The following is a 446,036-nucleotide window of genomic DNA, read 5'->3' as shown; positions in this document are numbered from 1 at the left end:
CCCGTCACCGACGACGCGGAAAAGCTCGCGGGACTGCGTTGCCTCACCGAGCAGTCCGCACCCGGCCAATGGGAGTACGCCCGTCGCCCCAACCGCAAGGAACTGGCCGCCACCGCACTGCTCGCCCTGTCCCTCGACGAGGCATCGGTGAAGATCAGGACCGGCGCCCCGGAGGACGGCGACGGCCCGGACGCCGAACTGGGCCTGTGGGCCGGCGTCCTCCCGCTCCGCACCGCATGGGGTACCCCCGAACCGGACCCCGCACTCGGCACCGGGACACCGCTCCCGCCCCACATCGCCGCCCGCGCCGGAACACCCGCGTCCTGACGGCCGCAGGCCACGAACTCCCGAGTGAACGGGCCATGGGGAAGCGGTCCCGCGTGAACGGGACGTGCGCTCAGCCCCCGCGCAACGCCTTCCGCTTGTACCAGGCGATGGCCACCGCCACCAGGCCACTGACCGCGATGAAGCCCATGGACAGCAGGAACGCCGGCGAGGTGGGCGCCGACGCCCGCGCCCCCGCGACCGCGTAGGCCGCCGTATTCGGGACGCTCCCCAGCGTCGTGGCCGCCAGAAAAGGGAACCACCGCATCCTGGAGACCGCCGCGCAGTAGTTCGTCGCCGCGAACGGCAGCCCCGGGAGCAGCCGGATCAACAGCATCGAGCGGAACCCGTGCTCGCTCAACTGCCGGTCGGCGGCGGTCAGCCAGCGGGCGCGCAACAGCGGCCGCAACGCGTCCTGCCCGAGCAAGCGGCCGAGCCCGAACGCCAGCCCGGCGCCCAGCACCGTCCCGGCGAGCGCCGTGACCAGCCCCGACTGACTGCCGAACAGCGCGCCCGCGGCGAGGTTCAGGACCGGCCGCGGTACGAAGGCGGTGGTGCACACGCCGTACGCCACCGCGAACATCGCCAGCGCCGTCGGCCCCGACCACTGCGCGGGCCAGCCACCGGACAGCAACTGTTGCGGGCGCCACAGCAGCATCGCCGACGCGGCGCAGGCCAGCAGGACCAGCAGCAGGGCAAGCCGCGACCAGGGCGAGAACAACACACGCGTGCAGCGTGCGGCGAGGCCGTCGGGCGTGGCGGCGGGGGCGGGCATCCCGGGAGCGTAACCGACGCCTCCGGCGCACCGGAGGAATCCGGGCCGCACGGCCACGAATCGGGACGGCCGGCAGACTCGGGTCCGTCGCGCGCCGGCGCCCCGCACCGTGCGCCGGGCGGCCGCGCAGCGCCGCGAGGCGTCGTCCTGATGCCGTCCCGCTGCTGTCCCGATGCCGTTCTGCTGCTGCCGCGCTGCCGTCCGACTGCCGTCCCGCGGCCGTAAATCGTTCGACGCCGGAGCGGCGCCCCGGCACCATATGACGCATGTTCCGGCACGCCTTCCTTCCGATGCCGTCCGCGGTCGCACCGACCGCCGCGGACGCGCCGAAGGCTGCCGCCGCATTCCTCGCCGCGGCCCCGGCGATCGACGGTGCCGTCCCCGCCGCATGCCCGGCCGGCACCGCAGCGCTCGCCGTCGCAGCAGCCACCACCGCTCCCGCCGCCGCGGCAGCCCTCCGGGCCGCCGTTGCCGCAGACGGCGCGCGAAGCTGACCCTCTCCGGATCGTCCGGCGGACCCCGCAGGGGGAGGGTCGGAGCGGACCAGGGGTCCCCACGGCGCCACTTCGCCGTCATCACCGCATTTCGCGAGGAAGAACACCATGCCCAAGACGGCATACGTCCGGACCAAGCCGCATCTGAACATCGGCACCATGGGCCACGTCGACCACGGCAAGACCACGCTCACCGCCGCCATCACCAAGGTCCTCAGCGACCGGGGCACCGGCACGTTCGTACCGTTCGACCGCATCGACCGGGCCCCGGAGGAGGCCGCCCGCGGCATCACCATCCAGATCTCGCACGTCGAGTACGAGACCGACACCCGGCACTACGCCCATGTCGACATGCCCGGCCACGCCGACTTCGTCAAGAACATGGTCACCGGCGCGGCCCAGCTCGACGGCGCGATCCTGGTCGTCTCCGCGCTCGACGGGATCATGCCGCAGACCGCCGAGCACGTCCTGCTCGCCAAACAGGTCGGCGTGCGGCACGTCGTCGTCGCGCTCAACAAGGCCGACGCGGGCGACCCCGAGCTCACCGACCTCGTCGAGCTGGAGGTGCGGGAACTGCTCACCGCACACGGCTACGACGGCGAGCACCTGCCCGTCGTCCGGGTCTCCGGCCTCCGCGCGCTGGAGGGCGACCCGCGCTGGACCGACGCGATCGCCGCCCTGCTGGACGCCGTGGACACCTATGTCCCGGTGCCCGAGCGGTATGTGGACGCGCCGTTCCTGCTGTCCGTGGAGAACGTGCTCACCATCACCGGACGCGGCACCGTCGTCACCGGGGCCGTCGAACGCGGCACGGTGCGCTGCGGCGACCAGGTGGCCGTACTGGGCGGGGAGACGGTGCACACGGTCGTCACCGGGGTGGAGACCTTCGGCAAGCCCATGGAGTCCGCCCAGGCGGGCGACAACGTGGCGCTGCTGCTGCGCGGCCTGCCCCGTGACCAGGTGCGCCGCGGCGACGTGGTCGCGAGGCCCGGCAGCGTCACCCCGCGACACCGTTTCACCGCGGAGATGTACGTCCTCTCCTCCGAGGAGGGCGGCCGCCGCACGCCGCTGTCCACCGGATACCGACCGCAGTTCTACATCCGCACCGCGGACGTGGTCGGCGCCGTCGACCTCGGCGAGCGGGCCGTCGCCCGCCCCGGCGAGACCGTGACCGTGACGGTCGAACTCGGCCGCGCGGTACCGCTGGAGCCGGGCCTCGGCTTCGCCATCCGCGAGGGCGGCCGAACCGTCGGCGCGGGCACGATCCGCACCGTCGAGGGCTGACCTCGTAGGGACCAGAGGGGAAGGACGGGGCCGCCACCCCGGGCGGGGATCCCACCCGGAGCCCACTCGGCGGCCACCAGGGGCCCGTCCGGCCATGCCAGGCCGGACGGGCCCCGACTCCGTCGGCCCCGCCGCCCCTCCCGGCCGCCGTGTCCGGTTCGCTTCCCCGTGCCACTGTTCACCTCGGCGCCTCGCCTTTACGATTCCGCCGGACCCCGTCCCCTACGACGACCACGACTACGACTACGACCACGACCACGACTGCTACAGCTGCTGCTGCGCCTGCGGACTTCGGCCGCCCACTACGGCGAGGAACCAGGGCGCGAGAGGAAGGTCATCGCATGCCGAGAACGGCGTTGGTCCTCGGTGGTGGGGGACTCACCGGCATCGGCTGGGAGGTCGGCATGCTGGTCGGGCTCGCGGAGGCGGGCGTTGACCTCGGCGGGGCCGATGTCGTGATCGGCACCTCCGCCGGGTCGATCGTCGGCGCGCAACTGACCTCCCGTCTGCACACGTTGGAGGAGTTGTACGCGCACCAACTGGCCGCGCCGGACGGGCGGCCGGTCGACCGCATGGGCCCGGCGATGTTCGCCCGGTTCGCCGCCATCGCGCTGCGGTCCCGGAACGCGGTGTCCTTCGGCGCCCGGATGGGCCGGCTCGCGCTGACCGCACACACCGTCCCCGAGGCGGCGCACCGCAGGGGGATCGCCCGGACCCTGGGCGTGCACGACTGGCCCGCGCGACGGCTCATGGTCACCGCGGTGGATGCGGTGACGGGGGAGCGCACCGCGTTCGACGCCACCAGCGGAGTCCCGCTCCTCGACGCGGTGAGCGCCAGCTGCGCCGTGCCGGGCGTCTACCCGCCGGTGACCATCGACGGGAAGCGGTGGGTGGACGGCGGAGTGCACTCCAGCGCCAATGTGGACCTGGCCGCGGGCTACGACCGAGTCGTGGTCGTTGCCCCCATCGCCGTCAGTGGTGGCCCGATCGTCGCGCCTCGGACGCAGGGCGCACGACTGACGGGCGAGGGCGCGCGGGTCTGCGTGATCACTCCGGACCGCGCCGCCAGGTCGGCGTTCGGCCGCAACGTCCTGGACCCCGCCAAACGCGCCGACGCCGCCCGCGCCGGCCGCCGCCAGTCAGCCACCCACGTCCCGGAAGTCCGCGCCCTCTGGACCACTTGATCACCCGGTCGCTCAACCGACCCCAGCACCCGATCGCCCTCCCACCACCAGATCACCCGCCACCCTCAAGAGGCTCTGCCGCCTTCCTCCAGTCGCCGCCACCCCGCTCCAGTCATCCCGCCCCGCCCGTCACAATGGCAGCGTGCACAACGAATCACCGGCGAACGGCTCACCGCGGACCGACGAAACCCCGACGGCCGACCAGACCGCCCCGGACCCCACGGTCGCCCAGACCTCCACCGAGATCTCCGCCCAGACCTCCGGTGAGACGGCAGGAGGTGATCGACGCGGACCGGCCGCCCCGCCCGCCGAGGATCCGATCCCCGTGACCCGCGCCGTCGACCACGGCACGGCCAAACTCCTCCCGGACATCGATCGTCCCCGCGCATGGCTGCTCACCGTGGACGGGGCCCCGCAGTCGTACGTCGACCTCGACGACCCCACCCACCTGGAGTTCGAGTACGTCCGCCGGCTCGCGCACGTCCTGGACGAGGCCGCGCCCGCGGGGCAGCCGCTGGACGTGCTGCACCTGGGCGGTGGCGCGCTGACCCTGCCCCGCTACCTTGCCGCGACCCGCCCGCACTCGCGGCAGGACGTGATCGACGCCGACCACGGCTTGCTCGCCCTCGTCACGGAATACCTGCCGTTGCCGGACGACTCCGGGATCACGGTGCACGCGCGGGACGCCCGAGCGGCCCTGGCGGACGCGCCGGAGGCCGGCGTCGACGTGATCGTGGCGGACGTCTTCAGCGGCTCGCGGGTGCCCGCGCAGCTGACCTCCATCGAGTACGCGCGCGCCGCCGCCCGCGCGCTGCGCCCCGACGGCTGCTACGCCGCGAACCTCGCGGACAGCTCCCCCTTCGACTTTCTGCGCCGCCAACTCGCCAACTTCGCTGAGGTCTTCGCCCACCTCGCCGTGATCGCGGAACCGTCGGTGCTGCGCGGCCGCCGCTTCGGCAACGCCGTGCTGCTCGCCTCGCAGGCAGAGCTTCCGATCGCCGACCTGGCGCGCCGCACCGCCGCCGACGTCTTTCCCGCACGTGTCGAGCACGGCCCAGCCCTGGAACGGCTGATCGCCGACGCGCGTCCGGTGCCGGACGCCGAGGCGCTCCCGTCCCCCGTACCCCCTGACGGGACCTTCAGCGTCGCCTAGTCGCCTGGCCCCAGGGGTGTGGTCGGGCGAGCGTTGGCCCGTCGGTCGGCGGGGTGGGGAAGGACCTCTTCACAGCTAAGCTACCGCTAGGTAACATGCCGCCATGTCCTCAGAGTCCCTGCCGTCGATCGGCGACATGATGGCGGCATCCGTGCCGATGGTCCGCACCCTGAACCTGGAGTTCACCGAGAGCACCACCGAGCGTGCCGTGGTCCGCATGGCCGACCAGCCCGACTTCCACAACCACGTCGGCGGCCCGCACGCCGGCGCGATGTTCACGCTGGCCGAGTCCGCCAGTGGCGCGATCGTGATGACGGCCTTCGGCGATCAGCTCGGTCGCGCCGTGCCGTTGGCGGTGGGCGCCGAGATCGGCTACAAGAAGCTCGCCATGGGGGCGGTCACCGCCACCGCCGAGCTGGGCCGCCCGATATCCGAGGTGATCGCCGAGCTGGACGCCGGGGGGCGCCCGGAGTTCCCGGTGAAGGTCGAGATCACCCGCGACAAGGACGGCGCGGTCACCGGCGAGATGACGATCGTGTGGACGCTCCGCCCCAATCAGTGAGGCTCGTCAGTGAGGCTGCGGCCCGACGGTGACCGTGGGTGAGTGGACGGGGCCTCCCCGCTGAGGCCCTCCGCCTCGGCCGTTTCGGGTCGGAGCGGAACTTTGACCGGTGTTGAGGCGTCTCCATAGGTGTCGTCGCGAAAGCCACCGCTCGTTCGGGGATTCACGATCGGGACGATCCGGTCGAGTACGCTTCCCTGGCGCGCCGATGCGGCGCGCCAGGGAAACGACCGATCGGTGCCGCGGCACCGGGCAACGGCCCATGGGGCCCCATACCAGCGGAGGAAGCGGCCTTGCACATCCAGGAGTGGCTGGCGACGGTACCCGCCGTGAGCGTCTACCTCCTTGTGGGGTTGGTCATCGGGCTGGAGAGCCTGGGCATTCCGCTGCCCGGCGAGATCGTCCTCGTCAGCGCGTCGATCCTGGCCGCGACCCAGGACCACATCAACCCCTATGTGCTGGGTGCCTGTGCCTCCGCCGGCGCGATCATCGGTGACTCCATCGGCTACATGATCGGTCGCAAGGGTGGCAAGCCGTTGCTGGCCTGGGCCGGCCGGAAGTTCCCCAAGCACTTCGGTCCGGACCATGTCGCCATGGCGGAGGCGAAGTTCGAGAAGTGGGGCATGTGGGCCGTGTTCTTCGGCCGCTTCATCGCGCTGCTGCGGATCTTCGCCGGTCCGCTGGCGGGCGTGCTGAAGATGCCGTACTGGAAGTTCCTGATCGCCAACATCCTCGGCGGCATCATCTGGGCCGGCGGTACGACCGCGCTGATCTACACCGTCGGCATCGTCGCCGAGCCCTGGCTCAAGCGCTTCTCGGTGTGGGGTCTGGTCGCCGCGGTGCTGTTCGGCATCGGGTCGTTCCTGCTGATGAAGCACCGGGCGAAGAAGGCCGCCGCGGCGCGCGAGGCGGCGGCGGTCGAGGCCCAGGCCCCGGTCGCCGCGACCACCCGCGACTGAGCCGGCGGCCGGCGCACGCACACGGCGCCCCGGATGTCCTGACGTGGACATCCGGGGCGCCGCGCTATTCCCGTGCTCGGCCCGGGGGACGCAAGGGGATCCCGTTGTCGTGGCACCCGCCCGCTGGGTGCCCGCTACGGCATCTGCCAGGTGTCCGGCCCGCCGTCGCGCCACTCGATGACGCCGGTGTCCTCCCAGACGAAGCGTGCGGTGGAGAATCCGGCCCGGCGAAGGATCGCGGCCACGTCGCCGGGGCGCAGTGCCCGGCCCAGATCGTGTCCGTGGAGCGTGACGCGGCGGCCGCCGGTGGACGGCGGATGCACGATGACGGGGGCACGCTTCATGCCTCCAGGATGCGACGGACCCGGCGGCTCCGCATCCCGAGCGCAGTTGCCGCGTCACGTACGGTTCCGAACCCGAGGTCGGTGGTGTGGGCTCACGGCCCGGTGCGCGGCCGGGAGAAGAACGGACGGTGGTCGGGGTCGGGGTCGGCGCCGCGCCACCAGCGCGGCTCGCCGCCGGTCCGGCGTACCGGGGCGGCGGTGCGGATGCCGCGGCGCAGCCCGGCCAGCATGGTGCGGGCGCCCACGATGAAGAGCGGGTCGCCGATCAGCTTCTTGGCGACCAGGGCCTTGCGGCAGGCCCGGAGCGCGGCGGCCGGGTCGCCGTGGGCGCGTTCGATCAGCGCGCGGGCGTAGAGGATCGTGGAGTGCAGCCAGAAGTCGCTGTCGGCGTGGCGGGATTCCCAGGCGCGGCGGGCCGCGTTCCGGGCCCGGACCGCGTCGAGCGGGGCGAGAGCGATGGCGAGCAGGGCCCAGCTGTGGGCGGGGCCGGGGCCGAACCACGGGTCGCGGGAGGAGTGTCGGGCGGCCTCTTCCAGACAGGCTACGGCGGTCGCGGTGTCCTCGCGGTAGAGCGCGAGGACCGCGTGTGCGTGGGTGATTCGGGCCAGGCCGTCGGCGTCCGCGTGCATCACGGCGGCCTGCCACGCGCGGGCGAGCAGGGGTTCCGCGGCGGCGGGGGCGTTCTCCTGGGCCGCGAGGTAGCCGGCGAGCCACAGGGCGCGGGCCCGGAGCGCGGTGTCCTCCTGGGCGAGCGGGAGCAGCCGGTCCAGGTGGGCGCGGCCTTCGCGGCGGAAGCCGCAGGCCGCCCACTGGAACCACAGGGAGACCGCGATGTCCAGGGCGCCGAGTGCGTCCTCGGCGTCCAACGGGGGCCGGGTCAGCGCCGCGTCGAGGTGGTGCCGTTCGTCCTCGACGAGGCGGACGGCGAGTTGCTGGCCGGTGCCCTGCCAGGTGATCTGGGCCTCGGCCGCGAGGGCCGCGCACGCCTGCCGGAACCGGCGCAGGGCCCCGGCCTCGTCGCCGGTCTCGCGCAGTCGGAGCCGCCCGAAGTCGCGGGCGCCGCGCGGGAGCCGGTAGCGGGGCGGCAGCGCGGTACCGGAGCCGGGGGCGCCCTCGGCGTCCCGTACGCATACGAGGACGGAGGCGGCGCGGAGGCGCTCCAGGGCGCTGTCGACGGCGGCTGCGGAAACGTCACTGCTGGCACAGACGCACTGCGCGAGCCAGGGGTCGAAGTCGCCGAGGAGAACCGAGAGGCGGGCCCAGACCCGGCGGTCGAGAGGGGAGCAGAGGGCGTAGCCGGCGGCGTGCGCGGCGTGCAGCGAGGTGTGGCGGGTGGTGGGGGAGGGGCCGGAGAAGTGCAGTGGGCCTTCCGTGTCCAGCCGGGCGGCGAGTTGGACCAGCGTCATCCGGCCCAGCTGCCGGGCGGCCAGTTCGATCGCCAGCGGGCAGCCCTCCAGCGCCCGGCACACCGCGACCAGCAGCTCCGGGGCGGCGGGGCCGGTGCGCGCGGCGAGGAGTTCGACGGCCGGTCCGGCGATGCCCTCGCCGAGGGACACCGGCAGCGGGGCGAGGGCGACGGTCCGCTCTCCGGGCAGTCCCAGCGGGCGGCGGGCCGTGGCCATGATCAGCAGCGCGGGTTCGGTCCGCAGCAGCCGGCGGACCAGGGCCGCGCAGGCGTCGAGCAGCGGGTCGCAGTCGTCGAGGAGGACGATCATGTGGTGGGCGCGGCAGTGCCGGGCGAGTTCTTCGACGGTGCCTGCCGGGGGGAGGCCGGCCGTGCGGCGGAGGGCGCCGGTCAGCTCATCCGCGGTCAGCCCGTCCCAGCAGGCGATCCGGACGACGGTGCCCGGATGGGCCGCGGGATGCTCCTGGAGGACGGCCCGGGCCAGCAGGCTCTTGCCCACCCCGGCCGGTCCGGTGAGCGTGACCGGCCCGGGCCCGCCCAGCAGCCCGGTCACCTGCTCGTGCTCAACTGCCCGTCCCACTACGGCGGGCAGCGGCCCGTGATCGGCCCACGCGGTCATCGGTCATCCCCAACCACGGCACAGCGCCTTGCGCTTCCCTAGGAACGACCCACGATGCCAGAGCCGGCCGTGGGGTAAACAGCGGATGGGCTGCACCGTTAGGGGGAAACGTGTTCGGTGCGCTTGACGCGGGTGTTCGTCTTCATGGTGATACAGATCGGTAAACCCCAGGTCACGAAGGGCGGGGGCGGCGCTCGGCAGCGGCCGGGTCGATCTTAAAGTGGTGCCTTTCGACCGGTTTCGCGGTGGCACCGTGGTGTCCCGGCCGGCCCCAAGTGCCTGAGGAGATCGTTCCGATGAAGTCCCTGCGCGTCCGAGCTGCGGTGAGTGTGGTGGCCCTGGGGCTGCTGGCCGGATGCGGCGGGCCGGGGCAGGACGTCGTGGACGCGTCGAACGTGCCCCGGCTGCGGGCCCGTACCGCGGACGCGCTCAACGGTCGGCCGCAGGTGGTGATGCCCCGGGGCCCCCGCTCGGTGTTCACCACGTACCGCGCGACCGGGGAAGACGGCACCAAGGTGGTGCACACCAAGTGGCACGGGCGGGTGTCCGGCTACACCGGGGACATCTGGGCCTGGGTGCCGCCGCAGTACAACCAGGCCAAGTACGCCCGGAGCGGCTTCCCGGTGCTGATCGCGCTCCCCGGTGCCTGGGGGTATCCGTCCAACTACTGGACGGATGCGCCGTTCGCGCTGGAGGAGCGGCTGTCGGAGTGGGCGAAGGAGGGCAAGACGCTGCCCTTCATCCTGGTGATGCCGGTGCTCAATCCCCGCAAGACGTACTACGACGGCAGCGACATCCCGGGGCAGCCGAAGATGGGGAGCTGGCTGACGCGGGACGTGCCGGAGTTCGCCCGGACCAACTTCCGTACGTATGCGACGCGGGACGGCTGGGCCTTCATGGGCTCCTCGTCGGGCGGGTTCGCGGCGCTGAAGGCGGTGCTCAAGGAGCCGCAGCGGTTCAAGGCGGCGATCGTCAACGGTCCCGACACCGCTCCGGACTCGCCGTTGTGGAAGGGGCACCCGGCCGAGAAGCTGGCGAACGACCCGCGGCATCTGGCGCGGCAGTTGGCGGCGCGCGGCGGGCCGCAGGTCTACCTGGCCTTCGAGCTCGGGAGCAAGGAGGCCGCGGTGCCCGATGTGAAGCGGTTCATCAGCGGTTACACCGACGGGGTCCGCGGGCCGATCCACTCCACGCTCTTCGAAATACCGGATGGTGTGCACAGCGGTCACACCTACATCAAGCGGATGCCCGAGTCGCTGCACTGGATCAGCGAGCAGATGCAGGGGCCGGTGGCGGCGCCGTCGGTCTGACGGTCCGTCGGCCGCGGTGCGCGGCGGGCCCGTTGGTGGGCGACGAGACCGGTGTCGTGCCGTGGTCCGGGGGCGCCGATCGCTCTCGGACCGTTGACGCCGCCGTTGACGCCGTGCGGGACGCGATGTGTTGACGGCGGACGTGGCCTGCGCGCGGACGCGCCGCCGTGCGTCGCTCCCCGATGGGGCGCCGGCCCGCGGGTGACGGTGCGGGGTGCGGGCGCGGCGACAAGATCGTATGCGTCCACGGTGTCCCGCATCAGCGATCCGGCCTGCGGTTTCGTGGTGCGTTGCGGTCGTCGCCGCGCGGTGGCGAAGTGCTAGCGGGTCGTCAGGAAGCGACCCAACCGGTTGCGCTCGGGAGCGGCGCCGGGAGCCAATGGCCCCAAAGGGAACCTTTGTTGAATCTCCGTCAGGTGTCAGAAGGTTACGGATCACTGTTGGACTACCGTCGATGGCGTGATGCTAAGATCATCGCACTTGCCAACCGGGTAGTCACCTGCTATGGCAAAAGTGAATTCCGCGTATCAGCCTGAGAAAAACGCCACCCCGGGGAGAGCTATGCCATTATCCGGGCCTTCAGAGGCTTTCTGGCAGGCGACTGTGCGCGGCCGTTCGTCGAGTGTCTGGGGCCGCGTTTGAATATCCACACGGCAGCCGGGCACACGGCACCTGGTGGCTTCGTCATCCGAAGAGAGACCTATGACGCAATATCTCCAGGACCCAGCGCTTTGGGCATTGGTCGCTGGTACCCCTGTCGCCGCTACCGCGATTATTCGTGGCCGAAAAAAGATATCGGAGCTGAGAAAAGAAAAGCTTGATCTGAAGCAGCACTACGCTCAGCTGGAAGAGCACTACGCGGAGGCCGTGGAGGAGGCCAAGGATCGCGCCGAAGAGGCCACCAAGAACACTCTGAAGGCCGCCATGCGGACCCTCCAGGGTCTGGCGAGCGAGCAGCAGCTGACGATCTCCAAGCTTCAGGAGACATACGGCGAGCATAGGATTCTCCAGGATCTGCTCGATATCGACCACATGAACTCGCAGTTCGCGCGGCGCGCTCAGTCGATCGCCGTGCTCTGTGACGGTTGGCTCGGTCGACGCCGTAATGACGCCTCGCTCTACGACGTAGTCCGCAGTGCAAAGGGACGTATTCGTCACTTCACCCGCGTCGAGATCCGCTCGCAGAGCAATTTCGCCATCGTGAGCCGCGCCGTCGAACCGGTGGCGCTGGTCCTCGCTGAATTGCTGGACAACGCCACCAGCTATTCCGCACCGGAAACGGTGATCGAAATCAACATCCGCCCGGTACCCAAGGGCGTGTGCATCGTCGTCGACGACGCCGGTGTCGGCATGAACGAGGAGGAAAAGGCTCGGGCCGGCCAGCTGCTTTCCGGCGGCAATGCGGCCAGCGTTTCCAGCCTCGGCAACCCGCCGCAGTTCGGTTTCACCGTCATCGGTGTGCTCGCCGCCCGCTACGGCTTCACGGTCTCGGTCGACTCCACCTCGCCGTACGGCGGTGTGCGCGCGGTCGTCCTGCTCCCCGACGAGTTGCTCACGTCCCTGCACGAACCCGAGGAGGCTCCTGCCGTGGCTGCCGCGTCCACCCCGTTGCCGCCCGAGAATCCTCCTGGTCAGCAGGGTGCCCCGCTCCCGGGGCGGCACCGCGCGCCGGCACCGCCGCCGAGCTTCGGCGACTCGGCAGCGGACACTCCGGCGGCGTCCGAGACGACTGCCGGCGGACTGCCGAAGCGCCGTCGCCGCGGCGCGATTTCGATCGTGCCGCCGGCGGCCGAGAGCACCCCCACTCCGGCTCGCGACAGCGCCCGGACCGCGTCCGCCATGGGCGCGTTCCAGCGCGGTACGCAATCGGGCCGTCGTTCCACCCAAGCAAGCAGTGAAGGGCATGAGGTTCCGTGAACTACGATCTGTCGTGGATGCTTGACAGTGCGCTGGAATTGCCTGAAGCACAGCATGCGATCCTCGTCTCCGCCGACGGCCTGCTGATGGCCCGTTCGAAGGAGGTCGGCCGGGACCACGCCGATACCGTGGCCGCCGCGATGAGTGGCATGCAGTCGCTGAGCCGAACGGTCGCTGATTTCTGCAACAGCACCGGTCCCGCGGTACGCCCGCAGTGGCGGCAGACGCTGGTGGAATTCGACCACGGCTGGGTCTTCCTCATCTCGGCCGGTGAGGGTGCCTATCTCGCGGTGTCGGCGTCGCCCGACGTCGACATGGGGGAGATCTCGTTCCGGATGCAGCAACTGGTCGGCCAGCTCGGCAAGGCACTGACCAGTCCTCCGCGTGAGAGGGCCGATATCCAACCATGACGACCGATGACGAGCCGGAGCTGGTACACGAGGCAGCGGAATTAGTACGGCCGTACGTCATCACCAACGGCCGGGACCTTGTCGACGACAGCGCCTTCTCGCTGCTGACACTGGTCACCGTCGCTCAGGAACCACCCCGGACCAAGCCGCTCGACCCGGAGAAGCAGCGCCTGTTGGAGCTGTGTGCCGGGGGTTTTCTGTCGATCGCCGAGATAGCCGGGCACACCGGGCTTCCGGTGGGCGTCGTCAAAATTCTGGTGTCCGATCTCACGGAGGAGGGCCATCTCTATGTGCGCGCGCCCATCCCCAGCGCTCAGCTTGTCGAACGGCAAATCCTGGAGGAGGTGCTGAATGGGCTCCAGGCTCGCTTTGGATGACGGGGTGTACCTGCGGAACTCGGTGCAGACCGCGGCCAAGATCCTCGTCGTCGGGCACTTCGCGGTGGGCAAGACCACGTTCATCGGAACCCTGTCGGAGATCCCGCCGCTGCGCACCGAAGAGGTCATGACGCAGGCCAGCGCGGGCATCGACGACCTGAGGGCGGTGCCGGAGAAGACCACGACGACCGTCGCGATGGACTTCGGCCGGCTGACGCTGAGTGAACGACTGGTCCTGTACCTGTTCGGAACTCCCGGTCAGCAGCGTTTCGTTCAGGTGTGGGAGGACATGACGCGCGGGGCGCTCGGGGCGCTGATCCTGGTCGACCCGCAGCGACTTGAGGAGTCCTTCCCTGTCATGGACCTGGTGGAACACTACGGCATCCCGTATGCGATCGCGGTGAACCGTTTCGACGGGACTCCGGAGCATTCGTTCGACGAGATCCGGGAGGCGCTCGATCTGCTCCCGGAGACGCCGGTCGTCCATTGCGATGCGCGTGACCAGAAATCGTCGGCGGATTCTCTGATCACGCTGGTCCGCTATCTCCAGTCCCGCCTCAACTAGGAGTGCATTGATGCAATCTCAACCGGAATTCCAGACTCCACCGCCAGGTTGCCCAGCGCATGCGGATGGCATGAGCACGTCCCTGCACGGCCCGGAATTCGCCGCCGCCCCGCACGCGGTCTACACACGGCTGCGACAGTACGGTTCGACCGCCCCGGTCGAACTGGCCCCCGGCGTCGAGGCGGAACTCGTCACGGACTACGCCACCGCGCTGCAGATCCTGCAGAACCCGGACACCTTCGCCCGTGACCCGCGCCGCTGGCGCGCGCTCAACGAGGGCCGGGTGCCCCTGGACAGCCGCGTGCTGCCGATGATGATGTACCGGCCGAACAGCATGTTCTCGGACGGGGCCACGCATCTGCGGCTGCGTCAGGTGGTCACGGACAGCCTCGCCAAGGTCGATATGCACCGGGTCGCCCGGCACGTCGACCGGGTCGCGGCGTACCTCGTCGACCAGTTCAGCATCCGCGGCAAGGCCGATCTCATCGGCGACTTCGCGCAGGTCGTGCCGCTGCTGGTCTTCAACGACCTGTTCGGTTGCCCCGCGGAGCTCGGCGACCGGCTGATCGTCGCGATCTCCAGCCTGTTCGACGGTATCGACGTGGAGCGGGCCAACGAGGAGATGGCCGGGGCGCTGTTCGAGCTGGTCGCGCTGAAGCGGGCGCTGCCGGACGAGGACATGACGTCCTGGATGATGCAGCACCCCGCCAAGCTGACGGACGAGGAGATGGTCCATCAGCTGGCGCTGCTCATCGGGGCGGGCACCGAACCGGTGCAGAACATCATCGGCAGCTCGCTGCTGCAGCTGCTGTCCGAGGAGCAGTTCGCCGACGGCCAGCACGGTGGGGGCGTGCTGGTCGAGGACGCCATCAACGAGGTGCTCTGGAACAGCCCGCCCATCGCCAACTACGCCGCGCACTACCCGACCCGCGACGTGGAGGTCTCCGGGAGCAGGCTGCCGGCCGGGTCGCCGGTGCTCATCAGCTTCGCGGCGGCCAACGCCGACCCGACCCTGTCGGCCAGCCGGCAGACCTTCAGCAAGCGGGCCCACCTCGCGTGGGGTGCCGGGCCGCACGCCTGCCCGGCCAAGGACCCCGCGCTGCTGATCTCCATCCGGGCGATCGAGAAGCTGCTGAACACCCTGCCCGACATCGAGTTGGGCGTTCCGCAGGAGACGCTGACCTGGCGGCCGGGTCCGTTCCACCGCGCGCTCAATGCACTGCCCGCCCGGTTCACCCCGATACGGGCGGACCGGCGTTCCTCCGCGGCCCATCCCGCACAGCAGGCCGCGCAGCCCGACGGGTCCGCTCAGGAGCAGGGCAAGCGCAGGAGGAACGGTTGGTGGAGTGGATTCCTGAACTGGTGGAAGGTGTGAGCTTTGCGACAGCGTAGATGTTCAATCCTCGCATAAACGTTCACGCGGAGGGGTATGCAGCGCTGGCGATTACTGTGTGATCTTCTGGAAAGGGAGTCGCCCGTGGAGCCCGCCCTGGCTACCACCTCCGTCGACCGACGCAGTGTGGTTGCGCTTTTCTCTCGACTGCGTTCGGCACGAGGGCAAGCGAATCCGTTGCCGTTCTACACGCAACTCCGGGCCATGGGAGAAATGGTTCCGGCGCCGTGGGGCGGGCACTTGGCGACCTCGTACCGGCTCTGCCACCAGGTGTTGCGGAGCCGGGACTGGCGCGTCCCGGACAGTGGCTGGCGGGCCGCTCAGGTCGATGCGGCACGGTGGCACGCGCCCGCTTCGCGGCAGATGGGTGCCACGATGCCGATGCTCAACCCGCCGCATCACACGCGGATGCGGCGGCCGTTGGGAAATGTCTTCGACCGCACCTCGCTGCAGCACATGCAGAAGTCGGTCGGAAAGAACGCGGACCGGCTGCTCGACAATTTCTTCGAGGAACTCCGCGGCGGTACCGCCGATTTCTGCGCGATGGTCGGCGACGAACTGCCGATTATCACCGTCGGTGAATGGCTGGGGCTGCCTTCCGCGGATTTCCCGCTGCTCCGTACGCTCACGCACGACCAGGTGCACACTCAGGAACTCTTTCCCTCGCCCAGTCAGCTCGCCATTTCCGATGCGGCCACCCGGAGTTTGCGTGAGTACTTCACCGGTCTGATACGAGAACGCCGAAAATCCGCGGGAGACGATCCGGTGTCGTCCTGGATCCGGATGTGGGACGAGTTCGAGGCCGACCAGGACGCCGCCGACGAGGTCGTCTACGCCCTGGCGCTCTTCATGGTCCTGGCGGCGCTGGAGACCACCTCGCACCTGCTGACGAGCCTGGCGTGGCTCCTCCTGGAGCACCCCCGGCAGCTGGACTGGTTGCGCGTCAACCCCGAGCACATACCGGGTGCGATCGACGAGACGCTGCGCTACGACGCCCCGATCCACATGATCAGCCGGATCGCCCCGGAGGACACCGAGCTCGCCGGAGTGCCCGTCCGCAGGGGCGAGATGGTGCAACTCATGGTGGGAGCCGCACACCACGACCCGGAGCAGTACGCCGCTCCCGAGGTCTTCGACATCCGGCGCAAGGCGCCGCACCTGAGCTTCGGCGGTGGCATCCACTACTGCCTCGGCAACGCGCTGGCCCGTATGGAGGCCGACTGCGTCCTCTCTTCGCTGCTGCGGCGCCTGCCCGGCCAGGGGCTGCGGGTCGCCGGCACCCCCACCTGGGCGCCGCGGGTGGCCTTCCGCCGACTGATGGAACTCCCGGTCGTCCGTGCCTGATCGAGGGCATCCCCCGCAGGCAGTGTGGCTCAACGAACAAGGAACAACCATGATGCACGACTTCAAGACCCTCCTCGTGACGCACGAGGGACCCGTGCTCCGGGTCAGACTCAACAGCCCCGAGACCGGCAACGCCGTCTCCGGGCTGATCCTCGACGAACTCCTCACCGTGCTCGGCGCGTTGGACGACGAGACCGACATACGGGTGCTGATCCTCTCCGGTGAGGGCGACGACTTCTGTCTGGGCGGCGACCGCAGCGAGTTCCCGGAACTGCTCGCGGAGGACAGCGGCGGTCTGGCGCTGCGCGCGCTCGGCAACAAGGCCCGCCGGGTGTGCGACGCGCTGGCGACCACCGACGTGGTGACCATCGCCCGCCTCCACGGCGGAGTGGTCGGAGCCGGCGTGGGCCTGGCGATCTTCTGCGACCTGCGGGCGGGCGCCGACACCTGCCGCTTCCGACTGCCGGAACTCGGCCTCGGAGTACCGCCGGCCTGGGGCGGCATCATGCCGCGGCTGCTGAACGAGGTGGGCGCCGCCAGGGTCCGCGAACTGATCCTCACCGCGAGCAACTTCGACGCCGCGACCGCCCGGGAACTCTCCATCCTGCACACCGTCGTCCCCGAGGACGAGCTGGACGCGGCCGTCGCCCGCTGGACCAGGCCGCTGGTCCGCCGGTCGCCCTCGGCGCTGCGCACCGCCAAGGTCATGATGAACGCCTACGGGAACGCCCACCGCCTCGCGGACGCCACGCTCTTCGACGCGGAGCTGCTCTCCTCCGCGCTGAGCCTCGGCCAGCAGGCCCGGCAGGGCTGAACCCCGCCCGAAACGGGGAGGTGGACCCGTCGGTGCGGCCCTGACCAGGCCGCACCTCGGACATCCGGGCCCGTCAGGCCGTCGACTTCCCGGCATCGGCATCGGCATCGGCACCGTCCGCGGCGACCGGGACCGCCGCGCGGTGGCGGGCGGCCAGCTCCAGGTACATCGCGGCGTTCAGCTTGATGGACTCCCGCTCCTCCGCGGTCAGTTCGCGCTTGACCTTGGCCGGCACGCCGGCTACCAGCGAGCCCGGCGGCACCCGCATCCCTTGCGGGACCAGCGCCTGGGCCGCGATCAGCGAACCCGCGCCGATGTGCGCCCCGTTCAGCACCGTGGCGCCCATGCCCACCAGCACGTCGTCCTCGACGGTGCAGCCGTGCAGCACGGCGTTGTGGCCGACCGAGACCCGCTCGCCGACCGTCACCGGGAAGCCCGGGTCCACGTGCACCGTGCAGTTGTCCTGGATGTTGCTGTCGGCGCCCAGGACGATGGGGCCGCAGTCGGCGCGCAGCACCGCGTGGTACCAGACGCCGGCGCCAGCGGCCAGGGTGACGTCGCCGACGACGACGGACGTGGGCGCGGTGTACGCCCCGGGGTCGATGCTCGGCGCCTCGCCGCCCACTGCCGCGATCACTGCCCGTTCTGCCATCTGCGCATCTCCTCGCCGGTTGAGTGCCGCGCCACCAGCACCGTAGACGAACCGGCCGCCGGGTGGACGGGGCGGCGACGGGTGGGGTGAAGATCACAGCCCGGCGCGCGGTCGGTGGCCGGGCGCGCTGAGTACGGTGTGCGGGTGCCGATAAACCAGAACGTGTTCTCGTCCCTGACGGCCTGGCGGCGCCGGGCGGTGTCCCGTGCCGTTCACCGCGGGGCGCGTTGGGTGCGGGAGACCGGGGCCGTCACGGCCGAGCGCCCCGGCCCGTACCGCTTCCGCCGGATCGGCACCGGCACCCGGCTGGCGTTCCCGCAGGGCACGATCTTCGGCGACCCGTGGATCGAGCTCGGCGCGTACTGCATCGTCGGCCAGGACGTCACGCTCACCGCGGGCATGATGCCCGATCTGGATCTGGGCGCGGACCCGATCCTGACGTTGGGCAACGGCGTGGTGTTGGGCCGCGGCAGCCATGTGATCGCGGACGTCCGGTTGACCATCGGCGACGACTGCTTCTTCGGCCCCGGCGTCTACGTCACCACCACCAACCACAGTTACGACGACCCCGAGACGCCGGTCGGCAAGCAGTGGCCGCGCAGCGAGCCGGTCGCCATCGGGCCGGGCGGCTGGATCGGCACCGGCGCGGTCATTCTCCCCGGGGCGCGGCTGGGGCGGAACGTGGTGGTCGCGGCCGGGTCGGTGGTCCGGGGCGAGGTCCCCGACCACGCGGTGGTGGCCGGGGCGCCCGCCAGGATCGTCCGCCGCTGGGAGCCGGGCGCGGGCTGGCAGCCGCCGCTGCGGACGCCGGCGCCGGTGCCGATCCCAGAGGGCGTCACACCGGAGCAACTCGTGGCGCTGGGGGAGTGGGAGAAGGCGGAGAGCCAGGGCCTGTCGTCACATCTCCGCCTGCCGTAGATCGCCTGGCGTCTGCCTCTCGTGGCGTCTTGTGGGGTCTTGCGGGGGGGGGCTCGTGGGGTTGATGTCCGTGCGGTTGTCCGGGTGTTCTTCGTCAGCCGTGGGTCGCCAGCAGGACCGAGCCGACCAGGGCGAGGGAGGCCCCGGCGGTCTGGACGGCGCGCATCCGTTCCTTGAGGACGCCGAGGGCGGCCAGGGTGGTGACGACCGGGTACAAGGAGGCCAGTACCGCCGCCATGGTGACCGGGCCGTGCTGGGCGGCTATGGCGTAGGTGCCGTTGGCGGCGACGTCGGCGATGCCGATGAAGGCGAGGGCGGGGAGCGCCCCGCGCAGGGCGGGCAGTCCGCCCTCGGGCAGTGCCGGGACGCCGCGCCGGACCGCGGCGAACAGGGCCGCGCCGCCGACCGCCACATTGCACACCCGCTGGACGAACAGGGCGAGGAAGAGCCCGGTCACGGTCGTGGACGCCTCGGCGATCAGTGCCATCACCGCGCCGAAGCCGAGCGCGGAGAACAGGGTGAGCGCGATCGTCCGTCGGGCCACGGACGTGCCGCCGAGTCGGGGCCCGCCGGCCAGCAGGACGCCGATCACCGCGACGACGATGCCCGCGGCCTGGAGGAGTCCCGGCCGTTCGCCCGCGACGATGCCGACGCCGAGCGGGACCAGGACGGTGCCGACCGAGCCGAGCGGGGAGACCACGCCCATCGGGCCGAGGGCGAGTGCGCGGTAGAAGCAGAGCATCGCGGCCGGGCCGACGACGCCGGCCCCGACGGCGAACCACAGTTGCGGACCGGCCTCCCGCCAGCCGCCGGTGGCCAGCACGATGCCGCCCAGCACCAGGGCGGCCAGCGTCTGCGAGACCACCACGACGGTCAGGGCGGGCAGGCGCCGGGTGAGCAATCCGCCGCCGAAGTCGGCGAGCCCCCAGAGGAAGCAGGTGGCCAGGGCGAAGGCCGCGGTCATGGAGAAACCTCGCAGTACAGTGAACCGGACGCTGAAGTACACCACACCGTAGTGCAATAAATTGAACCGCGGTAGCGAATATATTGACCTGCCGCCCCGACCACCGACTTGGACGGACCGTGACGGACCTCGACCAGCTCACGCAGGCGCTCGCCCGCAACCTCAAACGCTGGCGCACCGAGCGCGGCTACACCCTCGATGCGCTGGCGGCCCGCGCCGGAGTCAGCCGCGGCATGATCATCCAGATCGAGCAGGCCCGGACGAACCCGAGCGTGGGCACCACCGTGAAGATCGCCGACGCGCTCGGCGTCAGCATCACCACGCTCCTCGACTACGAACAGGGCCCGCAGGTGCGGATCGTGGCACCGGGTCAGGCGGTCCGGATGTGGTCCACGGAAGCCGGCAGCTACACCTCGCTCCTCGTGGGCGGCGAGGCACCCGGCCCGTTCGAGATGTGGGACTGGCGGCTGATGCCGGGCGACGAGAGCGCCTCCGACCCGCATCCGCCGGGCACCGTCGAGCTGTTGCACGTCCGGTCCGGCACCCTCACCCTGATCGTCGACGGCGCGACGCACGAGGTGCCCGCCGGGGCCTCGGCGACCTTCGAGGCCAAGGTCCCGCACGGTTACCGCAACGACGGCACGGAGCCGGTGGAGATGACCATGTCGGTGATCATCCAGGCGGCCCGCTGACGCCGCCCGGCCCGCTCGGGCGGTGGCGTCCGGCCGGGCGGCGCCGGCCGTTCAGCCCGTCACGGTGCCCGGCCTCCGGCGCAGGTCCAGGGAGAGCGGCGTGGCGTGCTCGGCGAAGCCCAGGCCGCGGTAGAGCGGAGCGGCGGCGTCCGTGGCGTGCAGATCGACCCGGCCGATGTCGTGCCGCGCGAACCACGCCAGCAGCGCCTCGGTCGTCGCCCGGGCGTAGCCCCGGCCCCGATACCGCGGATCCGTGCAGACGTTGAAGACGAAGCCGACCCGGCCCGTCGGATTGGCCGGGGACGGCAGCCGCTCGTCGATCCGGCCGAGCGCGCACGCCGCGAGATGCGGCGCGGCCGCCCCGGACCCGGCGGGCTCCCCGTCCAGCACGAAACCGATCAGCCGGGCCTGTGGGTCGACCAGCTGCCGGCGGGCCACGGCCTCCGCGTCCCGCTCCCAACTGCCGGGCTCGTCACGGCCGTTCATGGCCAGATACATCAGCCGACGCAGCCGGACCAGCTCGGCGGCGTCCTCCGGACGGGCGGCACGTGGCGTGATCATGTCGACATGCTAGGGCGTGTCCGATGGGGCAGGGCCGGCCACCCCGGGCTCAGCCCAAACGAGGTATCTCGATCGCCGGGCAGCGGTTCATCACCATGGCGAGGCCGGCGCCGCGGGTGCGGTGGGCGGCGTCGTCGTCGATGACGCCGAGCTGGAACCAGACGGCCTGGGCACCGACGGCGACGGCCTCGTCGGCGACGGCACCGGCGAGTTCGCTGCGCACGAAGACGTCCACCACGTCGATCGTGAAGGGGACGGCCTCCAGGGACGGGTACCCCACCTCCCCGTGCACGGTCTCGGCCTTGGGGTGCACCGGCACGATCCGCTTGCCGTAGCGCTGGAGGGTCTCGGCGACGCCGTAGGCGGCGCGCTGCTGGTTGGCGGACAGCCCCACCACCGCCCAGGTGTCGCCGAGCTCGGTGAGGATCCTGCGGATGGTCGCCTGGTCGGCGTGCATGGGCGTCTCCTGTCGTCCCTGGTCCCGGTCCGTCACAACGGGCGGCGGGCTCCGAACATTCCGGACGCGCCGCGATGCGTTCGGCCGGCGGACAGCGAGACGCCCCGCCCGAAGGGGAAGACGGGCGGGGCGGGTTCAGGGGGCGGGTCAGCCGGTGCCGCGGGCCAGGCCGGCGCCGACGACGTTGCCGGTCGTCGCGGAGCGGGCCGGCTTGCCGATCGCCCGGCCGCCGGTCACCGGCTCGGGTGCGCCGGCGCCGGTGCCCGGCCGCAGCGCGGTGGCGGGGGCGACCTCCCGGGTGTGCCGCCCGGCCTCGGCGCCGCCCGCGGCGGCCAGCGCCGCACGCAACTGGTCGGGCTCCACGACCATGCTCACCGGGCCGGACGGGTTGACGTAGAGGGTGTGGCCGGGCGGCAGTTGCTCGACGAGTTCGGCCGCCGGCCGCCGGTCGTAGCACAGCCGGCCGGCCGATTCCAGGTGCGCGACGGAGGTGTAGACGGGGACGACCGGGGCGCCCTCGGGGGACGCCGCGGCCAGGGGCGCGCCGGTCGCGGTGACCAGGAAGGAGAGCTCCGCCCGCGCCAGCTCCTCGTAGACCGCCTGCTCCGGGCCGTATCCGGTGGCGGACAGCTGCACCGCGCGGTCCACGGCGTCGGTGGGGTCCGCCCAGTCCAGCATCTGCGGCGACGGGCGGTACTCCGGGTTGTCCCGCCACTCCTCGATCTCGCCGTCCGGGCCGGACCGCCACTGCCCGACCACCGCCCACAGCGGTGGTGCGTCCTCACCGGACCAGGTCAGGTCCACCATGGCCAGCCAGTGGTCCGGTGCCTGGCGGGCCGCCTCGACGACCTCCGGGGGCGGCACCGGCATTTCCTCGCCGGTCACCGGAGCGCCGGCCGTCATCGCCGCCTGTGTGCTGTCGTCCATGAAGCCCTCCGCCGAGCCGCCGTTCCGTTCCCGCCGGGCCCCGTGGCTCCGTGAGGCGCCGGGTCCCGCTTGGGTCACAGTGCCCATGGGCGCGGCGGACGTCTCCCCGACGCACCGTGCGGACGGCCCGGATACGCCGCCCGGCGGTGCGCACTGCGCCCGTACGGCGGACACCGCAGCGCGGCGCGGGGCGCGGGGTGGCGGGACCGCCCCGTCCGGCGGCGGTGGAGAAGGTTCTAGGCTGGTCGGATGCAGGAGCAGTACCGGACGCTGGCCCGTGAGGGTGTCCACGAGATCGAGATCAACAAGTCCCGCTTCCTCTGTGCGCTCGCGCCGGTGGCGACGGAGGAGGAGGCCCAGGACTTCATCGCGCGCATCCGCAAGGAGCACCCGACCGCCCGGCACCACTGCTTCGCGTACGTCCTGGGGGCCGACGGCGGAGTGCAGAAGGCCAGTGACGACGGCGAACCAGGCGGTACGGCCGGGGTGCCGATGCTGCAGATGCTGGTGCGGCGGGAGATGCGCTATGTGGTCGCGGTGGTCACGCGGTACTTCGGCGGCATCAAACTGGGGGCGGGCGGTCTGATCCGCGCCTACGGGGGCGTGGTCGGCGAGGCGCTGGACGCGCTGGGCACGGTCACCCGGCAGCGGTTCCGACTGGTGACGGTCACCGTGGACCACCAGCGCGCGGGCCGACTGGAGAACGACCTGCGCACCACGGGGCGGGCGGTGCGCGAGGTGACCTACGGGGCCGAGGTCCACATCGAGGTGGGGCTCCCGGAGGCGGACCTGGGGGGCTTCCGGGCCTGGCTGGCGGACACCACGGCCGGTACGGCCCGGTTGGAGCTCGGCGGGGAGGCGTACGGGGAGGTGTAGGCGGCGGGTCGGCCGTCCGGTGGCAGACGCCGGGGTGCGACGGGTTCGGTCCGGACCGGTGCGTGGTGGTGGCCGGCGTGTCAGCCTGGGGTCCCGCGGAACGGGCCGCGGCCGGCGGGTGCGCCGGCGGGGGAAGGGGCTTGAGGCATGCCGGACCTGCTGGGGGAGAGGGCGGGTTTCGTCCGCCGGATCGGGTTGTTGCAGGCCATCGCGATCAACATGAGCCAGATGTGCGGCATCGGGCCGTTCGTGACCATTCCGTTGATGGTGACGGCGTTCGGCGGGCCGCAGGCGGTGATCGGGTTCGTGGCGGGTGCGGTGTTGGCGCTCGCCGATGGGCTGGTGTGGGCGGAGTTGGGGGCGTCGCTGCCGGGGGCGGGCGGCAGTTACGTGTATCTGCGGCAGGCGTTCCAGTACCGGACCGGGAAGTTGATGCCGTTTCTGTTCGTGTGGACGGCGATGCTGTTCATCCCGCTCGGGATGTCCACCGGCGTGATCGGTTTCGTGCAGTACCTGGGCTATCTGTGGCCGGGGATGAGCCAGGCGCAGGGGGACGTGGTCGGACTGGTCGTCACGGTCGGCATCGTGGTGCTGCTCTGGCGCCGGGTGGAGCGCATCGCCCGGCTCACCGTCGTGCTGTGGACGGTGATGATCGCCGCTGTCGGCCTGGTCGTCCTCGCGGCGTTCACCCACTTCAGCCTGGAGCGGGCCTTCACCTACCCGGCGCACGCGGTGGAACTGACGGCCAGTCACTTCTGGGTCGGGTTCGCCGGCGGACTCACCATCGGCATCTACGACTACCTCGGCTACAACACCACCGCCTACATGGGCGCCGAGATCAAGCGGCCGGGCCGCACCCTGCCGCGGGCCATCCTCTTCTCCATCCTCGGCATCATGGCGATCTACCTGCTGCTCCAGATCGGCACCCTCGGTGTCGTCGACTGGCGCGAGATGCTCGACCCGCACAGCACCGCCGGCTCCTCGGTCGCCTCCGCCGTCCTGGAACGCGCCTGGGGCCGGACCGCCGCCGAAGCCGTCACCGTGCTCATCCTCGTCACCGCTGTCACCTCCGTCATGACCGGGCTGCTGGGCGGCTCCCGGGTCCCCTACGACGCCGCCCGGGACCGGGTGTTCTTCCGCCCGTACGGCACGCTGCACCCCCGCCACCGCTTCCCCGTCCTGGGGCTGCTGACCATGGGCGGCATCATGGCGGCGGGCTTCCTCCTGGGCCGGCACACCGACCTGACGACCGTCATCCAGCTGCTCACCACGGTGATGGTGCTGGTGCAGTCGCTGGCCCAGATCGCGGCGGTCACCGTGCTGCGGCGCCGGCAGCCGGCGCTGCGCCGCCCCTACCGGATGTGGCTCTACCCGCTGCCGAGCCTGATCGCGTTGGTCGGCTGGCTGGTGATCTACGGCTACGCGGACCGCAACGCCCCCGGCCGGCACCCCGTCGAATGGTCGCTGGCCTGGGTCGCGGCGGGGCTGGTGGCGTTCCTGGGCTGGGCCCGCCACGAGCGGGAGTGGCCGTTCGGGCCGAAGCGGATCAGCGAGGAGTATCTGCGCCGGGCGGATCCGGCCGCGGCGGCGGCCGGGGCGGGAACTCCGCTGCCCCAGCCCGATTGACGCCACCGTCGAGCCGCGGTGGTCGACGGTCGGGTCAGTCGTCGGGGAGGTCGATGCGGCGGGTCGTTCCCGGGGCGACGGTGAACGGTCGGCCGCGCAGCCGGACCCGGACCGCGGCGTGCGCGGACTCCGGCACGGTGATCCGCACCCGATCGGTGCGGATCCGCAGGTCGATGTCCCGATGGCGGCGGTAGCGGATCCGCACGCCGAACTTGGAGAGCTGGGGGAGTGGCGCCGGATCCAGCCACAGGGCGCGCTCCCGGGTCTCCAGGCCGGTCATCCCGCGCTGCACGAAATCGAGGGTGCCGGCCATCGCGCCCAGGTGGATGCCCTCCGCGGTGGTGCCGCCCTGGACGTCCGCGATGTCGCCGGTGAGCGCCTCCGCGCAGTACGTCCAGGCGTCGTCCCGGCGCACCCGCGCCAGCACCCAGGCGTGGACCACGGCACTCAGCGTCGAGCCGTGGCAGGTGCGGTGCAGATAGTGGTCGACGGTCGCCCGCCAGACATCGTCGTCGAGGAGGTAGCCCAACTGGCCGAGCATGCCGGCCAGTTCGGAGGGCGAGAAGAGATAGCCCAGCATCAGCACGTCGGCCTGTTTGGACGCCTGGTAGCGGTTGACGGTGTCGCCCTCCGCCTCCAGGATCCGGTCCAGCCGCCGGATGTCGCCGTAGCGGGCGCGGTAGCCCGCCCAGTCGAGCTCGGCCAGCTGCCCGTAGCCCGCGAACTGGCTGATCACGCCCCGGTGGAACGGCACGTACAGCCGGTGTGCGAGGTCGTCCCAGTGCTGCCGCTCGTCGTGGGACAGCGCCAGCCGCTCGAACAGCGGCCGCCGGCGTCCCTCCGGCAGCGTCCGGCACAGGTCCAGCGCCCGGGTCAGCACCCAGGCCGCGGTGACGTTGGTGTAGGCGTTGTCGTCCAGGCCCGGCCGGTCGGCTTCCGGATAGCCGTCGTGGTACTCGTCCGGGCCGACCACCCCGCGGATGCGGTAGCGCTCCAGCGCCGGGTCCCAGTCCGCGCTCGCCGCCCAGAAGCGGGCGACCTCCAGCAGCATCTCCGCGCCCTTGGTGTGCAGGAACGCGGTGTCGCCGCTGGCCTGCCAGTACTGCCACACGTTGTAGGCGATCGCCGAGCCGACATGGTGCTGGAGGTGCGAATGGTCCGGCAGCCAGCGGCCCGAGCGCGGATTGAGGTGCAGCCGCTGGGTCTCCTCGCGGCCGTCGCTGCCGCTCTGCCACGGGTACATCGCGCCCGCCCGACCCGCCTCGCGCGCCGCCCGGCGGGCCGCCGGCAGCCGCCGGTGCCGGTAGTCCAGCAGTGCCCGGGACACCTCCGGGAAGTGCAGGTTCAAGAACGGCAGCACGAACAGTTCGTCCCAGAAGACGTGCCCCCGGTACGCCTCGCCGTGCAGGCCGCGCGCCGGCACCCCGACGTCGAGTCGCGCGGTGTGCGGGGAGAGGGTCTGCAGCACGTGGAAGACGTGCAGCCGCAGGATCCGGCCGGCCTCGCCCGGGACGTCCACCCGCACCTGCCGCCACAGGTGCTGCCAGGCGCGGTGGTGCGAGGCCAGCAGCCGGGGGACGGCCGGCGCGCGGCGGACCGCCTCCAGGGCGGCCGGGAGAGGCGCCGTGCGGGCCCGGTCCCGGGAGGTGTGCAACGCCACCGTCTTGTCGACGGTCGCCGGGGTACCCGGCCGGACCGGGACGGTGAGCACCCGCCGGGCCGTGCGGGCCGCGAGGGCGGTGCGGGCGGTGCCGCCGCGCGGCGCGGCGCGGATCCGGGCGGCCAGCGCGACGGTGATGCCGGAGGCGACGGTGCGGCAGCGCAGCCAGCACACGCCGTCGTCGGCGGAACCGGTCTCCCAGTCGGTGAGATGGGTGTCGGCCAGCTCGCGGTACCGGGCCACCCCGGTGTTGCGGACGTCGCCGTCCAGCCCCGCCTCGACCTCCACCTCCCCGGCCCAGCCCTCGGCGGTGAACACCGCGCGCTGGACGGCGAGATCGGGCTCGGCCATGTGCACCACACGGCGTTCGGTGACGGTCAGCCGCCGCCCGGCGCCGTCCTCGTAGGACGACCAGCGGGTCAGGGTGCCGCGGCGCAGGTCCAGCGTCCGGCGGTGGCCGGTGAGCTGCGGGTGGTCGGGCGAGAGCCAGGGGCCGGGGCCGGCGGCGTCCGCGGGGCGGATGCGGTAGCGCAGCGGCAGCCAGTCGGGCAGGTTGACCAGGTCCTCGTTCTCCACCCGGCGGCCGGCGACGGTGGACGTCAGCCGGTTGTAGACGCCGGCCGCGTAGGTGCCCGGGTAGTGCGCGGGGCCGCGCGGCGCCTCCGGGGCGGCGCCGCGGGTGGCGAACCGGCCGTTGCCCAGCGTGCACAGCGCCTCCCGCAGCCGCTCCTCCTCGGGGTCGTACCCCTCGTACGTCCAGGTCCAGGCCGGCGCCGTCATGGGGCCGTCCCGGGGGCCAGCAGATCGCCGGGGTCGGTGACCACCACGTCGGCGCCGTGGCGGCGCAGCGCGGCCGCGTGCCCCGGGGTGCCGCTCCGGTCGACGCCCACGACCAGGCCGAATCCGCCGCGCCGGCCGGCCTCGACCCCGGCGGTGGCGTCCTCCACCACGGCCGCCTCCCGGGGCGGGACGGCCAGCCGCCGGGCCGCCTCCGCGAACAGCGCCGGGTCCGGTTTGCCCGGCAGCCCCAGCCGCGCCGCCTCGTTGCCGTCCACCACCGCCCGGAACAGCCCGAGCAGTCCGGCCCGGGTCAGCAGCTCGGTGGCGTGCCGGGACGCGGACACCGCGGCACACGGGATCCCCTCCCCGCGCAGCGCGTGCACCAGCCGCACACTGCCCGGCCACACGGCGGCCCCCCGCTCCCGCAGCAGCGCCCGGAACACCTCGTCCTTACGGGCCGCGACCGCCGCCACGGTGCCGGTGCCCGGCGCGTCACCGGGGGAGCCGGGCGGCAGCGCCAGCCCCCGGGAGGCCAGGAACGCGGCGGCGCCGTCCAGCCTGGACCGGCCGTCCACGTGCCGGAGGTAGTCGTCGACCGGGTCGAACGGCCGCTGCCCGCCCGCGGCCGCCAGACAGGCGTCGAACGCCTCCTGCCAGGCCGCGGCGTGCATCCGGGCGGAGTCGGTGAGCACCCCGTCGGTGTCGAAGACCACGGCCCGCACCGGACGCAGACACGCGGCCAGTGGTGACGCGGCGGACATGACGGGTCCCTTCGGCGTTCCTTCATCGCACTCGCCCCTCCATGGCACCACGGCATCCGGTCCGGGGCCGCTCGGATGCGCCCGCGGGCCCTGGCGTGCCCCCGCTGCCGGGGCACACGATGGAAGTGGGCCACCCGGCGCCCGCCCCGGCACGGCCACGGCCCGAGCGATGGAAGGCGGTGGGGACCATGGAACTCCCCCTGGTCGTAGGCGTCGACGGATCGGACGCCGGGCTGCGCGCCCTGGACTGGGCGGTGGACGAGGCGGCGCTGCACGGACTGCCGCTGCGCCTGGTCTACGCGTCCCGGTGGGAGCGGTACGAGGGTGTGGCGCCGCAGGAGAGCGCCCCCGAGGAGCAGGCGATGGCCGACCGGGTCGTCGCCTCCGCCGCCGACCGCGCCGCCCGCCGCAACCCCGAGGTCGAGGTCACGGTCCAGGTCCTGGCGGACGACGCGGTCACCGCGCTGCTCCGCGAGGCCCCCTATGCCTCCGCGGTGGTCCTCGGCTCCAAGGGGCGCGGGGAGTTCGCCGATCTGCTGCTGGGTTCGGTGAGCCTGTCGGTGGCGGCCCGCGCCGGGAACCCGGTGGTGGTGGTCCGCGGCGACCGCGCCGGCCTGGAGAGCGGCCACGACCGGGTGCTGCTCGGCGTCGGCGACACCGCCAAGGGCTCCCCGGCCGTCCGGTTCGCCTTCCGGGAGGCCGAGGCCCGGGGCTGCGCCCTCGACGCGATCCGCGCCTGGCGCTGCCCCGCCTACGAGACCGCGGACCGCGACCGGCGCGCCGCGGGCCCCGAGCACCACTACGAGCAGCAGGCGTCGGCGCTGGTCGACGCGGCGGTGGCGGAGGAGGTCGAGGCGCACCCGACGGTGCACGTCCGCCGCACCACCGTCGAGGGCCCGGCGCACAAGGTGCTGGTCCGGCGGTCCGCCGCCGCGGACCTGCTGGTGCTGGGGGCCCGCCACCGGCACGGCCACTTCGGATTGCAGCTCGGCCGGGTCGGGCACGCCGCGCTGCACCACTCCGCCTGCCCCGTCGTGGTGGTCCCGCGCGGCTGACGCCCCAGCCCCACCCGCGCGCTCCGGTCGTCAGGCGAAGTGGTCGTACGGCGCCAGCACCGCCCGCTCGATCCGTCGCCGCACATGCCCGGCGAGGGTGGCCAGCGGCGTGGAGGTCGACGGCACGACCGGGACCGGCGACCGGATGGCCCGGGCCGGCGCCGGCAGCTCCGCGAGGTCCGCGGTCAGCCGGGCCCGGGCGTCCGCCAGCGGGGTCCGCGGCGCACAGCGCACCCCGTCGCGCATCAGCGTCTTCAGCAGTGCCACGCTGCCGGCCGGTGCCGGCTCCTCGGCCAGGCCGATCACATCGCGGCAGCCCGGGTGCCGGAAGACCTGTTTCCGGCCCGGCGCGGTGACCTTCTCCGACGACAGCTTCATCACCGGCCGCCCGTCGTAGGCGACGAGCTTGTACGCCGAGTCGAGAGACGGCGCGTCGGCGCTCACCCCGACCCGGGTGCCCACCGCGAACACGTCGATCGGCGCTCCGGCCCGTACCAGGTCGTCCACCGCGAACTCGTCCAGCCCGCCGCTGGCCACGATCCGCACCCCCGGCAGCTCCGCCCGGTCCAGCATCGCCCGGGCCCGGACCGCCAGCGCCCCCAGATCGCCGCTGTCCAGCCGGATCGCCGACCCCTCGGCGCGGCCCAGGGCGTGCAGCACCCGGGCCGCCGCTGCCACCCCGGAGTCGACGTCGTAGGTGTCCACCAGGAACGTCACGGGGCCCGGGTGGGCCCGCGCGAAGGCGGTGAAGGCGGCCTCCTCGTCCTCGAACACCTCGATGTAGGAGTGCGCCATGGTGCCCACCGCCGGCAGGCGTTCGGCGTGCGCCGCCGCCACGTTGCTGGTCCCCGCGAAGCCCGCCATCGCCGCCAGCCGGGCCGTGCGCAGGCCCGCCTCCACCCCGTGCGTCCGCCGCAGCGAGAAGTCCACCACCGGCCGGCCGCGGGCCGCCAGGACGCACCGCGTGCACTTGGCGGCGATGGCGGTCTGGTGGGTGAGCCGGTTCAGGACGAGGGTCTCGACCAGCTGGGCCTGCGGCAGCGGCGCGGTGATCTCCAGCAGCGGCTCACCGGCCAGCACCACCCGGCCCTCCGGCACCGCCCGGACCTCCCCGGCGAACCGCAGGCCCAGCAGCGGCGCCAGGTCCGTGGTGGGCCGGTGCAGCGCCTCGGCGAACACCTCGATGTCGTCCGGCCCGATCCGGAAGCGGGAGAGGTGGTCGAGCACCTCCTCCACCCCCGCGGCGACTAGGAACCCCCGGTCGGCGGGGAGTTCCCGGACGAAGCAGCTGAAGGTGGCCGGCCGGGTCAGGCCCTCGCGCAGATACGACAGGGCCATGGTCACTTCGTACAGGTCGGTCGTGGTCGGACCGACCGTCGTCGCATCCGGCATCACCGGCTCCTTCCCGGGCCGGGCCGCGCCGGCGGACCTGGGGCCGTGCGGCTCGGCTGTCGGCCCGCGGGCGGTCTCAGGCCAGCTCGTCCGCCCAGCCGTAGAGGGTGCGCCGCTCGTGTCCCGGCGGCGCGGCGCCGACGCCCGCCAGGTCGTGGTCGGCCAGCCGGATCAGCTGGCCGGCGAGGTCCTTCATCGCCCGCCCGGCCGCCAACTCGTCCCCGATCACCGGGACATCCGGATCCTCGGGATTGCATCGTGCCCGGCCGTGCCCGGTGAGCGACCGGGTCCCGGTGTCCAGCTCCACCCGCGCCCGCGTCGTCCCGTCCTCCTCCGTGACGATCAGCCGGACCGGCCACTGGGTGCTCTTCGCCATGGCTCACCTCCGCGGTGTCCTGCGGGGCCGCGCCGGACCGCGCCACGGGGCCGCCCGGCGCCCGACGCCCCTGCCACCATTGTTGGGAGAAACCGCCCGGGGCGCCTGTCCGTGCCGGTCGCTCACTCGTGCGGCACGATCGCGACCGGGCAGGGCGCATGGTGCACCGCGGCCTGGACCACGTGGCCGATCCTCGGGGCCGGGAAGCGCAGTTTGTGCCGGCGGCCGACGACCAGCAGCGCGGCGTCCGCGGCGTCCCGCAGCACCGCCCGGGTCGGGCTCTCCACCTCCACCCGGCCGTCCACCGCGACCTCGGGGAACTTCTCCTGCCACGGCCGCAGCGCGGCCAGCAGCTCCTGCCGGGCGTCCGTGGCCGCCTGCTGCGCGGCGACCGGCTCGACCCCGCCGCCCCGGTTGTAGGCGTACGACGGCAGGCGCCGGCCGTGCACCACGCGCAGCGGGACGCCCCGCCGGGCCGCGCTCTCGAACGCGAACGCCAGCAGTGCCTCGCAAGGCTCGTGCAGGCTCAGCCCGGCGGTGACCGGGGCGTCCGGGGCCGGCTCCGAGGCGCCCGGGCGGGCCCGGACCAGCACCGTGGGGGTGCGGGTGTGTGCCACCACCTGGAGGCCGATCTCGCCCATCGTGTATCGGGCCAGCGCGCCCAGGTCCCGCGAGCCCAGGACCAGCAGCGACGACTGGTCGGCCGCCTCCTCCAGGGCGGCCAGCGGGTCCTTGGCCACCAGGGCCTCGTCCACCGGGAGGTCCGGGTGGTGGTCCCGGACGGCGTCCCGGGCGTCCCCGACGATCCGGTGCGGCCAGTAGTTCTGGTCGTCCTCGGGGGCAGTCCCGGGCTCCGGCTCGGGTGCCAGCAGCACCCAGGCGTGCAGCAGCCGCAGCCGGGCCCGCCGCAGCTCCGCCTCGCGCGCCGCCCACAACACGGCGGCCGTCGCCTCGGGGGTCCCGTCGACGCCCACGGTGACCACGTCCTGCATGACCTCACCTCTCTCCGGTCCGCGCACCGCTGACGGGGACAGCGGCGTGCCGCCCTTCCAGTCTCCGTCGGACCGGCGGCCGGCACCGGACGGACGCCCGGGGCCGGGCGTTCCCGAGGGGAGCACACCGCCGGCGCGAGGTCGGCGAGCCAAGCCGATCACGGTCGACGCGGTGGTCGACGCGGCGCTCGACATCGTGGCGCGCGAGGGCTACGAGGCGCTGACCATGCGCCGGGTGGCGGCCGCCCTGGAGACCGGACCGGCGTCGCGGTACGCCCACGTCGTCAACAAGGACGACCTGGACGAGCTGCTCATCGGCCGCCTGTGCGCCGAGATCGACCTGCCCGAGCCGGACCCCGCCGCCTGGCGCGAGCAGATCACCGGCGTCTGTGTCCGGATGCGCGACCAGCACCTGCGCTACCCCGGCATCTCCCGGGCCGCGCTGGCCGCCGCCCCCACCAACGAGGACACGCCGCGCCTCGCCGAGGGCATGCTCGCCATCCTGCTCGCCGGAGGCGTCGCCCCGCAGGCCGCCGCGTGTCGGCGCCCTGGCGCTCTACGTCAACGCCTACACCCTTGAGTTCTCCCTGCGTGGCCGCTCCGGCGGCGAGTGGGGCGTCGGTCGGGACGAACTGCTGAGCCGGTTCTCCAACCTGCCCGACGCCTTCCCGCAGACCAAGCGCCATGCCGCCGAACTCACCGCCGGGACCGACCACGAACGCTTCGACTTCACCGTCGAGTTGGTGCTCGGCGGTCTCGCGCGCCGCTGAGGCCGGTCCGCGCGAGCGCGCCGGGGTCGGGGAAGTCCTCGCTCCGGTAGGGGAGTTCGGGACGGCGGGCGGGGTGGGGCCCGGGGCGCCGCCGTCGTTGGGTATGCGCCGGGTGCGTCCCGTCGGCGTGGGGCGGGGTCGGGGAAAGTGGCGGGGAGTCGGTGCGACGGGTCTCTTGGAAACCCGGGTGCAATGTGAAATATTACTGACGTGCCCATGAGGAACTCTTCGGATCTCATCGTCATCGGTGCGGGCGTGGTCGGAGCGGCCTGTGCCTACTACGCGGCCCGGCACGACCTGCGCGTCACCGTCCTCGACCGCGGCCCGGTCGCCGGCGGGACCACCGGCGCGGGCGAGGGCAACCTGCTGGTCTCCGACAAGGAGCCCGGCCCCGAACTCCAACTCGCCCTGCTTTCCCTCCGGTTGTGGCGCGAGCTGGCCGGGGAACTGCCCGCCCGGATCGAGTACGAGGCCAAGGGCGGACTCGTCGTCGCCCACGACGCGCAGGGCAGCGCCGCGCTGCGGGACTTCGCCGCCCGGCAGGCGGCGGCCGGCGTCGTGGCCGAGGACGTGCCGGGCGAGCGGCTCCGCGACCTGGAACCGCACCTCGCCCCCGGCCTCGCCGGCGGCGTCCACTACCCTCAGGACGCCCAGGTGCAGCCAGCCCTGGCCGCCGCCCACCTGCTGCGCGCCGCCGGCGACCGGGTGCGGCTGCGACTCGGCGAGGAGGTCACCGGGATCCTCACCGGCGCGCACGGCCGGGTGCGCGGGGTGCGGACGCGCGCCGGCGATCTGCTCGCGCCCCATGTCGTGAACGCCGCCGGGACCTGGGGCGGCGCACTGGCCCGGCTCGCCGGCGTCGCGCTGCCGGTCCGCCCCCGGCGCGGCTTCGTGCTGGTCACCGAGCCGCTCCCGCGCGTGGTGCGGCGCAAGGTGTACGCCGCCGACTACGTCGCCGACGTCGCCAGCGACGCGGCCGCCCTGCAGACCTCCGCGGTCGTCGAGGGCACCCCGGCCGGGCCCGTCCTGATCGGCGCGAGCCGCGAGCGGGTCGGCTTCGACCGCACCCTGTCGGTGACGGCGCTGCACCGCCTCGCCGCCCAGGCGGTACGGCTCTTCCCGGTCCTCGCGACCGTGCGGGCGCTGCGGACCTACGTCGGCTTCCGCCCCTATCTGCCCGACCACCTGCCCGCCATCGGACCCGACCCGCGCCGGCCGGGGCTGCTGCACGCCTGCGGCCACGAGGGGGCCGGCATCGGCCTCGCCCCGGCGACCGGCCGGATCGTCGCGGCCATCCTGACGGGCGATCAATCACCGCTCGACATCACGCCGTTCCGGCCGGAGCGGTTCGACGGGGGAGTAGAGAGATGACCGCCCCTCCGCCCCGTGGCCCGTCCGGCCCCACCGGCACCGCCCCGGCCTCCCGTGCAAGGAGTCGCATCTTGGCGCACGACCGCAACCCGGCCCGGCTCGTCGGCGCGGCGCCCGGCCCCGCGTTCGAGATCACCTTCGACGGGCGCCCGGTCCCCGCGCTCCCCGGCCAGTCCCTCGCCGCCGCGCTGTGGGCCGCGGGCATCCTCGCCTGGCGCACCACCCGCGTCGGCGGCCGGCCGCGCGGCGCGTTCTGCGGCATCGGGCACTGCTTCGACTGCCTTGCCACCGTCAACGGGACGGCCAACCGCCGGGCCTGTCTGGTCCCGGCACGCCCCGGTGACACCGTCACCACCCAGGAGGGGAACGGCCATGGCGAACTCGCCGTCTGAGGAGCCGGAGTACGACCTCGCGGTGATCGGGGCCGGCCCGGCGGGCGTGGCCGGAGCCGTCACCGCGGCCGAACTCGGCCTGGCCGTCGCCCTGTTGGACGCCGCGGAACGGCCCGGCGGGCAGTTCTACCGGCACCCGCACCCGGCCCTCGGCGCCGCCCGCCCCCAGGCCCTGCACCACGACTGGGGCACCTTCGTCGACCTGCGCCGCCGGCTGGCCGCCAGCGGACTGCGGCACCTCGCCGGACACCACGTCTGGACGGTCGTCCCCGCGGGCCCGGAGGGCCCCTGGGGCGTGCACGCCGTCACCGGGGCGGACGGCGGCGGGCCCCTGGTCCGGATCCGGGCCCGGGCGGTGCTGCTCGCCACCGGCGCGTACGAGCGGCAACTCCCCTTCCCCGGCTGGGCGTTGCCCGGGGTGGTGGGCGCCGGGGGAGCGCAGGCGATGCTGAAGTCCGGCCTGGTGCTGCCCGGGAACGGGACCTGCTCCGTCGGCGTGAGGTCGCGGGCCGGAGCAAGGGTGGTGGTGGCGGGCAGCGGCCCGCTGCTGCTGGCCGTCGCCACCACCCTCGCCGCGGCGGGGGCCCGTGTCCCGGCGGTGGTCGAGGCGTCCGACTACCTCGGCTACGCCCGCCGACCCGGCGCCCTCGCCGCCCAGCCGGGCAAGCTGGCGGAGGCGGCGGCGCACCGCGCGGCGCTGTGGCGGCACGGGGTGCGGCTGCGCACCCGCAGCGCGGTGACCGAGGTCCACGGCGCCGACCGGGTGGCGGCCGTCACCGTCTCCCGGCTCGATCGCGACTGGCGGCCCGTACGGGGGTCCGGCCGCCGGATCGCCTGCGACGCCCTGGCGGTCGGGCACGGCCTGGTGCCCCAGCTCGACCTCGCCCTCGCCCTGGGCTGCGCCACCCGGCGCACCCCGGACGGGGCGTCGGCCCTCGACCTGGACACGCACCAGCGGACCTCCGTCCCCGGCGTCTGGGCCGCCGGCGAGACGGGCGGCGTCGGCGGCGCGCAACTGGCATGTGTGGAAGGGGAGTTGGCGGGCCTCGCGATCGCCGCTCGGCTGCGCGGACGCCCCGCGCCCACCGCCATCAGGCGCGCCCGGTCGCTGCGCCGCCGCCGCGACCGGATGCGGGCCTTCGCGGACGTGATGGCCCGCACGCACGCCCCCGGCCCCGGCTGGAGCCGGTGGCTCGACGACGCGACGGAGGTCTGCCGGTGCGAGGAGGTGACCGCGGGCCGCGTCCGGGAGGCGGTCGCCGACCACGGCGCCCGGGACGCCCGCACCGTCAAACTCCTCACCCGCGCCGGCATGGGCTGGTGCCAGGGCCGGATGTGCGGCCCGGCCGTCGCCTGCCTGGCCGCGCAGGTGCCGGGGACCGGGCTGCCGCCGTCCCCGGAGCGCCGACCACTGGCCGTACCCGTCCCCCTGGGGGTGCTCGCCGCCCTCGACGAACCGCCCGGCCCGGGCGACGGTACCGGGTGACCGTCACCGCCCGCCGCCCCAGCACCTCTTGACGGCACGTCACCTCTCACAGAATGGGTTCCCGTCATGACCGCCAGCCCCACCGCCGCGGCCTGGAGCGCCGAACGCCCCTGGCGCGGCATCATGGTCGCCACCGCCCTCCCGCTCCGCGCGGACCTCTCCGTCGACTACGACGCCTACGCCGCGCACGTCCGCCGGCTGCTCGACAACGGCTGTGACGGCGTGGTGCCCAACGGCTCGCTCGGCGAGTACCAGACCCTGACCGACGAGGAGCGCGCTCGCGTGGTGCGCACCGCCGTCGCGGCCGCCGGCGACGGCGCGCGCGTGATGCCCGGCGTGGCCGCGTACGGCAGCGCCGCGGCGCGCCGCTGGGCCGAACAGGCCGCCGAGGAGGGCTGCGGCAGCGTCCTGCTGCTGCCGCCCAACGCCTACCGCGCCGACGAGTCCGCCGTGCGGGCCCACTACGCCGAGGTCGCCCGGGCCGGGCTGCCGATCGTGGCCTACAACAACCCCGTCGACACCAAGGTCGACCTGACCCCCGCACTCCTCGCCCGCCTGCACGGCGAGGGCGGTGTGGTGGCGGTCAAGGAGTTCTCCGGCGATGTCCGCCGGGCCTATCAGATCGCCGAACTCGCCCCGGAACTCGACCTGTTGGTCGGCGCCGACGACGTCCTGCTGGAGCTGGCGCTGGCCGGCGCGGTGGGCTGGGTCGCCGGCTACCCCAACGCCTTCCCCGTCGCCTGCGCCGCGCTCTACCGCGCCGCCGCGGCCCGGGACCTGGACACCGCGCTGCCGCTCTACAGGTCCCTGCACCCGCTGCTGCGCTGGGACTCCAGGACCGAGTTCGTCCAGGCCATCAAGGCGTCCATGGACCTCGTCGGCGGCCACGGAGGACCCACCCGACCGCCCCGGCTGCCGCTGCCCGACCCGGCCGCGGCCGAGGTGCGGGCCGCCACCGAGAAGGCCGTCGCCGCCGGCCACCGCTGACCGAGGAGGGCCGTCATGCGCACCCGCCACGTCTTCCACGCCGTCGACTCGCACACCGAGGGCATGCCCACCCGCGTGATCACCGGCGGCGTCGGCGTGCTCCCCGGCGCCACCATGGCCGAACGCCGGCTGCACTTCATCGAGCACCTGGACCACCTGCGCACCCTGCTGATGTACGAACCGCGCGGCCACGCCTCGATGAGCGGCGCCGTCCTCCAGCCCCCGACCCGCCCCGACGCCGACTACGGCGTGCTCTTCATCGAGGTCTCCGGCCTGTTGCCGATGTGCGGACACGGCACGATCGGGGTGGCCACCGTCCTGGTGGAGACCGGCATGGTGCCGGTGGCCGAACCCGTCACCACCGTCCGCCTGGACACCCCCGCCGGCCTGATCAGCGTCGACGTACGGGTCGAGGACGGTCGGGCCGCGGCGGTCACGCTCACCAACGTGCCCGCCTTCTGCGTCGGCCTGGACCGCGAGGCGACCGTCCCCGGCCACGGCACCGTGACCTACGACCTCGCCTACGGCGGGAACTTCTACGCCCTCGTGCAACTCGACGCGCTGGGGCTGCCGTTCGACCGCGCCCGCAAGGACGACCTGCTCGCCGCCGGCCTCGCCCTCATGGACGCGATCAACGCCTCGCCCGACCGGCCCGTCCACCCCGCCCAGCCGGAGATCGGCGGCGTCAAACACGTCTACCTCGCCGCCCCCGGTTCCGATGCGCACCGCTCCCGGCACGCGATGGCCATCCACCCGGGCTGGTTCGACCGCTCCCCGTGCGGCACCGGCACCTCCGCCCGGATGGCACAGCTGCACGCGCGGGGCGAACTCCCCCTGCACCGCGACTTCGTCAACGAGTCCTTCATCGGCACCCGCTTCACCGGGCGGCTCGTCGAGGAGACCGAGGTCGGCGGGGTGCCCGCCGTCGTCCCCCGCATCACCGGGCGTGCCTGGATCACCGGCACCACCCAGTACTTCCTCGACCCCGACGATCCCTTCCCCGCGGGCTTCCTGCTGTGACCGCCGCCGAGGATGCCGAACGCGCCCGCGCCGCACGGGACTTCACCGCCCCGGGCCGCATCCGCGCGCCCGCGCCCGTCCGTCCGCGACCGCCGGTGAGAACAACGTGACATTGTACGCTGGCGATCCGCTCGGCCACGAGGGACAGGGCACGAAGGGAACACCACGCCATGGGCCACCTCAAGCAGCGCAACCTCAACACGACCAGGGAGCGCCTGCGCGACCAAGTGGCCCACGCCCTGCGCGCCGCCCTGATCTCCGGCGAACTCCGGCCCGGTGAGGTGTACTCGGCGCCCGTCCTCGCCGAGGACTTCGGCATCTCCGCGACCCCGGTGCGCGAGGCGATGCTCGACCTGACCCGCGAGGGGCTGGTCGAGCCGGTCCGCAACAAGGGCTTCCGGGTCACCGAGGTCAACGAGCGCGACCTCGACCAGTACTCCGAGATCCGCACCCTCATCGAGGTCCCCATGGTCGGCCGCATCACGCGCGACGCCGCCCGCGCGGACCTGGAGGCGCTGCGCGCGGTGGCCGAGGAGATCGTGCGCGCCGCCCGCGAACACGACCTCATCGGCTATCTGGAGGCCGACCGCCGGTTCCACCTCTCCCTCCTCGCCCTGGCCGGGAACGACCGGCTGGTGGAGACCGTCGGCGACCTGCGCAAGCGCTCCCGCCTCTACGGCCTGACCGCCCTCGACGAGCGCGACCAACTGCTCCCGTCCGCCGAGGAACACCTCGAACTCCTCGACCTGATGGTCGCCGGGGACGCCGTGGCGGCCGAGGCGTGCATGGCCCGCCACCTCGGCCACGTCCGCTCGCTCTGGGCGGAGAGCACCCGGGACGCCACCCCCGCCCGGCACACCCCCGCCGCCCCGCTACCGACCCCCTAGTCACCCGGGAAGCCCACCATGAACCCTGCCTACGCCACCGTCGACCACGTCTTCACGGTCCCGCTGGACCACGCCGCCCCCGACGGCCCCACCCTCCAGGTCTTCGCCCGTGAGGTCGCCGACCCGTCCCGCGCCCATGAGGACCTGCCGTGGCTGCTCTTCCTCCAGGGCGGACCCGGCGGCAAGTCCCCCCGCCCGTCCGGCACTTCGCCCGGCTGGCTGGCGCACGCCGTCAAGACGCACCGCGTGCTCCTCCTCGACCAGCGCGGCACCGGCCGCTCCACCCCGCTCACCGCCCGGGCCGCCGCCCGCTTCCCGGACCCCGCCCGACTCGCCGCCCACCTCGCGCACTTCCGGGCCGACGCCATCGTCGCGGACGCCGAACTGATCCGCCGGGCACTCTGCGGCGACCGGCCCTGGGAGACCCTCGGCCAGAGCTACGGCGGCTTCCTCACCCTCACCTACCTCTCCCGGGCCCCCGAAGGGCTCGCGGCGTGCCACGTCGCCGGCGGCCTGCCGGGCCTGACCGCCACCGCCGACGAGGTCTACGCCCGGACCTTCCCGCGGGTCCGCGACCGGGTCCGCGAGTTCTACGCCCGCTACCCGGACGACGCCGGCCGGCTGCGCCGGGTCGCCGACCTCCTCGCGGCCCAGGACGTCCGACTGCCCGACGGGGACCGACTCACTGTCCGCCGTCTCCGCACCCTCGGCCTCGTCCTCGGCATGGGCGACGGCTTCGAGCGCCTGCACGCGCTCCTGGACGAGGCGATGGACGGCGACGCCGCACTCACCGACACCTTCCTCTACCAGGTCATGGCCCTGACCGGCTTCATCGACAACCCGCTCTACGCGGTCCTCCAGGAGACTCTCTACGGACAGGGCGCCGGGCCCACCGGCTGGGCCGCCGCCCGCACCCACTCCGCCCTCCCCGAGTTCGCCGAGGACGCCGACCCGCTGCTGCTCACCGGCGAGATGATCTACCCCTGGATGTTCGAGGAGATCCGCGGCCTGCGGCCCTTCGAGGAGGCCGCCGCCCGGCTCGCCGAGCGCACCGACTGGCCGCCGCTGTACGACCCGGCCCGCCTCGCCGCCAACACCGTCCCGCTCGCCGCGGTCGTCTACCACGACGACATGTACGTCGACGCCGGCCTGTCCCTGGACACCGCCCGGACCATCGGCGCCGCCCGGGTCTGGGTCACCAACGAATGGGAGCACGACGGGCTCGCCGCCTCCGGCGACCGGGTCCTGGCCCGTCTGATGGACCTGGCGACCGGCCGTGCCTGACCCCACCGGCCGCGGCACCCCCGGGGTCGAGGCCGGTGACGGTGGTGGGGCGCGAAGAGGCTAGGGTCTGTCCGATGGGCGAGGTCCCGGTACCGACCCGTCGGACGGGCCCCGGGCCGGCCGCGGACGGCGCACAAGGAGCGGAGAACATGCAGGTCGGAGCGGCGCCGCGGTGAGATTTCTGCATACCTCCGACTGGCACCTGGGCCGGTCCTTCCACCGTGTGAACCTGCTCGCCGCCCAGCGCGCGTTCCTCGACCACCTCGTCGAGACCGTGCGCGCCCGCGACGTCCAGGCGGTGCTGGTCGCCGGCGACGTCTACGACCGTGCGGTGCCCCCACTGGCCGCCGTCGAGCTCTTCGACGACGCCCTGCACCGGCTGGCCGGGCTCGGCGTGCCGACCGTCATGATCTCCGGGAACCACGACTCGGCCCGCCGGCTCGGCGTCGGCTCCGGACTGCTCCGCCAGGCCGGCATCCACCTGCACACCGACCCCGCCGACTGCGCCACCCCCGTCCTCCTGGAGGACGCGCACGGCCCGGTCGCCTGCTACGGGCTGCCGTACCTCGAACCGGCCATGGTGCGCGACACCCTCGGCGCCCCGCGCGCCGACCACGCCGCGGTGCTCGGCGCGGCCATGGACCGGGTCCGCGCCGACCTCGCCACCCGGCCCGCCGGCACCCGCTCGGTGGTGCTCGCGCACGCCTTCGTCACCGGCGGCGCCGCCAGCGACAGCGAGCGGGACATCACCGTCGGCGGGGTCGCCTCCGTCCCCGCCGCGGTCTTCGACGGCGTGCACTACGCGGCGCTCGGCCACCTGCACGGCAGCCAGACCCTCACCGAGCGGATCCGCTACTCCGGCTCGCCGCTCGCCTACTCCTTCTCCGAGGCCGACCACCGCAAGTCGTCCTGGCTGATCGACCTCGATGCGGACGGCGCCGTGCGGGCCGAGCGGGTGGACTGCCCGGTGCCGCGCCCACTGGCCCGCATCCGGGGCCCGCTGGAGCAGCTGCTCGACGACCCCGGGCTGGCCCGGCACGAGGACTCCTGGGTCGAGGCCACGCTCACCGACAACTCCCGCCCGGCCGAGCCGATGGCCCGACTCTGCAAGCGCTTCCCGCACACCCTCAGCCTGGTCTTCGACCCCGACGAGGCCCCGGCCCGCCCCTCGGCCTCCTACGCCCAGCGGCTGCGCGGCCGCAGCGACCAGGAGATCGCCGAGGACTTCGTCGCCCACGTCCGCGCCGGCCGCGGCGCCGACGACGCCGAACGGGCCGAACTGCGCTCGGCCATCGACGACGTACGGGCCGCCGACGCGGCCGCGGAGGTGGCGCGATGAGGCTGCACCGGCTGACCGTGACCGCCTTCGGCCCGTTCGCCGGCACCCACACCGTCGACTTCGACCGGCTCGCGCGGGACGGCCTCTTCCTCCTGCACGGCCCGACCGGCGCGGGCAAGACCTCCGTCCTGGACGCGGTCTGCTTCGCGCTCTACGGAACGGTGCCCGGCACCCGGCAGAGCGGCCAGGCGCTCCGCAGCGACCTGGCGGACCCCGCCACGCCCACCGAGGTCGTCCTCGAACTGACCGTCGCCGGGCGGCGGTTGGAGCTCACCCGGCTGCCCGAACAGCCCCGCCCCAAGAAGCGCGGCACCGGGACGACCAAGGAGAAGGCGCAAAGTCGCCTGCGGGAGTTCGCCCCCGCCCCGGACGGCGACCCGGCCGCCGGCGAGTGGCGCGCGCTCAGCCGCTCCCACCAGGAGATCGGCGAGGAGGTCGGGCAGCTGCTCGGCATGAGCAAGGAGCAGTTCTGCCAGGTGGCGCTGCTGCCCCAGGGCGACTTCGCGCGCTTCCTGCGGGCGGACGCGGAAGCCCGCGCGCGGCTGCTCGGCCGGCTCTTCGACACCGGGCGGTTCGCCGCGCTGGAGGACCGGCTCACCACCCGCCGCAAGGCCGCCGCCGACCGGGTCGCGGCCGGCGACGAACGGCTGCTCGCCCTCGCCCACCGGATCGCCCAGGCGGCCGGCGACATCCCGGACCTGGCCGACCCCGCCGTCCCGGCACCGTTCCCCCAGCTCTCGACTCCGCGCGAGCAGGGGAGGCCCCACTCCCGGGTCGCCGTGCCCGCCCAGACCGGGCCCGCCGGGCGCGGCGGCCGGGCCACCCGCGGCACCGCACCGGCCCGCCCGGCCGACGCGGACGGCGCCGTCGCGCCGGGCCCCGGCGACCCCGGCTTCGCCGACGCGGTACTGGCCCGCGCCGCCGTCGCCCGGGTCGGCGCCCGCGAGCGCCTGGAGAACGCGCGGGCCGCGGTGGCCGCCGCCGAGGCCGCCGAGGACGCCGCGGCGGGGCGGCTGGAGCAGGCCCGTGAGCGGGACCGGCTCCAGCGGCGGTACGCCGACGCCCGGCAGCGCGCCGACCGGCTCGCCGCCCGCGGCGACGAACACGACCGGATCCGCGGGCAGTTGGAGCGGGCCGGGGCCGCCGCCGAGGTGGCCCCCGCCCTCGCCCTCCGGGACGCCGCCTGGCGGGAGCTGACCGCCGCCCAGGACGCCGAACGGCGCCACCGCGCCCCGCTGCCGCCCGTCCTCGTGGGCGCCGGTGGCGACCAACTCGCCGCGGAGGAGCGGGAGTTGCGATCCACCCTCGGCTCCCTCGGAGCCGCCCGCCGGGCCGAGCGCCGCGCCGCCGACCTCGTCCGGGAGCGCGCCGACCTCGACCGCGAGGCCCGCGCCGACGAGCAGACGCTGCTGGACGCCGCCGAATGGCTCGCGGACTGGGACACCGCCCGCGCGGCCCACCAGCGCCGCATCGACGACGCCCAGGCGGCCGCCCAGCGCGCCGAACAACTCGCCGGACAGCTCGACCCGGCCACCGAGCGCCTCGCCGCGGCCCGCCGCCGCGACCGGCTGGCCGCCGAACTCGTCGAGGCCGAGCAGCGGGTGCTGGCCGCCCGGGAGCGCGCCGCGACCGCCCACGAGCACTGGTTGGACCTCAAGGACCGGCGGCTGCGCGGCATCGCCGCCGAACTCGCTGCGAACCTGACGGATGGTCGGGCGTGTGCGGTGTGCGGGTCCACCGCCCACCCGGACCCGGCGCGGGCCGGCGCCGGCCACGTCGACCGGGCGACCGAGGAGGCCGCGCAGGCCGACCACCGCCGCGCCGAGGACGCCCGCCGACAGACGGAGGACCGCCGCCAGTCCGTCAAGGAGGCACTGGCCGCCGCCACCGCGGCGGCCGGCGACACCCCGACCGCCGAACTCGCCGACCAGGTCGAGCGGTTGACGCAGGAGGCGGCCGGCGCCCACACCGCCGGCGCCCAACTGCACGCCGCCCGCGAGGCGTTGGCCCGCGCCGAGCGGGAGTACGAGCGCCGCCGCGACGACCGGCAGCGGGCCGAGCGCCGGGCCGCCGCCCGCACCTCGCACCGCGAGGCCCTGGACCGCGAGCGGGCCGCACTGGAGGCCGAGCTGGCCGAGGCCCGCGGCGACTGCGCCAGCGTCGCCGACCGGGCCGCCCGGCTGGAGCGGCAGGCCACCCTGCTCGCCGCCGCGGCCGAGGCGTCCCGCACCGCCGCGGCCTGCGCCGAGCACCTCAAGGAGGCCGACGCCCGGCTCTCCGACACCGCCTACCGCGCCGGCTTCGCCACCCCCCAGGACGCCGCCGACGCGCTGCTCCCGGACGCCGTACGCCGAGCGCTCCAGCAGCGCCACGACGACGCGCGGGCCGAGGCCGCGGCCGTCGCCGCCGAACTGGACCGCCCCGAACTCCGCGCCGCCGCGGCGCTGCCCCCCGCCGACCCGGAGGCGGCCCGCACCGCCCACCAGGCCGCCGCCACCCGGCTGCGCACCGCCACCACCGCCCTCGCCGCCGCCCGGGAACGCTGCGCCGCCCTCGACCGGCTCTCCGCCGACGCCGCGACCGACGCCCGGGAACTGGCCCCGCTGCGCGCCGCCTACGACCGGATCGCCCGCCTCGCCACGCTCGCCGCGGGCACCTCCGCCGAGAACGAGCGCCGGATGCGGCTGGAGTCCTACGTCCTGGCCGCCCGCCTCGAACAGGTCGCGGCCGCCGCCACCGCCCGTCTGCACCGGATGTCCGGCGGCCGCTACACCCTGGTGCACTCCGACGAGCGCGCCGGCGGCGCCCGGCGCTCCGGCCTCGGCCTGCACGTCATCGACGCCTGGACGGGCCAGGAGCGGGACACCGCCAGCCTCTCCGGCGGTGAGACCTTCTTCGCCTCGCTCGCGCTGGCGCTCGGCCTCGCCGACGTCGTCACCGACGAGGCGGGCGGCACCCGCCTGGACACCCTCTTCATCGACGAGGGCTTCGGCAGCCTCGACGAGCAGACCCTCGACGAGGTCCTCGACGTCCTCGACGGCCTGCGCGAACGCGACCGCAGCGTCGGCATCGTCAGCCACGTCGCCGACCTCAGGACCCGCATCCCGGCCCAACTGGAGGTCGTCAAGAACCGCGCGGGATCCAGCGTCCGACACCGGGTACCGACGGGCCCCTGACAGCCCGGACCGGCCGCTGGTCGGGCGTGCCCCGTGAGGTCAGGCGCTCACCGGCCGTGGGGGCAGGGGGGAGGAGTAGACCACGCTGGTGGCCACCTCGCCGAGTGTGCCGATGCGGCCCGACACCTCCTCCAGGTGCTTCATCGACCGCGCCGCGACCTTGATGAACAGGCAGTTCTCGCCCGTGACGTGGTGCGCCTCCAGGATCTCCGGCAGGTCCGCCGCCAGGTCCCGGAACGACTGTCCGGTCTTGCCGGAGTGCCGCAGCCGGACGAACGCCAGCACCGGCAGCCCGATCCGCTCCGGATCGATCACCGCCGCGTACCCGGAGATCACCCCGGCCTCCTCCAGGCGCCGCACCCGTGCCGAGACCGCGCGCGGTGACATGTTCACCGCCCGCGCCAGCTCGGCGTGGCCCGCGCGCCCGTCGTGCTGGAGGACGTCGAGGATGCGCCGGTCGGCGGCATCAGGGGAGTATCCGGTCATCCCCGCTGTCTAGCAGGGCGGCCGCCGGCAGAGCAAGGGTTTCCCGGGTACCGATCGGGAGGGCCCGCGGCCGGTCAGGGGTGCCGGTGCGGGTCCGGCGGGGCCGGGCGACGAACCGGCCGGCGACCGCCGCCAGCCGTGCCGGGTCGGCGGCGTCCGGGACGTAGGCGGCCTCCGCCCACTCGTGCTTGCGGGACGTGACCCAGTCCTTGACCGCGACCGGGCGCGGTCCGCCCGGGCCGCCGAGGGAGGCGGCGAGGCGGGCCGGCGCGGTGGGCTCCGGCGGTCGGCCGGGGGCGCAGGGCAGCCAGGCGCTGGCCGGGGTGAGCGGCTCGAACGTGCCGTACCAGCCGGGGAGTTCGTGGGCGGTGCGGTCGGCGGCGGGGGAGGTCAGCAGGTGGCAGTCGCGGGCGGCCAGCGCCGCGGCCAGCTCGGCGCAGCGGTCGGCGGGCAGCATTCAGCCGCGGTACCAGACCGGGCCGGCCGCCCGCGGGACCCGGGACACCGCCCGCTCCGCGTCCCCGGCGAGCAGCGCCTCGTGGTCCAGCACCGCGGTCGCCGCGCCGGCCGCCCGGGCCGCGGCGGCCTCGGCGGCCTCGGCGGCGAACTGCGGATCCGTCCGGCGGGGACGCAGAGGGTCGCCGGAGAGGAGGACGAGCGGGGGTGCGGGGACGGCGTCGGCGGTCATGACGGCGGAGCCTACGGACCGCCGCGGCCGGCCACAACGGGATTGTGGCCGGCCGCGGGAGCGTGCGTCCCGGTCAGAGCGCCGAGAGCTCGGTCAGCAGGTCGTCCAGGCCGAGCGAGCCCTGGGACAGCGCCGCCATGTGCCACGCCTTCAGGTCGAAGTCCGCGCCGTGCCGGGCCCGGGCGGCCTCCCGTCCCTGGAGCCAGACGCGCTCGCCGAGCTTGTAGCCGATCGCCTGGCCGGCCATGCCCTGGTAGCGGATGATCTCGCTCTCGACGAAGTCGGCCGGGCGGCTGCTGTGCGCGGCCATGAACGCGTGCGCCAGCTGCGGCGTCCAACGCTCGCCGGGGTGGAACGGGGAGTCGGCCGGGATCTCCAGCTCCAGGTGCATCCCGATGTCGATGATGACCCGGATCGCCCGCATCATCTGCGCGTCCAGGTAGCCCAGCCGCCGCTCCGGCGTGGTCAGGAAGCCCAACTCGTCCATCAGGCGCTCGGCGTACAGCGCCCAGCCCTCGGCGTTGGCGCTGACGATGCCGACGGTCGTCTGGTAGCGCGAGAGGTCGTCCGCGACGTGGACCCACTGCGCCAGCTGGAGGTGATGGCCGGGCACGCCCTCGTGGTACCAGGTGGAGACCAGGTCGTACGCGGGGAAGCGGGTCTCGCCCATGGTCGGGAGCCAGGTGCGGCCGGGGCGGGAGAAGTCCAGCGACGGCTGGGTGTAGTACGGGGCGGCGGCGCTGCCCGCCGGGGCGATCCGGGACTCCACCCGGCGGACCCGCTCGGCGAGTTCGAAGTGGGTGCCGTCCAGCGCGTCGATGGCCTCGTCCATCAGCGACTGGAGCCACTGCCGGGTCTCCTCGACGCCCTCGACCGCCTCACCGTGCTCGTCGCACCAGGCCAGTGCCTCCCACGGGGTCTTGGCGCCGGGCAGCACCTTCTCGGCCTCGGTCTCCATCTCGGCCAGCAGCCGGTGGAACTCGGACCAGCCGTACGCGTACGCCTCTTCCGGGTCGGTGTCGGCGCCGTTGTAGTAGCGGGCGAGCCGGGCGTACCGCTCGCGGCCCACCACGTCCGACGCGCCCTCGATCGCCGGGGCGTAGACGTCCCGGAACCAGTCGCGCAGCTCCACCAGGGCGCCGGTGGCCACCTCGGCGGCGGCGTCCAGTTCGGTGCGCAGCGACTCCGGGCCGGGGGCGGTGAAGTCGGCGAACCAGCTGCGGTCGGTGCCGATCCACTCGCCGAGCTGACCGATGACGGTGGTGACCTGGAGCGGCCCGGCGGGGAGGTGCTTGTCCAGGCCGGCCTGGAGGGCGGTGCGGTAGCCGGCCAGCGCGGCGGGCACGGCGCGCAGCCGCCGGGCGATCGCCGCCCAGTCCGACTCGGTGTCGGCGGGCGTGAGGGTGAGGGCCTCCCGCACGTGGTGCAGCGGCGAACTGAGGTTGCTGACCTGGCGCAGCCCCTCGCCGGCGTCGTGGACCGCGAGCTCCGCGGTGAGCCGTTCGCGCAGCAGTCGTGCGCAGACCTTCTCGGCGGCGCTGTCCGCGCCCGGCCGCGCCTCGGCCTCGGCGAGCCTGTCCAGGGTCGTACGGGCGAGTCGGGCCACTGCCTCCTGGCCCTCGGGCGAGAAGTCGGGGAGCTTGCCGGAGCTCTCGGCGACACCGAGGTAGGTGCCGGTGATCGGGTCCAGTTCGACGAGGGCGTCGACATAGGCGTCGGCGACCTGGCGGGGCAGCGGACCGCCCGCGGGGGAAGTGGTGTTGGACATGCGGGCCATCCTCGTACGGATCGGCCCGCCGCGTCACCAACATTCCGGCGGACGTTCCTGTCACGGCCGGTGCCGAGCCCGCCGGGCACCGGCCGTGGCGGGACGGGACGGGGCCGCCGGGGCGTGGACGGACGCCCCGGCGGCCGGTCGGCGGGCGGCGTCGGCGGCTCCGGTGGGCCGTGCCAGCGCCGGGCTCAGCCGTGCCGGGAGCCGTCCCGCAGCCGGAGCTCCGTACGGTCCTCCCGGAGCGCGGGGACGCCCGTCGGGCGCGCCGTGATCACCAGCGTGCCCTCCTCGATCTGGTAGTCGAGCGGCAGCCCCAGGCCGCGCATCGCCGCGACCATGCCGGTGTTGGACGCCTGGGTGATCGCGTAGACGCTCTCGTTGCCGGCCTCGGCCGCCATCGCGACCAGCCGCCGCAGCAGCTCGGCGCCGATGCCGCGCTGCTGCCAGGCGTCCTCGACCAGCAGCGCCACCTCGGTCTCCTCGCCGTCCCACAGCAGGTGGCCCAGGGCCACCAGGCGCCCGGAGGCCGTCTCCACGGCGAGCGTGCGGCCGAACCGCGGGCTGAGCAGGTGGCCCAGATAGCGGTCGGCGTCCCCGACCGGGCCGTGGTAGCGCTGCGCCAGGGTCCGGTCCGAGCAGCGCTCGTGCATGGCCCGGGCGGCGGCCAGATCGCCGGTGTCGGCGCGGCGGACGGTGATCTCGTTGCCCTCGGGCAGGGTGAGCACATCACGCCGCGGCGGCACGCGCTGGCCGAGCCGGGCGTCCAGCTCGACCAGCGCCCGCACCCGGGCGAACTCGGTGGGGGTGAACGGCAACTGCGGCCTTTCGATGGTGAGCGAGCCCCCGGAGAGGTCGCGGAACTTCATGGTGTGCTCCTCCAACACGCCCTCGGCGGGCACCTCTTCGGCCAGCGGCTGGCCGGTCAGCGACCGGGCGGGCACCGAGTGGATGGTGCAGCGGCCCAGCAACTGCCGCAGCGCCAGGGGGAGCTCGGCGGAGTCCAGGGCCGTGCGGGTGGCCAGGCTCAGCATCCGGGTCGGCGCGTCGACCAGGTCGTGCGCGTCGGCCCGCTCCAGCCAGCTGTGCGCGCCGCCGGCGCCGGCGACCGTACGGGTCAGCTGCGCGGGCGCCAGGCCGGCCGGGGCGCGCAGCAGGAACTCGTCGACCGTCCCGTCGGACAGCGGGTGGGTCTGGAGGCTGAGGATGTCCACCCGCAGCGCGGCCAGCGCCGTGGACAGGGCGGCGAGGCTGCCCGGCTCGTCCCGGACGGTGGTCCGCAGCCGCCACAGCACCGTCTCGCGGGCGCCACCCTCGGGGGCCGGCGCGGCGGACCGGACGGCGACGTCGGACGCCGTGGAATCCGGTGGTGATGGGGCGTGTTCATGGCGACGTGCCCACCAGATGTGGAAGCCCGTCGTGGCCAGCAGGGCGACCGCCATGGTGCACAGCAGCACCGGGCCCGACGGGCCGTGGGCGATGGTGTTGGCGACGGCGTCGGCCACCGCCACGGCCGTGAACAGGGCGGCGAGCTCGACGACGTCCCGGCGCCAGTGGTGGCGCCGGGCGGAACGGGAGGAACGGGCGGCGGTCGTCTCAGTCATGCGGACAGCCTCGCCGACGGGTGTTGCCTGGTCGCCAACACTTTGTGTCGCACGGGTAAAAGACGCAATTGGCGCATTGGCCTCTACTGTCCTACCCGTCCCGGTTGCAGCGTTTTGGTGAACAAGACCTCTCCACCCTCCTGACGCAGCCGCACCGTCAGCTCCCCGCTTCCCCCGTCGATATCGACCTCGCCGAAGTACTGCGGACTCTCCGCCGGGGAGACGTTCGCACGGTCCGGTGCCTTGATGAACGGCTGCTCGGGCCCGAAGGTTCCATCGAGTTTCACGGCCGGGAAACCGCCCGCGTGCAGCGGTCCGGACACGAATTCCCAGAACGGCTCGAAGTCCTGGAACGCCGCCCGCTCGGGCGCGTAGTGCTGCGCCGAGGTGTAGTGCACGTCCGCGGTCAGCCACAGGGTGCCGGTGATCCGCTGGTGCTTGATGTGCCGCAGCAACTCGGCGATCTGCAGCTCCCGCCCCAGGGGCGCCCCGGGATCGCCCTGCGCCACCGCCTCGAAGTTCGCCGGGCCGTCCGTGACGACCAGCCCCAGCGGCATGTCCGAGGCGATCACCTTCCACACCGCCCGCGAGCGCGACAGCTCCCGCTTGAGCCAGCGCAACTGCTCGGCGCCCAGGATGCCCTGCGGGTCGTCGGCCTGCCGGTCGGGGGAGTTGGCGTTGCGATAGCGCCGCATGTCCAGCACGAAGACGTCCAGCAGCGGACCGTGCCGCAGCACGCGGTACACCCGGCCTCGGGCGTCCGGCCGCAGCGTCCGGACCGGGAAGTACTCGCTGAACGCGCGCAGCGCCCGCGCGGACAGCACGTCGACGTCCTTGACGCGGTACCGGTCGTCCTCCAGCAGCTGGCCCGGGTACCAGTTGTTGTGCACCTCGTGGTCGTCCCACTGGGTGATCGTGGGCACCTGGGCGTTGAACCGGCGCAGGTTCTCGTCCAGCAGGTTGTAGCGGAACGCGCCCCGGAACTCCGCCAGCGTCTCGGCGACCTTGGACTTCTCCTCCGTCGTGACGTTCCGCCAGATCCGCCCGTCCGGCAGCGTCACCCGCTCCTGGATCGGGTTGTCGGCGTAGATGTTGTCGCCGCTGCACAGGAAGAAGTCCGGGTTGCGGCGCCGCATGTCCTCGTAGATCCGGTAGCCGCCGAGCTCGGGGTTGATGCCCCAGCCCTGCCCGGCCAGATCGCCCGACCACAGGAACCGCACGCCCTCCTGCCGCCCGCCACGGCCCCGGCTCTCGGGCGCCGTGCGGAACGTGCCGGCCACCGGCTCCCCGGCGCGCTCCGGGTGGTCCGGATCGGCCAGCAGCACCCGGTAGTGGATCTGTTCACCGGCCGGCAGCCCGTGCAGCGCGGTCACCCCGGTGAAGTCCGTACCGGGCCCCAGCAGCGGCCCGTGCCACGTACGGGCGCCCCGGAACGACTCGGTGGCCGCGGTCTGCACCACCATCCGGGCCGGCCGGTCGGACCGCACCCACACCAGGCCCGACGACGCGGTCACGTCGCCGGCCTGCACCCCCCAGGAGGCGCGCGGACGCCCGCCGTGCACCAGTGCCGGGGCGGCCGCCGCCGACGCGGCCCCGGCCACCGCGGGCAGCGCCAGTGCCGCGGACCCCGCCGCCGCGCCCTGAAGGAGCGACCGCCGCCCGAAGCCGCCGCCGGAACCCTGCGCCATCTCGCACCTCCGTGATGCGTCCGATCTCGTCACGCCCTGTTCGTATCGCCGCCCGATGCCGGAGGGGCGAACTCCCGGTGAACACCGGTCCTCAGGAGTGTGGACCGGGACCAGCGTCGCAGGACCAATGACCGATCGCCAGGAACCGGCCCGGACCCCTACGGTCCGATGACACGCCGCCGCACGGCGGCCCCATGGAAGGCGACACCCATGCCGGCCCTCGGCTCCGCACCCCTCCGTCTCGCCCGCCCGTCCCACGACCTGGCCGCCGCCGGCCACTTCTGGCGCGACGGGCTGGGCCTGCACGAGCTCTACCGCCACACCTCTCAGGAGGGCGAGCACTCCCTGTTGATGCTGGGGTGGCCGGACGCCACCTGGCACCTCGAACTGACCCTGGACCCCACGGGAGCGCCGCGCCCGACACCCACACCGGACGACCTCCTCGTCCTCTATCTGGGCGGGCCGGTCCCCGACGACCTCGTAGCCCGCCTGGAGCGCTGCGGCGGCACCCGCGTCCCCGCCCACAACCCCTACTGGGACGAGTGGGGTGTCACCATCGAGGACCCCGACGGATACCGGCTGGTCCTGTCCACCCGCGACTGGAGCAACGCACCAGCCCGCCCCGCGTCCTGAAGACCCCTCTCCGGGCGGTGTGTTGACGGACAGCAGGACCGCCCCGGACGCGCCGCCGCAACGGCACCGGCCCCACAGCACCCACCCGAGGGCGACCCCACCGGCGTCTCGCGCGCCGCGCCCGGCACCGGGTGAGACGAAGCCAACACCCGCAAAGCGCCCGTCGGATGGCGTTCGCGCTGGACAACCCACCGCCCGCCCGCTGGGATGGAACGGTGCCGACCGATCCCGCCACCGACGCCACCGCGGTCTTCGAAGCCCACCGCCCGCTCCTCCAGGGCGTGGCCTACCGCATGCTCGGAAGGGTGGCCGACGCCGAGGACGTCGTCCAGGACGCCTGGCTGCGCTGGTCGGACGCCGACCGGACCGAGGTGCGCGAACCGCGCGCCTACCTCGTCCGGATCACCACCCGGCTGGCCGTCGACCGGCTCCGTCAGGTCCAGTCGCGCCGCGAGTCCTACGTGGGGCCCTGGCTGCCCGAACCGCTCCCCACCGACTTCCTGGCACCCGGTCGGCCCGCCCCGGACACCGCGGAGCGGGCGGTGTTCGCCGAGACCGTCACCCTCGCCGTCCTGGTCGTCATGGAGGCGCTCTCCCCGCTGGAGCGCGCGGTGTTCGTCCTGCGCGAGGCGTTCGGCTATCCGCACGCGGAGATCGCCGCCGTCCTGGAGCGCAGCGAGGCGGCGGTGCGTCAACTGGCCGGCCGGGCCCGGCGCCACGTGGAGGAGCGCCGACCGCGCTTCGACGTCGACCCGGACCGGCAGCGCGAGTTGACCGAGCGGTTCCTGTCCGCCGCGGCCGGTGGCGACCTCGACGGGCTGCTGAGCCTCCTCGCGGCGGACGCCAGGCTGGTCGGGGACAGCGGCGGCAAGGTCAAGGCCCCGCTGCGGATCATCGAGGCCCCCGACAAGATCGCCCGGTTCTTCATCGGCATCGTCCGGACCTCCCCGGCGGGACTGGAGCTCCGCTTCCTCGAACTCAACGGCGGCATCGCGCTGCTGACGCACTTCGACGGAACCCCGGACTCGGTCTTCCAGCTCGACATCCGGGACGGCCGGATCCAGACGCTCTACGTCGTGCGCAACCCCGACAAGCTGGCGTCACTGGCCCACTAGGACCCGCCCGGCGGATCAGGGTCGGACAGGCCCCCCGGGGGGCGCATCGGACACCCCTTGCCCTGTAGTTGAGGTGACGTGCCGGTCGGATTCCGGTCCGGACAGGGTGGTGTCGTGTCGCCAGGTGGGGGGCTCAGGCGCGTGGCGGGACGCCGGCGAGCTCTCTCCTGGCACGGCGGCGGACACCGATCGGCAGCTGTGGGGCCGACTGCTCGATCTGTTCCCACTCGGACGACGTGACGTCGACGTCCGCGTCGGTCATCTGGTCCCGGTTCGCCAACCGCAGTTCCACCTGTCGACGGAGGGTCGCGTAGCGCACGGCGGCGGCTCGGTGGCGCGAGGCGAGTTCGGGGTAGTTCCAGACCAGTTGCCCGGCACTGAGCGCGGCCGCCAGCAGGCTGGCGGCGCCGGCTACCACGCGAACACCGGTGAGGCCGGAGGTCGAGAGTGAGGCGAAGAGCGTTGTGCCGACGACGGCGGACAGCATGGCCGTGGTGATGCCGCTGACGCGGTTCCAGTGATCGAACCGCTCCGAGGCGATGTTGTGAGCCACATGGACCATCTGTAGGCCCCGGCTCCAACGCTCCAGTATCTCGACGCGGTCCGGAGCACCGCCATCCGCCACCATGTGCACCCCCGCCCCGACAACCACGCCCCCTGCGCATTCACTATCTCGCCCGACTGCGAAGTCACTGTCAAGGGCACACCGTGAGTCGCTCGCCGAGGTCGTCCGGCCGTCCCCTCCAACTCCCACCCCGGGGCGAGGAGTTCCCTCCATACCGGATGCTGCATCGGATGCCGTGCCGGATGCCGTGCCGGCAACCCAGGGCACGCGCGTCGCTCGGTGCGTCCGGCGCCGGGACATGGACGGCCGGTGGCCGGCGGCGCCGCCGTGCGCGGGCGGAATCGGATATCGGATGGTGGATTGGTCTTGACCAAGGGTGGGGGCGGTCATATCGTCGGGATACTGCAACAACCTTTAATAAAGAAGCGCTCAATATTCGGCCCCGTGCGTGTCGAGAAGTCCTGGTCCGCCCGCGGACCGGGCGATACCGGCCCGGGCGCGGGCCGCACAACTTCGGGGGCCCGCTCGCGGGCCGCACATCACCGGGTCCGGATGCGGGCCCGCGGCCTGGGGGTATGGACCATGAAGCTCGAAACGGCTCCGGAGCCCAAGTACTGGCATCTCAAGACCGTGCTCAGCGACGCGCTGGACACCGAGTTCACGGTCGGCGAGATCCTGCCCAACGAGCGGGACCTGGCGGCGCGGTTCGGCGTCGCCCGGGCCACGCTGCGGCAGGCGCTCGAACAGCTGGAGTTGGAGGGCAGGCTCCAGCGCCGCCGCGGTGTCGGCACGACCGTCGCCCCGCCCCGGGTCGGCGTCGCCGTCGATCCCACCCGGCACACCTGGCCCGGCGCCGCCGGCGACGACTGGCAGGCCGTCGCCGCCAGCGAGACCGACACGGTGCCGGCCGCGGTGGCCCGACTGCTGGAGACCGCCCCCGGCGAGGCGGTCCACGTCGTGCGCCGCAACCGGGTCTCGGCCGGCCAGCCGGTCGCCGCCGAACTGCTCTACGTACGGTCAGACGCGGTCCCCGACTGCGCCGAGGTGGTCGCCGCCGACCCCGCCGCCGGCGCCCGCGCCGTGCTTCGGTCCCTCCAGGCGCTCGATCTGGACGGCCAGGACCGCACCGTCGAACTGGGCTCGGCCCGCGCCGAGGACGCCAAGCAACTGGACCGGCTGCCGGGATCCCCGGTCCTCGTCGTCACCACCCGCTACGTCTCCCAGGGCCGGGCCACCGCCGTCGCGGTCTCCACCTACCGCGCCGACACCTGCCGGCTCACCTTCGGCGAGCGCGAGGCGGAGCCGCTGCTCGCCGGCTGATCGGCGACACCGCCGCGCGGGGCCCGCACCGGGGCGATTCCGGTGCGGGCCCCGCCGTCGTGCGGTCCGGTCCGGGGCGCGTCGTTCACCGCCGCCCCGTCATCGTCCCCTCCACCGCGAAGAGTTCGCCCTCGACGTGGTCCAGGGCCAGCCGCAGCGCGCCGGTGGCGATCGCGGCAGGTCCCAGCTGCGACAGCACGACCTCCGGCGGCCGCAGGCAGTAGCGCGCCAACTCCCGGCGCAGTGGCTCCAACACACCCGCCAGCCCGGATGCCCAGCCGCCGATCACCACCAACTCCGGGTCGAGGGCCAGCACCAGCGCGGCGACGTCGTGCACCAGCCGCCGGATGAAGCGGTCCACCGCCTCCCGCGCCTGCCCGTCCCCGTCCCGGGCCGCCGCGAACACCGCCGCGACCTGCGCCTCGTCCAGCGGATGCAGGGGCTCACCGGTCGTGGACAGCAGGGTCTCCGGCGTGGCCTCCCGGCCCAACAGGTGCAGCGCGCCGATCTCCCCGGCCGCGCCGCCGAACCCCCGGTGCAGCCGCCCGCCGATCAGCGACCCGGCGCCGGGGCTCAGCCCGGCCAGGACGAACACCATGTCGCCGGAGCCGGTCGCCGCGCCCTGCCAGTGCTCGGCCACCGCCGCCGCGTTGGCGTCGTTCTCCACCAGGACCGGGCAGCGGAACGACCGCCGCAGCCGCTCGCCGAGCGGCAGTCCGGTCCAGCCGGGCAGTGCGGTGCCGAGCCGTACGGTGCCGTCCGCCTCCACGATGCCCGGACCGGCCACCCCGACCGCCCGCAGCGAACTGCGCGCCACGCCCGCGCGGCGCAGCAGGTCGGCCACCATGGCCCGCACCCGCTCCAGTCGCTCGTCGGCCGGTGCGTGCTCCGTCACCTCGCGCTGCGCCGAGCCGCGCACCTGCCCGCCGAGGTCGGACAGCAGCGCCGCGACCCGGTGCGGCCCGATCTCGATGCCCAGCAGATGGCCGGCCTCGGCGCGGAAGCGGAATCGGCGGGCGGGGCGTCCCTGGCGGCGGGTCTCGCCCTCCTCGGCGGGCGCCTCGGCCACCAGCCCGGCCTCGATCAGCCCCTCGATCACGCCCTCGACGGTCGGCCGGGACAGACCGGTCACCTGGACGAGATCGGTGAGCGTGGGGGAGTCCGCGGCGCGCAGTGCGTGCAGCACCACCGCGGAGTTGATCCGTCGCAGCAGAGAAGGGTCCCCGCCGGTGAGCCGACCCAACGTCCGTCTCCTCGCCTCGCCTGTCTGGCGGATCGTAGCCGGTCAGCGGGTGTGCGGCGAGCCCCGAGGGGCCGGTGGACGCCGAACGGGGACGGCCCGGCGGCGGCTCCGCGGAGCGCGCGCACGGCCAATTGTCAGACCCCGCAGGTTTACTGACGGTATGACGCCCGAACCGCACCACGGCCCGCGACCGAAGCCGACGCCCCCGCCGCTCCCGACCCTCCCGACCGCTCCGGAGGCAGCGATGCCGCCGCGGGGCCCCGCGCCCCCGGAGCCCGCCGGGCCGCCCGGGCCCGAGCCGCCCGGCGGGCCGCCCACCGCGCTCGCCCGGCTCGATGCCTTATGCGCCCGCCCCTTCCCGGAGCAGAGGGAGCACACCGCGACGGGCACCAGCGGACCGGGCTTCCATGTGGCGCGACTATGGGCGAGCGGCCCGCTGTGGGACGTGGATCCGGCGGATGCCGCGGCGGCCCGCGACCAGTGCGTCGAGGAACTCGCGGCGCTCGTCGTGCTGGTCTCCTCGCGGCGCGGCGGGCCCGTCGTGCACGACCTGGCGGAGGCGCTGGAGCGGAGCGCCATGGGGCTGCCCGTCCCGCCGCCGCTGGAGTCGCTGAGCGCGCTGGTGCCGCGGGTGTACGCCTGGCCGGACGGCGGCCGTTGGATCGCGGTCGGTGCCGGGCGACCGGAGTTCGGGCAGCCGTGCCAGGTGGTGGGCGTCATAGCGAAGGGACCGCTGCCGGGAGGCGGATAGTCATGCGGTCGGGGAACGTCCGCCGGTGCGCTCCGATGCCCGTCCGCCCGTCGGCCGGTCCGTCCGGTCCGTCCGTCGGCCCGCCGTGGTGCGTCGTCCGCCGCCGGTCAGGACTCGGCGAACGCCGCCGCGCGCAGCCGCCCGTACTCCTCCGCCATGGTCGCCGGCGTCCAATGGGCGTTCAGGCCACTGGGGTTGGGCAGCGCCCAGATGCGGGTGGCGCCCAGGGTGCGTTCCTGGGGGCCGATCACGGCGTGCTTGTCGTCGAAGGCGACGCGGTAGGCGGTGACGCCGGCGACCGCGAGCCAGCGCGGTCGGAGCCTGGCCACCTTCTCGGCCAGCAGCCGCCCGCCCTCGCGGTACTCCTGCGCGGTCAGCTCGTCGGCGCGCGCGGTCGGCCGGGCCACGACGTTGGTGATGCCCAGCCCGTGGTCGAGCAGTTCGCCCTGTTCGGCGGGGCGGAGCTGCCGGGGGGTGAAGCCGGCGGCGTGCAGGACGGGCCAGAAGCGGTTGCCGGGGCGGGCGAAGTGGTGCCCGGTGACGGCCGTCATCAGCCCGGGGTTGATTCCACAGAACAGCACCCGCAGGTCGCTCGCGACCACGTCCGGGACGACGCGGTCGCGAGCGGCCTCCAGCTCCTCGGGGGTGAAGCGCACGTCAGCCCCGGGTCAGAGGATCGCGCCGGGGGCGTAGGCGGCGGCCTCGGGGTGCTGCTTGGCGATCTCCTCGATCCGGGCGACGACGGCGGCCACCTGGTCGCCGGCCGCACCGGTGAAGGACAGCTTGTCGGCCATCAGCTCCGCCAGCTGGGCCTTGTCCAGCGGGATCCGGCTGTCGGCGGCCAGCTTGTCCAGCAGTTCGTTGCGCTCCGCGCCCTGCTCGCGCATGGCCAGCGCCGAGGCGACCGCGTTCTCCTTGATCGCCTCGTGCGCCTCCTCGCGGCCCACGCCGGCCCGCACCGCGCCCATCAGGACCTTGGTCGTGGCGAGGAAGGGCAGGTAGCGGTCCAGCTCGCGGGCGACCACGGCGGGGAAGGCGCCGAACTCGTCGAGCACGGTCAGGAACGTCTCCAGCAGGCCGTCCAGCGCGAAGAAGGCGTCCGGCAGCGCGACCCGGCGGACCACCGAGCAGGAGACGTCGCCCTCGTTCCACTGGTCGCCGGCCAGCTCGCCGGCCATGGAGGCGTAGCCGCGCAGGATCACCATGAGGCCGTTGACCCGCTCGCAGGAGCGGGTGTTCATCTTGTGCGGCATCGCCGAGGAGCCGACCTGGCCGGGCTTGAAGCCCTCGGTGACCAGCTCGTGCCCGGCCATCAGCCGGATCGTCTTGGCCAGCGACGACGGCGCGGCGGCCAGCTGCACCAGCGAGGTGACCACCTCGTAGTCGAGCGACCGCGGGTACACCTGGCCGACGGAGGTGAACGCCTGGCCGAAGCCGAGGTGGCCGGCGATCCGCTGCTCCAGCTCGGCGAGCTTGGCGGCGTCCCCGCCGAGCAGGTCGAGCATGTCCTGGGCGGTGCCGACCGGGCCCTTGATGCCGCGCAGCGGGTAGCGGGAGAGCAGTTCCTCCACCCGTGCGAAGGCGACCAGCAGTTCGTCGGCGGCGGTCGCGAAGCGCTTGCCGAGGGTGGTGGCCTGTGCGGCGACGTTGTGCGAGCGACCGGCCATGACCAGCTCGGAGTGCTGGCCGGCCAGCGAGCCCAGGCGGGTCAGTACGGCGACGGCGCGGTCCCGCACCAGTTCCAGCGACAGCCGCACCTGGAGCTGCTCGACGTTCTCGGTCAGATCCCGGGAGGTCATGCCCTTGTGGATCTGCTCGTGCCCGGCCAGGGCGTTGAACTCCTCGATCCGGGCCTTGACGTCGTGCCGGGTGACCTTCTCGCGCTCGGCGATCGAGGCCAGGTCGACGGTCTCCAGCACCCGCTCGTAGTCGGTCAGTGCCTGCTCGGGGACGGCCACCCCCAGGTCCTTCTGGGCGCGCAGCACCGCCAGCCACAGCTTCCGCTCCAGCTTGACCTTGTACTCGGGGGACCACAGCACGGCCAGCTCCGCGGAGGCGTAGCGGCCGGCCAGGACATTGGGGATGCGAGGCTTCGCAGACACAGCAGTCACGTGGGCAGAGTCTACTGGCGATTTGCGCAGGCCAGCGCCCCGGTCCCGGCTGTGCTTTCCTACAGTCCCCGCCCGGTCCTCGTCGTCCGGTGCCCGCTCAGTCCTGGTCGTCCTCCGCCCGGCGCTCGCCCTCCGCCTGGGACGGCTGGGTGCGCATCGTCTCGGGGTGCCGCGGCTCGGCCGGATCCATGTCCTCCTCCAGCCGCTCGCCCTCGGCCTGCGACGGAGTCGTGTACTCGTTGTAGTACTGGCTCATGGCCGCCTCCGCACGATCGGAACGTCTACGGACAAAACGAGCGTAACGCCTGGTTCGGCCGGAGGCTCGGGCTGTTCGCGGGCCGTGGGGGGGTGCTCGTCCTCGTCGTCTTCCTGGGCTTCTTCGGCTACCCGGCCTACCTCGTCGTCAAGAAGGTGCGCACGCGCCTCCGGCAGGGGTCCGCCCCGGTGGGACGTCCGCCGTGGCGGCGGCCCGCCGCGCGCTACCGGGTGGCGGCGCGAGGCAGCTGCGGGATGTCGCGCGGGCCCGCCCCGAAGGCGTCGGCGCACAGCTGGACGAACCACCGCAGCCCCGGGACCACCAGCAGCCAGCCCAGCACAGCCCAGCCCAGGTGCAGATGGTTGAGCATCCGGCCGAGCGCGGCGATGCCCTCGGCCCGGACGGCGCCGTCGTCCGTCTCGTACGTCATCCGACGCAGGCGCCGCGGGTGCCGCTCGGCCGGTACGAGCTCCAGCGCCACCGGCCGTCGGCGGGCGATCCAGCGCCCGAACTGGCTGCACGGGCCGCAGCTTTCCGAGACGTACAGCCGGGCGGGGGCGCTGCCGGGCCAGGGTCGGAGCCTGGGCCGCCAGGCGGGCACCGCGGCCCGGTAGGCGACCCAGGGTGCGCCGTAGCTCTCCCGCATCCGGCCGCCCTCGTGCCAGGCGGCGAGCCCGGCGCCGTAGGCGAAGGCGGCGGCGGCCCCGGCGAGCACCCGTGCGTCGCGCGTCAGCAGCCCGAGCAGGGCGTGGAACAGCACGACCGACAGCTGCATCGGGTTGCGGACGTAGGCGTACGGACCGCTGGTGACCAGCCGGCGCGGCGGGTCGTAGGGCAGCGGGGTGCCGCCGCCGCGCTGGACGAACTCGCGCACCGCGACCACCCCGAGCAGCAGTGGTACCGCGAGCAACTGCCCGGCGATCGCCCAGCCCACCCGGCCGCCGGGCAGCGCGGGCCGGACGAGCCCGAGCGGCAGGGCGAACATCAGCGCGCCGCTGAGCAGCATCTGGGCGCCCGCGCGCAGGGCCAGGCGCCGGTCGCGCACCGTCCAGCGGGCGAGCAGCAGCCCGGGGACGAGCACCAGCGCCACGGCGAGCGCCTCGCCGGCGAGCCAGTGCGGGCCGAGCCGCACGACGGGGGCGGCGAGCGGCATCGCCGCCAGGTCGAACCAGGCCAGCCCCGCGGCGAGCAGCGGCAGCCCGATCCGGTCCGCGCCGGCGACGACCGGGAGTGTGCCCCACAGCAGCGCCCAGCCGAGGAGGAGGTCGAGCGGGAGCCCGGCGGCCGAGCCGCCGTCGACGTGGAAGGTCCACCAGGTGCGCTCGACGGCGAGGAGGTTGACCGCGGGGAGCCAGACCGCGTTCCAGGCGGTCGCCAGGATCGCGGCGGCGATCGTCCGCCGGTCCGGTGGCCGCCGGAGCAGGGCGGCACTGGTGGCGAGGAGCGGGCCGAACAGGCAGGCGGCGCGGATGAGCGCCGGATCGGCGCTGGGGAGGGCGGTCATCGCGCGCTCGTACCGGCCGGCGCGGTGGGGTGGGAGAAGGTGTCGGAGAGGTAGGCCGCCGCCTGCTCCATCCCGTACTGCTGGATCGGGCCGAAGTACCAGCCGGGGTCGAAGGTGCGGCGGTAGTGCAGGGTCCAGGTGACCTCGGTGCGGCCGGCGGCGGTCGGCCGCCAGGTCACCTCGGCCGATCCCAGGTCGAGCCAGCGGGCGAGCGTGGTGTCGTGGGTGACGACGAAGCGGACGTGGCCCGGGGTGTGCGCGGCGACGACCAGGCGCATCGAGCGCGGCGTGGGCTGCGACCCGATGCCCAGGGACCGGTGCGGGTTGAAGGCGATCTCCCGGTGGGCGCCGACTCCCAGGCCCGTTCCCTCGGAGTGCCGCGGCCGGGGGAAGGGGATCTGCAGGAACACCGGCTCGGGCGCCGCGAAGCGGGGCGGCGCGGCGAGGGTCCGCTCGAACTGCGCGGGGCTCGTCGCGACGGTGCGGGTGACGGTGGCGGTCCCGTCCCGGGGGAGTTCGTAGGCGCCGGTGCCCTCCAGTGCCAGGAGCGCGATGAGCGGCACGGTCGCGAAGGCGTGCGTGCGCCCGCCCTGGCCCTTGCGCGCCCTGCGCCGGGCGAGGTCCACGGGCGCGGCGATGATCACGGCCAGCAGGTAGAACAGCGGCGCCGCCATGACCAGGCAGATGATGCCCTCGTCCAGCAGCGGGCCGGCGAGCGCCAGGCCGACGGTCACCGCGGCGAGGGCGGTGCCGGTGACGCTCTTGGGTCGGGCGCCGACGGCCACCGCGAGGGCGATGAACGCGGGCAGGCCCACGTAGAAGAGCGCGGTCTGCTCCAAGTCCCCGGCGTGCAGCACCTTGTAGAGCAGCATCGCCGCGAACAGCACCACCAGCACCCCGACCAGTTGTCGTCGGGCCCGCGTCATGGGCGCGCGCTTCGCTGTCTCGTCCATCGTCCCCACCCCTGCCTTTCCTCCGTCGACTCGTTCATCGACTGATTTAACCACTCGATTAAACCCTATGATGAAGACTCAGTGAGAGGACGGTCGATGACGGTGGACAGCAACGGCGGCGAGGGCACCGCGGGAACGACGGGTGCCGGGGGCGCGAAGCGGGGGAAGGGCGCCAAGGGAGCCGGCGGCGCAGGGGAGACCAAGGACCGGCTGATCGAGGCGGCCACCGCCGTCCTGAAGAGCCAGGGCTACGCGGGTACCAGCGCCCGGACCATCGCCAAGGAGGCCGGCGTCAACTCGGCGCTCGTCTTCTACCACTTCGGCGGCGTCGATCCGCTGCTGCTCGCGGCGCTCGACCGTTCCTCCGCCGAGCGGATGGCCCTGCACCGCGCCACGGTCGCCGACGTGCGCACCCTGGAGGAGCTGGCCGACGCCGCCACCCGCGTCTACCGGGACGACCTCGACGGCGGCCACATCACGCTCTTCTCCGAGCTGGTGGCCGCCGCGGTGGCCAAGCCCGAGCTGCGCGAACCGCTGTCGGAGCGCGCCGAGCCGTGGCTGGCGTTCATCGAGGCGACCCTCGACCGCGTCATCGGCGGCACCCCGCTGGCCCGCCTCACCCCGCCCCGCGACCTGGCCAACGCGGCGATCACCTTCTACCTCGGCGTCAACCTCTTCACGGTCCTGGACGCCGACCGGTCGCGCACCGACTCGGTGTTCGCGATGGCCCGACGCCTCGCCCCGCGCGCCAAGTTGCTCACCCTGCGGATGCCGCGGCGCCGGTCACGGGGCGACGCCTAGTAGGGCCTGTCCGGCGGGTCAGGGTCGGCAAGGCCGCAGCGTCCCACCTGCCGTCCTGGCGCACGAAGCCGCGGCCGGACCCCGGGTGGGATCCGGCCGCGGCCCGGGGCGATGTTCGTGCCGTCGTCGCGGTCAGGCGCCGACGTACGCGGCGAGGTGCTCGCCGGTGACGGTGGACCGGGTGGCGACGAGGGCGGCGGGGGTGCCCTCGAAGACGATGCGTCCGCCGTCGTGTCCCGCGCCCGGGCCGAGGTCGACGATCCAGTCGGCGTGCGCCATGACCGCCTGGTGGTGCTCGACGACGATGACCGACTTGCCGGAGTCCACCAGCCGGTCGAGCAGGCCGAGCAACTGCTCGACATCGGCGAGGTGCAGGCCCGCGGTCGGCTCGTCGAGGACGTAGACACCGCCCTTGTCGGCCATGTGCGTGGCCAGCTTCAGCCGCTGCCGCTCGCCGCCGGACAGCGTGGTGAGCGGCTGGCCCAGGGTGAGGTAGCCCAGCCCGACGTCCGCGAGCCGTTCGAGGATCTTGTGGGCGGCCGGGGTGCGCCCCTCGCCCTCGGCGAAGAACTCCAGGGCCTCGGCCACCGGCATCGCGAGCACCTCGGAGATGTCCCGGCCGCCGAGCCGGTACTCCAGGACCGAGGCGTCGAACCGCTTGCCCTCGCAGTCCTCGCAGGTGCTGGAGACCCCGGCCATCATCGCCAGGTCGGTGTAGATGACGCCGGCGCCGTTGCAGGTGGGGCAGGCGCCCTCGGAGTTGGCGCTGAACAGCGCGGGCTTGACGCCGTTGGCCTTGGCGAACGCCTTGCGGATCGGGTCGAGCAGCCCGGTGTACGTCGCCGGGTTGCTGCGCCGCGAACCGCGGATCGGGCTCTGGTCGACCGAGACGACGCCGAGGTCCGCGGGGATCGACCCGTGGACCAGCGAGCTCTTGCCGGACCCCGCGACGCCGGTGATCACGGTGAGCACGCCGAGCGGGATGTCCACGTCGACGTCCTGGAGGTTGTTGGCGCGGGCGCCGCGGATCTCCAGGGTGCCGGTCGGCTCGCGCACCGCGTCCTTGAGCGCGGAGCGGTCGCCGAGGTGGCGCCCGGTGACGGTGTCGCTGCCGCGCAGCCCGTCGACGGTGCCCTCGAAGCAGACGGTGCCGCCCGCCGTGCCGGCGCCGGGGCCGAGGTCGACGACGTGGTCGGCGATCTCGATGACCTCCGGCTTGTGCTCCACGACGAGCACCGTGTTGCCCTTGTCCCGCAGCCGCAGCAGCAGGCCGTTCATCCGCTGGACGTCGTGCGGGTGCAGGCCCGCGGTCGGCTCGTCGAAGACGTAGGTGACGTCGGTGAGCGAGGAGCCGAGGTGGCGGATCATCTTGACGCGCTGCGCCTCACCGCCGGAGAGCGTGCCCGCGGGCCGGTCCAGCGCGAGATAGCCGAGGCCGATCTCCACGAACGAGTCGAGGGTGTGCTGGAGCGCGGTGAGCAGCGGGGCGACGGACGGTTCCTTGAGACCGCGCACCCAGTCGGCCAGGTCCCGGATCTCCATCCGGCAGGCGTCCGCGAGCGAGATCTTCTTGATCTTCGAGGCGCGGGCGTGCTCGGCGAGCCGGGTGCCGTCGCAGTCCGGACAGGTGGTGAAGGTGACCGTACGGTCCACGAACGCCCGGATGTGCGGCTGCATCGCCTCCTTGTCCTTGGACAGCATCGACTTCTGGACGCGCGGGATCAGCCCCTCGTAGGTCATGTTGATGCCCGCGATCTTCATCCGGGTCGGCTCGCGGTGCAGCAGATCGTGCAGTTCCTTCTTGGTGAACTTGCGGATCGGCTTGTCCGGGTCGAAGAAGCCCGACTCCGCGTACAGCCGGGAGTTCCAGCCGCCGCCGGTGTAGCCGGGGATGGTGAAGGCGCCCTCGTTGATCGACTTGGTGGCGTCGTAGAGCTGGGTCAGGTCGAGGTCGGAGACCGCACCGCGGCCCTCGCAGCGCGGGCACATGCCGCCGACCCTGTTGAAGGTGACCTTCTCCGCCTTCTTCGCGCTCCCCACCTTGATCGCGCCGGCCGCGGAGACCGAGGGCACGTTGAAGGCGAACGCCCCGGGCGGGCCGACGTAGGGCTTGCCGAGCCGGCTGAACAGGATCCGCAGCATCGCGTTGGCGTCGGTGGCGGTGCCGACCGTGGAGCGCGGGTCGGCGCCCATCCGCTGCTGGTCGACGCTGATCGCGGTGGTCAGCCCGTCGAGGACGTCCACCTCCGGCCGGGCCAGCGTCGGCATGAAGCCCTGCACGAACGCGCTGTAGGTCTCGTTGATCAGCCGCTGCGACTCCGCCGCGATCGTGTCGAAGACCAGCGAGCTCTTGCCCGACCCCGAGACACCGGTGAACACCGTCAGCCGACGCTTGGGGAGCTCGATGCTGACGTCCTTGAGGTTGTTCTCGCGCGCGCCGTGCACGCGGATCAGGTCGTGGCTGTCGGCATCGTGCGGCACGGGCGGCTGCGCGGCCTTCCTCGTGACCTTGCTCATCGTGTCTCCATCTGCGAGGCGCAGCAGCCTTCGCGGTATCGCTTCGTAGGTGTTGCGCGGGAAAGGTGTCCCCGGGGCCCGGGGAGCACCGCCGTTGCGGGACCGCGCCGGTGCGGGCCCGACCGTGGTGGGACCGCGCCGGCGGGTCGCGGCGGCGGCCGCCGGACGGCTCAGCGCAGCTCGTTGACCCGGATCAGGTTGCCCGCGGGATCGCGGAAGGCGCAGTCGCGCACCCCGTAGGGCTGCTCGGTCGGCTCCTGGACGACCTCGGCGTCGCCGGACTGCAGCCGCTCGAAGGTGGCGTCGAGGTCCTTGGTGGCCAGGACGATGATGCCGTAGGTGCCCTTGGCCATCATCTCGGTGATGGTGCGGCGCTCCGCGTCGGTGACGCCGGGGTCGGCGGCCGGCGGGTGCAGCACGATGGAGGTGTCGGGCTGGCCGGCGGGGCCGACCGTGATCCAGCGCATCGTGCCGCTGCCGACGTCGTTGCGTACCTCGAAGCCGAGGGTGTCGCGGTAGAAGGCCAGGGAGGCTTCCGGGTCGTCGTGCGGGAGGAAACTGGCGTGAATGGTGATGTCCATGCCCGCCAGGCTAGGTCTGGCCGGTCGGCGGCGCTTCTCGATTCCTGACCGGTCTGGTCACCTGTTTCGCCACGCACGCCGGCATCCCCGCCGTCGCGCGCGCCGCCTCGCGCCGGTAGGTGCTGGGAGGCATGCCGACCAGCTCGGTGAAGCGCGTGCTGAAGGTGCCCAGCGATGCGCAGCCGACCGTGAAGCAGACCTCGGTGACGCTGAGGTCGCCGCGGCGCAGCAGCGCCATCGCGCGCTCGATGCGCCGGGTCATCAGGTAGGAGTACGGCGATTCGCCGTAGGCCAGGCGGAACTGGCGGCTGAGGTGCCCCGCCGACATGTTCACGCCACGTGCGAGCGCCTCGACGTCCAGCGGCTGTGCGTACTCCCGGTCGATCCGGTCCCGGACGCGACGCAGCCGCGCCAGATCGCTGAGCCGCTGGCTCGCGGCGGGTCTGCTGCTCACCGGCGAAATCGTGCCACGTCGGGCCGGGGTTGCCCAGCCGACCGGGAGTCCGCCCGGCGGGGGCCGGGTGCGGGCCGAGGGAGCACCGCGCCGCAGTGGGACATCCGGACATCCGGTTCGCCACGGGTTACCCCGGGACGTCCGGGCGCAGGATGCCGAGCAGAATGTGCGCGGGGCCCGACGATCAACGGGGGCCGCGAGCGGTCGGAGGGGGAGTCGAGGATGACGGATCGGACGGAAGAGGCGCGCCGCCGCTGGCGGGCGCGGCTTCCCGTGGGCATCGGCGTGCTGCTCGTGCTGGTGTCGGCGGGGCTGTTCGCCGTGGTGCCCCTCGCGGAGGCGAGCAACCGGGCGTACGCCGGGGCGTCCGCCTGCCCGGCCGGCACGCGGTCGGACTCCTGCACGACGACGGCGCCGGCGGTCGTCAAGGGCGCGGTGTACGAGCACAGCGGCAAGAGCGTCCGGTACTGGCTGCTGCTCACCGAGCGCGGCACGGGCATCGCGCGGCGGGTGCGGATGCCCCGGCGGTCGCCGGTGTTCGACGCCGTGCACGCGGGGGACACGGTGGCGCTGACGTACTGGCGGGGCGAGGTCCGCACGGTGCGGTTCGGGGCCGCGACCCAGGAGGCGTGGACATCACCGGCCGACGACGGTCGGCTGCCGGCGGCGCTGGGCTTCGTGGCGCTGCCCTTCGGACTGGGCGCGCTGCTGCTGGGCCGGTGGCGCCGGCGCCACCCGTCCACCGCGGCCCATGCCGCTCCGTGGCAGCTCGCCGCGGCGCTGGTGGTGCTCCTCGTGCTGGGTGTGCTCGGCGCCACGGCGAGCTTCCTGGCGGACGCGGTGCGGGACGCGTTCCTGTTCGTGGCGGGCGCCGCGGTACCCGTCGCGCTGCTGGCCGTGCTGTTCGCGCGGTGGATGGCGGGGCGGATGCGCCGCGCCGCGGACACCAGTGACATCGTCCCGGTGCCGCCCACCGGGAGGCGGTGCGTGCGCGCGAGCGTGTACGGGGACGTGCCCTACAGTGTCGCCGGCTTCGACCACCTGGTGGTGGGGGACGGGCGCCCGGCGGCCACCCCGGACCCCGACGGACGCGTCGCCCGCCGGACGCTCCCGGAGACGCTGACCGTGCGGTGCGTCCGCTCGCTCGGCCCCGGCGACCCCGAATTCTGGCCGACCGCCTACAGGTACGACTGCGCCGTCATCGAATGCCGGGACGGCGACCGCACGGTCCTGATCGCCGGTCGGCGGCGCGACGCCGCCCTGATCCTCGGCGCGCTGACCACCGCCGTACCGGGCTGACGAGCGCAGCACTTCTGACGTGACGTCAGGTGCGGTGGGTCACGCCCCGGCCCGGCGCCAGCCCGTCACGGGGCCGGGGTTCGCGTCGTCCGCGGGGCCTATCCAGAAGGCTCGGCCCGACTCGGCGCTGAACTGGGCGCCCGTGCGGCCGTCGCCCGAGGAGCGCCCGGTGAGCCGGCGGCCGATCCACGGCACCAGATGTTCGCGGGCGAACCGCAGGTCGGCGGTGCGCCTGGCGGCCCAGCGCGGCGGCACCGCGGCCGGCAGCGGCGCGTCCCAGTCCGCCTCGGCGGGCAGTCCCAGCGCCTGCCAGACCGCCTCGGCGGCCCGGCGGTGCCCCTCGGCGTTCAGATGCAGCCGGTCCTCGGCCCACAGTCGCGGATCGGCCAGCGCCCGGGACCCGTAGAGATCCACCACCACCGCGTCGTGCCGGCTCGCCAGCTCGTCGATCGTCGCGAAGAGCGCCTCCATCCGCGGACGGAAGCGCTCCAGCACCGGCCCGCGGCGGCCCGGACTGCGCATCAGCACCAACTGCCCGCCGCCGCGCGCCAACAGGTCCGCGCACTCCCCGAGCCGCGCGCACACCCGCGCCACGTCGCAGTTGGGGCGCAGTACGTCGTTGAGCCCGCCGACCAGCGTCACCAGGTCCGCGCCCATCGAGGCGGCGGGGCCGCACTGCTCGTCGGCGATCTGGTCGATGAGCTTGCCGCGCACGGCGAGGTTGGCGTACCGGAAGCCGGGCGCCCGCGCCGCGAGCCGGGCGGCGAGCAGATCCGCCCAGCCGCGGTAGGAGCCGTCCGGGAGGGTGTCCGACATGCCCTCGGTGAAGCTGTCGCCGACCGCGACGAAACTGTTGTATTGCACATTCGTCTCCATGGCGCGGTGATCCTATCCCGCGGTGTACGGTCGGTGGCGGCCGGAGTCCGGGTCGTGCACAGACAGGGAAAGACAGAGGTGGGCGTGGGATGAGTCCTCGGCGGAGCGCGGATCCCGAGGCGGCGACGTTCACCGAGCGGGCCCGCCGGCAACAGCTGATCGACTGCACCATCGAGCTGATCTCCACCCGCGGCTACCCGTCGACCTCGCTGTCCGCGATCGCCGAGCGGGCCGGGGTCTCCAAGGCGGCGGTGCTCTACCACTTCTCCTCGAAGGACAACCTCACCCAGGCGGCGCTGACCCAGGTGCTGGACCAGTTCGGCGACTACGTCCGGGAGCGGGTCGCACAGGCCGCGGACCCGCTGGCGGCGCTCCTCGCCTACGTCCAGGCGATGATCGCCTACCAGCGGGACCACCGCCGGCAGGTCCGGGTGATCACCGAGATGCTGCTCGACGACCACGGCGGCACCCGCCTGAAGACGCCCGGGTCGCACGACACCTACGGCCGCTGGCAGACCCTCGCCGCGCTCCTGGCGGACGGTCAGGAGGCGGGCGTGCTGCGGGAGTTCGACACCCGCACGATGTCGCTGGCGATCGGCGGCGCGATCGACGGGGTGATCGGGCACTGGCTCGCCCACCCGGACCTCGATCTGGACGCCGCCGCCGCCGAGTTGGAGACCTTCACCCTCAATGCCGTGGTGCGCCGGGCCTGACCCTGGCGAACTCCGGGGTCGGCTCGGGCCGGAAGCCGATGCCGCCGAGGTAGCCGGTGACGGTCCGCAGCGCCGGCACCCGCCGCAGCAACCGCATCGGCACCGGCAGCCGGTCCCCGTGCAGCGTGCCGTCGAGCGCGGAGCGGATCATGGCGTGCTCGCCCTGCTGCGACTTCTGGACCAGCGCCATCGGCCACTCCCGCCGCCGCTGCACCCGGGCCAGGTCGTCGCCGCCGACCGTCCCGCGGCGCAGTGGACCGGCCAGGATCCGGGCGGCGGCCACCGCGTCCTGGAGGGCGAGGTTGACGCCGACCCCGCCGACCGGCGACATGGTGTGCGCGGCGTCCCCCAGGCAGAGCAGGCCGGGCCGGTGCCAGCGCCGCAGCCGCCCGAACGTGACCTCCAGCAGCTTGACCTCGTCCCAGGAGCCGATGGTGCCGGTGACCTCGTCGTCCCAGTCGAACAGCCTACCCAGCCGGTCCCGCAGCCACTGGATGTCATGGCGGCGCATGGCGGCGTCCTGGCCCTTGCCGATCAGGTAGGACGTCTGGAAGTAGCTGCCGCGGTCCATGGTGACCGCGGCCTGGCCGCCGCCGAACCGGCCGAAGACCCGGCTCTCCTTGAGGGCGTCGGCCGGGGCGTCCACCCGGATCTGCCAGACGTCCATCGGGACGTCGAAGTACTGCTGCCGCATTCCGGCCAGTTCCCGGATCAGCGAGTCCCGGCCGTCGCACGCGACGGTCAGGTCCGCGGCCAGCTCTCCGGGCTCGCCGTGCTCGTCGACGTAGTGCACCCCGGTCACCCGGCCGTCGTGGGTGCGCAGCCCGGTGGCCCGGGTGCGCATCCGCAGGTCGAAGGAGGGCTCCTGGGCGGCCGCGCCGGAGATCAGGTTGAGGAAGTCCCACTGCGGGACCATGGCGAAGTACTTGTGCCGGCCGGGGATGCGCCGCATGTCGGCCAACACCACGGTGGTGTCGCCGATCTGGACCCGCATCTCCTCCAGCTTCGGGAACGGCAGCTCGGCGAACTTCGCGCCGAGGCCGAGGTCGTCGAGCAGGTTCAGGGTGGACGGGTGGACGGTGTCGCCGCGGAAGTCGCGCAGGAAGTCCCCGTGCTTCTCCAGGACGGTCACCTCGATGCCGGCCCTGGCCAGCAGCAGCCCGAGCATCATGCCGGCCGGGCCGCCGCCCACCACGCAGCAGGTCGTGCGATCCATGGTGTTTCCCCCTCGTCGCGTGCGCGTACGGATGCGTGACCGGGCCGCCGCGGCGGGGTTGCCCACACGCGACTGACCGATCGGTTAGCAATCTAACCGATCGGTCAGTGTCGGGGTTCTCGGGGGTCCCCACCGGTTCCGGCCGGGCCGTCACCGGCCCCGGACCGGCGCGGGGATCAGGCCGCGGGCCGCTGCAGCACCAGCTCCCTCAGCACGTCCTCCATCGTCACCAGCCCGGCCAGCTTGCCGTCGTCGCCGATCACCGCCGCCAGGTGCGTACGGGAGCCGCGCATCGCGGTCAGCACGTCGTCCAGCGGGGTCGCCGCCCGGACCCGGGCGATCGGGCGCAGCGCCGACACCGGGAACGGCGCGCTGCGCGGGGCCGCGTCCAAGGCGTCCTTGACGTGCAGATAGCCCAGGATCCGCCGGGTGTCGTCGACGACCGGGAACCGCGAGAAGCCGGACTCGGCGGCCAGGTGCTCCAACTCCTCGGCGGTGGTCCCGATGCGCGCCGAGACCACCTCGCTCACCGGCAGCACCACGTCCCGCACCGGGCGGCGGCCCAGCTCCAGGGCGTCCCGGAGCCGCTCCTGGGCCCGCTCGTCGAGCAGTCCGGCGGCCCGCGAGTCCTCGACCAGCTGGGCCAACTGGGCGTCCGAGAAGGTCGCCGCGACCTCGTCCTTGACCTCCACCCGCAACAGCCTGAGCAGGCCGTTGGCCAGCGCGTTGATGGCGAAGATCACCGGGCGCAGGGCCCGGGTCAGCGCCACCAGCGGCGGGCCGAGCAGCAGCGCGCTGCGCACCGGTTCGGCCAGTGCCACGTTCTTCGGGACCATCTCGCCGAAGAGCATGTGGAGATAGGTCGCCACGGCCAGCGCGATCACGAACGAGATCGGGTGGATCAGCGCGTGCGGGATCCCCACCGCGTCGAAGCCCGGTTCGAGGAGGTGCGCGATGGCCGGTTCGGCGACCGCGCCCAGCACCAGCGTGCACAGCGTGATGCCCAGCTGCGCCGCGGCCAGCAGCGCCGAGACGTGCTGCAGGCCCCACAGTACGCTGCCCGCCCGGCGGTCCCCGGCCTCCGCGTACGGCTCGATCTGGCTGCGGCGCACCGAGATCAGCGCGAACTCGGCGCCCACGAAGAAGGCGTTGACGACCAGCGTCAACAGCCCCACGAACAACTGGAGCGCGGTCATCGGCCGGCCTCCTCGCCGTCCGGGACACCGGCCGGCGGGGCGTGCAGCAGCACCCGCGCCGCGCGGTGGCCGGCGGCGTCCAGCACGTCCATCGTCCAGCCGGCCACCGCCACGGTGTCGCCGCGCTCGGGGATCCGCCCCAACTCGGTGGCGATCAGCCCGGCCAGGGTCTCGTACGGGCCCTCCGGCAGACGCAGCCCGATCCGCGCCAGTTGGTCGGAGCGGGCGGCGCCGTCCGCGTGGTAGACCGCCCGTCCGTCGGCGTCGGTACCGGCCGGCGCCAGGTCCGGGAGCTCCAGCGGATCGTGCTCGTCGCGGACCTCCCCGACCACTTCCTCGACGATGTCCTCCAGGGTGGCGACCCCGGCCGTGCCGCCGTACTCGTCGATGACCACGGCCATCGTCCGCCGGCCGGACAGTCGGTCCAGCAGCCGGTCCACGGTCAGCGTCTCGGGCACCAGCAGCGGCTCGCGCAGCAGCTCGGAGACCGGGCGACGGGGCCGCAGATGGGCCGGCACGGCCAGTACGTCCTTGATGTGCGCCACACCCACCACGCTGTCGAGGCTGCCGCGGTAGACCGGGAAGCGGGACAGCCCGGTGGCCCGGGTCGCGTTGGCCACGTCCTCGGCCGTGGACTGCACCTCCAGCGCCACCACCTGCACCCGCGGCGTCATCACGTTCTCCGCCGTCAGATCGGCGAGGTTGAGCGTCCGGACGAACAGCTCGGCGGTGTCCGCCTCCAGCGCGCCCTCCTTGGCGGAGTGCCGGGCCAGCGCCACCAGCTCCTGCGGGCCGCGGGCGGACGCCAGCTCCTCGGCCGGCTCCAGGCCCAGCCGGCGCACGGTCCGGTTGGCGGTGTTGTTCAGATGCGTGATCAGCGGTTTGAAGGCGGCGCTGAAGCCGCGCTGGGCGGTGGCCACCCGTTTGGCGACGGCCAGCGGGCTGGAGATCGCCCAGTTCTTGGGAACCAGTTCGCCGACGACCATCAGGACGACGGTGGACAGCGCGGTCCCGAGGACCAGCGCGATCGAGTCGGCGGCTGAGCCCGGCAGCCCGATGGCGGTCAGCGGCCCGTCCAGCACGGTCGCGATCGCCGGCTTGGAGAGCATGCCGATGATCAGGCCCGTCACGGTGATGCCGAGCTGGGCGCCGGACAGCTGGAAGGTCAGTCCGCGCACCGCCTTCAGGGCGCTGTCGGCGCCGCGCTCGCCGCGGGCGGCGGCGCGCTCCAGATCGCCGCGCTCGACCGTCGTCAGCGAGAACTCCGCGGCGACGAAGACGCCGCACGCCAGGGTCAGCAGGAGTGCCACGGCCAGCAGGAGCAGGTCGGTCATCGGGTCACCTCCGTCCCATGGTCGGACACGTTCGGGAGGTTCGCGCCCCGTCGGGAGGACGCATGACGACTAGGAGGTTCGGCCATGGCCGGACGCTCACACACCTTTCGTAGCGGAGGGTTTCGCGGGAGTCCGTTCTCCCGGAAACCCATGGTAAAGGATCGGTAAAGCGGCGGAGGTGGGGAGGAACCAGAGGGGGGAAGGAGAGGAGCCCGTCCCCGGTGGCGGGGCGGGCTCCTCGGAAGCGGCGGTCGGGGGCGGTCAGGCGTCCAGCGGCTTGACCCAGCGGCTCCACTGCGGCTCCGGCGCGTACCCGGCCGCCCGCCAGGCGTGGTGCGCCAGGTCGTTGCGGTCCAGCACCATCGCGTCGCCGCGCCGCCCGCCGAGCGCGACGAACCGCTCCTCGGCCGCCGCCAGAAGTGCGCCGCCGATCCCGCGCCGGCGGTGGTCCGGGTGGACCGCCAGCCGGTACAGATGGCACCGCCAGCCGTCGAAGCCGGCGATCACCGTGCCCACCAGCTCGCCGCCCCGCTCGGCGAGCAGCAGCGCCTCCGGGTCGCGCGCCACCAGGCGCGCCACGCCGTCGCCGTCGTCGCTGATGCTGGTGCCCTCGGCGGCCACCTTCCAGAAGGCCAGGACGGCGTCGAGATCGGCCGGCCCGCCGGCCCTGATGTGGAGATCGGTCATGGCGGGATCCCATCACCGGCCCGCCGTCCTGTCGATCGGATTCCGCGCCGCGGACCGGCGCCGGCCCTCCGGTCAGCTGCCCTTGAGCTCCTCGACGACCGGCGCGAACGCCTCCAGGAACGGGTCCAGGACGGTGATGTACGAGAAGCCGTACCGCTCCCGGTGCTCCCGCAGCTGGTCGGCCATCTGCGCCGGCGTCCCGATCAACAGCGTCGGCACCGCCAGTGCCTGTTCCTCGTCCACCCCGACCGCGTGCGCGGCGAACTCCCGGGCGGCGGCCCGCCGATCGTCGGTGACCAGCACCCGCTGGACGAGGATGTTCAGCTCGGCGGGCTCGGCGCGGTCCGCGGCGTACTCCTGGTACGCGGCCACCGAGGCGGCCACCTTCTCGGCCGGCAGCAGCTCCAGCGTGCCCTCCGGCCTGCCCGGTGCCTGCCGTGCGCCGGTGAACGCCGCGATCTCCGCGTGCCGCGCCGCGAGTCGCAGCATCCGCGGGCCGTTGCCGCCGATCAGCAGCGGCGGACGGGGCCGCTGGGCGGCCCGGGGCAGGTGCTCGGGGCCGCCGAGCAGCCGGTCCACCTCGGTGACCGTGCGCTCCAGGTGGTCCACCCGCTGGCCGGGCGTCCCGAAGGGCAGTCCGGCCGCGTCGTGTTCGGCCTTGACGTACCCGGTGCCCAGGCCCAGCTCCAGCCGCCCGCCGGTGAGCGCGTCGGTGGTGGCGACCTCGCGGGCCAGCAGGGCCGGGTTCCAGAATCCGGCGTTCAGGACGAAGGTGCCCACCCGCGGGCGCTCGGTCGCCTCGGCCGCGGCCACCAGCGCGGGGAACGGCGACGGCCACCCCAGATGGTCCGGGACGAGCAGCACGTCATAGCCCAACTCCTCGGCCCGGCGGCACTTCTCGCGCCAGGCCGGCCCGGTGTCGAGGGTGAGCATGTTGACGCCGAAGCGGAACGGACGTGGCATGTGGGCCCCCTTGAGACGTGATCACCGTCGAATCGTCTACGTGCCACGGGACATGCAACCACGATCGGTCCGGTGCCGCGTGCGCGGGAGCCCCGGCCCGTGGCGGGCGGTACCGGGACTCGCGGCGGGCCCGCCGGCGGCCGGTCAGCCCGAGACGGTCAGCTCCTCGTACGCCAGGGTCACCGACTCCTCGGCCGGGCCGGAGCCGGCCCCGTCGTCGGGGGTCTGCCACGCGGTCGGGACGGCGCCGGCGAGGCGGTAGCGGCGCAGCGGGGTGCGGTCGGCGGCGTAGTGGACCACCGTGACCGCCTGCCGGGACCGGTCGGCGGCCCGCTCCACCAGGCATCTGGTGAGCCAGTCGGTGAAGGCGGCGCTCTTGTCCGGGCCGCGCACGATGGTGACCTCGCCCGGCCGGCCCGCGCCGTCCAGTGGGCCCTCGCAGGGCGGTGCGGTGCCGAACGCCGGGCCGGACACCGAGCGGACCGTCTCGACCTGGAACGCGCCGAGTTCGACGGTGACGGCGGCCGGCAGCCGGGACTCCGGAGTGTCTTCGATGGGCATGTCTTCCTCCGCGCACAAGGACGGGGCCGGCCGGCCCCGTGTCGGTAGCCCGACCGTTCCCCCGGCCGATGCGGACGCATTCCGCGGCTCGCTCGAACGGCGGCAGGAAGAACGATTCGGCTCGCTCGAACGGGGTGGCCGCCACCCGACCGTGACGAGGGCCGGCCCGGCGGCACCCCGTGACGGCGCACGCTCCGCCGTGCTACGGAGTCCTCGACGACGGCCGATGGGTCCGCGCCGCCTCCTCCTCCGCGACGGCCTCCGCATCGAGCCCGCCCCAGATCTCGCCCGACAGCGCCACCGCGGTCCCGGTGTCGCCCGCCGCGCAGGCGTCGATCAGCGCGTCGTGGCGGGCGGCGGAGGCGCGCGCCGCGGCGCTGGAGAAGCGGCGGCGCTCCAGCCGGCGCAGCAGCGGGGTGTACCGGCGCACGGTCTCGGCCAGCGCCTCGTTGCCGCACACCTCGATGGGCACGGCGTGCAGGGCGTCGTCGGCGGCGAGGGCGGCGCCGGGGTCCTCCTCGTCCAGGGCGCGGACGAACGCGGCGTTGGCCGCCCGCATCCGCGCCAGGTCCTCCCCGGTCAGGCGGGGGACCGCCGTGCGCACCGCGAGTGCGTGCATGGCCTGGACGACGGCGAGGGCGTCCCGGATCTCCTGGGCCACGACCGGGGCCACCCGGGTGTAGCTCTGCGGTTTGGACACCACCAGCCGTTCGGCGGTGAGGCGGGCCAGCGCCTGGCGTACGGGGGCGCGGGAGAGGCCCAGGCGCTCGGCGAGCTCGCCGTCGTGGAGTTTCTGCCCGGGCGGCAGCTCGCCGGCGACGATGGCCTCCAGCAGGGCGTCGTACGCCTCGTCGCGCAGCAGCCTTCTCGGCACCGGTCCCAGTGCGGTCACCCCCCGATCCTAAGCGGCCGGCCCCGGCCTCCGGGACCGGATCGAGGCCCACTAACATTTCAGATGTCAATTCCTCCGCCGATCCCGTCGACGAGGGAGAAGCGCAGGTCATATCGGCCGCAGGGCGTGCTGTAACGCCGTTACGGAAGGGGGAACCGTGCCGATATCCGCGCGCGGCGCACGGAGCGGCGTCGTCCTCCCCATGGGCCTCGGCGTCCTCGCCGCCGCCTGCTTCGCCACCACCTTCGTGCTCAACCGGATGATGAGCGTGGCCGGCGGCTCCTGGATGTGGAGCGCCAGCCTGCGCTACCTGTTCATGACCGTCCCGCTGCTCGCGCTGGTGGCGGCGCGCGGCGGGCTCCCCGCCGTGCTGCGCAGCCTGCGGGCCCGGCCGGGGGTCTGGCTGGGCTGGTCCACGGTCGGCTTCGGGCTCTTCTACGCGCCGCTGACCTGGGCCGGGGAACACGGCGCCGGATGGCTGGTCGCCGCCACCTGGCAACTGGTGATCGTCGCCGGTATCGCCCTCGGGGCGCTCGGCGGCGGTCGGGTCCCGCTGCGCACCCTGGGCGTCTCGGCGCTCATCGTGGTGGGGGTCGTCCTCGCCCAGCTCCAGCACGCCGGCGGCACCGGCGCCGGGGACGCGCTGCGGGTGGTGTCGCCCGTCCTCGTCGCCGCCGTCGCCTACCCGCTCGGCAACCGCCGGCTGCTCGGGCTCGACGGCCTGGACGGGGTGCAGCGGACGCTCGCCATGACGCTGGGGTCGCTACCGCTCTGGCTGGCGCTGGCCGGCACCGCGGCGGTCACCCAAGACCCGCCGTCCGGCGGCCAGTTGACCCGGTCGCTGGTGGTCGCGCTGCTCTCCGGCGTGGTGGCCACCCCCCTCTTCTTCCGCGCCACCGACCGGGTGCGGCACCGGCCCGCCGCGCTCGGCGCGGTCGAGGCGACCCAGGCGGCCGAGGTGCCGTTCACCCTGCTCGGGGAGGCCCTGCTGACCGGGGTCGCGCCGCTCGCGCTATCCGGCTGGGCCGGACTGGCGCTGATCGTCGCCGGGCTGTGCGCGCATGCGCTGGGTCACGTACCCCGCGCCGGCGACCGCCAGCAGCAGTCCGACGGTGCCCAGGGTGAACGTCTCGAAGGTGGACCGGGAGACGCCCCACACCGCCCGGAAGCCGTAGGGGATGCCGACCGCGGCCTCCAGCGTGCCGGGGAACAGCGCCACCCATGAGCCCAGCAGGATCCAGGCGTAGACCACCAGCGCCGCGACGGTGAAGCCCGGGGTGCCGAACGGGACCCGGTAGGGCCGGGGCACCTCGCCGTGCCGCAGCCGGAGCGCCAACAGCGCCGGGATCACCGTGAGGTACGACAGCAGCAGCGTGGTGATCGCCACGGCCAGCACCACACCGAAGACGTCCGAGGCGTCGCCGTGCGCCAGGTGCATGGCGGCGACCATGAAGGCGGTGGCGGTGACCCCGGAGAGCAGGTTCATCCGGACCGGGGTGCCCAGCCGCGGATGGAAGGCGCCCAACGCCCGGGTGAAGAAGCCGCCGTCGGCCGCCGCCATCGCCTGCATCCGGTCGGCGACGATCATCCAGGCGCTGCCCTGGGTCAGCAGGGCCACCGCGAACAGCACCGCGGCCCCCGTCAACAGCGGCCCGCGCCAGCTCCCGTAGATCCCGAAGACCAGCTCCGCGGCGTCCATGAAACCGCCGACCCCGGTGACCTGGCCGGGTGGTGCGGCGGACAGGATCGCCGCCACCGGCAGCAGGTAGCAGGCGGCGGCGATGGCGCCGGACACCCCGATCGCCACCGGCACGTCGTGCTGTGCATCGAGCATCTCGTCGCCCGCCGCGTTGGGTGCCTCGAACCCGACGTAGGCGAAGAGCAGCACCGGGACCAGCGCCAGGAATCCGGCGGCGGTCGGCGTGAAGTGCGCCTCCGTCAGGCCGCGGAAGCCGTGCCGGATGCCGTAGGCCACCGCCGTGGCGGTGAAGAAGGCCAGGGCCAGGACCTTCGCCGCGGCCCCCGCCGTGGTGATCCACTTGCCGCGGCGCAGCGAGACCACCGCGGTGAGGATGGCCGCCCAGATGAAGACCAGCTTGAAGACGTAGTCGGCGGTGGTCCCGGAACCCAGCGGGAAGACGAAGCCGTTCCACGCCCGGGCGGCGAGGAACGCCAGCGAACCGCCCAGCCAGACCGGGTTGGTGACCCAGTAGAACATCGTCGTCAGCGCCGCCGGCAGCCGTCCGAACGCCACGTCCACCCACACATAGGGGCCGCCCTCCTGCGGGAAGGCGGCGCCGGTCTCCGCGAACAGCAGGGCGTACGGCAGCAGGAACGACACCGCGAGCACCGCGATCCAGGTGATGGCCTGCCCGCCGCCCGCCGCGATCTGCCCGATCACGTCGAACGAGACCACCGCGGCGACCCCCATCGCCATGATGTCGAACCGGCGCAGACTGCGCCGCAGGTGCGGGACGGGTGCGGGGACGGACACGGCGGCGCTCCTTTGAGGGGCGGGACGGCCGGACGGTGCGCACGCCCGCCGGTTCACATCGTGCGGCATCCGTCCGGGCCGCCCGGCGGTGGCACGGCGGGCGGGGCACACCGGTCGCCCCGATGGCCCGTGGCCCGGCGCGCGCCCACGGCGCCGACCCTTGCCGGTGCTAGCGCCTGCGCGCTAGCGTGGAGGTGTGGCGAAAACGCAGTTGAACGTCCGGGTGGACGAGGCCACCGCCGAAGCGGCGCGGGAGCGCGCCCTGCAGCGGGGAGTCAGCGTGAACCGCTATATCGAGGAGTTGGTCCTCAAGGACGCCGGCGAGGTCGGCCAGACCTTCGTCGAGGCCGCCGCGGACTTCATGAAGCAGTACGAGCGGGTCTTCGCCGAGGAGTTCGGCCTCGATCCGGGCCCGGACCGCCCCCGCCCCGCCCCCGAGCACCGGGACGCCCACCACCGGGAAGGACTGCCGGGCACAACGTGACACTGCGCATCGATCTCGCCTGGCTCCTCCTGATCGCCGAACAGCACACGCCCGGAGACCCGCAGGTCACCGACTGGGGCGCCCTGATGGCCGCGGTCGGCCGCCACGAGGCGGAGATATTCGGCGTCCCTGTCTACCCCGACCCCCAGGACCGCGCCGCCGCCCTCCTCCAACTGCTGCTCCACGTCCCGGCGTTGGAGCGCTCCAACGCGATGTTCGCGACCGCCGTCGCCTACGGCTTCCTGGTCGCCAGCGGCCTGAAGGTCGCCACCTCCCCCGAACAGGTCCGCGACCTGGCCCGCATGGTCAAGGACGGCACCGCGGACGTCCGCGCCATCGCCGACGAACTGCGCACCTGGACGGTCTGACCCGGGCCGTCCGATCCGAAGGCCCCCGGTCCCGGCGCGCACGGCGCGGGAAGCGGGGGCCTTTCCGGGTGCCGGTCGACGCGGCATGGGCAGGGGCGAGCGGCCTACGACGCGAGGGCGGCCGGCGCGAGCGCGGCGAGGTCGGCGGGGCCGAAGGCGCCCGAGCCCCCCAACTCCGGTGCCAGCCAGCCGGGGGCGGCGGCCTGGAAGGCGTCCGGCGGCAGCGCGCCGGAGCCCTCCGGGATCAGGCCGAGGAGCGGGGCGTCCGCGGCCTGGGGCAGGTCGCCGAGGTTGCAGCGGGCCGCGAGGTCCGGCTCGGCCGGCCAGCTGCCGACGACCAAGCCGGTGCAGTCCAGGCCGTGCGAGCGCAGTGCCAGCGCGGTCAGTGCCGTGGCGTTGAGGGTGCCGAGCCCGGCCTGGACGACCACCAGGACCGGGGCGCCGGCCATCCGCGCGGCGTCGGCGAGGGTGTTCCCCTCGTCGTCGAAGCGGACCAGCAGACCGCCGGCGCCCTCGACCAGGACCAGGTCGTGCGAGGCGGCCAGTTTCGCGGCGGCCTCGGCGATCTCCTGCGGGCGCACCGGCGGCAGACCGGCCCGCAGGGCCGCGGTGGCGGGCGCCAACGGCTCGGGGAACCGGGCGAGTTCGCAGACGGTGACCGCGCCGGCCAGCCGCCCCGCCTCGGCCGCGTCCCCCGGCTCGTCCACCGCGAGGCCGGTCTGGGCGGCCTTGAGGACCGCGACCGAGCGGCCCCGGCGGAGGGTCGCCGCGGCGACCGCGGCGGTGGTCACGGTCTTGCCGATCTCGGTACCCGTACCGGTCACGAACAGCACCGACATGTGGTGTGCCTCCGAACTCTTCGCTGATGGTGGTGAGGAGGGCGCCGCGGGGCGGGGGCGGGCCGGCCGCCCCCGCCCCGCGGCGGGATCAGCCCTCGCGCGCCGCCGCGCGTACCGCGGCGCAGATCCGCGCCACATCCTCGTCGCCGGTGATGTACGGCGGCATGGTGTAGATCAGGTCCCGGAACGGACGCAGCCACACGCCCTCCCGGACGGCGGCCCGGGTCGCGGCGGCCATGTCCACCGGGTGGTCGAGCTGGACCACGCCGATCGCGCCCAGCACGCGTACGTCGCGCACCCCCGGCATCTCCCGGGCGGGCGCCAGCCCCTCCCGGAGCCCGGCCTCGATCCGCTTGACCTCCTGCGCCCAGTCCTGGGACAGCAGCAGCTCGACGGATGCCTCGGCCACCGCGGCGGCCAGCGGATTTCCCATGAAGGTGGGGCCGTGCGCCAGCACCGGCAGTTCGCCGCGGGAGATCCCCTCGGCGACCTCCGCGGTGCACAGCGTCGCCGCGAGGGTCAGATAACCGCCGGTCAGGGCCTTGCCCACGCACATCACGTCCGGCGCGACCCCGGCGTGATCGGCCGCGAAGAGCGCGCCGGTACGGCCGAAGCCGGTGGCGATCTCGTCGAACACCAACAGCACGCCGTGGGCGTCGCAGGCTTCCCGTAGCACCCGCAGATAGCCGGGGGAGTGGAACGCCATCCCGCCCGCGCCCTGCACCACCGGCTCGACGACGACCGCCGCCAACTCGTCGGCGTGCCGGCCGATCAGCTCCCGCAGGTGCGCCGCGTACCCGGCGTCCGGCGGGGCGTCGAAGCCGGCCGGCGGCGTGTCGGCGAAGACCTGCCGGGGCAGCACGCCCTGCCACAGGTCGTGCATCCCGCCGTCCGGATCGCAGACCGACATCGGCTGCCAGGTGTCGCCGTGGTAGCCGCCGCGCCAGGTCAGCAGCCGCTGCTTCGCCGGCCTGCCCACCGAGCGCCAGTACTGGAGGCACATCTTGACGGCCACCTCCACCGACACCGAACCGGAGTCGGCGAGGAAGACGTGCCGCAGCGGTTCGGGGGTGATGTCCACCAGCCGCTTGGCGAGCCGGACCGCGGGTTCGTGGGTGAGCCCGCCGAACATCACATGGCTCATCCGCGCCAACTGGCCGCGGGCCGCGTCGTTGAGCACCGGGTGGTTGTAGCCGTGCACCGCCGACCACCAGGACGACATCCCGTCCACCAGCTCGGTCCGCCCCTCGGCCGGGCGGCCGAGCCGGAGCCGGACGCCGGCGGCCGACTCGACCAGCAGCGGCTCGCTCCGGCCGGGCATCGGCCCGTACGGGTGCCAGACGTGCTGCCGGTCGAGCGCCAGCAGGGTGTCGGGGGCGAGCGGCTCAGGCATTGGGGGGCAGGTCGGTGCCGGCGCCGCGGCGGCGCACCGCGACCAGATCGCGGCGGGTCTCCTCGGAGGGGGCCGGCACGGTGGCCGACTCCGCGTCCGCGTCCGCCGGGGCCGCCGCGTCCGCCGTCTCCGTGGCGTCCGCGGTGTCCCTGCGGTGGGCCGGCAGCGTGGTGGTGTCCGTGCCCTCCACCTCGAACCCGGCGTCCGCGATCATCGCCAGGTCGTCCTTGCCCGCCTGGCCCTCGCTGGTCAGGTAGTCGCCCAGGAAGATGGAGTTGACCAGGTGCAGGGCGAGCGGCTGCATGCTGCGCAGATGCACCTCGCGACCGCCCGCCAGCCGGACCTCCACGTCCGGGCAGACGAACCGCACCATCGCCAGGATGCGCAGGCAGCGCTGCGGGGTGAGGTTCCACTCCTTGGCCAGCGGGGTGCCCTCGAACGGGATCAGGAAGTTGACCGGCACCGAGTCGGGGTCCAGCTCGCGCAGCGCGAAGACGACGTCGACCAGGTCGGCGTCGCTCTCGCCCATGCCGGCGATCAGCCCGGAGCAGGCGGACATCCCCGCCGCCTGGGCCTGCTGGACGGTCTCGACCCGGTCGGAGAAGTCGTGCGTGGTGCAGATGTCGCCGTAGGTGGCTTCCGAGGTGTTGAGGTTGTGGTTGTAGGCGTCCGCGCCCGCCGCGCGCAGCCGTTCGGCCTGGCCGTCGTTGAGGAGCCCCAGGCAGGCGCAGACCTCGACGCCCTCGTTCTGCTCCTTGATGGTGGCGATGGTCTCCGAGACCCGGTCCACGTCCTTGTCCGTGGGCCCCCGGCCACTGGCGACCAGGCAGACCCGCTTGGCGCCGCCGGCCACCCCGGCCGCGGCCGCCTTGGAGGCGTCGTCGGGCTTGAGCCAGGTGTACTTGAGGATCTCGGCCTTCGAGCCCAGCCGCTGGGAGCAGTACGAGCAGTCCTCCGGGCACAGGCCCGACTTGAGGTTGACCAGGTAGTTGAGCTTGACCCGCCGCCCGAACCACGTGCGGCGCACCTTGCCCGCCGCGGCCACCACGTCGAGCAGTTCGTCGTCGGACGTCGCCAGTACGGCGAGCGCCTCGTCACGGGTCGGCACCTCGCGCCGCAGTCCCTTGTCCACCAGTGTGTTCAGCAGGTCCATGGCGATGATCCTGGCGTACGCCCCGGCCCCCGGCCAAGGAGGATTCCCACAATGCCCGTCGATCGGGGTGTGTGTATCACCACACCGTCTGTGTGCGGAACGACCGCTAACGTCTATCGGCAGCCCACAATCGAGGCTCCGCAAGCCCGTTGCCGGGATCCGTTCCCCATGCCCGCGCGCCGGGCCCGGGACCGGGTTCGTCCGCCGGGCCGACAGACAAAGGACGCCGATGCTCCAGGACCCTGCCCCGCCGCTGCCGCGCGACACCCCGGACGCGCCGCCCCCCGCGGTCCCCCGGCCGGCCTCCGGCGTGGCGTTCGACTGGATCGACGCCGCCGGCGCCGCCCGCCGCCGCGCCGGCCTGGTCCGCACCCTGCGGCCCCGGCCGGCCGACTCCCCGCTGCTGGACCTGGCCGGCAACGACTACCTCGGACTGGCCCGGCACCCGGAGGTGACGCGCGGCGCGGCCGAGGCCGCCGGCCGGTGGGGCGCCGGCGCGACCGGCTCGCGCCTGGTCACCGGCAGCACCGAACTGCACGCCCAACTGGAGCGCGAACTGGCCGAGTTCTGCGGCTTCGAGGCGGCGCTGGTGCTCTCCTCCGGGTACACCGCCAACCTCGCCGCGGTCACCGCGCTCACCGCCGCCGGCACCCTGGTCGTCTCGGACGCCGGCAACCACGCCTCCCTCATCGACGGCTGCCGGCTCTCCCGGGCCCGCACCGAGGTGGTCCCGCACACCGACCCGGCGGCCGTCCGCACCGCGCTGGCCGGTCACCGCGGCCGGGCGCTGGCCGTCACCGACTCGGTCTTCTCGGTCGACGGCGACGCCGCGCCGCTGCCCGCGCTCGCCGACGCCTGCCGGACCCGGGACGCCGCGCTGCTGGTCGACGACGCGCACGGGCTCGGCGTGTTGGGCGACGGGGGCCGCGGCGCGCTGCGGGCCGCCGGCCTGGCCGGGGACGCCGACGTGGTGGCGACCGTGACGCTCTCCAAGTCCCTCGGCTCCCAGGGCGGTGCCGTGCTCGGCCCGGCCCGGGTCGTCGAGCACCTGGTCAACACCGCCCGCTCGTTCATCTTCGACACCGGGCTGGCACCGGCCGCGGCCGGCGGCGCGCTCGCCGCCCTCCGGCTGCTGCGCCGGGAGCCGCACCGCCCCGCGCGGGTCCGGGAGGTGGCGCGGGACCTGCACGCCCGGCTCACCGCGGCGGGTCTGACGGCGGTCCGCCCGGACGCCGCGGTGATCTCCGTCCGCGCCCCCTCGCCGGAGGCTGCGGTCCGCTGGGCCGCGGACTGCCGGGCGGCCGGGCTCGCGGTCGGCTGCTTCCGCCCGCCGTCCGTGCCCGACGGGATCTCCCGGCTGCGCCTGACCGCCCGCGCGGACCTGACGGACGCCCAGATCGCCACCGCGGCGCGCACCATCGTGGCGACCGCGCCGGTCGTCTGACGACGTCGCCCGGCGACGGCGGCGCCGCGCACGACGGGTCGCGGCGCCGCCCCGGAGACCTCATACACCCCAAGCGCCCTCCGCCGCAGCACCGTTCACCGCATCGGGCGAGAGAACGGCGATAGAACTCTGTATGTCTTGGGCGATCGCCCGCCACACGGGCAGCATGGGTGGCAGTCTGGCGCAGAGCACACAACCGAGGTCGTAGGCCCCGGTCGGCAACCCGGCAGCACGCCGGCGGGAGCCGCGCCTCGGTGGGAAAGGGACGGCGTCGTCATGGCAGACCACCAGGAATCCACCCGCACTCTGCCGAGCCTCCCCGCCTCGGTGGCCGCCGCGCGCGGACATGTGCGGGACGTCCTCGCCCGGTGGGGCCTGCCGCCCGGATCGGCGGCCGCAGACGATCTGCTGCTGATCGTCTCCGAACTCGCCACCAACGCCGTCCAGCACACCCGCGGCCAGTCCCCGGCCTTCACCGTCGCCCTCCGCCTCGATCGCGAGGAGCGGCTGTGCCTGGGCGTCACCGACGCCCATCCCCGCCCGCCGCGCCGGCTGCCCGCCGCGGTGCAGCAGGACAACGGCCGCGGCCTGGTCATCATCCGCTCCCTGGCCGCCGAGCGCGGCGGCCGGCTCTGGGTCGAGCCCGTGGCGACCGGCGGCAAGACGGTCTGGGTGACGGTGCCGTGGCCCACCGCGGCACCCTGCCGGGTCGACGCCACCTGACGACCACTCCTGACCTTTCCGCGTCCCCGCGCGGTGGCCCGGAGACGCCGCCGTACGGTCGGGCCCGGTGCGCCGGCCGCCGCCAAGTCGCCCGGCCCCGTGTCAAGTGACGGGGCGTCGGCGCGGCGGCAGGTCAGGGCACCCGCCCGTACCAGACCGAGCGGCTCCAGATCCGTTCCAACCGCACCACCGCGCCGGCCTTGGGCGCGTGCCAGATCCGGTCGTCGCCCGCGTAGATTCCGACGTGGTAGACCCCGCTGCCGGAGTGGAAGAAGACCAGGTCGCCGCCCTTCCGGGAGGAGCGCGACACATGCTCGGTGTGCCGGTACTGAGCGGCCGCGGTGCGCGGCAGGGTCCGTCCGGCCCGCCGGTAGGAGTAGCGCGTCAGGCCCGAGCAGTCGAAGCTGTCCGGCCCCTGTGCCCCCCACTTGTAGGGGGAGCCCTCCTTGGAGGCGGCGATCTGCAGGGCCTTGGCGGAAACGGAGGCTAATGACGGCTCCGCGGCCATGCCGGGGGCCGGTGCGGGGCCGCCCAGGGTGATCAGGGTCAGAGCGGAGACGGTGCCGGCACGCGCCAGCAGATGCGGCATCTGCACGCGCATGGTCATGCGCAACCCTTCGTCAGCCGGTGATCCGGACGACGGCGGGATCAGCTGCCCGTCCGGACCGCCCCGTCGCTGTGGCGGGGGCTTGTCGTCGAAGGGATCGTCACGCACCACCCACCCGATTTCCGAGCCGAAATTGCCCTATGTGATATTGGTCACTTTTAGGCTGAATGGGTGGATTTGCATATCGCGGGCCGGTGACGGCCGCGGAGCCGGGGCCGTCACCAGCGTCGAAACCCAAGGGATGCGGGAAATTCCGGCGACGTGCGCAATTCCTCGCCCCCTTACAACAGCCGTGCACGCTACGCCGTCTGCGCACTTTCGAGCCGTACGTGTCCCGGACAGGCGGGGTGCGTACCCCTGTGACGCACCCCGCTCCAAGGCCCGTACGGCCTCCGCGGACCCGGTGGTGCGTCAGGCGCCGTCCCGCGGCGGCACCGTCACCCGCCGCGCCCGGCGCTCCCCGTCCAGCACCCGCAGCGCCCGGCCCAGGGCCTCGGTGTGCAGTTCGCTCTCCCCCCGGTCGTGCATCAGGGTCAGCGCGTCCCGCAGCTCGGCGGACTTGGCGACCAGGGCCTGGGCCGCGCGCAGGCTGCCGTAGGTGGTGGTGCCGCGGGCCGGGTTGATCCGGCCCAGCAGATCCAGGATCTCCAGATAGCGGTCGATCACCTGCCCCTCGGCCCGGGTCAGGGCGGGCAGCGGCGGCAGTTGGGGTGGCCACATCGCGGTCACCGCCCGGCCGGCTGCGGCGCGGACCGCTTACGACCGCGGGTCAACCCGTCGACCAGGCCGTACTCCTGGGCGGTCGGCGCGTCGAAGAAGGTTTCCCGCTCCAGGTCCGCGGCGATCCGCTCCCGGGGCTGTCCGGTGTGCTCGGCCAGCATCCGCTCCAGCTTGTCGTGGGTGCGCAGCAGTTCCTCGGCCCGGATCCGGAGGTCGTCGGTCTGGCCCTGGACCGGTTCGTCGAGCGACGGCTGATGGATCACCATGCGCGCGTGCGGCAGCGCCAGTCGCTTCCCCGGGGTGCCGGCGGCCAGCAGCACCGCCGCCGTCGTGGCCGCCTGGCCCAGGCAGACGGTCTCCACGTCGCACGAGATGTAGCGCATCGTGTCGTAGATCGCGCACATCGCGGTGAACGAGCCGCCGGGGGAGTTGATGTAGAGCGAGATGTCCTGGTCCGGCGCGGCGTGCTCGAGGTGGACGAACTGGGCCATCACGTCGTTGGCGGAGGCGTCGTCGATGGGGGTCCCCAAGAAGACGATCCGCTCGCTGAGCAGCTTGGAGTACGGGTCCAGTGTCCGGGTCCCGTAGCTGGTGCGCTCGGTGAATTCGGGCAGGACATAGCGAGCCGTCGGCCGCAGCATGACCGCTCCCTTCCTCTGTAAAAAATGTACAGGATGTACGTCCAGTGAGAATGGGACCCGATTCTGGTGATCAAGTCAAATGCCCATGCCGGAGGGGCTTTTTGCTCCTTGGTGAGGGCTCATGTCTCGCATCACTGTCACCGTTTGACGGGGCGTCCATGCTCGGCCTGGTCCGCGAGCTTGTCGCGAGGAGTCGCGGTAGGGCCGAGGCCGGCACCGCGGACGGCGTCCCATGGCTGTTCCCGGGCGCTCTGTTCGGTCACCGGCAGTCAGATCGGCGATCACCTCCGCAGCATCGGGATTCGACCCGAACAGGATCGGCCCGCTGCGCTGTTCACCCTCGAGAGCGAGCTGCCTGCAGCGATCCACCTGCCCCTCGACTCCTGCTGACGGCGATCACCGTAGGCCGCATGACCGGGAGGCCGGAGGCCATGGGCCGCGGTCCGGGCCCATGGGTGGCATCTCCCACGAGATCGACTCGGCGAACTGCCGTGCACTGTCGGGTAGTTCGCCGAGCCGCGGTCATTGCCCGAGTTCGGTGAGGAGCAAGGTCTCGGCGAGGCAGGCGCGTTCGAAGTCGGCCAGGTGCAGGCTTTCGTTCTCGCTGTGTGCGCGGGAGTCGCCGTCGGCTCCGGCGGAGGCGATCAGGATTGCTGCGTCGGGGTAGGCGTGGGCGAACGCGGCGATGAAGGGGATGGAGGCGCCGGAGCCGATGTCGAGGACATCTTTGTCATAGGTCTGGCGGTAGGCCCTGCGGGCGGCGTCGAATGCCGGGCCTTGCGCGTCGACGAGGAATGGTTGTCCCAACTCGCCCTCGGTGACGGTGACGTGCAGTCCCCAGGGCGTGTGGTGCCGCAGATGGCGGGCGAGGGCCCGTCTTGCCATGACTGCATCGTCGCCTGGTGCGACCCGCAGCCCGACCTTCGCTCTGGCCGTGGGGCGAGCGTATGGGACGCGGTGTCCACGGGGGTGGCGTCGATCGCGAGTACGGTGACCGCTGGCCTGGCCCAGAGCCGCTCGCTGATGCTGCCGCGTCCGAGGAGGTGAACGCCGTCGAGGAGGCCGGCCTCGGCTCGGAATCCGGTCTCGGAGAGGCTGTCGGCGGGTGCCGTCGCGGTGCCGAGGCCTTCGACGGTGACGTTGCCCTGCTCGTCGTGGAGCGTGGCGAGGAGTCGGCACAACGCGGTCAGTGCGTCCGGGGCGGCTCCGCCGTAGATGCCGGAGTGCACGCCGCGCTGCAGGGCGCGGAGTTCCACCACGCAGGCGGCGATCCCGCGCAGACCGGTTGTGAGGCAGGGCGTGCCGGTGGTCAGGTTGTCGGCGTCAGCGAGCACGATGACGTCGGCGTTGAGTTTGTCCTGGTGGCGGTCGAGGAAGGTGCTGAGGTTCGGTGATCCGGTCTCTTCCTCCCCTTCGACGAGCACGGTCACGCCGATGGGCGGTCGGCAGGAGTAGGCACGCAGTGCGGCGAGGTGCGTGGCGATGCCGGCCTTGTCGTCGGCGGTGCCGCGGCCGTACAGACGCCCGTCGCGTTCGGTCGGCCGGAAGGGCGGGCTGGACCACCCCGCGAGATCACCGGCGGGCTGCACGTCATGGTGGGCGTAGAGCAATGCGGTGGGTTGACCGGGCGGGGCGGCATAGCGGGCGAGAACTGCCGGCTGACCGCCCTCGATGTCATCCAGGATCTCGACCTGCGGGTTTCCGACGCTGATCGCCACTGCACTCGCCGACGTCGATCCTGTCGACGATCCGGGGCGCGCCGCGCAGCTGCTCCGCCACCGAGGAGAGCTGTGTCAGGCCCTGGGGCAGTCCGGTGCCGTCGATGACCTGCGGAGAGCGGCGCGGATCATGCCGCCACAACACCTGGACCGGCCCAACGTCCTGAACACCTTGACTCATCGCCTGCTCACCATCCCGTGTGACGAAGAAGGAATAGCCGTCGCCACAGAGGCGATCCGGGCGGCGCACGCTGCCGGCGACATCCGGGCAGCGGCGGTCGCCTCGACCAACCTGGCCTACGCGCGGGCCCGTACCGGAGACCTGGACCGACAGCTGCCGCACCTGGCCCAGGCACGGGCAAAAGCACAAAGCATCCATGATCCTGCCGCGTTGATGCACACGTTCCGCTGCGAGGCCGACGTACTCCAAGGCGCCGGTCGCTACGAGCAGGCCGCAGAATCGGCGCGGCGCGGCCTCGCCGCGGCGAGTCGTGCCGGACTGCTGCGCACCTTCGGGCCCACGCACGCCGCCAACGTGGCCGAGGCCCTGATCGCGACAGGACACTGGGACGAAGCGACCGAGATTCTCGACCATTCACTCGAACTCGCCCCCGCCTCTGGCTTCCGCGCCTATCTCCTGGTCCTGCGCGGCTCGATTGCCTTGGCCCGAGGCGATCTCCCGCTGGCCGAATCCGCTGCCGACTTCGCCCACGGCGTCTTCAGCTGGGGAACCTCCGACGCCCAAGACCTCCTCCCGCTGATCTGCTTCGCATCGGACCTGGCACTCGCCAAGGGCAACGAAGCACAAGCCGTCGCGAATGTGGAGCAAACACTGGCCAGGAACGAGGCCATATCAACGCCCCGCTATCTGTGGCCGCTGCTCGTCCTCGGTGCGCGAGTCGCCCACGCGAGCCCCATGCTGCCGGCCGCCCTGCGCGAGCTCGCCGCTGAGCTTCCCGTCATCGGGCCGGTCCAACAAGCGCAGCAATTGACCTTCACCGCCGAAACCGCACGAGTCCGCGGATCATCCCAGCTGTTGGCCTGGGACCGCTGCGCGACCGCCTGGGGTGAGCTGCATCAGCCCTATCAACAAGGTCTGGCGCTCCTGCGAGCAGCGGAGGCAGCGGCAGAGGCTGGCGACCGGCAAGCGGCGGCCGACCGTCTTCGGACCGCCCGCCACAACGCCGATCTGCTCGGCGCTCGCGGCCTGTTGACAGACATCGAGCAGCTGGCCAGGTTGGCCCGGCTTCCGCTGAACTCCCCTCCACATGAACACCGCTCTCCAGGCCGACACCACCGGCTCACCCCCCGTGAGCACGAGGTGCTCCACCTGGTCGCTGACGGCCGCACCAACCGAGAGATCGCACAGGAGCTATACATCTCCACCAAGACGGCGAGCGTCCATGTCTCCAATATTCTCGCCAAGCTCGGCGTCTCCAGCCGAGTCCAGGCCGCCACCGCCGCCTACCGTCTCGGACTCGTCCCGTCAGAAGGACGATCACGGATCGGCGGAGCTCCCGGTACAGCGTGGAGCGGCTGATACCGAGTTCAGCGGCGACCTGCTCGGGGGCGCGCCGTCCTTGATCGGCTGGGCCGCCCCGGCGGGAGCGGTGGCGTTCAGCTTCGCCGGGCGCCCGGTCGGCAGACCAGGGGCCTGTTCGGCGGCGCGGGCGCCGGCGGCGCGCTCCAGCATGTAGATCCGCTCCAGCTGCGCGAACATCGCCAGCAGGGCGGTGGCCATGTCGGTGCCGGACCCGGGGAACGGCATCCCGGTTCGAAGATCGTGGCTCAGCCCACCGTCTGAATCATTGGGCGGTGTTGCCGGGGATCTCGCCGAGCCGCGCCTGCAGGCCGTCGAGTACGCGTCGGAGTCCGTAGTCGAACGTGTCGTCGCGGGCCTTTTCGGGGTCCTCTGTCTGCTGATGCTGCTCGTCGCCGGAGTGCAGGCTTTCGGTGAACTCTCGCTCGCTTTTGCCGCTTCGGGCGATCAGTGACAGGTACGCGGCCTCGCTGGTCGCCATTCCGATGACGTACGAGATGACCGTTTTCATGGCGTGTCCGGTCTCGTCCGAGGGGAAACCGGCCGCCCTGTACACGGCGGCCATGCGCTCCGACATCTTCGTCACGTTCGGGCCGAGGTGGATGAGGCCGACCTGGCCGAGTACGGAGGCGACCCAGGGGTGGCGGAGGATCATCGCCCGCAGGCTGTAGGCGCTGCGGGCGGCAGGGGTCCGCCAGTCCGCGGCGTCCGCAGTGTCCGCGGCAGGGATTTCGAGCTCGCCGTAGACCTCGTCGACGACCAGCTCGATGAGTTCGTCCTTGTTGGCCACGTGGCGGTAGAGCGAGGTGGCGCCCGCGTCGAGTCGGGTGCCGAGCTTGCGCATGCTGAGGGACTCCAGGCCGTCCGCGTCGAGGAGTTGAACGGCCTGCGTGACGATCTGCTCGCGGCTGAGCTGCTCGCGCCCGCGGCGTGGGCGGGTCCAGACCGAGGCGATCGGTTTCTCGTCGGCGGGCATGGGGCCTCCTGGTGTGTCCGGCGCCGATGCGTCCGGCGCCCCGTCAAGGTAGCGCACGACGTGCGCATCTTGCGTACGTCGACCCCCCATGCGTACAGTGTGCGCATCGAGAGAACGGTGTACGCCACTGCGGGAACGGTGTACGCATCGCACTGGAGGAGTCCCATGTCGGAGAAGAAGTTCAACCGCAGCCTCGACCTCGCGCACTGGCAGGCCCGGTTCGACGAGCTGCGTGCCGCCCACCACGTGCCGGGGGCCGCGCTGGCGGTGCTTGTCGACGGGGAGGTCCACGAGCTGGCGAGCGGTGTGCTGCACCGAGGGACCGGGGTGGAGGTGACGACGGACTCGGTGTTCCAGTCCGGTTCGATAGCCAAGGTCTACACCTCGACGCTGATCATGCGCCTCGTCGACTCGGGTCAACTGGACCTGGACACGCCGGTGAAGGACATCGTCCCCGAGTTCGGGACGGCCGACGAGGAGGCCACGCGGACCATCACCACCCGCCAACTCCTCTCCCACACCAGCGGGTTGACCTGTGACTTCACCTACGACGCCGGGCGCGGCGACGACTGTCTGGCCCGGTACGTCGAGGCCGCCAAGGACGTCGCCCTGGACTGCCGCCCCGGCACCGCCGTCTCCTACAGCGGCATCGGCTACAACGTCCTGGGCCGCATCATCGAAGTCCTGACGGGCCAGACCTGGGACGAGGCCCTCAAGGATCGCCTCTTCACCCCGCTCGGCCTCCAACGCTCCATGACGCTGCCCGAGGAGTCCCTCGCCTACCGCGTCGCGATGAGCCACCTCGGCGAGCCGGGCCAGTACCCGGACCCGGCCCCCGCCTGGGACCTGATGCCGCGCTCGGCAGGCCCGTACGGCAGGGTCCTGGTCTCCGCAGGCGACGTGGCACGCCTGGCCAAGATGCACCTCGACGGCGGCACGGCCCCCGACGGGACCCGGCTGCTTCGCGCCGAGACCGTCGAGCTGATGCAGCGCCGCGTGGCCGACGTACCCGACAAGTGGACGGTCAGCGCGGACGGTTGGGGTCTTGGCTGGACCCTCTACGACTGGGACGGCATCGCAGGGTACGGCCACGACGGCGCCGCCATCGGCCAGTACGGCTACCTCCGCGTGGTCCCGCACGCAGGCGTGGCCGTCGCACTGCTCACCAACGGCGGCGGCGCGCGCGAACTCTACGCGGCCCTCTTCCGCGAACTGCTCGACGACCTGGCGGGCGTACGGATGCCGGACGCCTTCGAACCACCCGCGCACGCACCGGCAGTGGACTTCTCACGCTACGTCGGGACCTACAAGCGCGCCGGTGTCGTCATCACCGTCACCGAGCGCCAGGGCGCCCCCCACCTGGTCTACGAGTTCGTGGACGGCATGAAGAACTTCTCACCGCCCCTGGACGTGGACCTGTACGCCGTGACGGAATCCGTCTTCGCGGGGACGGGCGCAGGCCCGTCGTTCAGCGAGGGCTACATGCCGGTGGTGTTCTCGACGCTCGCCGACGGCACGGAGTGCTGCTACATCGGGATGCGGGCGGCGCCGAAGGTGGCGTGACGCCGGAGGCGCCCCCTGCAACCCACGTTGCGTCAGGAGCTCTCAGGGCCTGTCCGGCACCTCCCCCCCGGCCTCCGGTCAGAGGGCGCCGGTTCAGCCACTGACCGACGGCGCGCCGTCAGGGGCACTCAGCATCGCCTGGGGCAGGTAGGCAGACTGGATGCGCAAGTCCCAGCCGTGTACTTGGACTGCCAGTGCAGCCAGGGCGATGGTTTTGTGCGGCAGGAGGCTGCGGGGTGCCGCATCGGAGGGTGTGCTCTCCCGGTGCTGGACAAGACGTTGCTCCAGGGCCTGCTCGAAGGCCGGCTGGTCGTCCTCCAGGAGAACGCGCAGGAGGCGCTGATCCGGCGTCAACGTATCGAGCATGTCCAGCTGCCGCTTTGCGTCGGCGCGCTCGCCGGCAGTCGGCTTGCACAGCGCTACCGACGGCCAGTGCCGGGGCAGATGCCCTTCGGCCCGGGCGAGGTAGCCGCACAAGGCGTCCATTTCCGCCAGCTCACCCGGGTCCGACTTCGATTCCAGCTTCGAGTGCGGCACGCCGTTGCGAATGTCAGGCGCAATGTCGCTACGCAGCAGCAGCCCGATGACCAAGTCCCGTTCCCAGACCATGCCGCTGATCACGGACAGGGCGAACGCGGACAGCCAGGTCCTCGCGGTGGCCGCCTGCTCCACAACGGCTTCGAAGTCCGTGTCTTCGCTGCTGAGCTTCTCGTCGATGAGGGTGAAGGAGATCTCCTGGTCGCCGTTGGGGTAGCAGCCCAGGTCCAGGAGCCCAAGGGCGCACTCGGCCGCAGTGCGCAGGACGATGCGTGACGGGGCGGTGCCGGGCTCGGGGTCCGCGACCGTGCAGGCGGCTATGTGGTCGAGGAGATCGTCGCGCATCGCCTGCAGCTCCTCATCGGAGTAGCAGTCGTATTGCATCGTGTGCCATCGGCTGAAGGACCGCCCCCAGATGTCCTCCAGTGCCCGTTCGATCCGCTGCTCGCTCACGTCATGCCGGGCTATGTCCTTGATCGTCATGAGCATCATCCTGGCAGCTGCCACTGACATCGCAGGTACCTGGCCGGCCACGTCGTAGGCGACGCCGAGTCGCTCGGCGTCGACATACACACGGCGACCACCCATCGGAGCCGGCGGATGCACCACGATCCGGAACACAGGCTTGGTCATACCCCCACCCTGCCAACCCCAGGCGCCCGCCGCCCGCCGGGCAAGCCCGGTACTCGGTCTGGTCGGCCTCGCGCTCTCGGTGGCCGGGGAGGGGGCGGTGCCCGTGGTCGGCGGTGCCATCGCCCTGGTCACCGTCCTCAGCGTCCGCCATGTCCTCCCGGGCGCGCGCAAGTACGAGGCCCCGGTCGGGGAGCGGACGCCGTCCGGCGACTCCGCATGCGTGTGATGCCCGAAGAGCCGGACCACGGAGGAATGATGGAAGTCCATCGGCGTGACTGGCTGTTCGGCGCCGGTGCCACACCTGCGGAGAAGCTCCTGGCCCACGGGACGGCAGCGCTCGGCACGCTGGCCCTTGCCGTGGCCAACCGCCATGCGGGCTGGGCCTGGTGGCAGTGGCTGCTCGCCGTTTCGCTGGTGTGGGACCTGGTCGGAGGAGTGGTGGCCGACGGGCTCGGCACCGCGAAGAGCTTCTACCACTCGCCGCTGCCCGCGCGCACCCCGAAGCGCATCCGCTTCGTCCATCATCCGGTGGGATTCACCGGGCTCCGCATCCAGCCGATCCTCGTCGGCTTCCTCTTCCCGGGCGGCAGTTGGTGGTGGGGGATGATCTGGTACGGCTGGGCCCTCGCCGGAGCCGTCGCCGTCGAGGCCGCGCCCGAACGGCTACAGCGGCCGATCGCCCTGGCCACCGTCGTGGCCGGTGCGATGGTCTCTCCGCTCCTGCCCGGCCCGGCCGGTCTGAACTGGCTCCCTGTCGTGCTCCTGCTCAAGTTGGTCCTGGCGCATGGGGTACCGGAGGGGAAGGGTGCCCCGCAACGCGCGACGGTGGCTTGCACGACGGAAGCCGGGCGTGACTGAGCGGTACGTGGGTTTCCCTATGGGCAGGGATGTTCGGACACGAGCGCGGAGCCGGTGCCCGAACATCGGGGCCATGACCAAGGGCGGGTAGTTGACGCTCGCGCAGGTCACGCCGGGTTGTTGACGGGTTGCCGGCCGGGGGAGGCCCCTCAACCTAGTACGGACCCGTACAAGGTTGAGGTTCGACGACTCCTCGCGGAACCGAAAGAAGTCGCGTGAGGCACGCGTCCGACAACAGACCTACCGGACGAGCCCGATGGCTTCAATCTCGATCATCCACTCGGGGTCGGCGAGTGAGGAGACCTCCACGAACGACTCCGCGAGGTGGGGCTCGTTGGGGAAATGTTCCGCGCGCAGCTTGGCGAAGATGTCCTGCCGTGCAATGTCGGTGACGAACACGGTCGCCTTGACCACGTCGGCGAGGCTGGAGCCCGCGTTCGTCAATACCGTCGACAGGTTCGCGAGCGCCTGGCGGGCCTGCGCCTCGAAGTCCCCGGCGCCGACCGTCGCCCCCTGGGCGTCGATCGGGGCCTGGCCCGAGGTGAAGACCAGATTCCCGACGCGGATGCCGAGCGATATGCCGGCCGACTCGTACCAGTCGGGCTCCGCGGAGACGCGTACACGCTCAGCGGCGGGCGGTGTAACGGACATGGTGCTGACACTCCTTCAAAACTGCTTGTGTGTAGCCGAGCGGCGGCAGTCGCCAGCTCGATGGTGATCCATGCAGGACAGCCACGGAATGCCGTGATCCATTCCCGAGGGCCCGTGGGGTCGCTTCTGGGCCAGATCGACTGTGAGCGCGCGGTGGCGGTTGTCCAAGTGCGCGAGGGCGCGCCACACCTCGGACATGATTCATCGGACGGGCCCCAGCTCCGAGGTTCCCGGGTGGCTCAGCGTTCCCAGGTCAGGAAACCGCCGCGCTCTTGCCCGTCAATGATGACCGGCTTGACGAGTTCCAGGTGGAGCCGGTGGTTCTCGTCCAGGGTGGCGTGCGGGGCAGGACGGTGTCGTCCCAGTTCGGGAAGAGACTGTGCTCGACGTGGTGCTCGACGATGTCGTCGGTGACGGTGTAGGTGCCCGCGTAAGCGAGGTAGCCGCGTGCCGCCTCGGCCTGCTCGGCGCCGGTGCCACCGTGCACTTCGCCGTCGGTGTACGCAGACCGGCCCGGGGCGCTGATCCGAACGGACATGCAGCCGTCGTCGGTCTAGATGATCAGTCCGTGCGCGTCCCTGCCCAACGGGTACGCGGCGTCGGAGCCGGTGAGCCGGTAGGAGACGAGCCGCCAGGAACCGACAAGGTGCTGGGCGTTGCCGGAGTGCATGCCATGTGGCCTTTCCGAGGAGGAACAACGGACACGTTCTGTTCTGCCCGTGATCTCCATGCTCCGCCGGCCCGTCTCACCTCGACAGTGGCGCGGATGCCACCTTGTGGCAGGATCTGGCCATGCACAAGGTGGCCGTTCTCGCACTTGACGGCGTACGCGCGTTTGAACTCGTCATCCCGACCCGTGTCCTGGGCGCGGCCAACGCCCCGGACGGCTCTCCGCTGTACGAGGTGCGGGTGTGCTCGCTCGGCGCCCGGCCCGTGACCAGCGACGCGGGTTTCTCGATCGCTGTCGAACACGGCGCCGAGATCCTGCGGGACGCGGACACCGTCGTGGTCGCTCCCACCCTCGCCATGCGTGATGGGGGGCGCGACGGGGTCCCCGCCGAGGTGCTCCCCGTACTCACCGGTTTGCGCCCGGGTACGCGGGTCGTGGCCCTGTGCGCCGCGGCCTTCGCTCTCGCCGCCGCGGGTCTGCTCGACGGCCGCCCGGCCACCACGCACTGGCGAGAAGCCGAGGACTTCCGCGTCTCGTTCCCCGACGTCCGGCTCGACCGCGATGTGCTCTTCGTCGATGACGGTGACGTGCTCACCTCCGCCGGAGTCGCCGCAGGCATCGACCTCTGCCTTCACCTCGTACGCCGCGATCACGGCGCGTCCGTCGCCAACGACGTGGCCCGCGCCTGCGTCGTGCCGCCCTGGCGTGAGGGCGGCCAGGCCCAGTACGTCCAAGCTGTCGTCCCCGCCGATGACGACGCCTCCACCGCCGCTGCGCGCGCGTGGGCACTCACCCAGCTCCACCGGCCCCTGGCGCTGGGTGAACTCGCCCGGCGCGCCGGCATGAGCGTTCGTACCTTCAACCGACGGTTCCGCATGGAGACCGGCACGACACCCGGACAATGGATCACCCTGCAACGCGTCGACCGCGCCCGCGCTCTGCTGGAGACCACCAACCTGACCATCGACCACATCGCGGCGGCCACCGGCTTCGGATCTCCCCGATCCCTGCGCGAACACCTCAGACACGCCCTCGGCGTGTCTCCCTCCGCCTACCGCCAAACGTTCGCCGACCGTGCACCCGCCGACCGCGGCCTCCCCGAGAGCCCGCCCCTTCAGCCGGCCGACTCCGCCGGAGCCGTCGTGGGACCGGTCCGCCGACGGCGACCGCCAGCCGCGTGTGTGATCGAAAGCGACGGTGGGGGAGGGAACGGGTGATGAAACATCACGCGCACCTTGTGCGCAAGAAATCGGAAACAACCGTTCCCTACGGTAACTGCCGATCCACAGGTCTTGACGATTACTCCTCCACACACGCCGCTATGCGGAGGGAACTCGGAGCCGACCATCTGGACTGACGAGGGGCGATAGCGACGCACTTCCTCCCAGCTTGCCCGACGCCTCGGTCGAGTGGGTGGGGGCCTTCCCGTCAACGGCCTGCGGAGCGTGGTGTGAGGCAGCGGTCCTCACCGAGGTGTTGCGGATGCTCAGCCATGTCACACGGGCCGTCGTCGAGCCCGACAACTTCGCTGCCAGCGCCGAAAAGTACCGCCCTTCCCTACCTACTTGCGCGCTCTCGACCACGACGAGTCCTACGACACCGCAGCCCGTGAACACGTCGACTGTGCCTAGTGGCGGAGCCCAACCGGCGTCGCTCTGTACGCCACGCCAGCCCCGATGCCGAGAGCGCGCTGCCCACTGGATCCCACCAGGCGAGGCGGGCCCCTCCGTTACCGCCGCATCAGTGGAAGTGGCCGACGTCGGTAGCCGCGCCGCTCTATGTCGCACAGACGCCCGCATCCGCTGCACCATGGCGCTGCTCGGTGTTCCTTGACGCCCCCGCCATAGCGTTCACCTTCAATTCATTGCAATGATCGGCCACTTGGTCATTGCGTTAGCCGAGAGGGCGTTGCAACGATTTCCATCAATCCACCTGCAGCGATGTCCATTTCACGCAAAGAACTCGTTGCCGGGGCGCGGAAAGCAACGTAGCGTTTCCATCGTTCGGAAACAGCCGGACCGTAAACGCAAAAGGGAGCGCACCATGCAGAAGTTCGACACCCCCACCCCGATCTCCGCCGTCCTGAACATCCCCGCCGGGCGCGTCCAGTTCATCGCCGCGGAGCGGGCCGACACCGTGGTCGAGGTCCGGCCCGTCAACGCCTCGAAGGGCCGGGACGTGAAGGCGGCGGAGCAGACCTCGGTCGAGTATGTCGAGGGGGTCCTGCGGATCGTGTCGTCGGCGCAGGACCAGTACTTCGGCCCTTCGGGATCGGTCGAGGTGACGGTCAAGCTGCCCGCCGGTTCCCGAGTTGAGGCCAAGACCGCCAGTGCCGAACTGCGGACCCTGGGCCGGCTCGGCGACGTCGTCTTCGAAGGCGCCTACCGCCAGATCACGTTGGACGAGACCGCCGGCCTGCGCCTCACCGCGGTCGACGGCGATGTCGAGGTCGGCCGGCTGGGCGGGCCCGCGGAGATCAGCACCGCACGGGGCGACATCCGCATCACCGAGGCCACCGGCGGCAAGGTCGCGCTCCACACCCAGTCCGGCGACATCACGATCGGTGCCGCCAGCGGCGTCTCGGCCGCCCTGGACGCCCACACCGCCCACGGCCGCATCAGCAACGCACTCAAGAACGACGGCACCGCCGACCTCGACATCCGCGCCACCACCTCCCACGGCGACATCACCGCCCGCAGCCTCTGACCACCCACCCACCCAACCACCCACCCAACCACCAACCACCAGTCACCAGTCACACGCATCTCACAAGGAGCCACACCATGTCCCTCGACATCACTCCCGGTCAGCACGGCGGCTTCTCCGAAACCGGGCTGCGCAGGGTGCGCGACGTGTTGGCGCGGCACGTGGAGTCCGGAAGGATTCCCGGACTCGTCGCCCTGGTCAGCCGGGGTGGTCACGCGCACGTCGAAGCGATCGGCACGATGCGCCACGACGGCGGGGCACCCATGCGCCGCGACACGATCTTCCGCATGGCCTCGACGTCCAAGCCGGTCACGATGGCGGCGGCGATGGTCCTGCTGGACGAGTGCCGACTGCGGCTGGACGACCTGGTCGAGCCGTGGCTGCCCGAACTCGCCGATCGCCAAGTGCTCAAGCGGGTCGACGGCCCGCTGGACGACACCGTCCCGGCGCGGCGGCCGATCACCGTACGGGACGTGCTGACCTCCACGTTCGGGCTCGGCATGGATATGACGTCGCTGGGCACTCCGATCATGAACGCGGTCTTCGAGCAGGGACTCACGCCCGATCTGCCGGTGCCGATGCCCGAGCCGGACGAGTGGATGCGCCGCCTGGGAACGCTTCCGCTGATGTACCAGCCCGGCGAGCGCTGGCAATACCACATCAGCAACGATCTGCTCGGCGTGCTCGTCGCCAGGGTCACGGGCCAGCCGTTCGAGACGTTCTTGCGCGAACGCCTCTTCAGCCCGCTGGGAATGAAGGACACCGGCTTCCACGTCCCCACCGACAAGATCGATCGACTGCCGACCCTCTACGCCCCCGACCCGCAGACCGGGCAGTTCACCGTGTGGGACGAGGCCAACGGGGGACGCTGGAACCAGCCTCCGGCGTTCCAGGGCGGCGGCGGTGGACTGGTCTCCACCGTCGACGACTACCACGCCTACTTCCGGATGCTGCTCAACGGCGGGATGCACGAGGGCGAACGCATCCTGTCCCGGTCCGCCGTGGAACTGATGACCACCAACTGCCTCACCCCCGAACAGAACGCCGCCCGCAACGACCTGGCCCGCAACAACGTCCACATCTCCTTCGGTCAAGGCCAGCACGGCGGTTGGGGCTACGGCATGGCGGTACGCACCTACCGCGGCGACTACGCACCCGTCGGCCAGTTCGGCTGGGACGGTGGAAGCGGTACCTCGACCTACGCCGACCCGGACAACCAACTCACCGGAATCCTGCTCACCCAGGTCGGCATGTCGGTCCCCAATGCGGCGCGGCTCATCCACGACTTCTGGACCACCGTCTACCAGGCACTCGACGACTGACACCGAGCCAACACACGCCCGGACGCCGGCCCTTGACCCACGAGACCCGGCAGTCAGACCTCTGACGCCGAACCGTCGCCGTGCCCCAAGAGCCACCAGAGGTCTGGTCAGGGGGACCCAGCCGAGGAGATGGCCGGCGACGCCGTACCTGAGAACCTCGTTGGGGCCGGCGCAGGCAACCGAGCTTCTCCTGCGCGGAGGTGAGCTGCGCCTCGGCACGCTGTCCCGCCCGGCGAAGTGCACCGCGACCAGCGCAAGGAGAGACAACAGGAGCAGGCTGCCGCAGATCAGATCGCCCAAGACGAACCGCGCCGGGTCGCCCGTGCCGAGTGACCGCCCATCCGGCGCGCCAGATGCGGTCCGGTCGCCGGTGCTGGGCGGGTTTCACGAAGGGGTGGGCCTTCACTCCGGTTCGCCTTTCGAGATGGACCTCTCCACTGGCTTCGTATCCAGCCCTTGCTGCAGAGGCGACCCACTACCTGTTCCCCACACTCGTGCATCAGCTCCGCCACCGTCCCGAGGTGTCGCCATAGTGGAGATGCCAGCTGTTGCTGACCGTCAGGACCGGCGAACAGATCTGGGGCCTGCTGGATGTCCTCTCCGGCACCTTCGACAAGATCCCGGAGACCCTGGAGCCGGAGTCCAAGAAGGACGTCGTCGGCTGCATGGAGCATGCCGTGACCCAGCGTGAGCGGGTAGAACAGATGGCTGCCGATGCCGCTGCTGAGGAAATGCCACGGACGTGAGACTCGGGTCGGGTACGCGGACACGGGCTGAGACAGCCCAGAAACCCGCTGGTCAGCGTGATGCCCTACGGCACGAACTGTGAGATCCAATAACGACGGTACTCGCGGTGGCTCAGCAGGCGTCGTGGTCGGCGGCTCACTGCCAGCACGCGGCCCAGCTCACACCGGACCGGCCGGAGGGCGCCGTCGTCGCCACCACCGACCCGCAGCGCTGGCATGGGCAACCCGTCCGCGTCCTCGACCTCGATCCCTGAACCTCCGGCCGCCGAAGCCGTGCCCACCGGCGGCCCGGTCGGCGACGCTTTCGATCCACATGGGCGAGGCCGTGCTGTCAGGGCTGTGTCGCCGATGCCGGAACGGCTTGGCGGTATCCGTTCGCCCGCCTGCTCGGGGGTCCTCGAGCAGGCGCTGACCGCGAACGCGTGTCTCACCTCGTCTCACACATCTCTCACACACGAGAGCGCACAGGAGCACGCGAGAACCTCTGACCTGGCCATTCGCTGTCGCCCCGGACTACGGCGGACCAGGTGGACGTTGCATAGGCTAGGAGCATGGCCTACGAAATTCCGGTGACGCAAGCCCGGGCCGAACTCGCGGATCTGATCAACCGCGTCGTCTATGGCGGCGAGCGGGTGGTCGTGACCCGGCACGGGAGGCCCCTCGTCGCGCTGGTATCCGCCGCTGACCTGGAGCGACTCGAAGAATTGGGGCGGCAGGAAGCGGATGCCGAAGGGGTGGAAGTGATCAGCACGGTCTCGTCCGTGCGGTCCCTGCCGTCCGCTCCGGGCGAACGGCAGCGCTTCGGCATCGCGGCGGAACACCGCGACCCGGCCGCCGGGGATCGGCGACCGGGTCGGGAGAGGTGACCGCGGGGACGGAGGACGGCCGCGCGCAGGGGCGGCCGTCACTGCCGTCGCGGCGTCAGGAGCTCAGCTGCCAGATGGCGTTGGCGATGGCGTCGGTGTGGTTGTGCAGCGCGGTGTCGTCGATGTTCTTGCTGGTGTCGCAGGAGCGGTGATAGCAGGCGTCGAACGCCTTGCCCGCGGTTCCGCCCCACGCCTTGGCCTGGGCGGCGGTCTTGATGTAGTCGGCGCCCGAGAAGAGCCCGCCGACCGGGACGCCGGCGTCCTTGAAGGGGGCGTGGTCGGAGCGGCCGTCGCCCTCGGTCTCCCGCTCGGTGGCGATGTTCTTCGCGGCGAACCAGTCCTTGAAGACCTTCTCCAGCTTGGCGTCGTCGTCGTAGACGAAGTAGCCCGGGTTCGGCGAGCCGATCATGTCGAAGTTCAGGTAGGCGGAGATCTTCGAGGTGCCGGCGCCGAGGGCGTCGACGTAGTGGCGGGAGCCGACCATGCCGTCCTCCTCGTCGCCCCACCAGGCGAACCGCAGGTGCTTGGTGGGCTTGAGGTGCTCCCGTGAGACGGCGAGGGCGACCTCCAGGATGCCGGCCGAGCCGGAGCCGTTGTCGTTGATGCCCGGGCCCGCCTCGACCGAGTCCAGGTGCGAGCCGGCCATCACCGTGGAGTCCTCGGCGCCGCCGGGCCAGTCCGCGATCAGGTTGGAGCCCTTGGCGCCGCCGCTGTCGAACTCCTGGACCGTGGTGGTGAAGCCGGCCGCGTCCAGCTTCCCCTTGATGTAGTCGATCGACGCCTGGTAGCCGGCCTGCCCGTGGGCGCGGTTGCCCCCGTTGGCGTCGGCTATGGACTGGAGCTGGTCCAGATGTGCCTTGATGCCGGCCACCGGGATGTCCGGCGCGGCCTGGACGTGGGGGGAGGTGGCCTGGGCGACCGCCGCGGTGCCCAGGAGGGCGGCGACGGCGGTGCAGGTGCCGGCGGCGAGCGCCGCGCGGCGGATACGGGAAGAGCGAATCACGGGGGGCTCCGATGCTGTTGTGGGGGTTGGTGCGCAGCGGAATTCTTGACAAGAACATGAGGATTGCGACCGCGTTTGAAACCTGTCAAGACCGGATAGTGAACGCGCGGGTTCGTGAATCGGAATGGGTGCCGGCTTTGTGGAGATTTTTCCGGATGGTTATGTGCGCTTCCGCCGGATTTCCGTATTCCGGAAGGGGGTTGGGGATGTGGAATGTGCCACCCCGGTTCCGTGCACCCCTCGGCCTCCGACGTGGAAGTCGCCGCCGTGAAGCGGGTCGCCGGTCGGTGGCGTGCGGTGATTTCCGGTGTGTTACGCCAGGCGTGACGCGGGTCGTGCCATGCGACGTCCGCTGTAACACCGTCGAAATCTCGCCTAACTAGGCTTCCGCCATGAGGAAGTTGATGGTCAATTACTGAAAGCCGGTTTGCTCCGCCTTTAAACATTGTGTGGTACATCTAACTGCGCAGGTGTGCTCACGCCTGTGGCCTGGGCAAATGCGCCCGGGTGAAAACCTGTGAGGTGGAACGTATGCAACTGACCCCGCATGAGCAGGAACGGTTGTTGATTCATGTGGCGGCAGACGTGGCTGAAAAGCGGCGGTCCCGGGGTGTGAAGCTCAACCACCCGGAAGCCATCGCCCTGTTGACGGTGCACATCCTCGAAGGGGCGCGGGACGGCCGTACGGTCGCCGAGCTCATGTCCTCCGGGCGCAAGGTGCTCACGCGCGACGACGTCATGGAAGGCGTCCCGGAGATGATCCACGACGTCCAGGTCGAGGCCACCTTCCCCGACGGCACCAAGCTCGTCACCGTTCACGAACCCATCAACTGACCGCGGGAGAGCAGAAAATGATCCCGGGACAGATCCTCTACGCCGACGAGCCGGTGCGCCTCAACGATGGCCTCCCCCTCACGCGCATGACCGTCCTCAACTCCGCCGACCGCCCTGTGCAGGTCGGTTCCCACTACCACTTCGCCGAGGCCAACCCCGGCCTCGACTTCGACCGCGCGGCCGCGCACGGCAAGCGGCTGAACGTCGCGGCCGGCTCCGCCGTGCGCTTCGAGCCCGGCATTCCCACCGAGGTCGAGCTGGTCCCCATCGGGGGCAAGCGGATCGTCGCGGGGCTGCGCGGGCAGACCGGAGGGCCGCTCGACGCGGGCGACCGGCGGGAGGCCGCCGGGCCGCAGCCGTGGAACGACCTGCACCGCGGCCGAGCGGGTGGAGACGGGGACGCCCCCGGTCGGATTCTCGGGGAGAACGGAGTCGAAGGTGCCTGAACTGACCCGCCAGGAATACGCCGACCTGTTCGGCCCGACGGTCGGCGACCGGATCCGGCTCGCCGACACCGACCTGGTCATCGAGATCTCCGAGGACCGCTCCGGCGGCCCCGGCCGGGCCGGCGACGAGGCGGTCTTCGGCGGCGGCAAGGTGATCCGCGAGTCGATGGGCCAGTCCCGTGTCACCCGCGCCGAGGGCGCGCCGGACACCGTGATCACCGGTGCCGTGGTGCTCGACCACTGGGGCATCGTCAAGACCGACGTCGGCATCCGCGACGGCCGGATCGTCGCGCTGGGCAAGGCCGGCAACCCCGACACCATGGACGGCGTCCACCCCGACCTGGTGATCGGCCCGGAGACCGAGGTCATCGCCGGCAACGGCAAGATCCTCACCGCCGGCGGCATCGACACCCACGTCCACTTCATCTGCCCCCAGCAGGCGGACGAGGCGCTGGCCGCGGGCATCACCACCATGATCGGCGGCGGCACCGGCCCCGCCGAGGGCAGCAAGGCCACCACCATCACCCCCGGTGCCTGGCACATCGCCCGACTCTTCGAGTCGATGGACAACCTGCCGGTCAACGTCGGCCTGCTCGGCAAGGGCAACACCATGTCCCTGCCGTCGATGCGCGACCAGCTGCGTGCCGGCATCCTCGGCTTCAAGATCCACGAGGACTGGGGCGCCACCCCCGCCGTCCTCGACGCCTGTCTGACGGTGTGTGAGGAGAGCGGCGCCCAGCTCGCGATCCACACCGACACCCTGAACGAGGCCGGATTCCTCGGCGACACCATCGCCGCCATCGCCGGCCGCTCCATCCACGCGTTCCACGTCGAGGGCGCCGGCGGCGGCCACGCCCCCGACATGATCGCGATGGTCTCCGAACCCAACGTGCTGCCCGCGTCCACCAACCCCACGCGGCCGCACACCGTCAACACCGTCGAGGAACACCTCGACATGCTGATGGTCTGTCACCACCTCAACCCCGCGGTCCCGGAGGACCTGGCCTTCGCCGAGTCCCGGATCCGGCCCTCCACCATCGCCGCCGAGGACATCCTGCACGACCTCGGCGCCATCTCGATCATGTCCTCCGACGCCCAGGCCATGGGCCGGATCGGCGAGGTCGTGATGCGGACCTGGCAGACCGCGCACGTCATGAAGCGTCGCCGGGGCGCGCTGCCCGGCGACGGCCACGCGGACAACCACCGCGCCCGGCGCTACGTCGCGAAGTACACCATCAACGCGGCCATCGCCCAAGGCATCGACCACCTCGTCGGCTCGGTCGAGAGCGGCAAGCTCGCCGACCTCGTCCTGTGGGACCCGGCGTTCTTCGGCGTCAAGCCGCAGCTGGTCATCAAGGGCGGCCAGATCGCCTACGCGCAGATGGGGGACGCCAACGCGTCCATCCCCACCCCGCAGCCGGTGCTGCCCCGCCCGATGTTCGGCGCCTTCGGCAAGGCCCCGGGCAGCAACTCGGTCAACTTCGTCTCCCAGCAGGCCCTGGAGGACAACCTCCCCGAGCGCCTCCCGCTGGCGAAGTCCTTCGAGGCCATCCGCTCCACCCGCGGTGTCAAGAAGGCCGACATGCGCAACAACGACGCCCTGCCGCGCGTCCATGTCGACCCCGACACCTTCACGGTGACCATCGACGGCGAGGTGGTCGAACCCGCCCCCGCCGCCGAACTCCCCATGGCCCAGCGGTACTTCCTCTTCTGACGTACCGTCAATGAAAGATCCGGAGCACCAACGATGAGCGAGCGTAGCGAGCGAATCATTCAAAGGTGCGCGCTGAGCGAATGCGAAGCCGAGCGAAGCGTGGGGGTACCCCCGGTCGGAGGCTGGGGGAGTGTCGGCATGAGCCGCGCTGCGCTGCTCGTCCTCGCCGACGGCCGGTTCCCCGCCGGAGGGCACGCCCACTCGGGCGGCGCCGAACCGGCCGTCGCCGCGGGGCACATCAAGGACGCCGCCACCCTGGAGACCTTCTGCCGGGGGCGGCTGCACACCGCGGGGCTGGTCGCGGCGGGCCTCGCCGCCGCGGCCGCGGCCGGCCTGGACCCGCTCCTCCTGGACGACGCCGCGGACGCCCGCACACCGGTCCCGGCGCTGCGCCAGGTCGCCCGCCGGCTCGGCCGTCAGATGATGCGGGCGGCCCGCGCCACCTGGCCGAGCGCCGAGCTCGACGCGCTGGCCGCGGCCCGCCCGCGCGGTGCCCACCAGCCCGTCGTCCTCGGCCTGGCCGCCCGGTCCGCCGGGCTGACCCCGCTGGACGCCGCGCACGCCGTCGCCTACGAGAACATCAGCGGCCCGGCCACCGCCGTGGTCCGGCTGCTGAGCCTGGACCCGTTCGACGCCACCGCCGTCCTCGCCCGCCTCACCGACGACCTCGAACAGGTCGCGGAAGCGGGCACCGAAGCCGCGCACCGCGCCGTCACCGAAGGTCTCGGTGCGCTGCCCGCCGCCTCCGCGCCGCTGCTCGACATCGCCGCGGAAGCGCACGCCGCCTGGCCGGTAAGGCTCTTCGCGTCCTGACCTTCCGCCCGCCCACCGTGCCGCGCACCCCGCGGCCGTACGAACCACCGGAGTCACCATGCACCTCGATCATCAGGACGGCTTTCCCGAGCGGCACACCTACAGTGCGGCTGCTCCCGTGCGCGGCGACGGGACGCGGCGTGCGTTGCGGATCGGCCTGGGCGGTCCGGTCGGTACGGGCAAGACCGCGACCGTGGCCGCCTTGTGCCGGGTGTTGCGCGAGGAGTTCTCGATCGCCGTCGTCACCAACGACATCTACACCCGGGAGGATGCCGAGTTCCTGCGTCGTGAGGCGGTGTTGCCGACCGAGCGGATCGTGGCGGTGGAGACCGGGGCCTGCCCGCACACCGCAATCCGTGACGACATCTCCGCCAACCTGGAGGCCGTGGAGGATCTGGAGGACAGCGTGGGTCCGCTGGATCTGGTGCTGGTGGAGTCCGGTGGTGACAACCTGACCGCGACGTTCTCCAAGGGCCTGGTCGACGCGCAGATCTTCGTGATCGACACCGCCGGTGGCGACGACATCCCGCGCAAGGGCGGGCCGGGCGTGACCACCGCCGACCTGCTGGTCGTCAACAAGACCGACCTCGCCCCCTATGTGGGTGTGGATCTCGACGGCATGGCCCGTGACGCCAAGGCGCAGCGCGGCGAACTCCCGGTCGCCTTCACGGCCCTGAAGCAGCCCGACGGCGTCAAGCCCGTCGCCGACTGGGTCCGGGCACAGCTGGCGCACTGGACCACGGCCACCGCATGACCCGCACCCTTCCCCGCCCCGCCGCACCGCAGGCCCCCGCCGCCCCGGCGGTCGGCCTGCGGGCCACCGCCCGCATCGTCGCCCGGCTGGACGATGGGGGCACCCCCCGCTCGAGCGAAGCCGAGAGTGGGGGAGGTACGAGCCGGCTGCCGGTGCTGGAGGGCGGTGGCCCGTTCGCGCTGCGCCGCGTCCAGTCGCACGCCGACCAGGCCCGGGTCTGCCTGGTCGGCGCCATGAGCGCGCCCCTCGGCGGCGACCGGCTGCGGATCGAGGCCACCGCCGAGGCCGGCACCTCCCTGCGGATCACCGCGGCAGCGGCGACCGTCGCCCTGCCCGGCCGCACCGGCGAGCTCGCCACCTACGACGTCCACCTGACGGTGGGCGACGGCGCCCGGCTGGAATGGCTGCCGGAGCCGCTGATCTCCGCCGAGGGCAGCGACCTGCGGATGACCACCACGATCGACCTCGCCCCGACCGCCCGACTGGTGTTCCGCGAGGAACAGATCCTGGGCCGCAGCGGCGAGCACACCGGCGCGCTGCGCAGTCGCCTGATGATCCGTCAGGCCGGTCGGGTGCTCCTCGACCAGGAGACCGCCTATGGGCCCGGCGCCCCCGGCTGGGACACCTCGGCGGTCCTCGGCGGCCACCGCGCCGTGGGCCAATTCCTCCTCGCCGGACCGGAGTTCACCGACATGCCGGCCGAGGTACGGCTGCTCGGCGGGGCGGCCGGCGACGGCGCGGCCCAGGGCGTCCTTGCCCCGCTCGCCGGGCCCGCCGCGCTGGCCACCGTGGTCGCCCCGGACGGCCTGTCGCTGCGGCGGCTGCTCGACCGGGCCGCGGCCGGCTGAGGAGGCTCACACCTCCAGATCGGACTCCAGGCGGGCGAGGCGGTGGCGCGCCAGCGCGAGGTTGGCGCGCTTGCGGTCCAGTACCAGATACAGGAAGAGACCGCTGCCGTTCTTGCCCGTCACCGGCCGGATGATGTGGTACTGCGAGGTCAGGGTGATCAGCATGTCCTCGATGGAGCCCTGGAGTTCCAGCATTTCCATCGTGCGCAGCTTGGCGCGCACCACATCGGTGTTCCCGGCCGCCGCCACATTGAGGTCGAAGGTCTGCGGATCGCCCAGGGTGGCCAGCGCCATTCCGCTGGTGTAGTCGACCAGGGCGACGCCTATCGCGCCTTCGATCGTCGACATCGCTTCGCCGAGCGCGGTTTCCATCTGCGTCATGAGGGGTCGGGCCTTTCCGTTCGGTGGTTTCGCTGGATTGTCGTCGTGGTGGAATGTGGTCTTCAGCCGACGGCCGCGAGTGGGGCGTGCCACCGGCACTCGGCGACCGGCGGACGGCAACGAGCCGTCGGCAGCGGTCGGTTCGGCGGGCGTGAGGGTCAATCGGCGATCGCCGCACGCTGGTCGGCGGAGCTGCCCGGCGGCGCGTCGAGCAGGGTCGCGATACGCGCGGCGGTACGCCGGGCCTGTAGGTGGAGCCGGCCGACGTTGGTTTCCGGGCCCGCCACGGCCGTGAGCACCGCGCGGTTGCCGGCCGCGTAAGCCGCGATGTAGCCGCGGCTGCCCCGGGTGAGGGATTCCTCGAAGCCGCCCTGCCCGGTGGCGTCGGTCAGGCGCTTGGCGACGCCGATCGCGGCCGCGGTGAGCGCGGCCAGGCCGTCGGGCTCGATGTCCGGCAGATCATGGGCGATCACCATGCCGTCCGCACTCGCCACCATTCCGCCGTGCAGATGTCGTATGTGATCGCGCAGTGCGCGCAATTCGTCCCGGATCCCGGAGGCGATCGCCTCGGTCTCGCTCGTCATCGGTCTTCTGACGCTCCTTCTCCTGGCACGCATTCCGAACACGTGCCTCATGGCCGGGATTCACAGGGGTTCACAGGTTTTCCTCCAGTGCGGTACGCAGACGGACGAGGAGGGCGACGTCCGGATCGGTGGTCTCCAGGGCGCCCGGGTCCGGCAGGTGCCACACCGGTGCGTCCGCCGCGGTGTCCCGCGCGCGCCGCTGGTGCGGAACGGCCCCGGGGCGCCGCCGCGGCAGCGCCGCCGACGGGGGCAGCCGCACCCGTCCGGCCGCGGCCAGCCGCCGCACCTCCAACAGGGTCAGGAACGCCGAGTGGCCGAGCGCATGGGCGAGTTCACCGGGGGTGCGCTCGCCGTCGGCGTGCGCGAGCAGCCACCGCTGCCGACCGGTGAGCGGCGGGCGGTCCGGGCGCCCGGGGTGCTCCGGGGGGATCGGGACGACCGGCGCGCCGTCGGCCGCCGCCCACGCGTCCAACCGGTCGAGCTGCGCCTGCCGGCGGGCCACCGCCGCCAGCAGCGCGGCGGCGTCGACCGGGCGGATCACGCCCAGCCAGTGTGCGTCCCCCCGCACGAAGGAGGTGGCGCCGGCCTCCTGCGCCAGTACGAAGCAGGCCGCGTCCAGCAGTGCCGACAGCTGGCAGACCTCCAGTTCGCCGCGGGTCAACCAGCCCTGTTGGAGGAGGAACTGACCACCGCGGTGGTGCGCTCCGGCCGCGCTCTCCGCGTGCCGCCAGCATTCCGGGGGCAGGCGGCCGGCGGTGGCGAGCCGGGCCCCGACGCCGGGGGCCGTCGGGCACTCGACGCAGTAGACCGCGCCCCGGTGGAGGTAGACGCAACCGGCCGGGCCGCGGAGGGCGCCGGTGGCGCGCTCGGCGGCGTACCGGTCGAGCGGGCCGGGCCGGCGGTCGTCACCGGCGCCGCGGCCCGAACGGGAGGGGGACGTCCAGTCCATGACGGATCGTCAGTCCGTCGCCAGCTCCGCGGCCAAGTCGCGCAGCCGTAGTCGGGCGATGGCGAGATTGGCCCGGGTCCGGTCCAGCCACAGGTGGAGGCAGGTCTGGCTGTCGAAGGCGGTGGGCACCAGGCGGATCAGGTGGTAGCTGTTCCCTGCCGTGATGATCAGGTCCTCCAGCGGTTCCCCGTCCCCGCCCGCGGTGTCGAACGTGGCGTTCCGGGTCACCGCTTGGACCACTTCGGCGGTGTCCGCGGCGGCCGCGTCGTGATCGCCGTGCGGGGCCCGCCCGGCCGTCCCCAGGGTCAGACCGCTGGTCCAGTCGGTCAGTCCGGCCCCGAGGACTCCGGGTATCCCCATCGCGCGGGCCAACACCTGGTCGATTCCGGGCACCTGACGACTCCCTCCGGCGAGCACGTTGCACCACGCAGCACACGGGCACAACACGGAGGCTCTCCCACGTGGCGGTGTGTGGGAGAGCCTGCACGGAAGGTTACTGAAGGCGGTGCCGCCCGCACCGGCATATGCAGAACGGCGGGGCCAATTGACCTGTTCTCGCCTCTCCTCGGCCCGTTGTCGGCGCTCTGTTGACCCGCGGCCCGCCGGCCGCCGCCGGCGCCCGTCCCGCCCACTCCCCGACGGCCGGCGTGCGCCCGCCGGCCAGCACCGGACCGCCGACGGCGCACGCCGGGTGCGGCACCGGCGCCCGGCGCGTCCGGCCACCGGCGCGCACGCTGCGCAACCCCCCGTTTCCTACGGCTTGGTAAAGAAATTGTGGCCAAATCTGTTCAAGTGTGGTCCGTACACGACAGGATCACCCTGTAGCTCTGCGATCACCGCCACCACAAGTGGCGCTCCAAGCTGGGGGATCAACCACGTGAGACGAACAGTAGCGCTCGGCGCCGCCGGCACCTTGGTGACCGGTGCGCTCCTCGCCGGCGCGATAGCCACACCCGCCACCGCCGGCGAGCGGCGGACGGGCGGCACGGCCGAGGCGCGCGGTGTCGCGCTGGCCGCGGCCCGTGCCGCCAAGGCAGGCATCGCATGGCAGGACTGTCCCGCCGACTGGGGGCTGAAGGCCCCGATCCAGTGCGGCTTTGTCACCGTCCCGCTCGACTACGCCAAGCCCGACGGCCGGACCATCAAGATCGCCGTCGACCGGGCCGTCGCCACCGGCGGCCCGCAGCAGCGCCAGGGTGCGCTCGTCTACAACCCCGGCGGGCCCGGCGGTTCGGGCATGCGCTTCCCGAGCCGAGTCACCACCAAGAACCCGCTGTGGGCCAAGACCGCCCAGGCATACGACTTCGTGGGCTTCGACCCGCGGGGCGTGGGCCACTCCGCGCCGATCTCCTGCCAGGACCCGCAGGCGTTCACCAAGGCGCCCAAGGCCGACCCGGTGCCGGACAGCGAGGCCGACAAGCGCGCCCAGCGCAAGCTCGCCCACGCCTACGCCCAGGGCTGCCTGGAGCGCACCGGCCGCGCGATGCTGTCGCAGATGACCACTGCGAACACCGCGCGCGACCTGGACGTGGTCCGCGCCGCGCTCGGCGAGAAGAAGCTCAACTACCTGGGCGTCTCCTACGGCACCTACCTGGGTGCCGTGTACGCCTCGCTCTTCCCGGACCACGTCCGCCGGATGCTCGTCGACAGCGTGGTCAATCCCTCGCGCGAGAAGATCTGGTACCAGGCCAACCTCGACCAGGACATCGCCTTCGAGACCCGTTGGGGCGACTGGAAGAAGTGGGTCGCCAAGAACGACGCCACGTACCACATCGGCGACACCCCGCAGAAGGTCCAGGCCGCCTGGGAGAAGCTGCGCGTCACCGCCAAGAAGAACCCCATCGGCGGCGTGGTCGGCCCGGCCGAGCTCACCGGCTTCTTCCAGAACGCCCCGTACTACGACGACTCGTGGGCCCAGGTCGCCGGGGTCTGGAGCGCGTACGCGGCCGGCAACGCCAAGCCGCTGATCGACGCGGCCGGTTCGCACCCCGACGACAAGGCCGGCAACATCAAGGCCGAGAACAGCAACGCCGTCTACACCGCCGTCGAGTGCACCGACGTCAAGTGGCCTACCGACTGGCGCACGTGGGACCGTGACAACACCCGCGTCAACCGGCAGGCACCGTTCATGACCTGGTCCAACGCCTGGATGAACCTGCCCTGCGCCACCTGGCCGGTCAAGCAGCAGACCCCGGTCGAGGTCAAGACCGGCAAGGGCCTGCCGCCGGTGCTGATCGTGCAGAGCACCCGTGACGCGGCGACCCCGTACGACGGCGCTGTCGAGCTGCACAAGCGGCTCGCGGGCTCCCGCCTGATCACCGAGCGGGACGCCGGTTCGCACGGCGTGACCGGCCTGGTCAACCCGTGCATCAACAACCGGGTCGACGCGTACTTCCTGAAGGGGACCACGGACCCCAAGGACGTCACCTGCGCGCCGCACGCCACGCCCGTCCCGGAGAAGCCGACCGCCAAGGCCGCCGGCTGATCCACCACCGGGGGCGGTCGGGAGAGGGAATTCCCGGCCGCCCCCGGCCCCTTTCCCGGCGCCCGCTCAGCCCGCGATCGGCTCGACCCGCGGCTCCGCGATCGCCGTGTAGTCCTCGGTCGCGAGCGCCAGCGAACGGTCCAGCCGCGCCGCGTTGAAGTAGATCTCCGGCTGCGCCAACAGCGCCGGGTCGACGATCAGGGTCAGCTCCTCGTCGAAGGAGAACGGCAGGATCGTCCCCGAGACGCTCCGGGCCAGCCGCTCCGCGACCTCCGTGTTGGCGAACCCCGCGTACGAGCCGCCCAACAGCGCCTTCACCGCGCCCAGATCCACCCGCCGGTCGCCCGGCACCACCGCCAGTACGTACCGCTTGGTCTTCTTGTCCAGCTTCACCATCACCACGATGCACTTCGCGGCCTGCTCGACGGCGTTCCCGCGCAGCGCGCTGACGGCCTCCGTGGCCCCCTCAGCGGGGTGCTCGTAGATCCGGTAGCGCGCCCCGCGCTCGTCCAGCAGACCGATCAACTTGCTGTAGGTCTCGTACTCGGTCTCGTGTTCGCTCACCGTTTGTGTCCGCACTCTCTCTTCGCACCGCACCACGCGGAACCTCGTCGTCAGGCCGGGAACACCGCGGCGAACGCAGCCCTGTTGGGGGAGTCCGTCCGACGGACCGGCACTGCGAAGACGATACGTCCGAACCACCCCGCGAAGCGGCCGTCGGCCGACAGGAGACCCCCGAACGCCCGTGCCACCACGGCCGGTTCGTCGCGGAGCACCCCGCATTCCCAGGCGCCGAGCACCAGTTGGCGGTGCGCTCCCGCCGCCGCGGGCCCGGCGGCTCAGCTGCCGGCGCCGTGCCCCCGCCGCCCGCGCGCCCGCGTCTCGGCCTGCGCCGCGGCCTTGGCCTCCGTGGCATACAGGTCCACGTACTCCTGACCGGAGAGCGTGAGGATGGCGTACATGATCTCGTCGGTGACGGCCCGCAGCGCGGTGCGCTCGTCCAGCAGACCCACGTAGCGCGAGAAGTCCAGCGGCGGCCCGAAACGGACCGTGACCCGCATCGCCCGGGGCAGCCGCCGCCCGGTCGGCTGCGCCTCGAACGTCCCGATCATCGCGCACGGCACCACGGGCACCCCGGCCTTCAGGGCCAGCGCGGCCACCCCGGTGCGCCCCTTGTACAACCGCCCGTCGTGCGAGCGGGTGCCCTCCGGATAGATCCCCAGCAGCCGCCCCTTGCGCAGCACCGCCAGCCCCGAGGAGAGCGCCGCCTCGGACGCCCGGCCCCCGGAGCGGTCCACCGGGATCTGCCCGACCCCGCGGAAGAACGCAGCGGTCAGCCGCCCCTTGAGACCGGCCCCGGTGAAGTACTCGGCCTTCGCCAGGAACGTCACCCGGCGCGGCACGATCGCCGGCATCACGAAGTGGTCCGCGAACGACAGGTGGTTCCCCGCGATGATCGCCGGGCCCTCCTCGGGCACCTGCGCCAGCCCCTCCACCCGCGGCCGGAAGAGCAGCCGCAACAGCGGCCCCAGCAGCACGTACTTCAGCACCTGATACAGCACCGCGGCCCCCTATCCCGTCCCCCCGACCGCCGGTGCGGCCGGATCGTGCCAGGTCACAGGGGACGACCAGGGCCGTCAGTGTAGGCGCGGAAGCCGTCGGCCGTAACCGTGCCGGCCCGTCACCGCACCATCGGGCCCCGCGGATCCACAGGGCCGTCCGGGCGACCGCACGGCGTGGCCGCTTGTGCGCCGGGGCGCGGGGGAGTGGCCTGGGGGCCGTCGGGCGCCGTCCGCCGTCCAGGCGCCCGGCCCCGCCGGGCCACCGCCCCGAGCGTTCCAGGAGACCCCGATGCCCGTGAGCCGCCGACGCCGAACCCCCCGCGCCGTCCTGGCGGCGGGCGTGACCGTGGCGCTGTGCACCGCATTCGGCGTGGCATCGGCCCGCGCCACCGACCGGGACGTCTCCGACGGCCTGTTCCTGACCGTGTCCGGCGCCGGCGACACCTGGATCCACGGCGTGCGGCTCTTCTGCCCGGACACCCGCGGCACCCATCCGCACGGCGCCGCCGCCTGCGCCGAGCTGGCCTCGGCCCACGGCGACCTCGACGCGCTGCGGGGCGACCCGCACATCTGCACCCGGGAGTACGACCCGGTCACCGTCGCCGCCTCCGGCCGCTGGCGCGGCAGGATCGTCACCTGGCACCGGCAGTTCCCCAACGCCTGCACGATGGACGCCGCCACCGGCCCGGTCTTCCGCTTCTGAGCCCCATTCCCGGCCGCCGCACCGCCGCCGGACGACGGGCCCCGGCGGCGCGGCTCAGGTCCCGCGCGCCGTCACCACCCTGACGGTCACCAGCGCCAGCACCACCCACAGGAACCACACCCAGCCGTTGCCGCCCAACGCCACGGTGTAGGCGGACGCCGCCACCAGCCCGCACACCGTGCAGACGGCCATCGCTCTGGCAGATCCGGGCATACCCGCAACCTCCTCACGCGGCGGCCCGGGGACACAACGCCACGGGCCGCGGCCAGGGAACCATCGTCCCCGGCCGCGGCCCGTGCCGCCAGATGACCGACCGCGCCGCGGTGGCCGTTTCCGGCCGTCCGCGTCCCGCGTGCCTCCCGCTCTCACCGCCCCCGGGCGTTGAGCGAGGCCAGATAGGCGTTGTAGTCCGCCAGGTCCTTGTCGCCGTTCCGCTCCGCGGCCCGGTCCGCGCGCGCCGACTGGCGCTCCTCGGACTTGTACCACTGGAAGACCAGCGCGATCAGCACCACCACCGACGGGATCTCGCTGAACGCCCAGGCGATCCCGCCGGCCGCCTGCTGGTCGCCCAGCGCCTCGATGCCCAGCGTGGCCGGCGGGTGCAGGAAGGTGTCCACCATCGGCTCGGACGCCATCATCAGCGCGATGCCGAAGAACGCGTGGAACGGCATCCCGGCGAACAGCTCCAGCATCCGCATCACGTACCCCGGACGGTGCGGGCCCGGGTCGACGCCCATGATCGGCCAGAAGAAGACCAGCCCCACCGCCAGGAAGTGCACCATCATCGCGATGTGCCCGGTCCGGGACTGCATCAGGAAGTCGAACAGCGGGGTGAAGTACAGCGCGTAGAGGCTCGCGATGAACAGCGGGATGGTGAACGCCGGGTGCGTGATGATCCGCATGTAGCGGCTGTGCAGCAGCGCCACCAGCAGCTCGCGCGGCCCCTTGCGGCCGCGTCCGGCGGTCGGCAGGGCGCGCAGCGCCAGCGTCACCGGCGCCCCGAGCAGCAGCAGGATCGGCGACAGCATGCTGATGATCATGTGCTGGACCATGTGGACGCTGAACATCGCCATGCCGTAGTCGTTCAGCTTGGTGCACATCGTCACCGCCACCGTCAGCACGCCCAGCACCCAGGCGACGAGCCGGCCCATCGGCCACCCGTCCCCGCGCCGTCGCAGTCGGACCACCGCCCAGACGTACAGCGCCAGCCCCAGCAGACAGCCGACGAGGAAGAACGCGTCACCGCCGAACGCGAGGCCCCGCCCCAGCGTGAACGGCGGCAGATCCATGTTCATGCCGTCCATGCCGTGCCCGCTGTGATGCATCCGCTCGCTCCTGATTCGTACCAATGCTCCGGCGACAAGCGTAGAGGCGCCCCCGGCCGGCGGAGCGGCCGGGGGCGCCTCTTAGGACGCGCGTCCCCTAGGGGGCTACGGACGGGTCACAGCACGCACTCGGCCTCGTCGTAGCGCTCGGCGGGCACCGTCTTGAGGCTGGCGACCGCCTCGGCGAGCGGCACCAGCGTGATGTCCGTGCCGCGCAGCGCGGTCATCATCCCGAACTCCCCGCGGTGCGCGGCCTCCACCGCGTGCCAGCCGAACCGGGTGGCCAGCACCCGGTCGTACGCGGTCGGCGTACCACCGCGCTGGACGTGGCCGAGGATGACCGGCCGGGCCTCCTTGCCGAGCCGCCGCTCCAGCTCCACCGACAGCTGCCGGGCGACCCCGGCGAACCGCTCGTGCCCGTACACGTCGGTGTCGCCGACGTCGAAGGCCATGGAGCCCGCGCGCGGCTTGGCGCCCTCCGCGACCACCACGATCGCGAACTTCTTGCCGGCCTCGAACCGCTGCGCGACCCGCGCGGTCAGCTCCTCGATGTCGAACGGCCGCTCCGGCACCACGATCGCGTGCGCGCCGGCCGCCATCCCCGAGTGCAGCGCGATCCAGCCGGTGTGCCGCCCCATCACCTCGACGATCATCACCCGCTGGTGCGACTCGGCGGTGGTCTTGAGCCGGTCCAGCGCCTCGGTCGCCACCCCCACCGCGGTGTCGAAGCCGAACGTCACGTCGGTGACGGCGATGTCGTTGTCGATGGTCTTGGGCACGCCGACGATCGGCAGCCCGGCGTCCGACAGCAGCCGGGCCGCCTTCAGCGTGCCCTCGCCGCCGATCGGGATGATCGCGTCGAGCCCCAGCTCGGCGACGTGGCCGCGGGCCCGCTCGACACCGTCCCGCAGGTGGGCGGGCTGCACCCGCGACGACCCGAGGATGGTCCCGCCGCGCGCCAGGATGCCGCCGACGGCGTCCAGGTCGAGCTTGCGGTAATCGCACTCCAGCAGGCCCTTCCAGCCGTCCTTGAAGCCGATCACCTCATCGCCGTGGTCGGCGGTGGCTCGGTGCACGACGGACCGGATGACGGCGTTCAGGCCGGGGCAGTCGCCCCCGGATGTGAGGACACCAATACGCATTGCTCGTAGCAACCTCTGCAACTCAACCGGACGCCCGGACCCCGTCGTCCGGTTGGATCCCGCCCAGCCTACAAGCGCACGGCACTTCGGCACACGAGCGCCCGGAGTGCGGACACCGGCGCACGGAAAACGGCCGGATCCGGGTCGGCTGACCCGGATCCGGCCGTTGTGATCCCGCCGAAACCGTCAGGCGTTCTCGGTCGCCGCCGCGATCCGCTCCTGGCGCAGCGCGTCGTACCACCGGTCGTCGGCCGGCGGCAGCGCGTTGACGTCCAGCGCCAGCTTGATCAGCAGGTCCGCGATGTGCGGGTTGCGGGCCATCACCGGGCCGTGCATGTACGTCCCGAAGACAGTGTCGTTCCAGGCGCCCTCGTAGCCGTCGCCGACGCCGTTGCCGTTGCCGAACCGGACCTTGGCGAACGGCCGGGCGCTCTGGCCCAGGTGCGTGACGCCCTGGTGGTTCTCGAAGCCGGTCAGCGGCGGCAGCCCCAACTTCGGGTCGATGTCGGCCAGTACGTCGCCGACGCACCGGTCGCCCTCGCCGCGGGTGCTCACCACGTCCAGCAGCCCCAGGCCCTGCTGCCGCTCACCGAGGTCGTTGATGAACTCGTGGCCCAGGATCTGGTAGCCGGCGCACACCGAGAAGACGATCGCGCCGTTGGAGACCGCGCGGTCCAGTCCGCCGTCGCGGATCAGCCGCTCGGCCGCCAGCCGCTGCGGCCGGTCCTCGCCGCCGCCGATCAGGTAGATGTCCCCGGAGGTGGGGATCTGCTGGTCGGACCGGACGTCCAGGCGCTGGACGTCCAGGCGGCGCTGGCGCGCCCGCCGCTCCACCACCAGGACGTTGCCCTGGTCGCCGTAGGTGCTCAGCAGGTCCGGGTAGATCCACACCACGCGCAGGCTGTTGTCACTCATGCTCGCTCGTCCTTGTCCGTGTTCTCTGTGGACCGCACTCAGTTGCCCACGCGGCGGCGCAGGTCCTGGAATGCCGTGTAGTTGGCGATGACCTCGATCCGGCCGGCAGGTGCCTGCCCCACCGCCTCGTCGAGGGTCTCGCACACCTGGAAGTCGAGCCCGGCGACCTCCAGGCGCACCGCCAGGTCCAGCTTGCGGTCGCCCAGCACGAAGATCGGGTGCCCGGCCAGCCGGGTGTAGTCCACGTCCCACAGCCAGGAGGTGTCGGTGCCGTCCGCGCCGCGTGCGTTCACCGACATGATCACCGGGGTCGGCGGCCCGTCGATCAGCGAGAAGGTCTCCAGCCAGCCGGCCGGGTTCTTGGCCAGCAGCAGGCGCAGCTCCCGCTCCTGGAAGGTGACCACGTCGTAGCGGCCGGCCACGGCCTGCACCGAGAACATCCGCTCCAGGGCGACCTGCGGCGGCACCCCGAAGGCGGCCGCGACCGCGGCGGAGGTGGTGGCGTTGGCCTTGTTGGCGCGGCCCGGCAGCTGCAGCTTGATCGGCCAGGCGCTGCCGTGCGGGTCCAGGACGTGGTCGCCGGAGAGCGCCCAGCTGGGCATCGGCCGGCGGAAGCCGCACTCGGCGCAGAACCAGTCGTCGCCGGGCCGCTGCATCACACCGCCGCAGGACGGGCAGGACCAGGCGTCGTCCTTCCACTCCTGCCCGGCGGCGACCCACACCACGTTGGCGGACGCCGAGGCCGCCCACACGATCAGCGGGTCGTCGGCGTTGGCGATGATCAGCGCCTTGGAGCCGGACAGGCCCTCGCGCCAGCGCTCGGCCAGCATCCGGGTCTCGGCCGCCCGGTCGAGCTGGTCCCGGGAGAGGTTCAGTAGCGCTATGGCCTTGGGCGTGACGTCCCGGGCCACCGTGGCCAGGTACTTCTCGTCCACCTCGATGACGCCGAACTTGGCGTCCGAGCCGCCCGCCAGCGCCGAGGTGATCCCCGCGGGCATGTTCGCGCCCAGCGCATTGGAGACGACCGGGCCGCTGGCCCGCAGTGCCTCGGCGATCAGCCGGGTGGTGGTGGTCTTGCCGTTGGTGGCGGACACCAGGACCACGTCCAGGTGCCTGGCCAGCGAGGCCAGCAGGTCGGGGTCGAGCTTGAGCGCCACCCGGCCGCCGATCACCGATCCGCTGCCGCGGCCCGCCGCGCGCGACACCGCTGCTGCGGCCTTGCCGGCCGTCACGGCCAGTTTGGCCCGCGGCGACAGCGGCTCCGTGTTGCCTGCCATGGTCCTAGATCCTCCTTGCATCCGGCGCACTCCTGCCCTGGGGCTGCCGGGAGAACGCGCCTCCTCCAGCGGTCGCCGACCGGCCGGAGGCTTCGGTCGGGGATCAGCCTATCGAGATCCGGCGGCCGGCCCGAACTCCGCCACCTGTGTGACGCGATCCGGAATGCCCGGCCCGTACTCTGGGCCCATGCGCCACCGCACCATCCCGGGCAGCTCCGGCCGCCCCCGCCCGCTGCGCCTGTACGGTGATCCGGTCCTCTCCCGCCCCTGTGCGGACGTCACCGTCTTCGACGGTGAACTGGCCGCGCTGGTCGAGGACATGTACGCGACAATGTACGCCGCCAACGGCGTGGGTCTGGCCGCCAACCAGATCGGCGTCCCGCTGCGGGTGTTCGTCTACGACTGCCCCGACGACGAGGACCGCCGGCACCTGGGGCACATCGTCAACCCCCGGCTGGTGGAGGCGGACGGCCCGGTCGTCCGCGGTCCCGAGGGCTGTCTGTCGCTGCCCGGTATCGAGGCGGGCACGCCGCGTCACGATCACGCGATCGTCGAGGGCTTCGACCTCACCGGCGAGCCGGTGACGGTGACCGGCACCGGATTCTTCGCCCGCTGCCTCCAGCACGAGTGCGACCACCTCGGCGGCGGCCTCTACGTCGACCGGCTCACCGGCCTGCGGCGGCGCCGGGCGCTGCGCGCGGCGGCCCGGGCCCCATGGGCGGCGGCGGGCGAGGAGCGGACGGCGGCGCCGGCCTGACGCCGCCCGCGGCCCCTCAGAATCCGGGGCCGTCCGCCAGGTCCTTGACGGTGGCCAGCTGGCCCCACAGCAGGTCGGTGAGATGGCGCACCAACTGCTCGCGGGAACAGGGGCGTTCGCGCAGCCACCAGTCGCCGGCCGCGTGCATCATGCCGACGATGCCGTGCCCCCACACCCGGGCCCGCTCCTCGCCGTCCGGCCCCAGGTCGAGCCGGTCGGAGATGACCTTGGCCAGCTCCTCGCCGAGCCGGCGCAGCAGCGGGGCGGAGTGCCGGCCGACGTCGAAGCCGGACTCCGCGGGGTGGTCCTCGTCCGCCGGGTGCATCAGGAAGCGGTAGACCTGCGGCCGGGCCTCGATGGCGGCGAGGTAGGCGTCCAGGGTGGCCTCGACCCGCTCCCGGCGCAGCATCTGGGCGTCCAGTGCGGCCCGGAGGTTGGCCAGCAGGGCGTCGGTGTGCCGGACGGCCAAGGCGCGGTAGAGGCCGCCCTTGTCGCCGAAGTGCCGGTAGAGGATCGGCTTGGTGATCCCGGCTTCGGCGGCGATCGCGTTCATCGACGCTTCCGGGCCGTCGCGCAGCACGATGCGCTCGGCGGCCTCCAGCAGTTCCCGTCGTCTGCGCTCGGTCGCGGTCTGCTGCCGGTCGGCGCCGTCCGCGGCGGCCGGTTGCGCGCCGGCCCGGCCCGTGCCGTTCTGTCCGGTGCTGTCGATGCTGTCCATGGTCGTGCTCCCCACCCTTGTGAATCCGTGGTGCTCGCGCAACGTAACACCCGGACTCGGTGACCCCGAACTCCGCGGCGAATTCGGCTCCGGAGAGGAGTTGACATCCGTTACCCGCGAGTAACAGACTCTGGTTACCGGAAGTAACGGCTTGCCGTACGCACCACTGGAGGGGACATGGCCGAGTTCACCATGGAACTCAACGACGAGCAGAAGGAAGTCCGTGACTGGATTCACGGCTTCGCCGCGGACGTCATGCGCCCCGCCGCCGCCGAGTGGGACGAGCGCGAGGAGACCCCCTGGCCGGTGATCCAGGAGGCCGCCAAGATCGGCCTGTACTCCCTCGACTTCTACGCCCAACAGTTCTTCGACCCCACCGGCCTCGGCATCCCCATGACCATGGAGGAGCTGTTCTGGGGCGACGCCGGCATCGCGCTGTCCATCGTGGGCACCGGCCTGGCCGCCGTCGGCGTGCTGGCCAACGGCACCGAGGAGCAGATCGGCACCTGGGTCCCGCAGATGTACGGCGACGCGCACGACGTCAAGGTCGCCGCCTTCTGCTCCTCCGAGCCGGACGCCGGCTCCGACGTCGCCTCGATGCGCACCCGCGCCGTCTACGACGAGGCCAAGGACGAGTGGGTGCTCAACGGCACCAAGACCTGGGCGACCAACGGCGGCATCGCCAACGTCCACGTGGTGGTCGCCGTCGTGGACCCGGAGCTGGGCTCCAAGGGCCACGCCTCCTTCATCGTCCCGCCGAACACCCCCGGCCTCTCCCAGGGCCAGAAGTTCAAGAAGCACGGCATCCGCGCCTCGCACACCGCCGAGGTGGTGCTGGAGAACGTCCGCGTCCCCGGCCACTGCCTGCTCGGCGGCAAGGACAAGCTCGACGAGCGGCTGGCCCGCGCCCACGAGCGCGCCAAGGGCGGCGAGCGCGTCAAGAACGCCGCGATGGCCACCTTCGAGGCGTCCCGCCCGGCCGTCGGCGCGATGGCCGTCGGCACCGCCCGCGCGGCGTACGAGGAGGCCCTGGAGTACGCCAGGACCCGCGAGCAGTTCGGCCGCCCGATCATCGACAACCAGGGTGTGGCCTTCCAACTGGCCGACATGCGCACCCAGATCGACGCCGCCCGCCTCCTGGTGTGGCGCGCCTCCTGGATGGCGGTCACGGGCAAGAAGTTCGAGAGCGCCGAGGGCTCGATGTCGAAGCTCTTCGCCAGCGAGACGGCGAAGAAGGTGACCGCCCAGGCGATCCAGATCCTCGGTGGCAACGGCTTCACCCGCGAGTACCCGGTCGAGCGGATGCACCGCGACGCGGCGATCTACACCATCTTCGAAGGCACCAGCGAGATCCAGCGGCTGGTCATCGCCCGCACGCTGTCGGGGATGCCGATCCGCTAGCGCAGGGCCCCTGTAAGACGCGCGTAGATCAATCGCGCATCGAAGGCTCCACCTCGTAATGAAGTGGAGCCTTCGATGCGCCCGCTAACTACCGGATACCGTGTTTGGGAGACATTTGGGAGATCAACTCGACGCCTGGGAGACGGGAACGGGGAGAGGGCCGAACTCGCGGCGAGCCACCACGGGGCGCAGTGACTGCTCCCATCGCCGTTGGAGCATGTCCGCGATCTTCAGCTCCATGGCCAGCGTCGTGTGTGAGTAGATGCCCTCAATGCCTTGCAGGGCATGCCCCATTCGCTCCTCGACAGCAACTCGTGGGTGCCCGTCCTCGTCGAGCCACACCTTGTGAGAATGCCTCAGGCCATGCGGGAGCAGGCCGTCGACCCCCAGGACGGGCCGGATGCCGGCTCGGGCCTTAGAGGTCCTAACGGAAGTGGTTGATCATGTGGCTGCTGGCTTATCCGCTCGTTGGTCTGGCTGTGGGTGAACGTCAGCCGCGGCCGTGGATCGTGTCGGATGAACTGTGGGCGCTGATCGAGCCGTTGTTGCCCAAGCCGGGGCCGAAGCTGGTCGAGGGGCGGCCGAGGGTTCCAGACCGGCAGGCGTTGTGCGGGATCTTGTTCGTGCTGCACACCGGCATCCAGTGGGAGTTCCTGCCGCAGGAGCTGGGCTTCGGTTCGGGCATGACCTGCTGGCGCCGGCTGGCCGCGTGGAACGAGGCCGGGGTGTGGGACCAACTGCATGTGCTGCTGCTGAAGAAGCTGCGGTCGGCGAAGAAGCTGGACTGGTCCCGGGCGGTGATCGACTTCTCTCATGTGCGGGCGGCTCGAAGGGGCCCAAAAGCGGTCCCAGCCCGGTCGATCGCGCACGGCCGGGCAGCAAGCACCACGTCATCACCCACGCCCAGGGCATTCCCCTTGCGGTGTCGCTGACCGGCGGCAATGGCAACGACGTCACCCAACTCCTGCCCCTGCTCGACAAGATCCCCGCCGTCGCCGGTGCGGTCGGCCGACCCCGGCACCGCCCCGACGCACTGCTCGCCGACCGCGGCTATGACCACGACAAGTACCGGCGCCTGCTACGGCAGCGCGGCATCCGCCCCGTGATCGCGAGGCGAGGCCAGCCACGCGGCTCCGGCCTGGGCATCTTTCGGTACGTCGTCGAACGAACCATCTCCTGGCTACATGGCTTCCGGCGCCTGCGCATCCGGTGGGAGCGACGCGACGACATCCATGAAGCCTTCCTCGGACTCGCTACATGTCTCATCACCTACGGACACGTCCGACGTCTTTGTTAGGACCTCTAAGCCATGGCGTGTCGTCCTCGACAGCCCGACCGGCTCCAGCCCTGAGGCCGAGTTCACCAGCGAGACCAAGACCTACGAGTACGTCCGCACTGAGCTGCAGAAGACTGAAGCCGGCGAGACGAAGACGACCGCGATCCGCATCTACCAGTGGTCGGACGGGCGCTGGTGGCACTTCGAGACGATCCAGCCGGAGGAATTCTGATGACCGACTGGCCCTTCGGTACCGACGCCGACCGAGACGACCCGCTCACCAAACTACGCATCCCGGTGGTGGACAGCTTCAATCCCCGCTGGCACTACGTCGCCGCGTTCCTCCACGCTGACTCGAACTGCGAATTCGACCCGCCCTGGCCGTTCGCCAGCGCCGAGCGGCCGACCGACGCCGAGGTACAGATGCTGGCTTCCTTCCTCCAGGAGCACCGGCACTACTGGTTCGGCAACCAGGGCTACGCCCGCAAGATGGACCAGCGCCCACTCGATGTGGACTCCGGCTGGAACAGGACCGTGTTCATCAAATACGGCACCGGCGACTGGGGCTACCGCCGCTGTTCGTGGACCTACGGGCCGACATTCGTCCCCGATCCGCCGAACTTCCCCAACCGAAAGCAGGGGCCGCTGACGCTGGAGCAGGTCATGGACCGCTGCCACACCATCGGCAGCCGCAGGCCGATGCGGCACTGGCTCGACTGGAAGGCCAGCCACCCCGAGGTCTTCGGGGGAGCGCGTGAACCAGCCTGCGCCCGCCGCCGAGTCCGACGCGGACTTCCTCACCACGACCTTCGGCCCGCGCCTCACGGCCCGCCTACGGACGCCGAAGAACCACCGTGCGGCCCGTGAGGCATTCGGCGTCATCGCGCATGTGCACGGCCGGCATGTGGCCCGCTCGTGGCTGATCGGCATGAACCCGCACCTCAGCGACGACAACCCGCTCCGCGCCATCGCAGCCGGCCGCGGAGACGAAGTCCTCGCTGCCGCACGTGCCTACGCCCGCGGCGACCACGCCAACTAACCCCCGTCCCGCCGCAATCCGTGGCCAAGCAACATCACCAAGAAGCAGCAATGCACATCGCTTTCCCGGCTGCAACAAGCAGATCGACCGTGGCCTCGCGCACCTCTGCGGCGAGACGCCCGGCGGCGACGAGCACGGATGTGGCGGCTACTTCTGCGGCCACCACCTGTACATGAACTCCAACCCCGCCGCCTCCGGCTTCGCCTGCCGCGCCTGCAACGACCACTACGACGCCCGGCATCCCGAGGAGGATGAGGGCGTGTCCGGTGACGCCATGGTCGTCATCTTCCACTAACCGCAGCCCGCCGTCACCCGCGGCGGGCCCAGACCAAGGAGACCGATCACCGTGTCCTACTCCCAACTGCTCGCCACCAAAGGGAAGCTCACCGACGCCAAGCAGTGCCTCAACATCCCGCACGTCGTGGCCATCTGCGGCAGCACCCGCTTCATGCAGGACATGGCGGACGCCGACCGTGAACTGACCTGGGCTGGCAACATCGTCGTCAAGCCCTGCCGCGACATGAAGACCCCGCACCCGCTGTGGGTCGACCGGCCGAGGCCGAGGCAGGCAAGGCTCGACTGGACGATCTGCACCGGGCGAAGATCCGGCTCGCGGACGAGGTGCTCGTTGTGAATGTGCGCCTGAGTTCCCCATCGCCCCGCTCCCCGCGGGCGGTGCCCCCCGGTCCTGCGGAGTGCGTCGACGGCCCTGTGCCACCCTCAAGGGTGAACAGCGAGGAAGTCTCAGAATTCATGAGCTTCTATCCGGCAGCCTGAGATTCCGCTGGGTATAGCGAAGTTGAGGGGGCGGGATGTCGCTCGCTGTCGTTGCACCAATCCGATCTCGACCGCTGCTGGAGTCGCCGCAGGACATCGCGGACTTTGAGCAGGACCTGCTGTCTGAGTTCGTGCTTGCCCGGGCGGCGGCCGGGGTCGCCGACGAGACGATCTCCGGAGACGTGAATGCGCTGATGGAGGTGCGCGGCTGGTGCGGCCGCCCGCTCTGGGAGCTGATCCCGACTGACCTCGACCGGTTCTTCGGTGAGGACCAGCGACGGCTGGCCACGCTGACGAAGGTCCGCAAGGCAGTCCCTGGCGACGTACTTCGAGTTCCTGGAGGTGCGGCATCAGGCCGATATCCACGCGGCGACCGGCGTGCTGGTGCAGTGCCCGGTCGATGAGATCAACCGCCCACGAGGCAAGACCAACATGCGGGTGCGGATCCCGCCGCCGGCCGCGGACATCGATCGGCTCTTCGCCGGATGGCGCGACGATCTACACTCGGCTCGGAAGTACGCGCCGAGTGTCCGTAACTACACCGCATGCCGCCTGGCCAGCCTCATTGGCCCGCGTGTCTCGGAACTGTGCCTGCTCGAAGTCCACGACATCCGCTGGGACCTGGGCACCTTCGGCAAGGTGCTGCTGCGCGGCAAGGGCAGCCGCGGTCAGAAGAAGGAGCGCCTGGTCCCGCTCATCAACGGTTCTCGTGAACTCCTCGAATGGTGGCTCCAGGGCCCGCGGTGGGAGTTCGACGGGCACCTCGATGAGCCCGGTGCACCGCTGTTCCCCTCCGAGCGCCGCGATCCCGGTGGCCGCTGCAAGCGCGTGAGCACCAGCGCGATTCGGGGCGCGATGGCGGAGGCAGCGGAACGCCACCTGCCTCGCTGGTCCGGCCGTGCTACTCCGCACGCGCTCCGGCACTCCGCCGCGTCCGATCTGTACGCACAGGGCATAAACGTCGTCGCTATCCAGGAGCTGCTCGGTCATCGCTGGATCAACACCACGATGATCTACGTGAACCCTCGGGAATTGCATCAGGCGGGCGAGAAGCCGCAGGTCGCGTGGTCACGGCGAGAAGCGGAAGGACTCCGCAGCCTCTACGAACTGGCAGCCTGAGCAGGGGTGTTGCTGAGGCGATCCCTTCTAATGCATGATCTGCTCTCCAGAAGGGACGGTCTGGAGTGGTGTATCAGCGCAAGGGGGCCCTCGCCGCCTACCGGGACGCCACGCTGTTCAAGGTCATCTACGGGTGGGGGCTTCGCCGGACCGAGACGTCCAAACTCGATGTGGTCGACTTCGGACGCAATCCGCAGGCCCGGCAGTTCGGCCGGTACGGCACGCTCAACGTCCGCTACGGCAAGGCGAAGAAGGGCCAGCCGCCGCGGCGGAGGAACGTGCTGTCGGTGATGGACTGGGCCGTCGAGGCGGTCGCCGACTATGTCGAGAACGTCCGGCCGCGCTTCGGATTCCCGGATCACCCGGCCTTGTGGATCACCGAGCGTGGGGGCCGTCTTCAGCCCGGCTCCATCAACGACCGGTTCGAGGCATACCGCGATGCCCTAAAGCTCTCAAAAGACCTAACTCCCCACTCAATCCGACATTCTTACGTCACGCATCTGACCGAAGACGGGGTCGACCGCCGGTTCATCCAGCAGCAGGTCGGCCATGAGTGCGACAGCTCCCTGGCCATCTACACGCACGTCAGCGACGACTTCATGAACACTTCCCTGCACAAGGCACTGGCTCCGGCGTTCGCCGGGGCCTGACAGGAGGGATCCGGCGATGGCCGCCAAGCTCGACTACCACTGGCACCTGCGCAAAGTCATGGCGGACCGCGGGATGTTCTCCACCACCGACCTCATCCCTCCGCTCGCCGAACGCGGCATCAGCCTGTCGTCGAGCCAGGTCTACCGGCTCGTCGTCGAGCGACCGGAGCGACTGAGCCTGAAGATCCTCATGGCTCTGCTAGACATCCTCGACTGCACCATGGACGACCTCATCGAGCCCATCGCGGCGGCCGGGGCCGTGAAGAAGCCGAAGAAGGCGGCCGTCGGCGGCGGCACGGCATCCGGTTCGGAGGGACTTGGTGGACTGCGGCCAAAGCGGGCCCGCATCAGGGGTGTTGACCGGTCGTGACCACTGCTGACCATCTCAGCCGCACCGTTTCGGACCCGATCGGCCTGATCACAGACCTGGTCGCAGACGTCGAGATGGAGCTCGGCGCTGAGACCATCCGGGCCGTGGTCACCGCGGTCGCGGGCGGCCGCGCGAAGTCACGGCGCCTGGCGGAAGCCCTGGCGATGCGGCCCGCCGTCCTGACCGACGGCCGGTCCCCGGCACCCCGGGCCATCGGCGATCTGCTCATCGAGCTCCGCAAGGCCGGCGCCGCGGCGATCTCGCCGCCGGTCTGTGTCGAGTGCGGCAAGAAGTTGCGAACCCTCCAACGCCAGGGCCAGGACTGGTACTGCTCGGTCTGCGGACAGGAGACCACCGAGTGCACCGCCTGCGGCAACGTCCGACGCGTCGGCTTCCGGGACCGCAAGAGCCTGCCGCGCTGCAAGATGTGTCCGGACAACGACGACCGTGATCCAGTCACGGTCGTGCACGAGATGATCACCGCGATCGCCCCGGACGCCGACCGCGACGTGATCGCCGAAGCTCTCCGCCGCACGGCACCCCAGCGTCCCACCTATCGACAGCGACTGGTCTGGGCCCTGGAGGAGAACCCTCGTCTGCTGACCGGAGAGGGCTATCTGGCACCACATCGCGCCATCCTGCGGTTTATCGACTTGCTGCACGAGGCAGGCGTCGCCGGGATCGTCCGGCCGGCCTGCCCTCGCTGCCACCGGGTGGTCCGCATCGACAAGCCGCTGGATGGGCAGCGGGTCTGCCGCAACTGCATCGCCAAGTCCCGCATCGAAGAATGCGTACGCTGTGGTGCCCGGCGCGAACCGGCCATCCGCGACACCCAGGGACGGCCGCTGTGTCCGAACTGCCTGGTCACTGACCCCGCGAACATCGAGGTCTGCATCGGCTGCGGCAGACGTCGACGAGTACAGAACCGCACCGCCGAAGGCCCCCTCTGCCCCACCTGTTGCCCCCTGCCGGTCCTGGTCTGCTCAATCTGCGGACGCACCGCACCTTGCACCCACTCCCGTCTGACCGGCCTGCCCCGCTGCGGCGGCTGCGACAGACGCCCGGCTCACTGCACCGTCTGCGGGCGGCTCCGCGGCATCCACTCCGGCACCGCCGACGCCCCGGTCTGCGGACCCTGCACCGCACCGGACCCCGAGCTCTGGCGCCCCTGTCCCACCTGAGGACAAGCCGAACGCCTGCGAGCCTCCGGTCCGTGCCCGCGCTGCACCCTCAAGCAGCGCCTCCACGAGCTCCTCGCCGATGACACCGGCTCCATAGCCCCGAAACTCCAGGCCCTCCACGAGGCCCTGGCCAGCACCGAACGGGCCAGCACCGCGATGCGCTGGCTCTCCAAAGGCGTCGTCTCCACCGTCCTATCCGATCTCGGCTCCGGCCGCCGACCCCTCACCCACGAGGCCATGGACGAGCTCCCGGAAGGCAAGGTCGTCGAACACATCCGCAGCGTCCTGGTAGCCACCGGCGCCCTGCCGAAACGGGACGAGCAGATGGTCCGCCTCGAACGACACGTGAAGGACCTCGTCACCTCCCATGTGACGGCTGAGGGACGGAAAATCCTGCACCGATACGCGACTTGGCACCTCATGCGTCGGCTTCGCCGACGCAGCCGCGGCAAGGACATCACGCACAGCCAGCTCACGGTCGCCCGGCAACATCTGCGGGCGGCCGTCCATCTCCTGAACTGGCTGGAGGACCAGAACCTGACCCTTGCAACCTGCCGACAAACCGACATCGAACGCTGGATGACCAGCGACAACGCCCGCCTTCGCCAGGAAGCAGGCCACTTCGTGCGATGGGCCCTCTCCCAGAAGATCACCCGCGATCTCACCTTCCCGGCCGAGCGATGGAATGGCCCCTCCCCGCCGATGGACGAGGAAGCCCGCTGGTCCACCGCCCGCCGCCTGCTGCACGACGACACACTCAAGTCCGAAGACCGCCTCGCCGGCCTGCTGTTGCTTCTCTATGCCCAGTGGCCCGCAGCGATCTCCCGGCTCACCGTCGACCACATCGAGGAGACGGACGGAGCGGTCCGCATCCGCCTCGGCGCCGTCCCGGTCGAGCTTCCCGCACCCGTCGCTGAACTGGCCCTCCAACAGGTCGAGGTTCGCCGCAGCCATGCCGTTCTCGGCCGCACAGACTCACCCTGGCTTTTCCCCGGAGGCCGACCCGGCCGCCCGATCAGTGCCTGGGCCATGGGCGAACGGCTCCGCAAACTCGGCATCCGGCTCGCGGAGGCCCGCTCGACCGCGCTGTTCCAGCTCGCCACCGAACTGCCCGCCGCGGTCCTCGCCCGCACCCTCGGCATCGACATCACCGTCGCCGTCAAATGGCAGCGAGCCGCCGCCGGAGACTGGGGCGCCTACGCAGCCGAGATCAGCCGCCGTCCAGAAATCTAGGAGCCCACATGACACACCGCGCCGAACAATCAGCGAACCAGTCCGAGATCTCACAGGAACGGGCCGCCGAAGCGCAGGAGCTCATCGACCGAACCACACGCTGGGCCGCAAACCGCCAGGACATCGTCGGTCTGCTCCTTGTCGGTTCATACGCCCGCAATGCCGCGCGCCCCGACTCCGACATCGACATTGTCCTGCTCTCGACGGACCAGACCCAGTACTTCAACAACACCTGGGCCAACGAGCTCGCCCTCGGCGAACTCGTCCGAACGCAATCGTGGGGGCCCATCACCGAACGACGCTATGCCACGGCCTCGGGTTTGGAAGTTGAGATCGGTATCGGGTCTCCGGAGTGGGCACGGACAGACCCCGTCGACCCTGGCACACTCCGCGTCGTCACCGACGGCGCCCGCCCCCTGCACGACCCCGCAGGAGTCCTTGCCTCTCTGATCCAGACCTGCCAACCGTGACCACCATCACAGGGGCATTCAGACAGTTCCAATACCCGACTCCACCATTACACGTCAACAAGACCCACATCGAGGACGCCTGGACTACCGCCGGCCAGCGGGCCGCGTCTCGGTTCACCGGATAGCCCAGGACAGGAGCCGTCATGAAGTGGAACCTGCGGCTGGCCGCCGCGCAGCGCGACATCTGGAAGTCCTCGCAGCTGCAGTCGATGCTCGCCGACGCGGGCCTGACGATCAGCGCGGGGAAGATGTCCAATCTGTGGTCCGGGCAGCCGGTCACCATCCGTCTGGACGACCTCGACATCATCTGCGAGGTCCTGGGCTGCCAACCCAACGACCTTCTGGCCCCGGAGCCCGAGAAGGCCCGCGCTCGGCGTCCCGCAAGCACGTCCGCCCCGGCAGCGGTCGCGGGCGAGCACCCCAGGATCGAACGTCGGGTCGGTCGGACGGAACCACCGCTGTGAACCTGCGGCCCCGGCCGTGCAAGCAGTGCGGCGACAAGATCGCGGAGTACGGCCGGCTCCGCTGCTTCAGCTGTCTGCATCCCGAACTTCCGCCGCCGACCTGCAAAGTATGCGGCAGCGACGCCCACTACGTCGGCGGCTACTGCCGTCGCTGTCATCCCCGCGTGCCGTACGCGGACAGCTGCAGCGACTGCCTCGCATGGGGCACCTGGCACCGCCACGGCCGCTGTGCCGCCTGCACATCCTTGCGCAACCGCGGCCACGAGACCGGCACTTGCGCGACCTGCCGCCGCACCGTGCCGCTCCTCAAGCACGGGGTGTGCCGACTGTGCCGCTGCCAGGCCCAAGCCGTTCCACGGACGTGGCAGCGACCGGACCTCACCACCGCGGCCACCACCGGGCAGCGGCTGTTCATCGCCGATCTGGTTCGGCGGGTCCACCTTGCCGCCCGGACGCAGGAGCGCGGCTCATCCGAAGCGCACCAGCTCGTCGGCGGCTCATTCTGGGCGATGCCTCGGTGGCGCCAGGATCCGCTGTTCGTCGCCGAGCGGGACATGTCGCGCGTCACCGTGCCCGACGTCGAGCCGATCGATCCCGCCTTCACCGCCTACGTCTCGGCGCAGGCCGAGGCCAGCGCAGAGGCCCAAGGCTGGTCACCGACCTTGCGTGAGCGCGTGCTGCGAAGCCTGTACCTGCTGACCGCCGTCCACGGCCCGCACGAGAACATCAAGGCCAGCACCGTCGCCACGCTGCCGCGCCAGCGAGCCGCACGCGCCATCACCCGGGTCACCGAGGTCCTCGCCCACCTCGACCTCCTCGACGACGACCGCATCGACCCCCTCGACGCGTGGATCCAACGCCGGCTCAGCAATGTGCACCCGGAGATCCGCGCAGAAGCCCTCGTGTGGATCCGCATCGTCCGACACGGCGGACCCCGCCGCCGTCCCCGCTCGACCGCCACTGTCCGCAACCAGGTCATGGCCTCGATCCCGTTCCTCCTCGACTGCTCGAAGCGCTACCGCACCCTTCGCCAGGTCACCCGCGCCGACCTCACGGAGTGGCTGTCCCAGTGCGCGGCACCGCACAACGAAGCCGTCGCGCTGCGCAACATGTTCAAAACGCTCAGGAGCCAACGGCTGCTGTTCGCCAACCCCGCACGTGGCCTGAGTCTGGGGGCCAGGCCCGCCTCGGTGCCCACGCCGCTCAGCCCCGAGGCGATCCAGACATTAGCCGCGGCCGCCGAGGGCGACCCCGCCCTGAAGCTGCTGGTCGCCCTCATCGGCATTCACGCGCTCTACCCCCACCAGGCCCGCGAGTTGCCCTTGGCTGCCGTCGACTTCACCGGCGGCCGGCTCGTGCACGGCAACATCGACCACCCCCTCGACGCCTTCACCCGTCAGGCCGCCGCCGACTACATCCGACTCCGCCACTCACGCTGGCCACACACCCGCAACCCCCACCTGTTCCTCAGCTCGCAGACCGCGCACTCGCGCACGCCGGTCACCATCGGCTGGATGCAGCCCTTGCTCAAGGACCTTCCGGTCACCGCCCAACGACTCCGCGAGGACCGGATCCTCGAAGAGGCCGCCGTCACCGGCGCCGACCCGCAACACCTGTGCGCGGTTTTCAACATCACCCCCGACACCGGACTGCGCTACACCCGGACATTCCACCCCGACCCCTTGTCCGACCGAGACCAGGAGGACACGCCTGTTGTGATTGATTCCCAATGAGGGGTGTGACCCAGATACGCCAGAAACCCGCCAGAACTTGATCTTGGCCTGCTGAGTGCCTGACGATCAGCTCTGCGTCTCCTCGCGGCGTCCAATAGCGGCCGCATCGGGTATGACGAGCAGCTTGCCGGTGGTACGCCGAGCCTCCAGATCGCTGTGGGCCTGGGCGGCCTCGGACAATGTGTAGCGGCCCGTTACGGTGACCTCAAGCGCCTTGGAGCGCACCCACTCGAACACATCGGCGGCCCGTCGGAGCAGTTCGGACCGATCGGCGATGAAGTCCCCGAGGCTGGGCCGGATCAGGGTCAGCGAACCGCCGTGGGCGAGCTGAATCGGATCAAACGGCGGCACGGCACCACTTGCCGCGCCGAAGAGCACGAGATGGCCGCGGGTTCGCAGGCTGGCGAGGCTCGCGTCGAAGGTGTGCGCGCCGACGCCGTCGAAGACAACCGGCAGTCCCTGACCGCCGTTGAGCCGCCTCACCTCGGCTGCGAGATCGTCGACTGCGGAGGAAAGGATCACCTCAGCGGCCCCGGCACGCTTCGCCAGCTCGGCCTTCGCCGTGGTCGACGTCGTGCCGATCACCCTGCCGCCGAGGTGGGTGATGAGCTGGGTCAAAAGCAGCCCCATGCCACCAGCAGCCGCATGCACGAGCACCGTGTCGCCCCCCTGAACCGGGTAGGCGTCCTTGACGAGATAGTGCGCGGTCATGCCTTGGAGGAGCACGGCGGCGGCTGTCTCGAAGCCGATGTCGTCGGGCAGCGGCACCAGCCGGGAGGAGTCCACGACGGCCCGCTCGGCATACGTGCCGGGAATCTCCACCCAACCGACCCGGTCCCCGACTGCGACGTCAGCGACGCCGGGTCCAACTTCGACGACCGTGCCGGCGCCCTCAGTGCCCGGGGTGAAGGGCAGCGGGAGGCTGTACCGGCCTTCGCGGTGGTAGACGTCGAGGAAGTTGACCCCGGATGCGGCGACCTCCACGATCGCCTCGCCCGGACCCGGCCGCGGCTGGTCCACCTTGGCCTCCTGCAGCACCTCGGGACCGCCCACTTCGTACACCTGAATCGCTCGCATGACCCCTCCAATAACGGCTCACCCCCCACCAACCCCGTTGATGGCGATCCGATTCCCGGCAAGCAGACCAGCCCGCCGCCCCCGCCGAGAGCTGAGACGCCTGCTTTGCACCCAGGTCTGGGACAGGAGACCGAGGCGGTGTGTATGGCGGGTGCCTGACCCCCAGTCCGTCAGGTTGGATGGCACCGTGGCGAGACGACCCAAGACGTGTGGCCCTACACGTTCATCGCCGACGACTGGATCAGGTCGTGCGTGCGCTGCCTTGAATGGGCAGCCACCGAGCACCCAGAGTTCGGGGAGTTCACCACTGAACTAGGCCAGTTGGTCAGGGTATGTCGCCGGCAGGTATCGGGGGAGCGGCCCGAGCGGCGCATTTCTGTCGCCTGCTCCTGCGGTGACACCCTCCGCATTACTGTCTCGACACCCGGTGCTCGGTGTAGCGGTGCGGTAGGCAGTACACACGGGCTGATGTTCTTGAACTGCCCCTTGCTGCACGTGGCATGGCCGCCTAGCGGGACGTCGCATTCGATGGGTAGATAGCCAGGTCGGCGCCACAGTGATGGTCGTGTCGTCGCGCCGGAGGCAGCGCACTTCCCATGGTGGGCCAGCAGGGGCAGGACCCTGGCCGCCAGCCGGACCTCCCCGAGGAGTCCGGCCAGCGGCCCTGCATTTCGACTGCGGATCGAGTGAACGCCCGCTGCTTGACCTGGAAGGGGGCAAAGGGGTCCCGCCTGGATAGTGGCGCAGACGCCGGGCCCCGGTGTCATTCCCCGCCTTCTCTGCCTCCCTTGCCTCCCTTGCCCTCTCTGCCTCCGCCCTTTTCTTCGCCGCCTCCCTTGCCTTCCGTGAAGCTGTTGTCGCAGCCCATGCGGGAGCCCATAGAGGTGGCCTGCGCACTCGGGGAGCCCTCGCCGCCGAGCGCGTTGCCCAGCAGGCCGTTTACGATCCCGACCTCGCCGAGGACATCGACGTTCAGGTCATGCGACCGGCACTGGCTGCCCTGTCTGATATCGAAGTCGGTGCCGCCCCTCCCGCCGGCGTAGGCGGTGCCGGCGCCGAGGAACCCGAAGCTGCCGAGGACGATGGCCACGACGGTGGCCTTCTGAAGCTTGCGCATTTCTTCTCCGATGGTCGAACGGAGGCAATCCGTGATATAGCGCCTCCTTACAGTCACAAGAGGCTAATACGAGATAAGTCGCATATTTTTGGAGGCGCGCCGGATCCAGGAATGACCCCAAAGTGGTTGCAGACTTGACAGTTGAATGTCACACTGCACTCAACGAAGCACTCGTGTGCCCGCAATCCCTGAAGCCTCCGATTCGTCGGGGGCTTTTTGCATGCTCGATCTGGAGGTGCCCACGTGCGTCTCGCCGAGATCCTGCCGGAGGACCTGGTCTTCGCTCACGAGGCCGCCGCGGCAACCGGAGTCCCGCAGCAGGTGATTCGACAGTGGGCGTCACGGGGGAAGATCCGCCGCTTCTCTGGTGAGAACCGGCTCACCGGCAACGGCCACGAGTACAAGACCATGTACGCGCTCCCCGAAATCCAGGAGCGGGCTCACACGTACCGATCCACACCGCAGCGCGGCCGGCGCGCCGCCTGATCTCCTCGCGGGCGGTTGAGCGTTGGCGGCGGCTCCCGCCCGCGAGGATGAACGTCTGCCGCAGCGCAGGTGGGGGCCTTGCCGGCCCCTCCACGCCGACACCTCCACTTCCCTGGGCCCTCAGGTTCCGCTGGAGGAGTTTGCTTGTGGTACGGGCGCCGGTGTGCCTCGGGTTCTTGCGAGGTCGTATTTTGTGAGGCCCGTTTCCGCGATGTTCGCTCCCGAAAGTTCGGCTCCCGCGACGTGGGCGCCAGCGAGTTTGGCACCTCGGAGGTCAGCAAGGCTGAGAGTTGCCCCCGTCAGGTCAGCTTGCAGGAGGAAGGCGACGCTCAGATCTGCTCCGTAGAGGTTCGTGTGGTGCAAGGTCGCGCGGTTCATGTCGGCGCCGCTGACCAGAGCAAGCTGGAGGTCGGCGTCGGTCAGGTTGGCCTCTTCCAGGTTCGCTCCACGCAGATCGGCCCCGGATAGGTCAGAGCCGGCCAGACTCGCCTTGGGAAGCACGTACTGCGCCAGATTAGTGTTCCTCAGGTCGACCCGTGTCTCCCGGTCATGTGCAGGATCCCGGCTGCTCAGGACGGTGACAGCCGCTTGTACGTCAGCAAGCACCTTAGGGGCGGTTTCGCTTTTCGGCGGTTTCCCGCTTGCCCCGAAGCGAGCTGCGCGAGTACGCACGAATGCGGATAGTACGGATATGGCGCTGGGTTGATCGCGATCGGAATCACGCATGATGCGCTCAAGTGCGTAGATGCCGCCCATCCGTATGTCAAGGGAATTTGCCCCGAGGTTCTGGATCGCGGCGTTGAAACGGTCGGTGATCTGCCCCTGTTCGCTGAGTCGCAGTTGTGCACCATTCTGGTTGACCGAGGCCCAGGTGAAGACCAAAGCCACCACTGCCGCTAACGCGGGTAATGCGGTACTCGCCAGGTTCACCCACTGCACCCAACTGGTAGCGCTACCGGTTGCGCCGCCGGTCCGTCCACTCATCGTCCGCGGCGGCCGTCTCCGACGTGCCAATGACCGCCGCGGACCCACTGGAGCCCGACGGGTTGGTTCTCGCGAACTCCGCCCCTGACGCTGCCGGATCCGCTGCAACTGGGCGTACCGCGCTCTTGCTCTTTGAAGTCCCCCACTCATATACCTATTTGACAAGACGCTGCAGTCACCATGCGAGCGGATCGGGAAAGTTGTAGCCCGCAGCTCCTGGGACACATCTGCTCGTGGCGACCCGGGGCGCGGTGCCGGTCATTCGAGCGGCCCGTTTCACCGGGCCGGCTAACCAGCGGCACGACGGACCCGCCTGCCCGGCGCGTGGACGCGCCGCCGACATCATCCCCGACTGAAACCCAGCAAGGAGCCCCGCTGTGTCCGCACTCGCCGACCGCTTGCACGCCTTCCTCGGGCGATTCACCAGCGCCACCCACAAGGACGTCGAGGGCCTGGTCGCGGCCATCGAGCAGCACCTTGTCCCGGTCATTCGCGGCGCCGTCCACGATGCACTCACCACGGCCGAGGCGGACGGCCGGAGCCTCCTCGACCAGCTCCGCGCCGACGAGGGCCGGCTCGCCCAGGCTGTCGCCGCCGAGGTCGCCCAAATCCTCGGCCACACCACCACGCCGCCAGGAGGCGCCGCGTGACAGAGACACCCGCGCCGGACGCTCTCCTGGGCACCCCGCCGCTGGCCGGCCCCACCTGCGGCGCGTGCGGGGCCCGTGCCGCGGTGCAGTGGCAACGGCGGCTGACGGACACCGAATTCGCCGCGCACCTGGCCCTGGAAGAAGCACGGCGCGACGAACGCCTACGCCTCGCCGACTCACAGCAGCCGGCCCCCGGCCTCGGGCCGATGCCGACCCCGGGCGAATGCGTCACCCCCGTCTTCGGCTGCGCCGCTCACGCCATCACCGCGGACGCCGCCGCTCTCGTCCACCAGAAGACGTGTGCGGCCCCTGACCCGGCCCACCTTCCCGGCTGTAACTGCACACCGGAGCTCGCTTCCCAATCTGGAAGTCAAGCCGCATGAGTGACTGGAGGTATCACTTGGTAACACCGACGGTCACGGATCAGAGCCCAGAAGACGTTGACTCGTCGGCGGGCAAGCGCGAGGACGGCTTGGATGTGGCGCTTCCCCTCCGCGCGTTTGCGGTCGTAAAAGCGGCGCGAGTTCGGGTCGCTGCGGATGCTGATCAGCGCGGAGGTGTAGAAGACCCGCTGGAGGCCGCGGTGGTACTGCTGCGGTCGGTGCAGGTTGCCGTGGGACTTCCCGGAGTCGTGCGGGGCGGGAGCCAGGCCGGCGAAGGCGGCCAGCCGGTCCGGGGTGGCGAAGGATGCCATGTCGCTGCCCACGGCGGCCAGGAATTCTGCGCCCAGCAGGGAGCCAATTCCCGGCATGCTGGTGATCACTTCGGCGAGTTCGTGGCGGCGAAACCGGCCCTCGATGAGCTTGTCGACGTCCGCGATCTTCTCGTTGAGGGCCATCACCTCCTCGACCAGCGCACCCACCAGCGAGGCGATGGCCGCTTCGCCGGGGACGGCGGTGTGCTGCCGCTCGGCGGCTCTGACCGCAGCGGTGGCCAGGGACTCCGCATTGCGAACGTTGCGGACGCTCAGCCACTTGGTGAGACGGGTCAGGCCCACGCGACGGATTGCCAGCGGGGTCTGATAGCCCGTCAGCAGCACCAGCGGCCCCTTGGTGGTCAGATCCAGCGCGCGTTCCAGTGCGGGAAACATGCTGGTCAGCGTGGCACGCAAGCGGTTGATCGACCGGTTACGGTCGCATGCGAGGTCGGTGCGGCGCGCGGTGAACAGCTTCAGCTCCGCGGTGATCTCGTCGCTGGGACGTATGGGCTTCAGGTCACGGCGGACGCGGGCCTGGTCGGCGATGACGAGCGCGTCGCGGGCGTCGGTCTTGCCTTCGCCTCGGTAGCCGTCGGCGGCCCGGTTGACCGCGCGGCCGGGGATGTAGAGCAGTTCCTGATCGTGGTTGACCAGCAGTGCAATCAGCAGTGCGGCACCGCCGTCGGCCATGTCCACCGCCCACGTTGCGTCGTCCGCGAGTCCGAGGACGTCTGCAAGGAGCTGGAGGAGCTCCGGCTCGTCGTTGGCCACCCGGCGCGACAGCAGCTTGGCGCCGTCGGCGTCCAGGACGACGCAATGGTGGTGGGTCTTGCCGCTGTCGATCCCGGCCCATACCCGGCTCATCATGCTCCAGACGGTCGTCGTTGCAGTGCGTACCACAGACGACCTCGCCGGCATTGCCTTACACAGCGACTCGTTCGCACTTCCCAATCAGCGGCCTGGTCGTCGTGGGGTGCCGGGCGGCGAAGCGAGTTCAGCCACGGACGGCAGCCGCCTGATAGCCACACCCAGCACCCCTGGGCGACCCAACCCTACGAATGGCTCGATCAACCCGTCCAACAACGTAAGGCGCCGCCTGACAGCCCGGCCGCGTAGCGAGCAGACCAATCGGCCGCGGTGAGCGGCATGAGCACATATAGAGGTGACGGTGGCCGATGACGTGTCCCCGGGCGAGCTGTATCGGCGCATGGTCGACCACGAGCAGCGTACCGACCGCGTCCACGAGGCCCAGGACGCCCGAATCACGAGCCTCGCTAAGGACATGGTTCCGCTCCAGCTGTACCAGCAGAGCGAACGCGACTGGGACGACGACATCAAGGCTCTCGGTGATCGGGTCACCAAGCTGGAAGAGCGGCCCGCGATGACATTGACCCGCTGGCTGGGCGTCCTCACCGTCACCGCGGCATTTCTGGCGCTGGCCGTGCAGGCGTGGGGCACGCTCAAGGGGGCGCAGTGACAAAGCCGGAGAAGACGCGCGCGCCACGTACCAGCACGCTAGTCACTGTGGCCTTGTGGGCTCTGGTGCTGCTGTCGGCTGGCTTTGCGGGCCTCGCGCTGCGAATCGCAGAGGACAGTAATCACCGCTATCAGAGCGAGCAGGACGCCCAGAGCACGGTGATCTCAAAATTGTCCGAGGGTCTGGATACGACCCGGGAGCAGCTGCAACGGCACGGGGTGAAGCCGTCTGCTCCGCCCGCACAGACCATCGTGCGAGGCGTTCCCGGAGCACCTGGGGCGACCGGCGCCGCGGGACCACAGGGGCCCGCCGGCTCGGTCGGACCTTCCAGACCACCAGGACCCACCGGCCCGGCTGGGCAGACGGGCGCGGCTGGCAAGGCGGGCGCATCTGGAAGTAACGGTTCTCCTGGTGCGGCCGGACCGACTGGGGCACCCGGCGCGAGCGGTACCAACGGCAGCGCGGGACCCGCAGGTCCGGCTGGCCCCAAGGGCGACACAGGCCCTTCGGGAGCGACCGGCCCCGCTGGCGCCGACGGCAAGAACGGCAAGCCGTCCGCCAGCTGGACGTACACGGACGCTCTGGGCCAGCACTACACGTGCAGCCCGGCGCCTGGCTTCGACCCGAACAACCCCCGCTACGTGTGCACCGCGGACCAGTCCGCTCCGCTGCCTGTAGCGCCGAGCAAGCAGGGCCTGCTCGGCGTCGCCGGCCTGGCCAGCACCGCCGCGTACCGAAGGAGGCTGCGCACCCCATGAAGCGCATCGTGTGGGCTGTGGCTGCGCTCGCGGTCGTGGCGCTGGACGTGTACCTGCTTCGGTACCACTGGTCCGACGTCGGCGGGAACATCGAGGCGTCGATCATCTGGGGCACGCCCGCGCTGGTCGCCCAGCACGTCGCGCTGCGTCGGCACGTGAACCGCACGCACGCCGCGACCGTCGAGCGGTTCGACGCACAGGACGAGGCCCTCGACGCCACGCACCGCAAAGTCGGCGAGCTGCACGGACTTCACCTACACGGCAAGTGGCCTGACGGCAGCCCCGACACCCGCTGACATCACCCCGACGGCCCTCACGCCCCGAGCCTGCTGGCCGGGGCACTTTCATGAACGGAGTGCCCGGATGACCGAGCACACGCACCACCGGGTCGCCGCGCACGACCAGATGCTGACCCTCCATCTCTCCCAGCACGTCGAGGAGCGCGCTCCGCGAGAGGACGACTCGCACTACCACCTGTTCGAGCAGGCCAAAGCCCGGCTGAAGAAACAAGGGCTGTGGAGGTGCATCGTCAACGACGAACTCTGCGGCGGAGGCCCCGAACTGCACCACAGTCACGTCGAGTTTTCCGAGATTGCCTCCACGGATCCGGCGAAGGTCGAGAAGGCGCTGGGCCTGCACTTCGAGGACGACGAGGCGAGGCATCCCAGCCCCGGCGCACTTCGTGCCAGCCAGCGAACTCGGTAAGGGAGGTGCGTGACATGGGTATTTGGGGTCAGGACTGGTCGTCGTACCAGTCGGCGACACCGGACACGTCAGGGCTCTCCTTCGCGTTCACGAAGGTGACCGAGGGCCTGTCCTATGTGAACCCCCGCTGGGTGTCGCAGCGGGACCATGCGAAGGCGAGCGGGCTGGTGTGGGGCGCGTATCACTACCCCCACGTGGGCAACTCGGTGCAGGCCGAAGCCGACTACTTCCTCGGCCAAGTCGCCTGGAAGCCCGGCGACATGGTGGTCCTCGATTGGGAGGGCTACGACGCGGCCAACCAGGGCGTGTCCCGCGGCACGCAGGCCGCGTACAAGAAGGCGTGGCTCAGGTACGTGAAGGGCAAGCTGCCCCACAATCCGGTCGGCATGTACGCCAATCTCGACTACTGGCGGAACATCGACACGACCTCGTATGCCGGTGACTTCCTGTGGATCGCCACCGCCGGCCTTCCCGTGGCCAGCCCGGTATCCAGGCCCCATGGCTGTTCCACCAGTACTCGGACAGTCCGGTCGACAAGGACTACTGCCACCTCGCCAGCACTCAGGCGCTCAGGGATTGGGCGCTCTCATTCTCCCAGGAGGCTGATATGCCGCTCACTTCTGCTGACGCCGCGACCGTCTGGGGTTACACCCACGGTGACAAGCCCGACGTGCACCAGACCCTCGCGGACGCCGCAGCCCAGTCCGCTGTCGCAGCAGCAGGCGTGAAGGCGCTGACGGCACAGGTCGGTGCGGCGAATTCGGCGATTGCCGCTCTGGCGAAGGCGCTCGCCTCGTCGGGCGGTATCACCCAGGAGCAGGTACAGGCCGCGGCCAAGGCCGGCGCGGAGGCTGCTCTGACCGAACTGGGCCACCTGCTCGACGGCACGAAGCGAGCGCCCAGCACGGGCGGCCATGAACACGCGTATCCGCTCGTTCGCCTCGGCGACGTCGGGTACGCAGCTGGTCAACACGACACAAATGCTACGGGCACCCGCCGACAATCGCTCCAAGGAAGACGGCCCCTGTGGTGATCGCGGTCCACGATCGCGCTCAATCCAGCTACGGATTGCGCTGGGCGCGGACTGCGTCGGTGTACTGCTCGGTTGTCAGGTCGCCTTCGTCGATGCCCAGCTCGGACAGCACCGACCGGACGTCGTCCAAGGCGGCCTGCAAGTCGTCGTCCTTCGCGAGCGTTTCGACTTCGAGGAACGTACCGTCGACTTCTGGCACTCGGACCAGGGTGGCGAGCATGCGGCGGCCCCGCGCCTCGAAGTGGTAGTTCCGGCACCGCTTCTCGAAGGCGATGGCGGTCACGTATCCGAGGCCACGCAACGTGGCGTGGACAGCATCCGCGTCATCGACACGGGTCTCATGTTCGGGTTTCGAGCCGGATGCTTCATCGACCCGTGCCTCCTTGTACGTGAGGACAGTGCGCGTCTCCTCAGGCCCGTGGACCGTCCGGACACGCAACTCACGATCGCTCTGCTCCAGGTCGCCGGCGTCGGTGTCGTAATAGGTGTCCTGGTACACCTCGGCCACACCGGCGACGAGTTTCTCCAGGCGCTGCATGACACCCTCGGGATCCAGCACCCGTGCTTTCAACTCTGCCTCGATCACCAGCTCTACCCCCTTGCTCAGACGGTCTGGACTCCGTCATCAACGATCGCTTCGAACATGCGCCGAAAGCCCTGGTACAGGGGCCCGTGCGGCGTCTCCATCACCTTGTACGTTGCTGACTCGTGCCCTTCCCAGCCGGCATCGAAGGCAGACACGAACAGGGTGGAGTCCAGGCGAATGATGCGCCACGTCGGAAGCATCCTGTACCGGTACACCCGAACGTCGCCACCGCTCGACAGCTCCCGCTCACCACAGCGGAGCCCGCCTTCTAGCGCCCCTGTCCCGTCGGGTCCATGCCGGCGTCGGCGAGGGCTTGAGCCCCGCCGCGACGGAGCCCGTGTGCGGTGACCTTCTTCCAGTTGGGCAAGCCGGCTTGCTGCGCCCGGCCGCGTCCCCAGCCGTTGATGGCGTCACCGGTGACGTGCTCGCCCCGCTCGGTCGCCGTGGCCCGGGACTGGAGGCTGCCGGATCTGGTGAGGGCGCGGAGCAGGGCGCCATCGTAGACGCCGAGGTGGTGCAGTATGTCGAGCCAGGCGCGGGTTGCGCGGACGGGGGCGATGAGCGGGTCGTCCCACGCGGGGATGAACGTCTCCTCACCTTTGGCCTCTTGGTCGGTCTTCGACGCCGAGATGTAGAGGGCGACGCCGTCGGCTTCGACGGTGACGTTGCCGATGGTGAGGTCGGCGAGCTCGATCCTGCGATTGAGTGCGCCTCGCCCGAGGAGGAGGACGCACCGGTCGCGGATGCCGATGGGGTGTTGCGGGTCGCAGGTGGCGACCATGGCGCGGAGCATGTCGTCGGTGATGGCGGGGGCCTTCTTCACGCCGACGCGCTTGTTCCATTCCTTGCGGTACTCGTTGAGCATGCCGCGGGCTTCGGTGGTTCCGGGCTTCTTGTCGTCAGGCATCCAGGTGCGGATGGCGGACATGGCGACGCTGATGGCGTTGGGGGCACGGCCGACTTCGATGAGGGTGGCGACGTACTCGACGTAGGTGGCGGTGGTGCAGGGCCGGTGGACGCGGCCTTGGGTCTCGCACCAGCGGCGGAAGAGGTCTCGCTGGTTGTCGTAGGTGCGGGACGTGCTCTTCGGCTTCGACTTGTTCCGCTCGGCGGTGGCCTTGGAGACGTAGGGGTCGCGTTCGGTGTACGTCGGCTGGTCGGCTTCGGTGGGGAGCGCTTCGCCGGGGACGAGGATCGTGTGCCGGTCGACGATCGGCCGGGCGGGCGCCGTCTCGGTGAGCGGGGCGGGGAGGCGGCCGGCGTCCACCAACTCGGCGTCCACCACCTCCTCGGGGCCATCGGTCATGTGGCAGCCCCTGTTTCCGCTGAACCGTTGAACACTTGCGCAAAGAGTTCGCGGCAGCCGGGACGACGGCAACGGCCGTTGGGGTGCACCTCGGCCGCGTCTTCGAGCAGGCTGCTGTCGATAGCGATCTGCGTGGGACTGCATGCTGCGGCAGCTGTAACCATGCCACCCGCAACGGCGTACCGATGTGAGGCGACTACGACGTGCCGGGCTTTGATGCTGTAGACGTCGGGGCGGCGAAGGAACGAGGCCTCACGCCAACCCGCTTGGAGGCGCCCGTTCCGGAGAAGGGGAGCGCCGTGCTCATGCTTGCCGACGTCATCGAAGTCCGCGCACTCGGCGCTCAGCGGTCGCTTCTGGGTCATGCCATCCCCTCATTCAGCTTGGCTTGTATAAGGGAAACCCGAGCCCCGAACCGTCCCCCACTCCGCCTGACTGGCCGCACTGTGGCCACGGCACCACCCCGGAGAACCCGGTCGGCTGCCGCGGCGTCCACGTCCCCGGCCATACCGCATGCCTCGCCCACCTGGCCGACGCCGACCGCGACGCCTACCTGGCCGGTCTGACCCCCGGCACCGACATCGACCACCGCGGCACCCCCTTCACCGAACCCCTCCTCGACGACCTCCTCAATGCCCTCCGCGACCCCGCCACCGGACAACCCCGCCTCGGCGACGCACGGTTCGAGGGGGCGCAGTTCTCCGGCGAGGCCCGGTTCGAGCACGTGCGGTTCTCCGTCGCTGCTGTGTTCGGCGATGCGAAGTTCTCCAACACCTGGTCCTTATACGGTGAGCACGGCGATGCTCGGTCGGAGCAGGTTCAGTTCTCCGGCAATGCCTGGTTCAGCGGGGCCCAGTTCTCTGGCGACGCCATTTTCGGCGGGGCGCAGTTCTCGACTCGCGCCATGTTCAGAACCGCAGGTTTTGCGTCGGGGTGGTTCGGGCCCGTGGTATGCGCTGGTGAGGTCGATGTGTCCCTTGCACGGTTCGAGACGCCGGTGACGATGGAGATTGCGGCGCGGGAGGTGTACTGCTATCGGACTCAGTGGCAATCGACGGCGACGCTACGCCTGCGCTACGCCACAGCGAACCTCGATCACGCCGTCCTGGTCTTCCCCCTGGCAGTCACTGCCTGCCCGGCCCCCTTCAAAGTTGGTGGCGGAACAGTGGCGGACGAGAGTCTGCTGGCCGATTTCAAGAACGAGGTGCGGGTCGTCTCGGTGCGCGGGGTGGACGCCGCATACCTGGTCCTGACCGACACCGACCTGAGCGACTGCGTGTTCTCTGGGGGCCTTCCACCTCGACCAGCTCCGCCTAGAAGGCCGCTATACCTTCGCCCCCACTCCCACCGGGCTCCACCGCCACTTCATATGGCCCTGCCTGTGGACCCCTCGACGCACCCTAGCTGAGGAACACCACTGGCGAGCCCAAACTACCGGCCAACCCACGTCATCCTTGGGACCCCCTTCACCGCGGCACTGGCGCACTGGGCCACACCACCCCGATCCCGAGCTGACTCCCGACCCGGCAGACGTGTCCACTCTCTACCGGCAACTGCGCAAGTCATTCGAGGACAACAAGAACGAGCCGGGCGCCGCTGATTTTTACTACGGCGAGATGGAGATGCGCCGCCACGACCGCACCGACACCACCCGCGCCGAACGCGGACTGCTGCGCGGCTACTGGATGCTGTCCGGCTACGGCCTTCGCGCCTCCCGAGCCCTGGGCTGGCTGGCGGCCGCCATGCTCATCACCATCGCGCTGCTGATGGGCTTCGGGCTCCCAAAGGACGACCCGAAGCAGGAGGCGACCGGCACCGTGCCGCCCGGCGGTGGCAAGGTCACCTTCGAGATCGACAAGGATCACCCGCAGAACCCCACCGGGAACAGGTTCACGGGCGAGCGCTTCGAGAAGGTCCTCAACGCCACCCTCAACTCCGTGGTGTTCCGTTCCTCCGGCCAGGACCTGACCACCGCTGGCACTTACATTGAGATGGGGTCCCGCGTGACCGAGCCTGTCCTTCTGGGCCTGGCGGTCCTGGCGGTCCGCAACCGCGTCAAACGCTGACCCATCGCCTTCGACGGCCAGGGGCCAGCAGAACGCCGCAGCCACCGCGCGCTGAAGCAACCTGTGCGCACGCTCGGCCCCAAGCCGCCGCACGGAAGGTTTCAGTGCCCGGGTCACAGCCTCGCCAACTGAAATCTTCCGTGCTGCCCGACAGCAGGGGTGTTGGTGGGAGGAATGGGGGCGCTTCAGGGAACGTTATGCGCTACCTGACACCTCGCCCGTCCTTCGAGGGTGGCGTTGTGCTGTAGCGCCTCGCGGGACGCGGTGCTGCGATACTGGTTCTGGCCCCGCCGCGCACCCCCGACGCGGCGGGGCTTCTTCTCTTCGCGCGCCCCGTAGTCGTGCGGCCGGCCGCCGCGCCATTCGATCCAGGCCGGGCTGTCGAGGATCGTCTCGGGCTCGTCGACTCCCGCCCGGCGGAGGAACTCGACCAGGTCGGCGTCGCTACGAGCCAGCCCGAGGATCTGGTCGCGTGCGGTGACCCGTCGCCCGCCTGTGGCGGACGCCCGGTGTACGACGATCGGCGCGCGGCCCTGCATCCTCCCAGCGTGCGATGCCCGGCTGCGGCCCGCAGGTCAGAGGATGCCGAGCTCTGAATCCGGTCGCCACATGCTGCACGCCTCCAGCCCCTCGGCGAGAGCGCGCATTGCCTGATCCCGGGAGATGGGTCGGGCACGGCGGTCGGCCATGCGGCAGTCGCCGACGTGCACGGCGATGGGCGGCTGCCCTTCCCGGTCGATGCGGAGCTGCAGCAGCCAGTCCGGTCGCGGGGAGGGGTGATGCGCTCCTGTCGGGGTGCGGTCTGCTCGGCGATGACGATCTGCTCGCGGACCCTGTCGAGGGTGAGCTGCAGCCACGTCTCCAGGGTGCGGAGGCGGGTAACATCCGGAGGTGAGTCGTTCATGTGTTCGAGTCTAGCTCTGTGGGGGCGCCTCGGTTGTCGGCCGTCCAGTGGCGGCCCTTGGTTGCAGGCTGGGAGATTTTTGGGAGATGAGCCTGCACCGCGAACCCGATCGAAGACCCGGTGAACCCGGCTGAACGCGACGGCGTGACGGCAGAACGCCCAGGTCAGACAGGTGAATGGGCAGGGTACAGATTGATGTCGCTAGTGTCGGCCGCCATCTACACCATCTTCGAAGGCACCAGCGAGATCCAGCGGCTGGTCATCGCCCGCACGCTGTCGGGGATGCCGATCCGCTAGCGCAGGGCCCCTGCCGAGGGCCGTCTCATCGGCGATGTCGTGACAGGGGAATGACCCCATGGCTCCCTCTCCGTGCACATGCGAACAGAGCGACAGCGGGGAGGGGGCCGCACCATCGTGCTGGAGACAGCAGCCTTTCTGCAGCGGGTGACCGGGCCCAAAACCTGGCCGCTGGCCGGACCTTCCCATGAAGTCCGGCCAGCGGCCCAGTGTTTCGACTGTTTCGACTGTTTCGACTGCGGGGCGTGCGGAGTCCCGCGGCCCGGCCTTATGAGGTCGTAAGGGTCTCGGTTTGGACCGTGTAGCGGAGAGTGGGCCGCGGTGTCATCGCCTGCTGTTCCCCGCCTTTGCCTTCCCGGTTCTCCGAGCATCCGCACTTCTGTGCGTCGCTGCCCTTGTCCCCGTTGCTTGCGCTTTCCTCCGAGTTACTGGCCTCTGGCCGCTGAGCTTCAGGCCGCTGAGCTTCAGGCCGCTGAGCCTCTGAACCTCTGCCCTTTTCTTCGTCACCGCCCTTGCTTTCCTTGGGGAAGTTGGCGCTGTTGTCGCAGCCCATTTCCGAGCCCATCTTGGTGTTCTGGGCACCCGGGGAGCCCTCGCCGTTGAGCAGGTTTCCGCCCAGACCGTTCGCGATCCCGACCTGGCCGAGGACGTCGACGTTCGAGTCGTGCGACCTGCACTGGCTGCCCTGCTTGATGTCGAGGTCGGTGCCGCCCTTCTCGCCGTGGGCGTAGGCGGTGCCGGCGCCGAGGAAGCCGAAGCTGCCGAGGGCGACGGCCAGGACGGCAGTCTTCTGAAGCTTGCGCATTTCTTCTCCGGTGGTCGACGGATGCAATCCGTGATATAGCGACTTCCTACAGTCACAAGAGGCTAATACGAGATATGCCGGAGGTGTTCGGCGGCGCGCCGGATTCAGGGCCGCCGCGAACGGGTGGCAGTACTACTGCAGTTGCGGGCCCTCCGCCTCAACGGCCCAATATGAAGTTAAGTGTTGATCATTTGAGAGGACCCATAAGCGGTTGTGGGCTTGATGGTTGAATGCCGCACTGCTCCCGACGAAGCGCTCGTGTGCCCGAAAGTCCAAAAGCCTCCGATCCGTCGGGGGCTTTTGCATGCTCGATCTGGAGGTGTGCGCGTGCGCCGCGTCGCGATCCTGCCGGAGAGCCTGGTATTCGCTCACGAAGCCGCCGCGGCAATTGGAGCCCCGCAGCAAGTGATCCGCCCGCTCCGCCGCGAGCTCGGGCCCACGTTGAAGTGGGGGAGTCTGGTGGCTCGGATCCGACCGGAATACGCCTCTTGCCCGTGTCTGTCGGCGCTGCCACTGTCTTCTGGGCAGCCTTGCCCTCACGGCTGCGCTGAGGGGCGCATCGCAGGGTTGCCCAAGGGGGAGGGGCTCACTCATGCCCAACTTGAGGAGTTACGTCTCGGTCGGAGTTGCTGTCGGTGCCCTGCTGCTGGCCGGTCCGACCGTCGCGGCAACCGCGGCTCCGAACGGGGCCTCTACTGGAGCGATAGTCGGCCTTACCTGCGGGTCGGGTGTCAACCCGAAAGATTTCTCGCATCCAGAGACGGTGACGTCCGTGAATATCGGCCACACGCGGATCGCCCTGCGGAACGGTCGCCGAGGTGGCAAGACCTACCTTTGGGCGCTTATCCGCGGCGCCAGCCGTGGCAACACGATTCGGCTGGACTGGGGGGACGTTCCCGGTCCCGGAGCCCAGGACCATCGGTGTTCCAACACCGTCCACTTCGGCTCGGACCAGCACACGATCGCGATCCAGTACGTGCAAGTCAAGGGTGGCGGCCACCGTACCTTCCGCGCCTGCGGAGATCACGCCGGAACGATGAAGTGCACCCCCTGGGTGCCGTAGGGAACCCAGGATGGACAGGGCGCCCCGCCTTTTCGCTCGAAAGGCGGGGCACTTGCCGCGTTCAGGCAGGGCGGACGGCCGCGTCCCTTTTCTCGGTCGGGCTTGACTTCCGTGTGATCGTCGAGTTCGAGTTCGACGATGGCGATGTGACGCTTGGTGTACGGGTGACGGGTCTAGGAGGACGCCGAGTTCGTGGTGCGCGCCTGCCAGGCTCGTTTCGCCGCCTCGACACCGGGCGCTGTCATGGCCACCGGCAGTGAACCGCCGATGTAGCCCTCGCCCCAGCGCACCGTGCGGTTCAGCGTGGCCGTGGAGTATCCGCCGAACAACATGGGGACTTGCCGGGTTCCTGATTGCACGGCCGGGTTCGGTCCGTTGCCGACCGGTGCGCCGCCCCAAACCTCGCGGTAGGTCGCCAGGTCGGATTCCAGCCGCGCGCCGCGACCGCGGAGTCCGTGCCCCGGCACGGTGAATTCGTCCTCGCGCGACCCGACCCCGACGAGACCGGGAACTCCCACCCCGGCCGGCGCCTCTGGCCAGCCCGCCACGAGAGCCGGCGCACCGGCGCCGACAACGCCGACGCGCCAGCAGCTCCCGGCGGGCCGTTCAGGCGCTCACCGGTCGGGTCCCCACCGGAATGCCCTCAGGATGTCGGCAGTGGGTCCTGGCCCAACATGCGCTGCCCGTTGTCCGCGGAGAGGCGCACCGCGTCGAATCCGTATCCGGTCATTGCGGATTCGTATGCGGCAACCGTCTCGACGAGGGGCCTGCCGTCGGCTGACCGCTCCAGCGCGGCGGCGAGAATTCCGGCGTCGCGCAAGGCGGTGTTCGCGCCGATCCCACCCGCGGGGCTCATTGCGTGTACCGCATCTCCCAGCAAGGTGATGCGGGTTGGCCGCCAGGTAGGAACGGGCACACTGGTGCGCAGGGTTAGCGGGAAGACGCTTTCGGGCAGCCAGTGCTCGATGATCCGGCGGACATCCGGGTGCCACGGCTCGATCAGGCGCAACGTCATGCTGCGCAGTTCGGCCCCGGTCATGGCCTGCAACTGGGCGTCGCCGAAGGGAAGGAGTTCCCGGCGGGAGCCGAAGGAAACGGTCATGTAGTCCGCCGTGTCGTTCAGCGCTGCCGTGGGCGCAAGCCGGCGGGCCGCCATTCGAGGCGGCTCGGGGAATTCCACCGGGGCGACGCCGACGAATTGCTTCGCGGGGCCGATCACCGGCGTGAACACCGCGAACATCTCCGGCGGGAACAGGGCTCTGGTCTCCTTGGTGAGGAGGACTTTCCCGTACAGCTGCCGCAGGCGGGTGTCCACCACCCGTGCGTGCGGCAAGATACTGCCGACGCACAGGGGAATTCACTCCGTCCGCGGCTACGAGCACATCGCCGCCCGCCTCGGCCCCGTCGTCGAAGCACGCCACAGCGCCGCCGTCCGTTCCGACGCGATAGCGGGTGAACCGCTTGCCGAACGCGACGGCGTCCTCCACTCCGGTGAGCAGGATCTGCCGCAGTGTCAGCCGGTCGACCGCGAGATGTGTGCCGCCATCCCCCGCCACCTCGGCCAACTGCCGCAACTGCTCGTCGAATACGGGGGTGCGGAACAGTGGTACGCCTGCGGTGGCCCGGAACAACTGGTAGAGCTCAGACGGGAGCGCATCCCTGAGTGCCTTGTCCCCGTGGGTGTCGATATGGATTCGATAGCCCTGGCCGCGGGACGTCAAAGAGGAGTCCCGTTCGTACACGCGGAAGTCGATGCCTCTGCGGCGCAGGCCCTGCGCGAGGCAGAGCCCACCCAGCCCTGCGCCGACGATGATCACATGTGGATACGGCATGCCGTCCGTCCCTTCCTCGTACCGTGACTGAGAAAGGAACACGCGGGTCGCATACGGCAGTTGCAGACCCTCATCGGGGCTGACTGCACATGCGGTGTTCGGTGCCGTGAAGCGCTGTCCGGACTAACCCATACCGGACCGTGTCTTCGCGCGTCCTCGGAGTTCAGGCTACAAGCCCGGCGCGCGAACTTCCATCCACTCGGGGCCTGAACACATTCCCACCACTGCCTGGCTACGACAGCTCTCCACCTCGACGTTCGGAATTCCGCACGGTCCTGTCGAGCTCTTGGTGCGACAGCGGGACAAGCCTCGGGGCGTTTTCTCAACCCTGGTCGTTGTTCGCCTCGGCGATGACGGCCAGGGCGAGCCGAGCCGAATGGGCGGCGATCTGCCGTGGGGAGAGAGGGCGTTCGTTCTCCAGCCACCACGTGATGGTCTGTACGAACAGGGAACCCGGACATGAGTCGAAACGCGCCCGCCCGCACCTTCGCCTCGGCCGGATTGACGCTCGTCGCACAGACCTTCACGAGCACCTCGCCTCGGCCCGGCGCGGGGGTCGGGACCTCCCGGACCTCCAGTACGTCCGATGGGCCGTAGCGGGTGTATCGCGCCGCCCGCATCGTCGTGGGCAGAGTTGTGATCACAGGAGCCTCGCTTCCCAGCGGGTGGGGACCGTAGGGCCGTCCCTGTTCCACGGTCGCCGGCGTGAGACGGGCCGACAAGCGTCAACTCGCCCACCCTGTCCCGGCCGAGACGACCGGCGGGGACTGTCTCGGCGGCGGCACCCGGGAGTCCGACGATGTCTCGGGGAGCGCGGGCGCGGGCGATATCGACTGGCTGCGGCCCGGTCGGTCACACCTAAGGTGCAACCGAGCAACTTTCCTCCCATGTAAGGGTGTTACATGTCGATCGCACGCAGATCCCTCCTGACCGGCTCGACGGCTGCCGTGGCTGCCGGCGCCCTCGGCACCGCGGGGAGTGCCGAGGCCGCCGGCCCGGCGCGGCCCGGTCCGGACCCCCTGCTCGCGCGTACCCCGGGCCGCCTCGGCGTACCCGGCGTCACCGGCCTGCACCTCCAGTTCGGGGCCGACCCCGCCACCGAGATGACGGTCTCCTGGATCAGTCCCTGCTCCGTACGCCGCCCGCAGGTGCGCCTGGGCACCCATGACGGAGGCGCCGGCAGCGTGGTCGACGCCGAGACCCGCACCTACCGCGACGGACTGAGCCGCGAGGAGGTGTACGTCCACCACGCCCGCCTCACCGGACTGCGGCCGGACACCACCTATCTGTACTCGGCCGGGCACGACGGCACCGCGCCGGAGACCGGTGCGTTCACCACGGCGCCGCGCGGGCGTACCGCTTTCACCTTCACCAGCTTCGGTGACCAGGGCGCGCCCAACCTGCGCCGGGTCGTCACCTGGCCGGCGGGCGGCGCCCCGTCACCCTCGGGGCGCTTCCCGCTCTACACCAGCAGCCAGGCCGGCAGCCCCGCCGCCGCCGACATCGTGGCCGCGGTGGAACGGGTCGGACCGCTGTTCAACCTGGTCAACGGCGACCTGTGCTACGCCTCCGCGGCCGGCCTCTTCGGCCAGGACCGGGTTGCGACCTGGGCGGACTGGTTCATCGGCAACAGCCGGTCGACGCGGCTGCGCCCGTGGATGCCGTGTGTCGGCAACGGCGAGAACGAGAAGGGCAACGGCCCCCTGGGGCTGACCGGCTACCAGACCTACTTCACCCTGCCCGGTCCGTCGGGCACCGCCCCCGAGACCCGGGGCCTGTGGTACGCGTTCACGGTCGGCGCGGTCCGCTTCATCAGCCTGGCCAACGACGACGTGGCGATCCAGGACACCGGCGACACCTATGTGCGCGGCTACTCCGGCGGGGCACAACGACAGTGGCTGGAACGGGAGTTGAAGGCCGCACGCGGCAACGCGGGGATCGACTGGATCGTCGTCTTCATGCACCACCCGATGATCTCCAGCAGCCGCAGTGGCAGCGGCAGCGACGTCGGCATCCGCACCGCATGGGGCCCGCTCTTCGACGCGTACGGGGTCGATCTGGTGCTGTGCGGCCATGAGCACTACTACGAGCGCTCGCTGCCGGTCCGCGGCGCGATGCCGAACGAGGCCCGTACGCCGGTCCCGGTGTCCACCAGGACCGATGTCGCCGACACCGGCAAGGGCACGGTCCACATGATCATCGGAGGCGGCGGGAACTTCGCCACCACCCAGGACGACCTGTTCCAGGAGCCCAAGGGGCGCGTCGTGGTCGACCTGGCCAAGGAGGCCGAGGGCCGCCACCGCAAGGCGATCTTCGTCACCGAGGACGCCCCCTGGCGCGCCGTCCAGGACCGCGTGCACACCCACGGCTTCGCCGCCTTCGATGTCGACCCGGGCGACCACCGCACCGGCCGCACCCGCATCCACGTCACCTACTACACCTTCGACGGCCCCTACGGCGACCTGACCCCCGTGGACACCTTCACCCTGGAGCGCCCCCGCAGGGACGCCCGCCACTGACCAACGACGCGTTCCCGTACGGGAGGTGGCGCGGCCGCTGCGGCAGCCTGGCCGCCGGAGAACCCGACGGCTCCCAGGCGGCCGCGGCCGCCCAGGAGGTCGCCCTTCAGGCCGTGCGGCAGGTCGCCGGGTCCGGGCGTGACCTGACGGTGTGCGTTCGGCGTTACTCCGCGCCGGCCGGATCCGGGGCCGTGAGGGTGGTGGAAGTCGCCGCTGTCCGTGCGCCGTTGTGGGGCGCACTGGCTACCGGCACCACCTGGCGCACGGTCACCAGGGCGGCGAGTGCGATCGCTGCCGCGACGGCGGGCACGGCTGCCGGTCCGGCCGTGGACAGGGTCACGCCGCCGAGCGCGCCGGCCATGGCGACGCCGAGGAACTGGGCGGAGAAGTGCAGGCCGAGAGCCTGGGAGCGCTGTTCGGGGGCGAGGCCGGCCAGGCGCGTCTGCTGGCTGATGCCGCCCGACCACCAGGCCATGCCGAAGGCGAACAGGAGGGGGAAAGCGGTGATTCGCGCCACCGTGTGCAGGTGCGCGACGGTCAAGAGCGTCAGGACCACGAGGAGGGCGGTGACCAGCAGCAGTGCCGTGCGCAGGACGCTCGCCAGCGCATGCCGTGCGAGGACCGGGCCGATGAGGCGGCCGCCGGTGAATCCGCCCGCGCCGAACACGATCATCAGGGCGGCCACGCCGGTGCTGCCCAGGCCGGTGGAGCGCTGCACGATGGGGGAGAGGTACGTGTACATGGTGTAGGCGGCCAGGAACAGGCCGAACGTGGTGACCAGGCCCCAGCGGACGGCGCCGCGGTTGAGCAGGTTGAGCCGTCCGGCCGTGGCGACCCTGGTACTGGGGACGTCCGGAAGCCACGCGGCGAGGGAGCCGGCGGTGACCAGGGCGAGGGCCGTGACGAAGCCGAAGGAGGCCCGCCAGCCCAGGGCCGCGCCGACAACCGTGCCAAGGGGAGCGCCGAGGGTGAGGGCGATCGCGTTGCCGCCGGCTGTGACGGCGATCGCGCGGGGCAGCTCCTCGGGTTTGCTCAGCGCCGCGGCGGCAGCGGCGGCGGGCGCGGCGAAGAGGGCGGCGCCCAGCGCGGCGAGGACGCGGGCCACGGCCAGGGTGGCGAGATCGGGGGCGAGGCCGGCCAGCACATTGGCGGCGGCGAAGCCGACGGCCGCCCAGATGAGGAGCTTCTTGGGCGGTACGTGCTGGAACCGGCCGATCAGGGGCGGGCCCGCCAAGGCATAGACGACGGCGAACACCGTGACCATCTGCCCGCACATCGACACGGTCGACTGGAGGTCGTGCGCGACGTCGGGGAGAACCCCGGCGATCACGTAACCCTCGGTTCCGACCGTGAAGGTGCCAAGGGCCAGGAGGTAGATCCTTGGATTCATGGTCCGACGGTACAAGAGTCGTTGAACCTTTGGAAGGGTGATCCGTGGCAGTAGGGTCGTAGGCATGCGCGACAGGTTTCACGCCGAACTGGCCAACGTCAGCCTCGCCCAGGCAATGCACGGGCTCAGCGACCCACTGCGGCTGGGGATCGTCGCCCTGCTCGCCGAGCGCGGCGAGACCGAATGCTCGGTGATCTACAACGACCTCGGCATCAGTAAGTCGAATGCCTCGCACCACTTCCGCGTCCTGCGCGAGTGCGGACTGATCTGGCGCAGTCACCAGGGACAGCAACAGAGCGCCCGGCTGCGCGCCGACGAGTTCGAGGAGCGGTTCCCGGGACTGTTGCGTGCGGTGATCCGCAACATGGGTGTCGGTGAGCCCGCACCCGGGCGGCAGCGCGACGGCGATGCGTCCGAGGGCGCGCCGACTGCGAGCTGACCAGACTGATCGCTGGGCGCCGGGCGCGCCTCCATGGGAACGCGAACAGTGAAGGCCCGGTGGAAACCACCGGGCCTTCACATGCGAGTAGCGGGGACAGGATTTGAACCTGCGACCTCTGGGTTATGAGCCCAGCGAGCTACCGAGCTGCTCCACCCCGCGTCGGCAAGAGGAACTCTACGGCACTTCCCCGGATCGGCCGAATCGACCTCCGCCCCGGCCCATCGGCGAGCCCTTCGGGCCGCCGCGTCGGCCTGGTAGCCGAACGTTGAGCAGCAGGCCATCCGTACGGCGCCGCGCCAGTCGGCCGCCAGGCGCGCCGGGCCGAGGAGCAGGGGGCGAGAGCCGTCCTCGCGCCCGGCGCATCCCCGGGTGAGGGTTCACGTTGGAGACGTCGCGAGACGCCGAGCCGGGGCAGCCCGCGCACGCTCAGTCTCTGGAGTCCTCGTCAATGGCAGGCATGGCTTCCCCGCCTGGATGCCACTTGTCGAGGAAGGCGGTCTGCCGACTGACGTCGACGAGCTCGATGCGGGTCCCGATGCTGTCCATGCGGTGATAGGCGAACGGTCGACCGTAGGGGCAGCCCGAGAAGTCCACGGGCATGCCTTCCTTCTCCAGGCGCCGGGATCCTTGCCCCACATCGCCGGACCAGAAGCCCATGTGATCGAACCTGGCGCCGTGCGACGCGTCCCAGGGACTGCCTGTGGGTCCGGTGATGAGTTCAATGAACGGTGGCCCGCCCGTGCTGAAGACGATGCGGTAGTCCCACTCGCCCATCCGGTCGGACACCGGGTCACTCCACTCGACCCCGGCCGAACGCTGAAAGTCCCGCATCGCCTGCTCGATGTCGGGGACCACGAAACACACATGGTAGAAGCCAGTCATCCACCCATGATCGAACGCATCGGCGTGGAGTCCCAGTGATTAAGAACCAGGCTCGGGCTACAGGGATATCCATGCATATCCGGCCCGAACGGACCTGCCCGTGCAACTTCGTGCAATTTCGTGCAACTTCCTGGCGCCCTCGGCACCCAGCCCGTCAAGCTGCACCCGGGTGGCCGGTTGGGCGAGGTCGAGAGGTCCGGCGGGGCTTCCCCGCTCCATTAGGCCGCGGGCCTGGCGGCTGCTCGTCAACGCCCTTTGGGTGAAGGGGACTTGTGGGCGGCGGCAGCGGATCTCCCGCGACCGCAGCGGGGACGTTCGGGGGCCAAGGGACTGGGGCCAGTGGTTGGGTTCGGTGGCACCGGGTGCGGCAGTCCGGCGAGTGCCGATTACCGACGAGTCCCTTGCCTTCGGCAGGATGGGTGCCATGACTGAGATCCGCACCCCCCGCCTCCTCCTTCGTCGCTGGCACGACGACGACCTCGTGCCCATGGCCGACGTCAACGCAGACCCTCGGGCCATGCGCTGGGTCGACGACGGCTCGGTGCGCGACCTGGACCACACGGCAGAGGCGATCGAGCGGTGGGAGGAGGAGTGGGACGAGGAGGGCTTCGGGCTCTTCGCCGTCGAACTGCTGGCCTCAGGGGAACTGGCCGGCTTCACGGGGCTGTACGTGCCTGAGTTCCTGCCGGAGGTAGGACCCGCCGTGGCGATCGGCTGGCGGCTCGGCTCACAGTTCTGGGGCCAGGGATACGGGTCCGAAGCCGCCCAGGCCACGCTGGAGTTCGCGCTCCAGGACCGCGGCCTTGACCGCGTCATCAGCATCAGTCGGGCGGGGGACACCGCCTCCGAGAACGTCATCCGCAAGCTCGGCATGGTGCTGGAGCGCGAGACGACCCACCCGGTGCACGGCTTTCCGCTGCGCGTGCACGCCATCGACCTCACCGAGTACCAGGCGTGAACCAGTCGAGCCCTCGGATCATCACGAGACAGCCGACTCCGACTGCTGTCCGCACGTCCTCGGCCGCGATGGTCGCCATGGAGTAGGGCGCCCAGACGGAAGGGGCTGGAGGGGGTGCAGGGGGTTCAGGAGCCTGCCTTCGCCGGGTGTCCGCGAACTCGACGCCGCAGCCTGCTGCTACGTCCAGGAACGGTTGGTGCTGCTGTCTGCCGTTCGTCGCCCTGCCCGTCGTCTGGCCCCTTGCCGCCGCCTTCCTGCCGGAGCGGGTGTCCTGGTTCCCGATCTGGCTGGCGGCCGTGGTCTGGAACGGCACGGACGGCCACGGCGGCATCAGCCACTTGCTCGGCTGGGGCGCTTCTGATGGATCTCCGTGGAAGAAGGAGCGGCGCCTGGTGTGTGCGATCGCAAGGCGCCGGGATGTCTTCATAGCGGAGCTATGGGGGCATCTCGGCAACGCGGCGAGCGTGCGTGCCAGGCGCCGCGACGCCGCGGAGATCCATCAGAAGCGCCCTAGGTGGGGCCACCAGGAAACAGGTTGCGGGTCCTGCTCGTCGGCCCCGAACTGGCCGATGTGCAATCTCAGTTCTGATCGGGACGCCACGCCCTCGGCGGGGGCGCGCAGCGCCGCCACGTACCGCGAGACGGGGCGGGCTCGACGGCCAGAGCTCCGGGGGGGCTCCCTGCACGGCGACGCCACGACCGCACCATTTTCGAGGGCATCGGGGAGATCCGGTGGCTGGTCGTCGCCCGGACGCCGGCGGGGTGCCGATTCGCTGACGGGGGCTTGAGAGGTCCGCTCAATTCGATGTGGAACGGAAGGCGTCGCCCTTTGTCGGGGCGGCGCCTTCCGTGCCGAGAAGAGGCCCGATATTCGGCTCGGTGGGGGAGAGCGGTGATGCCGCCGCCGGGTTGTCGCCGCGCATCTTAAGCGGGATGGCGCCGGCCTGCTGCGAATCGCCGGGGGGCCGAACCGCCGAGCGGGTGAAACGGGGCGTGATGGCCGGAAATTGGTGGCATGGATTCCACGTCCCAGCGACCCCGACGATATTTCGGAGCTCAGCATGCGTATGCGCACCGCTCTCACCACTGCTGCCCTGTGTTCGGCCGCCCTCCTCGGCCCCGTCGGCACCGCCGTCGCCGACGACGACTACACGGGAGGCGTGCAGAACACCGCCACCATGAACTTCCAGGACGTGAACAACGACGGCGCCGGCTACCGCTGGGCCTTCGGTGACGAGGACTCGGAGAAGGGCAAGCACGGCAAGGAAGGCGCGGGGGGCAAGGAAGGCGGTATGGGCGGCAAGGAAGGCGGCAAGGAAAACGGCATGGGTGGCAAGGAAGGCGGCAAGGGCGGCGGCAAGGAAAGCGGCATGGGTGGCAAGGAAGGAATGAGCGGCAAGGAGGGCAAGGTGGTGAACGGTCCGGAGGAGGACAACTAACCTTCCCCCGTACATCCCCGCCCCTCCTTCGGCGCGCATGCCGGAGGAGGGGCGGGGTTTTCTGCCCGGGGTTTTTCCTGCACGGACGCCGTCGAGAATTGCGACGTGGCGAGATAGGCCCGGATTGTCCATTCGGGTTGGGTGCCGGAATGCGGCGAGCAGGGCACGCGGCGGGGATTGTCCGGAGAACGGGGCGGTGATTTCCCGATCGCGGTGGCGGGAACGGGCGCTCGTACGGGTGAGGGGCGCCGCGGTCGGCGTAACGGCGGAGAATTCCCGCGTCGCCATTGCGGACGATTCCCGCGCGCGGGATATCGCGCGGAAGAACCGGCGGAAGCGATGACCTCGGATGCGATGGCGTCAGCAGCGATGACGTCGGAAGCGATGCGGAAGGGACGTCTTCGGGAGAGGCGCCTTCGGAAGAGGGGCCGTCGGAAGAAGCACCATCGGTGGTGGAGCCTTCGGTGGTGGTCGGAGGGCGGGGTCGGGCGGGTGCTCCGACCCGGCCTCCGGGGTGGGGTCAGTCCCGGCCGTCGCGCGGGGCGAAGTGCAGCAACCGGTCGGCCTCCCGCTGGGTTTCCTGCGCGGCGCGGCGGCTCTCGGCGACCACGTCGCCGTGTTTCGAGACCAGGCTCTCGTAGATCGGTGAACCGCTCGCTGGGGCGGGCGCGGGTACGGGGACGGGGGCGGGCATCGGTGACTCTCCTGAAAATCGATCGGGCAGACGGCGGCAGCCGGACATGGGTGCGCGCCGCCGGCGCCCGACTACCCAATCATGTCGAGCCCATTCCCCGCTCTCTATGTGATCAGTTCCACGTCCAGCTGGTGAGACGGCGGTGCCTGAGCGCCGGTCAGGATTCCCGGGCCACCGGACCGTCCGTCACCGGTTCCGCGTTGCGCCGGGTCTTGGCCCAGCCGTTGCGGCCCCGGAGCATCGGCACGAACCCGCGGGCCGACACCACGAAGAGGTGGTAGGCGTACAGCCACCGGGTGGCGCCCCACAGGAGGGCCGTCAGCCGGGACGCCTCCGGCGCGTGGTCGCGACGGTAGACCGGGCCCCACAGCAGGAACGGGCCGATGGCCAGCTCCGCCAGGATCGGCCCCAGCGGCCCCAGCGTCAGCGCGCCGAATCCGCCGAGCACCAGCAGTGCCACGGTCAGTCCCAGCGTCACCAGGTGCGCCACCGGCTGGCCGGAGGTGGAGAGCGTCTCCAGCACGCCCCGGCCGCTGTAGTGGCGGGAGGAGACGATGCGCGGGGCGTAGCGGACGCACTGGAGGCTGCCCTGGGCCCAGCGGGTGCGCTGGGTCAGCAGTCGGCGGAGGTGCGGCAGGCCCTCCTGGGAGACCCAGGTGTCGGAGAGGTGGGTGAGCCGGAAGCCGGCCAGGATCATGTGCAGGCCCAGCTCGTAGTCCTCCAACAGGGCGCCCCGCTTCCAGGGGCGGCGCTCGGTGGCGGCGATCCGGTCGAGGGCGGACAGCCGGGTGAACTGGCCGTTGCCGCCCAGCCCGACCGATCCGGTGCGCACCGGGCCCGGCGCGCAGCGCAGCACGGTGAACACGCCGGCCGCCGTCAGAGTGGGCATCCGGTCCCGCACCGCGTGCTCGACCAGCCGGGCCACGTCCACCGCGCCGAACTCCAGCCGGCGCCGCGGCTCGCGCAGCACGGAGGTCTGCAGCAGCGCGGTGATGACGGACGCCATCCGTTCGGCGTTGCGGCGGATCGCGGCGAGGAACTCCTGCTGCTCGGCGCCGAGCGGGCCGGAGGCCGGGTCGGCGAGCGGGTCGCAGAAGCTGAGGACGGAGGTCGGCGGGGTCCGCAGGTTGTGCGAGGCGGAGGCGAGGAACTCGTCGCGCCGGCGGGCGAGTTCGGCGAGTGCCGCGTTGTCGCGGTGCAGCGCGTGAACATCACGATGAAGCGGCGGTTGACGGCGACCACGTGCGCGTCGCCGCCTTGCACGATCGCCGCCCGTGGCAGGGCCGCCAGGACGGCCTGCAGTCGGTCGCGCGCACGGCCCACCCGCCACGGTACGCGCGGGACGGCCCCTGCCGGTGGATCTCACGAGCGGGCCGCCGCACGCCGCGTACCGGGCGCTCGCCTGGTGCGCGGCTCTTCCGCGCTCCGGGCCGTCCTCCGACTGCCGTCGCAGCGCGATCGCCTCTTGACGGGTCGAACGTCTCGCTCTACGTTCCTTCCATAAAGCAAAACATTAATTCCATGATGCGGAATTAAGTCCCGGCCTCTTCGGTCGGAGATGCCCGTGACAGGTCGACGCAGGAGTACTCGATGCCTCGAATGACAGCCGCCCGCGCCGCGGTGGAGATCCTCAAGCGCGAGGGCGTGACCAACGCCTTCGGAGTGCCCGGCGCGGCGATCAACCCCTTCTACGCGGCGCTCAAGGCCGCGGGCGGGATCGACCACACGCTGGCCCGCCACGTCGAGGGCGCCTCGCACATGGCCGAGGGCTACACCCGGACCCACCCGGGCAACATCGGCGTCTGCATCGGCACGTCGGGCCCGGCCGGCACGGACATGATCACCGGTCTGTACTCCGCCACTGGCGACTCCATCCCGATCCTCTGCATCACCGGCCAGGCGCCCACCGCGGTGATCCAGAAGGAGGACTTCCAGGCCGTCGACATCGCCGCGATCGCCAAGCCGGTCGCCAAGGCCGCGACCACGGTCATGGAGGCCGCCCAGGTCCCCGGCGTCTTCCAGCAGGCGTTCCACCTGATGCGCTCCGGCCGCCCCGGCCCGGTCCTGATCGACCTGCCCATCGACGTCCAGCTCACCGAGATCGACTTCGACCCGGAGCTGTACGAGCCGCTGCCCGCCTTCAAGCCGGCCGCGACCCGCGCCCAGATCGAGAAGGCGATCACCCTCCTCAACGAGTCCGAGCGTCCGCTGATCGTCGCCGGCGGTGGCATCATCAACGCCGACGCGTCCGACCTGCTGGTCGAGTTCGCCGAACTGACCGGCACCCCGGTCATCCCGACCCTGATGGGCTGGGGCATCGTCCCCGACGACCACGAGCTGAACGCGGGCATGGTCGGCCTGCAGACCTCGCACCGCTACGGCAACGCGAACTTCCTGGAGTCCGACTTCGTCCTCGGCATCGGCAACCGCTGGGCCAACCGCCACACCGGCAAGCTGGACCTGTACACCAAGGGCCGGAAGTTCGTCCACGTCGACGTCGAGCCGACCCAGATCGGCAAGATCTTCGCGCCGGACCACGGCATCGCCTCGGACGCCAAGGCCGCCCTGGAGCTGTTCGTCGAGGTGGCCAAGGAGCTCAAGGCCGCCGGCAAGCTGCCCGACCGCAGCGACTGGGCCGCCTCCACCCAGGAGCGCAAGGCCCAGCTCCAGCGTCGTACGCACTTCGACGACATCCCGATGAAGCCGCAGCGCGTCTACGAGGAGATGAACAAGGCGTTCGGCCCGGAGACCCGCTACGTCACCACCATCGGCCTCTCCCAGATCGCCGGCGCGCAGATGCTGCACGTCTACAAGCCGCGCCACTGGATCAACTGCGGCCAGGCCGGCCCGCTCGGCTGGACCATCCCGGCCGCCCTGGGCGTCGCCAAGGCCGACCCGGAGACCCCGGTCGTCGCGCTGTCCGGCGACTACGACTTCCAGTTCATGATCGAGGAGCTGGCGGTCGGTGCCCAGCACAAGATTCCCTACGTCCACGTCCTGGTGAACAACGCCTACCTGGGTCTGATCCGCCAGGCGCAGCGCAACTTCGACATCAACTTCCAGGTCAACCTGGAGTTCGAGAACATCAACTCGCCGGAGCTGGGCGTCTACGGCGTGGACCACGTCAAGGTCGCCGAGGGTCTGGGCTGCAAGGCGATCCGGGTCACCGACCCCAGCCAGCTGGGCGCGGCCTTCGAGGAGGCCAAGAAGCTGGCCGCCGAGCACCGCGTCCCGGTCGTCGTCGAGGCGATCCTGGAGCGGATCACCAACATCTCCATGGCCGCCGCGGAGATCGACAAGGTCAACGAGTGGGAAGAGGTCGCGACCGAGCCCGGTCACGCGCCCACCGCGATCAAGCCGCTCAAGGTCTGACGGGCGGAGCCGGTTTCCGGACCCGTTCCGGGCCGATCCGGTCCGGATGCCGGGCGCGGCTTGACCGCCGTGCCCGGCGCCCGCAACATCCCGTAAAGCAAAAACAGAAATCCGCTATCCGGAAGGAGCGCCGGGCCTTATGGGTTTCACGGACACGCGCTTCAACGTCAATCTGTCGATCCTGTTCACCGAGCTTCCGTTGTGGGAGCGGCCGGCGGCCGCGCGGGCGGCGGGCTTCACCGCGGTGGAGCTGTGGTGGCCGTGGGTGGACGCCCCGACCCCGGAGTGGTCCGAGCTGGACGCGCTGGGCGATGCGCTGCGTGATGCCGGGACGCGGCTGACGGGTCTGAACTTCTACGCCGGGCGGTTGCCGGGTCCGGATCGTGGGGCGCTGTCGGTTCCGGGGGTGGAGTCGGAGAAGTTCCGGGCGAACGTGCCGGTGGCGATCGCGTTCGCCGCGTCGCTGGGCTGCACCACCTTCAACGCCTTGTATGGCAACCGCGTCGAGGGCGCCACCGCGGCCGAGCAGGATGCTCTGGCTCTGGAGAACCTGGCCTTCGCGGCGCGGGCGGTGGGCGAGGTGGACGGCACGCTGCTGATCGAGGCGCTCAACGCGCCGGAGTCGCCGGCGTGTCCGATCGTCTCGGCGCCCAAGGCGATCGAGGTGGTCGACGCGGTCAACGCCGCCACCGGGCTGGACAACGCACGGTTCTTGATGGACCTGTACCACCTGTCCATGAACGGCGAGGACCTCGACGAGGTCATCGACCGCTACACGCCCAAGACCGCACACGTGCAGATCGCCGACAACCCCGGCCGCGGCGCGCCCGGCACCGGTTCGCTCCCGCTGGAGGAGTTGCTCGGCCGCCTGAAGAAGGCCGGCTACGACGGCTACGTCGGCCTGGAGTACAAGCCGGGCGACGGCCCGAGCGCCCAGTCCTTCGCCTGGCTCCCGGCCCCGCTGCGCGCCGCCCACTGACCGCGGCACCCGCGTCGCCTGCCGCCTGCCGCCTGCCGCCTGCCGCCGGTCGCTGTCTGGCGTCCCCCTCCCCCTTTACGTTGCGTGTGAAAGAGGCTTTTCGATGAGCAACCTGGCCGACTCCCCCCACCCGACCCGCCCGGCGATCGCCTGGATCGGGCTGGGCATCATGGGTTCGCCCATGGCCGAGAATCTGATCAAGGCCGGCTACGCGGTGACCGGTTACACCCTGGAAGCCGACAAGCTGGAGCGCCTGGCCGCGGCCGGCGGTACCGCCGCCACCGACATCGCATCGGCCGTCGCCGACGCCGACGTCATCATCACGATGGTGCCGGCCTCCCCGCACGTCGAGGCCATCGCCTACGGCCCCGACGGCATCCTGGAGAACGCCAGGTCCGGCGCGCTGCTGATCGACATGTCCTCGATCACCCCGCAGACCTCCATCGACCTGGCCAAGAACGCCGCCGAGAAGGGCATCCGGGTCCTGGACGCCCCCGTCTCCGGCGGCGAGGCCGGCGCCATCGAGGCCGTCCTGTCGATCATGGTCGGTGGCCAGCAGGCCGACTTCGACACCGCCAAGCCGATCCTGGAAGCCCTGGGCAAGACCATCGTGCTGTGCGGCCCGCACGGCTCCGGCCAGACCGTCAAGGCCGCCAACCAGCTCATCGTCGCCGTCAACATCCAAGCCTGCGCCGAAGCCGTGGTCTTCCTGGAGAAGTCCGGCGTCGACCTGCCCGCCGCCCTCGACGTCCTGGGCGGCGGACTGGCCGGCTCGACCGTCCTGGCGCGCAAGACCGGCAACTTCATCAACCGCGACTTCAAGCCCGGCTTCCGCATCGACCTGCACCACAAGGACATGGGCATCGTCACCGACGCCGCCCGCACCGTCGGCGCCGCCCTGCCCGTCGGCTCCGTCGTCGCCTCCCTCGTGGCCTCCCTGCGCGCCCAGGGCGACGGCGGCCTGGACCACTCCGCCCTCCTCCGCGGCGTCGAACGCCTCTCCGGATACGACCTCAAGGACTGAGTCCCGGACCGCGACGGGCCATGGACGACCGGCGCCGCGACCGCCGCACTGCGGTCGCGGCGCCGGTGCCTTGCAGCGGGCCTTCGCCCGCCGAACGGCCGGGCCGGGCAGTCCGGGAGCCGCCTAGCCTCAAGGTCGCGCCGGCGGCGCCCCGTTCGTGCCGCCCGCGATCGGACCCAGGAGCGCCGGGAGCCGGGCCGGGCCGCGCATGAGCCGGGTCCGTCGCCAACTGACCCCGTCGGGGCCGTCGGAGGCGTCCCGGCCGTCCGTGGCGGGTCGCAGTGCGGGGAAGCGGGCGAGCAGTACCGCGAACGCGATCCGGGCCTCGGCCCGGGCCAGCGGCGCGCCCAGGCAGTGGTGCGGTCCGTGCCCGAAGGACACGTGGCCACCCGGGGCCGGGCGGTCCAGCCGTACCGCGTCCGGCTCGTCGAACCGCGCCGGGTCGCGGTTGGCGCCGCCGGGCGAGACCACGACCACGTCCCCCGCCCCGATGCGGACGCCGCCGAGGTCGAACGGCTCGGTGGCGTAACGGAAGGTCGCCAGCGTCACCGGCGCCTCGAACCGCAGGAACTCTTCCACCGCGGCGGGCAGCAGCCCCGCGTCGTCCCGCAGGCGGGCGCGCAGCGCGTCGTCGCGGAGCAGGGCCAGCAGGCCGTTGCCGATCAGATTGGCCGTGGTCTCGTGCCCGGCGACCACCAACAGCGCGGCCAGCGAGACGAGTTCGGGCTCACTGAGCCGGTCACCGGCGTCCCGGGCGGCGATCAAGCCGCTCAGCACGTCGTCCCCGGGCGCCGCGCGCCGCGCCGCGATCAACTCGGCCAGGTACCCGGCCAGGGCGTGCGAGGCCCGGTCGGCGGTGTCCGGATCCGCCGCCGCGAACAGGTCGTCGGACCACCGGCGCACCGCGGCCCGGTCCGCGTCCGGCACCGCCAACAGCTCGCAGATCACCGTGATCGGCAGCGGCGCCGCGAACCCCTCGACCAGATCGACGGGGCCGCCGCCCGCCGCCTGCGCGGCCCCGGCCAGCGCCGTGGCCAGCCCCTCCGCGATCTCCCGGATGCGGGGCTCCAGCCGGCTCACCGCCGCGGGGGTGAAGGCCGTCATGGCCAGTCTCCGCAGCCGGCCGTGGTCCGGCGGGTCGGTGGCGAGCATGCTCCGGCTGATGGCCGGTGCCAGATCGCGTCCGGAGGGCCGGTCCGCGAAGTACCGTGCGGTGTCCTTCGACAACCGCCGGTCGGCCAGTGCCGCGCGTGCCTCCGCCCAGCCGGTCACCACCCACGTCGTGCGGTCCCTGCCGGTCCGCATCCGCCGCACCGGGCCGCCCGTCCGGAGCGCGGCGAGCAGCGGGTAGGGGTTGCGGGAGAACTCGGCCGACTCCATGGGGTTGTTCACTGCCACCCTCGTGCTCTCGTTCGCGGTCAGGTCCGCGCCCGCCCTCCCGGATCGGCCCGGCGACCACCTTCGCACCGGCGCCGGTCGCCCCGTCCGGTCCGGATCCCAGCCGTCCGAGTGAGATCCCACCGTCGAGGTGCGAGCGCGCGGAGCCCGGCGCACGCTGGAGGCATGTCCGAGCACCCGCCTGTCATCGTGCACCCACCGACGCCCTCCGGTGGACGCCGGGTGACCGTGCACGGGCAGATCGTCGGCCTGGCCCATGGCCGCGGCGACGTGGCGGAGTTCCTCCGGCGCGCGGGCGTCGCCGGCCCCGCCGAGGACATCGCGCTGGACGACCCCCGCCTGGTCGAGTGGCGTGGCGGCTCCCTGGACGACTGGCCGATGCCGTCGCCGTGACGGGCCCCGGCCCGGCACCTGCGAGATGGGCCCGGTCCGTCCTCCGCCGAGCCCACGCCGGCCCCCGCTCGCATCCGTGGGCACCCGTCGTCGCTCAACCTGGTCCTCAGGGCCGCCGCCCCGGCCGGGCCCTCGCCCCGGCCGTCGCGTAACCGGCAGCGCAGTGTCCGATTTCCGCCAGAGCGGTGGCGCGGAATGACGCACAGTGGGGGTGTGATGAGCGAGGACAGCAGGTACGAGGCGGTGCGGAGCCGGGACGCCAGGTTCGACGGGGCGTTCTTCTTCGCGGTGTCGACGACGGGGATCTACTGCCGGCCGAGCTGCCCCGCGACCACCCCGCGGCGGCGGAACGTCACCTTCTTCCCGACCGCCGCGGCCGCGCAGGGCTCCGGATTCCGGGCCTGCCGGCGGTGCCGCCCGGACGCGGTCCCCGGCTCGGTCGAGTGGAACGCCCGGGCGGACGTCGTGGGGCGGGCGATGCGGCTGATCGGCGACGGGGTGGTCGACCGGGAGGGCGTCGCCGGGCTGGCCGACCGGCTCGGCTACAGCGCCCGGCAGGTGCAGCGGCAGCTGACCGCCGAGCTCGGCGCCGGGCCCGCCGCCCTGGCCCGGGCGCAGCGCGCGCACACCGCGCGGGTGCTGCTGCAGACCACCGGACTGCCGATCGCCGACGTCGCCTTCGCCGCCGGATTCGCCAGCGTCCGGCAGTTCAACGACACGATCAAGGAGATCTACGCGCTCACCCCGAGCGGACTGCGGGCGGTCCGCCCCGGGCCCGGTTCCCGCTTCGGCGGCCTCGCGGCCCCGTCCGGCACGCCCGGTGTGCTGCCGCTGAGGCTGGCGTACCGGGGCCCGTACGCGGCCCGGCAGATCTTCGACTACCTGGCGCAGCGGGCGCTCGGCGGGATCGAGGAGGTCACCGGGGAGCCCGGCGGTCGGACGTACCGGCGCACCCTGCGGCTGCCCCACGGCACCGGCGTCGCGGAGGTCGACGAGGCCACCGGCGACGGCTGGCTGGACTGCCGACTGCACCTCACCGAGCTGCGGGACCTCGCCACCGCCGCTCAGCGCGTCCGCCGCCTGTTCGACCTGGACGCCGACCCGTTCGCGGTCGGTGAACGCCTCGGCGCGGATCCCACGCTGGCCCCCCTGGTCGCCCGTTGCCCGGGACTGCGCTCCCCGGGGACCGTGGACCCGGACGAACTCGCGGTGCGCGCCGTCCTCGGCCGGCGGGCCGGGACCGCCGCCGGCCGGGCCCTGGGCACCCGCCTGGTCGCCGCGCACGGGGAGCCGTTGCCGCGGCCTGCCGGCACCCTCGGCCATCTCTTCCCGCGGGCTGTCGAGTTGGCGGACGCGCCGCTCACCGGGCTCGGCCTGTCCGACGCGCGGATCGCCGCGCTGCGCGCCCTCGCCGCCGCACTCAGCGCCCGGGACGTCGTCCTGGACGCCGGGACCGATCGGGACCGGGCCGAACGCGCGCTCCGCGGGCTCCCCGGCATCGGTCCGTGGACCGCCGACTACATCCGGATGCGGGCGCTGGGCGACCCCGATGTCCTCCTCTGCGCACCGCCGGCGGGCACCGACCCGGCAGTGTGGAGCCCCTGGCGCTCGTACGCGACGCACCACCTCTGGGCCGCCGACCCCGCCGGCACCGCGGAACGGCACCCGAACCCGACAGAACGGATCGACGCATGACCCTCTACGCCACCCTCGACAGCCCTCTGGGCGCACTGCTGCTGGTCGGCGAGCGGTCCGCCACCGCGCCCGGCGGCACCGCGCTCGCCTCGCTCTCCGTGCCGGGCCAGAAGCGCGGGGCCGTCGTCCAGGACGACTGGACGCACGACCCGGCCGCGTTCGCCGGGATCGCCCGCCAGCTCCGGGCGTACTTCGACGGGGCGCAGCAGCCGTTCGCCGTCGAGTGCGTCCCCCGCGGCACGGACTTCCAACAGCGCGTCTGGGCGGCGCTGGAGGCCATCCCGTACGGCACGACCACCACCTACGGGGCGATCGCGGCCGCCATCGGGGCGCCGCGCGGCGCCGTCCGCGCCATCGGGACGGCGATCGGCGCCAACCCGCTGCTGGTGGTCCGGCCCTGCCACCGCGTCATCGGCGCCGACGGGTCGCTCACCGGCTACGCCGGCGGCCTGGCCCGCAAGCAACTGCTCCTCGGCCTCGAAGGGGCGGTGCCGGAGGCCCGTTGAGCCGGCCGAACGCGGCCGCGTCCGCCGGTCCGGGCATCGCCCCGGACCGGCGGACCGGGTCGGTCAGAGCATCGACCCACCGGTGACGTCGATGCGCTGGCCGGTGATCCAACGGGAGTCGTCGGAGGCGAGGAAGGCGACCACGTCCGCGACGTCGGCGGGTCGGCCGAGCCGGTTGAACACCGAGATGGCGGAAAGTGCCGCATGCGCCTCGGGAGTTGACCGCATGGCCGCGTTCATGTCGGTCTCTATGAATCCGGGCGCCACGGTGTTCACCGTGATCCCGCGCTCGCCGACGTCCTTGGCGAGGGTCCGGGTGAGGGTGTCGATCGCGCCCTTGGAGAGCCCGTAGGCGATGGTCGAGGGGAAGGCCGTACTCGTCACCGCGGACGAGATGTTGACGATCCGCCCGCCGTCCCGCATCCGCCGCAGACCGTGCTGGATGATGAAGAACGGGGCCTTGGTGTTGACCGCGATGGTCCGGTCGAACTCCTCGGTCGTCACCTCGCCGATGTGCCCCGGCAGGCTGATCGCCGCGTTGTTGACGAGGATGTCCAGGCCGGGTTCCGCGCCCGCCGCGGCCAGCCCGGTGTCGAAGGCGTCGAACAGCGCCTCGGCGTCGCCCGGGACGCCCAGCTCCGCACCGACCAGGAACGCCCGGCCGCCGTTGTCCCGGATGCCCTCGACGGTCTCCTTGGCGGCGCCCTCGTTGCTCCCGTAATGGACGGCGACCAGGGCTCCGTCCTGCGCGAGACGCTGGGCGATGCCCCGCCCGATGCCGCGGCTGGATCCCGTAACCAGCGCGGTCTTTCCGTAAAGGTCACCCATGGTCGTTGTCGGCCTTCCGTAGTGCTTCCGGCGGTCGGTTGCCGCCGTGTCAAAGGGGAGTGCTGTGCGGGCGGCCCGGCCGTTGTTCCGGTATGTCGTCTGCCTACACGGTGCATGAGCCGGTCGGGCTCATGACGAAGGGGGGTGGCGCGTGCGCGCCGGCGCTCATGGGGCGGTGGGCTCGGACGGGCGGTTCGGCGGCGGCCCGCCCGTCCGGTCAGTCGCGCGCATCCATGGCGGTCAGGACGGAGGCGAAGACCGGCTCGCCGTCCTGGGTCCCGGTGACCAGGACTGTCGTGGTGCCGGTGGCCGTCGGCACCTTCCGCCGCGCCTCGATCAGACACGGGCGGCCGTGTTCCGCGTAACGGTGGAACTCGGTGCCGAAGGCGTGGGGCAGGAAGGAACTGCTTCCGGTCAGCGCGCGGGCGGCCTGCTGCGCCGCGTCGAGCAGGGACAGTCCGGGCACATGGTCGTTGGCGGGGTTGACGACCGTGGGGTGGCCGGGCGCGATCCGCAGCAGCCATCGCCCCGGCTGCCCGGCGGGGGAGAGCAGGACGTCCCTCTCGGCGGCGCTGCCGGTCAGCCCCGGCGGGACGGGGGTGGGGAGCGGGCCGGGGACGTGGCGGGCCGTGATCCGTTCCCCGCGGACCCGGCGGTAGACGGCCGGCGAGGTGACGCTGACATGGGAGTGGCCGGTCGCGACGACGCGGCCGTCCTTGCGGATCGTCATGTCGAAGCGGCTGCTGGACAGCATGCCGGCGCGCATCCGTGTCTGGCTGCACACGACGTCGATGCTCAGCTGCGTCGGCCCGTTCCCGGAGACGCGGTGCGCGGGGTCCGCGGTGTAGACGAGGTCGTGAAGGATGAAGTGATGACCGAGCGGTACCCCGAACTCGGTGTGGCAGAGCAGCAGTCCGGCCTGTCGGATGGTCTCTCCCGCCAGCATCGGATGGGGCCGGCTGTCGTGGGGAGCGAAGTAGAGGTGATCATGCGGCCACTGGGCGGTCACGGAGAAGCGGTCCTGGCCCAGTCGGCGCCAGGAAGTGATCAAGATGTCCTCCACGAGAGGGCGGTGCAGGAACTCGTGAGGGATCGGGGCACTGGTGTCGGACCCCGGCCGGCTTGCGGCCGATGGGTTCTGGACGTGCTGCATCCGGCGTCGGCTCGTGACTGGAACCGTGCTGCTGGCCTGCAACGTGTCGCTCATGACAGCCCCTATGTGTGTCTCTACGGAAGAGCTCCGGACACGATTAAGATACGTACCATCCGGTTTTCTTTTCAATGCCGGTGTGAGGGCAAAGGCGATCCGCCGATCTGGAGGAGACTTGAGCTGTGGCGAAATACTGAGAAGCTTGAGCCTTTGACAGACAGGAGGCGCTCTGTGGCACGTCAGGACCGCGCAATCAAGACGCGACGAGTGATCTTGGAAACCGCCGCGGCGGTCTTCGATGAACACGGTTTCGACCGCGCGACGATCGCTGAGATTCTCTCGCGCGCCGGCGTGACGAAGGGTGCCCTGTATTTCCACTTTCCCTCCAAAGAAGATCTTGCGCTCGCCGTGCTGCACGAGCAGGTGCTCGATATCGCGGTGCTGCCGCAGCCGATCAAACTCCAGGAGTTCGTGGACGCCGGGCAGATCCTGGCGTGCCGGCTGCGACACGATCCGATCCAGCGCGGCGCCGCCCGTCTCGCCATCGAGCCGGGTGCCAACCAGCTCGATCGCAAGCAGTCGATGTCGGCGTGGACCACGTTCGTCGAGGGGCTGCTCAGGGAGGCCAAGGCGCGGGGCGAAGTCCTGGAGAGCGTCAACGTGCGGGACACGGCAGAGCTGTTCGTCGGTGCCTTCGCCGGGCTTCAGATGATGTCCAAGGCGTTCACCGACCAGAACGACGTCAGTCATCGGCTGTTGGTCTTCTTCGAGCACACCCTGCCCACCATCGCGGTGCCGGCCGTTCTCGCCAAACTCAGGCTCGACCCGGAGCGGGGTGCGCGGCTCGATGCGGAGCTCCGGGAGCGTGCGGCGGAGGAGGCGGAGCACGCCGCCGCGCTGGAGGCGGACCTGCAGAACGCGGCGCCGTAGCGGGCCGCGGCTGCTCCTCGGGGTGCGGATGTCGCGGGGCGGAAGTTCCCCGGGTGTGCTGATACGTCGGTTCCGTCCCGGGCGCGGCCCCGCCGCCCGCGCTCCGCTCTTGACCCAGTCTTGATCCCTCGGCCGGTCGATTGTCAGTGGCGTGCGGTTCACTGGATCCCGTGTCCGGAACGAGACCGGGGGAGGGGCGATGGACGGGACGGTGGGCCCGAAGGGGCGGGCCGCGTACGGAAGTTGGGGCAGGCAGGGGCCGGGCGTGGTCGGCGTGAGCGAGATCACCGTCCAGAGCCCGAGATCTGGCCGGGTGGCTTGGAATAGGCCCCCGAGCTGAATCGTTCGTCATGCACGTATCAAGGGGCCGCGCCCCTGATTCGCGCGCCGCGCACCCTCTCCGCTCGCTCCTGCCGCCCTGGAGGCCGCACGCATGACCCAGACGATGACGGACCAGCTCCCCGCGGGGGCTGCGGACTCCGCCGCCGCGCCGCCACTGCCCCCGCCCGCCAAGGGCGGACACCGCGGAACGCACGCCGGCATCGTCCCGGTGCTCGCCTTCGCCGGCATCGTCGTCGCGGTGATGCAGACGCTGCTCGTGCCGGTCATCAAGGACCTGCCGACCCTGCTCGGCACCGCGCCCAGCAACGCCACCTGGGTCATGACGGCCACCCTCCTCGCCGGGGCGGTCGCCACCCCCATCATGGGCCGCCTCGGCGACCTCTACGGCAAGCGGCGGATGCTGCTGACGAGTCTCGCCGTCATGGTCGTGGGCTCGCTGATCTGTGGCTTCACCGACCAGTTGATCGTCATGATCGTCGGGCGGGCGCTGCAGGGCTTCGCGATGGGCGCGATACCCCTCGGCATCGGCCTGATGCGCGATGAACTGCCCCGGGAGCGGCTCGGCTCGGCCATGGCCCTGATGAGCTCCTCGATCGGCGTCGGCGGCGGACTGGCGCTGCCCGCCGCGGCCCTGGTGGCCCAACACGCCGACTGGCACACGCTGTTCTTCGCCGCCGCCGGGCTCGGCGTGCTGTCGATGCTGCTCACCGTGCTGGTCGTCCCGGAGACCTCGGTGCGGGCGCCCGGCCGCTTCGACGTCGCCGGCGCCCTCGGCCTGTCGGTCGGCCTGGTCGCCCTCCTGCTGCCGATCACCAAGGCGAGCGAGTGGGGTTGGGGATCGCCCCGCACCCTCGGCCTGTTCGGGGCCGCGGCGCTGATCCTGGTGCTGTGGGGCGTGATGGAACTGCGGATCACCGACCCGCTGGTGGACCTGCGCACCACCGCCCGGCGCGAGGTGCTGCTGACCAACCTCGCCTCCATCACGGTCGGGGTGGCGTTCTACGCCATCTCGCTGGTGCTGCCGCAGCTGCTCCAGCTGCCCACGTCGACCGGCTACGGCCTCGGCCAGTCGATGGTGGTGGCCGGGCTGTGCGTGGCGCCGCTGGGGCTGACGATGATGTTCGTGGCACCGCTGTACGCACGGATCGCGGCCCGCCGCGGCCCCAAGGTCTCGCTGCTGCTCGGCATGCTGGTCATCGGGGTCGGTTACGGCGGCGGGATCGGCCTGATGCAGGCTCCCTGGCAGACGGTCATCATCGCGGTGGTGGTCGGCGCGGGCATCGGCCTGGCGTACTCCTCGCTCCCGGCGCTCATCATCGGGGCAGTCGACCCGTCCGAGACCGGCGCGGCCAACGGCCTGAACACCCTGATGCGTTCGATCGGCACGTCCGTGTCCAGCGCCGTCATCGGCATGGTGCTGGCCCGTATGTCCGAGCCGCTGGGGCCGGTCGCGGTGCCCACGATGGCCGGCTTCCGGGTCTCGTTCCTGATCGCCACCGCCGCGGTCGCCCTCGGGGTGCTGGTGGCGGCCTTCCTGCCGTCCCAGCGAAAGGCCGCCGGGGCGCGGGCGACACCGGCGGCGCAGAGCGCGGACGAGACCGGCACGGGCGCGGCCGAGGGGGCCGGCGCGGCCGGTCCCGGCGCCGCGGTCGCGGCGGACGTCCCGGCGGACGCGGCCGGCCGGAGCGCACCCGTTGTGGGAGCGGCGGACGAGCCGGCCGTCGGGTTCCGGGGGCGGGTCGTGGACACCGCAGGCGACCCGGTGCCGGGCGCCACGGTCACCCTGATCGACCGGCACGGGCAGCAGGCCGGGGTCACCACGGCCGCGCCCGACGGCAGTTATGCGCTGGCCGCCCCGGCCGCGGGCACCTACGTCCTGACCGGCGCCGCCCCGGCCCACGCCCCGCAGGCCGTCTCCGCCGCGCATGCCGGCGAGGGCACGGTGGCCGGGGCGGACCTGGTGCTGACGCCCACCGGCAGCCGCCTCGCCGGCACCGTGCTCGGTGGCCCGGAAGGGACGGCGCTGACCGGAGCGCGCGTCGTGATCACCGATGCCCACGGCGACGTGGTGACGCACGCGACGACCGGAGCCGACGGGCACTGGACGGTCGCCCACCTGCCGGACGGTCCCTACACCCTCGTGTTCAGCGCTCCGGGGCACCAGCCGACCGCGCATGCCGTCCAGTTGGGCGGGGGTGGCGCCGGGGCGGATGCCCGGGGCGATACGCGCCACCAGGAGGTGCGGCTGCGGCCCGCCGCCACCGTGCGCGGTACGGTCCGCGGGCCGGACGGGCATCCCTTGGCGGACGCCGCCGTGACCCTGCTCCAGGACGGGACGGTCGCCGGGCACGCGGTCACCGGGCCGGACGGCGCCTATGCCTTCGCGGACCTGGCGGGACGCCACTACACCCTCTCGGCGGCCGGCTATCCGCCGCACGCCGCGCCGATATCCCTGGCGGGCGGCGCGGATGTGCGACTGGACCTGGAGTTGGCGCAGCCGGGCGGGGCCGGGCAGCGGGAGCGCTGAGAGTGCCGCCCGTGGCGTGCGCCGGCCCGCGGTGATTCCTCGTCAACGCGGAGGGTCGCTGCCGACGGCCGTGCCGACGCAGGCAGTGCCGGCGGCACCGCTTCCGGCGGCGTTCGCGCAGTTCTGACGAGGCGTCACCCGTCCTCCGCGGTGCACCCCGCCAGCAAGAGCGCCCGGGTTTCCGCCAGTTCGGACTGGAGGACGTCGCCGGCGGTGTCGGCGTCTCCGGCGGCCACGGCCTCGATGAGGGCGGTGTGGCGGGCGTCCCCGTGGTGCGGGTCGTGGTCGCGCAGGCCGAGCAGTCGGACGAGGTCGATCAGGCCCTGGCGCAGGGCGGGGACGAACTGGCCGAAGAGGTCGGTCAGTACGGGGTTGTGGGCGGCGTCCACCACCGCCGCGTGCAGGGCGATGTCCGCGTCGACGAAGGCCGCGTCGTCGGCGCCGTCCGCCCGCCGCCGCTCCAGGGCCGCGTACAGGGCCGTGACATCGGCCTCGGTGCGGCGCTCGGCGGCGACGCGGGCGGCCTGGACCTCGACCATCGCGCGCACCTCATAGACGTCGGCGACGGCCGCGCGGCGCAGGCGGGTCGGCCAGTCCTCGGTGGGTTCGGCGGCGATGACGAAGACGCCGGCGCCCTGGCGGGGCTGCACCATTCCGGCGCCGGCCAGCGCGCGCAGCGCCTCGCGGACCGTCGAGCGGCCGACGCCGAGGGTCTTGGCCAGCGTCGTCTCGCCCGGGAGCCTGCTGCCCACCGGCCAGTGTCCGCCGGTGATCTGGTCGCGCAGCTGTTGCGCGGCCTGTTCGACCAGGGGGCTGGGGCGGAGGGCTTCCAGCGGCATCCCGTTTCTCCTGTCCTCGTAACTCCTCAGCTTGTCTGAGGAGTTGATTCATGGTTAGTGTACCCGCCATGACGCTGCGTGGCCTCCTCCTCGGGTGCCGCGGCGGGGCCTGACACGACCGGCACCCCGCCGCGGGGTCCGGTGCTGCCGGTCTCTCCCTCCGGCTTCTGTGAAGGAACGCGATGTCCCGCACTTTCCCCACCGTCCGCACGCCCCGCGGGCCGGTGCCCGCGACCGCCCCGGCCTGGAATCCGCAGCGCGGCAGCGCCATGCCGGCCCACCGCTACCGGCCCGCCCACCAGCGGGTCGAGGTGCCGCACACCGAGCGCGAGTGGCCCGCCGCCCGGATCGAGCGGGCGCCCCTGTGGGTGCCGGTCGACCTGCGTGACGGCAACCAGGCACTGGCCGAACCGATGGACACCCCGCGCAAGCGCCGGCTGTTCGACCTGCTGGTCGCCATGGGCTTCAAGGAGATCGAGGTCGCCTATCCCTCCGCGAGCCGCACCGACTTCGACTTCGTACGGCATCTGGCCGAGAGCGGCGCCGTCCCCGACGACGTGACCGTCGTGGTGTTCACCCCGGCCCGCAAGGAGCTGATCGAGCGGACCTTCGAGGCGATCGACGGGCTGCCGCGTACCGTCGTCCACCTCTACACGGCCACCGCCCCCACGTGGCGCGAGGTGGTCCTCGGCCGCACGCGGGACGAGGTGCACGCCATGGTCCGGGACGCCGCGACGCTGATGGCGCGGCTGGCCGACGCCCGTCCGCACGCCGACATCCGGTTCCAGTTCTCGCCCGAGGTCTTCAATCTGACCGAACCCGATCTGGTGCTGGAGATCTGCAACGGGCTGACCGCGCTCTGGGACGCCGCCCCGGACCGCCCGGTGACGCACAACCTCCCGGCCACCGTCGAGATCGCCACGCCCAATGTGTACGCGGACCAGATCGCCTATATGCACCGGCACTTGGCCCGCCGGGACGCGGTGATCCTCTCCCTGCACCCGCACAACGACCGCGGTACCGGCGTGGCCTGCGCCGAGCTCGGCCTGCTCGCGGGAGCGCAGCGCATCGAGGGCTGCCTGTTCGGCAACGGCGAGCGGACCGGGAACGTCGATCTGGTCACTCTGGCCCTCAACCTGTACACCCAGGGCGTCGACCCGATGCTGGACTTCTCCGACCTGGACACCGTCCGCCGCACCGTCGAGGACTGCATCCGGCTGCCCGTCCACCCCCGCCACCCCTACGCCGGCGACCTCGTCCACACCGCCTTCTCCGGCACCCACCAGGACGCCATCGGCAAGGGGTTCGCCCACCACGCCCGGCGCGCCGCCGAGTTGGGCGTCCCCGAGGCCGAGGCGCCGTGGGACGTGCCGTACCTGCCCGTCGACCCGGCCGACCTCGGCCGCGGCTACGAGGCGGTGATCCGTGTCAACAGCCAGTCGGGCAAGGGCGGGATCGCCCACCTCCTGCACGCCCACTACGGGCTGGACCTGCCCGGGGACCTGCGGCCGGAGTTCTCCCGCACCGTGCAGCGCGCGACCGACGACAGCGGGCGGGAACTCACCCCGAAGGACCTGTGGGAGCTGTTCCGCAACAGCTACCTCGCCCCGGGCGTGGACGGCCCGCTGACCCTCGGCGCCTGGAGCGCCGGCGAGCCGACGCCGGGGGAGCACGTGGTCCGCTGCGAACTGGGCACCGGGGCGGACCTGCGGACGTACCAGGGGCGCGGCAACGGGCCGCTGGCCGCGTTCGCCGACGCCCTGGCCGCGGCCGGCCACCCCGTGGACATCACCGCCTACGCCGAGCACGCCACCGCCACCGGGCCGGACAGCGCCGCCGTCGCCTACGTCCGCTGCCGGATCGACGGGGACACCGCCTGGGGCGCGGGCCAGGACACCTCCGTGCTGACCGCGTCGATACGGGCCGTCCTGGCGGCTGTCAACCGGGCGGTGCGGGCGAGGGTCGATCGCCCCGGGCCGGTCTGAGCCGCGAACCGGGCTCCGGCGGCCGAAAAGTGCCGTTCTCGTGCAACCCCGGCGTCAAGGGAAGCGTCTCTTCTACTCCCTATGGTGGGATTTCGGTCGAGTGCGGACCACCGGTCCGCCCCGGGCGCACCGGGGCCTCACCAGCATCGACGCCCGGGGCCCGGCCCTGCGCACTTACCAGGGGCATGGGCCCATCGCACGGGGCACCTGGGGCGGAAGGGGTCTTCCGGGGGCGGTGCGGAGGAAGGCTGAAACGGCCGAACCTCGTAGTGCCGCGTCCGCAACCGCAGAGATTTCTGCGAGCCTGGGCGGCACACCGGAGTTCCGGCTGGTCACACAGGCCGCCGGGGCAGCGCCGTACCGGGCGCGCGGCCTCGTTAGCGGGGTGTTAGTGCCTCGTTAGCGGACCGGCAGTGCCCGGGAGCACGCTGGAAGAGCAACGGACGGACCGTACGCACCCACATTCACGAGGGTACCCACCTACCAGACGAGGGGGACTCATGTCGCTCACCATCAAGACCCTCGGCCGCGGCCGCCGTGTCGCCGCCGGATCGCTGATCGCCGTCACCGCGTTGACGCTCTCCGCCTGCCAGAACGGCACGGACAGTGCGTCGTCCCAGTCCTCGTCGGCCGCCGCGCCCGCCACCTCCAGCGCGAGCCGGGCGCAGGGCGCGCCGTCGACCGGTGGTAGCCCGCAGTCCGCCGGGAACGCCGCCCGGCCGTCCAGCGTGGCCAAGCCCTCCGCGGGTACCTCCGGCGTCCCCAGCGCCAGCCAGGCCAACCCCTCGGCCATGACGGCCTCGGACCGCTGCACCGCGGAGAACATGTCGCTGCGCCTGGGCCGCACCGATGTCGGCGCGGGCAACATCCGGGTCCCGCTGGTCTTCACCAACAAGGGCAAGAAGGCGTGCTCGCTGCGCGGCTACCCCGGCGTCTCGCTGATCCAGCGTGACGGCTCGGCGGTCGGCACGCCCGCCTCCCGCGAGGGCGGCGCCGGCGGCAGCGTGCGGCTCCAGCCCGGGCAGAGTGCGCACGCCGTGCTGCACACCGTCAACGACGGCGTCTCGGACATCCCCTGCTGGAAGGACTCGCAGATCGTCTTCGTCTACCCGCCCGGCTCCAAGGAGTCCATGACCACCAACAGCGGTGGGCTGCGGGTGTGCGGCGGCACGTTCACGGTCACCGCCGTGGAGGTCGGTGTGCCGTCCTGACGGCGGACCCTCCTCGGGCCATGGGGCCGTTCCGGTGCCGGTGCGTCACCGGAACGGCCCCTGTCGGCTCTCGTCGGCTCCCGGGCGGTGTTACCAAGGTGGACGGAAGTCGTGCCGAGCGCTTCCGCTGCCCACCTCGCCGAGGAGGCGTAACGCCATGGATGCCGCACCTGCCACCGCGACCGGGGCCGCCCCGGCCGCCAAGAAGGACGACGAGCCCCCGATCCACGTCCTCTGGATCAACGCCGGACTGAGCTGCGACGGCGACTCGGTGGCGCTGACCGCCGCGACCCAGCCGAGCATCGAGGAGATCGCGCTCAGCGTGCTGCCGGGCCTGCCCAAGGTCCAGGTCCACTGGCCGCTGATCGACTTCGAATGCGGTCCGGTGCAGGGCGCGGACACCTTCATCGAGTGGTTCTTCAAGGGCGAGCGCGGTGAGATCGACCCGTTCGTGCTGGTCATCGAGGGGTCCATCCCCAACGAGGCGATCAAGCCCGAAGGTTATTGGTGCGGCTTCGGCGACGACCCCGAGACCGGGCAGCCGATCACCACCAGTGAGTGGATCGACCGACTGGCCCCCAAGGCGCTCGCCGTCGTCGCCATCGGCACCTGCGCCACGTACGGCGGCATCCACGCCATGGCCGGCAACCCGACCGGCGCCATGGGTGTGCCCGACTACCTGGGCTGGGACTGGAAGTCCAAGGCCGGGATCCCGATCGTGTGCGTCCCGGGCTGTCCGATCAAGCCGGACAACTTCGCCGAGACCCTGGTCTACCTGCTCTACCAGGCCGCCGGCGCGGCCCCGATGATCCCGCTGGACGACCAACTGCGGCCCACGTGGCTCTTCGGTGAGACCGTCCACGAGGGCTGCGACCGGGCCGGCTACTACGAGCAGGGCCAGTTCGCCACCACGTACGACTCGCCCAAGTGCCTGGTGAAGGTCGGCTGCTGGGGTCCCGTGGTCAAATGCAATGTGCCCAAGCGGGGCTGGATGGACGGCATCGGCGGCTGCCCCAACGTCGGCGGGGTCTGCATCGCCTGCACCATGCCCGGCTTCCCCGACAAGTTCATGCCGTTCATGGACGAGCCGCCCGGCGCCAAGCTCTCCAGCACCGCCAGTACCGCGTACGGCAACGTCGTCCGCCGGCTGCGCGGCATCACGGCCCGGACCGTGGACCACGAGCCCAAGTGGCGGCACCGCGGCGAGAAGCTGACCACCGGCTACCGCCGGCCCTGGTGACCCCACCCTGACCCGACGCTCCGTCAGATCCCCACCTCGGCAAGCGAAGAAGGGCATGGCACAGACAATGGCAGCGAAGACCAAGACGGCCGGCGACGGCAGCGGTCTGACGGAGATGTCCTGGGACCCGATCACCCGGATCGTGGGCAGTCTGGGCATCCACACCAAGATCGACTTCAAGCAGAAGCGGGTCGCCGAGTGCTACAGCACCTCGTCGGTCTTCCGCGGCTACAGCGTCTTCATGCGCGGCAAGGACCCGCGCGACGCGCACTTCATCACCAGCCGGATCTGCGGGATCTGCGGCGACAACCACGCCACCTGTTCCGTCTACACCCAGAACATGGCCTACGGGGTGAAGCCCCCGCACCTGGGCGAGTGGATCATCAACCTCGGCGAGTCCGCGGAGTACATGTTCGACCACAACATCTTCCAGGAGAACCTGGTCGGGGTCGACTACTGCGAGAAGATGGTCCGCGAGACCAACCCGGGCGTCTGGGAGCTCGCCCAGCGCACCGAGGCCCCGCACGCCGGCGACCACGGCTACCGCACCATCGCCGACATCATGACCTCGCTCAACCCCATCGAGGGTGAGTTCTACCGCGAGGCGCTCCAGGTCAGCCGCTACACCCGGGAGATGTTCTGCCTGATGGAGGGCCGCCATGTGCACCCCTCCACGCTCTACCCGGGCGGCGTCGGCACCATCGCCAGCGTCCAGCTCTTCACCGACTACCTCAGCCGGCTGATGCGCTACGTCGAGTTCATGAAGCGCGTGGTGCCGCTCCACGACGACCTCTTCGACTTCTTCTACGAGGCGCTGCCCGGCTACGAGGAGGTCGGCCGGCGGCGGGTCCTGCTCGGCTGCTGGGGCGCCCTCAACGACCCCGAGCACTGCGACTTCACCTACCGCAACATGTCGGACTGGGGTCGCAGGATGTTCGTCACCCCCGGCATCATCGTCGACGGGAAGCTGGTCACCAACGACCTCACCGAGATCAACCTCGGCATCCGCATCCTGCTCGGCAGCTCCTACTACCAGGACTGGGAGGGGCAGGAGAAGTTCGTCACCCACGACCCGCTCGGCAACCCCGTCGACGCCCGCCACCCCTGGAACCAGCACACCATCCCCGCCCCGCAGAAGCGCGACTTCGACGACAAGTACAGCTGGGTGATGTCGCCGCGCTGGTTCGACGGCAAGGAGCACCTGGCCCTGGACACCGGTGGTGGCCCGATCGCCCGCCTGTGGTCGACCGCCCTCTCCGGCCTCGTCGACACCCCCTACGTCAAGGCCACCGGCAACAGCGTCGTCATCGACCTGCCGCGCAGCATGACCCGGCCCGAGGCCCGCTTCGAGTGGAAGATCCCGAAGTGGAGCAACGCGCTGGAGCGCAACCGCGCCCGCACCTACTTCCAGGCGTACTCGGCGGCCATGGCGCTGCACTTCGCCGAGCAGGGGCTGGAGGAGGTCCGCGCCGGACGCACCCAGACGTGGGAGAAGTTCGAGGTGCCCGACGAGTCCATCGGCTGCGGCTTCACCGAGGCGGTGCGCGGCGTCCTCTCCCACCACATGGTCATCCGCGACGGGAAGATCGCCAACTACCACCCCTATCCGCCGACGCCCTGGAACGCCAGCACCCGCGACACCTACGGCACCCCCGGCCCGTACGAGGACGCCGTCCAGAACACCCCGATCTTCGAGGAGAACACCCCGGAGAACTTCAAGGGCATCGACATCATGCGGGCGGTGCGCAGCTTCGACCCCTGCCTGCCGTGCGGCGTCCACATGTACGTCGGCGGCCGGACCGTCGAGACCATGCACGTCCCCACCGGGCTGAGCGGACTCGCCGGATGACCGCGCCCGTCGCCGCCCCCGACGCCGAGCTGACCGGCCGCCGGGTCGAGGAACTGCTGGACCGACTCGTCGAACACGGCGACGCCGCGACGGCCGCGACCGCCGAGGAACTCGTCCGGGTCCTGATGGACTTCTACGGCGCCGGACTGGCCCGCATCATGCACCTCGTCGAGCGGCGCACCGGCGCCGACGGGCCACGGGCCGCGCTGCTGGGCGACGCCCTGGTCAGCAGCCTGCTGGTGCTGCACGACCTGCATCCGGACGACACCGCCGCCCGCATCGACCGGGCGCTGGCGAGCGTACGGAGCCAGGACGCGGTCGAGGTCGCGGAGTTCGCCCCGGAGAACGGGGAACTGCGGCTGGCGGAGAGCGGATCCGGCGGCTGCGGATGCGGCGGCGCGGTCGACCGGCCGGCGGTGGAGGGCGCGTTGTCCTGCTTCGCGCCGGAGGTGACCTCGGTCGCGTGGGAGACCCGTCGCGCCGCGCCGGAACTCCCGCTGCTCCAGATCTCGCGCCGCCCGCCGACCGCCGCCCCGGTGTCGTGAGCGCGCCGCCGCCGACCGCCGCCGCCCACCGTGGCCTGCGGCGCTTCCGGGCCCCCGCGCCCCCACCGCCCGAACGCTGCGAACTGTGCGGCATCGAACTCGCCGGCCGCCACCGCCACCTGGTCGACACCAGGAACCGCGGGCTGGCCTGCGCCTGCCCGCCCTGCGCGCTGCTCTTCGAGCGGGCCGGCGCCGCCGGCGGGCAGTTCCGCACCGTCCCGGACCGTTTCCTGTCCGACTCCGACCACCGCCTGGACGACGCGGTCTGGGACCGGCTCCGGATCCCCGTCGGCGTCGCGTTCCTGCTGGACAACACCGCGCTGGGCCGGGCGGTGGCGCTCTACCCCAGTCCGGCCGGCGCCACCGAGAGCGAGTTGGAACCCTCCGCCTGGCAGGCCGTCCACGACGCCACCCGACTCGCCGGGCTCCTCGCCCCCGACGTGGAGGCCCTGCTGCTGCGCCGCACCGAGGACCGGATCGAGTGCCACCTGATCCCGGTCGATCTCGCCTACGAACTCACCGGCCGGCTGCGGATGTTGTGGCGGGGCTTCGACGGCGGGGCCGAGGCCCGCGCCGCCCTCGCGGACTTCTTCGCCGACGTCGCCCGGCGGGCCCGGGAACCGCACGAGGAGGCCCGACGGCCGTGACCGAGCTGTCCTTCGTCTGTACCGGCGTCCGCGCCGACCGCTACGCCGCCGCCCCCACCCTCCTCTTCCGCCTGCGGATCACCGCCGCCGAGGACGCCCGGGTGCACGCCCTGGCGCTGCGCTGCCAGCTCCGCATCGAACCGGCCCGGCGCGACTACGACCCCGAGGAGGCCGCCGCGCTGGCCGACCTCTTCGGCGTGCGGTCCCGCTGGGGCAGCACCCTCAAACCCCTCCAGTTCGCGCAGGTCTCCCTCGTCGTCCCCGGCTTCACCGGCGAGACCGAGGTGGACCTGCCGGTCCCGTGCAGCTACGACCTGGAGGTGGCCGCCGGCCGCTACATGCACGCCCTGCGCGACGGCGAGGTGCCGTTGCTGCTGCTCTTCTCCGGCACCGTCTTCGCCGGCCCGAGCGGTTTCCAGGTCTTCCCGGTGCCCTGGCACAAGGAGGCCGAGTGCCGGCTCCCGGCCGCCGTGTGGCGGGAGATGACCGACACCCACTTCCCCGGCTGCGGCTGGCTGCGCCTCCCCAAGGAGAGCCTGGACGCGCTGCTGGCGTTCCGGTCCCGGCACGCCCTGCCGTCCTGGGAAGCCACCGTCCAGGCGCTGCTGGCCGCCGCGGACGGCGCCGCACCCGGACCACGCGGCTTCCCCGCCGTCGCCCGCCCCGCCACCGAGAGGACCGCACCGTGACGACGCCGGCGCCCACCGACACGCTCGCGGAACGCTTCGCCACCGCCCGGCAGGTCGCGGACGCCGTGCTGTTCGAGGGCTACGTCCTGTACCCCTACCGGGCGTCCGCCGCCAAGAACCGGCTGCGCTGGCAGTTCGGCGTCCTGGTGCCGCCCGGCTGGGGCGCCGACCACGCCGAACACTCCCACCAGCGCACCGAATGCCTCATGGAACCGCGCGCCGGAGCCCGGCTCACCGCCGAGTTGCGCTTTCTGCGCACCCAGCGGCGTACCGTCCAACGCCAGTGCCCCGACGGGGAGTTCACCACCGTCGCCGAGCTGGAGCTGCCGGACCGGGTGCTGGTCCCCTGGGACGAGGGCATCGAGGAGCGCTGCCCGGTCGACGTCCCGGTGGCCGAGTTGGTCGGTGACGGCGTCACCGTCCCGTTCACCCGGCCCGCCGGCGAGGAGACCGAGCCGGTGCACGACGCCGACGGGCTGCCGGTGGGCCGGCTGGTGCGCCGCCGCGAGGAGATCCGCGGGGTGCTCCGGCTGACCGCGCAGGAGATCGACGGCCCGTACGCGGTGCTGAGACTGACCGCGACGGTCGAGAACACCAGCGGCTGGGCCCCGGACCCGGCGGCGGACGACCGGGACGCGGCGCTGCCCCGCTCGCTGGTCGCCGCCCACCTCCTCCTCGGCCTGAGCGCCGGCCGGTTCCTCTCCCAGACCGACCCGCCCGAATGGGCCCGGGGCGCGGTCGCCGGCTGCCGCAACGAGCACACCTGGCCGGTGCTGGCCGGCCCGCCCGGCAGCGCCGAGGTGATGCTGTCCGCCCCGATCATCCTGGAGGACCACCCGGCCATCGCCCCCGAGAGCCCCGGCGCGCTCTACGACGCCCTGGAGATCGACGAGATCCTCGCCCTCCGCACGGCGACCCTCACCGACCAGGAGAAGCGCGAGGCCCGCGGCACCGACCCGCGGGCCGCCGAGGTGATCGACCTCGCCGACGGGATGCCCCCCGAGGTGCTGGAGCGGCTGCACGGCGCCGTACGGGCGCTGCGCGAGGTCACCGGCCCGGAGCCGGCACCGGCCCGCCCGGACACCCCCTGGTGGGACCCGGGCGGCGACCGCGACGTGGATCCGCTCAGCGACCGGATCAGCATCGACGGCCGCTCGATCGGCGCCGGCAGCAGGGTGGAACTGCGCCCCGGGCGCCGCCGCACCGACGCCCAGGACCTCTTCCTGCACGGGCGCGCCGCGCGTGTCGAGGCCGTGCTGCACGACGTGGACGGCGGGGTGCACCTCGCGGTGACCGTCGAGGGCGACCCGGGCGCCGACATCCGGCGCGAACAGGGCCGGTTCCTCTACTTCCAACCCGACGAACTCGCGCCCCTGGAGGACGAGTGAGCAGCGCCCCGCCCCGCCCCCTCCCGCCGGGCCGCACGCTGATCGCGGGCGTCGGCAACATCTTCCTCGGCGACGACGGCTTCGGCGTCGAGACCGTCCGCGCGCTCGGTGCGCACGCCCTCCCCGACGGAGTGGAACTGGTCGACGCCGGCGTCCGCGGCGTCCACCTCGCCTACCGGATGCTGGACGACTACCGGACGGTGCTGCTGGTGGACGCCGCGGCGCGCGGCGGCGAGCCCGGCTCGCTCTACCTCCTGGACGCCACCGACCCCGCCGACGCCGCCGCCCGCCCGGAGAACACCCCGCTCGACGCCCACCACATGACGCCCGACGCCGTCCTGGCGCTGCTCGACACGCTCAGCGCGGGCACCGGCGCCCGGCGCCCGGAACGCGTCCTGGTCGTCGGCTGCGAACCCGCCGACACCGAAGAGGGAATCGGCCTGAGCACCCCCGTCGCCGCCGCCGTCGACGAGGCCGTCCGGCTCGTGCTGCGGCTGGTCGGCGCGCAGGAGCCGGCGCCGGCCCCCACCGGCGCCCCGACCGCCACCAGTGAGAGGAACACGACACCATGCTGAAGCTCGCCCTCGGCGGCGCCCTGGCCGCCGCCCTCGCGCTCGCCCTGCGCAACCTGCCCGACCTCAAGCGCTATCTGCGGATGCGCGCCATGTGACGCGGGCTCCCCAACCGGCGGCGGGCGCGCTGCACCGAACGGTGTATGCCGCCGCGCCGCCCCGGCGAGGCACCCCGAACGCCCCGGTGCAGCGCCGTCTAATGAAGCCAGCGGCAACCGGTCGTCACACCCGAAAGAGACGGACCGATGCACGAGATGTCCATCGCGCTGGCGGTCATCGACCAGGTGGAGAGCGCGGTACGGCCCGCTGGCGCGGCCGCGGTCAGCAGCGTCCGGCTCCAGATCGGCGAACTGGCCGGCGTGGTCCCCGACGCCCTTTCCTTCTCCTTCCAGCTCGCCTGCGAGGGCACGGTCCTGGCCGGCGCCGAGCTGATCACCGAACCGATCGCGGCCCGCGCCCGCTGCGCCGCCTGCGACCGGACCTGGCCGGCGGGCATGCCGCCGCGCCTGAGCTGCCCCGGGTGCGGCGGGGCCCGTGTGGAGCTGCTCTCCGGCCGCGAACTGCGGATCGCCGACGTCAGCTGGCACGACGCCCCGGTACCCACACCGACGCACGAGGAGCGCTGATCCCATGTGCCGTGTCCTTGATCTGCAGCAGGCGGTGCTCGCCAAGAACGACGCCTGTGCGCACACCCTGCGCGAGGAACTGGCCGGCCGCGGCACCGCGGTCGTCAATCTGCTCTCCAGCCCGGGCAGCGGCAAGACCGCCCTGCTGGAACGGGAGTTGACGCGGGCGCGGGAACGCGGGGTGCCGGTCGCGGCGCTCACCGCCGACCTGGCCACCGAGAACGACGCGGTGCGGCTGGCCCGCTCCGGAGTCCCCGTCAAACAGGTGCTCACCGACGGGCTGTGCCACCTGGAGGCCGAGATGCTCGGCGGGCACCTGGACGGTTGGCTCCCCGCCGGGACCCGGCTGCTGTTCGTCGAGAACGTCGGCAACCTCGTCTGCCCCGCCTCCTACGACCTGGGGGAGACCCTGCGGGTGGTGCTGGCCTCGGTGACCGAGGGCGAGGACAAGCCGCTGAAGTACCCCACCGCCTTCGGGCTGGCCCACCTGGTCCTGATCACCAAGACCGACATCGCCGCGGCGGTGGACTTCGACGAGGCGGCGTTCCGGGCCAACGTGGAACGGGTCAACCCCGGCGCCGAGGTCGTCCGCACCTCGGTGCGCGCGTGTGAGGGCGTCGGGGTGCTGCTGGACCGGGCCCTGGCGGCGCGGGAGGGCGGGCCGGCGCACATCCCGGTGATGACCCGTCAGTCCCACCATGTGCACGACGCGTCGGCGGACCGGGTCGGCCACCGCGACACCGTGGGGTCGAGCCGCTCATGACCGTCGGGCGGCCCGGTGCCGGCACCGCTCCCGCACCCTCCCCCGAGCCGTCGACGTCCCTCGACGAGGGGGCGTCCCCGGGCACGGGGGAGGACTCCCGCGCGGGAGCGGCGGGCACCGTGCGTCGTGCCGAGGCCCCCGGGGCCGCCCCCGCCCGCCACCGGATCGTCGTGCGCGGCATCGTCCAGGGCGTCGGCTTCCGCCCGTTCGTGCACGGACTCGCCACCGAACTGGGGCTGGCCGGTCACGTCAGCAACACCGGCGAAGGTGTCGTCGCCGAGGTCGAGGGCCCGCCGGGCGCGCTGCACCGGTTCGGTGCGCGGCTGCGCGCCGAGGCGCCGCCGCTGGCGGTCGTGGAGGCGGTGGACGGCCAGGACATCGCGGTCACCGGCGGCACCGGCTTCGCCATCCTCCCCTCCCGCACCGGTGGCCCGGCCCGCACCCTGGTCGCGCCGGACGCCGCCACCTGTGACGCCTGCCTGGCCGAACTGACCGACCCCGCCGACCGCCGCTACCGGCACCCCTTCGTCACCTGCACGCACTGCGGGCCGCGCTTCACCATCGTCCGCGCGCTGCCCTACGACCGGGCGCAGACCACGATGGCCGACTTCCCGATGTGCCCGCGCTGCGCGGCCGAGTACGCGGACCCGGCCGACCGGCGGTTCCACGCCCAGCCGGTCGCCTGCCATGACTGCGGGCCCCGGCTGCGGCTGCTGGCCCACGGCCCGGACGGGCCCGACGGCCCGCCGCGTCCGCTGCCCGGCGACCCGGTGGCCGGCGCCCGGCGGCTGCTCGCCGAGGGCGCGATCGTCGCCGTCAAGGGACTGGGCGGCTACCACCTGGTGTGCGACGCCCAGGACGACCGCGCGGTGGCCGAGTTGCGCCGGCGGAAGGCCCGTGGCGACAAGCCATTCGCTCTGATGGTCCGTCAACTCGCAGATGTGGAAGGGCTGGTGGAGATCGGTGCGGAGGAGCGGGCGCTGCTCACCGGGCCGGTGCGGCCGATCGTGCTGCTGCGCCGGCGGCCCGGCGGGCCCGCACCGGGGGCCCCGGCGCTCTCCGACCACGTCGCCCCCGGCTGCCCCGACCTGGGGCTGATGCTCCCCTACACCCCGCTGCACCACCTCCTGTTCGGCCTGCCGGGCGACCCCCAGGGCCCCCGGCTGCTGGTGATGACCAGCGGCAACGTCTCCGGCGACCCGCTCGTCACGGACGACGCGGACGCCCTGGTGCGGCTGGCGCACCTGGCCGATGCCTGGCTGGCCCACGACCGGGCGATCCAGGTCCCGTGCGACGACTCGGTGGCCCGGATCAGCGACGGCGCACCGCTGTACGTCCGGCGCTCGCGCGGCTGCGCCCCGTACCCGGTGCCGCTGCCGGTGTCGGTCCGGCCCGCGCTGGCCACCGGCGGCGACCTGAAGACCGTGCTGTGCCTGGGGGAGGGGCACCGGGCCTGGCTGTCCGCGCACATCGGCGACATGGACGACCTCGCCACCCAGCTGGCGTTCGAGCGGGCCGCCGAGCACCTGGCGAACCTCACCGGGGTCCGGCCCCGGCTGCTGGCCACCGACCGGCACCCCGGCTACCGCACCGGCCAGTGGGCCCACCGGCACACCCACGGTCGTCCCCTGGTCCGGGTCCAGCACCACCATGCGCACATCGCCTCCGCCATGGCCGAACACGGCCTGGACGGCCGCCGGCCGGTGATCGGCGTCGCCTTCGACGGCACCGGCTACGGCGACGACGGTGCGGTCTGGGGCGGCGAGGTCCTCCTCGCCGACTACGCCGGATACCGTCGCTTCGCCCAGCTCGGCTACGTCCCGCAGCCCGGCGGCGACAGTGCCGTACGCCGGCCCTACCGGATGGCCCTGGCCCATCTGCACGCCGCGGGCCTCCCCTGGACCCCCGACCTACCGCCGGTCACCGCCTGCCCGCCCGACGAACTTCAGCTGCTGGCACGTCAGTTGGAACGCAACCTCAACTGCGCGCCGACCTCCAGCATGGGCCGGCTCTTCGACGCGGTGTCCTCGCTCGCCGGGATCTGCCACCGCGTCGGATACGAGGCGCAGGCCGCCGCCGCGCTGGAGGCCGCCGCCCGCGCCGCCGGGGACGACCGCGGCCCCGGCTACACCTTCGGGCTGCGCACCGGCACCCCGGGCGACGGCGGGGCGGCGCTGGTCGCCGACCCCGCCCCCGTGCTCGCCGCGGTCACCGAGGACGTGCGGGCCGGCGCCGGCCCGGCGCCGGTCGCGGCCCGCTTCCACGCCGCGGTCGCCGGGCTGGTCCGGCGCTGCTGCGGACTGGCCAGGGAGCGCACCGGCCTGTCGACCGTGGCGCTGACCGGCGGGGTGTTCGTCAACACCCTGCTCGCCGAGACCGCCGCCCGGATGCTGCGCCAGGACGGCTTCACCGTGCTGCGGCACCGCCTGGTCCCGCCCAACGACGGCGGACTGGCGCTCGGTCAGCTGCTGGTCGCGGCCCGGAGGCGCGGCGCGTAGCCCCCTGTATGTCCCCGCACCCGCACCCGTACGACGAGGAGGAGCCATGTGCCTGGCGGTGCCCGGCAAAGTGATGGAGATCGAGGAACGGGACGGCACCCGGATGGCCACCGTCGACTTCGGCGGCGTGGTCAAGGAGGTGTGCCTGGAATACGTGCCGGACCTCGTGGTCGGCGACTACGCGATCGTCCATGTGGGCTTCGCGCTGCAGCGCCTCGACGAGGAGTCGGCCCGGCGGACCCTGGAGCTCTTCGAGGAACTCGGCCTGCTCCAGGAGGAGTTCGGTGACCCGTGGGAAGCGGCGGCCGCCGAGGAAGCGATGCAGGCACAGGAGGCGCGGAAGTGAAGTACCTCGACGAGTTCCAGAACCCGGAGCTGGCCCGGCGGCTGCTCGGCGAGATCCGCGCCACGGTGACCCGACCCTGGGCACTGATGGAGGTCTGCGGCGGCCAGACGCACACCATCATCCGGCACGGCATCGACCAACTCCTCCCCGAGGAGGTCGAGTTGATCCACGGGCCGGGCTGCCCGGTGTGCGTCACCCCGCTGGCGGTCATCGACCAGGCGCTGGAGATCGCCGCCCGCCCCGAGGTGATCTTCTGCTCGTTCGGCGACATGCTCCGCGTCCCGGGCACCGACCGCGACCTGTTCCGGGTGCGCGGCGAGGGCGGCGACGTCCGCGTGGTCTACTCGCCGCTCGACGCCCTGAAGATCGCCCAGCAGAACCCGCACCGCGAGGTGGTGTTCTTCGGCATCGGCTTCGAGACCACCGCCCCGCCCAATGCCATGACGGTCTATCAGGCCCGCAAACTGGGCATCGGCAACTTCAGCATGCTGGTCTCGCACGTCCGGGTGCCGCCCGCGATCGAGGCGATCATGACCTCGTCGAGCTGCCGGGTCCAGGGATTCCTGGCCGCCGGCCATGTGTGCAGCGTGATGGGCACCGACGAGTACCCCGCACTGGCCGACCGCTTCCGGGTGCCGATCGTCGTCACCGGCTTCGAGCCGCTGGACATCCTGGAGGGCATCCGCCGCACCGTCCGCCAGCTGGAACGCGGCGAGCACACCGTGGACAACGCCTATCCGCGCGCCGTCCGCCCCGACGGCAACCCGGCCGCGCGGGCCATGCTGGCCGACGTCTTCGAGGTCACCGACCGCAGCTGGCGCGGCATCGGCACCATCCCCGCCAGCGGCTGGCGGCTCTCCGACCGCTACCGCGACCACGACGCCGAACACCGCTTCTCGGTCGGGGGCATCACCACCCGCGAGCCCGCCGCCTGCCGCAGCGGCGAGGTCCTGCAGGGGCTGATCAAACCCCACGAGTGCGAGGCGTTCGGCACCACCTGCACCCCGCGCACCCCGCTCGGCGCCACCATGGTCTCCAGCGAGGGCGCCTGCGCCGCCTACTACCTGTACCGCCGGCTCGGCAGCACGCCGATCCCCTTGGAGGCGACCCCCGTTGTCTGACACCACCTCGCAGACCCCCACTACCGCGCAGGGCCCCCGCGACCTGCCCACCGTCGACATCACCGGCTGGACCTGCCCCGCCCCGCTGCGAGAGACCCCGCGCGTCGTGATGGGGCACGGCGGGGGCGGGGCGCTCTCCGCCGAACTCGTCCAGCAGATCTTCGTGCCCGCCTTCGGCGGTGAACTCCTCGCCCAGCTCGGCGACTCCGCGGTCTTCGCGCTCGGCGGACAGCGCCTGGCCTTCTCCACCGACTCCTACGTCGTCCGCCCGCTGTTCTTCCCCGGCGGCTGCATCGGCGACCTCGCGGTCAACGGCACCGTCAACGACCTCGCCATGAGCGGCGCACGGGCCGCCTACCTCTCCTGCGGTTTCATCCTGGAGGAGGGCGTGGAGATGCCGGTGGTCGCCGGGGTCGCCGACGCGATGGGCGCCGCGGCCCGGGCCGCCGGCGTGGAGGTGGCCACCGGCGACACCAAGGTCGTCGAGGCCGGCCGCGGCGACGGGGTCTACCTCAACACCGCCGGCATCGGGGTGATCCCGCCCGGCGTCGATCTGCGGCCGCAGCGGGTGGTGCCCGGCGACGTGGTGATCGTCAGCGGCGACATCGGCATGCACGGCGTGGCCATCATGAGCGTCCGCGAGGGCCTGGAGTTCGGCGTGGAGATCGAGAGCGACTGCGCGGCCCTCGGCGGTCTCGTCCAGACGATGCTCGCGGTCACCCCCGAACTGCACGTGCTGCGCGACCCCACCCGCGGCGGACTGGCCGCCGCGCTCAACGAGATCGCCACCGCCTCCGCCACCGGCGTGGTCATCGACGAGCGCGCCGTCCCCGTCCCCCCGGCCGTCGCCAACGCCTGCGCCATCCTCGGCCTCGATCCGATGTACGTCGCCAACGAGGGCAAGCTGGTGGCGTTCGTCCCCCGTGAGCACGCCGACGCCGTGCTGGACGCGATGCGCGCCCACCCCTTGGGCGCCGGCGCCGCGGTGATCGGCGAGGCGGTCGCCGCCCACCCCGGCATGGTGGTGGCCCGCACCCCGCTCGGCGGCACACGGGTGGTGGACCTGCCCCTGGGGGAGCAGCTGCCGCGGATCTGCTGAGCCGGCGGTCGCACCCATCGGCGGGGCCGCCCGCACCGGCCCCGCCGACCGGCGGCGTCACGACCGCTGACCTCTGCGCCCGCCACCGCTACGGTGCGGCCATGAGCGAGCGGAGCGAGCGAATCATCGGCAGGTGCGCGCCGGGCGCATGCGGGGGGCGGGCGGAGCGAGCTCTCGGCATGAGCGGGTTGACGATCGCGGTGCACCACGTACGGGCGGCGCTGGGCGGGGCGCGGCGGCTCGGGATCGACACCGCGCCGCTGCTCCAGGGCGCCGGGATCCCGCCGCTGCTGCTCGCCGACGACCGGGCCCGGGTCACCGCGGAACAGTTCACCCGGCTGATCCGGGCCCTGCACCAGGCCACCGACGACGAGTTCCTGGGCCTGGGCCCGGTCCCCAGCCGCCGCGGCACCTTCGCCATGATGTGCCACGCCTGCCTGGGCTGCCCGGACCTCGGTTCCGCCCTTGACCGGGCCACCCGCTTCTACCGGCTCTTCCCCGGCGGCCCCGACCTGGCCGTGGCGCTCCGCCCGGACGACGGGCCGGCCGTCCTCACCGTCCGCAGCGCACTGCACCGGCACGATGAGGCCGCCTTTCTCGCCGCTTGCCTGCTGCTCATCTGGCACCGGCTCGCCGGCTGGCTGATCGGGCGTCGGATCCCGCTGCACTGGGCCCAGTTCGCCCACCCGGCCCCCGCGCACGCCGACGAGTACCCGGCCCTGTTCGGCTGCCCGGTCCACTTCGGCGCCCCGTACACCGCGGCCGGCTGGGACGCCCACTGGCTCACCGCGCCGGTCGTCCGGGACCAGCCCGCGCTGGCCGCGCTGCTGCGGCGGGCCCCGGCCGACCTGCTGGGCCGCCGCGACTACGGCACCACCGTCGCCGAGCAGGTGCGCCGCAGCCTCGCCCAGGCGCTGCGGTCCCCGGCGCCGGCGCGGCTGCCGGAGGCCGGTGAGATCGCGGCCCGGCTGGCGGTCAGCCCGGCGACGCTGCGGCGCCGGCTGCGTGCCGAGGGCACCTCGTACCAGCGGCTGAAGGACACGGTGCGCCGGGACGCCGCACTCACCGCGCTGACCGCCGGGCGGGAGCCGATCGCCGCACTCGCGGCCCGGATCGGCTTCTCCGAGGACACCGCCTTCCACCGCGCCTTCCGCCGCTGGACCGGCACCACCCCCGGCGCCTACCGAATGGCCGGCGCCACCCCACGGCCCGGCGAAGCCCCGCCGTCCGGCCCGTCCGGCCCGCCCGTTCCGCGCGGCCAGCAAAAGTGAGCGTTCCGGTCAGCGCCCGCCCCCGCGCACATCACTACGGTCGGCCCAACCACCCCGGCCCACAGGACAGTTGGGAGAGCCGCATGCACCGTCGCGCCACCGCCCTGGGCACCGCCGCAGCGCTGGCCCTGTCGCTCGGCACCGTCGGCGCCGCCGCCGCGGACCCGCCACGCACCGCGGCCGGCCGCCCCGGCGACATCGTCACCGCCACCCCCACCGCGTTCCATCCGCTGCCCGGCCAGCCGACCGGTACCCGCGCCTGGCACCTCACCTATCGCTCCACCTCCGCCAAGGGCACCCCCAACACCGTCTCCGGCACCGTGATCGTGCCCGACGACGGCCGCACGGGCCCGCGCCCGCTCGTCACCTACGCGGTCGGCACCGTCGGCCTCGCCGACTCCTGCGCCCCCTCGGCCGGCTTCCCCAAGGGCACCACCATGGAGGCCAACCTCATCCAGCAGCTCACCGCCCGCGGCTGGGCGGTCGCGGTCACCGACTACGAGGGGCTGGGCACCCCCGGCGACCACACCTACACGGTCGGGCGCGCCGAGGGGCAGGCCGTCCTGGACGCCGCCCGGGCCGCCGAGCGGCTCCCCGAAGCGGCCGCCGCCGGCGTCACCCAGGACTCCCCGGTCGGCATCATGGGCTACTCCCAGGGCGGCCAGGCCACCAGCTGGGCCGCCGAACTGCACCGGACCTACGCGCCCGAACTCAAGGTCAGGGGCACCGCGACCGGCGGCGTCCCGGCCGACCTGCGCAAGGTCGCGGACGCCAACAACGGCAACGTCGGCGCCGGGCTGATCCTGATGGCCGCCATCGGTCAGAACGCCGCCTTCCCCGAGCTGGACCTGGCGAAGTACCTCAACGACCGGGGCCGGCGCTATGTCGCCTTCCTGCGCGAGAACTGCGTCGTCGCCGACGTCGCCGCCGGGCTCTTCAAGAGGATCTCCGACGTGACCGTCCGCAACCCGCTGGACCAGCCGGACTGGCAGGCCCGGCTGCGCGAGTCCACGCTCGGCACCCGGACCCCGGACGCGCCCGTGTACCTCTACCACGGCACGGCCGACGAACTGATCCCGTACGCCGTCGGCAAGCGGCTGCGCGCCGACTGGTGCGCCCGGGGCGCCCGCGTCCAGTGGACCTCGATACCGCTCGGCGAGCACGTGCTCGGCGCGATCGTCGGCGCCGCGCCGGCCGCCGACTGGCTCGCCGACCGCTTCGCGGACCGACCGGCACCCGACAACTGCCCCTGAGTGATGAGGCATTGAGCGTACGGGCGAGTGGGCACGGCCTAGTACACGTCGACCCGGAACGCCATCTCCGAACCGGGCCCGCCGCCCCCGTTGTTGTCCGCGTGGGTGGTGGCCGGTCACAGGGGGTGGGCCGGCGGAGCGTCCGGATGGCTGTGTGAGGCGTCCACAGGTCGGACCAATTTTCCGCGCCGCCCTTGACCGTGCCGACCCGGCTGAGGATTCTGCAATCTGCACAGCCACACCGGCCACCACCACGCACTCTGGTCGACGATCCGGCAACCGCCGGCGCGCCCGGTGCCGTTGACGCACCGACCGCCCTCTCCCTTCTCCCTCCGCTCCCTTGCGGCGTTCCACGGTGCTCGGCAGCGGCGCCGGGCCGGCCGCCGCCGCTCGCCACACCGCAGCCCCGCCCGCTGCTCCCGTCCCCCGCCCGCACCTCCACACCGGCCCGCGACACCCCGCCACGCTCCCGAAGGAAGGCTGGAACCGGCATGAACTCCGCAACGCACGAGGTCAGCGAGCAGTCCCCCGGTACGGTCGTGGCGCCCGCGCAACCGGGCGCGCCCGACCCGACCGCCGCCCCCTCCGGGGAGTGGCGGACCCCGGGCTACACGGTCGTCGAGACCGCACTCGAAGTCACCGCCTATGCGCTGAACACCCGCTGACCGGGCCGCCGTGCAGCTGCGGGTGCTCGGCACCGCGGCGGGCGGCGGCGTGCCCCAGTGGAACTGCGCGTGCCCCGGGTGTGCCGGGGCACGCGCCCACCCGGACCGGCGCCGCCGGCACGCCTCGCTCGCCGTACGAGCCGACGACGACCACTGGTACCTGATCAACGCCACCCCCGACATCGCCGACCAGATCGAGCACACCCCCGCCCTGCACCCGGGCCCCGGCGCGCGCCGCACCCCGGTGGCCGGCATCGTCCTCACGGACGCCGAACTCGACCACACGCTGGGCCTGGCACGGCTCCGCGAGGCCGACCGGATCGAGGTGCTCGCCGCCGACCCGGTCCGCGCGGCGCTCCGCGAGCGGTTGCGCCTCGACGACGTCCTGACCCCGTACGCCGACCTCGCCTGGCGGGAACTGGCCGCCGCCCCCGCTCCGCTGAGCGCGGGATCCGACATCGAGATCAGCGCCGTCCCGGTCTCCGCCAAACGGCCCCGGTACGCCGCCGGATCCCGCACCGCCGCCACCGGCCCGTGGGTGGTCGCGCTCCGCCTGCACGACCGGCGGACGGGCGGGACCGCGCTCTACGCCCCCGCGCTCGCCGACTGGCCGGACGCGTTCCAGGCGGCGGTGACCGACGCCGATCTCGTCCTGCTCGACGGCACGTTCTGGGACGACGAGGAGCCGCGCCGCAGCGGCTTCGCCACCCGCACCGCGACCGGCATGGGCCACCTGCCGATCGACGGGCCGGGCGGCACCGCGCGCCGACTGGCGCCGCTCGCCGCCCGCTGCCTCTACACCCACCTCAACAACACCAACCCGCTCGTCGATCCCGCCGCACCGCAGCACCAGGAGCTGGCGGCGCGGGGGCTCGCGGTGGCCGCGGAAGGCATGGAGATCGCCCTATGAGCACGCCGTTCGAGGAGAGCCTGCGGGCCGTGGCACGGGACGGCTACCACGACCGACACCCCTTCAACCTCCGTATGCACGCGGGGGAGTTGACGCCCGAGGAGCTGCGCCGGTGGATCCGCAACCGGTTCCACTACCAGCGGCACATCCCGGTCAAGGATGCCCTCGTCCTGGCGAAGTTGGGCACGCCGGAACTGCGCCGGATGTGGTTGCGGCGCATCCAGGACCACGACGGGCAGCGGGACGGCGAGGGCGGCATCGAGCGTTGGCTGCGGCTCGGCGAGGCGGCCGGGCTGGACCGGACGCTGCTCGGGGACGAGACCGGCGTACTGCCCGGGGTGCGGCTCGCCGTCGACGGCTACGTCAACTTCTGCCGGCTGCGCTCGCCGCTGGAGGCGGTCGCGGCCTCCCTCACCGAACTGTCCGCCCCGGACATCATGCGCACCCGGATCGACGCCTTCGAGAAGCACTACCGGTGGATCGAACCCGCGGGCCTCGACTACTTCCGCGGCCGACAGGACCAGGGGCGGCGGGACGGCAAGGAGGCCCTGGCGCTGGTGCTGGACTGGGCGCGCACCGAGGCCGAACAGCAACTGGCGGTCGAGGCGGTGCGGTTCAAGTGCCAGGTGCTCTGGTCGCTGCTGGACGCGGTCGAGCGCGGGGAGAGCCGGCCGTGACCGGCTGGCGGCCGGCCCTCGCGCCCGCCGTGCTGCTGCGCCACGACCGGGTGCGGGACACCGACCTGCTGCTCCTGCCCGAACGCGTCGTGGTGCTGGAGGGGAGCGCGGGCGCCGTCCTGCGGCTGTGCGACGGGGAACGCGAGCTGGCGGACATCGTGGCCGAGCTGAGCCGCCGGCACCCCGACGCGCCGGTGGCGGCCGAGGTGCCGGTGTTCCTCGGGCGGATGCGGGGGGAGGGGTGGCTGCGGTGATCGCGCCGCCCGGACCGGCGCCGCGACCGGAGCCGCCCTGGGCCCTGCTCGCGGAGCTCACCCACGGCTGCCCGCTGCACTGCACCTACTGCTCCAATCCGCTCCGACTCATCGCCGGATCAGCCGAGTTGACGACCGCCGAATGGCAGGAAACGCTGCGGCAGGCCGCCGACCTGGGGGTGGTGAGCGCCCATCTCTCCGGTGGCGAACCGCTGCTCCGCTCCGATCTGGAGGCCGTCGTGGCCGCCGCCGACCACGCCGGCATCCACACCCAGCTCGTCACCAGCGGCGTCGGACTGAGCCGGGAGCGCCTGTGCCGGCTGACCGACGCCGGCCTGCGCAGCGTGCAGCTGTCCGTGCAGCACGCCGCGGCGGCGGCGTCCGACCGGATCGCCGGGCGCCGCTCCTTCGCCGCCAAGGAACGGGCCGCTGAGCTGGTCCGCGCCGCCGGGCTGCCGCTGGGCGTCAATGTCGTCCTGCACCGCCACAACCTCGACGCGCTGGACGCTCTGATCGACCTCGCCGCGGCCTGGCGCGCGGACCGCATCGAACTCGCCAACACCCAGTTCTACGGGTGGGCGCTGCTCAACCGTGCCGAGCTGCTGCCCTCCCGCGAGCAACTCGCCCGGGCGGCGGAGACCGTACGCCGCCGCCGGACGGAACTCGCCGGCACGCTCGACGTGGTGTGGGTGGTCCCGGACCTCTTCGACGGCAACGCCAAGCCGTGCATGGGGGGTTGGGGCGCGGTGTCCCTGACCGTCGCCCCCGACGGAACGGTCCTGCCCTGCCCGGCGGCCGCCTCGATCGCCGGCCTCGACGCCCCCAACGTCCGTGACCACCGGCTGGCGTGGATCTGGAACCACTCGCCCGCCTTCACCCGCTACCGGGGCACGGCCTGGATGCGCGAGCCCTGCCGCGGCTGCGCGATGCGGGAGAAGGACTTCGGCGGCTGCCGCTGCCAGGCGTTCGCGTTCACCGGCGACGCCGCCGCCACCGACCCCGCCTGCCGTCTCTCCCCGGACCACGGCCTCGTCCGGGAACTGGCGGAAGCGGCTCCCCGGCGGGACCCCGCACGGCTCGGCCTCCCGCGGCGACCGGCCGGGCGGGCTCCGGCGACCGGCGGAGGGGCCGCGGCGGATTGAGCTCGGGGCGGACCGCCGGCCGTCGCCACGGTGGTATGGACAGGCTCGCGCGACCGCCCGTAGGGTGACCTGGTCTAGACCGCGGATCGCCTCCGGTCCCAGCCGCCGACCTGCCTGCTCACACGTCAACGAGCCGGTGCTGCACGGCACTTGCCCCCCACAGTGGTCGCCCCCCCGCCCTCCTCTTCGCCCGCGGGGCCCGACCGCACGAAGGAGTCACCGTCATGAAGACCCGCCTCGCGGCCCTGTTAAGCGCCACCACCATGGCCGTGGGCCTCGCCCTCGTCGCACCCGCCTCGCCGGCGGTGGCCTCGGCGGGCTGCCCTTCCTGCACCGCCCCGGCCGGTGCCGACACCCGAGCCGAGGGATTCGTCGTCAGCGAGGCGCAGTTCAACCAGATGTTCCCGAACCGGAATTCGTTCTACACCTACAGCGGACTGGTCGCGGCGCTGGGCTCCTACCCGGAGTTCGCGAACACCGGGAGCGACACCGTCAAGCGCCAGGAGGCCGCCGCCTTCCTGGCGAACGTCGGCCACGAGACCGGGGGCCTGGTCTACGTGGTGGAGCAGAACACCGGCAACTACCCGCACTACTGCGACGCCACCCAGCCGTACGGGTGTCCGGCCGGCCAGGCCGCCTACTACGGACGCGGACCGCTCCAGCTCAGCTGGAACTTCAACTACAAGGCCGCGGGCGACGCGTTGGGCATCGACCTGCTGAACAACCCGTACCTGGTCGAGCGGGACGCCGCGGTCGCCTGGCGGACCGCGCTGTGGTACTGGAACACCCAGAACGGACCGGGCACCATGACCGCGCACAACGCCATGGTCACCGGCGCCGGCTTCGGCGAGACCATCCGCAGCATCAACGGCTCGCTGGAGTGCAACGGCGGCAACCCCGGCCAGGTGCAGAACCGGATCGACAACTACACGCGCTTCGCGCAGATCCTCGGCACCGTGCCGGGCGACCACCTCGGCTGCTGACCGGGCGCCGCCCCCGGGACACCCGCCTCGTCAGTGGGTGTCCCGCATCAGCCGGGCGCCGAACCAGTCCTCCTCGTCCCGCACCCCGGGCGGCACGAAGAAGTAGCCGCCGCCTTCCGGGGTGATGAAGCGGGACAGCGGCTCGTGCCGCAGCCGGTGCTGCACGGTGGCGAACTGCCGCTGCACGTTCTGCTGGTAGCCGCAGAAGACCAGGCCCAGGTCCATCTGCCCGTGCCGGTCGTACCCCTGGTTGTAGTTGTAACTCCGGCGCAGAAAACGGGACCTGTCGGTGCGTCGGGTGCGCGGGTTGGCCAGTCGGATGTGCGAGTCGAGCGGGATGGTCCGGCCGTCGGGGTCGTCGCGGTAGTTCGGCGCGTCGCCCTCCACCGCGCCCCCCAGCGGCGCGCCGCTCGCCTTGTGCCGTCCGAAGATCTCCTCCTGGCGCCGCACCGGCACGTCGTCCCAGGACTCGGAGTGGAAGCGGATCAGCCGCAGCACCTGATAGCTGCCGCCCTCGGCCCAGTCCGGCTCGCCGCACGGCGGCGTCACCCAGATCAGGTCGTCCAGCTCCTCCGCCGACCCGGTGTCGGGGTTGACGATGCCGTCCTTGAAGCCGAGGAAGTTCCGCGGCGACCCCGAGGGCCGGGACGGGTTCATGAACGCGTCCATCCGCCAGCGCGGCCGGAGCATGCCGTGGGTCGCCCGGCTCAGGTCGCGCAGCACGTGCACGATCGCGTCCGGGTGCTCCGCGCAGACCTGGACCGAGAGGTCGCCGTGGCAGCGCGCCGGCTCCAGCCGGTCGTCGGGGAAGGACGGCATCGCCTTCAGATGCCGCGGCTTGTGCCCGGCCAACCCGAACCGGTCGTCGAAGAGGGACGCCCCGAGGCCGACCGTGACGGTCAGCGAGTCCGGGGTCTGCGGCTCCGAGGCCGTCCGCTCGTCCCTCGGCTTCACCCCGGCGGACAGCACCCGGGACCGGTCGGTCAGCCTCTGCAGCAGCCGCGCCAGGTCCGCCCGGTTCTGCACCAGCACGTCGAACGCCGCGAACCCGGCGAAGAGCTGCTGCGGGGTGATGATGCCGGCCTGGTGGCGGCCGTGGAACGGCACCCGGTCCGGCGGGAGCTGACGGCCGTCGCCCGACGGGGCGGGGGAGCCGTCCGCCGCCGTCCGGCCCGCCGGGACGGCCACCGCCGTGCCGCCGCCCAGCCCGGCGCCGGCCGCCACCCCGGCGATCCCCGCCGCGTACTTGAGGAACCCCCTTCGCCCGCCGTCCTGCGCCGGGCCCTGCTCGTCGCCGGTCCGCTCAGATCTCATCGCCCAGCCATCCCCACTGCGGCATCCGCCGCCGGTGTGCGTGCCCCTACTTGCGCGCGATCCTCGCCGCCCGCCCGGCGGCGCCCGGGAGCAACACGGCCGGGCCCATCGAAATCACGCCTGCGGAGGCGGCCCGGCCGCCGAACGGCGCAGGCCGCCGGGCCGCCGCCACCACCCGCTCCTAGCGTCGGCGGTATGACCCGTCCGCCCGAGGAGTCCGCCGAGGTGCCGCTGCGCATCGTCCGAGGTCGCGCCGATCCCGAGGAGCTGGCCGCGCTCACCGTCATCGTGTGCGGTCGGCTCGCTCTGGCCCGCGCGCTCGCCGAGGGCCAGGGCGACGAGGCCCGACCCGACGCGCTCACCGGGCCGCAGTTGCGCAACCACCAGGTCCGCTCCGCGTGCTGGGCGGGCTGCTGGGTCTGTGGGTGAGCACCGGGGCCGGAACGGTGCCCTCGCGCGACGGGCGGGACGTCCCGGGCGCGGATTCCGGCCCCCGGACGCGGGTGTGCCGAGGCGGACCACGGGCAGGCGACCGTCGGGAACGACCGTGAGGAGCAGCCGTATGACCTTGCCGTGGCGACAGGACGAGAGCTGGCGCCGCAGCGCAAGGTGATCCTCGCGTTCGTCGTCGGGGCGGTGGTGGTCGCGGTCGCCGCCGTCGGGCTGATCGCCTTCGGGTGAGGGCGGCGGCGGGGGCGCGACGCGGGCGCGCGCGGGGGGCACGACCTAGGCCGTGCGGGCCGTGCCCGGTGTCCAGCGTGCCGTGAGCAGGGCCGCGACCAGGAACCCGGCGGCGCCCACCACGGCCGCGGTGTGCAAGCCCGGCACCAGACCGCCGGCGGTCAGCGTGCCGAAGACCGCCACACCGAGGACGCTGCCCAGCTGGCGGGCGGCGTTGAACACCGCGGCCGCGGCGCCGCCCCGTTCACCGGGGGCGGACTCCATCACCGCCGCGGTGGCGGACGGCATGGTCAGCGCGGCCCCGAAACCGGCCGCGGCCATCGGGGCGACCAGCGCCGCGTAGGGCGTACCGGGTCCCGCGCACAGCCAGCCGGCCAGGCCGGCCGCCCCGATGACCAGGCCCGCCACCATCGGCGGCCGCGGCCCCGTCCGGGCGGTCAGGCGCCCGCCCAGCGCGGAGCCGATCGCCAACAGGCCGACGGCCGGCAGCAGCGCGAAGCCGGTGCGCAGCGTGCTGTAGTGCTGGACCCGCTGGAAGTAGAGCGGGGCGAGGAACAGCAGCCCGTAGAAGCCGGTGTTGAGCAGGACGCCGACGAGCGTGGCGGCGGTGAAGGCCCGGCCGCGGAAGAGGTCGAGCGGCAGCATCGGCGCCGGCGCGCGGCGTTCCAGGAACACGAACGCGGCCAGGCCCAGCGCCGCGACGGCGAACGCGCCGAGGACGACGGCGCGGGGGTGCCCCGGGGCGCCGGCCTCGATGCAGCCCGCGGCCAGTGCCGCGACGCTCACCGCCGCGGCGGTCTGGGCCGGAACGTCCAGGCCCCGGCGGCGCGGTCCGGCGGGGGTGCGCGGGACATGGCGAATCGTCAGCACGAGGGCGAGCAGCGTGGCCGGCAGGTTCACCAGGAACACCGCGCGCCAGCCGAACGAGGCGACCAGCACGCCGCCGAGCACCGGCCCGGCCCCGGCGGCCATGCCGGCGACCGCGCCCCAGACGCCGAACGCCCGGGCCCGCGCGGCCGGTTCCGGATACGCGGCCCGCAGCAGCGCCAGCGACGCGGGCACCAGCAGCGCCGCGCCGACGCCCTGCACCAGCCGGGCCGCGACCAGCACCGCGATCGACGGGGCGAGCGCGCACCCGGCCGAGGCCGCCGCGAACACCGCCAGCCCCGCCAGGAACACCGTCCGCCCGCCGAACCGGTCGGCCAGCCCGCCGCAGAACAGCAGCAGCCCGGCGAACACCAGGGTGTAGCCGTCCACCGTCCACTGCAGACCGGTCACCCCGGCACCCAGCGCCCGGTCCAGGTCCGGCAGCGCCACGGTGACCACGGTGACGTCGAGGATGACCAGGAAGTAGCCCAGGCACAGGGCCACCAGGGGCAGCGGCGAGGCGCGGCCGGTACGGGCCGGGGCCGGAGCGGAGGTGTTGATCGTCGTCATGCGGTCAGTGTCGGGCCGGATCGTTGCGGTCCCCGGCGAAACGTTCTGGCCACGGGCGGGGTGGGGCGTACGGCGGGCGAGCCATCCGCCCGTCCGATTCCGCGCGCGAGAACGTTTCGCTGGTTGACGAAGCGTTCGCACCGTACGGTCGCGGTATGGACGCCCGGACGCAGCTCGAAGCCCGCACCGAGACCGATGTGGCCGAGGTCGCCGCGGCGATCGGCGACCCCTCCCGGGCCAAGGTGCTGCTGGCCCTGGCCGGCGGCGGTGCGCTGCCCGCCAGCGCCCTGGCCGCCGAGGCCGGGGTGAGCAACTCCACCATCAGCGGCCATCTGGCCAGGCTCCGCGCGGCGCGGCTGCTCACCGTGGAACTCGACGGCCGGCACCGCTACTACCGGCTTGCCACGCCCGACGTCGCCCGTGCCCTGGAACAGCTCGCCCTGATCGCCCGGCCGCTGCCGGTGCGCTCCTTGAACGACGACACCCGCGCCCGGGCCCTGCTGCGCGCCCGCCTGTGCTACGACCATCTGGCGGGCCGCCTCGGCGTCGCGCTGATGGCGACCCTGCTGGCCGACGGCATCCTCCGGGAGGAGCGTACCGAGGCGGCCCGGGCGCCGGTCCGCTACCTCCTGACGCCTCACGGCCGCGGCCGACTGACCGCGCTCGGCGTGGAGTTGGAGCACCTGCCGCGCCGCCGCTCGGCGGTCCGCTACTGCGTCGACTGGGGCGAGCGGCGCCACCACCTCGCCGGCGCGGTCGGTGGCGCGGTCACCGCCCGACTGTTCGCGCTGGACTGGCTGCGCAACGGTCGGTACCGGCGGGTCGTCCGGCTCACCGACGCCGGGCGCCGGGGGCTCGGCGAGACCTTCGGCCTGACCCCCGAGCAGCTCGTCTGACCCCGCCGCCACAGGCTTCACGCTGCCGCAACATTCGGCCTCCCTGTGGCGCGAACATGTCGAGTAGGGTCCTGACCAGCGCAGATCGCGAGGCGAGGAGGCCGTTCCGTGGCGGAACGTCAGGTATCGGGCGAGCCCGGCGGGGGCGCCGCGCCCGAAGTGCGGGCACAGGAACGCCGGTTGCGGCGGGACCTGGGCTTCTGGGGGCTGACCGGCATCGGCTTCTCGAACATCGTCGGCTCCGGCTGGCTGTTCGCGGCCATGTATGCCGCGCAGACCGCCGGGCCGGCCGCGCTGCTGTCCTGGATCGGCGCTGGCCTGCTGTGCGGACTGGTCGCCCTGGTCATGATCGAGCTGGGTGCGTCCCGGCCGGAGGGCGGCGGCACCGTCCGCTGGCCGCTGTTCGCCAACGGCCGGCTGGTCGGCACCGTCGTCGGCTGGTCGGTGCTGCTGTCGGTCGGCGGGACCGCCGCCGAGATCAGCGCGATCATGCAGTACACCGCGCACTACCTCCCCGGCCTCTACAACGGCCACACCCTCACCCTCGCCGGGCTGGCCCTGGCCTGCGGGCTGAGCGTGCTGTTGACCGCACTGAACTGGTTCGCGGTCAAACTGTTCGCCCGGCTCAACACCCTGGTCTCGATCTTCAAGATCGCCGTACCGATCGCCACCGTGCTCGCCCTGATCGCCTCCGGCTGGCACTCCGGGCGCCTGACCGACCACGGCGGATTCGCCCCGTACGGCTACGTCGCCTGCCTGACCGCGCTGGCCGGCGGCGGCATCGTCTACTCCGTCAACGGCTTCCAGGCGCCGCTGGACTTCTCCGGCGAGACCCGCAAGCCCCGCCGCACCCTCCCCTGGGCCGTCCTCGCCGGCATCGGCCTGGCCCTGCTGATGTACCTCGCGCTCCAGGTCGCCTACCTGTTCACCGTCCCCGAACACCTCCTCGGCGGCGGCTGGAAGGGCGTCTCCTTCGACTCCCCCTTCGGCCAACTGGCCCTGATCCTCAACCTGCACTGGCTCTCCAGCCTGCTCTACGCCGACGCGGTGCTCTCGCCCGGCGGTTCGGCCTACGTCGGCGTGGCGATCGACGCCCGGCACACCTACGCGCTGGCCAAGAACGGCACCATTCCCCGCTACTTCATGAAGGTCGACGAGGGTTCCGGCATGCCGCGCCGGGCACTGGTCATCAACCTCGTCGTCATCGTGCTGTTCCTGCTGCCGTTCGGCGGCTGGCAGGACATCGTCAGCGTGATGGGCGACATGTACCTGCTGATCTACGCCGCCTCCGCGGTCGCCGTCGCGGTCTTCCGCACCGAGCCCGGCGGCACCGCCGGCTGGGTGCCGGGACTGCGCTGGATCGCCCCGCTGAGCTTCGTGGTGGCCAGCGAGTTCGTCTACTGGTCGGGGTGGCAGCACCTCCGGCTGGCGCTGCCGCTGGTCCTCGCCGGAGTGCTGCTCTTCCTGTGGATGCGGCGGCCCGGCGCGCCGGTCATCGAGGACGACGGCGCCGGGCCGCGCCGCTCGCTGGGCGCCGAACTCCGCATCGGTGCCTGGCTGGTGGTCTACCTCGTCGGGCTCACCGCGCTGTCCTGGCTGGGCACCTTCAAGGGCTCCGGGCACCTGCCCGCCCCCTACGACTCGCTCACCGTGGCCGCCGCCGCGCTGGCGGTCTTCTTCTGGGCGGTGCGGTCCGGCGTCGGCCAGCTGACCGCGGCCCCGCAGCCGGCCGGCTGAGCCCGCCGCGCCCCGGGGCCATCACCGGGGCGCCCGCGGCCGTTCAGGCCGTCAAGCGGATGCCGGACCCCCGAAATATGATGGGGCCATGCTTCGGCGTCGTCCCCCGCGGGCGGCGAGCGCCGACGATCTGCTCACCACGCTCGGGCGGCTGACCGCCCAGGCGCGGGAAGGCGCGGAGTTCCAGCGGGCCAGAGTGGAGCTGGCCGAGGTGCTGCAGCGCGAGATGCTGCCGGCCGCCCTTCCGGAGCTGCCCGGTCTGCGCACCGCCGCCACCTACGCCCCCGCCCGGCACGGCCTCGCCATCGGGGGCGACTGGTACGACGGATTCCCCTTGCCCGACGGATCGCTGGCCTTCTCCGTCGGCGACGTCCAGGGCCATGACGTGGAGGCGGCCGCGTTCATGGGGCAGATCCGGATCGGACTGCGGGCCGTGGCCGCGCACGCCGCCGACCCCGGCGAAGTCCTCAGCCGGGCCAACGACCTGCTCCTGTCCATCGACTGCGAGCTCTTCGCGACCTGTACCTTCGTCCGGTTCGACCCGCTGTCCTGGGAGCTGACCAGCGCCCGCGCCGGACACGTCCCCGGCGTCTGGGCCACCACCGACCGACGATGGGGCGTCGCCGAGGACCCCGGCGGCATCCCGCTCGGCGTGCTGCCCGGTCAGCGGTATCCGGTCACCCGCCGGCGGCTCACCGCGGCGGGTGCGTTCGTGCTGCTCACCGACGGGGTGATCGAGGGACCGTCGTTCCCCATCGAGGCCGGGCTGGCGGAGGTGGCCCGGCTGGTCAGCGCCAAGGCCGGCGACGACCCGGCCGAGGTCGCCGGCGCGGTGATGTGCGTCGCCGAGCTGACCGGCCACACCGACGACGCCGCGGTGATCGTGTTGTGCCACGACGCGGGGCGGCGCGGGGCCGGGTGAAGCCGGGACCGGCAGCGCGTGTCGCGTCCGGCGGCCGCCCGCCGGCATTGTCTGATGGCAGATGTGGTGCGCACCGGGGAAATCCGTCGGCTGGCTCCGGCCGCCCTGGGCAACCTCGTGCTCGCCGGCGTCTACTACGGGGCCGCGAAGATCGGCCTGCTGGAGCAGGTGGTGATCGCGGGCGCCGTGGTCACCCCGCTGTGGCCGCCCACCGGCATCGCCCTGAGCTGCCTGCTCCTGCTGGGCCTGCGGATGTGGCCGGGCATCGCGCTCGGCACCGTCCTGGTGATCTGGACGCTCACCCGGCCGGACCTGGCCGGCTTCGGTGTGGTGGCGGGCAACACCCTCGCCCCGGTCAGCGCCTGCCTGATGCTGCGGCGGGTCGGCTTCCACACCGAACTGGACCGGCTGCGCGACGGTGTCGCCCTGGTCTCCCTCGGCGCCTTCGCCGCGATGGTGATCAGCGCGACGCTGGGCAGCGGCACCCAGGTGCTCACCGGGGCACTGCCCGCCGGGGACTTCTGGCGGACCTGGGCGTCCTGGTGGGTGGGCGACGCGATGGGCGTCCTGGTGATCACCCCGCTGGTGCTCGCCTTCCGGACGGTCCGGCCGTTCCGCGACGTCCCCCTGTACCGGTGGGGCGAGGCGGCGGCGCTGCTGGTGACCGCGGTGGTGGTCTCGCTGGTGGCCACCCGGACCTCGCTGTCCGTGCTGTTCCTGGTCTTCCCGGTGATCGTGTGGGCGGCGCTGCGGTTCCAACTGATCGGGGCGGCGCCCTGCGTCCTGCTGATGTCGGTCTTCGCGATCAGCGCGGCGACCGGCCGGTACGGCCCGTTCACCGGGCGGAGCCTGCTGGAGTCGATGGTCAACCTCCAGGCGCTCAACGCCTCCGCCGCGCTCACCGCGCTGCTGCTCTCGGCGATCGTCACCGAGCAGAACACCATCCGCCGGAAGATCGAGCAGGTGTGTCAGGAGCTCGCCGAGGTAGTGGACCGGCTGGCACCGGGGGAGAGCCGGCGCCGCTGGCCGCCGGAGTGCTGACCGGCCACCGGCCGGGTCAGTCGCCGAGCAGCTCGCCCAGGTCGTAGCCGACCGGCTCCTCCAACTGCGCGTAGGTGCAGCTCTCCGGCGTACGGTCGGGACGCCAGTGGCGGAACTGCGCGGTGTGCCGGAACCGGCTGCCCTCCATGTGGTCGTAGCCCACCTCGCACACCCGCTCCGGGCGCAGCGGCACCCACGACAGGTCCTTGCCGCCGCTCCAGCGGCTCGGCCCGCCCGGCATCCGGCGGCCGGCGTGCGCCGCCTCGTCGGCCCACGCGCCCCAGGGGTGCCCGGTGGCGTCGTCCATCCGCAGCGGTGCCAGCTCCTCGACGAGGGCGCGCCGCCGGGCCATGGGGAACGACGCGCACACCCCGACGTGCTGGAGGTGCCCGGCGTCGTCGTGCAGTCCGAGCAGCAGCGAGCCGACCACCGGCCCGCTCTTGTGCAGCCGGTAGCCCGCGACCACGCAGTCGGCGGTCCGGGCGTGCTTGACCTTGTACATCACCCGCTCGCCCGGCCGGTACGGCAGGTCCGGCGGTTTGGCGATCACCCCGTCCAGCCCGGCCCCCTCGAACTGCGCGAACCACCGCTGCGCCAGCTCCCGGTCGGTGGTGGCGGGCGCGAGGTGCACCGGCGCCCGGGCCGGCCGCACCGCCTCGACCAGGGCTTCCCGGCGGGCGGTCTGCGGTTCGTCCAGCAGCGAAGCGGAGTCCAGCGCCAGCAGGTCGAAGGCGACCAGCGAGGCGGGCGTGCGGGCGGCCAGCGTCCGCACCCGGGAATCGGCCGGGTGGATGCGCTCCAGCAGTTCCTCGAAGTGCAGCCGGCCGTCGTGCGCGATGACGATCTCGCCGTCCAGCACGCAGCGCGGCGGGAGTTCGGCCCGCGCCGCGGCCAGCACCTCGGGGAAGTAGCGGCTGAGGGACTTGGTGGTGCGGCTGGCGATCTCGACCTCGTCGCCGTCCCGGAACACGATGACGCGGAAGCCGTCCCACTTGGCCTCGTACTGCATGCCGGCGGGGATCTTCGCCACCGACTTGGCGAGCATGGGGGAGACCGGGGGCATCACGGGCAGGTCCATGCCCTCGATCCTGCGGGCCGGCGCCCGTTCCCGCCCGCCGGGACCGGCCGCCCCGCCGGGCCGCCCACCGCGCGGGGTTCCCCGGCGGACCCTAGCGTGGAGTCATGGCCGGAGCCCGAGCTGTGGAACTGGACGTCGCGGGGCGTGCGGTGCGCGTGTCGAACCCGGACAAGACGTACTACCCGGCGCGCGGATTCACCAAGTTGGACGTCGCCCAGTACTACCTGTCCGTGGCGGACGGGGTGCTGCGCGGCCTGCGGGACCGGCCGACGACCATGCAGCGGTTCCCCGACGGCGTCGAGGGCGAGTTCTTCTACCAGAAGCGGGCGCCCAAGGGGCTGCCGGACTGGCTGCCGACCGCCCGCATCACCTTCCCCAGTGGCAGGTTCGCGGACGAGATGTGTCCGAACGAACCCGCCGCCGTGGTCTGGGCGGCCAACCTGGGGTGCCTGACCTTCCACCCCTGGCCGGTCCGCCGGGCGGACACCGAGCACCCCGACGAGCTGCGGATCGACCTCGACCCGCAGCCCGGCACCGGCTTCGCCGACGCCGTCACCGTCGCCCACGAGCTGCGCGCGCTGCTGACCGAGCACGGGCTGCGCGGCTGGCCGAAGACCTCCGGCGGCCGCGGGGTGCACGTCTACGTACCGATCCGCCCGCACTGGACGTTCACCGAGGTCAGACGGGCCGCGATCGCCGTGGCACGGACGCTGGAGCGGCGGCTGCCCACGCTGGTGACCTCGGCCTGGTGGAAGGAGGAGCGCGGCGAGAAGGTGTTCGTCGACTACAACCAGATGGCCCGCGACCGCACCATCGCCTCGCCCTATTCGCTGCGCGCCCGGCCCCGGGCGACGGTCTCCACCCCGCTGCGCTGGGAGGAGCTGTCCGCCGTCGAGCCGGAGGACTTCGACCTGCGCACCGTCCCGCCCCGGTTCGCCGAACTCGGCGATGTCCACGCGGACATGGCCGACCACGCCTTCGGCCTGGAGGCCCTGCTGGAGCTCGCCGACCGGCACGCCGCCGACGAGGGGTTGGGCGACCTGCCCTATCCGCCGGACCACCCGAAGATGCCCGGCGAGCCCGCCAGGGTCCAGCCCAGCCGGGCCCGTAAGCACTGACCCGACCGGCCGCGGAACGCACCGTCGCGCGGTGCCCGTCCGGGCCCGGTCGTCCCGGCGGTACCCGTTCAGCCGCAATCCGCGGGCTGTTGGAGTGGCCGTCCGCTGCGCCTGCGAGGAACCCGGTACCGCGCGGTACCGATCACCTTGTCCGATTTCCTGCCATATCAGGAGCAGCGCATGCGTAAGTTCATAGGACGTTCCCTGGCCGTCGCGGTGCTCACCGCCGCGACGGTCGTCCCGACAGTCGGTATGGCCCAGGCTGCCTCTCAGGGGCAGACCGTCGCGGTGAGCGGGGATCACGGCCGTGGTCATCACGGTCGCAACCACCGTCACCGCCGGGACGACGACTGCGACTTCGTCGGCTTCGGCAAATTCGGCGAAGAGGGGCGATCCGGTCACGAGGGCCGTGAGGGCCATCGCGGCCGCGGCCACTATGAGCGGGAAGGCTGCGAGTTCCACGAGATCGGGCTCATCGGACGCATTCTCCGTGGCCTGTTGGGTTGGTGGTTCTGACCGTGCGCAGCCGGGCGGGCCGCCGCAGACACGTGCTGCGGCGGCCCGCTCTCACCGGTCCGGCGTCCCGGACCGGTCGATGTGATCAGGCCGCGGCGCCCGACTCCTCGGCGCGGCGCCGGAGTTCCTTCTTGTCCGGCTTGCCCGCGTCGGTCAGCGGCAGTGCCTCGGCGAAGGTGATCCGGGCCGGCTCGTACATCGGGCCGCGGACCTCGCGCACCATCGCGCGCAGCTGCTCCGCGTCGACGTCGCCGCCGGGGGTCCGCACCACCGTCGCGTGCACCCGCTCCATCCGGTCCGCGTCGCGGACGCCGTAGACGGCGCTCTGGAGTACCTGCGGGTGCGAGTTCAGCAGGTCCTCCAGTTCGGTGGTGTACACATGGCCGCCGACCACGACGATCATGTCCTTGAGCCGGTCGACGATGGTCAGGTAGCCCTCTTCGTCGACGAATCCGACGTCGCCGGTGTGCAGCCAGCCGTCCCGCAGCACCTCCGCGGTCAGTTCGGGCTGCTTCCAGTACCCCTGCATGATCATGCTGGAGCGGACGCAGATCTCGCCGTGCTCGCCGGGCGGCAGATCGCGTCCGGACTCGTCCCGGACCGCCACCTCGACATCGGGCAGCACCTTGCCGGCCGAGCGCAGTCGGTCGGGGCGCTCGGGGTCGTGGTCCTCCTGGGTGAGCACGCTGATGCCGCCGGCCTCGTTCTGGCCGTAGCCCTGCACCAGCACCGGGCCGAACGCCCGTACCGCGTCGGCCAGTCGGGCCGGCGACGCCTGGCAGCCGCCGTAGGTGACCATGCGCAGGCTGGAGGTGTCGGTGCCCGGCCGGTCGGGGTGGTCCATCAGCTGGTACAGCAGCGGCGGCAGCAGGAACAGGGCGGTGATCCGCTCCCGTTCGATGGTGGCGAGCGCCTCCTCGGCGTCGAAGTCGTCGAGCAGGACGACGGTGCCGCCGGAGCGCAGGACGCCGTCGGCCATGTAGCCGGCCGCGTGCGCGAGGGTGGTGCAGACCAACTGCCGGTGCACCACGTCCTCGAACTCCGGGAGCGCCCCGGTGAACCACCGCACCTGCTCGAAGCTGGTGCAGATGCCCTTGGGGTGGCCGGTGGTGCCGCCGGTGTGGCGGATGGTGCAGATGTCGTCGGGCCGGGCGTCGGTGACGAACGGCTCGTCGCTGTGGCCGGCCGCCAGCTCCAGCAGGTCGGTGCCCAGCTTGGCCGGGCCCAGCACCAGGACGTCCGGGACGGGCGCCAACTCGACCAGTTCCGCGGCCCGTTCGGCCAGCCGCGGATCGACGATCAGGGCGCGGGTCTCGACGTCGCGGACGATCGCGGCCTGGGAGTCGGCGGAGAGCTTGTTGTAGAGGTGGTTGACCCGGGCGCCGACGAGGTTGGCTGCGTAGCGGGCGGCGACGGTCTCCGGGAGGTTGCCGCTCAGCAGGGTGACGGTGGTGCCGCGCTGGACGCCGCGCTCGCGCAGGGCGCGGGCCATCCGCAGGACCAGTGCGCGGAACTCGCCGGCGGTGACCCGGCGGCCCTGGTGGACCAGGGCCTCGTGGCCGGGGTCGCGGTTAAGTGCATCGAGGTTCTCCTCCACATATGTGCGGAACGGCTGGTCGGATATGGGCATTGAGGGCTTCCTCCTGACCCCGGCGGCGTATGGGAGCACCCGGGGGTACGAAAACGATTATTGGTTGCCTCCAGCAACTAATGTCAGGGTAGTCCCAAGAGATCGACATCTCCAAGTCGGGTGCTCCCGCGCGGGCGTTGTCCGGCCACCGCTCAGTGGATCAATATCGTCAACCAGGTCGCCCAGGTGGGGGACGGCGGCACATAATGCTCCCTCCGGTACGGCCCTCGCCACTGGCGGGCCCTGCTCTGCCTGCGGGTCCGTCCGGTGTCGAGAGATGATGGAGGGCAGCGGCAGCACGGCACGACCGGTCCGTGCACGGAGCGCCACGGCTGTCGGTCTCGCGGACCGGCGGAAGGAGTGCCTGGATGGGTGCGACCGACGCGTTCCCGGAGAGTGCTGCCCAGGCCGGGGCCGGGCCGTCGCACCCCGGCGGGCTGCTCGATGTCCTGGGCGTGGCCGCCGTGATGCTGGACGCCAAGGGTCGGATCACGCTGTGGAGCCCGCAGGCGGAGGAGCTCTTCGGATGGCGCGCCGACGAGGCGCTCGGGCGGTCCGCCGCCCGGCTGCTGGTCCACCCCGAGCACGTGGAACTGGTCCTGCGGCTGTTCGCGGAGGTGATGTCCGGCGGGGAGAGCTGGGCCGGGGTCTTTCCCGTCCGGCACAAGGACGGCAGTACCCGACTGGTCGAGTTCCGCAACATGCGGCTCCAGGACGAACACGGCGCCTCCTACGCCCTGGGCATCGCCACCGACCAGGCCGTGCTGCGCGAGGTGGAGCGGGACCTGGCGCTGTCGGTGCGCCTGGTGGCCCAGTCGCCGATCGGGCTCGCGGTGCTCGACACCGACCTGCGGTTCGTCATGGTCAACCCGGCGCTGGAACGGATCAACGACCTGGCCGCCGAGCGGCACATCGGACGGCACGTCCGGGACGCGCTGTCCTTCCTGGACACCGACGCGATCGAGGAGCGGATGCGTGAGGTGCTGGCCACCGGCCGGCCGTTGCTGGACGACTTCTCCATCGGCCCCACCGCCACCCACCCCGACGCCGACCAGGCGTGGTCGGTCTCGTACTACCGGCTGGAGGACGCCAACGGGCGGGTGCTGGGCGTGGCGACCTCCGTCGTGGACGTCACCGACCAGCACCGGGCCGCGACCGAGGCCGCCCGCGCCCGCCGGCGCCTGGCGGTCATCGCGGACGCCTCGGCGACCGTCGGCACCACCCTCGACGTCGGCCAGACGGCCCAGGAACTGGCCGACGTCATCGTGCCCGAGCTCGCCGACCTGGCCGCCGTGGACGTCCTCGACGCCGTCCTGGACGGCCGCCGCCCCGCCGTGCGCGACCGCGGCGGGCCGGCCCGCTTCCGGGCGCTGGCGACCGCCGCGGCAGGCGAGACACCCGCCATGGGGGCCGCCGACCCCACCGGGCAGCTGGCCGCCTACGAGACCGAGCGGCTGATCACCCGCTGCGTCACCGAGGCCCGGCCGGTGCTGGTCACCGAGGTGGGCCCGGCGGACCGCCGGCACATCGCCGCCGACCAACGGGGCGCCGAGCTGCTGCGGGAGGCCGGGCTGCACTCCTATCTGGCGGTGCCGCTGATCGCCCGCGGCGAGGTGCTGGGCGCGCTGTCGCTCTACCGCACGGACAATCCGGTCCCCTTCGACGAGGACGACGCGGTGCTCGCCGTCGAACTGGCCGCCCGGGCGGCGGTCTGCATCGACAACGCCCGCTCCTACCAGAGCGAGCGCCGCACCGCGCTCACCCTCCAGCGGCACCTGATGAACCACCGGCCGCCGAAGCCCACCACCATGGACATCGCCTACCGCTACCAGCCCGCGCAGGCGGCCAGCGAGGTGGGCGGCGACTGGTTCGACGTCATCCCGGTCGCCGAGGACAAGACCGCGCTGGTGGTCGGCGACGTGATGGGCAGTGGCATCAACGCGGCGGCCACCATGGGGCAGTTGCGCACCACCACCCGCGCGCTGGCCGACCTCGACCTCGCCCCCGCCGAGGTGCTCCACCACCTCGACCACATCGCCGGCGGCCTCGACCCGGCGTTCGCGACCTGCCTCTACGCCGTCCACGACCCGCAGCGGGAGGAGTGCCGGATCGCCGTCGCGGGACACCTGCCGCCCGTCGTGGTGCGCCCCGGCCAACCGCCGGAACTCCTGGACCTGCCCACCGGCGCCCCGCTCGGCGTCGGTGGCGTGACCTTCGAGCAGACCACCGTGCCGCTGCGCGCCGGCGATCAACTGGTGCTCTACACCGACGGACTGATCGAGACCCGCGACCAGCCCATCGACGCCCGTCTGGACCTGCTCCTCGGGCTGCTCGCCGAGCCCGAGCGGCCGCTGGAGGAGCTCTGCGACCGCCTCCTGGGGGAACTGCGGCACGGCAACGACCACGACGACGTCGCGCTGCTGATCGCCCGCGTCCGGGGCCACGACGGCTGAAACCCGCCCCGTGGGGCGCGTGACGTGGAAAGTCGCCGGACCGCACCGCCGAAGAATCCGCAGCCCGCCAAAAAGCCCGCGGATTCCGCGCAGATAGGGCTAACTGAGCATGGATAGCTGTGTTTGCTGCGGCAAGAGCTGCGGATTTCGTTGCCGAATGAGGTTAACGAACTCTTGACGGGAGTGCCGGACGGAGGTTGTATTCCGGTCACCGCAGCGGCCCCGCAGTGCATCTGGTGCGACCGCTCGCCGGCACGCCACCCGTGGCAGTGCCACCCCTCCTGCCCTCCAGCACCGATGGGACCCGGATGACCGATATGCCCACCACGCCAGTTGCCACCGCCACCGCAGCGCCGAAGAGCCGGCCCGCGACACCGGCGGACAGTCCCAAACTCACCCGGTCGATCGGTGTGGTCGGCGGCACCCTGCTCACCCTGTCCTGCCTGACCCCGGCATCCTCGCTGTTCGTGATCGTGCCGGACTCGTTCGCCACCCTCGGCACCGGTACGGCACTGACCATCGCGATCGCGGCGGTGCTGTGCGTGGGAGTGGCGTTCACCTACTCCGAGCTGGGCACCCTGATCCCCAGCTCCGGCGGTGAGTACGCCATGGTCGGCACCCTGATGGGCCGGCTGGCCGGCTGGCTGGTCTTCGTGCTCTCCCTGATCGTCGTCATGATCGTGCCCCCGATCATCGCGCTGGGCACCGCCGACTACCTCGCCCCGCTGGTGCACCTGGACAAGCAGATGACGGCCGCCGCGGTCATGCTGCTGGCCACCGCCATGGGCCTGCTCGACCTGCGCGCCAACGCCTGGATCACCGGCATCTTCCTCGTACTGGAAGTGGTGGCCGCCGCGGTCGTGGCGTTCCTCGGCTTCAGCCACACGCAGCGGTCCGCGACCACCCTCATCCACCCCGTCATGGACGCCGGGCACGGCACCAGTACCGCGGTCACCGGCGGGCTGATCGTGGCCGGGCTCGCCACCGCGCTCTTCATCCTCCAGGGCTTCTCCACCGCCGTGTACCTGGCCGAGGAGATGGAGAACCCGCGGCGCAACGTCTCCCGCACCGTGCTGTGGACGCTCGCCATCGGCGCCGCCGTGGTCCTCGTCCCGGTCGTCGCCATCACCCTCGGCGCCCCCGACCTGGCGACCCTCGGCGCCGGCAACCTCGCCGGAATGGTCCAGGGCTGGAGCAACTCCGCCGTCGGCACCTTCGTCAGCCTGTGCATCGCCCTGGCGATCATCAACGCGGCGATCGTGATGGTGATCCAGAACTCCCGGGTGGTCTTCTCCTCCGCCCGCGACGCCGCCTGGCCGACCCCGGTCAACCGGATCTTCTCGCACGTCGGCAAGCGCTTCGGGTCACCCTGGGCGGCCACCCTCGCGGTCGGCGTCCCCGGCGCCGCGCTGTGCTTCGTCACCCTCGACACCCTCAACGAGGTGACCGGCGTGGCGGTGGCCGGCATGTACGTCTTCGTCGCGCTGGGCGCGTTGGTCTCCCGCCGAGGCGAGCACAAGCACCGGCTGGCCTGGCGGATGCCGCTGTGGCCGGTGGTCCCCGCGCTGATCGTGATCGTCCTGGCGTGGGTGCTGTGCCAGCAGAGCGCCGAAAGCCTGCTGATCACCGGCGGGGTGATCGCGGTGGCCGGCGTCTACTGGGCGGTCTACCTCCGCCCGCGACAGGACAGCCACTGGGTCATCTCGGTCCCGGAGGACGAAATGGCCGGAACCACGGAGACGACGGAACCGGCCCGACCCTGACCCGTCCGACGGCCCCCGGGCGCTGCCCCGGGTCCGTCGTCAAACGCCCCGTCCGCTCACCGGCCGTCCGGCCGGGACAGCGCGAGCGCGTCCAACAGCAGACACACGTGGTCGACGGCGTCCCGCCCGGCGGGGCCGTCGGCCACGTCCGTCGTGTCCAGCAGCCCCGCGGTGGAGCGCAGCAGCGCCAGCAGGCCCGCGCTCACCGGCGCCGCCGGCTCCGGGAGGGCGAGGGCGGCACGGATCTGCTCGGCATCGAGCGGCAGCCCCGTCTCCAGGAAGCGGAACAGCGCGACGGCGGTCTTCCGGTCCGCGTCGTTCGGCTGCCACGCTCCGCGCGCATGGTGGTCGATGAGCACGGCCGCCTCGGCACGGATCTCCTCTGCTGCAACATGCATGCCCACGAACGTCTCATACGCGCCCGGCGGCCCTCGGAGCGGCCCCGGCCGTTCCCCGACTTCCCCCACGCCTCACCCAACTCCCGAGTAAACCCCGCTGACCAGGAACGTTGCGTGTGGCGCCGGGCCCGCCCGGCAGATTCGCGGCCGGTCCGCAACCGTCCCGCCCTGTGGGAAGAGTTACATGTACGCGACCGGGGAGTGCACACCCGTAGCCGGGAAACATACCGACAGGTTTTACTGACGCTGCTGTGCCGCACGCTTTCCGGCGCCGCTGCGCTGCGCAGTGTGCGGCTCGCCCACCGTATGCGGGAGGTGTAGAAAGGGGACATGGCCGGACGCTACGGCCGCCCGCGTTCGGTTCTGAGGATGCGAACTGTCGCTGGTCAGGTCTTTCTCCTGCAAGTGGCGATCGTGGTCTTGCTCGTCGCCGCCGCCATCGTGGCCCTGGTGCTGCAGTCCGGGACCGACGCGGAACGGGAGGCCCGGAACCGCTCGGTCGCCGTGGCCGAGACCTTCGCCAACTCCCCCGGCCTGGAGGAGGCGCTCAAGAGCCCCGACCCCACGGCCGTGCTCCAGCCACGGGCCGAGGCCGCCCGAAAGGGCTCGCAGGTCGACTTCCTCGTCGTCATGAGCACCCACGGCATCCGCTACACCCACCCGCTCCCCGACCGGATCGGCAAGAAGTTCGTCGGCACCATCGGGCCCGCGCTGGCCGGCAAGGTGGTCACCGAGAAGATCACCGGCACCATCGGCCCGCTCGTCCAGGCGGTGGTGCCCGTCATCGGTCACGACGGCAAGGTCGTCGGCCTGGTCTCCGCGGGCATCACCATCAGCAAGGTCAGCGGCGTCGTCGACGATCAGTTCCCGCTGCTGTTCGGCGTCGCGGCCGGCGTGCTGCTGCTGACCACCGGCGGCACCGCGCTGGTCAGCCGACGGCTGCGGCGGCAGACCCACGGGCTGGGGCCGGAAGAGATGACGCGGATGTACGAGCACCACGACGCGGTGCTGCACGCCGTCCGGGAAGGAGTGATCATCGTCCGCGGCGACGGGCGACTGGTGCTCGCCAACGACGAGGCCCGACGGCTGCTCGACCTCCCGCCCGACGTCGAGGGCCGCCAGGTCGCCGAGCTGGGGCTCGACCCGGCCACCGCGCTGCTGCTGGAGTCCGGCCGGATCGTCACCGACGAGGTGCACCCGGTCGGGGACCGGCTGCTCGCGGTCAACCAGCGCTCCACCGAACGCGCCGGTGGCCCGCCCGGCAGCGTCACCACCCTCCGCGACACCACCGAACTCCGGGCCCTGACCGGCCGCGCCGACCTCGCCCGCGGCCGGCTGAAGCTGCTCTACGACGCCGGCGCCGAGATCGGCACCACCCTCGACGTGGTGCGCACCTGCGAGGAACTGGCCCGGTTCGGCGCCGAGCGGTTCAGCGATCTCGTCACCGTCGACCTGGCCGAGTCGGTGCTGAGCGGCGAGGAGCCCGCCACCGGGCCGGCCATCGAGATGCGCCGCACCGCCGTCGCCGGCGAGGTGCCCAACGGGTCGCTCTACCCGGTCGGCGAGCCGATGCGGTTCGCGTCCACCACCGTGCTCGGCACCCGGCTGCCGGCCGGCGAACCGGTCCTGGAGGCCGACCTCGCCGCGTTCTCCGGCTGGCAGCGGCAGGACCCCGAGCGCGCCCGGCAGATCGTCGCGCACGGCATCCACTCGTTGATCGCGGTGCCGCTGCGGGCCCGCGGGGTGATCCTCGGCGTGGTCCTCTTCTGGCGCTCGCACACCCCCGAGGCGTTCGACGACGAGGACCTCTCGCTGGCCGAGGAACTGGTCGCCCGCGCCGCGGTGAGCCTCGACAACGCCCGCCGCTACACCCGCGAGCACACCATGGCGGTCACCCTCCAGCGCAGCCTGCTGCCGCGCGCCCTGCCGGACCAGAACGCCGTCGAGGCCGCCTTCCGCTATCTGCCCGCGCAGGCCGGGATCGGGGGGCTGGGCGGCGTCGGCGGCGACTGGTTCGACATCATCCCGCTGCCCGGCACCCGGGTCGCGCTGGTCGTCGGCGACGTCGTCGGGCACGGTCTGCACGCCGCCGCCACGATGGGCCGGCTGCGCACCGCGGTCCACAACTTCGCCAACCTCGACGTCCCGCCCGACGAGCTGCTGTGGCACCTCGACGAGCTGGTCACCCGCATCGACCAGGACGAGGGCGCGGAGGGCACCGGCAACGGTCCCAAGGCCCCGGTCACCGGCGCCACCTGCCTCTACGCCATCTACGACCCGGTCACCGGCGCCTGCACCATGGCCCGCGCCGGGCACGTCCAGCCGCTGCTGCTGCGGCCGGACGGCGGCGCGGAGTTCGTCGAGGTGCCCGGCGGCCCGCCGCTCGGGCTCGGCGGGATGCCCTTCGACACCTGCCGGCTGGAACTCCCCGAGGGCAGCCGCCTCGTCCTCTACACCGACGGGCTCGTCGAGGACCGCGCCCGCGACATCGACGAGGGCATGGCGCTGCTGCGCCGCACCCTCGGCGGCCACCCCGGTCGGACCCCGGAGGACACCTGCGAGGCGGCGCTCGACGCGCTGCTGCCGGACCACCCGGTCGACGACATCGCCCTGCTGGTCGCCCGCACCCGACGGCTGGCCGCCGCGCAGATCGCCGACTGGGAGGTACCCGCCGACCCGTCCGCGGTCGCCCAGGTGCGCGCCGCGGCGGTCCGCAAACTGATCGAGTGGGGGCTGGCCGACGAGGCGTTCACCACCGAGCTGATCCTCAGCGAGCTGGTCACCAACGCCATCCGCTACGCCTCCGGCCCGATCCACGTCCGGCTGATCCGCGACTCCTCGCTGATCTGCGAGGTCGCCGACCACAGCAGCACCTCCCCGCACCTGCGGCACGCCGCCACCACCGACGAGGGCGGTCGCGGCCTCTTCCTGATCGCGCAGCTGGCCGAGCGGTGGGGCACCCGCTACACGGGCGACGGCAAGGTGATCTGGACCGAGCAGGCGCTGGCCGACGCGGACCGGGCTTCGCAGGCACCGGGCGATCACGGCTACTGACCGGCCAACTCTCGACTGCTACCCTCCAGTTGCGCGAGACGCGCGGCGGCCGGGGGAGCAGCCGCACCGGGGGAGGACGCAGTCACATGACGGGGACGAACGACGCTTCGCGGATCCGCGACACGGCGGCCGGTACCGCCGCCGGGTACCCGGCGGCGGTACCGGCCAAGCGCTGGGTCTATGTCATCCCGGTGGCCGCGATCATGTACATGCTGGCCTACCTCGACCGCAACAACGTCTCCGTCGTCCTCCCGTACATGCACGGCGACCTGGACCTCTCCAACGCCGACAAGGGCCTGGCCGGCGGCATCTTCTTCCTCGGCTACGTCTTCCTGCAGATCCCGGCGGCGGTCCTCGCCCAGCGCTGGAGCGCCCGGAAGACCGTCCTGATCCTGATGGTCGCCTGGGGCCTGTCCGCGGTCCTGTCCGGCCTGGTGCAGACCCGCGCCCAGTTCTACGCCGCGCGGTTCGTGCTGGGCTTCTTCGAGGGCGGTGTCTGGCCGGCCGTCCTCATCCTGCTCGCCTCGTGGTTCCCGCTCCGCGAGCGGGCCCGCGCCAACGCGCTGTGGATGGCCTGTCTGCCGCTGTCGTCGGTGCTGATGGCGCCGCTGTCCGGCTGGATGCTCGACCACGCAGGCTGGCGCTGGGTGCTCGTCCTCCAGGGGCTGCCGCCGCTGGTGTGGGCGGTGGTCTGGTGGTTCGCCGTCGCCGACCGTCCCGCCCAGGCCCGCTGGATCTCCTCCGCGGAGGCCGACCACCTGGCCCGGACCATCGCCGCCGACGAGGCCGCCAAGCCCGTGGCGGGCGGCGGTTCCTACCTCGGCGCGGTCCGGCAGCCGTCGGTCCTGGTCCTCATCGGGGTCTACTTCTTCTGGATCACCGGTTTCTACGGTTTCAGCCTCTGGCTGCCCGCCGTCATCAAGGAGCTCACCCACAACGGCTCCGCCACCGAGGTCGGGCTGCTGACCGCGGTCCCGTTCACCGTCGCGCTCGTGGCGATGATCGCCAACGCCGCCTGGTCGGACCGCACCGGCCGACGGCGGCAGGCGGTCGCCCTGCCCCTGGTCGTGGGCATCGTCGCGCTGCTGCTCGGTCAGGCGGTGCACGGCGCGCTGCCGCGGATGCTGCTGCTGTGCGTCACGGCCGCCGCGGTCTACGCGCCCTACGGCCCCTTCTGGGCGATCCCCGGCCAGCTGCTCCGCTTCGAGGTGGTGGCCGTGGCGATGGGGCTGATCAACGCGCTCGGCAACCTCGGCGGTTTCGCCGGTCCGTACCTGGTCGGCTGGCTCACGGATGCCACCGGGACCAGTCTGACCGGCTTCGCGGTGCTCGCCGGCTTCCTGGCGGTGGCCGTCATTCTGGTGACGCTCGGGCTGCGACCGGTCCCCGCACCGCCCCGTGACCGTTCCGGGGACGCCCCGGCGTAGTCCGCCAACTCGGTGGCAAAGACGGAGAGTTGATGCGAACGCGGCCCGGTGGCGAGGCGGTGGGGTCGCCGGTTCCGGGTGACGGGGCCCGCACGATTGGCGGTAGGTGGGGTTTTGGTCGGTATCGCCAGGGTGATTCCTGAAAGCGCTGATAATCACACTTCGAGCTTCCTGAGGAGCAGACATGCGTATCCGTGCCGCGATCGCTGCCAGCACCCTGGCCGCCACCCTCGTCCTCGGCGCGGCGGGCACCGCCCTCGCCGGGGACGACGACCAGAACGAGCGCAGCTACGGCAAGGGCTGGTACCAGGGCTACTCGTTCGACGCGGCCGTCATCGACGGCAACCCGATCTTCCATGACGGTGCGCACCGGGGTCACTTCGCACACGGCAGGGAGCGCGCCTGGGAGAACTGAGCGGGCGCCGGGCCGGCGGGCCCGGTGTTCCCGCGTCGTGTCATCGGACGCAGCAGCACGCGGGTGCCGGCTGGGAACCACCGCCTTCGGGCGGGCCCGGCCGGCACCCGCCGCGTTCGCTGCCGGGTCGTCCTCCGGGGGCGCTCAGGCGTCGCCGGAGGTGCGGTGCGGCGGGATCCCGGGGAGGGCGTGCAGGGCCAGCAGGCCGCGCACGAAACCCTCCCGGTCGGCGGCCGGGAGGCGGGTGAGCAGGTCTTCCTCGCCGCGCTGGATGTCCCTCTGGACGGCGTCCCGCACGCGCCGTCCGTCGGGGGTGAGGGAGACCAGCCGGACCCGGCGGTCCCCCGGGTCGGGACGGCGGTGGATCAGCCCGCGGGACTCCAGGTCGTCGAGGACCGGGATGATCCGGGTCCGGTCGGCCCGGATGGCGTCGGCCAGGGCGGCCTGGGTGCGGATCGGGGTGTCGTCGAGGCGCAGCAGCACGGAGTAGGCCCACATGGTCAGGCCGTGCGCGTCCAGGACCGGCCGCTCGGCGTCCACCAGGGCGCGGCACAGCGGGACCAGCATCGCGGCCAGGTCGGGGCGGGCCGTCGGCCGCCCTCCGGTCGGGGTGTCCCTGGGTGCTGCGTTCTCGGCCATGGAAAGGAAAATACCCCTTGACAGATCATGTGCTCGCGCAGATCGTAGGCACATGCATACGAACTCGGAACGGGACGCGGTGGACGAGGTGTTCGCGACGACGGGAGCGCCGGACCTGGACCGCCTGCGCAGGCTCGACGCCCGCGCGGTGCGCGACAGCGTGGCACTGGTGAACCGGCTGGCTCCCGGGGATCTCGCCCGGCCGACGCCCTGCGCCGGCTGGGACCTGGCGGCGCTGCTCGGCCATCTGACGGCTCAGCACCGGGGGTTCGCGGCGGCGGCACTGGGGCGCGGGCAGGACCTGGCGCACTGGGCGGTCCGCCCGCTCGGCGACGACATCGCGACGGTGGTGACGCGCTACCGCCATGCCGCCGAGGACGTCCTCGCGGCCTTCGTGACCGTGGACGACCCCGACCGCCCGTTCGCGCTCCCGGAATTCACCACCGAGCGGACCGTCCCCGCCGCCCGGGCCATGGGCTTCCACCTCATCGACTACGTCGTCCACAGCTGGGACCTCGCCCGCACGCTGGACCTGCCCTACGCGCCGGACCCCGAACTCCTCGACGCGTCGCTGCCGATCGCCCGCGCCGTCCCCGACGGCCCGAACCGGCTCGCCGCCGGCAGCTCCTTCCGGCCCGGCCTGCCGGTGGCCGAGGGTGCCGGGGAACTGGACCGGATCCTGGCGCTGCTGGGACGCGCGCCGGACTGGCGGGCGCCGGCGCGCTGAGGGGCTGCGCGCGTGTCCGGAAATCGGCGAAGACGCGCCGCATAAAGGGAAGTCGACGAGGTGTCCCGGTCAATGGGCGGCTGATTTCGGCTTGTTCGGTTCGGGAGCGTTAACAAGAAGTTCATCAAACTGTTGAAGCGGATAGGGGAGGGTGGGCGCCGCGCGGGACCGGCGGACGCCCCCGGGAGGGGAACGGCGCGAGGGAAGGAAGTCTGCGATGGGCAGGGCCACGGCCGTGAACGGGGCACTCGACGTACCCGTCATCGACATCTCCGCCTGGGCGGACGGCACCGCCGCCGACCGGGCCGGCATCGCGGGCGAGATCGACCGGGCCGCCCGCACCGTCGGATTCATGCAGATCAAGGGGCATGGGATCGCCGACGCCGCGGCGCACGCGTTCGCCGCGGCGCTGGACGCCTTCTTCGCCCTCCCGATGGACGAGAAGAAGGCGCTGCGCTCCCCGTCCCCGGGCGTCAACCGCGGCTACACCCCGCCGCGCACCGAGAAGCTCAGCCTGAGCCTGGGCGTACCGGCGGCGGCCGAGGACCTCTTCGAGGCGTTCAACGTCGGGGCGGAGGCCGCCGCCTTCCCGGATCTGGACCTGCCCGCGGCCCACTACCCGGCCAACATCTGGCCGGCACTGCCGGGATTCCGGGAGGCGGTGGAGGAGTGGTGCGCCCAGGCCGGCGGGCTCGCCCGCCGGTTGACCGGGATCTTCGCGCACGCCCTGGATCTGCCGGCGGACCACTTCGCACCGTTCACCGACCACTCCCTCGACGTGCTCCGGATGAACCACTACCCGCCCCCCGAGCGCGAAGTGGTCCTCGACCGCGACCGGATGGGCATGGGCGCCCACACCGACTACGGCATCGTCACCGTGCTGTGGGCCGACCGGATCCCCGGGCTGCAGATCCTCGACACCGACGGGCGCTGGCACGACGTGCTGCCGGAGCCCGACTGCCTCCTCGTCAACCTCGGTGATCTGCTGGCCCGTTGGACCAACGACCGGTGGCGCTCGACGCTGCACCGGGTGCTGCCGCCGACCGACGCCACCGGGCGGGTGGTGCGCCGCCGCTCCACCGCCTTCTTCCACGACGGCAACTGGGATGCCGAGATCAGCGCTCTGCCCGGCTGCGTCCCGGCGGGCACCGAGCCGCTGTACCCGCCCACGACCGTCGGCCGGCACCTCGCCGAGAAACTGGGCGGCTCCCGGGCAGGGAATCCCAATGCCAACTCGCCCCGCGAGGCGGCCCGACTGCGTGCCGCCAAGGGTGACTGACCATCACCACAGCCCTCGCGCCGCCCGTGCCGACGGGGAACGGCACCCCACCGCCGGCCGGACGGTGGGCCTCGGTGTGCAGCACGCGCTGGTGATGTACGCGGGGGCCATCGCGGTGCCGCTGATGTTCGGGGCCGGTGCGGGCTTGGACGAGGCGTCGGTCGGCGTCCTGGTCAACACGGACGTCTTCGTCGCCGGCGTCATCACCCTCGTGCAGAGCCTGGGCGTCGGGCGCCTCCTCGGCGCCAGGCTGCCGCTGGTGACCGGCGGCTCCTTCGTCTGCGTCACCCCCATGGCAAGGCGGTGGAGCGGCCACTGACCGACCGGGCCCTGCGGCGCGGCCTGTCCGCCGACGGTCTGTGAGGTGTGCTCGGCGGCGCCATGAACTCCTTCCCCGACACCGTCTTCGCCGGGAACATCGGGCTCACCCTCATGACCGGCGTCCGCAGCCGGTACGTCACCGCGGCCGGCGGCGCCGCCATGGTGCTCCTGGGCGTGCTCCCCAAGCTGGGCGAGTTGATCGCCTCCCTGCCCCAACCGGTCGTCGGTGGCGCCTCGTTGATGTGCTTCGCCACCATCGCGATGGTCGGCATCTCCCTTCTGCGCCGGGCCGCGCTGGACCACGGCGACAACCTCCTCGTCGCGGCGGCGGCGATCGGGGTCGGGATGCTGCCGGTCGTCGCCCCGCGGATCCACCACCGCTTCCCGCAACTTCTCCTCCAGGGCGGGGAGTTGAGGATGCCCGTCGGCCAGGAGGACCCGGCCGCCGACGACCGTGGCCCAGGCCCGGGACGGCGCACAGCGCAGCCATGCCTCGACCGGGTCGGTGAGCGCCCCGGCCAGCGCCACCTCGGGGGTGTCCCAGACCACGAGGTCGCCGCAGGCCCCCGGGCGCAGATGTCCCAGCTCGTCCGCCCGGCCCGGACAGCGGGCCGAGCCGCGGGTGGCGAGGTCCAGCGCGTCCCGGGCGGTCATCGTCGTCGGGCCGCCGCGGTACCGGCCCAGCAGCAGGGCGCTCCGGGTCTCCAGCCACAGCGAGGCGTGGTCGGTCGAGGCGGAGCCGTCGCAGCCGATGCCGACCGCCATCCCGAGCCCGCGCATCTCCCGGACCGCCGCGGTGCCGCCCGCGATCAGCATGTGGGAGCTGGGGCAGTGCGCCACCCCGACGCCGGCGGCGGCGAGTGCGGCGAGCTCGGCCTCGCCGGGGTGGATGCAGTGCGCGACCCAGGTCCGGTCGGTCATCCAGCCGACGGACTCGAAGTACTCGACGGGACGGCAGCCGTAGGTCGCCAGACAGTACGCGTCCTCGTCCGGGTCCTCGGCGAGGTGGGTGTGCAGCCGGACGTCGAGCCGCTCGGCCAGCTCGGCGGTGGCGGTCATCAGCTCCGTGGTGACCGAGAACGGTGAGCAGGGCGCGAGCGCGACCCGGATCAGCGCGCCGGGGGCCGGGTCGTGGTAGGCGCGGACCAGGCGTTCGCTGTCCGCCAGCACCTCCTCGGCGGCCTGGGTGATCGAGCGGGGCGGCAGACCGCCGTCCTCGGTCGACCGGGTCATCGAGCCGCGGGTGGCGTGGAAGCGGAAGCCGAGGTCCTGGGCGGTGCGGACCTGGGCGTCGATCAGACGGGGCCGCGGATCTCGGTTTCGGCGTCCACGACCAGCAGGCGGGCGTCGCGGACGAGCAGCTCGCAGTCGTCGGGCGGGGCGGCGTCGGCCGGGCGGGCGGTGGCGCGGGTGTCGGTCATACGGGGACTCCTGGGGTGCGGCGTGCCGAGTGCCGGCACGGGGCTCGATGCATGCGCGCGGGCCCTGTACCGGTGTGGTGCGCGGCCACCGGATCGTCACCGCCGGGTCTGCCGGCGGACGGGCGGCCCTCCTTCCGGACGTCTCGCTCCTGTGGGTGTCCGGGCGTTCCCCGGGGGCGTCGCCGTGTCGTCGCCGACGCTCGCGGACCATCCAACCCGACTGTGGGAAACGGTCGTTGGAGCCCTGCCCGGGATCCGGCCGGTCAGTCCCGAGGGGACACACGGGGTTCAGGCGGCGTCCTCCGCCGGCAGGGGGTGCCGCAGGACGTACCCGCCGACCGCCACCGCCACCGCGATGACGCATCCGGCGAAGACGAGCCCCGCACCGCGCAGCCCCAGGGCCATGGTGAGCGCGCCGACGCCCACCACCGGCAGGGAGATGCCGAGGTAGGCGACGAGGAAGAAGGCGGACAGGGTGCCGCCGCGGTGCTCCGGCGGGGCCGCGGCGCCCACCACGGTGAGTCCGGCGCGGAACGCCAGGCCCTGGCCGGTGCCGCCGCACAGCGCGCCGGCGACCAGGACGGGCAGCGAGTCCGCGGCGAGCGAGGCGCCGACCAGACAGAGCCCCAGCACCAGGATCAGACAGCCGACCGGCAGGGCGGTGCGGGCGCCGAGCCGGCCGGTCAGGGCCTGGCCGAGCGTCGAGCCCAGGAAGACCGTGCAGACGACCGCCCCGGAGACCGCGAGGTTGTGCTCGCCGAGGGTCCGCGCGACGAAGCTCGGCGCGATCGCGGTGAACAGCCCGAGGAGCGCGAAGCCGGCGAACGCGGCGATGGCGGCGGGGGCGAACACCCCGCGGACGGCCGGGGGGATCCGCAGCCCCTGGGGGCGCGGGGAGCGGGGCCGGCTCGGGTGCGCGACGGTCTCCGGCAGGAACCAGGTGACCAGGGCGGCGAGGACCAGCAGGACCAGGTGGACGAGGAAGGGGAGGGCCAGTGGCCGGGGCGCGTACTGGGCGAGCAGCCCGGCCAGCAGCGGGCCGCAGCCCAGTCCGCCCATGTTGGCGGCGGTGGCGGCGAAGCTGGCCCGGGATTCCCGCCCGGGGCGGGCCAGTTCGAGGACGGCGGCGGTGCCGGCGCCGCTGAACAGCCCGGCGGCGAAGCCGGACAGCACCCGGCCGAGCAGCAGCAGCGGCAGCCCGCCCTCGAGGAGGAAGCACAGGGCGCTCGCCGCGGACAGGCCCAGCGCGGCGAACAGCACCGGGCGCCGGCCGGTGGCGTCGGAGACGTTGCCGGCGCCGAACAGCACCGCGATCACCCCGACGGCGTAGGTGGCGAAGACCACCGTCACCATCAGCTCGGAGAAGCCCAGTTGCTGCCGGTAGAGCCCGTAGAGGGGGGTGGGCAGGGTCGTCCCGGCCATGCCGATCGCGAAGACGCCCGCCGCGGCGGGGCTGCCGAGGCGGCGCTCCCGCCCGGTGCGCACGGTCATGGCGTCAACGTAGGCGCCGGCACCCCGGCCGGCCAGGACCGGTGCCCCGCGTGGCGGGGGCACCGGTCCGATCGGTGCGGTGCCGGGTCAGCGCCGGGGGGCGTTGGCGGCGGTGACGTTGACCGCGGCCCAGGCGCGATCGACCGTCCGGTACGCGGTGCTGCCCGCGCCGTAGAGGTCCTTGGCGGCCTGGAGGGTGGCGGTCCGGGCGTCGTGGAAGTCGGTCGTGGAGACCATGTACCGGGTCAGCGCCCGGTAGAAGATCGCCAGGGCCTTGTCCCGGCCGATGCCGGTCACCTTGGCGCCGTCGTAGGTGGCGGAGTCGTAGGCGACGCCGCCGATGGTCTTCTTGCCGCTGCCCTCGGCCAGCAGGTAGAAGGCGTGCGAGGAGACCCCGGAGCCGGCGTGCACCTCGGTGTCGTAGGTGTCCTTCGACCAGTAGTCGACGGTCCCTTCGAGCTTGTCCAGGGACGGCTTGTCCAGTCGGCGCAGGAACTTCTGGGCCAGGCCGAGCTTCTCGCCCATGAGGTAGTTGGGCGGGTTCTTCGGGTTGTTGGTGGCGAACTCCACCGCGCTGCCGAAGATGTCCGCGAGCGACTCGTTGAGCGCGCCCGGCTCGCCGAACTGGCGGCCCTCGGGGTCGACGCGGGTGGGTTCGAGGCCGGCGGTGGCGTCGACCACGCCGTGGGTCAGCTCGTGACCGGTGACGTCCAGGACGACCAGCGGCTTGGTGAAGAGCTTGCCGTCCCCGTCGCCGTAGAGCATGCAGCCGCAGTCCGAGGACCAGAAGGCGTTGCCGACGTTCGCGCCGTAGTGGACCAGGGCGTGCGCGCCGGCGCCGTCGTTCTTGATGCCCTTGCGGCCGAAGGTCTTCTTGTAGAAGTCCAGGGTGCTGGTGATGCCGAACTGGGCGTCGACCGCGGCGGTGGTGCGGTTGCCGGTGGTGCCGTCGCCCCAGCGGTCGGTGCCGCTGGTGAAGGGCTTGCCGGAGAGGAACTTGTCGAGTTCCTTGCCGCCGGCGTCGCGGGTCTCGGTGTTGCCGCGGGTGCCGTCCCGCAGGACGAAGGCGTTCTTGGCGGTCTGGGTGGTGGACAGCGGCACGGTGCCGACGAAGAAGGACATGCCGGAGCCGGTGGCCGGGGCCGGGTAGTGGCCGGCGGCGGGCTTGCCCGGGGCGGGCGGGGTGGCGGCCACCGCGGTGCCGGGGGTGAGTCGTTCGCCGCGCTGCCGGAGCTTGTGCTGGACGGACGGCGACAGGAACGGTTCGTTCACCGGGATGTTGCTGAGGACGTTGCCGGTGGCGGCGTCGATGACGACGGTCCGGGCGCCGCCGGCCTCGGCGGTGCCGCTGTCGTCGACCTGCACCTGGTAGGCGAGGGTGGTCCGGCCGGCGCGGGCGTCGACGACGAGTCGGGGCTCGCCGGCGGTGCCCTGTGCCACGGCGGCGGCCTTGGCGGCGGCCTGGCGGCCCGACAGCTTCGGGTCGGCGGTGGGCAGATCGACCGTGTGGCGGGCGGCCCGGGTCACGCCCTGGTAGGAGGAGTCGGCGCCGAGGTGGACGACCAGGTCGCCGCCGAGCACCGGCATGCCGCGATGCGTGCGGACGAACCGCACGTGCCGGCGGCCGTCGGCGTCGACCAGGGTGTCGGTGGCCTTGAGGGTGTCCTGTGCGCCGACGCCGGTGGTGGCGGAGTGGGCGTAGGCGGCGGCGCGCGCCGCGTCGACGATCGCGGGGGTGCCGGCGGTCGATGCTGCGGAGGGGGAGACGGTGGGGGAGGCCGGCGTCGCGACGGCGGCGCCCGCGCTGAGGGTGGCGGCCGTGGTCACGGCCAGGGCTATCGCCAGGCGGCGACTGCGTATGTGGGGTCTACGCACAGGTTTGCGTCCTTATGTGCTGTGAGCGGTGGAATGCGCCAACCGCCCGTACACGCGGTGGCGTTGCGCACCGCGGGGGCCGTCCGGCCCCGCACAGACCCTGGTCTGCCTGGCATGGGCATGTAAAGGGAAATGATCAATTTTCAACACTAGGTAGTCAAAAATTGATAATTGATCAGCTTTAGGTAGTCGGAAGATGACCAATCGTGTTCCGACGGGAGAGACTCACCAGACCGCGCCGGGGTTGCCCCGTGGCGTGCGGAAGTTTCCGGGCATGACGAAGCCGGGACGGCGATCGCCGTCCCGGCCTGCGTGCGGGGATGTCGAGGGGGCTATCCGGTGCGGAAGAGCTCCTCCAACGACGCGTGGGCCTTCTCGCCGCCCCGGACCGCCTCGACGACGGCCTGGTGGAAGGCCCGGCTGTCCGCCTCCGAGTGACAGGGGACGGGGCTGCCGACCATGGTGTACCAGTCCGAGGAGCCGGTGTACTGGACGGCGACGTGCGCCTCGTCCTCCGACCACGTGGTGTGGATGGTCAGGTCGCCCTGCATCGGGCCGACCTCCTCGGTCTGCACCGCGCCGGGGCGGGCGTGAATCCCCACCGTCGTCCAAGATGCCCAGGTCATGTCGTTCCCCTCGGTCACATGGGCCCCGGCCGGCGGCCGGGCGCGGTGCTTCAAGTCTGGCACTCGACGTGCGGCGGCGCACCGCATCGACGGGCCGCCATGGCGTCCCCGCACAGTGTCACCACCCTAGCCACCCGCCGCTCACCCGCTCGTCACGCCACCGTCACACAGCGTGCCGACCAGCCAGTTGGTGGCCGCTCCCAGTGCGGCGTCGGCGGCCGGCAGTCGCCCGGCCGCCCCGAGGAACCCGTGGAAGGTGCCGCGGTATTCGGCCACGCGCGCCGGCACGCCGGCGGCCCGCAGCGCCTCCCCGTAGGCGCGCCCCTCGTCCCGCAGCGGATCGCACTCGGGCAGCACCAGCAGCGCGGGCGGCAGCCCGGTCAGGTCCGGGGCGAGCCCCGGGGAGGCGTACGGGTGCCCGCGGTCGCCGTCCGGGCCCAGGTACTGGTCCCAGTACCAGCGCATATGGGCCGTGGTGTGGAAGAAGCCGGTGGCGTGGTCGACGGCCGAGCGGCCCGCCAGCCGGTGGTCCAGGGCCGGGTAGAGCAGCAGTTGGGCGGCGAGCGGCGGGCCGCCGCGGTCCCGGGCCATCAGGGCGACCGCGGCGGCCAGGTTGCCCCCGCTGGAGTCGCCGGCGACCGCCACCCCGGCAGGGTCGCAGCCCAGCTCCCTCGCTCGCGCGGCGGCCCAGGCGGTCGCCGCGTAGGCGTCCTCGGCGGCGGCCGGGAAGCGGTCCTCGGGGGCCCGGCGGTAGTCCACCGAGACCACCACCGCTCCGCAGCGCCGGGCGAGTTGGCGGCACAGACCGTCGTGGGTGTCCAGGTCGCAGAGCACCCAGCCGCCGCCGTGGAAGAAGACGATCAGCGGGCGGGGCCCGGCGGCGGGACCGTCCGGCCGGTAGACGCGGACCGGGAGAGGGGGCGCGCCGGGCGGGCCGGGGACGGTGCGGTCGGCCGAGGCGATCCCGTCGTCGCCGGGCTCGGGCGGGGCGGCCCGGGAGGCGCGGCGCAGCGCGGCGGCGTCCAGCGGGCCGCGCGCCGGGTCCGGGAAGTCCGCGGACATCGCGTCCACGATGAGCCGCGCCCGGGGCGAGAGCGGATCGGGGGCGCCGGCGGCCGGCCCGGGCGGGGTGTCGGTCATCGGGTGGTCAGCCCCCCGTCCACCGCGAACTCCGCGCCGGTGATGTACCCGGACGCGTCGGACGCCAGGAAGCGGACCAGCTCCGCCACCTCGTCCGGGCGGCCGACGCGGCGCAGCGGCACCCGAGGCCAGTCCTGTTCGCCGAGGGCCGGGCCCAGGACGTCCGCCACCATCGGGGTGTCGATCATGCCGGGGTGGACGGAGTTGACCCGGATCCGGTCGCCGGCCAGGTCGAGCGCGGCGGACTTGGTGAGCCCGCGCAGCCCGAACTTGCTCGCCCCGTACGCCGAGTGACCGGGGATGCCGCGCAGTCCGGCGGTCGAGGAGATGTTGACGATCGAGCCGCCGCCCGCCGTGCGCAGCGCGGGGATCACCGCCTGGATGCCCAGGAACGGGCCGAGCAGATTGACCCGCAGCAGCCGGTCGAAGTTCTCCTCGGTCTCCTGGTCGACCGGCGCGGTCCGCCACAGTGCGGCGTTGTTCACCAGGACGTCCAGCCGGCCGAAGGCGGCGACCGCGGTGTCGACCACCGCCCGCCAGCCGTCCGCGTCGGTGACGTCGTGCCGGACGAACCGGGCCGCGTCGCCCAGTTCGGCCGCGAGCGCCCGGCCCTCCTCCTCGCGGACGTCGCCGAGCACCACCCGGGCGCCGGAGGCCACGAACAGCCGGGCCTCCGCCGCGCCCTGCCCGCGACCGGCGCCGGTGATCACCGCGACCTTGCCGTCGAGCCGTGCCCCGTCGACGGTCATGACCGGCCCTCCAGCGCCCGGAAGTGCGGGACGACCGTCTCGCCCCAGTGCCGGATGGTCTCCAGGCAGGCTTCCTGCGGCACGGTGCCCATCTGGATCAGGCACATCACCTCGTCCACCCCGATCTCCCGGAGCTGTTCGACGTAGGCGATGGCGTCCTGGGCGGTGCCGTAGGCGTGCCGGGCGTTGTAGGTGCCGGTGTCGACCGGGCGGGCCGGGATGTCGGCCTCGTGCAGCTTGGCGACCAGCTCCTCGCGGTCCTGCGCCAGCGCCGCCACGTGGTCGTCGTGCTCGTCGTGGACGGTGGGCGCCGGGCCGTTGCCGTACCAGTGGGCGATCGCCTCGGCGAAGAACCGCTGGCCGCGGGTGCCGATGCGGTACGCGGCCGGGCCGTCGTCCAGCACGACCGTCGGGCAGAGCGCGGAGAAGTGGTCGTTGGCCTCGGTGGAGACGAAGCGGTCGCCGCCGCGGGTGGCGATCGCCTCGTCGTAGACCCTGCGCATCGCGCGCACGTCGTCGGCGCCGGCGAACCCCATCACCAGGGCGCCGATGCCCAGTTCGGCGGCGAGCTTGAGGGTGTCGTGCTTGGAGCAGGCCATGAACAGCGGCGGGTGCGGGGCCTGCACGGGGCGGGGGAGGATCGCGCCGGGGCCGATGTCGAGTGCGCCGTGCCACTCGAAGGTCTCCGCCCGCCAGGCGTTGCCGAAGATCCGCAGCGCCTCCTCCATCTGCGGATAGGTGTCCTCGGGACGGACCCCGTACATCGCCATCTCCTGCTTGGTGGCGCCGCGTCCGGCACCGATGTCCACCCGGCCGCCGGAGAGCACGTCGAGCATCGCGGCCCGTTCGGCGACCCGCACCGGGTGCTGGTAGCCGAACGGCATGGTGACCACGCCGTGGCCGATCCGGATCCGGGAGGTCCGGGCGGCGACCCAGGTGAGGAAGATCTCCGAGGCGCTCATGTGCGCGTACTGGGTGAGCGAGTGGTGCTCCACCGCCCAGATGCGGTCGAAGCCCATCTCCTCGGCGTAGACGGCCTGTTCGACGCAGTCGTGGATGACCTGGCGCTCCCGTTCGGGCGTCGGGTCGGCCAGCTGCGCCTCGAAGATCATCGAGAACTTCACGGAACTGTCTCCTCGTTCTGGAGGGCGTGGAGAGTATTTCCAATAGGAATATGTCTAGCAGGTATATGTGGTGGCGGGGAAGGGGCATCGGCGATGTCCCGTCGAGCGCCCGGGGACGTGCCGGGTGCACGGCGGCGGGCGGGACTTCGTGGACGCGACCCAGGCCGTAGACTGCGGAGCGTGACGGAGAAGAAGGTGCGCGGAGCGCGGGCAGGGGACGACGCGGAGCGCCCGGCGCTGCCGGCGACCAGCTGGGCGGTGCTCGGACTGCTGTCCTTCGGCGAGGAGTTGTCCGGTTACGACCTCAAGAAGTGGTCGGACCGGTCGCTGCGCTTCTTCTACTGGAGCCCGTCGTTCAGCCAGATCTACGGCGAGCTCAAGCGCCTGGAGAAGGTGGGCTACGTCAGCTCGCGGATGGTCGCCCAGGAGACCGGCAATCGCGACAAGCGGGTCTACGTCATCACCGACGAGGGCATGGCGGCGGTCAGGCGGTGGGCGCGCGAGGCGCCGGTGGAGCCGCCGGTGCTCAAGCACGGGGTGATGCTGCGCCTGTGGTTGGGGCATCTGTTGGAGGCCGACCAGATGCGCGAGGTGCTCGGTCGGCACCGGGAGTACGCCGAGACCATGCGGCGGCGCGCCGAGGCGGACGCCGCGGGCGCCCGCGCCGAAGCGGCCTGGGCCTACCCCTCGCTCGCCCTGAAGTGGTCGGAGCGGTACTACGCCTCCGAACGCGACCTGGCGGACGCGATGCTGGCCGACCTGGACGAGATGGCGGCCGCCGAAGCCGCCGACGGCGCCGGCGACGAGGGGCCCAAGCGCCCGTAGGTGCGCCGGAAGTAGAGCAGCGGCCCGTTCTCGCGCAGCCGCTCCGCGGGGGTCAGGGCGGTGACCCGGCCCACCGCGATCAGATGGTCGCCGCCGGGCAGTACGTCCGCCAGCTCGCATTCGAGCGTGGCCAGCGCCGCGGTCAGTAGCGGTGCGCCGTTGACGCCGGAACGCCAGTCGACGCCGGTGCCGCCGACATCATCCGCCGCAGCGGCGCCACCGTGCTGTTCACCGCCCGCGGCTTCCTCGGCTGCGACTACGACGACCTGCTGCACGACTCCGGCGAGGACCTGGGCCGGCTGCGCGGTACCGTCGTGCTCCGCGACGACGGCCCACCGTCGGAACGGGAGCGGCCCGACACCCTCTCCTACGCCGCCTACCTGGCGGCCGGCCACCGCACCGGCGACGCCGAACCGGCCGCCCGGACCGACGCCGTCGGCCCCGACGACCTCTCCGACATCCTCTTCACCTCCGGCACCACCGGCCGCCGGCGCCGCCACCGTCCCCGCCGAACTCGTCGTCCGGATCCGCGACGAACTCGGCATCCCCGACGTCTGCACCGCCTACGGGCTCACCGAATCCGCCGGGGTCGTCACCATCTGCCCGACCGACGCCGACCGGGCTGGCGGTCCCCGAGGAGTACGGCGGGGCCGGCTGCGGACCGCTCGAAGTCCATGTGGTGATGGAGGAGTTGGGGAGGGCGCTGGCTCCCGTGCCGTTCCTCGGGTCCGCGGTGCTGACCACCCAGGCACTGCTCGCCTGCGGGGACGGCGCGCTGCTCCCCGCCCTCGCCGACGGGGCCGCGGTGGGCGCACTGGCCTGGGCCGAGGAGGGTTCCTGGGAGCCGGACGCGGTCCGCGCCGCGGCCCGTCGGGCCCCGGGTGGAGGGTGGCGGCTGACCGGCGTCAAGGATCACGTACTGGACGGCGCGGACGCCGACCTGCTGGTGGTCGCCGCCCGGACCGACGCCGGGATCGCGCTCTTCGACGTCCCGGTGGACGGGCCCGGCGTCCACCGCGAGCGTCGGGTGCCGATGGACGCCACCCGCCCGCAGGCACGCGTGACGCTGGACGGCGTCCCCGGCCGGCTGTTGGGCGCGGCCGGGTGTTGGCCCGGGTGCGTGACCTGGCGAGCGTGGCGCTCGCCGCCGAACAGGTCGGGGCGGCCGAACGCTGCCTGGAACTCACCGTCGCCCACGCCCGCGAGTGGGTCCAGTTCGGCCGCCCGATCGGCTCCTTCCAGGCCGTCAAGCACCGGCTGGCCGACGCCTATGTCCAGGTGGAGGCGGCCCGGTCGATCGCGCTGGGCGCCGCGTACGCCGCCGCCGAGGGCGCGGCGGACCTGCCCCGGTTCGCCGCTGCGGCCAAGTCCGCCTGCTCGGAGGCGTTCTCGGCGGTAGCCGGGGAGATGATCCAGCTGCACGGCGGGACCGGCATCACCTGGGAGCACGACGCCCACCGCTATTTCAAACGGGCCCACGGCAGCGCCCAGCTCCTCGGGGCACCGGCCGAGCACCGGCGGCGGTTGGCGACGGAATTGAGCTTGACGATCCGTCAAATAACCTGAGCGACAACGTAATTGCTCTGGATTTCACCGGGGGCAGGTGCGCCGCGGCCCCGTACCGACGGAGGTGATCCGGAGGTGCGGGGCCGCGGCCTCGGTGTCGTCCGCCGGGCCCGCCGGGCTAGCCGGCCAGCACCCGGGCCCGGCAGGCGGCCGGGGTGCCCCAGGCGTCCCGTAGCGGGCGGGCCTTGCGGATCCAGAGGGAGAGGTCCGGCTCGTCCGTGTAGCCGACCGCGCCGTGCAGCTGGAGGGCGGTACGGGCGGCGGCGTAACACGCCTCGCCGGCCGCCGCCTTCGCCGCCGCGGCCTCCGCGCCGGCCGACGGGTCCTCCGCGGCCAGCGCCAGGGCCGCGGCGTGCACCAGCGGCTGGGCGAACTCCAGCCCGATCAGGGTGTCCGCCAGCCGGTGCTTGACCGCCTGGAAGGAGCCGATCGGCCGCCCGAACTGGGTGCGCTGCTTCACATGGTCGACGGTCCCGTCCAGCAGGGCCCGGCCCAGGCCCAGGGCCTGGGCGGCGGTGAGCAGCCGGGCCAGGTCGGTGGCGTGGCGGGCGGCGGCGGTGACCGCCGGGCCGCGGGCGAGGACGGTGCCGCCCAGCGGGCGGGAGAGTCGTCGGGCCGGGTCGAGGGCGGGTTGCACCGGGCCGTGGGTCTCGGTGCGGCACACCGTGTCGTCCCGGACGACCAGGACGGTGTCGGCGGCGTCCGCGTCCAGGGCGAACGGGGCGTCCTCCGCGCACAGGCCGACGAGTGCCTCACCGGCGGCGATCCGCGGCAGCCAGTCGGCCGCCGCGTCGGCGTCCCCCAGCCGGTGCAGGAGGGCCGCCGCGGCGACGGTCTCCACGAGCGGGCCCGGTACCGCGTGTCGCCCCAACTCGACGAAGGTGACGGCGAGTTCGACGGGGAGCGGGCCCATGCCGTCGTGCTCCTCGGGGACCGCGAGGGCGAACACCCCGGTCTCGGCGAGCCGGGCCCACAGGTCACGGCCGGGCTTGTGCTCCCCGGCCGCCCAGGCGCGGACGGCGGCCGGGGTGCCGGCGGCACCCAGCAGGGAGTCCAGCGTACGGGCGAACTCCCGCTGCTCATCGGTCAGCAGGAACCGCATCACCGGCACCCTTCCGGCAGGCCGGGCCGGCGCGCGCCGCCCCGGTGCGTACGGGTACTCATCCCCGGGCCTCCTTCGGCAGGCCGAGCAGTCGCTCGGCGCTGTGCTGTCCCGGGGGCAACCCCCGGACCCCCGGCCGGACCGTGCCGCGCTCCGTCATCCCCGGGCCTCCTTCGGCAGGCCGAGCAGTCGCTCGGCGATGATGTTGCGTTGGATCTCGTTGGTGCCGGCGTAGACGGGGCCGGCGAGGGAGAAGGTGTAGCCCTCCGCCCAACTGCCGTGTGCCGGGGCCTCGTCGGCGTCGTCGGCGAGCGCGCCGTGGGGCCCGAGCAGGTCCAGTGCGGTCTCGTGGAGGGCGATGTCCAGCTCCGACCAGAAGACCTTGTTGAGGCTGGATTCGGCGCCCAGAGAGCCGCCCCCGGCGAGCCGGGAGGCGTTGGCGTAGGTGAACAGCTGGTAGGCGCGGGCGCCGATCACCGCGTCGGCGACCCGGTCGCGCAGTGCGGTGTCGGTCGGGTCGGCGGTCTCCCGCCACAGTGCGGTGAGCCGCTCGGCGGCGGCGGTGAAGCGGCCGGGGCTGCGCAGGGTCAGCCCGCGTTCGTTGCCGGCGGTGCTCATCGCCACCCGCCAGCCCTGGCCGGGCTCGCCGATGACGTCCGCGTCCGGGACGAAGACGTCGTCGAGGAAGAGCTCGGCGAAGGCCGGTTTGCCGTCCAGCCGGCCGATCGGACGCACCGTCACTCCGGGGGCGTCCAGCGGGAACATCAGATACGTCAGGCCCTGGTGCGGGCGCGGCGTGCCGGGTTCGCTGCGGAACAGGCCGAACGCGCGGTCGGCGAAGGCGGCCCGGGACGACCAGGTCTTCTGGCCGCGCAAGCGCCAGCCGCCGTCGGTGCGGACCGCCGTCGAGCGCAGCGACGCGAGGTCCGAGCCGGCCTCCGGCTCGGACCACGCCTGGGCCCAGACGACCTCGCCGGTCGCCATCGGGCCGAGGACGCGGGCGCGCTGCTCCGGGGTGCCGTGCTCGAAGAGGGTGGGGGCGAGGAGGTTGATGCCGTTCTGGCTCACCCGGCCGGGGGCGCCCGCCGCGTAGTACTCCTCCTCGAAGATCAGCCATTGGAAGAGGGAGGCGTCCCGGCCGCCGTGCTCGGCCGGCCAGGAGACCACCGACCAGCGGTCCGCGGCGAGTCGGCGTTCCCAGTCGCGGTGTGCGGCGAAGCCCTCGCGGGTCTCCAGCGACGGTAGCGGCGCCGCGGGGACGTGCGCGGCGAGCCAGGCACGGGCCTCGGCCCGGAACGCGGCGTCGGCGTCGCTTGCGTCCAGGTCCATCAGGAACCGGCCTCCTTCATCTTCTTGATGTCCATGCCGCCGAGCGGGTCCGGGGCGGTCTCGGCGTTGTGGGCGTGTGCGAGGTGGTGCAGGCCGAAGACCGAGTCCAGGCCGGTGTGCAGGCCCTGGAGGTCCTCCGCCTGGTTGACCGCGCGCTTGGTCAGTGCCAGGCCCATGCGGGGCATCTCGGCTACGCGCTCCGCCAACTCCCGGGTACGGTCAGCCAGTTCGGCGCGGGGGACGACGCGGTTGACCATGCCCAGCTGGTAGGCCCGCTCGGCCGGCATCCGGTCGCCGGTGTAGAGGAACTCCTTGGCGATCCGGGGCGGCATCACCCACGGGTGGGCGAAGTACTCCACGCCGGGGATGCCCATCCGCACGACCGGGTCGGCGAAGAAGGCGTCGTCGGCGGCGACGATCAGGTCGCAGATCCAGGCGAGCATCAACCCGCCCGCCACGCAGGCCCCTTGGACCGAGGCGATCACCGGTTTGGGCAGCTCCCGCCAGCGGCGGCACATTCCCAGGTAGACCTCGGACTCGCGGGCGTAGCGGCTCTCCGCTCCGGTCTTGTCCGAGTGGTCCCACCACAGTCCGGCCCTGCGGTCGAAGGGGAGATGCGCGTCCCGGCCGGGGCTGCCGATGTCGTGTCCCGCGGAGAAGTGCCGGCCCTCGCCGGCCAGCACCACGACCTTGACCTCGTCGTCGTCCGCGGCGCGGTAGAAGGCGCGGTCCAGGGCGTAGGTCATCGCGGAGTTCTGGGCGTTGCGGTAGTCCGGGCGGTTCATCGTGACGGTGGCGACCGGGCCTTGCCGGGCATAGCGCACCACGGGCGTTTCCTCGCCGGCGGTCATCGGCGACCTCCTTCCCTAACAAGTGTTTGGTAGGTTAACGTACGGCCATGAGCAGCGTCGAGGCCCCCACCACCGTCGAGAGCTTCCGCACCGAGATCCGCAACTGGCTGCGGGCCAACCTCACTGGGGAGTTCGCGGCCCTGCGCGGTCGCGGCGGCCCCGGCCGGGAACACGAGGCGTTCGCCGAACGCCTGGCGGAACATCAGCGCCGAGCGGGTGCTCGGCCTGCCGAAGGAGGCGAAGGGATGACAGCGCCGTCGTACGTGGCCGGTCACGATCTGCTCAAGGGGCGGACCGCCGTGATCACCGCCGCCGCGGGGGCGGGGATCGGTGGGGCCACCGCCCGTCGGTTCCTGGAGGAGGGCGCCCGGATCGTCATCGGGGACGCGCACGCCCGGCGGCTGGCGGCCAGCGCGGCCGCGCTGGCCGAGGAGTTCGGGGCCGACCGGGTCGCCGGGCTGCCCTGCGACGTGACCGACGAGGCGCAGGTGGCCGCGCTGTACGCGCTCGCCGAGGAGCGGCACGGCCGGCTCGACATCGTGGTCAACAACGCCGGGCTCGGCGGCACCGCCGACCTCGTGGAGATGACCGACGACCAGTGGGCGAAGGTCATCGACGTCACGCTGGGCGGCACCTTCCGCTGCACCCGGGCCGCGCTGCGCCGGATGAAGGCGTCCGGAGCGGGCGGCGTGATCGTCAACAACGCCTCCGTGGTGGGCTGGCGCGCCCAGCGCGGGCAGGCCCACTACGCCGCCGCCAAGGCCGGGGTGATGGCACTGACCCGCTGTGCCGCGATGGAGGCCGCCGAGTACGGCGTGCGGGTCAACGCGGTCTCGCCCAGCCTGGCCATGCACCCGCACCTGGTGAAGGTCACCACCCCCGAGCTGCTGGCCGAGCTGACCGAGAAGGAGGCGTTCGGCCGCTACGCCGAGCCCTGGGAGGTGGCCAACGTGATCGTCTTCCTGGCCGGCGACTACGCCTCGTACATGACCGGGGAGACCGTGTCGGTCAGCTCGCAGCATGCCTGAGGAGCGGCGCGGCGAACTCCTCGCCACCGCCGCCGAGGTGTTCGCCGCGCAGGGATACAACGCGACCACGGTCCGGCAGATCGCGGACGCGGCCGGGATGCTGGCGGGCAGCCTCTACTACCACTTCGATTCCAAGGAATCGATGGTCGACGAGATCCTCACCGCCTTCCTGGACGAGCTGTGGGCGGGTTACGACGCGGTGCTGGCGGCCGGCCTGGGGCCGCGGGAGACCATCGAGGCGCTGGTCACCGAGTCCTTCCGGGAGATCGACCGGCACCGCGCGGCGGTGGCGATCTACCAGAAGGAGGCCCGGCACCTGGCCGACCGGCATCCGCGCTTCGGATACCTCGCCGACGCCCGGCGCCGGTTCGCCGGTGCCTGGCTCGGCACGCTGGAGCGCGGCGTGGCCGACGGGATCTTCCGCGCCGACCTCGACATCCGGCTGGCCTACCGCTTCCTGCGCGACACCGTCTGGGTCGCCGCCTCCTGGTACCGGCCGGGCGCACGCCACGGCCCCGAGGAGATCGCCCGCCAGTACCTCTCGATGGTCCTGGACGGCATCGCCTTGCGGGACTGACCGGTACATCCGCAGAATCTGACCAAGGAGTTCACCATGTCCGAGGCGTACCTCGTCGATGCCGTCCGCACCCCGGTGGGGAAGAAGGGCGGCGGGCTGTCCGCCGTCCATCCGGCCGACCTCGGCGCACATGTGCTGACCGCGCTGATGCAGCGCACCGGGATCGATCCGGCGGCTGTGGAGGACGTCGTCTTCGGCTGCCTGGACACGGTCGGGCCGCAGGCCGGGGACGTCGCCCGGACCTGCTGGCTGGCCGCCGGGCTGCCGGAGGAGGTGCCCGGCGTCACCGTCGACCGGCAGTGCGGGTCCTCGCAACAGGCCGTGCACTTCGCCGCACAGGGGGTGCTCTCCGGCACCCAGGACCTGGTCGTGGCGGGCGGGGTGCAGAACATGTCGCAGATCCCGATCGCCTTCGCCAGCCGCCAGGCCGCCGAGCCCCTGGGGCTCACCCAGGGCCCCTTCGCCGGCTCCGTGGGTTGGCGGGCCCGCTACGGTGACCAGCCGGTCAACCAGTTCCACGGCGCCGAACTGATCGCCACCAAGTGGGACATCTCCCGCCGGGACATGGAGGAGTTCGCGCTCCGCTCCCACCGGCGGGCGGTCCGGGCCATCGACGAGGGCCGCTTCGACCGGGAGATCGTCGCCTACGGGGACGTCACCGCGGACGAGGGGCCGCGGCGGAACACCTCGCTGGAGAAGATGGCCGCGCTGGCGCCGGTGGTGGAGGGCGGTCGGCTGACCGCCGCGGTCTCCTCGCAGGTCTCCGACGGGGCGGCGGCGATGCTGCTGGCCTCCGAGCGGGCGGTGGCCGAGCACGGCCTGACGCCGCGCGCCCGGATCCACCACCTCTCGGTGCGCGGCGAGGACCCGATCCGGATGCTGTCCGCGCCGATCCCCGCCACCGCACACGCGCTGAAGAAGGCCGGGATGACGATCGACGACATCGACCTGGTCGAGATCAACGAGGCGTTCGCGCCGGTGGTGCTGGCCTGGCTGAAGGAGACCGGCGCCGATCCGGAGCGGGTCAACGTCAACGGCGGTGCCATCGCCCTGGGCCACCCGCTGGGCGCGACCGGCGTCCGGCTGATGACCACGCTGCTGAACGAACTGGAGCGCACCGGAGGCCGGTTCGGCCTGCAGACCATGTGCGAGGGCGGCGGCCAGGCCAACGTCACCATCATCGAACGCATCTGACGGTACGTCACCTCGGCGCCGCCGGCGCTCCAGGGGACCGGCGGCCGGGCCCGGATCAGTGCAGCAGCTGCGCGCGGATCCGGGCCGCCGTGCGGGCGTCCACGCCGAGTCCGGCGCTGAGGTAGCGGGGGAGGCCGCCGTAGTCCCGTTGCAGCCGGTCGAGCCCGGTCGCCAGATAGCCGGTGCGCACCTCCTGGAGGGGGATCAGCAAGTCCGGGTTCTGCATCAGCCCGGCCTGCTTGAGCTGCGCGCGGACCGCGGCGTCGGCCTCGCGGCGCAGGGCGTTGGAGAGCAGGTAGTCCCGCAGGGCGGTGGCGTGCGGGACGCCGAGCAGGCGCAGCAGGAGGTAGCTCAGCCAGCCGGTGCGGTCCTTGCCCGAGGTGCAGTGGTACAGCAGCGGCAACCGGTCGCCGTCGGCGATCCGGGTGAGCAGGGCGCCGAAGGCGGCGCGGTCGGCGGCGTTGGTGACGAACGTCGGGTACATGGCGCGCATCAGGGCCTCCGCCTTGCCGTCGCCCAGCCGACGCTGCTGCTCGACCGGGTCCTTGGTGGCGATGGCCGCCTGCATCGCGGCGAACAGCCCGGTGTCGTCGACCGGCAGCGACGTCACCGCCAGGCCGGTCGGCAGCCGGTCCGCGCCGTCGAACGAGATCTCCGAGGCCACCCGCATGTCGATGACGGTGCGCAGTCCGAGGCGGCCCAGCGCGGTGACGTCCTCCGGGGTCAGCTTGGCGAGCGCGTCGGAGCGGAACAGTCGGCCGGAGCGCAGCTGCCGACCGTCCTCGGTGCGACAGCCGCCCAGATCACGGCAGTTGACCGCGCCGTGCAGCGGGACGTGGCGGTCGGCTGGTGGGGCGCTCCGCCGGGCGGGCGGCGCGGTGGCGGCGTCGGCGGGGGCTCCGCAGCCGCCGCCGGCCAGCCCGCCGAGGGTGAGCGCGGAGCCGAAGAGTAGGGTGGTGACGCGTCGTCGGGAGGGAAACACGCGGCAGCTCCTGAGGGGAGGGGGAGGGACCCGGGTGCGGTCCGGTACCGGTCCGCACCCGGGGCGGGGTCAGCGGGGCAGGGCCGCCAGCGTCCGGTGCGCCTCGGTCATGATCCGGTCGACCAGTTCGGCGCACGACGGAAGATCCTCGATCACCCCGGCGACCTGCCCGGAGGCCATCACGCCGAGGTCGGTGCGGCCGTCCACCATCGATGCCTTCAGCAGCATCGGGGTGTTGGCCGCCAACAGGACCTGACTCCACGTCAAGTCCTTGCCGTGCTTCATCGCCAGCCCGTCACGGACCATCTGGGCCCAACTCAGCCCGGACAGCTTGCGGAACGAGGCGGCATGCCGCACGGCCGTGAGCAGCGCCGACGCCCGCCCGGACCGTTCCAGCGCCCGGACCAGCTCGCTGCGCAGCATCCGGTGCGGCAGCCCGTCCACCTTGGTGGTCACGGTGACGTCGGTGACCGCCGCCGCCAGGTAGTGCTCCTGGACGGCCGGCGGCACGGTGCTGTCCGAGGTCAGCAGGAAGCGGGTTCCCATGGCGATCCCGGCGGCTCCGTAGGCGAGCGCGGCGACCAGGCCGCGGCCGTCGAAGAAGCCGCCCGCGGCGATCACCGGGATGTCCACCGCGTCCACGACCTGGGGGAGCAGCACGGTGGTGGCGACGCTCCCGGTGTGGCCGCCGCCCTCGCCGCCCTGGACGACGACCGCGTCGGCGCCCCAGGCCGCGACCTTCTCGGCGTGCCGGCGGGCCCCGATGGACGGGATGACCACCACCCCGGCGTCCTTGAGCCGGGCGATCAGCTCCCGCGAGGGCGCCAGTGCGAAGGAGGCGACCCGTACGCCCTCGTCCACGATGATCCGCACGCGCTCGGCCGCGTCGCCGGCGTCGGCCCGCAGATTGACCCCGAACGGCCGGTCCGTACGGGATCTGACCTCGCGGACCGCGGACCGCAACTGGTCCGGGGTCATGGTGGCGGAGGCCAGGATGCCCAGCGCGCCGGCCTCGGCCGCGGCGGACACCAGTCGGGGGCCGGCCACCCAGCCCATGCCGGTCTGCACGAGCGGATGCCGCACCCCGGTCAGCTCGGTCAGCGGGGTGGCGATGACCGGGGGTTCCTCGACGGCCGGGGGGTGGCCGGTGGCCGACGCGGCGTCGGCGCTCATGCCGGCACCTCGCGGTCCCGGAGCCCCTGCGGATCGATCACCTCGCGGATCAACCGCAGTTCCTCGGCGGTGGGTTCACGGGTGTACGGGACCTCGTCGGCGCGCGCCAGCGGGAAACCGGTGGCGTCCTGCACCTCCTCGGCGGTGACGCCCGGGTGCAGTGAGACCAGCCGCATGGTGTGGTCCGGGGTGGCGAAGTCGAAGACGCCGAGGTCGCTGACCACCCGGGGGAGGCGGTGGTAGCGGGTGGCGGAGGGGCCGGCGGCGGCCGCGCTGTCGTAACCGACGCCGCAGACCATGTCGACCTTCTCGACGAAGACCCGCCGGGAGTGCTTGGGAACCCAGTAACTCGTCGGGTTGTTCAGGGTGTTGACCGGTGCGCCGCGGACGCCGAGGAGCTGCCGGGAGGGTCGCTCCCAGTCACCGATGCAGGAGATGTTCTGGTTGCCGAACCGGTCGAGTTGACTGGCGCCCATCATCACGTGCCGCCTGCCGCCGGTGACCATGGCCAGGTGCTGGCGGTAGGGCAGCCAGCCCTCGGCCCGCCCGTCGAGGCCGACCAGCAGCGCCTCGCCGTCGGTGAGCAGCAGGTCGGGGGAGAAGGTGCGCTTGGCGAGCCGGGCGCCGATGGCGGGCACGGTGCCCATCGGGCTGGCGAGTACCTCGCCGTTGTCGCGCCAGGTGTCGGCGCAGGCGAGCACGCAGTATTCGGCGCGACTGGTCATGCGTTCTCCTCGTGCCAGGTCTGGACGGCGGACTGGTAGCTCTTCTCGTCCCCGTGCAGGAACCGCGCGGCGAACTCCGGCCAGGGCGTGGTCGCGTAGAGCTTCTGGAACGCCTCGTCGCGGTCGTAGTCCGGGACGCAGGAGGTGAAGTGCGCGCCGTGCGGCGTCGCCACGACGCCGGTGACCGCATGGCGCTTGACGAGCAGGGACTGCGGGGCAGCGGTGCCGAAGTCAGCCACCAGTTCCTCGCACGAGACGTACGCGCTGTCCGCCGCCTCGCAGAACAGGTCGTCGAAGTACGGGTCGGGGCCCAGGTACTGGCCGTTGCCGAGCCGGTCGGCGCGGTTGACGTGGACCAGCGCGGCGTCCATCCGCAGCGCCGGCATCGCGACGAAGGTCTCCCCGTCCTCGTACGGCGAAGTGACCGTCCTCAGCTCGGGGTTGACTCGCATCACGTCCGAGCCGAGCCCGGCCCGGACGGGAAGGAACGGCAGCCGGTTGGCCGCGGCCCGCAACCCCCACATGAACATGGCCTCGTCGACCTCGCTCAGCTCGAAGGCGCCCACCTGGCGGGCCGCCCGGAAGTGCGGCTCCAGGGGGATCGAGTCGAGGGTGACGAACGCGGTGACCAGCCTGCGGATCTTCCCGGCGGCGGCCAGCAGCCCCACGTCCGGTCCGCCGTAGGAGACCACGGTCAGGTCGGTGACGTCGGAGCGGAGCAGCGCCCGTACCAGCGCCATCGGTTTGCGGCGGGAGCCCCAGCCGCCGATGCCCAGGGTCATCCCGCTGCGCAGTCGCGCGACGACGTCCTCGGGGGTCATGGTCTTGTCGGTCACGCCCGGACCTCCTCGTTCTCCGTGCCGAAGGTGTCGCGTACCCGGTCCGCCACCCCGCTGAGGTTGGCCTCGAAGGTGAAGCCCTGCTCGAAGCGGTAGCTGCGGCGCACGTCGACCGGGTCGATGCCGTTGATGGCGGCCTTGGCGAGCCGGAGCAGGTAGCCGTCCTTGCGGGCGATCTCCCGCGCCAACTCCTGTGCCGCATCGGCCAGTTCGTCACGCGGTACGACCTGCCAGACCGAGCCGTGCGCCTGCAGTTCCCGCGCGGTGGCGGTCCGCGAGGTGTAGTACAGCGCCCGCATCAGGTGCTGGGGGACCAGTCGGGCGAGGTGGGTGGCTGCGCCCAGCGCGCCCCGGTCCAGCTCCGGCAGGCCGAAGGTGGCGTCGTCGCTGGCCACGATCGCGTCGGCGTTGCCCACCAGTCCGATCCCGCCGCCCAGGCAGAAGCCGTGCACGGCGGCGACCACCGGCACCTCGCACTCGTAGACCGCGGCGAACGCCTCGGCGCAGCCGCGGTTGGCGCCGATCAGTGCCCGGTGGCCGCCGGCCGCGGTGTCCCGCTGCATCTCCTTGATGTCGACGCCGGCGTTGAACCCGCGGCCCGCGGCGGTGAGGACCACGCAGCGGACGTCGGGGTCGCGGCCCGCGGCCCGTACGGCGTCGCCGAGGTCGTACCAGCCCTGTACGGGGAGGGCGTTGACCGGGGGGAAGTCCACGGTGACGACCGCGACGCCGCGGTCGGGTGCGGAGGTGGAGACACCCATGAGCAGATCAGCTACCTTTCCACCAAGCGTTTGTTAGGTAGCGAAGTTAGCAGCGGATCGCCCGCCGCGGGAGGTACCAGTTGTCCCTGAACCTCGATCTGACCGGACGGGTCGCCGTCGTCACCGGCGGCACCCGGGGCGTCGGCGCCGGCATCGCCCGCGCCTTCCTCCAGGCCGGCGCGGCGGTCGTCGTCTGCGCCCGGCGACCCCCCGACGCCCCGATCGCCGCGGACGGCCGCACCGCCCGCTTCCGCCCCGTCGACCTGCGCGAACCGGACGACGTCCGGGAACTCCTGCAGGCCGTCGCGGCCGACCACGGGCGCCTGGACTGCCTGGTCAACAACGCCGGCGGCACCCCCTACCGGCTGCTCGGCGAGACCACCGCGGAACGCCACGCCCGGGTCGTCGAGCTCAACCTGGTCGCCCCGATGACCGCCTCGCTCGCCGCGTACGAAGTGATGCGCGGGCAACCGGACGGCGGCTCGGTGATCATGATCGGCAGCGTCAGCGGCACCCGCCCCTCGCCCGGCACCGCCGCCTACGGCGCCGCCAAGGCCGGCCTGGACAACCTGGCCCGCTCGATGGCCGTCGAATGGGCACCGCACATCCGGGTCAACACCCTCGTCCTGGGCATGGTGCGCACCGAACTGACCGCCCTCCACTACGGGGACGAGGACGGCATCGCCGCGGTCGGCGCGACCGTGCCGCTCGGCCGGCTCGCCGAACCCGCCGAGATCGGCGACGCCTGCGTCTTCCTCGCCTCCGGCCGCGCCGGCTACGTCAGCGGCGCCAGCCTGCTCGTCCACGGCGGCGGCGAACGCCCCGCCTTCCTCGACGCCGCCACCGCCAACCACCCCAAGGAGCCATGAGATGACCGGAATCTGCACCGGACGCGTCGCCGCCGTCACCGGGGCCGGCCGGGGCCTGGGCCGCGCCCACGCGCTCGCCCTGGCCGCCGAGGGAGCGGCCGTCGTGGTCAACGACCTCGGGGTGGCGGCCGACGGCGCCGGCACCTCCACCGGCCCCGCCCAACAGGTCGTCGAGGAGATCCGGGCGCGCGGCGGCCGGGCCGTCGCACACACCGACGACATCACCACCGACGACGGCGCCCGTTCCCTCGTCGCCACCGCCCTGGACGCCTTCGGCCGCCTGGACGCCCTGGTGAACAACGCCGGCTTCCTGCGCGACCGGATGCTGGTCAACCTCGACGAGGACGACTGGGACGCGGTGATGCGGGTCCACCTCAAAGGCCACTTCCTGCCCCTCAAGCACGCCGCCGCACACTGGCGGGCCGAGGCCAAGGCCGGGCGGACGCCCGACGCCCGGGTCGTCAACACCAGCTCCGGCGCCGGGCTGCTGGGCAGCGTCGGCCAGGGCAACTACTCCGCCGCCAAGGCCGGCATCCTCGGCCTGACCCTCGTCGCCGCCGCCGAACTGGGCCGCTACGGAGTCCAGGTCAACGCCCTCGCCCCGGCGGCCCGCACCCGGATGACCGAGCAGACCTTCGCCGAGACGATGGCAACCCCCACGGACGGCGTCTTCGACGCCATGGCCCCCGAGAACGTCTCCCCGCTGGTCGTCTGGCTGGCCTCCGCCGACAGTACCGGCGTCACCGGCCGGGTCTTCGAGGCCGAGGGTGGCCGCATCACCGTCATGGAGGGCTGGCGACCGGGGCCCACCACCGACCGAGGGGCCCGTTGGGCCCCGTCCGACGTGGGACCGGCCGCCCGCGGGCTCCTCGCGGAGGCGGAGGTGCCGGGGCCGGTGTACGGGGTGCGGCCGTAGGCCGCCGAGCCCGAAGGGCCCGCCTGACGGCGGGGTGGTGCCGCTGCGGTGCCCGCCTGACGGCGGATTGTCGTCCGCTGCGCGGGGCTGTTCGGGTGCGGTGCCGGGTCTGCGGGGTTGGGGTTGTCCGGACTGCTGCGCTTTACGTCCGGACAACCCCAACCCCGCAGACCCGTCCCCTCCCGTGGGTGGTCATGGAAACGGTGAGCGTGCGTGCGCGCCGGTGGTCCCCTGCGGGTTCGTTGTGGAGTGGTGGCGGTGAGTGGACCACCGGCGTCAGCTCCCACTCATCGTCTTTATGACCCTCAACGGGAGGGGGCGGGCCTGCGCAGCGGATCGGCCCCGCGCAGCGGAACCGCAAGACCCCGCCGTCAGGCGGGCCCGGCGCCGCAGGCGCAAAACGAGCAACCCCCACGGCGGGGCAGCCGACAACGTGGGAGGCCCACATCAAAGCGTTGGGAGGTTCACGACGATCGCCTCCTGCGTGCTGCGGGCGATCACCACCACGGCCTCCTCGTCGGGGTGGGGATTCTCCTCACGGTGGGGCACGTAGGGCGGGACGAAGATGTAGTCGCCGGGGGCGGTCCGGAGGCGGACTTCCTCTCGGGTGCTGCTGGTGTCGTCGGCGAAGACGAATTCCGGGTGTCCCTTGACGACGTAGATCGCGGTTTCCGAGGCGCCGTGGTGGTGGTTGGCGGACGCGGTCGCGGGGGCGACGTGGGTCTGGCCCATCCAGAGGCGTTCCGAGCCGACCCGGTGGCCGCTGATCGCGGCGAAGCGTCGCATTCCGCCGGTCTGTGCGGTGTCGCCGTCCAGCGCGTCGGCGCTGATGTGGTGCAGGCGGGCCCGCAGGGGCCGGCGGTCGTCCTCGGGGGTGGGGCCGGGGTCGGGAAAGTGGGGATGGAACGCGTCGCCGGGGGCGGCCCCGGCATCGTGTGAGGCGCGGGGCGGCGGGTCGTGCGGCGTCATGGCGGTCCTCTCCTCGGGGACGGTCGGCCGGGTGTCAGCCGATCGTCACATGCTCCCATCGGGGCATCGTGCGCCGGCCGGCCAGTGCCCCCGGTGGTCCTTCCGCCGTCACCGGCCATGGCATCAGCACCGGCGAGGGCCGGCCGGGTGCGACCGTGCGTCGGGCCGAGCCGCCGGGGCTCGGGCCGGCGTGGGGGGCGGAGGTGCAGCCGGCGGCGGCGAGGGAGGCGGCGGCCAGCGCGGTGGCGAGGAGGGGAGCGATGCGGCGCACGGTCTCACCGTGCGCGAGGGGCGCCGGGTGGCCAAGCGACGCGCCGGGGTGTCACGCGGACGAACGACAGGGGCGGACCCTCCTGTACGACCGCGCGGGCGGTCCGGGTGGGCTGCGGTTAGCGTCGGGTGGACGCCGGACGGCGAGGGGCGTCGGGTGGACGTCGGTCGAGGGAAAGGTGGGCGCGTGGCCATCTGGACGGCCGTCCTGTTCGCGGTGCTCGCGGCGGCGTGCAACGCGCTGTCCACGGTGTTGCAGCGCCGCGCGGCGCGCACCGTACCGGTCGCGGGGCGGCTGCGGCTGGGCCTGATCGCCGACCTGTTGCACCGCGCGGCGTGGCTCGCGGGGATGTTGATGGTGCTGCCGGCCGCCTGCTTCCAGGCGCTGGCGCTGCTGTTCGGGCCGTTGTCGGTGGTTCAGCCGATCTTCGTGTTGGAACTCCCGTTGGCGCTGCTCATCGGCCGGGTGCTGCTGGGCGGGCCGGTGCCGGTGCGGATCTCCCGGCGCGGCTGGGCCGGTGTGGGACTGCTGGTCGTCGGGCTGGGCACGGCGCTGGCCGCCGCCGCGCCCACGGCCGGGCGCGACCACGCCCCGCTGAGCCGCTGGGTGCCGGCCCTGATCGCCTGCGGCTCGGTGATCTTCGTGACGGTCGGCGCGGGACTGCGGCGCGGGGCCGGCAGCGTCCGGGCCGCCTGCTTCGGCGCGGCGACCGCGGTCGGCTACGCGCTGGCCGCCGCGCTGCTCAAGGACGCCACGCATGCCTGGGCGAGCGGCGGTCCGGCCCGGTTCTTCACGTCCTGGCAGAGCTACGGCTTCGCGCTGACCGGCGTCCTGGCGCTGTTCATGATGGAGAACGCCATGCAGTCCGGCCCGTTGACCGCCTCGCAGCCGGTGCTCACCGTCGGCGACGCGCTGGTCAGCCTGTCCCTGGGGGTCACGCTCTTCGACGAAGAGGTCCGCGCCGGGTGGTGGCTGCTTCCCGAAGCGCTGGGCGTGGGACTCGTCCTGTGGGGCGCGGTGCTGATGTCCCAGGTCTCGCTCGCCCGCGACCTGGCGACCGGTCAGACCGGCGAACCGCTGCCCCGGACCCCGCGCGGGCGGCCCGGGCGCGGCGGCTAGCCGGTCCTTCCGTCAGCCGGCGTACGCGGGCGCGACCGCCGAGGTCATCATCCGCCGGGCGGTGCCCGAGCCGTCGGCCGGGACCGTCCACAGGTCCGAGCCGTAGTCGCCGGGCAGCGCGTAGACCAGGGTGTCGTCGCCGGACCAGAGCGCCTGGTCGTCGATGTTGCGGTGCTCGGCGGTGGCGGTCTCCTTCATGGTGGCGAGGTTCAGGACGTAGAGCCGCCAGGGGGCGTCCCGGGAGGCGCCGGGGACCCGCTTCTTGTACGCGATGCGGGTGCCGTCGGGGGCGAGCGAGGGGCACTCGACGTTCTCGTGCAGGGTGGTCAGGGTGCGGGCGGTGCGGTCGCCGCGGACGAGGTAGGTCCGGCCGCCGGTGGCGAGGGTGGCGTAGAAGCGGGTGTCGTCGGCGAAGGTGACGCCCCAGATGTTGATGTCGGAGGCGTGGTACGGGCGGCCGTCCTTGGTGACCGCGTACTCCTCCAGGTTGTCGTCGAGCGCCCAGGTGCGGGTGTCGGCGATGGCCGTGCGGGTGGAGAAGGCGGTGCCGGCGTACGAGTCCCCGCTGACGAAGACCGTCCAGGCGACGAGGTGGCCGGAGGGGGAGACCCGGGACCGGGTGGGGATGCCGGGTGCCGGGAAGCGGTGCCGCACCCGCAGGTGGGCGTCGAGCACCACCGCCCGGTAGGTGTCCGCCAGTGCGCCGCGCTCGGCCTGGAGGCAGATGCCGGTGCCGGCGGCGGCGTGGAAGCGCAGGCACTTCACACCGGAGGCGGTGCGCGGCCCGTCGGGGTGCCCGGCCGGCACCGTGGCGATCTCGTCGCGGTGCGGGCCCCAGGCCAGGTTGCGCACCAGCAACTGCCGTGCGGTGGACGGGCGGAGTGTGACGTCGCCGGTGCGGACGGTCGGGCCGTCCGCCTGCTGTTGGTCGCGGACGGCGGACCGGTCGGCGGCCCGCAGTACCGCCGCGGTGCCGACCGTCCCCAGCAGCACCACCGCGAACAGCAGCACGGCCAGACGGGTCTTCCGGTTCATCGGGGCGCTCCCTCGGTGGTACGGCGGTCGTCGTGGTCGGCGCCGCCGGGGTCGCGGTCCGCGCCCGACGGATCGCCGGTCCGCAGCAGTCGCGCGGTGCACAGCGCGGCGGCGGCGAGCGCGACGGCCGCGACCGCCAGTGCGTCCCGCCCGTCCCACAGGCTCCAGGCCGCGCCGAACGCCAGCGAGCAGACGAAGCGGGCCAGTGCCTGGCCGGTGCCCACCAGGGCCTGTCCGGCGCCCAGGTGCTCCGTCGGGACCACGCCCGCGGTGGCGGCGGCCAGCACCCCGTCGGTGGCCGCGTAGAAGGCCCCGTGCAGGACGAGCACGGCGCCCACGGTGACCGGGCCGCGCAGCGGGGAGAGCACCAGTCCGTACGCGAGGAGCAGGACGGTGTGCCCGGCCAGGAAGAGCCGGCGGCGCCCGATCCGGTCGGCGAGCGCGCCCAGCGGCACGGCGAGCAGCAGGAAGACCGCGGCGGTGCCCAGCGGCAGCAGCGGGAACAGGTCGGCGGGCACGCCCAGTTCGCGCTGGAGGAGGAGGTAGAGGAAGGCGTCGCTGACGGTGGTGAGGCCGAGCAGCGTGGCGCACAGCGTCAGCCGGCGCAGTCCGGGGCGGCGCAGCAGGGCCAGCGAGTCGCGCAGTGCGGGCCGGGCGGGCGCGGGTCCGGACGCCGGCTGCCCGGTGTCGAGTCGGGCCGGGACGAAGAGCACCAGCACCAGCACGCCCAGCGCCGCCACGCACGCGCTCACCGTGAACACCGCGTCGTAGCCGTCGACCGCGACCCGCAGCACCGCGAACGCCGTCAGCGGTCCGAGGAGCGCGCCGGCGGTGTCCATGGCGCGGTGCACGCCGAACGCCCGGCCGCGGTGCTCGGGCCGGGTGGCCAGCGAGATCATCGCGTCCCGGGGCGCGGTGCGCAGTCCCTTGCCGGCGCGGTCCGCGGCCAGCACGGAGCTGATCGCCGGCAGTCCGTGGGCGAGCAGCAGCAGCGGCTTGCACACCGCCGACAGGCCGTAGCCGATCCCGGCCACCACCTTGTGCCGGCGCCCGCCGCCGTCCGCCAGATGGCCGCCGGCGAGCCGGACCAGGGCGCCCACGCCGTTGTTGATGCCGTCCAACAGGCCGAAGCCGAGCGGTGACAGCCCGAGCGCGGTGACCACGTACAGCGGCAGCACCGCGGTGATCATCTCCGCGGAGACATCGGTGATCAGGCTGACCGCGCCGAGTGCGAGCACCGTGCCGGGCACCGCGGGCCGCCGCCCCGGGCGGGTGCTGCCCGGGGCGGCGGTGGTGCGCGTGGTGCTGTTGCGGGAGTCCGCGAGGTACACGGGCCGTTAGTTCCAGATGCCGGTGACGTCGGACGCCGATGCGGCGTTGCCGGCGTGGGTGCTCAGGCCGGCCAGGTCCTCCAGCGTGCGCAGGACGTTGTAGTGGTTGTACGTGGTGCTGCTGGAGCTGCCGGGTGCCACGTGCGCGCCGTAGAACAGCGTCGGTATGCGGTTGCCGGACAGCCGGTTGTCCTCGTCGAAGGTGACGACCAGCATGCTGTTGTGGGTCTTGGCCCACTCCGCGTAGCCGCTCAGGTTGTCCTTGATCCAGGTGTCACCGGTGCCCACCGAGCAGTCGTGCATGTCGTTGCAGAGGTCGGGGATGACGAAGGAGACCTTCGGCAGGGTGCTGTAGTCGGACGGGAACTGGTCCATCGTCTTGGCGGTGTCGGTCGGCACGTTGGAGAAGCCGAACCAGGGGTTGTGCTTCTGTGCGTAGTCCCCGCTGCCGCAGGTGGTCGAACCCTGGCTCGGCAGCCCCTCGTTGTAGCTCGCCCAGGTCTGGCCGGCAGCGAGCAGCTCGGAGGCGAGGTTGGGTGCGGACATCGAACCCACCGGCACGCAACTGTCGTCCGTGCGGCCCTGGTTGGAGCCCGAGAGGAGCATGTAGTAGTTCGGCTCGCTGGGGTGGGTGAGGGCGAACGACTGGGTGAGGTCGGCGCCGCCGGCCTTGAGGGAGTTCAGGTAGGGCGCGCTGGAGCTGCCGACCACCTGCCCGTAGGCGTGGTTCTCCAGCATCACCACGACCACGTGGTCGGGCGAGGGGAGCCCGGTGGTCTGCGCGGTCGCGGTGGCGCCGGTGGCGGCCCACAGGCCGACCGAGGCGGCGGCGAGGGCCGCCGCGCCGGCCAGCGCGGTGAGGGAACGCCGGGTGCGCTTGCGCGCCTTGACTGCGGTCATGACTGTCCTCCGGACAGAAGTGACGAGCGTATGGGGGGAAGGAGCGCGGTAACCCTAGAAGCCACCGGATGGACTCGGCCGCGTCCACCGGATGAAGAACAGACGAACGAATGACCTCTGTGGTCGAACGATGATGACCGTGAACCGGCCATCGGCACAGGGGAATTCAGGCCACCCGGCGGTCCCGCATACGCTCGGACGCGTCAGGTCGCGGTGCGCGGCGCCGCCGGCGTGTCGCCCCGCACGGCGTGCAGGTACAGCATCGCCGTGTCGAGGGTGAAGTACGAGCTGTAGGAGATGTCCGGGGTGTCCCCGCCGGTGTGGTAGCCGCCGATCACCCCGATCACGGCGTAGCCGCGGAAGTCCCGTACCAGGAACGGCCCTCCGGAGGTGCCGCCGATGTAGCCGGCGCAGGGGATCTCCAGGAAGTCCCCCGGCGCGGCCGGGTCGGTGCTGGTGTAGCGGTGCGTGGACGAGGAGCAGTCCAGCGGTTCGGGGTAGTGGGCGTCGCTGCTGCCGGGGTAGCCGATGAGCCGGACGTCGGAGTGGTCGTACCCGGGGTAGGGGAGGAGGTCGAAGCCGCCGGTCACCTGCTGGACCCGGGAGCCGTCCTCGCGAGGGCCGACCCGCACGAGCGCGTAGTCCCAGCGGGCGCCGGCGTCCGTCCCGAGGTCGTAGTAGTGCTGGTCGAGGTAGATCCGCTCGACGGGGTAGATGCCGTGCGGCTTGAGCCCGTCGTGGTACTGCGGCACGAAGGACAGGTACTTCTTCGGGTCGGGGGAGCGCAGGCAGTGTCCCGCGGTGATGACCAGGTCGCGGTGCGGGCTGCGGATCACCGTCCCGCCGCAGAACCGGCCGGTGTTGCTGCCGTCCGTCCAGAAGAACGTGCCCACCTGGGGCAGCCCCGCGAAGGGGTGGCTGGGCGGGATCGGCGTGGTGGCGGCACGGGGCCGGGGAGCCTCGGGCCCCTTGTCCACCACGGGTTCGGCGGCCTCCATGCGCCGCGCGCTCCAGTACGCGTCGACGGTGGAGGCCGGGTCTCCGGGCGCGCCGGCGGCGTGCGCGGGCGGTGCGGGTGCCGCGAGGAGTGCCAGGACGAGCACCAGCAGGGCGGCCAGCGGCGCGGGGACGGGACGGCCGCGGGCGGCGAGGGGTCTGCCCATGGACGGGTTCCTTTCGGAGGGAGGGTAGGCCCGGCCGTCGACTCCCGGACGACGGGAACCTGGCGACGGGACCGGGGACATGGTCGTACGACGGGCGGCGGCTGGCCAGAGGGCCGTCACCGCTCGCCTTCCGTTTCCCGTTCCGTGGCGTCGAGTTCCGCCAGAATGCGCGCCCGGTCCTCGTCCAGAGCCGGGATCCGGTCCATCCGGGGTTCCCGGCCGGCGACGGTGACCGGCGGCAGCAGCGCGTCCAGCGGGCCGACGGGGGAGTCCACGGTCCGCCAGCGGTCCCGGGCGGCGAGCTGCGGGTGCGCGGTGAACTCCGCGACGTCCCGCAGCCGTCCGTGGGCGATCCGGGCGCCGGCCAGCCGCCGTTCGATCTCCTCGGCCGCCAGTTGGGCGAAGCACGCCTCGATCCGCTCCCGCAGCGCCTCCCGGTGGGCGACCCGGGCGGAGTTCCGGTCGAACCGGGGATCGGTCGCCAGCTCGGGGAGCTCCAGCACCTCGGTGCAGAACGCCGCCCACTCCCGCTCGTTCTGGACGCCGAGGAAGACGCGGGTACCGTCCGCCGCGGGGTAGGGCCCGTAGGGGGCGATGGCGGCGTGCTCGGCGCCGGAGCGGGGCGGGGTGGTGCCGCCGTAGCGGGTGAAGTAGGCCGGGTAGCCCATCCATTCGCCCAGCGCCTCCAGCATCGAGACCTCGAAGGACCCGCCCCGGCCGGTGCGTTCGCGCTCGTAGAGGGCGGTCAGGATGCCGCTGTAGGCGTACATCCCGGCGGCGATGTCGGCCACCGGGATCCCGATCTTGGCCGGTTCTCGCTCCGTGCCGGTCAGCGACATCGCTCCGGCCTCGCACTGCACCAACAGGTCGTACGCCTTGGCGTGGGCATACGGGCCGCCGGTGCCGTAGCCGGAGATGCCGCACACCACGAGCCGCGGGTGGGCCGCGAGCAGCGCCGCGGCGTCCAGGCCCAGCCGTTCGGCGGCCCCCGGCGCGAGGTTCTGCACGAAGACGTCGGCCCGGGCGAGCAGCCGGTGCAGCACCGCGGCGTCCGGGGGGCTCTTCACGTCGAGCGCGAGGGACTCCTTGTTGCGGTTGAGCCAGACGAAGTGGCTGGACATCCCGCGCACCGTCTCGTCGTAGCCGCGGGCGAAGTCGCCCGTGCCGGGGCGCTCCACCTTGATGACCCGGGCGCCCAGGTCGGCGAGTTGGCGGGTGGCGAAGGGTGCCGCGACCGCCTGTTCGAGCGCGACCACGGTGATGCCGTTCAGAGGGAGCATAAGCGGACCTTTCCTGAAGAGACGGGGCGGAGCAGGGCGAGGGGGGGTACCTATGTGCCCGTGGATCCGGACGGACGGACCCATGGATCCGGCAGGATCCGACGGCACCCACGCACCCGCAGGAGTCACCATGACAGCCGACCGGCACGGGCACGCGATGACCGAGACCGACACCGAGGCCCTCGGCCACTACGAACGGGCCCTGGACGACCTGCTGTTCTTCCGCCCCGGCATCGAGGAGCCCGCACGGGCGGTGCTGACCGCCGCGCCCCGCTCCCCGATGGGCCACGCCCTCGCCGCCTATCTGGGCGTGCTGGGCACGGAGGAACAGCAGGCGGCGGCCGCCCGCGACACCTTCACCGCCTTCCGCACCGGTCTCGACCCCGCGCGCCTCACCCCGCGCGAGCGGATGCACCTGGCCGCCGCGGAGGCGTGGCTGGACGGCGACCTCGGCACCGCCGGACGGATCCTCGGCGAGATCACCGTCGCCCACCCCCGCGACGTGCTGGCCCTCTTCGCCGGCCACCAGCACGACTTCCTCACCGGCGACGCGCCGCGGCTGCGCGACCGGGTCGGTGGCGCCCTGGACGCCTGGGACGGCGACGATCCGCACTACGGCCCGCTGCTGGGCATGTACACCTTCGGCCTGGAGGAGAACGGCCACTACGCACACGCCGAGCAGACCGGCCTGGCCGCGCTGGAGCGGCACCCGCAGGACGTCTGGGCCATCCACGGCGTGGCGCACACCTACGAGATGCGCGGCCGCTTCAGCGACGGCACCCGCTTCCTGGACGCCCGCACCGACGCCTGGTCCAAGGGCACCCTGCTCACCGTCCACAACTGGTGGCACTACGCCCTGTACGCCCTGGAGTCCGGCGACACCGCCCGGGTCCTGGAGATCTACGACGCCGCGCTGCGCCACGACGAGACCCGGGACGTGGCCATGGAACTCATCGACGCCGCCGCCCTGTTGTGGCGCCTGCACCTCGCCGGGCACGAGCTGAGCGCCCGCTGGGCCGCCGTCGCCGACGCCTGGGAGCGCCGGGACGACGGCCCGTACTACGCCTTCAACGACGCCCATGCGGTGATGGCGTACGTCGGTGCCGGCCGCCCGGACCGGGCCGAGCGGCTCGTCCGGGACCGCGAGCAGTGGCTGGCGCGGACCCCGGCCGGCCCGGCGCCCGCCAACCGCACGATGACCGCCGACATCGGCCTGCCCGTCTGCCGGGCCCTGCTCGCCTACGGCCGGGGGGACTTCGCCGGCGCCACCGATCTGCTGCTGCCGGTCCGCCACCGGCTGAACGACTTCGGCGGCAGCCACGCCCAGCGCGACGCCGTCCAGCGCACCCTGGTCGAGGCCGCGCTCCGGGCCGGCCGCCACGACCTGGCCCGCACCCTGCTCAGCGAGCGCAGCCGGCTCCGCCCGATCTGCCCCTACAACTGGTCGGCCAAGGCCCGGCTGGCGGAGCAGATGGGCGCACCGGAGGCCGCGGCGGCGGCCCGGGCGCGGGCGACGGCGCAGGCGGCCGGCGCCGCGCAGGCCGGGTGAGCCGGGCCGGGCGGGGTCAGGTGGTCAGCACCTGCTCCGCCCAGATCACCTTGCCGTCGGTGGTGTAGCGGGTGCCCCAGCGGTGGGTGAACTGGGAGATCAGGAACAGCCCGCGGCCGCCCTCGTCGGTCGTCCGCGGATGCCGCAGGTAGGGCGAGGTGCTGGAGCCGTCGCACACCTCGCAGATCAGGGTGTGCTCCAGGATCAGCCGCAGCCGGATCGGCCCCGACCCGTACCGGATCGCGTTGGTGACCAGCTCGCTGACCACCAGCTCGGTGGTGAACGTCAGCGCCGGCAGGCCCCATTCGGCCAGCTGCCGGGAGGCCATCTCCCGGGACCGGCCCACCACGGCGGGGTCGGCGGCCAGTTCCCACGAGGCGAACCGGTCCGTGGCCAGCCCGCGGGTCCGGGCCAGCAGCAGCGTGACATCGTCGTGCTGCCGGCGCGGCACCAGCGCGCCGATGACCGACTCGCACAGCGCGTCGAGGGAGTCGCCGGGCGCGGCGAGGGAGTGCAGCAGCCGCTCCTTTGCCGGTTGGCCGGCCTCGCGGTCCGCGCCGGCCAGCAGCCCGTCGGTGTAGAGCGCGAGCACGCTGTCCTCTTTGACGGCCACCTCGACGGCCTCGAACGGGAGCCCGCTGACGCCGAGTTGGGGGCCGACCGGGAGCTCCGCGTAGGCGGCGGTGCCGTCGGGGGCGACGATGACCGGTGGCGGGTGGCCGGCGCTGGCCATGGTGAAGCAGCGGCCGACCGGGTCGTAGACCGCGTAGAGGCAGCTGGTGCCCGTCGCGCCGGTCTCCGTGCCCTGGCCGCCCTCCTCCGACACCCGGCTGACCAGGTCGTCGAGGCGCGCGAGGAGTTCCTCGGGGCGCAGGTCCAGGGCGGCGAGGGTCTGCACCGCGGTGCGCAGCCGGCCCATCGTGGCGATCGCGCTGATGCCGTGCCCGCGCACCTCGCCCACCACCAGCGCCAGCCGTGCCCCGGACAGCGGGATCACGTCGAACCAGTCGCCGCCCACCCCGGCCAGTTCGTCGGCCGGCCGGTAGCAGGTCGCCAGGGACAGTGCGCTGTGGTCGGCGACGCCCTGCGGCAGCAGGCTGCGCTGGAGGGTGAGCGCCGCCGCGCGCTCCCGGGTGTAGCGGCGGGCGTTGTCCAGGCAGACCGCGGCCCGGGCCACGAACTCCTCGGCCAGCCGCTGGTCGTCCGGGCCGAACGGCTCGCCGGGCGCGCAGCGGAAGAAGCTGGTGACGCCCATGGTCGTGCCGCGCGCCCGGATCGGCACCACCATCGCGGTGTGCAGGCCCTGCTCCCGCAGTTGCCGCCGCCGGCCGCCGGGGACGTCGGCGGCCCACTCCGGGCCGTGCGGGTCCAGCCACTCCACCCGCCACGACTTGCCGTCGGCCATCGCCCGGATGGGCGGGGACCAGGAGTGGTAGGACGCCAGGTCCCCGACGGCGACGACCGCTTCGGGGATGCCCGCCCGGGAGGACTGCTGGCCGCCGCGGCGCAGCGCGACCCGGTCCGCGTCGCCGGGCGGCCCGGTGAGCGGCTCCCCGCCGCGGATCACCGAGTCCAGCAGGTCCACGGTGACGAAGTCGGCGAGGTCGGGCACCGCGACGTCGGCCAGTTCCTGCGCGGTGCGCAGCACGTCCAGGGTCTGGCCGATGGCGGTGCCGGCCCGGTCCAGCAGGACCAGCCGCTGGCGGTTGCGGTACCGCTCGGTGATGTCGATGACGGTGTAACACACGCCGAGCGGGCGGCCGTTGAAGCCGTCGAGCCGGACGAAGGACATCGCGTGGGCCCGTTCGTGGCGCGGTTCGGACTGCGGGCGGCCGATGTGCTCGTAGCCCAGGACCGGTTCGCCGCTCTCCAGGACGCGGCGCATCTGCTCCTCCAACGCCTCCGCGTCGAGGCCCGGCTGGACCTCGGCCAGCCGCCGGCCGATCCGGTCCCGCGCCCGGCCGCCGCCGAACCGCTCCAGGGCGAGGTTGGACCAGACGAACCGCAGGTCGGTGTCGACCACGGCCATGCCGACCGGCGTCTGCATCAGGAGCTTCTCCAGCACCGCCCGGCTCATCTCCCAGCCCGGCAACGACGACGCCTCGGCCGCCACCGCCAGCCAGTGCGTGGCGCCCTCGCCGTCGGTCACCCGGGCCAGCTGCACCATGACGTCGACCGGGGCGCCGTTCTTGCGCCGGGCGGTGAGCGTCCCGCTCCAGCCGCCGTGCGCCCGGCACTCCGCGGCCAGCTCGGGCAGCCGGTCCGCGTCGTCCGGAGCCAACAGCGCCGCGGCGGCCCGGCCCACCACGTCCGAGGCCGGGTGGCCGAACAGCCGCTCGGCACCCTCCGGCCAGCTCTCCACGCGCCCTCGGGCGTCGCACAGCACCAGGGCGGCGTCGGCGATGTCGAGCGGTGCTCGCCGCCCACTGTGGCCGTGCTCCTCGAAGTCCACCATCTGAGCCGTTCCGTCTCTGCCGGACGAGCAGGATGCATGCGTTATGTGTGGTATTTACCCCATCTGAGGGTACTGGCCTCGGGACTTTCGGTCCCCCTCACAACCCGGCGCGTGCCCGGGCCCGGGCGAGCAGCTCCACCAGCATCTCCGGGGTGAGCGTGCGGGTGAAGGTGTTGCGCTGGCTCGGGTGGTAGCACCCGAGCACCCGCAGCTCCCCGCGCCCCGCGGCGGCCGGCAGGGCCACCTCGGCACCGTGGCCGAACGCCGGCCGCGGACGGGGCACCGGCCAGCCCGCCGCACCGAGCGCCGGCCACAGCGCCTGCCAGCCGAACCCGCCCAGCGCCACCACCACCCGCAACCCCGGCGCCAGCAGGTCCAGCTCCCGCACCAGCCAGGGGCGGCAGGCGTCCCGCTCGGCCGGCGTCGGCCGGTTCTGCGGCGGAGCGCAGTGCACCGGCGCGGTGACCCGCACCCCGTACAGCTCCAGCCCGTCGCCCCGGTGCGTGGCGGTCGGCTGCGAGGCCAGCCCCACCGCGTGCAGCGCCGCGAACAGGAAGTCCCCGGAGGCGTCGCCGGTGAACATCCGGCCGGTGCGGTTGCCGCCGTGCGCGGCCGGTGCCAGGCCCACCACCGCCAACGCCGCGTCCGCGGGGCCGAAGCCCGGCACCGGCCGCGCCCAGTACTCCCAGTCCCGGAACGCCGCCCGGCGCTCCCGCCCCACCTGCTCCCGCCAGGCCACCAACCGGGGGCAGGCCCGGCACTCCGCCACCGCGGCGTCCAGCGCCGGCAGCCCCGCGCACCCCGGCGCCCGGTGCGCCGGATACCCGCGGTCCTCCGTGTCCGGTGGGGTACCGCCCGGCTCCGGATCCATCCGTGCCCCTCCGCTCCGTACGCCGCCCGCGGACGCACCGCCTCCCGGTATACCGGGTCATGCTCCGCCGCCCGGTACGTCGGCCGTCGGGGCGAGCAGCAGCAGCGCCACGTCGTCCAGCCGTTCCGTATGGGCCCCGCGCCGGGCGAGGACGGTGTCGGCGAGGCCGCTCAGGTCCGGGTACCGCGCCGCGGCCAGATCGGCGGCCAGGGCCGCCACCCCGTCGTCCAGGTCCGTGCCGGGCCGTTCGACCAGCCCGTCGGTGTAGAGCGCGAGCACCGCCCCGGGCGGCAGGGCGACCGTGGTGGCCGCGAAGCGGGTGCCCGGCGCGACGCCCAGCAGCATCCCGGGCGGCACCCGCAGCACGTCGGTACGCCCATCGGGGTGGCGCAGCACCGGCGGCGGATGGCCGGCGCTGGCCAGGCAGGCCAGGTGTGTGCGCAGGTCGAGGTGGACGTAGAGGCAGCTGGTGAACAGGTCCGGGTCCAGGTCGGCGAGCAGCCGGTTGGTGCGGGCCAGCACCTCGTCCGGCGCTGCGCCGGCGGTCGCGTAGGCGTGCACGGCGGTGCGGGCCTGGCCCATCAGTGCGGCGGCCGCCGCGTTGTGCCCCTGGACATCGCCGATCACCGCGGCCACCTGGTGCTCGCCGAGCCGGATCAGGTCGTAGAAGTCGCCGCCGATGTCCATCCCGCGGGTCGCGGGCAGGTAGCGCGCGGCGACCTGGAGTCCGTGGACCGGCGGCAGCCGGTGCGGCAGCAGACCCGCCTGGAGGTCGTGTGCCAGCTGCTGCGCGGTGTCGTAGAGGCTGGCCCGGTCCAGGGCCTGGGCCATCAGCCCGGCCAGCGACGTCAGGACCTGTCGCTCCTCTGGGCTGAAGGTCCGCGGACGCCGGTACGCCAGGACGCAGCAGCCCACCGGGCGGCCGGAGACGATCAGCGGCAGCACCGCGCGGGCCGCCATCCCGGTCTGCCGGGCCAGCCCCGGGAAGCGGGCCTCGGTCTCCTCGGCGGAGCTGAAGAAGCTCGGCTCGCCGGTGGCCAGGGCGCGCACGGTGGGGCTCTGCGCGGTGCTCAGCGGCAGGCCCTCGAACGCCTCCACGACCTCCGGCGGATAGCCGCGCTCGGCGACGGTCCGCAGTCGGCCGGCCTCCATGGCGTACATCAGCATGCCCTGGGCGCCGAACGCCGGCACGATCTGGTCGGCGAACAGCTCGGTGACGTCCTTGACGCCCACCGCCTCGGTGAGCGCGGCCGCCAGGTGCAGCACGTGGTACATCTGCCCGGCCCGCAGCGGGATGGCCTCCGTGGGCCAGCGGGTCTCCGGGCGCGGCTCCTCGTCCGAGGTGCTGATCCACACGCTCACCCCGCGGCCGTCCGGGAACAGCCGGAACGCCAGCCACTGCGCCGGCGGGCGGCAGGCGGTGAACGAGACCGGGCGGCGGCTCAACACCGCCGCGCGGCAGCGGTCCTCGAAGGCCGGGCTGGCCAACCAGGGCAGCACCTCCCACGGCCGGGCACCGCGCAGCGCGTCCGCGTCCACGCCCAGCAGCACCGCCGCGCCGGCACTGAGCATGGTGACCCGGCCCTCCAGGTCGAGCGCGCAGCCGCCGCCGGGCAGCCGCTCGACGTAGTCGACCGCGGCCAGCGCCTCGTCGGGGCCGACGACGCGGGCCGGGGGCTCCGGGACCACCAGCGGCCCGTCGGGGGTGCCGCCACCGGGCAGCAGCGCGGCCAGTCGCCGGCAGGCGGCCTCGAACGCGGTGCGCTCGGCCGCCGACAGCTCGGATCCGTGGCCGGCCGGCCACAGCAGCACCACCGCGCCCCGGCAGCCGGTCCCGTCGTCCAGCGGTGCCGCGCCCAGCGCGAAGTCGTACGGCAGTGCCACTGCCGTACGGGGGAAGTCCCGGGCCAGTTGCTGGTGGTCGGCCGCCCACACCAGCCGCTGCCGGCGCGCCGCGATCGCCACCGGGATGGGGGCCGCCAGCGCGATCCGCCGCCAGGGCTCCAGCACCGGCGGCGGGATCCCGCTCAGCGCGGTCAGCCGCAGCACCGGCGCGTCCGGCGCCAGCGCGTAGACCATGGCCGACGAGGCCCCGGTCTCCGCCCTCGTCCGCAGCAGTTCCTGGCCCAGCGGAGCCTTCTCGGCCCCGCCGGTCGTCATGGCGCACCTACCCACAGCCGCGGCACAGTGCTGACGTTACGCCGCCGGGCGGGGTGCGGCCTCGCCGGAGCGAGTGCGGGGATCACCGCTCCGGTGCGGCAGCTCCTCGCCCGGTTCGACGGCCGGCGGCAGCGTCGATGAAGTGGTGGAATTCTCGTTCCGGACTGCGAAAGTTCGATATTTCGCTATGGGGTCGGGGGCAGCGGTGCACCGACCCGTCACTCGGCCTGCTGCGGCCGCCAGGTGGCGGTGATCGTCAACGAGGCCCGCCCGTTGGCCCCGACGATGCCGAGCTTGAGGTCCTGGCCGATCTGCACCCCGAACTGCACCGACATCTGGTCCGGGGGCTGTTCGGCGGAGGCGACCGCGTCATGGATCTCCTGGAGCAGCGGGCCCAGCGGCCGGAGCGTGGTGCGCAGCGCCGCCACCGCGGTCGCCGCGGCCCGCTCGCCGCCGCGCGCCATCGGCACCAACGCCTCGATCCCGTGCGGCAGATCGGCCGTGGGGTCCCCGTCGGGGGAGTCCGCCGGCCGGGGCGCGCCGTGCGCCGGAGCGAGCTCCAAGCGGATGGATGTTCCATCGGCGAGGGTGAGTTCAGCGTGATTCGGCACGCCCCCATTGTGTCGATCGCCGGTGATCATGGCAGCGGAACGACGCGTTCGCCGCAGCCGGTGGGCGCGGCGGCGGGCCGGGGGCCAGCGGACGGCGGGGCGATCGTCAACTCCCCGTGGCGTCCGGCCCTTGGGCGGCGCGGCGCGCCGCGTTCGCCTCGCGGAGGGCCGCCCAGGCGTCCGCCACCGGGCCCACGTGGCCGAGCTTGTCGGGGTTGAGGACCGCCCGGATCGCCTGGATCTGCCCGTCCAGGATGTCGAGCGCCCAGGCGCCGAGGACCTTTCCGTCGCGGTCGCGGAAGATCGCGCCCGGATGCCGGTTCACCTCGCACGGCTCCACGACGCCGTCGATCCCGGTGAACCACGGGGCGAATGCGGCGAGCAGCCGGGCCACGTTCTCGACGCCGAAGGCGCCCCGCCCCCACAGCGGGGCCTTGCCGCCGGCGTCGCCGACCGCCTGCACATCGGCGGCCAGCAGCTCCCGCAACCCGTCGACGTCGCCCTCCTTGAAGGCGTCGAAGAACCGCCCGGCGAGTTCCTCGTGCTCGGTGCGGTCGGCCTCGAACCGGGGCCGGCCGGCCGCCACGTGGCGCCGTGCGCGCACGGCGAGTTGACGGCACGCGGCCTCCGAACGCCCCACCGCCGAGGCGATCTCCGGGAAGCCGAAGGCGAAGACGTCCCGCAGCACGAAGACCGCGCGCTCCAGCGGACTGAGCCGCTCCAGCAGCACCAGGGCCGCCATCGACAGCGAGTCGGCCAGCTCCGCCGAGCGCTCCGGGTCCTGGTAGGGGTCGGACAGCAGCGGCTCGGGGAACCACGGCCCGACGTACTCCTCGCGCCGGACCCGCGCCGAGCGCAGCACGTCGATCGCGATCCGGGTGACCACGGCCGACAGGAACGACTTGGTCGACGTGGGCCGGGTCGGGGTCGCCTCGTAGCGCAGCCAGGTGTCCTGGACGGCGTCCTCCGCCTCGCTCACGCTGCCGAGGATGCGGTACGCGATCGAGAACAGCAGCGGTCGCAGCCGCTCGAACTCCTCGGCCCGGGGCATGCCGGTTCCGCCTGCTCGCCGCCGGGCCGTCCGGCGTGCGTCACAACCGTCGCGGTCGTCCGGTGCGCCCTCCCGTCCGGCCGGGGCGCGGCCGTCGTCGCACCGACCCGACGCCGCCGGATCCGTCCCGTCCGTCCCGTCCGTCCCGTCCGTCCCGTCCGTGTGATCCGTGCGGCCCGTCGTGGCCGTCTCCGCCGCCTCCACCGTCTCGGCCGCACGCGTCGTGGTGGCCGTCGCCGGCCCACCGCATGTCACCGGTCGCCGTCCCACGACCCCGCCCCCATCTGCCGCGCACACTCGCATGACCAGCGCCTTCCGGATTCCCGAAGCTGTCTTCGTCACCTGGGACGAGACAGCCCGGCCGGCCGTGACATGGCTCGGCCCGCAGCGGGCGGGGAGGTCGGGTGCACCTGCCCGTGCGGTGCCGCGGGACGGGAACCCGCGGGACGGTCCGCCGACCGGGGGTGCGATCCCCGTCTTTGGGTGGGGGCGCGGAAGTCAAGTAAAGTTCCGCCGAAGCTCGAACATGCGGTCCCGAGGGCCCAAGGCCCCGAGAGACCGAACGATCCAGGAAAGCGGCAGCGGCGATGACGGTGATCGAAGAAGACCGGGCCGAGGGCGCCGGAATCGACGCGGAGCGGATGGCGATCTGCCTGAGCGTCCTGGAGGAGCTGGACGAGCTGCCGGTGGACCACCCCGACGCGATCACCATACGGCGGGCCACCGCCGGCATCTTCCGCGAGGTCAAGCGCCGCCGCCGGCAGGAGCGCCGGTCCGCCAAGACCGCCCACGACAAGGCGGTCACCGAGGCCACCGCCACCGGCGCCGCCGACCGCATCGACGACGAGACCATGGGCCGCGCCCTGGCCAGCTCGGTGAGCTCGGAGCTCGCCGGCATCCTGGAGCGCCCCCGCAGCTGCTACGTCTGCAAGACCCGCTACGTCGAGGTCGACGCCTTCTACCATCAGCTGTGCCCGTCCTGCGCCCACGAGAACCGGGCCCGTCGGGAGGCCCGTACGGACCTCACGGGGCGGCGGGCGCTGCTCACCGGCGGCCGGGCCAAGATCGGCATGTACATCGCGCTCCGGCTGCTGCGGGACGGCGCCCACACCACGATCACCACCCGTTTCCCCAACGACGCGATCCGGCGCTTCACGGCGATGCCGGACAGCGCGGAGTGGCTGCACCGGCTGAAGATCGTCGGCATCGACCTCCGCGACCCGTCGCAGGTCCTCTCGCTCGCCGAGACGGTCGGCGCCGAGGGCCCGTTGGACATCCTGATCAACAACGCCGCGCAGACCGTGCGCCGCTCGCCCGAGGCGTACGGCAGGCTGATCGAGGCCGAGTCGGCGCCGCTGCCCGCCGGGGAGCTGCCGACCTCCGTCGTCCTCGGCCGCTTCGGCAGCGGCGCCCCCGCGCTGCCCGCCGTGGCGCCCGGCGGGGCGACCGAGCTGACCGCGGAGAACCTCACCGCCCTCGCGCTGACCAGCGGCTCCGCCTCGCCCGCCCGGATCGAGGCGGGCACCGCGATCGACGCCGGCGGCCTGGTGCCGGACCTGCACGCGACCAACAGCTGGATCCACACGGTGGACGAGGTCGACCCGGTCGAGCTGCTGGAGGTCCAGCTCTGCAACATGACCGCGCCGTTCCTGCTGGTCAGCAAGTTGCGCCCGGCGATGGCCGCTTCCAAGGCGCGCCGTAAGTACGTGGTGAACGTCTCCGCGATGGAAGGCCAGTTCAGCCGCGGCTACAAGGGGCCGGGCCACCCGCACACCAACATGGCCAAGGCCGCGCTCAACATGCTCACCCGCACCAGCGCCCGCGAGATGCTGGAGACCGACGGCATCCTGATGACCGCGGTCGACACGGGCTGGATCACCGACGAGCGCCCGCACCCGGACAAGATGCGCCTGGCCGACGAGGGCTTCCACGCCCCGCTCGACCTGGTGGACGGCGCGGCCCGGGTCTACGACCCGATCGTCCGCGGCGAGCAGGGCGAGGACGTCCACGGCTGCTTCCTCAAGGACTACGCCCCGTCCCCCTGGTGAGCCCCCGACGGGCCCGGTGGAGCGGGGAGCGCGGGGCGCCGGCGCGGTGCCCCGCTCCGGCGGTCCGGGGGCGTCCCGCGTGGAGATCATCGCACCGTACGCTGGTGACGTGACCCCCGTATCCGGCTCCGTGCCCGACTCCGACGACGTCCGCCGCATCGCGCTCGCCCTCCCGCAGACCGCGGAGAAGCAGGCATGGGGGATGCCCACCTTCCGGGTCGCCGGGAAGATGTTCATCACCGTGCCGGACGACGAGACCTCGTTCGCCGTGCGGTGCCCGATGCACGAGCGGGGCGAACTGATCGCGGCGGAGCCGGAGAAGTTCTGGGTACCGCCCCACGAGGCGGGGTCGAACTGGGTCCGGGTGCGCCTGGCCGCCCTCGACGACCTCGACGAACTCCGCGACATCCTCGTCGACTCCTGGAAGCAGGCGGCCCCCGCCGACCTCGTCGCGGCCTACCTCACGACGGACTGAAATCCGGGTCGGGCAGCAGCACCGCCGCCCCCTGGACCCGGTCGCCCGCCAGGTCGCCGAGCGCCTCGGGGGCCCGGCCCAGGGGATACGGCGTGGTCGTCACGCGGATCCCGATCCGTGCCGCGGTCTCCAGGAACTCCCGCCCGTCGCGCCGGGTGTTCGCCGTCACGCTGCACAGGTTCCGTTCGTAGAAGAGGTGTTCCTGGTAGGTGAGCGGGGGGATGTCGGTGAGGTGGATGCCGGCGACGGCGAGCGTCCCGGAGCGGTCCAGCGCCGCCAGCGCCACCGGCACCAGGTCGCCCACCGGTGCGAAGAGGATGGCGGAGTCCAGTGGCTCGGGCGGGCGGTCGTAGGCGTCGCCGGTGGACACCGCGCCCAGTTCGCGCGCCAGTTGGCGGGCCCGCGCGGATCGGGTGAGCACATGCAGCCGGGCCCCTTCGGCCAGCGCGACCTGCGCGGCCAGGTGTGCCGAGCCGCCGAAGCCGTAGATGCCCAGCCGCCCGCCCGGTGGCAGCGCGCACCGCCGCAGCGCCCGGTAGCCGATGATCCCCGCGCAGAGCAGCGGTGCCAGCGTCGCCGCGTCCTGCGACTCCGGCAGCGGGTAGGCGTAGTCCGCCGCGAGCAGCGTCAGGTCCGCGAATCCGCCGTCCGCGTCCCACCCGGTGTACCGCGAGGCGGGGCAGAGGTTCTCGGCGCCGGACCGGCAGTACCGGCACTCCCCGCAGGTGGCGCGCAGCCAGGCCCCGCCCACCCGGTCGCCGGTCCGGAACCGCGTCACCGCCGCACCCGCGGCAGCCACCCGGCCCACGATCTCGTGTCCCGGTATGGTCGCCGGCCGGTGCGGTGGAAGATCACCCTCAGCGAGATGCAGATCCGTACGACAGACACCGCAAGCCTCCACCTTCACCAGCAGGTCCCCGGGCCCCGGCTCCGGAACGGGCCGGCGCACCGCCGTCAGCGGCCCGGAGGCAACCGGCCCCGGCCGCTCGACGGCCCACCCGGACAGCGTCTCCGGGAGCGCGGCGCACGCCATGCCTCCAGCGTCCCGCCCGCCCGCCACCCGGGCAAACGCTGCACGGACCGCCCTGGCTCGTTCGCGCCCAACCAACTTCTACAGTGATGTAGATTTTCGGTCCGTACGCAACGGCGGTCGTCATCAGGGCGTCCTTGGAGAGCGACGTCCGTTACGCGGCGAGGGCCGTGGACGGCGACCGCCGTGGACAACGACCGAGGAGAGGATGTCCCGTGGGCATCATCAGCTGGATCGTGCTCGGGCTCCTGGCCGGGGCGATAGCCAAGTTCCTGCTTCCCGGACGCGATCCGGGCGGCCTGGTGGGCACCACGCTCATCGGCATCGCCGGTTCGTTCATCGGCGGCTGGCTGTCGGCGAAGTTCCTGCACCGACCGATCGCGCACAACTTCTTCGACCTCGCCACCTGGGTCGCGGCCGTCGCCGGCGCCCTGGTCCTGCTCATCGTCTACCGGTTGCTGTTCGGCAACTCCCGGAACTGAACGGGTGCCCGGTCCGGCGGCCGGCGGCGGCCTCCGGGCCGCGGTGTCGGCCCCTCCCGCGAGCCGACCTGCGGATCGGTCGGCGGAAGCCGGAACTGCCGTGCCGGTGTATCCGTTTCCACTGGAGACCGACATATGGGGAATCAGATGAGTGTGAACTTGAGCAAGGGCCAGAAGGTCAGCCTGAGCAAGTCCGACGGCGGCGCGCTGAGCGTGGTCCGGATGGGCCTGGGCTGGCAGGCCGCGCGCCGCAAGGGCTTTCTCGCCCGGCTCACCGCCCGGGAGATCGACCTCGACGCCTCGGCGGTGCTCTTCGCCGGCCAGCAGCCCGTCGACGTCGTGTTCTTCAACCACCTCGTGAGCGACGACGGCTCGGTGCGCCACACCGGCGACAACCTCGTCGGCGGCGCGGGCCAGGGGGGCGACGACGAGTCGATCCTGGTGGACCTGGCACGCGTGCCGGTCCATGTCGACCAGATCGTCTTCACCGTCAACTCCTTCACCGGGCAGACCTTCCAGGAGGTGGAGAACGCCTTCTGCCGCCTGCTGGACGAGACCAGCGGCCAGGAGCTGGCCCGCTACTCCCTCTCCGGCGGCGGCTCGCACACCGCCCAGATCATGGCCAAGGTCTTCCGGTCGGGCGGCGGTTGGGAGATGGCGGCGCTCGGCGCGCCCGCGCACGGCCGCACCTTCGAGGATCTGATGCCCACCATCGCCGCGCATCTGTGAGTTCCCGGTCCGCGCGCTCCCGGCCCGCCGGTGCCGGGAGGGCCGCGGATCGGCGGCCGTGGGCGTAGCCGGACGGTGCCGACGCCGCCGAGGGGTTTCCTCGACGGCTCCGGTCAGGGCGCCCCGGGCGCCGTCGGCCCGGAGAAGCCCGGGCTGCCGAAGTCGGGCGCGGTGAAGTCCGGGGCGGCGTAGTCGGGAGAGCTGAAGCCGCGGCCGTCGGCCGATGTCGGACGGGCCTCACCCGCGCCGCCGGCCACCCCGGCCGTGGCCGGACGGGGAAGCGCCGGTCGCCCGAGGGGTCTCCCGCCGCTGGTCGCGGTATCGAGCCGACCGAGCAGGAACGGCATGATCCCCCGCTCCAGCAGGGCCAGTTGCCAGGCTTCGTGCGCCCGCGCGACGTGCGGATCGGCCTCGGCGGGCGTGTGGGCGTCGGCCGCCGCACGGTTGCGCGAAGCCGTCACCAGCATCCAGGCCAGCCCGATCAGGACCGCCACGCCGGCGACCCCGGCGGACGTCCAGCCCGCCGTGAGCAGTTCGTCGGCGAGCGTGGACGGCGCGGCCACCGTGTGCAGCCCGAAACCGAACAGCAGGAAGACGACCGCGGCGGTGGCGGCCAGGCTGGGCACCAGCACTCCCAGCGCGGGCAGCACCCCGCCGCTCCGGGACGACGTCCCGGCGGCGGGCGGGGGCGGCACCGGCCGCGGGGCGTCGGCCGCGGCGGCGCGCTCCCGGACGAGCTCGCGGTATTCGGCGGTCGCGGTGGCGGCGAGGGTGTCGCGCGCCCCGAGCGCCGCGCTGCGCAGCTGCTCGGCATTGAGCGAACCGGCCGTCTGCGACAGTGCCGCCCTGATCTCCGGGGAGCTCAGGGCCTGGTCCACGGTGCGCTCGAATGCGGTGGTGTCCGGTGCCTGTAAGCGGTCGTTCTGGTGCACGTGTATTCCCCGATGGGTCGAGAGTCAAGGTTGCCCGACGGTCCGGTCCGGTGCCGGGCCGCGCGGCCCGGACGAGGGCCATGTCGGGCCACTGTCCGGACAACGCGGCGCACCTCTTGATGGTTCCCTGATTGCGCAATCCCTAAAGTGTTGCTCATGGATGACATGAAGGCGATGCGGGACATGGCGGACGTGGAGCCGTGGGAGACGGCGGTGCTCTTCGGCGGGCCCGCCGACGGGGTGCGGCTGCGCCTGGCCGGCCGGCCGAGCGTGCTGCAGGTGAGCCACCCCTGCCGGGTCGAGAACGCCCCGGACGGGATACAGATCGCGGCGCTGCACATCTACCGCCGCGACCTGAAGGTGAAGAGCGAGCCGCTGCGGTACGGCTTCGACGGGGTGAGCCCGTGAAGCGGGGCCAACTCCGCGTGCAAGGTGGACCCTTGAGGGGTGGTCCTTGAGGAGTGGTCCCCCGAGGGGGAGTTGGCGCGCACCGCATCCGGCTGTCGGGCGTCCGCTGCCGCCCCGCCTCACGGTGCCGGGTGCGGTCCGGCCTCCCGGTCCGTACGGGCGGCGGCCGGGTGCTCGGAGGCGACGCCGCCGGGTGCCGCCCCGGTCGTGCCGGCGGTGGCGGGAGCGCCGGGTGCCGGGTGCAGCGTGCGCGGTGCCTCCATCGGCTCCTGTGGGCCGTGCGCGTACGTGGTGGTGGGCGGCGTTCCGTCGTCGTCCTTCATCGCCTTGGTCTCGCTCTTGAGGATGCGCAGCGACTTGCCCAGCGCGCGGGCGGTGTCCGGCAGCTTCTTGGAGCCGAAGAGGAGGATCACCACAAGTGCCACGACCAGCAGATGCCAGGGTTCCAGTCCGTTGCGCAGCATCGCTGCCACCCTTCTCTCGTTGTCACCACGGTCGGTTTCTGCGCCCGGTCGCGTGGGTCCGGCCGCGGGTATCACTTGCTACATTGCGCAACTGTATAACCCTGGGCGGGGGAGAGCCTTCTGCCGGCAGGAAAACGCACGGACGAGGGTGCACACGTGACACGCAGCCACACCGCAGGCGCCGCACACGGGGGCGGGGACGGGGCCGCCGGAGAGGGGCGGCGCGGGCTCGGCGGGATCCGGGCGGCGGCCGCGCTGACCCTCTCGCTCCTGGTGCTGCTGATCGCCGGCGCGGGCTGGGTCTACCTCCAGCTCAACGGCGACATCAACACCTTCGGCGCGGACGGCCTCAGTGCGAACCGGCCCGCCGCGGGCGGCGGCAGCAACGTCCTGGTGATCGGCTCCGACTCGCGGGCCGGCGGCAACCGCCGACTCGGCGGCGGCGAGGGCGACGTGGGGCGCTCGGACACCGCGTTCCTGCTGCACGTCTACGGCGACGGCCGGCACGCGCTCGCGGTGTCCTTCCCCCGGGACACCCTGGTGGAGATCCCGCCGTGCCGGCTGCCCGACGGCCGATGGACCCCGCCGCAGTCCGACGCGATGTTCAACTCCGCGTTCACCGTGGGCCGCACGACCAAGGGCAACCCCGCCTGCACCCAGAACACCGTGGAGCAGCTCACCGGGCTGCGGGTGGACCACACCGTCGTCGTCGACTTCGCGGGCTTCGCCGCGCTGACCACCGCCGTCGGCGGGGTGCCCGTCTGCCTGCCCCAGGACGTCTACCAGGGGGACCTCGACCCGAACCGGGGGGCCCGCGGCGGGCTGGTCTTCGCCCGGGGCCCGCAGACCGTCTCCGGCCAGCGGGCACTGGACTACGTACGCCTCCGGCACGGCATCGGGGACGGCTCCGACATCGGCAGGATCAAGCGGCAACAGGCGTTCACCGCCGCGCTGATCAAGAAGGTCAGGTCCCACGGCATGAACCCGTCCGCGCTGCTCCCGCTGGCCCGGGCGGCCACCGCGGCCCTGACCGTGGACCCCGGACTGGGCTCCGCGGACCGGCTCCTGGCCTTCGCCCTGTCGATGCGGGACGTCGACCTGCACAACACCACGTTCCGGACCCTGCCCTGGCGCTACCAGGGTGCCCGGGTCGCGATCGTCCACCCGGACGCCGACGAGCTGTGGGCCGGGCTGCGCGCCGACCGCGCCGTGGACGGCCGGGCCGCCGGCGGCACCGGTGCCCCGGACGACGGCAAGGCCCCGCCGCCCGTCCCGACGCCGGACGCCGCACCGACCGTGGCCGGCATCGGCGTCGCGGTCTACAACGGCACCAGCGTCCCCGGGCTCGCCGCGCACGCCGCCGCCGAACTGCGCGCGGCTGGCTTCGAGATCACCCGGACCGCCACCGCCGCCGGTCAGCAGCACACCACCACCGTCATCGGATACGGCCCCGGCCGGCAGGAGCCCGCCCGGACCGTCGCCCGGTACTTCCCCGGTGCGGTCCTCCAGCAGGCCGCCGCCCCCGGTGTCCGCGTCACCCTCGGCCGGGACTACGCCGACCGGCCCGCCCTCGGCGCCGGCGCCCCGACCACCCCGCCGGGAAGCGCGGGCGGCGCCGCCCGCTCCGCCGCCGACGACCCGTGCTCCGATCTCTCGTACGGTTAGCCGCAGCGCATCGCGCGGCGATGACCGGCACCGGTACGTCACCTCTTGCCCATGTCCCCTGTATCACCATGATGTCGAGGAGAAGATCAGCCCTATGTCCGCCCTTCGCCGGCCATCGCCCGGCGCTCTGCCCAGACTCCTGACCGGCCTGCTGTTGGCGGCCCTGGTGCTGCTCGTCGGGGCGGCCGCCCTGCCGCAGCCCGCCCACGCCGCCGGCACCGGCCTCGACACCGTCGCCGAGGCGCTCAAGAAGAGCCCGGTGTACGTCGATCCGCGGGTCCGCGACCAGCTCCCGGACGCCGACCGCAACGCCCTCGCGGAGAAGATACGGAACGCCGACAAGCCGGTCTTCGTCGCCGTCCTGCCGGACGCCCCCGAATTCCCCCGGGCGACCCTGATGCGGGACCTGCGCACCAAGGTCGGCATCACCGGCGTCTACGCCGTCCACATCGGCGCCAACGGCTTCAACGCCGGCGCCGACCGACAGGTCCTGCCCCACAACGCGGCGGTCAACCTCAAGGACGCCGCGCAACATTCCCACATGGGCGACACCAAGGGCATGGTCACCGAGTTCGCCCAGCAGGCGGCCGCCCAGGCGCACGGCGCGGCACCCTCCTCCTGGAACGACGGCGAAGGCGGCGGCTCGGCCACCGGCCTGCTCATCGGCGGTGCCGTGGTGGTGGCCGGCGGCGTGGGCGGCTACGCCCTCCTGCGCCGCGCCAGGAAGCAGCGCGAGGAGCGGGAGCGCGCCGAACTGGACGCCCTGCGGGTGGTCGTCGACGAGGACATCACCGCCTTCGGCGAGGAACTGGACCGCCTCGACTTCAACCCGTCCGAGCCCGGCGCCACCGACGCCATGCGCACCGACTACACCAGCGCCCTGGACGCCTACGACCTCGCCAAGACGCGGATGGCCGAGGCCCGCCGCCCCGAGGACGTCCGCCCGGTGACCGAGGCCCTTCAGGACGGCCGGTTCGCGCTGGCCACCCTGGCCGCCCGCCGCACCGGCGCCCCGCTGCCCGAGCGCCGACTGCCCTGCTTCTTCGACCCGCGGCACGGCCCCTCCACCGCGGACGTCCAGTGGGCCCCGCCCGGCGGTGCCCCGCGCCCGGTCCCGGCCTGCGCCGCCGACGCCACCCGCGTGGCCGACGGCCTGGAGCCGATGTCCCGCACCGTCCAGACCCCGGGCGGGCCGCAGCCCTACTGGGACGCCGGACCGGCCTACTCGCCGTGGGCCGGTGGCTACTTCGGCGGCGGCGGTGTGCTCACCGCCATGGTCGCCGGGACCGTGCTCGGCTCGGTGCTCAGCGCCCCGAGCGCGTACGCCGACTCCCCGTCGTTCTTCAACGGCCCCGAGGGCGGCAGCGAATCCGGCGCCGACTTCAACGCGGCCGACTTCGCGGGCGGCTTCGGCGACGGCGGCGGCTTCGACGGTGGCGGGTTCGACGGCGGAGGCGGCGACTGGTGAGCCGCCCGCCCCGTCAGGCGTTCTGACCCCCTACGAGGGCGTGTTCCGCGGATCGTTCCGGCGATCCGTCGGGCACGCCCTCGCCGCTCTCCCGGCGCGCGTACCGCATCCGCGCGAACGCCAGCGCCGCACCGTAGAGCGTCAGGACCGCCGACAGCAGCAGGTAGTACAGCGGCGGCGGCGCCGACATGGCCAGCAGCGGGGCCACCGGCGACACCGGCAGCAGCAGGCCGACCACCGCCAGCCCGGTCACCGCCAGGTGGACCGGCCCCACCACGCGCCCCTCGGCGGCCCGCCGCCCCGTGCGCAGCAGCAGCATCACCATCCCCTGGGTGAGCAGGTTCTCGGTGAACCACCCGGCGTGGAACATCGTCGGGCTGTCCGTCCCCGGCGTGGCATGGGCGACGAACGCCAGCACCCCGAAGGTCGCCAGGTCCGCCATGGCGTTGATCAGGCCGAACCCGGTGATGAAGCGGAGGAAGACCCGCGGCCGCAGCACCGCGGGGCGGCGCGCCGCCCCCACGGTCGGCCGGTCGAAGGCGAGCGAGAGCTGTGCCGCGTCGAAGCAGAGGTTCTGCACCAGGACCTGCGCCGGCAACATCGGCAGGAACGGCAGCAGCAGTCCCGCCGCCAGCATGGCGATCACGTTGCCGAGGTTGGACGACAGGGTGATCCGCAGATAGGCCGCGATGTTGCCGCTGGCGTGCCGGCCGGCGGTGATCGCCCGCTCGATCGCGGTCAGGTCCTTCTCGGCCAGCACCACGTCGGCGCCCTCGCGCGCCACCGGCACCGCCCCGCGCGGGCAGATCCCGACGTCCGCCGCCTGCAGCGCCGGCAGGTCGTTGACCCCGTCGCCCAGGAACCCGGTGGTGTGCCCGTCCGCCCGCAGCGCGGCGACGATCCTGGCCTTGTCCTGCGCCGTGCAGCGCGCCACGACCGTGGCCGCGCCGACCGCCTCGGCCAGCGCCGGCCCGTCCAGCCCGGCGAGCCGGCCGGCGGTGACCACCTCGCCCGGCGGCAGCCCCAGGTCCCGGCAGGCCCGGGCCGCGGTGCCGGGATGGTCGCCGGTGAGCACCTTCACCGCCACCTGGCGCTCGGTCAGCACCCGCAGGGCGTCCGCCGCCGACGGCGCCAGCTCATCGCTCAGCGCCACGAAGCCCAGGAAGGTCAGGCCCCGCACGTCCCCGTCGGTGTATCCGCCGAGCCGGGGCCGGCGGTCGCCACGGGCCACCGCCAGCAGCCGGAATCCGCCGTCCGCCTCCTCGGCTGCGCACCGCAGCAGCCGCTCCCGGGCCGCCTCGTCCAGCGCGGTCTCGCCGCCGCCGGTCCGCAGCCGCCCGCACCGCTCCAGCACGTCCTCCACCGCGCCCTTGACGACCAGGGTGTGGGTGCCGTGCCGCCCCGGGCGGCGGACCACCGCCGTGGACATCCGCACCATCGGGTCGAACGGCAGCGCCGCGATGCCCTCGTACTCCAGCGGGTCCGTGCCCCGTTCGTCCGCGGCGGTCAGCACCGCCTCGTCCAGGGCGTCCGGCACCGGCAGTTCGGCCAGTTCGATGGTCCAGAAGCTGTTGACGGCCGCCCAGTGCAGCACGTCCGGATCGGGCGCGCCGTCCGGGCCGGCGGACCGCACCACGACCGGCCGGTCCTGGGTGAGGGTGCCGGTCTTGTCCAGGCACAGCACGTCGATCGCGCCGAGGTCGTGCAGCGCCGGCAGCCGCTTGACGATCACCCCGCTGGTCCGGGCCAGCAGCGAGGCGCCCCGGGCGAGCGCGGTGGTCACGATCACCGGCAGCATCTCCGGCGTCAGCCCGACCGCGACGGCCACCGCGAACGGCAGCGTCTCCAGCCCCCGCCCGCGCAGCGCGGCATTGGCCATCAGCACCAGCGGCGGCGTCAGCAGCATGAAGCGGATCAGCGTCCAGGCGATGCCGTGCACCGACCGGTCGAAGGCGGTCTCGCCGCGCCGCCGGGCCGGCCCGCGGTACGCGGCGGCGAACCGGGTGTCCGGGCCGGTCGCCACCACCAGACCGGTCCCGCTGCCGGTCGCCACGCTGCTGCCCTGGAAGCACATGTGCGGCGGCTCGGGCGCGTCTGGGTCGGTGCCGGACGGGGCGTCCACCGCGCGCTTCGACACCGGCGCGGACTCCCCGGTCAGCGCCGCCTGGTGCACCGTCAGCCCGTTGGCGCGCAGCAGCCGGACGTCCGCCGGCACCAGGTCGCCGGGGCCCAGCCGCACCACGTCGCCGACCACCAACTGGTCGACGGGGAGCTCCCGCAGTTGCGGCGGCGCGTCCGCGGCGGACCGGCGCTGCACCGTCGCGGTGGTGGCGACCAGCTCCTGCAGCGCCGCCATCGCCCGACCGGCCTGGTGCTCACCGCCGGACCGCAGCGCGCAGCTGACCACCACCAGCGTCATGATCACGCAGGCGGTGCCCCAGGACGCGACGGCCGCCGAGACCAGCCCCAGACACAGCAGCACCGTGGTGAACGGATCCCGCAGCGCCCCCAGGAAGCGCCGCGGCCAGGACACCGGACGCCACGACGGCACGGTGTTCTCCCCGCACCGGGCCAGCCGCTCCTCCGCCTGGGCCTCGGTCAGCCCGCGCGGCCCGCTGTCCAACCGGCGCAGCAGCTGCAACGACGTCATCGCGGTCATCGCCGCCGGCTCCACCGTCCCGGCCCCGACGTCCGCGCGCACCGCTTCCGCGTCCGGGGGCACCGGGCCGGCCCCCGGCGCCGCGGTGATCTCAGGCACCGAGTTCACGCAGGCGGGCCGGCGACACACCCTCGCTACGGGCGGCGAGTTGGACGACGAGGGTGCGCATCACGGCGACGGTGTCGGGGTCGTCGACGAAGTAGACGACCCGGCGGCCTTCGCGGCGGGAGCGCACCAGTCCGGCGAGCTTGAGCTTGGACAGGTGTTGGCTGATCGCGGGCAGGGCGCCGCCGACCCGTTCGGCCAGTCCGCTGACGTCGCTCTCGCCCTGGGCCAGTGCCCAGACGATGTGCAGCCGTGGGGGAGAGGCCAGCAGCCCGAACATCGCGGCCGCCTCGGCCAGTACCTCGGCGGACGGATCGGCCGCCGCGGCTTCCCCCTCGATGCTCCTCACCACTGCCGCTCTCCGTCCCGTCGGTGGCCCAGAGCGCCCAGTGTAGGCGGCGCGTCCGACCCGTCGGCAGGCCGAAGCAGCCTGCCGAACAGGCGAGCGCGGAGTGCCGGGCGGGTCCGCGGCCCGCATGATGGCGGTGGACCCGACCAGGGCCGGTCCGGGACCGCTCGGCGGACCGTCCCCAGGTGCGCCCACCCATCCCCCGAGGTGTGCCCATGGAAGAGAGCCGGTCCCTGCCGGAGGGCCGGGCGGTGCGGACGGCCCCGGCGCCCGGCCCCGCGCACCGCCGGCCGTCCGCCGTGCCGCGTGCCGCGGCGCGCCCGCTGCCCTGGCTGGCCCTCACCGGCGCGGCCTTCGCCCTCCTCCAGCTGATCCTGGTGGTCCCCGGTACCGGTCTGGGCTGGGACGAGACGGTCTACGCCAGCCAGGTCGCCCGGGACGTACCGGCGGCCTTCTTCAGCGCGCCCCGGGCCCGCGGCATCACCTACCTCATCGCCCCGGCCGCCGCGCTGACCTCCTCCGCCACCGCCCTGCGGATCACCCTCGCGCTGCTCTCCGGCGCCGGCCTGTGGGCCGCGCTGCGGGTCTGGCGGCGGCTGCTCCCCACCCGGGTGCTGGCCCTCGGCGGCGCGCTCTTCGCCACGCTGTGGATCACCCTCTACTACGGGCCCCAGGTCATGCCCAACCTCTGGTCCGCCTACGGGGCGCTCGCGGCCACCGGCTGCTTCCTGCGCGCCGTACAGGACCGCACGGACCGCCGGGCGCTCGTCGGGCTGCCGCTGGCCGTCGCGGCGACGGCGCTGATGCGCCCGCCGGACGCCGGCTGGCTGGTGCTGGTGCCGGCCGTCGCGGCCCTTGCGGTACCCCGGCGGCGCCCCGCCCTGGTCCTGCTGCTGGCGGGTGGGCTGCTGCTGGGCGCCGCGGACTGGATCGTCGAGGCGTACCTCCGCTACGGGGGCCTGCTCGTCCGTCTGCGGCGCGCGGCCGAGATCCAGGGCGGCATCGGCTGGAACCTGGCCGTGGACGACCAGATCCGCAGCCTGGACGGGCGCGGGCTGTGCCGCCCCTGCGACGTGCCCTGGACCCATCCCGTCACCGCCGTGTGGTGGTTCGTGCTGCCGCTCCTGACCGCCGGTGGCGTGCTGGCGGCGGTGCGCGCCCGGCGCCCGGCCACCGCGCTGCTGCCTACCGCCGTCGCGGTGGCGACCGCGGTGCCGTACCTCTTCCTCATCGACTACGCCGCGCCCCGCTTCCTGCTGCCCGCCTACGCCCTGCTGTCCCTCCCCGTGGCCGACGGCCTGTGGCGACTTGCCGCCCCCGCAGGCCGGCTCCGGCCGCGCGCCACCGCGCTGCTCGCCGCGGCGCTCGCCGCCCACCTGGCCGTCCAGTTCGCGGTGCTGACCGGGAACACCGCCCGCAACCGACACATGCGCCAGGACTTCACGGCCGCCGCCACCGCCCTGCACGCGCTCGGCGTCCGGCCGCCCTGCGTCCTGACCGGCGACCACGCCGTCCAGCTCGCCTACTACGCCGGCTGCGCCTCCCGGCAGACCGCCGGCCCCGACGCCGGCGCCACCCCGCGGCAGCTGCGCGCCACGGCCGCCCACCAGCCCGTCGCGGTGCTCGTCCCGCCGTCCGCCGCCCGGCCCGTCCTGGCCCGCGGCTGGCGGCCCGCGGCGCTGTCCGGCACCGGGAGCTTCCGCGGCTACCGCGCCTACCTCTCGCCCGCCCCGGAGGCCGGTGCGGCTTCCGCACCGACCACCCGCTGACACCCCGGCGTACGCCGGGGCACGCCGTGCACCCAGAATTCATCCGCTTTCCGCCCGCCGGTACCGATGGTGGGCTTGCGCACCGTGTTTGATCGAAGGTGCGGGGGAGTGTCCCCGCACCGCCCCCCTCCGCGTCAGCTCTCCGCACCAGCAGCAGTTCCGGAAGTGGACCCATGAGCGCGATCAGCACCGGCCACGCCGAGCGGGCGCGGCGGCTGCGCGCGGCCGAGGACGCCGCCGAGCGGATCGGCACCACGCTGGACGCCGGCACCACCTGCGCCGAACTCGCCCGGTTCGTCTGCCGGTCACTGTGTGACGCCGCCGCGGTGGAACTGCTGCCCGACAGCGCGGACCGCCCCGCCGCCGACCTCGACGCGGTCGACGGCCACCCGGCCGCCCTGCACCGGGTCGCGGCCGAGGGCCGCATCCCCCTGCTGGAACCGCGCGGCGCCGCCGTACCGGCCCCGCTGTCCGTCCCGCTGCTGGCCCACGGCCGGCTGTACGGCGTGCTGCGCGCCGCCCGTGCCGGCGGCGGCTTCACCGCGCACGAGACCGCCACCCTCCAGCACGCGGCGCGGCTGGCGGCCGTCCACCTCGCCCACGCCCGTCGGCACGCCGCCGCCCGGCGCACCTCCCTGGACCTCCAGCGCGCCCTCCTGGCCGAGCCCGGCCGCCCCCACCCCAACCTGGAGCTCGCCACCCGCTACCTGCCGGCCGACAGCGGCGCCCTGGTCGGCGGCGACTGGTGCGAGGCGGTGCGGCTGCACTTCGGGCGGACCCTGCTGGTCATGGGCGACGTGATGGGCCACGGCCTGGAGGCCGCGGTCGAGATGACCGCCTACCGCTCCGGGCTGCGCTACGTCGCCGCCGCCGAGCTGCCGCCCCACCGGGTGCTGCGCCAACTCGACGCGGTGGTGGCCCGGGACGACCACCGCCGCCCGGCGACCTGCCTGCTGGCCCAGATCGACCCGGCCCGCGGGATCGCCTCGTTCGCCAGCGCCGGCCACCTCCCGCCGGTCGTCTTCGGCGCCGACGGCACCGCCCGGCCGCTGCCGGTGACCGCCGGTCCTCCGCTGGGCACCGGCGCCGGTGGCTACGAGATCGTCACCCGCGGGCTCACCTCCGACGACACCCTGTTGATGTTCACCGACGGCCTGGTCGAGCGGCGCGGTGAGGACATCGACGCCTCCCTGGGCCGGCTCGCCCGGATGCGGCTGCCCGCCGGTGCCGGTGTGGCCGAGGTCCTCGACGAGGTGCTGGCGCGCCTCGGCGGCCGGTGCGGCGAGGACGACGTGGCGGTGCTGGCCGCGCGGATCCGCCGCCGTTGACCCGCTGCCGTTGACCTGCCCCACCGGCCGGCCCCGGTCACCGCGCCGCGTACTCCGGCGGCCGGGTGATCGCGATCACGGCGACGTCGTCGCTCAGATTGCCGCCCGCGTACCGGAGCAGATCGTCGCGGAGGCGCCGGACCAGCGCGGCCGGGTCGGGCTCGTTCCACTGGGCCAGCCGGTCGGTCAGCGGATAGAACGCGCCCGAGCGGTCCCGGGTCTCGATCACCCCGTCCGTGTACAGCAGCAGCACCTCGTCCGGCCCGAACGCGAAGCTCTCCAGCTTGTAGTCGCTCTCCAGCGGCGCGGTCAGTCCGAGCGGCAGCGCCGGCTCGGTGACCTCCAGCGACCGGACCTGCCCGTTCCGCAGCACCAGGGGCGGGGGGTGCCCGCAGTTGACCATCTCGATGCGCGGTCCGTCGTCGTAGACGTCCAGGACCGCGGCGGTCACGAAGGACTCCGAGTACTCCTCGGGGGCGTGCGCGAGGTTCCAGAACACCGAATTGCCCAGGTGCGCCGCGATCGCCGGCAGCGGCAGGTTCCGGTAGGCCGAGCCCCGGAACGCCCCGATCAGCACCGCGGCCTCCCCGATCGCGGGCAGGCCCTTGCCGCGCACGTCCCCGATCACCAGGCGGGTGCCGCCCGGCACCGGCACCGCCGCGTACAGGTCGCCGCCGATCTCGGCCTCCGCCTCCGCCGCGATGTACGCCGACTCGATGCGCAGCCGGCCGATCCGGCGCGGCAGCGGCCACAGCAGCACCTGCTGGGCCGCCACCGCCACCGACCGCACCTGGCTCAGCTGCCGCTGGTGCCGGTCACGGGCGTAGCGGAAGATCGTGACCAGCACCGAGAGGACGAAGAGCGCGGCGATCTGCGCCTCGTGGTTGGCGGTCGTCAGCCCGCCGTGCAGATGGCCGATGAGGATCTGGGCGGCCACTGCCAGGGCACCGATGACCCCGGTGAGGCGGGCTCCCGCGAACGCGGCGGTGAGGGCCGGCGCCGCGACCAGGAACGGGCCCAGGTGGATGGTGGTGGGCGAGCTGATGTCCAGCGCGGTGACCGCAACGATCAGCGCGAGCGGCAGGGCGACCAGCCCGTGGCTCAGCCGCCAGGGCCTGCCTTCGCGGAGCGGACCGCGCCGGACGCGCATATCTCTTCTCTACACCTGCGGCGGCCCTCGCGCCCGCAGGGCCGGATCAGAGCGTGACGGTCCGGCTCGCGTCGGCGTAGTGGGCGCCGCGCGGGGTGACCACGGCAGCCGCGACGGTCACCCGGTCCTTCTTGTGGAACGTCGCGCCGTGCTGGGGGTGCAGAACCAGGCGTGCCCGGTGCACCCGGGCGTCGCACACCAGCTTCTTGTTGGCGAGCGTCCCGGTGGCCACGGCCGGGCGGTGGCCCTTGGCGGGCCGGCCGGTCGCGGTGGCCGCCAGGTGGACGTCGGACCCCGGGTCGCAGGAGTAGGCGAGCTCGGCCGTGACGACCGCGGGGCGGCCGGCGCCGAGCGCGACCTTGCCGACGGCGATCGAGTTGGCCTTGGCGACGGCCGGGGAGGCCAGGGCGCCGACGGCACCGGCGGCCAGCAGCAGGGCGGTGGCGGCGGTGCCGGCGACCCGGCGGACGGGACGGGCTGGCTTCACTGAGGAATCCTCCACGGAAGTGGGGCGCGCCCGATCGGGCGCGCGGAGCGTACTGCTGTCGTCCCTAGTGAGGGCGATTCCCGCCGCGGGGTTGCCGATTGCGCCCGGCAGCTTCCGGACGGGCGGGTTCCGCCGGCCGGGCGGCCCCGGTGGGGCGGGGGAGCCCCACCGCGACCGCCCGGCACCTCCACCGGTCCGCTCAGGCGCCCGGCGGCAGGTGCGCCGGCCGGCCCGACCCGCGCGTCATGCGGTAGCCGCCGACGCCCGCCAGCGCCGCCAGCACACCGCCCACCGCGGTCCACACCCAGCGGTCCGACCACCGGCCCGAGGACCAGCCGCCGTCCGGCTCCCCGTCCGCCGCCTGCTGCTGCGCCGAAGCGCTCGGCCGCGGTGTGGGCGAGGCCGTGCCGGCGCCCGGCACCAGCGGGGCGGACAGCTTGCCGTCCACCGCCTGGGCGCCGCCCGTGTCGGTCGCGGAGGCCACGACCTCGGTCTGCACCGGCTGCCCCAGGTCCTCCTGGGACAGACCGACCACGGTCAGCCGGACGTAGTAGTTGCCCGGCAGCGGGTCGTTCGCCCACTGCTCCGCCCAGCCGCGCACCGTGCGCAGCGTGCAGGACAGCCCGACCGTCCCGGCGTCCTTGGCCGCCGCCTTGGTCGTCACGCCGTACTGGCACGCCTGGCGGCGGCGCAGCCCGTCGTAGACGTCCAGCTGCCAGGTGGCCGCGCCGTGCCGGGCGGTCTCCGGCAGGGTCACCTTGGCCTTGACGGTGACCCGTTGGCCGGTGTCGGCCGGCAGCACCCAGTACAGGTAGTCGCCGGTGGAGGCGTTGGCGGTGGCCCGCTGGTCCAGTGCGATCGGGGTCGCGGTGCGGAAGGACGTGCCGGCCTCCGTGGGGCCCTTGGCGACGTCCCCGCCCTCGCTCGCGCCGGCACTCGGGCTCGGGCTGTCGGCGACGGCCGCGCCCGCCCCTGCCACGCCGCCGGTGAACGCCAGGGCCGCGGCGCTCGCCAGCAGCCCGGTCGCCCGCACCGCACGGGCCGTCACGTTACGTACGCTCCACATCAGTTGGTCCTCCAGACGGTGATGCGCCAACGGGAGATCCAGCCCCACACCAGGCCGCCCAGGAACCCGGCGACCACCAGGGCACCGAGCAGCCACCAGCCCCGGCCGAGGCCGAAGGAGGCCACGTCGGAGGCGTTGTGCGGACCGTCGACGAGGTCCACGGCCAGCTCCACCGGCAGGCCCGGTTCGGTCTTGACCGAGGGGCCCGCCGCGAAGGAGTTGCTGACCTGGAGGCAGACCGTCTCGGGCGCGTCCTTGGTGGCGTCGTCCGAGGAAGCGACCTCGGACTTGGCGTAGCGCAGCCCGGTGGAGACGACGTCGGTCCGGCCGTCACCGGCCTCCGAGCCGCGGACGATCTCCCGGCCGTGCTGGGTCGAGGCCCGGAGCAGCACCCCGTAGTCGTTGTTGACCGCGCGGTCCGCGCCGATGCTCACCGAAGCGCGCAGTTCCTGGCCCGGCTTGACGTTCACCCGGTACCAGCGGTGCTCGGCGAACTTCTCGCGGTCGTTGTACAGGCCCGGCTTGAGCTCGGGGGCACTGGCGCACTCCGCGGCGCCCTGGACCTTCACCGGGGTGGCCACCCGATGGGCCGTGCGGTTCACCAACTGATGGACACGGTCGCGGAGTTGGTTGGTGTGCTGTACCGAGGTGTAGGTGCCGCCGGTCGCCTCGGCGATGCAGCTCAGCTGGCTGCGGGTCTTGGCGTCCGGCAGCAGCCCGAGGGTGTCGACGGTGAGGTGGATGCCCTGGGCGGCGATGTCCCGGGCCACCTGACAGGGGTCGAGCGGCTGGCAGGTGTCCTCGCCGTCGGTGATCAGGACGATCCGGCGCTGGCCGTCGCCGCCCTTGAGGTCCTCGGCCGCGGCCTGCAGGGCCGGACCGATCGGCGTCCAGCCGGTGGGCGCGAGCGTGGCCACCGCGGTCTTGGCCTCGGTCCGGTCGAGCGGCCCGACCGGGTAGAGCAGCTTGGTGTCCTTGCAGCCGACCTGCCGGTCGTTGCCGGGGTAGGTGGCGCCGAGCGTCCGTATGCCGAGCTGGACGTCCTTCGGCACGGCGTCCAACACCTCGTTGAACGCCTGCTTCGCCGCGGCCATCCGGCTCTGCCCGTCGATGTCCCGGGCCCGCATCGAGCCGCTGACGTCGAGGGTCAACTCCACCTTGGGGGCGGCCCTCGGGACGGGTTCGCCGGCGCTGGCCGGGGTGGGCGACAGCCCGACCGTCATCGCGGCGAGCAACCCGCAGACCCCGGCCGCCAGCCTTCTTCTGGTGATCCGTTTGCTGATCGTTCTGGTGATCATCGCCGGATCGTATGGAGAAATCGGCCCGACTCCAAAACGACCCTGACGCAGGCCGCAAACGCCCCATAGGCGGAGCGGCCGTGCGGAACTCCCCGTCCCCGTTTCCGGGCCGCCGCGGTGCGCGTGACCTGTGGGGTGGCCTCCTGGGCGCACGTACCTGGCCGGGAAGTTCGCGGAAGAGGCGGCCAAGAGTCCGGGCACGTACTACCGGGTCGACGAGCAGGGCCGGATCCTGCGTCGGGTCGGCGTCCGCACCTGGCACTTCCGCGGGGTCGGCGCGCACGGCGTGCCCCGGGTGGCCGCCGAGCAGGGCTGGCGGCTCGATCACAGCTATCCGGCCGACCCGGGCCGCGCACTGCACCTGTGCCGCCTGGACGCCCCCGCCCCGGGCGCCCCGGTGCGCCGCTGAGCGACCCCGTGGCGCGCGCCGCCGTCCGCCCGGCCCGGCATCGGGCCAAGTGCGGGTGGGCGGCGGCGGGTGGGCGTAAAGGCCGTCGGGAGCGGGAAGTGGTTAACGGCGAACCGTGCGGGTCGCGTTCGCACCACGTCGAAGGGGGTCTCTTGGCGGCTGCTGTGCCATCGTCTCCGGAGCCGCTGTCTCTGGAACCGCGCCTGGACGTGCGACTGGCGTCGCTGCTCGGCGCGGGGGACTTCCTCCCCTCGCTCGTCGACGCGCTCGGCTCGCCGCTGAACGTACTGCTGCCCGACCAGATAGCCGAGAACGCCGCCCGGTTCCGCGCCGCGTACGGCACCCACCGGCTCGGTGGCCAGGTCTACTTCGCGCACAAGGCGAACCGCTCCAGCGCGCTGCTGCGGCGGCTCGCGGCGACCGACGCGGCGGTGGACGTCGCCTCGCTGGGCGAACTGCAACACGCCCTAGGCGCCGGCTTCGTCCCGGACCGGATCATGGCGACCGGCCCGAAGAACCGCGAGTTCCTGTGGCTGGCCGCCCGGACCGGCGTCACCGTGCACGCCGACTCCGCCGGGGAGCTGGACGAGTTGGCGGCCCTGGTGCGCGCGCACCAACTCGCCCGCATACGGGTGCTGGTGCGGCTGTCCGCCTTCGACGGGCCGGGGGTCAAGGTGCTGACCCGGCCCAGCCGCTTCGGCACCCCGGCGGGGGAGCTGGACCCCCTGCTGAAGACCGTCGAGCGGCACGCCGACGTCCTGGAGCTGACCGGCGTCGGATACCACCTCGACACCACCAGCGCGGAGGAGAAGGCGCGCGCCCTGGAGGGCTGCGTCCGGGCCCTGGACGTCTGCCGGGGCCGCGGGCTGCGCCCGCGGGCGGTGGACATCGGCGGCGGCTTCGGCGTCAACTACCTCGCGCACGCCGCGCAGTGGGAGCGCTACACCTCCGAGCTGACCGCCGCGGTGCTCGGCCACCGCCCCCCGCTCACCTGGCGCGGCCACGGCTACGGGCTCCGCAACGACGCCGGCACCCTGCGCGGCGCGCTCGGCCTCTACCCCGCCCACCGTCCCGTCGCCGGCGCCCGCTACCTCGACGAACTGCTGGCGCTGCCGGCCGCGTCGTTCGGCGGCCGGAGCCTGGCCACCCTCCTGCTGGAGAACCTCTACGACCTGTACACCGAGCCGGGCCGGGCGCTGGTGGACCAGTGCGGGCTGGTGCTCGCCCGGGTGCTGGAGGTGCGCCGCACGGACGGCGGGGAGCCGCTGGTGCGGCTGGCGATGAAGGCCGACGACGCCGGACTGGAGGAGCACGGGGTGCTGATGGACCCCGTGCTGCTCGGGCGGGACGGCACCCGCGCGGTGGCGGGCGACGGCCCGGCAGCGGGCGTCTACCTCGCGGGCAGCCTGTGCCTGGAGGCCGACCTGATCACCCGCCGGATGGTCTTCCTGCCCCGGCTGCCCCGCCCCGGTGAGCTGCTGGCGTTCGTCAACACGGCCGGCTACTGCATGGACTTCCAGACCAGCCGCGCGCAGCACCAGCCCGTCGCGCGCAAGGTCGCCGCCTGGCAGGAGGACGGTTCCTGGCGCTGGTGCCTCGACGAGCAGTACTGGCCGATCACACGTCCAGGGGGAGAGCCATGAGGTACGAGAGCATCACCGAGGCCATCGGGAACACCCCGCTGGTACGGATCGATCCGGCCGTGCACGGTCTGCGCCACATCGACCTGTACGCGAAGCTGGAACTGCTCAACCCCTTCGGGTCGGTGAAGGACCGGGCCGCCTGGAACATGGCCCGGCCGGGGCTGGCCGCCGCCGCGGAGCACGGCAGCCAGGTCGTGGAGCTCTCCAGCGGCAACACCGCCAAGGCGCTGGCGGTGATCGCGGGGATGCACGGGCTGCCGTTCAAGAGCGTGACGAACCGGATGCGCATACCGGAGATCAAGGACCTGCTCCTGCTGCTGGGCGCCGACATCGAGGAACTGCCCGGGCAGAGCGAATGCCTGGACCCGACCAACACCGAGGACCCGCTCACCCTCTTCCACCGGGAGCTGTCCGAGCCGGGCAGCAGCTATCTCCACACCGACCAGTACTTCAACCCCCGCAACACCGAGGCGCACGCCACCGGCACCGGCCCGGAGATCGTCAAGGACCTGGACGGGCGGGCCCCCGACTGGTTCGTCGCCTGCGTCGGCACCGCCGGCTCGTCCACCGGTGTGGCCCGGGTGCTGCGCGAGCACGACCCCCGGGTGCAGGTGGTCGGCCTGGTCGCCGCCAAGTCCGACTTCATCCCCGGCATCCGCACCCTGGACGAGGTCCACGAGGTCGGCCTCTTCGACCCGGCGACCTACGACACGGTGGAGTCGGTCACCTCCGACGAGGCCATCGAGGGCATGCTGACCCTGGCCCGCCGCTGCGGCATCCTGGCCGGCCCCACCGGCGGCGCCGCGTACTTCGGCACGGTGCGTCATCTGCGTTCGCTGGAGGCCCGATTGACGGAGGATCAGCAAACGGATCCGGGGGTCCGCAGGTCGGCGGTGTTCATCGTCTGCGACCGGATCGAGAGCTACCTCAGCTACACCAGGCGGCGCCGGCCCGACCTGTTCCGCCTGCCGCCGCGGCGCAACGACCCGGCCGATCTGACGGACGCCGAGGTCGCCGCGGCGCCGGCCGTCGACACCCCGGACGCGCAGAAGTGGATCGAGCGGGACCGCCCGCTCGTGGTCGATCTGCGCAGTCCGTTCGCCTACGCCGCACTGCACATCGAAGGGGCGATCAACATCGTGGACGAACTCTTCGACGAACTGGTGCGCGGCGGGCTGCCGTTCAGCACCCGGCAGCCGGTGCTGCTGGTCTGTCCCGTCGGCGAGCAGTCCGCCCGCTACGCCGCGCTGCTGACCCGGATGGGCCATCCCGACGTGCGCAGTCTCACCGGGGGCGTCATCGCCTGGCGGGACGCCGGCGCGCCGCTGGTGCGGGACTGACCGCGGTGGCCTCGATCGCCGCGCACGGCCAGGGCGCCGCGTTCTTCACGGAGTGGGGGCCGTGGCAGCGCGCGCTGCGCGCCCAGTTCCCGCTCATCGCCGCCCATCCGGAGTTGGCGTACCTGGACAGTGCGGCCACCGGGCAGAAGCCGCAGGCCGTACTGGACGCCGTGCAGGGGCAGTTGACCGACGCGCACGCCAACGCCGGCCGCGGCTCCTACCCCTGGGCCAACTCCTCCACCGCGCTGGTGGAACGGGTCCGCGACCGGGTCAGGAGCTTCCTCGGCGACCCGGATCCGGAGCGCTCGGCGGTCCACTTCACCAGCGGGACCACCGAGGGGCTGCGCCTGGTCGCCCGGGACTGGCTGGCGGAACTCCTCGCCGACGGGGACGAGATCGTCGTCCCGTTCGCCGACCACGAGGCCAATCTCGCCCCGTGGCTGGAGGTGCAGCGGCTGCTGGACCGGCAGGGCGTGCGGATCCGGGTGCGGGAGATGCCGTACCAGACCTCGTCCGGGGACTACGACCCGGCGGCGCTGGCCCGGCTCGTCGGCCCCCGGACCCGGTTCGTGGCCGCCACCCATGTCCACCACGTCTACGGCGGCAACATGAACGTCCACCTCATCCGCCGGGCGGTCGGGCCGGCGGTGCCGATCTGCCTGGACGCCGCGCAGAGCGTCGGCCATCTGCCGGTCTCGGTCGCCGAACTCGACGTGGACTTTGTGGTGTTCTCCGGTCACAAGGCACTGGCGCTGCCCGGCTCCGGGGCGCTCTGGGCCCGGCAGACCCGCGGTCCCCAGCTGCGGCCGGGCGGTTGGCGGGGCAGCCCCAACACCACCGGGATCGCGAGCCTGGCGGCCGCGCTGGACTGGCTGGAGGCCGCCGGCACCGACCGGATCGGGCGCTGGACGGTGGCCCTGGCCGCCCGCCTGTCGGACGGTCTGCGCCACCTCGACGCCTACGAAGTCCTGGGCTGCCAGCGCAGTCTGGCCGCCGAGGCGCCCGTCCAGCAGCGCTGCGGGATCGTCACCTTCCGGCACCGCGACATCGGCGCGAGCGACCTCGGGTTCATCCTCTTCAGCCATGGCTTCATGGTGCGCACGGACGGCCACTGCCAGGCGGGCGCGGGGGAGCGGACCAGTTCCGTGCGGGTCAGCCTGCACGTCTACAACACCCCTGAGGAGATCGACCGGTTGCTCACCGTGCTCGCTTCGCTGACATGAGTGCCGTTCCGCGTCCGCTTCGTGCCGCTGCGAGCCCGTTCCGAGTCGGGTGGTGCCTCTCCGGAGTGAAAGGGGGGGCCTTATGGCTAATGGAAACCGTTTCCACCTGTAGCCTCGTGGATGACCATGCGGCACAGGGGAAACGGCAGGGGTGGTGCGACCAGATGGGGCTGAGCATGGCCGTCGCGGAGTGGTGGGTGGAGCGCTGGGAGCGCCAGCAGCGGCGCTACGCCATCGACCGCGAGGAGCGGTTCACGGTGATCGCCGACGTCGTCGAGTATGTGACGGCCGGTCAGCGGCGGCCGCTGGTCGTCGATCTCGGCTGCGGCCCGGGCTCGCTCGCCGCCCGGCTCGCGGACCGGCTGCCGCGCGCCGAGGTCGTCGGCGTGGACATGGACCCGCTGCTGCTGGAACTGGCCCGCACCCATCACTCCTCGGCCGCCCGCTACGTCGATGCCGTGATCGGCGCGGACGGCTGGATCGAGGCGATGGCGCTGGGGCGCCCGCTCGACGCGGCGGTCTCCACCACCGCGCTGCACTACCTCCCCGAGCCTGTCCTGCGCCGCACCTACGCCCAACTCGCCGCCCTGCTGCGCCCCGGCGGAGCCCTCGTCAACGGCGACCACCTCCCGCAGCCCGGGGCCGTCGCCGGCGCGCTCGCCGCCCATGTCGGCCGCCGGCGCGCCGAGCGACAGCGGGACGGCGACCACGAGGACTGGGCGTCCTGGTGGGCGGCGGTGGCCTCGGAACCGGAGCTGGCCGAGTCGCTCGCCGAGCGCCGCCGCCGGCTGAGCGCACCCGTCACCGGCGCGGACGACGGCGGCGCGGACAACGGCCTGTCGGTGTCCGACCACGCCGCCCTGCTGCGCGCGGCCGGCTTCGCGCACGTCGTCCCGGTGTGGCAGTTCGGCGACAGCTGCGTACTGGTCGCGATCCGGTAGCCGGCGGCCGGAGCGCGACGCGCGTCCGGCCCCCGTCCGCTCTGGTCGGCCGTCGTCGCTCAGCCCGCGACCGGTACCGCCGCTCCGGGGCCGTCCTCGGCCGGCCCGTCCGCGGGTGTGTCCCTGCCGCTCACCGCGAGATAGCCGATGAGCAGGGCGATGGGCACGGTCAGTGCGAGGGTGACCGGCCCGGTGCCCCAGTCGAGGCCGCCGCGGGTGGCCGGGACGCCCATCCAGTCGGCGAACGAGGCCCCGAGCGGGCGGGTCAGGATGTAGGCGCCCCAGAACGCGGCGACCGCGTTCAGCCCGAGGAACCGCCCGGCCAGCGCCGGCACCAGGATCAGTGCGCCGAAGACGATGCCCGAGGTCAGATACCCCAGGCCCAGGGTGCCCGCGGTGAGGTCGCCGGCCGCGGTGCCCAGGGCGAAGGTGGTGAGCACGGTGGCCCAGTAGAAGGTCTCCCGGCGGCGGGTGCGGACGCTGTGCAGCGCGAGCGTGCCCTCGGAGGCGTACCAGGCGAGCAGGATGACGGCCAGTGCCACCGAGAAGGCGAGGGTGGAGACGAGGTAGGGGACTCCGAGGATGACGTGGACGACGTCGGCGGCCATCGTCCCGAAGACGCTCACCATGACGATCGTCGACCAGTAGAGTCCGGCCCGGTAGCGGGTCGATCGGAACTGCGCCACCATCAGGATCGCGAACGCCGTGAAGCCCAGGGCGCCGGCGGGTATCGGCCCCAGTGTCCGGCCGAGGTAGTCCGAGGCGGTCTCGCCCATGCCGGTGGTGAGGATCTTCACCACCCAGAACAGCGCCGTGACCTCGGGGACCTTGCTCCGGACCGGAGCGGCGCCGGGGCGTCGCCCCCGGGCCGGGGGTGTCGCCACCGCCGTGCTGTCCGGCTGTCCGATCGTCATGTTCCGCCCTTCCGGCGCACGGCTGGCGCACGGTCGTCACCCAGAAATGTCTACAGGACTGTAGACGGTCATGGCAGGCGGAAGGTTCACCCCTCCCGGCGACGGACCTCGGGACTGCCGGCCGGCCGTCCGGCCGCGGCCCCGCCCGACGGGATGGTGAAGGCACGGGAAACTCTTGGTGTCCAGGCCGTCGGAAGGATGTTCGGCGGCGCCGCGTCTGCCTAGCATGTGCGACGGGGAGGCCGCAGGTCCTTCCCGCGAGCCAACGCCCTTTCCGTACGCCCCAGGAGGACCCGTGCCACGAGCCGGCCTGCGGCGGCTTCGTTCGCCGCGCGTCTGGGGTCCCGGCGGCGCCGTCATCGTGGCCGGAGCGGTCACCGCGGTCGCCCTGACCGCCGGCGCCGGACCGGACACCGCGGCCACCGCGGACGGCCTCCCGCACACCACCGTCGAGATCTCCCCGGGCGACTGCGGGCGCGGCTGGCAGCATCCGCACGCAGGCACCCAGGTCTTCGACCTCCGCAACAGCTCCAGCGGTGCCGCCGAGGTCTACCTCCGCGGTGCCGGCGGCGGCCCGGTCTACGGCGAGGTGGAGGGCATCGGCCCCGGCACCACCCGCCAGTTGCGGGTCCGCCTCGGCCCCGGCGCGTACGCCTTCACCTGCCTGCCCGACGACGCCAACGCGACCACCGGGCCCACCGTCCGCGTCACCGGCGACGGACCCGCCGGCCCGGCCGCCGCGCCGGTCACCCAGCACGACCTGATCGACCCGGCGATCGACTACCAGAAATGGGTCGCCGGCGGCCTCGACGACCTCGTCGGGCAGACCGACGCCCTGCGCGCGGCGGTCACCGACGGCGACCTGGCCGCCGCCCGCACCGCCTGGCTGCCCGCCCATCTGACCTACGAGCGGCTGGGCGCCGCCTACGGCGCGTTCGGCGACGCGGACCAGAAGATCAACGGGACCACCGCCGGACTCGCGGGCGGCGTCCGTGATCCCGGGTTCACCGGCTTCCACCGCGTCGAGTACGGCCTGTGGCACGGCGAGTCCGCCGCCGGGCTGCGCGCCCCGGTCGCCGCGCTCGCCGAGGCGGTGCGCGCCCTGCGCGACGAGTGGGCCCAGACCCGCATGGACCCGGCGGCGCTCGGCCTGCGCGCGCACGAGATCCTGGAGAACACCGCGCAGTTCGAGCTGACCGGCCGCACCGACTACGGCAGCGGCAGCAACCTCGCCACCGCCCGCGCCAACCTCGACGGCACCCGCGCCGTGCTCGTCCGGCTGCGCCCCCTGCTGACCACCCGCTACCCCGAACTCCCGCGGTTGGAGAGCGGGTTGGGCCGCACCGGGCGACTGCTCGACGGCTTCCACCGGGACGGCCGCTGGACCCCGCTCGACGCGCTGAGCCGCGCCGAACGGCAGCGGACCAACGCGGCGGTGGGTGACCTGGTGGAACGGCTGGCCTCGGTGGCCACCCTGTGCGATCCGCGGAGGACGGTGTGAACGACGCCCAGCACGGCGGCGACGACGGTACGGAGGGCACGCGGCGGACCCGCGTCGGCCGGCGCGGCTTCCTGCGCGGCGCGGCGCTGGCCGGCGCCGGGGGACTTGTGGCCGGCGGAGCCGGGCTCGCGGCCGGCGCCGCGCCCGCCCGGGCTCCGTACGCCGACGGCGCCGGCCCGCAGCTCCCGCTGCCCGGCACCGGACCGCTCGGCGGCCCCGCGCCCGCCGCCCCCTTCCACGGGCCGCACCAGGCCGCCGTCCTCACCGCGCCCCGCCGGGTCACCGCGTTCGTCGCCTGCGACGTCACCGCCGACGGCCGCGCGGACCTGGCCGACCTGCTGCGCACCCTCACCGAACGGGCCCGTTTCCTGACCGGCGGCGGTGTCCCGGACCCGCTCGGCGTCACCGGCCCGCCCGCCGACTCCGGCATCCTCGGCCCCCAACTCCCGGCCGGCGCACTGTCGGTCACCGTCGGCGTCGGCGCGGCGCTCTTCGACGACCGGTTCGGGCTGCGCGCCCGCGCGCCGCGCCGCCTGACCACCATGCCCGCCTTCCCCGACGACGACCTCCAGCCCGACTGGTGCCACGGCGACCTGAGCCTCCAACTGTGCGCCGACGACACCGACACCGTGCTGCACGCGCTGCGCGACCTGACCCGCCACACCCGCGGCGCCCTCCAGGTCCGTTGGCGGCTGGACGGCTTCGCCAGCCCGCCCCGCCCCACCGGCACCGCCCGTAACCTCTTCGGCTTCAAGGACGGCACCGCCAACCCCGACCCCGGATCGAGCCGCGAGATGCGGCGCCTGGTCTGGGTCGAGTCGGGCATGGGCGAGCCGGACTGGGCAGTCGGCGGCAGCTATCAGGTCGTCCGGCTGATCCGGATGCTGGTGGAGTTCTGGGACCGCGTCTCGCTGACGGAGCAGGAGCGGATGTTCGGCCGCACCCGGGAGACCGGTGCCCCGCTCGACGGCAACGACGAGCACGACACCCCCGACTACCCCGGCGACCCCAAGGGCGATGTCATCCCCCTGGACAGCCACATCCGCAAGGCCAACCCCCGCACCGCGGACACCGCCGACCAGCGCCTGCTGCGCCGCGCCTACAACTACGACCGCGGCATGGACGCCAACGGCAACCTCGACATGGGCCTGCTCTTCTGCTGCTACCAGCAGGACCTTGCCCGCCAGTTCGAGACCGTCCAACGCCGCCTGGCGGGGGAGCCGCTGACGGACTACATCAAGCCGTTCGGTGGCGGCTACTTCTTGGCGCTGCCGGGCGTACGGGACCGGGCCGACTGGTACGGCCGGGCGCTCCTGGCGTAGCGGCCCCGGCCCCGCCACCTGGCGGGTCGCCCACCGCTCGCGTAAAACGGAGGCACGATCGGGCCGTTGACCTCGTCGGTCAACAGACGGTCAAGCTTTGCCCTGGGATACCTGACCCGGTGTTCACTTTCGCGCCATGATGGCTCTGCCCCGCCGCCGTTCGCCCGGCAGAGCATCCGGCCGTACGGAGCAACCGCGACCCGCCCGGAGGATGAGAACCAGATGGCCATGAGGGGAAAGACACACGTGATACGGACCCTGGGGGCCGTCACCGGAGCCGTGGCACTCGCCGCGCTGGGCGGCGGCGCACCCGCCCTGGCCGCCGGCGGTCCGCACCCCGGCCACTCCGGGACCGCCACCCCCATCAAGCACGTGGTCGTCATCTTCGACGAGAACATCTCGTTCGACCACTACTTCGCCACCTACCCCAAGGCCGCGAACACCGACGGGACGAAGTTCACCCCGTCCCCGAAGACGCCCCAGGACGTCGACAACCTGCGCACCGCCGGGCTGCTCAAGCACAACCCGAACCAGTACCTCCCCAAGCGGCTCACCCCGCAGCAGGCCATGACCTGCGACCAGAACCACGAGTACGGCCCCGAGCAGTACGCCTACAACGCTGGCAAGGCCGACAAGTTCGTCCAGAACACCGACTCCGGCAAGTGCTCCGGCGGCCTCTTCGGCGAGCCCGGACTGGTGATGGACTACTACGACGGCAACACCGTCACCGGGCTGTGGAACTACGCCCAGCACTACGCCCTCAACGACCGCTCCTTCGGCTCGGTCTACGGCCCGTCCTCCCCGGGCGCGATCAACCTGATCTCCGGTCAGACCCACGGGGTGATCTCCACCGACCCGACCTCGGGCACCGAGAACCCCAAGCAGACCGCCAAGCCGGACGGATACGCCGTCCAGTCGCCCGACGCCAAGGGCGTCGGCACGATGATCAACGACCCGGACCCGGCGTTCGACGACTGCTCGGGCAAGGACCACTCCAGCAAGAACGCGCTCGCCGCGATGCAGGGCCGCAACATCGGTGACCTGCTCAACACCCGCAACATCAGCTGGGGATGGTTCCAGGGCGGCTTCCGGCCCAGCGCCCCGTGGGACGGCAAGCAGGGCCACTACGCCCAGTGCCACGGCACCACCCACACCAACGTCGGGGGCGCCGCGGTCGTCGACTACAGCCCGCACCACGCCCCGTTCCAGTACTACAAGTCCACGGCCAACCCGCACCACCTGCCGCCCAAGAGCGTCGACGAGATCGGCCACGCCGGTCAGGCCAACCACAACTACGACCTGACCGACTTCGACGCCGCGCTGCGCGCCGGCAAGCTGCCTGCCATCAGCTTCCTCAAGGCCCCCGCCTACCAGGACGGCCACGCCGGCAACTCCGACCCGCTCGACGAACAGCACTTCCTCGTCGACCAGATCAACCACATCCAGCAGGCGCCGCAGTGGAAGGACACCGCCGTGGTCGTCGCCTACGACGACTCCGACGGCTGGTACGACCACGCCTTCGCCAAGCCGCGCAACGGCTCCAAGGACTCCTCGACCGACGCCAACGGCAAGTCCACCGACAGCCCGGCCTGCCAGTCCGGCCCGGCGGCCGCCGGCGGCTACCAGGACCGCTGTGGCCCGGGCACCCGTCAGCCGCTGCTGGTGATCTCCCCGTACAGCAAGACCAACCACATCGACCACACCGCCACCGAGCAGACCTCGGTGATCAAGTTCATCGAGGACAACTGGCACCTCGGTCGGATCGGTGACGCCTCCTTCGACGCCCGCGCCGGCGCGCTGACCTCGATGTTCGACTTCCGGCACCCCAACAACAAGCAGGTGCTGCTGAACGCCGACGGCTCGGTCAAGTCCGTCGGTCCGATCCGCCCGGTCAAGCCGGTCCGGACCACCATCACCCAGGGCGCCGCGATGCAGAACACCGCCGCCGTCGACGACCAGTCCGGCTTCCCGGTCCTGCCCGTGGGCATCGCCGCCGCCGCGGTCGCGGCCGGCGCCACCGGCACCTTCTTCGCGCTCCGGCGCCGCAAGGAGCAGGGCGCGGTCTGAACCGGTTGAACCCCCGGGCCCGCACCCCTCGCGCCCGGCCGGACCACCGCCCACAGCGGCGGCCCGGCCGGGCGCGGCCATACCGGCGCGGGCCCGGGGTCACCCGGTCCCGGCCCCGCCGGTCCGCCGCGACCGCGGTCACAGCTCCTGCGCGGGCCAATCCAACAGCCGGGCGCCGATCACGGCGGTGTGCAGGGTGTACCGGTGCACCGGATCGGCCGGATCCGCGCCGGTGAGCTGGTGCACCCGCGCCAGCCGGTAGGTCAGCGCCCGCACGCTCAGCGACAGTCGCCGGGCCGCCTCCGCCGCGACGCACCCCGCGTCGAAGTACACCGCCAGCGTCTCCAACAGCGGCCCGGCCCCGCCGCGCGCCTCCTGCAGCGGCCCCAGCGTGCTGCGCACCAGGTCGGCCATGGCCTGCCGGTCCCGGGTGAGGACCGGGTAGACCAGCAGGTCGGCGGCGTGCAGCACGGGATCGCCGAGCCCCATCCGCTCGGCCAGCTCCAGCGCGTTGAGCGCCTCCTCGTAGGACTGGACGATGCCCCCGGCGCCGCCGTGCGTGCGGCCCACCGCCACCCGGCCCCCGGTGGCGGTGTGCGCCTGCCGCGCGAAGTACGCCAGCACCTCCGCCGGATCGCCCGGGGCGATGCAGATCAGCCGACCCTCCTTCGTGGTCAGCAACATCTGCCGGTCCCCGAACCGGCTCACCAGCGCCTGTTGCACCCGCCGGGCCACCGGGTCGGCCTCCGAGTACGCCACGGACCCCTCGGCCACCGCGACCGCATGGGCATGCGAGAGCCGCAGCCCGAAACGTTCCGCCCGCTCCGCCAGCCGGCCCAGGTCGCTGCCCCCGTAGAGCAGGTCGTCGATGAATTCCCGGCGCGCGGCCTCCTCTTGGCGCACCGCGAGGTGCTGCGCCCGTTCGTAGCCGCCGGCCAGCGCGTCCACCGCCTGAGCCAGCGCCGCCAGCACGCTGTCCGTCGGCGCCGACGCGGTACGCGGCCAGGACGCCCGGGTGACCGCGAGGTGCGCGTTGACCAGTGCCCGCAGGCTGTGCCCGGCCTCGGCGGCCCGTTCCCCCGCGGCGCGCCGCGCCTGGAGCTCCTGGCGATTGAGTCGGCGCCCGGTGTGCGCGACGTCCCCGAGGACCCCCGCATACCCGTCCACGAACTCCTCGGGAAGCTCCCGCCCCGTCACGCGTCCCCCACCCCTCGGTGTGTTCCTTTTGACTTCTTCTTGACGCTTTCTTAACACATGAGGGGTGTGGGCCGTCCAGGCGAGCGGTTGCGGGGGAGCGGGGCGGGCCATCGACGATCGTGCTGGTCCACGACCCGCGGAAGCGCTCCGCGGTGCGACCGACCGCCGGAGGTCGAGCTTCCGCCGCGCGTCGGGCACTATCGGATGTCGGCCCGCGGTGATCGCCGTCCGGCGCCGTGCGCCCGAACCGACGCCACGTGGAGGCGAGAGTGACCGAGTCCCGGCGGAACGCTGCCCGGCCCGAGCGGTTGCCCAGCGGCCGCCACCACCTCAGCCGTGACGAGGTGGTGGCGTCGCAGCGGGTGCGGATGCTGACCGCCACCGCGGAGGTGATGAAGGAGAAGGGGTATGCGGGGACCTCGGTCGCGGACATCATCCGGCGCGCCGGGGTGTCGCGAGAGACGTTCTACCAGCAGTTCCGCTCCAAGGACGACTGCTTCGTCCAGGCCCTGGACGCCGCCACGCACCAGTTGGTGGGTCTGCTGGAGGCCGCCTGGCAGCAGCCGCCGGCCGACGCCCCGCGGGCGACGCCGGCTCCTCCGCCGCCCACTCCGGAGGAGATCTTCCGCCGGCTGCTGCGCCGTTATCTCCACGCCCTCGCCGAACGATCTGCCTTCGCCCGGCTGTTCCTCGTCGAGGTGTACGCGGCCGGGCCGGCGGCGACGGCCCGCCGCATGGAGTGGCAGTGCCGGTTCGCCGACGCCCTCGCCGAGATCTTTCCGGCGGGGGACGAGGACGATCCGGACGAGCGGCGCTTCGGTTGTGAGGCGCTGGTCGCCGCCGCCGCACACATGGTGACGGTGCGTCTGGCCGCCGACGACGTGGCGGGCCTGCACGCGTTGGAAGCACCGCTGGTCCGTCTCGCGGTACGGCTCCTCGGCTGACCGGTTAGCCGGCCGCGGGGAGCGGGGGGAACTGTGCCAGCCGGTCCCGGAGGTCGGCGGGCAGCAGCGACGCGACCGCCGTGCGCTGCCCGGCCGGCTGCTGCCGGCTTGTGGTGGGGCCGCCGTTGGACAGCGTGTGCGGTGTCCTGCGCGGGATCGTCAGCCCCGGGCCGCAGACCGGGACCTTCGGTGCCTGGCGGTTGAGCTGGTCGCCGCCGCCGGAGACGGCATGGGGGTTGATGGCGTAGCCGTGGTCGCCGGTGAAGTAGCCGACCACGCCGTTGACGAAGCAGGCCAGGTTGGTGAGCACGTTCTCGGAGTAGCAGATGCCGTCGTTGGTGTTGCAGATCTCCTTGACCGTCAGATCGCCGAAGCCGCGCGGCCCCCTCATCGTCATGCCCGGCAGGATCGTCGGCAGGTTGGTCTCGATGCCGCCCGGGCCGCCGTTCGCACCGGGCCGCCGGGGGTCTCCGTAGAGCACGCCGTTGAGCCGGTCGTGCGGGACGGCGTCGCTGCCGGAGAGGGCGGCCAGCTCGTCGCCGGCGACGATCGCGCCCTGCGAATAACCGGCGATGGTGAGGTGACTTGCGGTGCAGGCACCGTGGAACTCCTTCACCGCCGCGTCGAGTTTGGTGATGCCCTCGGCCACCGAGTCGTCCAGCGTCACGGTGTCGCCGGGATACGGGGCGATCGACGCCGAGTAGTGGATCTTCGTGAACGACACGCCCGCGGGGAGGGCGGCGTTGCTCGGGTCGTAGACCGTGGCATCGCGATCCAGGTGGCCGCCGACCTCGAAGATCATGGTGTCGGGGCAGTCGGCGCGTGTCTGGGCCGGTGTTCGGGTCTGTGGGGCGGCTGCCAGGGCGTGGGGCGAGTTCAGTCCCAGCACGGGCAACGCTACGAGCAGCGCCAGGAACGATCGTGCCTTCCGCATGAGCACCTCGTCTCGAATTGGCTTGGGGGGAACGGGAGTTCCGGCCCAGTGCGTCGCCAAAGGTAGCGTCGGACGAGGTTCTGCGAACAGAGGTGTTCGTGAAAGTACGGTGTGCGAGGGCAGCGCATCGTGCGGACGGGAAGCGCGGGGCGCGCGCCGCCTGCGACGCGGAGGAGCAGGCGAGGGCGACGACCGGCAGGGCGAAGGCCGCCACGATGACGCCGCCGCGCACGCAGGGGAACCGGCCCAGGACGAGGCCGAGCAGTTCCGCGGCGTCCCGCACCGGCCGGAAGGCAAACCGCCCGCTCGGCGCGGGAATCGGGGCCCCGCCCGGCGGCCGTGCGGTCGGTGGGTGTCGGCGCGACGGCCGGCGCCGTCCTCGTCGATGCGGGGGAATCCGGCGGCGCCACCACCGCGATGGAGTAACGCTGCGTGATCTCTTGGTTGTCGCGTCGTTAGCGCGGTGAACCCGGTGCACGGCCGGGGTCCGGACAGGAAGGAAGTTCCGTCGTGGGTAAGGCAATGCGTGTGGCCGCAGGAGCCCTTGGGGCCGGTGCGCTGCTGTTGTCAGCGGCAGGCACGGCCAGCGCGAAGGGGGGCGGGGGCGAGGGATTGCTGTTCGATCAGGACATCCGGTGTATGCCGTCGTTCAGCCTGCTGCTCCCGCCCACGGATGGTGGGTGCATCACCAACGTCTTCATCGACAACCGGAAGAGGATCGACAAGGCCGTCCAGAGCGCCGGCACCTACATCAGCGGTGGCGGCGCCGCGGTCGGCCGTGGAGGCCGCCGCTGATCCGAGCGCCGTACCCCGGAATTGATGTTCCGGTGTGCGCCATGACGCCCGCGCTCCGGTCGGAGCGCGGGCGTCAACTTGCGTATCCGCAGGGTCAGTCGGTGACCTCGATCCTGCCGTTCGCGGCCGCGGCGGGGGCGGGAGCCGCGCCGCCGGACCCGGCCGGACCATCGGTGCCCCCGGTCACCCGCTTCAGCAGGCCGGCCAGGTCCACCCCCGAGACCGAGCCGAGGAGTTCCACGCCCTGGGCGACGTTGTTCGCCACCGTGCGGGGCAACTGCCCGGCGCCGTCGGTGGAGATCACCGTCAGCTTGTCCACGGCACCCAGCGGTTCGGACGCCTTCGCGACGACCTGCGGAAGGACCTCCACCAGCATCTGGAGCACGGCCGCATCGCCGTAGCGGGCGAAGGCGTCGGCCTTCTTGTGCATCGCGGTGGCCTCCGCGGCCCCCTTCGAGGCGAGCGCGGCGGCCTCCGACTCACCCTCCAGCCGGACCGCTTCGGCGAGTGCGGCACGGCGGAGCTTCTCGCCCTCACCCGTCAGCCGGGCCCGTTCGGCGTCCGCCTCGGCCTCCTTGACCTGCGCGATCCGGCGCGCCTCGGCCTCCTGCTCGGCCTGGTACCGGGCGGCGTCCGCGGGCTTGCGGACCTTGGTGTCCAGCTCCCGGTCGGTGAGCGCGGCCTGTCGCTCGGCGACCTTCTCCTGCTCGGAGAGGACCTCCTGCTGGCGCGCGGCTTCGGCCAGCGGGCCGGCCGCGTTCGCCTTGGCGGCGGCGGCCTCGGTCTCGACCCGGATCTCGGCCTGCTTGAGGTAGAGCGTCCGCTCCGCGACCGCGATCTCCTCGGCGGCCTTGAGTCGCGCCTGCTCCGACACCCGCTTGGCGTTGGCCTCCGCGATGTCCGCCTCCTGGCGGGCCCGCGCGGCCTCCGGCCGGCCCAGGTCCTCCAGGTACGAGCCCTCGGTGGTGATGTCCTGGATCTGGAACGCGTCCAGGATCAGGCCCTGCCCGGACAGGCTGGCCTCCGCCTCCTCGGCGACCTGCCCGGCGAAGGCGGCCCGGTCGCGGATGATGTCCTCGACCGCCATCCGGCCGACGATGGCCCGCAGCGCGCCCGAGAGCACCTCCTGGGTGAAGCCGACGATGCCGTCCTGTTGCTGGAGGAAGCGCTGCGCCGCGGCCCGGATGGCGTCCTCGCTGCCGCCCACCTTGACGATCGCGACCCCGTCGAGGTTGGCCTTCACACCGCGCAGGGTGACCGCGCCGCGCACCGCCACCGGCAGGTGCCGGCTGGACAGGTCCAGCGAGAAGCGCTGCTGGACGAACGGGATCACGAAGACGCCGCCTCCGACGACGACCTTCTGGCCGCTGTTGTCGACGCTGACCTGGCCGGTCTCCGGGTCGGTGGACGTCTTGCCGCGACGGCCGGTGATGATGAACGCCTCGTTCGGCCCGGCGACCTTGTAGCGCGTGATCACTACCAGGGCGAGCAACACGACGAGGACGACGGCGCCGATCACGGCGACAATGACTGAACTCATAACGAATCCCCCCTGCCTTCCTGGGGGTAGGCAGATCAAGGTGATGGTGTGCATGACCGGCCCGGCGGCGGGTGTGCCGGGTCCGGGGTGTAGGGGCGGGGCCGGGCCCGCATCGGCGTCGGGGCCGCGCCCCGCCCCGCTCAGCGTTCGACGGGGCGGACCGCCACCGAGGTGGACGAGAGGGAAGCCTCCACCCAGATCTCGGCGCCGCGGGCCACCGGGACCGCGCTCCTGGCCGACAGCTTCACGGGGTGACCGGCGAGCCGCAGCAGCACCTCGCCGTACCCGTCGGCGGGGATGGCGGTCACCACCGAACCGGCGGTGCCCACCAGGTCCTCGCGGCGCGGTGCCGGGTCGGTCCGGTCGCGCATCAGCGCCCGGCTGAACCGCCAGGTGGCACCCCCGGCCACGACCCCGGCGGCCAGTCCGACACCGATGGCCGGCCCGGCACCGAGCCCGGTGCCGCCCCACACGATCGCGCCGGCGAACCCGAACATCGACAGGAACCCGGCGATGACCGGCAGGGACAACAGCCCGTCGAAGAGCCCGTCCAGCACGCCGCCGAACAGCCCCTCCAGCAGCCCGTCGAAGATCAGCGACAGCGCGAGTACGACGATCCCGCCGATGCCGAGACCAAGAAACCAGGCCATGTGCAGCCCTCCCGCACTCGCTCATTCCGCCCGAACGGGGATGATCGTCACACGTGGCCGGGCCGCCGTACATTGCCGCATCCCGGCAATCTTTATGCGCTCTTGATGTGCAGCACCGCGCGCCGACCTGCCGCGACGGTTATTTCCGCTCTCGTTCGGCTCAGCTCTTGACTATGGGCAAAACGGGAGGAAACTGGAGATTAACCAGAAAACCGGAGAGCCGCACCGTCGACAAAGACGTTTGTTGGCAGGAGACCCTTGGCGTGGCCCTGGCTAGGCCCCCGGAAGCCCCGCGAACCGGAGCCTCAGCGACGACTGAGGTAGATGGTGACGATGCGGACTCCCGGGGACTGTGTTGTTCACGATGAGCGGAAGTGACGGAGCCCGGGGCTGTTGACCCCGGGCTCTCGTGTGCGCGGGCCCGTGCGTGCCCCCTGCGGCTGCTTCGCCGTCAGTGACGAGCAGATCCCCGGTGGGCTGATCGCCGCGCCGGCCTCCGTGCTGATCGTCGGGCTGATCGGGGACCTCAGTGTCGGGGCCTGTGCGCGTGGGGTGGGTGCTGCACGGTCGCTGGCTCCGGGGCTCTGGGGATCCAGGGGCCGGGAGCCCGGGGGCCGGGGGTAGGGGATCTGAGTCCTGATGTGTCATCACATCGTCGTCGGGGATGGCTCGTTCGGTGGCGTGAGGGGGTTCTGTCGGAGGTCCGCCATCCTGCGGCGACTACCGGGGCCCCGCGTTCTACCGCCCGTCGCCGCAGGATTCGCGGGCCTTGACCACGGTGAGGGTGATCGCTCGGTGCGGCAGTGGGGCGCCTGGGCGGGGGTGTTGGTCGCAGACCTTCCAGTTGCCGGGCCACAGCACGTGGCGTCTGGCGCCCCGGCCGTCCCTGAGTTGGACTGCGGTGTCGTAGCCGAGTGCCTGGTAGGCGGTGACCAGACCCTTGCCGCTGACGTGGGGCATGGTGCCGCCGTCGGCGTGTGCCGGACCCGCCGCGGCGAGGGTGGCCAGGGTGAGGGTTGCGGTGGCGAGGGGTGTCAGGAGAGTGCGGCGGACGACGTCGGTGCGTCGGGGGATGCCGGCTCGCACGCGCGAATTGACTGGATTGTCCGTTGTGTTGGGGATGTGTGCGTTGTTCATGCCTGGAGAACGCGCGGGGAGGGTGGTGGTCACGACGGGGCGTCGGGTGACTGAGGGTGTGCCTGGGGGGCCGGAGTGGGGACCCTGTGTCCGGTCCGCGTGGGGCGCTGGCTAGGCTTGTTATCCCCTCGTGACTATGTGACTACAGTGATGTAGACATCTTCGGACCGCCTGACTAAGGTATGCCTTCGCTAACTGAGGTAAGGCATACCGGTGCGGTTGCGGGCCGGAGAGGACAACTATGTGGGACGACGCGTTTCCGAGCTTCTTGATCGGGTTGAGAGAAGGTCTAGAAGGCGGACTCATCGTTTCGATCCTCGTCGCCACACTTGTCCGGGCCGGGGCCAAGTCCCGTCTGCCGCAGGTGTGGACCGGTGTACTGGCCGCGATCGCGGTGGCCATGAGCTTCGGCGCGGTCCTCACCTTCACCGCCGCCTCGCTCTCGGCCACCGCGCAGGAAGCTTTCGGCGGCACGCTGAGCGTCATCGCGGTCGCGTTCGTCACCGCGATGGTGTTCTGGATGCGCCGCTCCGCGCGCAGCCTCTCCGGTGAGATCAAGGAGAAGGTCACCGGGGCCCTCGCCATGGGCTCGGGCATGCTGATCGTCACCTCCTTCCTGGCCGTGGGCCGCGAGGGACTGGAGACCGCGCTGTTCCTGTGGACCACGGCGCGGGCGGCGGGCGAATCCGTCGGGCCGATGATCGGCGCCGGGATCGGGTTGGTCATCGCGGCGGGGCTCTGCTGGGGCCTCTACCGCCGGGTGCTCAAGATCAACCTCACCAAGTTCTTCACCGCGACCGGTGCCGTGCTCATCGTCATCGCCGCCGGTGTCCTGGGCTACGGCCTGCGGGACCTCCAGGAAGGCGGGGTCCTGCCCGGCAAGACCGCGTTCGCCTTCGACCTCGGTCAGAGCATCGACCCCAACGCCTGGTACACCACCCTGGTCCAGGGCGTCTTCAACCTCATGCCGGCCATGACCTGGCTCCAGGTCATCGGGTACGCGGCATACCTCGTCATCGTGATGACGCTGTTCGTCCGCGGAATACGGGCCACTGCGAAGCCGGCACCGGCACAGCGGGTGGCGGAGGCCAAGGCGGACAAGCCGGCGGTGGCCAAGGCGGCAGCGGTCGACGCGGCAGCGGACCAGGCGGTCGAGGCCGCCGAGGAGAAGGTCGTCGTCGAGAAGGACGGGACCGCGGCGGAAGCCTCGGCGGAGGGTCCGGCTGAGGGGACGGACGCCTCGGAGCCGGTGACGGGGACGGGGACAGAGTCCGAGTCGAAGTCGGCGTCCGAGTCGGGGTCAGAGTCGGAGTCTCCGGCGGATGCGGAGCCGGTGGCGGCGCCGGCCGGCGGGGGGCGGAAGCGGCCCGCGTGGCTGCTGCCGGTCGCCGTGGTCGCCGTACCCGCCGTCGTCGCGGGCGGGATCGTCGCCTTCGGCAAGTCCAAGCCGGCCGGGGCGCCGACCATCGCGGTGTCCGAGAAGGAGTGCGGCAAGGGCTTCACCGCGCCCAAGCCGGGGCGGCAGACGTTCCAGATGCAGAACACCGGTGACAAGACCTCCGAGGTGTACCTCGTCGACCCCGCGACCAACGCGGTCTACGGCGAGATCGAGGGCCTGGCCCCCGGCACCACCCGCGACCTGGTCGCCACCATCGCCGGTGGTTCGTACGCCTGGCGCTGCGTCCCCACCGGCGGCAAGGCGGTCACCTCGGCCGCCGTACGGGTCAGCGGCGGGGGCGGCACCAAGGCCGTCGTCCCGGTCTCGGAGGAGGACCTCGCCGGGCCGCTGCGCGCCTACAAGCAGTACGTCGACCAGGGGCTGGCCACGCTGACCGGCCAGACCCAGAAGCTCAGCGACGACCTCGCCGGCGGCGACCTGGACAGCGCGCGGACGGACTGGCTCACCGCGCACCGCACCTACTCCTCGCTGGGCGCCGCCTACGGCACGTTCGAGGACTTCGACAAGAAGATCAACGGGCGGGTCGACGGGCTCCCGGGCGGCGTGCACGACAAGGACTTCGCCGGCTTCCACCGGATCGAGTACGGGCTGTGGCACGGCGCGTCCGCGGACGAGCTGAGCGGACCGGCCCAGCAGCTGCACGACGATGTGGTGGGACTGCGAAAGGCGTTCCCCACCCAGGACTTCGACCCCGGCGACCTGCCGCTGCGGACCCACGAGATCCTGGAGAACACCCTCCAGTTCGAGCTGACCGGCGACACCGACCAGGGCAGCGGCAGCAACCTCGCCACCGCCGACGCCAACCTCACGGGCACCCGGGAACTCCTCGACGTCCTGCGCCCGCTGATCGCCAAGCGCGAGCCGCAGCTGCTGACGTCCATCGAGAGCGACATCGCCCGGATGCAGAAGCTGCTCGACGACGCCCACCACGACGGGACGTGGACGCCGGTCGAGAAGCTCGACGCCACCGCCCGCCAGCGGCTGAACGGGATCACCGGCCAGTTGCTGGAGCACCTGGCGCCGGTCCCGGACCTCCTGGAGATCCGCAAGTCCGCCTGACCCGCCCGCGGCCGGGACGCCCGGTGCGTCCGAGCGCACCCCGCCGGACCCACCGGGCGCCCCGCCCGAACGGCCACCGCCCCACCCGCCCCACCCCGAGTCACACCGCACCACCCCACGCACGCTCCGAAGGGAACCACGAGATGTCCGCCGAAACGCCCGGTCCGCAGGGCCGCTGTCCCGCCGACCGGCGCTCGTTCGTGAAGACCGCGCTGGGTGCCGGCGCGGCCGGTGCGGTGCTGGCCGGCGGCGGCTTCGCGCTGAGCCAGAGCAACGCCGGTACGGCACGGGCCGCCGACACCGCCGACGCCGGGAAGGTGCCGTTCCACGGCGTCCACCAGGCGGGCATCCTCACCCCGCAGCCCGCCGCTGCCGCCTTCGTCTCCCTGAACGTCATCGCGGAGAACCGCAAGGAACTCACCGAGCTGCTGCGGACCATCACCGAGCGGGCCCGCTTCCTGACCGCCGGCGGCGCCCCGCAGGACCTCGGTGTCGGCGCCCCGCCGTCCGACAACGGCATCCTCGGGCCGGTGGTCCCCGCCGACGCGCTGACCGTCACGGTGGGCGTGGGCGCCTCGCTCTTCGACGACCGCTTCGGCCTGGCGAAGGCCAAGCCGCGCAAGCTCGGCCCGATGCGGACCTTCCCCAACGACAACCTCCAGGCCGCCGAGTGCCATGGCGACCTGTCGCTGCAGATCTGCGCGGAGCGCCAGGACACCGTGCTGCACGCGCTGCGCGACATCGCCCGGCACACCCGCGGCGGGATGCAGATCAAGTGGCGGATCGACGGCTTCCAGAACGCGCCCCGGCCCAGCGGCACCCAGCGCAACCTGCTCGGCTTCAAGGACGGGATAGCCAACCCCGACGTGGAGTCGGGGCGCGAGATGGACCGTCTGGTGTGGGTCGGCGACGGCCACGGTGAGCCCGCCTGGGCCACCGGCGGCAGCTACCAGGTCATCCGGATCATCCGGATGCTGGTGGAGTTCTGGGACCGGGTCTCGCTGGCGGAGCAGGAGAAGATGTTCGGCCGCCGCAAGGACACCGGTGCCCCGCTGGACGGCGCGGGCGAGTTCGACGTGCCCGCGTACCACAAGGACCCGCACGGCACCGCGATCCCGCTGGACTCCCACATCCGGCTCGCCAACCCGCGGACCGCCAAGACCGACGACTCCCGCATCCTGCGCCGCGGCTACAACTACGACCGGGGCGTCGACAACGTCGGCAACCTCGACATGGGGCTGGCCTTCTGCTGCTACCAGCAGGACGTCCTCCGCCAGTTCGAGGTCACCCAGGAGCGGTTGATCGACGAGCCGTTGGTGGACTACATCTCGCCGACCGGCGGCGGGTACTTCTTCGCGCTGCCCGGCGTGCGGGACTCCGCGGACTGGCTCGGCCGGAGCATGCTGGCCGCCGTCTGAGCCCTCCGCCGCCCGGAATCCGCCGCTGACCCTCAGATCCGCAGGGTCAGCGGCGGATGTGCTCCGTTGAGGTAGTGGTCGCCGATGGCCCGGAGGCTGTGCGCGGACGAGCGCTGGGCGGTCAGTACGCGGGCGTTGCGCCAGAACCGGTCGAAGCCCGGGTCGCCGCCGGCGGCGTCGGCGGTGGCGGTCAGCTCCAGGATGCGGGTGGTGATCTGCAGCGCGGACTGGCCGGTGACCGCCTCGGCCGCGGCGACCAGCACCGCGATGTCGGCGCGCTCGTTGACGCCCAACTCCTCGCCCATCAACAGGCCCCTGGCTAGTGCCTCGGTGGCCGGCTCCACCACGGCCGCGGCGGTGTGCGCGGCGGCGACCAGTTCGCCGTACGCGAGCAGGAGGTAGGGGTCGCCGCCGGGCCGCTCGGCATACGGGGCCGGGACGGGGTCCTCGGCCTGCCAGGTGCGCGGGGCGGCGCGGGTGAGGTCGCGGGCCTCGGCGAGCGCCCCTTCGGCGATGCCCAGCGCGATGTGGACGAGGGCCAGCCGCAGCGTCAGCGGTGCCAGCGTGGCGTACGGGGTGACGTGCTGCTCGTCGTGGGAGACGGTGCCGAGGATCTGCTCGGGCGGCACCGGTACGGCGTCGAAGGCGACGCTGCCGGCACCGGTGAGGCGCTGGCCCAGACGGTCGTGCGCCGGGTCGGTGGTGACGCCGGGATGGGCCGGGTCGACCAGCGCGATCAGCCAGTCGCCGGTCTCGGCACAGGCGGCGCCGACGATCAGGCGGTCGGCGACGGTGACCCCGGCCGCGAACGACCGCCGCCCGTGCAGCAGATGACCTCGACCGTCCGGGGTGAGGGTGAGGTCGGGGACGGTGCCCGGGGCGGGCGGTTCGGCGTCGCTCGCCGGGTTGCCGGCGTCGCCGGCCAGCAGCCACTGCTCTTCCGCCACCCGGCGTTCGAGCGCGTCGGCCTGGTCCGGGGTGCCGAAGAAGCGGGTGCTCCAGGAGAGGGCGTAGTGGCGGGCGAGGAGTTCGCCGATGGAGCTGTCGGCCGCCGCGATCTCGCGGACGACTCCGCAGGCGGTGCGCCAGTCGCTGCCGCCGCGGAGCGGGCCGGGCGGGGTCAGCAGGGCCGGCAGCCCGGCCTCGCGCAGCCGCGACAACTCGTCGAAGGGCGGTTTGCCGGCCCGGTCGCGGACCAGCGCGTCGACGGCGAGGTCGTCGGCGAGTTCACGGGTGACGCGCGGCCAGATCTCGTCTTCCGCCGGGGCGATGGCCTGCGGGGCGGCGGGGCGTGTTGCGGACCTCTTCGGCATGGCGCCGTTCACCGTCCTCCTCGGCTGGAACCGGGCTGCGCACCGGACTGCGGGGCCGCACCGGTCAGGCTTTCCCAGTTTTCCCACTGGATTAGTAGGGAATTAGAACGACTGCATGATGCGACCTGAACTTCGCTCCGAGCAAGGTGTGTTCGAGGGGTGGACGGATCAGGGTCGCATTCCGGACGCGTACACGAGGCCCGGCCGCGGTTTCGCGTCACCGGTCTGCGATACGCGTACACGTCACCGGGTTCCCATGCGCCTGCGCGTCACGGGTCTGTGATACGCGTGCGCGTCACCGTTTTCCGATGCGCGTGCGCTTCACGGGTTCGTCCATGAAGCCGGGTCCTCGGTCAGTGCGGAGACCCGGCTGGGGAGTTCGGCCGACGCCACATCGGCCAGCGAGACGCCGTCGAGGATCTGGCGGACGTTGGCCCGCAGCGCCACCCACAGCGGCAGCAGGGACTCGGCGGGCCCGGTGTACGACAACTCCGGCGGCCGCACGCCCCGTACGGACACCAGCGGCCCGTCCACGACCCGGATCACATCGGCGACGCTGATCTCCTGCGGCGCCTTGGCGAGTCGGTAACCGCCGTTCCCGCCGCGCTGGCTGAGGACCAGCCCGCCCCGCCGCATGTCGTTGAGGATGCCCTCCAGGAACTTGTGCGGGATGTCCTGCGCATCGGCGATGGCCTCCGCCTTGAGCGGGCGCCCGTCCCGGGCGTGCGCGAGTTGCAGCGCGGCGCGCACCGCGTAATCCGCTCTGGCTGAAATCCGCATGCCGGCATTATCCCCGAGGGGGAGAAGCGGGCGCGTCGGGCTTCGGCCCGGATCGGCCCGTCCTACGGGGCGGGCGGGAAGCGCCGAGCGCGCGGGGGTTCGTCGTGCGGGGCGCGCGTCGCGCGGTCAACCACCGGGACCGCGCCGGCGCACCACCCTTGACGCCGGCCGGTACCGCCTCGACACTCGAAGGCGGGAACCCTAGCGAACAGGTGGGAATCCATGGGGCACGCACAGCAGGACGGCGACCGCGCGGTACGCGCGGGCCGGCCGCTTCCCCTCCTCACCTCCCGCCGGCACATCGATCTGCTGCGCGTCTGCAGCGCCGCATAGTTCTCCCACGGGGCGCCCACGCCCCGGTTTCCCGACGCCGCGCCACCCTCGCGGGCCCCGGCCCGTGCCCGGCGCCACCGTGCGGACGTCCGTCCACGCCCGTACGCGCCCGCCGCCATGTGCCCGCCCGTACGCCCACGCACCGGACCTCGCACCCAGGGACTCGTATGACCTCCACCTCCACGTCCGCCGCAACCGCCGCCGAGACATCCGCCACCGCCACCGCGCCGGCCTTCCGGGGCCGCATCGGCTCCGACATGCGCAGCGGTCACTACCCCGTCCCCCACCGCTACCGCCTCTACCTCTCACCCTCCTGTCCGCACTGTCTGGGCATCGCCATCACCCACAGCCTGCTCGACCTCGGCGACACCCTCCCGGTGACGCCGCTGCCCGCCGTCCCCGACGCCCCCGAGTGCGGCTACGCCGCGCTGCGCCCCCTCTACGAGGCCAGCGCGCACCAGTACCGCGGACCGGCCACCGCCCCGGTGCTCAGCGACGACTGGACCGGACGCATCGTCAGCACCCACGCCCCGGACATCCTCCGCGACCTCGCGGAGCGGTTCGGCACCCGCGGACCGGCCCTGTACCCGGACCACGCGCGCGACGCCATCGACGCCCTGGCGCGCAACTGCGAGCAGGACCTCAACCAGGCTGCCCAACACGCCGGTGGCCTCGGCAGCGACCACCCCGGCTACGAGACCGCCCTGGGCACCCTGCTCGGCACGCTCGCCTCGCTGGAGCGACGGCTTACCGACCGCCCCTACCTGCTGGGCGACGAACTCACCGCCGCAGACGTCCAGTTGTGGGTGAACCTGGTCCAACTCGACACCGTCCACCGCTGGCACCTCGACGCCGCGGCCGTGCAGCGCATCGCCGGACACCGACGTCTGTGGTCCTACGCCCGCCGGCTGGCCGCCCTCCCCGCCTTCGGCCGCCACCTCGACCTGGACGCCATCGCCCGCCGTCACCACGCCGGCTGCCGTGGCCAGGAGGCCGCCGGGGCGGCCGTACAGATCGTGGACTGGACGACGGCCCACACCCCCGGACGGCACGTCACATCGGCCGCCCCGCACTGACCCGTCGAAGCGCTGCCCCGCCGGCCTGCCGCCTCCGCCTCAGGTCGCCAGGCGCAGGGGCAGCGACTTCAGCCCGTGGATGAAGTTCGACACCAGCCGCTGTGGCGGTCCGGCCACCGCCACGGCGGGCAGCAGCGCGCAGGTCTCCTCGTAGAGCACCCGTAGTTGCAACCGGGCCAGATGCGCGCCCAGGCAGACGTGCGGACCGTCGCCGAAGGAGACATGGGGATTGGGCGAGCGCGCCAGGTCCAGTCGGCCGGGGTCGGTGAAGACCCGCTCGTCGTAGTTGGCCGAGCCGTGGAAGACCACGACCTTGTCGCCGGCGCGGATCCGCCGGCCGGCCAACTCGGTGTCCGTCGCGGCGGTCCGGCGGAAGCTCAGTACCGGCGGATGCCAGCGCAGCAACTCCTCCACCGCCGGGCCCATCGCGACCGCGCCGCCGCGCAGCGCGGCATAGCCGTCCGGGTGCCGGGCCAGCGCCAGCAGCCCGCCGGGCGCGGCGCTGCGGACGGTGTCGTTGCCCGCGATGGTCAGCAGGAAGAAGAACATCTCCAGTTCGGGCACGGCCAGTTCGGGGTCGGTGGCGAGCACCGTCATCACGTCGTCGCCGGGGTGCCGCCGCTTGTGCACGGCCAGCTCGCGGGCGAACGCGAACATGTCCTGGAGCATCGCCGGGGAACGGGGGTCGGCGGGCCGGCCGTCCGCCCCGGTCGCCGCCGGGCCGGCCTCGTCCGGGTCTTGGTAGCCGATGACCCGCCGGGTCCAGTCCAGCATCAGCCCGCGTTCACCGGGCGGGACGCCCAGCAGATCGGCGAGGTTGAGCAGCGCGTAGTCGTCGGTGACGGCGCTGACGACGTCGCACGCCCCGTCGCCGGACCGCGCGGTGTGCACCGCAGTGGTCAGCAGCGCGCGGGCCCGTTCCCGCACGGCGGTCTCGAAGCGGTCCACCCGCCGCGGGGTGAAGGCCCGGCTGACCAGTCGCCGCAACCGCCCGTGTTCCGGCGGATCCTGATTGAGCATCATCCGCCGGATGAACGGCAGGTCGGCGGGATCGGGGTCGCGGATCTGGGTGGCGCCCAGCTGGGAGGAGAAGGTCCGGGCGTCCTTCAGCACCCGTACGACATCCCGGTGCCGGGTCACCGCCCAGAAGCCGGGGCCGGCCGGCCAGCCGAGCACCTCCGGCTCGTCCTGCCAGGCCACCGGGTGGCGGTCGCGCAGCATCCGATACGCGCCGTGCGGCAGGCCCTTGGCGTACCGGCGCGGGTGGAAGACGTCTGGGACTTCTGGAAACCGTGGGGCCGCTGGCACCTTCAGGACCTTCCCAATCTCCCGGACTTCCAGGTCCTCTGGGAGCTCTGTGTCCTCCGGGATCGCAGTGTCCTCCGGGATCTCTGGCGCGGTAGGGGTGGCTGGGGTGGTCGGGATGGCTGGGGTGGTCGGGTCGTCCGGCGGAGGGCCGCTTCGGGGGTGTGCGGCTCCCCGGGCCCGCCGATTCCCGCGGTCACCCGGCCGCCGTCCCGCCGCTCGCGGAGCCGGTGCGCCCGCCCATCGAGTGGCTGATCACCGAGAACCGATCCCACCCCAGCCGGTCGGCCGGCGCCAGCACATCGACCGCCCCCTCGGCCGTGGCGTAGACCCCCGGTCGGCCCTTCGCCGCACCGTAGCCGCGAAGGTCGACCAGGGCGTACTGGAACGCGTCCCGGTCGAGATCCGGCACGATCGGGCCGAAGGCCGACCGGCCGGCGAACCGACCGTGCACCCCGATGACCTTGTGCGGATCCCCGCCGTGCAGGGTGTGCGGGAGGACGAAGGAAGCCACGCGCTCTCCACCTCTGTACCGGGCCGGACACCGCCGACCACCGAACGGGACGATGCCGACCACCCTGACCGCCTCCACCCCGCCCCGCAAGGGCGCCGCGCCCCCACTCCCGCTCCCACCAAGCCAACAAGCCAACAAGCCAACAAGCCAACAAGCCGTCAAGGCAACAAGCCGTCAAGGCAACAAGGCAACAAGGCAACAACCAACCAAGGGAAATCTCGTGATCGAAGCATCCATCGGGGCGCTGTCGGGCCTCATACCGGCGTTCCTCGTTCTCGCCGCGGTGTTGGGATTAGCCGCCGCGGCGGCCGCGAAGGCGAAGGGCGGTTCCGTGGTCCTGTCGCTGCTGTGCGCGGGTGCCCTGGCGGGCGTACTCGTCGTGACACTGCTGCCGGGGGGGCGGAGGAACGGGGCAGGGCGCTTCCTGCGACACGGGCCTGCCGGGGTGGGCGTTCTTGGGCTCGGAGTCGTCGCGCCTGAACGTCGCGCTGTTCGTCCCGGTGAGCTTCCTCGCCGTGCTGCTGTTCCGGCGCCCGATCGCGGTGCTGTCGGGGTCGTGGCTGCTCACCGGAGGCATCGAACTGGTGCAGGCGGTAGCGGAGTTGGGGCGGGCGTGCAGCTACGACGACCTCAAGGCGAACGCGCTGGGTGGGTGTCTCGGGGTGCTGTTCGGCATCGTTGCGTTGTGGGTCCGGCAGCGCCGCCGGCCCCTGACGCGCAGGGACGCCCTGTGGGGTTCCGGCTCGGCGGTGCTCGGGGGACTGCTGCTGACCGGGGCCTTCGCGGTGGCCGTCGAACCGCTTCACGGGGACGCGCAGGCACAGGACCGGCGCGCGCTGGAGTTCGCTCAGGAGTCATGGTTGGACGGAGCCGTAGCGGACCTGTACGGCCGACCCGAGAATGGCATGACGGTGACCCGCAAGAAGGTGGCGGAGGGGCGTTGGCGGCTGGTGGTGGATCTGGGTCGGCGTGGGTCGTTCGTCGTGCGGTGGCCGGAGCGGCGGCTCGAACGGTTCAGGTGGGATGAGCCGGACGGGGATAGGGACGGGGCGGCTGATGGCGGCGATGGGGTGCTTGCCGCGGGCCGGGCGCGGAGCGTCGGTGACCGGTTCGTCGGGAAGTGGTTCCCCGAGGCGCGGGCGGGCGCCGAGGTCACGGTCGTGCCGTTGCGGGATGGGTGGGGCGGCCACCTGCTGAGTTATCGGGATCCCGCGTCGGGGGGCAGGGGACCGGCTCGGCTGGAGGCGAGGGTGTCGCCTGGCGGCCGGGTGGTGGAGGTGACGGCGCACGGCGCCCCGAGAGCCGGCTGACGTGCCTGTGCGTGTGTCTGTGCGTGTGTCTGTGTCTGTACCTGCCTCGGTGTCGATGCCGGCTCCGGGGCCTGCGCCGGGGTCTGTGTCGGTGCAGGCGCCTGCGCCGCGGACGAATCCCGTTCGTGGTCGTCCGAGGCGGCGATTAGGCTGTGCGTCCATGGAGTCCGCAGGTGAGGGCCGCGTCACGTTCGACTGGCAGACAGTGGTGTACCGCGACTTCGACGTCGATCTGGACGAGCCGGGCAGCCGGAGCGCAGCGGCTCTCGACGCCCTGCTGGACGACCTGGGTGTGTCGGAAGGAGAGGGCTGGGCGTTCGTCGGCGCGTGGGCGGAGCAACTGTCCCGAGCGCTGGCGGCAGGGGTGCCGGCGCTGCTCCGGCGGCTTGCCCACCCGGACGTGGCGGTGCGACGCATGGTGCCGGTGGTGCTCGCCTATGCGGCTGCTCCCGCCGACGCGATCGTCCCGGCGATCCGCGAGCACAGCCTGCACGCACCCGACCCCGCGGTCCGGCTCGGACTGCTGGTGGTCCTGGGTCGGTACGCGGACCGCCCCGACGTACGTGCGCAGCTGCGCCGTTGCCTGCGGGGCGAGCCGGCCGACGCGCTGGGCGCCGCACTGGGCCTGCTGCTGCGCCCGGCGTCGAGGCCCGGCGGGGCGTCGGCAGTTGTGGGCTCCGGCGCGACCTCCACGACGGACGGCGCCGGACCCGTCGAGGACGCGGTGGTCGAGGCGCTGGCACTCTGCGGCGGTGAAGCCGGAGCGGCACTGGGGGAGTTGGCCTGGTGCGATCCGGAGTGGGCCGGCGCGGTGCCGTACGGCCCGGTGGACGCCGTCGACTCCTGGCTCGTCGGCGCGCCCGAGGTGCGCTCGCGCTGGCTGACCCTGATGCTGGCGGCCCTGCGTGACGGCCGGCTGGACGCCGTCGCGGCGCGCGTCCTTGTCGGGGTCGCGGACCGGCTGTGCGCCGCGGGCTCCACACGGTACGCAGGCCACGCGGCGGCCGTCGGGGCGCTGCTGGACCACCCTGACCCGGCAGTACGGCAGGCAGCGATATCCACCAACTATCTTGACATGTACGGCAGTTACCTCGATGCGCTGGCGGCGGCCGCGAGCGGCCCCGCGGCCCGGCGGAATCCCGAGGTGGCACAGGCGGCGTTGGCCCGGCTCGCCCGGCGTGGCGACCGCAGGTGTCTGCCGGGTCTCCGGGAACGTGTTGCCGCGGGCACCGCAGGTGCCGAACTACTGCGCCCAGCCGCCGCGTTGGCCGACGATCTGTGGCCGGCGATCCGGGCACGGCTGTCCCAGGACCTCCCGGCCGCCGAGGTCAACGCGCTGCTCACCGGTACGCAGCAGTGGCGCGGCGGCGGCCCGGCGGTGCCGGAGGTGGTGGCCGCGCTGGAGCGGCTGAGCCGTCGCATCGACGCCACGGTTTCGTGCGCCCCGGACGCCCGCCCCGAGTTCATCGAACTGGAGGCCGCTTCGGCGAGCTGCGCGTTCCTGCGCAGGTGGGGGCTGGACGACGCTCGGGCGCTGGCGGCGCTGCGGCGGGTCGCCGTGAGCGCCGACCCGGAGACCGGACTCGCCGCCATCCGCGCCCTGATGGGACAGAGGACCTCGACGACCACCTCGACCACCTCGACGGACACCTCAACGCCCTCCCCGACGGGCGAAGCGGCGGACTCGACCGACTCGGCCGACTCGGCGGCGGACGAGATGGCGTCCCAAGTTATCCCGCTCCTCCTGAACGTGTTGGACCGCCGTCATCGGCCCGGCCGCGTCGCCGGCCGACGCGGCTGGCGGTTCGACGACAACGCCTGTGGCTGGCTGGCCGAGTTGGGATCGCGCGCCGGGGCCGCGGCGCCCGCGTTGCGCGGCATGCGCGACGACCCGGCAGAGGCCGGTGCCCTACGCGTGGCCGCCGCTGACGCACTGTGGCACATCGCCGGGGACGCGACCGGCGCACTGCCTGTACTCCGCCACTTCGCGAACCCCAGCACCACTACCGCCGCCACCGCCACCACCGAACGTGCCCCCATGGCCGATGAGCACGGTGACGACGGCGCCCTGTCGGCACGGGCCCAGGAAGCCCTCCGACGCATCGAGCACGAGATCGCTGCAGCCGTCCCGGGCAACGAGGGCGACGACGACCGGCCAGACCCGGCGGGCTGAGGCGGCCTCCGGGCGCCTGTCCACCACCATCCATCGACAGGCATGGACAGTCGGAGTTCGACCCATCTGCATCACCCACCGAAGACGGAGCATGTATGGGTTTTCCTCACGCACGTAGAGGATTTGACCCCGGATGAAATTGCCCGGCGGGCCCAGGCGCTCAGTCGCTGAGCGTTGATCCGTCGGACAGGTGCTCTCTCCGGTTCCAACCCCGGCCCACCGCCAGGCCCGTACGCGAAGCCAGAGCCCGCTCCCCGAAGGAATCCCGTCGTGGTAGCGCCACCAGGTAGGTTCTGATCATGGTTGATGACTGGCGGATGGACCGGATCGGCAGTGCCCTGAGGGGTGAGAACCCCACTGTGCTCCGGCGCTTGGACGCAGGGTTCGCAGTGATCGGAGATGTGCAGTTTCTGCCGGGCTACTCGGTGCTCCTGGCGGATGACCCCGCAGTGGAGAGGCTGTCGGACCTCACCAAGCACAAGAGACTGGCCTTCCTGTCCGACATGGACCGGCTCGGAGAGGCAGTCGAACGAGCCTCCCGTCGTATGGACACAGCCTTCCGGCGGGTCAATCTTGAGATCCTTGGCAACACCGACGGGTTCTTGCACGCGCATGTCTGGCCACGGTTTGAGTGGGAGCCGATCGACTTGGTGAGCAAGCCGGTCTGGCTCTACCCGCGCGACAGTTGGACCGACGAGCGGTTCGCACTCGGGCCGCAGCACGACGCGCTGCGCCAGGCCATCGGGGACGAGCTCGACGGTCTGTGCTCGGCGAACTGACAGCCGGGGTGGCGCCTGGCGCGATTCGCCGGACGTTCCGGTGACCCGGTTCGTCGGACAGTCGATCCGCTCGGTTCGGGAGATCCGCTACGGGGACGGCCGTGTCGACTTCACCGCCGGTCTCACGCTTCAGTTCCGCACGGGGAGCGTTCGTCTGCTCGGTCTCGACGATGACCTCGTCATCGCCCACGACCAGCACCTGGGCACCGTCGAGGCTCATCTGACTGTCGAGGCCCAACTGCACGATGACGTAAGCCTGGCGCGGGTGGTGCAGACTTGCGGGGGCTGTCCCTCGCCGTGGGATGCCTGGACCGGCAGGATCGACGGGCCCTCGTGACGGCGATCGTCCCCGACGAGGACCCGGCGCGTGAGCCGACGGTCTGTTTCGATCCCCAAGGACGGCACTTCGACATCCCCTACGACGTCATGCGCTGGTTCATGGACCGTGTCGAGGACGAGATCCGAACGTCTCGCGCCTGGATGCGGCTGCGGCCCGAACTGGTAGAGATCATCCACCGCCTGCGCCAGGAATACCTGGGCGCCATCGATGACGCCGACTTTCCCAACGTCCTCGCGGAAGTGCGCGCTGCCGTCCCCGAGCCGGACCTACCTGCCGTCCTTGCAGCCGCCTTGGGGCGGAACGCCGATGGCACCACCGTGACCGGTCCTCCGGCTCCATCAAATCCGACATCACCGGCGGCACCGACAGCACCGCTTTGATCGTCCGAGATCAGGCCGGTGAGGACCTGGGGCAGGTTGCTGATGCGGGCATCGCGGACGGCCTCCCCGTTCTCACGGGCATGCTTGGCGTTGTTCAGTCGGAAGTCACGTGGGGCTTCACGGTGGGGTGGGGTGGGGTGGGGTCCGTCAAGGCAGGATCTCGACGTACCCGTCGGTTCCGTGCACGCGGATCCGCTGTCCGTCCCGGATCAGCCGGGTGGCCTGCTCCACGCCCACGACGGCCGGCAAGCCGTACTCCCGGGCGATCACTGCGCCATGGGTCATCAGGCCGCCCACCTCCGTCACCAGGCCCGCGATGCCGACGAACAGCGGCGACCAGCTCGGGTCCGTGAAGGTCGTGACCAGGATGTCGCCGGCTTCGAGGTCGGCCTGCGCCATGTCGAGGATGACGCGGGCTCTTCCCTCGACGGTCCCGACGGAGACCGGTAGACCGATCAGGGCGCCGGCCGGCACGTCGTCGCGCCGGTACGCCCCGGTCAGGGCCTCACCGTCCGATGTGAGCACCCGGGGCGGTGTGAGCGCGTGGTACGAGCGGAACGCGTCCTTGCGTTGCTGGATGAGCTGGTCGTCCACCTGGTTCGAGCGCACGACGTCGTGGAGTTCCTGGAAGGTCAGGTAGAAGATGTCGTCCCTTTCGGGAAGCACGTCGGCCTGCACGAGGCGCTCGGCCTCCTTCAGCAGGGCCTGCTTGTAGACGAAGTAGCGGCTGATGATGCCGTACTTCGGGTACTCCCGATACCCGATGAAGGTTCTGACCCGGTCGATCATCCGCTTGGTCTCGTCGGCCTTCTGGTCCCCGTCCGGCAGGGCCCGCAAGCGCGACAGCACGTCCTGTTCCTTCTTCTGCGCCTTCTGCCGCCCTTGCTCGAAGCGCCGCTCGGCGGCGCCCGGCTCGAAGTTCCTGACGTTGTCGAGGATCACGGGCACGAGCGTCGTGGGGCACTCGCGCCAACGTGGCCTCGTGATGTCGATCTCGCCGACGCAGCGCATGCCGTACCGGTCGAGGTAGCCCTCGATGGCGGCGCGCGCTTCGGCCCCGCCCGCGAGTTCCGCCAGCCGGTCCAGGAAACCCTCGTCCTCGACGCCCTGCAGGAACGCCACCACCTCCGGCCGCGCGCGGATCACGTCCGCGACGTCGAGCAGCGCCAGTCCCATTTCGGAGGTGATGTTGTCGGGGGCGGACAGTGTGAGCGTGTCAGCGACGTTCTTCTCGCCCAGCCACTCCTGCAACTTGTCGTTGAGCCACCACGTGGCCTCCATCCCCGCCATGATCGCCTGGAGGTTCAGTGGATCACTGAGGATTCGCTTGTGCTCCTCGAAGGCCACCAGCAGGAAGTCGAACAGCGCCGGTCCGGTCTTCGTCCGGATGTCGCGCTCCAGGGCGGCGACGGACTCCCGGCTGCGCTCGATCAGCCCGCTGACGATGGCCGGATCGGTCGCGATCGGGGTGGACGCGCCGCTGGCCTGCGGCCTGCCCGACCGCGGCCTGCCAGGAGGGGCGTCCGGGAGCGACGGGACGAAATCCTCGTGGCCGAGGACGGTCTCCAGAGCGTCCCTGACCAGCGGATCGCCTCTCCCCATGACGTCCAGGAGGGCGGCGCGGCCAGCGGGCGAGGCCAGGCGCCGGGTGGCGTCGACGAACAGCCTCCCGCCGGCCTCGTGCATCGGCACCATGGCCGTCAGCTGCCACATGGAGAGCCCCAGGGGCTTCATGGGGTCGGTCATCATCTGCTGATGACCGACGGAGACGTAGACGTGGTTCTCCTGGTCACCGGCCTCGGGGATGGGGAACAGCGTCGTGATGGGCCGGCTCTGAACGATCTGGAAGCCGTCGTCGACCAGGCACCACTCGATGTCCTGCGGGCGGCCGAAGTGCGCCTCGATCCGCCGACCGAGCTGCACGAGCCGCACCACCTGCGCGTCGGTCAGTGCCGGCTGCTCCTGCCGCTGAGGGTCGATCGCCACTTCCTGCGTGCCACCGGCCGGCAGGGCGTGAACGGCACGCTGTTTGGCGGCGATCGCCTTGGCGACGACTTCGCCCTGCCGCACCGTGAAGACGTCCGGGTTCACCAGGCCGGAGACCAGGGCCTCGCCGAGGCCGAAGCCGGCGTCCACGGTGGCGACCTTCCGGTTGCCCGTGACGGGGTCGGCGGTGAACAGGATGCCGGCCGCGTGCGGGGAGACCATCTGCTGTACGACCACGGCCATGTGGACCGTACGGTGGTCGATGCCGTTCCGCTGGCGGTAGGTCACGGCCCGCTCGGTGAACAGCGAGGCCCAGCACCGGCTGACGTGCCGGAGGACGGACGTCGGGCCCACGACGTTCAGGTAGGTGTCATGCTGGCCGGCGAACGAGGCCGTCGGCAGGTCCTCTGCCGTCGCGCTGGAACGGACGGCGCAGGCGGTCTGCTCGCCGAGCTGGGCGAGCACGCGGGTGATCGCCGCCGCGATGTCGTCCGGGACGGCGATCGCTTCGATGGTCCGACGAATCCGCGCGCTGAGCGTGCGGATCGCCTCCCGGTCGTCCGGGTTCACGCGCGACAACTGATCGAGCCGATCGTCGATCGACGGCGCTTGTGCCAGGATCCGCCGGAAGGCGTCCGTCGTCACACAGAAGCCCCCCGGCACGCGGATGCCTTCGATCTGCGACAGCTCGCCCAGGTGCGCGCCCTTGCCACCGACGACCGCAGTCTGCTTCTCGTCGACCTCTCGAAGGTCCAGCACGTACTGCTCGATCACTGCGATACCTCCGAGGCAGCCGCGCTCCGGCGCACTGCGGCGGCCGATCGCATCACCGACGCCGCCGGCTCCGCCGAATCTCCCGTCGGGCACGTCCTCATCTCCGGGCGCCTTCCCCCCGACGAGTCGGCCGGCCGCTCCGCCCTGTCGGGCGGCACGCACCCCCGCAGCTCCGCCCCGAGCGCCCTCGACCGCACTGCCCGTCCCACCACCGGTTCGCCGTCACCGCGTCCTCCACGCGTCGACAACAGCACACGCACGTCGTGCCTCCATTTCCGCAGGTTTGCGACATCGGCCGACGATTCTGCGCCATGACCGGGGCCTTGCGGCAAGCCCCCCAGTGCGCTATATGTTGAGAGTGGCAAGGAGAGGGTTCTCCTTGCCTTTGCCTTTTGCCGTCCAAGCGAGCCGACAGGCTTCTCACCGAGCGGCGGAGCGTCGCGTACGACCGCCCCAGCGACAGCGCATTCGTCTACCGGACCCCGGCTCCTCCGCTCTTTTCTTTCACGGCGATTTCATCGGCTGCTCCTAACCTGTGGATCCTCGGAAACGCCCTACGGGGGAACTGTTCGACCAGACCGTGGCTCCCCTCACCGGCGTTGGGGATACTGACGCGCCGGATGGCACGCGCCTGCGGACCTGGTGACGACCGTCCCAACCCCAGAACCACGGCCTGACCGAAGTCGGCGAGGCAGTGCGCAGCCTCGGCTGTCCGGCGTGCTGCGGAAGGAGTACGCCGTGAGCGACCACGTCAAGCGTCTGCCGCCGGGGGCACTGCCCGAGGGCGGCGTGGCCTCCTGGTCGGTCGCCGATGCCGAGCGCTGGAGGAAGGCTCGCGTCCCGGTGGTCTTCGCCCCGGTCGAGGGCAGTTGGGTGCTGCTCGTCCTGGTCACCGTGTCGTACGTCCTGACCGGTGGGTTCTCGATCTTGCGGTGGAGCGGTGGCGGGTCCGCGCACGGCGGCACCCACTGGCTCGGTTACCCCGCGGCGGTCCTGCTGGCCGCGCTGCCGTTGTGGTACCGCTATCTGCCGGTCCCGACCGTGCCGGCCACGGTCGTGGTCGCGGCGGACGCGGCGGTGTCACTGGCGTCGCCCGACGTGCCCGACGCCGGCGACCGCCTGGCCGCAAGCGGATACTTCCTGGCCCTGGTCGTCTCCGCATGGGCGTTCACCGGTGCGTGCCTGCGCCTGCGGGCCCGCCGCAGGCAACGGGCGCTCGCGCTCGCCGCGGCCGGCCGGCGCCGTCGCGAACTCCCGGACGGGGTGCCCGAGACGGACGGCTACCGCGGGTACCGGCAGTTCTACCTCGGGCTCGTCCTCTGCCTCATCGCCGGCGCCGTCCTCACCGATGGTCTCGTCGAGGATCTGACGGCACCGGACCGCGCACCGTACGACGCCGTCGGGCAGCAGATCGCCGCCCTGCTGTTCCTCGTCCCGGGCACCGTCGTGTACGGGCACGGCCACGTCGCCTTCCGGGCGGCGCGCCGCCTGCACGAGCAGCCCCAACCGGCTCTGATGGTGGGCGTACGGATCGCGCCGGACGGTTGCCACTGGCTGTATCCGGATGCCCGCGCCACCTCGGGGCGGCCCCTGATCGCGTACTTCCCCAAGGGCCGGGACACCGACCGCACGGCGCGGCTCCTGGGCACGAGCTCCACCTACCGACCCGACGACGGGCACTACGACATCGACCCCCGCCGCGAACCCTTCGAGGCCGTCCTGTACGGCGCGCCCTGGGAAGGCGCCGAAGTCGCCCTGGAGTACGCCGTCATCGACCGCACGGCATACCAGGGGCCGGAGCACACGTATGCCGGCGTCACGGCCGCCCCGCTGCTACCGCGACGCCGCCACGGCCTCGGCCCGTGGCAGCCGGCCGACGGCACGGCCCGGGACGCCGCCCGGCGCGAAAAGATCCGCAAGGAGGAGCAGGAAAAACGCGAGCGGGACGAGTGGTGGGCGGCGAGCCTACGCCAGCAGGAACGGCCCTACCCGCGGGGAACAGGTCGGCCCCGCGGTAGTGGGGCGCGCGGGCAGCGCTCCGGCAGGCCCGACAGCTGGGGCGGCGGGGACGGCTGCGGAAGCAGCCACAGCTGTGGCGGGCACAGCAGCGGAGGGCACAGCTGTGGTGGCCATGGCTGTGGCGGGCACGGCTGCGGCGGCCATTGAGCGCGAAGACCGACCACTCCCGAGCCTCGGACGGTTTGCTGCTGTCCGCCCGGCACCCCTGCACTTCCCATCGGGGCGCCGGTCAGCTGGTCAGCCGGTGGGTGTGCCGACCTGGTCGTGTTCGAGCGCGGAGCGCAGGGTCGAGAGGGCCCGCGTGACTGCTGACAGCGAGGGGGCGTCCAGGGTGCCGCCGAGCAGTTCGGCCAGGCCGCTCGTGAAGGTCTGCTCCGCTTCCTCGACGAGTCGCGCGCCGTCGTCGGTCAGGGCCAGCAGCGAGGACCGGCGGTCCGCCGGGTTCGGCCTGCGGGCGGCCCACCCCTGCTTCTCCAGGCGGTCGATGCCCTTGCTGGTCGCCCCGACGCCGATGGCGAACTCGGCGGCGAGGTCCGCCACCCGGCACCCGGGGTGGCCGCGCAGGTAGCTCAGGAACTCGTACTGCGAGGTGACGATCCCGTGCCGCTCGCGGAGACGGTCGTTGAGGGCGTTGTACAGACGCGTCTCGCATCGGACCAGGTCGGCGAACAGCTCGGAGAAGTCGGCTGCGGCGCGGTCTCCGCTCGATGTATATTCCACGGCATATAGTGTACAGGAAGATACTTCTGACGGGAGTGTGTCCATGAGCAGGGAACAGCGCATCCGGGTCGACGAGATCCTGCGGCAGCCGGGCCCCGAGGGGCCCCGGTCGGTCGAGGAGATCCGGGCCGGATTCAGGCAGTTGATGGCCCGGATGATCGTGCCCCGCAGCAGCATCCGCACCGCGCCGACGACGCTCGGTGACCGGCCCGCGCTGCGCGTCGAGCCGACGGGGGAATCGGGCCGCGGGTCGGACGGTGGCCCCGACGCCGGGACGATCCTGTACTTCCACGGCGGCGGCTGGGTCTTCGGCTCGCCCGAGACCGCCCTCTCGCTGACCGGGAACCTCGTGGCCAGGACCGGCCTCGGGGCGTACTCGCTGGACTACCGGCTCGCCCCCGAGCACCCCTTCCCGGCCGCGATCGAGGACACCCTGAGCGCCTACCGGGCCCTCCTCGACCGCGGCGAGGACCCCTCGGCCATCGTCTTCGCGGGGGACTCCGCCGGCGGCGGCCTCGTCGTCACCACCTGCCTCGCCGCCCGGGACGCGGGCCTCCCGCTGCCCGCTGCGATCCTGGCCTTCTCCCCGGGCGCCGACGCGACCCGGACCGGCGACAGCATGGACACCAAGGAAGGCATCGACCCGATCTTCACCCGCGCCGCCCTCGAACGCACCGGAGCCATGTACCTCGCCGGAGCCGACCCGCGCCAGCCCCTGCTGAGTCCGGCCGTCCACGCCGACCTGACCGGCCTTCCCCCGATGCTCATCCAAGTGGGTTCCAACGAGGTGCTGTTGGACGACTCCACCCGCCTGGCCGCACGGGCGAGCGCGGCGGGCGTGGACGTCATCCTCGACGTCACCGCCAACGTGCCGCACGTGTTCCAGTCGTTCGCCGGCGTCCTCGACGAGGCGGACGAGGCACTGGACCGTGCCGCCCTCTTCCTGCGTCAGCGGATCCGTGCCGGAGCCGCCGCGCGGACGTCCGTCGAGTAGACACGTACCGGTCGGCGGAGCATGGCGGCGCGCGCGGGTGAGTGGTCGTCGCGGCTGCCGCCTGGCATGTTGGCGTGGGCTCTTCGTCGTCCTTCTTTACGGTGACCGGAACCCGCCTCATGGGGCAGAAGCGGTCACGCGGGACAGATTGACTGTGTGACGAGTACCTCAGCAGCAAGTTCCCGCCAGCGTCGCTGCCACCCCATGGGCGCTCTCAGGCACGTCGTTGTGTCCGCCGCGCTGGCTGCCTCGATGAGCGTCAGCACCGGAGCCGACGCCGCGGCAGCGGACGTTCACCCGGCCCCGGGCGCGTCCACGAGCGTCGGTTCGGACGTTGTCAGCCTGACTTCCCCTCTGAAGGGCGACATCTACCGCGCCGGATCCCAGATGACGATTGCCTGGACCAATCCCAGGGTCCAAACCATCAGTCAGATCGTCTTGGTGACGGAGTCGGATGATGGCCCACAGCCGGTGACGACCGTCGCCGAGGACGTTGACGCCCAGAGTGGCAGCTACGAGTGGACTGTCCCTGACGATCTGACGGAGGGCCTGTACAGGCTGGAAGTGGGGACACCCCCGGATGTGGTGTACTCGGGCCAGTTCTGGGTCGAGCGGCCCGATTTGTTGCGCATCAAGTGGTAGTGGGGCGACAACCGGTGTGGCAGCGCGAGGACGATGCTCGACGACACCAAGGCCCGCTTCGGCGGCCAGGGGTTTCCCGGGCAACGCCGATCGGGCGGTGCATAGTCTGTCTGCCATGGCGAAATGGGCGTACGTAATAGTCATGCACTTCGGTCACGGCAAGAGCTCGGCGAAGGGGGTCGGCTCGAAGTACAGCTACGGCAGTTCCGAGGCCGCCCGTCGGGCGATGCTGCAGGAGCTCCACGAGCTGAGCGCCGAGGATCGGGACCCGGCGACAGCGCAGCGACCGGGCGACGTCGAGGCTGACGGGAGTCAGGGGCCGGTGGTACTGGCACGGCACAGTGGGCGGGTGTACCGGCCTCGGGGGAAGGGGCGCCAGCAGGTGCCAGTGCCGGTGCGGAACCCGGACGGGGCGGCCGAGCCGGTCACGGTGATGGTGGGTGCCCCGGTGGGCCCGTCGGGCGGCAGCAACTCGCCGGGACGATTGCTCATCGGTCTGGGGGTGCTGTTCCTGGGGGTCGCCGCGATCACGACGGCGGTTGACTGGGGACAGGTCGGCGCTGTCCTCGGCGCGCTGGTCACCGGAGCGATCGGTGCGGCCTGTCTGGTGAGCGGTATCCGCGAACTCCGCTGAGCGCTGGAGCGGGGCGGCCGTCGCCGGCAGAGGGAGTGGTGGGTAGCTCGTGTGAGGGGGCCGGTGGTGAAGTCCCCGCCGATCAGGCACACGGCAGCGATCCAGAACGGGCGCTGACGGGCACAGCGGCCAGGAACGGCCCGCAGGTCCAGCCATGGTGGTCGTAGCGTCAAGGTTGGTAACCAGCGCTGTTGGGATTCTGAGTTGGGGAAAGGCCCAGCTCAGGGGCGCCATCAGGCCCAGCCGGTGAGCTGGACAGGACAGCCGGACTGTGGGTCGGCCGGCCTGGCGATGCGGCGGTCCGGAGGTCCGGTCTGGCGGTCAGGTGGTGACGTGATGGAGGGCGACGCGGCGGAACGGCTGCGCGGAGTGTCACGGGGGCGGTTCGGTTCGGGAGGTGCCGGCTGCCACCTTTGCCGCCGCGGCCAGGTAGGCCACCACCAAGGGCCGTTCGTCGTCCCGACGGGCGGCTACCGCCAGACGGGAGGGGGAGATGCCCCGGACCGGCACGGCGATCACCTCGTCCCGGACGACCAGCGAGGCGTTGCCGGTGGCCAGAAGCGCCACGCCCTGGCCGTTGGCGACCGCCTCGTGGGTCTCTTCGGCGCTGCCCACCACCCCGCCGATCCGCGGCGCGCGATCGTCCCGGGCATCCAGGGCCAGCCAGTAGTCCCGTAGCGGACCAGCCTCGGGCGGGAGCGCGAGGAACGGCTCGTCGAGGAGATCGGTGAAGTCCACCGCCCCCTCGCTGTCCGCTGCGGCCCGTGCCGCCAGGGGGTGTCCCTGCGGCAGTGCCACGAGGCGGGGCTCCTGGGCCACCACCGCATACCGGTAGCGGTCGCCGTCCGGAAGCGGCAGCCAGACGAAGGCGACATCGCTGGATCCGTCCGCCAACCCGGCACTGGGATCAGCCCAGTTGACCTGCCGGAGGACGGGCCGTGCATGCGGATGCCGGGAGACCAGCCGGGTACGCAAGGCGGGCAGAAGTCCGCGGCCCGGGCTGGTCGACATGCCGATCACCAGGGTGTGCAGCCCGGCGGCCTTCGCCTCCTCCACCGCCGCCTCGGCGGCCTCCCATGCGGCCAACATCCCGCGGGCGTGCGGCAGCAGGGCTGTCCCCACCACGGTCAACCGCACCGCCCGTCGGTCGCGGTGGAACAGATCCGCGCCGACCTGCTTCTCCAGCATCCGGATCTGTTTGCTGAGCGCGGGCTGGGAGACGAACAGCCGCTCGGCGGCTCGCGTGAAGTTCAACTCCTCGGCGACCGCGGCGAAGTAGCGCAGATCGCGTCCATGGACATCCATAACTCATGGCTATCACAACAGGTCTTGGACGTGGCCCCGGATCTCGGCGAAGGATGGAGGTCGTCGGCGGGGAAATCCCGAACTGCGGTTGATGAGGGAGACGAAGAGATGACCGAGAACGGCAAGGTCTGGCTGGTCACCGGTGCGAGCAGCGGTTTCGGGCGGGCCATCGCCGAGGCCGCGGTCGCCGCCGGTGACACGGTGGTCGGCACGGCCCGACGGCCCGAGGCACTGGCCGACCTGGTCGCCGCGCACCCTGACCGGGTGGAAGCGATCGCACTCGACGTCACGGACGGCGAGCGGATCGACGTGCTGGCCGCCGACGTTCTGGCTCGCTACGGCCGGGTGGACGTGCTGGTGAACAACGCCGGGCGCACACAGGTCGGGGCGTTCGAGGAGACCACCGACCGGGAGCTGCGCGACCTGTTTGAGCTGCACGTGTTCGGCCCGGCGCGGCTGACCCGGGCGCTGTTGCCGCAGATGCGGGAGCGGGGCAGCGGTTCGATCGTGAACATCAGCAGTTTCGGCGGGCAGCTGTCCTTCGCCGGGTTCTCCGCGTACAGCGCGACCAAGGCGGCGTTGGAGCAGCTGTCTGAGGGGCTGGCCGACGAGGTGGCGCCGTTCGGCATCAAGGTGCTGATCGTGGAGCCCGGTGCCTTCCGCACCAACCTGTTCGGCACGGGCGCGGCCTACTTCTCCGAGGAGCACCCGGCGTACGCGGAGAAGGTCGGTGCCACCCGGAAGGCGGTGCAGGGCGGCGACGGCACGCAGCCCGGGGACCCGGCGAAGGCCGCGGCGGCGATCCGACTGGCCCTGGACGCCGAGAACACCCCACTGAGGCTCGCCCTCGGCGGTGATGCGGTGGACTCCCTCGTCGGGCACCTGGACGCGGTGCGGGCCGAACTCGCCACGTGGGAGAAGGTCTCTCGCGGGACGGACTTCGACACGCAGTGACACGGCAACAGGGGCCTGCCCACACAGTCGGCAGGTAGCAGGTAGCAGGTAGCAGGTATGCCAGGCATGTAGCGGTACGTCGGGCGGCGGGACTCTCGCCGCCGGCGTCCGCTCACCTCAGCGCGCCAGGCTGCTCCCGCTACCAGCCGGCCCGCCAAGGGGTGCCTCTGCCCCCTCGTCTCGATCACACACCTTCAAGAACGTCTCAGGAGCGCCTTGATGAAATCCCTGCTCAAGTCATCCCCGGGTTCCGGAGCTGGGGCCGCGGCTCCGCACGCGGCCCGGGGCGGATCCTCCACGGTGCTCGGCGCCGCCCTGCTGGGCTTCTTCCTGATATCACTGGACGCTTTGATCGTCACCGTTGCACTGCCCGACATCGGCCGCAGTCTCGGCGGCGGCATGTCCGGCCTGCAGTGGGTGGTGGACGGATACACGCTGATCTTCGCCGCCCTGATGCTCTCCGCCGGCGCCCTGTCCGACCGGATCGGGGCACGCCAGGCGTACGGCGGCGGCCTCGTGCTCTTCGGGCTGGCCTCGGCCGCGTGCGGACTGGCGCCCGGTCTCGGCGTGCTGGTGGCGGCGCGGCTGGTGCAGGGGGGTGCGGCGGCGGTGATGATGCCGGCCTCGCTGGCGCTGGTCCGGCAGGGCTTTCCCGACCAGGCGAAGCGGGCCCGGGCGATCGCCATCTGGACCGTGGGTGGCGCGGTCGCGGTGGCGGCGGGGCCGGTGCTCGGCGGGGCGCTCACCGCATCCGTGGGCTGGCGGTGGATCTTCTTCGTCAACCTCCCGGCGGGACTGCTGGCGCTCGCCCTGCTCACCCGCGTCCCCGCCTCCCCGCGGCTGCCCGCCCGTCTTGACGTGGTCGGGCAGGTGACGGCGGTGCTCGCGATGGGCGCGCTGACGTACGGCGTGATCGAGGGCGGCGACAAGGGCTTCGGTCGGCCGACCGTGGTGGTGTCGCTGCTGGTGGCCGTGGGCGCGGCAGCCGCCTTCCTCGCCGCGCAGGCCAAGGGCTCGCACCCGATGCTCCCGCTGCCGCTGTTCCGCTCCCGGGTGGTCGCGGTGTCCTTGGTGGTCGGCTTCATGCTCAACGCCGCCTACTACGGCGGGGTGTTCATCTTCAGCCTGTATCTGCAGCAGGAACGTGGTCAGTCCGCCCTGCACGCGGGCCTGATGTTCATTCCGATGACGGCACTGGTCGCCGTGGTGAACCTGGCCTCGGCGAAACTGGCCTCGCTGTTCGGTCCACGGGTGCCGATGGTGGCGGGACAACTGGTCGGGACGGCCGGGCTGTTGGCCCTGCTCACCGTCGGACCGCACACCAACGTGTGGGTGGTGGCCGCGCTGATGGTGCCGGTCGGCCTCGGCGGGGCGCTGACGGTCCCGGCGTTGACCGCGATGCTGCTCGACGCGGTTCCCGCAGACCGGGCGGGCACCGCGTCCGCCGTGCTCAACACCGGCCGCCAGGTCGGCGGGGCCATCTCGGTGGCGGTCTTCGGGGCGCTGCTGGCCGGGGCGGACACGTTCCTGGCCGGCATGCGGTGGAGCATGCTGCTCGCGGCGGCCGGGCTCGTCCTGACGGCCGGCGCGACGCTGACGCTGCCGCGGGCCGGGCGCGGACGTGCGGAGGCGTCGTGAGCCGACTGGAGCCTGTCGCGCGAACTGGAGCCCGCCGTGCGGACCGGAGCTTGCCGCGCAGAAGACCCAGGGGGGAGGCCCTGACCCAGGCGGTTCCGTTGCAGGGGGTCAGGGGCGGACGGCGGCCATGAGCTCGTCGGTCGTCACCACCCGGGCGAAGCGTCCGCCGTGCAGCGAGACGGCACTCGCCCGGGCCAGCTCGTCGGCCGTCAGATGCCAGCCGTTCGGGCCGGTCAGGTCGAAGGTGTGGGTGGCATCGAGGGCGACCAGCATGTCGTAGCCGAGGTTGCCGCCCATGCGGGCGGTGGTCTCCACGCACATGTTGGTCTGGATGCCGGCCAGTACGACCTGGGTGATGCCCGCCGCCTTGAACCAGTCGTCGAGGTCGGGGGTGCCGTAGAACGCCGAATTCACGGACTTGGTGACGAGCAGCTCCGGCCCGCCGCCCTTGCCGCGCCGCTCCTCGACGTACTCCTTGAAGTCGTTTCCCTCATGTCCGGTCCGCAGTGGCGAGCCGGGTTCGTTCGAGTCGTGCCGCACGAAGACGACCGGCCGGTCCGTGCCCTGCCAGGCCGCGATCAGCGAGGCGATGTTCTCGTCGGCGGCCGGGTTGTTGCGCGGGCCCCAGAACTCCGACTCGTCGAAGCCCTTCTGCACGTCCACCACTACCAGCGCCGCGTTCTGCGTGATCTCCATGCCCATGATCCTGCCGTCCCGCCGGGTCCGCCCACAGAAGGAGGAAAGACAGCGATCGATGGTTTACTGCCAGGATGACCCGACCGGCGCCGGCCCATCGCATCGCCCTGCTCGCCTTTCCCGGCATCCGGGCCTTCGACGTCTCGGTGATCACCGAGGTGTGGGGGGCGGACCGCACCGACCGCGGGGTGCCCGCGTTCGAGTTGCGCCGGGTGGCCGCGGGCCCCGAACCGGTACCGATGCGCGGCGGGCTCGCGCTCACACCAGACCGCACCCTCGCCTGGCTCCCCCGCGCCGAGCTCATCCTCGTGCCTGGCCTGGACGACCACGTCACGCCGGCACCCGAGCCGGTCCTGGCGGCGCTGCGCCGCGCCCATGCCCGGGGCACCACCATCGCCGCGCTGTGCGGCGGCGCCTTCACGCTCGCCCAGGCGGGACTGCTGGACGGCCGTCGGGCGCTGACCCACTGGGCGCTGACCGACCTGCTGCGGGCCCGGCACCCACGGGTGCGGGTCGAACCGGACGCCTTGTTCGTCCAGGACGGCACTCTGTGGACCTCGGCCGGAACCGCCGCCGGCATCGACCTGTGTCTGCATCTGGTGCGCACCGCGCACGGCGCGGAGGCGGCCGCGACAGTCGCCCGCTCCATGGTCACCGCACCGTTCCGGACCGGCACCCAGGCCCAATTCATCGAACATCCCACCCCGCACGCCGACCGCGACGCGGACGCCCTGGCCCAGGTGCGCGCCTTCGCCCTGGCCCATCTCGACGAGCCGCTGACCGTGTCCGCGCTCGCCGCCCGCGCCGGGATGTCGCCGCGCTCCTTCGCCCGGCACTTCACGGCAGCCACCGGTACCACCCCGCTCCGCTGGCTCGTCGACCACCGCATCGCGGCGGCCCAGAAGCTCCTCGAACGCACCGACCTGCCCATGCCCGAGGTCGCCCGCCGGTCCGGATTCGGCAGCGAGATCACCATGCGCCAGCACTTCGCGTCCCGCCTGGCAACCAGCCCGCGCGCCTACCGCGCCGCATTCGCCGAACAACCACCCGCTACGCGGCGGCTGTGACTTTTCGGGGTGGCCGACCCCGCGGCGCCGGGCTGAGCTGGGCCCCTGGCCGAGTCCATGTAGGGCTCAAGATGTTCGAGACGGAAGGGCGAGTGGTGTGGAGTGGCCCCTCGACGCGTCCGCGGAGGGTGTCTTGGTCGGCCTGGAGGACGAAGTGCCGTACCGGAACGGCATGTTGGGCGAGGCCCGTGCTGATCTCGCGCCAGTATTCCTCGACCAGGACAGTCATGGGCAAAGCTGTCCGCCCCGGGCAGCCCTGGCGTGATGTCCATGAGCGTTTCACCGACCTTCTCGGCATCGAGCACCCGTGAATCCGGCATCAGCTGCTGCACGAGTGCACTGCTCGTGATCGACACGGTGCCGTAATTCGTCGAGGCGAACCCGTACGCTCGCGGCACCGTGCCCGACATCCCGTCCGGCATCAGCCGCATCGCTGAGGCGCTGTGCGGGGGCGACGGCCCGGATTCATCACCCCCATCCACACCTTCTTTTCGGGGGATGCAGGGCGGAAATGGCCGGCATTTCCGGTGTCTCTCACTATTCTTCTTGTATGCCAAGGCCCTTGGGAGATTTGGAAGACGCGGTGATGACGCGGGTCTGGGAGTGGAACCGCCCGGTCACTGTTCGAGAAGTTCTGGAGGATCTCCAGAAGGAGCGGTCGATCGCCTACACCACGGTCATGACCGTATTGGACAACCTCCATCAGAAGGGCTGGGTGCGCCGCGAAGCCGAAGGCCGCGCCTATCGATACAAAGCGGTCTCCACTCGCGCCGCCTACTCGGCCGCACTCATGAACGAGGCATGGTCCACCAGCGACAATCCCGCCGCCGCACTCGTTGCCTTCTTCGGCATGATGGCGCCGGAACAACGACGGTCTCTCCGTGACGCCCTACGGATGGCGCAGGTCGACGGTCAGGCCGAAGCAAAGGAAAAATAGCGTGTTAGGTCGAGGGGCCCGGGGTAGCCGGTGGCCTGATCGGCCGTCCCCCGGCGAAGCCCCGACGTTGACGGCCGATGCCGATGCCGATGCCGAGGGCGATTTCGACGCCGACGAGGACCTCAACTGGGCGAATTCCAGAACTCTGACCGTGGTCTCGTGAATGGTCGCGAGCCGAGGATTACGGGTTCCGACTATCGCGCGCATATCGTCTCGGCCCGGGTTCGAGGGTGGGGTGCCGTGGCTGTGCCCCACCGCTCAGCCGCTCTCAGCAGCCACGTTCGCGCTCTCCGGCATGGCGTAAAGCGTGGGGTATGTGTCGTTGACGCCCTCCGGCGCCGACGACAGGGTGGAGGAGTGGATCAGCGCCGCATCGTTTTTGTGATCTTCGAGGGTTTCCAGCCCCTCGACCTCTTCGGCCCGTACGAGGTGTTCGACCATGCTCACAAGCTCACCGGTGGTTACACCTGCCAGATCACGGCACCGCAGCCGGGAGCGGTCCGGTTCGGCAGTGGCCTCTCGGTACACGTTCCCTACGGAGTGGCCGATGTGGACCCCGCGGGGATCGACACCGTGGTGGTGGCGGGAGGCGGCGGGGTCGACCAGGCCAGGCATGATCCCGCACTGACACATTGGGTCGCCACCGCTGGGGCCAGTGCCCGCCGGGTCACCTCGGTGTGCAGTGGAGTGTTCCTGCTGGCTGCCGCGGGACTGGTCCGAGGACGAAGGGTGACCACCCACTGGGCGCGCGAGCAGCAGCTCGTACGGGAGCATCCTGAACTGGTCGTCGACTGCGATCCGATCTTTCTCAGGGACGGGCGGGTGTGGACGTCGGCCGGGGTGACGGCAGGGATGGACCTCGCACTGGCCTTGGTGGAGGACGACTTGGGCAGGGAGGTCGCGCACGCCGTCGCGCAGGAGATGGTGATGTTTCTGCGCCGCCCCGGCAGCCAGTCGCAGTTCAGTGTGCCGTTGTGGTCCACCCAGCCGGCCACCGATCCCATCCGTGCCGTGGTCGCGGCGATCCACGCCGACCCCGGTGCCCGGCACGGCATCACCGAGCTCGCCTCGCGCGCCGGGCTGAGCCCCCGTCATCTCCAGCGCAGGTTCACAGCCGAACTCGACGTCCCGCCGGCGACGTATGTCGAGGGCGTACGCATCGAGGCCGCGAAGCGGGCGCTCGCCGAGAGCGACCACCCCATCGAGACCCTCGCACGGCGGTACGGGTTCGGCACCGCGGAGACGCTGCGCCGCGCGTTCCACCGGCACGTCGGCGTCGCACCGTCCGACTACCGCGACCGATTCCGATCCACCAAGGAGTACCTATGACCGCCTACGGGATACTGATCTTCGAGGGAGCGGAGGAACTGGACTTCGTCGGGCCGTGGGAGGTGTTCACCGCCTCCTCCATGCTGCGCGAGCACGCCGACACCGTGCGGCTCATCGCCGAACACCCCGGCGCCGTCCGTTGCAACAAGGGCATGCGGGTCCTGCCGGACCACACCCTGGACGACCACCCTCCGCTGGACGTCCTGCTGGTCCCGGGCGGCAACGGGACCCGCCGCCAGGTGTCCAACCCCGTACTCATCGACTGGATCCGCACCACCGCCGCCAACACCACCTGGACCACCAGCGTGTGCACCGGCGCCCTGCTCCTGCACGAAGCAGGCCCGGCACGCGGCCGCCGGGTCGCAACCCACCACCTCTTCGAGGACACCCTGCAGGCCAGGGGCGACGTCACCGTGGTCCGCGACGCCCGCTATGTCGTCGACGAGAACCTCGTCACCAGTCAGGGCGTCTCAGCGGGAATCGACATGGCCCTGTGGCTCGTCGGCCGCCTCCACGGCCGCGACCACGCGCGCGCCGTCCGCCGGTACATCCAGTACGAACCCGCCCCGCCCTACCTCGCCGACGAACCGGTGCCCGCATGACACCGTGGGTTTCGCCAGCTCCTCGCGGCCGGTTCGGCAGGGAACGGAACGCCATGACCAACGTCGCTACGGCTTGCGCTGTCTGATGGGACTTGCGGCCGTGCGTCCGGCCTGGCGTGGGACCGCGTACAGGCAGGACGAAGGCGGCAAGGGCAGCGGCGATCCCGGGGAGGGAGATCCGCTGCCGACCCTCTGAAGGGTTGTCTCGTGTTCCTCGGTCTCGGTCCAGGGCCACGAACGGTGCAACTTTGCCGGCCGATGGAGTGGGAATCGGGCGCGCCTGCGTGAAATCCGGCATGTGGGAGGTACACATCTCGCGCCCGATTTCCTGCCGACCAGGAGAAAACGCGATGCATACGTACATAGGCCGTTCGCTTGCCGCTGCGGCGCTCGCCGTCGTGATGGCCGCCCCGCTCGCCGGCCCGGCCCAGGGTGTCCCTCAGGGCCGGGCCGTGGGGACGAGCGGCGACCACGGCCGCGATCGACGGCACGACGGGTGTGACCCGTGGTGCCGTGGCGGTGATGACGACGGATTTGGCTCGGGGGGAGTTGGTTCGGGGGGTGACGGGGAGCGCGTTGACGGTCGACGGCACGACGGGTGCGATCAGTGCCGTGGTGACGGCGATGGGTTCGGCTCGGGCGGCGTCGGCTCTGGTGGTGTTGGCTCTGGCGGTGTCGCCGCGGGGGACGGCGGCGCGGGGGACGGCGGCGAGCGGGTTGACGGTCGTCGGCATGACGGGTGCGATCAGTGCCGTGGTGACGGCGATGGTGGGGGCTCGGGCGGCGTTGGCCCGGGGAGCGTCGATGGGGGTGACGGCGAACGGAGCAATGGCGACCAGGGGGGCTCCGATGGGGATGGCCCCGGCCTGTTCGACGAGTTCGGTTCCGGGCTGTTTCGTTTGGGACTGTTCGGCGTGGATCCGCTCGGCTTCGGTAGCTCCCTGTTCGATTGATTCTGCCGCCGGAGACCGGAGACCGGAGACCGGTCAGGGATGTCGAGGTCGACGTGAACGGACAAGGTGGGATGGGCCGGCAGAGCGTGGCCTCAGTAGGTGGGGCCTGGCGCGGCGTTCTGGCCGGCCCTGGTCATTGTGACTTCCACTGGGCGAACGCCTCCTGCACGTCGTGTGGTGAGTTGGCGAGGGCCTCGTCGTCGGGTTGGGCCGCGGTGACGTGGGGGAGGTGGATGATGACGTCGTAGGCGTCCAGGGGCCGCACATCGGAGTAGAGAGTGCCCAGACGCTGCTGGGAGCTGGCCCGGACGGCGGCGGTGTCGGCGGGGGACAGTCGGCGCAGGTCGGTGGCGAAGGGCTCGTCACTGCTGGCGGCCATGAGCGCATCCAGGCTGCCGGGCCGGGGTGGCTGCAGGTCGGTGAAGAGCTTGCCGGTGTAGAAGTCGGCTCCTGTGCTGAGGGTCTGTCCGGTGCCGTTGGTGATGCCGATGGCGAGGTAGTCCTCGCCGATCCGATCGGCCAGGTGCATGCCCATGGCGGCCGCCGACGTCATGCCGGGCCACAGGGCCGGCCAGCGCTGGACGTGGCCGTTGTGGGCGACCAGTATGATCCGGTCCTCCCGACGCAGGATCCATTCGACGGTGTCCGCGATGGCGGCGTCACGGTTGGCGAACAGGCTGTCCCGGTCGCCTCGGGCCATGGCGCGGGCATTGGCGTCGATGACGACTGCCAGGCGCAACGCGCGCAGCGCGCGATCGTAGGCGCCGGCAGTGGTCCGTCCCCGGTAGTGCAGGCTGCGTCCCTCCATGCGCCCGGTGAGCTCGGCCAAGCCCGCCGTCAACGCGTCCCGACGCGCGGGTGCGAGCTGTCCGTAGGCGGCAACGGCCTGGGCGAGGGAGAAAGCGGAGGGCACCGCGAAGGCGGCTGCGGTTTCCCGGATGCTCGGGTCCACCTCGAAGTCGGGGTCCGCCTGCGCGAGGTAGGCGATGGCGGTGTCCAGACCGGGCAGCACGGACACGTTCGACCCGGACAGGTCGATGCCGTAGAAGCCGACCGGTCGAGCGGCGGTGAGGTTGTGCCCGCGCATCCACTCCAGATGGTCCCGCATCTCGGTCCACAGTCCCATCAGCGATGTGATGCCGTTGGCCATGACGTGGCCGGGCTGCCCCTGGCCGCCGCGGACCCAGTCGTCGGTCAGCCGGCCCTCGACGAATCCCGACTCCATCGCGTAGGCGCCGAACCCGTGCCGCTCGACCAGGTAGCGCATCAGGCGGTGACGCAAGAGGTAGGACTCGTGGTTGTAGTGGGCGTTCTCGCCGATCGCCACCACCCTCGCGTCGCCGATCGCCTCGTCCAGCCAGGTCAGATCGTCCTGCGGCCCGTCCGGGTCCAGCGTGCGCAGCGGATGCATCGCCTCGTTGCTCAACCGGTTCGAAGCCGGCGAGGCGTCCGTGTTCGCTGTCATGTTCCCATGCCCCCTTCATGAGTTCTCAACTTTGGGAACGGTACCAGCTATGGGAGCATTAGGGAGTGGACACCCTCGACCTGCTGCTGCACCCGGTGCGACTGCGCATCACCCACGCCATGTCCGGCGGGCGGACCTGCTCGGCCGTTGAGTTGTGCGCGGTACTGCACGACGTCCCCAAGTCCACCGTGTACCGACACGTCGGTCTGCTGGCCGAGGGCGGGGTGCTGGAGGTGGCGGGCGAGCAACGGGTGCGTGGCGCGGTGGAGCGGCGCTACCGGCTTCGCCGGGACCGGATGGCGATCACCCCCGAGGCGGGAGCGTCGATGTCCCTGGACGACCACCGCCGCGGGTTCGCCGCCGCCATGGCCGTCTTGCTCGCCGAGTTCAACGCCTACCTCGACAGGCCAGGAGCCGCGCCGTTCGCCGACTCCGTGGGCTACCGACAGGGCGTCTACTGGCTCAGCCCTGACGAACTCGCCGAAATGATCGATGAGTTGCGTCATTCCTTCGCGTCACGCGCGGGCAACGGGCCGGCGCCAGGCCGCAGGCCCCACCTGATGAGCCCGATCTTCTTCCCGGTCGAGGAACCAGTCAGCGACGAAGGCCGCCCCGACGGCCGCGGCGGAGCCGATGGACAGGCACGCGCGGAGGGACATGAGGGACATGAGGGACATATGGAGGGGTAGGTCAATGGGCAGGCCGACGGAGCGTGACGCGGTCACCGGTCGATCCGCGCCACCCCGCCGGCCGCCTCGCAGTGAGTGTCTGGTCTCACCGACGCCAGTCGACTGCGGGCTGCCGACCAGGGGTGACTGGCTTCGTCGAGACGACCGCTCGTCGGCTGGGCGCTGAGCCTTCTCCCGATGGCCTGCGTCGACTCGGCTCGTTGAGACGGATCGGCTGATTCCGGCCGCCCCGAAGCGGGCCGGACGACCCCACGCGCAGCCGGACGGTGACCTCCCCCACCAGGACTGTGATCGGTAGCCGGAGACCGAGCGGATGAAAGAATGAGCAAAAAGTTCACTTAGGGTGTGTCCGGATCTCTTCGCACGGCAGAACGGACACAGTCCGCCATGGACATGAGCGCGGCCAGCACAAAGAACCTCAGCCTTTTCGCCTTGATCATGATCGGGCTGGGGTCCATTTTCGGCTCCGGCTGGCTCTTCGGGGCCGGTCAGGCCGCACAGGTCGCAGGCCCCGCGGCGCTGGTCGCCTGGGTCATCGGGGCCGTCTTCATCGGCATGATCGCCATGTCGTACGCCGAGGTCGGGGCCGCCTACCCGCTGCCCGGCGCCATGGCGCGCTTTGGATCGATCTCCCACGGCCCGGTGCTCGGTTTCGTCAGTGGCTGGGCGGTGTGGATCGGGGTCGCGTCCCTGATCCCGATCGAGTCCATCGCGGGCACCCAGTACATGTCCTCCTGGAATTACGACTGGGCCAGGGGGCTGGTCTCCGACGGCAGCCTCACGGCCTCCGGCATGGCGATGGCCCTGTTCCTGACCTTCGTCCTGTGGTTCGCCTGCTACTGGTCGGTCGCGCTGCTGGCCCGGGCCAATACGGTGCTGACCCTGGTGAAGTTCGCCATCCCGGTACTCGTCGTCGCCGCGCTGATCGCCTCCGGCTTCCACCCCGGCAACTTCACCGGCCACGGCGGCTTCGCGCCCAACGGCTGGTCCGCCGTGATGACGGCCGTCACCACCTCGGGCGTCGTCTTCGCGTTCAACGGCTTCCAGGCCGTCGTCAACCTCGGCGGTGCCGCCCGTAACCCCGGCCGCGCCATCCCGCTCGCCCTGGTCGGCGCGCTCTCCCTGGGACTGGTGATCTACCTCGCGCTGCAGGTCGGCTTCCTCGGCTCGGTCCCGCCGGAGAAGCTCGCCGCGGCAGGCGGGTGGCATGGGATCAACTTCGCCTCCCCCTTCGCCGACCTGGCCAAGCTCCTGATGCTGCACTGGGTCGCCACCCTGGTCCAGTTCGGCGCCTTCATCTCGCCGTGCGGTGCCAACATCGCCAACGTGGCCTCTGCCTCGTACCTGGCGCAGAACCTGGCCGAGACAGGCTTCTTCCCCAAGAAGATCGCCGAGGTGCACCCCCGCTACGGCACCGCCCGCCCCGCGATGTGGCTCAACCTCGGCTTCTCCGTGCTCCTGCTGCTCACCATCGGCCACAGTTGGGAAGCCCTGGCCAGTGTCGTCTCGGCAGCCATGGTCGTCTCGTACCTGATCGGCCCGATCGCGGTGGGCGTCCTGCGCCGGACCAAGCCGGATCTGCCGCGCCCGTTCCGCCTGCCGGCCGCCGCGGTGCTCTGCCCGATCACCTTCGCCTTCGCGGCATGCGCCCTGTACTGGTCGAAGTGGCCCAACACCGGCAAGGTGACCCTGCTCGTCCTGGTGTCCGTACCGATCGCGGCCCTGGTGTTGCGTCGCCGAGGCGAGCGGAACCTGTCCCGGCAGTTCGCCGCCGCCTGGTGGATGATCGGGTTCCTGCTGTGGCTCTCGACGCTGTCGGCCCTGGGCGGCAAGGAGTTCGGCGGCAACGGTGTGCTGCCGGGCGGTGTGGACATCGCCCTGGTCGGTGTGTCGGCCCTGGGCTTCTACTTCTGGGCGGTGCGCGCCGGCGTCCAGGCCGATCGCGCCGGCCTGACGGATTCCGACCTCGCGCTCGCCACCGAGTCCGAGGCGGAACCGACCGTCCTGCCCGGCCAGCGATCCGGGGAGCGCGAAGCCGTCGTCTCCTGAGACATCACGTCCGGGCCGAAGCGGCGGGGTGAGCGGGGCGGCAGGAGCCGATGGGTGTCCCCTTGGGCGGCTTGAGCGAGTACGCGCGGTTGAACTCGGTGAGGGCGAGGTCGAGGTGGTCCAGGGTTCCCGAGCCGAGCGATGTCGCCGCTGCCTGCTGGGTGAATTCCATAGCCTCGGCGGCAGCCTGTTCCGGGATTTGCACAGCGGTGGCTGGGGCGGCCATGGCCGGCCCGACGAGTTTGACCGCGTCGCGACGCTTCGTTGCCCCCACCTCCGTGAAGGTCCGCGAACCGGCATCCGCGCAGGCCGCGTCCCTTGCAAAAAGTGTTCCATCCGGCCCGTCCCCGCTCCAAAGCGGAGCTTTCTCCTCCGCCGCGAGGGTGGGTGAACAGTCGCGGGCGAAGTCCAACTCGACAGCGCTGGTGGCGAACAGACGGCACGGCAGGTCCTGATGGTCGGGGCTGGGCAGGCCACCCGCCTCCCAGTCCTTCCAGGACCGTTCGGACATCCCGCCCTTGCGCAGGTGCTCGTCTTCGACGGCTTGGTGGGCGGCGGCGACGGCCTGGGGGACGGTCCATCCCCTCGCCAGACGGTGGCATTTGAGGCGCCGGTGGCCGCAGTGGTCCTCGACCTATGCGGCGATCTCGGAGATCAGCTCGGGCGGCACGGGGTTCGGGGATCCGGCTCGGCCCAGGGCACGTTCCCGCAGAGCCTTCCCGCACGAGACGTCGTGGACCGCTGTGGCTTGCTCGGATTTCTGGGCTATCACCGTCTGCCTCCCCGGGGCACAGCGGCGCTGGTTGCGCCGCTGGTGGTGACCAACGACTGCCTGCCTGCCCTGGCATGCGGTCAAACCCTTCTTCGAGGGCGGGCCCACCGCCCTCAGCGGGCGACCGCACCGCCCACTGGGGGCGATTACCTCTCACTACCTGCGACAACGCCGCCGGACCACTCTGATGACGGCACCGCATCCGGCCCAGGGGCCTTGAACACCGGACGGCTCCCCCGGCGATGCCGCAAGGGCTCTGCGGCCGGACGCGGCGCTTTCCCCTATCCGCACGCCCCGAGTCCTGCCCGGGTCGGGAGATCGAGAGGGACACCATGCAGGAGGCGCAGCCGACCGCGGCTCTGTCCGGGCAGGTCGCCCAGCTGGACCGGCTGGACGGCCAGTTGATCGAGCGGATGCGGTACGAGGCCCTGACCGCCCCGGCGCCCTGGAAGGCCGGGTACGGCGAGTTCCAGTCCGGCGGCTGGTGGACCACCTCGCTGATGAACGCCTCCGGCGAGGCCGCGGACGTCGCTGACCGTCATGCCCCGGTATGCATGCAGGCTGGACCCACTGCAGGTATCCCCACTGGAGAGAGTCGACTGAGGCCACAGCCCCCGTACCGGCGTCATCGCCGGGAAGCTCGATCGGTGCAGGCAGTTCCGTGTCGTCCAGAAGCTGATCGAGCTGCTGCTGGTCATAGCCGGTGCCCTTCAGGTCCGGCAGCTCTTGGAGGATGTCCGCGAGGAGCACGGTGAGAAACGCAGGTGATGCCGCAATGCGTGCGAGGGGCTAGGTAAGAGATGTCCAACGGTCACTTCTCGCAGTGGACGGCCAGTAGAGCCGCGTCGTCGGACAGTTCACCGCCCGCGTAGCGGAGCAGATCGGTCACCAGCCGGTCCAGTAGCGCCTCCGGGGACGACTCTGGCATCGAGGGCAGCCGCTCCTCCAGTGGATAGAACCGGCCCTGCGCATCCCGTGCCTCTGTCGCCCCGTCCGTGTACAGCAGCAGCATGCCGCCGCGCCCGAGGATGAACTCCCGGCGATGGTAGGTGCTCCCGGTCAGCTCGCACAGGCCCAGCGGAGGGTCGGGGACCAGGAGACCTGGCTCGATCGCCGTCACCGTTCCCGCATGCAGCAGCAGCGGGGGCAGGTGCCCGCAGTCGACCAGCTCAGCCAGGTTCCCGGAGTCCGCCACTGCTACCAGGGCCGCCGTTACGAACTCCTCGGTGTGGCCGCGTCGCCGCACCGTGCCGTCCAATCGCTGTGCCACCAGCGCGAGATCCGGCTCGACCTGGGCTGCCTCGCGAAAGGTGCCCAGCACGTCGGCCGCCGTTTCGACGGCTGCAAGTCCCTTGCCTCGGACGTCGCCGATGATCAGCCGGGTTCCGAATGGGGTTGTCAGCACCTCGTACAGGTCGCCGCCCACTCGGGCGTCCGCTGCGGCTGCCAGGTATCGCACCGCCACCCGCAGCCGGCCGGTCCGCTCCGGCGCCGGGCGCAGTAGCGCGAGCTGCGCGGCCTCGGCGACCGAACGCGATTGCAGCAGCTCGCGCTCCCGGGTCGCGACGAGCACGACGTTCGCGGTGCTGATGCAGGTGATCGCCAGCACCGTGATCCCGGAGGTCAGATGGACGGCGAACGGCACGCCTGGGTCGGCCCTGGCGAGCCAGGCGACGAACACCATGGCTAGGGTGCCGGCCGTCAGTGGCACGCGGGCGCGTCGGGTGCCGATCCCGGCGAGCACTGGGGCGGTGGCGAGCGCGGGGGAGATCGTGGATTGGGGGTTGCTCGCGATGTCCGTCGCGACGCCGGTGGCTAGCAGTGCATAGGCCATCACGACGAGCGTGCGGGCCAGCTGGGGGAGCGGCGGGGCCTCGGCGGTGCCGGCGCGGTGGGGGCTCGGTTTCATTACTGCTGCCCACTCTAAGATCTGTAAATTCCGGTACAAATTGGAACATTACTCTATAGAGGTGCGTGCGTAAGGTTATGGAGATCGCCGGACGAGCGGCGGCTGGCTCACGAAGGCCAATGTGAGCGGCAGGGTGATGAGGTGCGGCGCACACGACGCCCTGTTCGTCGTCCACAACGGCATGTAAATGCTGGACGCCGCACAGCGTTTGCTGATGCTCGATTCCTCTCGTGCTTGAGCGACCCGGCCGCGGAACGGGGGCCGGTAGCAGCGGTCACCCGCGGCGGCGTCACCGTGAACCTTCTGCGCACACCGGCTGGCGGCGCGCGTTGACGCCGGCTTGCTGAACGAACGAGGAAGTGCCTCCGTGTGCGATCACCACGCTCGACAGGACGACCGTCGTTGCTGTCGCTTCGCGGGCACACCTGAAGTAGGGAGACTCCAGCCGACGTCGTGTGCAGCGGGCCGCCGCTTGGCGATCGCTGTGGCCGGCCGGGAAACCGTCGGCCGCACGCCCATCACCTCAACGGGAGCGCACGAACCGCATGAACAGGTTCATATAGGCTGCTCGCTCCGTCTGTTGCCACCGCATTGATCTGGGGAGTTCCCTGTGACCGTAGCGACCACTGGGTCCGAACCGGCCGTCCCGCCTGTCGACGAGACGTCGGGAGAAGAGAGTTTCTGGGACGAGAGGGCGTCGTCCGATGAGGACGTCGCGGCGGGTCCCGTGGACGACCTGGTCGTGCGGGATGCCCGCGAGTTCGGGGCGTACGCGCGGACCGGCGGCTGGGCTTTCGCGCTGAAGGTCGCGCGCAGCGTGCGGCCCGGCGGACAGGCTGCGGGGGAGACGCCGAAGGTCTCCGCGAAGGAGTTCGCCGAGCTGGCCGGGTGTTCGCCGGAGCGCGTGATGCGGTTCTACAAGGCGTGGGACATGGCCGCCGACGACGGTGTCGTCCCGCAGTTCGAGGCGCTGGCCCCCGGTGAGGACATCGAGCTGCCGGATGCCGATATGTGGCTCTCCTACTACAGCTCCCGCAACAGCGCCACATCCGTACGCGGTACCGCGATCACTGCTGCGGCCGAGGCCGAGGGGATCCGGCCGACCAAGGCCCTGGAGGTCGCGGAGAACCCCACCGCGCTGCGTGCCGCGATCCTCGCCGACCCCTCCACCGCCAAGGCCGCCCGGGCCGCGCTGCTGGACCGGCTCAAGGAGGACCCGGCCCTGCAGGCCGAGCTGGCCCGCGACGTCCTCCGGACCGACGGGCTGAAGAAGGCGGTGGCCACCGAGAGCCGGGCGGCCGACCGTATCGGATACGTGCGCCAGATCGCGGAGAACGGTCAGGTCAAAACCCCGGCCGGACAGACCATCGACGCCCCCGTCGAACTCCGTGCGGAGGCCGAGCGGCACCTGTCCCTCCTCGATGAACTGGACGATGACGAGGAGGCCGGTGAGTGGGTCACCGAGGCGTACGACACGGTCAAGGGCCTCGTGGTGCAGGCCGTCGAGGCCGACCCCGAACTGCGCGTCCAGGAACGCCGCACCAAGTTCTACAGCAGTCTGCAGAAGGCGACGAAGGTGTTTGAGGAGCTGACCTTCGACGACGCCGATGACATCTACGAGGACGACATGGTCCAGCGGCTGGAAGAGCTCCAGCAGGCCATCGCTACCTGTATCACTGCCCTCCGCAAGGCGGCACCCGCATGCTGAGTGTGGGCGCGTAGCCCATGCAGCGGCCGCTTTGTGTCCGACGGTTGGGCACGCAGCGGCCGTGCGCTACCGAATCTCCTCGCGGTGTTCGATGAGCGTTTTTCACCTTCGATTGCGCAGGTCAACGAGCCTGGTGTGGGGCGGTGCTCTCGTACTCGTGCTGGTCGTGGGCGGTTGCCTGCGCTGAAGGCCGTCTGACGTGTCGGTGCGGAGGGGGCTTTTACCTGCCACCGCCGTGGGTGATGGCCTCGCATCGGCGCAGCCGGCAGGTCACATCCGCGGCTCGGAACGGACTTCGAGCTGGGATTTGGCGTACCGGGCTGTGTCGTACAAGCCGGACAGTAGGTGCCCGCCGAGCCGGGTGGCGATGCCGCCAGGGAGGCTCAAGACGTTGGAGAGGGAAGGCAGCGAGCCCGTGAGGCCGACCGGCGGCTGGGGCTGGGCGGAACGGGGATGGGGGATTGACGCGGTGGCACCACCGAACCGGCGGCGCCGTTGGGCGTACAGCTCAAGGGCCTGTCGGAAGTGCTCGGCGCGGAAGTCGGGCCACTGGACCTCGGGGAAGACGAACTCGGCATAGGCGCACCGCCACAGCGCGAAGTTGGACAACCGGTACTCGCCGGAGGTGCGGATCACGAGGTCGACATCCGGCATGTCGGGGTTCTGCAGGTGCTGGGCGAAGCTCTCCTCGGTCACCTCCTCGGCCGGTACCCGCTCTTCGATAAGAGTGCGTGCCGCGCACACGATCTCACTGCGGCCGCCGTGGTTCACGGCCACCGTGAGGGTCATCGTGCGGTTGTGCTGCGTCAGTTGCTGGGCGTACTGGAGTTCTTGACGCAGGGCGTCGGGGATGCGGGGGGTCTCTTCGCCCATGCCACGGACTCGGATGCCGGCACGGTGCCAGTCATGAACTCTTCTGCGCAGGATCTGGCAGCCGGTGTCCAGGAGGCTGTCGATCTCTTCCTGTGGGCGCGACCAGTTCTCGGTGGAGAAGGCGAACAGGGTCAGCCACGGGATCCCTTCCTCCAGGGCCGTTCTGATCACCGTTTCGATGGCGTGCTCGGCGGCCTTGTGTCCGAAGGTTCGCGGTAGCCCGCGCTGCTGTGCCCAGCGGCCGTTTCCGTCCATGATGCACGCGATATGACGTGCCGCGCTCTGTGTCTCCATCCATCCTCCTCGTGTGTATTGCATGTATTTGTGGGGTTTCGGATAGGGGTTACCCCAAGGGGGCCGGAGTCATCCGGAGGATCGAACCGAGGAGGGAGCCGTCACCGATGATGCTCTGGAGCCGCACTCTGCATGCCGGCGGTGTAGACGACGAACGGCTGCGCGCTGACTACACCACCGCGGCGCACTACATGGCCCGCATGGAACCGTTCACCTACCCAGCACTGCGCACGGTCCTGCCTCCTGCATGGCAGCCCCATCTCCTCGCTGCTTTCGCCTTCGCAGGACGAACCGACGACTTGGCCGACCTCCCCCCGACCCGCCGCCACAGCGGAGGCTTCCATGTCTGGGCCGAACAGACCGAGCATGGCTTGACCACCGGATCCTCCACGCACTCGCTGCTGCGTGCCTTCTTGCACACCGTTGCGGTCAACGGCGTCCCCCATGCCCACGTCCGTGACTACCTCGCAGGACAGGCCAGGAACCTCTCCTTTGTAGGCTTCGCCACCGACGAGGACTACTACCGCTGCCTCGACAGCGTCGCCGTGCCATACCTCACTCTCATCTGCAGCTCGCGCCGACCCGGTGCCACGAATCGGGTCAGCCACTCCTTGCTGGGGCTTGTGGCCGACGCAGCCCAACGCGTGGACGACCTGGCTGATTTGGCCGCGGATCTACGCGTCGGCCGACTCCACTTTCCCCACACCACCCTGACGCGTTTCGGCGTCACCCGCGCCGACCTGGAATCCGGACACCAAACCCCTGCCGTGCGCGCCTTTGTCACCCATGCATGCCGACAGGCCCGCACGGTGCTCGACATCGCTCAGGACGCGCTGCGCCACGCCGACCCGGAGGAACAACTCCTGCTCTACCCCTCGTTGGTCGCCAAACAGCATCTGCTCGGCGGCATCGAGCGGCAGGGGGCGGACATCACCCGGCGCACCGTCACACTCAACATCCTGCCCTCCCCGACAGAACTCCTCGGTGGAACGCTGCGCACGCTCCACGCCCGCATGCGAGTTGCCACCACCTACGCTCGCCCCTGACTGAGAAACGGCGGCCGGCCGGTTGCTGGCTGGCCGAGGAGCGAGAAGTGGAGCCGCAGCGAGCCCGACTTGCGGGCAATCGCCGAGCAGCCAGATTCCTCGCTCTCTGTTCGTGTTGGAGGTCGCCTCGATTGGTTCGGTGTGGCCCGGGGTGATGGCCGCGCGGCCATGGTCCACCGACCTGTCTTGATCATCTCGACGTGTTCCATGGTGGGAGGCAAGAGATGGCGATACCGCTGCCCGATGGGCTGGTGACGCCGGCGCTCGTGGTCGATCCGGATGTGCTGGACAGAAACTTTTCGCGGATGGCTGAGGCTTCGCGGTCTCAAGGGTCCGCCCTGCGGCCGCACGCCAAGAGCCACTGGTGCGCGCCGATCGCCGACCGTCAGCTTCGGGCGGCGGGCGCGGGCTGTCGGTGGCGGCTGGGGAATGCCCTGCACGGCAGTGCCCGGCCGGTCGAGGTGCTCGTCGAGGTCGACAGCGGGAGCCACCGGACGGGAGTGCAGCCTCACGCTGCTGGTGAGGTCGGGAAGGCGGCCGCCGACGCGGGACTGGATGTCGTCGGCGTGTTCACGTTCCCGGGACACGGCTATGGTCACGACGCGCAGGCACGCGAGCGCGTCGCACGGGACGAGGAGCGCATGCTGGGCGAGGCCGCACAGGCGCTGCAGGACCTTGGGCTCGACATCCGTGTGGTCAGCGGCGGATCAACTCCAACGGTGGGGCAGTGGCAGCCGGGCGCGGTGAACGAGTTGCGGCCCGGTGTCTACGTCTTCAACGATGCCACCCAGCTGGCGATCGGGACCTGCGAGGTGGGGGATCTGGCGCTGGTCGCCGCGGCGACGGTGATCAGCGTTTCCGCTTCGGACCGCTCACTCGTCGGACGGTCCGACCGGAGACGGTATGGCTCAACCCTGCCCACGGTCAGGCTCTGCTGGCCCTCGGGTTCGAGCTGTGCTGGGCCAGCGCCTGGATGAGCGATGCGAACAGGTGGATCGGCCCCGTCCTCGGCCTCCCGCCCCTACCGTTCGTCGACTTCGGCGACGCCCTGATGCGCGAGCGCCCCTGGCTGGTTTCGCTGCCGCTCTCAACGGTTCAGCCGCATCATCCTGAGCCAGGCGCCAGCTCATGCGTTCGTAGTTCCACTGGCGCTGACCGCCCTTTGCGGGACGCCCTCAGGAGCGGGTGGCGGTCGCGCAGTCGTTGCCCGTGGCCGTGGTGCCGTTACCCGTGTCGATCGGCTTGCTGCGGTCGTACGGATCGATCTGGTGGGCCTCGTCGGCGGGCTGTTCCTTGGCCGTGCCGAAGGGCGGCACGAAGTAGCCGGTCGGGGCGGAGCAGCCGCCGTTGGTCATGTCGACCGCGTGCGATGTGAGGGACATCGTGCCCGGTTCGGTGATGACCTTGGCCGGGTCGTCCCAGCTCATCACGATCGTGCGCCGCACGATCGTACGGATGACCTCGGCGTCACGCTCGGCGTTGCCCGCTGGGGTGACCGGGTACACAAAGGTGACGTCCGCGCGTCTTGACCACGTCACCGACCAGCCGGGTCTGCTCCGGCCGAGGACGGGTCGTCCGTGCCGGAAGAGGAGCGGGAGCGGTTCCTGCGTGAATCGGTTACGGGTGCGGCCGGGGCCGCGGTGGCTGGGCGGGCCGGTGCCACAGACACAGGCGGAGCTGGGCGACAAGCTCGCCAGTGTGCTTGAGGCCGCCGAGCAGGGCGTCTACGTTCCCTTTGTGGTCATCCACCGCGCCACCGACAAGGCTATCGGCTGGACCACGTACATGGACATCGACGTGGACGACGAACGACTGGAGATCGGCTGGACGTGGTACGGGCGCGCATACTGGCGTACCGCCGTCAACACCGAGTCGAAGCTGCTCCTGCTCACCCACGCCTTCGAAGACCTGGGCATGGGACGCGTGCAGTTGAAGACCGACCATCTCAATCACCGCTCCCAGGCCGCGATCGAACGTATCGGGGGGCGCCGCGAAGGCGTACTCCGCCGCCACTACCGACGCCCGGACGGTACCTGGCGGGACACGGTGTACTTCTCGATCCTCGCCGACGAGTGGCCCGAGGCCAAGCGCAACCTGGCTGCTCGCCTGGGAGAAGCCGGCCATGCAGGATTGCGTCGTGCACCTGCTGCGGGCGGGAACGCGGGTACGTCTACGAGGGTCCGGTCCACGCGGCCGAGGAGCTCAAGGGCCGGCTGTGTCCATGGCGGCACGCGCCGAGCACGGCGCGCAGCACGCTCGGGCCGGTGTCCGTCGGGCCTATGCGCGAAGCGGTCCCCGGGATCGAAGGATCGCAGCCAGTCACCCGCCGCGGCATGAGGCCGTCTGAGGCCGTATGGGGCCGTCCTGTCGACGCGAGGTTGGCATGGCGCAGTGCTGTGCCGGTTCGCTGCGGACGATGACGCGTCGTGCGGTGGAGCTTGCGCCCTCGGCTGTCGTCTCAGTCGAGGATGTGGCGCAGATAGGACTGCGGGTCGGCGAGATAGCGACGCCAGTGGTCGACCAGGGTGAGTTCGTGCCAGGCAAGCCGGCGCATGCCGTGCTCGCCGACCTCGATGATGTCCGCGCCAGGCAGCGCGGTCAGCAGGGGCGAGTGGGTGGCGCAGATGACCTGACCGCCGTTCTTCACCAACTGGTCGAGGTGTCCGAGCAGTTCCAGGCAGGAAGCGAACGACAGCGCGGCTTCGGGCTCGTCCATCACGTACAGGCCCGGCTGGAGGAACTTGCCTCGGAACGCGGCGAGGAAGCCCTCTCCGTGACTGACCGACTCCGGCGCGAACCCCTCTCGGTCCAGGGCGTCCAGCGCCGTCTCGGCGCGCAGGAAGAAGCCCTTGCGGGCGGCCCAACTGCCCAGCATGCGCCGTCCGCGCGGAGTCGCGTCGAAACGGATCCGCTCGCCCAGCACCGACTTGGGGCGGTGACTGGCGTAACGCCAGTCGTGCGAGCCGCCCCACGAGTCCAGGCCGAATCCCTCTGCGAGGGCCTCGATCAGGGTCGACTTGCCCGAACCGTTCTCGCCGACGAGGAAGGTCACAGGCGCGGTGAACCGCAGCCCTTCCGTCATCAGCCCGCGCACACAGGGAACGGACCAGGGCCACTCATCTCGGGCATACGAGGCCACATGTGCGTACGAGTGTTCGATAATCACAAGGTGAGTCTCCCATATGGCGGGCGAAGGGGGCGTGGTTCGGTGGGGGCGGGATCAGCTCTGGGGTGCATGGCCGATGGCGCGCAGGATCTCGGACAGCCAGACGAGGTGGCAGTCCAGGGCCTCGTCCGGCTCGTCAGGCAGTTTCTCCACCGACTCCCAGGAGTGGGCGAGCGAGCCGAGGGTGAGTTCCGTCGGCTGGCGGCCAGCGTCGTAGAGCTCTTCCTGGGGGATGGACCAGAAGTAGTCCTCGGACAGTGCGATGGCTTCGCCGTGCTGTGCTTCGGCGTTCCGTAGCGCGACGTCGAGGGCGGCACGCAGGCGAGCAAACGGGATGGGCAGGGAGTAGTCGGTCATAGTGCCTATTTTTGCGTTTCGAGTGACGTGTGAGTTACCAGCCGCACCCGGCACCACAGGCATTCCGCCCCAGCGGTGAGGTGGTCAAAGTGGTCTCACCGATCCGATATGATCATGGTGCAGATTCGGCCCGCGGACAGTGGGTGGGCGGGAGTCGTGCGTCTGTGGTCCAAGGAAAGACGTCCACCATCCGGTGGGAGACGCAGGTGCAAGGCCGGCCAGGCGCTCCATCAGAAGGTCCCTTCCCGTGTACGGGAAGGGACCTTCTGCATTGCCGAGCGCACCTCGTGCGCCCTGGATACTGCCCTGGCCCCAGCTGTCGCCCTCGCCGTGGCCCGCGCCCGGCGCGATCATGCCTGACGTGAGAGCGGTGGGGATCGGTGTGAGACTGGGCGCGGAATGGGTGATCCCTGTGTCCGGACCTACCGCACACGTCCGCCGGTCCGGACACAGCCGTCGACGAGCATCGGCTGGAAGAACTGATCATCGAGGCACAGACGGCCCTGCCGTTCGAACTGCCTGCCCTGGCGAACCGGTGCGCTTCGGCTCTCGGCCTGGACTCTGCGCTGATCTACCTCGTCGACCTGCAACAACGGCTGCTCATCCCGCTCGACGAGGTCATGGAGCCGCTGCCGGTGGACCGCTCGCCGGCCGGCTGGGCGTACCGCACGGTCTCCTCGCGGGTGGCCGAGGCCGACGACGGCGTGATCGTCTGGCTGCCCTTGATCGACGGCGCGGAGCGGCTGGGCGTGCTGGCGGTGCGGACCGCCTCGCTCAACGGGGCGCGAATGCGCCGCAGCCGGATGTTGGCCCATCGGTTCGCCATGCTGATCACCTCCAAGCGCGCCTACAGCGACTGGCTCGCCGGCCTCACTCGCACCGCCACCATGCGGTTGCCCACCGAGATGCTGCGGGCCTCCCTCCCACCCCACACCGTCGGCAGCAGCAGGTGCGTCTCTACCGCGGTCCTGGAACCGGCGTACAACGTCGCCGGCGACGCCTACGACCACTCGGTGGTCAAGAACGTGCTGCACGCCATGATCCTCGACTCCATGGGGCACGATCTGATCGCCGGCCTGACCACCTCGGTCGCCATGGCGGCGGCGCGGAACGCCCGCCGCGGCGGTGGCGACCTGGTCGACGTCGTCGGCTCCGTCGACCAGGCGCTCGCCGAATGGCTGCCCGACCACTTCTGCAACGGCGTGCTGTGTCGGCTCGACGCGGTCACCGGGGTGCTGCAATGGGTCAACTGCGGTTACCCGCCGCCGCTGCTGATCCGTGCCAAGCGAGTGCTCGACGGTGTGCTGGACAGGCCCCCGCAGCCTCCGATCGGCCTGGCCGGCCAACTCGCCCGGGCAGCCCGGGAAGTGCACGAGACCACGCTGGAACCGGGCGACTGCGTCCTGCTCTACACCGACGGTGTCGTGGAGGCTCGCGACGCGGACGGAGCGGAGTTCGGCCTCGACCGGTTCACCGAATTCATCATCCGATCCTCCGCCGCGGGCCAGCTCCCGGCCGAGGTGCTGCGGCTGCTGACGCACGCCATCCTCGATTACCAGCGCAACCAACTGCGGGACGACGCGACCATCCTGCTCTTCGAGTGGCGTCCGCAGTACCAGTGACGCGGTAGGTACGGCACCGAGCCTCGCTGTGCCGCTCCTGCGTCCGCTCCGGCCGGTTCAGGTGCTCGGCCAGCTCCTCCAAGCCGGCGGCGGCCGACACCGCATCGCCGCATCGCCGCATCGGCAGTGCGTGGGCCCGTCGTGCATCGGGCCGCTCGCGAGCCGGATCAGGCGCTGTGGGCTGTGGGGTGGCGGCGGAAGGCCGGTCGCGTCGGCAGCCGGACCCAGGTGGCTGCCAGCAGCGGGCGTATGTGTTCGGCGGCGCAGTGGGTGGCGCCCGGTACGAGCCACACCGTGGTGTCCGGCCGGTCGGCCGGTTGTGTGGTGTCGCCGCGCGGAATGAACTGGTCGTGCGCTCCGTTTGCGGGCAGCAGTGGTACGCGGCTGTCGGTGCCGTCCGCGCCGTCCGCGCCGTCCCCAAGAGGGGGCAGCAACCCTTGGCGGCGCAGCGAGAACGCGGCCGGCATGCCGTCGATCTCGGCCGCCCTCGGCAGACCGGCCAGGCCCAGAGCGTTGCCCAGGATGCCAGGCATGCCGTAGGGGAGGGCGAGCACGTCGATCGGTTCCTCGGGCTCGGCCGCTCCGGTCGGCCCGCCGGTGTCCACCGCCGCTTCGACCACGCCTTGTACGGCCAGCTTGACCGCCCACTGGCCGCCGAAGCTCAGGCCGAGGTAGGCCAGGGGTTCGCCCGGGTGCCGGCGTCGTATCTCGCTGACGAGCGCGGACAGGAGGCGGTCGCCGTCCGGGGGCAGGGGATCCGGCGCCTCGCCGGTGCCGGGCATGTCGAGAGGCGGGGAGCGGGAACGCGAGCGGGAGTGGGGAGCGGAGAGGCCGGGAATGCGGGCAGTTGCGGTTCCGCCGGACTCGCCCGACGAGAGGGTGAGTTCGTGGGAATGATCCGCCGGCCCGGAGCGGACGGGCCTGCCCCTTTGGCCGTAGTGCCCCCGCAAGGGGCCCTGGACGGGTCCGGTCCGGTCCAGGGCGGCCCTTGCGTCATATGCGGGGGAGGAGGGCAGGTCAGAGGCTTCGGGCGGTGATGTCGCCGTTGGGGGTGGTGGCGGTGATGTCGAGTTCGGTGGTGCCGTTGTTCTTGAGGGCGTTGTTGATGCGGCCGTGGCTGGTGCTGGCGTCCAGAGCGGCGGAGATGCCGGCGGCGGCGCCGATGGCGATGTCCCCGGAGTGGGTGTGGAGGGTGACCTTGCCGCCGGTGGCCTCGGTGATGCGGATGTCGCCGTGTGCGGTGCTGACGTCCGCCGGGCCGCACCGGCCGACCTCGACGTCGCCGTCGATCGCGGTGAGGCGGATGCTGGCGGCCTCGTCCAACTTGATCTGGTGGTACGCGCCTTCGAAGACGACATCGCCGAGGCGGCCGACGGTGCGCAGTTCGGTGCTGGCGGTCTTGGCCTCGACGCCGGAACCTGCGGGCAGTTTGACCGTGACCTCGACGGATCCGGAGGGACCGAAGTACTGGTCCTTCGCCGAACTCACGATCCGCAGGACTCCGTCGGCGTATTCCACCGTGGTCTGCTCCGCCGCCTTCACGTCGCGGCTCTTCGAGGCGTTCGCGGGCAGGACCTCGACGGTGGTGTCGGCGCGGTCTGCGGCGATGAACCGGACGCGTCCCGCGGGGATGTTCAGGACGGCGGAGATCGGGGCGGGGGTGTCGTACTTCTGCATTGTGCTCTCCCTGGTGCTCGCGGTTCGACTGCTTACGGCTCGCTGTTTCCTGATGGAGGAAACGCTACGTTGCTTTCTGATTGGCGGCAACGGTGATTTTGCTTCCGAGTGGCATCTATGCAGGTAAAGTCACAGCAATCATTGCAACGCCTTCTCGCTTAATGCAACGATGGAGCGGTTGGTCGTTGCAATGTGTTGAAGGTGAACGCTATGGTGGCGGTGTAACGGAACATCGAGCAGCGCCACGGAGCATCCGTGGGGCACGAAGGGGGTCGTGATGCCGGGAGGCAGGCTCACCCAGACCGAACGCCAGCAGATCGCGATGGGACTGGCCGACGGCCTGGCCTACGCCGAGATCGCCCGCCGTCTCGACCGGCCGACCTCCACGGTCACGCGTGAGGTGATGCGCAACGGTGGCCCCGCCGGCTACCGCGCCGACCTGGCCCACCGCGCCACCCAGCAGCGCACCCACGGACGCAGGCAGGCCGCACCCCGAGGATCACAGGCGTCCCCGCAGGCATACGGACGCGACGCCGAGGCCGTGCGCCTCTACCAAGAGGCCCTCACCACCGTCTACATGGTCTCGGGCCTGCCCAAGATGATGGCCCGGGTGCTGGGTTGCCTGTACACCACCGACACCGGCAGCCTCACCGCCTCCGAACTCGCCCAGCGCCTCCAAGTCAGCCCGGCATCGATCTCCAAGGCGATCACCTTCCTGGAGAGTCAGGACCTCGTCCGCCGGGAACGCGACGAACGCCACCGCCGCGAGCGCTACGTCGTCGACGACGACCTCTGGTACCAGGCGATGATCCGCAGCGCCCGGGCCAACGACCAGTTCATCGAGGTCGCACGGCAGGGCGTCGGCATCCTCGGCCGCGGCACCCCGGCCGCCACCCGTCTGGAGAATGCCGCCCGCTTCCTCGACTTCGTCAGCGAAGGACTCATCCGCGCCGCGGAGCAGGGTCGCGAAGTCCTCTACACCAGAACCGAATCGACGTCGGACGGTACCGCGGAGCCGAGTTCGGATGACGGACGGACGACCGCCCCGACGCCCACGCCATGAGACGCGGCCGACCGTGAAGTCGCGGGTTTCCCTCCGCCGGTCGGGCTCCTCCTCCCCCCCGCCGGCCGGGACGGCCCGCGCGGCCGGGTGGGTCCGGCCGTAGCGCCCGGCCGTACGGGGGGAGGTGCTGCCGAACGGATCAGGTCGGGAAGTAGTCGCTCAGTACGCAGCCGTCGACGAGCGCCTTCTCCGTCCGGTGGCCGCTCGGTGGCGAGAAGTCCGGGGCGCAGGTCAGGAAGGCGAGCCCGGAAGGGGAGAGGGCCTCGATCTGGTCGTCGCCGACGGGGACGACCGCGTAGTTCTTGCCGATGGCGAAGGGAGCGTTGGCCTTCTTAACCGCGGTCTGGAACTTCCGCATGTCCGAGATCAGGAGCAGGGCTATGGGGTGCCTGAAGTCCTTGCAGACGGCGCGTTCCTTGATGCCCCAGGACGGGTCCGCCGCTTCCTGTGTGCCCCATGCGGCGTCCGTGCCGTCATGGGAAGCGTCGTACTCCTTGAAGAACTCCGCATCGCCCGCCGCCGGGCAGCGTTCGTGACCCGCATCAGTGCGAACGGTCCGCCTCGCCCTGAGCGAGCGACTCCGTCAGACGCTCCAGGCGCATGGCGAAGGCGGCAGCCTCACCCGAAGGCCACGTCGCCATCTCCTCCGCCACGAAGGATTCCAACGCCCCGCGCAATGTCGTGACCGCCCGCTCGCCCTCAACGGTGAGGGCCAGCCTGGTTGCACGGGCGTCAGCTGGGTCGGGATGGCGGGTGACCAGCCCGGCCTCCTGCAGTCTGGTCGCATAGCGGGTGGTGACGGTGCGGTCCATCCCGATCGCCTCGGCCAGCTTGGTGGCGGTGACGGGCCCCACGCGGGCGAGCCCGGACAGCACCGGGTAGGTCGTGGTGTCCACGCCCACCACCCCGGAGGTCAACCGGCCGTAGAGCCCGGCACGGGTGGCCCGCAGGGTCAGTGCCCCGATGGCTGCGGCCACGCGGGCGGCGGACGTGCTGTCAGGTGTCGTTGCGCTCACCTCTCGATGATACGTGCAAAAAGCACGGAGTCCTGCTACCTTCAATTGCGTGCAGAAAGCACGTGCATCGAGCACGCAAGACCTCGAACATGCCAACGCACGTCAACGTGCAAACACGCAAAGGACAGTCATGTCGCATTCGTCTTCACACCAGCACCAGCCCGTCGTACGCCCAGAAGATGTCCTGCCCGAGGGCGTCGACTCGACCGCGATCAACGGGCTGACCGTCCGCAAGGGTTCGGTGGCCGCATTCGTCGCCAACGCCCTACGGCTGGACGACCTCACTGAGGGCACTCCCGAGTACGCAGCCCTCGTCATGCAGATGCGAGAACTCGCTCCCGCCCTGCGCGCCATCGGCGTCCTCGACGTCTTCCGGCCTCGCTCCCCGGCAGTGGAGCGGATCATCGCCGAGGTCGCGTAACGCGGCGCGTGCAGCCGACGGCGGTCCGGCGCCCGGGGAAGCGAAGAGTGCTAACCCGGGCGCCGAATCGTCGAGCGGTGCATGGTGAATGCGCGCGGTGCCTGAACTCCCCGCTGCTACAGGGCGCGTCGGCGTGCCTCTCACCCGGCGGCGCTTGAAACGAGAAACGCACTGTCCGGTGATGCGCCCTCTGTGCCCAACTCAGCTGTCAGGCGGAGGTTCCGGGATGCCATAGGGATTCCCTATGGCGTCTGCTGACATTTCGTCTTTGCCTCTCGTTCTCCTCCGGACCTACCGTGAAATGGCTCGACGGACTGCTCATCGCGAAATCTCCGAGGTTTCGCGCTCTGTGCACGTGGATTCCTCTTCTTCCGTCGAGCGGGTAATTACGCGATGGAAAGGGTCGGTGGCATGGCTACGAATGAGAACGGATCGGGAATGCGGGAACTCAAGGGGAAGCGGGCGCTGGTGACGGGTGGTTCTCGTGGAATCGGAGCGGCCGTCGTGCGCCGGTTCCTGGACGCGGGCGCCGAGGTGCTCACGACTGCCAGGTCGGCGACGAACACGGTGCCGGAGGGGGCCGCCTTCGTAGAGGCCGACGTGCGGACACGGGCTGGAGCGGAGGCGCTTGCCGCGGCCGCGCAGGAGATGTTCGGCGGGGTGGACATCCTGGTCCACAACGCGGGCGGGGCGCGGCCGCACAAGGGCAGTTCGGCCATCCCCGACGAGGAGTGGCAGGACGCGCTGGACCTGAATTTCCTGGCGTCGGTGCGGCTGGACTCGCTGTTGACACCGGGGATGCGGGAGCGGCGTTCGGGGATGATCGTGCACGTTTCCTCAGCCGTGGTCCCCGCGCCGGTAGCGCCGTTCCTGCACTACACGGCGGCGAAGGCGGCGCTGGAGAACTACAGCCGGGGACTGGCCTTGGAGTTGGCCCCGTTCGGGATCAGGGTCAACACCGTCTCTCCCGGCAGAACCGCCACCCCCGGCGGCGAAGAGACGCGGGAGCAGTGGGCTCACCTGGACGCGGCGCCGGACCAGAACGACACCGCGGCGGCGAATCAGGGCAACAGCACCGTGCCACTGGGGCGCGATGGTCAGCCCGACGACATCGCCCACGCGGTGCTGTTCCTCGTGTCCGAGCAGGCGAGCTGGCTGGCCGGGAGTAATCTCGTCGTCGACGGCGGTGAATTCCATAGAGGTTGACGTCGACAAAGTTCCGGTGTTCCGGCGTTCCGGCGTTCCGAGGTTTCGGTGTTTCGGGATCTCGGGATTTCAGTAATACGGTACTCCGGAACGTGATTTTCGACGAGGGGAATTCGTGCCCGCCCACCTGCTCCGCAGCCGTCAGGGCGCCGGTGGGAAGAGAGCGGAACCGGACCAGGTCTCCTGGCGGAGGAGTTCGAGCAGGGCCGTCTCCGCCGGGCCCGGGCCGGACCGGACCACGGCGATGACGGGCTGGCACACGGTCGGGAACACCGGGCGCACAAGGTGCTCGTGACCGTGGGGCACCGCGGAGGCCGGGACGAGCGTCACCCCCAGCCCGTGGGCGGCCCAGCGCACGGCCGTCGCCGTCTGGGACACGCGGGCGACGGTGGTCGGGGCCAGATCGTCGTTGCGCAGCACATCCAGCAGCACGCCGTCGAGCGCACTGTCGCGGTCGAACCTCACCCAGGGTTCTCCCGCCAGTTCGCGCAGCTCGACCCGGTCCGCGGCGAGCTGCCGGTGCCCGTCGCCCAAGACCACGACGAACTCCTCGTCGCCGAGGTGGTGGGCGTCGTCGGGACTCTGCTCGCACGCCGCCATCAGGGCGAGGTCCAGCACTCCGCGGCGCCCCAGCCGGTCCAACTCGGCTGAGCTGGGCTCCTCGAAGACAGTCACCTCCAGCCGGGGGAAGCGGCGACGCAACGCGCTCAGCGCGCCTGGCAGCTGCCGCGTGCCAAAGCCCATCTGCACTGCGACCACCAGCTCGCCCACCAGCTCATCGGCGCCGGACCGCGCCGTCGCCCTCGCTCGCCGTGCCGCGCTCACCGCGACCTCCGCCTCCCGCAGGAACGCGCGGCCGACCACGGTGGGCACCAGTCCGGTCGGCGTGCGGGCGAAAAGTTGCACGCCGAGTTCCCGCTCCAGGCCGCGGATCTGCTGGGACACCGATGGTTGGGCAACGTGCAGCAGTTCGGCCGCTGCGGTCACCGAGCCCTGCTCGGCAACGGCCAGGGCGTACTCGAACTGGCGAAGGCTCATCGGCTCCCGTCCCTCCCTGTGGTGCACCGCGGTCCACCCTGCTGTGATCGTTGTAATAGCAGGCAACCCGGATCCGCCGGCGGGGATTCCCGGCGTCAGGAACCACTGTCGCAAGCATGGTCGAACACGATGCCCTCACTGCCACCCGCGACGCCTACGACGCCGCCGCCCCTCTGCATGCGCAGCTCTTCCACGGCGAGCTGGGCGGCGTACTCTCGCGCTGGTCCATCATCCACGCTCCACCGCAAGAACTCCCCGACATCTTGGCGGAGTTCCACCGTGTGCTGGCACCAGGCGGCCACCTTCTGATCGGCTCTTCGGCGAGCGAGAGTCCGTCTCACCCGGCACAGGTCTTCGATCACGCGGTCGCGCCGGCCCATCGGTGGTCGCCGGATCACCTTGCCGCGATGCTGCGCAAGTTCGAGTTGGCCGAGGTGGCTCGGATGGTGCGCGAGCCTCAGCCCAGCGACCGACGGCAGTTCCAGGAAGTTCAACTGCTCGCCCGCAAAGCCTAGGCAGGGGCTGTCGGGCCTGGCACATGACCGCGGTGGAGCGGAGAGCCGTCGGAACCGGTGGAGGGTAAGGGGGGCCGAGACGGACGGGGCGGCGTCCTGCTCGCGAAACCGTTGCAATCTCCAAGGCGACCGGCTGTGAGCCAGAGCACGGTTGAGGTTGACCTTGGGGCAGGGTGAAGGCTCGTCGCATATGCTCGGCCGAGGTGTGCGTGGTCGCCGAGCCCGAGCCCGAGCGCAAGGCAGGCTGAGCAGATGATGAGTGGAGTCACGATCGGGCAGGCGGCGGCGTTCGTCGGCGTCACGGTGAAGACGGTGCGGCACTACCACAAGCTCGGCCTGGTCGAGGAGCCGGAACGCGACAGCTCCGGATATCGGCGGTACGGATCGGACGACCTGCTTCGGCTGGTGCAGGTCCGGACACTGGCCGCCGCCGGGGTGCCGCTGGCCGAGACCGGGCCCCTGCTCGACGCCGACGCCGCGCGGTTCGCCGCCACCCTCGTCGACGTCGAGCGTCAACTCACCGCAAAAATAGAGGAGTTGAAGACTCGGCGGGACGCTCTGCAGCAGCTCGCCGACGGCGACCGGGCCCTGTTGCCCGACCGCGCCTGCGCGCTCCTGGACTGGATGCCCGGCCTCGGCTTCGGCCCCGACTACGTGGCCGCGCAACGCGAGGCCCTGGTGCTGGCCCGGGCGCTGGTGCCGGCGGGCTTCGACGGCTTCCTGACCCAGCTGGAACACTGGCTCGACGACCCCGAGTGGATCGACCTGACCAAGCGTGGTTGGGAGGCCGAGACCTGGCAACCGGACGATCCGAGAATCGAAGAGCTGGCGACCGCCATGGCCGACCGCTACCTCGCCAACCCCACACTGTTGGGGAATCCCAGCAGCCTGTAGGCATGGCGCAAGGATTCCACCCAGTACCGGCTGATCAACAACCATCGCGGGGACCAGGCACCGATCGCAGCCCGACTGACCGCGCTCACCGAGGCCAAACTCCGCTCCGCAGGCGTACCCATCCCGCTCCAATGACCGAGCCTTGCGGCACCTCGACAAACCTCGGCGTTGTCATCCGACCAATGCAGCTGCCACCTGGCCCGCCCCACCCGGCCGTCATCGGAACACCGATGCATACGTGGGTGGCGAGGGCGCTTGCTGACCAGCGACGACCAGCGACGACCAAGGCGACCACCGATGACCAAGGCGACCACCGGCGACGCCACTTCAATGGACGGTGTATGGATGCTGCTCGGCACTTGGTGGCGGGCAGTCGAGGCCGTTCTCATCCAGGGCGTTGAACACGCTGACACGGCTGCCCGGGAAGACGAAGCTCACGTCCACGGCTCCGTGTGCGGCGTCTTTGCCCATCCAGCTGAGCAACTCGACGCTCTGCAGGGGCAGTCCGCAAAGCGCCTGCACTTCGGGAAGCGGCTCAGAGCGCCACTGCAGGTTGAAGCCGGCCCGGCGGAGCGGACGGCCCGGATCGATCGTGGACCACGTGAGCGAGACCTCGTCGAACTTGTGGTGGTTGACGTCGACTTGCTCACCAGCGAAATCAAACAGGACTGGGCAGTCGCAGAACCACTCATCGTCGTCGAGGTCCCAAACCATCCAAAACCCCGTCAGCGGGCGCCGTACAAGGCACGTAGGCGACGTCTGTGTTCACGCAGTATTTCGCCACGACCGCTCAACCACTGCGGCCGGTAGCCCCCGATCCCGAAGTCGAACACGTACCCATCGTGTCAGGAACTACAACCGGCTCTGTCGGGGAGCTGGTGATGGTGCCGGGCCCAGGCCGGGCGGTGGGATCTCCCCCCATGCATGGCGAGGGCACCTCCGTCATCCGCCCCGGTGCACTCGTCTACTGATGTGTCGCCTGCTCGCGGAGGGCCTGGATGAACGCCGTGACGTGTGGGCGGTCGCGAGGGCGGTCGAGCGTGACAACGCCGATGTGCCGGGTCGGAGCCGGCGGTTCGACCGGGACGGCGTGCACGCCAGGCACCGTCGGGACGAGCGCGATGGAAGGGACCAGCGAGATCCCCATTCCCGCGGCGACGAGCGAGCGGGCGAAGAAGTAGTCGGTGGTGGTGCTGCGCACGTCCGGTGCGAAGCCTGCGCGCTCGGCGTAACGGCGCAGGTAGGCATCGGTCTTGAGGCATCCGAGCACCCAGGGCTCGGCTGCCAGCTCGGCGATGTCGAGCGACTCGCGGTCGGCGAATCGATGCCCCTCCGGCATCACGACGTGCAAGGGATCTTCCAGGAGTGCGGTCCACTGCAGGCGCGAGCTCGGGCCAGGTCCCACGGGCAGCGGGCCGTCGAAGCGGTAGGCGAGAGCGAGGTCGACGGCGCCTTGGCGGACGAGGGGCAAGGTGTTCTCGGGCTCGCCCTCCCTGACGTGGAGCACGGTGTCGGGATGGGCTGCCATGAACCGGGGGAGCACGCCAGGCAGTAGGTGCCTGCCGCCGCTGGTGAAGGTGGCGACGGTGAGCTGTACGCGGCCCGTGCTGAGCCGCTCGACCTGCTGCTTCGCCTGTTCGAGCTCGGCGGTGACGGACTCGGCGGCCCCGACCATGATCTGGCCGGCCTCGGTGAGGGTGACACCGCGTGTGCTGCGTGCCACGACCTGGGCGCCGAGGCTGCGTTCCAACACCGCTATGTGCTGGGAGACGGCGGAAGGGGTGAGGCGGAGAGCCGTGGCCGCCTGGCTGAAGCTGCCGTGGTCCGCCACCGCCCGCAGGATGCGGAGCCGCTGCACATCGATCAACAGTATTCCTTAAGGCGTTTCCAGTAGGTCACCACTTCTGCTGATGACGATAGGCATCCAGGGTGGGGGCATGCAAAGGATCTGTGTCATCGGCGGAAGCCGGTACTTCGGAAAGCTCCTGGTCGAGCGACTGCAGGCCACCGGTCACCGGGTCACCGTGATCAACCGCGGCTCCACCGGGACGCCCGCCGGTGTCGAGCACCTGGTTGTCGACCGCAACGACGAGGCGTCTCTCATCGCCGCGCTCGGCTCTCGCACCTTCGACGTCGTCGTCGACCAGGTCTGTTACACCCCCGTGCAGGCCGCGATCGCCGCCCGCGTCTTCGCCGGCCGCACCCGGCGCTACGTCATGACCTCCACGATCGAGGTCTACGACCCGGCGACCGCCGCGCTGCCGGCTGTGCCGGCGGGCACCCCGGTGCCGGAGGAGAACGCGGATCCGACCACCTGGCTGGCGGCCATGGACCTGCCCTGGCACGACGAGGCATACCTGGCGGCCCACTACGCCGAGGGCAAGCGCCAGGCCGAGGCCGTCCTCGCCCGCGCCGGCAGCTTCGCGTTCGCGTCCGTGCGCAGCGCGCACGTGCTCGGCGGCGGCGCACGGGAGTTCACCGGCCGGCTCGCGCACTTCGTCGAGCACATCTGCCAGGGCGCAGAGATCACGGTGCACGAGAACGCGCTGCCGACGGTGTTCATCCACCACGAGGAGCTGGCGGACCTGCTGCTGTGGGCGGCCACCGCCACCGACTTCACCGGCCCGGTCAACGCCTGCTCCGACGGCCTGCTCGACGTACGCGACCTTGCCGCGATCGTCGCCGCACAGGCCGGCCGGGAACCCGTCTACCGGGTGGTCGCCGCGGGCGAGACGGCTTCGCCGTTCTCCTACGACCGCCACTACGCCATGAGCAACACCCGCGCGAAGGAACTGGGTTTCGCCTTCTCCCGCGCCATCGACTGGCTGCCCGGCGCGGTCGACGAAACCCTCACCGCATCCGCCACCCCCGCCGCCTCTGCCATCCCGGCCACCCCCGCCACCTAAGGAACACGAACCGCCATGCAGCACCGCACCATTGGGGACACCACCGTCAGCGCCGTCGGCCTGGGGGCCATGCCGCTGTCCATCGAGCACCGCCCGGACGCGCAGCGCGCCATCGCCACCGTCCACGCCGCCCTCGACGCCGGCGTCACACTCATCGACACCGCCGACAGCTACCACTGGCACGCCGACGAGGTGGGCCACAACGAGCGGCTGGTCGCTCGCGCCCTGGCCCGCTACGGCGGCGACACCTCCGGCGTGCTGATCGCCACCAAGGGCGGTCGCGGCCGGCCCGGCGACGGCAGCTGGACGGTCAACGGCGCCCCGGAACACCTCAAGCACGCAGCCGAAGCCTCCGCCGAGCGGCTGGGCGTCGACGCCGTCGGCCTGTACCAGTTGCACAAGCCGGACCCGGCCGTGCCCTGGGCGGAGTCCGTCGGTGCCCTGCGCGAACTCCTCGACGCCGGCACGATCCGCGCCGCCGGCATCTCCAACGTCACCACCGCCCAGATCCGCCAGGCGCACGCGATCCTCGGCGCCGGACTCGTCTCGGTACAGAACCAGTACTCGCCCGCCGTCCGCGACAGCGAACCGCAGCTACGGCTGAGTACCGAACTGGGCCTGGCGTTCCTGCCGTGGAGCCCCCTCGGCGGCATCTCCCGCAGCTCACTCGACGGCCCCTCCGGACCGACCTCCATGGGCACCACGTTCCACCGCGTCGCGGCCGAGTACGGCGTCAGCCCGCAACAGGTCGCCCTGGCCTGGCTGCTCGCCCGCTCCCCAGTCGTGGTCCCGGTACCGGGAGCCAGTCGCCCGGCCTCCATCACGGACTCGGCCCACGCCGCGAAACTCAAGCTGAGCGAGGTGGAGCTGACGCAGCTCGACCATGCGCTGCCGAGCTGAGTCAGACCAGGGCGCCGTTCATGTCCGCAGGTTCCGGCCGGCCGCCAGGTGCCCAGGAACGGCCAGCCCCAGTCCCATGCCCAATCCGCTGGGTGGGGTGCCGTCACGGTCGGCGTTGGTCGTCGACCGTCCAGCCGTTGCCGAGTTCCCGCTGGACGGCCTGAAGGGCGGTGTCTGCCTGTTGGTCGAACAGTCTCGCCTGCTCCTGGGTCCACGGAGACGGGCCCGGTGGGTACTCCCAGTCGATGGAGGACTGGTAGTGCTCGCACAGCCTGGTCAGTTCCGTGCGGCTGGCCTGGCTGATCGGCAGGCGCTCCAGCTCGCAGGGGTAGCCGTACGGGCTGTCCGTGTCGTCGGGCCACAGCGGGGTATCCGTGACGCCGGCTTCGAAGAAGAACCGCAGGTGACGGGGCATAGTGCACCCTCTCACGGCATCCGTTTGGGCACGGCGAGCCCGGACGTCCCTGAGCCTCCATCCCGCTTGGCGAGCCCGGACGCCCCCCGCCCTCCCCGGGAATCCAGGGCACCCGACGCGTCCGACCGCCCAGGTGGCCGACCGTGCCGACCGCGATCCCCGCCGTACCGGGCCGCCTTTGACCTTGCCGCGACGTCAGGGTTTCTACTGAACTCATGCGAATCGGCGAGATCGCCGCCCTCGTCGGGGTCACCCCTCGGGCCGTGCGGCACTACCACCATCTCGGGCTGCTGCCCGAGCCCCCACGGCGGTCCAACAGCTACCGCGAGTACGGCTTCCGGGACGCCGTCCTGCTCGCCCGGATCCGGCGGCTGACCGAGCTGGGACTCGGGCTCGACGAGGTCCGGGACGCCCTCGCGGACGACGAGGGGCGGGAGCTGGTGGAGATCCTGGAGGAGTTGGACGAGGACCTCGGGCGGCAGGAGGTGGCCATCCGGGATCGGCGAGCGCGGCTCGCCACGCTGCTGGCCGAGGCGCGAGCCGGGCGGCTGGCAGCCGACGGGCCGGTGTCGCCGGAACTCACCAGGGTGTTGGCGGACCTCGGCGAACTGCCGGACTCCCCGATGGCCGTGAAGGACCGGGAAGTCCTGGCCCTCATCGACACCGTGATCCCCGAGGCGGAGCGGGCCCGGCTGATGGGGGCGCTGCGCGGAATGGCGGAGGGCGCGGGCGAGGTGTACGGACTCCTGGACGCCCTCGCCGACGCGGAGCCGGACGACCCGCGGGTGACCCGCGCCGCGGCGGCGCTGGCGGCCCTGCTGCCGGACGAGTTGGGGGTGCAGCTACCCGCCGAGGGAGCCGACGGTCTGGCGGACGTCTTCTTCGCGGACCTGGCCCCGGCCCAGTCGGCGGCGGTCCGCCAGGCAGTCCGCCTCGTAGCGGAACGACGGGAGGGAACGCCATGACGGCTCCGTCTCCCCGGACGCCCCGGTCCCGGTCCCGGCTCCGTCCCGCCGCTCCGCCGAGGGGGCGGGTCCTGCGCGGGCTGCGGGCCGTCGCGTACGCCGCGCTGCCCGCCGAGCTCGTACTCGCTTCCCAATCTGGAAGTCAAGCCGCATGAGTGACTGGAGGTATCACTTGGTAACACCGACGGTCACGGATCAGAGCCCAGAAGACGTTGACTCGTCGGCGGGCAAGCGCGAGGACGGCTTGGATGTGGCGCTTCCCCTCAGCGCGTTTGCGGTCGTAAAAGCGGCGCGAGTTCGGGTCGCTGCGGATGCTGATCAGCGCGGAGGTGTAGAAGACCCGCTGGAGGCCGCGGTGGTACTGCTGCGGTCGGTGCAGGTTGCCGTGGGACTTCCCGGAGTCGTGCGGGGCGGGAGCCAGGCCGGCGAAGGCGGCCAGCCGGTCCGGGGTGGCGAAGGATGCCATGTCGCTGCCCACGGCGGCCAGGAATTCTGCGCCCAGCAGGGAGCCAATTCCCGGCATGCTGGTGATCACTTCGGCGAGTTCGTGGCGGCGAAACCGGCCCTCGATGAGCTTGTCGACGTCCGCGATCTTCTCGTTGAGGGCCATCACCTCCTCGACCAGCGCACCCACCAGCGAGGCGATGGCCGCTTCGCCGGGGACGGCGGTGTGCTGCCGCTCGGCGGCTCTGACCGCAGCGGTGGCCAGGGACTCCGCATTGCGAACGTTGCGGACGCTCAGCCACTTGGTGAGACGGGTCAGGCCCACGCGACGGATTGCCAGCGGGGTCTGATAGCCCGTCAGCAGCACCAGCGGCCCCTTGGTGGTCAGATCCAGCGCGCGTTCCAGTGCGGGAAACATGCTGGTCAGCGTGGCACGCAAGCGGTTGATCGACCGGTTACGGTCGCATGCGAGGTCGGTGCGGCGCGCGGTGAACAGCTTCAGCTCCGCGGTGATCTCGTCGCTGGGACGTATGGGCTTCAGGTCACGGCGGACGCGGGCCTGGTCGGCGATGACGAGCGCGTCGCGGGCGTCGGTCTTGCCTTCGCCTCGGTAGCCGTCGGCGGCCCGGTTGACCGCGCGGCCGGGGATGTAGAGCAGTTCCTGATCGTGGTTGACCAGCAGTGCAATCAGCAGTGCGGCACCGCCGTCGGCCATGTCCACCGCCCACGTTGCGTCGTCCGCGAGTCCGAGGACGTCTGCAAGGAGCTGGAGGAGCTCCGGCTCGTCGTTGGCCACCCGGCGCGACAGCAGCTTGGCGCCGTCGGCGTCCAGGACGACGCAATGGTGGTGGGTCTTGCCGCTGTCGATCCCGGCCCATACCCGGCTCATCATGCTCCAGACGGTCGTCGTTGCAGTGCGTACCACAGACGACCTCGCCGGCATTGCCTTACACAGCGACTCGTTCGCACTTCCCAATCAGCGGCCTGGTCGTCGTGGGGTGCCGGGCGGCGAAGCGAGTTCAGCCACGGACGGCAGCCGCCTGATAGCCACACCCAGCACCCCTGGGCGACCCAACCCTACGAATGGCTCGATCAACCCGCCCAACAACGTAAGGCCGCCTGTCTGATCGGCGGGGTGCGGATACCCGGCTCCGTCCTGCTCGGTGCCGAACTGCTCATGCTGGGCCTGCTCGGTGCCGAGGTGTTCGCCTGGCTGCGGCTGCGGCGGCGCGGGCTCTCCCGGCGGGAGACGCTCGCGGAACTCGTGCCCGAGCCCGTGCTGCGTGTCGCCGGGCACGAGCTGCGGCTGATGACGAGCCTGGTCCGGTGGGTCGCCCGCCGCCCGCACGGCATCAACGGGGCCGACGCGGTCTTCCCGCACGCCCAAGACCAGGCCGCCCAGATGTACGGCTTCGCGTTCGTCTGTGTCGTCGAGACCGTCGGCATGTCGTTCCTGCTCGCCAACTGGCCCGTCATCCACGCCGTGGTCCTCGTCCTGGACGTCTACACCGTCCTCTTCGTCCTCGGTCTGCATGCGGCCTCCGCAACCCGTCCGCACGTGCTCGCCGACGGCGTCCTGCGCGTCCGCCAGGCGGCCCACGTCGACGTCCGCGTGCCGCTCGACCGGATCGTCTCCGTCCGGCGCGAAACGCTGTTCACCCACCAGAAGGCGGACGGCGAGCTGAACCTGGACGTCGGCTCGCAGACCTCCGTCACCCTCGAACTGACGGAGCCCGTCGACGCGCCGCGGCTGCTCGGCGCGCCCCGCCCCGTACGGCTGATCAGGCTGCACGCGGACGACCCGAAGGCCCTCCATGACGCCGTCACCCGGGCACGAACCGCACCTTCGCCCCTCCCGGCCCCGCCTGCGTCGGCCTGACGCGGAGCAGTTCCCCGAGCGTCCGGGCCTGGTGGAGGCCACGAGCCTGTCCGTATCTCGCGACCTCGGGTTGGGGTTCGCCTCCCTGGGAGCCTTGCCCTCTTCAGCATCGCCGATACCTGCCGGCGGACGCTGCCCGTGACCCGTGTCTTCGCTGTTCAAGCCTTGATCGCCGACGCGGTGACGTTGTTCTTCCAGGGCCTGCACGCCGACTCCTCGTCTTGGACCGCGAGGAGGCCGGGGTGGTGCCATGGCGAGGTGGTCAGCGTGTGCGCTTGGCGGGTCGGGGCCTTGGGCGGCCGGGCCAGCGGACCCGGCGCAGCGCCTCGGCCTCCTCCGGCGGCAGCAGGCCCGCGCCGATGAGCACGGCCCGGCCTGCCTGTTCCGTACCGATCCGGTCGATCTGGCTGGCGCGCAGGTGGACCAGTTCCAGGATCTGCGGGTTGACGCCGCCCTGGTACATGGCCTTGTAGATGTTCTGGATGCCTTTCATGGTGTCCGGCAGGACCATGGCGGGTTCTTCATCCGGGCAGCGGTCGTCGCGGTGGTGGTCGCGGTGCCAGTCGCGGTGCTGGCTGAGGTGTTGGCTGCGGTGTTCATCTGGTGCTCTCCTCGTGGCGGTGATCGGTTGGTGTCTGTCGCTGGATCGACGGATCCCGACGCGGGGGTGTGACAGCCGAGCGGAGAAAACTTCCTGGCCGACCGGAGCCGGGCGCGAGGCCGGGCGGAGCGGCCGGATTGAGGAGATGTCGACCGACAGTGCCCGACGGAGGCCAACTTCCGTTCGGTGACCGCTACTTCGATGCCCTGCCCCGCCGCCGCCGGCGGCGGCGGGCGGTCGCAGCCCGCAGCAGTGGCTGCGCCGAGCCCGAATACCACGTATGCAGCGTACGGACCAGCAGCCACAGTGCAGCCAGTGCGAACATTCCCGCGCTGATCAGCAGCCAGCGGGCCCAGAAGACCTCGCTCGGCAGTCGGGTCGTCAGTGTGTAGTGCGCCGCCGCGGCACTGCCGGGCCCGAGGGAGATCAGCGGCCACCACACCAGCAGGAGCAGTCCGGAGAGCGCCGCAGGAACGCGTACGTACCCGGTCCACGCCCGGTGCCGCGTGGTACCGGCCGTCACCCGGGCCACCGCCTGGGCGACCACCGTGTACAGCGGCACCAGCACGAGATCGTGCAGCAGCGCCGCCCCCACGAACCACACCACCACCAACGGCCATTGCGCATCGGCCAGCAACCGCACCCCGACATAGCCAGTCAGCGCGAACGAGGCCACCAACAGCAGCAGATGCAGCGGCCCTTCGCCGTACCAACGGCCCGCCCGGCGCGCCCCGCCCGCCACGGCTCGTCGTAGCCGCACCCGCACAGTTCCTTGCCGCCGCACCATCACACCGCTCCGAACGTCATCCGTGCCACCCACTTGGTATTGAGCACCCCGGGCGCCGCCGGCACGATGATCCGCGCCGGAAACCCGTGATCCAGCGACAGATCCGCCCCACCCACCCGCAGTGCCAGCAACGACCGGGGATCGCGCACCTGGTTGTCCCGCAGTGCGGCCCGCCGGAACGCGCCGGACAACTGCAGCGACTCCACCAGCACTCCGGGCGGCGCCTCGTCCAGCCCCACCAGCGCGGCCAGATCCCGCAGCCGTACCCCGCTCCACCGCTGGTCCTCCGTCGACCAGCCCTCCACACAGGCGATCGGCAACGCCACTTCGTACTGCGGCAGCCGCAGCAGCTCGGCCCGGCTCAACCGCACCCGCCGCCCGCCTCCCTCGACCGTCAGCTGCCAGTCTTCGCCGGTGTCCCGGGCCCGCACGCCCGCCCCCGCTGCCGACTTGTTGATCTGGAAGCCGTTCGGGCCGCTGCCCGGATCCGCGCCTCCGTGCGGCGCCAGCAGCGCGGTACGCCGCCACCAGCCCCCGATGCTCTGCCCGGCCGTCGTCAGGAACAGCAGCAGCGAACCGGCACCCACCAGCCCCAGCGCACCGCGCCGCGACACCGTCGGCGGGGCCGGGCGGACCGCCACCAGCCCGGTGTCATCGGCCGCCGCATCCGGATCCGTGCGCTCGCGCAGCGCCCGTACGGTCCGCGGCAGCTTCAGCACCACATGGACCACGAACGCCCCGATGAACACCCACGCCCCGTAGAAGTGCAGCGAATAGAACGACCCGGGAAACACATAGTCCAGCTGGACGTTGAGGAGACCGGTGACGAACTCGAACAGCGCCCCGCCGACCAACAGCAACAGGGAGAGCCGCTCCAGCGCATGCCCGATCGACCGGGCCGGCGGCATCGTGAACAGCTTCGGGATCACCGACCACAGCTTCGCCAGCAGCACAGGCACCAGCACCACGCCGAGAGTGACATGCACACCCTGGGTGAGCCGGTAGAGCCAGTGCGGCCCGGTCGGCCAGGCGAAGAGATAGAAACCCAACAGGCCCTTGTCCGGAGTCTTGTCGTTGACACCGCCGGCCAGATCCGGGTTGTACGCGGCATACGACAGCAGCCCGGTCACGAACAACAGGGTGATCCCGGCCAGCAGGACCACGCCGAGCAGCGCTGTCAGCCGGGGGCCGCGCAGCGGGCTGCGCCAGAACTCCGGCGAGATCGGGGGAGTGAAACGACGGGCAGCACCCATGGGAAACCTCCAGGTGTATCCGTCCGACCATAGGCAGGGCAACGCCCCCCAAGGCCGCCGCGACGTATGACGAAACCCTTACATCCGCCACCAACGGACGGACCGCTGTGGTGCTGCTGGCGCCGTGATGGGACGACGAGGGCCCCTGGAAGGCCAAGTCACGCGTCAGGTTGTGCCATGAGGACCCCGGAGGGTTGTCACGGTGAGCGCCGGGTTGAGGGGTGCGACGAGTTGTTCGGACGCGAGGGCCGTGAGGTGGGGTGGGGGTGGGGCGGTGCCGTCGAGCAAGGCGTCGACGTAGTGCAGTGCTTGAGCGGGGGTCAGCTTCGGCAGCTTCCGTCGCAGGGCGCGTACGGAGGGCAGCCGGCCTTGAGCGGTGGCGATCTCGGTTATCTCGTCGTGCAGATCGTCCACCGCGGTGCGGACGGGCATGCCGCGGATGCGGGTGCGGTAGTCGGCCTCCCACTCTCCGCCGATCTCGGAGACCACTCCGATCCGGTGCAGCCCACCGTCGACACGGTCCACCAGGTAGGGCCCGAGGCCGACGAGCATTGCTCCGAAGTCCCGGGTGCGCACGTACTCCTCGGACTGGACGTAGACCTTCCACACCAGCTCGTGTTCGTCGACCTGCATCACGAGAGTGCGGATCGACTCCACGCCCATGGCCGACCACCGCTGATTCTCGCGGTCCAACTCGTCCTCGACGATCCGTACTGCGGCCTCTTGCTCGATCACATGGGCAGCATCCCCCATGGTTCAGGAGCTGACCAGCGGGTTTCCTGCCTGGGGCAGGGGGCGAAATGTGCGGGGGCAGGCAGCTCGCCTCGCCGACCTGCCTGCCCGGGTGGTCCGGCCAACGTGCCGGAGAGCAGCTGGAGAGGTTCTATGGTGCGGCAGCCCCGGGTGGGTTTCCGCCAGGTCGGAGAAGCCCTGCCTCCTCGTGGGCCAGGAGGGCGGCCTGTACGCGGTTTTCCAGGCCGAGGCGGGTGAGGATGCGGTTGACGCGGCTCTTCACGGTGGCCTGGGACAGGCCGAGGTCCTCGCCGATCTGGAGGTTGGAACGGCCCCGGGCGACCAGGACGAGCACCTCCAGCTCGCGGGCGGTGAGGGTGTCCAGGAGTCGTGCGGCGCCCCCGTGGGGAGGCGGGGCGTCGGGCAGCAGGGCCGCGGGCAGTGCGGTGAAGGTGTTGATCAGGCGGTGCGTGACGCTGGGGGCGAGCATCGCCTCCCCGTCGGCCACCACCCGCAGGGCGTGGGCGAGTTGGTCCGGCGGGCTGTTCTTGAGCAGGAAGCCGCCGGCCCCGGCGCGCAGCGCGGTGTGCACGTAGTCGTCCAGGTCGAAGGTGGTCAGGACCAGGACGCGGGGCGGCGGCCCGGGGTGCGGCCAGTCGGCGTGCAGCCGGCGGGTGGCCTCCACGCCGTTCATGCCGGGCATCCGGACGTCCATCACCACCACGTCCGGGCGCAGCGCGACGGCCAGCGCGACCGCCTCCGCGCCGTCGGCGGCGGCACCGACCACCTCGAAGTCCGGGCGGCGGTCGATGACGGCCCGCAGCGCGTCCCGGACCATCTCCTGGTCGTCGGCGAGGAGCACACGGAGGGTCATGCCGGGGCCTCCAAGAGCAGGGTGGCGGACAACTGCCAGCCGCCGTGCGGGCGCGGCCCGATACGCACCGTGCCGCCGAACGCCGCGACGCGCTCGCGGACGCCGAGCAGTCCCCGACCGGAGCCGGGCGGCGGCCGGTGCCCGTCGGCGGGCGGGCCGTTCTCGACGGCGACGGTCAGCGCCGTCCCGTCCTGGCGCAGCGCGACCCGTACATCCGTGGGGCCGGCGTGCTTGAGGACGTTGGTGAGCGCCTCCTGGACGATGCGGTAGGCCGAGATCTGGAGCGCGGGCGGCAGCTCGCCGAGGGCCTCGTCCAGCGTCGCGGTCACCGGGCAGCCGGCCGCCTCGGCCGCGGCGAAGAGCCGGTCGAGGTGGCGGAGGGACGGTTCCGGGGCCGGGCCGGCGTCCCCGTCCCGCTCCTCGACAGCAGTCAGCAGGCCGAGGATTCGGCGCATCTCGACGAGCGCGGTGTCGGCGGTGGCCGCGATGCGTGCCACGCCCCGCCGGCCGTCCGCCGGATCGTCCTGGACCACCTCCTCGGTGGCGCGCGCCTGGAGGGCGATGGCGCTCACGTGGTGGGCGACCACGTCGTGGAGGTCGCGGGCGATCCGGGCCCGTTCGGCGACGACCGCCTGGCGGGCGTTGATCTCCCGCTCGGCGCGCAGTCGTTCGTTGGCCTCGCGCAGCCGGGCATTGACGTCCTGCAACTGGCCGTTGGTCGCGCCGAGCCGCAGATTGAGGTCGCCCAACCGGTCCGCCTGGCGCACGATCCGCCGCCGCCCGTACCCCACGAGCCAGGCGGCACCGTAGAGGACGACGAAGGTGGTGGCGGTGATCGGCTCCAGCGAACCGGGCTGCGGCGGCCCGGTCCGTCCGGTGAGCAGGTCCGTCGTCACCGCCGTGAGCAGGGACAGCACCACCCAGGGCAGACCGGCCTGCACCGGCGTGTAGCGGGCCACCGCGTACACCCCGAAGACCAGCAGGAACGGGCCCGGGATCTTGCCCGGCACCGGATCGGCCACCTCGAAGGCGACGAACGCGGCGGTCATGGCGCACAGCACGGCGCGCGGCCAGCGGCGGCGCCACAGCAACGGAACCGTCTGGAGCCCCCACAGCGCCACCCCGGCCGGCCCCGGCGTCGGCTGCCGCGCCAGCAGGGTCAACATGTCGAACGCGGTGAGCCCGCCGCCGAGCGCGAGATCGGTGAGCCGGGGACGCCGGTCGGCGAGCCGGCGCCAGGCGCCGCGCGGGGCGGCAGTGGGATGCGTGTCCATAGCTGCCCGCAAGGCTAGCCACCCGCATCGGCCGAGGTCATCGTGCCGTAGGAGGGAACGGGAGCACGGCCGACGCAACCAGGGTTGCGCGGGCCCGCGACGGATCGGCACCCAGGACGACGCCCCGGCCACCTCCCCCTTCGTAGCGTCGAAACCCGACCGGAAAGCGCCACCGCGCCACCTCGAAGGGACCGACGAACCACGTGAACACGACGAGCACCGCCGGGCGGACGCCCCGCCCCGGCCCCCGTACACCGGCGGCCCGCGCCCGCTGGGCCTGGCTGGTGCTGGGCACCGCGGCACACCTCCTCGCCGTCGGCGGCCGCTGGGACATCGCCGCCGCGGCCTGGGTCTTCCCCGTCCTGCTGCTGCGCTTCGCCCGCACCGGCCGCGCCTGGTCCGGCGTCCTGTGGCTGTGGGCGGCCAACACCGCGGCGGCGGTCTTCTGGCTCGCCGAGTCGGCGCTGTTCAGCCCCGCCACGTTGGGGGGAGCGGTCGCGCTCGCCGCGTTGCTGACCCTGCCGTTCCTCCTCGACCGGCTGCTCGTGGGCCGGTTGCGGCCGTGGGCGGCGCTGCTGGTGTTCCCCGCCGCGGTGGCCGGCGCCGAGTTCCTGATCACCCTGCTCTCGCCGTTCGGCACCGCCTACGGCTCGCTGGCGGTCACCCAGTACGGTGTGCTGCCGCTCCTCCAGCTGGTCTCGGTCACGGGCTCCTACGGCATCGGCTTCCTGATCGCCTGGTCCGCCGCGGTCGCCAACCTCGCCTGGGAGAGGGCTTCCTGGCGCGCCGCGCGCCGCGCCGTTTCCACCTGCGCCGCGGTGTTGCTGGCCGTCGTCCTCGCCGGCGGTGCCCGGCTCGCCTTCCTCCCGGCGGACGGGCCGACGGTGCGGATCGCCGGGGTCACCGCCGACAGCGCCGTACTCCGGGCCCAGAAGGCGGCGTACGCCCAGGCCACCGGCGGGCCCGCGGAACTCGTCAACCACCCGCCGGCGAGCCTCGGGCCGGCCATGCGGGCGGTGCTCGACAACCTGCTGGCCGCCACCCGACGCGAGGCCGCGGCCGGCGCGAAGATCGTGGTCTGGCCCGAGCGGGGGGTGCGGACGCTGGCCGCCGACGAGCCCGCGGCCATCGCGGCGGCCCGGGAGGAGGCCCGCCGCTCCCGGATCTACCTGGAGATCGGCATCGGCGTCCACACCGCCCAGGCACCGGCCTACGGCCGCAACGAAACGCTGCTGATCGACCCCCGCGGCACCGTGCGCCGGACCTACCAGAAGGCCCACCCCATCCCCGGCTCGGAGACCTACGTCCCCGGCGACGGCCGGGTCCCCGTAGCCGCCACCCCGTACGGCCGGCTGGCCAACGTCATCTGCTACGACGCGGACTTCCCCGGCATGATGCGGGTGCCCGCCGACATCATGCTCGTCCCGTCCCACGACTGGCGGGAGTACGGCCGCGCGCACACCCGCAAGGCCGCCCTCCGGGCCGTCGAGGCCGGCTACGCGCTGTTCCGCCAGGACGCGGAGGGCGACACGGCCGCCTTCGACAACCAAGGCCACGTCCTGGCCGACACGGACTACTTCACCACCGACCGGCAGGCCACCGTGGCGTACGTCCCGACCCACGGCACCACCACGGTCTACGACCGGATCGGCGACACCTTCGCCTGGCTGTGCCTGGCGGCCGTCGCGGCACTGCTGGTGGCCGGCGTGGCGGCCGGCCGACGGCCGTCGGACCGCTGCCCCCGAGCCGACGAACCTGCCCAACCGGCCGCGGAACTACGGTAGTCGGGCCCCGTGCGCGTCCGGCTGCTCACCGGCCACGGCCACCTGGGCGGGGCGCAGCAGCCGGTCGCCCACCCGGAAACCCGGGCGGAGGACGTCGGCGCAGACCGCCCGCTCGGCCGCCGCGGCCCGGGCGGCCGACCCGGCCGTCGCCCCGGCCTGCCCGGGCGGGGTGTAGACGAGTGCCTCGTGGACGTTCGGGTCGAACGGCTCGCCGGCGGTCCCGAAGGACGTCAGGCCCAGGGACGCCAGCTCCGCTTCCAGGAGGTCGGCGACGCGCCGGAAGCCGTCGGTCAGCTGGCCCTGGCCGGCGGCCTCGGCGATCGCGTCGAGCACCGGCAGCAGCCGGGCCAGCACATTGCCCACGGCGATCTGGCCGACCGCCAGCCGGTCGCGGTGCACCCGGCGCCGGTAGTTGTCGAACTCGGCCTTGAGCCGCTGCAGATCGGCCGTGCGCTCCCGCAGTTCGCCCGCCAGCCGTTCGAGGTCGGACCCGCCGGCCTCCGGTCGGGCGGCGCCGGGCGGTGCGGTGCCGCGCCGGGTCGGGGGCGCCACCGCACCGGCGGTGCCCCGGTCCGGCCGCACCGGTTCCGACTCCGGCCGGGACGGCGGGGCCGAGCCGCGCTCCGGCCCGGTGCGCCCGACCAGCGCGAGCGGCGGCCGGGGGAGGCGACCGACATCGGTCGGACGGTTCATCGTCCGCCTCCTTCCCGCTTGTCGTCGTCCACGATCTCCGCGTCGACGACCTCGTCCTCGGCCTTGGCCTGCCCACCGCCGTGCGTCCCGGTGCCGTCCGCGGTCGCGCTCTGGGCGGCCTGGGCGTCGGCGTACATGGCCTGGCCGAGCTTCTGGGAGACGGTCGCGACCTTCTCCGACGCGGTGCGGATCTCGGCGGTGTTGTCGCCCTCGGCGGACTCGCCCTTGAGCTTCTCCTTCAGCTCACCGACGGCGGTCTCGACCTCCGTCCTGACGTCGCCGGGCACCTTGTCCTCGTTGTCCTTGAGGAACTTCTCGGTCTGGTAGACCAGCTGCTCGCCCTGGTTGCGGGTCTCGGCGGCCTCCCGCTTGCGGCGGTCCTCCTCGGCGTACTGCTCGGCGTCGCGGACCATCCGGTCGATGTCGTCCTTCGGCAGCGAGGAGCCGCCGGTGACGGTCATCTTCTGCTCCTTGCCCGTGCCCAGGTCCTTGGCGGTCACGTGCATGATGCCGTTGGCGTCGATGTCGAAGGCGACCTCGATCTGCGGGACGCCGCGCGGGGCCGGCGGCAGACCGGTCAGCTGGAACATCCCGAGCTTCTTGTTGTACGCCGCGATCTCCCGTTCGCCCTGGAAGACCTGGATCTGCACGGACGGCTGGTTGTCCTCGGCCGTGGTGAAGGTCTCCGAGCGCTTGGTCGGGATCGTGGTGTTGCGCTCGATCAGCTTGGTCATGATGCCGCCCTTGGTCTCGATACCGAGGGACAGCGGGGTGACGTCGAGCAGCAGGATGTCCTTGACCTCGCCCTTGAGGACACCGGCCTGGAGGGCGGCCCCGATGGCGACCACCTCGTCCGGGTTGACGCCCTTGTGCGGGTCCTTGCCGGTCAGCTGCTTGACCAGTTCCGTCACCGCGGGCATCCGGGTCGAACCGCCCACCAGGATCACGTGGTTGATGTCGGCGACCTTGATCCCCGCGTCGTCGACCGCGTTGTGGAACGGTGCCTTGCAGCGCTCCAGCAGGTCCGCGGTCAACTGCTCGAACTGGGCGCGGGTGAGCTTCTCGTCCAGGTGCAGCGGCCCCTCGGGCGAGGCGCTCAGATAGGGCAGGTTGACCGTGGTCTCGGTGGCCGCCGACAGCTCGATCTTCGCCTTCTCCGCGGCCTCGCGCAGCCGCTGGGTGGCCATCTTGTCCTGGGACAGGTCGATGCCGTACGCGTTCTTGAACTGCTTGGTCAGGTGATCGACGATCCGCTGGTCCCAGTCGTCGCCGCCCAGGTGGGTGTCGCCGTTGGTGGCCTTCACCTCGACCACGCCGTCGCCGATCTCCAACAGCGACACGTCGAACGTGCCGCCACCGAGGTCGAAGACCAGGATGGTCTGGTCGTTCTCCTTGTCCAGGCCGTAGGCCAGGGCGGCGGCGGTGGGCTCGTTGACGATCCGCAGGACCTTCAGCCCGGCGATCTCCCCGGCCTCCTTGGTCGCGGTGCGCTGCGCGTCGTTGAAGTACGCGGGGACGGTGACCACCGCGTCGGCGACGTCCTCGCCCAGGTAGTTCTCGGCGTCCCGCTTCAGTTTCTGCAGCACCCGCGCGGAGATCTCCTGGGCGGTGTAGTGCTTGCCGTCGATGTCGCCGCTCTCGGGGAAGCGCCATTGGGCGTCTCCCATGTGGCGCTTGACCGAGCGACATGTGCGGTCCACGTTGGTCACGGCCTGGCGCTTGGCGATCTCGCCGACCAGGACGTCGCCGCCCTTGGCGAAGGCGACCACCGAGGGGGTGGTCCGGGCCCCTTCGGCATTGGCGATGACCGTGGGCTCGCCGCCCTCCAGCACGCTGACCACCGAATTCGTCGTCCCGAGGTCGATACCGACTGCTCGTGCCATGGTCTTCTCCTCGTCTCGCGGCCCGATCCGGGGCGACGACGCGGTGGTGGGCCCGCCCCCGGCCGGGACGGCCCAGGCCGCATCCCTCGCAACGCCTCTCACCTGCTGATATGGCGACCAAGCCGGCTACATCATCTGCATAGAACGTGCCCCGACGACTGTCAAGATGCACCTTTTGTGGTCAATGTTCCCCATGGTGGGTGGGTAGGTTCCCCGTCGCGCGCAGCATCCGCGGCCTCACCGGCAGAAAGTGCATACGGTCTCTCCGCCTGACGACGTCCCCGGCAGCGGGCGCGACAGGCGCGGCGGGCGCGACGGCCGGTACGTGTCGCGGCGGACCGGGGATGCCTCCCCGCATGACCATCCACCTCGGAACCTCCGGCTGGCAGTACCGCGACTGGCGCGGCACTCTCTACCCGCCCGACCTGCCGCAGCGCCGGTGGCTGGAGGAGTACGCCCGGCACTTCGCCACCGTCGAGAGCAACGCCGCCTTCTACCGGCTGCCCGAGGCCGGGACCTTCGCCGACTGGCGGGACCGCACGCCGGACGACTTCGTCATGGCCGTCAAGGCCAGCCGCTACCTCACCCACATCAAGCGGCTCCGCGACCCCCAGGAGCCGGTCCGCCGGCTGATGGCGCGCGCCGCCCACCTCCGCCCCCGGCTCGGCCCCGTCCTGCTGCAACTGCCGCCCACCCTGCCCGCGGACGCCGGACTGCTGGCCGACTGCCTGGACTGCTTCCCCACCGGTACCCGGGTGGCCGTCGAACCCCGCCACGACTCGTGGTGGACCGACGCGATCCGCACCGTGCTGGAACGCCGTGGCGCCGCCCTGTGCTGGGCGGACCGGGGCTCCCGGCCCGTGACACCCCTGTGGCGCACCGCGGACTGGGGGTACCTGCGCTTCCACGAAGGCCGCGCCGCCCCCTGGCCGCGCTACGGGCGGCAGGCGCTGGACACCTGGGTCCGGCGGATCGCCGACGCCTGGCCCGACCGGGCCGACGTCTACGCGTACTTCAACAACGACCCAGGCGGGGCCGCCGTCCTCGACGCCACCCGCTTCGCCCGTGCGGCCACTGCCGCCGGCCGCACGGTGACCCGCACGCCTCCTGGACCACGGCCCGCCGCCGGACGGGAGTGAGCCCCGGCCGCGCGTGGCGACGACCGTGCGCGCGGCCGTTCATGACGAAGCGGCGTGCCGCCCGGGGCGACCCGCCGCTGTGCCGTGTGGCGGCGCGGGTGTCAGTCGATGGCGAGCTCGCCCATCGCGCTCCAGCCGTCCGCGCCCGGGATCACGTGGCTCACGATGTCGGGCGTGCGGCGCAGCAGCGGGCGCATCGCCTCCAGGCCGGCCCGGAAGTGGTCGGAGTTCACATGGGCCTCGCCCGCGTCGTCCTGGAACGCCTCGACCAGGACGTAGGTGTTCGGGTCCTCGAGGCTGCGGGACCACTCGAACCAGAGGTTGCCCGGCTCCTCGCGGGTGGCGCGGGTGAACGCGTCGACCTTCTCGGGCCACTCCTCGACGTGTTCGGGTTTCACGGGAAACTTCACAACGATAAAGATCATCCGAGTACCCTAAACCATTTGTCTCATCTCTCGTATTTCGCCCTTCGAGTGCCGCCAAGTGCCCTTCTCGCAGGGCGGGTTACCAGCCGGTAATTTGGCTGATCATGATCTCGTCCGGGGTGGCCGCGCCGCCCTACGCTCCCGATCACCGCACCGGACGGGCGCCACCGTGGCGCCGCGGTCTGAAACCTGGAGAAGTGATGGCGCGACCCTGCCGTACCGCAGGCAACCCCCTCGGCCGACGACGCAGGACGGCAACGTCCCTCTGCGCCACGGTAGTTGCCGCAACCCTGGCCGTGGCCGTGCCCGGCGGCCCCGCGGTGGCCGCCGCGCCGGGCCGGCCCGCGGCCCCCGCCTCCGTGGCGTCGGCCGCCCCGGCCTTCCGCCTGGCCGACATCACCATGAAGGACGGCACCGTCCTCAAGGCCGATGTGTTCACGCCCGCGCCCGGCACTCCCGGTGCCGACCGCAACGGCCACTACCCCCTGGTCGTCCAGCCGGCCAGCTGGGGGCAGAACGACCTGGAATACGTGGCCCAGGGACGACAACTGGCCGCCGACGGCTACATCGCGGTGACGTACACGGTGCGCGGCTTCTGGGCATCCGGCGGGAAGATCGACGTCGCCGGTCCCAAGGACGTGGCCGACATCTCCAGCGTCATCGACTGGGCCCTGGCCCACACCCCGGCCGACCGGAGCCGGATCGGCATGGTGGGGCTCTCCCTGGGCGGCGGCCTGACGCTGATGGGCGCCGCCTTCGACCCGCGGGTCAAGGCGGTCGCCTCGCTCAGCGGCTGGGCCGACCTGACCGACGCGCTCTACAGCGGGCAGACCCGGCACCTCCAGGCCGCCGGACTGCTGGCCGCCATCCAGACGCCGACCGGCCGCCGCAGCCCCGAGTTCGCGCGGACCCTGGCGGACCTCTTCGCCAACCACGATCTGCCCCGCGTTGTCCAGTGGGCCGACACCCGGTCCCCGGCCACTTACGTGGACCGCATCAACGCCCACGGCACCGCCGTCTTCCTCGCCAACGCCTGGGGCGACAGCATCTTCAACCCGGGCCAGATGACCTCCTTCTACCAGCGGCTGACCGTGCCCAAGCGGCTCGAACTGCGGCCCGGGGACCACGCCACCCAGGAGCTGACCAGCCTGCTCGGCCTGCCCAACGCCACCTGGTCGAGCGCGCGGCAGTGGCTCGACCGCCACCTCAAGGGCTCGGGCGGCGCCGAGAAGGCGCGCCAGGGGGTGGAGCTGGAGGTCCGGCCCGGCGGCGGGCACGAGAGCTACCGGGACTGGCAGGCCGTCAGTTCCCGGACCGAACGGCTGCGACTGGGCCGCCCCGATTCCCACGGCACCGGGACCCTCGGCGGCCCGGCCGGTGACGGCTGGTGGCGGGAGGTGGCCGGCGGCAAGGACTCGGGTGCCGACGGCGGCGTCGCCGAGCTGTCCGGCGCCCTCGACCAGATCGTCGGCCTGCCGCCCACCGTCGTCGTCCCGCTGCTGCCGCGCAGCGCCGCCGCGGTGTGGCAGAGCGCGCCGTACGCGACGGACCAGCACCTCCGCGGCGCCGCGCGGCTGCACACGGCCGTCACCGCGTCCGCACCGCAGGGCACCGCCTTCGCCTACCTCTACGACGTGAACGCCCTGGGCGTGGGCAAGTTGATCTCGCACGCCCCGCAGAGCTGGTCCGGTCAGAAGCCGGGGCGCGCCTTCCCGCTCGACGTCGCGCTCTTCCCGACCGCGTACGACCTGCCGGCCGGGCACCGGCTCGCCCTGGTCCTGGACACCGCCGACCCGCTGTACGGCGGGAGTACCCCGCACGGCAGCAGCGTGTCGTTCGGCTCGCCGGCGGGCGGCCCCGCCGAGCTGGCGGTGCCGCTGAGGTGAGGGGCCGGCGGCGCGGTCAGGCGCCGGCGACGAGCGGTGTGCCGCAGTCGGGGAAGCCCGTGGTGTGCCAGCACCCGCCGTCCGCGGTGACCGCCAACGCCTCGTGACCGGGCAGGGATTCCAGCCAGTCGGCGGCCTTCGCACCCATCGCGAAGGCCGCCGTGGCGTAGGCGTCGGTCATGGTCAGCGAGCGGCCGACGACGGTCACGGCGGCCGGGCCGTGGGCCGTGGCGCGGGTGTGCGGGTCGAGGATGTGCGCGCCGCGTTCGGCGGTGCCGGAGGTGGCGACGGCCAGGTCGTGGCCGGTGACGACGGCGCAGAGGGCGTCCGGGCGCAGCGGATGGGCGATGCCGATGCGCCAGGGGACGCCGGGGGCCGTCCCGCCGCTGAACCGCAGGTCACCGCCTCCGTTGACGCAGACGTGGCGGGCGCCCGCGGCCCGCAGGCGCTGCGCGGCCCGCTCCACCGCCCATCCCTTGACCAGGCCCGACGGGTCGAGGACGCCGCCGGCGACCGGGCTGAACCAGCCGTCGGTGGCGTGCCGGGCGGCTTCGCACAGGTCGAGGACCTCGCGCACCTCCGCGGAGCAGTCGTCGGGGCGCACGGTGCCGCGGGCGAGGCGGCTGACGGCGCTGTCGGGGCGGTAGGGGGAGAAGACCCGGTCGACGTGGTGCAGCCAGGCGACGGCGTCGCCGAGGGCGGTCTGCAGGGCGGGGGTGGCGGGGTCGCGGACGTCGAAGGAGAACACCGTGCCCATGACGTGTTCGACGTGCCGCAGGCCGGCGCCCCGTCGTTCAGGCACCGGCCCGGTCCAGGGCGCTCTGGAGCGACTGGATGTAGCCCGCGCTCGTGTAGCTGGCACCGGACACCGCGTCGATCGCGGCGCCGTGCACGCTCAGCGCCTCCTGCGTCAGGCGGGGCACGGCATAGCCGGCGATCTCCTGGTCGCGCCCGTTGTCGGACGGTACCTGGAGCACCTTGACGGCGGTCAGCTGTCCGCCCTTGAGGGTGGCGGCGACCTGCACGGTCCCGTATCGGGTGGGTATCGGCGAGCCGGTGTACGTGCCGTCGGCGGGCCGGGTGCCGGGATGCCGGGTGCCGGTCGGCGACGGCTCCGGGGCGGCCGCGGGCAGGGCGGCCGGATGGTGCGGTTTGAGCGACAGCAGCAGGACGACCAGTGCGCTGGTCGATGCGGTGGTGAGGACGGCTCGGCGCACGCGGCGGCTCCTTGGAGTTGCGGATCGGAACGGGACGCGGGGCGGCGTCAGAAGTCGAAGGACTCGTGGTGGATGCGGTGCCGCGGTACGCCGGCGGCGCGCAGGGCGCGGCGCGCGGCTTCGGTCATGCCGGGCGGTCCGCAGACGTAGACGTCGTGCGCGGCCAGGTCGGGGACCAGCCGGCCGAGGGCGCGGGCGGTCAGCGGGCAGGGGGTTCCGGCCGGCTCGCTGACGGCGTAGTGCACCACCGCGCGGCGGGCGGTGGCGATCGCGTCGAGTTCGCCGCGCAGCGCGAGGTCCTCGGGGCGACGGGCCCGGTAGAGCAGGGTGACCTCGCCGGGGAGGGTTTCGAAGAGCGCGCGCAGCGGGGTGATGCCGACGCCGCCCGCCAGCAGCAGCACCTTCGGGGCACTGCGCCGTGCCGCGGTGAACGCCCCGTAGGGGCCCTCGGCCCAGACCCGGGTACCGGGCCGGAGCCGGGCCAGCGCCGCACTGTGGCCGCCGGCCGCCTTCACCGTGATGCGCAGTCGGTGGGGGAGTGGGGGCGCGGACAGCGAGTAGGGGGTGGCGGTCCACCACAGCCCGGGTGCCAGGAAGCGCCAACGGAAGAACTGCCCCGACTCTGCGCGCAGTTCGGTCAGCTGTCGGCCGGTGAGGTGGACGGAGAGCACGCCCGGCGCCTCCGGGTGGACCTCGACGACCCGGAGGCGGTGGCGCAGCGCCCGGCGGAGGGGGAGCAGGAAGCGGTACCAGGCGACCAGTGCCCCGACGCCGACGTACAGGGCGTACCACGCCAGCTGGACGGTGCGGTTGCCCACGAAGTCCGCGCCGTTGGAGAGCTGGTGGCCGAAGGCGAGGAACAGCGCCACGTAGGTCAGGAAGTGGAGGTAGTGCCAGGTCTCGTAGCTCAGCCGGCGGCGGGCGGCCCGTGCGGAGACGACGCCGGTGCCGACCAGCAGCAGGAAGCCGGCGGTGGCCATCAGCATGTCCGGGTAGTGGAGGACGAGGGTGGTGGTCTCCTGGACCACACCGCTGTGCACGGTGAGCGAGGCCCCCCAGACGATCAGCAGGGCGTGGGCGAGGGCCAGGCCGACGGTGTACCGCCCGCCCATCGCGTGCCAGCGGGCCAGCCGGTCGGTGCCGACGGTGTGGTCCAGCAGCGGCACCCGGGCCATCAGCGCGACGAGCACCGCGCAGGCGTACCCGGCCAGCAGCCCGGTGATCCGGCCCGCTCCGGTCAGCCACCCCGCCACACCGGTCACCGACGCGGTGTCGGCCCACCACAGGCCCAGGACACCGGCCGCGCCCGCCCAGACGAGGAGCTGGGCCAGCGCGGGGACCAAGGCGGCCGGTCGGCGCGCGAACCTGCTGGTCGGGGCGGTGTCGCGGGGTGGGGTGAGGACGCTCATGGGGCTCCGTTCCGGTGGGGGCGCCAGCGTCGCAGCGGAACTTCTGAAGAAGCTCTGAGCAGCGGCCCGGCCACCGGATTCACAGGAAACTCAGAGCCGGCCGCGGACCGGGAGCGCGGCGGGGCGAGGGATGCTGGAACCACCATGACGAACCACCGCACCACCCCTGCCCGCCTGACCAGCGACGACGGCTCACCGGTCCGGGTCCTGGTGATCGACGACGAGCCGGACCTCACCGAGGTGCTGTGCGGCGCGCTGGCGGGCGAGGGCTGGCAGGTCCGTGCCGCGCCCGACGGCGCCACCGCGCTCGCCGTGGCCCGCTCATTCCGCCCACACGCCGTCGTCCTCGACTGGATGCTGCCCGACACCGACGGCATCGAGGTGCTGCGGCTGCTGCGCCGGGAGCTGGAGACGGTCTGTGTGCTCTTTCTCACCGCCCGGGACTCCGTAGAGGACCGGATCGCCGGGATCACCGCGGGCGGGGACGACTACGTCACCAAACCCTTCAGCCTGGAAGAGGTCCTCGCGCGGGTGCGCGGGCTGCTGCGCCGGGCCGGCATGGCCAGGGAGCCGGTCGGCGACCGCCTGGTCGTCGGGGACCTCGTCATGGACGAGGAGGCCCGGGAGGTGTTCCGCGGCGGCGATCTCGTCGAGCTGTCCCGCACCGAGTTCGAGCTGCTCCGGTTCCTGATGCGCAATCCGCGGCGGGTGCTGTCCAAGGCGCAGATCCTCGACCGGGTCTGGTCCTACGACTTCGGCGGTCGGGCGCACGTCGTCGAGCTCTACATCAGCTACCTGCGCAAGAAGGTCGACGCCGGCCGGACGCCCATGATCCACACGGTGCGCGGGGTCGGCTATGTGCTCAAGCCGGACGCCGCATGAGGCCGCCGCTCCCGCGCAGCCTGCGGGGCCAGCTCACCGCCGGGCTGGTCGCGCTCCTCGCGCTGGCCTGTCTGGCGGTCGGCGTCACCACCGTCTTCGCCCTCGAAGGGTTCCTGGTGGGGCGGCTGGACCAGCAGCTGTCCGCCTCGGCCGGTCGGTTCGCCGCCAGTCTGGAGCACGAGGCGCGGCCCGACGCCGACAACCGGCCCGACACCCGCGGGCAGGCCGACGGCACCTTCGGCGCGCGGCTGCTGCACGGCACGCCGACGCAGGCCGCCGTCGTGCGGCAGGCCACCGACGCCGCCGTCCCGCTCGACGCCCGTGACCTCCGGTCGCTGGCCGGACTGCCGACCGACGGCACCGGCCACGGCGTCCGGCTGTCCGCGCTGGGCGCGTACCGGGTCAACGCGGTGCGCGGGGACGACGGCGACGTGCTGGTGACCGGGCTGCCGCTGCATCCGGTCGAGGAGACCGTGCACCGGCTGGAAGCGGTGGAAGCGGGCGTCTTCGGCGCGGCGTTGCTGGTCACGGGCGTCGTCGGGGCGCTGTGGGTGCGACTGTCCCTGCGACCGCTGCGGCGGGTGACCGCCACCGCCGCCGGAGTGGCCGAACTCCCGCTGGCCAGCGGTGAGGTGGCCATGCCGGCGCCGGTGCCGGTGGCCGACCCGCGGACCGAGGTCGGCCAGGTGGGCACCGCCTTGAACCGGATGCTCGGTCACGTCGGCAACGCCCTGGAGCGCCGCCAGGCCGGCGAGGAGCGGCTGCGCCAGTTCGCCGCCGACGCCAGTCACGAGCTGCGCACCCCGGTGGCCAACGTCCGCGGGCATGCGGAGCTCGCCCTCCGCCACCGGGGGCCGGTGCCGGGCGAGGTCCGGCACTCCCTGGAGCGCATCAACGCCGAATCGGAACGCCTGAGCCGCCTGGTCGACGACCTGCTGCTGCTCGCCCGGATCGACGCGGGCCGGGCGCTGGAGCGGACGCCGGTCGACCTGACCCGCCTGGTCCTGGACGCGACGGACGACGCACGGGCCGCGGGCCCGGATCATCGCTGGCTGCTGGACCTGCCCGAGACGGCGGTCACGGTGACCGGCGACGAGCACCGGCTGCACCAGGTCATCGGGAACCTCCTGGCCAATGCCCGGACCCACACCCCCGCCGGGACCGCCGTCACGGTGCGGCTGCGGACGACCGCCCGGACCGTGCGGCTGACGGTCGCCGACGACGGCCCGGGGATCCCGGAGGAGCTGCGGCCGGAGATCTTCGGTCGGTTCGTCCGTGCCGACCACGGCCGTTCCCGCGCCGCCGGCGGTACCGGTCTGGGCCTGGCGATCGTGCACGCCGTGGTCACCGCGCACGGGGGCACGGCCGGCCTGACCAGCCGCCCGGGGCACACGGCGTTCACGGTCAGTCTGCCGACGCGCCGTCCCGCCGGCGGGACGCAGGAGGCGCCGACCGACGGCTGGACGAGTCGTTCCGATCCGTGACCGGGCGCGCGGGTCGGCCACTTCGGCGCTCAGTGACCAGGAGCACCTGGTCAGTCGAGGATCGCGGTGGCTGCACCTCGGCCACATCGAGGACGCCCGCCGCCGCTTCGACGCCTGACGGCCGGAGCACACGCACCCGAGCCATGGGCCGGACCTCGTCCGGGCGGTTCGTCGGGTCATGGCCGGGTCCGCGGTGGCTCGGGCCGTTCGGCCCCGGCGCGGTGCCCATCGGTCCACTGGCCGTGCGCGGCCGGGACGCGCAGGCTCGATAGCGCGGGGCGAGCGCTCCGCCCACCGCACCCGTGTGAGGAACAGCCATGGAGCCGGAGATCATCACCGTCGGGCTCGACGGCTCGGCGGAGGCGCTGGCGGCGGCTCGCTGGGCCGCCGACGAGGCGCACCGGCGCGGCGCCGTGCTGCGGCTGCTGCACGCCTGGATCCTGCTGGCGGCCCAGGCCCCGGACACCGCCCCCGAGCGGGACCAGAACGTCTACGCCCGCCAGGTCGTCCGCGACGCCACGGCCGCGGTGCGGGCCCGCTATCCGGATCTGCGGATCATCGAGGACCTGGTGGGCGACGAGCCGGAGCCGGTGCTGCTGCGGGCCGCTGCCGAGTCCCGGCTGCTGGTCCTGGGGTCGCGGGCGCTCTCGACGTGGCGGAGCTTCGTCCTCGGCGACGTCAGTCTGAGCGTGGTGGCCCGGGCCGAGGGCCCGGTCGTCCTGGTGCGGGCCGACGACGGGGAGCCGCAGGAGCGTGCCCGGCCGCCGGCGGCCACCGGGCCGCGGGTCGTGGCCGGGCTCGGCCTCGGTGGGCCCGCCGAGCGGCTGCTGGCCTTCGCCTTCGACGCGGCGGCCAGCCGCGGGGCGCTGCTCCAGGTGGTGCACGGCCGCCCGTTCCCGGTGACGGTCTACAGCCCGTGGGGCGTGGACCCGGACGCGGCGCACGAGGTGACCGCGGAGGCGGAGCGCGAGCTGGCCGAGGCGCTGGACCCGTGGTGCGCACGGTTCCCCGACGTACCGGTGCAGCGGACCGTGCTGCCCGACAGCCCGGCCCGGGCCCTCGTCGAGACGGCGCCGGGGGCCGGGCTCCTGGTCGTCGGCCGCCGGCACCACCACCGGGTGCCGGCACCCCGCATCGGCCCGGTGGTGCATGCCGCCGTCCACCATGTGACCTGCCCCGTCGCGGTCGTTCCGCAGGACTAGGGCGCTTCTGACGGATCTCCGTGCCGTCGCGTCGCGGTCCGCCGTGGGCCCCGTACGCCGTTCGGGAGCGCGGCGCGGGATCATGAAGGCAGGACTCCGGCCGAAACCGGCCGGAGCCGACAGAACGACGCACATCCGGAGGTAGTGGCCCACCATGAGGCACCGCAGAGTGGCCGACCTGATGACCCCCAACGCCGTCACCGTCCAGCGGGGCACCCTGTTCCGGGAGATCGCGCGGTTGCTCGACGAGTACGACATCACCGCCGTGCCGGTCGTCGACGACGACGGTCGGCCGGTGGGGGTGGTGTCCGAAGCCGATCTGCTGCGCCGGCAGCTCTCCAAGGCCGGGGCGGCCAACGCCGAGGCGATCATGACCAGTCCGGCCGTGGTGGCACGGCCGGAGTGGAGCGTGGTCGAGGCGGCCCGCACGATGGAACAGCGCAAGGTCAAGCGGCTGCCCGTGATCGACGACGGTGGCCGGCTGATCGGGGTGATCAGCCGCAGCGACCTCGTCCAGCTGTTCCTGCGGCGCGACCGGGCGATCCAGGAGGAGATCCTGGAAGAGGTGCTGACCCGCACCCTCGGCGTCGCACCGTCCGCGGTGACCGTCGCCGTCGCCGACGGCACCGTGACGCTCACCGGCACGCTGGACCGCAAGAGCCTGATCCCGATAGCGGTCCGGCTCTGCGAGAGCGTGGACGGGGTGATCGAGGTGATCGACCGGCTCACCTTCGAGCGGGACGACGCGGCCCGGGACGGCAGCGCGCCGGACGGCGCCGCCCACCCCGGCCGGCCCGCGCCCGAACCATGGTGACGGGCGCGCCGGTCCGGTGCCCCGGACGGCCCACCGGACCGGGCGGCCTCCGGATGCCGGAGGTGTACTTGACACACAGCGACTCGTACGGAAAGTGAGGTCGGCCGCCGGTCGCCGCCGGCGGCCGTGAACGAGGGGAGCGGCCCGTGTCGCCATCGGATGCCACTGCCCTTCCGGCCCGGCCCGACCGGATCTTCGACCGCGCCGACGAGTGGACCGACCTCGTGGCGTTCGCCCAGGACCCCCGTCCCGGCCCCACCCTCGCGCTGGTCTCCGGGCAGCGCCGCCAGGGCAAGACGTTCCTCCTGGAAGCGGTGAGCCGGGCCACCGGCGGCTTCTACTTCGACGGGCAGGCGGCGGCCGAGGCGGAGTCCCTGCGGCGCTTCGCCGAACGGCTCGCCGCCCACACCGGCGCGGAGTCGGTGCCGCACTGGCACGGCTGGGACGAGGCCGCACAAGCACTGCTCGTGCTGGGCGACGAGCGACCGGCACCGGTGATCATCGACGACTTCCCCGAGCTCGTCGGGCACAGTCCCGCGCTCCCCTCGGTCCTGCACGCCGCCTTCGCCCGGGTGCACCAGGAGCGCCCGCACAACCGCACCCGGCTGATCCTCAGCGGCGCCAGCCCCGCCGTCATCCACCGGCTCTTCGCCGGCCCGTCGTCGCTGCACGGCCTGGCCTCCCTGGAACTCGCGATGCGGCCGTTCGGCTTCCGCAAGGCCGCCCGCTTCTGGGGCATCCGGGCACCCCGGCTCGCGGTGCAGGTGCACGCCGTCGTCGGCGGCACCCCCGCCTACCGGGGCGACCTGGTCTGCGACGACGCGCCGGCCGGACCGGACGACTTCGACGCCTGGGTGTGCCGGACCGTCCTCAACCCGCGGGTGCCGCTGTTCTGGGAGGCCCGCCACCTGCTGGAGCAGGAGGGCGACTACGCCGACCGCGCCCTGTGCCACTCCGTGCTGGTCGCGATCGCCGGCGGCCGTTCCACCCCCGGTGGGATCGCCGACCGCCTGGGGGCCTCGCTGCACGACGTCTCGCACGTCCTGGCCGTGATGCACAAACACGGGCTGCTGTACGGCGAACCCGACGCGTTCCGACCGAGGCTGACCCGCTACCGCATCGCCGAGCCGCTGCTGGCCTTCGAGCACGCCGTCGCCTGGCCGCACCGGGCCGCACTGGAGCAGGAGGAGGCGCCCGCCGTCTGGCGCCGGATCCGCCCGGTCTTCGACGCCACGGTCGCCGCACCGCACTTCGCCCAGCTGTGCCGGGACTGGGCCACCCAGTACGCCGTCTGGGACACCTTCGGGGGCGAGCCGACCACGGCGGTCCGCGGCACCGTCCCCGACCCGGAGGAGGGCACCCGCCTCGACGCCGAGGTGGTGGTCCGCGGCATGGCCGACGGGCGTCCGGGGGTGCTGCTGTCGGTCGGGCTGGCCCGCTGGAACGAGATCATGGACGCCCCGCACCTGGCCCGGCTGCGCCGGATCCTCGCCCTGCTCACCGCGTCCGGCGAGGACATCGGCCAGGTCGTGCCGGCCTGCTACAGCGGCGTCGGCTTCGGTCCCGAGCTGCGCGCCGCGGAGGCCAAGGGCGAGGTCCTGCTGATCGGCACCGACCGGCTCTACCACGGCGATTGACCACCGTTCCCTGACGCTCCGTCAGCAGGTCGGGGGCCGTCCGACTCGCGCCGCCGTGCCCTGGGTGGCCAGCATGGAGGGAGCAGAACCGTTCTGCTGCCCGTACGGGGAGGTGACCCGCGATGAATCTGCCCATCCGCCACCGGTCCGGCGACCTGCGGGAGCGCGGGCGGGGCTGGCCCCAGCCGATGGCCGAGTTCCAGGAGCTGTTCGACCGGATGAACCACTTCCTGGAGTCCGCCTCGTTCGCCCCGTCCCTGACCGAGCCGACGGCCTTCGCCCCGCCCGCCGACCTGCACGAGACCGACGAGGCGTACCTGGTCGAGTGCGAACTGCCCGGAATCAAACGCGAGGACATCGACGTCGAGGTCGGCGAGCACGAGGTGAGCATCTCCGGGGAGCTCACGGCGTGCGAGCGGGAAGGCGCGGTGCGCCGCCGCGGCCGCCCCACCGGGACGTTCGAGTACCGGGCGCTGCTGCCGGTGGACGTGAAGTCCGACGAGGTGACCGCTTCGCTCTCGGACGGTGTCCTCACGGTGACGATCCCGAAGGCCCAGCCCGCCACGCCGCGCCACATCGAGATCCAGGGCTGAACCGCCGGGGCGCCGCCGGGCCTTGCCACCGCCCCTCGTGCGGTCCCCGGCCGCGTACGCACACTGGAAGCAGGCGCGGCGCGCGCCCCGGCAGGGCGAGCGCGCAGAGTCACGGCAGTGCAGGGAAAGGGTGAGCGGCGATGCAGGCGCACAAGGGAGACGTACTGCGCTTCACCGGGCGCGCGGTGGGCAGCCCGGAGCACCGGGCCACGGTGGTCGAGGTGCTCGGGGCCAACGGCGAACCCCCGTACCGGGTGCGGTACGAGGACGGCCACGAGACCGAGTTCTACCCCGGCCCGGGATGCGTCACCGAGACCCCCGCCGGCGTGGCCCCGGCGCGGACCGACGCGCCCCGGCACACGGTGTAGTCCCCATGGGACGCAAAGCGGCGGCGCGCCGACACCACGCGATGCCCGCCAAGAACGGACAGCCCGACCGCATCGGCAAGCCGGGCCGCGTCGACCAGCCGGGCCGTACCGGGAAACCGAGCGGGCCCGGGAAGCCCGGCCGCACCGGGAGGCCGCAGGGCCCCGCCGTCGATCCCCCGCGGGCCGACGAGACCCCCGGCGGCCGGCTTCCGCCGCGCCAGGAGCCGAAGCAGAAGCGACCGGTCCGGACGATCCGGGTGCCCGGCCTCTTCGGCTGACCCCGCGGCCCGACCGCCGAGGTCGCCGGCCCCGACCGGGACGCGCAGCATGGAACCAGGCACGCATCAGCCGGACACAGGGCGAACACCCGTCGTTTCGCGGAGGTGACCGCGATGAACATGCCCGTGCGACACCGGACCGGCGGCTTTCTGGAGCAGATTCTGCCGCCGTTGAACTGGAGCGAGCCGATCGCCTCGGAATTCGACGACCTCTACGAGCGGATGAGCCGCCTGCTGGAGTCCGCCGGCGGCGTCTCCGCGCTCGCCGGACGGACCCAGTGGGTGCCGTTGGCGGACCTGCACGAGACCGACGACGCCTATGTCGTCGAGGCCGAACTGCCCGGTGTGCAACGCGACGCCATCGACGTCGAGATCGGCAACCGGGAACTGCGCATCACCGGTGAGCACAAGGAGTGCGGCGACGAGGGTGTGCTGCGCCGCACCACCCGCCGCACCGGCCGCTTCGAGTACCGGTCGGCGCTGCCGGTCGACATCAAGTCCGACGAGGTCACCGCGAACCTGACGGACGGGGTGCTGACGGTGACCATCCCCAAGGCGGAGGCCGCGACACCACGGCACATCGCGATCACGGACTGACCCGCACCGGCGCCCGGCCTCTCAACTCGACAACCCCGCCCGGCTGTTGAGGCCGGGCTGCGGGCCCGGCCGACCACTCTCCCCGCACGCGCCACGGAACTGTTCACTCCGCCCCCTCGGCTTCCCTCGGGTGCCCCTGCGTCCCCGCGATTGACATGCAGTCGAACGGTTGCCTATCGTTTTTAGGCAGCCGTTCGGCTGCGTATGAGGGGTGGGACAGGAGAGCGGGCATGGACGAGGTCTTCAAGGCACTGGCCGACGCGGGGCGCCGCCGGCTGCTGGACAGCCTCAACGCCCGCAACGGGCAGACCCTGCGGGAGCTGTGCGCGGAGCTGGACATGACACGACAGTCGGTCAGCAAGCACCTGGCCGTCCTGGAGGCGGCCCACCTGATCACCACGCTCCGCCGGGGGCGGGAGAAGCTGCACTACCTCAACGCCGAGCCGATCAACGCCCTCGCCGACCGCTGGATCAGCCACTACGACCGCGACCGGGCACGCGCCCTCGCCGACCTCAAGCACGCACTGGAGACACCACCCATGGACAGCAACGCGTTCGTCTACACCACCTACATCCGGACCACGCCGGAGCGCCTCTGGCAGGCCCTCACCGACCCGTCGTTCACCAGCCGCTACTGGGGAGTGGAGTTCGCGACGGACTGGCGGAGCGGATCGACCATGGCCTGGACCGAGCGCGGGACCACCACCGCCCACCCCGAGCAGGTCGTCCTGGAGTCCACCCCGCACCGCCGGCTGTCGTACACCTGGCACACCTTCACCCCCGAGTGGGCCGAGAGCGCCGGCATCGCCGACGACGTCGCGGCCGGGCTCGCGGCCGAACCGCGCTCGAAGGTGACGTTCGAGATCGAGCCGCTCGGCGAGATGGTCAAGCTCACCGTCGTGCACGACGGCTTCGCGCCCGACTCCACCGCCCGCGGCATGGTCCAGCACGGCTGGCCCGCCCTGCTGTCCAACCTCAAGACCCTGCTGGAGACGGGCGAACTGCTCCCCGAGCCCGAGCCCGAGCCCGAGCCCGCGTCCGAGACGCGGCAGGCGTGACCCCAGGGGCCCGGCCGCCGACCCCGTCCCCGAGCCCGTCCCCCGATATTCCCGTTCCCTCCAGGCCCTCCGCAGATCCCGCGCCCTGCGCACCCACCCCTCCGGGCCGCAGGACCTGGGCGCCGGCCAGCAGTTCCGCGATCACCTCGTCGAGGTCCAGGCGCCGCTCCACCGCGTGCAGTTGGGGCAGGGCGGCCCGGGTGCTGACCCGGGGCGGGGCGAGCAGCCGGCAGCAGTCCTCGTCCGGCAGGACCGAGACGTCCGCCGTGCCGATGGCCCGCGCCTCGTCGATGATCTCCTGTTTCTCCCAGCCGATCAGCGGTCGGAGGACGGGAAGCGCGGCGGCCTCGTCCACGGCGGCGAGGTTCGCCAGCGTCTGACTGGCCACCTGCCCCAGGCTGTCCCCGGTCACCAGCGCCTGCGCCCGGATCCGGCCGGCCAGCACCGAAGCGGCCCGGACCATCAACCGCCGCTGGGCGACCACCTGCAGCCGCCCCGCGCCGGCCACCGCCAGCCGCCGCTGCGCCCGCCCCAGGGCGATGACGTACAGCCGGCCCGGCGGCTGATGACGGTTGAGCTGCCGGGCGAGCGCGTACGCCTTGTACGTCGAGGACGCGTCGGTGTACGGGGCGCCCGTGAAGTGGACGAAGTCGCAGGCCAGGCCGCGGCGCATGGCGCGGTAGGCGGCCACCGGCGAGTCGTAGCCGCCGGACAACAGCACCAGGGCCCGGCCGCTCGCCCCGACCGGCAGCCCGCCCTGCCCCGGATAGCGGGCCCAGGACAGATAGGTCTCCCTGCGGTCGATCTCGACCGCCAGCCGGACGCCGGGGTGGGACAGGTCCACCGGCAGACCGTCCAGTGCCTCCTGGATCCGCGCCCCGACATGGGCCTCCAACTGTGACGACGTCATCGGGAACGCCTTGTCCCGACGCTTGGCCCGGACGGCGAAACTCGCCACCGGCCGCTCCGCGAGCACCGCGCGCAGCGCCCACACCGCCGCGACACTGATCGCGTCGACGGTGCTGGGCACCCGGATCGCGGGCTCGACGGAGTTGAACCCGATCACCCGGCGGGCCCGTTCGACCAGGGCCTCCTGTGGCACCTGTCCGCCCAGCACGGTGACGTTCTGTGCGATCTTGATCCAGGTCGAACCGCCGACGCCGCGCAGCGCCAGCCGGAGATTGTCGTGCAGCCGCTCGGTGAACAGCCGGCGGTTGCGCCCCTTGAGGAAGATCTCCCCGTGCTTGAGCAGGACACAGCGGCGGTACGGGCCGGGCGACCCGGTGGCGGGGACGGGTGCTGCGCCGGACACGACTCTCCTTCGCGCGTCGTCGTGCGGCCGGAGGGCGCGGACCACCGGCTTCCCCTCCGGTGCCCGGCCGGCGGACGGGGCGGACCTGCCGCAACTCCAGAGTAGACACGCGGGCCGGCCCTGCCCCACGGGCCGCGCGACCCGCATCGTGCGACCGACCGGGCCGCGGCCCCGGCCTCCCGGACGCGCCCGCTCAGGCCGCCGGAGCGGGCCGGTGACGACCGGCGAGCACCCGGGCGGCGAGTTCGAACCGGAGCGCGCACTCGTGCCGGCCCGGGCCCGGGCCGGCCGCGGCGATGGCCGGCTCGAACGCCCGCTGCAACACGACCACCAGGTCGTCGTGCTTGCCGGCGAAGTAGGCGAGGTTGCGCCGCCACTCGCGGTGCCGCGCGGTGGCGACCGGCTCCCCGTACAGGTGGTAGACCCCCGCCTCGGGGGCGTACCGCAGCCGCAGGCCGCGCCGGGTGAGCCGGTAGCCCAGCTCGGCGTCCTCCAACCCCCAGCCGACGAACGCCTCGTCGAACCCGCCGGCGGCCACCAGGTGGCGCCGCCGGACCGAGGCGTTGCACGCCCACAGGTAGTGCCAGGCGGTCTCCAGGTCGGCGAGCTCGCAGCCGAACGCCTCCAGCACCGGCTCCCGTTCGTCGCCCCGCACCACCGGCGGCAGCGCCTCGAAGCTGAACTCGTAGCGCAGCCGCTCCCGATCCACCGGCCCGTCCCCCAACTGGAACCTGCGGCCGACGACCACCGCCGCGTCGTCCCCGGCGTGGGCCCGGGCATGCTCGGCGAGGAAGGTCGGCGCCACCACCTGGTCCGCGTCGAGCAGCACGACGAGATCGCCGGTCGTCTGCGCCAGCCCGAGGTTGCGGGCCCGGGCGCGGCCGGACGTGGGGGAGCGCGGTACGTACACATAGCGGAGGTCCAGGCCGGAGGGGAGCGCGGCGACCATCCGGTCCGTGCCGTCGGCCGAGCCGTCGTCGACCACGATCACCTCGGCCGAGTGCTCCGCGTCGAGCGACTGACGGGCCAGGGACAGCAGGCACAGCTCCAGCGCGTCCCGGGCTCGGTAGGCGGGGATGACGACACTGATCCTCATGCTCCGACGGCCTCATTCCTCGACGGGCGGCAGCCTGGTGCAGGACGTGCGTGACCAATGCTCCCCCCGGGGCCAGGGCGATGCCCACGGCGTTCGACGAACCCGGGGATGCGCTGGTCCCTGCCGGGGTGCGCGGCGTGCTGCGGGTGACGGGGGATGACGCGGGAAGTGAACCACCGCGTCAAGGCGAGGGTCAACGGCACTCCTGTGTACCGGAATTGACCATCTTGACAGGCATTGATTCCGTGCAGTAGCGCGCTCGCACAGCGCCCCGCCCGCACCACTGGTGGCATGGGGACGCGTGCGCAGTCCTGAGGCGGGGCCCCGCGGCGACGGCCGCCCCCGGCGCGCGCCGGGCCGGCCCGTGCCCCCATCCGCCCGGGCCCCGGCAGCCCGAACGGCGCAGCGGAAACCGGTCCGAACACGGCCGAGAAGGCCGCCCCACGGGTGGGGCGGACCTCGACTGCCGTGCCGCCTGGGGTTATCGGCGGCGCTCCACCCGCCGCTCGTCCCACACCGGTTCGGCGGTCTCCCGGACCCGGCCGTCCTGCCCGAACACCAGGTACCGGTCGAACGACCGCGCGAACCAGCGGTCGTGTGTGACCACCAGCGCCGTCCCCTCGTACGCCTCCAGGCCCTTCTGCAGCGCCTCCGCCGACTCCAGGTCCAGGTTGTCCGTGGGCTCGTCCAACAGCAGCGCGGTCGCCCCGCCGATCTCCAGCAGCAGAATCTGGAACCGGGCTTGCTGCCCACCGGACAGCTTCTCGAAGGGCTTGTCCCCGTGCTGGTCGAGCTCGTAGCGGCGCAGCGCGCTCATCGCCGGCCCCCGGCTCTTTGCATGCTCGGTCCAGAGGATGTCGACGAGCGTGCGCCGCATCAGCTCCGGCCGTGCGTGCGTCTGCGCGAAGTGCCCCGGCACCACCCGGGCGCCCAGCTTCCACTGCCCGGTGTGCGCGACCTCCTCACCCGCCAGCAGCCGCAGGAAGTGCGACTTGCCCGACCCGTTGGAACCGAGCACGGCGACCCGCTCGCCGTAGAAGACCTCCAGGTCGAACGGCTTCATCAGCCCGGTCAGCTCCAGCCGCTGGCAGGTCACCGCCCGGACGCCGGTGCGGCCGCCCTTCAGCCGCATGGTGATCTTCTGCGGACGCGGCGGCTCCGGCGGCGGTCCGATCTCCTCGAACTTCTGCAACCGCGTCTGCGCCGCGTGGTACCGCGACGCCATCTCGTCGCTGCGCGAGGCGTACTGCCGCATGTCGGCCACCAACCGCTTCAGCTGGGCGTGCTTCTCGTCCCACCGCCGCCGCAGTTCCTCGAACCGTGCGAACCGCTCCGTCCGCGCCTCGTGATACGTCGCGAAGCCGTCGCCGTGCACCCACACGTCGCTGCCCGCCGGGCCGGGTTCCACGCTCACGATCTTCTGCGCCGCCCGGGCCAGCAACTCCCGGTCGTGCGAGACGAACAACACCGTCTTGCGGGTCTCCCGCAGCTGCTCCTCGAGCCACTGCTTCCCCGGCACGTCCAGGTAGTTGTCCGGCTCGTCGAGCAACAGCACCCCGTCCGGCCCCCGGAGCAGCGCCTCCAGCACCAACCGCTTCTGCTCGCCGCCGGAGAGCGTCCGCACCGCCCGCCACTGTGCCTTCTCGTACGGGATCCCCAGCGCGGACATCGTGCACATGTCCCACACCGTCTCGGCCTCGTACCCGCGCGCCTCCGCCCAGTCGCTCAGCGCCTGGGCGTACTGCATCTGCGCCGCCTCGTCGTCCCGCTCCATGATGGCCGTCTCGGCCTCGTCGACGGCGTGCGCCGCGTGCCGGATCCGGTCCGGCGCCACCCCCACGAGCAGGTCGCGCACCGTCCGGTCGTCCCGAACGGATCCGACGAACTGGGGCATCACCCCCAGCCCCCCGCTCACCGTCACCGACCCGCCGTGCGGTTTCAACTCCCCTGAGATCAGCCGCAACAGCGTGGTCTTGCCCGCGCCGTTGGCGCCGACCAGCGCGGCGACGGCCCCCTCTCCCACTCGGAAGGAGGCGTCGTCGAGCAACACCCGCCCGTCCGGGAGGTAGTACTCCACGTGCGCGACTTCTACATGCCCCATGATCGGCCCAAACTGCGAAAGCTTAAGAAACGTGCAAAACCAGAACCAGAGAAAGCGAGCCAACACCCCACCGGGCGCCGCACCGCGCCACGGCCGGCATCCCGCAGGCGTGATCACGGCCCGCTTTGTCACTTTATCGGAACGGGAAACCGCACACCGTCCGCCGAACTCCCGCCGCACACCGCGCTCTTCCCCCGCGCGCCGCCCGGCAGGCCGTCGTCATCCCCCTTCCCCGCCCTCGTCCGCCGGCTTCTCCCACACCGACACATGCCGATGACTCTCGTTGGTGAACGGTTCGCCCGTCCACCCCTCCCACCGCTCGCGCAACCGCAACCCGGCCAGCTGTGCCATCAGATCGAGCTCCGCCGGCCAGACATACCGGAACGGGATCGACTGGTAGTTGCCGCGCCCTTCGACCACGTCGACGTAGTTCGAACTCATCGCCTGGGTGGCCACGTCGTAGACGTCGAACGCCCACCGCGTCGGGCTGACGTGGAACGGTACGACGCGCTGGCCCGGTGGCAGCTTCCGCAGCTCGGGGACCCCGACCTCGATGACGAAACAGCCGCCTGGTTCGAGGTGTGCCGCGACGTTGCGGAAGCAGTCGACCTGTGCCTGTTGGGTCGTCAGATTCATGATGGTGTTGAAGACCAGGTAGGCGACGGAGAACGTCCCGTCGACCCGTGTGGTCGCGAAGTCGCCGATCGTCACGCCGACGTCGTCGCCACCCGGCTTGTCCCGCAGCCGGGCGACCATCGCCCGTGACATGTCGATGCCGTGGACGGGCACACCGCGACGCGCCAGCGGCAGTGCGATCCGCCCCGTCCCGACGCCCAGCTCCAGAGCCCGACCGCGCCCGGCGAGCCGGGCCAGGAAATCGACGGTCGGATCCACGACGCCCGGCGCGAACATCCCGGCCGAGGCATCGTCATAGGTCGCCGCGACACTCTTCCCGAAGTAGCCGTCCTCGTCGTCCATGCCTGGACCGTACTGTCCGCGGCACCCGCTCCGCCCGCCATTTTCGCCGGGCCCCGGCGCCCACCACACGTCCCTCGGGCGGACCGCCGTCGCGGCCGTCCAGGTGGGCGCGGACATCGTCGTCCAGGAGCGGCACGGTCACCGGCGCGGTCCCTCGTAGGGGGAACAGCGGGGATGCCCCACTGTGCCGGCCGGTGCCGTGCGGGCTTTCGTGCGTGGTCCTCCTTCCGTCGGCGGGGGCCGTTCAGCTGCCGGCCGCCACGACGTCGGTGGCGTCCACCGCGTGGCGCAGGGCGCGGGCCAGGCGCACGGCGTCGCCGACCGCCCACACATGGACGAAGAACAGCCGGGGTTCGTCCGTCAGCCCGTGGTTGTGGAGTTCGACGAGTTTGGCGTCGGCCTTCCGCAGTGCCCGCAGGACGCGCGGCACCTCCTTGGCGATCATGCAGCAGTCCGCGCTGACCGCCGCCCGGCCGTGGCCGAGCGGTTGGAAGTTGAACGCGCTGGTCGAGCCCAGGCCCGGCGGCAGCACCAGCTTGCCGTCGCTGATCTTCTCCCGGCGGACGAAGATGCACTTGTAGATCCCGTCGTCGACGGAACCCTTGGCGCCCATCGCGTCATCGATCCCATCGGTGTCCAGATCGACCTTCTCGTCCGGGTCGGACGCCTTGTCGGGCGGGGTGCCGGTGCCGTCGAACGCCTCGCGGAGACCGCGGGCCATGGCCACCGGATCGTCGCCGTGCCCGTGCACATGGACCCACCAGACGTCGGGCCGCTGGGAGAGCAGGTGCTTGTGCAGCGCGGTCAGGTGGAGGCGGTGCTCCTGAAGGGTGTCGACGAATTCCTGCAGCTCCTGTTCGGTCACGACGATGTCGCCCATCACCAGGGTGCTGTCGTCGGCGTAGCGGACGAACGAGACGTGCGAGCCCAGCGCCAGGGGCGCTTTGACGCGAACGTGATGGGAGTCCACGCGGAGGTCCCGGCGGGGCAGGCCGGTGTGGTACATCACCTTGCGTTTCATGTCGCCGGTCCGGCCCAGCGCCTTGGCCACCTTCTTCCAGTCGGCGAGGGTGGTGTGGACCGGTTCGATCAGCTCCCGTCCGCCCGGCGTGATCGGCTCGTGCGGAAGGGGCGCGGGACGGGCGCGAGCCGGGGTGGGCGCCGCGGCCAGCAGCGGGGCGAGGGCCGCCGCGGTCAGTACCCGCCGACGGGGGGAGCCCGTGTGCGGGTCGGTGGTCTGCTGTCTGTCTCCAGCCATTACGTGACAACCTCCACGATGACCTTCATGAGGAGATGGCAGCATGGCGGATCTGAAGCCCCGTCACATCGTTCTTGGCGGCCAGGTGGGCTAAGTCGTCATCGTGATGGGTGAGCGGGTGGGGCCGGATGGCTACGGGCGGGGGCCGGCAACCGCCGTTCGCGGTCGCCGGCTCGGGTGGTCGCCGCCCTCCGGACGACACGGTGCCCCGTCCCTGCCGGGGCAGGAACGGGGCGTCGCGTCCTTCAGCTCGTGGTCCGGCGCGTGTGTATGGCATCCGTCCAAGCGGCGAGCAGTCGCTCGTACTCGGCTTGCTCTTCGGGCCATAGTGGCCGACCGACACGGGCGGCCATGAACGCGCGTATCCGTTCGTTGGCCTCGGCGGTGGCGTCTGGGACGCATGTGGGCGCCATGGGGAAGATGATATTCGGCTGGCCGGTCTGGGGCTATTACCGCGTTTGGGTGATGCTGGCAAGCTCTGCCCTTGATGTCACGCACATATGCCCGCGTCGTGTTCGCTCGCGCCGCCGGCCGGCTTCGCCGACCTGACCGAGGGACCGGCGGCCGACTCCCGGGAGGACCGGGCCGGGCTCCGTACGTCCTTCACGGCCCGCTGACGCGTCAGTCGCCGGACTCGGCGAGCCGGCGCAGCAGCGGTTCGACCTCGGTCAGCCGGCGGATCTCGTCCGGCCGCAGCGCGGTGAGGCGGCGGCTGAGCACCTGCGCCTCACCGCGCGCGATGTCCACCAGCGCCGCGGAGCCGCGTTCGGTGAGCAGGACCCGACTGGCGCGCCGGTCCTTCGGGTCGGCCTCGCGGCGTACCAGGCCCGACGACTCCAGGCCGAGGACCGCCGCGGTGGCGGTCGGTTGGGAGCAGGGCACCCACTGCGCGATCTCGCCTATTCGGGACGGCCCGCGCTGGGTCAGCAGCGCCAGCACGGCGACATGGGTCAGTTGGATGCTGCCCGCCGTGGCGGACCTGCGCAGGCTCCGGGTGAGCCGGTGCAGCGAGATCACCAGTTGCAGCGCCGCGTCGTCACCGATTGTCATCGCTCACCCATCGCCTGGTACCGGACCCGGTCAGTGGCGTGCCCCGCAGGGCCGTCGTGGATCAAGTGAGCGTAATCGCGGGGGAGTACATCTCCAACCACAGCGCCAGATCCAGTGTGCGTTCGAGGCCGCGTCGTGATGCCTGGGTGATCTGCGGCGCCTCGTGTTGCGCCGCGCGCCGCAGCCAGTCGCGGTCGACGAGGTCGAAGACCTGGTGCGAGGGGCGCGTCAGCAGGTCCTTGGCGTGCTGTTGGAGTGCGACCGCGTACTGCGGGTCCTGCGTGGACGGGTACGGGCTCTTCACCCGGTCGTACACCGACCTGGGCAGCAGGTCGGCGGTGGCCTCCCGCAGCAGGCTCTTCTCCCGGCCGTCGAAGGACTTCAGGGACCACGGTGCGTTGTAGACGTACTCGACCAGGCGGTGGTCGCAGAACGGGACGCGCACCTCAAGCCCGACGGCCATGCTCGCCCGGTCCTTGCGGTCCAGCAGGATCCGGACGAAGCGCGTCAGGTGCAGATAGCAGATCTTCCGCATCCGGAACTCGAAGTCGCTCTCCCCGTCGAGCCGTTCGACGTCCTTGATGGCCCGGTCGTAGCCGTCCTGGATGTAGGAGCCCAGGTCGAGCGCGCCGGTGACGTCGGAGGTGAGGATGTTCTCGTCGTCGCCGAAGTGCTGGGCGAAGCGGACGAGCCAGGGGAAGGTGTGTGCCGTGCGCGCGTCCTCGTCGAAGAACTGCTTGTACCCGCCGAAGACCTCGTCGGCCGACTCGCCGGACAGGGCCACCGTCGAGTGTTCTCGGATCGCCTTGAACAGCAGGTAGAGGGAGGCGTCCATGTCGCCCAGGCCCATCGGCATGTCGCGGGCCCGCAGCATCTTGGCGCGGACGTCGAGGTCGGCCAGGGCGGCGGAGTCCAGCACGATGTCCTGGTGCTCGGTGCCGGCGAGCCGTGCCACGTCGTGCACGAAGGGGGTGTCGGGGGTGGCGCGCAGGTCGTCGGCGATGAAGTTCTCCGTCTGGCCGACGAAGTCGACGGCGAAGCTCCGCACCGTCTCGCCCACGTCGGCCAGTTGACGGGCGGCCAGCGCGGTCATCGCCGAGGAGTCCAGCCCGCCGGAGAGCAGGGTGCAGCGCGGTACGTCGGCGACCAGCTGGCGGCGGACGATGTCGTCGAGCAGCGTCCGCACGTGCGCGATCGAGGTCTCCCGGTCGTCGTGGTGTGCCCGGGTGCGCAGCGACCAGTAGACGTGCCGGCGCACTCCGTCGGCGTCGACGGTGACCACGCTGCCCGGCTCGACCTCGTGCATGCCGTCCCACACCGCGTGGCCGGGGGTCTTGACGAAGGCGAACAGCTCGCGCAGGCCGTCCAGAGTGACCCGCCGCCCGGCGAGCGGGTTGGCGAGGATCGCCTTGGGCTCGGAGCCGAACAGCACGCCGTCGGCGGTGGGGTAGTAGTAGAACGGCTTGATGCCCATCCGGTCGCGGACCATCACCAGTCGCCGGCGCCGCTCGTCCCAGACCGCGAAGGCGAACATCCCGTTGAGGTGGTCGGCGACCGCCTCGCCCCACTCCAGGTAGCCGTGCAGCACCACCTCGGTGTCGGAGTCGGTGGTGAAGCGATGGCCCTTGGCCGCCAGTTCGGCGCGCAGTTCGACGAAGTTGTAGGACTCGCCGGAGTAGACGATGACGACCTCGGTGCCGTCGGGCCGCTCGGCGGCCATCGGCTGACGCCCGCCGGGCAGGTCGATGATGGCGAGGCGGCGGTGGCCGAGCGCGGCCGGTCCCCGAACCCAGGTGCCGCGGTCGTCAGGGCCGCGGCAGGCCATCGTCTCGGTCATCGCGTCCACGGTCTCCTGCTCGGAGCGCAGATCGCGGTCGAAGGATATCCAGCCGGTGATGCCGCACATGCCGTGTCCTCCTGCTCCGCACTCTGGGGCCGCCGATGCCGCGGACGGCGGGAGGCGCCGCCGTGGGTCGGGGTCGGGGAGGGGTGGGCAAGGCCGGTGCGCCGGCTGCCCGATCCGCTCCACCAGAGTCAGTTGTATCGAGCACCTATGTAACGAGAGTGTTCCTCGGGTGCCGGTCGCGTCAACCGGGGCGTAACGCGGGTAGGGGCGCGCGGCGGTGCGCCGGAGCGGCCGATGATCCTCGGAGGAGCGCCGCTGAGCTGCGGGTTCGCCGGGGGAGAGGGGAGCGGGCGGCCCGGACGAGGGCCCGGGCGCGCCACGCGAACGAGGGGAAGGTTTTACCTGGAGATTGCGGAGGCGGGCCGGGCGGCGTGCCCGCCCGCCGTCCGCGTCAGCCGTTCTTCCGGCCGCCCCGCCCGGCCACCGGCACGTCCAGGGCACGGGCGATACCCACCACACCCTCGTCGAGCCGCTGGAGATGCCGCAGCACACGGAAGGTCACGGTGTGCGACGGCGGCACCGGGGAGCCGTCCGCGTCCAGCAGCGAGGCGATGCTGGCGCCCGCCTCCACCTCGCCGTCGGCGGGCTCGTCCGCCACCCGCGCCGCGATCAGCTCGATGTTGCGCTCGATACGCCGGCCGACGCGTCCCAGCCGGGGGTCGGCCGCCACCGATCGGCTGGCCGGCAGGAGTTCCGCCGTCGCCGCCAGCGACCGGGCGTGATAGGCGCAGGTCTCCAGGAGCGCCACCAGATAGCGCGCGGTCTGCCGGCGGACCCGCAGCGGGGTGATGGGGTGCACCAGCGGCTGGGTGGAGCCGCGCAGGTCGTTCAGCGCGGTGTCCAGGTCGCGCGCCAGGGTCAGCAGGTCCGCCGTCGGCCCGCCGGACAGCTGGGCCACCGCTGCCGCAACCGCCTCCCGCAACCGCTCCAGGACGGCGCCCAGATGCTCGTCGGTGCGCCGGTCGGTGTGCACCGGCAGGATGACCGCCGCGGCGATGATCCCGCACGCCGCGCCCAGCGCGGTCTCCTCGATGCGCAGTACCAGCGTCGCGACGCTGTAGGTGTTCAGGACGGTGTAGAGCAGGCCGAGCATCGCGGTGACGAAGAAGGACATCAGCGCGTACGACAGCGGCGCGGTGAAGAACATGCCGAAGACGCACAGCAGCACCAGCGCGAACGCCGTCCAGGTGTGGTTGCCCACCAGCCCCGCCAGCGCCACACCGGCGATCACGCCCAGCACCGTGCCGACCAGCCGGCGGTACCCCTTGACCAGGACCTCGCCGGTGGACGCGGTGTTGAGGAACACCACCCAGCAGGTCAGCACCGCCCAGTACCAGCGCTGGGTGGACAGGAACTCCCCGCCGACGATGGCCAGCGCCGAGCCCACCGCGACCTGGAACGCGGCCCGGGTGGTGGGCCGTTGGAGCCCGGTGTGCTCGTCCTCCTCGGCCTCCTCGGCACCGACGATCGCCAGGTCCTCGGCGTCGAACTCCTCCCGCGAGCGGATCGTGGCGGAGGTGTCGTCGGACTCGTCCTGCGGCCCGTCCAGCGCCAGTCGCAGACCCAGCACGGCGCGGGCGGCCTCACCGAGCGCGCGGAAGGCGTCCTGGACGGCGCCCGAGCCGCGCGGCAGGTTGTCCTCGTCGCGGTAGCCGAGCAGCCGGTTGCGCACGTGGGCCAGCGCGGTGCCGCGGTCGTCGGGCGCCCGGCGGGCCATCAGCAGCGCCAGGGCCTCCAGGTCCCGGCGGAGCGTCGCCACGGCATCGCCCTCGGACTGCATGCGGTTCGCGGTGGCCGGCACCGGGGCGTGCGGCAGGTGCAGGGTGAGGGTGTCGGTGCGCTCCGCGCTGCGCGCGTTGAGCAGCGTCATCCCCAGGCGTTCGGCGGCGATCTCGGCGTCCGCGATGCGGCGCTGGAGCAGCGCGGCGGTGGTCGCGTCGCGGGTGCCCTCCTCCAGGCGGCCCTGGATCATCAGCGCCGTCTCGTGCAGCCGGGCGGTGTGCCGCCGCAGGTCGTCGAGGACGCCGTCCAACTCCTCGGGCCCGGCGTCCACCAACTCCCGGTGGGTGGCCACCAGCTGCGCCAGGCGGGCCCGGAACGCCTCCCGCAGTCGGCTCAGGGTGCGTTCGGGGGTGTCCGGGAAGGCGGCGAAGCGGGCCACGGCGCTGCACGCGAACGCGACGGCCAGGGTCAGGAACAGCTCCGGCAGCGTCGCCACGGTGGCGTGCACGAACAGCGAGATGAAGTAGACCTGAAAGCCAATCAGACCCAGCGCCGTGCCGCGGTCGCCGAACCGGCGGGCGTACGCGGCGCCGAAGATCAGCGCGATGAAGAACAGGTCACCGGCGATGATCCGACTGTGCAGCAGCGCCCCCAGCGCCACTGCGGCCAACGCCACTGGCAGGCCGAGGGCGAGGGTGACGGCCTGGCCGCGCACCTCCTTCTCCCGGATGGCGAAGGTGGCGACCATCGACGCCATGGCTCCCGCGACCAGGAGCGTGACGCCGGTGTCGAGCAGGGCCAGCGCGACGAGGGTCAGCACGATCGCCCCCACCGTCCGCAGCCCGGCCATCAGTCGCAGCAGTCCCGGGTCGGAGGCCGCGAAGCGGTTCCAGGTGCCCGTAACGGTCCGTCGTATTGCTGCCTTCACGCTGCCGTACGCTCCCCATCTTTGGCATCGGCCGAGGTCACGCGCCTCGGCCGGGCGCCCCCAGCATCGCACGAGGGCCGTCGGAACGGCCGTCGTGTGTGCCGTCAGGTGGCTTCGTAGGCGGCGCCCGCGACCGCGAGGTCCTCCCAGGCCATGCCGACGCTCTTGAACAGGCGGGGGCGGTCGGGGTCGACGACGGCGGCTCCGGTGGCCAGGCCGGCGAGCGTCACCAGTGCCTCCCGGTCGAGCCGGCCGCTCTCCAGCTCCGGGATGAGGTCGCCGGCTTCCCGGGCCGCGGCGGACCGGGACTCCACCACGACCGTGCTGCGCAGGACGGTCGTGCCGTCCACCTCGCGGCTGCCGCGCTCGTGGGAGCCGACCGCGGTCACCATGGCGTGCGACGGGAGCAGGGCGCCGTCGAACAGCGGGGCGCGGGAGGTGGTGCAGCAGGCGACGAGGTCGGCGCCGGCGACCGCGGACGGCTCGCCGGCCTCGACGTGGAGACCGGTGTCCCGGCGGGCCGTCGCGACGAACCGCTCGACGTTGGCGGGGGTCCGCCCCACCACGGTGACGTGGGTCAGCGGACGCACCGCGCGCAGTGCGTCCAGGTGGCCGCGAGCCTGGGGGCCGGTGCCGAACACCACCAGGCGGCTCGCCTCGGGGACGGCGAGCAGGTCGGCGGCGAGGGCGGAGACGGCGGCGGTGCGCACGGTGGTCAGCGCGATGCCGTCGAGCAGCGCGAGCGGGGCGAGGGTGGGGGCGTCGAAGAGCAGGTACTGGCCCTGCACGCGGGGGAGTCCGGCGGCCGGGTTGTCGGGGGCGACGGTGGCGATCTTGACGCCCGCGTACCGGCTGCGGTGCGCGGGCATCAGGAGCAGTTGGCCGTGCTCGACGGGCACGATGGTGCGCGGCGGGTCGGCTTCGGGGTCCGGCCCGTCGCGCAGCGCGGCGCGCAGCGCGTCGACGGCCGCGGCCATCGGGAGGGCGCGCAGCAGGCCGGTCTCGTCGATGCTCCGGGGCAGGTGGGGGAGTGGGGGCGTGGCGCTCATACCGCCGAGTCTGCCCCGGCCGGCTGCCGGGATGCGTGATCTTCGACGCATCGGACGTGCCGGGCGGGGAGGGGAGGAGCGCCCGCCGGAGCGCTCCTCCCCACGGGGTCAGCAGGTGCCCAGGTCCTGCCAGACCCCCGAGCCGCCGGTGGACGGCGTCTCGCCCTGGGTCCACCACCGGGCCTTCCAGGTGTGGCCGTTGTAGGAGACGGTGTCGCCGCCGACGTAGACGGTGCCCGCGGTGTAGGGGCTGGCGGCGCAGCTGCCGCCCGGGGGCGTGGTGGGCGGCGTGGTCGGTGGTGTGGTGGGTGGTGTGGCGCCGGCGAACTTCACGGAGTACTTGGTGAAGTCCCAGGCACCCTGCGGAACGCTGCTGCAGGTGCCGGAGGTCCGGCCGTTGTTGTCCGGCGGGGTGCACTGCCGGTCGCGGTTGACGGACCAGTTGGTGAAGCGCGCCATGTGGTGGGAGGTGGCGTAGTCCAACACGGTCTGGAAGTCCGCCTGGGTGAAGAACTCCCCGGTGTCGCTGCGGCCGTTCATCTGGGAGATGCCCTCGTGGGCGTAGGCGGTGGCCTCGTCCCAGCCGAAGGTGGAGCGCAGGACGGCGTTGAAGTTGGTCAGCGCGGAGGTCTGGGCGGCGGCGCCGTTGAAGCCGCCGTCGAACGGCATGATGGAGAAGTTGTCCGGCACGAAGGACTGGGACTTGGCCTCGTTCAGCATCTGCTTGCCGAACCAGCCGGTGCCGTCGGCCGTCCCGGCGGTGGTGACGGAGAGGTAGAGGCCCGGGTTCTTCTGCTGGAGGATCTTGGCGGCGCCGATCTCGTTGTGGACGGCCGCTGCGTTCTCGTACTCCGGTTCCTCCAGGTCGAAGTCGAGTGCCTTCAGGCCGTACTTGTCGATGACCTGCTGGTAGGCGGCGGCGGTCGCCTCGGGCGTGCCGCACGCCTGCCCCAGCTTGGTGCCGTTGTAGCCGCCGATGGAAGCGGAGACGTCGCCGTCCTTGGCGCGGATCGCGGAAATCACCCCGGCCACCGCGGTGTCCGACGCCACCGGGTGGAGACCGTCCCAGGTCGGCGAGCAGCCGCCGCCGTTGGGCGCGAGGACGAAGGCGAGCTGGAACGCCTTGAGGCCGGTGGCGTCCATCACCGCGCCGGCGTCCGGCGGGTCGTTGTCGAGCGGCATGAGGTAGGGCGCCGCCGCGTACCAATTGCCGCCCAGCGCCGTCGGCGCCGGTGTCGCTGCGGCGGGCCGCGGGGCGGCGCGCTGGCCGGTGGCGAGCGCCGTGCCGGCGAGGCCGAGCGCGATACAGGCCGCCGAGACGGCGGCGGCGAGGGTTCTGACGTGACGAGGTGGCACTTGACCTCCACGAGCCGACGAGGGGGTGGTCCAGACCAATCGACCACAGCGTGAACCCTCGTCCTGGGCACGTCAACACTTTGGACCGGACCAAGTCGGCGCGGTGGGCGGGCCGTCGAGGCGGCGAACGCCGACCGGCCGCACGATCACCTAGACTCGCGAAAATGGCCAAGTACTTCGACGTCCACCCGGACAACCCCCAGCGCCGCACCATCACCACGATCGCCGACGCCGTCCGCTCCGGCGGGCTCATCGCCTACCCGACCGACTCCTGCTTCGCCCTGGGGTGCCGACTGGGCAGCCGCGACGGCATCGACCGCATCCGCTCGATCCGCGCCCTCGACGACCGCCACCACTTCACCCTGGTGTGCCAGAACTTCTCGCAGCTGGGCCAGTTCGTACAGATCGACAACGACGTGTTCCGCGCGATCAAGGCGGCGACCCCCGGCCGCTACACCTTCATCCTCCCGGCGACGAAGGAGGTCCCGCGCCAGCTCCTGCACCCGAAGAAGAAGACCGTCGGCGTCCGGATCCCCGACCACACCGTCACCCAGGCACTCCTGGAGGAGCTGGGCGAACCGCTGCTCTCCAGCACTCTGCTGCTGCCCGACGAGGACGAGCCGCTGACCCAGGGCTGGGAGATCAAGGAGCGCCTCGACCACGTGGTGGACGCGGTGGTCGACTCCGGCGACTGCGGCACCGAACCCACCACCGTCGTCGACTTCTCGGGCGGTGTCGTGGAGATCGTGCGCCGGGGCGCCGGGGACACGTCGCGGTTCGAGTGAGCGGCGGCGGAACGATGGCAGCAACACGGAACCGCGCGATACCGGCGCTCGCGGTGGCGCTGGCACTCCAGGCGGGCGTGGCCGGCGTGGCCACGGCCCAGGCGGCCCCGGCGGTGGCGAGCGCCCCCGCCGCGGCCCCCACCGCCGCGATCAGGATCACCGAGGGGCAGGTCGGCGAGGTCGGGCCCGGCCGCCCGATCGTCTACCCCGCGGTCACCAGCTGTCTGACGGTCACCGTCCGACTGGCGGACGGCGGGAAGGTCGGGGCACACGCCAGCCTGTTCCAGGTGCCCGGGGAATACCGGTCCGACCGGATCCTCGCCGCGGTCCAGCAGCGGATCGGGACGCGGGCGGTGCGCGCCGTGGAAGTGCGGGGCGCGGTCGGTGCCTGGCATCCCAGCTACTTCACCCGGGCGATCGAGAGCTACCCGGAGGGCGCACAGGTCCCGGTGCCCACCGCGCCCGACCCCGACGGCCTGGCCCGGGCGGTGGCGGACGGCCTCGGCCAGTTGCGCGGCAAGGTCACCGTGCAGGACCTCCCCGACGGGGACCAGACGGTGGAGTGAATCGGAGTCCGGAGCCTGGAGTCCGATGGTCGGACAGCGGAGACCGGGCGCCGGAGGCCGGACACCGGAGAGTGGACACTTCTTGAACGCGGCGAGGGCGAGTCCCTCGTACCGCACGGGAGCGCGTAGCGGCATCAACTGCCGCTATCAGCACATTTGTTGACGGTTGGTCGGTGTCGCCGCGCGAAACTCGGGTCGTGGCTCTTGACGCACCCTTCACGAAGCTGAAGCATGCGACGGCGGGAGTACGCTTCCCACCCCCCACATCTTCACTTCCTGAATCAGGAGAGTCACCCATGACCCCTGCCTCCAAGGAATCCCCCACGCCCGAACGTCCCACCGTCGGCCGCCGCACCGTCCTCGGTGCCGCCGCCGCGGTGGCCTCGGCCCCCGCGCTGCTCGGCCCCGCCCGGACCGCCCACGCCGCGCCGCCGCACAGAACCCCGGGTGCCCTGCCCGGCGGCGGCGACCTCGGCCCCAACGTCCTCGTCTTCGACCCGGCCACCCCCGGCATCCAGGCGAAGCTGGACGAGGTGTTCAAGCAGCAGGAGAAGGCCCAGTTCGACACCGGGCGCTACGCCCTGCTGTTCAAGCCCGGCACCTACCACGGCCTCAACGCCCAACTCGGCTTCTACACCTCCATAGCCGGCCTGGGACTGTCACCCGACGACACCACCATCAACGGCGACGTCACCGTCGACGCCGGCTGGTTCAACGGCAACGCCACCCAGAACTTCTGGCGCTCCGCCGAGAACCTCGCCCTCGTCCCGGTCAGCGGCACCAACCGCTGGGCCGTCGCCCAGGCCGCGCCGTTCCGCCGGATGCACGTCCGCGGCGGCCTCAACCTGGCGCCCGCCGGGGATGGTTGGGCCAGCGGCGGCTACCTCGCCGACAGTCGCATCGACGGGACCGTGGAGCCGCGTTCCCAACAGCAGTGGTACGCCCGCGACAGCGCGGTCGGCGGTTGGTCCAACGGCGTGTGGAACATGGTGTTCTCGGGCGTGCAGGGCGCCCCGGGGCAGACGTTCCCCAACCCGCCCTACACCGTGCTCGACACCACCCCCTTCTCCCGCGAGAAGCCCTTCCTCCACCTCGACGGCGCCGACTACCGGGTCTTCCTGCCGGAGCTGCGCACCGACGCCCGCGGCGTCACCTGGGGCAACGGCACCCCGCGCGGTACCTCGCTGCCCCTGTCGCAGTTCTACGTCGCCAAGCCCGGCGTCTCCGCAGGCACCCTCAACCAGGCGCTCGCGCAGGGACTCCACCTGTTGCTCACCCCGGGCGTCTACCACCTCGACCAGCCGATCGAGGTGACCGCGCCCAACACCGTCGTACTGGGCCTCGGCTACGCCACACTCATCCCTGACAACGGTGTCACCGCCGTGCGGACCGCCGACGTCGACGGCATCCGACTGGCCGGCTTCCTCATCGACGCCGGCCCGGTGAACTCCGCCACGCTCCTCGAAATCGGCCCGGCCGGCGCCACCGCGGACCACTCCGGCAACCCGACCACCGTCCAGGACGTGTTCCTCCGCATCGGCGGTGCGGGCCCGGGCAAGGCCACCACCAGCATCGTCGTCAACAGCCGGCACACCATCATCGACCACACCTGGGTCTGGCGCGCGGACCACGGCGACGGCGTCGGCTGGGACACCAACCGTGCCGACTACGGCATCCGCGTCAACGGCGACGACGTCCTGGCCACCGGCCTGTTCGTGGAGCACTTCAACAAGTACGACGTGCAGTGGTACGGGCAGCGGGGCCGCACCGTCTTCCTCCAGAACGAGAAGGCGTACGACGCCCCCGACCAGGCCGCCGTCCAGGACGGGGACGTCAGGGGCTATGCCGCCTACAAGGTCGCCGACTCGGTCACCTCCCACGAGGCGTGGGGGCTCGGCAGCTACTGCTACTACAACGTCGATCCCAGCATCGTCCAGCACCACGGATTCGCCGCCCCGAACGTCCCGGGGGTGAAGTTCCACGACCTGCTGGTCGTCTCGCTCGGCGGCAAGGGCCAGTTCGAACGCGTCATCAACGACACCGGTGCGCCGACCTCGGGCAGTTCGACGGTTCCCTCGACCGTGGTGGCGTACCCCTGACCTCCGTCCCGTCCCGTACCACCACCCGGCCCGCCGTGCCATGGGACGAGGCCATGGCACGGTCGGCTTCGGCCGCGTCGCCGAACTCCTCTGCCACCACTGACGACGGGCGACGCTCAGCCGATCCGGTAGCCGAAGGTGTACGGGAAGGACGGATCGCCGGCCTCGCACCGGAAACTGCCCGACCCGCTCAGGCCGACCAGTTCCCCGGTGGCCGATCCGGGGACGACCTCGAAGGTGCAACGCACCGTGCCGTCGGCGTCGAACGCGCCGCGCTCCTCCAGCACGAAACTGCCCTCCCACCCGTCCAGCCGCCCGGTGAGCAGCTCCAGGCCGGTGAACGTCCCGGTCTTGTCCGAGGTGTAGACGATGGTGTACTCGCAGGCCGTGCGATCGGCCTCGATGCCGCCGGAGAAGTTGTTGGTGACACGGGCGCGCGCGAGCCGCGGGCTCGTCGCGTCCGAACCGATCGGCTGCTCGGCCCAGTTGGCGTAGCTGATGCGACCGGTGGTCTGTGCGGGCATGGCGGTCCTCTCGGTCTCCCGCACGGCCGGTGCCGGGCGGTGTGCGACCATCCTGACCGTCGTACCTGACACCTTCTGTCAGGTACGCGAGACAATCGGAGCATGCGCGCCGACCGGCTTCTCGCCCTGCTCCTGCTGCTCCAGAACCGCGGACGGATGACCGCCGCCGAACTCGCCGCGGAACTGGAGGTGTCGGTCCGCACGATCTACCGCGACATCGAGGCGCTCGGCGCGTCCGGCGTCCCGGTCCGCACCGAGCGCGGGCCGGACGGCGGCTACCGCCTGATGGACGGGTACCGCACCCGACTGACCGGGCTCACCGGTGCCGAGGCCGACGCGCTCTTCCTCGCCGGAGCACCCGGACCGGCCCGCGACCTGGGGCTGGGGGCGGTGCTGGCGACCGCCCAACTGAAGGTGCAGGCGGCGCTCCCGGACGAACTCGCCGAGCGGACCCGGCGGATCCAGGACCGCTTCCACCTCGACGCACCCGCGTGGTTCCGGGACGCCGATCCGGTCGCCCATCTCGCGCCGGTCGCCCGGGCGGTGTGGGAGCAGCGGGTGGTCCGCACCCACTACCGGCGCTGGCGCGGCGAGGTCCACCGCGAGCTGCGCCCGCTCGGCATCGTCCTCAAGGGCGGCATCTGGTACGTGGTGGCGCTCGCCGACGAGGCGGTGCGGACGTACCGGATCGCACGGTTCCAGGCCGTGGAGCTCACGGACGAGGCGTTCGTACGGCCGGCCGGCTTCGACCTGGCGGCGTACTGGGCCGACTCCTCCCGCCGCCTGGCGGCCGCACTGCACCAGGACACGGTGCACCTGCGCATCTCCCCGCAGGCCCGGCGCCTGCTGCCGATGCTCTACGGCGCGGTGGGCCGGCGGGCGTTGGAGGGCGCCGCGGAGCCGGACGCGGCCGGCTGGACGGAGGTGACGATGCCGGTCGAGGGGCCGGCCGTGGCCGTCGGCGACCTGCTCCGGCTGGGCGCGGAGGCGGAGGTCCTCGGCCCACCCGCGCTGCGCCGCGCTATGGCGGAGACGGTGGCCGTCCTGGCCGGCCGCTACGCGACGGCGGACGACCCGTCGGAGTGACCCGCTCCGCATAGGACCGGGCCGGTCCCGACTCCGTAAAATCAACAAAATCTTCGACCCTTCTCCATATTCGTCAACGCCGCCTATCCATACGGCAGTTGGCATGAACATCCGCTATATCGGGACCAACCGCCCAATCCGTACGGCATTTTTAGGTGCTCCGCACCGCGAACTCCCCTGAAACATAGGTTGGTTGTTTTTCCGCGTGATATGGGCCACTTGACACCCCAACCGCCCCGTCATTCACTTCTGCGGCGGTCGAAGACCCTTTCGGCGGCCTGCCACGGGGCACAGTCAGCCCCTGCCAAGGAGGTACGGATGAAGTTCGTTCGTCTCGTGAAGCGGATGCGCACCGAAAAGAGCCTCAAGGCGTACGCCTGGTACGGCTGGATCTGATCGGCCCACGCCCACAACGGCCGGTGGCGGGCCGCACGCAACGGTCCGCCACCGGCCCGCGTTCCCGGAGGTTCCCGATGTCCCAGCGACCGACCGTCACCCGCGGCGGCCGGCGGGTGCGCTTCGCGCCCAGGATCGACGCCCTGCTGCGCCGCCACACCGGTCAGGAGCTGTTCCGACTGGAGCCCACCACGATCGGCGTCGCGGGCGCCGACCTGATGGACGCCCTGCTGCGCAGCCGACCGGCCAACGCCGAGGAGCGACCGACCTTCAAGCCCGTCCTCGGCCGGCACGTCGGCCGGGCCGACGCCGCCGCCTACATGCAGGCCCTGGGGGCGGACGTGCGGAAGGCCCTGCAGCGCCCCTTGGAGACCTCGGTCGATCTGACCGGCACCTGGCCGGGGGTGCCGCACGCCTACCTCCGCGACCTCGTCTTCGGACAGGAACTGGGCCGCCTGCGGATCCTGGTCGACCGGAGACTGGAACTCACCCCGAAGCTGACCTGGTCCGCCGTCGCGTCGGGCGCCGCCCTGCTGCGCCGCCCCGACCCGGCTGAGCCGCTGTCGAAGCTCGCCACCCTCGCCCTCGGCGCCGCCGACTACGCGGACCGCCGCTACGCCCTGTACCTCTACCGCCGGGTGGCGGCACCCATCTGCTTCACGGTGGCCGCATTGGTCACCAACGCGGTCTGGCTGGGCGCCCCGTTCGACGACACCGTCCCGAACCGGCAGCTGCTCGCCGAGGCGCTCCGGCTGTTGCCCCCGTCGTGGAACATCCTGCGGATGGCCTCGCCCGAACTCACCGCCGTGGACGACCGGATCGGCCCGACCGACGACGTCCTCCTGCTGCCCCTGCTGAGCCACCGCGACCCGGCGTTGTGGGAGGACCCCGAAGCCTTCCGTCCCGAGCGCTGGGCGGATCTGGACCCGGACAACCACCCCGGATATCTGCCGTTCGGCCACGCCAACGAGCGCTGCTGGGGCCGCCATATGGTGCTCCCGCTCGCCGAACGCCTCCTGGACCTGGTACGCCGGGACGGCCTCACGGTGCGCCCCGCCCAGACCGTCGGCCGGGTCGAACTCGACGGTCTGATGGAGGTCGCGGAGGTCCGGGTGACCCGCGGCTGAACCTCGTCCCGCCGCGACGAGCCGGCGGACGGGTGGAGTGATGGGTGGAGTGACGGGTTTTCACGGGCCGGTCGGGAAATGGGCGTTGGCCCGTGCATAGGTGGCGAAGGAACGGGGTGGTCGTCCGGTGACGCGGGTGACGGCATCGGTCACCCGGTCCTCGGCGCCCTCGGCGATCCGGCGGTCCAGGCCCGCGAGGATCGCCGCGAAGTCCGCCGGCAGATGCCGCGCGAGCCGCGTGCGCAGTTCCGCCTCGGACACCGCCCGGTGGCGTACCGGTCGGCCGATGACCTCGGTGAGGACCGCGGCGACGGCGTCGTAGGAGAGGGCCTCCGGCCCGGTGAGCACCCAGTCGGTGTTGTGGGGCGCGGGGTCGGTCAGCGCGTGCGCGGCCACCGCGGCGATGTCGTCGGCGTCGATGAACGCGACCCGGCCCCGTCCCGTCGCCGTGGTCAGCAGGCCGTCGGTGCGGATGGCGTCGGTGTGCGGGTGGTGGCCGGTGAAGTTCTGCATGAACCAGGAGGGGCGCAGGACGGTCCACTCCGCGACGAGGCCGGGCAGGGCCTGGTGGACGGTTCCGGTGGCGGGACCGCCCGCGGGGATCAGGGAGGAGCTGAGCAGGACCGCCCGGCGCACTCCGGCGCGCCGGGCGCGGTCGAGGAAGGGCAGCATGACGGCGGCGGGGTCCGTGGCGCCGGGCGGCGGCACGAGGTAGACGGCGCTCGCGCCGTCCAGCGCCGCGTCGTGGGTGGCGGGGTCGGTCCAGTCGAAGGCCACCGGTTCCGCGCCGGCGACGGGAACGGGGTGGCGGCCGGCGGCCCTGGTGGGGTGTCCGGCCCGCGTCAGCCGGGCCACCAGGCGGCTGCCGGTGGTGCCGGTGGCGCCGGTGACGAGGACCGGGCCGGTGGTCGGGGACGTGAGGCGGGGTGTGGTCACGGGGGCCTTCCGGGCGGGATGGGTGGGCGTGCGGGAGGGGGCGGGGGAGGGCGGGGTCAGCTGCGCAGGGAGGCCGGGATGGCCAGGGGATTCCAGTAGTCGCGGTAGTGGGCGATGCGGCCGTCGGCGACGGTGACCACCGCGACGTACGACATCGCGAACGGCTCGTCGGTGGCGACCAGGCGGCCCACGGCGCCCATCTCGGCGATGATCGTGCCGGGGTCCTGGGTCTGATGGATCGTCAGGTGCGGGAAGTCGTGCAGTTCGATGTGACGGGGGTAGTCGCGCATATAGGCGGCGACGGCGGACTTTCCCTCCAGGCGGCGCGGGCGGTCTTCGGGTGCGAAGGGGAACTCGAAGACACCCCGTTCGTCCCAGAGGTCCACCCATGCGGCGAAATCCTGGTCCAGAAGGAGGCGGAGCCCGTGACGGAAGAGATCCTCCGGAGTCCGATGGGCGGTCGTGGCGGGGGTCATCTCGCTTCTCCTCGATCGGGAGCGTGCGGCGCGGTCGTCCGATACGGTTGGACCGCCGGTCCGTTTCGACGATACGGACCAGTGGTCCGTATCGCAAGAGAGGTCATGACCGATGCCCGAACCCCGACAGCGCGCGGACGCCGTCCGCAGTCGTGAAGCCGTTCTGGATGCCGCCGAGGCGTTGTTCGCGCGCAGCGGCCCCGCCGAGGTGAGCATGAACGCCGTCGCGTCGGCCGCCGGCGTCGGCAAGGGAACGGTCTTCCGGGCCTTCACCGACCGGGCGGGACTGCTCCAGGCACTCGCCGAACGACGCACCGCGGCGCTCCGTCGGGCCGTCGCCGAAGGGCCTGCCCCGCTGGGGCCCGACGCCCCGCCGCACGAGCGGATCCCCGCGGTGCTCGACGCCCTGGCCCGCTTCAAGCTGGACAACCGGAGCCTCTACCTCGTCCTGGAGGAAGCCGGCGCGGCCAGCCCGTACCGGAGCCCGTCCTACACCTGGTGGCACACGACACTGCGCGACAGCCTGGCGCAGTGCGCGGACGCCGGGCGCGCCGACTTCGTCGCCCACGCCCTGCTGGCCGCCGTCCGTGCCGACCTCATCGCGCACCTGCTCACCGTGGAGGGGCTGTCGGTCGACGAGATCCGCGACCGACTGGCCGTCTACGTCCGCTCCGTGCTGCCGCGCGACACGCATGCGTGAGGCCCCTGGCCGGGGCCTCGGGATCTGGCCTGGCCGGCCGTCACGTCACGACTGGCCGAGCAGGCCCGTTCGCAGCCGGCCCAGGATCCGGGCGAGCAGCCGGGAGACATGCATCTGCGACACCCCGAGCTCCTCGCCGATCTCCGACTGCGTCTTCTCGTGGACGAACCGCAGGGTGAGGATCCGGCGATCCCGCCGATCGAGCTTCCGGACCAGGGGAGTCAGCGCATGGAGGTCCTCGGCGAGCTGTAGCCGCGGGTCCTCGTCGCCGAGGGCGTCGGCCAGGCTGCGGTCCGACTCGTCCTCGGCCGGGCCGCTGGGCTGGTCCAGCGACCCCGCGGTGTAGCCGTTGCCGGCGATCAGCCCGTCGATCACCTCGTCCTCGCCCAGGCCGAGGTGCTCGGCGAGTTCGGGGACCGTGGGGTCCCGGTCCAGGCGGGCGAAGAGGCGCTCCTTCGCCTGGGCGATGTCGATCCGCAGTTCCTGCAACCGCCGCGGGACGTGGACCGCCCAGGTGGCGTCCCGGAAGAACCGCTTGATCTCGCCCACGATGTAGGGCACCGCGAACGTCGTGAACTCGACCTCGCGGGACAGGTCGAAGCGGTCGATGGCCTTGATCAGCCCGATGGTGCCGACCTGGACGATGTCCTCCATCTCGCTCGGATCGCCGCCGCGGTTGCGGAACCGGGCGGCGGCGTACCGGACGAGGGAGAGGTTCATCTCGACGAGCGTGTTGCGCACGTACTGGTACGCGTGGGTGCCCTCCTCCAGCGCCGCGAGCCGCTCGAAGAACGGCCGGGACAGCGCCTTGGCATCCTTCGGCGCCACCTTGGACGCCTCCGCGATGTACGGCAGTCCGCCGGTGCCGGAACTCACGGTCCGGTGGCCCTGTCCCTGGCGCTGGCCGTGCCGCGTTCCGGTGTGTGTGGAAACCGCCGTCGTCATGGCTGCCCTCCCATAATTTGGATCATGGTCCGGTAAGCCGCGTCTGCCCTTCGCTCGCGGAACGAAACATCAGCCCCATCTTTTCTGCCATCCCGGATCTTGACGTTGCGTCAGCAGGTGTGGCGCGGCACTACGCGCTGCTCGCTTCCGGCGATCGGATCTGGCGATCGGACGCATCGTGTCCTTGGTCTCGGGCTCGGCCCGGTCGGGGACGTCAGTGCGGAGCCCCGGTGCGCCGGTCGAGCTGTTCCAAGACGTGCGGCCAGGCGTCCCGGTGGCGGTCGCGCGCCGCCTCGTCGGCGAACCCGGCATGGCTGAGCCGCAGCGTCGTCCCGGAGCCCTCGGCGGCGAATGCGACCGTGACCACGGTCTCCGCGCCCTGGGTTCCGCCCGCGCCGGTGACCCACGTCAGCTCGACCAGTCGATCCGGTTCGAGCCGCAGGAAGCGGCCGTAGTGCGGGTGGCGGGCCCCCTCGTGCTCCGTCTCGAAGAAGAATGCCGTGTTCACCCGGCCCTCCATCAGCACCGACCCGGGGGCCGCGAACCAGCGGTCGAACTGCTCGGTCCAGGCCCGGTACAGCGCGGCCGGCGTTCCGCTCATGAGTCGTTCGACGGCGAGCTGGTGCGGCCGGGAGGAGAGATCAGGCAGGCGCATCGGTTCGTTGGACATGGAGGGAATGTAGCGCAATGGGGCAAAAGCGGCGGTTCTTTGCCGGTTCGAAGGGTGCCCGATCGGCGTCCTCGCCTTCGCTGAGCGCGCCCCTTCCGCACCGTTTCCCGGGCCGCCGCGGAATACGCCGGGAACGGGCCGGGCACGGGTACGGAAAACCGGGTCCGACGCCGGCCGGAACGTGGATTTCTACGGGGAGTTGGCGTCGACGGGGGACGGTGCGCCGGCTGCCGACATGAGCGCACTCCGGCCTTTTCGGCGGATGGCGGAAGTCGCCCGGACGGCTCGGTTAGGGTCGGACGCATGAGTGAGGAGATCGCCGCACTGGTACGTCGTCTGGCATCCGAGAGCCGGGAGGATCGCGCGGCCGCACAGGACGCACTGACCGCTCTCGGGGCCCCGGTCGTCAAACACCTGCTGCCGCTGCTGCGCAATGAAGAAACGCCGGGCAACTCGGCCGCGGAATCCTGTCTGGAAAGCCTGGGAAGCGCGGCAATCGATCCGCTCCGCGAGGTGCGTGCGGAGGGTCCCGGAAGCCTGCGGAAGGCCGCGCTGCGCATGCTGGCCACGATCGGTGGCGCCGATGCCCTCAGCGACGCGGATCGGGCGGCCGTGGAACGATTGGTGCAGATCAAACTGCCGGACGAGGAGCCGGGTGATCTGCCCGCCGACTGCTGGATCGCGGTGCCCGAGGCGGAAATCGACGATATCGTCCGGGCATTGGACCTGCACGACGCCCGACCGGTCACGACGGCCATGGGCCTGTCCGCCGCCGTCGAGCACGAGAATTCCCTCCGGCGTCCCGCGGAAGGCGGCGGGGTCACCACGGCATACCGGGTCTTCATCACCCCGGAATTCGACGGCTGGCGACTCATCTACGGTGCCGATTACCTCAACGACAACTGGGCGCAGATCGTGACACGGCTCAGCGCGCACTGCCGGGAAGCCCACTTCTACGCCATCGACGACTACAACGGCGCGCAAGTGTGGTGGGTTTCGGAGAACGGACACGACAAGCGCGGCTACCGCACCTACGGCGACCCGGAATGGATCGGGGAACCGATGGAATTCGAGCGGGACTTGATGCCGGGTGGCGACGCCTATGACGACGAGGACGGCGACGCCGAGCAGTACGCCGAGGGCGTCCGTGATCCGGAGGAGGTCGCTTCCTCGATCTCCATCCAGCCGACCGTGGTCGAGGTGCTCGACCGGGTCGGGCACGGCTGGCTCGCGGTGACCGACCCGGACGTCGGGCACGGCCGGTTCCGCGGCGCCCTGGACATCTGAGGGCGCCCCGAGACGGTGCCGCCGCCGTGGCAGAAGGCCGGCGGCGGCACCCGCGGAGCGCGTCGGCGCTGCCCGCTACAGCAGACTCGGCTGAATCTTCTTCCAGGTCGAGTCCAGATGGGCGATATGCCGGTCCATTTCGCGGACCATCGCCTGCTTCTCGGGCGTCGTCATCGCGTCCTTCCGCTTGGAGAACTCGGAATCGATCATTGCCGAGAGCTTCTTGCGCTGCTCCGCTTCGCCGAGTTGGGCGATCTTGTCCTTCTCCGCCGCGATCCAATCCGCGCTCTTGCCCTGGCGGTGATCGAGCCGGTCGCTGATCTCCTTCTGCACGTCCGCGATGGGCTTCTTGTCGAACTCCTTCTTCAGCTTCTTCTTCTCCGTATCGACCTGCTTCTTCGCCTTGACGTCTTCCGGATCGGTTCGATAGGTCGTGCTGTAGTACACCTTCGCGTCTTTAGGAGTCATCTGCCTCAGCACATTCGAACACTTCGCGTGTCCCTGGCCGTTGCCGCACGGTTCACGCTCGGTGTAGAGGGCCTTCGCGGTGTATTGCGCGCCCTCTTGGTTGGCCCGGTTCAGCCAGTCCATGAGGTGTTTCTCCGAGTGGCGCCCCGACACGTTCTTCTCGCCCACCGGAACCGAGGAATCGGCGACGTAGTGGGTTTCCCGCGCGGGCGGCGGCCCTTCGACCTCCAGCACCGCGTAGTTGCGGTCCGTGAAGTCCGGACTGTTCTGCTTCAGGCTCTCCGGCATCGGCCCGTCGTGCTTCAGCTTGTCGAGGTACTTGTTGCCACTGTTGCGGTGCCCTCGGACACCCAGTGACTCGTCGGAGTTCTTGGCGGCACTGTCCGTCGTGCCGTCCTTGGGATCCGGTTCGTTCGGGGCGCGGTACGGCTTGTCGACGTCCACCGGATTGCTGCCGACACCGTGCTGCTCGTGGAATCCCACACTGAGCCGGGTCAGGGAGGAGACGACGGCGAGTTTCTCACCGCGGTCCAGGTCCTTGAATCCGGGAAGCCGCTTCTCCAGGTCGCTCTGGGTGAATTTCTGCGGTCCCTTGCCCGCGTCGGGGTCGTTGTTCTGCGGATGGCCGGAAGAGGCCCGGAGCACTCGTGCCAAATTTCCGTCGTCCGCCCAGCCGGTCAGCCGGTCGTGGACCCGGTCCAGCGGGATGCGGTGCACGTCCCGATCATTGCGGAGCTGCGCCTGGAGCTTGTCCGGAACCTTCCCGTACTCCTTGGAGTCCTTCGTCTCCGCGTCGAGGGTGTGCTTCCCTTCCTTCTCCTGCTTGGAGGTGTCGCTCGTGCCGCGATCGCGCGGATCGGAGTAGGGCTCCTTGCCGTCGGTTTTGTTGTCGCCCTTCCCGCCGTCCGTGTTGTTCCCGTTGTCCTTCTTCGGGTCCGCCGTGGAGCCGGTCGACTGCCCGTGATCCTGATTGGAGGCGTTGCCGCCGCCGCTGTTCGTCGGCCCGGCAGGTGGCTGGCCGTCGAGATCCATCGGGGTACCGGGAGTGGGCTTGCCGTGCGGCGGCCCGGAGGTGGAATGCTCCGCCGTGCCGGAGCCGGTGTTCGTCCCCTGGGTCTGCGGTGCCTGCTGTGGCGGTGAGTGTTGCTGCGTGTGGTCGTCGTCGACGTCCATGTGGTGGTCGTCGAGGCCCAGGGCGTCCATGTGATCCGGGAGGGAACCCAGGGTCGCCTGGGGCGGCGACGGGGTGTTGGTGTGGGGGGCATTGCCAGACTGCTGGCCCGGCTGTCCCTCCCCGTCCACCTTTATTCGGGTCCGCCGATGAGAATCGGACGCGGACTCGGGGGTCGAGCTGACGGACTCACCGTCGGGCGAAGGCTGGTCGCTGGCCTTGCGCTTGAGGGCGGCGGGGTCGGCCGCCGAAGGCCGGTCGTCCTTCCCGTGGTCCGGGCTCGGCGTGTCATGCCTCGCGGTGCCGTCGCCCGTGTCGTGGGAACCGTTCGCCGCAGGGGGCGACTGGTCCGCGTGCGCAGCGTGGTCGGAGTCCGCGCCGCCGGAATCGTGGTGCGAATCGGCAGCGTCGGAGCTGTTGTTGGAGTCGGCGGTGTGGGGGTTGGTGGTGCTGTCGGTGCTGTCGGTGCTGTCGGTGCTGTCGGTGCTGTCGGTGGTGTTGGCTGTGTGGTGGGAGTCCGTGGTGTCGGAGTCGTGGTGGGAATCGGTGGCACCGGAATCGTCGGAGGCATCCGGGGCGGGATGCAGCGGCTTCCGGTCGGCGTCCAGCGGGATGTGGAAGACGTCCGTGGCGCCCTCGGTGTTGATGGGGTGGTGGCTGACCTCGCCGCTCTGGGTGTCGACCCAGACGATCTTCCCGTTGTGGTTGACGGCGTTGAACGCGTGACCGCCGCCGTCCGCCCAGTTGACCTGGACGATCGCCGCGGAGCCCGGCCCTGCCTTCAGCAACTCTTGGGCGATGGCATGGTGCCCGTCCGGGCTGGTGCCGGCGTAGGAGTGCGGCGCCCCGGCCCAGTCGATGATGTTCTCGTTGGCCTTGGACTCCGGCGACCAGTGGTCCGGGGTCCCGTCCGGCGTCTGGTCGGGGGTCCGGGCCGCGGAGACCTGGGGGTTGCCGTACCAGGTCTCCAGGAACGAACGACTGCAGTCGGCACAGTTGTTGGAACGGCCCGGCACGCTGGTGCCGCCGTCGTTCTGCAACTGGGCCCAGCCGCCCGTCGGGTCGGGGAAGCGCTGTGGGCTGCCGTCGTCATTGCGCGGGACGGCGTTCTCCAGCGCCTGCTGGTCCACGGTGTCGGGCGGCAGCAGGCCGCCGGGGGACTCCTGGATACCGGACCGGATCTCGTCGAGGCTGGGACGGTCGTCCGGTGCGGCGGTGGCGTCGGACGTGTCAGGTGCATGAGGCGCGTCCGACGTGTCAGATGGGTCGGGCGTGTGGGAGGTGTCGGGACTGTCGGTGTGCGACTGTTCCGGCTTGTGATCCGTGGACGAGTCCTCGGGAGAGGGCCCGTCGTGCTTGTCGGAAGCGTCGTCCTTGTTGTCCGGCGCTTGGCCGTCCTTGGGGTGCGACTCGCTGTCCGGCTGGTGGCCGTCCTCGGCCTTCTGGTCGTTGGAAGAGTTCGGGGCGTTCTCCGGCTTGGAGTCGTTCTCCGTTTTGGAGTCGCTCTCGGGCTTGGAGTCGCTCTCGGGCTTCGGGGTGTTCTCAGGCTTGGGGGTGTTGTCGGCCTGCGGGGTGTTGTCGGTCTTCGGGGCGTGGTTGGTCTTTTGGTCGGTGCTGGTGCTGGTGCTGGTGCTGGTGCTGGTGCTGGTGCCGGTGCCGGTGCCGGTGCCGGTGTCGTGGTTGGCGTTCGGCGACTGCGAGTCGTGGTCAGGGGTGGTGGGCGACGGCGGTGCGTCGTTGGTGTGGGGCGGTTGCTGCGCGGGCCGGGACGGACGCGGGGACGGCTGCTCGCCGTGCGGACGCTCGGTGCGCGGCGGTTGGGCGGTGCTACGCGCAGGCGTGGGCCGTGGGCGCGACGACTGGTCGGCCGCGGTGGGGTTCCGCGGGTCCCGGGTCGGCGTGCCGCGCGGGGGTGCGCCGCCGTTGCCGGCGGGGGAGGACGGAGTGGTGGACCGCGGGGGCGTCGTGGCGGAGGGGGATCCGCCCGCGGGAGTCCCGGCGGGAGCGCCCGTGGGCATGGTGCCGCCGCCCATGACGACGCCGGGCTGCGGCGATTGCTGTGCAGACGGCGGCGGTGTGCCGGCCGAGCCGGGGGTATCGCCGCCTGCATGCGACGGCTGGGCGACGCCCGGCGGCGGAGGTGCCAGGGTCGCGCTCTCCGTGTGCACGGTGACCGGGCCGTCGTTATGGGCCCGGTTGGGATCGGGCTGGTGCGGCGCACCGGACGAGGAGGGCCCGGAGTACCCGTGTCCGGACGGGGTCGTATGAGGAGCACCGCCGCCCGGTGCCACCCCACCGCCCGTCGGCATGCCGGAACGACTGCCCCCGCCGTTGCCGCTGTTGCCGTCGTCGTGCTGGGTGCCGGAGTGGTCCGGCGTCGGGGGCGGGGCGGAGGGGTGGTCCTGGGAGGGCGAGGGCGGGGGAACGTTCGCCTCTGGCCGGCTCCCGGAGTCCGGGGACGGGGAGGGGGAGGAGGGTGACGGGGCGGGAGATGGGTCAGGGGCTGGTGATGGCGCGTGCTGCGGTTGCGGGCTCGTATGGGTACCGGCGTCAGTGGTGCCGTCGTTCCCACTGGTGGGGACGTTGCCGCCAGTGTTGCCGATACCGCCAGTGTTGCCACTGCCCCCGTTGGGGTCGCTGATCCCGTTGCCGTGATGTTCCGGAGTGGGGGCAGCGGGGCTGGGGTCGGGACTGGGGCTGTCGGCGTGGGCGGGTGTCGGGGCCGCTGCTGATGCGGTACCCGGCCGGCTGTCGGAGTCCGGGCGTGGGGCGGTGTTGGTGCTGGTGTCGGTGGTGCTGTTGCTGTCGTGGGAGGTGGGTGTATCGGTGTTCGGCCGGGCGGGCGAGTCCGTGTCCGGCCGTGCCGTCGAGCCCTGGCCGTGGTCCGAGCCACGGTCTGGGCCGTGGTCCGAGCCGTGCCCCGATCCCGTGTCGGGCGAGGGAGCAGAGTCCGAGGATGACGGGGAAGAGGTCGCGGACGACGAGGCGTCAGGCGTGGGCGATGTCGCCTGTGCTTCCCGGTAACCCGCGTCGAACGGCGTCAGCTGGCTCGGCGGCGGGGCGGCGGAATGCGCCGGCCGGGGCGAGTTGCCGCCGTCCGACGAGTGACCATTGCCTCCGGCCGAGGGGGAACTTCCGCCGTCGGCCGGCGAACTCCCGCTGTCGGAAGAGGAGTTCGGTGCGGCCGAGGAGTTGTTCGTGGAGTTGGAATGGTCCGCCGCCGACGATCCCCCCGATGCGGTGGACCCGCCGCCCGCCGACGATCCGCCAGCTGACGATCCGCCCGCGGACATCCCGCCCGTGGACGATGATCCGGCACCGCCCGATGCCGATCCGCCGCCTCCGGGCGCTGAACTACCACCGTCCGATGGTGAGTTGCTGCCGCTCGACGGCGAGTGGTCGCCCCCGGGCGACGACTGGCCGCCGCCCGAAGTGTCGGATGTCGAGGACGTGTTTCCGCCCCCGCTGCCTGCGGACTCATGTCCCGAACCGCCGGCCGAGTCGCCGCCGGAGTCGTGGCCGGCGGCCGATTCCAGGCCGTTGCGGACGTGGTGGCCCGCCTTGGCGCCCGCGCCGTCGCGCAACGCCTCGGTGAACGTCTGCCCCGAGTTCTTGAGCGCGTTGACGCCTTCCTCGGCGCCCTTGTTGACGGTCCGGCCGACGTCGAATCCGCTCTGCGCGCCGAAGCTCATGTTCACGGACTGTGCGATGACGTCCGAGATCATGGCCTGGAGCGCGGAGACCGCGGGCTCCTTGGCGGTTTCCAGCGCTGCGTCGAGGACCTGCTTCGCGGCCTCCTTGATGATCTTCCGGACGATCGCCCGGGTCGCCGCGGTGGCCGCCGCGACGCCGATCTCCGACAGGCCGAACGTGAACGGCGCCGCCGCTTGGGCCGCGATGATCTCCGCCGCAAGGATCGCCAACTGGGCGATCACCGCGACTTTCATGCCGATGACGAGGCCGGCGGCGACGTCCAGCGCGACGGCGATGGTCTCTGCTGCGGTCCGGGCGTCGGCGAGGTATCCGGAGCCGGAACCTCCGTTGAACTTCTCCCAGGTGGTGTTGAAGCCGTCGATCGAGTCGCCGGAGTTCTGGGACACCACATTGCCGGCAGCGGTGACGCCGCGCTGCTGGAGCTCTTCCACGCCGGAGGCGAAGTTCCGCCAGTGCTGGGCGGATTCCCGCAATTTGTCTTCGTCTGCCGTGGGCCAGTTGAACCCCAGCATTTCGAGGACCCACTCAAGTGCGTCCGGCAGCATTAACGACACAGTGGGGATCTCCAGGCAGGCGTGAGGTCAGGAAGAGGGGTGGAGCGGAAAGAGGTGCGGAGGTGGGCGGGAAGGGCGGTGCGAGCGGGGGCACCGCGAGGGACGGAGGGTGAGGCGGTGCGAGGGGCGCCGTGAGTAAGGGACGGGAGGGGTGACGAGGGCGAGGTGCGGTGAGTCGCTAGACGTTGGGGCTCCGGAAGCGGGCGATCGCCTGGTGCTCCGTCTCGGCGTTCGCGATGTGCTGCCTCAGCATCGACTCGTTGAAGTCCTCGTCGGCCTCGTGGTTCTTGGCCATGTTGTTCAGCCCGCCGCCGATTTCTTGGAGCTTGGAGGCGAGATGGCCCATCGATTCGTACATACCATCTCGTAAGCCCTCATAGACGACACCGAACTTCTCGCCCAGGTCGTCGTCCCCCCATGGGGGCGTGTCGTCGCCCTCCAGGGAGGTCAGTGCATCCTTCAGCTTGTCGACGAGGCCCTGGTAGTCCTTGCCGATCTGGTCGAAATCGGTACCACCGGTGCGCAGTGATGCTATGTCAACTTTTAGGCCGTCTCCCACCAGAATCCCCAGGTAGTTCTCTTGTGCATGGCCGTGGGGCCGCAACGTTGGTGGAAAGTTTAAACAGTTGACCTGGTCAATTCTCAAGGATGTCTTTGCAACAGCTTTGTTGCAGGGTTCGATTCGCGCCACCCCGGTTGAGGGCTTGCACTCCCGGCATCGATGTGCTCCCGTCGGCGCCTCGCCGCCCGGTCGTGCGATCTGAACGTTCGCTGAACAATCGGCGGTCCGCGGATCCCCGACGCTCCTCCGGCCATCTCGCACACCGACCGGTGAGTACCACCAGGGAGGATCGTCCATGGCCAGCACGACCCCAGCCGGGAATGCGTCTCCAGTCGGGAACGCGTCCCTACCGGGGGACGCGTCCCCAGCGGGGAACGCGACCTCGGCGTTGAACGGGCCCGCAGCGTTGGACGGGCCCGCAGCGTTGGACGGGTCCGCAGCGGTGGACGGGCCCGCGAGGGGGGAAGCGCTCCCGTCGGGGAAGCCGAATCCACCAGGGGAAACGATCCCGGTGGCGAGCTTGCCGACCGGGCGGGCCGGCGGCGGTCGCCTGCTCCGCCGGCTCGGCGTCGCGCGCCGGACGCCGGAGCCCCGGCCGGCGTACTCCAGACCCGTGCTGCTGGCGATCCTCGTCATAGCCGGCGTGCTGTTCGCCTGGGACATCCAGCACAGCGCGTTCCACGCGTTCTACTCGGAGACCGCGCGCAGCATGTCGGAGAGCTGGCACGCCTTCCTCTTCGGCTCCTTCGACCCCGGCGGCTCGATCACCATCGACAAGCTGCCGGGTTTCCTGTGGCCGCAGGCGCTCTCCGCGCGGATCTTCGGCTTCCACCCGTGGGCGCTGACCTTGCCCCAGGTGATCGAGGGCGTGCTCAGCGTCGCCGTCCTGTACCGCGCGGTGCGTCGCTGGGCGGGCGAGAACGCCGCACTCCTGGCGGCCGCCGCCTTCGCCCTCACCCCGGCGATCGCCGGGCTGTTCCGTACCGAGGTCGAGGACCCGGCGTTCACGCTCTGTGTCCTGCTGGCCGGCGACGCCACGCTGCGTGCGGCGCGCGGGGCCCGGCTGTGCCCGTTGCTGGCCGCCGGGGTCTGGGTGGGGCTGAGTTTCCAGGCCAAGATGCTGGAGGCGTGGGCGGTGCTCCCGGCGCTCGGCCTGTTGTATGTGCTCTCGGCGCCGACGGTGCTCCGTCGACGGCTGGCGCACCTGGCGGCGGCGGGCGCGGTCTGTGTGGCGGTGTCGGCGTCGTGGGTGCTGCTGGTGACGTTCACCCCCGCCAAGGACCGCCCGTACATCGACGGTACGACCAACAACTCCGCGGTGAGCCAGGTGGTCGGCTACAACTTCCTCAACCGTTTCTCCGGCGTCAGCGTGAGTGCCAAGGACACCGGGAGCGTCGCCGTTTCCACCATGGCCGGCACCGCGCCGGCGCCGCCGACCGGACACTCCCGGCCGACCGCCGGGCAGTGGGTCAAGATGTTCGCCCCGTCGCTGGTCTCGCAGATCGGCTGGCTGTACCCGGCCGCCGCGCTCGCGGCGGTGTGCGGCGTGGTGTGGCGGCGCGGCCGGCCGCGTACGGATCCGCTGCGCGCCGGCTTCGTGCTGTGGGGGGTGTGGCTGGTCACGTACTTCCTGGTGTTCAGCGCCGGGGCGGTCGGCGGCCATACGTACTACATGGGGGTGGTGGCCGTTCCGCTGGCGGCGCTGTTCGGGGCCGGGATGGTGCAGTTCTGGCGTGCCTGGGTGCGCGGCGGCCGGGCCAGGGCGTGGGCGCTGCCGACCGTCGTAGTCACCACGGTGGCCTGGTCGGCGGTGATCGCCGAGCTGTTCCCGACCTACCTGCCGTGGCTGGCGCCGGCCGCGGTCGTCCTGGGGGCCGGCGGCCTGGGGCTGCTGGCCTGGGGCCGTCGGGGAACCCGCACCCGCACCCACGCCCACACCCGCCCGGCTTCCGGGGACGGCTCGTCCGTAGCCCCCGGCTCGCCCGCAGGCCCCGGATCGGCCTCCCGCCTCGGTACGGCGTCCGCTTCCGGCCCGGATTCCGGCTCCGGCGGTGACGCGGGCCGACGGCGGACTGCCGTGCTGGGGCTCGTCACGGCCCTGGTGGCGATGCTCCTGCCGTCCGCTGCCTGGGCGTCCTCGGTCCTCGACCCGACGTACGGGCACTCCGGCATGGGCTCGACCGGTCCGGTGGCCATCCGGCACCGCACCGCGGCCCACCACCCGGCAACCCACCGGGCCCCTTCCGCCGACCCCTCCGACGGCACAGCAGGCCGAACCGACGGCTCCAGCTCCCACGCGCCCCGACACCCCGAGACGTCCGACGGGACTGCGCACGAGACTGCCCGCAAGACTGCTCACAAGACCTCGGACGAGACGTCGCTGAGCCCCGCCCAGCGCCAGCTCCTCGCCTACACCCGGGCCCACCAGGACGGCGCCACCTACCTGTTCGCCACCACCAGTTGGCGGGTCGCCTCGCCCTACATCCTCCGCGCCGGTGCCGCGGTGCTCCCCATGGGCGGCTTCACCGGCACCGCGCCGTCACCCACCGCGTCCGGATTCCGCGACCTCGTCGCCACCGGCCAGCTGCGCTACGTCGTGCTCGGCGGTCCGGCGACGACGCCCGGCCGTGCCATCGGCCCGTGGGTGCGTGCCCACTGCGAACGCGTGCCGGGCCAGGCGTACCAGGTCTATCGCTGTACCCCGGAGTCCGCCGCGGCCGACCGGTCCGGGTCCGAAACGCCAACGCCAACTCCAACTCCAACTCCGTGAGTACCGTCCGTTGCCCAGCCCAGCCCAGCCCAGCCCAGCCCAGCCCCACCCCGTTCCGGGTCAGGGTTGCGTCAACGTCGGCGCAGCGCAGCGCGGTTCCCGGCGGTGGGCGGTGACGATGCTCGCAGGACTCAAAGGAGGAGTTCGCGCGCCGGCCGGTGACAACCGCGGGGAGACGCTCCACGCGGTGCCGTCCGGCGCGCCGTGGTACTGAAGGGACGTACGCCATGGGGTGGGGCAGCGAGGGGGCCGCGGCGGATCGGCCGCGGCCCGGCAGGCTCAAGGTCTTTCTCGGGGCCGCCCCCGGTGTGGGCAAGACCTACCGGATGCTGGACGAGGGCCGGCGCCGGACCGCGCGGGGCACGGACGTGGCGGTGGCGTACGCCGAGTGCCACGGCCGCCCGGCCACCGAGGCGATGCTCGACGGGCTGGCCCTGCTGCCGCGCGCGATCCGCAACCATCGCGGCACCGAGTTCGGCGAACTCGACCTGGACCTGGTGCTGGAACGGCGCCCCGAGGTGGTGCTCATCGACGAACTCGCCCACACCAACGCGCCGGGCTGCCGGCACACCAAGCGCTGGCAGGACGTCGAGGAACTGCTCGGCGCCGGGATCGACGTGGTGGCCACGCTCAACATCCAGCACCTGGAGTCGCTCACCGACGTCGTCGAGAAGATCACCGGGGTGCCGCAGTACGAGACCGTGCCCGACGAGGTGGTCCGCCGCGCCGATCAGATCGAACTGGTCGACCTGCCGGCCGAGGGCCTGCGGCGCCGCATGGCGCACGGCAACATCTACCCGCCCGAGAAGGTCGACGCCGCGCTGTCGCGCTACTTCCGGCTCGGCAACCTCAGCGCGCTGCGCGAGCTGGCGCTGCTCTGGGTCGCCGGCCGGGTGGACGAGGCGCTGCGCAAGTACCGGCACGAGCACCGCATCGGGCGGGTGTGGGAGACCCGCGAGCGGGTGGTGGTGGCGCTCTCCGGTGGCCCGGAAGGTACGACGCTGATCCGTCGGGCCGCCCGGATAGTCAACCTCCCCCGCGCTCTCAGCTTTGTTCGAGCAGGAGGGACCCCCATCCCCGCGGGTGACCTGCTGGCCGTGCACATCACCCGCAGCGACGGCCTGGCCGGTTCCTCGCCGGCCGCGCTGGCCGACCAGCGGCAGCTCACCGAGAGCCTGGGCGGCACCTACCACGCGGTGGTCGGGGACGACGTCCCCGCTGCCCTGCTGGACTTCGCCCGCGCCCAGAACGCCACCCAACTCGTCGTCGGTGCCAGCCGGCGCGGCCGACTGCGGCGGTTCCTGGCGCCGCGCGGCGTGGGGGAGACCGTCGTCGAACTCTCCGGCGACATCGATGTCCACACCGTCAGTCACGAATACGCCGGGCAGGGGCGCACCTGGGTCATCCCCGGCAGCGGACTGCCGCGCACCCGCCGGGTGGCCGGGCCGATCGCCGGCCTGGTGCTGCCCCTGCTGCTGACCCTCGTACTGCGCGGCGTCTCGGGCCCGTTGTCGCTCAACCTCACCAGTGAGGCGCTGCTCTTCCTGCTGACGGTGCTGGGGGTGGCCTGTATCGGCGGAGTGGTGTCCGCGCTGCTCGCCTCGGTCACCACCTCGCTGCTGCTCAACTACTACTTCATCCCGCCGGTCGGCCAGTTCACCTTCGCCGAGGCCAATATCGTCGTCGCCCAGGCCGCGTTCACCACCGTCGCGGTCACCGTCGCCGCCATCGTGGACCGTTCGCTGCGGTTGGGGCGGCGCGCCGCCCGGGCGACCGCGGAGGCCGAGACGCTGTCCTCGTTGGCCGGCGGCATCCTGCGCGGGGACCGGGCCGTGCCGGACCTCCTGGAGCGCACCCGCGAGACCTTCGGCATGGACCGCATCGAGCTGTGCCCGCGCGACGACGCGCCGGAGCCCTGGCCGTCCATGACAGGCGGGACGGCCAGGGGATCCGCACGGGCCGTCCACACCGCGGGCACCGCCGGTGAAGTGGGGACCGACCACCGGACCGAGGTCGCGATAGGGGACGACAGTGTGCTGGTGTTGATCGGGCGCCGTCTGCCCGCCTCCGAGCACCGGGTGCTCACCGCCTTCGCCGCCCATCTGACCGCGGCCGTCGAACGCGCCCGGCTGGCCGAGGCCGCCGCCGAGGTCGAACCCGTCAAGGCGGCCAACCGGATGCGCACCGCGCTCCTGGCCGCGGTGGGTCACGACCTGCGCACACCGCTGGCCGGCAGCTGGGCGGCGATCAGCTCGCTGCGCAGTCGCGAGGTGGACTTCTCACCCGAGGACCGCGAGGAACTGCTCGCCACCGCCGAGGAGTCGCTCGCCAAGCTCAGCCGCCTGGTCGACAACCTCCTGGACATGAGCAGACTCCAGGCCGGTGCGCTGACCCTGCACCTGGAGCCGGTGGCGCTGGCCGACGTCCTGCCCGCCGCGCTCGACACCCTCCCCGGCTCGCCTCCACAGGCGCCCGGACGCGTCATGGCGCAGGCGCTGGACACCGCCCCCGACGTGCTGGCGGACCCGCCCCTGCTGGAGCGCGTGATCGCCAACCTGGTGTCCAACGCGGTGCGCCACTCGCCTGCCGGCCGCCCCGTCACGATCGGCGCCAGCGCCCTCGCCGGCCGGGTCGAAGTACGGATCACCGACCGCGGTCCCGGCATCCAACTACCCGACCGGGAGCGGGCGTTCGAGCCGTTCCAGCGCCTCGGCGACACCGACAACACCACGGGCCTCGGCCTCGGCCTCGCGCTCTCCCGCGGCCTGACGGAGGCGATGGGCGGCACCCTCACCCCGGAGGAGACCCCCGGCGGCGGCCTCACCATGGTCGTCTCCCTCCCGGCCGCCCCGGAGCCGCACCTCCCGGAATCCGAGGCGGTTCCGCCCCCGCCGGCCACCGGTGTCGCCGTCCCGCCCACGGTGGGGATGGCGGAGACGGCCGCCACGGCCACGCATGCCGTGATCGCCCGGACCGTTGGCGCCGCCGGGACCGCCGGCACGGCCGACGAGGCGTGAACCGGGCGGCGGCCCTCCTGGTCGGCCCGGCCGACCGCGCAGGTCGGGAGGGGCGCCGTGCGACTCGCACGCGAGGCGAATGGCCGAAATTCGTCGTTGACTCGATCAGGGTCGGTGGCGCGGTGCACGCGGACCACTGCTCGGCGCCCCGCCCCAACCCGGCCGACCCGCTCCGCGCTACTGTGCGCGCGTGAGTCTTTACGTCGTCGTAGGTTTTGGTCCCGCCGGGGCGGCCACCGCTCGGCTGCTGGCCGAAGCGGGCCATGCGGTCCGGGTCGTCACCACATCGGGCCGAAGCCCGGAGCCGGGCATCGAGCACCTCGCCATGGACGCCACGGACCACGAGCGACTGACCGAGGTCGCACGGGGCGCGGCGGCGATCTACGGCTGTGCCGCACCGCCCTACCCCCGCTGGGCGCGCGACTGGCCGCCGCTGGCGGCGTCGCTCCGCACGGCGGCCGAGGCGACCGGGGCCGTCCTGGTCATGCTGGGCAACCTCTACGGCTACGGCCCCGTGGCCGGACCGATGACGGAGCAGCTGCCGCTCGCGGCGACCGGCCCCAAGGGGCGGGTGCGGGCGGCCGTTTGGGAGCAGACGCGGAAACTGCACGAGCAGGGCCGGATCACGGCGGTCGAGGTGCGGGCCTCGGACTTCTTCGGGCCCGGCGTGACCGGCGGCGGTCATCTGGCCGCGCGGGTCATGCCGCGACTGCTGCGCGGCAAGCCGGTCTCCACGCTCGGGGATCCGGACGCCCCGCACAGCTGGAGCTATCTCCCCGATGTGGCCAGGGCCCTGGTGGAGGTCGCGGGCGAGGAACGCGCCTGGGGGCGGGCCTGGCACGTGCCGACGGCGCCCGCACTGTCCACCCGGGAGATGGTCGACCGCCTGGCCGCCCGGGCGGGGGTGGGGCCGGTCGCGGTGCGCGGGCTGTCGCCGGCCGTGCTCGGCATCGCGTCGCTTCTCTCCCCACTGATCCGCGAACTCAAGGAAGTCCGTTACCAGTTCGACCGTCCCTTCATCGTCGACACCCGCGCGTACGAAGCCGAGTTCGCCGTGCGCGCCACCCCGGTCGAGGCGACGGTGGACTGGTGGCGCGAGCGCCCGGCCACCACCGGCTGACCTCGGCACGCCACGACAACCCCGCGACGGCAGGGGGCGGACCCTAGGCCGCGACCGCCTCCACGATGGACGCGAAGGTGGGTGTGGGCAGGATCCGGGTGCGGCGCAGGCCGGCCCGGGAGAAGAGGTCGTCGAGCTCCTTCGGCCCGCGTTCCTTGCCCGTCACGAGCGTCATCATCGCCACGTCCAGTGCCTTGCCCGGATGGGGGGCGTTGCCGGGGGCGGGGACGGAGTCGACGACCAGGACCTTTCCGTCCGGGGCCAGGCCGTGCCGGCAGGCGGTCAGGATGCGGACGGCCGAGGCGTCGTCCCAGTCGTGCAGCACGTGCTTGAGCACATAGACGTCACCGCCGTCCGGCACGGAGGTGAAGAAGTCGCCCGGTTCGGCGCGCCAGCGGCCGGACAGCTCCGCGGTGTCCAGCACGTGGTCCTGCACGGCCGCCGCCTGGTCCAACAGCACCCCTGACAGGCCCGGGTGACGCAGCAGGACGTGGCGCAGCAACCCGCCCCGCCCGCCGCCGACGTCGACCACGGTGCCCCGCTCCGGGAACGGATAGGCGCTCGCCACCAGGTCGTCGATCGGCTCGGAGAACGCCGCCATGCCCGAGTCGAAGAGCTCCCGGGTCTTGGGGGCGCCCTGGAGGTACTCGAAGAACGGGGCGCCGAAGACCTTGGGGAAGCCCGGTGCCCCGGTGCGTATGGTCTCGTCGAGCGCCGACGACGAACGCACGAAGATCTCGTCGGTGAGCATCAGCACCGCGTCGCGCAGCGAACCCGGCACCCCGGCGCGCAGGAACTGGGCGGTCGGGGTCAGATGGAAGGCGCCGTTGTCGTCCTCGCGGAAGACCTCGCGCGAGGCGAGGTAACGCAGACAGCGGCGGAGGAAGACGGCGTCGGTGCCGGTGAGCCGGGCGAGTTCGGCGGCGGTGCGGGGGCCGCCGGCCAGATGGTCGGCCAGGTGGTGGAGGGCGGCGATCCGTAACGCCGCGGAGTACAGGTGCCCCAGCGACTGTTCGATCAGCTGGGCCGCCCCCGCGTGCGCCGCGGCACCGGTGAGGTCGGGGTGGTCGGTCGGGTTCGGGGTGTTCACCGTCAGCCTCCGGGCAGATGGGTCGGTGAGTCGGGCAGGTGCCCCTTCACTCTTGCCGCGTCCTCCCGCCTCCGGTACCGCCCAGGTGTGGATCTTCGTCTCGGCCTTCCGGCCTAGGGCTTCCCGACATGCCGGCCCAGGGTTCGCGAGGGGAACCGTGTGGTCGATCGGCGGCGGTGTCCGGGAACGGCAGGACCGCCCCCGTCAGCAACGGGGATTCGAGAATGACGCAGCGCACGGCCCTCGGCAATACTGCCAGGCGGGCCGCGGGGCGGGCCGGTACGGGCAGGCACGGCCCAGGTCAGCCGACGAACCCCCCGTCCCGCAGGATTTCGTCGATACGGGTGCGGTGCGCCAACTCCCAGGCGTCGAGGGACTCCTCGGCCTCCTCGGCCAGTTTTGCCCGGGCGGCGCCGAGGACCTCCTCCTGCCGCGCTCGGGGCACCACGACGACGCCCTCCTCGTCCGCGACTACCATGTCCCCGGCGGAAACGTCCACCCCGCCGCACCGCACATCGACGTTGAGCGGCTCAACGGCCTTCTTGCTCCCGGGGAACGGGATCACGCCGCGGGCGAAGACGGGGAACCCCATCGCGCGAACCTCCGCGAGGTCGCGGATCAGCCCGTCGGCCACGAACGCCGCGACTCCTCGGCGCTGGGCCACGGCACAGACGTTGCCACCCGCCAGCGCGTGATCCAGGTCGCCCGATTCGACGACGATGACCGAACCCGGCGCCGCGCGGTGGATGGCCGCGTGCAGCATGAGGTTGTCGCCGGGCGGGCAGCGCACCGTGAACGCCGGCCCGGCGACCCGCGGCACCGTGGACCACAGGGGCCGGATGCCGACGTCCATCACCTGCCCGCGGCCCAGGACGTCCGCGAGCGTGGTCGGCGAGATCTCCCGGAAGGCGTTCGGGGTGGCCGCGGGGGAACCGGCGTGGTCGTCGTTCATGCTCTTCCTCCGTTCGGGCGGGCGGCGGCGCACGGTAGCACCGGCACGGGCCGCGTCCGGCGCACCGCGATCCGGCTGCCGCCGAGGGCTGCTGCGGAGCCCGCCCAGCGCCTCGTTCACGGCATGGTCGAGTTCCGTGCGCAGCGGCGTGCATTCGCGGACCGGATCGGCTTTCGGGCAGGTCAGCAGGTGGGCGAGGAGGCGTTGGGCGGCCTGCAGATGAGTCATCCGGTCCTTGATCGCCGCGATCGAGGCGGCCAGTACCGCACGGCCCGATGGCCGGCCGTCGGCCGGACCGTCGCTGATCAGCGCGGCGGTGTCGGCCAGGCTGACCAGGCCGCGGTGGTGCAGCCGTTGGACGAGGGCCAGCCGGCGCAGTTCGGCGGGGCCGTAGTAGCGCACGTTCCCCCGGCGCTCGGCCGCCGGGAGGAGCCCCAGGTCGTCGTAGTAACGCAGCGTGGACACCGGCACGTTGAAACAGCGGGCGGCCTGACTGATCGAGTAGCGCTCGTCTCCCATGACCCCATGGTGCGCCCGATGTTGCGCTCAAGTCGGCTTGAGCGGGGAGTGTGGTGATCGACCACCGCGCGGCGGAGCGGCGGCGAAGCCGTGCCTGCCGGTCAGGCAGCCGTGAGCCCTGGGGCCCTGAGGTCCTGACGCCGTGAAGTTGCGAAGCGGTGAAGCGGTGAAGCCGTGAAGTCGTGAAGTCGTGAAGGGAGCGTGCCATGAGTGCCGAATGCGGCGGGGGAACGGGAGCGCAGGGAGCGGGACCGCGAGCCGATGTGCCTGATGTGCCGGTGCTGGTGGTGGGGGCCGGGCCCGTCGGGCTCTCGACGGGGATGTTCCTCGCGCACTGGGGCGTCCGGCCGTTGGTCATCGACAAGCGGCCGGACGCGATGGCCGCGGTGCCGCGGGCGAGCACCAGCCTGCGCACCCTGGAGCTGTTCCGGGCGACGGGCCTGGGCGCCGCACTGGAGCGGGAGGGCTGGGAGGGCGGCATGCCGATGCGGACCGTCTTCAAGGACAGTGGGCTGGGCGGCACGCTGCACCGCGGAGGTCTGCCGCCCCGGTACGCGAGGCTGGTGGAGAACTGTAGCCCGGTGCCTCCGCGACTCGTCCTGACGCATGATCAGGTGCAGCGGCTGGCCTGCGAGGAGCTGCGCCGGCTGGGCGGTGAAGTCCGTTTGGGCGTACGGCTGGTGGGACTCACGCCCGGTGACGACCATGTGCGCGCCCGGCTCGTCGATGTCGCCACGGGCGAGGAATCGGAGATCACCGCCGGATATCTGATCGGTGCGGACGGGGCGAAGAGCGACGTCCGCACCCGACTGGGCATCACCATGCCCGACCGTACGGTCATCGACCACCTCAACACCGCCTTCTACCGCGCCGACCTGGGGCCCGTACAGCGCGACTGGGGAACCCACGTCTGCTTCGTCCGGAACGACGCCGTGTACGCCACGCTGATGTCGAAGAACGGGCGTGACCAGTGGGCCACGCACATCCTGGACCATCCCGGCAAGCCGCCGGCCGGTCCGTCCGAGCTGACCGAGGACGCGACCCTCGCACTGCTGCGGTCCGCCATCGGCGACGCGACGATCCCGATCGAACTGCACGCGGTCAACGCCTGGGAGGCCGCCATCGGCATGGCCTCCGCCTTCCGGCAGGGCCGGGTCTTCCTGGTCGGTGACGCCGCCCATGTGCAGAGTTCGGCCGGCGGTCTCGGCATGAACACCGGCATCCAGGACGGCCACAACCTCGCCTGGAAGGTCGCCGCCGTTCTGCACGGGCACAGCGCACCCACGCTCCTGGACACCTACGAGCCCGAACGCCGGGCCGCCGCCCAGGCGTCCCTGGCCCTCTCCCGCAATCTCCTCCAGGGGTACCGGTCATTGGACGGCGATCCCAACGACCTCTACGAGAAGCTCGCCGTCGACTACCTGCGCGGAATGATGTTCTACGGATACCCGCCGCACGGCACCGTCACCGGTCCGGGCCCGGACCCCCTGGACGACACCATCCGTCCAGGCCACCGCTTCCCGCACCGCTGGCTCAACACCCCACTCCACGGCCGGATGTCGACCCTGGACCTGATCGGTTCGCGCTGGACGCTGTTCGCCGCGGTGGATCTCCCGCGCTGGCGCGCTGCGGCCGCCTCCCTGGGCCTGGAGCCGCAGCGCGTCCACGAACTCGGCGCACCGCACGCGAGCGACCTTGCCATCGGGGACGATGCCGTACTGGTGCGACCCGACGGCTTCGTGGCCTGGCGCGGTACCACAGAGGAAGCCCTACGGGCCGCGCTCCGCTAGGGCCTGACCCATCGGACAGGCCCTAGGTGCGGTAGCCGCCCCCGCGTCATGCCGCGCGGTAGGCGAGCAGCCCCATCATCCCGCTCTCGCCGTGATAGGCGTTGTGGCAGTGGATCAGCCACTGACCCGGGTTGTCCGCGTCGAAGTCGCAGGCGACCGTCGCGCCCGGCAGGACGACGACGGTGTCCTTGCGGGGACCGTTGGCTCCGAGTTGGTAGGTGTGCCCGTGGAGATGCATGGGGTGCCACATGTCGGTGGAGTTGACGAACTCCAGCCGGACCCGCTGGCCGCCTTCCACGGTGAACGGATGGGCGTCCGCGTCGTTCATGTCGAACCGCCGCCCGTTCAGCGCCCAGTCGTACTTCGCCATCCCACCGGTCAGCTTGATGCGGTGGGTGACGTCCGGCTGACGGGCCTTCAGCCGGACGCCCTCGGCGGGCCGCAAGGCGGACGCGGTCGGGATCCGGCCGTTGAGTTCCCCGGGCCGCACGGCGGCGGACGGGGCGCGGCCCGAGCCGGTCCGCACCAGGGCCAGGCCGGCGGCCCCCTTGCCCTCGGCCAGGGCGACGAGCGGGAAGACGCCGTCGCCGAGCGTGACCAGGGCGTCGTAGCGCTCACCGGGGCCGATCAGGAGGGCGTCGGCGGGCTCGTGGGTGAGGGGATAGCCGTCGGCGTGGGTGACGGTCAGCCGGTGGCCGCCGAGGGCGACGCGGAAGGCGGTGTCCCCACCGGCGTTGATGATCCGCAGCCGCAGTTTCCGGCCCGGCTTGCCCTGGTACGTGGCCGGCGCGGCCGGGACGCGGCCGTTGATCAGGTAGTGCGGGTACTTCACATCGCCGGCGTCCCCGCCCAACAGGGGGCTGGTCGCGCCCATCAGCATGAACGGGTCGTCCATGCCCGCGCCCATACCCCCTTCCGCGCCCATGTCCGTGCCGGCTTTCATGTCCATGCCCGGCATCCCCGCCATGCCCTGCATGCCGTCCATGCCGCCGTGCGCGCCCGTCTTCCCGTTCCCTCCGTGGGACGACGACCCGTGGTCCATGCCCCGTTGCAGGGCGGCGAGGGCCTGGTCCGGGGTGCCGGTGATGCCGTCGAGCCAGTCGTCGAGCACGACGACCCACTCGTCGTCGTACCGCAGCGGCTCGTGCGGGTCCTCGACGATCAGCGGGCCGTACAGGCCGCGGTCCAACTGGACGCCGACGTGCGGATGGAACCAGTACGTGCCGGGCGTCTCGGCGACGAAGCGGTAGGTGAAGGACCCGCCGGCCGCCACGGCCCGCTGGGTGACGGGCGGCACGCCGTCCATGTCGTTGCGCAGGGCGAGGCCGTGCCAGTGGACGGAGGTGCTCTGCGGCAGGCGGTTGGCGAGGTCGGCGACGAGCGTGTCGCCCGCGGTGAGCCGGATCTCCTTGCCCGGCAGCGCACCGTCGAAGCTCCAGGTCCGCACGGCCTTCCCGGCACCCAGGTCGACCGTGCCGGCGGTCGCGGTGAGCCGGACGTGGTGCTCCCGACCGGACTGGCGGCGCTTCTTCTCGGTGGCCGCCACGGCCGGCCCGGACGGGCTGAGCAGGGTCTGCGCGGGCCGGGCGGAGCCCTGGCCGTCGCCGGAGCAGGCGGTGAGCAGGCCGGCGCCTGCCGCGCCCAGGCCCGCCAGCAGAACGGAGCGTCGGTTGAGCGTGTTCATGGGGTGGTGTCCTTACGCAGATGTACCCGGCGCGGCGGCGCGCACCGTCGGGGTGCGCAGCGCGCGGGCGCCGTGGGAAATGGCCGAGGTGGGGGAGGCGAGAACGATCGGCCTAAATGCGAAGGACGGAGAGGGACGCCGGATCGGGTGGGGCGGGCCCGCGGGCCGGGCCGGCGCCCGATCGGCAGGAGGACATGGGCCCAGGCGCGCGGACCTGGCCGACCAGCGGTGGCGGCGGGACCAACTGCTCGGCCCGCACGTCGTACGACGAGCAGTGCGCCCCGCCGTCGTGCCCGTGCCCGGACCGCGCCTCACCGGACCGTGCCCGGTCGGTTCGAGCGTGCCGGGGCTGGCCGTGATCGGGGCCCGCGCGGTGGGGTGCGGCGACAGCAACGGGCACCAACGGCCGCACGGACGGGGCCGGGTGCACGGCCGCCATCGGCCGCGCGGAGGGGACCGACTGCACGGCCGTCATCGGCTGCGTGGACGAGGCCGGCTGCATGGCCGTCATCGGCGCGCAGGTGTCGGGCAGGCCGTGGTGGGCGATCACGGAGAGGGTCAGCCAGACGAGGGCGAGCAGCACCGTCGCCCGACGACCGCCCCGCGCGCCCGGACGGGTCCGCACGGTACGGCTCATCGCCCCTCCCCGAGCCGTTCTCCGCATGCGCAGGCGCACGATCCTCCCCTCCCTCCCTCCCACGTCACGGACTGCCGGGCCGCCTCACGTACGACTCCGCGCCCCGACGCTCGACGATACCCCCCAGGGCTATGGGCGAGACGACGGCCTCCCCCCATGCCGTTGGTCCGTCCGTGCTTCCGCCTGATCTTCGCTCGGCGGTCGGACGGCGGTTGGATTGCGCCTCCGTCGGTCGGTGGACGGGGCGGTAGGGGTCGGATTCGGCCACTCTCTCCTCGGCATGGCAGGCGGTGCGCGGTGATCTGCCACGATGTGGCGGCCCGACAGCGGTGGCCGTGCGATGCCTGTGTGCGATGTCCACGCGGACGCCGCGGAACGTCTCCGCGAGACGAGAGGAGTGGCCCGGTGAGCAGAGCTTCCCTCAGTTCGGCCGTGATGACCCACCCGGTGCGCGAGGAGCAGGCCGCGGCGCTCGCCGCCAGGCTGGGGCTCGGGGGTCTGGCGCTGGACCCGGACCCGGGTGGACCGCCGTCCGCGCTGCGCACCGCGCTGGTGGCCTGGGCGGCGCGGGCGGCGGACGCCGGGCACCACCTGGTCGTGCAGGACGACGTGGCCGCACCGCCCGAGCTGCTGGAGCTGGTGGCCGGATCGGTGGCGCGGTTTCCGGACGAGGCGTTGATCTTCTACACCAACTGGCATGCCCGGAACGGCGCCGCGGCCCGCCTGGCGGCGCTGGCGGGGGCCGGGTGGGTGCGGGCCGTGCCGGAGGAGTTCGCGCCGACGTTGGCCATCTGCCTGCCGGCGCGCACGGCGGACGCGTTCCGGGCGTTCGCCGCGGACAGCGCCGAGCGGCACGACGACGAGGTGATGGCGACCTTCCTGCGGGCCGAGGGGCGCTCGGGGCTGCTGGCGGTGCCGAGCGTGGTCGAACACATCGGGACGAGCAGCATCAACGGGCACGCCGCACAGGGGATCCGGCTGGCGGTGTGCCCGGTGGGGGCGGCGGAGGCGCGCCCGCTGCTCGACCACGGGTGGCTGCTGGAGGAGTTGGACTGGTTGCCGTACATGCGGTACGGCGAGGGGTACGTGCGGCCGGCCGGACACGAGCGGAGCGCCGATCCCCGGCGGCATCTGCGGTGGACCGAGGCATTGCCGGAGACTGGTCTGACGGAAAGTCAGATATGGGACGTGGTGCGGCGGCACCGGCCCGAGGACGCCGCGGCGGCCGTGGGCCAGCTGTTCGGCGCCGCCTTCGCGGACGAACTGTGGATCCACTGCCTGCTGTTGGGGCGGCAGGCCGAGGACGCCGCCCGCCGGCACGCGGCCCGGCGGGCGGCGGCCGGGCCGACCGGGGAGGCCGGGGCCCGGGTCCGGGCCGCCGCGCTGTCCACGGTCGGCCCGGCCGGTCTGCCGCCCGAGCGGCGGCCCGAGGTGATCCCGGACCATGCCGCGCTGATGACGGCGTACGCGGAGAGCGCCGTGCGGTGCGGCGGTGCGCTGCCACGGCGCTTCTGACGGATCTCCGCGGTGTCCACGGAGATCCGTCAGAAGCGCCCTACGTCGGCGCCTGGTGGCGGTCGCGGACGTCGTGGGTGATCCAGACGCAGGGTTCCCAGTACGCGCCGCGGTCGTGGTGGTGGTCGATGTCGAGGAGGGCGAGTCCGCCGGGGAAGACATAGCGGCCGTCGTCGGGGAAGGACATCCGGGTCCACGCCTCCCATTCGGCGACGGTGCCGGTGATGCGGGAGGACTCGGCCACCGCCGCGGCGATGGTGCCGCCCTGGCGCACCTGCGTGCGGATCCAGGGGTCGAACGGGGCGCCGTCGGGGCGGCTCCAGGTCGCGTAGCGCTCGATGGGGACGAGGGGGTAGCGGTCCTTCCAGGTGGGGCGGACCGGAACGATCACGTGGGAGAGCCCGGCGGCGCGGGCCATGGCCGCCATGTGCGCCAGGAGGCGGGCCGAGTAACCCCTGCCCTGGTGGGCGGGGGAGATCTCGATGCCCAGGGCGCACAGGGCGTTCGGCGCCGCCCCGTCGTCGTGGTCGCGGAAGGCCGCCTCGATGGAGGCGTCGAGGCCGGTGCCGAGGCCCTCGGGGGTGCCGTCCCAGGTGCGGGGGAGGGTGCGGCCGGCGCCCAGGACGGTGTCCGTCGCGGTGTCGTGGAGGAGGAACTGGTGGTCCGGGAAGTCGGTGAACAGCCGGTTCCAGAAACCGGAGTTGATATCACCGTGCAGGTTGTACTCCGGGACCACTCCGGCGAATTCTCCGGTGAGCCGGTCCCACAATTCCGGCCGTTGGGTGTGATGGACGAACTGGAGCGTCATATGGCACCCTCCCGGGGATTTACGGCGGGCTTCTCCGCGGCCCAGACGATGACCAGCGGAATTCCGTCCCAGGCGGCCCGGGCGGCGTCCGGGATGGCCTCCTCGTAACCCCCGGGCGCCAGCCGTCCGTTGAAGGTCGGCTCGTGGCATTCCCGCACGGTCAGCCCGGCGGAATGGAAGGCGTCGAGATAACGGCCGGGTAGATGCACGTGATTGCGGACGAAGGCCAGACGGTCCGTGTCGTGCACGAAGACGCACTGGCCCTGGAGGGAGACGACGAACGGGTGCAGGTCGGAGAGGATGATCCGGCCGCCGGGGCGGAGCACCCGGGCCAGTTCCGCGATCCCCGTCGAGACGTCCGGGAGATGCGTCATGGCCAGGGAGCAGACCGCGAGATCGACGCTCCCGTCGTCGAGCGGGAGGTCTTCCAACCGACCCCGTCGGAATTCCGCGTCGGGCACCTTGCGGCGGGCGTGTGCCAGCATTTCGGGCGACTGGTCGACACCGACGGTGCGATAGCCGCGGGCGGCCAGTGCGGCGGTCTGGCGGCCGGTGCCGCAGGCCGCGTCCAGCGCGGTGCCCACCGGGCCGCGGTCCAGCAGCCCGTGCACCACCGGCTCCTCGACCTCGATGTACGAGCTGGGCAGCGAGTCGTAGCGGGCGGCCCAGGAGGCGTAGCCGGCCGCCGCGTCCAGTTCGCCGACCGCCGTCCCGCCGTCCGGAAGCGCCGCGCCCGGACCCGTCGTGAGGGCACGGACTTCCTCGATCCGGGCCTTCAGGAACTTCTCGTCGGCGTCCATCGCATGGCGCAGCAGCGCCAGTCCTTCGACGCCCAGCATGAGTTCGCGTACCCGGAATTCCTTGTCCATTTCGATCGATCTCCGTTGGCTGGAAGGGCTGTTGTCGGCGGTGTGTCCGCGCTCCTAGCATGGCGCGGATGATCGAGGGATATATGGAACGTGAGAGCGTGACGGTCGGTCGACGTCTCGGATTTCATGTGTCGACGGATTCCGAGGAATTTCGCGTCCGTTTCCATCGCTTGGGGAAGGAGCTTTCCTTCATGGCGGAGGCCGGGCCGTATCCGGGTGTGTCGGCCGCTCCGCCGCCCCATCCGGACGGCGTCCCGGAGCACGCCTCGCCCGCCGTGGACTGGAATTGGCCGACGTATCACCACACCGTTCCCGAGGACTGGCCGCCGGGAATCTACCTCGCCCATTTCGTCGCGGGGACGGAGGAGCAGGCCCGGCGCGTGCCATTGCTCGACGACTCCGACATCGAGGGTTTCGAGCGGGAGTTCTTCGTCGTCCGACCTCGCCGAGCCGGTGCGACCGGGGCGCGGATCCTCTACAAGAAGTCGACGTACACCCGGCACGCGTACAACCGTGCCGACCGGGCGGACGTCCAGCGCGCAGCCAGTCTCTACGACCATCCCGTCCACCGGCCGGCCGGTCCGGACGGGCCGCGCGGCCACCGCCTCAGTCTGCACCGGCCCGGCGGGGTCATCGATCTCGCCTACTGGGACGCGCCGTTCATCGCCTGGTTGGAGCGCAGCGGCTACCCCGTCGAGTACTGCACCGACCTCGACCTGCACGAGGAACCGGGGCTGCTGGCTCCCTACCGCCTGCTGCTCAGCGTCGGCCACGACGAGTACTGGAGCGCGGCGATGCGCGACCACGTCGCGCAGTTCGTCCGGGACGGCGGGAACGTGGCGTTCCTGAGCGCCAACACCTGCTGGTGGCGGGTCCATCCGGTGGACGGGAACAGCGCGTTCGTCTCCGACACCGACCACCACGTCGGCGAGGAGTATCCGCACCTCCCGGCGACCGACCAGTGGTGGCCGGCCCCGCCGGACGGCGTCGGCGAGCCGGAGAACACCCTGACCGGCGTCAGCTTCCGCAACGGCGGGATGTGGCCGGGCGACTGGCCCGGCGACCGGCCGCGCGACGGCTACCGGGTGCAGCACGCGGACCACTGGGTGTACGAGGGCACCGGGCTGCGGGACGGCTCCGACGGCGGTCCGGCCGACGCCCTGGGCGCCGGGACTCCGCTGATCGGCTACGAGTGCGATGGCGCGGCCTTCGCCCGGGACGCGAACGGCGTGGCGCACGCCACCGGGGTGGACGGCACGCCCGAGTCCTTCCTCATCTTGGGGATCTACCTCCTCGATCCGGTGCACGACGACTTCCACCACCTGAAATGGGGGCACTGGAACTGCCCGGCGCGCGAACCGGCGATCACCGGCCCGCGCGCCGCCACCATGGGGCTCTACACCGCCGGCGGCACGGTGTTCACGGCCGGGACCACCGACTGGCCGGTGATCTGCGGCCGGGAACTGGACGCCGGCGTCGTGCGGGTGACCCGCAACGTCCTGGACCGGCTCTCCGGCCCGGGGCCGACTACACCAGAGCGCTGAGCGCGGTCAGCGAGGCGATGCGCGCGGCCCCGTCCGGAAGCGGCGGGGCCGCGCCCGCCACCACCCGGTCCGGGCGCCACAGGTGCACCGCCCGCATCCCGTACGCGAGCGGTCCCGCCACGTCCGACTCCCACATGTCGCCGACGAACACGGCCTGTTCGGGGCGCAGCCCGCACTGGTCCAACACCGTCCGGTAGATGAGGGGGTGCGGTTTGCGGGCGCCGGCGCGGGCCGAGGTGACCGCGACGTCGACCAGCCCGGCGATGCCGACGCCCTCGATGGCTCGGTCCAGGTCCCAGAACCAGTTGGAGCAGACCGCCACCGTCAGGCCCCGGGCACGCAGCCCGGCCAGCGCCGCCGGGACGTCGTCGAACAGGGCCAGCCGCAGGTCCTTCATCGCCCGGTCGAGGGCGGCGGCCAGCGGGCCGGCCGCCGCCCCGGGGACGCCGCAGGCCAGTGCCCTCCGTCGCAGGCGGTCCAACTCCCAGGCGTGGTAGTCCCGTTCGCTGGCGGAGTGCGCGGTGTGCTCCTCGCCGTCCCGGGGGCCGACGGCCCACTGGTCGCCCCACTTGTCGGCGGCCTCGACCAGCCCCCGGCTGAGGAAGAGCGACCGGTGGCTGGGCGGCAGCGGCTCGACCAGCCGGACCAGCGTGCCGTAGAAGTCGAGGATCACGCCCCGGAGGGCGCCCTGGCGAGGCGGGGACTGGGCCGGCACCGGCCTCAGTACCGTCCGTGGCGGTGCGGGAAGTAGTCCTCCAGCTGCCCGTCCCGTTCGATGTCGAAGGTGGCGCAGTGCAGTCCACCGCCGAACGGCCCCACCGCGCGGAACGGCACCGGCACGATCTCGAAGCCGTAGCCGGACAGCTGGTCGGCGAGCGCGACTTCCTTCTCCTCGATGCACAGGGTGTTGGGGTCGAGGTTGAGCATGTTGCCGGCCAGCCACGGGCTGCAGTACGACAGCTTGGGCGGATGGTCCCAACTCGCGGGCTGCACCGCCTCGACGATCTCCCAGTCGTTGCGCCGGAAGAACTCCATCAGCTCGGCGTCCGCCAGCCGCTCACCGCAGTGCAGCACCAGTCCGGGCCGCAGCGGCACCCAGGTGGCGTCGATGTGCAGCGGGTGGGTGTTGGTGGAGGTCACCGCGTGCACCCGGTGGTCGGGGAAGTGCCGTTTCAGCCACTGGTAGCCGCTGCGGTTGGTGACGAACGACAGCTGGACGAAGAGGTCCTTGCCGAACCGGGCGATGTCCGCCGCGTCGAACAGCGGCTCCTCCTCGGTCAGCACCAGGTCGTAGTCCCGCACCCGCGCCAACTGCACGTCCGTGGGAAGGGTGTTGTAGGTGTCCCAGAACCCCGGCTTGTAGGAGGCGTCGGTCAGCCGGGGCTTGGGCGCGGCCTCCCAGCGCATGTGCGGGTCGGCCTTGAAGATCCCCTGCAGGAGCGGCCGGTAGCAGAGGTACTCGAACCAGCGGCTGCGGTACGACATGGTGGCTTCGAGGATCTCGTTGCCGACGGTCAGCAGCAGATCGCGCGGCGGCATACAGCCGGACATGGTCTCCTGGGTCCAGTCCGGGGTGCTGACCTGCTGGTTGAAGTCCACGGGGGCGGGGCGATCGACACGGATGCCGCGGCGCCGCAGCAACTCGGCGAAGTTGTCGAGCTGTTCGTTGGCCTCCGCGGTCATCTCGGCCGGCATCGGGCCGTAGGTGCCCAGCGGGAATCCGTCGTCGGGGAAGTCCCGCCGGATCGCGGGCTCGGGGGCCTGCACCACCGTGTTGTCGGCGCGTCCGACGACGACGTGCCGCAGGGGATCCCAGCCGTTCCAGGAGTTGACCTTCACCGGGCGGGTGGCCGGATCTGCGGCCGGCGTGCCGTACTCAGTCACGTGCAAACCCTTCGATAGGGGACGTGGGAGACACCCGAGCAAAACTGAGGCAGCAGGGGCGGCACCGTCAAGAGCCGATCATTGGGACAGCACGCCTTTTGCGTCAAAACAGTGATGCCTTTGCCCCGGTGAACTCAAGATCGGAATGCGGTCCGGCCTGCCGGACGGCCGTTCATGGATTCTCCGGCCACGCAGTTCCGGCCGTCGGATTATCTGGCCGGAATGGCTCCCCGAGGTGAGAGATCGGATACCGGGGGTAGATACAGCCGGTTCCGACAACCCGACGGAGGAGATCATGGCCGAGCGCATCTCCCGTTTGGCGGCGGGCCTGGGAGCGATGGTCCTGATGGGCGCGGTAGCAGGCTGCGGTGGCGGCAGACCGGTCGCCGCCGCGGACCGCACGGGGGAGCTCACGGTCTGGCTGACCGTGGACGCCCAGGAGAGCTGGCCGGATCTGGTGAACGAGGTCAACGACCGCTTCCGGAGGACCTATCCCAAGATCAAGGTCACCGTGCAGTACCAGCAGTGGACCACGAAGAACCAGAAGATCGACGCTGCACTGGCCGGACGCAAAGTCCCCGACGTGATCGAAATGGGCAACAGCGAGACCACCAATTACATTGTCAACGGGGCCTTCGCAGCCGTCGATCCGGCGAAATTCGACCACTCCGCCGAATGGCTGCCGGCACTTCGCGACGCCTGCCGGAACGACGGCAAGACCTACTGTGTCCCGTATTACGTCGGTGCCCGGGTGGGAATCTACCGCACCGATCTGCTCGCCCAGGTCGGCGTGACCCGGGCCCCGCGCAGCTATACCGAACTCCGCGCCGATCTCGACAAACTCAAGGCGAAGTTCGGAGCCACCGACAAGAATTTCTCGGCCTTCTACATGCCCGGCCGCTATTGGTACGCGGCGATGGCCTTCGTCAAGGACGCCGGCGGCGAGATAGCGGCGCGCGGAAAAGACGGCCGCTGGCACGGCGCGCTCTCCTCCGCCCGTTCCGTCGCCGGACTCACCGCCTGGAAGGACCTCCTCGACTCCTATTACACCGGCGACCGTTCCAAGGACAACGGCGACGAGCCGGCGGTCGTCGGCCAGGGCAAGGTCGGCATGTTCTACGGCAACACCTGGGAGGCCAAGGCCGCGACCGACAGCAGATCGGGCGGCGACCCGGCGCTGCACGGGAAGTTCGGCACGTTCGCCTTCCCCGGCCCCTCCGGCAAGATGATGCCGTCGTTCCTGGGCGGCTCCACCCTGGCCGTCCCCGCCAAGTCCGAGAACCAGGACCTCGCCCAGGACTGGATCCGGCTGTTCACCGACCGAACCTCCCAGCGCCGCCTGATAGCCGCCGACACCCTCCCCAACAACACCGCCCAGCTCAAGGAAGTGGCCGCAGACAGCGTCAACGGCCCCGCCGCACAGGCCGCCACCCGCGGCTGGGTGACCCCGCTGGCCCCCGGCTGGGGAGCCGTGGAGAAGTCCAACGTCCTCCAGGAGACGCTCCAGGACATCGCGACCGGGAAACAGTCGGTGCCGGACGCCGCGCGGGCCGCGGACCGCCGCATCGACGCCGTGATCAACGAGAACTGAGGGCGGTGGGGAGCGTGGAACTGCCCGGACCGCCCCGCGCCGCCCGGCCGCCGCGACCGGCCCGGGCACCCCGCCCGCGGCGCACCATCCGGCGACGGGCGCTGCCGTATCTGCTGATCGCGCCGACCGTGCTCGCCCTCGCCGCGGTCCTCGGCTACCCGCTCGTCGACCTGGTGGTGCTGTCCTTCCAGGACATGACCCGGCGCGAACTGTTCTCCGGGGCCACGCCGCCGTGGGCCGGGCTGGCCCACTACCGCTCGATCCTCTCCGACGGCTTCTTCTGGACCGTCGTCGGCCGCACCGCCCTGTTCACCGTCGCCTGCGTCGCGGCCACGATGGTGCTGTCGCTCCTGGTGGCGCTGCTGATGCGACGGGTCTCACCATGGGTGCGGACGGTCATGACCGGCGTCCTGGTCGCCGTCTGGGCCATGCCGGTCATGGTCGCCGCCTCCATCTTCCGCTGGCTCTCGGACGCCGACTACGGCGTCGTCAACTGGCTCCTCGGCCTGCTGCCGGGACTCGACTTCAGCAAGCACAACTGGTTCGAGAACCCCTGGCAGGGCTTCGCCGTCATCACCGGCGTGGTGGTCTGGGGCGCCGTCCCGTTCGCCGCGCTGACCCTGCAGGCCGCGCTCAGCCAGGTGCCGGCCGAACTGGAGGAGGCGGCACTGGTCGACGGCGCCCGCCCCGGCCAGCTGTTCCGGCACGTCACCTGGCCGGTGATCAAACCGTCCGCCGTCCTGGTCACCTCGCTGTGCGCCATCTGGGACTTCGGCGTGTTCAACCAGATCTGGCTGATGCGCGGCGGCCAACCGGAGAAGGACTACTACCTTCTCGGCGTCTACTCGTTCATCGAGTCCTTCGCCGTCAACCGCTACAGCGCCGGCGCGGCCATCGCCGTCCTCACCGTCCTGATGCTGCTGGGCGGCGCGGTCGTCTACGTGCGCCAGCTCGTCCACCTGGGAGCGGCCGAGTGAACACAGCCCCACGTACCGGGCACGCCCCCGGCCGCCGACGACGGCGCGCGACGGCGAACGCCCTCGGCCTCGCCTTCAGCGCGCTGATGGCCTTCCCGCTCTACTGGATGCTGCTCACCGCGTTCCGCCCGGCCACCGAGATCCACGCCGATCCGCCGCACCTCTGGCCCGACCACCTGACGCTGGAACACTTCCGCCGCGCCCTGAGCACCCCGACGTTCTGGGCCAACGTCCGCTCCAGCGTCCTGATCGGCGTCGGCACCGTGCTGGTCTCCCTGCTGATCGGCACCCTCGCGGCCTTCGCCCTCGCCCGCTTCTCGTTCGCCGGGCGCAAGGCCCTGGTCCTGATCATCCTCGGCGTCCAGATGATCCCGCTGGCCGGTCTGATCATCCCCGTCTACCTGCTGCTGAGCGACGCCGGACTGACCGACAGCCTGCCCGGCGTCATCCTCACCTACCTCGTCTTCATGCTGCCGTTCACGGTCTGGCTGCTGCGCGGCTTCATCGCCGCCGTCCCGGTGGAGCTGGAGGAGGCCGCGATGACCGACGGCTGCACCCGCCTGGGAGCCTTCCGCCGGGTCGTCCTCCCGCTGCTCGCCCCGGGCCTGGTGGCGACCTCCATCTACGCCCTGGTCCAGGCGTGGAACGAGTACGTCCTCGCCTACGTCCTGCTCTCCAGCAACGACAAGCAGACCCTCAGCATCTGGCTGCTGTCCTTCCAGACCAGCTTCGGCACCGACTACGGCGGACTGATGGCCGGCGCCACCCTCACCGCGCTGCCCGTCGCGGTCTTCTTCGCCCTCGTCCAGCGGCGGATCGGCGCGGGCCTGACCACCGGCGCGGTCAAAGGGTGAGCCGCCGAAGACGGGACGCCGGTCCCGCGCGGGCCGGCCGCCGCTGAGCCGCCGGGCGCCCCGGCCGCCCGGCAGGACCGCCCCACCGGGCGCGCCGCCCCAGAGCCATGTCGCACGCACTCGACCGGCGGACCGACCTCCGCCGGTATACGGAACCTCCGACAATGCAGGAGAACACGTGACGTTCGACCGTCTCGACCTGGTGTCCAAGCTGTACCAGCCGGCCGGTTGGCCGCGGATCCTCGAAGCCGCCACCGGGACCCGCTCCAGCGGCCCGCTGGTCGTGGACCTGGACCCGACGACCTTTTGCGACCTGGCGTGCCCCGAGTGCATCAGCGGGAAGCTGCTCAACCAAGGACGTTTCACCCCCGAACGGCTCGCCGAACTGGCCGGCGAACTCGTGGAGATGAAGGTCCGGGCGGTGGTCCTGATAGGCGGCGGGGAACCGCTCGCCCACCGGGGCACCCGCCAGGTCCTCCGCGTCCTGGGCGAGGCCGGCATCGCCATCGGCGTGGTCACCAACGGCACCCTGATCAAACAGAACCTGGCCGAACTCGCCGCCTACGCCTCCTGGGTGCGGGTGTCCATCGACGCCGGGACCAGCGAGACCTATCGGCGCTTCCGCCCCGACCGCAAGGGCCGCAGCGTCTTCGACAAGGTCATCGCCAACATGCGGCTGCTGGCCGAGGCCAAGCGCGGCGCCCTGGGCTACTCGTTCCTCGTGATGAGCCGCCAGGAGCCGGACGGCACCGTCGTCAGCAACCACCACGAGGTCCTGGAGGCAGCCGAACTCGCCCACGACATCGGCTGCGACTACTTCGAGACCAAGGC

General features: G+C 72.2%; 421 protein-coding genes, 1 tRNA gene and 13 pseudogenes (2 of these 435 running past the window's edge). 233 read left to right on the top strand and 202 right to left on the bottom strand.

The genetic code is table 11. The annotated features are described in order from the left end of the window. Positions 1-327, top strand: partial view of a pyridoxamine 5'-phosphate oxidase family protein gene (locus SNOUR_RS05890; RefSeq protein ID WP_067344444.1) — the 3' portion only. It extends 360 nt beyond the left edge of the window; 327 of the gene's 687 nt are visible here — the last part of the coding sequence; the start codon falls outside the window, past its left edge; its stop codon occupies positions 325-327. A gap of 70 nt (positions 328-397) precedes the next feature. Here SNOUR_RS05890 and SNOUR_RS05885 read toward each other — a convergent pair whose 3' ends face one another. After that, positions 398-1,099 (bottom strand): TVP38/TMEM64 family protein, encoded by a 702-nt coding sequence (locus tag SNOUR_RS05885; protein WP_079142252.1) that lies wholly within the window; start codon positions 1,097-1,099, stop codon positions 398-400. Positions 1,100-1,365: 266 nt separating this feature from the next. Between SNOUR_RS05885 and SNOUR_RS05880 the strand changes: the two genes are divergently transcribed. From SNOUR_RS05880 to SNOUR_RS05855, 6 genes are all read left to right on the top strand, one after another. Beyond that, entirely contained in the window at positions 1,366-1,593 is a 228-nt protein-coding gene (locus tag SNOUR_RS05880; RefSeq protein WP_067344443.1) for a hypothetical protein, read from the top strand. Between the two features lie 108 nt (positions 1,594-1,701). Further along, positions 1,702-2,877, top strand: coding sequence for an elongation factor Tu (gene tuf / locus SNOUR_RS05875; protein WP_067344441.1), 1,176 nt, complete (start codon positions 1,702-1,704; stop codon positions 2,875-2,877). A gap of 341 nt (positions 2,878-3,218) precedes the next feature. Next, positions 3,219-4,061 carry a patatin-like phospholipase family protein gene (locus SNOUR_RS05870; protein ID WP_067344440.1) on the top strand — a complete coding sequence of 281 codons (843 nt, stop codon included), beginning with the start codon at positions 3,219-3,221 and terminating at the stop codon, positions 4,059-4,061. 319 nt (positions 4,062-4,380) lie between these two features. Then, the gene (locus tag SNOUR_RS05865; RefSeq protein WP_067357741.1) at positions 4,381-5,214 is read left to right on the top strand and encodes a spermidine synthase; all 834 of its coding nucleotides are present in this window, start codon (positions 4,381-4,383) and stop codon (positions 5,212-5,214) included. Between the two features lie 103 nt (positions 5,215-5,317). Then, positions 5,318-5,776, top strand: coding sequence for a DUF4442 domain-containing protein (locus SNOUR_RS05860; RefSeq protein WP_067344438.1), 459 nt, complete (start codon positions 5,318-5,320; stop codon positions 5,774-5,776). A gap of 293 nt (positions 5,777-6,069) precedes the next feature. Further along, positions 6,070-6,735: a DedA family protein gene (locus SNOUR_RS05855; protein WP_039630154.1), complete on the top strand. Its 666-nt coding sequence runs from the start codon at positions 6,070-6,072 to the stop codon at positions 6,733-6,735. 134 nt (positions 6,736-6,869) lie between these two features. On the opposite strand, the gene SNOUR_RS05850 is transcribed toward SNOUR_RS05855, so the two are convergent. After that, positions 6,870-7,079, bottom strand: coding sequence for a hypothetical protein (locus tag SNOUR_RS05850; RefSeq protein ID WP_039630152.1), 210 nt, complete (start codon positions 7,077-7,079; stop codon positions 6,870-6,872). A gap of 92 nt (positions 7,080-7,171) precedes the next feature. Then, the gene (locus tag SNOUR_RS05845; protein WP_067344436.1) at positions 7,172-9,103 is read right to left on the bottom strand and encodes an ATP-binding protein; all 1,932 of its coding nucleotides are present in this window, start codon (positions 9,101-9,103) and stop codon (positions 7,172-7,174) included. A gap of 296 nt (positions 9,104-9,399) precedes the next feature. On the opposite strand from SNOUR_RS05845, the gene SNOUR_RS05840 reads away from it, so the two are divergent. From SNOUR_RS05840 to SNOUR_RS05805, 8 genes are all read left to right on the top strand, one after another. After that, on the top strand, positions 9,400-10,413 hold the full coding sequence (locus SNOUR_RS05840) for an alpha/beta hydrolase (RefSeq protein WP_067344434.1): 1,014 nt from the start codon (positions 9,400-9,402) through the stop codon (positions 10,411-10,413). 702 nt (positions 10,414-11,115) lie between these two features. Then, positions 11,116-12,330, top strand: coding sequence for a sensor histidine kinase (locus SNOUR_RS05835; protein ID WP_067344432.1), 1,215 nt, complete (start codon positions 11,116-11,118; stop codon positions 12,328-12,330). After that, positions 12,327-12,740: a roadblock/LC7 domain-containing protein gene (locus SNOUR_RS05830; RefSeq protein ID WP_039630144.1), complete on the top strand. Its 414-nt coding sequence runs from the start codon at positions 12,327-12,329 to the stop codon at positions 12,738-12,740. The genes SNOUR_RS05835 and SNOUR_RS05830 overlap by 4 nt, the downstream gene beginning before the upstream one ends. Continuing rightward, on the top strand, positions 12,737-13,117 hold the full coding sequence (locus tag SNOUR_RS05825; RefSeq protein WP_039630141.1) for a DUF742 domain-containing protein: 381 nt from the start codon (positions 12,737-12,739) through the stop codon (positions 13,115-13,117). Before SNOUR_RS05830 ends, SNOUR_RS05825 begins: the two co-directional genes overlap by 4 nt. Continuing rightward, entirely contained in the window at positions 13,092-13,682 is a 591-nt protein-coding gene (locus SNOUR_RS05820; RefSeq protein ID WP_067344430.1) for a GTP-binding protein, read from the top strand. The genes SNOUR_RS05825 and SNOUR_RS05820 overlap by 26 nt, the downstream gene beginning before the upstream one ends. A 10-nt stretch (positions 13,683-13,692) precedes the next feature. Next, positions 13,693-15,057, top strand: coding sequence for a cytochrome P450 (locus SNOUR_RS05815; protein WP_067344429.1), 1,365 nt, complete (start codon positions 13,693-13,695; stop codon positions 15,055-15,057). A 222-nt stretch (positions 15,058-15,279) separates the two neighbouring features. After that, positions 15,280-16,419 (top strand): cytochrome P450, encoded by a 1,140-nt coding sequence (locus tag SNOUR_RS05810; protein WP_312632065.1) that lies wholly within the window; start codon positions 15,280-15,282, stop codon positions 16,417-16,419. Positions 16,420-16,468: 49 nt separating this feature from the next. Continuing rightward, complete coding sequence (locus SNOUR_RS05805) at positions 16,469-17,233, top strand: enoyl-CoA hydratase/isomerase family protein (RefSeq protein ID WP_067344425.1); 765 nt, start codon at positions 16,469-16,471, stop codon at positions 17,231-17,233. A gap of 73 nt (positions 17,234-17,306) precedes the next feature. On the opposite strand, the gene SNOUR_RS05800 is transcribed toward SNOUR_RS05805, so the two are convergent. Continuing rightward, positions 17,307-17,885, bottom strand: a complete 579-nt coding sequence (locus tag SNOUR_RS05800; protein ID WP_067344423.1) for a gamma carbonic anhydrase family protein — start codon at positions 17,883-17,885, stop codon at positions 17,307-17,309. A gap of 144 nt (positions 17,886-18,029) precedes the next feature. On the opposite strand from SNOUR_RS05800, the gene SNOUR_RS05795 reads away from it, so the two are divergent. Then, positions 18,030-18,803: an acyltransferase gene (locus SNOUR_RS05795; RefSeq protein ID WP_067357739.1), complete on the top strand. Its 774-nt coding sequence runs from the start codon at positions 18,030-18,032 to the stop codon at positions 18,801-18,803. Between the two features lie 94 nt (positions 18,804-18,897). Here the strand turns inward: SNOUR_RS05795 and SNOUR_RS05790 are convergent, their stop codons facing one another. Next, complete coding sequence (locus SNOUR_RS05790; RefSeq protein WP_067344421.1) at positions 18,898-19,767, bottom strand: DMT family transporter; 870 nt, start codon at positions 19,765-19,767, stop codon at positions 18,898-18,900. Between the two features lie 119 nt (positions 19,768-19,886). Here SNOUR_RS05790 and SNOUR_RS05785 point away from each other — a divergent pair, with 119 nt between their 5' ends. Then, positions 19,887-20,459: a helix-turn-helix domain-containing protein gene (locus SNOUR_RS05785; protein ID WP_039630127.1), complete on the top strand. Its 573-nt coding sequence runs from the start codon at positions 19,887-19,889 to the stop codon at positions 20,457-20,459. A gap of 51 nt (positions 20,460-20,510) precedes the next feature. Here SNOUR_RS05785 and SNOUR_RS05780 read toward each other — a convergent pair whose 3' ends face one another. From SNOUR_RS05780 to SNOUR_RS05770, 3 genes are all read right to left on the bottom strand, one after another. Beyond that, positions 20,511-21,020 (bottom strand): GNAT family N-acetyltransferase, encoded by a 510-nt coding sequence (locus tag SNOUR_RS05780; protein WP_067344416.1) that lies wholly within the window; start codon positions 21,018-21,020, stop codon positions 20,511-20,513. Positions 21,021-21,069: 49 nt separating this feature from the next. Continuing rightward, on the bottom strand, positions 21,070-21,477 hold the full coding sequence (locus tag SNOUR_RS05775) for a CoA-binding protein (protein ID WP_067344410.1): 408 nt from the start codon (positions 21,475-21,477) through the stop codon (positions 21,070-21,072). A 147-nt stretch (positions 21,478-21,624) separates the two neighbouring features. Then, positions 21,625-22,404, bottom strand: a complete 780-nt coding sequence (locus SNOUR_RS05770) for a type VII secretion system-associated protein (protein WP_067344409.1) — start codon at positions 22,402-22,404, stop codon at positions 21,625-21,627. A 249-nt stretch (positions 22,405-22,653) separates the two neighbouring features. Here SNOUR_RS05770 and SNOUR_RS05765 point away from each other — a divergent pair, with 249 nt between their 5' ends. Both SNOUR_RS05765 and SNOUR_RS05760 read left to right on the top strand, forming a co-directional pair. Next, complete coding sequence (locus SNOUR_RS05765) at positions 22,654-23,280, top strand: YigZ family protein (RefSeq protein ID WP_067344408.1); 627 nt, start codon at positions 22,654-22,656, stop codon at positions 23,278-23,280. A 147-nt stretch (positions 23,281-23,427) separates the two neighbouring features. Continuing rightward, positions 23,428-24,906, top strand: coding sequence for an APC family permease (locus tag SNOUR_RS05760; protein WP_067344407.1), 1,479 nt, complete (start codon positions 23,428-23,430; stop codon positions 24,904-24,906). Between the two features lie 34 nt (positions 24,907-24,940). Here SNOUR_RS05760 and SNOUR_RS05755 read toward each other — a convergent pair whose 3' ends face one another. Together SNOUR_RS05755 and SNOUR_RS05750 are read right to left on the bottom strand one after the other, a co-directional pair. Next, positions 24,941-27,346, bottom strand: coding sequence for a glycoside hydrolase family 65 protein (locus SNOUR_RS05755; protein WP_067344406.1), 2,406 nt, complete (start codon positions 27,344-27,346; stop codon positions 24,941-24,943). Next, on the bottom strand, positions 27,343-28,107 hold the full coding sequence (locus SNOUR_RS05750; protein WP_067344405.1) for an HAD family hydrolase: 765 nt from the start codon (positions 28,105-28,107) through the stop codon (positions 27,343-27,345). The genes SNOUR_RS05755 and SNOUR_RS05750 overlap by 4 nt, the downstream gene beginning before the upstream one ends. Before the next feature lie 188 nt (positions 28,108-28,295). Between SNOUR_RS05750 and SNOUR_RS05745 the strand changes: the two genes are divergently transcribed. Next, positions 28,296-29,162 (top strand): universal stress protein, encoded by an 867-nt coding sequence (locus SNOUR_RS05745; protein WP_099055657.1) that lies wholly within the window; start codon positions 28,296-28,298, stop codon positions 29,160-29,162. A gap of 30 nt (positions 29,163-29,192) precedes the next feature. On the opposite strand, the gene SNOUR_RS05740 is transcribed toward SNOUR_RS05745, so the two are convergent. From SNOUR_RS05740 to SNOUR_RS05730, 3 genes are all read right to left on the bottom strand, one after another. Further along, complete coding sequence (locus tag SNOUR_RS05740) at positions 29,193-30,554, bottom strand: nicotinate phosphoribosyltransferase (protein ID WP_067344402.1); 1,362 nt, start codon at positions 30,552-30,554, stop codon at positions 29,193-29,195. 76 nt (positions 30,555-30,630) lie between these two features. Next, positions 30,631-30,930, bottom strand: a complete 300-nt coding sequence (locus SNOUR_RS05735; protein ID WP_039630109.1) for a DUF1876 domain-containing protein — start codon at positions 30,928-30,930, stop codon at positions 30,631-30,633. A 122-nt stretch (positions 30,931-31,052) separates the two neighbouring features. Beyond that, positions 31,053-31,922 carry a universal stress protein gene (locus tag SNOUR_RS05730; protein WP_067344399.1) on the bottom strand — a complete coding sequence of 290 codons (870 nt, stop codon included), beginning with the start codon at positions 31,920-31,922 and terminating at the stop codon, positions 31,053-31,055. 46 nt (positions 31,923-31,968) lie between these two features. Here SNOUR_RS05730 and SNOUR_RS05725 point away from each other — a divergent pair. The 10 genes and pseudogenes from SNOUR_RS05725 to SNOUR_RS05680 all read left to right on the top strand — a co-directional run bounded on the left by SNOUR_RS05725 (position 31,969) and on the right by SNOUR_RS05680 (position 44,634). After that, positions 31,969-32,692, top strand: a pseudogene (locus SNOUR_RS05725) (TetR/AcrR family transcriptional regulator). Positions 32,693-32,902: 210 nt separating this feature from the next. Further along, positions 32,903-34,063 carry an NAD(P)/FAD-dependent oxidoreductase gene (locus tag SNOUR_RS05720; RefSeq protein ID WP_099055656.1) on the top strand — a complete coding sequence of 387 codons (1,161 nt, stop codon included), beginning with the start codon at positions 32,903-32,905 and terminating at the stop codon, positions 34,061-34,063. 71 nt (positions 34,064-34,134) lie between these two features. After that, positions 34,135-34,455, top strand: coding sequence for a (2Fe-2S)-binding protein (locus SNOUR_RS05715; protein ID WP_312632064.1), 321 nt, complete (start codon positions 34,135-34,137; stop codon positions 34,453-34,455). Further along, a complete protein-coding gene (locus SNOUR_RS05710) occupies positions 34,436-35,941 on the top strand; it encodes an FAD/NAD(P)-dependent oxidoreductase (RefSeq protein WP_067344392.1) in 1,506 nt (501 codons plus the stop codon). Before SNOUR_RS05715 ends, SNOUR_RS05710 begins: the two co-directional genes overlap by 20 nt. A 66-nt stretch (positions 35,942-36,007) precedes the next feature. Further along, positions 36,008-36,928 (top strand): dihydrodipicolinate synthase family protein, encoded by a 921-nt coding sequence (locus tag SNOUR_RS05705; protein WP_067344390.1) that lies wholly within the window; start codon positions 36,008-36,010, stop codon positions 36,926-36,928. 15 nt (positions 36,929-36,943) lie between these two features. Next, positions 36,944-37,948, top strand: coding sequence for a proline racemase family protein (locus SNOUR_RS05700; RefSeq protein WP_067344388.1), 1,005 nt, complete (start codon positions 36,944-36,946; stop codon positions 37,946-37,948). Between the two features lie 170 nt (positions 37,949-38,118). Continuing rightward, positions 38,119-38,835, top strand: a complete 717-nt coding sequence (locus SNOUR_RS05695; RefSeq protein WP_067344386.1) for a GntR family transcriptional regulator — start codon at positions 38,119-38,121, stop codon at positions 38,833-38,835. Between the two features lie 18 nt (positions 38,836-38,853). Then, positions 38,854-40,119 carry an alpha/beta fold hydrolase gene (locus SNOUR_RS05690; RefSeq protein WP_067344381.1) on the top strand — a complete coding sequence of 422 codons (1,266 nt, stop codon included), beginning with the start codon at positions 38,854-38,856 and terminating at the stop codon, positions 40,117-40,119. A gap of 172 nt (positions 40,120-40,291) precedes the next feature. Next, positions 40,292-41,458, top strand: coding sequence for an exonuclease SbcCD subunit D (locus tag SNOUR_RS05685; protein WP_067344379.1), 1,167 nt, complete (start codon positions 40,292-40,294; stop codon positions 41,456-41,458). Continuing rightward, positions 41,455-44,634: an AAA family ATPase gene (locus tag SNOUR_RS05680; protein WP_067344378.1), complete on the top strand. Its 3,180-nt coding sequence runs from the start codon at positions 41,455-41,457 to the stop codon at positions 44,632-44,634. The genes SNOUR_RS05685 and SNOUR_RS05680 overlap by 4 nt, the downstream gene beginning before the upstream one ends. A 39-nt stretch (positions 44,635-44,673) precedes the next feature. On the opposite strand, the gene SNOUR_RS05675 is transcribed toward SNOUR_RS05680, so the two are convergent. The 6 genes from SNOUR_RS05675 to SNOUR_RS05650 form a co-directional block, all read right to left on the bottom strand. Then, positions 44,674-45,120: an Lrp/AsnC family transcriptional regulator gene (locus SNOUR_RS05675; protein ID WP_067344376.1), complete on the bottom strand. Its 447-nt coding sequence runs from the start codon at positions 45,118-45,120 to the stop codon at positions 44,674-44,676. Beyond that, positions 45,101-45,577, bottom strand: coding sequence for an ATP-grasp domain-containing protein (locus tag SNOUR_RS42600; RefSeq protein WP_067344374.1), 477 nt, complete (start codon positions 45,575-45,577; stop codon positions 45,101-45,103). Before SNOUR_RS42600 ends, SNOUR_RS05675 begins: the two co-directional genes overlap by 20 nt. Beyond that, on the bottom strand, positions 45,578-45,808 hold the full coding sequence (locus tag SNOUR_RS47475) for a hypothetical protein (protein ID WP_067344372.1): 231 nt from the start codon (positions 45,806-45,808) through the stop codon (positions 45,578-45,580). It lies immediately after the preceding gene. Positions 45,809-45,881: 73 nt separating this feature from the next. Next, positions 45,882-47,576, bottom strand: a complete 1,695-nt coding sequence (locus SNOUR_RS05660) for a DUF885 domain-containing protein (RefSeq protein WP_067344371.1) — start codon at positions 47,574-47,576, stop codon at positions 45,882-45,884. Between the two features lie 194 nt (positions 47,577-47,770). After that, positions 47,771-49,183, bottom strand: coding sequence for a GNAT family N-acetyltransferase (locus SNOUR_RS05655; RefSeq protein WP_067344367.1), 1,413 nt, complete (start codon positions 49,181-49,183; stop codon positions 47,771-47,773). An 83-nt stretch (positions 49,184-49,266) separates the two neighbouring features. Then, complete coding sequence (locus SNOUR_RS05650; protein WP_067344365.1) at positions 49,267-50,871, bottom strand: alkaline phosphatase D family protein; 1,605 nt, start codon at positions 50,869-50,871, stop codon at positions 49,267-49,269. Positions 50,872-51,081: 210 nt separating this feature from the next. Here SNOUR_RS05650 and SNOUR_RS05645 point away from each other — a divergent pair, with 210 nt between their 5' ends. Both SNOUR_RS05645 and SNOUR_RS05640 read left to right on the top strand, forming a co-directional pair. Then, positions 51,082-51,504, top strand: a complete 423-nt coding sequence (locus tag SNOUR_RS05645; RefSeq protein ID WP_067344363.1) for a VOC family protein — start codon at positions 51,082-51,084, stop codon at positions 51,502-51,504. A 215-nt stretch (positions 51,505-51,719) separates the two neighbouring features. Then, positions 51,720-52,619: an RNA polymerase sigma-70 factor gene (locus SNOUR_RS05640; RefSeq protein ID WP_067357736.1), complete on the top strand. Its 900-nt coding sequence runs from the start codon at positions 51,720-51,722 to the stop codon at positions 52,617-52,619. Positions 52,620-52,752: 133 nt separating this feature from the next. On the opposite strand, the gene SNOUR_RS05635 is transcribed toward SNOUR_RS05640, so the two are convergent. Further along, complete coding sequence (locus SNOUR_RS05635) at positions 52,753-53,247, bottom strand: SLATT domain-containing protein (RefSeq protein WP_159426081.1); 495 nt, start codon at positions 53,245-53,247, stop codon at positions 52,753-52,755. 519 nt (positions 53,248-53,766) lie between these two features. On the opposite strand from SNOUR_RS05635, the gene SNOUR_RS05630 reads away from it, so the two are divergent. Next, positions 53,767-54,504: a GntR family transcriptional regulator gene (locus SNOUR_RS05630; RefSeq protein ID WP_312632063.1), complete on the top strand. Its 738-nt coding sequence runs from the start codon at positions 53,767-53,769 to the stop codon at positions 54,502-54,504. 85 nt (positions 54,505-54,589) lie between these two features. Here SNOUR_RS05630 and SNOUR_RS05625 read toward each other — a convergent pair whose 3' ends face one another. Beyond that, on the bottom strand, positions 54,590-55,747 hold the full coding sequence (locus SNOUR_RS05625; RefSeq protein ID WP_067344358.1) for an ROK family transcriptional regulator: 1,158 nt from the start codon (positions 55,745-55,747) through the stop codon (positions 54,590-54,592). 160 nt (positions 55,748-55,907) lie between these two features. Between SNOUR_RS05625 and SNOUR_RS05620 the strand changes: the two genes are divergently transcribed. Further along, a complete protein-coding gene (locus SNOUR_RS05620) occupies positions 55,908-56,498 on the top strand; it encodes a hypothetical protein (RefSeq protein WP_312632062.1) in 591 nt (196 codons plus the stop codon). A gap of 107 nt (positions 56,499-56,605) precedes the next feature. Here SNOUR_RS05620 and mug read toward each other — a convergent pair whose 3' ends face one another. The 5 genes from mug to SNOUR_RS05600 form a co-directional block, all read right to left on the bottom strand. Continuing rightward, positions 56,606-57,154 (bottom strand): G/U mismatch-specific DNA glycosylase, encoded by a 549-nt coding sequence (gene mug, locus SNOUR_RS05615; protein WP_067344354.1) that lies wholly within the window; start codon positions 57,152-57,154, stop codon positions 56,606-56,608. A gap of 12 nt (positions 57,155-57,166) precedes the next feature. After that, complete coding sequence (purB, locus tag SNOUR_RS05610; protein WP_039630089.1) at positions 57,167-58,600, bottom strand: adenylosuccinate lyase; 1,434 nt, start codon at positions 58,598-58,600, stop codon at positions 57,167-57,169. A gap of 106 nt (positions 58,601-58,706) precedes the next feature. Then, positions 58,707-58,865 carry a hypothetical protein gene (locus SNOUR_RS47075; RefSeq protein WP_167739037.1) on the bottom strand — a complete coding sequence of 53 codons (159 nt, stop codon included), beginning with the start codon at positions 58,863-58,865 and terminating at the stop codon, positions 58,707-58,709. Between the two features lie 223 nt (positions 58,866-59,088). After that, positions 59,089-60,369 (bottom strand): methyltransferase, encoded by a 1,281-nt coding sequence (locus SNOUR_RS05605; RefSeq protein ID WP_067344353.1) that lies wholly within the window; start codon positions 60,367-60,369, stop codon positions 59,089-59,091. Next, the gene (locus SNOUR_RS05600; protein ID WP_067357733.1) at positions 60,366-61,322 is read right to left on the bottom strand and encodes a hypothetical protein; all 957 of its coding nucleotides are present in this window, start codon (positions 61,320-61,322) and stop codon (positions 60,366-60,368) included. Before SNOUR_RS05600 ends, SNOUR_RS05605 begins: the two co-directional genes overlap by 4 nt. 96 nt (positions 61,323-61,418) lie before the next feature. On the opposite strand from SNOUR_RS05600, the gene SNOUR_RS05595 reads away from it, so the two are divergent. Then, positions 61,419-62,123 carry a TetR/AcrR family transcriptional regulator gene (locus tag SNOUR_RS05595; RefSeq protein ID WP_312632061.1) on the top strand — a complete coding sequence of 235 codons (705 nt, stop codon included), beginning with the start codon at positions 61,419-61,421 and terminating at the stop codon, positions 62,121-62,123. Between the two features lie 132 nt (positions 62,124-62,255). On the opposite strand, the gene SNOUR_RS05590 is transcribed toward SNOUR_RS05595, so the two are convergent. The 3 genes from SNOUR_RS05590 to SNOUR_RS05580 all read right to left on the bottom strand — a co-directional run bounded on the left by SNOUR_RS05590 (position 62,256) and on the right by SNOUR_RS05580 (position 65,675). Further along, entirely contained in the window at positions 62,256-64,640 is a 2,385-nt protein-coding gene (locus SNOUR_RS05590; RefSeq protein ID WP_067344351.1) for an ATP-binding cassette domain-containing protein, read from the bottom strand. A 170-nt stretch (positions 64,641-64,810) separates the two neighbouring features. Continuing rightward, positions 64,811-65,221, bottom strand: a complete 411-nt coding sequence (locus SNOUR_RS05585) for a VOC family protein (RefSeq protein WP_067344349.1) — start codon at positions 65,219-65,221, stop codon at positions 64,811-64,813. Positions 65,222-65,231: 10 nt separating this feature from the next. Beyond that, a complete protein-coding gene (locus SNOUR_RS05580; protein WP_039630079.1) occupies positions 65,232-65,675 on the bottom strand; it encodes a helix-turn-helix transcriptional regulator in 444 nt (147 codons plus the stop codon). Positions 65,676-65,897: 222 nt separating this feature from the next. On the opposite strand from SNOUR_RS05580, the gene SNOUR_RS05575 reads away from it, so the two are divergent. Beyond that, positions 65,898-66,974, top strand: a complete 1,077-nt coding sequence (locus SNOUR_RS05575) for a hypothetical protein (protein ID WP_079142246.1) — start codon at positions 65,898-65,900, stop codon at positions 66,972-66,974. 39 nt (positions 66,975-67,013) lie between these two features. Here the strand turns inward: SNOUR_RS05575 and SNOUR_RS05570 are convergent, their stop codons facing one another. Further along, positions 67,014-67,850, bottom strand: coding sequence for an SGNH/GDSL hydrolase family protein (locus tag SNOUR_RS05570; RefSeq protein WP_067344343.1), 837 nt, complete (start codon positions 67,848-67,850; stop codon positions 67,014-67,016). Positions 67,851-67,939: 89 nt separating this feature from the next. On the opposite strand from SNOUR_RS05570, the gene SNOUR_RS05565 reads away from it, so the two are divergent. Next, positions 67,940-68,563, top strand: coding sequence for a TetR/AcrR family transcriptional regulator (locus SNOUR_RS05565; RefSeq protein ID WP_067344341.1), 624 nt, complete (start codon positions 67,940-67,942; stop codon positions 68,561-68,563). Here the strand turns inward: SNOUR_RS05565 and SNOUR_RS05560 are convergent. The 7 genes from SNOUR_RS05560 to SNOUR_RS05530 all read right to left on the bottom strand — a co-directional run bounded on the left by SNOUR_RS05560 (position 68,538) and on the right by SNOUR_RS05530 (position 75,412). Then, positions 68,538-69,779 carry an FAD-dependent oxidoreductase gene (locus SNOUR_RS05560; protein ID WP_079142244.1) on the bottom strand — a complete coding sequence of 414 codons (1,242 nt, stop codon included), beginning with the start codon at positions 69,777-69,779 and terminating at the stop codon, positions 68,538-68,540. The two genes, SNOUR_RS05565 and SNOUR_RS05560, sit on opposite strands and share 26 nt — an antisense overlap. Before the next feature lie 176 nt (positions 69,780-69,955). Next, complete coding sequence (locus tag SNOUR_RS05555; protein WP_067344339.1) at positions 69,956-70,975, bottom strand: hemolysin family protein; 1,020 nt, start codon at positions 70,973-70,975, stop codon at positions 69,956-69,958. Beyond that, positions 70,972-72,309 carry a hemolysin family protein gene (locus tag SNOUR_RS05550; RefSeq protein WP_067344338.1) on the bottom strand — a complete coding sequence of 446 codons (1,338 nt, stop codon included), beginning with the start codon at positions 72,307-72,309 and terminating at the stop codon, positions 70,972-70,974. Before SNOUR_RS05550 ends, SNOUR_RS05555 begins: the two co-directional genes overlap by 4 nt. 261 nt (positions 72,310-72,570) lie before the next feature. Further along, positions 72,571-72,996, bottom strand: a complete 426-nt coding sequence (locus tag SNOUR_RS05545) for a GNAT family N-acetyltransferase (protein ID WP_067344336.1) — start codon at positions 72,994-72,996, stop codon at positions 72,571-72,573. A gap of 72 nt (positions 72,997-73,068) precedes the next feature. After that, complete coding sequence (locus tag SNOUR_RS05540) at positions 73,069-73,959, bottom strand: LLM class F420-dependent oxidoreductase (protein WP_067344334.1); 891 nt, start codon at positions 73,957-73,959, stop codon at positions 73,069-73,071. A gap of 144 nt (positions 73,960-74,103) precedes the next feature. Continuing rightward, positions 74,104-74,520 (bottom strand): phage tail protein, encoded by a 417-nt coding sequence (locus SNOUR_RS05535; RefSeq protein WP_067344332.1) that lies wholly within the window; start codon positions 74,518-74,520, stop codon positions 74,104-74,106. Between the two features lie 202 nt (positions 74,521-74,722). After that, positions 74,723-75,412: a GntR family transcriptional regulator gene (locus SNOUR_RS05530; RefSeq protein ID WP_067344330.1), complete on the bottom strand. Its 690-nt coding sequence runs from the start codon at positions 75,410-75,412 to the stop codon at positions 74,723-74,725. A gap of 202 nt (positions 75,413-75,614) precedes the next feature. Between SNOUR_RS05530 and SNOUR_RS42595 the strand changes: the two are divergent. Beyond that, positions 75,615-76,421: pseudogene (locus SNOUR_RS42595) on the top strand (multidrug resistance efflux transporter family protein); the annotation flags it as partial. A 3-nt stretch (positions 76,422-76,424) separates the two neighbouring features. Here the strand turns inward: SNOUR_RS42595 and SNOUR_RS47470 are convergent. Continuing rightward, the gene (locus SNOUR_RS47470; protein ID WP_067344328.1) at positions 76,425-77,906 is read right to left on the bottom strand and encodes an APC family permease; all 1,482 of its coding nucleotides are present in this window, start codon (positions 77,904-77,906) and stop codon (positions 76,425-76,427) included. Positions 77,907-78,102: 196 nt separating this feature from the next. Between SNOUR_RS47470 and SNOUR_RS05520 the strand changes: the two genes are divergently transcribed. Together SNOUR_RS05520 and SNOUR_RS05515 are read left to right on the top strand one after the other, a co-directional pair. Then, positions 78,103-78,390: a toxin-antitoxin system, antitoxin component gene (locus tag SNOUR_RS05520; RefSeq protein ID WP_067344327.1), complete on the top strand. Its 288-nt coding sequence runs from the start codon at positions 78,103-78,105 to the stop codon at positions 78,388-78,390. Further along, on the top strand, positions 78,387-78,758 hold the full coding sequence (locus tag SNOUR_RS05515; RefSeq protein WP_067344325.1) for a fic family toxin-antitoxin system, toxin component: 372 nt from the start codon (positions 78,387-78,389) through the stop codon (positions 78,756-78,758). The genes SNOUR_RS05520 and SNOUR_RS05515 overlap by 4 nt, the downstream gene beginning before the upstream one ends. 104 nt (positions 78,759-78,862) lie before the next feature. On the opposite strand, the gene bioD is transcribed toward SNOUR_RS05515, so the two are convergent. The 3 genes from bioD to bioB all read right to left on the bottom strand — a co-directional run bounded on the left by bioD (position 78,863) and on the right by bioB (position 82,143). After that, the gene (bioD, locus tag SNOUR_RS05510; protein WP_067344323.1) at positions 78,863-79,597 is read right to left on the bottom strand and encodes a dethiobiotin synthase; all 735 of its coding nucleotides are present in this window, start codon (positions 79,595-79,597) and stop codon (positions 78,863-78,865) included. A gap of 88 nt (positions 79,598-79,685) precedes the next feature. Continuing rightward, the gene (locus SNOUR_RS05505) at positions 79,686-80,990 is read right to left on the bottom strand and encodes an adenosylmethionine--8-amino-7-oxononanoate transaminase (RefSeq protein ID WP_067344321.1); all 1,305 of its coding nucleotides are present in this window, start codon (positions 80,988-80,990) and stop codon (positions 79,686-79,688) included. After that, a complete protein-coding gene (gene bioB, locus SNOUR_RS05500; protein ID WP_067344320.1) occupies positions 80,983-82,143 on the bottom strand; it encodes a biotin synthase BioB in 1,161 nt (386 codons plus the stop codon). The genes SNOUR_RS05505 and bioB overlap by 8 nt, the downstream gene beginning before the upstream one ends. 310 nt (positions 82,144-82,453) lie before the next feature. Here bioB and SNOUR_RS05495 point away from each other — a divergent pair, with 310 nt between their 5' ends. Together SNOUR_RS05495 and SNOUR_RS05490 are read left to right on the top strand one after the other, a co-directional pair. Next, positions 82,454-83,587, top strand: coding sequence for an 8-amino-7-oxononanoate synthase (locus SNOUR_RS05495; protein WP_067357725.1), 1,134 nt, complete (start codon positions 82,454-82,456; stop codon positions 83,585-83,587). Between the two features lie 276 nt (positions 83,588-83,863). Beyond that, positions 83,864-84,310, top strand: a complete 447-nt coding sequence (locus SNOUR_RS05490; protein WP_067344318.1) for an ATP-binding protein — start codon at positions 83,864-83,866, stop codon at positions 84,308-84,310. Between the two features lie 133 nt (positions 84,311-84,443). On the opposite strand, the gene SNOUR_RS05485 is transcribed toward SNOUR_RS05490, so the two are convergent. The 5 genes and pseudogenes from SNOUR_RS05485 to SNOUR_RS49200 all read right to left on the bottom strand — a co-directional run. Continuing rightward, positions 84,444-84,917 carry a C40 family peptidase gene (locus tag SNOUR_RS05485; protein ID WP_067344316.1) on the bottom strand — a complete coding sequence of 158 codons (474 nt, stop codon included), beginning with the start codon at positions 84,915-84,917 and terminating at the stop codon, positions 84,444-84,446. A 411-nt stretch (positions 84,918-85,328) separates the two neighbouring features. Then, a complete protein-coding gene (locus SNOUR_RS05480) occupies positions 85,329-85,637 on the bottom strand; it encodes a hypothetical protein (protein WP_067344314.1) in 309 nt (102 codons plus the stop codon). A gap of 5 nt (positions 85,638-85,642) precedes the next feature. Beyond that, positions 85,643-86,278: an ATP-dependent Clp protease proteolytic subunit gene (locus SNOUR_RS05475; RefSeq protein ID WP_067344313.1), complete on the bottom strand. Its 636-nt coding sequence runs from the start codon at positions 86,276-86,278 to the stop codon at positions 85,643-85,645. Positions 86,279-86,800: 522 nt separating this feature from the next. Beyond that, positions 86,801-87,289: a M20/M25/M40 family metallo-hydrolase gene (locus SNOUR_RS48070; protein WP_312635847.1), complete on the bottom strand. Its 489-nt coding sequence runs from the start codon at positions 87,287-87,289 to the stop codon at positions 86,801-86,803. After that, positions 87,268-87,996: pseudogene (locus tag SNOUR_RS49200) on the bottom strand (M20/M25/M40 family metallo-hydrolase); the annotation flags it as partial. The pseudogene SNOUR_RS49200 and the gene SNOUR_RS48070, both read right to left, overlap by 22 nt. Here SNOUR_RS49200 and SNOUR_RS05460 point away from each other — a divergent pair. Next, positions 87,950-89,536, top strand: coding sequence for a helix-turn-helix transcriptional regulator (locus SNOUR_RS05460; protein WP_067344308.1), 1,587 nt, complete (start codon positions 87,950-87,952; stop codon positions 89,534-89,536). The pseudogene SNOUR_RS49200 and the gene SNOUR_RS05460 overlap by 47 nt on opposite strands. On the opposite strand, the gene SNOUR_RS05455 is transcribed toward SNOUR_RS05460, so the two are convergent. Both SNOUR_RS05455 and SNOUR_RS05450 read right to left on the bottom strand, forming a co-directional pair. After that, the gene (locus SNOUR_RS05455) at positions 89,495-89,764 is read right to left on the bottom strand and encodes a hypothetical protein (RefSeq protein WP_067344306.1); all 270 of its coding nucleotides are present in this window, start codon (positions 89,762-89,764) and stop codon (positions 89,495-89,497) included. The two genes, SNOUR_RS05460 and SNOUR_RS05455, sit on opposite strands and share 42 nt — an antisense overlap. Positions 89,765-89,801: 37 nt before the next feature. Continuing rightward, the gene (locus SNOUR_RS05450) at positions 89,802-90,512 is read right to left on the bottom strand and encodes a TetR/AcrR family transcriptional regulator (protein WP_067344304.1); all 711 of its coding nucleotides are present in this window, start codon (positions 90,510-90,512) and stop codon (positions 89,802-89,804) included. 165 nt (positions 90,513-90,677) lie between these two features. On the opposite strand from SNOUR_RS05450, the gene SNOUR_RS05445 reads away from it, so the two are divergent. After that, on the top strand, positions 90,678-92,075 hold the full coding sequence (locus SNOUR_RS05445; RefSeq protein ID WP_067344303.1) for a serine hydrolase domain-containing protein: 1,398 nt from the start codon (positions 90,678-90,680) through the stop codon (positions 92,073-92,075). A 93-nt stretch (positions 92,076-92,168) separates the two neighbouring features. On the opposite strand, the gene SNOUR_RS05440 is transcribed toward SNOUR_RS05445, so the two are convergent. Continuing rightward, positions 92,169-93,245, bottom strand: a complete 1,077-nt coding sequence (locus SNOUR_RS05440) for an immunity 49 family protein (protein WP_312632060.1) — start codon at positions 93,243-93,245, stop codon at positions 92,169-92,171. Here SNOUR_RS05440 and SNOUR_RS46020 point away from each other — a divergent pair. Continuing rightward, positions 93,238-93,471: a hypothetical protein gene (locus SNOUR_RS46020; RefSeq protein ID WP_067344301.1), complete on the top strand. Its 234-nt coding sequence runs from the start codon at positions 93,238-93,240 to the stop codon at positions 93,469-93,471. The two genes, SNOUR_RS05440 and SNOUR_RS46020, sit on opposite strands and share 8 nt — an antisense overlap. Positions 93,472-93,497: 26 nt before the next feature. After that, complete coding sequence (locus tag SNOUR_RS05430) at positions 93,498-94,103, top strand: hypothetical protein (protein ID WP_159425803.1); 606 nt, start codon at positions 93,498-93,500, stop codon at positions 94,101-94,103. Positions 94,104-94,343: 240 nt separating this feature from the next. Here the strand turns inward: SNOUR_RS05430 and SNOUR_RS05425 are convergent, their stop codons facing one another. Beyond that, complete coding sequence (locus SNOUR_RS05425; RefSeq protein ID WP_067344297.1) at positions 94,344-94,754, bottom strand: RidA family protein; 411 nt, start codon at positions 94,752-94,754, stop codon at positions 94,344-94,346. Between the two features lie 253 nt (positions 94,755-95,007). After that, positions 95,008-95,292 (bottom strand): lipocalin-like domain-containing protein, encoded by a 285-nt coding sequence (locus SNOUR_RS05420; protein WP_312632059.1) that lies wholly within the window; start codon positions 95,290-95,292, stop codon positions 95,008-95,010. A gap of 254 nt (positions 95,293-95,546) precedes the next feature. On the opposite strand from SNOUR_RS05420, the gene SNOUR_RS05415 reads away from it, so the two are divergent. The 6 genes and pseudogenes from SNOUR_RS05415 (at position 95,547) to SNOUR_RS05395 (ending at position 101,064) form a co-directional block, all read left to right on the top strand. Continuing rightward, on the top strand, positions 95,547-96,641 hold the full coding sequence (locus tag SNOUR_RS05415) for a GlxA family transcriptional regulator (RefSeq protein ID WP_312632058.1): 1,095 nt from the start codon (positions 95,547-95,549) through the stop codon (positions 96,639-96,641). Positions 96,642-97,467: 826 nt separating this feature from the next. After that, a complete protein-coding gene (locus tag SNOUR_RS05410; protein WP_067344295.1) occupies positions 97,468-98,130 on the top strand; it encodes a DUF4097 family beta strand repeat-containing protein in 663 nt (220 codons plus the stop codon). Positions 98,131-98,207: 77 nt separating this feature from the next. Then, positions 98,208-99,452, top strand: a complete 1,245-nt coding sequence (locus SNOUR_RS05405) for a serine hydrolase domain-containing protein (RefSeq protein WP_067344294.1) — start codon at positions 98,208-98,210, stop codon at positions 99,450-99,452. A gap of 429 nt (positions 99,453-99,881) precedes the next feature. Then, positions 99,882-100,198, top strand: a pseudogene (locus SNOUR_RS48060) (hypothetical protein); the annotation flags it as partial. Positions 100,199-100,305: 107 nt separating this feature from the next. Further along, positions 100,306-100,452, top strand: a complete 147-nt coding sequence (locus tag SNOUR_RS46015; protein ID WP_159425802.1) for a hypothetical protein — start codon at positions 100,306-100,308, stop codon at positions 100,450-100,452. A 297-nt stretch (positions 100,453-100,749) separates the two neighbouring features. Further along, positions 100,750-101,064, top strand: a complete 315-nt coding sequence (locus SNOUR_RS05395) for a type II toxin-antitoxin system Phd/YefM family antitoxin (RefSeq protein ID WP_039629944.1) — start codon at positions 100,750-100,752, stop codon at positions 101,062-101,064. Between the two features lie 55 nt (positions 101,065-101,119). Here SNOUR_RS05395 and SNOUR_RS05390 read toward each other — a convergent pair whose 3' ends face one another. Further along, positions 101,120-102,067 (bottom strand): M28 family metallopeptidase, encoded by a 948-nt coding sequence (locus SNOUR_RS05390; RefSeq protein ID WP_067344292.1) that lies wholly within the window; start codon positions 102,065-102,067, stop codon positions 101,120-101,122. A gap of 531 nt (positions 102,068-102,598) precedes the next feature. On the opposite strand from SNOUR_RS05390, the gene SNOUR_RS05385 reads away from it, so the two are divergent. The 6 genes and pseudogenes from SNOUR_RS05385 (at position 102,599) to SNOUR_RS05360 (ending at position 107,476) form a co-directional block, all read left to right on the top strand. Then, the gene (locus tag SNOUR_RS05385; protein WP_039629940.1) at positions 102,599-102,901 is read left to right on the top strand and encodes an urease subunit gamma; all 303 of its coding nucleotides are present in this window, start codon (positions 102,599-102,601) and stop codon (positions 102,899-102,901) included. Between the two features lie 17 nt (positions 102,902-102,918). Beyond that, positions 102,919-103,224: pseudogene (locus SNOUR_RS05380) on the top strand (urease subunit beta); the annotation flags it as partial. A 115-nt stretch (positions 103,225-103,339) separates the two neighbouring features. Further along, positions 103,340-105,061: an urease subunit alpha gene (locus SNOUR_RS05375; protein WP_067344290.1), complete on the top strand. Its 1,722-nt coding sequence runs from the start codon at positions 103,340-103,342 to the stop codon at positions 105,059-105,061. Positions 105,062-105,199: 138 nt separating this feature from the next. After that, entirely contained in the window at positions 105,200-105,874 is a 675-nt protein-coding gene (locus tag SNOUR_RS05370) for an urease accessory protein UreF (RefSeq protein ID WP_067344288.1), read from the top strand. 58 nt (positions 105,875-105,932) lie between these two features. Further along, positions 105,933-106,628: an urease accessory protein UreG gene (ureG, locus tag SNOUR_RS05365; protein ID WP_067344286.1), complete on the top strand. Its 696-nt coding sequence runs from the start codon at positions 105,933-105,935 to the stop codon at positions 106,626-106,628. Further along, positions 106,625-107,476, top strand: coding sequence for an urease accessory protein UreD (locus tag SNOUR_RS05360; protein ID WP_067344285.1), 852 nt, complete (start codon positions 106,625-106,627; stop codon positions 107,474-107,476). The genes ureG and SNOUR_RS05360 overlap by 4 nt, the downstream gene beginning before the upstream one ends. Before the next feature lie 6 nt (positions 107,477-107,482). On the opposite strand, the gene SNOUR_RS05355 is transcribed toward SNOUR_RS05360, so the two are convergent. The 4 genes from SNOUR_RS05355 to SNOUR_RS05340 all read right to left on the bottom strand — a co-directional run bounded on the left by SNOUR_RS05355 (position 107,483) and on the right by SNOUR_RS05340 (position 109,783). After that, positions 107,483-107,857, bottom strand: coding sequence for a roadblock/LC7 domain-containing protein (locus tag SNOUR_RS05355; protein ID WP_067344283.1), 375 nt, complete (start codon positions 107,855-107,857; stop codon positions 107,483-107,485). 158 nt (positions 107,858-108,015) lie between these two features. After that, positions 108,016-108,441 (bottom strand): roadblock/LC7 domain-containing protein, encoded by a 426-nt coding sequence (locus tag SNOUR_RS05350; protein ID WP_067344282.1) that lies wholly within the window; start codon positions 108,439-108,441, stop codon positions 108,016-108,018. Between the two features lie 70 nt (positions 108,442-108,511). Beyond that, positions 108,512-109,390 carry a hypothetical protein gene (locus SNOUR_RS05345; protein ID WP_067344281.1) on the bottom strand — a complete coding sequence of 293 codons (879 nt, stop codon included), beginning with the start codon at positions 109,388-109,390 and terminating at the stop codon, positions 108,512-108,514. A gap of 9 nt (positions 109,391-109,399) precedes the next feature. Continuing rightward, a complete protein-coding gene (locus SNOUR_RS05340) occupies positions 109,400-109,783 on the bottom strand; it encodes a hypothetical protein (RefSeq protein WP_067344279.1) in 384 nt (127 codons plus the stop codon). A 484-nt stretch (positions 109,784-110,267) separates the two neighbouring features. Here SNOUR_RS05340 and SNOUR_RS05335 point away from each other — a divergent pair, with 484 nt between their 5' ends. Continuing rightward, the gene (locus SNOUR_RS05335) at positions 110,268-111,875 is read left to right on the top strand and encodes an alpha/beta hydrolase (protein ID WP_067344277.1); all 1,608 of its coding nucleotides are present in this window, start codon (positions 110,268-110,270) and stop codon (positions 111,873-111,875) included. Between the two features lie 66 nt (positions 111,876-111,941). On the opposite strand, the gene SNOUR_RS05330 is transcribed toward SNOUR_RS05335, so the two are convergent. The 3 genes from SNOUR_RS05330 to SNOUR_RS05320 all read right to left on the bottom strand — a co-directional run bounded on the left by SNOUR_RS05330 (position 111,942) and on the right by SNOUR_RS05320 (position 113,437). After that, the gene (locus tag SNOUR_RS05330; RefSeq protein ID WP_067344276.1) at positions 111,942-112,439 is read right to left on the bottom strand and encodes a YbaK/EbsC family protein; all 498 of its coding nucleotides are present in this window, start codon (positions 112,437-112,439) and stop codon (positions 111,942-111,944) included. A gap of 50 nt (positions 112,440-112,489) precedes the next feature. Next, positions 112,490-112,630, bottom strand: coding sequence for a hypothetical protein (locus tag SNOUR_RS05325; protein ID WP_376738581.1), 141 nt, complete (start codon positions 112,628-112,630; stop codon positions 112,490-112,492). Positions 112,631-112,714: 84 nt separating this feature from the next. Further along, positions 112,715-113,437 carry a lysophospholipid acyltransferase family protein gene (locus SNOUR_RS05320; protein ID WP_067344272.1) on the bottom strand — a complete coding sequence of 241 codons (723 nt, stop codon included), beginning with the start codon at positions 113,435-113,437 and terminating at the stop codon, positions 112,715-112,717. Positions 113,438-113,726: 289 nt separating this feature from the next. Here SNOUR_RS05320 and SNOUR_RS05315 point away from each other — a divergent pair, with 289 nt between their 5' ends. Beyond that, a complete protein-coding gene (locus tag SNOUR_RS05315) occupies positions 113,727-114,140 on the top strand; it encodes an SSI family serine proteinase inhibitor (RefSeq protein WP_067344270.1) in 414 nt (137 codons plus the stop codon). Between the two features lie 54 nt (positions 114,141-114,194). Here the strand turns inward: SNOUR_RS05315 and SNOUR_RS46010 are convergent, their stop codons facing one another. From SNOUR_RS46010 to SNOUR_RS05295, 5 genes are all read right to left on the bottom strand, one after another. Beyond that, the gene (locus tag SNOUR_RS46010; RefSeq protein ID WP_159425801.1) at positions 114,195-114,353 is read right to left on the bottom strand and encodes a hypothetical protein; all 159 of its coding nucleotides are present in this window, start codon (positions 114,351-114,353) and stop codon (positions 114,195-114,197) included. A 152-nt stretch (positions 114,354-114,505) separates the two neighbouring features. Continuing rightward, positions 114,506-115,465 (bottom strand): cytochrome c oxidase assembly protein, encoded by a 960-nt coding sequence (locus SNOUR_RS05310; RefSeq protein WP_067344268.1) that lies wholly within the window; start codon positions 115,463-115,465, stop codon positions 114,506-114,508. A 116-nt stretch (positions 115,466-115,581) separates the two neighbouring features. Next, positions 115,582-116,607 (bottom strand): 6-phosphofructokinase, encoded by a 1,026-nt coding sequence (locus tag SNOUR_RS05305; RefSeq protein WP_067344266.1) that lies wholly within the window; start codon positions 116,605-116,607, stop codon positions 115,582-115,584. A gap of 186 nt (positions 116,608-116,793) precedes the next feature. Further along, positions 116,794-117,522 (bottom strand): type 1 glutamine amidotransferase, encoded by a 729-nt coding sequence (locus SNOUR_RS05300; protein WP_067344264.1) that lies wholly within the window; start codon positions 117,520-117,522, stop codon positions 116,794-116,796. A gap of 38 nt (positions 117,523-117,560) precedes the next feature. Further along, on the bottom strand, positions 117,561-118,799 hold the full coding sequence (locus SNOUR_RS05295) for a MurT ligase domain-containing protein (RefSeq protein ID WP_039629912.1): 1,239 nt from the start codon (positions 118,797-118,799) through the stop codon (positions 117,561-117,563). A gap of 187 nt (positions 118,800-118,986) precedes the next feature. Between SNOUR_RS05295 and def the strand changes: the two genes are divergently transcribed. Further along, entirely contained in the window at positions 118,987-119,556 is a 570-nt protein-coding gene (def, locus tag SNOUR_RS05290) for a peptide deformylase (protein ID WP_067344263.1), read from the top strand. A 16-nt stretch (positions 119,557-119,572) separates the two neighbouring features. Here the strand turns inward: def and SNOUR_RS05285 are convergent, their stop codons facing one another. Then, the gene (locus SNOUR_RS05285) at positions 119,573-120,274 is read right to left on the bottom strand and encodes a TetR/AcrR family transcriptional regulator (protein ID WP_229922026.1); all 702 of its coding nucleotides are present in this window, start codon (positions 120,272-120,274) and stop codon (positions 119,573-119,575) included. 177 nt (positions 120,275-120,451) lie between these two features. Between SNOUR_RS05285 and SNOUR_RS05280 the strand changes: the two genes are divergently transcribed. From SNOUR_RS05280 to SNOUR_RS05225, 15 genes and pseudogenes are all read left to right on the top strand, one after another. Then, entirely contained in the window at positions 120,452-121,675 is a 1,224-nt protein-coding gene (locus SNOUR_RS05280; RefSeq protein WP_067344261.1) for an acyl-CoA dehydrogenase family protein, read from the top strand. A 443-nt stretch (positions 121,676-122,118) separates the two neighbouring features. Further along, a protein-coding gene (locus SNOUR_RS42585) for an IS5 family transposase (protein ID WP_446677940.1) occupies positions 122,119-122,972 on the top strand; the annotation gives its coding sequence in 2 pieces (ribosomal slippage) (positions 122,119-122,490 and positions 122,493-122,972; 852 coding nt in all). Positions 122,973-123,182: 210 nt separating this feature from the next. Beyond that, entirely contained in the window at positions 123,183-123,818 is a 636-nt protein-coding gene (locus tag SNOUR_RS05265; RefSeq protein ID WP_067344257.1) for a hypothetical protein, read from the top strand. 37 nt (positions 123,819-123,855) lie between these two features. Continuing rightward, complete coding sequence (locus tag SNOUR_RS48055; protein WP_312632057.1) at positions 123,856-123,990, top strand: hypothetical protein; 135 nt, start codon at positions 123,856-123,858, stop codon at positions 123,988-123,990. 172 nt (positions 123,991-124,162) lie between these two features. Beyond that, the gene (locus SNOUR_RS48050) at positions 124,163-124,285 is read left to right on the top strand and encodes a hypothetical protein (RefSeq protein WP_312632056.1); all 123 of its coding nucleotides are present in this window, start codon (positions 124,163-124,165) and stop codon (positions 124,283-124,285) included. Between the two features lie 51 nt (positions 124,286-124,336). Beyond that, a pseudogene (locus SNOUR_RS05260) lies at positions 124,337-124,623 on the top strand (hypothetical protein); the annotation flags it as partial. Between the two features lie 179 nt (positions 124,624-124,802). Continuing rightward, positions 124,803-125,171 (top strand): hypothetical protein, encoded by a 369-nt coding sequence (locus SNOUR_RS46005; RefSeq protein ID WP_159425800.1) that lies wholly within the window; start codon positions 124,803-124,805, stop codon positions 125,169-125,171. Next, entirely contained in the window at positions 125,110-125,886 is a 777-nt protein-coding gene (locus SNOUR_RS05255) for a tyrosine-type recombinase/integrase (protein ID WP_099055654.1), read from the top strand. Before SNOUR_RS46005 ends, SNOUR_RS05255 begins: the two co-directional genes overlap by 62 nt. Before the next feature lie 68 nt (positions 125,887-125,954). Further along, complete coding sequence (locus tag SNOUR_RS05250; RefSeq protein ID WP_312632055.1) at positions 125,955-126,536, top strand: tyrosine-type recombinase/integrase; 582 nt, start codon at positions 125,955-125,957, stop codon at positions 126,534-126,536. 16 nt (positions 126,537-126,552) lie between these two features. After that, entirely contained in the window at positions 126,553-126,906 is a 354-nt protein-coding gene (locus SNOUR_RS05245; protein WP_067344256.1) for a helix-turn-helix domain-containing protein, read from the top strand. After that, complete coding sequence (locus tag SNOUR_RS48045) at positions 126,903-128,087, top strand: hypothetical protein (protein WP_312632054.1); 1,185 nt, start codon at positions 126,903-126,905, stop codon at positions 128,085-128,087. Before SNOUR_RS05245 ends, SNOUR_RS48045 begins: the two co-directional genes overlap by 4 nt. A gap of 237 nt (positions 128,088-128,324) precedes the next feature. Continuing rightward, the gene (locus SNOUR_RS48040; protein ID WP_312632053.1) at positions 128,325-129,320 is read left to right on the top strand and encodes a hypothetical protein; all 996 of its coding nucleotides are present in this window, start codon (positions 128,325-128,327) and stop codon (positions 129,318-129,320) included. An 8-nt stretch (positions 129,321-129,328) separates the two neighbouring features. Then, on the top strand, positions 129,329-129,790 hold the full coding sequence (locus SNOUR_RS05235; protein WP_067344254.1) for a nucleotidyltransferase domain-containing protein: 462 nt from the start codon (positions 129,329-129,331) through the stop codon (positions 129,788-129,790). Positions 129,791-129,933: 143 nt separating this feature from the next. Beyond that, complete coding sequence (locus tag SNOUR_RS05230; protein ID WP_067344253.1) at positions 129,934-130,254, top strand: helix-turn-helix domain-containing protein; 321 nt, start codon at positions 129,934-129,936, stop codon at positions 130,252-130,254. After that, complete coding sequence (locus SNOUR_RS05225; protein WP_067344251.1) at positions 130,251-131,987, top strand: site-specific integrase; 1,737 nt, start codon at positions 130,251-130,253, stop codon at positions 131,985-131,987. The genes SNOUR_RS05230 and SNOUR_RS05225 overlap by 4 nt, the downstream gene beginning before the upstream one ends. A gap of 66 nt (positions 131,988-132,053) precedes the next feature. Here SNOUR_RS05225 and SNOUR_RS05220 read toward each other — a convergent pair whose 3' ends face one another. Both SNOUR_RS05220 and SNOUR_RS05215 read right to left on the bottom strand, forming a co-directional pair. After that, positions 132,054-133,064, bottom strand: coding sequence for a quinone oxidoreductase family protein (locus SNOUR_RS05220; RefSeq protein ID WP_067344249.1), 1,011 nt, complete (start codon positions 133,062-133,064; stop codon positions 132,054-132,056). A 763-nt stretch (positions 133,065-133,827) separates the two neighbouring features. After that, positions 133,828-134,181, bottom strand: coding sequence for a hypothetical protein (locus SNOUR_RS05215; protein ID WP_067344248.1), 354 nt, complete (start codon positions 134,179-134,181; stop codon positions 133,828-133,830). A gap of 243 nt (positions 134,182-134,424) precedes the next feature. Between SNOUR_RS05215 and SNOUR_RS05210 the strand changes: the two genes are divergently transcribed. Next, positions 134,425-134,667 (top strand): hypothetical protein, encoded by a 243-nt coding sequence (locus SNOUR_RS05210; RefSeq protein ID WP_067344246.1) that lies wholly within the window; start codon positions 134,425-134,427, stop codon positions 134,665-134,667. Positions 134,668-134,787: 120 nt separating this feature from the next. Here the strand turns inward: SNOUR_RS05210 and SNOUR_RS42580 are convergent, their stop codons facing one another. Beyond that, the gene (locus SNOUR_RS42580; protein WP_159425799.1) at positions 134,788-135,597 is read right to left on the bottom strand and encodes a pentapeptide repeat-containing protein; all 810 of its coding nucleotides are present in this window, start codon (positions 135,595-135,597) and stop codon (positions 134,788-134,790) included. Positions 135,598-136,028: 431 nt separating this feature from the next. Between SNOUR_RS42580 and SNOUR_RS05200 the strand changes: the two genes are divergently transcribed. Beyond that, complete coding sequence (locus tag SNOUR_RS05200) at positions 136,029-136,301, top strand: hypothetical protein (RefSeq protein WP_067344242.1); 273 nt, start codon at positions 136,029-136,031, stop codon at positions 136,299-136,301. Further along, positions 136,298-136,684, top strand: a complete 387-nt coding sequence (locus SNOUR_RS46000; RefSeq protein WP_159425798.1) for a hypothetical protein — start codon at positions 136,298-136,300, stop codon at positions 136,682-136,684. The genes SNOUR_RS05200 and SNOUR_RS46000 overlap by 4 nt, the downstream gene beginning before the upstream one ends. On the opposite strand, the gene SNOUR_RS05195 is transcribed toward SNOUR_RS46000, so the two are convergent. Next, entirely contained in the window at positions 136,672-137,862 is a 1,191-nt protein-coding gene (locus SNOUR_RS05195; protein ID WP_067343972.1) for an IS110 family RNA-guided transposase, read from the bottom strand. The two genes, SNOUR_RS46000 and SNOUR_RS05195, sit on opposite strands and share 13 nt — an antisense overlap. A 304-nt stretch (positions 137,863-138,166) precedes the next feature. On the opposite strand from SNOUR_RS05195, the gene SNOUR_RS05190 reads away from it, so the two are divergent. From SNOUR_RS05190 to SNOUR_RS46960, 5 genes are all read left to right on the top strand, one after another. After that, the gene (locus tag SNOUR_RS05190) at positions 138,167-138,475 is read left to right on the top strand and encodes a hypothetical protein (RefSeq protein WP_159425797.1); all 309 of its coding nucleotides are present in this window, start codon (positions 138,167-138,169) and stop codon (positions 138,473-138,475) included. Positions 138,476-139,229: 754 nt separating this feature from the next. Then, positions 139,230-139,529, top strand: coding sequence for a hypothetical protein (locus SNOUR_RS05185; RefSeq protein WP_067344239.1), 300 nt, complete (start codon positions 139,230-139,232; stop codon positions 139,527-139,529). A 67-nt stretch (positions 139,530-139,596) separates the two neighbouring features. Further along, positions 139,597-139,938: a hypothetical protein gene (locus tag SNOUR_RS05180; RefSeq protein ID WP_067344238.1), complete on the top strand. Its 342-nt coding sequence runs from the start codon at positions 139,597-139,599 to the stop codon at positions 139,936-139,938. A gap of 14 nt (positions 139,939-139,952) precedes the next feature. Further along, on the top strand, positions 139,953-140,666 hold the full coding sequence (locus SNOUR_RS45240) for a glycoside hydrolase family 25 protein (protein ID WP_312632052.1): 714 nt from the start codon (positions 139,953-139,955) through the stop codon (positions 140,664-140,666). Next, complete coding sequence (locus tag SNOUR_RS46960) at positions 140,663-140,971, top strand: hypothetical protein (RefSeq protein WP_162494987.1); 309 nt, start codon at positions 140,663-140,665, stop codon at positions 140,969-140,971. Before SNOUR_RS45240 ends, SNOUR_RS46960 begins: the two co-directional genes overlap by 4 nt. A gap of 28 nt (positions 140,972-140,999) precedes the next feature. Here SNOUR_RS46960 and cyaB read toward each other — a convergent pair whose 3' ends face one another. The 4 genes from cyaB to SNOUR_RS45995 form a co-directional block, all read right to left on the bottom strand. Continuing rightward, positions 141,000-141,557: a class IV adenylate cyclase gene (gene cyaB, locus SNOUR_RS05170; protein WP_174717845.1), complete on the bottom strand. Its 558-nt coding sequence runs from the start codon at positions 141,555-141,557 to the stop codon at positions 141,000-141,002. A 17-nt stretch (positions 141,558-141,574) separates the two neighbouring features. After that, on the bottom strand, positions 141,575-141,757 hold the full coding sequence (locus SNOUR_RS05165; protein WP_312632051.1) for a hypothetical protein: 183 nt from the start codon (positions 141,755-141,757) through the stop codon (positions 141,575-141,577). Positions 141,758-141,825: 68 nt separating this feature from the next. Next, positions 141,826-142,863, bottom strand: coding sequence for a site-specific integrase (locus SNOUR_RS05160; RefSeq protein ID WP_079142230.1), 1,038 nt, complete (start codon positions 142,861-142,863; stop codon positions 141,826-141,828). Beyond that, complete coding sequence (locus tag SNOUR_RS45995; RefSeq protein WP_159425796.1) at positions 142,860-143,228, bottom strand: hypothetical protein; 369 nt, start codon at positions 143,226-143,228, stop codon at positions 142,860-142,862. The genes SNOUR_RS05160 and SNOUR_RS45995 overlap by 4 nt, the downstream gene beginning before the upstream one ends. 23 nt (positions 143,229-143,251) lie before the next feature. Between SNOUR_RS45995 and SNOUR_RS48035 the strand changes: the two genes are divergently transcribed. Then, complete coding sequence (locus SNOUR_RS48035; protein ID WP_312632050.1) at positions 143,252-144,271, top strand: pentapeptide repeat-containing protein; 1,020 nt, start codon at positions 143,252-143,254, stop codon at positions 144,269-144,271. Positions 144,272-144,395: 124 nt separating this feature from the next. Further along, the gene (locus tag SNOUR_RS48030; RefSeq protein ID WP_312632049.1) at positions 144,396-144,929 is read left to right on the top strand and encodes a hypothetical protein; all 534 of its coding nucleotides are present in this window, start codon (positions 144,396-144,398) and stop codon (positions 144,927-144,929) included. A 185-nt stretch (positions 144,930-145,114) separates the two neighbouring features. On the opposite strand, the gene SNOUR_RS49195 is transcribed toward SNOUR_RS48030, so the two are convergent. Next, a complete protein-coding gene (locus SNOUR_RS49195; protein WP_376738499.1) occupies positions 145,115-145,468 on the bottom strand; it encodes a hypothetical protein in 354 nt (117 codons plus the stop codon). A 36-nt stretch (positions 145,469-145,504) separates the two neighbouring features. After that, positions 145,505-145,639 (bottom strand): DUF6233 domain-containing protein, encoded by a 135-nt coding sequence (locus SNOUR_RS49190; protein WP_376738580.1) that lies wholly within the window; start codon positions 145,637-145,639, stop codon positions 145,505-145,507. Between the two features lie 389 nt (positions 145,640-146,028). Here SNOUR_RS49190 and SNOUR_RS48025 point away from each other — a divergent pair, with 389 nt between their 5' ends. Further along, entirely contained in the window at positions 146,029-146,130 is a 102-nt protein-coding gene (locus SNOUR_RS48025) for an acyl-CoA dehydrogenase family protein (protein WP_312632048.1), read from the top strand. Between the two features lie 268 nt (positions 146,131-146,398). Here the strand turns inward: SNOUR_RS48025 and SNOUR_RS05145 are convergent, their stop codons facing one another. The 4 genes and pseudogenes from SNOUR_RS05145 to SNOUR_RS49185 form a co-directional block, all read right to left on the bottom strand. After that, the gene (locus tag SNOUR_RS05145) at positions 146,399-146,935 is read right to left on the bottom strand and encodes a hypothetical protein (protein WP_067344234.1); all 537 of its coding nucleotides are present in this window, start codon (positions 146,933-146,935) and stop codon (positions 146,399-146,401) included. Positions 146,936-148,171: 1,236 nt separating this feature from the next. After that, complete coding sequence (locus SNOUR_RS47465) at positions 148,172-148,330, bottom strand: hypothetical protein (protein ID WP_174717844.1); 159 nt, start codon at positions 148,328-148,330, stop codon at positions 148,172-148,174. A gap of 311 nt (positions 148,331-148,641) precedes the next feature. Beyond that, a complete protein-coding gene (locus tag SNOUR_RS48020; RefSeq protein ID WP_312632047.1) occupies positions 148,642-149,313 on the bottom strand; it encodes an FAD-dependent monooxygenase in 672 nt (223 codons plus the stop codon). A gap of 433 nt (positions 149,314-149,746) precedes the next feature. Beyond that, positions 149,747-149,830, bottom strand: a pseudogene (locus SNOUR_RS49185) (FAD-dependent monooxygenase); the annotation flags it as partial. 902 nt (positions 149,831-150,732) lie between these two features. Between SNOUR_RS49185 and SNOUR_RS05130 the strand changes: the two are divergent. Continuing rightward, positions 150,733-152,349 (top strand): metallophosphoesterase family protein, encoded by a 1,617-nt coding sequence (locus SNOUR_RS05130; RefSeq protein WP_067344233.1) that lies wholly within the window; start codon positions 150,733-150,735, stop codon positions 152,347-152,349. A 163-nt stretch (positions 152,350-152,512) separates the two neighbouring features. Here the strand turns inward: SNOUR_RS05130 and SNOUR_RS05125 are convergent, their stop codons facing one another. Then, the gene (locus tag SNOUR_RS05125) at positions 152,513-153,739 is read right to left on the bottom strand and encodes an MFS transporter (protein ID WP_067344231.1); all 1,227 of its coding nucleotides are present in this window, start codon (positions 153,737-153,739) and stop codon (positions 152,513-152,515) included. 64 nt (positions 153,740-153,803) lie between these two features. Here SNOUR_RS05125 and SNOUR_RS05120 point away from each other — a divergent pair, with 64 nt between their 5' ends. Further along, positions 153,804-154,178: an ArsR/SmtB family transcription factor gene (locus SNOUR_RS05120; RefSeq protein ID WP_067344230.1), complete on the top strand. Its 375-nt coding sequence runs from the start codon at positions 153,804-153,806 to the stop codon at positions 154,176-154,178. Between the two features lie 88 nt (positions 154,179-154,266). On the opposite strand, the gene SNOUR_RS05115 is transcribed toward SNOUR_RS05120, so the two are convergent. After that, a tRNA-Met gene (locus tag SNOUR_RS05115) sits at positions 154,267-154,340 on the bottom strand. 267 nt (positions 154,341-154,607) lie between these two features. Further along, positions 154,608-155,063, bottom strand: coding sequence for a VOC family protein (locus SNOUR_RS05110; protein ID WP_067344228.1), 456 nt, complete (start codon positions 155,061-155,063; stop codon positions 154,608-154,610). A gap of 424 nt (positions 155,064-155,487) precedes the next feature. On the opposite strand from SNOUR_RS05110, the gene SNOUR_RS05105 reads away from it, so the two are divergent. Beyond that, a complete protein-coding gene (locus SNOUR_RS05105; protein ID WP_067344227.1) occupies positions 155,488-156,021 on the top strand; it encodes a GNAT family N-acetyltransferase in 534 nt (177 codons plus the stop codon). Positions 156,022-157,082: 1,061 nt separating this feature from the next. Then, complete coding sequence (locus tag SNOUR_RS05100; RefSeq protein WP_312632045.1) at positions 157,083-157,460, top strand: hypothetical protein; 378 nt, start codon at positions 157,083-157,085, stop codon at positions 157,458-157,460. Between the two features lie 520 nt (positions 157,461-157,980). Here the strand turns inward: SNOUR_RS05100 and SNOUR_RS47065 are convergent. Then, positions 157,981-158,154 (bottom strand): hypothetical protein, encoded by a 174-nt coding sequence (locus tag SNOUR_RS47065; RefSeq protein WP_167739036.1) that lies wholly within the window; start codon positions 158,152-158,154, stop codon positions 157,981-157,983. 157 nt (positions 158,155-158,311) lie between these two features. Continuing rightward, positions 158,312-159,484 carry a glycosyltransferase family 2 protein gene (locus SNOUR_RS42555; protein WP_159425795.1) on the bottom strand — a complete coding sequence of 391 codons (1,173 nt, stop codon included), beginning with the start codon at positions 159,482-159,484 and terminating at the stop codon, positions 158,312-158,314. A gap of 260 nt (positions 159,485-159,744) precedes the next feature. On the opposite strand from SNOUR_RS42555, the gene gcl reads away from it, so the two are divergent. The 3 genes from gcl (at position 159,745) to SNOUR_RS05080 (ending at position 163,529) form a co-directional block, all read left to right on the top strand. Then, a complete protein-coding gene (gene gcl, locus SNOUR_RS05090) occupies positions 159,745-161,526 on the top strand; it encodes a glyoxylate carboligase (protein WP_099055653.1) in 1,782 nt (593 codons plus the stop codon). A 139-nt stretch (positions 161,527-161,665) separates the two neighbouring features. Then, the gene (locus tag SNOUR_RS05085) at positions 161,666-162,505 is read left to right on the top strand and encodes a TIM barrel protein (protein ID WP_067344221.1); all 840 of its coding nucleotides are present in this window, start codon (positions 161,666-161,668) and stop codon (positions 162,503-162,505) included. A 103-nt stretch (positions 162,506-162,608) separates the two neighbouring features. Further along, positions 162,609-163,529, top strand: a complete 921-nt coding sequence (locus SNOUR_RS05080; protein WP_067344219.1) for a 2-hydroxy-3-oxopropionate reductase — start codon at positions 162,609-162,611, stop codon at positions 163,527-163,529. A gap of 129 nt (positions 163,530-163,658) precedes the next feature. Here the strand turns inward: SNOUR_RS05080 and SNOUR_RS05075 are convergent, their stop codons facing one another. Next, on the bottom strand, positions 163,659-164,921 hold the full coding sequence (locus SNOUR_RS05075) for a cytochrome P450 family protein (protein ID WP_067344217.1): 1,263 nt from the start codon (positions 164,919-164,921) through the stop codon (positions 163,659-163,661). Positions 164,922-165,092: 171 nt separating this feature from the next. Here SNOUR_RS05075 and SNOUR_RS05070 point away from each other — a divergent pair, with 171 nt between their 5' ends. The 3 genes from SNOUR_RS05070 (at position 165,093) to SNOUR_RS05060 (ending at position 167,521) form a co-directional block, all read left to right on the top strand. Further along, the gene (locus tag SNOUR_RS05070; RefSeq protein ID WP_039629879.1) at positions 165,093-165,320 is read left to right on the top strand and encodes a hypothetical protein; all 228 of its coding nucleotides are present in this window, start codon (positions 165,093-165,095) and stop codon (positions 165,318-165,320) included. Positions 165,321-165,536: 216 nt separating this feature from the next. After that, entirely contained in the window at positions 165,537-167,015 is a 1,479-nt protein-coding gene (locus tag SNOUR_RS05065) for an AlkA N-terminal domain-containing protein (protein ID WP_067344215.1), read from the top strand. Next, a complete protein-coding gene (locus SNOUR_RS05060) occupies positions 167,012-167,521 on the top strand; it encodes a methylated-DNA--[protein]-cysteine S-methyltransferase (RefSeq protein WP_067344214.1) in 510 nt (169 codons plus the stop codon). The genes SNOUR_RS05065 and SNOUR_RS05060 overlap by 4 nt, the downstream gene beginning before the upstream one ends. A 63-nt stretch (positions 167,522-167,584) precedes the next feature. Here the strand turns inward: SNOUR_RS05060 and SNOUR_RS05055 are convergent, their stop codons facing one another. Beyond that, the gene (locus SNOUR_RS05055) at positions 167,585-168,349 is read right to left on the bottom strand and encodes an SDR family oxidoreductase (protein WP_067344212.1); all 765 of its coding nucleotides are present in this window, start codon (positions 168,347-168,349) and stop codon (positions 167,585-167,587) included. A 217-nt stretch (positions 168,350-168,566) separates the two neighbouring features. Next, positions 168,567-169,502, bottom strand: coding sequence for a ScbA/BarX family gamma-butyrolactone biosynthesis protein (locus SNOUR_RS05050; RefSeq protein ID WP_067344210.1), 936 nt, complete (start codon positions 169,500-169,502; stop codon positions 168,567-168,569). 228 nt (positions 169,503-169,730) lie between these two features. On the opposite strand from SNOUR_RS05050, the gene SNOUR_RS05045 reads away from it, so the two are divergent. Both SNOUR_RS05045 and SNOUR_RS05040 read left to right on the top strand, forming a co-directional pair. After that, positions 169,731-170,429 (top strand): ScbR family autoregulator-binding transcription factor, encoded by a 699-nt coding sequence (locus SNOUR_RS05045; protein ID WP_067344208.1) that lies wholly within the window; start codon positions 169,731-169,733, stop codon positions 170,427-170,429. A 433-nt stretch (positions 170,430-170,862) separates the two neighbouring features. Further along, complete coding sequence (locus SNOUR_RS05040; protein WP_067344207.1) at positions 170,863-173,298, top strand: MFS transporter; 2,436 nt, start codon at positions 170,863-170,865, stop codon at positions 173,296-173,298. Positions 173,299-173,432: 134 nt separating this feature from the next. Here SNOUR_RS05040 and SNOUR_RS05035 read toward each other — a convergent pair whose 3' ends face one another. Beyond that, entirely contained in the window at positions 173,433-174,137 is a 705-nt protein-coding gene (locus SNOUR_RS05035) for a FadR/GntR family transcriptional regulator (RefSeq protein ID WP_067344205.1), read from the bottom strand. A gap of 182 nt (positions 174,138-174,319) precedes the next feature. On the opposite strand from SNOUR_RS05035, the gene leuA reads away from it, so the two are divergent. The 24 genes from leuA (at position 174,320) to SNOUR_RS04920 (ending at position 197,871) form a co-directional block, all read left to right on the top strand. Beyond that, positions 174,320-176,122, top strand: coding sequence for a 2-isopropylmalate synthase (gene leuA / locus SNOUR_RS05030; protein WP_067344203.1), 1,803 nt, complete (start codon positions 174,320-174,322; stop codon positions 176,120-176,122). Positions 176,123-176,622: 500 nt separating this feature from the next. Next, positions 176,623-177,333 (top strand): DUF4232 domain-containing protein, encoded by a 711-nt coding sequence (locus SNOUR_RS05025; protein WP_067344202.1) that lies wholly within the window; start codon positions 176,623-176,625, stop codon positions 177,331-177,333. A gap of 157 nt (positions 177,334-177,490) precedes the next feature. Then, a complete protein-coding gene (locus SNOUR_RS05020; RefSeq protein WP_067344200.1) occupies positions 177,491-178,573 on the top strand; it encodes an NADH-quinone oxidoreductase subunit B family protein in 1,083 nt (360 codons plus the stop codon). Between the two features lie 67 nt (positions 178,574-178,640). After that, positions 178,641-180,422: a nickel-dependent hydrogenase large subunit gene (locus SNOUR_RS05015; RefSeq protein WP_067344198.1), complete on the top strand. Its 1,782-nt coding sequence runs from the start codon at positions 178,641-178,643 to the stop codon at positions 180,420-180,422. Then, positions 180,419-180,967 (top strand): NifU-related iron-sulfur-binding protein, encoded by a 549-nt coding sequence (locus SNOUR_RS05010; protein ID WP_067344196.1) that lies wholly within the window; start codon positions 180,419-180,421, stop codon positions 180,965-180,967. The genes SNOUR_RS05015 and SNOUR_RS05010 overlap by 4 nt, the downstream gene beginning before the upstream one ends. Further along, positions 180,964-181,614, top strand: a complete 651-nt coding sequence (locus SNOUR_RS05005) for a DUF5947 family protein (protein WP_067344195.1) — start codon at positions 180,964-180,966, stop codon at positions 181,612-181,614. Before SNOUR_RS05010 ends, SNOUR_RS05005 begins: the two co-directional genes overlap by 4 nt. Beyond that, positions 181,611-182,303, top strand: a complete 693-nt coding sequence (locus SNOUR_RS05000; protein ID WP_067344193.1) for a DUF6084 family protein — start codon at positions 181,611-181,613, stop codon at positions 182,301-182,303. Before SNOUR_RS05005 ends, SNOUR_RS05000 begins: the two co-directional genes overlap by 4 nt. Continuing rightward, positions 182,300-183,691 carry a hypothetical protein gene (locus tag SNOUR_RS04995; protein WP_067344192.1) on the top strand — a complete coding sequence of 464 codons (1,392 nt, stop codon included), beginning with the start codon at positions 182,300-182,302 and terminating at the stop codon, positions 183,689-183,691. The genes SNOUR_RS05000 and SNOUR_RS04995 overlap by 4 nt, the downstream gene beginning before the upstream one ends. Next, positions 183,688-184,266, top strand: a complete 579-nt coding sequence (locus tag SNOUR_RS04990; RefSeq protein ID WP_067344190.1) for a hydrogenase maturation protease — start codon at positions 183,688-183,690, stop codon at positions 184,264-184,266. The genes SNOUR_RS04995 and SNOUR_RS04990 overlap by 4 nt, the downstream gene beginning before the upstream one ends. Then, positions 184,260-184,361 (top strand): DUF6893 family small protein, encoded by a 102-nt coding sequence (locus tag SNOUR_RS49180; RefSeq protein ID WP_018537742.1) that lies wholly within the window; start codon positions 184,260-184,262, stop codon positions 184,359-184,361. Before SNOUR_RS04990 ends, SNOUR_RS49180 begins: the two co-directional genes overlap by 7 nt. Positions 184,362-184,508: 147 nt before the next feature. Further along, positions 184,509-184,889 (top strand): hydrogenase maturation nickel metallochaperone HypA/HybF, encoded by a 381-nt coding sequence (locus SNOUR_RS04985; RefSeq protein ID WP_067344189.1) that lies wholly within the window; start codon positions 184,509-184,511, stop codon positions 184,887-184,889. A gap of 4 nt (positions 184,890-184,893) precedes the next feature. After that, positions 184,894-185,652 carry a hydrogenase nickel incorporation protein HypB gene (gene hypB / locus SNOUR_RS04980; RefSeq protein ID WP_067344187.1) on the top strand — a complete coding sequence of 253 codons (759 nt, stop codon included), beginning with the start codon at positions 184,894-184,896 and terminating at the stop codon, positions 185,650-185,652. Beyond that, on the top strand, positions 185,649-188,150 hold the full coding sequence (gene hypF, locus SNOUR_RS04975; protein ID WP_079142218.1) for a carbamoyltransferase HypF: 2,502 nt from the start codon (positions 185,649-185,651) through the stop codon (positions 188,148-188,150). Before hypB ends, hypF begins: the two co-directional genes overlap by 4 nt. Before the next feature lie 46 nt (positions 188,151-188,196). After that, entirely contained in the window at positions 188,197-188,496 is a 300-nt protein-coding gene (locus SNOUR_RS04970) for a HypC/HybG/HupF family hydrogenase formation chaperone (RefSeq protein ID WP_067344185.1), read from the top strand. Continuing rightward, the gene (hypD, locus tag SNOUR_RS04965; protein ID WP_067344183.1) at positions 188,493-189,617 is read left to right on the top strand and encodes a hydrogenase formation protein HypD; all 1,125 of its coding nucleotides are present in this window, start codon (positions 188,493-188,495) and stop codon (positions 189,615-189,617) included. The genes SNOUR_RS04970 and hypD overlap by 4 nt, the downstream gene beginning before the upstream one ends. After that, positions 189,610-190,716, top strand: a complete 1,107-nt coding sequence (hypE, locus tag SNOUR_RS04960; protein ID WP_067344182.1) for a hydrogenase expression/formation protein HypE — start codon at positions 189,610-189,612, stop codon at positions 190,714-190,716. Before hypD ends, hypE begins: the two co-directional genes overlap by 8 nt. 179 nt (positions 190,717-190,895) lie before the next feature. Continuing rightward, complete coding sequence (locus tag SNOUR_RS04955; RefSeq protein ID WP_067344180.1) at positions 190,896-191,987, top strand: AraC family transcriptional regulator; 1,092 nt, start codon at positions 190,896-190,898, stop codon at positions 191,985-191,987. Between the two features lie 83 nt (positions 191,988-192,070). Next, the gene (locus SNOUR_RS04950) at positions 192,071-193,240 is read left to right on the top strand and encodes a lipase family protein (protein WP_067344178.1); all 1,170 of its coding nucleotides are present in this window, start codon (positions 192,071-192,073) and stop codon (positions 193,238-193,240) included. A 491-nt stretch (positions 193,241-193,731) separates the two neighbouring features. Further along, a complete protein-coding gene (gene pqqA, locus SNOUR_RS04945; protein ID WP_067344177.1) occupies positions 193,732-193,905 on the top strand; it encodes a pyrroloquinoline quinone precursor peptide PqqA in 174 nt (57 codons plus the stop codon). A 10-nt stretch (positions 193,906-193,915) separates the two neighbouring features. Beyond that, a complete protein-coding gene (gene pqqB, locus SNOUR_RS04940) occupies positions 193,916-194,815 on the top strand; it encodes a pyrroloquinoline quinone biosynthesis protein PqqB (RefSeq protein ID WP_067344175.1) in 900 nt (299 codons plus the stop codon). Then, positions 194,812-195,492: a pyrroloquinoline-quinone synthase PqqC gene (pqqC, locus tag SNOUR_RS44510; protein ID WP_067344174.1), complete on the top strand. Its 681-nt coding sequence runs from the start codon at positions 194,812-194,814 to the stop codon at positions 195,490-195,492. Before pqqB ends, pqqC begins: the two co-directional genes overlap by 4 nt. After that, on the top strand, positions 195,489-195,746 hold the full coding sequence (gene pqqD / locus SNOUR_RS44505; RefSeq protein ID WP_312632024.1) for a pyrroloquinoline quinone biosynthesis peptide chaperone PqqD: 258 nt from the start codon (positions 195,489-195,491) through the stop codon (positions 195,744-195,746). The genes pqqC and pqqD overlap by 4 nt, the downstream gene beginning before the upstream one ends. Continuing rightward, complete coding sequence (gene pqqE / locus SNOUR_RS44500; RefSeq protein WP_312632023.1) at positions 195,734-196,888, top strand: pyrroloquinoline quinone biosynthesis protein PqqE; 1,155 nt, start codon at positions 195,734-195,736, stop codon at positions 196,886-196,888. The genes pqqD and pqqE overlap by 13 nt, the downstream gene beginning before the upstream one ends. A 224-nt stretch (positions 196,889-197,112) precedes the next feature. Next, complete coding sequence (locus tag SNOUR_RS04920) at positions 197,113-197,871, top strand: chitinase (RefSeq protein WP_067344172.1); 759 nt, start codon at positions 197,113-197,115, stop codon at positions 197,869-197,871. 30 nt (positions 197,872-197,901) lie between these two features. Here the strand turns inward: SNOUR_RS04920 and SNOUR_RS04915 are convergent, their stop codons facing one another. Continuing rightward, complete coding sequence (locus tag SNOUR_RS04915) at positions 197,902-199,185, bottom strand: Dyp-type peroxidase (RefSeq protein WP_067344170.1); 1,284 nt, start codon at positions 199,183-199,185, stop codon at positions 197,902-197,904. A gap of 195 nt (positions 199,186-199,380) precedes the next feature. On the opposite strand from SNOUR_RS04915, the gene SNOUR_RS04910 reads away from it, so the two are divergent. Further along, positions 199,381-199,614, top strand: a complete 234-nt coding sequence (locus SNOUR_RS04910; protein ID WP_067344169.1) for an acyl-CoA carboxylase subunit epsilon — start codon at positions 199,381-199,383, stop codon at positions 199,612-199,614. Between the two features lie 297 nt (positions 199,615-199,911). On the opposite strand, the gene SNOUR_RS04905 is transcribed toward SNOUR_RS04910, so the two are convergent. Further along, positions 199,912-201,303 (bottom strand): MFS transporter, encoded by a 1,392-nt coding sequence (locus tag SNOUR_RS04905; protein ID WP_067344167.1) that lies wholly within the window; start codon positions 201,301-201,303, stop codon positions 199,912-199,914. A gap of 155 nt (positions 201,304-201,458) precedes the next feature. On the opposite strand from SNOUR_RS04905, the gene SNOUR_RS04900 reads away from it, so the two are divergent. The 4 genes from SNOUR_RS04900 to SNOUR_RS04885 all read left to right on the top strand — a co-directional run bounded on the left by SNOUR_RS04900 (position 201,459) and on the right by SNOUR_RS04885 (position 205,899). Beyond that, positions 201,459-202,199, top strand: coding sequence for an ArsR/SmtB family transcription factor (locus tag SNOUR_RS04900; RefSeq protein WP_067344165.1), 741 nt, complete (start codon positions 201,459-201,461; stop codon positions 202,197-202,199). 180 nt (positions 202,200-202,379) lie between these two features. Beyond that, the gene (locus SNOUR_RS04895) at positions 202,380-203,936 is read left to right on the top strand and encodes an APC family permease (RefSeq protein WP_079142214.1); all 1,557 of its coding nucleotides are present in this window, start codon (positions 202,380-202,382) and stop codon (positions 203,934-203,936) included. An 88-nt stretch (positions 203,937-204,024) separates the two neighbouring features. After that, positions 204,025-204,858, top strand: a complete 834-nt coding sequence (locus tag SNOUR_RS04890) for a PP2C family protein-serine/threonine phosphatase (protein WP_067344162.1) — start codon at positions 204,025-204,027, stop codon at positions 204,856-204,858. A 63-nt stretch (positions 204,859-204,921) separates the two neighbouring features. Then, on the top strand, positions 204,922-205,899 hold the full coding sequence (locus SNOUR_RS04885) for an MASE1 domain-containing protein (protein ID WP_067344160.1): 978 nt from the start codon (positions 204,922-204,924) through the stop codon (positions 205,897-205,899). A gap of 16 nt (positions 205,900-205,915) precedes the next feature. Here SNOUR_RS04885 and SNOUR_RS04880 read toward each other — a convergent pair whose 3' ends face one another. Further along, positions 205,916-206,977, bottom strand: coding sequence for an ATP-dependent DNA ligase (locus SNOUR_RS04880; protein WP_067344159.1), 1,062 nt, complete (start codon positions 206,975-206,977; stop codon positions 205,916-205,918). 104 nt (positions 206,978-207,081) lie between these two features. On the opposite strand from SNOUR_RS04880, the gene ligD reads away from it, so the two are divergent. Together ligD and SNOUR_RS04870 are read left to right on the top strand one after the other, a co-directional pair. Continuing rightward, complete coding sequence (gene ligD, locus SNOUR_RS04875) at positions 207,082-208,095, top strand: non-homologous end-joining DNA ligase (RefSeq protein ID WP_174717843.1); 1,014 nt, start codon at positions 207,082-207,084, stop codon at positions 208,093-208,095. A 147-nt stretch (positions 208,096-208,242) separates the two neighbouring features. Next, positions 208,243-208,611 carry a hypothetical protein gene (locus tag SNOUR_RS04870; protein WP_067344155.1) on the top strand — a complete coding sequence of 123 codons (369 nt, stop codon included), beginning with the start codon at positions 208,243-208,245 and terminating at the stop codon, positions 208,609-208,611. A gap of 85 nt (positions 208,612-208,696) precedes the next feature. Here SNOUR_RS04870 and SNOUR_RS04865 read toward each other — a convergent pair whose 3' ends face one another. Continuing rightward, positions 208,697-210,241 carry an AMP-binding protein gene (locus tag SNOUR_RS04865; RefSeq protein ID WP_067344153.1) on the bottom strand — a complete coding sequence of 515 codons (1,545 nt, stop codon included), beginning with the start codon at positions 210,239-210,241 and terminating at the stop codon, positions 208,697-208,699. 368 nt (positions 210,242-210,609) lie between these two features. Here SNOUR_RS04865 and SNOUR_RS04860 point away from each other — a divergent pair, with 368 nt between their 5' ends. Continuing rightward, positions 210,610-212,694 carry a SpoIIE family protein phosphatase gene (locus SNOUR_RS04860; protein ID WP_067344152.1) on the top strand — a complete coding sequence of 695 codons (2,085 nt, stop codon included), beginning with the start codon at positions 210,610-210,612 and terminating at the stop codon, positions 212,692-212,694. A 308-nt stretch (positions 212,695-213,002) separates the two neighbouring features. Continuing rightward, the gene (locus tag SNOUR_RS04855) at positions 213,003-214,457 is read left to right on the top strand and encodes an APC family permease (RefSeq protein ID WP_067344150.1); all 1,455 of its coding nucleotides are present in this window, start codon (positions 213,003-213,005) and stop codon (positions 214,455-214,457) included. A gap of 56 nt (positions 214,458-214,513) precedes the next feature. Here the strand turns inward: SNOUR_RS04855 and SNOUR_RS04850 are convergent, their stop codons facing one another. Further along, on the bottom strand, positions 214,514-214,855 hold the full coding sequence (locus SNOUR_RS04850; protein ID WP_067344148.1) for a hypothetical protein: 342 nt from the start codon (positions 214,853-214,855) through the stop codon (positions 214,514-214,516). A gap of 330 nt (positions 214,856-215,185) precedes the next feature. Between SNOUR_RS04850 and SNOUR_RS04845 the strand changes: the two genes are divergently transcribed. The 3 genes from SNOUR_RS04845 (at position 215,186) to SNOUR_RS47460 (ending at position 219,751) form a co-directional block, all read left to right on the top strand. Next, positions 215,186-217,909: a SpoIIE family protein phosphatase gene (locus tag SNOUR_RS04845; protein WP_067344146.1), complete on the top strand. Its 2,724-nt coding sequence runs from the start codon at positions 215,186-215,188 to the stop codon at positions 217,907-217,909. Positions 217,910-217,995: 86 nt separating this feature from the next. Beyond that, positions 217,996-219,336 carry an MFS transporter gene (locus SNOUR_RS04840; protein ID WP_312632013.1) on the top strand — a complete coding sequence of 447 codons (1,341 nt, stop codon included), beginning with the start codon at positions 217,996-217,998 and terminating at the stop codon, positions 219,334-219,336. Between the two features lie 184 nt (positions 219,337-219,520). Further along, positions 219,521-219,751 carry a hypothetical protein gene (locus SNOUR_RS47460; RefSeq protein ID WP_067344144.1) on the top strand — a complete coding sequence of 77 codons (231 nt, stop codon included), beginning with the start codon at positions 219,521-219,523 and terminating at the stop codon, positions 219,749-219,751. Positions 219,752-219,895: 144 nt separating this feature from the next. Here the strand turns inward: SNOUR_RS47460 and SNOUR_RS04830 are convergent, their stop codons facing one another. Further along, the gene (locus SNOUR_RS04830) at positions 219,896-220,390 is read right to left on the bottom strand and encodes a MarR family winged helix-turn-helix transcriptional regulator (protein ID WP_067344143.1); all 495 of its coding nucleotides are present in this window, start codon (positions 220,388-220,390) and stop codon (positions 219,896-219,898) included. Between the two features lie 52 nt (positions 220,391-220,442). Here SNOUR_RS04830 and SNOUR_RS04825 point away from each other — a divergent pair, with 52 nt between their 5' ends. The 4 genes and pseudogenes from SNOUR_RS04825 to SNOUR_RS49170 all read left to right on the top strand — a co-directional run. After that, complete coding sequence (locus tag SNOUR_RS04825) at positions 220,443-221,117, top strand: TIGR03086 family metal-binding protein (RefSeq protein ID WP_079142212.1); 675 nt, start codon at positions 220,443-220,445, stop codon at positions 221,115-221,117. 217 nt (positions 221,118-221,334) lie between these two features. After that, positions 221,335-222,396, top strand: coding sequence for an isopenicillin N synthase family dioxygenase (locus SNOUR_RS04820; RefSeq protein ID WP_067344141.1), 1,062 nt, complete (start codon positions 221,335-221,337; stop codon positions 222,394-222,396). Then, positions 222,344-222,715, top strand: a complete 372-nt coding sequence (locus SNOUR_RS49175; protein WP_079142210.1) for a solute carrier family 23 protein — start codon at positions 222,344-222,346, stop codon at positions 222,713-222,715. The genes SNOUR_RS04820 and SNOUR_RS49175 overlap by 53 nt, the downstream gene beginning before the upstream one ends. A 62-nt stretch (positions 222,716-222,777) precedes the next feature. Next, a pseudogene (locus SNOUR_RS49170) lies at positions 222,778-223,026 on the top strand (solute carrier family 23 protein); the annotation flags it as partial. A gap of 135 nt (positions 223,027-223,161) precedes the next feature. Here the strand turns inward: SNOUR_RS49170 and SNOUR_RS49165 are convergent. The 8 genes and pseudogenes from SNOUR_RS49165 to SNOUR_RS04785 all read right to left on the bottom strand — a co-directional run. Then, positions 223,162-224,013 (bottom strand): annotated as a pseudogene (locus tag SNOUR_RS49165) (amidohydrolase family protein); the annotation flags it as partial. Further along, positions 224,013-224,138, bottom strand: coding sequence for a hypothetical protein (locus SNOUR_RS48005; RefSeq protein ID WP_312636276.1), 126 nt, complete (start codon positions 224,136-224,138; stop codon positions 224,013-224,015). The pseudogene SNOUR_RS49165 and the gene SNOUR_RS48005, both read right to left, overlap by 1 nt. Positions 224,139-224,426: 288 nt before the next feature. Beyond that, positions 224,427-225,629: an MFS transporter gene (locus SNOUR_RS04810; RefSeq protein ID WP_067357704.1), complete on the bottom strand. Its 1,203-nt coding sequence runs from the start codon at positions 225,627-225,629 to the stop codon at positions 224,427-224,429. A gap of 87 nt (positions 225,630-225,716) precedes the next feature. Continuing rightward, on the bottom strand, positions 225,717-227,504 hold the full coding sequence (locus SNOUR_RS04805; RefSeq protein ID WP_067344140.1) for a M4 family metallopeptidase: 1,788 nt from the start codon (positions 227,502-227,504) through the stop codon (positions 225,717-225,719). A 332-nt stretch (positions 227,505-227,836) separates the two neighbouring features. Further along, a complete protein-coding gene (locus tag SNOUR_RS04800; protein ID WP_067357702.1) occupies positions 227,837-228,130 on the bottom strand; it encodes a hypothetical protein in 294 nt (97 codons plus the stop codon). 141 nt (positions 228,131-228,271) lie between these two features. Then, entirely contained in the window at positions 228,272-229,270 is a 999-nt protein-coding gene (locus tag SNOUR_RS04795; protein WP_067344138.1) for an alpha/beta hydrolase, read from the bottom strand. Then, positions 229,267-230,019, bottom strand: coding sequence for a glucose 1-dehydrogenase (locus SNOUR_RS04790; RefSeq protein WP_067344136.1), 753 nt, complete (start codon positions 230,017-230,019; stop codon positions 229,267-229,269). The genes SNOUR_RS04795 and SNOUR_RS04790 overlap by 4 nt, the downstream gene beginning before the upstream one ends. After that, positions 230,016-231,143, bottom strand: coding sequence for an LLM class flavin-dependent oxidoreductase (locus SNOUR_RS04785; protein WP_067344135.1), 1,128 nt, complete (start codon positions 231,141-231,143; stop codon positions 230,016-230,018). The genes SNOUR_RS04790 and SNOUR_RS04785 overlap by 4 nt, the downstream gene beginning before the upstream one ends. A 180-nt stretch (positions 231,144-231,323) precedes the next feature. Between SNOUR_RS04785 and SNOUR_RS04780 the strand changes: the two genes are divergently transcribed. Continuing rightward, a complete protein-coding gene (locus tag SNOUR_RS04780; protein ID WP_067344133.1) occupies positions 231,324-231,968 on the top strand; it encodes a PadR family transcriptional regulator in 645 nt (214 codons plus the stop codon). Here the strand turns inward: SNOUR_RS04780 and SNOUR_RS48000 are convergent. Continuing rightward, positions 231,860-232,513, bottom strand: a complete 654-nt coding sequence (locus SNOUR_RS48000) for a flavin reductase (RefSeq protein WP_312632005.1) — start codon at positions 232,511-232,513, stop codon at positions 231,860-231,862. The genes SNOUR_RS04780 and SNOUR_RS48000 overlap by 109 nt on opposite strands. 571 nt (positions 232,514-233,084) lie before the next feature. On the opposite strand from SNOUR_RS48000, the gene SNOUR_RS47995 reads away from it, so the two are divergent. Then, the gene (locus SNOUR_RS47995) at positions 233,085-233,534 is read left to right on the top strand and encodes an acyl-CoA dehydrogenase family protein (protein ID WP_312632003.1); all 450 of its coding nucleotides are present in this window, start codon (positions 233,085-233,087) and stop codon (positions 233,532-233,534) included. A gap of 118 nt (positions 233,535-233,652) precedes the next feature. Here the strand turns inward: SNOUR_RS47995 and SNOUR_RS04765 are convergent, their stop codons facing one another. From SNOUR_RS04765 to SNOUR_RS04755, 3 genes are all read right to left on the bottom strand, one after another. Then, positions 233,653-234,636 (bottom strand): acyl-CoA dehydrogenase family protein, encoded by a 984-nt coding sequence (locus tag SNOUR_RS04765; protein ID WP_067344130.1) that lies wholly within the window; start codon positions 234,634-234,636, stop codon positions 233,653-233,655. 156 nt (positions 234,637-234,792) lie between these two features. Beyond that, positions 234,793-235,965, bottom strand: a complete 1,173-nt coding sequence (locus SNOUR_RS04760; RefSeq protein ID WP_067344128.1) for an acyl-CoA dehydrogenase family protein — start codon at positions 235,963-235,965, stop codon at positions 234,793-234,795. Continuing rightward, positions 235,965-236,816, bottom strand: a complete 852-nt coding sequence (locus SNOUR_RS04755) for an enoyl-CoA hydratase (protein ID WP_067344127.1) — start codon at positions 236,814-236,816, stop codon at positions 235,965-235,967. Before SNOUR_RS04755 ends, SNOUR_RS04760 begins: the two co-directional genes overlap by 1 nt. Before the next feature lie 245 nt (positions 236,817-237,061). Here SNOUR_RS04755 and SNOUR_RS04750 point away from each other — a divergent pair, with 245 nt between their 5' ends. Genes SNOUR_RS04750 through SNOUR_RS04740 form a run of 3 tightly spaced genes read left to right on the top strand, consistent with a single transcriptional unit; the run spans position 237,062 to position 239,615 of the window. Further along, positions 237,062-237,844 carry an SDR family oxidoreductase gene (locus SNOUR_RS04750; protein ID WP_067357700.1) on the top strand — a complete coding sequence of 261 codons (783 nt, stop codon included), beginning with the start codon at positions 237,062-237,064 and terminating at the stop codon, positions 237,842-237,844. After that, the gene (locus SNOUR_RS04745) at positions 237,837-238,421 is read left to right on the top strand and encodes a TetR/AcrR family transcriptional regulator (RefSeq protein ID WP_067344125.1); all 585 of its coding nucleotides are present in this window, start codon (positions 237,837-237,839) and stop codon (positions 238,419-238,421) included. Before SNOUR_RS04750 ends, SNOUR_RS04745 begins: the two co-directional genes overlap by 8 nt. Before the next feature lie 36 nt (positions 238,422-238,457). Further along, positions 238,458-239,615 carry an acetyl-CoA C-acetyltransferase gene (locus SNOUR_RS04740; RefSeq protein ID WP_067344124.1) on the top strand — a complete coding sequence of 386 codons (1,158 nt, stop codon included), beginning with the start codon at positions 238,458-238,460 and terminating at the stop codon, positions 239,613-239,615. 55 nt (positions 239,616-239,670) lie between these two features. On the opposite strand, the gene SNOUR_RS04735 is transcribed toward SNOUR_RS04740, so the two are convergent. The 5 genes from SNOUR_RS04735 to SNOUR_RS04715 all read right to left on the bottom strand — a co-directional run bounded on the left by SNOUR_RS04735 (position 239,671) and on the right by SNOUR_RS04715 (position 244,095). Then, positions 239,671-240,597: a tyrosine-protein phosphatase gene (locus SNOUR_RS04735; RefSeq protein ID WP_079142206.1), complete on the bottom strand. Its 927-nt coding sequence runs from the start codon at positions 240,595-240,597 to the stop codon at positions 239,671-239,673. A gap of 69 nt (positions 240,598-240,666) precedes the next feature. Beyond that, entirely contained in the window at positions 240,667-241,770 is a 1,104-nt protein-coding gene (locus tag SNOUR_RS04730) for an NAD(P)H-dependent flavin oxidoreductase (protein ID WP_067344123.1), read from the bottom strand. Then, entirely contained in the window at positions 241,767-242,495 is a 729-nt protein-coding gene (locus SNOUR_RS04725) for a CoA-transferase subunit beta (RefSeq protein ID WP_067344122.1), read from the bottom strand. Before SNOUR_RS04725 ends, SNOUR_RS04730 begins: the two co-directional genes overlap by 4 nt. Next, the gene (locus SNOUR_RS04720) at positions 242,492-243,331 is read right to left on the bottom strand and encodes a CoA transferase subunit A (RefSeq protein ID WP_067344120.1); all 840 of its coding nucleotides are present in this window, start codon (positions 243,329-243,331) and stop codon (positions 242,492-242,494) included. The genes SNOUR_RS04725 and SNOUR_RS04720 overlap by 4 nt, the downstream gene beginning before the upstream one ends. Then, positions 243,328-244,095, bottom strand: coding sequence for an enoyl-CoA hydratase family protein (locus SNOUR_RS04715; protein WP_067344119.1), 768 nt, complete (start codon positions 244,093-244,095; stop codon positions 243,328-243,330). Before SNOUR_RS04715 ends, SNOUR_RS04720 begins: the two co-directional genes overlap by 4 nt. Before the next feature lie 80 nt (positions 244,096-244,175). On the opposite strand from SNOUR_RS04715, the gene SNOUR_RS04710 reads away from it, so the two are divergent. Both SNOUR_RS04710 and SNOUR_RS04705 read left to right on the top strand, forming a co-directional pair. Then, positions 244,176-244,964 carry an SDR family oxidoreductase gene (locus SNOUR_RS04710; RefSeq protein WP_067344117.1) on the top strand — a complete coding sequence of 263 codons (789 nt, stop codon included), beginning with the start codon at positions 244,176-244,178 and terminating at the stop codon, positions 244,962-244,964. Between the two features lies 1 nt (position 244,965). After that, entirely contained in the window at positions 244,966-245,880 is a 915-nt protein-coding gene (locus tag SNOUR_RS04705) for an SDR family oxidoreductase (protein WP_067344116.1), read from the top strand. A gap of 447 nt (positions 245,881-246,327) precedes the next feature. Here SNOUR_RS04705 and SNOUR_RS04700 read toward each other — a convergent pair whose 3' ends face one another. Continuing rightward, positions 246,328-246,849, bottom strand: coding sequence for a cupin domain-containing protein (locus SNOUR_RS04700; protein ID WP_067344114.1), 522 nt, complete (start codon positions 246,847-246,849; stop codon positions 246,328-246,330). Positions 246,850-246,883: 34 nt separating this feature from the next. Further along, complete coding sequence (locus SNOUR_RS04695) at positions 246,884-247,120, bottom strand: hypothetical protein (RefSeq protein WP_067344113.1); 237 nt, start codon at positions 247,118-247,120, stop codon at positions 246,884-246,886. A 186-nt stretch (positions 247,121-247,306) separates the two neighbouring features. Here SNOUR_RS04695 and SNOUR_RS04690 point away from each other — a divergent pair, with 186 nt between their 5' ends. Beyond that, on the top strand, positions 247,307-248,239 hold the full coding sequence (locus tag SNOUR_RS04690) for a DMT family transporter (protein WP_067344111.1): 933 nt from the start codon (positions 247,307-247,309) through the stop codon (positions 248,237-248,239). Between the two features lie 12 nt (positions 248,240-248,251). Here SNOUR_RS04690 and SNOUR_RS04685 read toward each other — a convergent pair whose 3' ends face one another. From SNOUR_RS04685 to SNOUR_RS04665, 5 genes are all read right to left on the bottom strand, one after another. Further along, positions 248,252-249,274 (bottom strand): TolB family protein, encoded by a 1,023-nt coding sequence (locus SNOUR_RS04685; protein ID WP_067344109.1) that lies wholly within the window; start codon positions 249,272-249,274, stop codon positions 248,252-248,254. Further along, positions 249,271-250,605 carry an MFS transporter gene (locus tag SNOUR_RS04680; protein WP_067344108.1) on the bottom strand — a complete coding sequence of 445 codons (1,335 nt, stop codon included), beginning with the start codon at positions 250,603-250,605 and terminating at the stop codon, positions 249,271-249,273. Before SNOUR_RS04680 ends, SNOUR_RS04685 begins: the two co-directional genes overlap by 4 nt. A gap of 6 nt (positions 250,606-250,611) precedes the next feature. Continuing rightward, on the bottom strand, positions 250,612-251,505 hold the full coding sequence (locus tag SNOUR_RS04675) for an alkaline phosphatase family protein (RefSeq protein ID WP_067344106.1): 894 nt from the start codon (positions 251,503-251,505) through the stop codon (positions 250,612-250,614). A 203-nt stretch (positions 251,506-251,708) separates the two neighbouring features. After that, entirely contained in the window at positions 251,709-252,668 is a 960-nt protein-coding gene (locus SNOUR_RS04670) for a trypsin-like serine peptidase (RefSeq protein WP_067344105.1), read from the bottom strand. Positions 252,669-252,784: 116 nt separating this feature from the next. Beyond that, positions 252,785-253,948: a CaiB/BaiF CoA transferase family protein gene (locus SNOUR_RS04665; RefSeq protein WP_067344103.1), complete on the bottom strand. Its 1,164-nt coding sequence runs from the start codon at positions 253,946-253,948 to the stop codon at positions 252,785-252,787. A gap of 130 nt (positions 253,949-254,078) precedes the next feature. Here SNOUR_RS04665 and SNOUR_RS04660 point away from each other — a divergent pair, with 130 nt between their 5' ends. Continuing rightward, the gene (locus tag SNOUR_RS04660) at positions 254,079-255,497 is read left to right on the top strand and encodes a tetratricopeptide repeat protein (protein WP_067344102.1); all 1,419 of its coding nucleotides are present in this window, start codon (positions 254,079-254,081) and stop codon (positions 255,495-255,497) included. A 16-nt stretch (positions 255,498-255,513) separates the two neighbouring features. Here the strand turns inward: SNOUR_RS04660 and SNOUR_RS04655 are convergent, their stop codons facing one another. The 5 genes from SNOUR_RS04655 to SNOUR_RS04635 form a co-directional block, all read right to left on the bottom strand. Next, entirely contained in the window at positions 255,514-257,952 is a 2,439-nt protein-coding gene (locus SNOUR_RS04655) for a SpoIIE family protein phosphatase (RefSeq protein ID WP_067344100.1), read from the bottom strand. Between the two features lie 97 nt (positions 257,953-258,049). Continuing rightward, complete coding sequence (locus SNOUR_RS04650; protein WP_067344098.1) at positions 258,050-258,823, bottom strand: uracil-DNA glycosylase; 774 nt, start codon at positions 258,821-258,823, stop codon at positions 258,050-258,052. A 57-nt stretch (positions 258,824-258,880) separates the two neighbouring features. Further along, positions 258,881-260,983 (bottom strand): SpoIIE family protein phosphatase, encoded by a 2,103-nt coding sequence (locus tag SNOUR_RS04645; protein WP_067344097.1) that lies wholly within the window; start codon positions 260,981-260,983, stop codon positions 258,881-258,883. A 218-nt stretch (positions 260,984-261,201) separates the two neighbouring features. After that, on the bottom strand, positions 261,202-261,594 hold the full coding sequence (locus SNOUR_RS04640) for a CU044_2847 family protein (protein WP_067344095.1): 393 nt from the start codon (positions 261,592-261,594) through the stop codon (positions 261,202-261,204). A 106-nt stretch (positions 261,595-261,700) separates the two neighbouring features. Further along, on the bottom strand, positions 261,701-262,645 hold the full coding sequence (locus SNOUR_RS04635; RefSeq protein ID WP_067344093.1) for an RNA polymerase sigma-70 factor: 945 nt from the start codon (positions 262,643-262,645) through the stop codon (positions 261,701-261,703). Between the two features lie 587 nt (positions 262,646-263,232). On the opposite strand from SNOUR_RS04635, the gene SNOUR_RS04630 reads away from it, so the two are divergent. Continuing rightward, a complete protein-coding gene (locus tag SNOUR_RS04630) occupies positions 263,233-264,693 on the top strand; it encodes an SDR family NAD(P)-dependent oxidoreductase (protein ID WP_067344092.1) in 1,461 nt (486 codons plus the stop codon). A gap of 130 nt (positions 264,694-264,823) precedes the next feature. Next, complete coding sequence (locus SNOUR_RS04625) at positions 264,824-265,168, top strand: MmcQ/YjbR family DNA-binding protein (RefSeq protein ID WP_039640159.1); 345 nt, start codon at positions 264,824-264,826, stop codon at positions 265,166-265,168. Here SNOUR_RS04625 and SNOUR_RS04620 read toward each other — a convergent pair. Continuing rightward, on the bottom strand, positions 265,155-266,201 hold the full coding sequence (locus SNOUR_RS04620) for a zinc-binding alcohol dehydrogenase family protein (RefSeq protein WP_067344090.1): 1,047 nt from the start codon (positions 266,199-266,201) through the stop codon (positions 265,155-265,157). The two genes, SNOUR_RS04625 and SNOUR_RS04620, sit on opposite strands and share 14 nt — an antisense overlap. Before the next feature lie 212 nt (positions 266,202-266,413). Between SNOUR_RS04620 and SNOUR_RS04615 the strand changes: the two genes are divergently transcribed. Next, on the top strand, positions 266,414-266,680 hold the full coding sequence (locus SNOUR_RS04615) for a GlsB/YeaQ/YmgE family stress response membrane protein (protein ID WP_039629725.1): 267 nt from the start codon (positions 266,414-266,416) through the stop codon (positions 266,678-266,680). 147 nt (positions 266,681-266,827) lie between these two features. Beyond that, on the top strand, positions 266,828-267,409 hold the full coding sequence (locus SNOUR_RS04610) for a TerD family protein (protein ID WP_067357694.1): 582 nt from the start codon (positions 266,828-266,830) through the stop codon (positions 267,407-267,409). 113 nt (positions 267,410-267,522) lie between these two features. On the opposite strand, the gene SNOUR_RS04605 is transcribed toward SNOUR_RS04610, so the two are convergent. Next, entirely contained in the window at positions 267,523-268,341 is an 819-nt protein-coding gene (locus SNOUR_RS04605) for a hypothetical protein (RefSeq protein ID WP_067344088.1), read from the bottom strand. A 156-nt stretch (positions 268,342-268,497) separates the two neighbouring features. Here SNOUR_RS04605 and SNOUR_RS04600 point away from each other — a divergent pair, with 156 nt between their 5' ends. Further along, a complete protein-coding gene (locus SNOUR_RS04600; RefSeq protein ID WP_079142204.1) occupies positions 268,498-268,749 on the top strand; it encodes a hypothetical protein in 252 nt (83 codons plus the stop codon). 119 nt (positions 268,750-268,868) lie between these two features. Here SNOUR_RS04600 and tatA read toward each other — a convergent pair whose 3' ends face one another. Further along, positions 268,869-269,213, bottom strand: coding sequence for a Sec-independent protein translocase subunit TatA (gene tatA / locus SNOUR_RS04595; RefSeq protein WP_067344087.1), 345 nt, complete (start codon positions 269,211-269,213; stop codon positions 268,869-268,871). Between the two features lie 156 nt (positions 269,214-269,369). Between tatA and SNOUR_RS04590 the strand changes: the two genes are divergently transcribed. Together SNOUR_RS04590 and SNOUR_RS04585 are read left to right on the top strand one after the other, a co-directional pair. Beyond that, positions 269,370-270,878: an LCP family protein gene (locus SNOUR_RS04590; RefSeq protein ID WP_067344085.1), complete on the top strand. Its 1,509-nt coding sequence runs from the start codon at positions 269,370-269,372 to the stop codon at positions 270,876-270,878. 94 nt (positions 270,879-270,972) lie between these two features. Continuing rightward, on the top strand, positions 270,973-272,346 hold the full coding sequence (locus tag SNOUR_RS04585; RefSeq protein ID WP_067344084.1) for a hypothetical protein: 1,374 nt from the start codon (positions 270,973-270,975) through the stop codon (positions 272,344-272,346). 13 nt (positions 272,347-272,359) lie between these two features. On the opposite strand, the gene mgtA is transcribed toward SNOUR_RS04585, so the two are convergent. Continuing rightward, positions 272,360-275,113: a magnesium-translocating P-type ATPase gene (mgtA, locus tag SNOUR_RS04580; RefSeq protein ID WP_167739035.1), complete on the bottom strand. Its 2,754-nt coding sequence runs from the start codon at positions 275,111-275,113 to the stop codon at positions 272,360-272,362. Beyond that, positions 275,097-275,390, bottom strand: coding sequence for an ArsR/SmtB family transcription factor (locus tag SNOUR_RS04575; RefSeq protein WP_078876177.1), 294 nt, complete (start codon positions 275,388-275,390; stop codon positions 275,097-275,099). Before SNOUR_RS04575 ends, mgtA begins: the two co-directional genes overlap by 17 nt. A 284-nt stretch (positions 275,391-275,674) precedes the next feature. On the opposite strand from SNOUR_RS04575, the gene SNOUR_RS04570 reads away from it, so the two are divergent. Both SNOUR_RS04570 and SNOUR_RS04565 read left to right on the top strand, forming a co-directional pair. Further along, a complete protein-coding gene (locus tag SNOUR_RS04570) occupies positions 275,675-277,228 on the top strand; it encodes a hypothetical protein (protein ID WP_067344082.1) in 1,554 nt (517 codons plus the stop codon). Positions 277,229-277,401: 173 nt separating this feature from the next. Further along, the gene (locus SNOUR_RS04565) at positions 277,402-278,556 is read left to right on the top strand and encodes a PP2C family protein-serine/threonine phosphatase (RefSeq protein ID WP_067344080.1); all 1,155 of its coding nucleotides are present in this window, start codon (positions 277,402-277,404) and stop codon (positions 278,554-278,556) included. A 37-nt stretch (positions 278,557-278,593) separates the two neighbouring features. Here SNOUR_RS04565 and SNOUR_RS04560 read toward each other — a convergent pair whose 3' ends face one another. From SNOUR_RS04560 to SNOUR_RS04545, 4 genes are all read right to left on the bottom strand, one after another. After that, the gene (locus tag SNOUR_RS04560) at positions 278,594-279,706 is read right to left on the bottom strand and encodes a PP2C family protein-serine/threonine phosphatase (protein ID WP_067344078.1); all 1,113 of its coding nucleotides are present in this window, start codon (positions 279,704-279,706) and stop codon (positions 278,594-278,596) included. A 46-nt stretch (positions 279,707-279,752) separates the two neighbouring features. Next, entirely contained in the window at positions 279,753-280,193 is a 441-nt protein-coding gene (locus tag SNOUR_RS04555; protein ID WP_067344077.1) for a hypothetical protein, read from the bottom strand. Between the two features lie 199 nt (positions 280,194-280,392). Then, positions 280,393-281,259: a hypothetical protein gene (locus SNOUR_RS04550; RefSeq protein WP_174717841.1), complete on the bottom strand. Its 867-nt coding sequence runs from the start codon at positions 281,257-281,259 to the stop codon at positions 280,393-280,395. Continuing rightward, positions 281,259-282,557, bottom strand: coding sequence for a VWA domain-containing protein (locus tag SNOUR_RS04545; RefSeq protein WP_067344075.1), 1,299 nt, complete (start codon positions 282,555-282,557; stop codon positions 281,259-281,261). The genes SNOUR_RS04550 and SNOUR_RS04545 overlap by 1 nt, the downstream gene beginning before the upstream one ends. Before the next feature lie 130 nt (positions 282,558-282,687). Here SNOUR_RS04545 and SNOUR_RS44490 point away from each other — a divergent pair, with 130 nt between their 5' ends. The 5 genes from SNOUR_RS44490 (at position 282,688) to SNOUR_RS04520 (ending at position 288,113) form a co-directional block, all read left to right on the top strand. Continuing rightward, positions 282,688-282,966, top strand: a complete 279-nt coding sequence (locus SNOUR_RS44490) for a hypothetical protein (RefSeq protein WP_067344073.1) — start codon at positions 282,688-282,690, stop codon at positions 282,964-282,966. 164 nt (positions 282,967-283,130) lie between these two features. After that, positions 283,131-284,609, top strand: coding sequence for a type III PLP-dependent enzyme domain-containing protein (locus SNOUR_RS04535; protein WP_067344071.1), 1,479 nt, complete (start codon positions 283,131-283,133; stop codon positions 284,607-284,609). Next, positions 284,606-285,949: a pyridoxal-phosphate dependent enzyme gene (locus SNOUR_RS04530; RefSeq protein ID WP_067344069.1), complete on the top strand. Its 1,344-nt coding sequence runs from the start codon at positions 284,606-284,608 to the stop codon at positions 285,947-285,949. Before SNOUR_RS04535 ends, SNOUR_RS04530 begins: the two co-directional genes overlap by 4 nt. Positions 285,950-285,954: 5 nt before the next feature. After that, positions 285,955-287,172, top strand: a complete 1,218-nt coding sequence (locus tag SNOUR_RS04525) for an aminotransferase class V-fold PLP-dependent enzyme (RefSeq protein ID WP_067344067.1) — start codon at positions 285,955-285,957, stop codon at positions 287,170-287,172. 164 nt (positions 287,173-287,336) lie between these two features. Further along, complete coding sequence (locus tag SNOUR_RS04520; RefSeq protein WP_067344065.1) at positions 287,337-288,113, top strand: class I SAM-dependent methyltransferase; 777 nt, start codon at positions 287,337-287,339, stop codon at positions 288,111-288,113. Positions 288,114-288,172: 59 nt separating this feature from the next. Here the strand turns inward: SNOUR_RS04520 and SNOUR_RS04515 are convergent, their stop codons facing one another. Beyond that, positions 288,173-289,027: a COG4705 family protein gene (locus SNOUR_RS04515; protein ID WP_067344064.1), complete on the bottom strand. Its 855-nt coding sequence runs from the start codon at positions 289,025-289,027 to the stop codon at positions 288,173-288,175. 295 nt (positions 289,028-289,322) lie between these two features. Between SNOUR_RS04515 and SNOUR_RS04510 the strand changes: the two genes are divergently transcribed. The 3 genes from SNOUR_RS04510 to SNOUR_RS04500 all read left to right on the top strand — a co-directional run bounded on the left by SNOUR_RS04510 (position 289,323) and on the right by SNOUR_RS04500 (position 293,917). Beyond that, positions 289,323-290,528, top strand: coding sequence for an EfeM/EfeO family lipoprotein (locus SNOUR_RS04510; protein WP_067344062.1), 1,206 nt, complete (start codon positions 289,323-289,325; stop codon positions 290,526-290,528). Beyond that, positions 290,525-291,850, top strand: a complete 1,326-nt coding sequence (gene efeB, locus SNOUR_RS04505; RefSeq protein WP_067357680.1) for an iron uptake transporter deferrochelatase/peroxidase subunit — start codon at positions 290,525-290,527, stop codon at positions 291,848-291,850. Before SNOUR_RS04510 ends, efeB (SNOUR_RS04505) begins: the two co-directional genes overlap by 4 nt. 222 nt (positions 291,851-292,072) lie before the next feature. Then, complete coding sequence (locus SNOUR_RS04500) at positions 292,073-293,917, top strand: phospholipase C (protein ID WP_067344060.1); 1,845 nt, start codon at positions 292,073-292,075, stop codon at positions 293,915-293,917. A 138-nt stretch (positions 293,918-294,055) separates the two neighbouring features. Here SNOUR_RS04500 and SNOUR_RS04495 read toward each other — a convergent pair whose 3' ends face one another. Continuing rightward, positions 294,056-295,114: a PucR family transcriptional regulator gene (locus tag SNOUR_RS04495; protein WP_067344059.1), complete on the bottom strand. Its 1,059-nt coding sequence runs from the start codon at positions 295,112-295,114 to the stop codon at positions 294,056-294,058. Between the two features lie 269 nt (positions 295,115-295,383). On the opposite strand from SNOUR_RS04495, the gene SNOUR_RS04490 reads away from it, so the two are divergent. After that, the gene (locus tag SNOUR_RS04490) at positions 295,384-296,058 is read left to right on the top strand and encodes a TetR/AcrR family transcriptional regulator (RefSeq protein WP_067344057.1); all 675 of its coding nucleotides are present in this window, start codon (positions 295,384-295,386) and stop codon (positions 296,056-296,058) included. A gap of 4 nt (positions 296,059-296,062) precedes the next feature. Here the strand turns inward: SNOUR_RS04490 and SNOUR_RS04485 are convergent, their stop codons facing one another. Continuing rightward, a complete protein-coding gene (locus tag SNOUR_RS04485) occupies positions 296,063-296,992 on the bottom strand; it encodes a PE-PPE domain-containing protein (protein ID WP_067344055.1) in 930 nt (309 codons plus the stop codon). 639 nt (positions 296,993-297,631) lie between these two features. Here SNOUR_RS04485 and SNOUR_RS47990 point away from each other — a divergent pair. Then, positions 297,632-297,787 carry a hypothetical protein gene (locus tag SNOUR_RS47990; RefSeq protein WP_312631942.1) on the top strand — a complete coding sequence of 52 codons (156 nt, stop codon included), beginning with the start codon at positions 297,632-297,634 and terminating at the stop codon, positions 297,785-297,787. Between the two features lie 94 nt (positions 297,788-297,881). Here the strand turns inward: SNOUR_RS47990 and SNOUR_RS04480 are convergent, their stop codons facing one another. From SNOUR_RS04480 to SNOUR_RS04470, 3 genes are all read right to left on the bottom strand, one after another. Further along, the gene (locus SNOUR_RS04480; RefSeq protein ID WP_067344054.1) at positions 297,882-299,327 is read right to left on the bottom strand and encodes a flotillin family protein; all 1,446 of its coding nucleotides are present in this window, start codon (positions 299,325-299,327) and stop codon (positions 297,882-297,884) included. A gap of 140 nt (positions 299,328-299,467) precedes the next feature. Then, entirely contained in the window at positions 299,468-299,977 is a 510-nt protein-coding gene (locus SNOUR_RS04475; protein WP_067344052.1) for an NfeD C-terminal domain-containing protein, read from the bottom strand. A gap of 738 nt (positions 299,978-300,715) precedes the next feature. Next, positions 300,716-301,063: a hypothetical protein gene (locus SNOUR_RS04470; protein WP_312631940.1), complete on the bottom strand. Its 348-nt coding sequence runs from the start codon at positions 301,061-301,063 to the stop codon at positions 300,716-300,718. A 292-nt stretch (positions 301,064-301,355) separates the two neighbouring features. Here SNOUR_RS04470 and efeU point away from each other — a divergent pair, with 292 nt between their 5' ends. Together efeU and efeB (SNOUR_RS04460) are read left to right on the top strand one after the other, a co-directional pair. Further along, positions 301,356-303,632, top strand: a complete 2,277-nt coding sequence (efeU, locus tag SNOUR_RS04465; protein WP_067344050.1) for an iron uptake transporter permease EfeU — start codon at positions 301,356-301,358, stop codon at positions 303,630-303,632. A 143-nt stretch (positions 303,633-303,775) separates the two neighbouring features. Continuing rightward, positions 303,776-305,050: an iron uptake transporter deferrochelatase/peroxidase subunit gene (gene efeB, locus SNOUR_RS04460; RefSeq protein WP_067344049.1), complete on the top strand. Its 1,275-nt coding sequence runs from the start codon at positions 303,776-303,778 to the stop codon at positions 305,048-305,050. Positions 305,051-305,082: 32 nt separating this feature from the next. Here efeB (SNOUR_RS04460) and SNOUR_RS04455 read toward each other — a convergent pair whose 3' ends face one another. Continuing rightward, complete coding sequence (locus tag SNOUR_RS04455) at positions 305,083-306,363, bottom strand: acyl-CoA dehydrogenase family protein (protein ID WP_067357675.1); 1,281 nt, start codon at positions 306,361-306,363, stop codon at positions 305,083-305,085. Between the two features lie 321 nt (positions 306,364-306,684). Further along, positions 306,685-307,143, bottom strand: coding sequence for an RrF2 family transcriptional regulator (locus SNOUR_RS04450; RefSeq protein ID WP_067344047.1), 459 nt, complete (start codon positions 307,141-307,143; stop codon positions 306,685-306,687). 222 nt (positions 307,144-307,365) lie between these two features. Between SNOUR_RS04450 and SNOUR_RS47985 the strand changes: the two genes are divergently transcribed. Both SNOUR_RS47985 and SNOUR_RS04445 read left to right on the top strand, forming a co-directional pair. Further along, complete coding sequence (locus SNOUR_RS47985; protein ID WP_312631936.1) at positions 307,366-307,476, top strand: putative leader peptide; 111 nt, start codon at positions 307,366-307,368, stop codon at positions 307,474-307,476. A gap of 167 nt (positions 307,477-307,643) precedes the next feature. After that, positions 307,644-308,552, top strand: coding sequence for a glutathione S-transferase C-terminal domain-containing protein (locus tag SNOUR_RS04445; RefSeq protein ID WP_067344045.1), 909 nt, complete (start codon positions 307,644-307,646; stop codon positions 308,550-308,552). Between the two features lie 39 nt (positions 308,553-308,591). Here SNOUR_RS04445 and SNOUR_RS04440 read toward each other — a convergent pair whose 3' ends face one another. Next, positions 308,592-309,866: a cytochrome P450 gene (locus tag SNOUR_RS04440; protein ID WP_079142197.1), complete on the bottom strand. Its 1,275-nt coding sequence runs from the start codon at positions 309,864-309,866 to the stop codon at positions 308,592-308,594. Between the two features lie 187 nt (positions 309,867-310,053). After that, positions 310,054-310,371 carry an alpha/beta fold hydrolase gene (locus tag SNOUR_RS04435; RefSeq protein ID WP_079142195.1) on the bottom strand — a complete coding sequence of 106 codons (318 nt, stop codon included), beginning with the start codon at positions 310,369-310,371 and terminating at the stop codon, positions 310,054-310,056. A 455-nt stretch (positions 310,372-310,826) separates the two neighbouring features. Between SNOUR_RS04435 and SNOUR_RS04430 the strand changes: the two genes are divergently transcribed. From SNOUR_RS04430 to SNOUR_RS04410, 5 genes are all read left to right on the top strand, one after another. Next, complete coding sequence (locus SNOUR_RS04430; protein ID WP_067344042.1) at positions 310,827-311,681, top strand: VanZ family protein; 855 nt, start codon at positions 310,827-310,829, stop codon at positions 311,679-311,681. A gap of 160 nt (positions 311,682-311,841) precedes the next feature. Continuing rightward, complete coding sequence (locus SNOUR_RS04425) at positions 311,842-313,854, top strand: hypothetical protein (protein WP_067344041.1); 2,013 nt, start codon at positions 311,842-311,844, stop codon at positions 313,852-313,854. Between the two features lie 299 nt (positions 313,855-314,153). After that, positions 314,154-314,633: an HIT family protein gene (locus SNOUR_RS04420; protein ID WP_067344039.1), complete on the top strand. Its 480-nt coding sequence runs from the start codon at positions 314,154-314,156 to the stop codon at positions 314,631-314,633. 40 nt (positions 314,634-314,673) lie between these two features. After that, positions 314,674-314,970 (top strand): hypothetical protein, encoded by a 297-nt coding sequence (locus tag SNOUR_RS04415; protein ID WP_067344038.1) that lies wholly within the window; start codon positions 314,674-314,676, stop codon positions 314,968-314,970. Further along, a complete protein-coding gene (locus SNOUR_RS04410; protein WP_312631925.1) occupies positions 314,967-315,353 on the top strand; it encodes a hypothetical protein in 387 nt (128 codons plus the stop codon). Before SNOUR_RS04415 ends, SNOUR_RS04410 begins: the two co-directional genes overlap by 4 nt. Before the next feature lie 147 nt (positions 315,354-315,500). On the opposite strand, the gene rph is transcribed toward SNOUR_RS04410, so the two are convergent. Beyond that, positions 315,501-318,113: a rifamycin-inactivating phosphotransferase gene (gene rph / locus SNOUR_RS04405; protein WP_067344035.1), complete on the bottom strand. Its 2,613-nt coding sequence runs from the start codon at positions 318,111-318,113 to the stop codon at positions 315,501-315,503. Between the two features lie 738 nt (positions 318,114-318,851). On the opposite strand from rph, the gene SNOUR_RS04400 reads away from it, so the two are divergent. After that, positions 318,852-320,279: a hypothetical protein gene (locus tag SNOUR_RS04400; RefSeq protein WP_067344033.1), complete on the top strand. Its 1,428-nt coding sequence runs from the start codon at positions 318,852-318,854 to the stop codon at positions 320,277-320,279. 90 nt (positions 320,280-320,369) lie between these two features. On the opposite strand, the gene SNOUR_RS04395 is transcribed toward SNOUR_RS04400, so the two are convergent. Further along, positions 320,370-320,852 carry a MarR family winged helix-turn-helix transcriptional regulator gene (locus SNOUR_RS04395; protein WP_067344031.1) on the bottom strand — a complete coding sequence of 161 codons (483 nt, stop codon included), beginning with the start codon at positions 320,850-320,852 and terminating at the stop codon, positions 320,370-320,372. A gap of 43 nt (positions 320,853-320,895) precedes the next feature. Between SNOUR_RS04395 and SNOUR_RS04390 the strand changes: the two genes are divergently transcribed. The 3 genes from SNOUR_RS04390 (at position 320,896) to SNOUR_RS04380 (ending at position 323,122) form a co-directional block, all read left to right on the top strand. Then, the gene (locus SNOUR_RS04390) at positions 320,896-321,846 is read left to right on the top strand and encodes an alpha/beta hydrolase (RefSeq protein ID WP_067344030.1); all 951 of its coding nucleotides are present in this window, start codon (positions 320,896-320,898) and stop codon (positions 321,844-321,846) included. Between the two features lie 228 nt (positions 321,847-322,074). Further along, complete coding sequence (locus tag SNOUR_RS04385; RefSeq protein ID WP_159425792.1) at positions 322,075-322,488, top strand: GPI anchored serine-threonine rich family protein; 414 nt, start codon at positions 322,075-322,077, stop codon at positions 322,486-322,488. Between the two features lie 115 nt (positions 322,489-322,603). After that, entirely contained in the window at positions 322,604-323,122 is a 519-nt protein-coding gene (locus tag SNOUR_RS04380; RefSeq protein WP_159425791.1) for a hypothetical protein, read from the top strand. A 372-nt stretch (positions 323,123-323,494) separates the two neighbouring features. Here SNOUR_RS04380 and SNOUR_RS04375 read toward each other — a convergent pair whose 3' ends face one another. Next, complete coding sequence (locus SNOUR_RS04375; RefSeq protein WP_067344025.1) at positions 323,495-324,427, bottom strand: LysR family transcriptional regulator; 933 nt, start codon at positions 324,425-324,427, stop codon at positions 323,495-323,497. Positions 324,428-324,535: 108 nt separating this feature from the next. On the opposite strand from SNOUR_RS04375, the gene SNOUR_RS04370 reads away from it, so the two are divergent. Both SNOUR_RS04370 and SNOUR_RS04365 read left to right on the top strand, forming a co-directional pair. Further along, on the top strand, positions 324,536-325,381 hold the full coding sequence (locus SNOUR_RS04370; RefSeq protein WP_067344023.1) for an oxidoreductase: 846 nt from the start codon (positions 324,536-324,538) through the stop codon (positions 325,379-325,381). Positions 325,382-325,600: 219 nt separating this feature from the next. Then, positions 325,601-327,019 carry an MFS transporter gene (locus tag SNOUR_RS04365; protein ID WP_067344022.1) on the top strand — a complete coding sequence of 473 codons (1,419 nt, stop codon included), beginning with the start codon at positions 325,601-325,603 and terminating at the stop codon, positions 327,017-327,019. A 108-nt stretch (positions 327,020-327,127) separates the two neighbouring features. Here the strand turns inward: SNOUR_RS04365 and SNOUR_RS04360 are convergent, their stop codons facing one another. Next, entirely contained in the window at positions 327,128-327,715 is a 588-nt protein-coding gene (locus SNOUR_RS04360) for a cysteine hydrolase family protein (protein ID WP_067344020.1), read from the bottom strand. 74 nt (positions 327,716-327,789) lie between these two features. On the opposite strand from SNOUR_RS04360, the gene SNOUR_RS04355 reads away from it, so the two are divergent. Further along, a complete protein-coding gene (locus SNOUR_RS04355; protein ID WP_067344019.1) occupies positions 327,790-328,782 on the top strand; it encodes a GlxA family transcriptional regulator in 993 nt (330 codons plus the stop codon). On the opposite strand, the pseudogene SNOUR_RS49160 reads toward SNOUR_RS04355, so the two are convergent. Beyond that, positions 328,734-329,192: pseudogene (locus SNOUR_RS49160) on the bottom strand (ATP-binding protein). The gene SNOUR_RS04355 and the pseudogene SNOUR_RS49160 overlap by 49 nt on opposite strands. Before the next feature lie 140 nt (positions 329,193-329,332). Between SNOUR_RS49160 and SNOUR_RS04350 the strand changes: the two are divergent. Further along, the gene (locus tag SNOUR_RS04350) at positions 329,333-329,719 is read left to right on the top strand and encodes a BlaI/MecI/CopY family transcriptional regulator (RefSeq protein WP_073445608.1); all 387 of its coding nucleotides are present in this window, start codon (positions 329,333-329,335) and stop codon (positions 329,717-329,719) included. A 258-nt stretch (positions 329,720-329,977) separates the two neighbouring features. Here SNOUR_RS04350 and SNOUR_RS46955 read toward each other — a convergent pair whose 3' ends face one another. Next, a complete protein-coding gene (locus tag SNOUR_RS46955) occupies positions 329,978-330,160 on the bottom strand; it encodes a hypothetical protein (RefSeq protein ID WP_162494986.1) in 183 nt (60 codons plus the stop codon). Between SNOUR_RS46955 and SNOUR_RS04345 the strand changes: the two genes are divergently transcribed. Then, positions 330,077-331,048: a GlxA family transcriptional regulator gene (locus SNOUR_RS04345; protein ID WP_067344017.1), complete on the top strand. Its 972-nt coding sequence runs from the start codon at positions 330,077-330,079 to the stop codon at positions 331,046-331,048. The two genes, SNOUR_RS46955 and SNOUR_RS04345, sit on opposite strands and share 84 nt — an antisense overlap. Continuing rightward, positions 331,045-331,650, top strand: a complete 606-nt coding sequence (locus SNOUR_RS04340) for a DJ-1/PfpI family protein (protein WP_067344016.1) — start codon at positions 331,045-331,047, stop codon at positions 331,648-331,650. The genes SNOUR_RS04345 and SNOUR_RS04340 overlap by 4 nt, the downstream gene beginning before the upstream one ends. 1,086 nt (positions 331,651-332,736) lie before the next feature. On the opposite strand, the gene SNOUR_RS04335 is transcribed toward SNOUR_RS04340, so the two are convergent. Continuing rightward, entirely contained in the window at positions 332,737-334,068 is a 1,332-nt protein-coding gene (locus tag SNOUR_RS04335; RefSeq protein WP_067344014.1) for an erythromycin esterase family protein, read from the bottom strand. A gap of 65 nt (positions 334,069-334,133) precedes the next feature. On the opposite strand from SNOUR_RS04335, the gene SNOUR_RS04330 reads away from it, so the two are divergent. Then, positions 334,134-334,757, top strand: coding sequence for a helix-turn-helix domain-containing protein (locus SNOUR_RS04330; protein ID WP_079142189.1), 624 nt, complete (start codon positions 334,134-334,136; stop codon positions 334,755-334,757). 387 nt (positions 334,758-335,144) lie between these two features. After that, positions 335,145-336,806, top strand: a complete 1,662-nt coding sequence (locus tag SNOUR_RS04325) for an APC family permease (RefSeq protein ID WP_067344012.1) — start codon at positions 335,145-335,147, stop codon at positions 336,804-336,806. Between the two features lie 4 nt (positions 336,807-336,810). Here SNOUR_RS04325 and SNOUR_RS47975 read toward each other — a convergent pair whose 3' ends face one another. Beyond that, positions 336,811-337,317 (bottom strand): hypothetical protein, encoded by a 507-nt coding sequence (locus SNOUR_RS47975; protein ID WP_067344010.1) that lies wholly within the window; start codon positions 337,315-337,317, stop codon positions 336,811-336,813. Positions 337,318-338,389: 1,072 nt separating this feature from the next. After that, the gene (locus SNOUR_RS04315; protein ID WP_067344009.1) at positions 338,390-339,487 is read right to left on the bottom strand and encodes a PP2C family protein-serine/threonine phosphatase; all 1,098 of its coding nucleotides are present in this window, start codon (positions 339,485-339,487) and stop codon (positions 338,390-338,392) included. 610 nt (positions 339,488-340,097) lie between these two features. Between SNOUR_RS04315 and SNOUR_RS04310 the strand changes: the two genes are divergently transcribed. Beyond that, a complete protein-coding gene (locus tag SNOUR_RS04310) occupies positions 340,098-341,195 on the top strand; it encodes a hypothetical protein (protein ID WP_067344007.1) in 1,098 nt (365 codons plus the stop codon). Between the two features lie 270 nt (positions 341,196-341,465). On the opposite strand, the gene uppS is transcribed toward SNOUR_RS04310, so the two are convergent. Beyond that, entirely contained in the window at positions 341,466-342,362 is an 897-nt protein-coding gene (gene uppS / locus SNOUR_RS04305) for a polyprenyl diphosphate synthase (RefSeq protein WP_174717840.1), read from the bottom strand. A gap of 107 nt (positions 342,363-342,469) precedes the next feature. Between uppS and SNOUR_RS04300 the strand changes: the two genes are divergently transcribed. Next, positions 342,470-343,408 (top strand): squalene/phytoene synthase family protein, encoded by a 939-nt coding sequence (locus tag SNOUR_RS04300; RefSeq protein ID WP_067344004.1) that lies wholly within the window; start codon positions 342,470-342,472, stop codon positions 343,406-343,408. A gap of 224 nt (positions 343,409-343,632) precedes the next feature. After that, a pseudogene (locus SNOUR_RS04295) lies at positions 343,633-344,172 on the top strand (alanine racemase); the annotation flags it as partial. Positions 344,173-344,583: 411 nt separating this feature from the next. Here SNOUR_RS04295 and SNOUR_RS45220 read toward each other — a convergent pair. After that, positions 344,584-344,946: a hypothetical protein gene (locus tag SNOUR_RS45220; RefSeq protein WP_162494985.1), complete on the bottom strand. Its 363-nt coding sequence runs from the start codon at positions 344,944-344,946 to the stop codon at positions 344,584-344,586. 100 nt (positions 344,947-345,046) lie between these two features. Here SNOUR_RS45220 and SNOUR_RS04285 point away from each other — a divergent pair. Beyond that, positions 345,047-345,517 (top strand): annotated as a pseudogene (locus tag SNOUR_RS04285) (GNAT family N-acetyltransferase); the annotation flags it as partial. Between the two features lie 349 nt (positions 345,518-345,866). Here the strand turns inward: SNOUR_RS04285 and SNOUR_RS04280 are convergent. Together SNOUR_RS04280 and SNOUR_RS04275 are read right to left on the bottom strand one after the other, a co-directional pair. Next, positions 345,867-346,574, bottom strand: a complete 708-nt coding sequence (locus SNOUR_RS04280) for an AAA family ATPase (protein ID WP_067344001.1) — start codon at positions 346,572-346,574, stop codon at positions 345,867-345,869. A gap of 54 nt (positions 346,575-346,628) precedes the next feature. Beyond that, complete coding sequence (locus SNOUR_RS04275) at positions 346,629-346,931, bottom strand: hypothetical protein (RefSeq protein ID WP_067343999.1); 303 nt, start codon at positions 346,929-346,931, stop codon at positions 346,629-346,631. A 620-nt stretch (positions 346,932-347,551) separates the two neighbouring features. Here SNOUR_RS04275 and SNOUR_RS04270 point away from each other — a divergent pair. Next, positions 347,552-348,553: a PP2C family protein-serine/threonine phosphatase gene (locus SNOUR_RS04270; protein WP_376738498.1), complete on the top strand. Its 1,002-nt coding sequence runs from the start codon at positions 347,552-347,554 to the stop codon at positions 348,551-348,553. A gap of 167 nt (positions 348,554-348,720) precedes the next feature. Here the strand turns inward: SNOUR_RS04270 and SNOUR_RS04265 are convergent, their stop codons facing one another. Further along, a complete protein-coding gene (locus SNOUR_RS04265; protein WP_067343995.1) occupies positions 348,721-349,335 on the bottom strand; it encodes a hypothetical protein in 615 nt (204 codons plus the stop codon). 235 nt (positions 349,336-349,570) lie between these two features. Then, positions 349,571-350,230: a DUF4097 family beta strand repeat-containing protein gene (locus SNOUR_RS04260; protein WP_067343993.1), complete on the bottom strand. Its 660-nt coding sequence runs from the start codon at positions 350,228-350,230 to the stop codon at positions 349,571-349,573. Positions 350,231-350,507: 277 nt separating this feature from the next. On the opposite strand from SNOUR_RS04260, the gene SNOUR_RS04255 reads away from it, so the two are divergent. Next, positions 350,508-351,293: a GbsR/MarR family transcriptional regulator gene (locus tag SNOUR_RS04255; RefSeq protein WP_067343991.1), complete on the top strand. Its 786-nt coding sequence runs from the start codon at positions 350,508-350,510 to the stop codon at positions 351,291-351,293. Between the two features lie 139 nt (positions 351,294-351,432). Here SNOUR_RS04255 and SNOUR_RS47455 read toward each other — a convergent pair whose 3' ends face one another. Beyond that, positions 351,433-351,651: a hypothetical protein gene (locus SNOUR_RS47455; protein ID WP_174717839.1), complete on the bottom strand. Its 219-nt coding sequence runs from the start codon at positions 351,649-351,651 to the stop codon at positions 351,433-351,435. A 184-nt stretch (positions 351,652-351,835) separates the two neighbouring features. After that, positions 351,836-352,309: a MarR family winged helix-turn-helix transcriptional regulator gene (locus SNOUR_RS04245; RefSeq protein ID WP_067343989.1), complete on the bottom strand. Its 474-nt coding sequence runs from the start codon at positions 352,307-352,309 to the stop codon at positions 351,836-351,838. A gap of 130 nt (positions 352,310-352,439) precedes the next feature. Here SNOUR_RS04245 and SNOUR_RS04240 point away from each other — a divergent pair, with 130 nt between their 5' ends. Both SNOUR_RS04240 and SNOUR_RS04235 read left to right on the top strand, forming a co-directional pair. After that, the gene (locus tag SNOUR_RS04240) at positions 352,440-352,730 is read left to right on the top strand and encodes a hypothetical protein (RefSeq protein WP_067343988.1); all 291 of its coding nucleotides are present in this window, start codon (positions 352,440-352,442) and stop codon (positions 352,728-352,730) included. 411 nt (positions 352,731-353,141) lie between these two features. Next, positions 353,142-353,936 carry an SDR family oxidoreductase gene (locus tag SNOUR_RS04235; protein ID WP_067343986.1) on the top strand — a complete coding sequence of 265 codons (795 nt, stop codon included), beginning with the start codon at positions 353,142-353,144 and terminating at the stop codon, positions 353,934-353,936. Between the two features lie 141 nt (positions 353,937-354,077). Here SNOUR_RS04235 and SNOUR_RS04230 read toward each other — a convergent pair whose 3' ends face one another. Further along, positions 354,078-354,974, bottom strand: a complete 897-nt coding sequence (locus SNOUR_RS04230; protein WP_067343984.1) for a LysR family transcriptional regulator — start codon at positions 354,972-354,974, stop codon at positions 354,078-354,080. Positions 354,975-355,090: 116 nt separating this feature from the next. Between SNOUR_RS04230 and SNOUR_RS04225 the strand changes: the two genes are divergently transcribed. Both SNOUR_RS04225 and SNOUR_RS04220 read left to right on the top strand, forming a co-directional pair. Beyond that, the gene (locus SNOUR_RS04225; protein ID WP_067343982.1) at positions 355,091-355,489 is read left to right on the top strand and encodes a class I SAM-dependent methyltransferase; all 399 of its coding nucleotides are present in this window, start codon (positions 355,091-355,093) and stop codon (positions 355,487-355,489) included. A gap of 252 nt (positions 355,490-355,741) precedes the next feature. After that, a complete protein-coding gene (locus SNOUR_RS04220) occupies positions 355,742-356,383 on the top strand; it encodes a MerR family transcriptional regulator (RefSeq protein ID WP_312631899.1) in 642 nt (213 codons plus the stop codon). Between the two features lie 327 nt (positions 356,384-356,710). On the opposite strand, the gene SNOUR_RS04215 is transcribed toward SNOUR_RS04220, so the two are convergent. Both SNOUR_RS04215 and SNOUR_RS04210 read right to left on the bottom strand, forming a co-directional pair. Then, positions 356,711-357,097: a hypothetical protein gene (locus SNOUR_RS04215; protein WP_312631897.1), complete on the bottom strand. Its 387-nt coding sequence runs from the start codon at positions 357,095-357,097 to the stop codon at positions 356,711-356,713. Between the two features lie 250 nt (positions 357,098-357,347). Further along, complete coding sequence (locus SNOUR_RS04210) at positions 357,348-358,250, bottom strand: LysR family transcriptional regulator (protein WP_067343980.1); 903 nt, start codon at positions 358,248-358,250, stop codon at positions 357,348-357,350. 70 nt (positions 358,251-358,320) lie between these two features. On the opposite strand from SNOUR_RS04210, the gene SNOUR_RS04205 reads away from it, so the two are divergent. Next, complete coding sequence (locus SNOUR_RS04205; RefSeq protein WP_067343979.1) at positions 358,321-359,289, top strand: NAD-dependent epimerase/dehydratase family protein; 969 nt, start codon at positions 358,321-358,323, stop codon at positions 359,287-359,289. A gap of 15 nt (positions 359,290-359,304) precedes the next feature. Then, complete coding sequence (locus SNOUR_RS04200) at positions 359,305-360,189, top strand: aldo/keto reductase (protein WP_067343977.1); 885 nt, start codon at positions 359,305-359,307, stop codon at positions 360,187-360,189. Between the two features lie 103 nt (positions 360,190-360,292). Here SNOUR_RS04200 and SNOUR_RS04195 read toward each other — a convergent pair whose 3' ends face one another. After that, the gene (locus tag SNOUR_RS04195) at positions 360,293-360,604 is read right to left on the bottom strand and encodes an immunity protein CdiI family protein (protein ID WP_067343975.1); all 312 of its coding nucleotides are present in this window, start codon (positions 360,602-360,604) and stop codon (positions 360,293-360,295) included. A 215-nt stretch (positions 360,605-360,819) separates the two neighbouring features. Here SNOUR_RS04195 and SNOUR_RS04190 point away from each other — a divergent pair, with 215 nt between their 5' ends. Next, entirely contained in the window at positions 360,820-361,569 is a 750-nt protein-coding gene (locus SNOUR_RS04190; protein ID WP_067343974.1) for a MerR family transcriptional regulator, read from the top strand. Positions 361,570-361,711: 142 nt separating this feature from the next. On the opposite strand, the gene SNOUR_RS04185 is transcribed toward SNOUR_RS04190, so the two are convergent. Then, positions 361,712-362,902 carry an IS110 family RNA-guided transposase gene (locus SNOUR_RS04185; protein ID WP_067343972.1) on the bottom strand — a complete coding sequence of 397 codons (1,191 nt, stop codon included), beginning with the start codon at positions 362,900-362,902 and terminating at the stop codon, positions 361,712-361,714. Positions 362,903-363,148: 246 nt separating this feature from the next. Between SNOUR_RS04185 and SNOUR_RS04180 the strand changes: the two genes are divergently transcribed. Continuing rightward, complete coding sequence (locus tag SNOUR_RS04180) at positions 363,149-363,892, top strand: hypothetical protein (protein WP_312631892.1); 744 nt, start codon at positions 363,149-363,151, stop codon at positions 363,890-363,892. A gap of 262 nt (positions 363,893-364,154) precedes the next feature. On the opposite strand, the gene SNOUR_RS47965 is transcribed toward SNOUR_RS04180, so the two are convergent. The 6 genes from SNOUR_RS47965 to SNOUR_RS04150 all read right to left on the bottom strand — a co-directional run bounded on the left by SNOUR_RS47965 (position 364,155) and on the right by SNOUR_RS04150 (position 369,413). After that, a complete protein-coding gene (locus SNOUR_RS47965) occupies positions 364,155-364,403 on the bottom strand; it encodes a carboxymuconolactone decarboxylase family protein (protein WP_067343970.1) in 249 nt (82 codons plus the stop codon). Positions 364,404-364,686: 283 nt separating this feature from the next. Continuing rightward, positions 364,687-365,253, bottom strand: coding sequence for a hypothetical protein (locus tag SNOUR_RS04170; protein WP_312631890.1), 567 nt, complete (start codon positions 365,251-365,253; stop codon positions 364,687-364,689). Between the two features lie 26 nt (positions 365,254-365,279). Further along, positions 365,280-366,533 (bottom strand): molybdopterin-dependent oxidoreductase, encoded by a 1,254-nt coding sequence (locus SNOUR_RS04165; RefSeq protein WP_067343967.1) that lies wholly within the window; start codon positions 366,531-366,533, stop codon positions 365,280-365,282. A gap of 165 nt (positions 366,534-366,698) precedes the next feature. Continuing rightward, positions 366,699-367,268 carry a YrhB domain-containing protein gene (locus tag SNOUR_RS04160; protein WP_067343965.1) on the bottom strand — a complete coding sequence of 190 codons (570 nt, stop codon included), beginning with the start codon at positions 367,266-367,268 and terminating at the stop codon, positions 366,699-366,701. Positions 367,269-367,416: 148 nt separating this feature from the next. Further along, positions 367,417-368,139 (bottom strand): response regulator, encoded by a 723-nt coding sequence (locus SNOUR_RS04155; RefSeq protein WP_067343963.1) that lies wholly within the window; start codon positions 368,137-368,139, stop codon positions 367,417-367,419. Then, positions 368,136-369,413 (bottom strand): sensor histidine kinase, encoded by a 1,278-nt coding sequence (locus SNOUR_RS04150; protein WP_067343961.1) that lies wholly within the window; start codon positions 369,411-369,413, stop codon positions 368,136-368,138. The genes SNOUR_RS04155 and SNOUR_RS04150 overlap by 4 nt, the downstream gene beginning before the upstream one ends. A 203-nt stretch (positions 369,414-369,616) precedes the next feature. Here SNOUR_RS04150 and SNOUR_RS04145 point away from each other — a divergent pair, with 203 nt between their 5' ends. Continuing rightward, complete coding sequence (locus SNOUR_RS04145; protein ID WP_079142185.1) at positions 369,617-371,197, top strand: nitrilase-related carbon-nitrogen hydrolase; 1,581 nt, start codon at positions 369,617-369,619, stop codon at positions 371,195-371,197. Here the strand turns inward: SNOUR_RS04145 and grpE are convergent. Next, positions 371,189-371,890 (bottom strand): nucleotide exchange factor GrpE, encoded by a 702-nt coding sequence (gene grpE / locus SNOUR_RS04140; RefSeq protein ID WP_067343959.1) that lies wholly within the window; start codon positions 371,888-371,890, stop codon positions 371,189-371,191. The genes SNOUR_RS04145 and grpE overlap by 9 nt on opposite strands. Next, a complete protein-coding gene (gene dnaK / locus SNOUR_RS04135) occupies positions 371,887-373,773 on the bottom strand; it encodes a molecular chaperone DnaK (RefSeq protein ID WP_067343957.1) in 1,887 nt (628 codons plus the stop codon). The genes grpE and dnaK overlap by 4 nt, the downstream gene beginning before the upstream one ends. 356 nt (positions 373,774-374,129) lie before the next feature. On the opposite strand from dnaK, the gene SNOUR_RS04130 reads away from it, so the two are divergent. Further along, on the top strand, positions 374,130-374,912 hold the full coding sequence (locus SNOUR_RS04130) for a DUF72 domain-containing protein (protein ID WP_067343955.1): 783 nt from the start codon (positions 374,130-374,132) through the stop codon (positions 374,910-374,912). A 101-nt stretch (positions 374,913-375,013) separates the two neighbouring features. On the opposite strand, the gene SNOUR_RS04125 is transcribed toward SNOUR_RS04130, so the two are convergent. Beyond that, entirely contained in the window at positions 375,014-375,337 is a 324-nt protein-coding gene (locus SNOUR_RS04125) for a putative quinol monooxygenase (RefSeq protein ID WP_067343953.1), read from the bottom strand. Between the two features lie 200 nt (positions 375,338-375,537). Between SNOUR_RS04125 and SNOUR_RS04120 the strand changes: the two genes are divergently transcribed. Further along, positions 375,538-377,223 carry a CocE/NonD family hydrolase gene (locus SNOUR_RS04120; RefSeq protein ID WP_067343951.1) on the top strand — a complete coding sequence of 562 codons (1,686 nt, stop codon included), beginning with the start codon at positions 375,538-375,540 and terminating at the stop codon, positions 377,221-377,223. Positions 377,224-377,239: 16 nt separating this feature from the next. Here the strand turns inward: SNOUR_RS04120 and SNOUR_RS04115 are convergent, their stop codons facing one another. The 3 genes from SNOUR_RS04115 to SNOUR_RS04105 are packed head-to-tail and all read right to left on the bottom strand — an operon-like array spanning position 377,240 to position 379,849. Continuing rightward, complete coding sequence (locus SNOUR_RS04115; protein WP_067357668.1) at positions 377,240-377,980, bottom strand: FAD:protein FMN transferase; 741 nt, start codon at positions 377,978-377,980, stop codon at positions 377,240-377,242. Between the two features lie 37 nt (positions 377,981-378,017). Continuing rightward, on the bottom strand, positions 378,018-378,440 hold the full coding sequence (locus tag SNOUR_RS04110; protein WP_067343949.1) for an FMN-binding protein: 423 nt from the start codon (positions 378,438-378,440) through the stop codon (positions 378,018-378,020). Between the two features lie 47 nt (positions 378,441-378,487). Then, complete coding sequence (locus SNOUR_RS04105) at positions 378,488-379,849, bottom strand: ferredoxin reductase family protein (protein ID WP_067343947.1); 1,362 nt, start codon at positions 379,847-379,849, stop codon at positions 378,488-378,490. A gap of 144 nt (positions 379,850-379,993) precedes the next feature. Here SNOUR_RS04105 and SNOUR_RS04100 point away from each other — a divergent pair, with 144 nt between their 5' ends. The 10 genes from SNOUR_RS04100 to SNOUR_RS04055 all read left to right on the top strand — a co-directional run bounded on the left by SNOUR_RS04100 (position 379,994) and on the right by SNOUR_RS04055 (position 388,762). Beyond that, entirely contained in the window at positions 379,994-380,731 is a 738-nt protein-coding gene (locus SNOUR_RS04100) for a response regulator transcription factor (RefSeq protein WP_067343945.1), read from the top strand. Beyond that, a complete protein-coding gene (locus SNOUR_RS04095; protein ID WP_067343943.1) occupies positions 380,728-382,215 on the top strand; it encodes a sensor histidine kinase in 1,488 nt (495 codons plus the stop codon). The genes SNOUR_RS04100 and SNOUR_RS04095 overlap by 4 nt, the downstream gene beginning before the upstream one ends. 317 nt (positions 382,216-382,532) lie before the next feature. Continuing rightward, the gene (locus SNOUR_RS04090; protein WP_067343941.1) at positions 382,533-383,417 is read left to right on the top strand and encodes a universal stress protein; all 885 of its coding nucleotides are present in this window, start codon (positions 382,533-382,535) and stop codon (positions 383,415-383,417) included. A 154-nt stretch (positions 383,418-383,571) separates the two neighbouring features. After that, a complete protein-coding gene (locus tag SNOUR_RS04085; protein WP_067343939.1) occupies positions 383,572-384,231 on the top strand; it encodes a CBS domain-containing protein in 660 nt (219 codons plus the stop codon). Between the two features lie 146 nt (positions 384,232-384,377). Next, positions 384,378-385,868, top strand: coding sequence for an AAA family ATPase (locus SNOUR_RS04080; protein WP_067343938.1), 1,491 nt, complete (start codon positions 384,378-384,380; stop codon positions 385,866-385,868). A 122-nt stretch (positions 385,869-385,990) separates the two neighbouring features. Next, positions 385,991-386,461 carry an Hsp20/alpha crystallin family protein gene (locus SNOUR_RS04075; protein ID WP_067343936.1) on the top strand — a complete coding sequence of 157 codons (471 nt, stop codon included), beginning with the start codon at positions 385,991-385,993 and terminating at the stop codon, positions 386,459-386,461. Between the two features lie 140 nt (positions 386,462-386,601). Next, a complete protein-coding gene (locus SNOUR_RS04070) occupies positions 386,602-386,829 on the top strand; it encodes a DUF1918 domain-containing protein (protein ID WP_067343934.1) in 228 nt (75 codons plus the stop codon). A gap of 5 nt (positions 386,830-386,834) precedes the next feature. After that, the gene (locus SNOUR_RS04065) at positions 386,835-387,107 is read left to right on the top strand and encodes a hypothetical protein (protein ID WP_067343933.1); all 273 of its coding nucleotides are present in this window, start codon (positions 386,835-386,837) and stop codon (positions 387,105-387,107) included. A 114-nt stretch (positions 387,108-387,221) separates the two neighbouring features. Then, complete coding sequence (locus tag SNOUR_RS04060) at positions 387,222-387,704, top strand: Hsp20/alpha crystallin family protein (RefSeq protein ID WP_067343931.1); 483 nt, start codon at positions 387,222-387,224, stop codon at positions 387,702-387,704. 230 nt (positions 387,705-387,934) lie between these two features. Continuing rightward, positions 387,935-388,762, top strand: coding sequence for an ArsR/SmtB family transcription factor (locus SNOUR_RS04055; RefSeq protein ID WP_067343929.1), 828 nt, complete (start codon positions 387,935-387,937; stop codon positions 388,760-388,762). Here SNOUR_RS04055 and thiI read toward each other — a convergent pair. The 10 genes from thiI to SNOUR_RS04005 all read right to left on the bottom strand — a co-directional run bounded on the left by thiI (position 388,680) and on the right by SNOUR_RS04005 (position 403,518). Next, positions 388,680-390,074 (bottom strand): tRNA uracil 4-sulfurtransferase ThiI, encoded by a 1,395-nt coding sequence (thiI, locus tag SNOUR_RS04050; protein ID WP_079142183.1) that lies wholly within the window; start codon positions 390,072-390,074, stop codon positions 388,680-388,682. The two genes, SNOUR_RS04055 and thiI, sit on opposite strands and share 83 nt — an antisense overlap. A gap of 193 nt (positions 390,075-390,267) precedes the next feature. Further along, positions 390,268-391,170 (bottom strand): glycosyltransferase family 2 protein, encoded by a 903-nt coding sequence (locus SNOUR_RS04045; protein ID WP_067343927.1) that lies wholly within the window; start codon positions 391,168-391,170, stop codon positions 390,268-390,270. A 481-nt stretch (positions 391,171-391,651) separates the two neighbouring features. Beyond that, complete coding sequence (locus tag SNOUR_RS04040) at positions 391,652-393,271, bottom strand: ABC-F family ATP-binding cassette domain-containing protein (protein WP_067343925.1); 1,620 nt, start codon at positions 393,269-393,271, stop codon at positions 391,652-391,654. A 219-nt stretch (positions 393,272-393,490) separates the two neighbouring features. Further along, complete coding sequence (locus tag SNOUR_RS04035) at positions 393,491-394,249, bottom strand: class I SAM-dependent DNA methyltransferase (protein ID WP_067343924.1); 759 nt, start codon at positions 394,247-394,249, stop codon at positions 393,491-393,493. Positions 394,250-394,493: 244 nt separating this feature from the next. After that, positions 394,494-395,507 carry a DUF1259 domain-containing protein gene (locus tag SNOUR_RS04030; protein WP_067343923.1) on the bottom strand — a complete coding sequence of 338 codons (1,014 nt, stop codon included), beginning with the start codon at positions 395,505-395,507 and terminating at the stop codon, positions 394,494-394,496. 621 nt (positions 395,508-396,128) lie between these two features. Continuing rightward, positions 396,129-396,557 carry a MarR family winged helix-turn-helix transcriptional regulator gene (locus SNOUR_RS04025; protein ID WP_067343921.1) on the bottom strand — a complete coding sequence of 143 codons (429 nt, stop codon included), beginning with the start codon at positions 396,555-396,557 and terminating at the stop codon, positions 396,129-396,131. Positions 396,558-396,618: 61 nt separating this feature from the next. Further along, positions 396,619-398,463: an asparagine synthase (glutamine-hydrolyzing) gene (gene asnB / locus SNOUR_RS04020; RefSeq protein ID WP_067343919.1), complete on the bottom strand. Its 1,845-nt coding sequence runs from the start codon at positions 398,461-398,463 to the stop codon at positions 396,619-396,621. Between the two features lie 391 nt (positions 398,464-398,854). Further along, positions 398,855-401,035, bottom strand: coding sequence for an FUSC family protein (locus SNOUR_RS04015; RefSeq protein WP_079142181.1), 2,181 nt, complete (start codon positions 401,033-401,035; stop codon positions 398,855-398,857). Between the two features lie 182 nt (positions 401,036-401,217). Next, complete coding sequence (locus tag SNOUR_RS04010) at positions 401,218-402,162, bottom strand: ornithine cyclodeaminase family protein (protein WP_067343915.1); 945 nt, start codon at positions 402,160-402,162, stop codon at positions 401,218-401,220. A 108-nt stretch (positions 402,163-402,270) separates the two neighbouring features. Continuing rightward, the gene (locus tag SNOUR_RS04005; protein ID WP_067343914.1) at positions 402,271-403,518 is read right to left on the bottom strand and encodes a carbohydrate-binding protein; all 1,248 of its coding nucleotides are present in this window, start codon (positions 403,516-403,518) and stop codon (positions 402,271-402,273) included. Between the two features lie 164 nt (positions 403,519-403,682). On the opposite strand from SNOUR_RS04005, the gene SNOUR_RS04000 reads away from it, so the two are divergent. From SNOUR_RS04000 to SNOUR_RS03990, 3 genes are all read left to right on the top strand, one after another. After that, entirely contained in the window at positions 403,683-404,303 is a 621-nt protein-coding gene (locus SNOUR_RS04000; RefSeq protein ID WP_067343912.1) for an L-threonylcarbamoyladenylate synthase, read from the top strand. Positions 404,304-404,317: 14 nt separating this feature from the next. Further along, the gene (locus SNOUR_RS03995) at positions 404,318-404,869 is read left to right on the top strand and encodes a hypothetical protein (protein ID WP_067343910.1); all 552 of its coding nucleotides are present in this window, start codon (positions 404,318-404,320) and stop codon (positions 404,867-404,869) included. Positions 404,870-405,165: 296 nt separating this feature from the next. Continuing rightward, positions 405,166-406,968, top strand: coding sequence for a pectate lyase-like domain-containing protein (locus SNOUR_RS03990; RefSeq protein WP_067343908.1), 1,803 nt, complete (start codon positions 405,166-405,168; stop codon positions 406,966-406,968). A 116-nt stretch (positions 406,969-407,084) separates the two neighbouring features. Here the strand turns inward: SNOUR_RS03990 and SNOUR_RS03985 are convergent, their stop codons facing one another. Then, a complete protein-coding gene (locus tag SNOUR_RS03985) occupies positions 407,085-407,492 on the bottom strand; it encodes a DUF3224 domain-containing protein (RefSeq protein WP_067357665.1) in 408 nt (135 codons plus the stop codon). A 102-nt stretch (positions 407,493-407,594) separates the two neighbouring features. On the opposite strand from SNOUR_RS03985, the gene SNOUR_RS03980 reads away from it, so the two are divergent. From SNOUR_RS03980 to SNOUR_RS03975, 3 genes are all read left to right on the top strand, one after another. Next, positions 407,595-408,578, top strand: a complete 984-nt coding sequence (locus SNOUR_RS03980) for a helix-turn-helix transcriptional regulator (protein ID WP_067343906.1) — start codon at positions 407,595-407,597, stop codon at positions 408,576-408,578. A gap of 210 nt (positions 408,579-408,788) precedes the next feature. Beyond that, positions 408,789-408,974: a tryptorubin family RiPP precursor gene (locus SNOUR_RS49155; RefSeq protein ID WP_359666284.1), complete on the top strand. Its 186-nt coding sequence runs from the start codon at positions 408,789-408,791 to the stop codon at positions 408,972-408,974. A gap of 77 nt (positions 408,975-409,051) precedes the next feature. Continuing rightward, positions 409,052-410,101: a cytochrome P450 gene (locus SNOUR_RS03975; protein ID WP_067343904.1), complete on the top strand. Its 1,050-nt coding sequence runs from the start codon at positions 409,052-409,054 to the stop codon at positions 410,099-410,101. Positions 410,102-410,161: 60 nt separating this feature from the next. Here SNOUR_RS03975 and SNOUR_RS03970 read toward each other — a convergent pair whose 3' ends face one another. Further along, on the bottom strand, positions 410,162-411,037 hold the full coding sequence (locus tag SNOUR_RS03970) for an NmrA family NAD(P)-binding protein (protein WP_067343903.1): 876 nt from the start codon (positions 411,035-411,037) through the stop codon (positions 410,162-410,164). A 56-nt stretch (positions 411,038-411,093) separates the two neighbouring features. Next, positions 411,094-411,513 (bottom strand): nuclear transport factor 2 family protein, encoded by a 420-nt coding sequence (locus SNOUR_RS47960; protein ID WP_067343901.1) that lies wholly within the window; start codon positions 411,511-411,513, stop codon positions 411,094-411,096. A gap of 112 nt (positions 411,514-411,625) precedes the next feature. Between SNOUR_RS47960 and SNOUR_RS03960 the strand changes: the two genes are divergently transcribed. Further along, entirely contained in the window at positions 411,626-412,213 is a 588-nt protein-coding gene (locus SNOUR_RS03960; RefSeq protein ID WP_067343900.1) for a TetR/AcrR family transcriptional regulator, read from the top strand. Between the two features lie 45 nt (positions 412,214-412,258). Here SNOUR_RS03960 and SNOUR_RS03955 read toward each other — a convergent pair whose 3' ends face one another. Further along, a complete protein-coding gene (locus tag SNOUR_RS03955; protein WP_067343898.1) occupies positions 412,259-413,158 on the bottom strand; it encodes an RNA polymerase sigma factor SigF in 900 nt (299 codons plus the stop codon). 214 nt (positions 413,159-413,372) lie between these two features. Continuing rightward, the gene (locus SNOUR_RS03950; protein ID WP_067357662.1) at positions 413,373-413,828 is read right to left on the bottom strand and encodes an SRPBCC family protein; all 456 of its coding nucleotides are present in this window, start codon (positions 413,826-413,828) and stop codon (positions 413,373-413,375) included. A 303-nt stretch (positions 413,829-414,131) separates the two neighbouring features. On the opposite strand from SNOUR_RS03950, the gene SNOUR_RS03945 reads away from it, so the two are divergent. Further along, the gene (locus tag SNOUR_RS03945; RefSeq protein WP_079142179.1) at positions 414,132-415,115 is read left to right on the top strand and encodes a HEAT repeat domain-containing protein; all 984 of its coding nucleotides are present in this window, start codon (positions 414,132-414,134) and stop codon (positions 415,113-415,115) included. A gap of 75 nt (positions 415,116-415,190) precedes the next feature. Here SNOUR_RS03945 and SNOUR_RS03940 read toward each other — a convergent pair whose 3' ends face one another. Together SNOUR_RS03940 and SNOUR_RS47955 are read right to left on the bottom strand one after the other, a co-directional pair. Further along, positions 415,191-421,013 (bottom strand): toxin glutamine deamidase domain-containing protein, encoded by a 5,823-nt coding sequence (locus tag SNOUR_RS03940; RefSeq protein WP_067343896.1) that lies wholly within the window; start codon positions 421,011-421,013, stop codon positions 415,191-415,193. Positions 421,014-421,200: 187 nt separating this feature from the next. After that, positions 421,201-421,890 carry a hypothetical protein gene (locus SNOUR_RS47955; RefSeq protein ID WP_312631866.1) on the bottom strand — a complete coding sequence of 230 codons (690 nt, stop codon included), beginning with the start codon at positions 421,888-421,890 and terminating at the stop codon, positions 421,201-421,203. Between the two features lie 205 nt (positions 421,891-422,095). On the opposite strand from SNOUR_RS47955, the gene SNOUR_RS03930 reads away from it, so the two are divergent. The 3 genes from SNOUR_RS03930 (at position 422,096) to SNOUR_RS03920 (ending at position 428,491) form a co-directional block, all read left to right on the top strand. After that, positions 422,096-424,354 carry an ArnT family glycosyltransferase gene (locus tag SNOUR_RS03930; RefSeq protein ID WP_312631865.1) on the top strand — a complete coding sequence of 753 codons (2,259 nt, stop codon included), beginning with the start codon at positions 422,096-422,098 and terminating at the stop codon, positions 424,352-424,354. Positions 424,355-424,581: 227 nt separating this feature from the next. Next, positions 424,582-427,371, top strand: a complete 2,790-nt coding sequence (locus SNOUR_RS03925; protein WP_079142177.1) for a sensor histidine kinase — start codon at positions 424,582-424,584, stop codon at positions 427,369-427,371. 190 nt (positions 427,372-427,561) lie between these two features. Then, on the top strand, positions 427,562-428,491 hold the full coding sequence (locus SNOUR_RS03920) for an NAD-dependent epimerase/dehydratase family protein (protein ID WP_067343892.1): 930 nt from the start codon (positions 427,562-427,564) through the stop codon (positions 428,489-428,491). A 43-nt stretch (positions 428,492-428,534) separates the two neighbouring features. Here SNOUR_RS03920 and SNOUR_RS03915 read toward each other — a convergent pair whose 3' ends face one another. The 3 genes and pseudogenes from SNOUR_RS03915 to SNOUR_RS47945 form a co-directional block, all read right to left on the bottom strand. Further along, the gene (locus SNOUR_RS03915; RefSeq protein ID WP_079142175.1) at positions 428,535-429,581 is read right to left on the bottom strand and encodes a methyltransferase; all 1,047 of its coding nucleotides are present in this window, start codon (positions 429,579-429,581) and stop codon (positions 428,535-428,537) included. Between the two features lie 301 nt (positions 429,582-429,882). Further along, positions 429,883-430,533, bottom strand: a complete 651-nt coding sequence (locus tag SNOUR_RS47950) for an RraA family protein (RefSeq protein WP_067357653.1) — start codon at positions 430,531-430,533, stop codon at positions 429,883-429,885. A gap of 345 nt (positions 430,534-430,878) precedes the next feature. Continuing rightward, a pseudogene (locus SNOUR_RS47945) lies at positions 430,879-431,052 on the bottom strand (MerR family transcriptional regulator); the annotation flags it as partial. Positions 431,053-431,258: 206 nt separating this feature from the next. Here SNOUR_RS47945 and SNOUR_RS03905 point away from each other — a divergent pair. Continuing rightward, complete coding sequence (locus SNOUR_RS03905; protein WP_067343890.1) at positions 431,259-432,842, top strand: FAD-dependent monooxygenase; 1,584 nt, start codon at positions 431,259-431,261, stop codon at positions 432,840-432,842. Between the two features lie 46 nt (positions 432,843-432,888). On the opposite strand, the gene SNOUR_RS03900 is transcribed toward SNOUR_RS03905, so the two are convergent. Beyond that, positions 432,889-434,526, bottom strand: coding sequence for a multicopper oxidase family protein (locus SNOUR_RS03900; protein ID WP_067343888.1), 1,638 nt, complete (start codon positions 434,524-434,526; stop codon positions 432,889-432,891). 112 nt (positions 434,527-434,638) lie between these two features. Next, a complete protein-coding gene (locus tag SNOUR_RS03895) occupies positions 434,639-435,163 on the bottom strand; it encodes a hypothetical protein (RefSeq protein ID WP_067343886.1) in 525 nt (174 codons plus the stop codon). Positions 435,164-435,568: 405 nt separating this feature from the next. Here SNOUR_RS03895 and SNOUR_RS03890 point away from each other — a divergent pair, with 405 nt between their 5' ends. Next, positions 435,569-436,678, top strand: coding sequence for a hypothetical protein (locus tag SNOUR_RS03890; protein WP_312631856.1), 1,110 nt, complete (start codon positions 435,569-435,571; stop codon positions 436,676-436,678). A 40-nt stretch (positions 436,679-436,718) separates the two neighbouring features. Here the strand turns inward: SNOUR_RS03890 and SNOUR_RS03885 are convergent, their stop codons facing one another. Together SNOUR_RS03885 and SNOUR_RS03880 are read right to left on the bottom strand one after the other, a co-directional pair. Then, complete coding sequence (locus SNOUR_RS03885) at positions 436,719-437,486, bottom strand: GNAT family N-acetyltransferase (protein ID WP_067343885.1); 768 nt, start codon at positions 437,484-437,486, stop codon at positions 436,719-436,721. Then, a complete protein-coding gene (locus SNOUR_RS03880; RefSeq protein WP_067343883.1) occupies positions 437,483-438,355 on the bottom strand; it encodes a class I SAM-dependent methyltransferase in 873 nt (290 codons plus the stop codon). The genes SNOUR_RS03885 and SNOUR_RS03880 overlap by 4 nt, the downstream gene beginning before the upstream one ends. 59 nt (positions 438,356-438,414) lie before the next feature. Here SNOUR_RS03880 and SNOUR_RS03875 point away from each other — a divergent pair, with 59 nt between their 5' ends. Continuing rightward, positions 438,415-439,899: a N,N-dimethylformamidase beta subunit family domain-containing protein gene (locus SNOUR_RS03875; protein ID WP_512700980.1), complete on the top strand. Its 1,485-nt coding sequence runs from the start codon at positions 438,415-438,417 to the stop codon at positions 439,897-439,899. Here SNOUR_RS03875 and SNOUR_RS03870 read toward each other — a convergent pair. Next, on the bottom strand, positions 439,883-440,614 hold the full coding sequence (locus SNOUR_RS03870; protein ID WP_067343881.1) for an HAD family hydrolase: 732 nt from the start codon (positions 440,612-440,614) through the stop codon (positions 439,883-439,885). The genes SNOUR_RS03875 and SNOUR_RS03870 overlap by 17 nt on opposite strands. Before the next feature lie 5 nt (positions 440,615-440,619). Next, the gene (locus tag SNOUR_RS03865) at positions 440,620-441,783 is read right to left on the bottom strand and encodes a serine/threonine protein kinase (protein ID WP_079142168.1); all 1,164 of its coding nucleotides are present in this window, start codon (positions 441,781-441,783) and stop codon (positions 440,620-440,622) included. 295 nt (positions 441,784-442,078) lie between these two features. On the opposite strand from SNOUR_RS03865, the gene SNOUR_RS03860 reads away from it, so the two are divergent. The 4 genes from SNOUR_RS03860 to SNOUR_RS03845 form a co-directional block, all read left to right on the top strand. Then, entirely contained in the window at positions 442,079-443,374 is a 1,296-nt protein-coding gene (locus tag SNOUR_RS03860; protein ID WP_067343879.1) for an extracellular solute-binding protein, read from the top strand. Between the two features lie 5 nt (positions 443,375-443,379). Beyond that, positions 443,380-444,351 carry a carbohydrate ABC transporter permease gene (locus SNOUR_RS03855; RefSeq protein ID WP_067343877.1) on the top strand — a complete coding sequence of 324 codons (972 nt, stop codon included), beginning with the start codon at positions 443,380-443,382 and terminating at the stop codon, positions 444,349-444,351. Further along, complete coding sequence (locus tag SNOUR_RS03850) at positions 444,348-445,205, top strand: carbohydrate ABC transporter permease (protein WP_067343875.1); 858 nt, start codon at positions 444,348-444,350, stop codon at positions 445,203-445,205. Before SNOUR_RS03855 ends, SNOUR_RS03850 begins: the two co-directional genes overlap by 4 nt. Before the next feature lie 178 nt (positions 445,206-445,383). Beyond that, positions 445,384-446,036 carry the 5' portion of a radical SAM protein gene (locus SNOUR_RS03845; protein WP_067343873.1) on the top strand. 460 nt of this gene lie beyond the right edge of the window, so only the first 653 of its 1,113 coding nucleotides appear in the window; the start codon lies at positions 445,384-445,386; its stop codon lies off the right edge, out of view.

The organism is Streptomyces noursei ATCC 11455, assembly GCF_001704275.1.
Classification (GTDB): domain Bacteria; phylum Actinomycetota; class Actinomycetes; order Streptomycetales; family Streptomycetaceae; genus Streptomyces; species Streptomyces noursei.
The sequence above is the reverse complement of the archived record's forward strand: the minus strand, read 5'-3'. Positions and strand labels throughout refer to the sequence as shown.

What these genes read in the sequence shown, in the direction of transcription:
- SNOUR_RS05885 (WP_079142252.1), bottom strand. Translation starts at nt 1,099, where the DNA reads ATGCCCGCCCCCGCCGCCACGCCCGACGGCCTCGCCGCACGCTGCACG.
- SNOUR_RS05880 (WP_067344443.1), top strand. Translation starts at nt 1,366, where the DNA reads ATGTTCCGGCACGCCTTCCTTCCGATGCCGTCCGCGGTCGCACCGACC.
- tuf (WP_067344441.1), top strand. Translation starts at nt 1,702, where the DNA reads ATGCCCAAGACGGCATACGTCCGGACCAAGCCGCATCTGAACATCGGC.
- SNOUR_RS05870 (WP_067344440.1), top strand. Translation starts at nt 3,219, where the DNA reads ATGCCGAGAACGGCGTTGGTCCTCGGTGGTGGGGGACTCACCGGCATC.
- SNOUR_RS05860 (WP_067344438.1), top strand. Translation starts at nt 5,318, where the DNA reads ATGTCCTCAGAGTCCCTGCCGTCGATCGGCGACATGATGGCGGCATCC.
- SNOUR_RS05850 (WP_039630152.1), bottom strand. Translation starts at nt 7,079, where the DNA reads ATGAAGCGTGCCCCCGTCATCGTGCATCCGCCGTCCACCGGCGGCCGC.
- SNOUR_RS05845 (WP_067344436.1), bottom strand. Translation starts at nt 9,103, where the DNA reads ATGACCGCGTGGGCCGATCACGGGCCGCTGCCCGCCGTAGTGGGACGG.
- SNOUR_RS05840 (WP_067344434.1), top strand. Translation starts at nt 9,400, where the DNA reads ATGAAGTCCCTGCGCGTCCGAGCTGCGGTGAGTGTGGTGGCCCTGGGG.
- SNOUR_RS05835 (WP_067344432.1), top strand. Translation starts at nt 11,116, where the DNA reads ATGACGCAATATCTCCAGGACCCAGCGCTTTGGGCATTGGTCGCTGGT.
- SNOUR_RS05825 (WP_039630141.1), top strand. Translation starts at nt 12,737, where the DNA reads ATGACGACCGATGACGAGCCGGAGCTGGTACACGAGGCAGCGGAATTA.
- SNOUR_RS05820 (WP_067344430.1), top strand. Translation starts at nt 13,092, where the DNA reads ATGGGCTCCAGGCTCGCTTTGGATGACGGGGTGTACCTGCGGAACTCG.
- SNOUR_RS05815 (WP_067344429.1), top strand. Translation starts at nt 13,693, where the DNA reads ATGCAATCTCAACCGGAATTCCAGACTCCACCGCCAGGTTGCCCAGCG.
- SNOUR_RS05810 (WP_312632065.1), top strand. Translation starts at nt 15,280, where the DNA reads ATGGGAGAAATGGTTCCGGCGCCGTGGGGCGGGCACTTGGCGACCTCG.
- SNOUR_RS05805 (WP_067344425.1), top strand. Translation starts at nt 16,469, where the DNA reads ATGATGCACGACTTCAAGACCCTCCTCGTGACGCACGAGGGACCCGTG.
- SNOUR_RS05800 (WP_067344423.1), bottom strand. Translation starts at nt 17,885, where the DNA reads ATGGCAGAACGGGCAGTGATCGCGGCAGTGGGCGGCGAGGCGCCGAGC.
- SNOUR_RS05790 (WP_067344421.1), bottom strand. Translation starts at nt 19,767, where the DNA reads ATGACCGCGGCCTTCGCCCTGGCCACCTGCTTCCTCTGGGGGCTCGCC.
- SNOUR_RS05780 (WP_067344416.1), bottom strand. Translation starts at nt 21,020, where the DNA reads ATGATCACGCCACGTGCCGCCCGTCCGGAGGACGCCGCCGAGCTGGTC.
- SNOUR_RS05775 (WP_067344410.1), bottom strand. Translation starts at nt 21,477, where the DNA reads ATGCACGCCGACCAGGCGACCATCCGCAGGATCCTCACCGAGCTCGGC.
- SNOUR_RS05770 (WP_067344409.1), bottom strand. Translation starts at nt 22,404, where the DNA reads ATGGACGACAGCACACAGGCGGCGATGACGGCCGGCGCTCCGGTGACC.
- SNOUR_RS05765 (WP_067344408.1), top strand. Translation starts at nt 22,654, where the DNA reads ATGCAGGAGCAGTACCGGACGCTGGCCCGTGAGGGTGTCCACGAGATC.
- SNOUR_RS05760 (WP_067344407.1), top strand. Translation starts at nt 23,428, where the DNA reads ATGCCGGACCTGCTGGGGGAGAGGGCGGGTTTCGTCCGCCGGATCGGG.
- SNOUR_RS05755 (WP_067344406.1), bottom strand. Translation starts at nt 27,346, where the DNA reads ATGACGGCGCCGGCCTGGACCTGGACGTACGAGGGGTACGACCCCGAG.
- SNOUR_RS05750 (WP_067344405.1), bottom strand. Translation starts at nt 28,107, where the DNA reads ATGTCCGCCGCGTCACCACTGGCCGCGTGTCTGCGTCCGGTGCGGGCC.
- SNOUR_RS05745 (WP_099055657.1), top strand. Translation starts at nt 28,296, where the DNA reads ATGGAACTCCCCCTGGTCGTAGGCGTCGACGGATCGGACGCCGGGCTG.
- SNOUR_RS05740 (WP_067344402.1), bottom strand. Translation starts at nt 30,554, where the DNA reads ATGCCGGATGCGACGACGGTCGGTCCGACCACGACCGACCTGTACGAA.
- SNOUR_RS05735 (WP_039630109.1), bottom strand. Translation starts at nt 30,930, where the DNA reads ATGGCGAAGAGCACCCAGTGGCCGGTCCGGCTGATCGTCACGGAGGAG.
- SNOUR_RS05730 (WP_067344399.1), bottom strand. Translation starts at nt 31,922, where the DNA reads ATGCAGGACGTGGTCACCGTGGGCGTCGACGGGACCCCCGAGGCGACG.
- SNOUR_RS05710 (WP_067344392.1), top strand. Translation starts at nt 34,436, where the DNA reads ATGGCGAACTCGCCGTCTGAGGAGCCGGAGTACGACCTCGCGGTGATC.
- SNOUR_RS05705 (WP_067344390.1), top strand. Translation starts at nt 36,008, where the DNA reads ATGACCGCCAGCCCCACCGCCGCGGCCTGGAGCGCCGAACGCCCCTGG.
- SNOUR_RS05700 (WP_067344388.1), top strand. Translation starts at nt 36,944, where the DNA reads ATGCGCACCCGCCACGTCTTCCACGCCGTCGACTCGCACACCGAGGGC.
- SNOUR_RS05695 (WP_067344386.1), top strand. Translation starts at nt 38,119, where the DNA reads ATGGGCCACCTCAAGCAGCGCAACCTCAACACGACCAGGGAGCGCCTG.
- SNOUR_RS05690 (WP_067344381.1), top strand. Translation starts at nt 38,854, where the DNA reads ATGAACCCTGCCTACGCCACCGTCGACCACGTCTTCACGGTCCCGCTG.
- SNOUR_RS05680 (WP_067344378.1), top strand. Translation starts at nt 41,455, where the DNA reads ATGAGGCTGCACCGGCTGACCGTGACCGCCTTCGGCCCGTTCGCCGGC.
- SNOUR_RS05675 (WP_067344376.1), bottom strand. Translation starts at nt 45,120, where the DNA reads ATGACCGGATACTCCCCTGATGCCGCCGACCGGCGCATCCTCGACGTC.
- SNOUR_RS42600 (WP_067344374.1), bottom strand. Translation starts at nt 45,577, where the DNA reads ATGCTGCCCGCCGACCGCTGCGCCGAGCTGGCCGCGGCGCTGGCCGCC.
- SNOUR_RS47475 (WP_067344372.1), bottom strand. Translation starts at nt 45,808, where the DNA reads ATGACCGCCGACGCCGTCCCCGCACCCCCGCTCGTCCTCCTCTCCGGC.
- SNOUR_RS05660 (WP_067344371.1), bottom strand. Translation starts at nt 47,576, where the DNA reads ATGTCCAACACCACTTCCCCCGCGGGCGGTCCGCTGCCCCGCCAGGTC.
- SNOUR_RS05655 (WP_067344367.1), bottom strand. Translation starts at nt 49,183, where the DNA reads ATGACTGAGACGACCGCCGCCCGTTCCTCCCGTTCCGCCCGGCGCCAC.
- SNOUR_RS05650 (WP_067344365.1), bottom strand. Translation starts at nt 50,871, where the DNA reads ATGGCGCAGGGTTCCGGCGGCGGCTTCGGGCGGCGGTCGCTCCTTCAG.
- SNOUR_RS05645 (WP_067344363.1), top strand. Translation starts at nt 51,082, where the DNA reads ATGCCGGCCCTCGGCTCCGCACCCCTCCGTCTCGCCCGCCCGTCCCAC.
- SNOUR_RS05635 (WP_159426081.1), bottom strand. Translation starts at nt 53,247, where the DNA reads ATGGTGGCGGATGGCGGTGCTCCGGACCGCGTCGAGATACTGGAGCGT.
- SNOUR_RS05630 (WP_312632063.1), top strand. Translation starts at nt 53,767, where the DNA reads ATGAAGCTCGAAACGGCTCCGGAGCCCAAGTACTGGCATCTCAAGACC.
- SNOUR_RS05620 (WP_312632062.1), top strand. Translation starts at nt 55,908, where the DNA reads ATGACGCCCGAACCGCACCACGGCCCGCGACCGAAGCCGACGCCCCCG.
- SNOUR_RS47075 (WP_167739037.1), bottom strand. Translation starts at nt 58,865, where the DNA reads ATGAGCCAGTACTACAACGAGTACACGACTCCGTCGCAGGCCGAGGGC.
- SNOUR_RS05605 (WP_067344353.1), bottom strand. Translation starts at nt 60,369, where the DNA reads ATGACCGCCCTCCCCAGCGCCGATCCGGCGCTCATCCGCGCCGCCTGC.
- SNOUR_RS05600 (WP_067357733.1), bottom strand. Translation starts at nt 61,322, where the DNA reads ATGGACGAGACAGCGAAGCGCGCGCCCATGACGCGGGCCCGACGACAA.
- SNOUR_RS05595 (WP_312632061.1), top strand. Translation starts at nt 61,419, where the DNA reads ATGACGGTGGACAGCAACGGCGGCGAGGGCACCGCGGGAACGACGGGT.
- SNOUR_RS05590 (WP_067344351.1), bottom strand. Translation starts at nt 64,640, where the DNA reads ATGAGCAAGGTCACGAGGAAGGCCGCGCAGCCGCCCGTGCCGCACGAT.
- SNOUR_RS05585 (WP_067344349.1), bottom strand. Translation starts at nt 65,221, where the DNA reads ATGGACATCACCATTCACGCCAGTTTCCTCCCGCACGACGACCCGGAA.
- SNOUR_RS05575 (WP_079142246.1), top strand. Translation starts at nt 65,898, where the DNA reads ATGACGGATCGGACGGAAGAGGCGCGCCGCCGCTGGCGGGCGCGGCTT.
- SNOUR_RS05570 (WP_067344343.1), bottom strand. Translation starts at nt 67,850, where the DNA reads ATGGAGACGAATGTGCAATACAACAGTTTCGTCGCGGTCGGCGACAGC.
- SNOUR_RS05565 (WP_067344341.1), top strand. Translation starts at nt 67,940, where the DNA reads ATGAGTCCTCGGCGGAGCGCGGATCCCGAGGCGGCGACGTTCACCGAG.
- SNOUR_RS05560 (WP_079142244.1), bottom strand. Translation starts at nt 69,779, where the DNA reads ATGGATCGCACGACCTGCTGCGTGGTGGGCGGCGGCCCGGCCGGCATG.
- SNOUR_RS05555 (WP_067344339.1), bottom strand. Translation starts at nt 70,975, where the DNA reads ATGACCGCGCTCCAGTTGTTCGTGGGGCTGTTGACGCTGGTCGTCAAC.
- SNOUR_RS05550 (WP_067344338.1), bottom strand. Translation starts at nt 72,309, where the DNA reads ATGACCGACCTGCTCCTGCTGGCCGTGGCACTCCTGCTGACCCTGGCG.
- SNOUR_RS05545 (WP_067344336.1), bottom strand. Translation starts at nt 72,996, where the DNA reads ATGACCGATCTCCACATCAGGGCCGGCGGGCCGGCCGATCTCGACGCC.
- SNOUR_RS05540 (WP_067344334.1), bottom strand. Translation starts at nt 73,959, where the DNA reads ATGCCACGTCCGTTCCGCTTCGGCGTCAACATGCTCACCCTCGACACC.
- SNOUR_RS05535 (WP_067344332.1), bottom strand. Translation starts at nt 74,520, where the DNA reads ATGCCCATCGAAGACACTCCGGAGTCCCGGCTGCCGGCCGCCGTCACC.
- bioD (WP_067344323.1), bottom strand. Translation starts at nt 79,597, where the DNA reads ATGTCGGTGCTGTTCGTGACCGGTACGGGTACCGAGATCGGCAAGACC.
- SNOUR_RS05505 (WP_067344321.1), bottom strand. Translation starts at nt 80,990, where the DNA reads ATGCCTGAGCCGCTCGCCCCCGACACCCTGCTGGCGCTCGACCGGCAG.
- bioB (WP_067344320.1), bottom strand. Translation starts at nt 82,143, where the DNA reads ATGGACCTGCTGAACACACTGGTGGACAAGGGACTGCGGCGCGAGGTG.
- SNOUR_RS05490 (WP_067344318.1), top strand. Translation starts at nt 83,864, where the DNA reads ATGGCAGACCACCAGGAATCCACCCGCACTCTGCCGAGCCTCCCCGCC.
- SNOUR_RS05485 (WP_067344316.1), bottom strand. Translation starts at nt 84,917, where the DNA reads ATGACCATGCGCGTGCAGATGCCGCATCTGCTGGCGCGTGCCGGCACC.
- SNOUR_RS05480 (WP_067344314.1), bottom strand. Translation starts at nt 85,637, where the DNA reads ATGTGGCCACCCCAACTGCCGCCGCTGCCCGCCCTGACCCGGGCCGAG.
- SNOUR_RS05475 (WP_067344313.1), bottom strand. Translation starts at nt 86,278, where the DNA reads ATGCTGCGGCCGACGGCTCGCTATGTCCTGCCCGAATTCACCGAGCGC.
- SNOUR_RS05460 (WP_067344308.1), top strand. Translation starts at nt 87,950, where the DNA reads ATGTCATCCAGGATCTCGACCTGCGGGTTTCCGACGCTGATCGCCACT.
- SNOUR_RS05455 (WP_067344306.1), bottom strand. Translation starts at nt 89,764, where the DNA reads ATGCCGTTCCCCGGGTCCGGCACCGACATGGCCACCGCCCTGCTGGCG.
- SNOUR_RS05450 (WP_067344304.1), bottom strand. Translation starts at nt 90,512, where the DNA reads ATGCCCGCCGACGAGAAACCGATCGCCTCGGTCTGGACCCGCCCACGC.
- SNOUR_RS05445 (WP_067344303.1), top strand. Translation starts at nt 90,678, where the DNA reads ATGTCGGAGAAGAAGTTCAACCGCAGCCTCGACCTCGCGCACTGGCAG.
- SNOUR_RS05440 (WP_312632060.1), bottom strand. Translation starts at nt 93,245, where the DNA reads ATGACCAAGCCTGTGTTCCGGATCGTGGTGCATCCGCCGGCTCCGATG.
- SNOUR_RS05430 (WP_159425803.1), top strand. Translation starts at nt 93,498, where the DNA reads ATGATGGAAGTCCATCGGCGTGACTGGCTGTTCGGCGCCGGTGCCACA.
- SNOUR_RS05425 (WP_067344297.1), bottom strand. Translation starts at nt 94,754, where the DNA reads ATGTCCGTTACACCGCCCGCCGCTGAGCGTGTACGCGTCTCCGCGGAG.
- SNOUR_RS05420 (WP_312632059.1), bottom strand. Translation starts at nt 95,292, where the DNA reads ATGTCCGTTCGGATCAGCGCCCCGGGCCGGTCTGCGTACACCGACGGC.
- SNOUR_RS05415 (WP_312632058.1), top strand. Translation starts at nt 95,547, where the DNA reads ATGCACAAGGTGGCCGTTCTCGCACTTGACGGCGTACGCGCGTTTGAA.
- SNOUR_RS05410 (WP_067344295.1), top strand. Translation starts at nt 97,468, where the DNA reads ATGCAGAAGTTCGACACCCCCACCCCGATCTCCGCCGTCCTGAACATC.
- SNOUR_RS05405 (WP_067344294.1), top strand. Translation starts at nt 98,208, where the DNA reads ATGTCCCTCGACATCACTCCCGGTCAGCACGGCGGCTTCTCCGAAACC.
- SNOUR_RS05395 (WP_039629944.1), top strand. Translation starts at nt 100,750, where the DNA reads ATGGCCTACGAAATTCCGGTGACGCAAGCCCGGGCCGAACTCGCGGAT.
- SNOUR_RS05385 (WP_039629940.1), top strand. Translation starts at nt 102,599, where the DNA reads ATGCAACTGACCCCGCATGAGCAGGAACGGTTGTTGATTCATGTGGCG.
- SNOUR_RS05370 (WP_067344288.1), top strand. Translation starts at nt 105,200, where the DNA reads ATGAGCCGCGCTGCGCTGCTCGTCCTCGCCGACGGCCGGTTCCCCGCC.
- ureG (WP_067344286.1), top strand. Translation starts at nt 105,933, where the DNA reads ATGCACCTCGATCATCAGGACGGCTTTCCCGAGCGGCACACCTACAGT.
- SNOUR_RS05360 (WP_067344285.1), top strand. Translation starts at nt 106,625, where the DNA reads ATGACCCGCACCCTTCCCCGCCCCGCCGCACCGCAGGCCCCCGCCGCC.
- SNOUR_RS05355 (WP_067344283.1), bottom strand. Translation starts at nt 107,857, where the DNA reads ATGACGCAGATGGAAACCGCGCTCGGCGAAGCGATGTCGACGATCGAA.
- SNOUR_RS05350 (WP_067344282.1), bottom strand. Translation starts at nt 108,441, where the DNA reads ATGACGAGCGAGACCGAGGCGATCGCCTCCGGGATCCGGGACGAATTG.
- SNOUR_RS05345 (WP_067344281.1), bottom strand. Translation starts at nt 109,390, where the DNA reads ATGGACTGGACGTCCCCCTCCCGTTCGGGCCGCGGCGCCGGTGACGAC.
- SNOUR_RS05315 (WP_067344270.1), top strand. Translation starts at nt 113,727, where the DNA reads ATGCCCGTGAGCCGCCGACGCCGAACCCCCCGCGCCGTCCTGGCGGCG.
- SNOUR_RS46010 (WP_159425801.1), bottom strand. Translation starts at nt 114,353, where the DNA reads ATGCCCGGATCTGCCAGAGCGATGGCCGTCTGCACGGTGTGCGGGCTG.
- SNOUR_RS05310 (WP_067344268.1), bottom strand. Translation starts at nt 115,465, where the DNA reads ATGCATCACAGCGGGCACGGCATGGACGGCATGAACATGGATCTGCCG.
- SNOUR_RS05305 (WP_067344266.1), bottom strand. Translation starts at nt 116,607, where the DNA reads ATGCGTATTGGTGTCCTCACATCCGGGGGCGACTGCCCCGGCCTGAAC.
- SNOUR_RS05300 (WP_067344264.1), bottom strand. Translation starts at nt 117,522, where the DNA reads ATGAGTGACAACAGCCTGCGCGTGGTGTGGATCTACCCGGACCTGCTG.
- SNOUR_RS05295 (WP_039629912.1), bottom strand. Translation starts at nt 118,799, where the DNA reads ATGGCAGGCAACACGGAGCCGCTGTCGCCGCGGGCCAAACTGGCCGTG.
- def (WP_067344263.1), top strand. Translation starts at nt 118,987, where the DNA reads ATGCGCCACCGCACCATCCCGGGCAGCTCCGGCCGCCCCCGCCCGCTG.
- SNOUR_RS05285 (WP_229922026.1), bottom strand. Translation starts at nt 120,274, where the DNA reads ATGGACAGCATCGACAGCACCGGACAGAACGGCACGGGCCGGGCCGGC.
- SNOUR_RS05280 (WP_067344261.1), top strand. Translation starts at nt 120,452, where the DNA reads ATGGCCGAGTTCACCATGGAACTCAACGACGAGCAGAAGGAAGTCCGT.
- SNOUR_RS05265 (WP_067344257.1), top strand. Translation starts at nt 123,183, where the DNA reads ATGACCGACTGGCCCTTCGGTACCGACGCCGACCGAGACGACCCGCTC.
- SNOUR_RS48050 (WP_312632056.1), top strand. Translation starts at nt 124,163, where the DNA reads ATGAACTCCAACCCCGCCGCCTCCGGCTTCGCCTGCCGCGCCTGCAAC.
- SNOUR_RS46005 (WP_159425800.1), top strand. Translation starts at nt 124,803, where the DNA reads ATGTCGCTCGCTGTCGTTGCACCAATCCGATCTCGACCGCTGCTGGAG.
- SNOUR_RS05245 (WP_067344256.1), top strand. Translation starts at nt 126,553, where the DNA reads ATGGCCGCCAAGCTCGACTACCACTGGCACCTGCGCAAAGTCATGGCG.
- SNOUR_RS48040 (WP_312632053.1), top strand. Translation starts at nt 128,325, where the DNA reads ATGGACGAGCTCCCGGAAGGCAAGGTCGTCGAACACATCCGCAGCGTC.
- SNOUR_RS05235 (WP_067344254.1), top strand. Translation starts at nt 129,329, where the DNA reads ATGACACACCGCGCCGAACAATCAGCGAACCAGTCCGAGATCTCACAG.
- SNOUR_RS05230 (WP_067344253.1), top strand. Translation starts at nt 129,934, where the DNA reads ATGAAGTGGAACCTGCGGCTGGCCGCCGCGCAGCGCGACATCTGGAAG.
- SNOUR_RS05220 (WP_067344249.1), bottom strand. Translation starts at nt 133,064, where the DNA reads ATGCGAGCGATTCAGGTGTACGAAGTGGGCGGTCCCGAGGTGCTGCAG.
- SNOUR_RS05215 (WP_067344248.1), bottom strand. Translation starts at nt 134,181, where the DNA reads ATGCGCAAGCTTCAGAAGGCCACCGTCGTGGCCATCGTCCTCGGCAGC.
- SNOUR_RS05195 (WP_067343972.1), bottom strand. Translation starts at nt 137,862, where the DNA reads ATGAGCCGGGTATGGGCCGGGATCGACAGCGGCAAGACCCACCACCAT.
- SNOUR_RS05185 (WP_067344239.1), top strand. Translation starts at nt 139,230, where the DNA reads ATGAAGCGCATCGTGTGGGCTGTGGCTGCGCTCGCGGTCGTGGCGCTG.
- SNOUR_RS05180 (WP_067344238.1), top strand. Translation starts at nt 139,597, where the DNA reads ATGACCGAGCACACGCACCACCGGGTCGCCGCGCACGACCAGATGCTG.
- SNOUR_RS45240 (WP_312632052.1), top strand. Translation starts at nt 139,953, where the DNA reads ATGGGTATTTGGGGTCAGGACTGGTCGTCGTACCAGTCGGCGACACCG.
- SNOUR_RS05165 (WP_312632051.1), bottom strand. Translation starts at nt 141,757, where the DNA reads ATGCTTCCGACGTGGCGCATCATTCGCCTGGACTCCACCCTGTTCGTG.
- SNOUR_RS05160 (WP_079142230.1), bottom strand. Translation starts at nt 142,863, where the DNA reads ATGACCGATGGCCCCGAGGAGGTGGTGGACGCCGAGTTGGTGGACGCC.
- SNOUR_RS45995 (WP_159425796.1), bottom strand. Translation starts at nt 143,228, where the DNA reads ATGACCCAGAAGCGACCGCTGAGCGCCGAGTGCGCGGACTTCGATGAC.
- SNOUR_RS49195 (WP_376738499.1), bottom strand. Translation starts at nt 145,468, where the DNA reads ATGCAGGGCCGCGCGCCGATCGTCGTACACCGGGCGTCCGCCACAGGC.
- SNOUR_RS48025 (WP_312632048.1), top strand. Translation starts at nt 146,029, where the DNA reads ATGTCGCTAGTGTCGGCCGCCATCTACACCATCTTCGAAGGCACCAGC.
- SNOUR_RS05145 (WP_067344234.1), bottom strand. Translation starts at nt 146,935, where the DNA reads ATGCGCAAGCTTCAGAAGACTGCCGTCCTGGCCGTCGCCCTCGGCAGC.
- SNOUR_RS47465 (WP_174717844.1), bottom strand. Translation starts at nt 148,330, where the DNA reads ATGTTGTTCGGCGGATACTCCACGGCCACGCTGAACCGCACGGTGCGC.
- SNOUR_RS05130 (WP_067344233.1), top strand. Translation starts at nt 150,733, where the DNA reads ATGTCGATCGCACGCAGATCCCTCCTGACCGGCTCGACGGCTGCCGTG.
- SNOUR_RS05125 (WP_067344231.1), bottom strand. Translation starts at nt 153,739, where the DNA reads ATGAATCCAAGGATCTACCTCCTGGCCCTTGGCACCTTCACGGTCGGA.
- SNOUR_RS05120 (WP_067344230.1), top strand. Translation starts at nt 153,804, where the DNA reads ATGCGCGACAGGTTTCACGCCGAACTGGCCAACGTCAGCCTCGCCCAG.
- SNOUR_RS05110 (WP_067344228.1), bottom strand. Translation starts at nt 155,063, where the DNA reads ATGACTGGCTTCTACCATGTGTGTTTCGTGGTCCCCGACATCGAGCAG.
- SNOUR_RS05105 (WP_067344227.1), top strand. Translation starts at nt 155,488, where the DNA reads ATGACTGAGATCCGCACCCCCCGCCTCCTCCTTCGTCGCTGGCACGAC.
- SNOUR_RS05100 (WP_312632045.1), top strand. Translation starts at nt 157,083, where the DNA reads ATGCGTATGCGCACCGCTCTCACCACTGCTGCCCTGTGTTCGGCCGCC.
- SNOUR_RS47065 (WP_167739036.1), bottom strand. Translation starts at nt 158,154, where the DNA reads ATGCCCGCCCCCGTCCCCGTACCCGCGCCCGCCCCAGCGAGCGGTTCA.
- gcl (WP_099055653.1), top strand. Translation starts at nt 159,745, where the DNA reads ATGCCTCGAATGACAGCCGCCCGCGCCGCGGTGGAGATCCTCAAGCGC.
- SNOUR_RS05085 (WP_067344221.1), top strand. Translation starts at nt 161,666, where the DNA reads ATGGGTTTCACGGACACGCGCTTCAACGTCAATCTGTCGATCCTGTTC.
- SNOUR_RS05080 (WP_067344219.1), top strand. Translation starts at nt 162,609, where the DNA reads ATGAGCAACCTGGCCGACTCCCCCCACCCGACCCGCCCGGCGATCGCC.
- SNOUR_RS05070 (WP_039629879.1), top strand. Translation starts at nt 165,093, where the DNA reads ATGTCCGAGCACCCGCCTGTCATCGTGCACCCACCGACGCCCTCCGGT.
- SNOUR_RS05065 (WP_067344215.1), top strand. Translation starts at nt 165,537, where the DNA reads ATGAGCGAGGACAGCAGGTACGAGGCGGTGCGGAGCCGGGACGCCAGG.
- SNOUR_RS05060 (WP_067344214.1), top strand. Translation starts at nt 167,012, where the DNA reads ATGACCCTCTACGCCACCCTCGACAGCCCTCTGGGCGCACTGCTGCTG.
- SNOUR_RS05055 (WP_067344212.1), bottom strand. Translation starts at nt 168,349, where the DNA reads ATGGGTGACCTTTACGGAAAGACCGCGCTGGTTACGGGATCCAGCCGC.
- SNOUR_RS05050 (WP_067344210.1), bottom strand. Translation starts at nt 169,502, where the DNA reads ATGCAGCACGTCCAGAACCCATCGGCCGCAAGCCGGCCGGGGTCCGAC.
- SNOUR_RS05040 (WP_067344207.1), top strand. Translation starts at nt 170,863, where the DNA reads ATGACCCAGACGATGACGGACCAGCTCCCCGCGGGGGCTGCGGACTCC.
- SNOUR_RS05035 (WP_067344205.1), bottom strand. Translation starts at nt 174,137, where the DNA reads ATGCCGCTGGAAGCCCTCCGCCCCAGCCCCCTGGTCGAACAGGCCGCG.
- leuA (WP_067344203.1), top strand. Translation starts at nt 174,320, where the DNA reads ATGTCCCGCACTTTCCCCACCGTCCGCACGCCCCGCGGGCCGGTGCCC.
- SNOUR_RS05025 (WP_067344202.1), top strand. Translation starts at nt 176,623, where the DNA reads ATGTCGCTCACCATCAAGACCCTCGGCCGCGGCCGCCGTGTCGCCGCC.
- SNOUR_RS05020 (WP_067344200.1), top strand. Translation starts at nt 177,491, where the DNA reads ATGGATGCCGCACCTGCCACCGCGACCGGGGCCGCCCCGGCCGCCAAG.
- SNOUR_RS05015 (WP_067344198.1), top strand. Translation starts at nt 178,641, where the DNA reads ATGGCAGCGAAGACCAAGACGGCCGGCGACGGCAGCGGTCTGACGGAG.
- SNOUR_RS05010 (WP_067344196.1), top strand. Translation starts at nt 180,419, where the DNA reads ATGACCGCGCCCGTCGCCGCCCCCGACGCCGAGCTGACCGGCCGCCGG.
- SNOUR_RS49180 (WP_018537742.1), top strand. Translation starts at nt 184,260, where the DNA reads ATGCTGAAGCTCGCCCTCGGCGGCGCCCTGGCCGCCGCCCTCGCGCTC.
- SNOUR_RS04985 (WP_067344189.1), top strand. Translation starts at nt 184,509, where the DNA reads ATGCACGAGATGTCCATCGCGCTGGCGGTCATCGACCAGGTGGAGAGC.
- hypB (WP_067344187.1), top strand. Translation starts at nt 184,894, where the DNA reads ATGTGCCGTGTCCTTGATCTGCAGCAGGCGGTGCTCGCCAAGAACGAC.
- hypF (WP_079142218.1), top strand. Translation starts at nt 185,649, where the DNA reads ATGACCGTCGGGCGGCCCGGTGCCGGCACCGCTCCCGCACCCTCCCCC.
- SNOUR_RS04970 (WP_067344185.1), top strand. Translation starts at nt 188,197, where the DNA reads ATGTGCCTGGCGGTGCCCGGCAAAGTGATGGAGATCGAGGAACGGGAC.
- SNOUR_RS04955 (WP_067344180.1), top strand. Translation starts at nt 190,896, where the DNA reads ATGAGCGGGTTGACGATCGCGGTGCACCACGTACGGGCGGCGCTGGGC.
- SNOUR_RS04950 (WP_067344178.1), top strand. Translation starts at nt 192,071, where the DNA reads ATGCACCGTCGCGCCACCGCCCTGGGCACCGCCGCAGCGCTGGCCCTG.
- pqqA (WP_067344177.1), top strand. Translation starts at nt 193,732, where the DNA reads ATGAACTCCGCAACGCACGAGGTCAGCGAGCAGTCCCCCGGTACGGTC.
- pqqC (WP_067344174.1), top strand. Translation starts at nt 194,812, where the DNA reads ATGAGCACGCCGTTCGAGGAGAGCCTGCGGGCCGTGGCACGGGACGGC.
- SNOUR_RS04920 (WP_067344172.1), top strand. Translation starts at nt 197,113, where the DNA reads ATGAAGACCCGCCTCGCGGCCCTGTTAAGCGCCACCACCATGGCCGTG.
- SNOUR_RS04915 (WP_067344170.1), bottom strand. Translation starts at nt 199,185, where the DNA reads ATGAGATCTGAGCGGACCGGCGACGAGCAGGGCCCGGCGCAGGACGGC.
- SNOUR_RS04910 (WP_067344169.1), top strand. Translation starts at nt 199,381, where the DNA reads ATGACCCGTCCGCCCGAGGAGTCCGCCGAGGTGCCGCTGCGCATCGTC.
- SNOUR_RS04905 (WP_067344167.1), bottom strand. Translation starts at nt 201,303, where the DNA reads ATGACGACGATCAACACCTCCGCTCCGGCCCCGGCCCGTACCGGCCGC.
- SNOUR_RS04900 (WP_067344165.1), top strand. Translation starts at nt 201,459, where the DNA reads ATGGACGCCCGGACGCAGCTCGAAGCCCGCACCGAGACCGATGTGGCC.
- SNOUR_RS04890 (WP_067344162.1), top strand. Translation starts at nt 204,025, where the DNA reads ATGCTTCGGCGTCGTCCCCCGCGGGCGGCGAGCGCCGACGATCTGCTC.
- SNOUR_RS04880 (WP_067344159.1), bottom strand. Translation starts at nt 206,977, where the DNA reads ATGGACCTGCCCGTGATGCCCCCGGTCTCCCCCATGCTCGCCAAGTCG.
- ligD (WP_174717843.1), top strand. Translation starts at nt 207,082, where the DNA reads ATGGCCGGAGCCCGAGCTGTGGAACTGGACGTCGCGGGGCGTGCGGTG.
- SNOUR_RS04865 (WP_067344153.1), bottom strand. Translation starts at nt 210,241, where the DNA reads ATGCCCATATCCGACCAGCCGTTCCGCACATATGTGGAGGAGAACCTC.
- SNOUR_RS04860 (WP_067344152.1), top strand. Translation starts at nt 210,610, where the DNA reads ATGGGTGCGACCGACGCGTTCCCGGAGAGTGCTGCCCAGGCCGGGGCC.
- SNOUR_RS04855 (WP_067344150.1), top strand. Translation starts at nt 213,003, where the DNA reads ATGACCGATATGCCCACCACGCCAGTTGCCACCGCCACCGCAGCGCCG.
- SNOUR_RS04850 (WP_067344148.1), bottom strand. Translation starts at nt 214,855, where the DNA reads ATGCATGTTGCAGCAGAGGAGATCCGTGCCGAGGCGGCCGTGCTCATC.
- SNOUR_RS04845 (WP_067344146.1), top strand. Translation starts at nt 215,186, where the DNA reads ATGGCCGGACGCTACGGCCGCCCGCGTTCGGTTCTGAGGATGCGAACT.
- SNOUR_RS04840 (WP_312632013.1), top strand. Translation starts at nt 217,996, where the DNA reads ATGACGGGGACGAACGACGCTTCGCGGATCCGCGACACGGCGGCCGGT.
- SNOUR_RS47460 (WP_067344144.1), top strand. Translation starts at nt 219,521, where the DNA reads ATGCGTATCCGTGCCGCGATCGCTGCCAGCACCCTGGCCGCCACCCTC.
- SNOUR_RS04830 (WP_067344143.1), bottom strand. Translation starts at nt 220,390, where the DNA reads ATGGCCGAGAACGCAGCACCCAGGGACACCCCGACCGGAGGGCGGCCG.
- SNOUR_RS04825 (WP_079142212.1), top strand. Translation starts at nt 220,443, where the DNA reads ATGCATACGAACTCGGAACGGGACGCGGTGGACGAGGTGTTCGCGACG.
- SNOUR_RS04820 (WP_067344141.1), top strand. Translation starts at nt 221,335, where the DNA reads ATGGGCAGGGCCACGGCCGTGAACGGGGCACTCGACGTACCCGTCATC.
- SNOUR_RS49175 (WP_079142210.1), top strand. Translation starts at nt 222,344, where the DNA reads ATGCCAACTCGCCCCGCGAGGCGGCCCGACTGCGTGCCGCCAAGGGTG.
- SNOUR_RS48005 (WP_312636276.1), bottom strand. Translation starts at nt 224,138, where the DNA reads ATGACCGACACCCGCGCCACCGCCCGCCCGGCCGACGCCGCCCCGCCC.
- SNOUR_RS04810 (WP_067357704.1), bottom strand. Translation starts at nt 225,629, where the DNA reads ATGACCGTGCGCACCGGGCGGGAGCGCCGCCTCGGCAGCCCCGCCGCG.
- SNOUR_RS04800 (WP_067357702.1), bottom strand. Translation starts at nt 228,130, where the DNA reads ATGACCTGGGCATCTTGGACGACGGTGGGGATTCACGCCCGCCCCGGC.
- SNOUR_RS04795 (WP_067344138.1), bottom strand. Translation starts at nt 229,270, where the DNA reads ATGACCGACACCCCGCCCGGGCCGGCCGCCGGCGCCCCCGATCCGCTC.
- SNOUR_RS04790 (WP_067344136.1), bottom strand. Translation starts at nt 230,019, where the DNA reads ATGACCGTCGACGGGGCACGGCTCGACGGCAAGGTCGCGGTGATCACC.
- SNOUR_RS48000 (WP_312632005.1), bottom strand. Translation starts at nt 232,513, where the DNA reads ATGCCGAGTTCGTCGCGGATCCGGACGACGAGTTCGGCGGGGACGGTG.
- SNOUR_RS04765 (WP_067344130.1), bottom strand. Translation starts at nt 234,636, where the DNA reads ATGCGGTTCCTGCTGACCGATGAGCAGCGGGAGTTCGCCCGTACGCTG.
- SNOUR_RS04760 (WP_067344128.1), bottom strand. Translation starts at nt 235,965, where the DNA reads ATGGACCTGGACGCAAGCGACGCCGACGCCGCGTTCCGGGCCGAGGCC.
- SNOUR_RS04755 (WP_067344127.1), bottom strand. Translation starts at nt 236,816, where the DNA reads ATGACCGCCGGCGAGGAAACGCCCGTGGTGCGCTATGCCCGGCAAGGC.
- SNOUR_RS04750 (WP_067357700.1), top strand. Translation starts at nt 237,062, where the DNA reads ATGACAGCGCCGTCGTACGTGGCCGGTCACGATCTGCTCAAGGGGCGG.
- SNOUR_RS04745 (WP_067344125.1), top strand. Translation starts at nt 237,837, where the DNA reads ATGCCTGAGGAGCGGCGCGGCGAACTCCTCGCCACCGCCGCCGAGGTG.
- SNOUR_RS04740 (WP_067344124.1), top strand. Translation starts at nt 238,458, where the DNA reads ATGTCCGAGGCGTACCTCGTCGATGCCGTCCGCACCCCGGTGGGGAAG.
- SNOUR_RS04730 (WP_067344123.1), bottom strand. Translation starts at nt 241,770, where the DNA reads ATGAGCGCCGACGCCGCGTCGGCCACCGGCCACCCCCCGGCCGTCGAG.
- SNOUR_RS04725 (WP_067344122.1), bottom strand. Translation starts at nt 242,495, where the DNA reads ATGACCAGTCGCGCCGAATACTGCGTGCTCGCCTGCGCCGACACCTGG.
- SNOUR_RS04715 (WP_067344119.1), bottom strand. Translation starts at nt 244,095, where the DNA reads ATGGGTGTCTCCACCTCCGCACCCGACCGCGGCGTCGCGGTCGTCACC.
- SNOUR_RS04705 (WP_067344116.1), top strand. Translation starts at nt 244,966, where the DNA reads ATGACCGGAATCTGCACCGGACGCGTCGCCGCCGTCACCGGGGCCGGC.
- SNOUR_RS04700 (WP_067344114.1), bottom strand. Translation starts at nt 246,849, where the DNA reads ATGACGCCGCACGACCCGCCGCCCCGCGCCTCACACGATGCCGGGGCC.
- SNOUR_RS04685 (WP_067344109.1), bottom strand. Translation starts at nt 249,274, where the DNA reads ATGAACCGGAAGACCCGTCTGGCCGTGCTGCTGTTCGCGGTGGTGCTG.
- SNOUR_RS04675 (WP_067344106.1), bottom strand. Translation starts at nt 251,505, where the DNA reads ATGACCGCAGTCAAGGCGCGCAAGCGCACCCGGCGTTCCCTCACCGCG.
- SNOUR_RS04670 (WP_067344105.1), bottom strand. Translation starts at nt 252,668, where the DNA reads ATGGGCAGACCCCTCGCCGCCCGCGGCCGTCCCGTCCCCGCGCCGCTG.
- SNOUR_RS04665 (WP_067344103.1), bottom strand. Translation starts at nt 253,948, where the DNA reads ATGCTCCCTCTGAACGGCATCACCGTGGTCGCGCTCGAACAGGCGGTC.
- SNOUR_RS04660 (WP_067344102.1), top strand. Translation starts at nt 254,079, where the DNA reads ATGACAGCCGACCGGCACGGGCACGCGATGACCGAGACCGACACCGAG.
- SNOUR_RS04655 (WP_067344100.1), bottom strand. Translation starts at nt 257,952, where the DNA reads ATGGTGGACTTCGAGGAGCACGGCCACAGTGGGCGGCGAGCACCGCTC.
- SNOUR_RS04650 (WP_067344098.1), bottom strand. Translation starts at nt 258,823, where the DNA reads ATGGATCCGGAGCCGGGCGGTACCCCACCGGACACGGAGGACCGCGGG.
- SNOUR_RS04645 (WP_067344097.1), bottom strand. Translation starts at nt 260,983, where the DNA reads ATGACGACCGGCGGGGCCGAGAAGGCTCCGCTGGGCCAGGAACTGCTG.
- SNOUR_RS04635 (WP_067344093.1), bottom strand. Translation starts at nt 262,645, where the DNA reads ATGCCCCGGGCCGAGGAGTTCGAGCGGCTGCGACCGCTGCTGTTCTCG.
- SNOUR_RS04630 (WP_067344092.1), top strand. Translation starts at nt 263,233, where the DNA reads ATGACGGTGATCGAAGAAGACCGGGCCGAGGGCGCCGGAATCGACGCG.
- SNOUR_RS04620 (WP_067344090.1), bottom strand. Translation starts at nt 266,201, where the DNA reads ATGGCGTGCGCCGCGCTCCCGGAGACGCTGTCCGGGTGGGCCGTCGAG.
- SNOUR_RS04610 (WP_067357694.1), top strand. Translation starts at nt 266,828, where the DNA reads ATGAGTGTGAACTTGAGCAAGGGCCAGAAGGTCAGCCTGAGCAAGTCC.
- SNOUR_RS04600 (WP_079142204.1), top strand. Translation starts at nt 268,498, where the DNA reads ATGGATGACATGAAGGCGATGCGGGACATGGCGGACGTGGAGCCGTGG.
- tatA (WP_067344087.1), bottom strand. Translation starts at nt 269,213, where the DNA reads ATGCTGCGCAACGGACTGGAACCCTGGCATCTGCTGGTCGTGGCACTT.
- SNOUR_RS04585 (WP_067344084.1), top strand. Translation starts at nt 270,973, where the DNA reads ATGTCCGCCCTTCGCCGGCCATCGCCCGGCGCTCTGCCCAGACTCCTG.
- SNOUR_RS04575 (WP_078876177.1), bottom strand. Translation starts at nt 275,390, where the DNA reads ATGTTCGGGCTGCTGGCCTCTCCCCCACGGCTGCACATCGTCTGGGCA.
- SNOUR_RS04570 (WP_067344082.1), top strand. Translation starts at nt 275,675, where the DNA reads ATGGAAGAGAGCCGGTCCCTGCCGGAGGGCCGGGCGGTGCGGACGGCC.
- SNOUR_RS04565 (WP_067344080.1), top strand. Translation starts at nt 277,402, where the DNA reads ATGAGCGCGATCAGCACCGGCCACGCCGAGCGGGCGCGGCGGCTGCGC.
- SNOUR_RS04560 (WP_067344078.1), bottom strand. Translation starts at nt 279,706, where the DNA reads ATGCGCGTCCGGCGCGGTCCGCTCCGCGAAGGCAGGCCCTGGCGGCTG.
- SNOUR_RS04550 (WP_174717841.1), bottom strand. Translation starts at nt 281,259, where the DNA reads ATGTGGAGCGTACGTAACGTGACGGCCCGTGCGGTGCGGGCGACCGGG.
- SNOUR_RS04545 (WP_067344075.1), bottom strand. Translation starts at nt 282,557, where the DNA reads ATGATCACCAGAACGATCAGCAAACGGATCACCAGAAGAAGGCTGGCG.
- SNOUR_RS04530 (WP_067344069.1), top strand. Translation starts at nt 284,606, where the DNA reads ATGAGGTACGAGAGCATCACCGAGGCCATCGGGAACACCCCGCTGGTA.
- SNOUR_RS04520 (WP_067344065.1), top strand. Translation starts at nt 287,337, where the DNA reads ATGGGGCTGAGCATGGCCGTCGCGGAGTGGTGGGTGGAGCGCTGGGAG.
- SNOUR_RS04515 (WP_067344064.1), bottom strand. Translation starts at nt 289,027, where the DNA reads ATGACGATCGGACAGCCGGACAGCACGGCGGTGGCGACACCCCCGGCC.
- SNOUR_RS04500 (WP_067344060.1), top strand. Translation starts at nt 292,073, where the DNA reads ATGGCCATGAGGGGAAAGACACACGTGATACGGACCCTGGGGGCCGTC.
- SNOUR_RS04485 (WP_067344055.1), bottom strand. Translation starts at nt 296,992, where the DNA reads ATGCGGAAGGCACGATCGTTCCTGGCGCTGCTCGTAGCGTTGCCCGTG.
- SNOUR_RS47990 (WP_312631942.1), top strand. Translation starts at nt 297,632, where the DNA reads ATGCCGTCGTTCAGCCTGCTGCTCCCGCCCACGGATGGTGGGTGCATC.
- SNOUR_RS04480 (WP_067344054.1), bottom strand. Translation starts at nt 299,327, where the DNA reads ATGAGTTCAGTCATTGTCGCCGTGATCGGCGCCGTCGTCCTCGTCGTG.
- SNOUR_RS04475 (WP_067344052.1), bottom strand. Translation starts at nt 299,977, where the DNA reads ATGGCCTGGTTTCTTGGTCTCGGCATCGGCGGGATCGTCGTACTCGCG.
- efeU (WP_067344050.1), top strand. Translation starts at nt 301,356, where the DNA reads ATGTGGGACGACGCGTTTCCGAGCTTCTTGATCGGGTTGAGAGAAGGT.
- efeB (WP_067344049.1), top strand. Translation starts at nt 303,776, where the DNA reads ATGTCCGCCGAAACGCCCGGTCCGCAGGGCCGCTGTCCCGCCGACCGG.
- SNOUR_RS04455 (WP_067357675.1), bottom strand. Translation starts at nt 306,363, where the DNA reads ATGCCGAAGAGGTCCGCAACACGCCCCGCCGCCCCGCAGGCCATCGCC.
- SNOUR_RS04450 (WP_067344047.1), bottom strand. Translation starts at nt 307,143, where the DNA reads ATGCGGATTTCAGCCAGAGCGGATTACGCGGTGCGCGCCGCGCTGCAA.
- SNOUR_RS47985 (WP_312631936.1), top strand. Translation starts at nt 307,366, where the DNA reads ATGGGGCACGCACAGCAGGACGGCGACCGCGCGGTACGCGCGGGCCGG.
- SNOUR_RS04445 (WP_067344045.1), top strand. Translation starts at nt 307,644, where the DNA reads ATGACCTCCACCTCCACGTCCGCCGCAACCGCCGCCGAGACATCCGCC.
- SNOUR_RS04425 (WP_067344041.1), top strand. Translation starts at nt 311,842, where the DNA reads ATGGAGTCCGCAGGTGAGGGCCGCGTCACGTTCGACTGGCAGACAGTG.
- SNOUR_RS04420 (WP_067344039.1), top strand. Translation starts at nt 314,154, where the DNA reads ATGGTTGATGACTGGCGGATGGACCGGATCGGCAGTGCCCTGAGGGGT.
- SNOUR_RS04390 (WP_067344030.1), top strand. Translation starts at nt 320,896, where the DNA reads ATGAGCAGGGAACAGCGCATCCGGGTCGACGAGATCCTGCGGCAGCCG.
- SNOUR_RS04380 (WP_159425791.1), top strand. Translation starts at nt 322,604, where the DNA reads ATGGCGAAATGGGCGTACGTAATAGTCATGCACTTCGGTCACGGCAAG.
- SNOUR_RS04375 (WP_067344025.1), bottom strand. Translation starts at nt 324,427, where the DNA reads ATGGATGTCCATGGACGCGATCTGCGCTACTTCGCCGCGGTCGCCGAG.
- SNOUR_RS04370 (WP_067344023.1), top strand. Translation starts at nt 324,536, where the DNA reads ATGACCGAGAACGGCAAGGTCTGGCTGGTCACCGGTGCGAGCAGCGGT.
- SNOUR_RS04365 (WP_067344022.1), top strand. Translation starts at nt 325,601, where the DNA reads ATGAAATCCCTGCTCAAGTCATCCCCGGGTTCCGGAGCTGGGGCCGCG.
- SNOUR_RS04360 (WP_067344020.1), bottom strand. Translation starts at nt 327,715, where the DNA reads ATGGAGATCACGCAGAACGCGGCGCTGGTAGTGGTGGACGTGCAGAAG.
- SNOUR_RS04355 (WP_067344019.1), top strand. Translation starts at nt 327,790, where the DNA reads ATGACCCGACCGGCGCCGGCCCATCGCATCGCCCTGCTCGCCTTTCCC.
- SNOUR_RS04350 (WP_073445608.1), top strand. Translation starts at nt 329,333, where the DNA reads ATGCCAAGGCCCTTGGGAGATTTGGAAGACGCGGTGATGACGCGGGTC.
- SNOUR_RS46955 (WP_162494986.1), bottom strand. Translation starts at nt 330,160, where the DNA reads ATGGTCGAACACCTCGTACGGGCCGAAGAGGTCGAGGGGCTGGAAACC.
- SNOUR_RS04340 (WP_067344016.1), top strand. Translation starts at nt 331,045, where the DNA reads ATGACCGCCTACGGGATACTGATCTTCGAGGGAGCGGAGGAACTGGAC.
- SNOUR_RS04335 (WP_067344014.1), bottom strand. Translation starts at nt 334,068, where the DNA reads ATGACAGCGAACACGGACGCCTCGCCGGCTTCGAACCGGTTGAGCAAC.
- SNOUR_RS04325 (WP_067344012.1), top strand. Translation starts at nt 335,145, where the DNA reads ATGGACATGAGCGCGGCCAGCACAAAGAACCTCAGCCTTTTCGCCTTG.
- SNOUR_RS47975 (WP_067344010.1), bottom strand. Translation starts at nt 337,317, where the DNA reads ATGTCCGAACGGTCCTGGAAGGACTGGGAGGCGGGTGGCCTGCCCAGC.
- SNOUR_RS04315 (WP_067344009.1), bottom strand. Translation starts at nt 339,487, where the DNA reads ATGAAACCGAGCCCCCACCGCGCCGGCACCGCCGAGGCCCCGCCGCTC.
- uppS (WP_174717840.1), bottom strand. Translation starts at nt 342,362, where the DNA reads ATGGAGACACAGAGCGCGGCACGTCATATCGCGTGCATCATGGACGGA.
- SNOUR_RS04300 (WP_067344004.1), top strand. Translation starts at nt 342,470, where the DNA reads ATGATGCTCTGGAGCCGCACTCTGCATGCCGGCGGTGTAGACGACGAA.
- SNOUR_RS04275 (WP_067343999.1), bottom strand. Translation starts at nt 346,931, where the DNA reads ATGACCGACTACTCCCTGCCCATCCCGTTTGCTCGCCTGCGTGCCGCC.
- SNOUR_RS04270 (WP_376738498.1), top strand. Translation starts at nt 347,552, where the DNA reads ATGGAGCCGCTGCCGGTGGACCGCTCGCCGGCCGGCTGGGCGTACCGC.
- SNOUR_RS04265 (WP_067343995.1), bottom strand. Translation starts at nt 349,335, where the DNA reads ATGCCCGGCACCGGCGAGGCGCCGGATCCCCTGCCCCCGGACGGCGAC.
- SNOUR_RS04260 (WP_067343993.1), bottom strand. Translation starts at nt 350,230, where the DNA reads ATGCAGAAGTACGACACCCCCGCCCCGATCTCCGCCGTCCTGAACATC.
- SNOUR_RS04255 (WP_067343991.1), top strand. Translation starts at nt 350,508, where the DNA reads ATGCCGGGAGGCAGGCTCACCCAGACCGAACGCCAGCAGATCGCGATG.
- SNOUR_RS47455 (WP_174717839.1), bottom strand. Translation starts at nt 351,651, where the DNA reads ATGCGGAAGTTCCAGACCGCGGTTAAGAAGGCCAACGCTCCCTTCGCC.
- SNOUR_RS04240 (WP_067343988.1), top strand. Translation starts at nt 352,440, where the DNA reads ATGTCGCATTCGTCTTCACACCAGCACCAGCCCGTCGTACGCCCAGAA.
- SNOUR_RS04235 (WP_067343986.1), top strand. Translation starts at nt 353,142, where the DNA reads ATGGCTACGAATGAGAACGGATCGGGAATGCGGGAACTCAAGGGGAAG.
- SNOUR_RS04230 (WP_067343984.1), bottom strand. Translation starts at nt 354,974, where the DNA reads ATGAGCCTTCGCCAGTTCGAGTACGCCCTGGCCGTTGCCGAGCAGGGC.
- SNOUR_RS04225 (WP_067343982.1), top strand. Translation starts at nt 355,091, where the DNA reads ATGGTCGAACACGATGCCCTCACTGCCACCCGCGACGCCTACGACGCC.
- SNOUR_RS04220 (WP_312631899.1), top strand. Translation starts at nt 355,742, where the DNA reads ATGATGAGTGGAGTCACGATCGGGCAGGCGGCGGCGTTCGTCGGCGTC.
- SNOUR_RS04215 (WP_312631897.1), bottom strand. Translation starts at nt 357,097, where the DNA reads ATGGTTTGGGACCTCGACGACGATGAGTGGTTCTGCGACTGCCCAGTC.
- SNOUR_RS04205 (WP_067343979.1), top strand. Translation starts at nt 358,321, where the DNA reads ATGCAAAGGATCTGTGTCATCGGCGGAAGCCGGTACTTCGGAAAGCTC.
- SNOUR_RS04200 (WP_067343977.1), top strand. Translation starts at nt 359,305, where the DNA reads ATGCAGCACCGCACCATTGGGGACACCACCGTCAGCGCCGTCGGCCTG.
- SNOUR_RS04195 (WP_067343975.1), bottom strand. Translation starts at nt 360,604, where the DNA reads ATGCCCCGTCACCTGCGGTTCTTCTTCGAAGCCGGCGTCACGGATACC.
- SNOUR_RS04190 (WP_067343974.1), top strand. Translation starts at nt 360,820, where the DNA reads ATGCGAATCGGCGAGATCGCCGCCCTCGTCGGGGTCACCCCTCGGGCC.
- SNOUR_RS04185 (WP_067343972.1), bottom strand. Translation starts at nt 362,902, where the DNA reads ATGAGCCGGGTATGGGCCGGGATCGACAGCGGCAAGACCCACCACCAT.
- SNOUR_RS47965 (WP_067343970.1), bottom strand. Translation starts at nt 364,403, where the DNA reads ATGGTCCTGCCGGACACCATGAAAGGCATCCAGAACATCTACAAGGCC.
- SNOUR_RS04165 (WP_067343967.1), bottom strand. Translation starts at nt 366,533, where the DNA reads ATGGGTGCTGCCCGTCGTTTCACTCCCCCGATCTCGCCGGAGTTCTGG.
- SNOUR_RS04155 (WP_067343963.1), bottom strand. Translation starts at nt 368,139, where the DNA reads ATGACCCTCCGTGTGCTCCTCGCCGACGACCAGGAGATGGTCCGGGAC.
- SNOUR_RS04150 (WP_067343961.1), bottom strand. Translation starts at nt 369,413, where the DNA reads ATGGACACGCATCCCACTGCCGCCCCGCGCGGCGCCTGGCGCCGGCTC.
- grpE (WP_067343959.1), bottom strand. Translation starts at nt 371,890, where the DNA reads ATGAACCGTCCGACCGATGTCGGTCGCCTCCCCCGGCCGCCGCTCGCG.
- dnaK (WP_067343957.1), bottom strand. Translation starts at nt 373,773, where the DNA reads ATGGCACGAGCAGTCGGTATCGACCTCGGGACGACGAATTCGGTGGTC.
- SNOUR_RS04130 (WP_067343955.1), top strand. Translation starts at nt 374,130, where the DNA reads ATGACCATCCACCTCGGAACCTCCGGCTGGCAGTACCGCGACTGGCGC.
- SNOUR_RS04125 (WP_067343953.1), bottom strand. Translation starts at nt 375,337, where the DNA reads ATGATCTTTATCGTTGTGAAGTTTCCCGTGAAACCCGAACACGTCGAG.
- SNOUR_RS04120 (WP_067343951.1), top strand. Translation starts at nt 375,538, where the DNA reads ATGGCGCGACCCTGCCGTACCGCAGGCAACCCCCTCGGCCGACGACGC.
- SNOUR_RS04115 (WP_067357668.1), bottom strand. Translation starts at nt 377,980, where the DNA reads ATGGGCACGGTGTTCTCCTTCGACGTCCGCGACCCCGCCACCCCCGCC.
- SNOUR_RS04105 (WP_067343947.1), bottom strand. Translation starts at nt 379,849, where the DNA reads ATGAGCGTCCTCACCCCACCCCGCGACACCGCCCCGACCAGCAGGTTC.
- SNOUR_RS04100 (WP_067343945.1), top strand. Translation starts at nt 379,994, where the DNA reads ATGACGAACCACCGCACCACCCCTGCCCGCCTGACCAGCGACGACGGC.
- SNOUR_RS04095 (WP_067343943.1), top strand. Translation starts at nt 380,728, where the DNA reads ATGAGGCCGCCGCTCCCGCGCAGCCTGCGGGGCCAGCTCACCGCCGGG.
- SNOUR_RS04090 (WP_067343941.1), top strand. Translation starts at nt 382,533, where the DNA reads ATGGAGCCGGAGATCATCACCGTCGGGCTCGACGGCTCGGCGGAGGCG.
- SNOUR_RS04085 (WP_067343939.1), top strand. Translation starts at nt 383,572, where the DNA reads ATGAGGCACCGCAGAGTGGCCGACCTGATGACCCCCAACGCCGTCACC.
- SNOUR_RS04075 (WP_067343936.1), top strand. Translation starts at nt 385,991, where the DNA reads ATGAATCTGCCCATCCGCCACCGGTCCGGCGACCTGCGGGAGCGCGGG.
- SNOUR_RS04070 (WP_067343934.1), top strand. Translation starts at nt 386,602, where the DNA reads ATGCAGGCGCACAAGGGAGACGTACTGCGCTTCACCGGGCGCGCGGTG.
- SNOUR_RS04065 (WP_067343933.1), top strand. Translation starts at nt 386,835, where the DNA reads ATGGGACGCAAAGCGGCGGCGCGCCGACACCACGCGATGCCCGCCAAG.
- SNOUR_RS04060 (WP_067343931.1), top strand. Translation starts at nt 387,222, where the DNA reads ATGAACATGCCCGTGCGACACCGGACCGGCGGCTTTCTGGAGCAGATT.
- SNOUR_RS04055 (WP_067343929.1), top strand. Translation starts at nt 387,935, where the DNA reads ATGGACGAGGTCTTCAAGGCACTGGCCGACGCGGGGCGCCGCCGGCTG.
- SNOUR_RS04045 (WP_067343927.1), bottom strand. Translation starts at nt 391,170, where the DNA reads ATGAGGATCAGTGTCGTCATCCCCGCCTACCGAGCCCGGGACGCGCTG.
- SNOUR_RS04040 (WP_067343925.1), bottom strand. Translation starts at nt 393,271, where the DNA reads ATGGGGCATGTAGAAGTCGCGCACGTGGAGTACTACCTCCCGGACGGG.
- SNOUR_RS04035 (WP_067343924.1), bottom strand. Translation starts at nt 394,249, where the DNA reads ATGGACGACGAGGACGGCTACTTCGGGAAGAGTGTCGCGGCGACCTAT.
- SNOUR_RS04030 (WP_067343923.1), bottom strand. Translation starts at nt 395,507, where the DNA reads ATGGCTGGAGACAGACAGCAGACCACCGACCCGCACACGGGCTCCCCC.
- SNOUR_RS04025 (WP_067343921.1), bottom strand. Translation starts at nt 396,557, where the DNA reads ATGACAATCGGTGACGACGCGGCGCTGCAACTGGTGATCTCGCTGCAC.
- asnB (WP_067343919.1), bottom strand. Translation starts at nt 398,463, where the DNA reads ATGTGCGGCATCACCGGCTGGATATCCTTCGACCGCGATCTGCGCTCC.
- SNOUR_RS04015 (WP_079142181.1), bottom strand. Translation starts at nt 401,035, where the DNA reads ATGGCCGGGCTGCGGACGGTGGGGGCGATCGTGCTGACCCTCGTCGCG.
- SNOUR_RS04010 (WP_067343915.1), bottom strand. Translation starts at nt 402,162, where the DNA reads ATGAGCGCCACGCCCCCACTCCCCCACCTGCCCCGGAGCATCGACGAG.
- SNOUR_RS04000 (WP_067343912.1), top strand. Translation starts at nt 403,683, where the DNA reads ATGGCCAAGTACTTCGACGTCCACCCGGACAACCCCCAGCGCCGCACC.
- SNOUR_RS03995 (WP_067343910.1), top strand. Translation starts at nt 404,318, where the DNA reads ATGGCAGCAACACGGAACCGCGCGATACCGGCGCTCGCGGTGGCGCTG.
- SNOUR_RS03990 (WP_067343908.1), top strand. Translation starts at nt 405,166, where the DNA reads ATGACCCCTGCCTCCAAGGAATCCCCCACGCCCGAACGTCCCACCGTC.
- SNOUR_RS03985 (WP_067357665.1), bottom strand. Translation starts at nt 407,492, where the DNA reads ATGCCCGCACAGACCACCGGTCGCATCAGCTACGCCAACTGGGCCGAG.
- SNOUR_RS03980 (WP_067343906.1), top strand. Translation starts at nt 407,595, where the DNA reads ATGCGCGCCGACCGGCTTCTCGCCCTGCTCCTGCTGCTCCAGAACCGC.
- SNOUR_RS49155 (WP_359666284.1), top strand. Translation starts at nt 408,789, where the DNA reads ATGGGCCACTTGACACCCCAACCGCCCCGTCATTCACTTCTGCGGCGG.
- SNOUR_RS03975 (WP_067343904.1), top strand. Translation starts at nt 409,052, where the DNA reads ATGTCCCAGCGACCGACCGTCACCCGCGGCGGCCGGCGGGTGCGCTTC.
- SNOUR_RS47960 (WP_067343901.1), bottom strand. Translation starts at nt 411,513, where the DNA reads ATGACCCCCGCCACGACCGCCCATCGGACTCCGGAGGATCTCTTCCGT.
- SNOUR_RS03960 (WP_067343900.1), top strand. Translation starts at nt 411,626, where the DNA reads ATGCCCGAACCCCGACAGCGCGCGGACGCCGTCCGCAGTCGTGAAGCC.
- SNOUR_RS03955 (WP_067343898.1), bottom strand. Translation starts at nt 413,158, where the DNA reads ATGACGACGGCGGTTTCCACACACACCGGAACGCGGCACGGCCAGCGC.
- SNOUR_RS03950 (WP_067357662.1), bottom strand. Translation starts at nt 413,828, where the DNA reads ATGTCCAACGAACCGATGCGCCTGCCTGATCTCTCCTCCCGGCCGCAC.
- SNOUR_RS03945 (WP_079142179.1), top strand. Translation starts at nt 414,132, where the DNA reads ATGAGTGAGGAGATCGCCGCACTGGTACGTCGTCTGGCATCCGAGAGC.
- SNOUR_RS03940 (WP_067343896.1), bottom strand. Translation starts at nt 421,013, where the DNA reads ATGCTGCCGGACGCACTTGAGTGGGTCCTCGAAATGCTGGGGTTCAAC.
- SNOUR_RS03925 (WP_079142177.1), top strand. Translation starts at nt 424,582, where the DNA reads ATGGGGTGGGGCAGCGAGGGGGCCGCGGCGGATCGGCCGCGGCCCGGC.
- SNOUR_RS47950 (WP_067357653.1), bottom strand. Translation starts at nt 430,533, where the DNA reads ATGAACGACGACCACGCCGGTTCCCCCGCGGCCACCCCGAACGCCTTC.
- SNOUR_RS03905 (WP_067343890.1), top strand. Translation starts at nt 431,259, where the DNA reads ATGAGTGCCGAATGCGGCGGGGGAACGGGAGCGCAGGGAGCGGGACCG.
- SNOUR_RS03900 (WP_067343888.1), bottom strand. Translation starts at nt 434,526, where the DNA reads ATGAACACGCTCAACCGACGCTCCGTTCTGCTGGCGGGCCTGGGCGCG.
- SNOUR_RS03895 (WP_067343886.1), bottom strand. Translation starts at nt 435,163, where the DNA reads ATGAGCCGTACCGTGCGGACCCGTCCGGGCGCGCGGGGCGGTCGTCGG.
- SNOUR_RS03885 (WP_067343885.1), bottom strand. Translation starts at nt 437,486, where the DNA reads ATGACGCTCCAGTTCGTCCATCACACCCAACGGCCGGAATTGTGGGAC.
- SNOUR_RS03880 (WP_067343883.1), bottom strand. Translation starts at nt 438,355, where the DNA reads ATGGACAAGGAATTCCGGGTACGCGAACTCATGCTGGGCGTCGAAGGA.
- SNOUR_RS03875 (WP_512700980.1), top strand. Translation starts at nt 438,415, where the DNA reads ATGGCGCGGATGATCGAGGGATATATGGAACGTGAGAGCGTGACGGTC.
- SNOUR_RS03860 (WP_067343879.1), top strand. Translation starts at nt 442,079, where the DNA reads ATGGCCGAGCGCATCTCCCGTTTGGCGGCGGGCCTGGGAGCGATGGTC.